At 53.3% G+C, this 461373-nt stretch carries 388 protein-coding genes, 3 tRNA genes and 1 pseudogene (2 of these 392 only partly in view); 149 read left to right on the forward strand and 243 right to left on the reverse strand.

Features of this window, described 5'->3' with window-relative positions:
* The 3 genes in view from BN8_RS05790 to BN8_RS05800 are tightly spaced (at most 11 nt apart) and all read left to right on the forward strand, a layout consistent with a single transcriptional unit that may run on beyond the window.
* Positions 1-612, forward strand: the 3' portion of a protein-coding gene (locus BN8_RS05790) for a DUF3667 domain-containing protein (protein WP_009280879.1). It extends 276 nt beyond the left edge of the window; the window shows 612 of its 888 coding nt (coding positions 277-888); its start codon lies off the left edge, out of view; the stop codon is at positions 610-612.
* Positions 612-1406, forward strand: coding sequence for a thymidylate synthase (locus tag BN8_RS05795; RefSeq protein ID WP_009280880.1), 795 nt, complete (start codon positions 612-614; stop codon positions 1404-1406). Before BN8_RS05790 ends, BN8_RS05795 begins: the two co-directional genes overlap by 1 nt.
* An 11-nt stretch (positions 1407-1417) precedes the next feature.
* Positions 1418-1984, forward strand: coding sequence for a pentapeptide repeat-containing protein (locus BN8_RS05800; RefSeq protein ID WP_009280881.1), 567 nt, complete (start codon positions 1418-1420; stop codon positions 1982-1984).
* Positions 1985-1994: 10 nt separating this feature from the next.
* Here the strand turns inward: BN8_RS05800 and BN8_RS31545 are convergent, their stop codons facing one another.
* The 3 genes from BN8_RS31545 to BN8_RS05815 form a co-directional block, all read right to left on the reverse strand.
* Positions 1995-2528: a DUF2306 domain-containing protein gene (locus tag BN8_RS31545; protein WP_144051596.1), complete on the reverse strand. Its 534-nt coding sequence runs from the start codon at positions 2526-2528 to the stop codon at positions 1995-1997.
* Positions 2529-2671: 143 nt separating this feature from the next.
* The gene (locus BN8_RS05810) at positions 2672-2974 is read right to left on the reverse strand and encodes a 2TM domain-containing protein (RefSeq protein ID WP_009280883.1); all 303 of its coding nucleotides are present in this window, start codon (positions 2972-2974) and stop codon (positions 2672-2674) included.
* A gap of 33 nt (positions 2975-3007) precedes the next feature.
* A complete protein-coding gene (locus tag BN8_RS05815; RefSeq protein WP_009280884.1) occupies positions 3008-3511 on the reverse strand; it encodes a DUF2306 domain-containing protein in 504 nt (167 codons plus the stop codon).
* A 106-nt stretch (positions 3512-3617) separates the two neighbouring features.
* Between BN8_RS05815 and BN8_RS05820 the strand changes: the two genes are divergently transcribed.
* The 4 genes from BN8_RS05820 (at position 3618) to BN8_RS05835 (ending at position 10000) form a co-directional block, all read left to right on the forward strand.
* Positions 3618-5312, forward strand: coding sequence for a helix-hairpin-helix domain-containing protein (locus tag BN8_RS05820; protein ID WP_009280885.1), 1695 nt, complete (start codon positions 3618-3620; stop codon positions 5310-5312).
* 69 nt (positions 5313-5381) lie between these two features.
* On the forward strand, positions 5382-7778 hold the full coding sequence (locus BN8_RS05825; protein ID WP_009280886.1) for a TonB-dependent receptor: 2397 nt from the start codon (positions 5382-5384) through the stop codon (positions 7776-7778).
* 30 nt (positions 7779-7808) lie between these two features.
* Positions 7809-8888: a DUF4249 domain-containing protein gene (locus BN8_RS05830; RefSeq protein WP_009280887.1), complete on the forward strand. Its 1080-nt coding sequence runs from the start codon at positions 7809-7811 to the stop codon at positions 8886-8888.
* A gap of 116 nt (positions 8889-9004) precedes the next feature.
* Positions 9005-10000, forward strand: coding sequence for a glycosyltransferase family 9 protein (locus tag BN8_RS05835; RefSeq protein WP_009280888.1), 996 nt, complete (start codon positions 9005-9007; stop codon positions 9998-10000).
* A 66-nt stretch (positions 10001-10066) separates the two neighbouring features.
* On the opposite strand, the gene BN8_RS05840 is transcribed toward BN8_RS05835, so the two are convergent.
* Positions 10067-11035: a TIGR03885 family FMN-dependent LLM class oxidoreductase gene (locus BN8_RS05840; RefSeq protein WP_009280889.1), complete on the reverse strand. Its 969-nt coding sequence runs from the start codon at positions 11033-11035 to the stop codon at positions 10067-10069.
* A gap of 35 nt (positions 11036-11070) precedes the next feature.
* Positions 11071-12714, reverse strand: a complete 1644-nt coding sequence (locus BN8_RS05845; protein ID WP_009280890.1) for an alpha-amylase family protein — start codon at positions 12712-12714, stop codon at positions 11071-11073.
* Between the two features lie 257 nt (positions 12715-12971).
* Here BN8_RS05845 and BN8_RS05850 point away from each other — a divergent pair, with 257 nt between their 5' ends.
* From BN8_RS05850 to BN8_RS05865, 4 genes are all read left to right on the forward strand, one after another.
* Entirely contained in the window at positions 12972-14147 is a 1176-nt protein-coding gene (locus tag BN8_RS05850; RefSeq protein WP_009280891.1) for an acyltransferase family protein, read from the forward strand.
* A gap of 139 nt (positions 14148-14286) precedes the next feature.
* Positions 14287-14916, forward strand: coding sequence for a mycothiol transferase (locus BN8_RS05855; protein WP_009280892.1), 630 nt, complete (start codon positions 14287-14289; stop codon positions 14914-14916).
* Between the two features lie 15 nt (positions 14917-14931).
* A complete protein-coding gene (locus BN8_RS05860; protein ID WP_040005483.1) occupies positions 14932-15489 on the forward strand; it encodes a DinB family protein in 558 nt (185 codons plus the stop codon).
* Positions 15490-15509: 20 nt separating this feature from the next.
* Entirely contained in the window at positions 15510-15944 is a 435-nt protein-coding gene (locus tag BN8_RS05865) for a nuclear transport factor 2 family protein (RefSeq protein WP_009280894.1), read from the forward strand.
* An 85-nt stretch (positions 15945-16029) separates the two neighbouring features.
* Here the strand turns inward: BN8_RS05865 and BN8_RS05870 are convergent, their stop codons facing one another.
* Positions 16030-16500 (reverse strand): DoxX family protein, encoded by a 471-nt coding sequence (locus tag BN8_RS05870; protein WP_009280895.1) that lies wholly within the window; start codon positions 16498-16500, stop codon positions 16030-16032.
* A 100-nt stretch (positions 16501-16600) separates the two neighbouring features.
* Positions 16601-17797, reverse strand: a complete 1197-nt coding sequence (locus BN8_RS05875) for a molybdopterin molybdotransferase MoeA (RefSeq protein WP_009280896.1) — start codon at positions 17795-17797, stop codon at positions 16601-16603.
* 97 nt (positions 17798-17894) lie between these two features.
* On the opposite strand from BN8_RS05875, the gene moaC reads away from it, so the two are divergent.
* The 8 genes from moaC to BN8_RS05915 all read left to right on the forward strand — a co-directional run bounded on the left by moaC (position 17895) and on the right by BN8_RS05915 (position 23560).
* Positions 17895-18368, forward strand: a complete 474-nt coding sequence (gene moaC / locus BN8_RS05880) for a cyclic pyranopterin monophosphate synthase MoaC (protein WP_040005558.1) — start codon at positions 17895-17897, stop codon at positions 18366-18368.
* A complete protein-coding gene (locus BN8_RS05885) occupies positions 18340-18948 on the forward strand; it encodes an NTP transferase domain-containing protein (protein ID WP_229367763.1) in 609 nt (202 codons plus the stop codon). Before moaC ends, BN8_RS05885 begins: the two co-directional genes overlap by 29 nt.
* A 43-nt stretch (positions 18949-18991) precedes the next feature.
* Positions 18992-19594, forward strand: a complete 603-nt coding sequence (locus tag BN8_RS05890; RefSeq protein ID WP_009280899.1) for a DUF6992 family protein — start codon at positions 18992-18994, stop codon at positions 19592-19594.
* 81 nt (positions 19595-19675) lie between these two features.
* Complete coding sequence (locus BN8_RS05895) at positions 19676-20146, forward strand: nucleoside deaminase (protein WP_009280900.1); 471 nt, start codon at positions 19676-19678, stop codon at positions 20144-20146.
* 126 nt (positions 20147-20272) lie between these two features.
* Positions 20273-21124 (forward strand): 3-deoxy-8-phosphooctulonate synthase, encoded by an 852-nt coding sequence (kdsA, locus tag BN8_RS05900; protein WP_009280901.1) that lies wholly within the window; start codon positions 20273-20275, stop codon positions 21122-21124.
* Positions 21125-21195: 71 nt separating this feature from the next.
* Positions 21196-21897, forward strand: a complete 702-nt coding sequence (locus tag BN8_RS05905) for a phosphatase (protein WP_009280902.1) — start codon at positions 21196-21198, stop codon at positions 21895-21897.
* Between the two features lie 164 nt (positions 21898-22061).
* A complete protein-coding gene (kdsB, locus tag BN8_RS05910) occupies positions 22062-22823 on the forward strand; it encodes a 3-deoxy-manno-octulosonate cytidylyltransferase (protein ID WP_009280903.1) in 762 nt (253 codons plus the stop codon).
* Positions 22824-22897: 74 nt separating this feature from the next.
* Entirely contained in the window at positions 22898-23560 is a 663-nt protein-coding gene (locus BN8_RS05915; RefSeq protein WP_009280904.1) for a thiamine diphosphokinase, read from the forward strand.
* A gap of 69 nt (positions 23561-23629) precedes the next feature.
* Here the strand turns inward: BN8_RS05915 and BN8_RS05920 are convergent, their stop codons facing one another.
* The 3 genes from BN8_RS05920 to BN8_RS05930 form a co-directional block, all read right to left on the reverse strand.
* A complete protein-coding gene (locus tag BN8_RS05920) occupies positions 23630-24163 on the reverse strand; it encodes a hypothetical protein (protein WP_040005484.1) in 534 nt (177 codons plus the stop codon).
* 231 nt (positions 24164-24394) lie between these two features.
* Positions 24395-26053 carry a catalase gene (locus BN8_RS05925; RefSeq protein WP_009280906.1) on the reverse strand — a complete coding sequence of 553 codons (1659 nt, stop codon included), beginning with the start codon at positions 26051-26053 and terminating at the stop codon, positions 24395-24397.
* Positions 26054-26178: 125 nt separating this feature from the next.
* The gene (locus BN8_RS05930; protein ID WP_144051597.1) at positions 26179-27558 is read right to left on the reverse strand and encodes an erythromycin esterase family protein; all 1380 of its coding nucleotides are present in this window, start codon (positions 27556-27558) and stop codon (positions 26179-26181) included.
* Between the two features lie 243 nt (positions 27559-27801).
* Between BN8_RS05930 and BN8_RS05935 the strand changes: the two genes are divergently transcribed.
* Both BN8_RS05935 and BN8_RS05940 read left to right on the forward strand, forming a co-directional pair.
* Positions 27802-28659 carry a 3-keto-disaccharide hydrolase gene (locus BN8_RS05935; protein WP_009280908.1) on the forward strand — a complete coding sequence of 286 codons (858 nt, stop codon included), beginning with the start codon at positions 27802-27804 and terminating at the stop codon, positions 28657-28659.
* Positions 28646-29860, forward strand: coding sequence for an acetyltransferase domain-containing protein (locus BN8_RS05940; protein WP_009280909.1), 1215 nt, complete (start codon positions 28646-28648; stop codon positions 29858-29860). The genes BN8_RS05935 and BN8_RS05940 overlap by 14 nt, the downstream gene beginning before the upstream one ends.
* 3 nt (positions 29861-29863) lie before the next feature.
* On the opposite strand, the gene BN8_RS05945 is transcribed toward BN8_RS05940, so the two are convergent.
* Both BN8_RS05945 and BN8_RS05950 read right to left on the reverse strand, forming a co-directional pair.
* Entirely contained in the window at positions 29864-30313 is a 450-nt protein-coding gene (locus BN8_RS05945) for a hypothetical protein (protein ID WP_009280910.1), read from the reverse strand.
* A gap of 427 nt (positions 30314-30740) precedes the next feature.
* Complete coding sequence (locus tag BN8_RS05950; protein WP_009280911.1) at positions 30741-31061, reverse strand: hypothetical protein; 321 nt, start codon at positions 31059-31061, stop codon at positions 30741-30743.
* Between the two features lie 496 nt (positions 31062-31557).
* Between BN8_RS05950 and BN8_RS05955 the strand changes: the two genes are divergently transcribed.
* Positions 31558-32403, forward strand: a complete 846-nt coding sequence (locus BN8_RS05955; RefSeq protein ID WP_009280913.1) for a hypothetical protein — start codon at positions 31558-31560, stop codon at positions 32401-32403.
* Positions 32404-32452: 49 nt separating this feature from the next.
* Here BN8_RS05955 and acs read toward each other — a convergent pair whose 3' ends face one another.
* The 4 genes from acs to pdxH form a co-directional block, all read right to left on the reverse strand.
* Positions 32453-34363: an acetate--CoA ligase gene (gene acs / locus BN8_RS05960; protein ID WP_009280914.1), complete on the reverse strand. Its 1911-nt coding sequence runs from the start codon at positions 34361-34363 to the stop codon at positions 32453-32455.
* 191 nt (positions 34364-34554) lie between these two features.
* Positions 34555-34776, reverse strand: coding sequence for a DUF6814 family protein (locus BN8_RS05965; protein WP_009280915.1), 222 nt, complete (start codon positions 34774-34776; stop codon positions 34555-34557).
* 93 nt (positions 34777-34869) lie between these two features.
* Entirely contained in the window at positions 34870-36441 is a 1572-nt protein-coding gene (locus BN8_RS05970; protein ID WP_009280916.1) for an MFS transporter, read from the reverse strand.
* A 163-nt stretch (positions 36442-36604) separates the two neighbouring features.
* The gene (gene pdxH, locus BN8_RS05975) at positions 36605-37246 is read right to left on the reverse strand and encodes a pyridoxamine 5'-phosphate oxidase (protein WP_040005563.1); all 642 of its coding nucleotides are present in this window, start codon (positions 37244-37246) and stop codon (positions 36605-36607) included.
* A 94-nt stretch (positions 37247-37340) separates the two neighbouring features.
* Between pdxH and BN8_RS05980 the strand changes: the two genes are divergently transcribed.
* From BN8_RS05980 to BN8_RS05995, 4 genes are all read left to right on the forward strand, one after another.
* On the forward strand, positions 37341-39692 hold the full coding sequence (locus BN8_RS05980) for a DUF349 domain-containing protein (RefSeq protein WP_009280918.1): 2352 nt from the start codon (positions 37341-37343) through the stop codon (positions 39690-39692).
* A gap of 112 nt (positions 39693-39804) precedes the next feature.
* Positions 39805-39877, forward strand: a tRNA-Thr gene (locus tag BN8_RS05985).
* A 298-nt stretch (positions 39878-40175) separates the two neighbouring features.
* Complete coding sequence (locus BN8_RS05990; RefSeq protein WP_009280919.1) at positions 40176-41270, forward strand: Gfo/Idh/MocA family protein; 1095 nt, start codon at positions 40176-40178, stop codon at positions 41268-41270.
* A gap of 342 nt (positions 41271-41612) precedes the next feature.
* Positions 41613-41852 carry a hypothetical protein gene (locus BN8_RS05995; RefSeq protein ID WP_009280920.1) on the forward strand — a complete coding sequence of 80 codons (240 nt, stop codon included), beginning with the start codon at positions 41613-41615 and terminating at the stop codon, positions 41850-41852.
* Between the two features lie 82 nt (positions 41853-41934).
* Here BN8_RS05995 and BN8_RS06000 read toward each other — a convergent pair whose 3' ends face one another.
* The 3 genes from BN8_RS06000 to BN8_RS06010 are packed head-to-tail and all read right to left on the reverse strand — an operon-like array spanning position 41935 to position 43809.
* The gene (locus tag BN8_RS06000) at positions 41935-42381 is read right to left on the reverse strand and encodes a DUF6623 family protein (protein WP_009280921.1); all 447 of its coding nucleotides are present in this window, start codon (positions 42379-42381) and stop codon (positions 41935-41937) included.
* A gap of 14 nt (positions 42382-42395) precedes the next feature.
* Positions 42396-42851, reverse strand: coding sequence for a HEAT repeat domain-containing protein (locus BN8_RS06005; RefSeq protein WP_009280922.1), 456 nt, complete (start codon positions 42849-42851; stop codon positions 42396-42398).
* Positions 42852-42855: 4 nt separating this feature from the next.
* Positions 42856-43809, reverse strand: coding sequence for a DUF6623 family protein (locus tag BN8_RS06010; RefSeq protein ID WP_009280923.1), 954 nt, complete (start codon positions 43807-43809; stop codon positions 42856-42858).
* A 240-nt stretch (positions 43810-44049) separates the two neighbouring features.
* Between BN8_RS06010 and BN8_RS06015 the strand changes: the two genes are divergently transcribed.
* The gene (locus tag BN8_RS06015; RefSeq protein WP_040005564.1) at positions 44050-46167 is read left to right on the forward strand and encodes a Tex family protein; all 2118 of its coding nucleotides are present in this window, start codon (positions 44050-44052) and stop codon (positions 46165-46167) included.
* Positions 46168-46248: 81 nt separating this feature from the next.
* The gene (locus tag BN8_RS06020; RefSeq protein WP_009280925.1) at positions 46249-46869 is read left to right on the forward strand and encodes a C40 family peptidase; all 621 of its coding nucleotides are present in this window, start codon (positions 46249-46251) and stop codon (positions 46867-46869) included.
* A gap of 13 nt (positions 46870-46882) precedes the next feature.
* On the opposite strand, the gene BN8_RS06025 is transcribed toward BN8_RS06020, so the two are convergent.
* Both BN8_RS06025 and BN8_RS06030 read right to left on the reverse strand, forming a co-directional pair.
* On the reverse strand, positions 46883-47443 hold the full coding sequence (locus BN8_RS06025) for an NUDIX hydrolase (RefSeq protein ID WP_009280926.1): 561 nt from the start codon (positions 47441-47443) through the stop codon (positions 46883-46885).
* A gap of 51 nt (positions 47444-47494) precedes the next feature.
* The gene (locus BN8_RS06030) at positions 47495-47749 is read right to left on the reverse strand and encodes a GIY-YIG nuclease family protein (RefSeq protein ID WP_009280927.1); all 255 of its coding nucleotides are present in this window, start codon (positions 47747-47749) and stop codon (positions 47495-47497) included.
* A 179-nt stretch (positions 47750-47928) separates the two neighbouring features.
* Between BN8_RS06030 and BN8_RS06035 the strand changes: the two genes are divergently transcribed.
* The 3 genes from BN8_RS06035 to BN8_RS06045 all read left to right on the forward strand — a co-directional run bounded on the left by BN8_RS06035 (position 47929) and on the right by BN8_RS06045 (position 49762).
* A tRNA-Ala gene (locus BN8_RS06035) sits at positions 47929-48002 on the forward strand.
* A gap of 95 nt (positions 48003-48097) precedes the next feature.
* Positions 48098-49285, forward strand: coding sequence for a tyrosine-type recombinase/integrase (locus tag BN8_RS06040; protein WP_229367771.1), 1188 nt, complete (start codon positions 48098-48100; stop codon positions 49283-49285).
* Positions 49286-49321: 36 nt separating this feature from the next.
* Positions 49322-49762, forward strand: a complete 441-nt coding sequence (locus tag BN8_RS06045; protein WP_040005488.1) for a hypothetical protein — start codon at positions 49322-49324, stop codon at positions 49760-49762.
* A 93-nt stretch (positions 49763-49855) separates the two neighbouring features.
* On the opposite strand, the gene BN8_RS06050 is transcribed toward BN8_RS06045, so the two are convergent.
* The 3 genes from BN8_RS06050 to BN8_RS06060 form a co-directional block, all read right to left on the reverse strand.
* Positions 49856-50092, reverse strand: coding sequence for a hypothetical protein (locus BN8_RS06050; RefSeq protein ID WP_009280929.1), 237 nt, complete (start codon positions 50090-50092; stop codon positions 49856-49858).
* 23 nt (positions 50093-50115) lie between these two features.
* Positions 50116-50457, reverse strand: a complete 342-nt coding sequence (locus BN8_RS06055) for a hypothetical protein (protein ID WP_009280930.1) — start codon at positions 50455-50457, stop codon at positions 50116-50118.
* Positions 50458-50626: 169 nt separating this feature from the next.
* Positions 50627-51364, reverse strand: coding sequence for a hypothetical protein (locus BN8_RS06060; protein WP_009280932.1), 738 nt, complete (start codon positions 51362-51364; stop codon positions 50627-50629).
* Between the two features lie 19 nt (positions 51365-51383).
* On the opposite strand from BN8_RS06060, the gene BN8_RS06065 reads away from it, so the two are divergent.
* Positions 51384-51575, forward strand: a complete 192-nt coding sequence (locus BN8_RS06065) for a hypothetical protein (protein ID WP_009280933.1) — start codon at positions 51384-51386, stop codon at positions 51573-51575.
* A 54-nt stretch (positions 51576-51629) separates the two neighbouring features.
* Here the strand turns inward: BN8_RS06065 and BN8_RS06070 are convergent, their stop codons facing one another.
* From BN8_RS06070 to BN8_RS06130, 13 genes are all read right to left on the reverse strand, one after another.
* On the reverse strand, positions 51630-52895 hold the full coding sequence (locus BN8_RS06070) for a hypothetical protein (RefSeq protein ID WP_009280934.1): 1266 nt from the start codon (positions 52893-52895) through the stop codon (positions 51630-51632).
* A complete protein-coding gene (locus BN8_RS06075; RefSeq protein ID WP_009280935.1) occupies positions 52885-53526 on the reverse strand; it encodes a hypothetical protein in 642 nt (213 codons plus the stop codon). Before BN8_RS06075 ends, BN8_RS06070 begins: the two co-directional genes overlap by 11 nt.
* A 9-nt stretch (positions 53527-53535) precedes the next feature.
* Positions 53536-54123 (reverse strand): lysozyme family protein, encoded by a 588-nt coding sequence (locus tag BN8_RS06080; RefSeq protein WP_009280936.1) that lies wholly within the window; start codon positions 54121-54123, stop codon positions 53536-53538.
* A 395-nt stretch (positions 54124-54518) separates the two neighbouring features.
* Complete coding sequence (locus BN8_RS06090) at positions 54519-55097, reverse strand: transglycosylase SLT domain-containing protein (protein ID WP_009280938.1); 579 nt, start codon at positions 55095-55097, stop codon at positions 54519-54521.
* A 1-nt stretch (position 55098) separates the two neighbouring features.
* Positions 55099-55767 carry a hypothetical protein gene (locus BN8_RS06095; RefSeq protein ID WP_009280939.1) on the reverse strand — a complete coding sequence of 223 codons (669 nt, stop codon included), beginning with the start codon at positions 55765-55767 and terminating at the stop codon, positions 55099-55101.
* Between the two features lie 35 nt (positions 55768-55802).
* A complete protein-coding gene (locus BN8_RS06100) occupies positions 55803-56129 on the reverse strand; it encodes a hypothetical protein (RefSeq protein ID WP_009280940.1) in 327 nt (108 codons plus the stop codon).
* A gap of 4 nt (positions 56130-56133) precedes the next feature.
* Positions 56134-56478 (reverse strand): hypothetical protein, encoded by a 345-nt coding sequence (locus BN8_RS06105; RefSeq protein ID WP_009280941.1) that lies wholly within the window; start codon positions 56476-56478, stop codon positions 56134-56136.
* Between the two features lie 39 nt (positions 56479-56517).
* Positions 56518-56811: a hypothetical protein gene (locus tag BN8_RS32810; protein ID WP_144051598.1), complete on the reverse strand. Its 294-nt coding sequence runs from the start codon at positions 56809-56811 to the stop codon at positions 56518-56520.
* A 361-nt stretch (positions 56812-57172) separates the two neighbouring features.
* Positions 57173-57349, reverse strand: coding sequence for a hypothetical protein (locus tag BN8_RS33160; protein WP_009280943.1), 177 nt, complete (start codon positions 57347-57349; stop codon positions 57173-57175).
* A 96-nt stretch (positions 57350-57445) separates the two neighbouring features.
* On the reverse strand, positions 57446-58033 hold the full coding sequence (locus BN8_RS33165; protein ID WP_009280944.1) for a hypothetical protein: 588 nt from the start codon (positions 58031-58033) through the stop codon (positions 57446-57448).
* 40 nt (positions 58034-58073) lie between these two features.
* Positions 58074-58547 (reverse strand): hypothetical protein, encoded by a 474-nt coding sequence (locus BN8_RS06120; RefSeq protein ID WP_009280945.1) that lies wholly within the window; start codon positions 58545-58547, stop codon positions 58074-58076.
* Between the two features lie 3 nt (positions 58548-58550).
* Positions 58551-58973 (reverse strand): LEA/WHy family protein, encoded by a 423-nt coding sequence (locus BN8_RS06125; RefSeq protein WP_229367778.1) that lies wholly within the window; start codon positions 58971-58973, stop codon positions 58551-58553.
* 37 nt (positions 58974-59010) lie between these two features.
* Positions 59011-59688 (reverse strand): hypothetical protein, encoded by a 678-nt coding sequence (locus tag BN8_RS06130; RefSeq protein ID WP_009280947.1) that lies wholly within the window; start codon positions 59686-59688, stop codon positions 59011-59013.
* Between the two features lie 111 nt (positions 59689-59799).
* Here BN8_RS06130 and BN8_RS06135 point away from each other — a divergent pair, with 111 nt between their 5' ends.
* Both BN8_RS06135 and BN8_RS06140 read left to right on the forward strand, forming a co-directional pair.
* Positions 59800-60018, forward strand: coding sequence for a hypothetical protein (locus BN8_RS06135; protein ID WP_009280948.1), 219 nt, complete (start codon positions 59800-59802; stop codon positions 60016-60018).
* 28 nt (positions 60019-60046) lie between these two features.
* Complete coding sequence (locus tag BN8_RS06140) at positions 60047-60424, forward strand: single-stranded DNA-binding protein (RefSeq protein ID WP_009280949.1); 378 nt, start codon at positions 60047-60049, stop codon at positions 60422-60424.
* 237 nt (positions 60425-60661) lie between these two features.
* Here the strand turns inward: BN8_RS06140 and BN8_RS06145 are convergent, their stop codons facing one another.
* The 3 genes from BN8_RS06145 to BN8_RS06155 form a co-directional block, all read right to left on the reverse strand.
* Complete coding sequence (locus BN8_RS06145; protein ID WP_040005489.1) at positions 60662-60982, reverse strand: hypothetical protein; 321 nt, start codon at positions 60980-60982, stop codon at positions 60662-60664.
* Complete coding sequence (locus tag BN8_RS06150) at positions 60970-61842, reverse strand: DUF8464 domain-containing protein (protein WP_009280950.1); 873 nt, start codon at positions 61840-61842, stop codon at positions 60970-60972. Before BN8_RS06150 ends, BN8_RS06145 begins: the two co-directional genes overlap by 13 nt.
* Positions 61843-62146: 304 nt before the next feature.
* Positions 62147-63352, reverse strand: coding sequence for a VapE domain-containing protein (locus BN8_RS06155; RefSeq protein ID WP_009280951.1), 1206 nt, complete (start codon positions 63350-63352; stop codon positions 62147-62149).
* A 598-nt stretch (positions 63353-63950) separates the two neighbouring features.
* Here BN8_RS06155 and BN8_RS06165 point away from each other — a divergent pair.
* Together BN8_RS06165 and BN8_RS06170 are read left to right on the forward strand one after the other, a co-directional pair.
* Positions 63951-64304, forward strand: a complete 354-nt coding sequence (locus BN8_RS06165; RefSeq protein ID WP_040005490.1) for a hypothetical protein — start codon at positions 63951-63953, stop codon at positions 64302-64304.
* Positions 64305-64595: 291 nt separating this feature from the next.
* Entirely contained in the window at positions 64596-66086 is a 1491-nt protein-coding gene (locus BN8_RS06170) for an alpha-amylase (protein ID WP_009280953.1), read from the forward strand.
* A gap of 15 nt (positions 66087-66101) precedes the next feature.
* On the opposite strand, the gene BN8_RS06175 is transcribed toward BN8_RS06170, so the two are convergent.
* On the reverse strand, positions 66102-67325 hold the full coding sequence (locus tag BN8_RS06175; RefSeq protein ID WP_040005491.1) for a BaiN/RdsA family NAD(P)/FAD-dependent oxidoreductase: 1224 nt from the start codon (positions 67323-67325) through the stop codon (positions 66102-66104).
* A gap of 106 nt (positions 67326-67431) precedes the next feature.
* Between BN8_RS06175 and BN8_RS06180 the strand changes: the two genes are divergently transcribed.
* Positions 67432-68466 (forward strand): DNA/RNA non-specific endonuclease, encoded by a 1035-nt coding sequence (locus BN8_RS06180; protein ID WP_009280955.1) that lies wholly within the window; start codon positions 67432-67434, stop codon positions 68464-68466.
* A gap of 29 nt (positions 68467-68495) precedes the next feature.
* On the opposite strand, the gene BN8_RS06185 is transcribed toward BN8_RS06180, so the two are convergent.
* Both BN8_RS06185 and BN8_RS06190 read right to left on the reverse strand, forming a co-directional pair.
* A complete protein-coding gene (locus tag BN8_RS06185) occupies positions 68496-68936 on the reverse strand; it encodes a hypothetical protein (protein WP_009280956.1) in 441 nt (146 codons plus the stop codon).
* Between the two features lie 6 nt (positions 68937-68942).
* Positions 68943-70205 carry a hypothetical protein gene (locus BN8_RS06190; protein WP_009280957.1) on the reverse strand — a complete coding sequence of 421 codons (1263 nt, stop codon included), beginning with the start codon at positions 70203-70205 and terminating at the stop codon, positions 68943-68945.
* A 169-nt stretch (positions 70206-70374) separates the two neighbouring features.
* Between BN8_RS06190 and BN8_RS06195 the strand changes: the two genes are divergently transcribed.
* Positions 70375-71613 carry an ABC transporter permease gene (locus BN8_RS06195; protein WP_009280958.1) on the forward strand — a complete coding sequence of 413 codons (1239 nt, stop codon included), beginning with the start codon at positions 70375-70377 and terminating at the stop codon, positions 71611-71613.
* A gap of 38 nt (positions 71614-71651) precedes the next feature.
* Here BN8_RS06195 and BN8_RS06200 read toward each other — a convergent pair whose 3' ends face one another.
* The gene (locus BN8_RS06200) at positions 71652-74681 is read right to left on the reverse strand and encodes a PAS domain-containing protein (RefSeq protein WP_051041003.1); all 3030 of its coding nucleotides are present in this window, start codon (positions 74679-74681) and stop codon (positions 71652-71654) included.
* Between the two features lie 285 nt (positions 74682-74966).
* Between BN8_RS06200 and BN8_RS06205 the strand changes: the two genes are divergently transcribed.
* From BN8_RS06205 to BN8_RS06220, 4 genes are all read left to right on the forward strand, one after another.
* A tRNA-Leu gene (locus BN8_RS06205) sits at positions 74967-75050 on the forward strand.
* Between the two features lie 261 nt (positions 75051-75311).
* Positions 75312-76607 carry a sensor histidine kinase gene (locus BN8_RS06210; protein WP_009280960.1) on the forward strand — a complete coding sequence of 432 codons (1296 nt, stop codon included), beginning with the start codon at positions 75312-75314 and terminating at the stop codon, positions 76605-76607.
* A 778-nt stretch (positions 76608-77385) separates the two neighbouring features.
* A complete protein-coding gene (locus BN8_RS06215) occupies positions 77386-77724 on the forward strand; it encodes a hypothetical protein (RefSeq protein ID WP_040005492.1) in 339 nt (112 codons plus the stop codon).
* 16 nt (positions 77725-77740) lie between these two features.
* The gene (locus BN8_RS06220; RefSeq protein WP_009280962.1) at positions 77741-78208 is read left to right on the forward strand and encodes a hypothetical protein; all 468 of its coding nucleotides are present in this window, start codon (positions 77741-77743) and stop codon (positions 78206-78208) included.
* Between the two features lie 77 nt (positions 78209-78285).
* On the opposite strand, the gene BN8_RS06225 is transcribed toward BN8_RS06220, so the two are convergent.
* The 4 genes from BN8_RS06225 to katG all read right to left on the reverse strand — a co-directional run bounded on the left by BN8_RS06225 (position 78286) and on the right by katG (position 83322).
* Complete coding sequence (locus tag BN8_RS06225) at positions 78286-79062, reverse strand: LytR/AlgR family response regulator transcription factor (RefSeq protein WP_009280963.1); 777 nt, start codon at positions 79060-79062, stop codon at positions 78286-78288.
* Between the two features lie 37 nt (positions 79063-79099).
* Positions 79100-80125 carry a sensor histidine kinase gene (locus BN8_RS06230; protein WP_009280964.1) on the reverse strand — a complete coding sequence of 342 codons (1026 nt, stop codon included), beginning with the start codon at positions 80123-80125 and terminating at the stop codon, positions 79100-79102.
* A 108-nt stretch (positions 80126-80233) separates the two neighbouring features.
* On the reverse strand, positions 80234-80815 hold the full coding sequence (locus BN8_RS06235; RefSeq protein ID WP_009280965.1) for a cupin domain-containing protein: 582 nt from the start codon (positions 80813-80815) through the stop codon (positions 80234-80236).
* Between the two features lie 221 nt (positions 80816-81036).
* Entirely contained in the window at positions 81037-83322 is a 2286-nt protein-coding gene (gene katG, locus BN8_RS06240) for a catalase/peroxidase HPI (protein WP_009280966.1), read from the reverse strand.
* A 543-nt stretch (positions 83323-83865) separates the two neighbouring features.
* On the opposite strand from katG, the gene BN8_RS06245 reads away from it, so the two are divergent.
* From BN8_RS06245 to BN8_RS06255, 3 genes are all read left to right on the forward strand, one after another.
* A complete protein-coding gene (locus BN8_RS06245; RefSeq protein ID WP_009280967.1) occupies positions 83866-85494 on the forward strand; it encodes an NADP-dependent glyceraldehyde-3-phosphate dehydrogenase in 1629 nt (542 codons plus the stop codon).
* A 79-nt stretch (positions 85495-85573) separates the two neighbouring features.
* The gene (locus tag BN8_RS06250) at positions 85574-86563 is read left to right on the forward strand and encodes an ABC transporter ATP-binding protein (RefSeq protein WP_040005493.1); all 990 of its coding nucleotides are present in this window, start codon (positions 85574-85576) and stop codon (positions 86561-86563) included.
* Positions 86564-86618: 55 nt separating this feature from the next.
* Positions 86619-86831: a hypothetical protein gene (locus BN8_RS06255; protein ID WP_040005494.1), complete on the forward strand. Its 213-nt coding sequence runs from the start codon at positions 86619-86621 to the stop codon at positions 86829-86831.
* A gap of 85 nt (positions 86832-86916) precedes the next feature.
* Here BN8_RS06255 and BN8_RS06260 read toward each other — a convergent pair whose 3' ends face one another.
* The 7 genes from BN8_RS06260 to BN8_RS06290 form a co-directional block, all read right to left on the reverse strand.
* On the reverse strand, positions 86917-87879 hold the full coding sequence (locus tag BN8_RS06260; protein ID WP_009280970.1) for an AAA family ATPase: 963 nt from the start codon (positions 87877-87879) through the stop codon (positions 86917-86919).
* A 98-nt stretch (positions 87880-87977) separates the two neighbouring features.
* Positions 87978-89354, reverse strand: a complete 1377-nt coding sequence (locus BN8_RS06265; protein WP_009280971.1) for a peptidylprolyl isomerase — start codon at positions 89352-89354, stop codon at positions 87978-87980.
* Positions 89355-89419: 65 nt separating this feature from the next.
* Positions 89420-91759, reverse strand: coding sequence for a peptidylprolyl isomerase (locus tag BN8_RS06270; protein WP_040005568.1), 2340 nt, complete (start codon positions 91757-91759; stop codon positions 89420-89422).
* Between the two features lie 128 nt (positions 91760-91887).
* The gene (locus tag BN8_RS06275) at positions 91888-92568 is read right to left on the reverse strand and encodes a hypothetical protein (RefSeq protein ID WP_009280973.1); all 681 of its coding nucleotides are present in this window, start codon (positions 92566-92568) and stop codon (positions 91888-91890) included.
* A complete protein-coding gene (locus BN8_RS06280) occupies positions 92561-92908 on the reverse strand; it encodes an avidin-fold protein (RefSeq protein WP_144051613.1) in 348 nt (115 codons plus the stop codon). The genes BN8_RS06275 and BN8_RS06280 overlap by 8 nt, the downstream gene beginning before the upstream one ends.
* A 5-nt stretch (positions 92909-92913) precedes the next feature.
* Positions 92914-93693 carry an APH(3') family aminoglycoside O-phosphotransferase gene (locus BN8_RS06285; protein ID WP_040005495.1) on the reverse strand — a complete coding sequence of 260 codons (780 nt, stop codon included), beginning with the start codon at positions 93691-93693 and terminating at the stop codon, positions 92914-92916.
* An 11-nt stretch (positions 93694-93704) separates the two neighbouring features.
* Positions 93705-94781, reverse strand: coding sequence for an agmatine deiminase family protein (locus tag BN8_RS06290; RefSeq protein WP_009280976.1), 1077 nt, complete (start codon positions 94779-94781; stop codon positions 93705-93707).
* 38 nt (positions 94782-94819) lie between these two features.
* On the opposite strand from BN8_RS06290, the gene BN8_RS31550 reads away from it, so the two are divergent.
* Positions 94820-98041, forward strand: a complete 3222-nt coding sequence (locus BN8_RS31550) for a leucine-rich repeat domain-containing protein (RefSeq protein WP_051041004.1) — start codon at positions 94820-94822, stop codon at positions 98039-98041.
* A 10-nt stretch (positions 98042-98051) separates the two neighbouring features.
* Here the strand turns inward: BN8_RS31550 and BN8_RS06300 are convergent, their stop codons facing one another.
* The gene (locus BN8_RS06300; protein ID WP_009280977.1) at positions 98052-98720 is read right to left on the reverse strand and encodes an HAD family hydrolase; all 669 of its coding nucleotides are present in this window, start codon (positions 98718-98720) and stop codon (positions 98052-98054) included.
* A gap of 119 nt (positions 98721-98839) precedes the next feature.
* Between BN8_RS06300 and BN8_RS06305 the strand changes: the two genes are divergently transcribed.
* Entirely contained in the window at positions 98840-99367 is a 528-nt protein-coding gene (locus tag BN8_RS06305; protein WP_009280978.1) for a GAF domain-containing protein, read from the forward strand.
* A 68-nt stretch (positions 99368-99435) separates the two neighbouring features.
* On the opposite strand, the gene BN8_RS06310 is transcribed toward BN8_RS06305, so the two are convergent.
* The 4 genes from BN8_RS06310 to mnmA all read right to left on the reverse strand — a co-directional run bounded on the left by BN8_RS06310 (position 99436) and on the right by mnmA (position 105258).
* Entirely contained in the window at positions 99436-102873 is a 3438-nt protein-coding gene (locus BN8_RS06310; RefSeq protein ID WP_009280979.1) for a DUF7133 domain-containing protein, read from the reverse strand.
* A 103-nt stretch (positions 102874-102976) separates the two neighbouring features.
* Positions 102977-103219, reverse strand: a complete 243-nt coding sequence (locus tag BN8_RS06315) for a hypothetical protein (protein ID WP_009280980.1) — start codon at positions 103217-103219, stop codon at positions 102977-102979.
* A 68-nt stretch (positions 103220-103287) separates the two neighbouring features.
* The gene (locus BN8_RS06320; RefSeq protein ID WP_040005571.1) at positions 103288-103974 is read right to left on the reverse strand and encodes a 3-keto-disaccharide hydrolase; all 687 of its coding nucleotides are present in this window, start codon (positions 103972-103974) and stop codon (positions 103288-103290) included.
* A gap of 111 nt (positions 103975-104085) precedes the next feature.
* Positions 104086-105258, reverse strand: a complete 1173-nt coding sequence (mnmA, locus tag BN8_RS06325; RefSeq protein ID WP_040005496.1) for a tRNA 2-thiouridine(34) synthase MnmA — start codon at positions 105256-105258, stop codon at positions 104086-104088.
* Positions 105259-105414: 156 nt separating this feature from the next.
* On the opposite strand from mnmA, the gene BN8_RS34010 reads away from it, so the two are divergent.
* Positions 105415-105612 carry a DUF8507 family protein gene (locus BN8_RS34010; RefSeq protein WP_040005497.1) on the forward strand — a complete coding sequence of 66 codons (198 nt, stop codon included), beginning with the start codon at positions 105415-105417 and terminating at the stop codon, positions 105610-105612.
* A 31-nt stretch (positions 105613-105643) separates the two neighbouring features.
* Complete coding sequence (locus BN8_RS06335; RefSeq protein WP_229367827.1) at positions 105644-106033, forward strand: putative toxin-antitoxin system toxin component, PIN family; 390 nt, start codon at positions 105644-105646, stop codon at positions 106031-106033.
* Positions 106034-106044: 11 nt separating this feature from the next.
* Here the strand turns inward: BN8_RS06335 and BN8_RS06340 are convergent, their stop codons facing one another.
* The 11 genes from BN8_RS06340 to BN8_RS06390 all read right to left on the reverse strand — a co-directional run bounded on the left by BN8_RS06340 (position 106045) and on the right by BN8_RS06390 (position 123970).
* Positions 106045-106971 (reverse strand): AEC family transporter, encoded by a 927-nt coding sequence (locus tag BN8_RS06340; protein ID WP_009280985.1) that lies wholly within the window; start codon positions 106969-106971, stop codon positions 106045-106047.
* On the reverse strand, positions 106943-108478 hold the full coding sequence (locus BN8_RS06345) for an FAD/NAD(P)-binding protein (protein WP_009280986.1): 1536 nt from the start codon (positions 108476-108478) through the stop codon (positions 106943-106945). Before BN8_RS06345 ends, BN8_RS06340 begins: the two co-directional genes overlap by 29 nt.
* 205 nt (positions 108479-108683) lie before the next feature.
* Complete coding sequence (locus BN8_RS06350; protein WP_009280987.1) at positions 108684-109691, reverse strand: SDR family oxidoreductase; 1008 nt, start codon at positions 109689-109691, stop codon at positions 108684-108686.
* Positions 109692-110004: 313 nt separating this feature from the next.
* On the reverse strand, positions 110005-110319 hold the full coding sequence (locus BN8_RS06355) for a hypothetical protein (RefSeq protein WP_009280988.1): 315 nt from the start codon (positions 110317-110319) through the stop codon (positions 110005-110007).
* 147 nt (positions 110320-110466) lie between these two features.
* A complete protein-coding gene (locus BN8_RS06360; protein WP_009280989.1) occupies positions 110467-113052 on the reverse strand; it encodes a cellulase family glycosylhydrolase in 2586 nt (861 codons plus the stop codon).
* A 186-nt stretch (positions 113053-113238) separates the two neighbouring features.
* Positions 113239-115929 carry an ABC transporter permease gene (locus tag BN8_RS06365; RefSeq protein ID WP_009280991.1) on the reverse strand — a complete coding sequence of 897 codons (2691 nt, stop codon included), beginning with the start codon at positions 115927-115929 and terminating at the stop codon, positions 113239-113241.
* Between the two features lie 3 nt (positions 115930-115932).
* Positions 115933-118563 (reverse strand): ABC transporter permease, encoded by a 2631-nt coding sequence (locus tag BN8_RS06370; protein ID WP_009280992.1) that lies wholly within the window; start codon positions 118561-118563, stop codon positions 115933-115935.
* A 21-nt stretch (positions 118564-118584) separates the two neighbouring features.
* On the reverse strand, positions 118585-121275 hold the full coding sequence (locus BN8_RS06375) for an ABC transporter permease (RefSeq protein ID WP_009280993.1): 2691 nt from the start codon (positions 121273-121275) through the stop codon (positions 118585-118587).
* 12 nt (positions 121276-121287) lie between these two features.
* Positions 121288-121623, reverse strand: a complete 336-nt coding sequence (locus BN8_RS06380; protein ID WP_009280994.1) for a PadR family transcriptional regulator — start codon at positions 121621-121623, stop codon at positions 121288-121290.
* A gap of 290 nt (positions 121624-121913) precedes the next feature.
* The gene (locus BN8_RS06385; protein ID WP_009280995.1) at positions 121914-122849 is read right to left on the reverse strand and encodes a Cif family virulence factor; all 936 of its coding nucleotides are present in this window, start codon (positions 122847-122849) and stop codon (positions 121914-121916) included.
* 32 nt (positions 122850-122881) lie between these two features.
* Positions 122882-123970, reverse strand: coding sequence for an alpha/beta hydrolase (locus BN8_RS06390; protein ID WP_009280996.1), 1089 nt, complete (start codon positions 123968-123970; stop codon positions 122882-122884).
* 285 nt (positions 123971-124255) lie between these two features.
* On the opposite strand from BN8_RS06390, the gene BN8_RS06395 reads away from it, so the two are divergent.
* Both BN8_RS06395 and BN8_RS06400 read left to right on the forward strand, forming a co-directional pair.
* Entirely contained in the window at positions 124256-125371 is a 1116-nt protein-coding gene (locus BN8_RS06395; protein WP_229367784.1) for a sensor histidine kinase, read from the forward strand.
* A 3-nt stretch (positions 125372-125374) separates the two neighbouring features.
* Positions 125375-126106, forward strand: coding sequence for a LytR/AlgR family response regulator transcription factor (locus BN8_RS06400; RefSeq protein ID WP_009280999.1), 732 nt, complete (start codon positions 125375-125377; stop codon positions 126104-126106).
* Between the two features lie 48 nt (positions 126107-126154).
* On the opposite strand, the gene BN8_RS06405 is transcribed toward BN8_RS06400, so the two are convergent.
* The 7 genes from BN8_RS06405 to BN8_RS06435 form a co-directional block, all read right to left on the reverse strand.
* Complete coding sequence (locus BN8_RS06405; protein ID WP_009281000.1) at positions 126155-128818, reverse strand: ABC transporter permease; 2664 nt, start codon at positions 128816-128818, stop codon at positions 126155-126157.
* 3 nt (positions 128819-128821) lie between these two features.
* Complete coding sequence (locus BN8_RS06410) at positions 128822-129148, reverse strand: PadR family transcriptional regulator (RefSeq protein ID WP_009281001.1); 327 nt, start codon at positions 129146-129148, stop codon at positions 128822-128824.
* 217 nt (positions 129149-129365) lie between these two features.
* Complete coding sequence (locus BN8_RS06415; protein ID WP_009281003.1) at positions 129366-132008, reverse strand: ABC transporter permease; 2643 nt, start codon at positions 132006-132008, stop codon at positions 129366-129368.
* A gap of 70 nt (positions 132009-132078) precedes the next feature.
* Positions 132079-134712 (reverse strand): ABC transporter permease, encoded by a 2634-nt coding sequence (locus tag BN8_RS06420; protein WP_009281004.1) that lies wholly within the window; start codon positions 134710-134712, stop codon positions 132079-132081.
* A 70-nt stretch (positions 134713-134782) separates the two neighbouring features.
* The gene (locus BN8_RS06425; RefSeq protein ID WP_009281005.1) at positions 134783-137509 is read right to left on the reverse strand and encodes an ABC transporter permease; all 2727 of its coding nucleotides are present in this window, start codon (positions 137507-137509) and stop codon (positions 134783-134785) included.
* A gap of 70 nt (positions 137510-137579) precedes the next feature.
* On the reverse strand, positions 137580-140297 hold the full coding sequence (locus BN8_RS06430; RefSeq protein ID WP_009281006.1) for an ABC transporter permease: 2718 nt from the start codon (positions 140295-140297) through the stop codon (positions 137580-137582).
* An 87-nt stretch (positions 140298-140384) separates the two neighbouring features.
* A complete protein-coding gene (locus BN8_RS06435) occupies positions 140385-140720 on the reverse strand; it encodes a PadR family transcriptional regulator (RefSeq protein WP_009281007.1) in 336 nt (111 codons plus the stop codon).
* A 234-nt stretch (positions 140721-140954) separates the two neighbouring features.
* Here BN8_RS06435 and BN8_RS06440 point away from each other — a divergent pair, with 234 nt between their 5' ends.
* From BN8_RS06440 to BN8_RS06450, 3 genes are all read left to right on the forward strand, one after another.
* Positions 140955-141764, forward strand: coding sequence for an AraC family transcriptional regulator (locus BN8_RS06440; protein WP_009281008.1), 810 nt, complete (start codon positions 140955-140957; stop codon positions 141762-141764).
* A 389-nt stretch (positions 141765-142153) separates the two neighbouring features.
* Positions 142154-144184, forward strand: coding sequence for a PAS domain-containing sensor histidine kinase (locus BN8_RS06445; protein ID WP_009281009.1), 2031 nt, complete (start codon positions 142154-142156; stop codon positions 144182-144184).
* Positions 144185-144510: 326 nt separating this feature from the next.
* Complete coding sequence (locus BN8_RS06450; protein ID WP_144051600.1) at positions 144511-145944, forward strand: alpha/beta fold hydrolase; 1434 nt, start codon at positions 144511-144513, stop codon at positions 145942-145944.
* A 234-nt stretch (positions 145945-146178) separates the two neighbouring features.
* Here the strand turns inward: BN8_RS06450 and BN8_RS06455 are convergent, their stop codons facing one another.
* The 5 genes from BN8_RS06455 to BN8_RS06475 form a co-directional block, all read right to left on the reverse strand.
* Positions 146179-148854, reverse strand: coding sequence for an ABC transporter permease (locus BN8_RS06455; protein ID WP_009281011.1), 2676 nt, complete (start codon positions 148852-148854; stop codon positions 146179-146181).
* Positions 148855-148931: 77 nt separating this feature from the next.
* Complete coding sequence (locus BN8_RS06460; protein WP_009281012.1) at positions 148932-151610, reverse strand: ABC transporter permease; 2679 nt, start codon at positions 151608-151610, stop codon at positions 148932-148934.
* 71 nt (positions 151611-151681) lie between these two features.
* On the reverse strand, positions 151682-154402 hold the full coding sequence (locus BN8_RS06465; protein ID WP_009281013.1) for an ABC transporter permease: 2721 nt from the start codon (positions 154400-154402) through the stop codon (positions 151682-151684).
* Between the two features lie 75 nt (positions 154403-154477).
* Positions 154478-154816 carry a PadR family transcriptional regulator gene (locus tag BN8_RS06470; RefSeq protein ID WP_040005580.1) on the reverse strand — a complete coding sequence of 113 codons (339 nt, stop codon included), beginning with the start codon at positions 154814-154816 and terminating at the stop codon, positions 154478-154480.
* 209 nt (positions 154817-155025) lie between these two features.
* On the reverse strand, positions 155026-157440 hold the full coding sequence (locus BN8_RS06475; RefSeq protein WP_009281015.1) for an ABC transporter permease: 2415 nt from the start codon (positions 157438-157440) through the stop codon (positions 155026-155028).
* 40 nt (positions 157441-157480) lie between these two features.
* Between BN8_RS06475 and BN8_RS06480 the strand changes: the two genes are divergently transcribed.
* Positions 157481-157960 (forward strand): Uma2 family endonuclease, encoded by a 480-nt coding sequence (locus BN8_RS06480; protein WP_009281016.1) that lies wholly within the window; start codon positions 157481-157483, stop codon positions 157958-157960.
* On the opposite strand, the gene BN8_RS06485 is transcribed toward BN8_RS06480, so the two are convergent.
* From BN8_RS06485 to BN8_RS06515, 7 genes are all read right to left on the reverse strand, one after another.
* On the reverse strand, positions 157961-160315 hold the full coding sequence (locus tag BN8_RS06485; protein ID WP_009281017.1) for an ABC transporter permease: 2355 nt from the start codon (positions 160313-160315) through the stop codon (positions 157961-157963).
* A 51-nt stretch (positions 160316-160366) separates the two neighbouring features.
* Positions 160367-162724, reverse strand: a complete 2358-nt coding sequence (locus tag BN8_RS06490; RefSeq protein WP_009281018.1) for an ABC transporter permease — start codon at positions 162722-162724, stop codon at positions 160367-160369.
* Between the two features lie 94 nt (positions 162725-162818).
* Positions 162819-163967: a chromate transporter gene (locus BN8_RS06495; protein WP_009281019.1), complete on the reverse strand. Its 1149-nt coding sequence runs from the start codon at positions 163965-163967 to the stop codon at positions 162819-162821.
* 19 nt (positions 163968-163986) lie between these two features.
* Positions 163987-164994, reverse strand: coding sequence for a DUF1259 domain-containing protein (locus tag BN8_RS06500; RefSeq protein ID WP_009281020.1), 1008 nt, complete (start codon positions 164992-164994; stop codon positions 163987-163989).
* Between the two features lie 58 nt (positions 164995-165052).
* Complete coding sequence (locus tag BN8_RS06505) at positions 165053-165910, reverse strand: chromate resistance protein ChrB domain-containing protein (protein ID WP_009281021.1); 858 nt, start codon at positions 165908-165910, stop codon at positions 165053-165055.
* 54 nt (positions 165911-165964) lie between these two features.
* Entirely contained in the window at positions 165965-167272 is a 1308-nt protein-coding gene (locus tag BN8_RS06510; RefSeq protein WP_009281022.1) for an alkaline phosphatase family protein, read from the reverse strand.
* Positions 167273-167362: 90 nt separating this feature from the next.
* A complete protein-coding gene (locus BN8_RS06515) occupies positions 167363-168613 on the reverse strand; it encodes an exo-beta-N-acetylmuramidase NamZ family protein (RefSeq protein WP_009281023.1) in 1251 nt (416 codons plus the stop codon).
* 138 nt (positions 168614-168751) lie between these two features.
* Between BN8_RS06515 and BN8_RS06520 the strand changes: the two genes are divergently transcribed.
* Positions 168752-170122, forward strand: a complete 1371-nt coding sequence (locus BN8_RS06520) for an MATE family efflux transporter (protein WP_009281024.1) — start codon at positions 168752-168754, stop codon at positions 170120-170122.
* Between the two features lie 9 nt (positions 170123-170131).
* Here the strand turns inward: BN8_RS06520 and BN8_RS06525 are convergent, their stop codons facing one another.
* On the reverse strand, positions 170132-170818 hold the full coding sequence (locus tag BN8_RS06525; protein WP_009281025.1) for a LytR/AlgR family response regulator transcription factor: 687 nt from the start codon (positions 170816-170818) through the stop codon (positions 170132-170134).
* A 7-nt stretch (positions 170819-170825) separates the two neighbouring features.
* A complete protein-coding gene (locus tag BN8_RS06530) occupies positions 170826-172283 on the reverse strand; it encodes a serine hydrolase domain-containing protein (RefSeq protein ID WP_009281026.1) in 1458 nt (485 codons plus the stop codon).
* Between the two features lie 75 nt (positions 172284-172358).
* Between BN8_RS06530 and BN8_RS06535 the strand changes: the two genes are divergently transcribed.
* Complete coding sequence (locus BN8_RS06535) at positions 172359-172928, forward strand: biopolymer transporter ExbD (RefSeq protein WP_040005499.1); 570 nt, start codon at positions 172359-172361, stop codon at positions 172926-172928.
* On the opposite strand, the gene BN8_RS06540 is transcribed toward BN8_RS06535, so the two are convergent.
* The 3 genes from BN8_RS06540 to BN8_RS06550 all read right to left on the reverse strand — a co-directional run bounded on the left by BN8_RS06540 (position 172892) and on the right by BN8_RS06550 (position 175731).
* The gene (locus BN8_RS06540; protein ID WP_009281028.1) at positions 172892-174475 is read right to left on the reverse strand and encodes a sensor histidine kinase; all 1584 of its coding nucleotides are present in this window, start codon (positions 174473-174475) and stop codon (positions 172892-172894) included. The two genes, BN8_RS06535 and BN8_RS06540, sit on opposite strands and share 37 nt — an antisense overlap.
* Positions 174476-174652: 177 nt before the next feature.
* Positions 174653-174979 carry a hypothetical protein gene (locus tag BN8_RS06545; protein ID WP_009281029.1) on the reverse strand — a complete coding sequence of 109 codons (327 nt, stop codon included), beginning with the start codon at positions 174977-174979 and terminating at the stop codon, positions 174653-174655.
* 74 nt (positions 174980-175053) lie between these two features.
* Complete coding sequence (locus tag BN8_RS06550; protein ID WP_009281030.1) at positions 175054-175731, reverse strand: hypothetical protein; 678 nt, start codon at positions 175729-175731, stop codon at positions 175054-175056.
* 142 nt (positions 175732-175873) lie between these two features.
* Between BN8_RS06550 and BN8_RS06555 the strand changes: the two genes are divergently transcribed.
* A complete protein-coding gene (locus BN8_RS06555) occupies positions 175874-177181 on the forward strand; it encodes a hypothetical protein (protein WP_009281031.1) in 1308 nt (435 codons plus the stop codon).
* Between the two features lie 42 nt (positions 177182-177223).
* Here BN8_RS06555 and BN8_RS06560 read toward each other — a convergent pair whose 3' ends face one another.
* From BN8_RS06560 to BN8_RS06605, 10 genes are all read right to left on the reverse strand, one after another.
* On the reverse strand, positions 177224-179836 hold the full coding sequence (locus tag BN8_RS06560; RefSeq protein WP_009281032.1) for an ABC transporter permease: 2613 nt from the start codon (positions 179834-179836) through the stop codon (positions 177224-177226).
* A gap of 3 nt (positions 179837-179839) precedes the next feature.
* Positions 179840-182455, reverse strand: coding sequence for an ABC transporter permease (locus BN8_RS06565; protein WP_009281033.1), 2616 nt, complete (start codon positions 182453-182455; stop codon positions 179840-179842).
* Between the two features lie 3 nt (positions 182456-182458).
* Positions 182459-185098 (reverse strand): ABC transporter permease, encoded by a 2640-nt coding sequence (locus BN8_RS06570; protein ID WP_009281034.1) that lies wholly within the window; start codon positions 185096-185098, stop codon positions 182459-182461.
* Between the two features lie 3 nt (positions 185099-185101).
* Positions 185102-187786: an ABC transporter permease gene (locus BN8_RS06575; protein WP_009281035.1), complete on the reverse strand. Its 2685-nt coding sequence runs from the start codon at positions 187784-187786 to the stop codon at positions 185102-185104.
* Complete coding sequence (locus BN8_RS06580) at positions 187783-188109, reverse strand: PadR family transcriptional regulator (protein ID WP_009281036.1); 327 nt, start codon at positions 188107-188109, stop codon at positions 187783-187785. The genes BN8_RS06575 and BN8_RS06580 overlap by 4 nt, the downstream gene beginning before the upstream one ends.
* A 229-nt stretch (positions 188110-188338) precedes the next feature.
* A complete protein-coding gene (locus tag BN8_RS06585) occupies positions 188339-189016 on the reverse strand; it encodes a ClpP family protease (protein WP_009281037.1) in 678 nt (225 codons plus the stop codon).
* A 125-nt stretch (positions 189017-189141) separates the two neighbouring features.
* Complete coding sequence (locus BN8_RS06590) at positions 189142-189360, reverse strand: hypothetical protein (RefSeq protein WP_009281038.1); 219 nt, start codon at positions 189358-189360, stop codon at positions 189142-189144.
* 5 nt (positions 189361-189365) lie between these two features.
* The gene (locus BN8_RS06595; RefSeq protein WP_229367794.1) at positions 189366-189893 is read right to left on the reverse strand and encodes an RNA polymerase sigma factor; all 528 of its coding nucleotides are present in this window, start codon (positions 189891-189893) and stop codon (positions 189366-189368) included.
* A 67-nt stretch (positions 189894-189960) separates the two neighbouring features.
* The gene (locus BN8_RS06600) at positions 189961-191424 is read right to left on the reverse strand and encodes a M56 family metallopeptidase (protein WP_009281040.1); all 1464 of its coding nucleotides are present in this window, start codon (positions 191422-191424) and stop codon (positions 189961-189963) included.
* Entirely contained in the window at positions 191421-191792 is a 372-nt protein-coding gene (locus BN8_RS06605; RefSeq protein ID WP_009281041.1) for a BlaI/MecI/CopY family transcriptional regulator, read from the reverse strand. The genes BN8_RS06600 and BN8_RS06605 overlap by 4 nt, the downstream gene beginning before the upstream one ends.
* A 299-nt stretch (positions 191793-192091) precedes the next feature.
* Here BN8_RS06605 and BN8_RS34015 point away from each other — a divergent pair.
* Both BN8_RS34015 and BN8_RS06610 read left to right on the forward strand, forming a co-directional pair.
* A pseudogene (locus BN8_RS34015) lies at positions 192092-192346 on the forward strand (MmcQ/YjbR family DNA-binding protein); the annotation flags it as partial.
* Positions 192347-192428: 82 nt separating this feature from the next.
* Complete coding sequence (locus BN8_RS06610) at positions 192429-192791, forward strand: hypothetical protein (protein ID WP_009281042.1); 363 nt, start codon at positions 192429-192431, stop codon at positions 192789-192791.
* Positions 192792-193083: 292 nt separating this feature from the next.
* Here BN8_RS06610 and BN8_RS06615 read toward each other — a convergent pair whose 3' ends face one another.
* The 5 genes from BN8_RS06615 to BN8_RS06635 form a co-directional block, all read right to left on the reverse strand.
* Positions 193084-195753, reverse strand: coding sequence for an ABC transporter permease (locus BN8_RS06615; RefSeq protein WP_009281043.1), 2670 nt, complete (start codon positions 195751-195753; stop codon positions 193084-193086).
* 77 nt (positions 195754-195830) lie between these two features.
* Entirely contained in the window at positions 195831-198512 is a 2682-nt protein-coding gene (locus BN8_RS06620) for a permease prefix domain 2-containing transporter (RefSeq protein ID WP_009281044.1), read from the reverse strand.
* A gap of 58 nt (positions 198513-198570) precedes the next feature.
* Complete coding sequence (locus BN8_RS06625) at positions 198571-201201, reverse strand: permease prefix domain 2-containing transporter (RefSeq protein ID WP_009281045.1); 2631 nt, start codon at positions 201199-201201, stop codon at positions 198571-198573.
* 70 nt (positions 201202-201271) lie between these two features.
* Entirely contained in the window at positions 201272-203830 is a 2559-nt protein-coding gene (locus BN8_RS06630) for an ABC transporter permease (protein ID WP_009281046.1), read from the reverse strand.
* Entirely contained in the window at positions 203827-204165 is a 339-nt protein-coding gene (locus BN8_RS06635) for a PadR family transcriptional regulator (protein WP_009281047.1), read from the reverse strand. The genes BN8_RS06630 and BN8_RS06635 overlap by 4 nt, the downstream gene beginning before the upstream one ends.
* A gap of 329 nt (positions 204166-204494) precedes the next feature.
* On the opposite strand from BN8_RS06635, the gene BN8_RS06640 reads away from it, so the two are divergent.
* Positions 204495-206069, forward strand: a complete 1575-nt coding sequence (locus BN8_RS06640) for a M28 family metallopeptidase (RefSeq protein ID WP_009281049.1) — start codon at positions 204495-204497, stop codon at positions 206067-206069.
* A 208-nt stretch (positions 206070-206277) separates the two neighbouring features.
* Complete coding sequence (locus tag BN8_RS06645; protein WP_009281050.1) at positions 206278-207741, forward strand: BNR-4 repeat-containing protein; 1464 nt, start codon at positions 206278-206280, stop codon at positions 207739-207741.
* 67 nt (positions 207742-207808) lie between these two features.
* Here BN8_RS06645 and BN8_RS33545 read toward each other — a convergent pair whose 3' ends face one another.
* The 5 genes from BN8_RS33545 to BN8_RS06665 all read right to left on the reverse strand — a co-directional run bounded on the left by BN8_RS33545 (position 207809) and on the right by BN8_RS06665 (position 214467).
* Positions 207809-209401, reverse strand: a complete 1593-nt coding sequence (locus tag BN8_RS33545; protein ID WP_229367797.1) for an FtsX-like permease family protein — start codon at positions 209399-209401, stop codon at positions 207809-207811.
* On the reverse strand, positions 209332-210537 hold the full coding sequence (locus BN8_RS33550) for a permease prefix domain 2-containing transporter (protein ID WP_229367799.1): 1206 nt from the start codon (positions 210535-210537) through the stop codon (positions 209332-209334). Before BN8_RS33550 ends, BN8_RS33545 begins: the two co-directional genes overlap by 70 nt.
* A gap of 70 nt (positions 210538-210607) precedes the next feature.
* Entirely contained in the window at positions 210608-213280 is a 2673-nt protein-coding gene (locus tag BN8_RS06655; protein WP_009281052.1) for an ABC transporter permease, read from the reverse strand.
* Positions 213277-213615 (reverse strand): PadR family transcriptional regulator, encoded by a 339-nt coding sequence (locus tag BN8_RS06660; RefSeq protein WP_009281053.1) that lies wholly within the window; start codon positions 213613-213615, stop codon positions 213277-213279. The genes BN8_RS06655 and BN8_RS06660 overlap by 4 nt, the downstream gene beginning before the upstream one ends.
* A 147-nt stretch (positions 213616-213762) precedes the next feature.
* Positions 213763-214467 carry a hypothetical protein gene (locus BN8_RS06665; protein ID WP_009281054.1) on the reverse strand — a complete coding sequence of 235 codons (705 nt, stop codon included), beginning with the start codon at positions 214465-214467 and terminating at the stop codon, positions 213763-213765.
* Between the two features lie 331 nt (positions 214468-214798).
* Here BN8_RS06665 and trpF point away from each other — a divergent pair, with 331 nt between their 5' ends.
* The 3 genes from trpF to BN8_RS06680 all read left to right on the forward strand — a co-directional run bounded on the left by trpF (position 214799) and on the right by BN8_RS06680 (position 217155).
* Positions 214799-215419: a phosphoribosylanthranilate isomerase gene (gene trpF, locus BN8_RS06670; protein WP_009281055.1), complete on the forward strand. Its 621-nt coding sequence runs from the start codon at positions 214799-214801 to the stop codon at positions 215417-215419.
* A 199-nt stretch (positions 215420-215618) separates the two neighbouring features.
* Positions 215619-216092, forward strand: a complete 474-nt coding sequence (locus BN8_RS06675) for a PspC domain-containing protein (protein ID WP_040005502.1) — start codon at positions 215619-215621, stop codon at positions 216090-216092.
* Between the two features lie 64 nt (positions 216093-216156).
* Positions 216157-217155, forward strand: coding sequence for a toast rack family protein (locus BN8_RS06680; RefSeq protein WP_009281057.1), 999 nt, complete (start codon positions 216157-216159; stop codon positions 217153-217155).
* A 98-nt stretch (positions 217156-217253) separates the two neighbouring features.
* Here BN8_RS06680 and BN8_RS06685 read toward each other — a convergent pair whose 3' ends face one another.
* The 8 genes from BN8_RS06685 to BN8_RS06720 all read right to left on the reverse strand — a co-directional run bounded on the left by BN8_RS06685 (position 217254) and on the right by BN8_RS06720 (position 224224).
* Positions 217254-217682, reverse strand: a complete 429-nt coding sequence (locus BN8_RS06685) for a hypothetical protein (RefSeq protein WP_009281058.1) — start codon at positions 217680-217682, stop codon at positions 217254-217256.
* Between the two features lie 22 nt (positions 217683-217704).
* Positions 217705-218178 carry a hypothetical protein gene (locus tag BN8_RS06690; protein WP_009281059.1) on the reverse strand — a complete coding sequence of 158 codons (474 nt, stop codon included), beginning with the start codon at positions 218176-218178 and terminating at the stop codon, positions 217705-217707.
* Positions 218179-218242: 64 nt separating this feature from the next.
* Entirely contained in the window at positions 218243-218815 is a 573-nt protein-coding gene (locus BN8_RS06695; RefSeq protein ID WP_009281060.1) for an RNA polymerase sigma factor, read from the reverse strand.
* A gap of 102 nt (positions 218816-218917) precedes the next feature.
* Positions 218918-219871: a transketolase family protein gene (locus BN8_RS06700; protein ID WP_009281061.1), complete on the reverse strand. Its 954-nt coding sequence runs from the start codon at positions 219869-219871 to the stop codon at positions 218918-218920.
* A 97-nt stretch (positions 219872-219968) separates the two neighbouring features.
* Positions 219969-220826, reverse strand: coding sequence for a transketolase (locus BN8_RS06705; protein ID WP_009281062.1), 858 nt, complete (start codon positions 220824-220826; stop codon positions 219969-219971).
* Between the two features lie 106 nt (positions 220827-220932).
* Positions 220933-221382: a thioredoxin-dependent thiol peroxidase gene (gene bcp / locus BN8_RS06710; protein ID WP_009281063.1), complete on the reverse strand. Its 450-nt coding sequence runs from the start codon at positions 221380-221382 to the stop codon at positions 220933-220935.
* Between the two features lie 115 nt (positions 221383-221497).
* Complete coding sequence (locus tag BN8_RS06715; RefSeq protein WP_009281064.1) at positions 221498-223591, reverse strand: M23 family metallopeptidase; 2094 nt, start codon at positions 223589-223591, stop codon at positions 221498-221500.
* A 21-nt stretch (positions 223592-223612) separates the two neighbouring features.
* Positions 223613-224224: a fumarylacetoacetate hydrolase family protein gene (locus BN8_RS06720; protein ID WP_009281065.1), complete on the reverse strand. Its 612-nt coding sequence runs from the start codon at positions 224222-224224 to the stop codon at positions 223613-223615.
* 214 nt (positions 224225-224438) lie between these two features.
* Here BN8_RS06720 and BN8_RS06725 point away from each other — a divergent pair, with 214 nt between their 5' ends.
* From BN8_RS06725 to BN8_RS06735, 3 genes are all read left to right on the forward strand, one after another.
* Entirely contained in the window at positions 224439-225272 is an 834-nt protein-coding gene (locus BN8_RS06725) for a M48 family metallopeptidase (protein WP_040005503.1), read from the forward strand.
* A 482-nt stretch (positions 225273-225754) separates the two neighbouring features.
* Positions 225755-226207, forward strand: a complete 453-nt coding sequence (locus BN8_RS06730; protein WP_009281067.1) for a hypothetical protein — start codon at positions 225755-225757, stop codon at positions 226205-226207.
* Between the two features lie 20 nt (positions 226208-226227).
* Positions 226228-226728, forward strand: coding sequence for a hypothetical protein (locus BN8_RS06735; protein WP_009281068.1), 501 nt, complete (start codon positions 226228-226230; stop codon positions 226726-226728).
* 163 nt (positions 226729-226891) lie between these two features.
* On the opposite strand, the gene BN8_RS06740 is transcribed toward BN8_RS06735, so the two are convergent.
* Positions 226892-227110 carry a hypothetical protein gene (locus BN8_RS06740; protein WP_009281069.1) on the reverse strand — a complete coding sequence of 73 codons (219 nt, stop codon included), beginning with the start codon at positions 227108-227110 and terminating at the stop codon, positions 226892-226894.
* A 149-nt stretch (positions 227111-227259) separates the two neighbouring features.
* Positions 227260-228483 carry an ADP-forming succinate--CoA ligase subunit beta gene (sucC, locus tag BN8_RS06745; protein ID WP_009281070.1) on the reverse strand — a complete coding sequence of 408 codons (1224 nt, stop codon included), beginning with the start codon at positions 228481-228483 and terminating at the stop codon, positions 227260-227262.
* Positions 228484-228636: 153 nt separating this feature from the next.
* Between sucC and BN8_RS06750 the strand changes: the two genes are divergently transcribed.
* Complete coding sequence (locus BN8_RS06750; RefSeq protein ID WP_009281071.1) at positions 228637-229293, forward strand: ABC transporter ATP-binding protein; 657 nt, start codon at positions 228637-228639, stop codon at positions 229291-229293.
* A gap of 10 nt (positions 229294-229303) precedes the next feature.
* Here the strand turns inward: BN8_RS06750 and BN8_RS06755 are convergent, their stop codons facing one another.
* From BN8_RS06755 to BN8_RS06815, 13 genes are all read right to left on the reverse strand, one after another.
* Positions 229304-230422 (reverse strand): ABC transporter permease, encoded by a 1119-nt coding sequence (locus BN8_RS06755; protein ID WP_040005504.1) that lies wholly within the window; start codon positions 230420-230422, stop codon positions 229304-229306.
* Positions 230423-230501: 79 nt separating this feature from the next.
* Complete coding sequence (locus BN8_RS06760) at positions 230502-231611, reverse strand: ABC transporter permease (protein WP_040005505.1); 1110 nt, start codon at positions 231609-231611, stop codon at positions 230502-230504.
* Between the two features lie 95 nt (positions 231612-231706).
* Positions 231707-232441: an ABC transporter ATP-binding protein gene (locus BN8_RS06765; protein ID WP_009281074.1), complete on the reverse strand. Its 735-nt coding sequence runs from the start codon at positions 232439-232441 to the stop codon at positions 231707-231709.
* Positions 232434-233342, reverse strand: a complete 909-nt coding sequence (locus BN8_RS06770) for an ABC transporter ATP-binding protein (RefSeq protein WP_040005506.1) — start codon at positions 233340-233342, stop codon at positions 232434-232436. The genes BN8_RS06765 and BN8_RS06770 overlap by 8 nt, the downstream gene beginning before the upstream one ends.
* Before the next feature lie 38 nt (positions 233343-233380).
* On the reverse strand, positions 233381-234316 hold the full coding sequence (locus BN8_RS06775; RefSeq protein ID WP_009281076.1) for an HlyD family secretion protein: 936 nt from the start codon (positions 234314-234316) through the stop codon (positions 233381-233383).
* A gap of 3 nt (positions 234317-234319) precedes the next feature.
* Entirely contained in the window at positions 234320-235582 is a 1263-nt protein-coding gene (locus tag BN8_RS06780; RefSeq protein WP_009281077.1) for a TolC family protein, read from the reverse strand.
* 51 nt (positions 235583-235633) lie between these two features.
* A complete protein-coding gene (locus BN8_RS06785; protein ID WP_009281078.1) occupies positions 235634-236245 on the reverse strand; it encodes a TetR/AcrR family transcriptional regulator in 612 nt (203 codons plus the stop codon).
* Between the two features lie 91 nt (positions 236246-236336).
* On the reverse strand, positions 236337-237107 hold the full coding sequence (locus BN8_RS06790) for a LytR/AlgR family response regulator transcription factor (protein WP_009281079.1): 771 nt from the start codon (positions 237105-237107) through the stop codon (positions 236337-236339).
* Positions 237104-238234 carry a sensor histidine kinase gene (locus BN8_RS06795; RefSeq protein WP_009281080.1) on the reverse strand — a complete coding sequence of 377 codons (1131 nt, stop codon included), beginning with the start codon at positions 238232-238234 and terminating at the stop codon, positions 237104-237106. The genes BN8_RS06790 and BN8_RS06795 overlap by 4 nt, the downstream gene beginning before the upstream one ends.
* Positions 238200-238886, reverse strand: a complete 687-nt coding sequence (locus BN8_RS06800) for an ABC transporter ATP-binding protein (RefSeq protein ID WP_009281081.1) — start codon at positions 238884-238886, stop codon at positions 238200-238202. The genes BN8_RS06795 and BN8_RS06800 overlap by 35 nt, the downstream gene beginning before the upstream one ends.
* 70 nt (positions 238887-238956) lie before the next feature.
* Entirely contained in the window at positions 238957-240207 is a 1251-nt protein-coding gene (locus tag BN8_RS06805; RefSeq protein WP_009281082.1) for an ABC transporter permease, read from the reverse strand.
* A 99-nt stretch (positions 240208-240306) separates the two neighbouring features.
* Complete coding sequence (locus BN8_RS06810) at positions 240307-241467, reverse strand: efflux RND transporter periplasmic adaptor subunit (RefSeq protein ID WP_009281083.1); 1161 nt, start codon at positions 241465-241467, stop codon at positions 240307-240309.
* Complete coding sequence (locus tag BN8_RS06815) at positions 241457-242773, reverse strand: TolC family protein (protein ID WP_009281084.1); 1317 nt, start codon at positions 242771-242773, stop codon at positions 241457-241459. Before BN8_RS06815 ends, BN8_RS06810 begins: the two co-directional genes overlap by 11 nt.
* A 797-nt stretch (positions 242774-243570) precedes the next feature.
* On the opposite strand from BN8_RS06815, the gene BN8_RS06820 reads away from it, so the two are divergent.
* Together BN8_RS06820 and BN8_RS06825 are read left to right on the forward strand one after the other, a co-directional pair.
* On the forward strand, positions 243571-246753 hold the full coding sequence (locus BN8_RS06820; RefSeq protein ID WP_009281085.1) for a SusC/RagA family TonB-linked outer membrane protein: 3183 nt from the start codon (positions 243571-243573) through the stop codon (positions 246751-246753).
* Between the two features lie 15 nt (positions 246754-246768).
* Positions 246769-248247 (forward strand): RagB/SusD family nutrient uptake outer membrane protein, encoded by a 1479-nt coding sequence (locus BN8_RS06825; protein WP_009281086.1) that lies wholly within the window; start codon positions 246769-246771, stop codon positions 248245-248247.
* Positions 248248-248474: 227 nt separating this feature from the next.
* Here BN8_RS06825 and groL read toward each other — a convergent pair whose 3' ends face one another.
* Together groL and BN8_RS06835 are read right to left on the reverse strand one after the other, a co-directional pair.
* Positions 248475-250109, reverse strand: a complete 1635-nt coding sequence (gene groL, locus BN8_RS06830; RefSeq protein ID WP_009281087.1) for a chaperonin GroEL — start codon at positions 250107-250109, stop codon at positions 248475-248477.
* 87 nt (positions 250110-250196) lie between these two features.
* Positions 250197-250493, reverse strand: a complete 297-nt coding sequence (locus BN8_RS06835; RefSeq protein ID WP_009281088.1) for a co-chaperone GroES — start codon at positions 250491-250493, stop codon at positions 250197-250199.
* Between the two features lie 251 nt (positions 250494-250744).
* On the opposite strand from BN8_RS06835, the gene BN8_RS06840 reads away from it, so the two are divergent.
* Complete coding sequence (locus BN8_RS06840) at positions 250745-251452, forward strand: hypothetical protein (protein WP_009281089.1); 708 nt, start codon at positions 250745-250747, stop codon at positions 251450-251452.
* 62 nt (positions 251453-251514) lie between these two features.
* On the opposite strand, the gene secG is transcribed toward BN8_RS06840, so the two are convergent.
* The 6 genes from secG to tamL form a co-directional block, all read right to left on the reverse strand.
* Positions 251515-251913 carry a preprotein translocase subunit SecG gene (gene secG, locus BN8_RS06845; protein WP_009281090.1) on the reverse strand — a complete coding sequence of 133 codons (399 nt, stop codon included), beginning with the start codon at positions 251911-251913 and terminating at the stop codon, positions 251515-251517.
* Between the two features lie 56 nt (positions 251914-251969).
* On the reverse strand, positions 251970-252845 hold the full coding sequence (locus tag BN8_RS06850) for a DUF8458 domain-containing protein (protein ID WP_009281091.1): 876 nt from the start codon (positions 252843-252845) through the stop codon (positions 251970-251972).
* Between the two features lie 126 nt (positions 252846-252971).
* Positions 252972-253574, reverse strand: coding sequence for an LPS assembly lipoprotein LptE (gene lptE / locus BN8_RS06855; protein WP_083882485.1), 603 nt, complete (start codon positions 253572-253574; stop codon positions 252972-252974).
* Entirely contained in the window at positions 253564-254925 is a 1362-nt protein-coding gene (locus tag BN8_RS06860; protein WP_009281093.1) for a sigma-54 interaction domain-containing protein, read from the reverse strand. The genes lptE and BN8_RS06860 overlap by 11 nt, the downstream gene beginning before the upstream one ends.
* A gap of 71 nt (positions 254926-254996) precedes the next feature.
* A complete protein-coding gene (miaB, locus tag BN8_RS06865) occupies positions 254997-256424 on the reverse strand; it encodes a tRNA (N6-isopentenyl adenosine(37)-C2)-methylthiotransferase MiaB (RefSeq protein ID WP_009281094.1) in 1428 nt (475 codons plus the stop codon).
* A 230-nt stretch (positions 256425-256654) separates the two neighbouring features.
* On the reverse strand, positions 256655-259297 hold the full coding sequence (tamL, locus tag BN8_RS06870; RefSeq protein ID WP_009281095.1) for a translocation and assembly module lipoprotein TamL: 2643 nt from the start codon (positions 259295-259297) through the stop codon (positions 256655-256657).
* On the opposite strand from tamL, the gene BN8_RS06875 reads away from it, so the two are divergent.
* Complete coding sequence (locus BN8_RS06875; protein ID WP_040005507.1) at positions 259296-260081, forward strand: TrmH family RNA methyltransferase; 786 nt, start codon at positions 259296-259298, stop codon at positions 260079-260081. The genes tamL and BN8_RS06875 overlap by 2 nt on opposite strands.
* Before the next feature lie 136 nt (positions 260082-260217).
* On the opposite strand, the gene BN8_RS06880 is transcribed toward BN8_RS06875, so the two are convergent.
* The 3 genes from BN8_RS06880 to BN8_RS06890 all read right to left on the reverse strand — a co-directional run bounded on the left by BN8_RS06880 (position 260218) and on the right by BN8_RS06890 (position 263038).
* The gene (locus tag BN8_RS06880; RefSeq protein ID WP_040005508.1) at positions 260218-260601 is read right to left on the reverse strand and encodes an endonuclease domain-containing protein; all 384 of its coding nucleotides are present in this window, start codon (positions 260599-260601) and stop codon (positions 260218-260220) included.
* Between the two features lie 135 nt (positions 260602-260736).
* Positions 260737-261525, reverse strand: coding sequence for a queuosine precursor transporter (locus BN8_RS06885; RefSeq protein WP_009281097.1), 789 nt, complete (start codon positions 261523-261525; stop codon positions 260737-260739).
* Positions 261526-261622: 97 nt separating this feature from the next.
* A complete protein-coding gene (locus BN8_RS06890; protein WP_009281098.1) occupies positions 261623-263038 on the reverse strand; it encodes a hypothetical protein in 1416 nt (471 codons plus the stop codon).
* Positions 263039-263294: 256 nt separating this feature from the next.
* Here BN8_RS06890 and rbfA point away from each other — a divergent pair, with 256 nt between their 5' ends.
* The 3 genes from rbfA (at position 263295) to BN8_RS06905 (ending at position 267525) form a co-directional block, all read left to right on the forward strand.
* A complete protein-coding gene (gene rbfA / locus BN8_RS06895; RefSeq protein ID WP_009281099.1) occupies positions 263295-263675 on the forward strand; it encodes a 30S ribosome-binding factor RbfA in 381 nt (126 codons plus the stop codon).
* Positions 263676-263748: 73 nt separating this feature from the next.
* A complete protein-coding gene (locus tag BN8_RS06900; protein WP_009281100.1) occupies positions 263749-264966 on the forward strand; it encodes an ABC transporter permease in 1218 nt (405 codons plus the stop codon).
* 6 nt (positions 264967-264972) lie between these two features.
* Positions 264973-267525: a M1 family aminopeptidase gene (locus BN8_RS06905; protein ID WP_009281101.1), complete on the forward strand. Its 2553-nt coding sequence runs from the start codon at positions 264973-264975 to the stop codon at positions 267523-267525.
* A 9-nt stretch (positions 267526-267534) separates the two neighbouring features.
* Here BN8_RS06905 and BN8_RS06910 read toward each other — a convergent pair whose 3' ends face one another.
* The 3 genes from BN8_RS06910 to BN8_RS06920 form a co-directional block, all read right to left on the reverse strand.
* On the reverse strand, positions 267535-268605 hold the full coding sequence (locus BN8_RS06910; protein WP_009281102.1) for a mevalonate kinase family protein: 1071 nt from the start codon (positions 268603-268605) through the stop codon (positions 267535-267537).
* Positions 268606-269838, reverse strand: coding sequence for a sugar MFS transporter (locus tag BN8_RS06915; RefSeq protein ID WP_009281103.1), 1233 nt, complete (start codon positions 269836-269838; stop codon positions 268606-268608).
* 98 nt (positions 269839-269936) lie between these two features.
* Positions 269937-271325, reverse strand: coding sequence for a Gfo/Idh/MocA family protein (locus BN8_RS06920; RefSeq protein WP_009281104.1), 1389 nt, complete (start codon positions 271323-271325; stop codon positions 269937-269939).
* Positions 271326-271692: 367 nt separating this feature from the next.
* Here BN8_RS06920 and BN8_RS06925 point away from each other — a divergent pair, with 367 nt between their 5' ends.
* From BN8_RS06925 to BN8_RS06955, 7 genes are all read left to right on the forward strand, one after another.
* On the forward strand, positions 271693-272172 hold the full coding sequence (locus BN8_RS06925) for a 6-pyruvoyl trahydropterin synthase family protein (protein WP_009281105.1): 480 nt from the start codon (positions 271693-271695) through the stop codon (positions 272170-272172).
* Positions 272117-272866 (forward strand): GTP cyclohydrolase I FolE, encoded by a 750-nt coding sequence (folE, locus tag BN8_RS06930; RefSeq protein ID WP_009281106.1) that lies wholly within the window; start codon positions 272117-272119, stop codon positions 272864-272866. Before BN8_RS06925 ends, folE begins: the two co-directional genes overlap by 56 nt.
* A gap of 96 nt (positions 272867-272962) precedes the next feature.
* Positions 272963-273670: an SDR family NAD(P)-dependent oxidoreductase gene (locus BN8_RS06935; RefSeq protein WP_009281107.1), complete on the forward strand. Its 708-nt coding sequence runs from the start codon at positions 272963-272965 to the stop codon at positions 273668-273670.
* Positions 273671-273691: 21 nt separating this feature from the next.
* Entirely contained in the window at positions 273692-274489 is a 798-nt protein-coding gene (gene truA, locus BN8_RS06940; RefSeq protein ID WP_040005592.1) for a tRNA pseudouridine(38-40) synthase TruA, read from the forward strand.
* 18 nt (positions 274490-274507) lie between these two features.
* Positions 274508-275116: a nucleotidyltransferase family protein gene (locus BN8_RS06945; protein ID WP_040005509.1), complete on the forward strand. Its 609-nt coding sequence runs from the start codon at positions 274508-274510 to the stop codon at positions 275114-275116.
* Between the two features lie 8 nt (positions 275117-275124).
* Positions 275125-275697 carry a DinB family protein gene (locus BN8_RS06950; RefSeq protein WP_009281110.1) on the forward strand — a complete coding sequence of 191 codons (573 nt, stop codon included), beginning with the start codon at positions 275125-275127 and terminating at the stop codon, positions 275695-275697.
* A 16-nt stretch (positions 275698-275713) separates the two neighbouring features.
* On the forward strand, positions 275714-278167 hold the full coding sequence (locus tag BN8_RS06955; protein WP_009281111.1) for a glycoside hydrolase family 65 protein: 2454 nt from the start codon (positions 275714-275716) through the stop codon (positions 278165-278167).
* A gap of 74 nt (positions 278168-278241) precedes the next feature.
* Here the strand turns inward: BN8_RS06955 and BN8_RS06960 are convergent, their stop codons facing one another.
* Positions 278242-280371: a T9SS type A sorting domain-containing protein gene (locus BN8_RS06960; protein ID WP_009281112.1), complete on the reverse strand. Its 2130-nt coding sequence runs from the start codon at positions 280369-280371 to the stop codon at positions 278242-278244.
* A gap of 270 nt (positions 280372-280641) precedes the next feature.
* Between BN8_RS06960 and treS the strand changes: the two genes are divergently transcribed.
* Together treS and BN8_RS06970 are read left to right on the forward strand one after the other, a co-directional pair.
* Positions 280642-283953 (forward strand): maltose alpha-D-glucosyltransferase, encoded by a 3312-nt coding sequence (gene treS, locus BN8_RS06965; RefSeq protein ID WP_009281113.1) that lies wholly within the window; start codon positions 280642-280644, stop codon positions 283951-283953.
* Positions 283954-284123: 170 nt separating this feature from the next.
* Positions 284124-285482 (forward strand): Gfo/Idh/MocA family protein, encoded by a 1359-nt coding sequence (locus BN8_RS06970; protein WP_009281114.1) that lies wholly within the window; start codon positions 284124-284126, stop codon positions 285480-285482.
* Positions 285483-285486: 4 nt separating this feature from the next.
* Here the strand turns inward: BN8_RS06970 and BN8_RS06975 are convergent, their stop codons facing one another.
* A complete protein-coding gene (locus tag BN8_RS06975; protein ID WP_009281115.1) occupies positions 285487-287790 on the reverse strand; it encodes a PAS domain-containing protein in 2304 nt (767 codons plus the stop codon).
* A gap of 271 nt (positions 287791-288061) precedes the next feature.
* On the opposite strand from BN8_RS06975, the gene BN8_RS06980 reads away from it, so the two are divergent.
* Positions 288062-289732, forward strand: a complete 1671-nt coding sequence (locus BN8_RS06980; RefSeq protein WP_051041006.1) for an MFS transporter — start codon at positions 288062-288064, stop codon at positions 289730-289732.
* 13 nt (positions 289733-289745) lie between these two features.
* Here the strand turns inward: BN8_RS06980 and BN8_RS06985 are convergent, their stop codons facing one another.
* The 6 genes from BN8_RS06985 to BN8_RS07010 form a co-directional block, all read right to left on the reverse strand.
* Positions 289746-290222 (reverse strand): hypothetical protein, encoded by a 477-nt coding sequence (locus BN8_RS06985; RefSeq protein WP_040005595.1) that lies wholly within the window; start codon positions 290220-290222, stop codon positions 289746-289748.
* Between the two features lie 635 nt (positions 290223-290857).
* A complete protein-coding gene (locus BN8_RS06990) occupies positions 290858-292303 on the reverse strand; it encodes a M48 family metalloprotease (protein ID WP_009281119.1) in 1446 nt (481 codons plus the stop codon).
* Positions 292264-292893 carry a hypothetical protein gene (locus tag BN8_RS06995; protein WP_009281120.1) on the reverse strand — a complete coding sequence of 210 codons (630 nt, stop codon included), beginning with the start codon at positions 292891-292893 and terminating at the stop codon, positions 292264-292266. Before BN8_RS06995 ends, BN8_RS06990 begins: the two co-directional genes overlap by 40 nt.
* Positions 292893-294122: a hypothetical protein gene (locus BN8_RS07000; RefSeq protein ID WP_009281121.1), complete on the reverse strand. Its 1230-nt coding sequence runs from the start codon at positions 294120-294122 to the stop codon at positions 292893-292895. The genes BN8_RS06995 and BN8_RS07000 overlap by 1 nt, the downstream gene beginning before the upstream one ends.
* A 31-nt stretch (positions 294123-294153) precedes the next feature.
* Positions 294154-294837 (reverse strand): tetratricopeptide repeat protein, encoded by a 684-nt coding sequence (locus tag BN8_RS07005; protein ID WP_009281122.1) that lies wholly within the window; start codon positions 294835-294837, stop codon positions 294154-294156.
* Positions 294783-295409 carry an RNA polymerase sigma factor gene (locus tag BN8_RS07010; protein ID WP_009281123.1) on the reverse strand — a complete coding sequence of 209 codons (627 nt, stop codon included), beginning with the start codon at positions 295407-295409 and terminating at the stop codon, positions 294783-294785. Before BN8_RS07010 ends, BN8_RS07005 begins: the two co-directional genes overlap by 55 nt.
* A gap of 150 nt (positions 295410-295559) precedes the next feature.
* On the opposite strand from BN8_RS07010, the gene BN8_RS07015 reads away from it, so the two are divergent.
* Positions 295560-295754 carry a hypothetical protein gene (locus BN8_RS07015; protein WP_009281124.1) on the forward strand — a complete coding sequence of 65 codons (195 nt, stop codon included), beginning with the start codon at positions 295560-295562 and terminating at the stop codon, positions 295752-295754.
* A gap of 66 nt (positions 295755-295820) precedes the next feature.
* Here the strand turns inward: BN8_RS07015 and BN8_RS07020 are convergent, their stop codons facing one another.
* The 16 genes from BN8_RS07020 to BN8_RS07095 form a co-directional block, all read right to left on the reverse strand.
* Positions 295821-298628: a CHAT domain-containing protein gene (locus BN8_RS07020; RefSeq protein ID WP_009281125.1), complete on the reverse strand. Its 2808-nt coding sequence runs from the start codon at positions 298626-298628 to the stop codon at positions 295821-295823.
* Between the two features lie 124 nt (positions 298629-298752).
* Positions 298753-299754 (reverse strand): hypothetical protein, encoded by a 1002-nt coding sequence (locus BN8_RS07025; RefSeq protein ID WP_229367805.1) that lies wholly within the window; start codon positions 299752-299754, stop codon positions 298753-298755.
* Between the two features lie 327 nt (positions 299755-300081).
* Entirely contained in the window at positions 300082-301794 is a 1713-nt protein-coding gene (locus tag BN8_RS07030) for a GMC oxidoreductase (RefSeq protein WP_009281127.1), read from the reverse strand.
* Between the two features lie 10 nt (positions 301795-301804).
* A complete protein-coding gene (locus BN8_RS07035; protein ID WP_009281128.1) occupies positions 301805-302329 on the reverse strand; it encodes a gluconate 2-dehydrogenase subunit 3 family protein in 525 nt (174 codons plus the stop codon).
* 62 nt (positions 302330-302391) lie between these two features.
* Positions 302392-303156 (reverse strand): NIPSNAP family protein, encoded by a 765-nt coding sequence (locus BN8_RS07040; protein WP_009281129.1) that lies wholly within the window; start codon positions 303154-303156, stop codon positions 302392-302394.
* A 122-nt stretch (positions 303157-303278) separates the two neighbouring features.
* Complete coding sequence (locus BN8_RS07045; RefSeq protein WP_009281130.1) at positions 303279-305057, reverse strand: glycoside hydrolase family 9 protein; 1779 nt, start codon at positions 305055-305057, stop codon at positions 303279-303281.
* A gap of 63 nt (positions 305058-305120) precedes the next feature.
* Positions 305121-305612, reverse strand: a complete 492-nt coding sequence (locus BN8_RS07050; protein ID WP_009281131.1) for an OsmC family protein — start codon at positions 305610-305612, stop codon at positions 305121-305123.
* 176 nt (positions 305613-305788) lie between these two features.
* Positions 305789-306301 (reverse strand): GNAT family N-acetyltransferase, encoded by a 513-nt coding sequence (locus BN8_RS07055; RefSeq protein WP_009281132.1) that lies wholly within the window; start codon positions 306299-306301, stop codon positions 305789-305791.
* A gap of 54 nt (positions 306302-306355) precedes the next feature.
* A complete protein-coding gene (locus BN8_RS07060; protein ID WP_009281133.1) occupies positions 306356-307681 on the reverse strand; it encodes an MFS transporter in 1326 nt (441 codons plus the stop codon).
* Between the two features lie 215 nt (positions 307682-307896).
* Entirely contained in the window at positions 307897-308757 is an 861-nt protein-coding gene (locus tag BN8_RS07065) for a DUF2306 domain-containing protein (protein WP_009281134.1), read from the reverse strand.
* 136 nt (positions 308758-308893) lie between these two features.
* On the reverse strand, positions 308894-309349 hold the full coding sequence (locus BN8_RS07070; protein WP_040005597.1) for a GNAT family N-acetyltransferase: 456 nt from the start codon (positions 309347-309349) through the stop codon (positions 308894-308896).
* Between the two features lie 51 nt (positions 309350-309400).
* Positions 309401-309982, reverse strand: a complete 582-nt coding sequence (locus tag BN8_RS07075) for a DMP19 family protein (RefSeq protein WP_009281136.1) — start codon at positions 309980-309982, stop codon at positions 309401-309403.
* A gap of 190 nt (positions 309983-310172) precedes the next feature.
* Entirely contained in the window at positions 310173-311678 is a 1506-nt protein-coding gene (accC, locus tag BN8_RS07080; RefSeq protein WP_009281137.1) for an acetyl-CoA carboxylase biotin carboxylase subunit, read from the reverse strand.
* A 251-nt stretch (positions 311679-311929) separates the two neighbouring features.
* Complete coding sequence (locus tag BN8_RS07085) at positions 311930-312427, reverse strand: hypothetical protein (protein WP_040005511.1); 498 nt, start codon at positions 312425-312427, stop codon at positions 311930-311932.
* A 214-nt stretch (positions 312428-312641) separates the two neighbouring features.
* Positions 312642-313334, reverse strand: a complete 693-nt coding sequence (locus BN8_RS07090) for a response regulator transcription factor (RefSeq protein ID WP_009281138.1) — start codon at positions 313332-313334, stop codon at positions 312642-312644.
* A 5-nt stretch (positions 313335-313339) separates the two neighbouring features.
* Positions 313340-314884, reverse strand: a complete 1545-nt coding sequence (locus BN8_RS07095; protein WP_009281139.1) for a sensor histidine kinase — start codon at positions 314882-314884, stop codon at positions 313340-313342.
* Positions 314885-315023: 139 nt separating this feature from the next.
* On the opposite strand from BN8_RS07095, the gene BN8_RS07100 reads away from it, so the two are divergent.
* From BN8_RS07100 to BN8_RS07115, 4 genes are all read left to right on the forward strand, one after another.
* Entirely contained in the window at positions 315024-315824 is an 801-nt protein-coding gene (locus tag BN8_RS07100; protein ID WP_009281140.1) for a GLPGLI family protein, read from the forward strand.
* A gap of 78 nt (positions 315825-315902) precedes the next feature.
* Positions 315903-318653, forward strand: coding sequence for a TonB-dependent receptor (locus BN8_RS07105; RefSeq protein ID WP_009281141.1), 2751 nt, complete (start codon positions 315903-315905; stop codon positions 318651-318653).
* A gap of 107 nt (positions 318654-318760) precedes the next feature.
* A complete protein-coding gene (locus BN8_RS07110) occupies positions 318761-320071 on the forward strand; it encodes an aminotransferase class I/II-fold pyridoxal phosphate-dependent enzyme (protein ID WP_009281142.1) in 1311 nt (436 codons plus the stop codon).
* Between the two features lie 144 nt (positions 320072-320215).
* Positions 320216-320401, forward strand: coding sequence for a BF3379 family histone-like protein (locus BN8_RS07115; RefSeq protein ID WP_009281143.1), 186 nt, complete (start codon positions 320216-320218; stop codon positions 320399-320401).
* 155 nt (positions 320402-320556) lie between these two features.
* On the opposite strand, the gene BN8_RS07120 is transcribed toward BN8_RS07115, so the two are convergent.
* Positions 320557-320970, reverse strand: coding sequence for a MaoC family dehydratase (locus BN8_RS07120; RefSeq protein WP_009281144.1), 414 nt, complete (start codon positions 320968-320970; stop codon positions 320557-320559).
* 141 nt (positions 320971-321111) lie between these two features.
* Here BN8_RS07120 and BN8_RS07125 point away from each other — a divergent pair, with 141 nt between their 5' ends.
* A complete protein-coding gene (locus BN8_RS07125; RefSeq protein ID WP_009281145.1) occupies positions 321112-322347 on the forward strand; it encodes an acyltransferase family protein in 1236 nt (411 codons plus the stop codon).
* A 9-nt stretch (positions 322348-322356) separates the two neighbouring features.
* Here BN8_RS07125 and BN8_RS07130 read toward each other — a convergent pair whose 3' ends face one another.
* From BN8_RS07130 to BN8_RS07160, 7 genes are all read right to left on the reverse strand, one after another.
* Positions 322357-323253 carry a 3-hydroxyacyl-CoA dehydrogenase gene (locus tag BN8_RS07130; RefSeq protein ID WP_009281146.1) on the reverse strand — a complete coding sequence of 299 codons (897 nt, stop codon included), beginning with the start codon at positions 323251-323253 and terminating at the stop codon, positions 322357-322359.
* Between the two features lie 88 nt (positions 323254-323341).
* A complete protein-coding gene (locus BN8_RS07135) occupies positions 323342-324454 on the reverse strand; it encodes a carboxylate-amine ligase (protein WP_040005599.1) in 1113 nt (370 codons plus the stop codon).
* A gap of 147 nt (positions 324455-324601) precedes the next feature.
* Entirely contained in the window at positions 324602-327733 is a 3132-nt protein-coding gene (locus BN8_RS07140; protein WP_009281148.1) for an efflux RND transporter permease subunit, read from the reverse strand.
* A 117-nt stretch (positions 327734-327850) separates the two neighbouring features.
* Positions 327851-328906: an efflux RND transporter periplasmic adaptor subunit gene (locus tag BN8_RS07145; protein WP_009281149.1), complete on the reverse strand. Its 1056-nt coding sequence runs from the start codon at positions 328904-328906 to the stop codon at positions 327851-327853.
* Between the two features lie 20 nt (positions 328907-328926).
* Positions 328927-330264, reverse strand: a complete 1338-nt coding sequence (locus tag BN8_RS07150) for a TolC family protein (protein WP_009281150.1) — start codon at positions 330262-330264, stop codon at positions 328927-328929.
* Between the two features lie 59 nt (positions 330265-330323).
* Positions 330324-330800 carry a MarR family winged helix-turn-helix transcriptional regulator gene (locus tag BN8_RS07155; RefSeq protein WP_009281151.1) on the reverse strand — a complete coding sequence of 159 codons (477 nt, stop codon included), beginning with the start codon at positions 330798-330800 and terminating at the stop codon, positions 330324-330326.
* 122 nt (positions 330801-330922) lie between these two features.
* Entirely contained in the window at positions 330923-331360 is a 438-nt protein-coding gene (locus BN8_RS07160) for a YybH family protein (protein ID WP_009281152.1), read from the reverse strand.
* A gap of 225 nt (positions 331361-331585) precedes the next feature.
* Here BN8_RS07160 and BN8_RS07165 point away from each other — a divergent pair, with 225 nt between their 5' ends.
* Positions 331586-332461: a diacylglycerol/lipid kinase family protein gene (locus BN8_RS07165; RefSeq protein ID WP_009281155.1), complete on the forward strand. Its 876-nt coding sequence runs from the start codon at positions 331586-331588 to the stop codon at positions 332459-332461.
* Between the two features lie 43 nt (positions 332462-332504).
* On the opposite strand, the gene BN8_RS07170 is transcribed toward BN8_RS07165, so the two are convergent.
* The 4 genes from BN8_RS07170 to BN8_RS32415 form a co-directional block, all read right to left on the reverse strand.
* Positions 332505-333050: a DUF7010 family protein gene (locus tag BN8_RS07170; RefSeq protein ID WP_009281156.1), complete on the reverse strand. Its 546-nt coding sequence runs from the start codon at positions 333048-333050 to the stop codon at positions 332505-332507.
* Positions 333051-333260: 210 nt separating this feature from the next.
* Positions 333261-333875, reverse strand: coding sequence for a DinB family protein (locus BN8_RS07175; RefSeq protein WP_040005512.1), 615 nt, complete (start codon positions 333873-333875; stop codon positions 333261-333263).
* Between the two features lie 188 nt (positions 333876-334063).
* Positions 334064-334801 (reverse strand): class I SAM-dependent methyltransferase, encoded by a 738-nt coding sequence (locus BN8_RS07180; protein WP_144051602.1) that lies wholly within the window; start codon positions 334799-334801, stop codon positions 334064-334066.
* Positions 334802-334998: 197 nt separating this feature from the next.
* Entirely contained in the window at positions 334999-335154 is a 156-nt protein-coding gene (locus BN8_RS32415) for a tyrosine-type recombinase/integrase (protein WP_144051620.1), read from the reverse strand.
* 136 nt (positions 335155-335290) lie between these two features.
* Here BN8_RS32415 and BN8_RS07185 point away from each other — a divergent pair, with 136 nt between their 5' ends.
* The 4 genes from BN8_RS07185 (at position 335291) to argC (ending at position 339507) form a co-directional block, all read left to right on the forward strand.
* Positions 335291-335878: a hypothetical protein gene (locus tag BN8_RS07185; protein ID WP_009281157.1), complete on the forward strand. Its 588-nt coding sequence runs from the start codon at positions 335291-335293 to the stop codon at positions 335876-335878.
* A gap of 128 nt (positions 335879-336006) precedes the next feature.
* The gene (argG, locus tag BN8_RS07190; protein ID WP_009281158.1) at positions 336007-337203 is read left to right on the forward strand and encodes an argininosuccinate synthase; all 1197 of its coding nucleotides are present in this window, start codon (positions 336007-336009) and stop codon (positions 337201-337203) included.
* On the forward strand, positions 337184-338443 hold the full coding sequence (locus BN8_RS07195; RefSeq protein ID WP_009281159.1) for a glycosyltransferase family 4 protein: 1260 nt from the start codon (positions 337184-337186) through the stop codon (positions 338441-338443). The genes argG and BN8_RS07195 overlap by 20 nt, the downstream gene beginning before the upstream one ends.
* An 83-nt stretch (positions 338444-338526) precedes the next feature.
* On the forward strand, positions 338527-339507 hold the full coding sequence (gene argC / locus BN8_RS07200) for an N-acetyl-gamma-glutamyl-phosphate reductase (RefSeq protein WP_009281160.1): 981 nt from the start codon (positions 338527-338529) through the stop codon (positions 339505-339507).
* Positions 339508-339727: 220 nt separating this feature from the next.
* On the opposite strand, the gene BN8_RS07205 is transcribed toward argC, so the two are convergent.
* The 9 genes from BN8_RS07205 to BN8_RS07245 form a co-directional block, all read right to left on the reverse strand.
* A complete protein-coding gene (locus BN8_RS07205; RefSeq protein WP_009281161.1) occupies positions 339728-339940 on the reverse strand; it encodes a DUF4926 domain-containing protein in 213 nt (70 codons plus the stop codon).
* Positions 339941-339951: 11 nt separating this feature from the next.
* A complete protein-coding gene (locus tag BN8_RS07210) occupies positions 339952-340287 on the reverse strand; it encodes a DUF6883 domain-containing protein (protein ID WP_009281162.1) in 336 nt (111 codons plus the stop codon).
* A 497-nt stretch (positions 340288-340784) separates the two neighbouring features.
* A complete protein-coding gene (locus BN8_RS07215) occupies positions 340785-341543 on the reverse strand; it encodes a response regulator (protein ID WP_009281163.1) in 759 nt (252 codons plus the stop codon).
* A 29-nt stretch (positions 341544-341572) separates the two neighbouring features.
* Entirely contained in the window at positions 341573-343489 is a 1917-nt protein-coding gene (locus BN8_RS07220) for a 7TM diverse intracellular signaling domain-containing protein (protein ID WP_192579024.1), read from the reverse strand.
* Positions 343407-344126, reverse strand: coding sequence for a transmembrane-type terpene cyclase (locus BN8_RS07225; protein ID WP_040005514.1), 720 nt, complete (start codon positions 344124-344126; stop codon positions 343407-343409). The genes BN8_RS07220 and BN8_RS07225 overlap by 83 nt, the downstream gene beginning before the upstream one ends.
* Positions 344123-345286, reverse strand: a complete 1164-nt coding sequence (locus BN8_RS07230) for an oxygenase MpaB family protein (RefSeq protein WP_051041008.1) — start codon at positions 345284-345286, stop codon at positions 344123-344125. The genes BN8_RS07225 and BN8_RS07230 overlap by 4 nt, the downstream gene beginning before the upstream one ends.
* Before the next feature lie 163 nt (positions 345287-345449).
* Complete coding sequence (locus BN8_RS07235) at positions 345450-345881, reverse strand: energy transducer TonB (RefSeq protein ID WP_009281167.1); 432 nt, start codon at positions 345879-345881, stop codon at positions 345450-345452.
* A 20-nt stretch (positions 345882-345901) separates the two neighbouring features.
* On the reverse strand, positions 345902-346840 hold the full coding sequence (locus tag BN8_RS07240; RefSeq protein ID WP_009281168.1) for an alpha/beta hydrolase family protein: 939 nt from the start codon (positions 346838-346840) through the stop codon (positions 345902-345904).
* Positions 346841-346981: 141 nt separating this feature from the next.
* Entirely contained in the window at positions 346982-348253 is a 1272-nt protein-coding gene (locus BN8_RS07245; protein ID WP_009281169.1) for a replication-associated recombination protein A, read from the reverse strand.
* Between the two features lie 191 nt (positions 348254-348444).
* On the opposite strand from BN8_RS07245, the gene BN8_RS07250 reads away from it, so the two are divergent.
* The 4 genes from BN8_RS07250 (at position 348445) to BN8_RS07265 (ending at position 351914) form a co-directional block, all read left to right on the forward strand.
* Positions 348445-349059 (forward strand): trimeric intracellular cation channel family protein, encoded by a 615-nt coding sequence (locus BN8_RS07250; protein ID WP_009281172.1) that lies wholly within the window; start codon positions 348445-348447, stop codon positions 349057-349059.
* A gap of 178 nt (positions 349060-349237) precedes the next feature.
* Positions 349238-349798, forward strand: coding sequence for a PAS domain-containing protein (locus BN8_RS07255; RefSeq protein WP_009281173.1), 561 nt, complete (start codon positions 349238-349240; stop codon positions 349796-349798).
* 143 nt (positions 349799-349941) lie between these two features.
* Positions 349942-350850 (forward strand): sensor histidine kinase, encoded by a 909-nt coding sequence (locus BN8_RS07260; protein ID WP_144051603.1) that lies wholly within the window; start codon positions 349942-349944, stop codon positions 350848-350850.
* Positions 350847-351914 (forward strand): response regulator, encoded by a 1068-nt coding sequence (locus tag BN8_RS07265; protein WP_009281175.1) that lies wholly within the window; start codon positions 350847-350849, stop codon positions 351912-351914. Before BN8_RS07260 ends, BN8_RS07265 begins: the two co-directional genes overlap by 4 nt.
* 47 nt (positions 351915-351961) lie before the next feature.
* Here the strand turns inward: BN8_RS07265 and BN8_RS07270 are convergent, their stop codons facing one another.
* Entirely contained in the window at positions 351962-352633 is a 672-nt protein-coding gene (locus BN8_RS07270; protein WP_009281176.1) for an MCP four helix bundle domain-containing protein, read from the reverse strand.
* 139 nt (positions 352634-352772) lie between these two features.
* On the reverse strand, positions 352773-353561 hold the full coding sequence (locus BN8_RS07275; RefSeq protein ID WP_009281177.1) for a universal stress protein: 789 nt from the start codon (positions 353559-353561) through the stop codon (positions 352773-352775).
* 418 nt (positions 353562-353979) lie between these two features.
* Between BN8_RS07275 and BN8_RS07280 the strand changes: the two genes are divergently transcribed.
* Both BN8_RS07280 and BN8_RS07285 read left to right on the forward strand, forming a co-directional pair.
* Positions 353980-354372 carry a hypothetical protein gene (locus BN8_RS07280; RefSeq protein ID WP_009281179.1) on the forward strand — a complete coding sequence of 131 codons (393 nt, stop codon included), beginning with the start codon at positions 353980-353982 and terminating at the stop codon, positions 354370-354372.
* Positions 354373-354449: 77 nt separating this feature from the next.
* Complete coding sequence (locus BN8_RS07285; protein WP_009281180.1) at positions 354450-354803, forward strand: hypothetical protein; 354 nt, start codon at positions 354450-354452, stop codon at positions 354801-354803.
* Between the two features lie 149 nt (positions 354804-354952).
* Here the strand turns inward: BN8_RS07285 and BN8_RS07290 are convergent, their stop codons facing one another.
* The 4 genes from BN8_RS07290 to BN8_RS07305 all read right to left on the reverse strand — a co-directional run bounded on the left by BN8_RS07290 (position 354953) and on the right by BN8_RS07305 (position 359272).
* Entirely contained in the window at positions 354953-355441 is a 489-nt protein-coding gene (locus BN8_RS07290; RefSeq protein ID WP_040005516.1) for a hypothetical protein, read from the reverse strand.
* Between the two features lie 156 nt (positions 355442-355597).
* Entirely contained in the window at positions 355598-356200 is a 603-nt protein-coding gene (locus BN8_RS07295) for an RNA polymerase sigma factor (protein WP_009281182.1), read from the reverse strand.
* Between the two features lie 102 nt (positions 356201-356302).
* Positions 356303-358027, reverse strand: a complete 1725-nt coding sequence (ade, locus tag BN8_RS07300) for an adenine deaminase (protein ID WP_009281183.1) — start codon at positions 358025-358027, stop codon at positions 356303-356305.
* Between the two features lie 3 nt (positions 358028-358030).
* The gene (locus tag BN8_RS07305; RefSeq protein ID WP_374755520.1) at positions 358031-359272 is read right to left on the reverse strand and encodes an acyltransferase family protein; all 1242 of its coding nucleotides are present in this window, start codon (positions 359270-359272) and stop codon (positions 358031-358033) included.
* Between the two features lie 142 nt (positions 359273-359414).
* On the opposite strand from BN8_RS07305, the gene BN8_RS07310 reads away from it, so the two are divergent.
* The 9 genes from BN8_RS07310 to BN8_RS07345 all read left to right on the forward strand — a co-directional run bounded on the left by BN8_RS07310 (position 359415) and on the right by BN8_RS07345 (position 372782).
* Positions 359415-361088, forward strand: coding sequence for a UxaA family hydrolase (locus BN8_RS07310; RefSeq protein ID WP_009281185.1), 1674 nt, complete (start codon positions 359415-359417; stop codon positions 361086-361088).
* 108 nt (positions 361089-361196) lie between these two features.
* The gene (locus BN8_RS07315; protein ID WP_009281186.1) at positions 361197-361970 is read left to right on the forward strand and encodes an SDR family NAD(P)-dependent oxidoreductase; all 774 of its coding nucleotides are present in this window, start codon (positions 361197-361199) and stop codon (positions 361968-361970) included.
* Positions 361971-362151: 181 nt separating this feature from the next.
* Positions 362152-365220 (forward strand): amidohydrolase family protein, encoded by a 3069-nt coding sequence (locus BN8_RS07320; protein WP_009281187.1) that lies wholly within the window; start codon positions 362152-362154, stop codon positions 365218-365220.
* Between the two features lie 43 nt (positions 365221-365263).
* Positions 365264-365419: a hypothetical protein gene (locus BN8_RS33175; protein WP_009281188.1), complete on the forward strand. Its 156-nt coding sequence runs from the start codon at positions 365264-365266 to the stop codon at positions 365417-365419.
* 1 nt (position 365420) lies between these two features.
* Positions 365421-366728 (forward strand): amidohydrolase family protein, encoded by a 1308-nt coding sequence (locus tag BN8_RS07325; RefSeq protein WP_009281189.1) that lies wholly within the window; start codon positions 365421-365423, stop codon positions 366726-366728.
* Between the two features lie 133 nt (positions 366729-366861).
* Positions 366862-367812 (forward strand): magnesium/cobalt transporter CorA, encoded by a 951-nt coding sequence (gene corA, locus BN8_RS07330; protein ID WP_009281190.1) that lies wholly within the window; start codon positions 366862-366864, stop codon positions 367810-367812.
* Between the two features lie 157 nt (positions 367813-367969).
* Entirely contained in the window at positions 367970-368950 is a 981-nt protein-coding gene (locus tag BN8_RS31555; RefSeq protein WP_009281191.1) for a helix-turn-helix domain-containing protein, read from the forward strand.
* Between the two features lie 185 nt (positions 368951-369135).
* Complete coding sequence (locus BN8_RS07340) at positions 369136-370440, forward strand: vanadium-dependent haloperoxidase (protein ID WP_040005517.1); 1305 nt, start codon at positions 369136-369138, stop codon at positions 370438-370440.
* A gap of 188 nt (positions 370441-370628) precedes the next feature.
* Positions 370629-372782 (forward strand): TonB-dependent receptor family protein, encoded by a 2154-nt coding sequence (locus BN8_RS07345; RefSeq protein ID WP_229367808.1) that lies wholly within the window; start codon positions 370629-370631, stop codon positions 372780-372782.
* Positions 372783-372853: 71 nt separating this feature from the next.
* Here the strand turns inward: BN8_RS07345 and BN8_RS07350 are convergent, their stop codons facing one another.
* The 3 genes from BN8_RS07350 to BN8_RS07365 form a co-directional block, all read right to left on the reverse strand.
* Positions 372854-373513 (reverse strand): ATP-binding cassette domain-containing protein, encoded by a 660-nt coding sequence (locus BN8_RS07350; protein ID WP_229367815.1) that lies wholly within the window; start codon positions 373511-373513, stop codon positions 372854-372856.
* Complete coding sequence (locus BN8_RS07355) at positions 373510-373884, reverse strand: hypothetical protein (RefSeq protein WP_009281195.1); 375 nt, start codon at positions 373882-373884, stop codon at positions 373510-373512. The genes BN8_RS07350 and BN8_RS07355 overlap by 4 nt, the downstream gene beginning before the upstream one ends.
* A 344-nt stretch (positions 373885-374228) precedes the next feature.
* On the reverse strand, positions 374229-375932 hold the full coding sequence (locus BN8_RS07365; RefSeq protein WP_009281197.1) for a M14 family metallopeptidase: 1704 nt from the start codon (positions 375930-375932) through the stop codon (positions 374229-374231).
* 189 nt (positions 375933-376121) lie between these two features.
* Here BN8_RS07365 and BN8_RS07370 point away from each other — a divergent pair, with 189 nt between their 5' ends.
* Together BN8_RS07370 and BN8_RS07375 are read left to right on the forward strand one after the other, a co-directional pair.
* Entirely contained in the window at positions 376122-376574 is a 453-nt protein-coding gene (locus BN8_RS07370) for a hypothetical protein (RefSeq protein WP_009281199.1), read from the forward strand.
* Positions 376575-376725: 151 nt separating this feature from the next.
* Positions 376726-377577 (forward strand): Ig-like domain-containing protein, encoded by an 852-nt coding sequence (locus BN8_RS07375; RefSeq protein WP_144051604.1) that lies wholly within the window; start codon positions 376726-376728, stop codon positions 377575-377577.
* Here the strand turns inward: BN8_RS07375 and BN8_RS07380 are convergent.
* Positions 377574-378050, reverse strand: a complete 477-nt coding sequence (locus BN8_RS07380) for a YdeI/OmpD-associated family protein (RefSeq protein ID WP_009281201.1) — start codon at positions 378048-378050, stop codon at positions 377574-377576. The two genes, BN8_RS07375 and BN8_RS07380, sit on opposite strands and share 4 nt — an antisense overlap.
* Positions 378051-378160: 110 nt before the next feature.
* Here BN8_RS07380 and BN8_RS07385 point away from each other — a divergent pair, with 110 nt between their 5' ends.
* Positions 378161-378382, forward strand: coding sequence for a VF530 family protein (locus BN8_RS07385; protein ID WP_009281202.1), 222 nt, complete (start codon positions 378161-378163; stop codon positions 378380-378382).
* Positions 378383-378456: 74 nt separating this feature from the next.
* A complete protein-coding gene (locus BN8_RS07390) occupies positions 378457-379692 on the forward strand; it encodes a DEAD/DEAH box helicase (protein ID WP_009281203.1) in 1236 nt (411 codons plus the stop codon).
* A gap of 13 nt (positions 379693-379705) precedes the next feature.
* On the opposite strand, the gene BN8_RS07395 is transcribed toward BN8_RS07390, so the two are convergent.
* Positions 379706-381421, reverse strand: a complete 1716-nt coding sequence (locus BN8_RS07395) for a GMC oxidoreductase (protein ID WP_009281204.1) — start codon at positions 381419-381421, stop codon at positions 379706-379708.
* Between the two features lie 181 nt (positions 381422-381602).
* Here BN8_RS07395 and BN8_RS31560 point away from each other — a divergent pair, with 181 nt between their 5' ends.
* A complete protein-coding gene (locus BN8_RS31560; RefSeq protein WP_009281205.1) occupies positions 381603-382472 on the forward strand; it encodes an SDR family NAD(P)-dependent oxidoreductase in 870 nt (289 codons plus the stop codon).
* A 195-nt stretch (positions 382473-382667) separates the two neighbouring features.
* A complete protein-coding gene (locus BN8_RS32730) occupies positions 382668-382877 on the forward strand; it encodes a hypothetical protein (RefSeq protein ID WP_229367819.1) in 210 nt (69 codons plus the stop codon).
* A 105-nt stretch (positions 382878-382982) separates the two neighbouring features.
* Here the strand turns inward: BN8_RS32730 and BN8_RS07405 are convergent, their stop codons facing one another.
* The 3 genes from BN8_RS07405 to BN8_RS07410 all read right to left on the reverse strand — a co-directional run bounded on the left by BN8_RS07405 (position 382983) and on the right by BN8_RS07410 (position 384953).
* Positions 382983-383327, reverse strand: a complete 345-nt coding sequence (locus BN8_RS07405) for a hypothetical protein (RefSeq protein WP_144051605.1) — start codon at positions 383325-383327, stop codon at positions 382983-382985.
* 213 nt (positions 383328-383540) lie between these two features.
* The gene (locus BN8_RS32815; protein ID WP_009281208.1) at positions 383541-383783 is read right to left on the reverse strand and encodes a hypothetical protein; all 243 of its coding nucleotides are present in this window, start codon (positions 383781-383783) and stop codon (positions 383541-383543) included.
* Between the two features lie 123 nt (positions 383784-383906).
* Positions 383907-384953, reverse strand: coding sequence for an SDR family NAD(P)-dependent oxidoreductase (locus tag BN8_RS07410; RefSeq protein WP_009281210.1), 1047 nt, complete (start codon positions 384951-384953; stop codon positions 383907-383909).
* Positions 384954-385076: 123 nt separating this feature from the next.
* Between BN8_RS07410 and BN8_RS07415 the strand changes: the two genes are divergently transcribed.
* On the forward strand, positions 385077-385625 hold the full coding sequence (locus BN8_RS07415) for a DUF4136 domain-containing protein (RefSeq protein WP_009281212.1): 549 nt from the start codon (positions 385077-385079) through the stop codon (positions 385623-385625).
* Between the two features lie 55 nt (positions 385626-385680).
* On the opposite strand, the gene BN8_RS07420 is transcribed toward BN8_RS07415, so the two are convergent.
* The 5 genes from BN8_RS07420 to pheS form a co-directional block, all read right to left on the reverse strand.
* A complete protein-coding gene (locus BN8_RS07420; RefSeq protein ID WP_009281213.1) occupies positions 385681-386727 on the reverse strand; it encodes an SDR family NAD(P)-dependent oxidoreductase in 1047 nt (348 codons plus the stop codon).
* A gap of 94 nt (positions 386728-386821) precedes the next feature.
* The gene (locus tag BN8_RS07425; RefSeq protein WP_009281214.1) at positions 386822-388180 is read right to left on the reverse strand and encodes an OmpA family protein; all 1359 of its coding nucleotides are present in this window, start codon (positions 388178-388180) and stop codon (positions 386822-386824) included.
* A 139-nt stretch (positions 388181-388319) separates the two neighbouring features.
* Positions 388320-388508, reverse strand: a complete 189-nt coding sequence (gene xseB / locus BN8_RS07430) for an exodeoxyribonuclease VII small subunit (protein ID WP_009281215.1) — start codon at positions 388506-388508, stop codon at positions 388320-388322.
* Between the two features lie 14 nt (positions 388509-388522).
* Positions 388523-389770, reverse strand: a complete 1248-nt coding sequence (locus BN8_RS07435; protein ID WP_009281216.1) for an exodeoxyribonuclease VII large subunit — start codon at positions 389768-389770, stop codon at positions 388523-388525.
* A gap of 102 nt (positions 389771-389872) precedes the next feature.
* Positions 389873-390937, reverse strand: coding sequence for a phenylalanine--tRNA ligase subunit alpha (gene pheS / locus BN8_RS07440; protein ID WP_009281217.1), 1065 nt, complete (start codon positions 390935-390937; stop codon positions 389873-389875).
* Positions 390938-391299: 362 nt separating this feature from the next.
* Here pheS and BN8_RS07445 point away from each other — a divergent pair, with 362 nt between their 5' ends.
* Together BN8_RS07445 and BN8_RS07450 are read left to right on the forward strand one after the other, a co-directional pair.
* Positions 391300-391731 carry a LytR/AlgR family response regulator transcription factor gene (locus BN8_RS07445; protein ID WP_009281218.1) on the forward strand — a complete coding sequence of 144 codons (432 nt, stop codon included), beginning with the start codon at positions 391300-391302 and terminating at the stop codon, positions 391729-391731.
* A gap of 255 nt (positions 391732-391986) precedes the next feature.
* Positions 391987-392406: a LytR/AlgR family response regulator transcription factor gene (locus tag BN8_RS07450; protein ID WP_009281219.1), complete on the forward strand. Its 420-nt coding sequence runs from the start codon at positions 391987-391989 to the stop codon at positions 392404-392406.
* A 205-nt stretch (positions 392407-392611) separates the two neighbouring features.
* Here BN8_RS07450 and BN8_RS07455 read toward each other — a convergent pair whose 3' ends face one another.
* Positions 392612-393304 (reverse strand): porin family protein, encoded by a 693-nt coding sequence (locus BN8_RS07455; protein WP_009281220.1) that lies wholly within the window; start codon positions 393302-393304, stop codon positions 392612-392614.
* Positions 393305-393556: 252 nt separating this feature from the next.
* On the opposite strand from BN8_RS07455, the gene radA reads away from it, so the two are divergent.
* The 3 genes from radA (at position 393557) to BN8_RS07470 (ending at position 396750) form a co-directional block, all read left to right on the forward strand.
* A complete protein-coding gene (gene radA, locus BN8_RS07460) occupies positions 393557-394942 on the forward strand; it encodes a DNA repair protein RadA (RefSeq protein WP_009281221.1) in 1386 nt (461 codons plus the stop codon).
* A 16-nt stretch (positions 394943-394958) separates the two neighbouring features.
* On the forward strand, positions 394959-395693 hold the full coding sequence (locus BN8_RS07465; protein WP_009281222.1) for an NRDE family protein: 735 nt from the start codon (positions 394959-394961) through the stop codon (positions 395691-395693).
* Positions 395694-395757: 64 nt separating this feature from the next.
* The gene (locus BN8_RS07470) at positions 395758-396750 is read left to right on the forward strand and encodes a 2-hydroxyacid dehydrogenase (protein ID WP_009281223.1); all 993 of its coding nucleotides are present in this window, start codon (positions 395758-395760) and stop codon (positions 396748-396750) included.
* Between the two features lie 89 nt (positions 396751-396839).
* On the opposite strand, the gene BN8_RS07475 is transcribed toward BN8_RS07470, so the two are convergent.
* The 5 genes from BN8_RS07475 to BN8_RS07495 all read right to left on the reverse strand — a co-directional run bounded on the left by BN8_RS07475 (position 396840) and on the right by BN8_RS07495 (position 399556).
* Complete coding sequence (locus BN8_RS07475; protein ID WP_144051606.1) at positions 396840-397202, reverse strand: hypothetical protein; 363 nt, start codon at positions 397200-397202, stop codon at positions 396840-396842.
* Positions 397144-397632 carry a hypothetical protein gene (locus tag BN8_RS31565; RefSeq protein WP_009281225.1) on the reverse strand — a complete coding sequence of 163 codons (489 nt, stop codon included), beginning with the start codon at positions 397630-397632 and terminating at the stop codon, positions 397144-397146. Before BN8_RS31565 ends, BN8_RS07475 begins: the two co-directional genes overlap by 59 nt.
* A 116-nt stretch (positions 397633-397748) precedes the next feature.
* A complete protein-coding gene (locus tag BN8_RS07485; RefSeq protein WP_009281226.1) occupies positions 397749-398567 on the reverse strand; it encodes a universal stress protein in 819 nt (272 codons plus the stop codon).
* A gap of 65 nt (positions 398568-398632) precedes the next feature.
* Complete coding sequence (locus tag BN8_RS07490; protein WP_009281227.1) at positions 398633-398965, reverse strand: hypothetical protein; 333 nt, start codon at positions 398963-398965, stop codon at positions 398633-398635.
* Positions 398966-399052: 87 nt separating this feature from the next.
* Positions 399053-399556 carry a DinB family protein gene (locus tag BN8_RS07495; protein WP_009281228.1) on the reverse strand — a complete coding sequence of 168 codons (504 nt, stop codon included), beginning with the start codon at positions 399554-399556 and terminating at the stop codon, positions 399053-399055.
* A gap of 143 nt (positions 399557-399699) precedes the next feature.
* On the opposite strand from BN8_RS07495, the gene BN8_RS07500 reads away from it, so the two are divergent.
* Complete coding sequence (locus BN8_RS07500; RefSeq protein ID WP_009281229.1) at positions 399700-400569, forward strand: alpha/beta fold hydrolase; 870 nt, start codon at positions 399700-399702, stop codon at positions 400567-400569.
* Between the two features lie 76 nt (positions 400570-400645).
* Here BN8_RS07500 and BN8_RS31570 read toward each other — a convergent pair whose 3' ends face one another.
* The 3 genes from BN8_RS31570 to BN8_RS07520 all read right to left on the reverse strand — a co-directional run bounded on the left by BN8_RS31570 (position 400646) and on the right by BN8_RS07520 (position 410960).
* Positions 400646-406132, reverse strand: coding sequence for a DUF8508 domain-containing protein (locus tag BN8_RS31570; protein ID WP_009281230.1), 5487 nt, complete (start codon positions 406130-406132; stop codon positions 400646-400648).
* Between the two features lie 167 nt (positions 406133-406299).
* Complete coding sequence (locus tag BN8_RS07515; RefSeq protein ID WP_009281231.1) at positions 406300-406698, reverse strand: LytR/AlgR family response regulator transcription factor; 399 nt, start codon at positions 406696-406698, stop codon at positions 406300-406302.
* Between the two features lie 245 nt (positions 406699-406943).
* Positions 406944-410960: a hybrid sensor histidine kinase/response regulator transcription factor gene (locus BN8_RS07520; RefSeq protein ID WP_009281232.1), complete on the reverse strand. Its 4017-nt coding sequence runs from the start codon at positions 410958-410960 to the stop codon at positions 406944-406946.
* A gap of 154 nt (positions 410961-411114) precedes the next feature.
* On the opposite strand from BN8_RS07520, the gene BN8_RS07525 reads away from it, so the two are divergent.
* The 5 genes from BN8_RS07525 to BN8_RS07545 all read left to right on the forward strand — a co-directional run bounded on the left by BN8_RS07525 (position 411115) and on the right by BN8_RS07545 (position 416055).
* Positions 411115-411588: an SRPBCC family protein gene (locus tag BN8_RS07525; RefSeq protein WP_009281233.1), complete on the forward strand. Its 474-nt coding sequence runs from the start codon at positions 411115-411117 to the stop codon at positions 411586-411588.
* 174 nt (positions 411589-411762) lie between these two features.
* Positions 411763-413007, forward strand: coding sequence for a dicarboxylate/amino acid:cation symporter (locus BN8_RS07530; protein ID WP_009281234.1), 1245 nt, complete (start codon positions 411763-411765; stop codon positions 413005-413007).
* A gap of 100 nt (positions 413008-413107) precedes the next feature.
* A complete protein-coding gene (locus BN8_RS07535) occupies positions 413108-413545 on the forward strand; it encodes a hypothetical protein (RefSeq protein WP_009281235.1) in 438 nt (145 codons plus the stop codon).
* 162 nt (positions 413546-413707) lie between these two features.
* Positions 413708-414619: an ABC transporter ATP-binding protein gene (locus BN8_RS07540; protein WP_009281236.1), complete on the forward strand. Its 912-nt coding sequence runs from the start codon at positions 413708-413710 to the stop codon at positions 414617-414619.
* A 104-nt stretch (positions 414620-414723) separates the two neighbouring features.
* On the forward strand, positions 414724-416055 hold the full coding sequence (locus BN8_RS07545) for an ABC transporter permease (RefSeq protein WP_009281237.1): 1332 nt from the start codon (positions 414724-414726) through the stop codon (positions 416053-416055).
* Positions 416056-416137: 82 nt separating this feature from the next.
* Here BN8_RS07545 and BN8_RS07550 read toward each other — a convergent pair whose 3' ends face one another.
* Entirely contained in the window at positions 416138-419077 is a 2940-nt protein-coding gene (locus tag BN8_RS07550; protein ID WP_009281238.1) for a hypothetical protein, read from the reverse strand.
* An 83-nt stretch (positions 419078-419160) separates the two neighbouring features.
* Between BN8_RS07550 and BN8_RS07555 the strand changes: the two genes are divergently transcribed.
* The 5 genes from BN8_RS07555 to BN8_RS07575 all read left to right on the forward strand — a co-directional run bounded on the left by BN8_RS07555 (position 419161) and on the right by BN8_RS07575 (position 422419).
* Complete coding sequence (locus BN8_RS07555) at positions 419161-420045, forward strand: helix-turn-helix domain-containing protein (protein ID WP_009281239.1); 885 nt, start codon at positions 419161-419163, stop codon at positions 420043-420045.
* A gap of 69 nt (positions 420046-420114) precedes the next feature.
* The gene (locus BN8_RS07560; RefSeq protein ID WP_009281240.1) at positions 420115-420750 is read left to right on the forward strand and encodes an NAD(P)-dependent oxidoreductase; all 636 of its coding nucleotides are present in this window, start codon (positions 420115-420117) and stop codon (positions 420748-420750) included.
* Between the two features lie 19 nt (positions 420751-420769).
* A complete protein-coding gene (locus BN8_RS07565) occupies positions 420770-421237 on the forward strand; it encodes an SgcJ/EcaC family oxidoreductase (RefSeq protein WP_009281241.1) in 468 nt (155 codons plus the stop codon).
* 68 nt (positions 421238-421305) lie between these two features.
* The gene (locus tag BN8_RS07570; protein ID WP_040005522.1) at positions 421306-421749 is read left to right on the forward strand and encodes a hypothetical protein; all 444 of its coding nucleotides are present in this window, start codon (positions 421306-421308) and stop codon (positions 421747-421749) included.
* A 79-nt stretch (positions 421750-421828) separates the two neighbouring features.
* Positions 421829-422419: an RNA polymerase sigma-70 factor gene (locus BN8_RS07575; protein WP_009281243.1), complete on the forward strand. Its 591-nt coding sequence runs from the start codon at positions 421829-421831 to the stop codon at positions 422417-422419.
* 9 nt (positions 422420-422428) lie between these two features.
* Here the strand turns inward: BN8_RS07575 and BN8_RS33180 are convergent, their stop codons facing one another.
* Positions 422429-422605 (reverse strand): hypothetical protein, encoded by a 177-nt coding sequence (locus BN8_RS33180; protein WP_009281244.1) that lies wholly within the window; start codon positions 422603-422605, stop codon positions 422429-422431.
* Positions 422606-422629: 24 nt separating this feature from the next.
* On the opposite strand from BN8_RS33180, the gene BN8_RS07580 reads away from it, so the two are divergent.
* From BN8_RS07580 to BN8_RS07595, 4 genes are all read left to right on the forward strand, one after another.
* A complete protein-coding gene (locus tag BN8_RS07580; protein ID WP_009281245.1) occupies positions 422630-423097 on the forward strand; it encodes a hypothetical protein in 468 nt (155 codons plus the stop codon).
* Between the two features lie 92 nt (positions 423098-423189).
* On the forward strand, positions 423190-424191 hold the full coding sequence (locus BN8_RS07585) for a Kelch repeat-containing protein (protein ID WP_009281246.1): 1002 nt from the start codon (positions 423190-423192) through the stop codon (positions 424189-424191).
* Positions 424184-424495, forward strand: a complete 312-nt coding sequence (locus BN8_RS07590; RefSeq protein WP_051041010.1) for a DUF4907 domain-containing protein — start codon at positions 424184-424186, stop codon at positions 424493-424495. Before BN8_RS07585 ends, BN8_RS07590 begins: the two co-directional genes overlap by 8 nt.
* Positions 424496-424592: 97 nt before the next feature.
* The gene (locus BN8_RS07595; protein WP_009281248.1) at positions 424593-425897 is read left to right on the forward strand and encodes a DUF4270 family protein; all 1305 of its coding nucleotides are present in this window, start codon (positions 424593-424595) and stop codon (positions 425895-425897) included.
* Between the two features lie 3 nt (positions 425898-425900).
* Here BN8_RS07595 and BN8_RS07600 read toward each other — a convergent pair whose 3' ends face one another.
* The 3 genes from BN8_RS07600 to BN8_RS31575 form a co-directional block, all read right to left on the reverse strand.
* Positions 425901-426407: a hypothetical protein gene (locus BN8_RS07600; protein ID WP_009281249.1), complete on the reverse strand. Its 507-nt coding sequence runs from the start codon at positions 426405-426407 to the stop codon at positions 425901-425903.
* Entirely contained in the window at positions 426400-426939 is a 540-nt protein-coding gene (locus tag BN8_RS07605) for a hypothetical protein (RefSeq protein ID WP_009281250.1), read from the reverse strand. Before BN8_RS07605 ends, BN8_RS07600 begins: the two co-directional genes overlap by 8 nt.
* 88 nt (positions 426940-427027) lie before the next feature.
* Positions 427028-427945, reverse strand: coding sequence for a helix-turn-helix domain-containing protein (locus BN8_RS31575; RefSeq protein ID WP_009281251.1), 918 nt, complete (start codon positions 427943-427945; stop codon positions 427028-427030).
* Between the two features lie 116 nt (positions 427946-428061).
* Between BN8_RS31575 and BN8_RS07615 the strand changes: the two genes are divergently transcribed.
* The 3 genes from BN8_RS07615 (at position 428062) to polA (ending at position 432976) form a co-directional block, all read left to right on the forward strand.
* Positions 428062-428562 (forward strand): vitamin K epoxide reductase family protein, encoded by a 501-nt coding sequence (locus BN8_RS07615; RefSeq protein WP_009281252.1) that lies wholly within the window; start codon positions 428062-428064, stop codon positions 428560-428562.
* 125 nt (positions 428563-428687) lie between these two features.
* On the forward strand, positions 428688-429677 hold the full coding sequence (locus tag BN8_RS07620; protein WP_009281253.1) for a fasciclin domain-containing protein: 990 nt from the start codon (positions 428688-428690) through the stop codon (positions 429675-429677).
* Positions 429678-429871: 194 nt separating this feature from the next.
* The gene (gene polA, locus BN8_RS07625; RefSeq protein WP_009281254.1) at positions 429872-432976 is read left to right on the forward strand and encodes a DNA polymerase I; all 3105 of its coding nucleotides are present in this window, start codon (positions 429872-429874) and stop codon (positions 432974-432976) included.
* A 268-nt stretch (positions 432977-433244) separates the two neighbouring features.
* On the opposite strand, the gene BN8_RS07630 is transcribed toward polA, so the two are convergent.
* The 8 genes from BN8_RS07630 to BN8_RS07665 all read right to left on the reverse strand — a co-directional run bounded on the left by BN8_RS07630 (position 433245) and on the right by BN8_RS07665 (position 442545).
* Positions 433245-435509 (reverse strand): prolyl oligopeptidase family serine peptidase, encoded by a 2265-nt coding sequence (locus BN8_RS07630; RefSeq protein ID WP_009281255.1) that lies wholly within the window; start codon positions 435507-435509, stop codon positions 433245-433247.
* A gap of 53 nt (positions 435510-435562) precedes the next feature.
* A complete protein-coding gene (locus BN8_RS07635) occupies positions 435563-436498 on the reverse strand; it encodes a hypothetical protein (RefSeq protein ID WP_009281256.1) in 936 nt (311 codons plus the stop codon).
* A gap of 96 nt (positions 436499-436594) precedes the next feature.
* Positions 436595-438517: a serine hydrolase gene (locus BN8_RS07640; protein WP_009281257.1), complete on the reverse strand. Its 1923-nt coding sequence runs from the start codon at positions 438515-438517 to the stop codon at positions 436595-436597.
* 251 nt (positions 438518-438768) lie between these two features.
* The gene (locus BN8_RS07645) at positions 438769-439200 is read right to left on the reverse strand and encodes a DUF3574 domain-containing protein (RefSeq protein WP_009281258.1); all 432 of its coding nucleotides are present in this window, start codon (positions 439198-439200) and stop codon (positions 438769-438771) included.
* Positions 439201-439238: 38 nt separating this feature from the next.
* Positions 439239-440567, reverse strand: coding sequence for a glycosyltransferase (locus tag BN8_RS07650; protein ID WP_009281259.1), 1329 nt, complete (start codon positions 440565-440567; stop codon positions 439239-439241).
* Positions 440568-440911: 344 nt separating this feature from the next.
* On the reverse strand, positions 440912-441412 hold the full coding sequence (locus BN8_RS07655; RefSeq protein ID WP_009281260.1) for a GNAT family N-acetyltransferase: 501 nt from the start codon (positions 441410-441412) through the stop codon (positions 440912-440914).
* Positions 441412-441882 carry a hypothetical protein gene (locus BN8_RS07660; RefSeq protein ID WP_009281261.1) on the reverse strand — a complete coding sequence of 157 codons (471 nt, stop codon included), beginning with the start codon at positions 441880-441882 and terminating at the stop codon, positions 441412-441414. Before BN8_RS07660 ends, BN8_RS07655 begins: the two co-directional genes overlap by 1 nt.
* A gap of 24 nt (positions 441883-441906) precedes the next feature.
* Complete coding sequence (locus BN8_RS07665) at positions 441907-442545, reverse strand: hypothetical protein (protein WP_192579026.1); 639 nt, start codon at positions 442543-442545, stop codon at positions 441907-441909.
* A gap of 236 nt (positions 442546-442781) precedes the next feature.
* On the opposite strand from BN8_RS07665, the gene BN8_RS07670 reads away from it, so the two are divergent.
* The 5 genes from BN8_RS07670 (at position 442782) to BN8_RS07690 (ending at position 447161) form a co-directional block, all read left to right on the forward strand.
* On the forward strand, positions 442782-443573 hold the full coding sequence (locus BN8_RS07670) for a hypothetical protein (protein WP_040005525.1): 792 nt from the start codon (positions 442782-442784) through the stop codon (positions 443571-443573).
* A 148-nt stretch (positions 443574-443721) separates the two neighbouring features.
* Complete coding sequence (locus BN8_RS07675) at positions 443722-444267, forward strand: MarR family winged helix-turn-helix transcriptional regulator (protein ID WP_009281264.1); 546 nt, start codon at positions 443722-443724, stop codon at positions 444265-444267.
* Between the two features lie 209 nt (positions 444268-444476).
* Positions 444477-445214, forward strand: a complete 738-nt coding sequence (locus BN8_RS33495; protein WP_202806385.1) for a helix-turn-helix transcriptional regulator — start codon at positions 444477-444479, stop codon at positions 445212-445214.
* Between the two features lie 95 nt (positions 445215-445309).
* Positions 445310-446170: a universal stress protein gene (locus BN8_RS07685; protein ID WP_009281266.1), complete on the forward strand. Its 861-nt coding sequence runs from the start codon at positions 445310-445312 to the stop codon at positions 446168-446170.
* Positions 446171-446276: 106 nt separating this feature from the next.
* Positions 446277-447161 carry an NAD(P)-dependent oxidoreductase gene (locus BN8_RS07690; RefSeq protein WP_040005526.1) on the forward strand — a complete coding sequence of 295 codons (885 nt, stop codon included), beginning with the start codon at positions 446277-446279 and terminating at the stop codon, positions 447159-447161.
* Between the two features lie 111 nt (positions 447162-447272).
* On the opposite strand, the gene BN8_RS07695 is transcribed toward BN8_RS07690, so the two are convergent.
* Together BN8_RS07695 and BN8_RS07700 are read right to left on the reverse strand one after the other, a co-directional pair.
* Positions 447273-448721, reverse strand: a complete 1449-nt coding sequence (locus tag BN8_RS07695) for a SusD/RagB family nutrient-binding outer membrane lipoprotein (protein WP_009281268.1) — start codon at positions 448719-448721, stop codon at positions 447273-447275.
* A gap of 47 nt (positions 448722-448768) precedes the next feature.
* Positions 448769-452008 (reverse strand): SusC/RagA family TonB-linked outer membrane protein, encoded by a 3240-nt coding sequence (locus tag BN8_RS07700; protein WP_009281269.1) that lies wholly within the window; start codon positions 452006-452008, stop codon positions 448769-448771.
* Positions 452009-452745: 737 nt separating this feature from the next.
* Here BN8_RS07700 and BN8_RS07705 point away from each other — a divergent pair.
* Positions 452746-455724 (forward strand): DPP IV N-terminal domain-containing protein, encoded by a 2979-nt coding sequence (locus BN8_RS07705; RefSeq protein WP_009281270.1) that lies wholly within the window; start codon positions 452746-452748, stop codon positions 455722-455724.
* A 76-nt stretch (positions 455725-455800) separates the two neighbouring features.
* Here the strand turns inward: BN8_RS07705 and map are convergent, their stop codons facing one another.
* Complete coding sequence (gene map, locus BN8_RS07710) at positions 455801-456565, reverse strand: type I methionyl aminopeptidase (protein ID WP_009281271.1); 765 nt, start codon at positions 456563-456565, stop codon at positions 455801-455803.
* An 18-nt stretch (positions 456566-456583) separates the two neighbouring features.
* Positions 456584-457546 (reverse strand): Kelch repeat-containing protein, encoded by a 963-nt coding sequence (locus BN8_RS07715; RefSeq protein ID WP_009281272.1) that lies wholly within the window; start codon positions 457544-457546, stop codon positions 456584-456586.
* 412 nt (positions 457547-457958) lie between these two features.
* Between BN8_RS07715 and BN8_RS07720 the strand changes: the two genes are divergently transcribed.
* On the forward strand, positions 457959-458618 hold the full coding sequence (locus BN8_RS07720) for a hypothetical protein (RefSeq protein WP_192579027.1): 660 nt from the start codon (positions 457959-457961) through the stop codon (positions 458616-458618).
* On the opposite strand, the gene porU2 is transcribed toward BN8_RS07720, so the two are convergent.
* Positions 458615-461373: the 3' portion of a putative type IX secretion system sortase PorU2 gene (gene porU2 / locus BN8_RS07725; protein WP_009281274.1), read on the reverse strand. The gene runs 508 nt beyond the window's last position; only the last 2759 of its 3267 coding nucleotides appear in the window; its start codon lies beyond the right edge, outside the window — the gene reads right to left on this strand; its stop codon occupies positions 458615-458617. The two genes, BN8_RS07720 and porU2, sit on opposite strands and share 4 nt — an antisense overlap.

Raw genomic sequence — 461373 nt, forward strand, 5'->3', positions numbered from 1 at the left:
AATCACTACCGCCCGCTGGCCCTGCTGCTGATGCTCAGTGCAGTTCTTCTGTTCGTGCAGCACGGTCTTGGGGTGAGCTACATGAAGGCCAGTCAGGCAATGCTTGACTCGAAGCAGGCGTCTGCTGATGCACAAGCATTTCAGAATCAACTGTTTGAGTGGATGGACCATAATCAGACGCTGGTTTATATTCTGATGATTCCGTTTTTAGCCTTTGGTAACTGGTTTATGTTCCGCCGACAGCGTTACAACTATCCCGAAATGATGGTCGTACAGACGTTTGTCACCAACTTCACTATGTTGATGTCGCTGGCGATTGTCGTCCTGTTCTGGGCGCTGGGCGGATCAGTTGAAGCGTATAAGATCATTATGGGTGTATCGGTAGTGGCGATGTTTGGCTATTACGCCCTGACTTACTATCAGTTATTTCAGGGCCGATTAGGGATATTCTCCGTAGTGTGGCGTTCGGTAGTTGCCTATGCACTTAGCTACCTGCTGTTTATCGCCCTGGGCATGTTAATAGGTATTGGGTACGGCGTTTATTTAGGTATCACTAAATCATCTACCTTTAAACCCGAAAAACCAGCTACGACCGTCCAACAATCGCATTAATGCAACAATACCACGATCTACTCCGTCATATTCTCGACAACGGCACCCGTAAAACCGACCGTACCGGAACCGGTACCATCAGTGTTTTTGGTTACCAGATGCGCTTTAATCTCCAGGATGGCTTTCCGCTGCTGACGACCAAGAAGGTTCACACAAAATCGATTATCCACGAACTGCTGTGGTTCATCAAAGGGGATACGAACATCCGGTACCTGAAAGATAACGGCGTGAGTATCTGGGATGAATGGGCCGACGAAAACGGCGACCTGGGACCGGTGTATGGTAAGCAGTGGCGAAGCTGGGCCGCGCCCGACGGGCAAGTCATTGATCAGTTGCAGGACGTATTGAACCAGTTGAAGCGGAATCCGGATTCGCGCCGGATGATTATTTCGGCCTGGAACCCGGCCGACGTTCCCAGTATGGCCCTGCCACCCTGCCACCTGCTGATGCAGTTCTATGTGGCCGATGGTAAACTCTCGTGCCAGCTCTACCAGCGCAGCGCCGACGTGTTTCTGGGCGTTCCGTTCAACATTGCATCATACGCTCTGCTGACGATGATGATTGCCCAGGAATGCGGCTACGAAGCTCATGAATTCATCTGGACGGGCGGAGATACGCATCTCTACCTGAATCATCTGGAGCAGGTCGAAACGCAGCTCGCGCGTGAACCTCGCCCCCTGCCGACCATGCGGCTGAACCCGGATGTGACGTCAATCTTCGACTTTACCTACGACGACTTTACGCTCGAAAACTACAATCCCTGGCCGGCTATTAAAGCCCCCGTCGCCGTTTAAGCCAACGTTGTATGGAGTTCTATGACCAGATCATCAGTCCGGCGGATGCGGCTGTCGCTACGTGGCAGGATCAGTCGTTCGAGCAGTGTACGTTTAAAAAACTGGATCTGACGCGAATGACCCTGATCGGTTCAAGCTTTGTGGATTGCCGCTTTGAGGACTGTAACCTGTCGGGAGTGGGGCTGAAAAACACCAAGCTTTACGACGTCAGTTTTAGTAACTGCAAGCTGCTTCAGGTTGATTTTGGCGTGTGCGATCCCTTTGGTTTTCACGTTGATTTTCGAGGGTGCCAGCTCGACCATGCGGTTTTCCTGAACCGCAAGCTGAAAAAAGCGACGTTCGTGGATTGTTCAATCAGAGAAGCTTTCTTCCTGAAATGCGACCTGACCGGGACAGCTTTCAATAATTGCAACCTTGAGCTAACCAGGTTCGAAGAGAACAACCTGACTCAGGCGGATTTCGCTACGTCGTACAACCTGGTGCTGAACCCGGACGAAAATAACCTGAAAAAGGCCCGCTTTTCGCTGCACAGCCTGCCGGGACTATTGGTCAGGTATGATCTCGTTGTAGTACCGTAGCCAGCCGCCTTTAATGCAACTGCTGGGGGCGGTAGTTTGCCAGAAAGGCACGGGCACTTGTCGGGCGGGGTCGGGCCAGGGGCGGAAAGGGCCAGTGGCGGTACAGCACAACGGCCCCTACGACGAATACCGAATTGGCACACCCAATCGTGACGTACCAGAACCATTCGGGCGGAAAAAACCGGTACGTGCTCTCAACCACAAAGGCTGCGTAAAGACCCGTAACGGACGCGCCCATACCGACGTAGTGCCAGCGCAGCCAGGTAGACAGCACCGATCTGAACGCCATCGGCACCAGGCCAATCAGGAGGGCAACAATACTCCCTACCGCCCCCCAGTGAATGATGCAGAACCGGCCAAACAGGTAGTAGATCTGAAAGGCTGTCAGCAGCAGCACTATCATGCTCAGCACATAAATCCGGCCGATGAGCCGGTGACTGCGTGTTCCCTTCGTTGAAAATATAACCCTTGTTCCTGAAACCATCGCCGTCAATGCAGCCGCCACATGCACGGCGCTGACAGGCGAGTGCATAATCATTTGCATACGTTGAGTAAAGCCGGGCATCTTCCTGCCTCATCCGTTCGTCACGGCCCGGCTTACAAACGTTACTGCCTGTGTCGGGAAAGTGTTGCGCGAAAAGGATTTAATGGACCAATTTATGAGTGACGTTTCCTGTCGTTGGTTGATCAGCGCCCTTGATTCTGCAAACGCTGGTACTCACGCTCAACGGCATCGGGGCCATCGCCAGAACGGTACACCCGGACGTAGTGGGCGAGAAGCCCAAACCCCCAGCCCAGGGTCATGAACAGCGGCCACGGGAAGATACCAATCCGGCGATCAACACCAAAGGTTAGTACCAGGTAGATAGTCCAGACGAGGATGTTTACGAACACGTACGAGCGGAAGTGTTGCTTGAAGCCGACCCGGGCCTGGGCTTGTTTCCAAAGGTGCGGGTCGCGGTTGGGAGGGGTTGGGTGTTCGGATTCCATAGGTGTTTGGTTTAAAAGTGAAACAGGTATGAATTACGCCGTCGTCGGCTGGCGATCCGTTAATGTCGGCCTGGTCGGTTGGATGAAGCGATCTTTGTTTTTACGAATGAGCCAGGCTCCAACCACCGTAGTGGCCAGGGTAGCGATCATCACCACAGGCCAGAACGCCCGCATCGGTACGGCCCGGACCAGCGTTTCGGCCCAGAAGGCCGCGTACAGCCCCACCACCGACCAGTTCATAAAATAATAGTGGTAGATCAGCCACCCATTGATCCGGTGGCGAAACAGCACTGGAACCATCCCGGCCACAATCGACCCACTACTGATCAGGGCTGCGATGTGGAAAGGACCGAAATGACCAAAGAGATCGTAGATCAGGAAGGCCGTTACGTTCAGAACACCCATAGCGCCCACATAGCCGTAGCCAATGCGTTTGTGGGTGGTTGTCCCTTTTTTACCCAGCAGGACAATGGCTCCCAGAAGCATGGCCAGCAGCGCCGAACAAATGTGTACGAGTCCCGTTGTTGAGTGAATCATGGAATGAATGGGTTAGGTTGATGGGATAAAGGTAGCGTTGGGGGGCGCGGGCGGGCGGGCAAATCTGACCAATTGCCTAACTTGCGGAGTAAATTACTCAATTCGTATGACGAATGCCGAAATTGTTGACCGGCTCGAACTGACCGGCCGGTTAATGGAACTCCACGATTACGACGCCTTTAAAATACGTGCTTTCAGCTCGGCTGCGTTCAATCTTGATAAGTCGACCGCCGACCTGGCAAACCTGCCCGTTGAGGAACTGGTGAAACTGCCGGGGGTGGGTAAGTCCGTCGCGCACAAAATCCGGGAGATCGTCGAAACCGGCCATCTGACCGACCTGGATAACCTGCTGGCCGAGACGCCCGAGGGGGTGATGGAAATGTTCCGGATCAAAGGCCTGGGTGCGAAGAAAATCCGGACGCTCTGGCACGAACTCGGCATCGATAACCTGCGCGATCTGCAATTGGCGGGCGAGAACGGTCAGATTGCCAAAATCAAGGGGTTCGGAGCCAGTACGCAGGAAAAAATCCTGAACTCGCTCATGTTTCTGCAGGAGCAGAAAGGCAAAGTGCGGATGGACCGGGCTGCCATGCTGGCCAATGTGCTGCACGACGAACTGGCGAACCACTTTAAACGGGTCGACATCACCGGGCAGGTACGTCGGAAAGCACAGGAGGTCGATACCATCCAGCTATTGATCGAAACCAGCGATCCGGTAGGGGCGCAGCGCTATCTGAACGGCCTGCCGATGCTGGTGCAGAACGAACAGGAGTCGTCGCCATTTGCGTGGCGGGGGCGGATGGAAGGCAGCGACGTAGGCATCGAACTGCTTATGTTTCCGGCCGATCAGATCGATCGTCAACTGTTCATCCAGACGGCTGCTGAGCCGCATCTCCAACAGGTCGGTTCGGCCAATGTATCGCTGCTCCAGGCCGCGCTGACCGTACCGAACGCATCGGAGGAAGGGATTTACGAACGGGCTGGACTGCCGTTTATCGTACCCGAAATGCGCGAGGATGAGTTCGCCTTTCGCTGGGCCAGCCACCATCAAAACGACGAGCTGGTCACCTGGGATGATCTGCGGGGTACGCTCCATAACCACAGCACCTGGTCGGACGGGAAGCAATCCATCGCCGACATGGCCGCCTACTGCCGTGAACTGGGCCTGACGTATTTCGGTATTGCCGATCACTCTAAAACGGCCACCTACGCCAATGGGCTTGATGTCGATCGGGTGCGGGCACAGCATGCCGAGATCGATCAGCTGAACGCCCAGTTCGGCGACGATTTTACAATTTTTAAAGGTATCGAATCGGATATTCTGGGCGATGGTTCGCTGGATTACGACGATGCTACGCTGGCAACCTTTGACTACGTAGTGGCGTCGGTCCACCAGACCCTGACCATGACAATCGAAAAAGCGACAACGCGACTTCTGCGGGCCATCGAGAACCCGTACACAACCATTCTGGGTCACCCGACCGGCCGGTTGCTGCTGGCGCGTGAGGGCTATCCAATTGACCACCGGGCGGTTATCGATGCCTGCGCTTATCATAACGTAGTGGTTGAAATCAATGCCAGTCCGTACCGGCTCGACATCGACTGGCGCTGGATCGACTACGCCATGGAACGAGGGGTAATGCTGAGCATCAATCCCGACGCGCATGACCTGGCAGGGCTGCTGGACATGCACTATGGGGTGGCTGTGGGCCGGAAAGGTGGCCTGACCAAAACCATGACATTTAATGCCCTGACTCTTACCGAGATGAAGGCGTATCTGCAAAAACGAAAAAAACGGTGACTTATCGGGTAGAAAGGGCTTAAATCCAGGATTTTTTGTATTATTACGACTATTCCTACTTCCCTTTAGATGCGCGTTCGTTTACTCCTGCTGATCCAGCTTGGCTGGCTACTCCCTTATACGCTGCTGGCGCAGAAAACACCGGTCTATTCCCTGACCGGTTACGTTCGTGAGGCTATTTCGGGCAAGCCCATTGCGGGCGTAACGGTTTTTGTGCAGAATAACCGGAAAGGTACCCGCACGGGCAACGACGGCTATTTTGTACTACCCCTGCCCGAAGGCAAGTATACCGTTCGGTTTTCGCACGTGGGCTACATTGCCAAAACCGAATCGGTAACGCTCAACAAACTGCTCCTGCTTAATGTTGAACTGGCCGAAGATTCGCAGTATTTGCAGGAAGTAGTGGTCCAGACTGAAGCGCCCGACCGCAACGTCCGCAAGGTCGAAATGGGCGTTACGCAATTGAGTATCAAGAATATCAAGCGGATTCCGGCGTTTATGGGCGAGGTTGACATTGTCCGGAGTCTGTTGTTGCTGCCTGGTGTCACAACGGTCGGGGAGGGGGCTACGGGCTTCAACGTGCGCGGAGGCAGTGTGGATCAGAATCTGGTCCTGCTGGATGAGATTCCGCTGTTTAACACCAGTCACCTGTTCGGCTTTTTCTCGGTATTCAACCCCGATGTTGTTCGGGACGCCACCCTGCACCGGGGCGGCATTGCGGCCGGGTACGGTGGGCGGGCGTCGTCGGTGCTGGACATTAAGGTTAAGGAGCCGGAAACCGAAAAATGGTCGCTCAACGGCGGCATCGGGCTCGTATCGAGCCGGTTGGGTGTGGAGGGCCCCGTCATTCCCCGCAAACTGTCGGTGCTGGCGGCAACGCGGGTGTCGGTCAACGATTTTCTGTTTCAACTCGGCCCACCCACTCTTCGGGGCACCAAAGCCAATTTCTACGACCTGACCACGAAGGTGAAGTTTCAGCCGAATGAACAGCATACCGTTACGTTTACCGGCTACGTCAGCCGGGACGTTTTCAAGCTGCCGTCCGATTCGCTGGCGAGTCTGGAGATCAATGCATCTTCTACCCGTTTCGATTATGAGACGATGGCCGGGTCGCTGCGCTGGAACTACTTCATCAGCAAGCGGTTCAACCTGGCCACAACGGCCATCTGGAGCCGCTACCAGACCGAAACCTCGGTACCCGATTCGTCCAACGCATTCCGCTTGCAGGCCGAAGTGATGCATCGTCAGCTTCGTTCGGATCTGAGCATCAACGTGAATGACAAACACCAGGTGCAGACCGGAGCCAGCCTGATCGACTACAGCATTCAGCCGAACCGATTGGTGCCGGGGCCGTTTTCAAATGTGCTGCCGGTTACGCTGCCCATCGAGCGGGCCTATGAGGTGGCTGCCTACGTTCAGGACGACTGGAACCTGACCCCTACGGTAGCTTTGCAGATCGGCCTGCGGTATTCGACACTGCTGAACCGCGGCCCGGCCGATGTGCGGATGTACTCGCCCGAGTTACCCCGTGAGCCGGGAACGGCCTCGTCGGAGCGGGAATATGGTGCCGGAAAAATTTACCATCATGCGGGGGGACTGGAACCCCGGCTGGCGGTACGCTGGAACCTGGCCCCGGGGCAGTCTATTAAAGCGGGCTACCACCGGTTGCGGCAGTACATCAACCTGATCACGAACACCACGGCCGCCCTGCCTACCTCGCGCTGGAAACTGGCCGACCAGAACGTCAGCCCCGTCATTGCCGATCAGTGGTCGCTGGGGTACTTCCGGAACGTGAACAACGACGCCATTGAGCTATCAGCCGAAATTTATTACAAAGCCCTCCGCAATGCGCTTGACTACAAGGATGGGGCTGATCTGACCCTGAACCCCCTGCCCGAAACGGATTTGTTGCAGGGAAGCGGGCAGGCTTACGGACTGGAAACACAACTGCGAAAAAACAAAGGCGCCTGGACGGGATGGGTCAGTTACACGTACGCCCGAACCTTCCTGACCATTGATAGTCCGTTTCTCGAAGAGCGAATCAATGGAGGACGGGCCTATCCTGCCAATTACGACAAGCCGCATACCCTCAACGCGACGGCCACGTACCGGCCGAGTCTGCGTTTCAGCCTGTCGTTGAACTTTACCTACAGCACCGGGCGTCCCATTACGCAACCCTACGGCCGGGCCGTCATCAATGGAGTGCGGGTACCGATTTTCGTAAACCGAAACCAGGAGCGGATACCGGATTATCACCGGCTCGATTTCTCGATGCTGTTCGAGCAGGACCCCGCCAAGCAGCGCCGGGTACAGCAAAGCTGGGTGTTTGCGATTTACAACGTCTACGCCCACAAGAACGCCTACTCGGTCTTTTACCGCTTCGACCCCCGGCAGGATAAGGATGCGTTCAAACTGGCCATTTTCGGGTCGGCGTTTCCGTCGCTCACCTGGAATTTTAAATTTTAGATCGTTAACTACCTGATTTTAGCCGCTGACATGACTTTGCATAGATTCATTTTCTCCCTGCTCCTTTCTTCCTGCCTGCTTGGCTGCGTGACGCCGTACCAGCCGGAGGTAAAGAGCATTCCGAGGGCGGTGGTGGTCGAAGGGCTCATTACCGATCAGCCGGGGCCTTATACGGTCAACCTGACCTACACGAGCGATTACACCAACGTAGCCCTCAACCTGCGGGTGAGTGGAGCGCAGGTGGCCATTGTGGATGATCAGGGACGACGGCAGGCCCTGCGCGAGCTGGGAAGCGGCAGCGGAGTTTACCAGACCCCGGCCGACTATCGGGGGCAGGCAGGGCGGACGTACCGACTGGAGTTTACGACGGGTGATGGCAAACGGTACCAGTCGAAGCCTGAACTGCTCAAAGCGGCCCCCAAAATCGACAGCATCTATGCAGAATATTCGGAGTCGCCGATTGCCGGGACACTGGCGTTCGACAAAGGGTTTAACATTTACATCGACACCCGCGACCCGGCTACGACGGGCGATTACTACCGCTGGCGCTGGACCCACTACGAACCGATCAGCATCTGTGCCATCCGGCAGGTGCCTAATTCCAATCCGGGGATCGAGTACAGCTATCCCTGCTGTTCAGAATGCTGGGACATCGTTCGGTGTTACGGCAACGCCTGCATCAACGTAGCCAGCGATGCACTCATCAACGGCCGGGCCATCAGCCGACAGCTTGTCCTGCGCGCGCCCTATGAATCGACCAGTCGGTACTACGTAGAAATCGAACAGCAGTCCATGACGCGTGAGGCTTATAACTTCTGGAGCCGTGTCGACAAGCTGACTAACAGCAACGGGAGTATCTTCGACGCAGCCCCGGCCGGTATCCAGGGAAATATAGTTTGTGTGAGCAATCCCGACGAGCCCGTTTACGGCTTCTTTGGCGCGTCGGGCTCGTCGCTGGTGCCGTATACGCTGAATCGGGGCGGCATTTCATCGCCCCCCAATATCCGACCAACACCACCTCCGTTTCCCCCGGGGCCGCCACCGCCCTGTGCGGTCTGTGAAGATAGCCAGTACCGAACACCTACGAAGCCCCGCTGGTGGGTATATTGAGCGGTTCGGAACCGAACAATCAGTCGATTTTTATCAAAATAAACCATTCAGTAACCCGGTTGGCAACTGTTTGATATACCGCCCGAAAAACAATAATTTCGCGTAAAGTTTCAGTTATGGCCACCCCGGTTAAGTTTCTGATTATACGCTTCTCGTCTATCGGTGATATTGTCCTGACAACGCCTGTTGTTCGTTGCCTGAAACAGCAGGTACCGGGCGCCGAGGTGCATTTCTGCACGAAAAAAGGATACCAGTCGCTACTGGAACACAATCCGTATATTGATAAGCGGTTCTATCTGGAAACGAGCCTGTACGATCTGCTGAAACAACTACGCGCCGAACGCTACGACTACGTAATTGATCTGCACAATAATCTGCGGACCAGCCTGCTCAAGGCGGGCCTCGGCGTTAAATCGTATAGCTTCGATAAGCTTAATATCCGCAAGTGGTTCTACGTCCGCTGGAAGGTGAACGTCATGCCGAACCAGCACATCGTGGATCGCTACATGGCTACGGTGCGGCCGTTTGGGGTGGAGAACGACGAACAGGGGCTGGATTACTTTATTCCGTACAAAGATCAGGTTGAAACGGACTGGTTGCCTGTTACACACCAGGAAGATTTTGTGGCTTACGCGATCGGCGGGCAGCACGCGACCAAGAAACTGCCCGTTCCCCGGATGATCGAGCTATGTCGGAAAATCAACTACCCGATTGTACTGCTGGGCGGTAAGGAAGACCGTGAGGCTGGGGAGGAAATTGTGCGGGCGGTGGGCAAGCGGCTCATCTACAACGCCTGCGGCCAATATAATCTCAACCAATCGGCATCGTTGTTAGCGCGGGCGCGGGTGGTGTTCAGTCATGATACCGGCCTGATGCATATTGCGGCTGCCCTGAAAAAGAAAATCTACTCCATCTGGGGTAACACAACCCCTCATTTCGGCATGTATCCCTACAAGACCAACTTCGTCGTGTTGGAAAAGACGGGGCTGGAATGCCGACCCTGTTCTAAAATTGGTTTTGAGCAGTGCCCTATGCGCCACTTCAATTGCATGAACCAGCTCTCGTTCGATTTTGAAGTAAAAGAACTCCGGCAGAAAAAGCGGATCGAATAACCGCCAAAAAGCGGCCCGACCAATGTTCGTCAGCCGGGCCGTTTATGTCTGGTGAATCCAAGTTGACTACGCGGTTTTTAGGAGTTCCGGCAGCACCGATTTCCCAAACGAATCAATGAAGCGCTGCTGGTCCCGGTTGACGTTGTGCAGCGTGAGTAGTTCGAAACCCAGGTCGAGGTAGTCGGTCAGCCACGCCAGGTGCCGGGCCGGATCGGACGATACGTTAATCATAGAAACGATTTCGTCTTCACTCACGAATTGGCTGGCGGCATCAAACTGGTCGGGCATCCGCAATTCAGTCAGTACGTTGTTGGGAAGGATGTTGACCCGCCACTGCTCATGGGCACCACGTAGGGCGGCTTCATCTGTTTCGGCGTAGGACAACTGTACTTTCAGATGCATCGGCTTGCCTTCGCCACCTCCACGCCGGAAGGCATCCACAACCTCCCGCAGCTTCTCAACGGGCTGCGAGATGGTCAGCAGTCCGTCCGCCCACGAGCCGACCCATTCCGCCGTTTTAGCGGTAACGGCCGCGCCAAAAATCAGGGGTTTCACCGCCGGGCGGGAATACAGTATGGCTTCTTCGACCGTAACCAGACCCTTGTGCGACACGCATTCGCCGTTCCACAGAGCCCGGATAATATCGACACACTCTTTTAGCCGCGCGTTACGATCGGCTTTGGATGGCCATTTTTCGCCCGTAATATGCTCGTTCAGCGACTGCCCGGTCCCGACAGCCAGCCAGAACCGGTCTGGAAACATGTCGGCCAGCGTTGCGGCCGCCTGAGCGATGATGGCGGGATGATAGCGTTGTCCTGGGGCATTGACGACGCCGAACGTGAGCGACGTAGCCTGCATGGCAGCACCCAGCCACGACCAGGCAAACCCACTTTCGCCCTGCTGGTTGGTCCAGGGGTGGAAATGGTCGGACGAGGAGCCGGCCGTAAATCCGGCTTGTTCGGCCAGTTGCACATTGGCCAGCAACGTACTGGGCTTGAACTGCTCGTGCGACGCGTGGTAACCAATCTTAATCATGCGCGTTTAGTATGAGGAAAAGTGAGTGGCTTGAATCAATGCAGCAGATGGCTCAGATCGCCCGCCCGGAACCAGCGATACCCGTAGGCATTCAGTGTAATGCGGTGCTTTCCTTTGTCGTCGGCTCCCTGCTCGTGGTTAGCGATCAGATCAACAAGTTTGTGTTCGTGGGGTACCTTGAGGTCCAGTAGCACTTCGCGCGGCTTTTCGTCGAAGTTGTGGAGGATTACCAGCGACTGCCCCTCGCGGTTATAGTGCATGGCCAGCACGGGGGGCACGTCAGTTTTCAGAATTTGCCAGTCACCCCACCCAATCTCCGGGCATTCTTTCCGCAGCCGCATCATGGCGGTCATCCAGTTGAGCAGGGAGGCAGGAGCACGACGCTGGGCTTCAACGTTGACGTGCTGGAATGCGTAGGGGCCTTCGTCAATGACGGGGTGTACCAGTTTGTCGGCGGCCGAGAAACCAGCCTGCGAACTGTCGGTCCACTGCATCGGGGTCCGCACGGCCTCCCGCTCCGGCAGGCTGAGGTCGTCACCCATGCCAATTTCGTCGCCGTAGCGGATCACGGGCGTTCCTGGCAGCGAAAACATCAGGCTATAAGCCAGTTCGGTTAGCTGGCGGCTACCCAGCATCGGCGAAAGCCGTCGACGAATACCACGGTGGTAAAGCTGCATGTTTTCGTCAGGTCCGAAGCGGTCAAATACGCGCTGCCGTTGCTCCTCGGTTAGGCGACCCAGGTCCAGTTCGTCGTGGTTGCGCAGAAACTGGGCCCACTGCGCCATCTGAAAGTTGATGCGCGTATCCTCCAGAGCCTTTGCCAGCGGCTCGATGTCGCCCGTAGCCAGTGCATAAAACAGGTGCTGGTTGACGAAGAAATTGAACATCAGGTGAATGCCATTGCCTTCCTCGCCAAAGTATTGTGTTGTTTCTTCCGGCAATACGTTGGCTTCGCCCAGCAGAATCGCGTCGCCTTTCCGCCATTGCAGAAACCGGCGCATTTCCCGCAGATACTCAAATTTTAACGTAGGTTCGGCCTCACCGGGAGCCGGAGTTTCGAGGATAAACGGTACGGCATCTACCCGGAACCCTGCTACGCCGAGTTGCAGCCAATAACCCATGATCCGGCGAATTTCGGCCCGAACCTCATCATTGTTCATGTTCAGGTCGGGCTGGAAATCATAGAATCGGTGGAAATAATACGCTTTTGCCTTTTTGTCGTACGTCCAGGTAGCTTTCTGCACACCGGGAAAGACCATGCCTTCGTCCCAATCCGAGGGCTTTTTCTTGGACCAGACGTACCAGTCGTGGTGCATGGCGTCTTCTGAGCTACGGGCATCCTGAAACCAGGGGTGCTGATCGGAGGTGTGATTAACGACCAGATCGATAATAACCTTGATGCCCCGCTTGTTGGCCTGGTGCATGAACTCAACGAAATCGCCACTGGAGCCGTGCTGGGGATCAACGCCGTAATAATCGCGGATGTCGTAGCCATTGTCCTTATTGGGTGTTGGCTGGAAGGGAGCCAGCCATACCGTATCGACGCCCAGGGCGTGGAGGTAGTCGAGCCGACGGCAGAGGCCCTCAAAATCGCCGATGCCGTCGCCGTTGCCGTCCATAAAGGTTTCCAGATCGAGGCTGTAGATGATGGCGTTCTTGTACCAGAGGTCTTCAATCATGTTAAACCGTTCCGTTTTGTAGTGAGTGCATTATCGTCTGAACTAATTCTGGCCGACAGGGTAGGAGATTATTACGGAACGGCCGGATTTTTTGAGTCGGTACCGATGTCGAATCGCTGTCGGTTAACCGGCTGCTGTTGAATTGCAACCATTGATAGCGTTCGCGGGAGCGCTCAGAATCAACCTTTTACTAAAGTGATTTGGCTGCGTCAGGAAGAAATGGATAACTTCCTCGATCAAATCCTATCCCTACCCTGATGAATCGTTCCTACCTAACCACGCTGACACCGATGCGGGGTATTGCGGCCGTGCTGGTCGTCATCTTTCACTTCAACCTGCTGGTCTTGCCGATCATTGATCCCGCCATTACGCAGTTGCATCGGCGCTGGTACCTGCTGGTCGACTTTTTCTTTATTCTAAGCGGCTTCATCATTACCTACGTGTACGGCGACTGGTTCGAGAACCGCGTGACGGTCACATCGTTTCGGCGCTACATGGCGGCCCGCTTCGCTCGGATTTATCCCCTTCATTTCGTAACGCTCCTGTGGGTAATTGCCCTGTATATTCTGGTCGTTCCGGTCTACCATGTCAAATTAAGCCCGGTCGAACAGGGTGTGTTCGACGTACCAGCTATTCCGCTGCACGTATTCATGCTGCATGGTTTTCTGTCGGTGTCGTCCGCAACCTGGAACACACCAACCTGGTCGATTGGCTGCGAGTGGCTGTTGTACCTGCTGTTCCCTGTGCTGATGCTTGGTTTCCGTCGATTGTCAGGAGCGGGTCGATATGCCATGTTGGGCGTTGTGCTGGCTTTATACGTGTACCTGACCCAGCCGGTCGAAAACCATCCTATGTACAAACCCTGGCTGCCAACGCTCACCAACACCATCGACGATCTGCGGTTTCCAGGTAGCTTTTTGCGGTGTTTTGCAGGCTTTTTGCTGGGTATGATTTCTCTGGAAGCGTACACGCGCCGGTGGGGGCAACACGTATTAGGCCGTAGCGCGGTGTTTACTACGTTGGTACTTGGGTTGGCTGTCTGCTTTCATCTGCAAATACTCGATACGCTGACCGTCTGGGCTTTCCCGCTACTGATTTTGGGGGCCTGCTATAATGCCGGACGCGTGTCAAAACTCCTGGAAAGCCGTCCGCTGCAACGACTGGGCGATTGGTCGTATTCCATTTACATGGTTCACATGCCCATTCTGTTTTCGTTTCTGGCGGTGCAGCTTATTACGGCCCCGGCTGACAAGAAACCCGCTGAACCGGTAACCTACGGGCCAGCCGGACCCATTGCCTGTGGCATTTATCTGGCGCTGGTAATCGCCGTAGCGGCCCTCATGCATCGGTTTGTCGAAGTGCCAGGCCGACGATTCTTCAACCGTTCCCTAAAAGCTAAACAATCCGTAGAACCCGAAGTCAGTTTTTCCTGAAATTGAGCGACTGTTAAAAAATGTGAACATTGCCAACGCTTCACAACCATTTTTAACGGAAATAGCTCACGTAATTTGCCCGAGATGTCGACTTGTACCAGCGCGGCTCCAGGTCTTTATTAGTCTAAACCCTTTTTCGATGAAACGCAACAACTATTCCCGACGAGATTTTGCCTTTACGCTGGGCATGGGTAGTCTGGCAGCCGGAACCTGTCTGCTGCCACAAACCGGACTGGCCGGATCGGCCGCCGATACAGCCAATATCAACCACATTGGGCCTAAAGAAGGATTTACTCCGCAAATTGGCACGTTGATGTCCATGCTGGATTGGGTGAGCGATACGGTGATCAAGTACCACTCAAAGCTAAGCGTAGACCAACTGGACTACCTGCACGATAAAGACTCAAATTCCATCGGTTCGCTGATGATGCACGTAGCCGCTACGGAAGTGATTTATCAGGACATTACGTTCCACAACCTTAACGGGTTCTCCGAAGCCAATAAGCCCAAATGGAACGTAGCGATGGAGTTGGGCGAGGACGCCAGAAAGCAAATTAAAGGTAATCCGCTGAGCTACTACAAAGACGCCATCGATGAAGCCAGGGCGATTACCAGGCGGGAAATGAAAAAACGGGACGACGCCTGGTTGCTGTCGGGCGAAACCAAGGAGTGGGACTGGAACAACTACTGCAAATGGTTTCACGTAACCGAACACTACGCAAATCACCGCGGCCAGATGACCTGGTATGCGAAACGTATACCGAAATAGCTAGCCACTGAACCAATGAGCGCAACCAATCAACTCCTTCAGCAGGTCGCCATGGCCCGTCGGCAGTACATAGCCAGCCTGGCCGATTTTGATGAACAACAGGCCCAATGGAAACCCTCGCCCGATAGCTGGAACGCAGTGGAAATCACCGAGCATTTGTTCTGGGCCGAGCAGGGCGGCATATTAGGGATGTGGAAGACCCTGCTGGGTATCCGGGCCGGAACGGTCAGTTACGAAGGCACCAGTTCGAACGACGGGCTGCCCATTGACGAAATCATCCGGCTCACGTGGCAGGAGAAAGAAATTGTACCGGCCGTGGCGGCTCCGCGAATGGGTGGACCGCTGGGGTTCTGGAGTGCAGCCCTGGCCGGACTTCAGTCCAGTCTGGACGCATTTGGCGAGTTGCTAACCGACGAGGAACTATCAATGAAGGCGCATCCGCATCCCATTTCGGGACCAATGACCTTTGGGCAACGACTCGAATTTCTGCGGTTTCATATTGATCGGCACCGGGGGCAGGTCGAAAACCTGAAAATGGCGCGGACTATGGTTGCCGGAACTGTCGACTCATAACCAGTTACTTTTGATTTAATATGGAAAGCTTTACGCCCCGGGAACAGATCGTTGAAGTAGTAAATCGGCTGTTCGTGTATACGGACTACCAGGAGTGGCAGAAAATTCAGGATGAGGTATTTGCCGACAACCTGTTCTTCGATATGTCGTCGCTGGGAGGTGAGTCAGGGCAGATGACGTCGAAAGCCGTGTGCGATACCTGGCAGCAGGGTTTCGTAGGGATTGACGCCATTAATCACCTGGCCGGTAACTACCTCGTGCAGATCAATGGCAATGAAGCCGACGTATTTGCCTACGCAACCGCAACGCATTACAAGAAAGCCGCCAATGCGGGCAAAACCCGGGAATTTGTCGGTAGCTACGATCTGCATCTGGTGCAGACCGAAAAAGGCTGGCGAATTGACCGATTCACCTACAACCTGAAATACGCGAGTGGTAACCTTGATCTTACATAAAGCGTTGCCACATACCAAAAAGAAAAAGACCGTGGCTTGCTTCATAACAAGCCACGGCTTTTTCTTTTTGGTATAGCGTACCTTTTCAGGCCGTTTGAACAGAGGTATAAACGCCCACGGGTTGTAGTGTCGACTGCTTAGCGGTTGACGCTGCTTTCAGGCGTTTGTGGTAGAAAACGTAGGAGCCTGCGCCGAGCAGGATGAAGATTAGCATAGGTGACCACATGGCGAAGGAGATGCCGCTGTTGTAGATTGAATACGTAGCGCCGACCAGATCAATGAACAGACCGGCGTAAGCCCACTCTTTAATCCGAGGAAACCCCGGTACTAATATGGCCAGCACCCCAAACAACTTGGCCCAGCCCAGAAACGGAATCAGGTAGGCCGGATAACCCATGTCCTTGAATCCCTGTACGGCTTCCGGCGAAACCAGAATGTCGGGAATGGCGGAGCCCAGCATAACGAATGAAAATAGACCCGTAAAGATCCAGTACGCGATGTTTGTCGTTTTCGTTGTTTTTGCAACGGAGTTTGCGGGTTGATTTGGCGTTGTCATGTCGTATTGTTGTTTGGTGAACTACATGACAAATATACCGCACATTCTGGGCCTCGACGGGGGGTGAAAACGGCAATAATAGGGGCATTTGCGACAGGGTTTACCGCGTCATCCAGACCCGAAACGCTTCACCCGACCGGAACTCCGAACGATCGGCTGGGAGCTCCATAAACGCGTCCGCATCGAGGAGATTAGCGAAGTCTGCCGAGCCGGAACCGGGCAGGGGATGCGCTATTGTGCGGCCATCCGGTTCGGACGAAAGCCGGACAGGCAGGAAGTACGTCAGCGCCGGATCGAACAGAATCGTGCGGGCCAGTTGCGCATAATGCGGGCGCTCGGCAGGTAGTCCCAGCGACGCCCGCAGAAACGGCATGACGTAGCGACAGGCGCACAGTACCGTCGAAACGGGATTGCCGGGCAGTGCAAACACGGCCTGTCCGGCCTCGGTCGCACCAAACCAGAGGGGTTTGCCGGGTCGCTGATCAACCTTATGAAAGTGTTTCTGAATCCCCAGCCGGGCCAGCACGTCGGGCACAAAGTCCGCTTTCCCGGCCGATACGCCCCCGCTAAGAATCAGCAGGTCGTGGTTAGTCAGCAGATCGGTCAGGATGTCTTCGAGGGCCAGTTCGTCGTCGGCGATGTGATGGAGCGTAGCCGTGATACCAAGCGACAGCAAAGCCGCTCGTAGCATGTACGTATTCGACCGCCGGATCTGGTAGGGGAGTGGAGTTTCAGTCAGTCCCACCAGTTCGTCGCCGGTCGAGATCAGGGCAACCCGGGGCAGGGTCGACACTACAACAGACGCTCGGCCGACAGATGCCGCTACGGCAATCTCAGATGGTCCCAGCAGCATTCCGGCCGAGATCAACTCGTCACCAGCCCGGCGGTCGGTAGCCCGGTGGTGTACGTTCTGGCCCGGTTGCAGGTCGTCGATGAGGATGGTGGCCTGGCCGTCGGCGATGGTTACGTCTTCGTAACGCACGACAGTGTCGGCCTGCGCGGGCAACATCGCGCCCGTCATGGCTTCCAGGCAGATGGTTTCGTCGGTTAACGTCTGCTGCGGCTGTCCGGCGAATTGCGCCCCGGCGATTCGGAACTGTCGGGCACCCCCGGCGTAGTGCTCGTACCGGATCGCAATGCCGTCCATCGATACCCGATCAAACGGTGGAAAGTCGCGGTCGGCCAGTACCGGTTCCTGCAATACGCGACCGGTCGCTGCGGCTAATGAAACCGATTCGGTTGGTAAACGGAGCAGATGTTGCTGGGTGATAGCGAACGCTTCGGCGACGGAGAGCATATCGGTATTGATTGTTGCGTGGGATTATAGAACTTTGAACGACTTTGCGGGCTGTATGTTCAATATTCGGCATCAGCTCTATGATTTAAAAACGGCAATGAACGATTTTTCACACCTCGACGCACAGGGCAATCCGGCGATGGTCGACGTTGGGGCCAAAGCGATTACGCACCGGACAGCCCGCGCCCGCAGCGTAGTAACGCTGAACGAGGAGATTATGCGGCACCTGACCGGCACGGATATTCAGACGAAAAAAGGGCCGGTATTCCAGACGGCGATTATTGCCGGTACGATGGCCGCCAAACGTACCGACGAGCTGATTCCACTGTGTCACTCACTGGGGCTGGAAAACTGCCGGATCGTCATCACAACCGAAGGCCATGACGCAATTGTTGAATGCCGGGTGTCGACCCAAGGGAAAACGGGTGTCGAAATGGAAGCGCTGGTGGGGGCGTCGGTTGCCGCGCTGACCATCTACGATATGTGCAAAGCCTTCTCGCATGACATCGTAATCCGCGAAACCAAACTGCTCGAAAAAACCGGTGGTAAACGCGATTTTCGACGCGACTAGCGCCAGCCCGGCTCCGTTGTACGGACTGGTACTGACCGGCGGCCGTAGTACGCGCATGGGTCAGGACAAGTCGCTGCTGGTTTACCACGGAAAACCGCAGCGCGAACACCTGACGGATTTGCTTCGACCGTACTGCGCCGAGGTGTGGTGGTCTGTAAACCCGGATCAGGTGGCTACCGTAACCGATCCTGCACAGCGATACGTTGTGGATGCCTTTGCCGTAAATAGCCCCCTGAATGGTATTCTGTCGGCGTTTCGGCAGAACCCGTCGGTAGCCTGGCTGGTTGTCGCCTGCGACATGCCGCGCTTGACGAGCCTCACGCTGGATGCATTAGTTGCCGGACGTAACCCGGCCAAAGTGGCTACTACGTTCTATGATTCGGACGGGCAGGCGCCGGAGCCGCTGCTGGCCATCTACGAACCGGCAATCGGCCCGGTATTGCAACAGCGGCTGGCTGAGGGAGTTATTTCGCCCCGCAAGATCCTGATGGAAAACGACAGTCAGGTGCTGACCGCGCCGGATGTTCGGGAGTTGTTGAACGTCAACGATCCCGACGCTCGTGCCCGGTGGCAGTCGTAAAACATCGGACCGTAATCTCGGTTAGTTTGAGAAAACGACCACCATGAATCCATTCCGACGTTTTATGCTGGCAGCCGGCTCGGTATTGCTGGGAACCAGTACGCAGGCACAGCAAGCAAGTCCAACACTGCGGGATTTTACGGAGCAGCGGATGCAGCACCAAAAAGTGATCGGCTATACGCTGGGTAGTTATGCCCTCGCGAATATTGCCGTCGGGGCTATTGGAGCCAGCCAGTCCTCCGGCGAAACGAAGTACTTCCACCGGATGAACGTGTACTGGAATCTGGTCAATCTCGGCATTGCGGGGGCGGGACTGCTGGGCGCCCGTCGGAAAGGAGCCGGTGACGAAACGCTGGGACAAGCCATCCGGCAGCACGAGAACATGAAGCAAATCCTGCTGCTAAACGCCGGTCTGGACGTAGCGTACATCGTTGGGGGCGCGTATCTGCTCGAACGGGCAAAGAATCGACCCGAAAACCGTGATCAACTGCGGGGTTTTGGTAAGTCGGTCATCGGGCAGGGTGGCTTTCTGCTGGCGTTTGACGTAGTGAACTATTTCATCTTTAAAAAACGCGGTGATCGGCAGGCGATGCAGTTGGTCGGGGCTGCTCCCATGGGCGTTGGTGTGGTGCTCCCCATTAAGTAGGAAGGACGAAAGCCTGCCTGTGACGTAAAGAAACCGCGTGTTATACTATATAATTTACGCGGATGAAAACCCGCGCTACCTATGACAGACGAAGATTTTTTGCGCGAAGCCATTCGACTGGCCCGCGAGGGTATGCATACCGGCCAGGGCGGTCCGTTCGGGTCGGTGGTGGTGAAAGATGGGCAGATCGTAGGGCGGGGCAGCAACCAGGTTACGTCTACCAACGACCCGACTGCCCATGCCGAAGTGGTTGCCATTCGCGACGCCTGCCGGAACCTGGGTACGTTTCAGCTCGAAGGCTGTACGCTCTATGCCTCCTGCGAGCCCTGTCCGATGTGTCTGGGGGCGATTTACTGGGCGCGGCCAGACCGGATTGTGTACGGCGCTTTCCATTCGGATGCCGCCAAAGCCGGTTTCGACGATCAGTTCATTTACGAAGAAATTGAAAAACCTCGTGAGCAGCGGCACATTCCCATGACGCAATTGCTCCGCGACGAAGCCGATGCCGTGTTTCAGGAGTGGCAAGCCAGCGAAGGCAAGACATTGTACTGAGTCGGTGAATGGGAAAAGCCGTACTTTTGTCGAACGAAGCGGTGACCAGTTTACGGGATTCGGTTTTCAAAGCTACAACAACCGAAGGCCGTACACTGAAAACCGTAAACCAAAAACTTGTTGCGCATGTCTCAGAAAATTGTTCGCGTAGGCGATATCGACTGCGGCTCGGACGATCTGTTCCTGATCTCCGGTCCCTGCGTCATTGAAGACGAAAAAATCATGATGACGGTCGCCGAGCAGCTTCGGGAAATTGCCGAGCGGCTTGGTATCAAAGTCATCTATAAATCATCGTTCCAGAAAGACAACCGCTCCAGCCTGGACTATTATAGCGGGCCGGGGCTGGAAAAGGGTATCGCGATTCTGGCGAAGGTGAAAGAGCAGTTCGGTTTTCCACTTCTGACCGATATTCACTACCCTGACCAGGCCGCGCCCGTGGCTGAGGTGGTCGACGTATTGCAGATTCCGGCGTACCTCTGCATGCAGTCGCAGTTGATCGTGGCCGCGGCTCAGACGGGCCGGGTTATCAACGTGAAGCACGGGCAGTTCCTGGCGCCCGAGAACATGAAGCACCCGGTCAAGAAGATCGAAGATTCGGGCAATGAGCAGATCATCCTGACCGAGCGCGGCTATACGTTCGGCTACAACGACCTCGTGGTTGACCCACGCAGCTTTTACCACATGGCCCGGACAGAATACCCGGTGGTATTCGACGTAACGCACGCCATCCGGAAGTACGGCATCCCATCGAAAGACGCGAAAGGCGGTGCCCGGGAGTACCTGCCGGTGCTGGCCCGGGCGGGCGTTGCCGCCGGTGTTGATGGCCTGTTCATCGAGGCCCATACGTGCCCGTCGGAGGCTCTCTGCGATGCCGCCAGCCAGCTCGATATCCGCTACCTGGAGGAGTTCATGAAGCCACTGCTGGAACTCCACGCCATTGAGGTAAAATACCGTAACACCCTGCCGGAACTGGCTTGATAGATATAAGATGTATGAGATAGGATGTATGATGTAGTCCATCATACATCCTATCTCATACATCCCAACGTATGATTAACGTCGAGCAAACCTTCACCGCCCTGGGTGGGCAATTCATTACGCCGGCCGCCGAACTGGCCCAAAAACTACGGGCTATAAAAGCTGTTGTCTTCGATTGGGATGGTGTATTCAACGACGGTATCAAAACCGGCTCGGGCAGCAGTCCATTCAGCGAGGTCGATTCAATGGGGACCAATCTGCTCCGGTTCGGATTCTGGCTGCATCACGGCCGGACACTACCCGCCGTGGCGATTGTAACCGGAGTTACCAACGAAATGGCTGATTTGCTGGCGGCTCGCGAGCACTTCCACGCCTGTTACTCGCAGGCCAAGCACAAGATTGAGGTGCTGGCTCATTTTCTGGATCAGCATGGGCTGCAACCACAGGAAGTGGCCTTCTTCTTCGACGATGCGCTCGACCTTTCGGTAGCCGAGGTGGCCGGGGTGCGGATCATGATTCGGCGGACTGCCAACCCGCTGTTTACCCAGTACGTTATCCAGAATAACTATGCGGACTACGTAACGGCTCACATGAGCGGTCAGTTTGCCGTGCGCGAAGGCTGTGAATTGATGCTGGGGTTGCTCGGGCAGTTTGAGCCGGTAATGGTCGAGCGGCTTCGGTATCGACCCGTTTATGATCAGTACTACGCTCAGCGGCAGGCCGTCGAGCCCATGTTCTGGACGGTCGGCCCAGATGGTCCCGAGCGTAAATAAATTAGCCCGCCGGTCAGACGTACCGTCAGACCAAACCGTATGGTGGTAGGATCGATAACGGTCTGACGGTACGTCTGACCGAACCGTATGGATGATAGGAATCGCTACTGGTCTGACGGTACGTCTGACCGTGCTGCTGAATTCGCCAATTTTGTAAATGCAGTATGATTATTGGAATTATTCCTTCCCGCTACGCATCAACGCGTTTTCCCGGTAAACCGCTGGCGGACATTGATGGGAAACCCATGATTCAGCGGGTGCTGGAACAGGCACGTCAGGTAAAGGCGTTTGCACACGTACTCGTAGCCACCGACGATGATCGAATCGCCAATGTCGTGCGGGAGGCCGGGGGCGTAGCCGTTATGACCCGTTCGGATCATCCCAGTGGCACCGATCGTTGCTGGGAAGCCTACAGCCGACTGGTAACCGACGGAACCGTATCGGCCAGTCCGTCCAACTACATTATTAACATTCAGGGAGACGAGCCTTATATCAACCCGGCTCAGATCGACGAACTGGCGGCCGTGCTGGATGGAACCGTCGAACTGGCTACACAGATGTCGCCGGTCGATTCAGCGGAGGTGCTGCATAGTCCGAACGAAGTGAAGATCACGGTTAGTGGCCGGGGTGAAGCCTTGTATTTCAGTCGCCAGCCAATTCCGTACCTGCGCGGTGTCGACGACATGTCGGTCTGGCACGAACGCCATGCCTACCACCGTCACATCGGGTTATACGCTTACCGGGCCGATATTCTGGAGCAGATCACGCAACTACCACCGTCGTCGCTCGAAAAAGCGGAGTCGCTGGAGCAGCTTCGGTGGCTGGAAGCCGGCTACCGGATCAAACTCGTTCCAACGCGCTACCAGAGCCAGAGCGTAGACGCCCCGGCGGATGTGGAGAAAGCGTTATTAAGCCGGAGACCATAAGCTAATCCGGTTGCTAACAGGTTTGTCGTTAGTATCCCAGTGACTACGAACCACGAACCACAAACTACAAAAGCATGTCCTCTCATCACATCGTCCGCGACAAGCAGGAACCAGCGCTGTTGATTGCCAACGGCGAAGCCTGCCAGCCCGAACTGATCGGTCAACTGCTGGAATGGAGTCCGCGGGTGGTCGTACTCGATTCAGCCATCTGGCGGGTGCTGGAACTGGGCATCAAAGTGGATGTGCTGCTGGGTGATTTTGACCGAAACCTTGACCTCGACGCGATTCGGGCGCAACAGTACCCGCTGGAAATCATTCACACCCCGGATCAGAATAAGACCGATCTGGACAAAGGCATTGAATACTTAATTGAAAGTGGGTATCCGGCCGTGAACATCATCTGGGCCACAGGTCGGCGGGCGGATCACAGCCTGACCAACATGACCAATATTGTCCGCTACAAAAACCGAATCCGTATCGTAATGCTGGACGATCACTCGAAAGTGTTTCCGCTCGTGGGCCGATTCGAGAAGTGGTACGAGAAGGCAACACCCATTTCCCTGATCCCGGTTGGTACGGTGGAAGGAGTGGTAACGGAAGGCTTGCTCTACAATCTTCACGACGAAACCCTGACGCTCGGCTACCGTACCAGCAGCAGCAACGAAGCCGCCGACGATGGATTCGTTCGCGTTTCGGCCCGGTCGGGCGATCTGCTGGTGATGGAGTGCTGGGATTGACGATGGTGTACTGGAAATAGCCGCAAATCAGGATTGATTACATCGACCTGCGGCTATTCCATTGCCAGGTTAATCAGGGATTCCGAATGCCTGCTGAACGGCTTTGTAATCATTGTAATCAATAGCCCCTTGTCGGCCAGTTGGTGTGCCTCCCGGAATAATTACGTAGCGCATCTCCTGAGAGCCAAGCGAATACGAAGCTAACAGTTCAACACGACCAACATAGAAGCGTTGGTGGACACTGTAGCTGGTGCCTCCAATGACCTGGGCATAGGGCAGGCTCAAAACCCGGCCACTTTCTTTCCAATATACGCGAATGTCGGCTCGGTCGAGAACCTGCTGGGTGATGGCAGGAGCCGTCAGATTGCCTGTGTAAGAAGTGCCGCTGCCTGAAAACGAAACCGATGTCCAGGGCGAATAGATCACGTTGGCTGTACCCGGGTCACCTTTAGGGCCCTGAGGACCCGCAGGGCCTTGCGGACCCGCTGGGCCTACCTCGCCTTGTGGACCCGGTTCGCCGTCCTCCGGTTGGCAACCCTGAAAACTAATCATACCAACGAATAGAGTGGCAATCAGCAGCCAACTTGTCTGTAAACGTTTCATTAAGGTAGAAGTTGAATTGGTTTGACATAACATTTAGACGTAATCGGCTAAACGGATGGAAACAACAACTCCCGTAAACAAGGGAAATCCCTTGCGTTTATGAGTAGAAATACGAGGACAGATACGTAAAAACAACCTGATGTTATAAATTATTGATATATAATAGGTTACAAATGAAAAACCCCGCGCCAGATTGACGCGGGGCAACTTTTAGGTTAAGCGTACTAATGATTAATATGGCTGAGCCGGATGAGCCATCTCCTCGGCTTTCTGAACCGCTTCCTGATTGGCTTCATTATTGACCTGACCGTGCTTCTGGCGGTCGCCGGCTTGCTGGAGTCCCTCACGCACCCGCCGACCATAGTCCTCGTCGCACTGGCTGAATAACTCAACCATTTTGTCCTGAATATGCTGTTCAGCGCCCGATAGCGCATCGACCAGGTTGTTGATCAGGTCGTCGCGCTCCCAGTCCTCAAACAACCGGTAGCGTTCGCCGGCCTGACTGAAATTGTTGGTCCGGTCAATTGGCTGACGTACCAGGTTACCGGCAATGTACGGCGTATGGTCCGGAGCCTTACGTTCAGGCTGTTTCAGGCCGTTCAGCGACGACGGTTCGTAATTGACGTGCGGATTCTGGCCCGGTGCCGTATCCACCCGGTACTGCATCTGGCCGTCGCGCTGGTTGGTCGCTACGTGCTTCTTGGGCGCGTTGATCGGCAGTTGCAGATAGTTTGTGCCTACCCGGTACCGCTGCGTATCCGAATACGAGAACGTCCGGCCCTGAAGCATCTTGTCGTCGGAGAAATCAAGTCCGTCGACCAGAACGCCCGTACCGAAGGCCACCTGCTCAACCTCATGGAAATAGTTTTCCGGGTTTTTGTTCAGAGTCATTTTACCCACCGGCATCCAGGGGAACTGATCGGTTGGCCAGAGTTTCGTATCATCGAGCGGATCGAAATCCAGTTCCGGGTGTTCGTCGTCGCTCATGATCTGCACCAGCAACTCCCACTGCGGATAGTTACCCGCTTCGATGGCGTCGTATAGGTCCTGCGTCGCGTGGTTGAAGTTTTTGGCTTGAATCTGCTCAGCTTCGGGCTGTGCCAGGTTCTTGATACCCTGCAGCGGCTCCCAGTGGTATTTCACCAGTACGCCCTCGCCCTTGTCGTTTACCCACTTGTATGTATTCACGCCCGAACCCTGCATCTGCCGGTAGTTGGCCGGAATGCCCCAGGGCGAGAACAGAAACGTGATCATGTGCATGGCTTCGGGCGTATTGCTGATAAAATCAAAAATACGGCCGCCGTCCTGCCGGTTGGTAAGCGGGTCGGGTTTGAAGGCATGCACCAGATCCGGGAACTTCATGGCGTCGCGGATGAAGAACACCTTCAGGTTGTTGCCAACCAGGTCCCAGTTGCCATCCTCGGTATAGAATTTTACGGCAAAACCGCGGGGATCACGTAGCGTTTCGGGCGAGTGTCCACCGTGAATAACCGTCGAGAAACGAACGAAAACCGGCGTTTGCTTGCCTTTTTCCTGGAACAGCTTCGCACGCGTGTATTTCGAAACCGGTTCGTCACCTACCGTACCGTAGGCTTCAAAAACACCGTGGGCACCGGCTCCGCGGGCGTGAACAACGCGCTCGGGTATGCGCTCCCGGTCAAAATGGCTGATTTTTTCGAGAAAGGGGTAGTTTTCCAGCGTGGTTGGCCCGCGACTGCCGACCGTGCGCACGTTCTGGTTGTTGTATAACGGGTGTCCCTGGCGGGTAGTCAGCGTCTGATCGGTTGGCTGATCCTGCGGTTGCAGACCGGTTGCGCCGAATTCAGGTCCGGGGGTAGGTTGATTCCCATTCTGGTTGCCAGATGGGTTTCCATTCGTGTTGTTTTCCATAATCTCGATGTTTGTTGTCGAGTAATTGGTTGAACCAGATTAACCCAATAGACAAAAAATGGTTTTGCTCACAGATGCCATTTCGCTCGGCTAATTGCCGAATCGGTTGAGTATCAGTTGTTAGCTCAATCATTGATTAGCGCATATTGACCAACCGGTGCTTCACTGTGTTCCTTACGGGCCTGGGGCTGCACATCAATCGGTTGAAGGGCCTGCGTTCGGTTCAGAAAAATAAGGCCGTCGTAGCGTTCAGTCAGGCGTGTTGGAACGTAGTTACCCTGCTCCTGGTTCGGATGGTACACTACACCAATGGCCCGCTGGCCGCGGGTCTGCGCCAAGGTGGAGTCGGTGCGGAGCTGATTCAGGAAAAGCAATTTGTTGCCTGGCGTGACGCGGTGCAACAGTTCATCCCAGCTACCCGTCGGCGATTGTGGGACGGGCATCCGGCGGAGTGGATTCCCCCAGCGGTCGGCCGCGATAACCTCACCCTGATACGTGCCAAACCCGACGATGTACACGCCCTCGCTACCGTGCGACTCGCGCACCAGTTGCCCCAGATTGACCATGCCGTAAGGGGCCATGTCTGTGTATCGGGCATCGCCGACATGCGTATTATGCGCCCAGACAATAGCCTTTGCGTTCGGGCCGTGGAGTTTCATCAGCCGGTCGAGCGTAGTGGCCATGTGCCGGTCGCGGATGTTCCACGATTCGGCATCGTCGCGTACCATCTCGTAGTAGTATTGCTCGGCGTTCACGGCCGTGATAGCGTTCTGTAGTACGTTAAACGTGGCCGTATCTTTCTGGTTGCTGTACCGCGCCTGCACCCGTTGCCGCAATTGATCCAGGGCGTCGGCGCAGCGGATGCCGCGTAACGTAGCCAGCGCATACGCCTGCTCGTCACCCCGGTAACCGTCGAAGCAGGCGAGGGCGTTGCGGGCCATCTGAGCCGTTTCGGGGTCGGTTGGTCGCAGGGTGGTGGCCAATACGTTGAGCGACTCCCAGAGACTATACACGTCGAGGCCGTAGAAACTGGCCTTTCGGTCGGGGTGCTGGTCGTTGTACGTTCGCATCCACTCGGCCAGCCGGGCGATTTCGGCGTTGGCCCACATCCACGTTGGCCAGCGGTTAAATGCCTGCAATACTTCGGTGGCCCGGCCGGGTGACCCTAGACCCTGTACGTAGCTGTTCAGGACGTAGGCATCGGGCCAGTCTCCTTCGACGGCCACGAACGTAAAGCCTTTTTCCGCGATCAGCCGCCGGGTGATTGCCGCCCGCCAGGCATAAAACTCGGCTGTGCCGTGTGAGGCTTCACCGAGCAGAACGTAGCGCGAGTCGCCGATATCATTCAGCAGCGAGTCCAGATCGCCTTCAAGTTCGAGCGGTACCGTTCCTTTTTGCAGGGTATTGATAAGCTGATCGTCACCGAGGCTTTCTATGGTTTCCTCGCGGCCTGGCGCCAGGCCGTCGGCCGCCCATGAAATGATATAAAAAGGATGCCTGTTCATAATCCTCTCAGTCATTTACTTATTGGGAAAAGTGGCTGGCCGTCGATTAGGTTGGCAGGGCTTGCTGGAAATAAGCGAACGGTCCTGGCCCAGCGACGGCTGGATGTGTCGGCTCCCTCGTAAGTAAATGCCAGGTTTCGTTACCTTTGGTCTTATGGCGCTTGCCTAAACCTTTCAACCATGATTTTGCTATTTCGAGTGCTTAGTACGTTTGTAGTAATAGTTGGCTTCGTCGGTGCTGCAATGGGCCAGAACAAAGCCACCACCCGCGATGCTGACCGGCGCGATTGGCTTCAATTGTTCAATGGCAAAGATCTGACCGGCTGGGACATCAAGATTACTGGTCAGCCCCTCAACGATAATTATAAAAACACCTTCCGGGTCGAAGACGGAATCCTGCGTATTGTCTACGACCAGTATCAGAGTTTTGACGGCAAATACGGCCACCTGTATTACAACAAGCCTTTTTCTCACTACATCATTCGGTTTACGTACCGCTTTGTGGGGAACCAAACTCCCGGTGGAGCCGCCTGGAACGTCCGGAACAGTGGCGTTATGATTCACTCACAATCGGCTAAGAGCCTATCGATGAAGCAGGATTTTCCGGTATCGCTGGAGATTCAGTTGCTGGGTGGGCTGAGCAAAGGCGAACGGCATACGGCCAACCTCTGCACCCCCGGTACGCAGGTGTACATGAACGGCAAACTGAACCCGGCGCACTGCATTGATTCGAGATCCAAAACCTACGACGGTGATCAGTGGGTAACGGCCGAGGCCATCGTATTAGGCGATTCGGTTATTCACCATCTGGTCGAGGGCGACACCGTACTGACGTACCAGCGGCCGGAGGTCAGCAGCTACTTCGTCAGTAATGACTACAACTGGCAGGCTGCCGGTGTCGACAACGCAAACGAGTGGATCAGCCGGGCCAACAAACCACTGGTTGATGGCTACATCGCCTTGCAGGCCGAGAGCCACCCGATTGATTTTCGCACCGTGGAGGTGCTGAATCTGAAAGGATGCATGGACCCTAAAGCGCTCAACTACAAATCGTATTACGTAAAAGCCGATAACACCCAATGCCGGTATGGAACAAAATGAGTCGGTGGTTATTCAGCCGAAAACCGTAACCAGCCGTATTACATCCATCGATGTTGCGCGGGGCCTTGTCATGGTGATCATGGCGCTGGACCACGTTCGCGATCTACTCCACACGGCCGCGCTGACGCAAAACCCTGCCGACCTGGCAACGACCACACCCGCCATTTTCATGACCCGGTGGATTACCCACCTATGCGCCCCGACGTTCGTGTTTTTGTCGGGTATGTCGGCCTATCTGTCGTTGCAGAAACAGCGTGCATCGGGTCCGCCGAGTTGGTCTGCCCGCAGCTTTCTGTTGAAGCGGGGCCTGGTGCTGATTCTGCTGGAACTGACCATCATCAATTTCGCTTTTTGGTTCGACCTACAGTTTCGGACCATTATGCTTCAGGTGATTTACGCCATCGGCGGTGGTTTCGTGCTGCTGGCGTTTCTGTCCCGGTGGCCCGCCCGCTGGCTGGGCATCCTAGGGTTGGTGATCATCTTCGGCCATGATCTGTTGCTGCTGGTACCCCCCTTCGACGATCAGACCGCCCGTTTCATCTGGTCGCTATTTTTCCGAACGGACCTGTTCAATTTCAGTCCACAGTTTGTGGTGTTGGTGGGCTATCCGCTCATTCCGTGGCTGGGTATCATGTTGGCGGGTTATGGTTGTGGGCAGTTGATGGAACGCCCGGCAGGTCGTCGACAGCAGGTATTGCTGCGGATTGGGCTGGGGGCAGTGGCGTTGTTTGTTGTGCTTCGGCTGCTCAACGTCTACGGCGACGTGGCTCCCTGGTCTGCCCAGAAAGACGGTCTGTTTACGTTGCTGTCGTTTATCAACGTCAGCAAATACCCGCCTTCGCTACAATACACTTTGCTGCTGGTCGGGCTGGGGCTGCTTGTGATGGCATTGGCGGAGGGGGCCGATAACGCGATGACGCGCGTGCTGACCGTCTATGGCAAGGTGCCGATGTTTTACTACATCCTGCATTGGTACCTCGTTCACCTGTCGATGATTGCGATGTCGCTGTTCCAGGGATATTCGCTCGCCGATATTCCCGCCGGGCCGTTGAATTTCGGTCGGCCTGATGGGGCCGGTGTCTCCCTACCGGTAGTCTATCTGGTCTGGATTACGTTAGTGGCTGCGCTGTATCCGCTCTGCCGCTGGTATGGGCGCTACAAAGCCGCTCACCCGGAGAAGGTGTTGTTGCGGTACATTTGATGCCTACTCTTTGAAGCACACATACGTTTCAACAACCTGGTCGCCGTTGAGGTCCTGATATTTTAGCGTAAATGTTTTTTGGTCGAGAAATTCCAGCAATTTGGTTATCACCGGAGCTGGCGACGTACCTGAGTTCAGGCTGCTCTGAAAAATCGTTACGCTACCATTTTCACAGCGGTGTGATCCGCCCAATGGCCCTCCAGGGCAGGAGGTACTCGTAATAACCTGACCACCTAAGCGCCCGGTCTGGAACAGAAATCGGTTGTCTTTTTCGCAGGGGAGAATCGCTTCCTGGTTGTTTCGAAGCTTACTGACGAGCCGCCACGTAAGGCAGTTGCTGACGCGGGCGTAGTAATCGTCGCAGGTGATCTGCTGAACCGGGCGATGGTCCTCGCAGGAGAGCAGCATCGTCCACAGCACAACGGTGCCGATAGTGGTGAAAAGTCGTTTCATGATGTGGTTTTGGTGTCGTTTGACGTTGCTATCTAATTCGGGCACCCGATAAAATCTAATCAGCCGTATAGTAAATGTAAGTCATTGGTTATCTGTGCATATGCAGAGCGCACTGAGGATGGCTGTCAATTTGATAAAGAATGGAAAACAGCAATAAATTAAGCGCTGGGCAATGGATGGTAACCGGCGGGCTGGGGGGAGTATTGGCCGGTTTGGTATGGCGTACTCGGCGGCAGCTTCTACAACAAATCCAGGAACAGTAGGTTGACCTGCTGGTTATCGTAGCTGCTTCTGCTAGCTATAGCAAAAACGCCGGACGTATGGCCCGGCGTTTTCAGGTTAGACTGTATGGACGGCGATCAAAAGCGAAAGCAGGTTTAAATTCAGTGTTCGCTGAGTGATCAGCCTTCAGCTTCAGGCGGTCATCTTAATTAGCGACTTTATCCGCCGTTTTAGTGGTTGCTTTCGCTGTTGCTTTCATGGCTTTAGCGTCACTTTTCAGCTCTTTTTTTACTGCTTTTTTTTCTTTCTTGCGAGCCTCAGCCAGCTTTGTTTTGTCGTCGGACACGTACGGAACTTCAAGACCTTTCTTGTCTCTGGCATCGGCCCGCTTTTCAGCCGCTTTAGCCAGTTTCTTTTCCGACTTCATTTCCTTTTTTGCTTCTTTAGCCTGTTGTACGGCCTGAGCGAGAACGGCGTTAGCAGACAAAAACAGAATACACGTAGCGGCAACAAGTACTTTTTTCATGGTCGTTGAGATGTTTTAGTATGAGCCTATCAGCTTGATAAGCATTCCTGATTGACACTAACGAGATGAAAGTTAAATTGTTCTAATAGCTTATTAATCAGATATTTATCTACTTAATTTATAGGGATAAAAAGTTAGTGCAAAGGTGTAATTCTATTTACTTGTCAATCAGGACATAATAGTAGTTGCAAGCTCTGCCGTTTTCAGCAAAAATGATTACATTCCTGTAAATCTTTTTTTTCAAACACCTGGATCGCTAGCATAGCACCGGCGTTTTCCAGATGCTCTGAAAATAGCCGGGTAGTCGCGCGTTCAGTCAGTGGATTTGCCTGCAAACTCAGGTCGATCAGGGGCACCATCTGATTCTGACAGGAAGCCTAGACGTTAACCTGAAAAAGAGACGTATTGTAGTTAAAAGAAATAGATTATTGTATTTTAAAGCCAGCATTTTGTTGGGCCTTAACATCTATCCTACCACTTTTTCAACTGTCCACGTATGAGCAAAAAACTGGGTGTTTTCATTATTCACGGCATGGGCGATCCGGACCCAAACTATGCCGATGGGCTTATCAGGCAACTAAGCAAACGATTAGGAACAGCAGACCAGGAAGTGGAATTTGAAGTGTGCTACTGGGCACCTATCCTGCAGGATCAGCAAAACGTGACCTGGCGGAGATTGCTGCAAAGCAACACCATGCAGGCGAAATCGTTCCGCAAGTGGATTGTGAGTGCCCTCGGTGATCCGGCCAGCTATTTATCAGGTTATTTTAAGGCCAATAAACCTGTGTATGGAGAGATTCATGAGTGCGTACGAATTAGTTTGGAACGACTCGCTACCCGGCTGCGAGATGCGGATACAAAGCCGCTGATGATTCTGGCCCATTCGCTGGGCAGCGTTATCATCAGCAATTACATCTGGGATCAGCATTACAACAAAAAAGAGAAAAACGTAGGGTACGGTAAAACCCCATTCGAACGGACCGAAACGCTAACTTCCTTCATTACGTTTGGGTCGAACATTCCTCTCTTTCTACCGCCTGCGCCACCTATTAAATGCATTCCGTTTCCGCACGAAAAGTTGCCCGAATACCTCAAACCCGAAGCCCGGTGGCAGAACGTTTTCGATCCGGACGATGTGTTGGGCTATCCGCTGCAACACATCTGGGACGATCCGCAGGGAACCACAATTGAGGACGTTACGATCAACGCGGGTATCTGGCCGGCTTCTGAAACGCCGTTTTCTCATACGGCCTATATCCGTGACGATGATTTCCTCGACATTGTTGAGGAACGTATGAAAGCAATACTGGCCGTCACAGCGCCGGTAGTCAGTAGTCAGTAAACAGCGAAAGCCGGAGATGCCACCTCCGGCTTTCGCTGTTTGATCCGTCTTATGCCTTCGCTTCCACCAGCGCTCCGGCCTTGATTTCGTCCACGACGCCCGGGTCGAGCAGGGTAGTGGTGTCGCCCAGGTTGGCCGTATCGCCCTCGGCAATCTTGCGTAGAATCCGGCGCATGATCTTACCCGAGCGGGTCTTGGGCAGGCCACTCACGAATTGAATTTTGTCTGGCTTGGCAATTGGCCCGATCACCCGGCTAACCGTCGCCAGTATGTCGCGCTTGGTCAGTTCGGCGTCGTGATCTTCGGGCATCTGCTCGGCAATCACGTAGGCGTAAATGCCCTGACCCTTAATGTCGTGCGGATAGCCCACTACGGCGCTCTCGACCACCCCAGTGTGCATATTGATGGCGTTTTCGACCTCGGCCGTGCCGATGCGGTGGCCCGATACGTTCAGTACGTCGTCGACGCGGCCGGTGATGCGGTAGTAGCCATCTTCGTCGCGCAGGCAACCATCGCCCGTAAAGTAAAGGCCTTTGTAGGTGCTGAAATACGTCTGGCGGCAGCGCTCATGGTCGCCGTAGGTTGTGCGGATAATGGACGGCCACGGGAATTTGATGCACAGGTTACCGCTTACGCCATTTCCCGCAATCTCCTTGCCGTTTTCGTCGACCAGCACCGGCTGGACGCCCGGCAGGGGCAGCGTGGCATAGGTCGGTTTTGTTTTCGTCACACCCGCGATCGGCGAAATCATGATGCCGCCCGTTTCGGTCTGCCACCACGTATCGACAATCGGGCAACGGTTCTTGCCGATGTGGTCGTCGTACCAGTGCCAGGCTTCTTCGTTGATCGGCTCACCCACCGAACCGAGTACCTTCAGGCTGCTCAGGTCGTGGTTTTCGACCTTTTCCAGTCCAAAACCCATCAGCGAACGGATGGCCGTTGGGGCGGTGTATAGAATGTCAATTTTGTACTTATCCACGATGTCCCAGAAACGTCCGCAATCCGGCCAGGTCGGCACACCTTCAAACAGCAGCGTGGTGGCACCACAGGCCAGCGGTCCATACACGATGTAGGAGTGACCGGTAATCCAGCCGATGTCGGCCGTACAGAAATGGATCTGGCCCGGTTCGTACTGAAACACGTTCTGGAAGGTGTAGGCCGTGTATACCATATACCCCCCGCAAGTGTGTACTACGCCCTTCGGTTTGCCGGTTGAGCCGGAGGTATACAGGATAAACAGCATATCCTCGGCGTCCATCTCCTCGGCCGGGCAGTCGGCAGTAACCAACTTCAGTTCCTGCTCCATCCAGACGTCGCGGCCCTTGATCATCGACACCGGCGTGCGCGTACGGGTCAGTACGATCACCTTCTGAACGCTCGGGCAGGCGATGAGGGCATCATCAACGGTTTCTTTCAGGGCAATTTCTTTGTTGCCCCGGTAGGCACCATCGGCCGTAACAACCACCTTGCACTGCGCATCGTTGATACGGTCCGCAATGCTCTGGGCCGAAAACCCACCGAAAACTACCGAGTGAACCGCCCCGATGCGGGCGCAGGCCAGCACCGCAATCGCCAGTTCGGGCACCATCGGCATGTAAATGCAAACGCGGTCACCTTTTGTGACGCCGTTGCGTTTCAGTACGTTGGCCATGCGGCAGACCTGATCGTGCAGCATCCGGTACGTCAGCGTGACGCCCGCTTCATGCGGGTCGTTGGGTTCCCAGATAATGGCCGGCTGATCGCCCCGCTCGGCTAAGTGGCGGTCGAGGCAGTTTTCCGTAATGTTGAGTTTCCCTCCAATGAACCACTGTACGCTGGGTTCGTCAAAATTCCATTGCAGGGTTTTCTTCCAGGGCTTGCGCCAGACAAATTCCTGAGCAATCTCGGCCCAAAACCCTTCCGGGTCTTCAATGCTGTGTTGATAAGCGGCCTGGTATTGATCAAAGGTTCGGATTTGCATACAATAAAACCTAAAGGGTTAAAGTCGTAAAATTAACGTTGATGCACGCAACAGCAATTGAACAATGCTATCAGAATAGACATGTAGGCTATCGTACTTGCTGCCGGCGACCATCGGGTCTGCTGCCACAGAATGACCGGTAAGTCGTCGCAAACGTAACAACCGGCGGGCGAATCGGCAACAGGCGTCGGTTAGCCTTCATCGGTATACTCACCATCGAGGGCGTACTTCCCGAAGAGGATCAGCCCACCAACTACAATCGGGACCAGTACCAGCAGCACTACGTACCCGAATACACGATCTTCCAGTTTGTCGCTGCTGATCTTGGTCAGACTGTCGGTGATGCGGTCGTAACCAACGTATAAGCCCAGCAGAATCCAGACGACGCCGAGGTATTTTTTTAATGCATTCATGGGGAAGGGTGAATGAGCGAAAGAGTGAATGAGTGAAAGAGCGAATAAGTGAACGGGTGAAAGGAAAAAAGACTGTTTCTCTCAACTTTTCGTTCACTCATTCGCTCCGCTTCGGCGGTCCGATTCGCTCTTTGTAATATACAATAAGCCAATGATGAAGCAGACACCAGCAACCAGAATCGGATACCAGAGCCCTTCGAGATACGGCTTGTCGACCGTACCGGCGGTGGCTTCGTTGGCTTTAGTAGCCGTAGCAACCAGGGCGGTGGCAATGAAAGGCGTCAGTCCGCCGAACACGCCGTTGCCGATGTGATACGGCAACGACATCGACGTGTACCGGATGCGTGTCGGAAACAGTTCAACCAGAAAAGCCGCGATCGGCCCGTACACCATTGTTACGTACAACACCTGAATCAGAATCAGGAGCATCATCAGCGTGGCGTTGCCGGTCGACAATGTAACGGTCTTCTTTACCTCGGGTTTCGATGAGTCCGTTGCAGACTGGGTTTGCCGGGTCGTTTCGTTGGCCGTAGTGCCGTCGGCGAACACTTTGTTGATGGTCGTTGTCGTCACGAAATCGGCACTTCCGGCGGGGCGTTCGCGGGTGGTGCTGATCTGCGTCTGTTCGCCCAGTTCCTGTTTCTGCGTCAGGTCGGCCAGCTCGTACATTTTCTGGTAGATCGGTCGGTAGGTCAGTACCCCGAGCGCCATTCCCGCCAGCATGATGTTCTTCCGGCCGATACGGTCCGACAACCCCCCGAAAATAACGAAAAAGGGCGTAGCAATCAGCAGCGCAATAGCCACGATGGTATTGGCCTGTACGAATTCAATATTGCAGGCATTCTGAATAAACGAGAGCGCGTAGAACTGCCCTGTGTACCAGATTACCCCTTGCCCGGCCGTAGCGCCGAAAAGAGCCAGCAAGACCATTTTCAGGTTCTGTTTTTTGCCGAAACTTTCGGCCAGCGGGTTTTTCGATACCTTGCCCTCACTTTTCAGTTTGGCGAACAGGGGCGATTCGGCCATGCGCAGACGAATCACGATGGAAACCGCCACCAGCAGAATAGACAGCAGAAACGGCACCCGCCAGCCCCAACTCGTAAACGCGTCCAGACCCAGGGTTTCTCGGGTAATCAGAATAACACCCAGCGACACAAACAGGCCGAGCGTCGCGGTAGTCTGAATGAAACTCGTGTAGTAGCCCCGCCGACCAACCGGCGCGTGTTCGGCTACGTAGGTAGCTGCCCCGCCATACTCACCACCCAGCGCCAGTCCCTGTACGAGCCGAAGGATCAGCACCAGCAGCGGTGCCCAGAAGCCAATGGTTTCGTAGCCGGGAATCAGGCCGATCAGGAAGGTGGAGCCGCCCATGAGCACGAGCGTTACGAGGAACGTGTATTTCCGGCCGACCAGATCGCCCAGCCGACCGAACACGAGCGCCCCGAACGGCCGAACCACAAACCCTGCCGCAAACGTGGCTAAGGTCGAGAGCAGAGCCGCCGTGGGGTTATCTTTCGGAAAAAACTGCGAGGAAAGAATGGCCGCCAGACTGCCGAAAATGTAGAAGTCATACCATTCAATAAGGGTCCCAACCGATGAGGCCGAAATAACACTCAACAACGTACGGGAATCCGTCGTCTGGCTGGGGGTGCGCGCTGCAAGCATGAGAAAGAAGGTTTAGGAAGTAAGGAGTCAATGAATCAGATATACTTACGCTTGCTTCATGAATTCACCAGCGTGGGACGACAGTACGTACCCTGCCTGGTTTTCGCTTGTTGATGACGTACCGGAGCCGCTGAATTCGCTCCCTGAACTGGCGGGAATCCAGTTATGGAGACAGCCGCTCAATGATCCAGGCATTCTCTTCCCGACGGTATTGAATGCGGTCGTGCAGGCGGCTTGGGCGTCCCTGCCAGAACTCTATCTGGTCGGGCATTACCCGGAATCCACCCCAGTGCGGAGGGCGCGGGATGAGTTGGCCGTCGAACTGGGCTTCCAATTCCCGCTGCCGCTGCGCCAGTACGTCGCGACCGGCGATGACTGTGCTCTGGTTCGACACCCATGCTCCAATCTGACTACCCCGGGGGCGGCTGGCAAAGTAAGCATCCGATTCCGCTGCGCTTACTTTCTCAACACGTCCCCGCACCCGAATCTGACGTTCAAGCTCGGCGTAAAAGAAAGTAAGCGAGGCAAATGGGTGCTTGATCAGGTCGTGGCCCTTCCGGCTATCGTAGTTTGTGTAGAAGACAAAACCGGCGTCGCTGACGTCCTTGAGGAGTACAATCCGTCCGTCCGGGTGCCCTTCAGGGTCTACTGTGCTGACATACATGGCATTTGGCTCAGGAACCCCGGCGTTCAGGGCCGACTCGAACCATTGCCGGAATTGAGCAACCGGATCCAGTAAAACATCTGCTGTATCTAAACCGTTTAACGTGTATTCCTTGCGTAAATCACTAATCTTAGAGGGCATCATCCGGACTTGTTTTAACGGCTTTCAATGGCTGAACTACAAGAAAATCCGCATTTTGTCGTAATTTTGCAAAAGTAATCGGTACGCTTTCAACATGGCAAACGAAGAACAGGAAATTAACCAGCAGCCGGAACCCTCTAATCAGGCAACCGAAACGCTGGCTATACATAACCCGGACGAAGCTGCAACGCAACCTCAGAACACCGCTGAAGCAGGAGAAACTACGCCTGCTCCGGAGTCGGAGGTAGCTCCGAATGCCCCGTCATCAGCGGAGGTAGCTGGAGAAACTGCGTCAGAAGCGGAAGGGGTACAGGCCACCGAACCAGCCGTCAGTGCACCAACTGGCGAAACGGCAACGGAGCCGCAGAATGACACTCAGGCTGAGCCACAACCGGTTGCTGAGACTCCCGTTGCAGAATCTCCCTCAGATGAAGCCGCTCCGAGAGCAACGGCTGAAACCGAGCCACAACCGGAAGCCGAAACCGCTGATGAGACAACCGCGGCAGAAGAAACCCCACTGGTCGTAACCGGCAGTGAGTCGGCGGAGCAGCCGACGGAAGATACTCCGACGGCTACTTCGGAAGAAGCAGAGCCGGTAGTGAGTGAGGAAATTACCGCTCAGTATGCCGACCTTTCTGAAGGAGATGATCAGGAAGACGAAACAGCCGCCCAGCCGACCGCCGACTACAGCCAATACTCCAAGCAGGATTTCGTCAATCTGCTGCAACAGCAGTTAGCTGGGGTCAGCGTTGAAAACGTAACGCCCGGCGATTTTAAGAAGGCCGATCAGGTGCTGAAAGAGGTAAAACCTCTGTTCGACCAGATGAAGCGGGCTGAGCGCGAAGCTGCCCTGCAATCCTTTGTTCAGGAAAACGGTTCCGACGAAGGCTTTGAATATAAGTTTGATGATTCCGTTCAGAAGTTCGATGATCTGTATAAGCAGATCAAGAGTCTGAAGAATACCTATTTCCAGAACCTGGATAAGGCGAAGGATTCAAATTTTGCCACCAAAACCGAGCTGCTGCGTCGCCTGCGCGAACTGGTCGAGAACGACGAAAATAACGCCGGCGATCCGAAGTCAAGCTGGAACGAGTTCAAGCAGATTCAGGATGAGTGGAAAGCGGCCGGGAACATGAACTCCCCGCACAACGCGACCCTGTGGGCTACGTATCACGCGTTGGTTGACCGGTACTACAGCAACCGCAACATCTACTTCGAACTGAAAGAACTCGACCGCAAGCGCAACGCGACGCTGAAGACGGAGGTGATCGAGAAGGTCGAAGCGCTGGCTAAGGCATCGGAAGAAACGCCCGTGACGCGGCAGACCATCGATGAGGCCAATGCGATGTTCGAGGAGTACAAGCACATCGGGCCGGCTCCGAAGGCCGATCAGGAGGTGTTGTGGCAGCGGATGAAAGCCGCCCTCGATACGTTGTATGAAAAACGACGTGGCCAGACCAACGAGCAGCGGAAAGAGTCGGCTCAGTTGTACGAAGAAAAATCGAAGATCTACGAAGACCTCGTGCCTTTCACCTCGTTTACGTCCAACAGCATCAACGACTGGAACGATAAGACGAAGGACGTAATGGCGCTGCAGGATCGCTGGAATGCGCTGAAAGGACCAATGCCCCGCGAGGAAGGTAAGGAACTGAGCAAGAAGTTCTGGGCGGCTCTGAAAACGTTTTTCCACAACAAAGGTGAGTTCTTCAAGCAACTGGAAAGCAAGCGCGAGGAAAACCTACGGCTGAAAACGGATCTCTGCGAACAGGTGGAAGCCATTCTGGCTTCGGGCGATGAATCGGCAGAGGCTACACAGCGGGTGATCGATTTGCAGCGGCAATGGAAAACCATTGGGCAGGTACCCGAAAAGCAGAAGAACTCGATCTTCGACCGGTTCAAAGCTGCGTGTGATGCGTTCTTCAACAAGAAGCGTTCGAAGAACCAGGAAACAGAGCGTGAGTTTGAGGGTAATCTGGCTCGTAAAATCGCCCTGATTGAGCGCATCGAAGCAGCCGCCACCGAAAACGCGGATCTCTCGCAACTGAACGAGTTCAAGAAGGAGTGGAACAGCATCGGATTCGTGCCGAAGAAAGACATGCAGTCAACCCAGAAGCGGTACATCAACGCCATCAACGCGTTGGTAGGTGCTACGGGTAAGCTGTCGGCCAAAGACAAGGAGCGCGTGATGCTGCAAAACGAAGCTGAAGTAACCCGGGGCGGTGGCCGGGATGGCGGTCGTGATGGGGGCGGTGGCAAGCGCGAAGGCGACATCCGTCGTCGGATCTCGGCGCTCGAGAACGATATTGCTACGTACAACAACAATATTGAGTTCTTCGCCCGCTCGAAAAATGCTGACAAGCTCCGGGCTGATATTGAGAAGAAAATCGCTGATGCTCAGAAACAACTGGATGATTTACGTCATCAGTTGCGGGTAGCGCAAGCTTAACGAATACAAATGGAGCGGGCATACGTCAAAAATATGTCCGCTCTTTTTTGGGTCATTAGTTGCGTTGTATAGCCTAAAACGCTACTTTTGCACCACGTTTTGAATGAAACAGGCCTCCATAGCTCAGCTGGTAGAGCAACTGACTTGTAATCAGTAGGTCGTTGGTTCGATCCCGACTGGGGGCTCTTCAAAATCAAGCACTTGGCAGAAATGTTAAGTGCTTTTTTGTTTTTGTTGCAATACATCTGATTAATTGGGCCAAAACCCTAATAGAGCCGCTTGAAGGCTTCACAATACAAGATTTGCTTGTGCATAGTTGTCAGAAGTAAGGTGGTCATTCATTTCTTTTATCTGACACACGCTAAACAATACTCTTTTTAGGGCGTGTGCCGTAATTTATCCAACAAAAGAGCCGCCGATTCAAGCAACACGTAGGATTTCCCAGTATATTTTCAGGTCTATTCAGGAAAACCCAAAATCGTTATGACTACGCGCAGAACCTTCCTGCAAACGGCCGCGCTTGGTGGCGCATCGGCCCTTTTTTCACCAAACGTGCTGCTGGGCGCTACGCGTCCCAAAAAGGACCGGCTTGGGGTAGCCCTCGTCGGCCTGGGTTACTACAGCACCGATCTTCTGGCTCCGGCGCTCCAGCAAACTAAAAATTGCTACCTCGCCGGTATCGTAACCGGTACGCCGGCAAAGGCCGAAACCTGGAAAAAGAAGTACAACATTCCAGATAAGAACATTTACAATTACCAGACCTTCGACCAGATCGCGAACAACCCCGATATTGACGTGGTGTACGTGGTGCTCCCGCCGTCGATGCACGAAGAGTATGTAGTGCGGGCGGCTAAGGCGGGCAAGCACGTCTGGTGCGAGAAACCGATGGCCATCACGGCCAAAGAGTGCCAGAACATGATCGATGCCTGCAAGAAAAACAAGGTGTCGCTGGCCATCGGCTACCGGCTGCATCACGAGCCGAACACGCAGGAGTATGTAAAACTGCTGCGTGACGGAAAAATTGGCAAGATTCAGATGGTAAGTTGTTCGGCCGGTTATCGCGACAACCGTACCAATCACTGGAAGCAGACAAAAGAGCTGGGTGGGGGCGTCATGTACGATATGGGCGTGTACGTATTGCAGGGGGCTCGGCTGGCTACGGGTGAGGAGCCGATTGCTGTGACGGCTCAGCAGTTTACGTCTCGGCCGGAGATTTATAAAAACGGACTGGACGAAACGACCATGGCTCAACTGGAGTTTCCGAGTGGGGCACGGGCGGCCGTGCAGACCAGCTTCGGCATGAACATGAACTATCTCTATGTTACCGGCGATAAGGGAATGCTGAAGATGGAGCCGTACTCAGCCTACAATGGCCAGACCGGCGAATACCCCGGTGGAAAAATCCAGCATCCGTATCAGGTGCCGTTCCAGCAAGCCAGTCAGATGGACGACGATGCGGCATCGATCATGGCCGGCAAGCCGATGCTGGTGCCGGGCGAAGAAGGTCTCCGCGACATCATAATTGTGGAAGCTATTTACAAAGCTGCCAAGAGCGGCCAGCGGGTGAAGATTGCCTGACAACAAGGTCTGACGGTACGTCTGACCGGTGAAAACACCACAGCGTAATGACGTTCCGCCGTTCCGTAAGCGGGTGAATTAAACGGTCCGCCGTCGCGGTCGCCCGCTTACGGAACATTTGACCAGTGGGGTATTTGGGGATAGGCCGGTCAGGTGTACCGGCAGGCTAGCTGGCTGAGTAGGGTCAGGTCTGACGTTCCGTCAGACCTTGGCGTTTGATCTTAAACCACTTACCGGGGCTATCCTACAACCCACACATACGTTGTGCGTCTTGTGTGCTACGGGAGCCTTGCGGCCGGGCCGCGTTTTTGCTTACTTTGGCTATTGAAACGCTGCCGTACTATGACACCCATCTATTTTACTACGCTCCCCGCTGACGAACAGTTGGATATTCTATATTTCAAGGGTGACATACTGGCTAATCGTTACGAAGACGAACACGTATATCTGCTTTATAGCCTCGACGATTTCTACGTTGAACTTCGCTACGACGCCTACAAGAGTAAGCTGCAACACCTCGACGCGTTCCGTGATACCGACCGGCTGGAGCCGTATCTGCCGTATCTGGTGGAGATGGAGTAAGTCGGCCTTGCCTATTGCGTACGTAAGAACTAACTAAAAAAGCCCCGGTTGGGGCTTTCTTGTTTTCTGAATGTATTACTAATCAAGGCATCAAATCGCAGCCGGCCGCGCTGATTTCCAGCGTATTTTCGGCTTCGGTGGCACCCGTGAATGATACACCCAGCGTCACGCCGAGTCCCCACAGAACTTCCGGCCGACCGGGTACGGCGAACCGGTGCATCCCCCAGGGCGATGGGGCGAGGTTCAGCCCGTCGTGAGCGGCAATCCGGCGCTCTCCGTCGAATACGTGGACGTTGGTGATTTTGGCGCGGGGCGAATTACTCCGGAAGCGGATCAGGGCTGAGTCGATGGCCAGGCGGTTGTCGTTGACAATCACCGGCGTCGGGATGGCGAAATGAAACCAGTTGGTCGTGTTGGGTCGTCCAATGACGCGGATGAAAAAACCAGCCCGCCATTGATTCTGTATGTTTCCGGGCACTTCAATCTGCATGGTGTGACCGTGCGCCCACATTGCTTGTGCTAAGGCCATTTGGAAAAGAAGGTTTAGTTGATTTTCTGTAAGGTCGTTTTCGATAAATTCCGGATCATTTCCGAGGGGTTTTCCCGGCTCATACGATCCAGCTTCTGCTTCAGTGCAGCCGGTGCCGCCTGTTCCACAGCCTTGATGGCCAGCTTCTTGACGCTTACGTCGTCGGCATCGATCAGGCGGTCGGCGATGGGGTACCGAACCTCATCGGGTAGGTTGACCAGCGCCGAAGCGGAGGCTATCCGAACGAGGGCGCGGGGGCTGTTCGACGCCGTTACAACGATGTCATGAGCCTGCGGATTGGGCAGCAGGCTGGCCAGGTAAACGGCCTTCGACGCCAGCATCGGGTCGGGGTCGTTGGCCAACTGCAACAGAACGGATACGTCCGACCCGTCGATCAGTTGAGCTAGTTGCGCGTAGTCCGGTTCATCGCTGCTTAGTCGCAGCCGGAGTTCGGTTGGGGAAAGTGCCATGCGATTAAGCGTTTACGGTTAGCGCGTTCGATTTCATGGTGCTGATTTCTGAGTTGATCAGATCAGGGGGCGGATTCGTGATGTTGGCCGTACCGTTGCCAGTCATGAGTCGGTTGTTGTCGTTCACGTGCGACAGACCCAATACGTGGCCGATCTCATGGCCCAGGGTCCAGCGGGTGGCGCCACTGGCCACCACCGCGCCGGGCCGACCGCTCGGGTGGGCTGCACAGCCGTTGTAGGGCGGGTTGGTAGCCTGGACGAAATACACGACCACATCATTGCGGCCAACATTGTTGCGGTTGTTGAACAACTGATTCTGTTCCGTTGTCGTTTCGCCCCGCGTACAGCCGCCTACGTCCACTACGTTCAGATCGGGGAGGTTCAGCGTTTCGTTGCTCATGTGTACTACCCGGATACCAGCGGGTTCGTATACCTGCCGCATCGAGTTAATCATCGTGTCGATGGAAACGGTCGGTTGGGTGAGCACTTTCGTGTGCAGACGAACCGTTTCGAACAGGTTAAAGTCGCAGCCAGCCGCGCTGAATTCGAGCGTGTTCTGCGCGTCGGTCGTGCCCGAAAAGCGCACACCCACCGAAATGCCGATACCCCAGAGTACGTCGGGTTTGCCCGTGACCTGAAAGCGCTCCAGCCCGAAGGCGGTGGGCGAGAGGTTCAGGCCGTCGTGTGTGGCAATGCGCCCTTCGCCGTCGTAAACATGCACGTTGGTTACGGCGGCCTGCGGAGACCCGGCCCGGAACCGAAGCATCACTGAATCGACCATCTGTCGTTTGTCATTGACAATGACGGCCGTGGGGATGCCAAAATGAAACCAGTTTGTCGAGTTGGGTTGCCCCACTACCCGAATGAAGAAACCGGCTCGCCACACACTCCGGACTCGATCCGGAAACTCCACCTGCATCGCATGCCCGTGGGTCCACATTGCTTGTGTGATTGCCATACAATAAGAGTTTATGAGAGGAATGGATTGCCGATGAATAGCCGTAAGGCGCTCATTGACAGAATCAAAGATAGGTGGATCAGGTTGTTATTTTTAGCGGGATAAAACGTGATCAACCAAGTAGTTATACGTATTTTGTAGAAAAATTAGCCGAGTGGATAGCCAACACTTTTTTGTCGATTTTTATGGGCAAATGGGTTGTATGGCGTTTTTTTGCACGTAGAACGCATTACCAACTACATGAGTCAAACCCCCGAACAACGGGTCGCGGCCCAGCTCAATCTTAACGCCCGATCTGTTGCCAATACCATCGACCTGCTCAACGGTGGGGCCACTGTTCCGTTCATTGCCCGCTACCGAAAAGAAGCCACCGCATCGCTTGATGAGGTGCAGATTCAGGCGATTAAGGATACCTACCAGAAACTGCTGGATCTCGATAAACGCCGGGACGCAATCCTTAAATCAATCGACGAACAGGGGAAACTAACCCCCGAGCTACGTCGGAAACTGGAATCCGTCGACTCGATGACGGAACTGGAAGACCTGTATCTGCCCTTTAAACCGAAGCGCAAAACCCGGGCGACCGTTGCCATTGAACGGGGGCTGGAACCGCTGGCCGATCTGATTTTCAGCCAGCGGGAGAACGACGTCGAGCGGATCGCCAAACGGTACGTCAATGACCAGGTTCCGACCGTGGCGGATGCCTTGCAGGGAGCCCGCGACATCATGGCCGAACGCATCAGCGAGGATGCTGACGCCCGGCAGCGCATCCGGAACCTGTTCGAGCGCGAAGCCATCATTACGTCGAAAGTCAAGAAGGGGAAGGACGCTGAGGGGGCCAAGTACCGCGACTACTTCGACTTTGCCGAACCCCTCCGTCGCGTGCCATCGCACCGGCTGCTGGCCATTCGGCGGGGCGAAGCGGAAGGAATTCTAGCCGTTTCCATCTCGCCCGACGAGGACGCGGCTGTCGAACGGCTGGAACGGCAGTTTCTGCGTGGCCTCCCCGGGAGTAAAGAGCAGGTTGCTCTGGCCATTCGCGATGGCTACAAACGACTGCTGAAGCCTTCGCTCGAAACCGAATTTGACAAACAGTCGAAAGACAAGGCCGACCAGGAAGCCATCCGGATTTTTGCCGACAACCTGCGGCAGTTGCTGCTCAGTCCGCCCTTGGGGCAGCAACGGGTGCTGGCCATTGACCCCGGCTACCGGACCGGCTGCAAAGTCGTCTGCCTGGATGCGCAGGGCAATCTGCTGACCGATGCGGTCATCTACATTGCGCAATCTGACGCCCAGAAGCAACAGGCTACCCAGACGGTTCGGCGGTTGGTGGAGCAATACAAAATCGACGCCATTGCCATCGGAAACGGTACGGCCGGCCGCGAAACCGAGGAGTTTGTCCGGGAGCTGAATCTGGGCAAATCGCTTTTCATGGTGAGTGAACAGGGGGCGTCGGTGTATTCCGCGTCGGAGGTGGCCCGGGAGGAGTTTCCTGATAAGGACGTAACGGTACGTGGAGCGGTCAGCATCGGTCGGCGGTTGATGGACCCGCTGGCCGAACTGGTGAAGATCGACCCCAAATCGATTGGGGTGGGGCAGTATCAACACGATGTTGATCAGACTGACCTCAAAAACAGCCTCGATACCGTCGTTGAAAGCTGCGTGAATCAGGTCGGCGTATCGCTTAATACGGCCAGTGCGTATCTGCTGCGCTACGTGTCGGGCCTGGGGCCGCAACTGGCCGGCAACATCGTGGCGTATCGGGCGCAGAACGGTGCGTTCACCTCCCGCGACCAACTCAAAAAAGTACCGCGATTAGGTCCGAAAGCCTTCGAACAGGCGGCCGGTTTTCTACGTATTGAAGGAGCCCGAAATCCGCTGGACAACAGCGCCGTTCACCCCGAGCGGTATGCGCTGGTGGAGCGTATGGCCACCGACGTCGGCAGTACCGTAGCCGACCTGATCCGGAAGCCTGAACTACGTAAACAGATTCGTCCCGAACGCTACGTTACCGACTCGGTGGGGCTGCCAACCCTCCGCGACATTCTGGCCGAACTCGAAAAGCCCGGCCGCGACCCCCGCGAACAACTGGCCGTGTTTGAATACGACGAGCGGGTACGCAAACCTGAAGACCTGCATGAGGGCATGATACTGAACGGCGTCGTGACGAACATCACGGCCTTCGGGGCTTTTGTCGACATTGGGGTGAAGCAGGATGGCTTAGTCCACGTATCACAATTGGCCAATCGCTTCGTATCGGACCCGAATCAGGTGGTGAAACTGCACCAGAAAGTAAGAGTAAAGGTGCTGGAGGTCGATTTAGTGCGCAAACGCATTGCGCTAACAATGAAAATTTAATAGGTTGCGTTAAGGTGGTAGAGACGATTCCTATAGACAAAGGGCGTCTCTACCCCCGGACATAACCGTAGCCACTATTCTATGCCCATTACAACGACCCTGCGGGCTGCCTGGCGGCCCCTGTTGACCAGTTCGTTGCTCTTCATCTCGCTTACTTCCTGCGAAGTTTTCCGCTCCTCCGGCCCCTCTCATTCCGTCAGCCGTCGCCCGTCCACCAGCCGCTCCGTCGCTACCCGTTCGTCGGTTAAGCGCGCTCCCGCCGTACCGGCCAAGCCAACCGGTAAGGTGGTTGACACACGTACCTACGAAAACCGCTACGTGCCCGAAGTGGTCAAAATTGCGCGAACCTACACCGGAACGCCCTACCGCTCCGGCGGTAATACTACGTCCGGCATCGACTGCTCGGGACTGGTCTATGCCGTTTTCAACACGGTGGGTCTGCGAATGCCCCGCATCTCATGGCAGCAGTCGGAGGTGGGGTACGAGGTGGATGTCAAGGAAATTCAGCCGGGCGATCTGATCTTCTTCGTGCCCGACAGCGGCAAGGCGGGGTACGTATCGCATACGGGTATCGTGACGGAGGTGAACGGTCCCGAAAACATCCGGTTCATTCACGCGTCATCATCGCGCGGGGTGCGGGAGGATAATCTGTATTCCAATTACTTCAAAGGTCGGTTTGTGAAGGCCCTGCGGCCGTTCTGACGCACCGTGTCGGCTACTCGGTAGTCTTTAACGCGTCGGTCAGCAGTTCCAGCATCCGCAGGTACGTTGGCCGGGGCGGGGTGTAGCGGAATGAGGAGGTAGCCGCCAGCAAGTCCTGCCGAACGTAGTCGAGCGGCACAAACCGCATGTCGGCCACTTCGTCGGACTGGGGCGTAAAATCGGTAAGGTCAAAGGTCACCTGCCAGACGTACACTTGAGCGTGTTCGCGGTCGCGGAGGGGAATGCGCTCGTCAATCATCTCTACGGATACAATACCCAGGGGTTGCAACTCGCCAGGCTGCGGCCGGATGCCGACTTCTTCCTCGGTTTCGCGCAGGGCGCCTTCGTCGTAGGTTTCGCCGGGTTCGATGTGGCCACCGATGCAGATGTCCCAGTAGTTGGGCAGAATCTCCTTGTCGGGGTGACGGAGGGTCAGCAGTAATTCGTTTCGCTGATTCAGGACAAAAATCTGGGCCGTACGGTGCCAGTCGCCGTCGCGTTCGATGTCTCGTTTGCGTTTCCGGCGACCCAGCGGCCGATTCTGTTCATCCACAATGTCTAATTCCTGCGCCATGGGGCATCAACAAAAAAGCCGCCCGATGGGGTGGCTTTTCGGCTACAGCAATTAAACAGTTTGAGCGGCTTCGCTGATCATTTCTTCCCATTCAGCCCGGCCTCTCCGCTTCAGTTTCATTTCCAGACTCAGGGCCTCGTTGCGGGTGGCAAACTGCCGGGTAAACTTCAGTTCCCAGGGCTTGCCGTCGGCCGTAGCCGCCACCGTTTTGGCATTATGCTGCCACAAGCTGATTTTGAGGTCTTTGGTCTGACCGATGAAATATTGATCGGTTGAGGGGCTGTAAATGATATAAACCGTATGCATAGGTGTCGGAGGGACTATAGTCAAAACTACAGAATCAATATCATAAAACAAAGTCTATTGACGCAATTGGTAGTAAGCGGTAAAGTAGGTACGTGAGACTGAGGAAGATGTAAAATTTTTAAAATTGAAGTTGAGTTGCTGTGATTTTTTGCTCATATTTGCACCCACAAAACGCAAACGGGGGTATAGCTCAGTTGGCTAGAGCGCTACAATGGCATTGTAGAGGCCGTCGGTTCGAATCCGACTATCTCCACAGCAAACAACGTAAAAGGCTGTTTATCATTCGATAAACAGCCTTTTTCCATGTATAGCCACCTGAACTTAACAAATCGCTTAACAATAACGCTTATGCAATTGCCTGAAAACGGCACATTAGGAGTTCCACCATTCCGACACTGTAAACTGTACTCTTACGAATTAGACCCGGCTAAAACCTGGTTAATCGAGTTCTACCAATGGAACGTAAAGACCCAAAAGAAAGAACGCCGGTTCTTTTCTCGGTTCAATCAGATCAGGGAGCCAGCCGCCCGGCTGAAAGAAGCCCAGCGATGGATAAAGTTTATTAACCAACAACTCGAAAACGGCGCGGTTTACAATCCAGACCTAAACCACAAACCAACCCCGGCCGCAAAGCCTGAACGATTGCCTACCTTGCTCGAAGACATACAAACGTATTTATCTGTTAAGCAGTCTGAATTAGTGGATACGTCGTATAAGGTGTATAAGAATTTCGGGCGCAAGTTTCAGGACTTTATTAAGAAAAATAAGCTAGAAACGATTGTAACAAAGGAGCTTACGCCCGAATTGTGCGAACAATATAGAACCTACATATTAGCGCTGCACTCGGACCCAACTACCCGAAATAAGGAGATCAACCAATTAAAAACGTTCTGCAACTGGTTCACCAAAAAAGGACGTAAACGGTTCGACGTTAGCCCGGCTGTAGATGTCGAGTTAGTACAGGCTAAAGAATCAGAGCTACACGAACCGTATACCGACGAACAAGCGGAACGGATATTTAACCACCTTATCAGTACTCAGGACTACCGGCTTTTGCTGTTTATCTACTTTATACATTACTGTTTTGCCCGGCCTGGTAAAGAAGTCCGTTTACTGAGAGTTAGGGACTTGAAGCATAAGACAGTACAGATTAGCGGCAAACGGGCTAAGAAAGGTAAAACGAAAACGCCGACGATGCCCAAACCGTTAGACGAACTGATAGAGCATTTAGGGATTAGAAACTACGACTTAGATTTCTACGTGTTTGGCAGTGAAGGAGCGCCCGGCCCCAACCCGGTAGGAAAGAACCATTTCTATCAACGGCACTGCAAAGTATTGAAGGAGTTAAGTATTACGGGGGCAAAGTACACCCTGTACGGCTGGAAACATACCGGCAATATCAAAGCAATACGGCTTGGCTTTCACACTCGGAGACTACAGGAACAAAACGGCTTTTCCGATCATAAGACAATGGAAATCTATACCCGCAGATTAGCCGCTTTTGTCGATGACGACATATACGAAAAGTTCATATAATTGCACCTTCATATAAAACCCCCGTTCACAAGCATAATGAAGAAACGTTTAAAATCCCTTTCCCTTGCAACCCTAACCCTGTTAGCGGTAGCCAGTTGTAAAAATTCTGACGTTGACCCGCGTGAGCAATATACCGGCTCATACAACATTACTACTACACAATATTCAAAAGGAACTAATGGGGCAAGTGCTACAGAGGTTTATAAATTCAACTTGTACGTATCAAAAGGCAAATCGAGTGATGAGTTAGTATTCAAAGATGACGATGACACATATACAGTAACCATGAAGAATAACACCTTTGAGATTCCTGCACACACAACTTCCATTTTTTATAATGGCTCAACCTATGCGGTTAAGACCGTTGGGAATGGTTCTTTTGCCGGAAATTCAATAAACCTGAATACGGTTACAGGTTTGTCAATACAAGGTATAACAGTGACTATAACGAAGGCCGGAAATGGCCCTAAGTTTTAGGAATAAATTACATTACAGTACACACCTAATTAACAGAAAAAGCCGGTTCAAGCGAACCGGCTTTTTACTTACCCACCGTAACACAGTAGTAACCTACTGTTTATTATTCAAAGCGGTAAAGTCTACTGTAATACTTGATACGGCCGTTGCTGCACCGCCAGCCGCTACCAGATAGCCGCCTATCGTTGCCACTATTGGCGCTACCGGAGCCGCTACAATTGCCCCACCTACGGCCGCTAACACGATACCGACAGTACGGAGCGTTCTAAAAAATTTGGGCGTTGGAGCCTGTAGCCGTTGGGCTAAGGTTATGTTGTCTTGTGTAATCATTTGATTAGTGGTTAAAAAAAAGATTATACAAACGTCAGAATAGCTCCTGCTTCAATACCGTTTACCAGCCAATAATTTGAATTGTTTTGTACCGTACTGAAACTAAACTGTACTATCCTACAGTCGTTGTTTTCTGTCGATTGCTGAACCTGTTGTTCTAACAAAGTATCAAACTCCGATTCATCTGGTACAATGACAGTCACAAACTTTATGATGTTTACTTTGTCTGCTTTTCTCTGTAGCTGGTTGTCTACATAGGTCTTATCGGCTTTCTGCGTAAGAGCGTTTTTTATAGACTTAACGTCGGCCTTAACCGATTCAATAAACTGCTTAATCTTGTCTTCCAATTGTTTAAAGTACTCCATCCGGTTTGCTGGTTATTGAGTGTAAATAGAATTAAAATCTAAGGGTGCGTTTTTGGGTAGCTTGGCTTCTATGTCTTTAAGTTGCTGAGCTTGATAAAACTGCCTGTAAATGACGTAGGCCAGCACACAATAGAGTAATACTGTCTTCATAAAAGGGTTAGATTGTGAGTTAAGGGATTGAGATTACTAAATCACCGTCAGCGTTCTTTATGCCCGTTGGCCGCTTTTCGGCTACGAATACAATTACACTGAGTACAGCCGCAATAAGTAAGATCGTTACAGACCGACGAAACCCGCCAAATAAATACGTCAGGAATACAACCAGAACAGCAAAGTAGATATACACCTTTTCCGACGTTAACAGAGCCTTTAGACTATCTGGCGCAACGAAACCACCGTATAGATAAAACCGGACATCCGTACCGCTTCTGTCATTGGCCGTTAGTAATCCATCGGGCAAAACCACCGTATAGCCTTCAATCGAAAGCGGTAAATAGCTGTTGTGCCTATCGGCTACACTGGTCTTTTGAAACCACTGCAACGGTTGTCTATCATAGGGGTTTTCGTAAATGCTTACTGGGTGTGAATGGAACCGGATAGGCAACGCCCCGGCCGCTAGTGCGTTTGCCATTTCGACGCCGGAATTAAGCGGCTTATAGGCCGTCTTTCGAGCGTCCCCGGTTAACTGGTTGGGTAGTTGCTTCCATCGGTTTACGATCAAGCCCCCGGCCGTAGGAACGGCGTAAAGAACCCCGCCCGTTTCTTCGTGCAAAGGGTAGGCTTTTTGCAGGTCGCGCAATACGGCCGCTTTGATAACTACTTTAACCGGGTTCGACAAAACCAGCGTTTTAGTCCCTTCCCTAACTATTTCTTTAAGAAAATTGGATTTAACTAACTGAGCAATCATAAATTAGTTCTCCGAACAAATGAAGGACATGGAAGATAAAAAGCAACTGACAGAGCTTGTAAAGCAATCAAACGGGTTGATTAACATATGTTTTCAACTCTATCAACAAAGGAAAGAGGAACAACAGCTTTTGAAAGAATTAGTCGAACGATGTAAGAAATTAGAAGCTGAGTTAAGCGAATTAGTGCTAAACGGCCAGTTTAAAGATTGAGCCGGGTCAATTTGCCCGGCTTAATGCGGTTCTAAAATCCAATTAAACAACGTTCTAAAGTTTTCCGCTTGACCGCCCTAACGCCAGTAATGCCAGTATCAGAAAGGCAGTCATTAAATACTTTTTCTTCCAGATGTAGACGCCAACCAGCACAACGGCCGCAACTAGCAGTAGTAGCCAATCAACCGGCTTTACGCTCGTTATCGGAGCGTTGTACAGAACGGCCGGGAAAACGTCCGGCGTTGACTGTGTGCCGTAAGGGGTTGTACTGGTCAGGAAAGTATTAGATAGCGCCGTGTTCCAGTCGCTTGCAAACTGAGCTAAGGCAGGACCAAACAAATGGTCATGTTGAGCAAATAAGCCGTTCCACTCAGTAGCGTTAAAATCCGGCCCTTTGTAGGTCTGCTTATAGGTCTGGATTAGTTCGGCTAACCCTTGCGCCGTTGTGGGGTCTGCCAGTGTGCCGGGAACCTGGCTTACTTGTTCCTGAACAACGACTAAGGCTAAATCCGGCTTATTGTACGTATTGCGTACATAATCGAAAACGTAGCGAAAACGCTCTTTAAACGTTTCTTTGTCCGTTCCCCTATCGTTGTAGCCATGTTCTACTAAAATCGCTCTAACGCCCGTTTTTGGCACGTAAGAAGCCATAACTACTTCCAACGGCTCGAAGGGTTGCCGGGTTGCCGGATTTGTTTGGCCGGGGGGTAGCTGCGTTCGGGTTTGGCCGGTTAGTAGCTGCCAGTTTTGCAGAATATTGGAACCACCGTAGGCGCAACCATAAAACAGCACTGGTACGCCCAACCGCTTTACCAACTTGTCCCCTAATTGGCCCCAACTATCCGGCGTACCGTGATACGGCCCAACCTTACCCGTAAGCGGTCCAAACTGGTAGTTCTTCGTTGACAGATCATCGAGCAACGTTAGTACCCGCCCATCGGTCGCCGGTAGTTGGTTGGCTACATCGTGACCGCCTTGTATGAAGCTATGCCCGAACAATACAAACACTTCACCAGCTCCAACTTTCACGGTTTGGGTCAGGTTGCCAGCCGATACCGTAAGCGAATAAAAGCCGCCTGGCAGATCGACCGAACCGCCAAAATTCCCGGCCTTATCAACCGGAATTGTTCGGGTTATTGGTAAAGCGGCTTCGAGCGTTTGAACGTCCGATTGGGCAAACTTGATAGGGGTAAATACGGCCTTTACGTTCAACGTACCGGCCGGAACCGTACCGGCAACGGGAACACTGGCAATGTTCTGGTTATTGCGTTGATAGACGCAATTAGCGAAAGGTTCGAGTAGGGTAAGGTTAGTTTGCATGAGGAACAACCGCCGTTAAAAAATGAAGGATTGCGGCCAGTAGTGCCGCCAATACTGAGAGCCTGGCAGTAGGGCTAAGGCTTTGAAAATCGGTCTTTAAATCGTTGACACAGTAGCCCGAAACGAAAGCGTACAAGGAGATACAGACTAACCAGACAGAACCTAAAGCGGCCGTAATGCAATAGAAAATTTGCGCGGTTGATTTGAGCGCGAAGGAGATAAACCCCATTTCTAATTTACCACTGGTAAAGTCTGCAAACAAGTAGGCTACGAACGCGAACATAGCCTTTAACAGTAGGCCGTTAATCGAGCGTAGGGTTTTGAGCTTTTTTGCCTGTACTCGTTCGGCTTCTGTTGGCAGTCCGTCAGGCAGTAGCCCTAATTCTTTCCGTAGCTGTAGGGCTTGCTCGTCTGCATCTTCAGCGTACTGGTAAAGTCTTTTTTTATCGTCTTCAGATGCCGCCTTAGCCGCTTGATTACGGTAGGCAGTAGCCTGGTCTTCGTACTGTGCAATAGCGTCGATTTGTTCCGCCCGTTGCCGTTCGGCCGCTTCTACTTTATCCGCTTCAATTTTGAGTAATTGAGCCTTTAGGCTTTGTTCGTCGGCCTGTAGTTCATCAAAGGTTTTCATAGAGAAGGGTTAGGAGTTAGCCGGAACGAACCGGCCAATTTGCGCCTTTACGTCGCGGATAGTTATTAAGCCATCGCGGTTTGTATCGAGTACCTTGTTTAGCCGGTAACGGCGTCTATCGAGTTCGGTACGGCCGTTGGCCCGGTATAGTACCTGGTCGTCAGGACGCCCCAAAAAGGCCGGAGCAAATACCACTATGTACACGTCGTACACGTCTTTCATACGGCCCCGGTAGGGCATGAAATAGCGTTCAACGTAAGCCAGTTGTTCAACCGGATTTAGTTGGCTGAGTTCCGCCGTTGTAGTGCCTAAACTTTGCGCCGTTCGGGGTATAAACTGGATAAGACCAACGGCCCCGGAATAGCGGTTTTTTGTGTTGGATCGAAACGTTCCCCCGGTCTCGAATCGCATGACGATCATTAACCAGTCCGGTTTTACGGCCAGCCTTGCCGATACGGTTCTGACTTCTTCGACAAAAGCGGCCCGGTATTGAGCCGGAACTTTATCGGAGTAGACTAACGTCTGTGGTTTCCAGTGCGTACCAGCCTGGCAGATGCTATTCACTGCCAGCAGCAGCGTGAGTAAAAAACGTTTCATCAAGATCAAAGGAAGGTTAGAAAAAAGGCCGGGACGTTTGCCCGGCCCGTTGCGGCTACCTATGTGGTATTTGAGCCGCCTACTGTTGGCCCTAATTGGCCGGTTTGATACTCGGAGCCAATAACCCGCTACAGCTTAGAAAAGCGGTTGTGTTGCTCAAACAAATGATTTGATACTTACCCTTTGCTAGCGTTCGCCGTTGGCCGGGTAGAAGCCGGTACATCGTGTTCATTACGGCGTTGCGTAAAGCCTGGTCCGTAATTTTATCCACGTCGTCTAATTCTTCTGACGGAATTGCATATACGTTGCCGATGCCGCTAACGTTAGCGATTTCACTAACATAGGGTAATTCCAGCGTTTGAGATTCTGTAATCAGTCGGGTAGAACGGGGCATTTTAAGAGAGTATTTTGGTTAAAAGAATTACACCGGCTACGGCTGCCAGAATTGGAACAGCCGGTTCCATCGGTGCGACATTTTCAAACCCGGCCGGAACGTACCGCTTAATGACTTCTTTGATTTCGCCTACGGTAATTACACCGTCATTGTTAGTATCGAGCGGCTTGTTGGCTGTATAGGCTTTTGAAGGTGAAACGTACACTTTCTGAGCGTCAGGACGCCCGATGTAAGCCGGGGCAAATACAGCCATGTACACCTGGTACAAATCCGTCATTTTGCCTTTGTAGCGAGCCAAATACTTTTCTACCCAATCAAGTTGGGTAACGGCGTCCATCGTTCGGAGTTGGGCCAACGTTACGCCCAAACCGCTAATACCGTTCTGCGTAAACTGAATCAGTCCGTAGGCTTCTGCGTTCGGGTTTTTGACCGATGCCGAAAACGTTCCAGCCGATTCAAACCGCATGACGATCATTAACCAATTCGGGTCAATCTGTAGCCGGTTGGAGACTGCAACAACCTTTTGAATGAAAGCCGAACGGTAAGCGGCCGGTACTAAGTTTTCGTAAGCAAGTGCCATATTAAGAGATCGTTACAGAGCCTTTGTGAACGTACACCTTCACATCATACAGGAAGTCGAACCAGTGCGGAGTTTTGACAATTACGAACCGTTCCTTTTTGCCCGTTACGGTCAAATCTGCTTCACCGTCATACGTGCCGATTACTTCACCGGCTTTTGCTTGCCGTAGGATGTTTTGCGGCTTATCGAAGACGCGAAGATTTACGGTTTGCTTTGCCTTTACCTGTTTTGTGTAGTTGCTCGAAGTTCCCCCGGTTGGCGTAGTCGGTACGGTTGGATTAGAACCCCGTTTGTAGATAATGTCGTAGAACTTCTGTAGATCGGTCCTACTCAATTCGCTTTGCAGATCAAGCGTTAGTTCGGAGCCGTAAAGCACTCGGTAAGAGTCGGCAACGGCTGAATAGTCTTTAATCTGCTGGGCTGTCTGAAAGATCAAATCAACGTCCGTACCGTCTACTGACATCAGCATACCAACGCCCGAACGGTTCATTGCATCCCGTAGGGCTTGCGCCTGTTGGGTATTCGTATCGGTTCCGGCCGTGTCGAGATAGGTTTGTTTTTTAGACTTCGAGAAACCACTAACAACCAGATATACGGCCAATAAGGTTAAAGCCACAATAAGCAGGTTATTATAAGCACCGTCGTTTGCTTTCTGTAATCTATCTTCCACGGTCAGAGCGAATTAAAGGTTTAGGAATAGTCGTTTTATGAGCGTCTATGCTTGCGCCGTAGGCGTCTGCTACGCTTGATTGTGTTGGTCTTGCCACTACCGGCCTGGCTGCACCATTTGGCGTATTGGCGTTGTGGGAACCACGTCGGTTTACTGGAGCCGTTGCCGTATTTGTCAACAGATGCCAGTACCGGCCGTTCGTCGTTGGCCGTTGTGGGTTGTTCAGTCGTTGAGCCACTGCCTGAACCGTTGGTCTGTGCGATTTGGGCGTTTTCAGCCCGTACCGGAACCGATGCCGTTCCGCCCAACATACTAGCCATTGCCAGCGCAAAAGCAGAGCCTAAAAGCGTCCGTTTCTTCATCGGCTTATTTCACAAAGGTTTTCACGATGGACCAGAACGGAACCTTTTCGACCAGTGCCGGAAAAGCGTCTTCAATGTCCGTTAGCTTGATCGTACCGGCGTCTGACTTCTTTTTCAGTTCCAGACATTTGCCGATGTTTTCCGGCGTAAGAACCTGCTTAGAAAATTCGGGGTCTGCTTCGATGCCTTCCGTAATTTTCTCAATCACCGTTACGGCCGTAACCGTGTCCCCGGTTGCATCTTCAAGGGCGTTAAACATTCGGATAAACAGCCCTTCTACGTAGTCTTTGGTAATTTCCTGCACTTCGTTCGTGTTCGAGTGCAGGGTAATAGCTTGGTTGGTTTTCATGTGTTAGGGTAGAGGTTTGGGGTTGCAAGGGGAAAGGGGTTATCCGAACAGCTTACCGCCCGAAAAAACCTTTTTCATTTCACTTGCTGCCTGGACGGTATCAGACACTTTTTTAGTCGTGTCTAAGAAGTTCGGTATTCCGTCTTTGTCGTCGTCAGCTAAGTACTTTTCAATCTTTTCAACCCGCTTTACAAGGTCTTTCACCATTTCAGCCATTGGGCCAAACTGTTGGCTCATTTGCTCGAATAGCAACGTTCTGCGGGTTTCTTCCTGAATGGTTTTTAGTACGTGGTCAGGAACCCCGTAAGCGTTGGTAGAAAGTGCCGTTTGCATAGCTGTAGCAGGTTGAGCCGGGGCATTTGCCGACGTGTTGAATGAGATTTGAACGGCTCCCGAATGGTTGTTCTCTTTGTCTGACGACTTGAGCCGGTAGTTACCGTCTGGTAACAGACCGACAGAGTTTTGCAAGTGTGCTATACTGTCGTCTAAGTTGTCCGACTTGGTGTACTGTCCGACTTTCGTAGTGCCTGAAAACAGCCACCAATACGGCGTATGATTTAGCCGTAGGTGTTCAATTGCATTACTCAGATTAGCCATGTTCGGGGTAGTGGGTTAAAGGATGAGAAACAGCCCGGCCGCAACCCTGCAACGCATCCTACAGGCAGGGGAGAGATTACTACGGCCGGGGGGCTGTTTATTTCTTCGACTTAAGTTTTCGCACGTCAGAAATCAGCTTTTTCTTACGCGCTTTCTGCTTGATAAGCTCTGCATTGTATTTGTCAACGTCTTTGCAATCAGCAAAGTGACGCGCCCAAACTTCCTCAGAAGCAGTAGACTTAGGAGATTTCTTGTACTTTTTCGGCTTTGCCATTTTTCGAGATGGTTAAGGATTTGAGAAAGTAAACCGGGTCTTACTGCCTGTTCAGGTTGCCCGGTTCTATCGTCGTCGGGTTGGGGTTATCGAGTTCTACCGGAACCGGCGTTTCTTACCACCGATGCCCAGCGCGGACATAATCGGTTTGTAGAACAGCGCCAGCACGATCAACAGGACCAGCCACCAGTAATTTGTCAGGAACGTTTTCACTTGCTCCATTACAGTGGGTGCGCTGTAGTTGTTGTCGGTCGTGGTTGGCGTACCCGTACCGCTACCTGAACCACTGCCTGAACCGGAACCGCTACCAGAGCCTGAACCTGAACCACTGCCAGAGCCGGAACCACTGCCAGCGCCAGACGTTGCCGCTACATCGGCCCAACCTGCCTGTACGTTCATGTACACATCATTTGTAACCGTAGGCTTTTTGTGAGCCGGAACCCCACCAATAGCCTGGTTAGATGAATACGGCCCCAACGTACATTGGTCAGAGGTGTAAGGGAATACGAATTGCGCCGGGTCGCCGTTGGTTGTGTTAGTCCGCATATTGTCAGCATACGCCGGGACTTTAACGACGAGTGTTCCGTTTTCACCAGTCATTACAATGTACTTGCCTGGTACGGTCGTATCGTCTACGAAAATGGGCGATACTCCCGCCAAATAACCTACTTGTCTGATTGCCATTGAATTAAGGGTTTGGTTAAAAAAGAGAATTGATTAAGGGTTAGCGTTTAGTACTTTGGGGTTGCCTGAAAAACAGGAAGTAAAAGAAGGTCAGAACGGCCCCGAACGTCAGAATCAATACTTTCGGGTCTGTGAAATCAAGGTTAAATACCCGGCTCGAAGTATCCGGCGCTTGGTTGGTTGCGCCTACCTTTTGCCCCGTATCGGTATCAATGAAGGTGTAGCCACCCTGCACTAAATTCTGATTTCGAATGATGCCGTTTTTAGTCAGTACTGTTAGTGCCTTATCGCCGTATTTCAGAATAAAATCCAGCGTGTTAGCCAGCTTCGTATTACCGCTTGTTTGGGCTTCTGTTTTAGCGGTCGTCACATCGGCCGTTAGTTTTGGGTCTGACGGAGTTGTATAAGACCAGCCAACGTTTTCGTAGAAGTCCCTGAACGCCTGGTAGTCGTTGTCAGGATTGTAATAGACGCTCCATTGGTCGCCTATGCTGTAGGGTACGTCGTCATTCATAGTTTACAGGATTTGTTTATAATCAAACTCGAACGACTGTTTTACAGGCACTTGGAACCCTTCGGCATAAACTAAGCCGTCCAGCGTCAACCCAATCTTACCCGACTTGAACAGGTTCACAATTGAACCGGCTGCGCTGAGTAGATCAAAGTAGGAGATCGTAACCCGAACGGGTAGGGTCGTTTGGCCTTTGGGTGTTATCGTCGTGGGTTGCAGAACCAGCGCCTTACCCAAAAACTTACCGGCAGATAGCACGTCGAAATCAGCCGATTTAACGTTTACCGAACCGCTAGAAACGTTCTGCGTATTAAGCGGCAGATCAAACGAAATTTGTCCACCTTTCAGGCTTATGTTTTTGGGTAGCCCGACGTTAAATTCTAATTGTTTGGCCGTATTAACCTTGTTCAGAATGTAGAGAACAAGCATTAGCACGATTGCCAGAATTATAAAACCCTGCTTCATTTTACCGGCGTTTTTGGTTGCGTCTGCGATACCAGACAAGTAGTAGAAAGAGTAAACCCATGCCAGCCAGATAGTACCACGTCTGTACGGCCGTTGGTGCGTTGCTCGTTGAGTCCGTTGTGGTCGTGTTTGGCGTCGGTGTAACCTGTAGTTCGTCTACCAGACTCTTACGGATTTCAGCTAATTGTCCGGCGTCTTTTACGTAGTCCTGTAGTAAGGTTTGTAGCTTGTATTGCTCGATTTGTTGCGCGGCTGCTTCCTTACCGGAAAAGTAGGTAGCAAGCGGACCGACATACGGAATAAGCGACAGTACCGACGTTACAGCTTTAGAAATCGTATCGTAGTTTGATGAACCCGACGATTTGAGCGCCTTAAGCAGTTGGTCCGTTCGTGCCTTAATAAAAGCTACCCGGCTGTCAATCGCTTTTAAGCGTTCGTTTATCCAGTCAATTCGAGCCTGTTTTGTAGTGCCTTGAAACGGCACTTTCACGGCGTTTGTAGTCGTTACAGCGTCTTCATTCGTCTTACGTATCTGTTCTCTTACATTTTCAGGTAGGTAATGATCTTCCTTACCAGCAACACAGAAACCAAACACTTCCAGCTTGCAAGTTGTGAAGACAACTACATCGGGGTCGAATACGTCGATTGTTCCCGTATATGTCTGGTTAGTGTCTGCCATGTTCGCCGTTTTTTTGTTTCAGCGATACAATATTAGTATGGATTTGAATTAGGATTTTAGTTTGTGTATCTTAGTGTCACAATAGTAGAATAAACCCTTATATATCCCTGTATGAGCCAGTTAGCAGACGTAATTACACAAGGGGCATTTAATAAAAAGCAGCTTTTAGAGATGTACGGTAATGTCGATATGAAGACGTTTGAAGACTGGATACAGGATATAAAAACGCCGATTCGATGGAGAAAGGGAAAGCAGGTATTTCCACCTAAAGTAGTTCAACAGATTATTGAACACATTGGGCAACCAATCAGAATAAAAGTGCTTAACTAACTGCAACTATTTTAACCACCTATATAGAATGCAACAATTACAGATTATCGGTCGCTTAGGTCAGGACGCCGTAACCCGCGAATCAAACGGCCGTAAATTCGTTTCTTTCAGTGTTGCTGTTGACGACGATTATAAAGACCAGAACGGCCAAAAAGTTGAGCGTACAAACTGGTATGACTGCACTACAGAGCAATTAGCTGTAGCTCAATATTTGACGAAAGGAACGTTAGTTTTTGCACAAGGTAAACCACGTATTGACCAGTACACGAAAGACGGAAAGGTTTACGCTACTTGCCGTTTAAACGCCAGCAAAATACAATTACTGAGCAAACCACAAGATCAACCAACAACGCAACAACCAGCCCCGGCGTTAGTTACAGCCGAAGAAAAAGACTTACCGTTTTGATTAAACTTTACCTCAACAAAAAAAACCGGTCAGATTGGCCGGGGTTTTTTGTTTTATGCTATTGGCTTCCATCGTTCGGAGCGAACATTAAGTGATGCTATTACTCTATTTAATTTAAACGTCCTATTGTTGTTTTCAAAGTGATAGGTGATAAACCAATCACTCACGCCAATAATTGATAATACTTTACCATTCTCATTTTTGAATTTATCTCCTGAGTAAAATTCAGTTCTCATATTAAGCGTAAGTTTCAATGTTGCTGTGAAATCTTGTATCCTGAGAAATAACCTGTATTTCTACACTATACTTTGCAGATGCAAAGCCTTCGGCTGCAAGAATGAATAATACCCTAAATCCTGCATCATTCGCGTTTATGGCGTCAACAAATCCCCATTTGGTTGAACGGCCGTAGTTGTCTGTTACTTTGTACTTGTATCGTTTCATGTTTACAATTGAATAAATACCCTCACAAAAGCCTACCCCATTTTTACCGAAAGCCTTGCAAAAGCCTTCAGAAAGCCTAAAAAAAGCCTTATAGCAGGTATCTATAGGGAGCATAGGAAAGCGTTAAAATCATTGTGAGAACCATACAGCCCGGCACGATCAACCACGGCGCAACCCTCAGAGCGTAGGCGCTTCACAGCCGCCCGGCCTGTATCGTCGTTATCAAGGAAGGTATAGACCTTATTAGCGGCTTTGAGGGTTTCTAAAGCCCGGTTAAGATGGGAAGTAGAATTTAGTATGATAGCGTTGTTACGCATCTTATAAACCCCGAAATAGACTAAGGCAGATAGGAAGTCGAAAAAGCCCTCAAAGACATTGTAATCCGTTGCACCTGGTACTGAGATAGTAGTAATGTCCCCGGCTCCTATCCACGTCTTAAACCCTTCTGAGCGAACCGCCCAACTGCCTTTGTCAGTCTGGAACCCTATACCAAAAAACGCCCGGTTCTGTGCGTTCTGGTAGTGTATTTCCCGAACATAGGTGTAAGCGTAGTCGAACGGAATCCGGCGTTTTTCAACGTACTGCACCAATGCCCTATGCTGTAGTGGTTTCACAGCAACCACTTCGAGCCGTTGGGCATCTGGTTTCAATACGTAGCTTTTGGACCCACTGAGAGAGAACGGAACCGATTCAAAGCGTTCTAATCGCTGTAGCGTCCGGATAGCCGTAGGGAAGTCTACTTTATCGAGCAATCGAACCAGCCGGATTATATCGCCCTTTTCGCCACTGGAAAAGTCATTGAACACGTTGGCCGTTGGTTCGACAAAGAACGAAGGAGAACGTTCGTTTGTAATTGGCGAATGATATAAGTACTGTCTGCCTGTGCTATTTACCGGCGTAATCCCTTTCGTAAACAGATAATCAGTGATAGGAACAGATGTTTTAATCTGTTCAATTACTTCATTTTCGATCATGTCTTTGTGATTTGTGCTTTTTCTTTTAGCGGCCAAATACAATTTCTACGGCCGCTAAAAGAAAAGAGAGTGAAGAAAAAACTTGAAAACTATGGTACTACAACTTACTACCTTACTACATTGCTTACTATCAGCATTTTACACCACTATCGTACTTACTACATTTACTACCTTACTTACTATTTACCCTACTACATTGTAGTAAGTACTATATCTTGTAGTAAGTAGAATAGTAAGGTTACTACAGAAAAAACCGGCTTATACTGCTTGGAAACGCCATGTAGTAAGTGTAGTAAGTAGTAAACTAGAAAGGTGTATTTTTTTGATCGGCAACCCCGGCAGGTAGCGGAACCATAGAAGGAATAAGGGGTTTCAGCCAATAGCCATATACCGGAAAAGTCATACCCTGCTTACGGTGTTGTGCCTTTTCGATCTTCATCTTTTGCAGTGCCTTGCCAATGGCTTCTTTACTTATGCGTACCTGGTTGCCATACAGGTTTTGCAGTAAACGCATAATGTCGGTAGGCTGGTAGAACGTGTCTTCATCCTTGTAACCTTTCTCGAAGTGAGAAATCAGCAATTCGTATTCTACAGAGTCTTTGGCGTATTGCTCGTTATTCTTTTCTGAATACTCTACTTCTTCTTTTGTCAGTTTGTACGGAAAGCCTGTTTTTAACAAATAAAAGGCTTGCGCCCACACTTTATTAATGTCAACGGACATATAGCCATCCGGCCCGCCGTTATCGTGTTTGATGCCGTAGATTTGAAAAACCAACCAACGAACGTTGCCAGTACTATCAACCAAGAACTCACGTTCGTTTGTAGACGCAACAAAAGAGGCCCGTCTATCCATAATCGAGTCTTTACGATCATAGGGTAGACGGACCTTTATTTTGCTTTCTGAGAACATCGCTTTTACCCGGTTAATGTCAGTCTTTGACATTCCTTGTAATTCGTCGATGTTCAGTATAAAGTTTTCGGCTAATGCTCGTTTGCTGTCCTTACCTTCAAAGTCTGGGTTATCTTTTAAGTAGGCAGATAAAGCCGGGGGGCAAAGGTTACGAAGAAAAGAGCTTTTACCGTCGTTCTGCTTACCAAAGAAGGTTAAGCAGTGTTTATTAAAGTCTAACATTCCTAACCCTTGTGCCGCCATTCTTACAAGTGCTTTTTTAAATTGCGTTTTAAAGAAAGCATCGTCAGAGGTCCAAACGTAAGAACTTAATTCTTCGATATAATCAGTTTCTTTATTCCATTCTGGTAGCGAATCAAAGTATTGTTTAATCGGGTCAAATTGTGTTACGTAATCTGATTTCATAAGTGCGGTTAATTGTTTGTCAAATCCTGTAAAACCTTCTGTGAACAATTCAACTTGTAGATTGAACTCGTTTAGTGTTTTCCAATTGTCGGAGCCTTTTGGAGCGTATTCATAATCTAAACCGACGTTGTTAAACTTGAAAATGTAGCGATTGTCTAACCATTCTTTTAGCTCGTTAAACTTTATGGTTGGCATGAAATCGAAGGGTTATAGGTTGGATTGTTCTACACAGAGCGACGTATATCTATTGCCGGTAATTGACAAGCATAAAAGAAGCCGGTTAAATGCTTCCTGTAGTGTTGCCGCTTTTATCGTTCCGGCGTAACAGAGTTGCCCCCGGTTTTTAGCCTGGCAGTTATACGTAAAGGTTTTCATAGTGAAGGTTGCATTTGAAGGGTTGAGAGCATTACGGCCGTTGTCTCGTGTCGCTTTGGATTGTAATCCAGATTTACAATTGCTGCCTGAACAATCACATACGGAACATCTTCAACTATTGAGTAATACTGCCATGTATCAACCCACCGACGCCAGTAGTTTACATTGTTAATAATCCCTGCTTCCAGTAGAGTAGCCTTAAAATTGAGTTGTTTGGGTTTAGTGGCTGATTCGTAAGCCGTTCCGATTTGGTTTTTAGTCTTTTTTGACATTCAAACAGTGGGTGAAAGGTTAACCAATGAATAATTATTGTTTGGATTTGACGTTATATCGTTTGATTTTTACGATGTAACGTTTTGCAATGTTAAGACACATTGATGGTTAAATCAAACTTAAAATCTAATTAAAACTTTTGATTATGATTCACCAAGGCAAGAAACTAAGAGAGATTGCAAATGCTAAAGGCTATGATATACAGAGGCTTGCAGATAAACTAGATGTTCATCGGGTAACGGTTGAGACAGACTTTAAGAAAGAAAAATTGACTAGACGGATATTAGTAAAGTATGTGCCTGTACTTGGAATAGACTTAGAGGAGTTTTTTACTACAGAAAGTAAAGCCGAACGGAGAACAGTAAACTTAAATGACAGTGTAGTATCTCAGGCAGAGGTTATTGAGATACAGAAACAGCTTATAGAAGAACAGCGTAAGAGACTCGCACTAATGGAATATATGGTAAGTTTTTTTCCAAAAGCGGTGCAAATGAGATAACAGAATTTTTAACAAAGTTTCCATTTAACAACTCTAACAGGACTAGATAAATAGCCTTTTATGTTGTTTGGCCTGAGTTTCAGGCCGCACCGCTTAACAGATAACAGATTCCGACTATCTCCACCCCAAAGTCAAAGCTGTCATTCGATAATGACAGCTTTTTTGTTTTGAACAATTCCGGAACCTGAACAGTGGATGGAGTTGGTTCGTGCGGGAGGTGCAAGAGGGATACTGAGAATCAATTCCTTTTTCTATATTGTGCCTTCCTGAACTGATACCCTTCCTGTTTTTATGATACGCTTTCATTTGCCCGTTTCCTACCTCCTGATTAGCGGCTTAATAGGCCTGGCAGCCTGTCAGCCGGTTGATGTGTTCCGCCAGCCAGCGCCACAGGCAGCCGCCCGGGTGGGCGTATCGAACACGAACCCGGACGGGGTTATGATGCAGGGCTTTTACTGGAACGTGCCGACCCGAACATCCGCTGGAAGCTGGTGGCAGAACCTGCAGGCAAAATCCACTGAACTGGCCCAGTCGGGTATTACAGCCATCTGGTTACCGCCCGTTCATAAAGGTGGCAATGGGGCGTCGTCGGTTGGTTATGATGTGTACGACCGCTACGACCTCGGCGAATTTAACCAGAAAGGCTCGGTTGCTACCCGCTATGGTACGCTCAGTCAGCTTCAGGCTGCCATATCGGCTTTTAAGAGCAAGGGGGTAAAGGTCTACGCCGATATCATCATGAACCATCAGTTGTTTGCTGATTACCAGGAGAACATCAACGGTAAACTACTCTGGACGGGGTTCAGCTTTCCGGGACGCGGCAATACCTACAGCTCATTCAAATGGACGTCGGCTAACTTCAACGGCGTTCAGCAGGATAATCAGTGGTACAAACTCAACGGCCCTGACTGGGATTTCCAGCCGTATTACAATGGCGACGCCTATGATCCGTTGCTGGGCTGCGAAATCAAATACACCGACCGTCCGCAGGTTGAGGAATTGGTTAGCTGGGGCAACTGGCTGACTACCAAATTAAACTTGGATGGCTACCGACTCGATGCCGTAAAGCATATATACACACCGTTTGTAAACGAATGGCTCGATCGTGTAAAAGGATCGTCACGTTTTGCGGTAGGGGAAGCCTGGCTTAATAACATCGCTAACCTGCAGGACTATGCAGCCCGCACCGGTAACCGGATGAGCCTTTTCGATGTACCCCTGCATTATACATTTAAACAAATGAGTGATGGCAACGGAGCCTGGGATATGCGCGGGCTACAGTTTGCAGGCTTCATTGAGTCGAACGGTGATCAGGCAGTATCCTTTGTCGATAACCACGACACCGACGATAAAACCGGGGCGCTGTACTCGCCGGTGGTGAATTTCAAGATGCTGGCCTATACGTACATACTGCTTCGGCATCGCGGTTATCCCTGCATTTATTACCGCGATTTTTACGAATACGGGCTGGGGAGTAAACTCAAGAAACTGATTCAGATTCGGCGCGAAAACGCCTACGGTGCTGCCTACGAGTACACCACCGTAAATGATGCCGATGTGTATGTGTTCTCCCGCGCCGGCGACAGTACGCACAAGGGCCTTTTATTGATGCTCAACGATGGGCGAACAGGGGCTACCCGAACTGTTCGGACACCGTTCGTAAACGCTACGCTGGTCGATAAAACTGGTAACACATCCGGTACAATTAAGACGGATGCTAACGGCAACGGCGTGTTCAAGGTCAATGCCCGTAACTACGCTGTGTGGGTGCCCAAGGTGTAAAAGCTGACGTATCGCCTACCGCCCAATGCTCTTTCCCGCAACGTAGCCGGTGGTCCAGGCGTTCTGGAAGTTGAAGCCGCCCGTGATCCCGTCGACGTCCAGTACCTCTCCGGCGAAGAACAGACCCTTGTGCTGTCGGCTTTCGAGCGTGTCGGGGTTCAGGCTGCCAAGGGCAATGCCTCCGCAGGTAACGAACTCATCCTTAAATGTACTTTTGCCCACTACGTTGAAGGTGCTGTTGGTAAGCTGCTCGGTCAGGCGGTTTTGCAGTTTGGCCGGTAGATCAGCCCAGCGCTGGGTTTCCGCAATGCCGGTTTCCGCTACCAGGGCCTGCCAGAGCCGGTTCGGTAAGCCGAAGGGATTTTGCGACGACACCTGCTTTTTGCCGTTCTGCTGCCGAAACGCCTGCAACTCATCGCGGACCTGTGTTTCGTTGAGGGTAGGTATCCAGTGAACCCGTAGTGTAAAACGGTAATCGACAGCGGCCAGATCGCGGGCAGCCCACGCCGACAGTTTCAAGACGGCCGGGCCGCTGAATCCCCAATGGGTAATGAGTAGTGGCCCCTGTTGCTGCTGTTTAGTACCGGCAACCTGCACCCGGGCCTGCGGCACCGATACGCCCGCCAGCGAGAGCAGCGGACTATCGGGTACGTTGAGCGTAAACAAGGACGGAACCGGCGATTGCAGCGGCTCCGATTGCTCGGGCAGCCAGCCGTAGGACGGCAGTTGCGGGTAACCACCTGTGGCGACCAGCACCCGGTCGGTCAGCAGGGTTTCGTCGCCGGTCAGGCGTAGTTCCCACTGGCTGCCGTTGTGATGCAGAGACGTAACGCCACAACTGGTGCGCACCTGGATGCCCAGCCGACGGGCCGTATGGAGCAGACAGTCAATGATGGTTTCGGACGAATTGGTGGTCGGGAACATACGGCCATCGGCTTCGGTCTTCAGCGGAACGCCCTTCGTCTCAAACCAGCGGACCGTAGCGGCTGCGTCGAACTGATTCAGCAACGGACGTAGCCAGCGTTCGCCCCGCGGGTAGTGTTTTACCAGATTCCGGTTGTCGAAGCAGGCATGAGTCACATTGCAGCGGCCACCCCCCGAAATGCGGACTTTATTCAGAACGGTACGGTTTTTCTCCAGTATGGTAACAGTAGCTTCAGGAAACGTTTCGGCGGCTGTGATGGCCCCGAAAAAACCGGCTGCCCCTCCGCCAATGACGGTAATATTCAACGACGACATACAGTCAGAACAGTGGTTCATCGTTCGAAGTTCGTAGTTTGGTGCTGCATAAACAGCCACACAGCGTAAGAAATAAACTAAGGAACCGTTCCGTACCTTTGCCGTCATGTCCATGAAGTATAATTCATATCGCCGGGGTTTCCGGCTACGGGGTAATACGCTCGTATTGCTGTTCATCTTTTTTTTGGTTGGGTTGTTTCTGCGTTACGGGGGTCGTACGCAGCCGGTAGTCGCGTTCTGGAATGATGTCAGAACCATTCTCGGTATTGGACCGTCTGAACGGGAGCCACGAAAACGCAATCCGTATCAGGCCCCCGAGCCGCAGGCAGACGTAGCAACGGACGAATCGACGGATCGGGAAGGGGAGGAAGGTGTCGCCAGTGATTCGAAGGGTACTCCGGAGATGGCGTCGTCGCAGAATAAGCTGTTTGACTTTGAAAAACAGGTTGATTTTATCCTGCCAGCCTACCAGTCAAATGACGAAGTTGTGAGGCACGATGGATACACGCTGCGGTACCAGGAACGCTATGAGCAGGCCGACTGGGTGGCGTATCCGTTGCTTGGCTATGAAACAAAAGGTACTGCTGATCGGGATCGTGAGCAGTTCCAGCCAGATCCGATGGTCAAAACGGGTTCGGCCTTACCGAGCGATTACACTCGATCGGGCTATGACCGGGGGCACCTCGCTCCGGCCGGTGATTTCAAGTTTTCGCAACGACTCACCAGCGATTCGTTCTATATGAGCAACATGAGTCCACAGGCACCGGACTTCAACCGGGGTATCTGGAAAGAACTGGAAGAACTGGTGCGCAGATGGGCCGTGCGGGATCGGGGCTTATACGTAGTGACGGGGCCGGTACTAAAACCCGGCTTGCCCACCATCGGTCGTCAGAATGAGGTTGCCGTTCCGAAGAAGTATTACAAAGTGCTGCTGTACTGCAACAATCCCGAGATTCGGATGATCGGTTTTCTGCTGGACAATAAAGGCTCTGACAGCTCGCTCAAGCAGTTTGTCGTGCCGGTCGACCAGATCGAACAGCTAACGGGAATCGATTTCTTCCCTAAACTACCTGATAATCTGGAGCGAGAGCTGGAAAGTAAAGGGCGTTCGGAAGCGGTAGCAGAGTGGTTCAGCTATTGAGAGTGACAACGTGAGCGTTGTCCTCTGCATCAGGAAGTTGTAAGCTGCTGGATGAACTGCTGTAGCTCATCGGGGCGCTGGGTACCGATGAGTAGTTTCCGGCCATCGGCTTTGTCGATCATTAACCCTTTGTTGCCGGCGATGTTATAAGCCCAGCCGTCGAAGATCCAGCGGATGCCGTAGCCGATGAAACCGTAGCTCCGAACGTCGGCGGTTTTTATGGCCGACCAGGGTACCATGCGCCAGGGTATCACTGAAAAAAAACGGTAATGCACGCCTTGCTCATCTACTCGGGTGTCTAACCGCATTGACGCAATCAGCCCAACTGCACCAACTACCAGAATGAACGGCAGCCAGAGTCCAACCGAAGGATCTTTCAGCAAGGCCATGACCATCGCCACCAGGGAAAATAGTAACAGCGCCCAGATCCACCACTGACGGAAACGCTGGGTTTCAGTAAACGCCTGCATAACCGATTAGGTCTTCTGCTTCTTCTTTTTGGCTGCGGGGAACAGAATGTTGTTCAGTATCAACCGATACCCCGCCGAGTTCGGGTGCAGGTTCAGGTCGGTCGGTTCCTCACCGATCTCGTGCCGATAGTCTTCGGGATCATGGCCGCCATAGAACGTAAAGAACCCTTTGCCATAAGGGCTATGGATGTAGCGGGCTTCGCCGGCCGAGCGATTTTCGGCCATAATCACAACCTCCGGCTTGATCAGGTTCTTTTTAAACGCGGTCGTTTGCCCCATAAATCCTTTGATGACGTTCAGGTGATTCTGCGTCAGCATAGTCGGAATGGGGTCATACTTGGCCGAAAACTGGAATAGCGAGAAGTAATCATTGTGTTCGCTGAGGCCGCGCTCTTCCGGCTGGTTGTCGATGTTCGAGAACTCGATGACGTACGGATTCGTAAACACCTGGAAGTTGCGGAACGCAAACGTCTGGCTAAAATCCAGTTTGCTGTTGGCATTCGGATCGAACCCGTCGCCGTCGTAGAACGCATCGACGATGTCGGTGTTCTGGCTCGCCAGGGCGATGTCAAACGTATCGGTAGCATTGCACATGGCGAACAGATACCCGCCCCCCAGCACAAAATCCCGGATTTTCTGCGACACGGCCCGCTTCAGGTGCGGTACTTTCGAGAAGCCGAATTTGCGGGCAATGGTTTCCGATTCCTGCTTCTGCTGAATGTACCAGGGCTGGTCTTTGAAATGGAAAAACTTGCCGTACTGGCCCGTAAAGTCCTCATGGTGCAGGTGCAGCCAGTCGTACTCCGGGAGCTTGGCGTTCATCACCTCTTCGTCAAACACAACATCATACGGAATCTCAGCGTAGGTCATTACCATCGTTACGGCGTCGTCCCAGGGCTGTTTGGTCTTAGGTGAGTACACGGCGATTTTTGGCGCTTTCTGGAGCTTAACCGCATCCATGTTGGCGTCGGCCGCAGCAATTTCGCTCAGAATCTGGGCCGCCTGCGCATCGGAGATAACCTCGTAGCTGACGCCCCGGATCACCAGTTCATTCACGAATGACTGAGTTTGAGGCATCATAAACGAGCCGCCCCGGTAGTTCAGCAGCCAGTCAATTTCGGTATCGTGGGTTTTCAACACCCAATAAGCGATACCATACGCTTTAAGATGATTCTTCTGGGCATCGTCCATGGGAATCAGAATCTTGGACGCCCAGGCCTGTGCGGTTAGCGTCAAAATGAGGATAAGCGGTGTCAGTAGCCGTTTCATTGGTTTTCAGTTTACCCAGGCGTAGCGTAGCTTTGTACTAGTAACGAATATAAGCAAATTTTGTGCAAAAAAAGCGCCGGGTATGGGGCGAAGGGCAAAGGGGTGAAAAAAACGTTATTCCCCTTTCCGGACCCGCTGCCCCACGCCCGTTACCCCACGTTGCCTTACTATGGACTTCATCGAAAACATTCGCGAAGGGCTACGTTCCATTGCCGGCAACCGGCTGCGGACGATCCTAACGTCGCTCATCATCGCCATCGGCATTACGTCGCTGGTGGGAATTCTGACCGCCATCGACGGTATTCAGAGTTCGGTCGACAGCAGCTTTGCCGGGTTGGGAGCCAATACGTTTACCATCGCGGCCCGTCAGGAGGTTAGTCGGATCAGCGGTCGGGTGCGGCAACAGGATCAGCCCGTTGATTACCACCAGGCTATTGCTTTCAAGCGACGGTTTCCGTACGGAGCCACAATCGCCATCTCGACGGTCGTGACCAGTTCGGCTCAGCCGAAATACGGCTCCCGGAAGATGAACCCCAACGCGCTGGTGGTGGGTGGCGACGAAGCGTACTTGAACGTGAAGGGGTACACCTTGCAAAATGGCCGTAATCTGACCAGCAACGACCTGAATTATTCCCTCAACGTAGCCATCATCGGCAGCGAGGTCGCCAATACGTTATTTGAGAAAAAAATCAACCCCATCAATCAGTCCATCCGTGTTTCGGGGGCGCAGTACAAGGTAATCGGGGTGCTGGAACGTAAGGGCGGTTTGTCCGACGGCAACGAAGACCGGATTATTCTGATTCCGCTGGATAACGCCCGGGCGCTGGCCGGAACCCGCAAGCTGACGTTCGACATTACGGCCTCTGCCCCTGACCTGTCGAGCCAGGACATTGCCGTTGGCGAGGCAAGGGGGGTGATGCGGCAGATCCGGCGCGACCCGCTGGGGCAACCAGATTCGTTCGAAATTCAGCGGGCGGACGATCTGCTCAAAGAAACGCAGGAAATTACCGGCTACCTGCGGGTGGGCGGGTTTGGAATTGGCTTCATCACCCTGCTGGGAGCCTCCATTGCCCTGCTGAACATCATGTTGGTGTCTGTAACGGAACGTACCCGCGAAATTGGCATCCGGAAGTCGCTGGGCGCTACGCCGAAGCGGATTCGCGAGCAATTTCTGATCGAGGCCATCGTGATCTGCCTGCTGGGTGGTCTGGGCGGGGTTATCCTTGGGCTTAGTATCGGTAATCTTATTTCCATGCTGATTAGCGGGGGTGAAGGCGGCTTCGTGGTACCCTGGGCCTGGATGGGACTGGGGATCGTGGTATGCGTGGCCGTCGGGCTGTTTGCCGGAATATACCCCGCCGTTCGCGCGTCCAAACTCGACCCCATCGAAGCGTTGCGGTATGAATAAAAGGGGATGAGAGGGAGGAAAGGGAGGATGGGATGTTCCTACTCCTTTCCTTCCTTCCTCCTTTCCTCCCCTTTCTCCTCCTCTGGTAAATAGACCGTAAATGTGGTTCCGACACCGGGCTGGCTTCGAACGGCGATGGTACCGCCGTGGTTTTCGGCTACTCGCCGGGCAATGGACAGGCCGAGGCCCGTTCCCGGATACTGATTGCGGCCGTGCAGCCGCTCGAAAAGTTGGAAAACACGGTCGCTGTATTGTTCGTCGAAGCCGATGCCGTTGTCTGCCACACTGATCGCTGTCCACTGTTTAGGCTGCCGGTCGGGAATGCTGGCCGGAACGGCTTTCCAGGAAACCTGTTCCGCTAGTACCGAAATGACGGGTTGTTCGGCTCCCGGTGTACCGAGTGGTTTGGCAAACTTCAGCGCGTTGCTCAGCAGGTTCTGAAAGAGTTGCCGCAGTTGGGTGGCGTTACCCAGAAGGGTTGGTAGAGCGCCGATGGTGAGCCGGGCGTTCTTTTCCTGAATCAGTGTATCGAGATCGTTCCGTATGGTCTGAAGCAAGTCTGTCAGGCTAACCTCCGCAACTATTTCCTGCTGCGTTGATAACCGTGAATAGGTAAGCAGGTCGCGAATCAGGGTCTGCATTCGTCCGGCCGCCGACTGCATCCGCAGCACGATGTCCTGCCCATTGGAATCGAGGGCTGACCCGTATTGCTGGCGGAGGATGTCGCCAAAGGACTGAATTTTTCGCAGCGGCTCCTGCAGGTCGTGCGAAGCTACGTAGGCAAACTGTTCGAGGTTATGGTTCGAACGCTGTAGTTCCGTAATGAGCTGTTCGGATCGGTTCAGGGCTTCCCTCAGCAGGGTTTGATCCTGAGCGGCTACGATGAGCCCGTCGCCATGGCGGATGAGGGACAGGTTGAACCACCCGTCAATGCCCTTGTCGGAAAAGTACTGCTCAAAGCGTTGCGGTTCGCCGGTTTCAACAACCTCGACGTACCGGTCGAAAAGGCCCGAAGTCAGTAAGTTGGGTAAAACGTCGAGCATGGTCCGATTGGGTGTTTCGCTGATCGGGTGACCTACTAGCCGGGCATTGGCTTCGTTCTGAAGGATGTACCGAAAGTCGATAATCGTACCGGTTTCATTGCGAATCGCTTCAAACAGTGAAATGGGCGTCTGGCAGCCATCAAGCACGGTCTGAAGAATAGACGCCTGCTGCTCAACTTTCAGGATGGCTTTCTTGCTGGTCGTGATGTCGTTGAACATCACGACGATGCCTTCGCCCAGCTTGCTGATGGCTACGTCAAACCAGGAGTCAATATGGGGGTAATAATGCTCAACCCTGGAAAACTGGCCGGTCTGATACACCTCCGCGTAACGGTCCCATAACCCAATTTCTTTGGTTTGAGGATAAATCTCGGTCATGGTTTTGCCCATCACCTCTTCATACGTTCGTTTGGAAAGGCGCAGCGAGGCTTCGTTGGTCATCGCCACTCTCAGGTCCAGCAACTGGCCGCTTTCGTCCAGTACAGGGTCGTATAAGGTTATGGCGCTCAGCGACGAATTCATAATGCCTTCCAGCAACTCATGCTGCTGCTGTAGTTTGACCAGCGCCTGCTGACTTTCCGTAATGTCTGTGAAGACGGAGATGAGCGTATCGGCGTCGATTCGTGCTACGGCCAACTGAAGCCAGCCGTTGATACGGGGATAGGGAAACGATACGTGAAACGGTTCCCCACTTTCCATGACATGGCGATAGGCCGCCAGCAGACCCGACGAAACAAACTGAGGGTTTAACTGGCTGATGGGTTTGGACAAGGCGTCGGCCTGTGTGTGGCCGCCCATCGCCAAAGCCGCCGGATTGATCAGAACGGCCTGAAAATCGACAATCTGGCCGGCATCATTTCGGATAGTACGTTCCACCGTAATGCTGTTCGGCGACTGATCCATTACGCTGTCCAGAAACGTTTTCTGGCGCTCGATCGTAAGACTGGCCAGCTTTAGTTCACTGATGTCTTTAAACGACAGCACAAAACCCTGGGCCAGTGGGGTTGCCGAAATAAGAAACCAACCATCATAACCATCGGCCAGATAGTGAAACTCGAACGTTTGTGGTTCACCGGACTCGACGACCTCAATGTACCGCTGAAACAATCCGATTTTTTTGACGTCCTGAAAAAACCGGGTCATGGGCTGCCCAACAATCTGATCACCCGGCAAACCAATGAGCTGATTGACAAACGCGTTGGTCAGGCGGTAAATGAAGTCAACAATCTGGCCAGCCTCATCCCGGACGGTTTCGCAGTAGGTAATGTAGCTATCAGACGAATCCATCATCCCCTGTAGCATGTCCTGCTGTTCAAGTAGCCGCTGCTTGGATTGTTTTTCAACGTCAATATCCTGAAACAGCGTATAGAAACCGTCGCCGAATGCCTGAGTGTGCACCAGATACCACCGCTGTTTCACCGGCCAGAAAATCTCCCGGTTGACGACTTCATTTTCGTCGACCACCCGACGCAGGATTTCGGCATCAATCCGGTTCTCCGGCCGACGCTGAAACAGCAGTTGTTGTTCCAGTTGCTCGGGCGAGACGCCCAGGATATCGAGAGCGAGCTGGTTGTAATATACCGTCCGGTAATCGAGGATATGGCCGTCGGTTCCGCGGACGGTTTCGTAGACGACAATGCCGTTCAGGGTGTTATTCAGCGCAAACGACAGTAATTCGTTTTGCCGCCATAAGGCTGTTTCCGTCAGTACGGTCAGGGTAATGCCCCGGTCGTAAGGGACCATCGTCAGGTCATAGCAGGTGCGTCCATTCGCATGGTTGGTAAGCCAGGCTGTATGCTGTTTCGACTGACCGGTTTTCAGCGCATCGGCGGCTAGATCCTGTAGGGAAGCTTCGGCAAAGAAAGAAACTGCCGGATCAGCGGAGTCACTCGAAACGGTAGTGAGCAGGGTGTTGGCGGTCCGATTGGTAAGCAGGGGATGCCACTGCCGGATGGCGCCGGATTCTTCTTTTTGAGCTTCGTAGACAATTATTCCGCAGGAAGCACCGTCCAAGGCAGTCTGCATAAGGGAATGATCTGTCTCAGAGGCCGATGCAGCGGAGGTTGGCATCATAACGTTACTGGCCTGATTAACACTCACCTGGTAAAGTGTACTTACTACAAAGTAACGACATAGTTGAGATTCAGCAATAGCCGTTTTCCGATAATCTACTGTACGAAACAGGCTGACTTGCTGAGTACCAACTGGTAATGCCAGTTACGTATGATTGAGTTTTTATTTTGTTTGTAAAATAGGCGACAGTCTTCTACTTTTGCACCCACGTTCGCCAAAGCGGACCGTTTCCAGAAGGCCGGGATGGCGGAATCGGTAGACGCGTTGGTCTCAAACACCAATGTCTGCAAGGACATGCCGGTTCGAGTCCGGCTCCCGGTACATACAAAGCGCTTAACTAATTGACGTCAATTGGTTAAGCGCTTTTTCTTTGGGTTGGTGTATGGTTTTGTGTGTGCCATGTTTTGGTTATTATCTATTTATGATGGTAAACCGGGCTGCCTACTACTGCTGGAACCAGGCCTCATGCTAAGGTGGTCGGTCCGAAAGCTAACTTTTACGGGGCCACCTACCCGCTGATTATCCGCTGAGCGGTTGTTTGTGTAAGCCCTGGCTGATTAGTGTTTCAACAACCCCGGACTGATGGCCAAATCAACCCCTGATCACGATTTTCAGCTTCATCAGCTTAGAGATTATCTCTACGCTCGCCGGGAAAGTATCTTAAATCAGTGGCGGACCCGATGCGCGGTGGAGGAAGAACTGCATACACGTACCAGTTTTTCGCGCGAGGAGTTCAACGACCAACTGCCGGTACTGCTTAATATCTTTTCTCAGCGGATCGTCGATGAGCCTGAAGAGGCCGACGCCATAGATCGGTCGGGTCAGCATGGCTTACACCGCTGGCAGCGTGGCTACTCATTGGCCGAGCTGTTTAATGAACTGAATAACTTCTATGATGTCGTTGAAAACGAGCTGCATCAGTTTCTGGAGCTGTATCCGCAAACCCTGCCTCAGGTCATAACCCAGGCGCATCGTCAACTGCTGCGCTTGTCAAAAGACATGACGATGGGCAGCATGATGTATTATGATCAGCTGCGGCAAACGACGGCCGCTGAGCAGGCACAGGCGCTTCAACTGGCTTTGGATAACATTCAGCAGTTGACCAGACAGCGTAGCGAACACCTGCGTCAGGCTTCCCATGATCTGCGGGGTAGCTTTGGCATCCTTTCGGGAGCTGCCCATCTGTTACAGTTGCCCAGCAAAGAGGAAGAACGGGCACAGTATCTGGAGATGTTAAGCCGCAATCTGCTCTTAACCCAGCACATGCTCAATCAGCTTATGGACTACGCCCGGCTGGAAGCGGGGCAGGAAAGCGTTGATAGCAAATCGTTTGACGCGGCTGACTTGTTGCGGGACCTGGTGAAAGGAGCGCAGGGCTTTGCTAAAAGTCGCAATTTGATTCTCAGGGCCGATGGGCCCGACAAGCTACCCGTGGTGGGGGATGCCCTGAAGGTGCAACGTATTGTGCAGAATCTGCTTGTCAATGCCCTCAAGTACACGCCCAGCGGCTGGGTAAGCGTTTCGTGGACGCTGGAAAACGATACCCGTTGGGTGGTGAGCGTACAGGATACGGGACCGGGGTTGAGTGAGGGGCCAACGGCCTTGCTGGCCGATCAGTTGCAACCCTTAGTTGAGCCGACCGGCTCTCACCAGCCGGATTCCCCCAAAGATTATCCCGGTGAAAGCGTACCGCCCACCAGTCATAAGAAAGGGGAGAGTAGTCAGCGGGACGGCGAAGGCCTTGGGCTGTTCGTAGTCAAACGTCTGTGTGAACTATTGAAAGCCAGTATGGACATCGAGACCAGCCAGGCAGGAACGCTGATTCGGATTCGGCTGCTGGTCAACCAACAGATCTCCGAACAAGAAAATAACCGCTGATCGTCGCCAGGTAGTACTGCTTTTAGGTAGCTGAAAACCAACGTTAGGCGTTCAAATATCCCGGCTTTCTACCAGGGCATACCGGTAGTTCTCATGCTTTTGAATGATACACTGACAATTGCGCAGCATACCGTAGCCAAGTCATTTTACCTAAACCGTTTCCGGGGGTTGGGATGGGAAAGCAAGCTGCCGGAAGACTGAACGAGTCGCACCTGCGCAACACATTCCTTGAGAAAAAGTGGGCTTTGATTAAACGTAGCACGGTGTTGATTGTCCAAAGCACGTAAATCAGTTGTGTACAAAATTGCTTTACGATTAAATCGCGAAAAGCCGGGGCCCTGATGCACCCGGCTTTTGTTATAGACACAAGTATGTAGGTTGTCCGACAGCACCGGGAACTTAGAAACATCAGGTGTCTGGAAACATCCTGCTCAGGAGGTTACCTTTTTAGGTCATTTACTACATTATTTATATAAGAATACTATAGTGTGAAGGGTAATCGGTACAATTGAACAAATAGTTCTCACAACGAGACAAAGTAAAATCCTTTTGCGAAACATTCTAACGGTATCGCTATTGTGCCCAATTTTTAATGAATTAAAATTAATCAGATTGATTTAGTAAGCGCCTGTGGCGTTTATGGTGACTGATGTCTGAACAATTCAAACAGGATGCTAAAATGGGGTTAGTCAATTTTAAATTGGAATCATACCGTTTTAATTAATTTTGTTTAACTTATTGGCCGAAATAGGTGCGAAAAATTAAACAAATTAGAGTTATGAATACCCGGAAGGCCTCTTTTAACATCTCTGAATCGAAAGAAGAAAGCATTCTTACCGACTGGCTCACACAGGTGGTATTGTTTCATCGGTTGTTCCAGCAACTGAGTCAGTTTAGCTCGATCAAGACCAATGCTGGTCAGTGTTCGACTCAGACAATCCAGCATATGCATGAGACCGCTAAGAGAGAATTTAAAGATATGCTTGAAGATGTCCAGGAAGTCGATGCTTCGCTTGATAAGCATTGGCTCAAGCTCAAGATCCATACGTCTCGTCTTGAGCAATTAAATCAGTGCTTGCAGGTCCGGCTGCAACTAGTCAACCAATCCAGCAATTAAGCTCGCGTTACACGCAATGAATCAAGCATCAAAAAACTTGTCCGACCTGCTGGAAACGTACCTGCTGACCGTAGCCAGCCAGACTATCGACTCCGCAACACCGAAGCAACAGGCGGACTTTATTCACCTGATTCTTCAAGTGGGGAATGATAGCTCTTTTTTACGGCCCATGGAGGACGCTGATTGCCAAATGAGTTATGATGAAGAGAGCAGGAAGCTTAGACAGGACCGTCGCTGGCTGCTTGAGAAGGTGCAGGGTATACTTGATCGGAACCAGGCTTACATGGAGTACCTGCAGCAAGCTATCTGTCAGTGTGAGCACTATAATCAGCAGCGATTAGCTATCTGGTTAACTGAAAGCGCCAGAGTACGTATGGAGACACTAAATCATCGTCTTTCAAAAAGTTACCAGCAGCTCTTAACAAAGCGTCAGGCGTATCACCGGGCGCTCGAACTGGGTATGAAGCAATTGCTGGTTGAGTAGGCATTCTTATGCCGCCCGCAGGTTGCCCACGACTCCAGAAAGTGCAGTAAGCGAGTCGATACACGGTACGTATCGATTTATTTACCCATCCACTTTTTGAACTCATTAGCCCGTTCCCGACTGACCAGCACCTCGTCTGTGGGAGTGGGCCTGAGTAGCAATTTAAGTTTATGATTAAAGTAGGGGTGAATCTGCTGCACCGAATTGATATGGACGATAAACTGTCGATTCGCGCGAAAGAACGCCGTCGGGTCCAGCATGGTTTCTAACTCATCGAGTGTATAATCCAGCGTAAATTTCTGCTCCTGCACCGTATGCAGTAGTGTAACGCGTTCTTCCGAGTGAAAGAACGCGATTTCGCCCACCTCAATGGGTAACCACTGCGAGAGATGGCGAACCAGGAAACGACGACGGTAGTCAGTAGGTTGCCCCTGCTGACGCAGTTGTTGCACCAGCGCATCGATAGCAACTAGTGGAACCGGAGATGAGTTGGCCGGGCGGTTGAGTTGATGAAACTTATCCAGGCTGGCGATAAGCTCCTGTTGTTTAATGGGTTTCAGCAGGTAATCGATGCTGTTGACCTTAAAAGCCCGGATCGCGTATTCGTCGTAGGAGGTCGTAAAAATAACAGGGGCCGGAACGGTGGTTTGTTCAAAAATCTCAAAGCTCTGGCCATCGGCCAGTTCGATATCCATAAAAATCAAATCAAGAACCGGCCCACTTTTCAGATACGTTACTGATTCGTCAATACTAGCCGTTGTGTGGATCACGTTCACGTGCGGAGCTACCTCCGCCAGCAGTTGGGTCAACCGAAAAGCGGCCAGTTCTTCGTCTTCAATGAGTAGTACATTCATAGGGTTGACACAGGATATGAGTGGCGTAGCGTATCGGTTAAGCAGCTATTAATGGCAAAGCGACGACGAACTGATCGGCTTCCTGGCGCACGGTGGGATGCGGCTGGCCTAACATCTGGTATTTGGCCAGAATGTTCGTCAGACCCACTCCGTTTGACAGCACCTTGATCTTTTTAGGCTGAATGTTATTACACACGTAGAGATTCGCCAGCTCATCAGTTTTAATCTTGATCATCAGCGGGCGGCTGCTCAACACAACGTTATGTTTGACGGCGTTCTCCACCAGTAACTGCAGCGTCAACGGCGGTAACTGGTAGCGACTGTACCGCCCATCTACCTGAATCGTTAAGTCGAAGCCTGCGCCGTAGCGGGTACGTAACAAGTGCGCATACGAGTGAATGAACTGCAGTTCCGTGGTCAAATCGGTCAGGTCCTGCTCGTTAGACCGCAGCACGTAGCGGTAAACAGAACTCAGCTCTTCGGTAAACGTTTCAGCCTTTTTAGGGTCTACGCTGATGAGAGCAATTAATGAATTGAGGCTGTTAAACAAAAAATGAGGATTCACCTGTTGCTTCAGCACGTCCATCTGCTGCTGCATGTGCAGTTGTTTTAACTGGTACTCGCGCCGGGTGCTCTCCCGCAACTGGTTGTAGGTGAAGATCGACTCATGACAGCCCGCCGACGTAACGTTTGTTACAAAACCAATCATCAGCACCCAGGGAATCGTTTCAGGTTTGTAAGGGTATCCGAACTGGTCGTATGTCCAGTAAATGAGCAGGATTGTCGTCATCATCACCGCAACATAGCCCAGCATGGAATAGAGTAGTCGCTGGCCAAAATCATCAGGCTCCCCGTAGCAGTGACGCATGTATTTCATCCAAAGCGTAAGGGTCACAAACACGAATACAGCCCAGGCATTGGCAATTAAGGTTGTGGGTACGAACAAGGACCAGTCCTTCCAGTAAACTACTCCAAAAATGACGTAGTTAGCGATGTAAATAGCCGGATAGTTGAGCAGATAAATTAAGATGTCGTAGCGGTCGAACCGAGCCCACGGTTTCATGAAGGAGATACGTTAAAGCAATCAAAGATACAGGTTTATCCGGTGTGGATGGTAGTAACTACTCACTTACGGCCAGCAGGTTACTAAAAGGTAGCCTGCTGGCTCTGGTTAAAGAATTGTCAGATAGCGCCGTTGCAGATCAGCCGCAATTCCTTTTTTGATTGCTTGCCGTCCCAGCCAGTTGAGCAGCGGTTGCATGACGGACATCCAGCCGGTCAGATACGTACCACTGATCATGACGCTGTAACCGAGCGCATACGGATTTTTCGGCATCCCCTGAGCGTTACTTTGGCCGTCCCGGGCCAGTCCATAACTTATTTGAAGGGTTTGTTCAAAACCAGGGCAACCAGGAGCAATCCGGCACTGAAAACGGCATGGCGCCTGTGACTGGTTGAAGAAACGGTGCTTGCTACGTACCGGGGCTAAGGCTGACTCACCGGGTTTTAGCCGGATGATTCGTGAGCCAACCTGAATGCTAAGTTCACCCTCCAGGCAGGTGAATTCTTCGGAAAAGTCTTCGTGGTAGTGTAGTGGATTACCGCCACCGGCTGATAACGTGACTTCTACTAACGTATGGCGACCGCCCGATTCCCGGCTGGTTTCCAAAAAGACCACCTCGTCTTTCAGAATAGGATTGGTAATGGTTCGTGAGGAAATGGTTGTTGCGGCTGGTGTTTTTGTGGATTGCATGAGCTTGCGTTTTTAAGTTGATACGGCAAAGGTGCGTTGCACGGGGGCGGATTGCCGAGGGTTAATCAACCCAAACGGTACATATGTCTACTGAAGCAAGCACATCCGTATACCGGATCGGGCAGGAGTCCTTTTATCACCATGTCAGATTGGGGCAAAAAGAGCACAAAAAAGCCCGGTTTCCGAAGATACCAGGCTTTGGGTAACAATTGAGACGCGGATTACTTCAGGTCGAAGCGGTCAAGATTCATCACTTTGTTCCAGGCGGATACAAAATCCTTGACAAACTTCTGCTGCGAATCCGAACAGCCATAAACTTCGGCGATGGCGCGCAACTCGGAGTTCGATCCGATAATCAGATCGACACGCGTACCCGTCCACTTGAGTTCGCCGGTGGCGCGGTCGCGGCCTTCAAACAGGTCCTGCGCATCGGATGTTGACCGCCAGGTAGTAGCCAAATCAAGCAGGTTAACGAAGAAATCGTTCGTCAGCACCTCTGGGCGCTTGGTGAAAACCCCGTGAGACGAACCGTTGTAATTGGCGTTCAGCACACGCATACCACCCAGCAGAACGGTCAATTCGGGAACCGTCAGCGTCAGCAGTTGAGCTTTGTCGATCAGCAACGCTTCGGCCTTTGCGGTGTACCGACCTTTTACGTAGTTACGGAAGCCATCGGCGATCGGCTCAAGCACAGCAAACGATTCAACGTCGGTTTGTTCGGCTGAGGCATCAGTACGACCCGGTGTAAACGGTACAGTCACCTCAATACCCGCTTTTTTGGCTGCCTGCTCAATAGCTGCACAACCGCCCAGTACGATCAGGTCAGCCAGGGATACCTGCTTGCCGCCCGTCTGAATCGCGTTGAACTCGGACTTGATCGATTCGAGCGTATCCAGTACGTTGGCGAGCTGAGTCGGGTTGTTTACTTCCCAGTATTTCTGCGGAGCCAACCGGATGCGTCCGCCGTTTGCGCCACCGCGCTTGTCGGAACCACGGAAGGTCGACGCCGAAGCCCAGGCCGTTGATACAAGCTGTGAAATAGTCAGGCCAGAAGCCAGGATGTTGGCTTTGAGGGCAGCAATATCGGCGTCGTCGATCGACGCGTACGTAGCGGCTGGGATGGGGTCTTGCCAGATTAGCTCTTCGGCCGGTACTTCAGGACCCAGGTAGCGGGCGCGAGGACCCATATCCCGGTGGGTCAGCTTGAACCAGGCGCGGGCAAAAGCATCCGCAAACTGGTCGGGGCTCTCCAGGAAGCGCCGTGAAATTTTCTCATAAGCTGGGTCCACACGCAGGGCAAGATCGGTCGTGAGCATCGTTGGTGCGTGACGTAGCGCGGGGTCGTGGGCATCGGGCACCGTACCAGCACCTGCACCGTCCTTGGGCTTCCATTGGAACGCACCAGCCGGGCTCTTGGTCAATTCCCACTCGAAGCCGAAGAGGTTCTCAAAGAAGTTATTGCTCCATTGGGTAGGGGTGGTGGTCCAGGCACCTTCCAGACCACTGGTGATGGTATGCACGCCATGACCACTACCGTACGTATTCTTCCAGCCCAGACTTTGCTCTTCAATGCTGGCACCGGCCGGTTCTTTCCCCACGTACTCGCCTGGGTTAGCCGCACCGTGGGTTTTACCGAAGGAGTGACCGCCAGCAATGAGGGCTACGGTTTCTTCGTCATTCATAGCCATCCGGCCGAAGGTCTCCCGGATATCACGGGCAGCCGCGAGCGGATCCGGATTGCCGTTGGGGCCTTCGGGGTTTACGTAAATGAGCCCCATCTGAACGGCTGCGAGTGGGTTTTCCAGATCGCGGTCGCCTGAGTAACGATTGTCGCCGAGCCATTCCGTTTCTGCACCCCAGTAAACGTCTTCCTGTGGCTCCCAGAGGTCTTCGCGACCACCGGCAAAACCGAACGTTTTAAAACCCATTGACTCCAGGGCACAGTTTCCGGCCAGAATCATCAGGTCAGCCCACGAAAGTTTCCGGCCATATTTCTGTTTGACCGGCCACAGCAGCAGACGTGCTTTGTCCAGGTTAGCGTTGTCGGGCCAGCTGTTAAGAGGGGCGAAACGCTGCATACCAGCGCCCGCACCACCACGTCCATCAGCAATGCGGTACGTACCGGCGCTGTGCCACGCCATCCGGATAAAGAACGGGCCGTAATGACCGTAGTCGGCAGGCCACCACTCCTGCGACGTGGTCATCAGCTTGAAGATGTCTTCTTTAACGACTTTCAGATCAAGGGTCTTAAACTCCGTTGCGTAATCAAACGACTCATCCATCGGGTCAGACATCGATGAATGCTGACGTAGAATGGTCAGGTTTAACTGGCTGGGCCACCAGTTACGATTGCGGGTGCCTCCACCGGCCACATGATTCATTCTGTCGCTCAAGAAGGGGCATTGAGCCGCGCTGGAATTGTTCACATCAAGGGCCTCGTGGTGATGTCCGTTGTGGCCATTGGCACCATTGACCTGGTAGCTTTTTGAGGTTTCTGAGGGGCTCATATACGTTTTGATTTAGATTCTGCCGTCAAGTCAGTTAGTTGTAGAACCCAGCTTACTGACTTGACGGCAAAACGTTGTGTTTGTGAATGATTTCAGTGCAAATCTGTCGTTTATAAGTAAATAGATCAAATTAATATTTTCTATAATGTCATTCAAAATATCTATAAGATAGGCTGAGCGCTGAATAGGTCTTGGGAGGCTATGGAATACTATTGTCGATCATTCATTCAAGAGAAACAGGAGAATAAGCCAGAAGGGTGGATGTGTATAGTCATTTTCTGTATTGCTCTCCAATCCTATTCGTTATTGTACGATATGTCAGACCAGGAAATAAAATGACCCGAAGCAAGGCCTCGGGTCATTAGGTATCCACCGTAACTTGTAACTCAAGCGTAATCGATTTCATGTACGACTACTACGTCTTAGCGGATTTGACGTTTATGAAATAGGTCGTTTCCGGATAGTGGAGTTGGATTTCGGTAATCTAATGATGAAGTTTGCCGCGTTCTTCAAACTGAACAACACCTGCAACCTGATTGTCATATGACTGTCTCGAATTCCTCCCAATTAGCCAATCTCTTTCCGGCCGAAGACCAGATCCCGGTCGAGTATCAAATCCAGCCGTTGCACCAGCGCGAATACCTGATCAATGGCGAAATGCGGTCCTGGGACGGGCCGACCACAGACGTTTTATCGCCGGTATGCCTGACAGGACCAAATGGTCTTGAGCGAAAACTCGTTGGGAGTTACCCCGTCACCACCGATCGCGAAGCCCTCGAAGCCCTCGACGCTGCTGTTGCTGCCTACGACAATGGCCGTGGGGAGTGGCCAACAATGTCCGTTGGGGACCGGATTGCCTGTATGGAACGGTTCATCGGTAAGATGCTGGAGCAGAAAACGACCGTTGTGAATCTGTTGATGTGGGAAATCGGCAAAACACTCGGCGATTCGATCAAGGAGTTTGACCGGACCGTTACGTACATCTACGATACCATTGATGCCCTGAAGGATATTGACCGCGCCGGATCCCGATTCAAAATTGAAGAAGGTATCATTGGGCAGATCCGCCGATCACCTCTGGGCGTAGTGTTGTGTATGGGGCCGTTCAACTATCCCTTAAATGAAACGTACACGACACTCATTCCGGCTATTCTGATGGGGAATACGGTGTTGTTCAAGCCGCCCAAGCACGGTACGTTACTGCACTATCCATTGCTGGAAGCGTTTCGGACGTGTTTTCCAAAAGGCGTGGTCAATACGATCTATGGACGGGGAGCTAACGTCGTGCCAACACTGATGCAGTCGGGCCGGATCAACGTGCTGACCCTGATCGGTTCGAGCCGTGTAGCCGACAGCCTGAAAAAAATGCACCCTAAAAGCAACCGGCTCCGGGCGGTATTGAGCCTTGATGCCAAAAACGCGGGCATTGTTCTGCCCGATGCAGATGTAGAACTGGCGGTCAAAGAATGTATGCTGGGTACGTTGTCGTTCAACGGGCAGCGGTGCACGGCTATCAAAATTATCTGGGTGCATCGGTCAGTGGCCGATCAGTTTCTGCGCCGGTTGAGTGAAGAGGTAAACAAGCTGAAGCCGGGCATGCCCTGGGAACCGGGCGTGCAGATTACACCGCTGCCCGAACCGCAGAAACCTCAGTATCTGACCGACTGCATTCGCGAAGCCGAAGCGCAGGGAGCTACGGTTATGAACGAAGGTGGGGGAGTGGTTGAAGCCTCCTTTGTCTTTCCCGCTGTGGTGTATCCGGTTCAAAAGGGAATGAAACTGTACCGTGAAGAACAGTTTGGGCCAGTAATACCCGTTGTACCATTTGACGATATTGAAGAGCCGATCGACTACATCATCACCGCCGACCACGGCCAGCAGGTGAGTATTTTTGGAACCGATACAGGACAGATCGCCAGCCTGATCGATCCGCTGGTAAATCAGGTAAGCCGCGTAAATATCAACGCACAATGCCAGCGGGGGCCGGATACGTTTCCGTTCACCGGTCGCAAAGATTCCGCTGAGGGAACGCTGTCGGTTGAAGATGCGCTACGATCGTTTTCCATCCGGACAGTGGTAGCGACTAAAAACACCGATGGTAATAAAGCCATTCTGAATGACATAGTCGGTCAACACAAATCGCAGTTTTTGTCGACCAATTTCATTTTCTGATTCTGTACAGCAAACGACCGGGCAGTTGTCCCGGTCGTTTGTTTTTTGGTTATTGCCGCGAAATTGACCTAATCCCAACGTGCTCGAAGCCGATAAACTTTCCCGATCATTCGATGAAGTAGCCGCTGTCCGGAATGTATCCTTCCGACTGGAGCCGGGGCAGATCATGGGGCTCGTTGGGGCCAGCGGGTCGGGGAAAAGTACGTTACTTAGCTTACTGGCGGGGCTAACAGATGCTGATGCCGGTGAGGTGCGGCTTAGCGATAAACGGGTACCTGGCCCCGCCGAGGTACTTGTGCCCGGTCATCCAGCTATTCGGTTGGTTCACCAGGAATATCAGCTTATGCCAAACGTATCCGTTCGGCAAAATATCGCTTATGCTGTCCGGTATTATGAATCTACGTACCGCGAATTTCGGGTCAACGAATTACTGAAACTTTGCCACCTGACCGACGTACAGGACCGGTTACCGCGCCAAATTTCCGGTGGAGAGAAGCAGCGGACGGCCATTGCCCGGGCGGTGGCCGACAAGCCATCGGTACTGCTCCTGGATGAACCCTTTAGCCACCTCGATTTACCAAATCGGCAGATTGTTCGGGACATGGTGTTTACCCTGGTCCGGCAGGAGCAGACAGCCTGCCTGTTTGTTACCCACGATGCTACCGATGCGCTGTCGATCGCGAACTCACTGGGTATTTTGCGGCATGGCCGGCTTATTCAGCTTGACACACCCCTGACCGTGTACCGGCGGCCCGCCACAGCCTATGCCGCCCGAATGACGGGATCCGTCAATGTACTTCGTGCTAAACACCTGCCAGCCCTCGGACTGCCCTCAACCAAACCGGCTGATTCACTTTGCGTGATCCGTCCTGAAACGATTCGGCTCGCTGAGACCGGTATTGCGGCTACAATCCGGGCCGTTTTTTTCAAGGGATACCACTACGAAATTGAAGCGGAAGTTTCGCGCTACGTCTGCCTGCGAGCGTTGACCACCCATGATGGACTGCACCCCGGACAGGTCATCCACCTTGAACTCGACCCTGCGGCCATCTGGTGGGTTAATGACTAAACTACTAACCTTCCGGCCGGTTTGCAGTTTATTGAGTAAGCAAGCAACTGACGTTATGGAAAAGGAACAAAGTGCCGGACAGGAGTATCATGGCAAGGAAGAATCAACGGGAAACAATGGCTTTCTGGTCAGCGAAAAAACTGAGAATGTGAGCGTTGATGCCGATAAGGTGGATGCGGAAGATCATTCGGTTGGGTCCATTAATGGATCGGAGGTCGATGATTACCTCGGGAAAACGAAAAAGGAAGGGGCGGATAAGGAAGAATAGAGCGAGTAAAGGAGGAGGGGGATGAAAGGGAGAAGGAATTGTTGTTCCCTCTTTTCCTTTCATCCCCCTCATCCTTTACTCCCTCTTATAACATTCGCTTGACTAGCTGATCTACCGTAATGCCTTCGGCTTCGGCCTTAAAATTACGGACCACCCGGTGACGCAGAATCGGCAACGCAACAGCCCGTACGTCTTCAATGTCAGGTGAGTATTTGCCGTTTAACAGCGAGTTGCATTTTGCCGCCAGAATCAGTGCCTGCGATGCCCGCGGACCGGCTCCCCATTCCAGGTACTGATTGGCATCATTCGCTGCCAGTTCGGTGTTGGGCCGGGTTTTGTGAACGAGTTTAACGGCGTACTCCACTACGTTATCAACAACCGGTACGCGCCGGACCAATTGCTGAAATTCCCGGATCTCTTCGCCGGTAATAACCCGCTGCACCTGATGACGGTGGTCAGATGTTGTGCTTTTGACAATATCCAGTTCCGACTGATACGACGGGTAATCGAGGTAGATATTGAACATGAAGCGGTCTAGCTGGGCTTCCGGCAAGGGATACGTTCCTTCCTGTTCAATGGGGTTCTGTGTAGCCAGTACGAAAAATGGCCGACCGAGCGAATACTTCTGACCCGCAATCGTTACGGCATATTCCTGCATCGCTTCCAGCAACGCCGACTGGGTTTTGGGGGGCGTCCGGTTAATCTCATCGGCCAGGATTATATTGGCAAATACCGGTCCTTTGATGAATTTAAAGTTGCGCTCTTGGTCGAGGGTTTCGGAGCCCAGAATGTCCGACGGCATCAGGTCAGGCGTAAACTGAATTCGGTTGAAATCCAGATCGAGGGCACCCGCAATAGTCTGGATCAGCAACGTTTTCGCCAACCCCGGAACACCGACCAGCAGACAGTGCCCCTGACAGAAAATAGCCGTCAATAGCAAACGCACGGTGTCGTCCTGGCCAATGACTACTTTAGAAATTTCGTTTTTGAGTTTATTATACGATTCTGTTAAGGCTTCGGCAGCCGCGACATCCGATGAGTAGGCCACAAATAAAACGGTTAAAAGGTTTACGGTTTACTGAAAATAGTTGTTCTGGACTCAGTTTCGCAAATTAAGCGGAAAACGGAAGAATCAATACCAGAAAACTATTCACCGCCCCCACTTGTACCGGCTGCACTAGCCTGTGAGGTGCCGAAAATTCGGCAACCCTGGTACTCAGGATCAACGGTAATGTACACATCGCCTACTGATTTACGAAACCAGTCGTCGATGGCGCGGTTCTTTTTATTAGCCAGGACGATATTCTGGAGCTTTTCAAAATCAAGCTTGAAATCGGCCGTGTGAGGCTGTACTTTGCTCTTGAAGTACAAAAGCCGTACCGCACTTTTACCGTCCTCAGTCCGGTAGGGCAGCGGAGCCGAGATGCTGCCGACCGTCATCGTATCAAGCAATGTAAACAGGGCGTACTCCATTGAGCCGTCCATTGCCAGCCGGCTGCTGCCCGACTGCGGATCGCGGAGCAGTCCGCCGGCATCGGCCGAGGTCTTGTCTTCCGAAAAGTCGCGGGCGGCCTTCTCAAACTTGATGGAATCGGCCTTGATCAGCGTACGCAGGCTGTCGAGGAAGTGAGTAGGTTCGTTCGTATCCAGGCGGTTATAATCGGGACGGAGCAGAATGTGCCGGGCGTGGTATTCGGCCCCCCGGGTATCGAGCAACTGAATCAGGTGCAGACCGAAATCGGACTCGACTACGTCTGACATTTCATTTGGCTTGAGTTTCAGGGCTGCTCCTTCAAACGGTGCCACCATCATGCCGCGCTTGGCATAGCCGAGGTCGCCACCATTCTGGGCAGAGCCTACATCTTCCGAAAATTCTTTGGCCAGCGCTGCAAAATCTTCGCCAGCCTGAACCCGTTTCTTTATGTCGAGCAACCGCTGCCGCAGGGCGTCTTTCTGCTCCTTGGTCGGTTTGGCGTAACGCACAATCTGGCCTACTTCCACTTCCGCGGGCATGTAAGGCAAACTGTCTCTAGGGATTGAATCGAAAAACTTACGAACCTCGCGGGGGGTCACCTTCACGTCGTCCGTAATTTTCTGCTGCATTTTCTGCACCACCTTCTGGTCTTTCACCTGCTGGCGCAGTTCGCTCTTGAGCATCTCAAGGCTCTTGCCGTAGGCTTCCACAATGTTTTTCTCGGAGCCGAACTGCTGAATCATGTACGACATCCGGGCGTCGAGTTCACTGTCCACCAGTTTATCGTCCACCACAACCGAGTCAATATCCGCTTTGGCCAGCATCATCTTGTTGATGACAAGGCTTTCGAGCAACTGGCATTTCTGCGGGGGCGTCTGGTTCTGACCAACGTACGATTGGTACGCTTCTTCGAGGTCAGACTTAAGAACGTAGTAGTTATCAACCTTGGCCACAATTTTGTTGAGGCTGATACCACCCTGACCCAGTACGGGTCCGGCGAGTAACCAGCTAAACGTAGCAATAAGGCCTTGTATGAGCAATCGTTTCATGTTCTAAAGATAGTCACTGAACGTCAAACGTTCTGATTTTTAAGATTTTTTAAGGCCTACAAGCCTTATTTTGCCAATTTACGAATCTCTTCCTCGTTGATCTTTGTCGGATATTTCTGCCGCAACTGGGCCAGCCACTGCTGTTCGAGCACGGACTGGTAATCGTTGATAACAGCTCCCCGGGCTTCATCGAACGTTTTGGCGCGGGCCGGCTCAATGCGCGTGATCGTTACAGCAACCGACTTGCCGTTACGCTTGATGGTCGTGGTGCCTACCTTCCAGTCCATACCATCGAGGTAGGGATTGCCACCGTCGGCAAACGTACCTTCGGTGATCGAGACGGCTTCTTCCGTGGCCTGAGGCTGTCGGCTATTAATAACCTTGGCAATGTCGGCCTTTGAAGACGTCAGGTATTGGAAAGTCACCCGGCGCTGAGCAGCCGCGTCTTTAATGCCCGGGCGCATACCCTGGTAATCTTTCTCCGTAATGCGAGTCAGCGAGATACCGTTCTGCTGAAGATAATTCACAACAGCCCGGATACGTCCGGTCGATACCGAATCGCGCTCGGTGGCATCGTGAGAGCCGCTCACTTCAACGATGTAGTTCGGGTTGCGAACCATCGCTACCAGAACGTCGAACAGACTTTCGCGCTGCTGGCTGGTCAACCCGGTTCGGTTCTTGTCGAAGGTCAGGTCCGCAGCCGACCGCCGAAGCTGATACGGGGGGCGACCCGTCAGCATTTCCTGCGTCTGTTTCAACAAATCGTCGTTCTGCGCTACGATCACGGTGGCAACAGCCCGCTCGGGGAAGCGGTATTTGGCTTTATGCTGTTCGTAGTACTGTCGCTGACCCGTCGAGTCGGCCATCGAGCGTTCCCATACGTTCTGTTCCATCACCTGTGACAGCAGTACGCCATCGCGGATTTCGTTCAGCAACGCGCGAAACTCCGGATACTTTTTCTCCAGATTAGCTTCCTCGGCAGCCATCAACTGATCGCCGATGAACCGATCAAATAACCGACGCATCGCTACGGTCGGTACGCCCACAGCGGGCGCATCGGTGGCAATGCGGTTATCCCGGCGGGCGGGTTGCTGGCGCTGGCGAACGTAGGCGAAGAAGTCGTTAACCGTGTAAGTTTTGTTGGTAACGGTAAGCAATGGTTTGGCCTCAAGTGTTGGATCAAGTGGTTCGGTATAACGCCATTGACCCCGAAGCAGGCTGCTGTCTGCTTTGGTCAGGACCGCGTCGACCACCGGCTTGTTTTCCTGGACGGCATACTCTTTGGTCAGTTTCTGAACAGAAGCCTGCCGCAGCACTTCCGCACGGGTATCCGTCGTGACGCGCTGACGGAGGGCTGGGGCGAGTTCCGTGTACGGTTCGATACTCCGCCGTTCGATGAGCTTGATGATGTGCCAGCCGTAGTTCGTCCGCACTGGTTTTGAGTAGCTGCCGGGCGTTGTGAGCGCAAAAGCGGCTTCCTCAAACGCTGGTACCTGCCGACCCGTTTCGAAGAAGGGCAGGAGTCCGCCGTTCGACTTTGACGTTACATCGTCGGACACTTCGCGGCAAATGGTTTCGAACGATTCACCCTGCTGCAAGCGGTTGTAAGCCGTATCGATACGTGCCTGAGCAGCCCGCTGTCCGGCTTCGTCGGCGCTGGGGCTCAGCCGTACCAGGATGTGCGCCACCCGCACCTTGCCCCGGCTGGGTCGGCGGTCATTAACTTTGATGAGGTGGTAGCCAAAGCGCGTCCGAACGGGGGCTGACACACCACCCACCGGTGTTGCATAGGCCGCCGTTTCGAAGGGGTACACCACCGAAAAGGCTGTAAAAAAGCCCAGACCTCCGCCGGCTGGGGCGGTGCTTGGATCTTTGGAGTACTCCCGAGCCAGTTTGGCGAAATCCTCACCGGCTACTGCCCGGGTACGTAATGACTGAACCGCCTGATAGGCCGCCAGGGTATCGGCCGGGGCCGCGTCTTCGACCACGGGAATCAGGATGTGGGAGGCATTAATTTCTTCCTGCATCCGCTCGTAGGCTTCGGTCGCCAGTTGTTCAACCAGAACTTTATCGGTCAGGTACGATTGCGAAAGCTGCTTGCGGTAGGTTTGCATTTCTTCCCGAAAAGCCTCGGTCGTGTCGCGTCCTTCGGCTTCGGCCGCCAGCACCTTCAGTTTCAGGTTGGTGTATAAATCAAGGTAACTCTTGACGTCGGTGCGCTGGGCTGAATCGGCCGAGAGCTGATTCTTGGTGAACGACTGGAAGAAATCGTCCGTAGTGAAGGATTTATTGCCCAGGGTAAGAATAACCGGCTGCGGAGGAGCTTGTTGTTGAACAACCGGTGCGGACGTTTTGCAGGCCGTTAAAAACGCAGCCAGCAGGAGACCGCCAGTGAGTTGACGCATACGATACGGAAAGTGGTTGGTATTACGATCAGGTACATTAAGAACAAGGATACCCATAAAAACATTCGTTTGCAGTGGCCGAAGTATACCCAAGGCACCGCGGTTAAAGAACGATTCTGTCGGGAGGCTTATTGGGTTTTGGGACGGATTTTCATGGTTTTCAGCCTGATGTCGTAGACTAGTTCATAGGCGTAGCGGTCGCGCAGGTGGCGGCCGCTGAACGTAGCCGGTACCTGAAACGTGCGCTCTTTTTTGGCCCTAAGCTCCTGTTCGGATAGCTCAATGCTGCTTTGCCCGAGCAGTTCGTCGGCATCGACCCGGTCGAGCAGGCGGATGCCAACACCGGCCGCAACCAGCCCCGCCGTTACGTATTTTAGCGGTGTCAGCACCTCGGTCGCTGTCAGCAGCACCGAGGCCGGGAGGCTCACTACGTTGTGAATCCGTCGGATCTGATCGAGCGCCTGCTGAGCCCTGGCATAATCGTCTACTTCGATCAGCACGAGCGACGCCACGATCTTTCCGTTTTTCGGTACGGCGAGACTGATGGGCTGTGCCGTTGCTAAGTTGGCCTGCTGTCCGGTTGCCATTGGTTCGACGCCCCACCCGCCGTTGACGACCGCGACCGGTTTGTTGCGGGCATCGTAGCTGGTGATCGAATACGCCATCATGACTTCATCCCGACGACTGATCGTTTCTTCCAGGTTGATGGCTTTCAGGCTTTGCGGGACCAGCTCGGCCGTGAGCGGTTTTTGCGAATTGCAGCCACTGAGCAACAGCAGGAGCGTGATGTAGCGAGTGTATCTACGCATTGGTTTCGGTAAACTCCTCAACAATCGATTCGCCCGACGACAGATCTCCGCTGGTCCACTGCCAGCGTTCGTGCAGCCGGAGCCGTCCGTCGGCCAGGAACTCGGGCGTTGACCGGCAGCGGCCCGTCATCAGATCGCCGGTCTGGTTGACGTGCTGGTAGCGCATGTCCAGGCTACCATCCGGCTGAACCGTAGCCAGCAGAAACCCTTTGACGATAGACCCGCCCGCGTAGTCGGCCCAGACAAGGTTGCCGTCCTGGCGATAATGAAATACCGTTTCAGCCCCCACCTCTCCGTTCTCGGTGTTGACAACCGACCGGAACCGTTTGTTATCGTACATCTTATTCATTTTAACTCATCCAGTAGCCGGAAGTAGCGCAGTTTATCCGTATCAACAGCCCTCAGCCCGTAGGCCGACAGAAAGCAGGCATCGTAGCGGTTCGTGCCAAGCTCATCGGCCAGATCACGCAGACAAAGGGCGAGGTCCTGATACCGGTCGCCCACCCCCAGTCCTCCAACATCGATGAATCCGCTGAGCCGCCAATCAGTCAGTATGAGATTTGGCAGGCAGAAATCACCATGCGTTACAACCAGATCATCGTCAGCCGGTTGTTCGGCATACAACTGCTCCAGAATATGTTCCGGCGTCCGCGCCTGATTCTCGTCGTCAAAATCGTCGGCATCAACCAGACCACGCTGGACGAGGCTGGTCACTTCCCGCAGTTTGGTGTCCGTCCGTTGGTCGAATGGGCAACTGGCCGGTTCCAGGCTGTGCAGCGCCAGCATGCTCACGGCCAGCGTTTCGGCTAACCGCTTTGGATTGGTCTTCCACTCGTCGGCCGAGGCCGGAGAACCGACCAGCTCCCGGATCAGCAGGTAATCAATGCCGGTCAACCGTTCGTAGTAAACGACCTCCGGGGCGGGCAGATAGGCCCGTAGCCACACCAGAGCGTCTGCTTCGGTTTTCAGACCGCCCCAGGGATCAACCGGATTGATCTTCAGGTAAAAGCTTTCAGGACCTTCAAGCCGAAACGTTTGTGCCGACGACATACCCAGCGTATCAGCCTGCCAGCTTGTCTTCTGGAGCAGTCGCTGCAGCTCAGTTGGCAATGTGTACCTGACCATATTGCGGTCGTTTAAACGGCTGGTTCCTGCTGGCTCAGGCAATGGAAACTGCCCAGACCCCATACAATCTCCGTCGAGTCGATACCTACCACCTTGCGGGTTGGGAAGCACTGGCCGATGATGTCGAGCGCCTGCTGGTCCTTGTCGCAGCGGAACGTTGGTACGATTACCGAGCCGTTGGTGATCAGGAAATTAGCGTAGGAAGCCGGAAGGCGAATGCCGTCGCTCACGACGGGGTCTGGCATGGGCAACTCCACGATGTTGAGCTGTTTGCCGTTGAGCAGCCGCATCGTTTTCAGTTCGTGGTGGATCTCCTGCAGAAACGGGTAATTGTCGTCGTTCGGATTCGGTTCGTAAGCCGCAATGACCGTATCCTCGTTTACGAACCGGACGGTGTCGTCGATGTGGCCGTCGGTATCGTCGCCAACGATGCCTTCTTCGACCCAGAGTACCTGCTGCACACCGTAGTAGTCGCAGAGGTACCGCTCAATGTCGGCCTGCGACAGGTGGGCGTTCCGGTTCTGGTTGAGCAGGCAGGCCCGGCTGGTCAGTACGGTTCCGGCACCGTTGAATTCAACGGAGCCTCCTTCCATGATAATGCCCGGCGTTACGTAGTCGAGGTCGCAGTAATGCGCTATTTCGACTGGAATCAGGTCGTCGCGGTCGTAAGGCGGGTACTTATTGCCCCAGGCATTATAGCCCCAGTTCACGATCATCCGCTGCTTGCGCTCGGGATTGATCAGAAAAGCGGGGCCGTGGTCACGGCACCATGAATCGTTGGTCGGGTGGGGCAGCAGCGTTATCTTTGAGAGATCGGCGTCGGCCACCAGTAATCGCAGCTTAGCCGCCTGAATAACAATGTCATTGTGGGCGTTGATGCACACCTGTTCGCTCTCGGCAATGGCCTTGATAAAGTCGATATAGGCCGGAAACATCAGTTCCTGCCGCTCTTTCGACCACGACGCTTCGGTGTGTGGCCAACTGAGCCAGGTTGCTACGTGTGGGTGCCACTCGGCAGGGAAGAAAAAGCCCTCCTGGGCTGGTAAAATTTCCTGATTGGCCGTTTCAGACAATGGCGGTATATTCATGCAGACATTTAAACTACTCCTACAAAAGTACGAAAATTATGTGGCTCACTACCCGAAATCGCTGGTTGTTGGTGCTCGGACTGGTGTTGGGAGCCTTCACGAATGTACAGGCTCAATACGGACAAAAACCGATGTCGGAACTGGATCTGCTGCGTATCTGGTATCCAGCTTATAAACCGACTTTGGCTGATTTTCAGACGTATCGCGTCCCGCAGCCCAATGCTTACCTTGATCTTGACGACCTTCTCAAAAAAGCCGACAGCACGGCTAAAATTGAAGCCCTGGTCATCTCGGGCGACGTGCTGCGTAAAGGTGGTCTACTTCGGTTGGCACGGCTTCCGCACGTACGGGTGTTGACCGTGAACGGTTTGACGGCCCCCTATGCGGATTCGTTGTTTGCGGCCATTGCCCGGTGGCCGGTTCTGGAGCGGCTGACAATTGACGTATCGCAGGCCGATGGTAACCGATCACAATCAGCACAATCTTTTACGCTGCCTTCTACCATTCAGCGTTTTCCAAAACTGAACGATTTACGCATCCGGGGCAACGGCCTGAACTGGGAGCCGTCTATTCAGGTGCTAGCCGGAATGAAAACGCTCCATCGGCTGGAAGTCGATCACTGGCAGCCGGTCAGCCGCAAGCTGCCCAGTCTGGCACCCCTGCAGCAGTTGCGGGCGTTGAAGGTGACGGGGCAGGGGTGGATAGTCGATGCCGAGACCATCAGGGGATTGAAGGGACTTACCGATCTCGCTCTACAGGATGCGCAGATAGATACCGCTACGTTCCAGCAGGCCATCGATCAACTCGGTGCATTAGAGAGCCTGTCGATAAACAGTCTTTCAGGCCATACGCTGACCTTTACCCACCTCAAAGGACTTAAGTCATTGGAGTTAAGTGGTTCAATGATGGTGGATGCAACCACACTGATTGGTTTGACGGCTATCGAACGGTTGACAATCAGGTCCAGTCAATCCGTTGATTTATCGGGTCTCTGTGGATTGGCCCGGCTGCGGACGTTGTGGGTCAGCTCCAGCGGTAAATCCGTTCAGCTACCTGACTGTATCGGCCGGCTTAGCCAGCTAACCGAACTACAGGTGGAGAACGGGCTAATGAACCGGCTGCCCGCTACGATAGGCTCCTTGCGTCAACTGAGAAAACTAGTGCTGCTCCGGTGCGGGCTCGATTCGTTGCCCGCTACCATCGGGCAGCTAACGAAGTTGCAGGAATTGAATGTTTCGAGCAACAAACTTTGTCAATTACCTAATTTGGGACAATTGCGTGAGTTGAATCGATTGGACGTTACTCAGAATCAACTCACGACACTACCGGATGACATTGGGCAGCTTACTCAGCTAACTACGTTAAATGCGGGCCAGAACAGATTGCGAGAATTGCCGGCTTCCATAGGCCGGCTGACCAAATTAAGCTTCCTTCTACTTTTCAACAATCAGTTGGAGCGCTTACCTGACGAGCTTGGTAAGCTGAAAAAGTTACGTATTCTGATGATTGGTGATAACCAACTGACTTCGTTGCCCAATTCACTGGTTAGGTTAGATTCACTGGAGAGTCTTGGGATTGGGAAGAATCGATTACGGGCATTTCCGACGAGTTTCACCCGGTTGCGAAATCTGACTAATTTGTACATCGGTGCCAATGATTTCACCGCATTGCCTGCTGATCTGGGTGAGTTGCGTCAATTGCAATTCCTGACGATCAGTGACGTACCAATTACGGAACTGCCCTCGGCCATTTGTGAATTGGTCAATTTACGTTCCCTACAAATCTCTAACACAAAACTTCGGCTTTTACCCGACAACATCGGTGCGCTGTCAAAACTGACCAACATCATGTTGTTCAACAACGAACTGATTGCCCTGCCGAATAGTATTGGTCAGTGGAAAGAAGTAATGATGCTGAACCTGTCTCAGAACCGCCTGGAAGGCTTACCGAACGGCATCGGCGGCATGACGAAACTGGCTATCCTGACTATTACCGGTAAGGAAAAGTCCATCGAAGGGGCAACCGGCGGAATTCAGCAATTACCCGACAGCATCGTAAACTGCACGAACTTACGGTATATATGGCTTCAGCACCAGCCTCAACTGGATGTTGATGACCTGTTCCGGAAACTGAACCGTATGAAAAACCTGAGCGAGCTGACGGCTATCAACTGCAATATAAGTCGCCTGCCGGAAGCCGGGTGGAAAGACGTAACAATTGAAGGGCTGAACGTATCAAGCAACCTGCTCACTGAATTGCCCACTGGTCTGCTGGAAGCTCCCCGGCTGCGGAGAGTTATGCTGCGGGACAATCGGCTTCCAGACCTGCTTAACCGTGATTTTTTCAGTCTGGATGCGTTGCGGGTGGCTCTGATGGAAGCCGGTACGTTACCGATGTCGGCCATAGCCAAACCCAATCGGCAGGTCAGCAATGCCTATCAGCAGATGGCCAGTCAGAAGGCTACTCGCCGGGATTGGGAAGGGGCTATGAGTGATCTGCAAAAAGCCATTGACTATATGCCTGATACGACGGTGTCGTTGCCCTACGCGCAGCGGGCCGAAATGCATTTCTTCCGCAAGGAGTACGCAGAAGCGCTGGCCGATTTTGATCAGGCGATAAAGTACGCTCCGAATCTGAACTGGCAAAAGCAGGCTGATTCGTCGTTTGCCAACCAGATGCTGGCTCAGTTCTGGCAGCGGAAATCTGCCGTACTTGGAGCAACGGGTAAGTATGACGAAGCGCTGTCAGGCGTCAACCAGGCCGCTAGGCTGCTGCCCGCTTCGGCGAGTGGGCAACTGACGGCCATTATCCAGATTGATCGGGGACGGTACCTCACCCTGAAAAATAAGCTGGCCGATGCCGATTCGAGCTACCGAAAGGCGATTCAGGCCTACGAAAAATTGCCTTACGCGGAGCCACCGGTACGGTTGACCGTTGTTGAACTGAATCTGCTGACGGGGCAGTACGACCGGGCACAACGTGCCATTGCGGCCATTCCTGCCGACCGCCTACAGGGCGGTTTTGCTACGTTGAAGGAGTATCTTCAATCCTGCCTCCTGGTGCTTAAAGGTGATCAGGCCGGGCCGAAAGTGACCGAGCAGCTAACGTCCTATCTGGCCAAGCACACGGCCCCCATCTACGGCTGGAGCTTCGATCTGTTCGACAACTGGCTGAACCGTACTAAACTGCCAACGGAAAAGGTAACTGCCCTGCGGCAACTGACGGAGGCTACCAAAGAACGACTGGCCAAACCCCAATAAGAAAGCGCTGTTAGTCAATTAACTGCCGAAGTTGATTCACGGTCAGGGCCGTAAAGTCGTCGATAATCAGCGCGGCACCGGTGTCTGCCAATTCCTCGTGCATGTGAGTGGTGGCCAGTGCTACTACGTGCATGCCCGCCCGAAGACCGGCTTCGATGCCAGCAAAGGCATCTTCGAACACAATGCACCGGGCTGGTTCAACGCCTACACGCTCGGCGGCTTTGAGGTAGATCTCGGGATCGGGTTTGCCGCGCCTGACCATGCTGGCATCAACAACGGCGTCGAAGTAGGGTCGCAGATTTAGCCCGTCGAGCGTGAAACTGACGTTGCTGGCCGGTGCCGACGTACCGACCGCCGTCCGAACGCCCTGGGCCTTCAGGGCGTCCAGAAAAGACATCAGGCCCGGAGCGGGCTGGAGGTGGGGTTGATACAGCTCCCGGTAAATTGACTCTTTTTCTTCGGTCAGGGCGGCTAACTCATCCGCCGGGATGGGACGTTGAAGCACGTACGCCATGGCGTCGGCTGAAACGCGGCCGTTGATATGTTCGATGTATAAATCCCGGGTAAGGGGAAAATTGCGGAGTTGCGCAAACTGAATCCACGCATTGATGTGAAACTCGGTGTTGTCAATTAGGACGCCGTCCATGTCGAACAGGACGGCCCAGGGGGCGGTGGTCATGCCGTGAAGCGAATGGGTTACGGCCACAAAGAAAGGTATTGTTGGCCAACCGTTTCATCAGCGGTCGAATTAATTCGACCGCTGATGAAACGGAACGACCGATGATGAGTTAATCCTGCATGACTACTGATAAATCGCTTCCAGAGGTAATTGATGAATTATTGGCTCAGGCTCAACCACCGGCGACTCTACTCAACCAGGTTGTTGAGCTAGTCGGTAAGACCCTTGATGCCGACCGTTGTTTTCTATATGTTCGGCAACCAACTAAAAAGCGCGGCCGTATCGCTTTCTGCTGGCGCAAAGATGAAACGGTACCGAACGTCATCCAACCCGACTGGCAGGAAGCCGATTCAATTGAGTTGCCACAAGAAGACCCGTTGTTCCGGGCCGCAATAACATTGCAACCTTCCGTGTATGTCGATGATGTGGAAACGGCCGGCCCAGACGTACTGAACCGCGAGTTTGAGCACAAAACGTTTGGCCACCGGGCGCTGATTCACGCGCACATTACGCGGGATGGTGAATTATGGGGAATCTTACAGCCGTGTGTGTTCGGCAAGCCAAGACGCTGGACAGACGAGGAAAAACGTCAGATCGAAGCCATCCTGTCCCGCTTACAACCCGTGATTGTGCATTACGTCCGATAAAACAAAACCGCATCAGGTAGTTGTTTAGCCTGACGCGGTTTTGCTTAATTTGGAACGTAACAACTGGACTACTTTTCGGCCTTCTCTTCTTTCAGCGTTGACAGGAAGCTCACGACGTCGCGGATTTCGCGTTTCGTCAGCAGATACTTCATGTCGGGCATGCTGGACGGCGCATTTTCCCGTTTGGCAATCTGGTCTTTCGCGATGGTTATGTCCGGCTGATCTCCGACCTTCATGACGATCTCCTTAGCGGTTTCGTTCTGGACAATACCGCTGACTGTTTTCCCATCTTTCAGTTGCAACGTGGCCGTTCCAAAGCCAGGTGCCAGTCGGGCGCTTGGGTTAATCACGGCTTCCAGTAACTGCTCCCGCGACAGTCGGCTGGCAACGCCATTCAGACGCGGCCCCGCGTTTCCGCCAAGATCGTCGTAGGCGTGGCAGCGAATGCACTGCGCCGTTTGGTGGCGGAAGAAAATCCGGCGACCCTGGTTGGCGTCGCCCCCGAAAAGACTACCCTTATAAGAGGCCAGCAGATCGTCGGGCGATAGCTTGGCACTGATGGCTTTGTAGCGGGCGGTCAACTGGGGCGAACGGGTATTGTTGACGGCCTCCTCCAGTTCCAGGCCGACTTCCGTAGGCAACGTACCGTTCTCCATTTTCGTCAATAACTGCTCGAATACCTTCTGTGTGTTGGCCACCGGCAGTTTGCCGAGCGTAACCAGCGCGGCCTGTTTCTCTTCCGTGGTGCGGGTGTTGATTACATCGGAAAGCAAGGCCACCATCCGGTCTTTGGCCATAGCCGTTTTGTCGACCAGGTCGAGGGCGGCTACCCGGACGGTTTTTTCGCCGTCCGACAGTGCCTGTTCAATGGCCTTGCCAATGTTCGGATTCTTCATAGCAGCCAGCGCACGCAGGGCTTCCACCCGTATGGTCGGGTCGCTATCGTTTTTCAACCGGTCAAACAACCCGTTGGCCGCTTCGTTGATCCTGAGCTTACTGATGGCTTTCACCGCGCTCATGCGAATCGCCAGATCCGAGTTTGTCAACAGTTTCGTGTACATACCGCCCGCTTTGGCTTTTACTACGTTCGGGTCGCGCTGTACCTCGCCCCGGTAGCGACCATCAACGCGGTCCAGTACTGATGGCTTGGCCCAGGTACTGAGGGCGTCCATTGCTTCGGCCCGCATGGCAGCCGGATTGCCTTCTTTTTCGGCGTACGTAATCAGGTTTTGCATGGCCGCTGGCGTACCAACCCGAAGGTTCGCGTTGATAGACCGCCGGATCAGCGCTTCGTTTGTAAAGCGGGTCGTTGCCAGCAGATTGCCCAAAGCTGGAAGAGCTTCTTTGACAGACAGGTCATCGTTGATGCCGCGGGCTGCTTCCGTGACAACAAATTCATCCGAATCGGCCAGGAACGCTGCGATGCCCGGATTGCTCATCCGACGAAGCGCCACAACGGCCGCAATCCGTAGCGCACGCGATGGGCTTTTCGCCAGCGCTACCACCGGTTCCGCTTTTCCGATGCGGGACAGCGCCAGACTCCCGGCGTGACGGAGGTACACGTCCTCGTCGTTGTTGGCCTCCAGCATAGCGATAATCGGCTGAACCGCCGGTTCGTAGGCAATCCGGCCCAGAGCCTCAGCCGCGAAGAACCGGGCCCGGGCGTTGTCGTCTTTCAGCAGCGGCATCAGGGCCGGACCCGCTTCCTTGTAGCGAATGTCGCCCAGCCATTTAGCCGCCTGCGCCCGAATTTCCGGATCGGAATCCTTGAGCAGCGGCAATAGCAACGGAGCATACTGCTTATCCTTACGGGCCAACTGACTGATACCCCAGATACCGTGTACCCGCGCCAGTTGATTGTCCGTTTGCTTGATCGCTGCCGAAAAGATCGTAGCGCCTTTAGCCCCCCGCTTGGCTAGTTCGAACTGCGCTTTCTGCCGAACCCGCATGTCCGGATTTCTCAGGTAATCGCCCAACTGGTTTTCCGAGGTCTTTGTGAAATCGTCGGCCAGCAGCTTTTTGGTCAGCAACCGTTCGGCTGAACCCGCCCCGTCTTTGTCGTCGAGTTTCCAGATACGGCCGTATTCCTTGGTGTCCCAGCCGTTGATCCAGTCGGCTACGTACATGGCGCCGTCCGGTCCGAAATCGATGCCGGTAGCCAGTACGTTACCCAGAATTTTTTTGTGTTCACCCAGTTCGAACGAAGCGCCCTTGGGCTTCAGCTTGAACGAATGGATACCCGAACGGGCCGGGCTACCAACAAATTCGCCGATGAAGAACGTGTTTTTATACTTCGGGCTGAGCGCCGTACCGGGGTTGTAGAGCATACCCGTCGGACCGCTCACGAAGTTGGCCAGCGTTGGGGTAAAGTACGCAGCCTGCCCATCGAAACGGGGTTTGTACATCCCTTCGTCCATCCAGACCTTATAGGTATTGTTGTTTGGGTCGCGGTATTTACCGTACTGCCAGTTACTACGCCAGCCCGTATCCGACCCATTGACGATGTACACCAGTCGTTCTTTTTCGCCGGGGTGGTCGCCGTCATTGTCTTCGCTGATCAGGTTGCCGTATTCGTCGAACACAAACTCGTGGGTGTTCCGGACGCCGTAGGCAAAGACTTCGAAATCGCTGCCGTCGGGGTTGGACCGAACCACGACGCCACTGTTCGGGTGCTCCCATTTTTTGCCGTCGGGGCCTTTGCCGTTAAAGCCGATGTCGCCAATCTGCCAGTAGATTTTACCGTCCGGACCCATTTCGATGCCCGACATACCGTGGCCGCTGAAGCCAACGTGGATGCCGTATCCGTGGGAAAGCGATGTTTTTTCGTCGGCGATGCCATCCCCGTTTTTATCACGCATGCGCCAGAGGTCCGGCGCGACGGCCACGTACAGATCATTACCTTCGGCCAGAACGCCACCGGCTACGTCGGTCACTTCATCGTGAAAATCCTCGACAACCAGTTGCGATAGATCTGCCACGCCATCGTTGTTACTGTCTTCGAGCCGGTATATGTGCTCTTTCTCGACGGCCAGGTCACGCCAGTCGTGCGAGCCGTCGCCGTTGAGGTCCTTCAGCCATTCGTTCTTCTTGCTATTGGCCGGCGACAGTACGTTGCGCAGAAACGCGCGTCGGTCTTCCACCGTCTGGAGCCGGTTCGAGGGGATTTCCCAGTCCTGATGGCCACGAATGTCGAACTCGGAGTTTTTCTGCCTGTTGGTGCGGGTGTAGAACAGCCGCCCTTTGTCGTCGATATCAATGGCGATGGGGTCGGCCACGAGCGAGTCGACGCCCCATATCTTCAGGGTTAATCCTTCGGCCAGTTCGGGTGTAACCAGGGCTTCGATGGATTTGGCGAGTTCGGCGGCTTTTTCGGGAGCCATCCGTTTGATACGTTTGCCGATGGGGTCATCCTGATAGCTGCCCAGTATGACAAACGGAGCTACAGCCAGGGAGGAGTACCAGACAATTTTTTTGAGTGAGGGTAACGTCGTAATTGGTTTTTTCATGCGCAACGAAAATCGAGAGCGTGGGTTTACACAGGTGTTATCAGCTAACCAGCCGTGGTGCTTCCGAATACACTCTGGGTCGTACCCGGAAGCACCAGGCCTGTCAATTCAATGGAGGCTGCGCGTCAACGTCGCCGGCCAGCACCGCGGCTTCGTGGAGCAGTTCAGTCGCTACCAGTTCGTCCGTCAGTTCTTCAATACGTTCGTCGATGGCATCCAGCCCATCGTCTAAAGCAGGCGCGGGCGTTTGCATACCCAGTAGGAAACGGCCTACGTACAGTAAACTAAGCGAAAAACGTAACTCGGGCAGGGCGCGACTGTGTCGGGTAATCGGTTCTGTATGCATGGTATACGTAAAACAAAAGCCGCGGCTGGTTGGGTTCGCGTGTAGACCGGCCACCTACGACGCCCGGGCTACAATTCTTTGATCCGGATATTGCGGAAATAGATCGGCGCCCCAGCGTGTTTGCCCTGCAGGCCAATATGGCCTTTCAGGGGCAGTTCGGCGGGTGGTTTACTGAGCCATTCGGGTACCGCCGAGCCATCGGGATTCGTTTTGGCCGAGGTAAACGTTGACAGGTCGATGGTATTGATTAATTCATTATTCAGGACAACGTAAATTACCTTGTCCTGACACGTAATGGTATAGCGGTTCCACTCACCGGGTTTTTTTACGAGGCTTTTGGTAGCGGGCTGGTGACCGAAAAAAGCCCCGCACCGCCAACTGGCCGGCGATTCGGCCCATTGCTTCGCGTAGTCGTCGGCAATCTGAATCTCGACCGAATTTGGAATCCAGTTCGCCGTATCACTCGCGTGGACAATCACGCCACTATTGGTACCATCGGCGGTTTTGAAGAGCAGGTCCAGCACAAAATTTTCGTAAGGCTGCGCCGTCCAGATGGCTTTGTCGTCCGTAGCGGTCAGGACGCCTTCTTCGAAACTCCAGACGCCTTTCGGGTAGCGGGCATTTGACAGGTCGTCGCTGAATAATGGTCGCCAGCCGGCTCCAACGGGATTTGGGTGCCCTTTGGGTGGGGTCTGAGCCAGCGCCTGCGTGGCAAGCAGTACAGCCAATCCAAGGAGACGAAGTGGGTGTTGCATGGAGGTAGGAAACGGTTTGTATAAAAAGCAAACGGCCGGGGCAATTTCCTCATTGCCACCGGCCGTAAACATTCGCCTGATGCCTGGCTATCTGTACGCTGATGTTGCTGGTCAAGCCGTGGCTAACTGAGCCTCGCCATCGGTACTGATCGCCGATTGAACATCGCTCCGGCGGAAGCTTTTCATGATCCAGCCGCCACCCACTACGTCGTCGCCTTCATAAAACACGGCCGCCTGGCCCGGTGCGATAGCCGACACGCCATCATGGAACAGGACCTGTATTTTATCCCCCGCCTGGTGAATTGTAGCCGGTGTGCCCGGGTCTTTGTACCGCACTTTCGTCACGGTTTCCAGTGGGCCGGCGATGCGGTCGTATTTCTGCAAATTCAATCGGCTGACGATCATGCCGTCGCGAAACAGGTCTTTATCGACACCGAGCACCACCTCGTTTGTGTCTTTCCGAATCTCGGTCACGAACACCGGATAGCCCAGCGCAATGCCGAGGCCTTTCCGCTGGCCGATGGTATAGAACGGGTAGCCTTCGTGTTTGCCGACAACTTTACCGCTGCCTTCCAGAATGAAATTACCGCCGGCGACTTCCTGCTCCAGACCCGGTACGCGCCGTTTCAGGAAACCCCGGTAGTCGTTGTCCGGTACGAAGCAGATTTCATACGATTCGGATTTGGTGACCAGCTCGATAAAACCGCGTTCTTTCGCCATCTCCCGAATTTCTGACTTGCGCAGATGACCCAGCGGTAACTTCGTCCGGCTCAGGCTCTCCTGCGAGACGCCCCATAGCACGTACGACTGATCTTTAAGGTTGTCGACGCCTTTCGAAATCACATACCGGCCGTGCGACGGACCGCCGTTCTCGTTCCGGATGTTCGCGTAGTGGCCCGTCGCAATGAACTCACAGTCCAGGCGGTCGGCCCGGCGGAGCAGCGCGTCCCATTTGATGTGGGTGTTGCAGAGCACACACGGATTGGGCGTCCGGCCCTCCAGGTACTCGCCCGTGAAGTGGTCGATGACATAATCACCGAACTCATTGCGGATGTCGAGGATGTAATGCGGGAAACCCAGGCTGACGGCGATGTTACGGGCGTCGTTGATGCTGTCGAGACTGCAGCAGCCGGTTTCTTTTTTAGTGCCACCTGACGACGCGTAGTCCCAGGTTTTCATGGTCATGCCGATGACCTCGTAGCCTTCTTCGTGCAGCATAACGGCCGCGAGCGAAGAATCGATGCCGCCACTCATGGCGACCAGAATTCGTCCGTGTTTGCTCATGGATGATCTGCCAGGGTTCAAAGCCCTGCGATTTGATGTTTTGCTAGGAGAACTCATTTTTGATTAAGGATAGTTCATGGTAAAGCGGGTAAATCAAGTGCCAGTGACCAAAACAGGGCGAAAAATTGTTTACATTTGGTAAAAGCTCTACTAGCTATGCAGGGATCAAAATTAAGTTCGCTTCAACTCGAACTGCTAAAAGTGTACTCCTTTCAACCCAGCGACGAGGATTTAATAGCTGTCCGTAAGTTGCTGGCAACTTACTTTTCCGACAAAATGACGAAAAAGATCGGCCAGGCTATAGATGAGAAAGGCATTAAGGAAGAGGATCTCGAGCGTTGGTTGAATGAATAAACTGCGCTTGGTATTGGACACTAATGTGTTCATGGTTTCACTGGCTCCTCAGTATAAATATCATTGGATATATCAGTGCTTGATTCAGGAAAAGTTTGAGCTGGCTCTATCAAATGAGATCTTGACCGAATATCATGAACAGATTGTGTCTCGGTATGGTATTGACCGCACAGACGCTCAACTGGATTACCTGCTTTTATTACCAAACGTTACATTGACTAATCCTTCGTTTCTTTGGCAACTGGTTGAACATGATAAAGACGATAACAAGTTTGTTGACTGTTATTTTGCCAGTCAGTCAGATTATATCGTCAGTAATGACCGGCATCTGCTTGGAGTAGCCACCGACGAGTTTCCGCCCATATCTGTTTTGTCGTACGATGAGTTTGAACGCCGGTATAAGCAAGAATTGCTCGCCTAACGGCCCAACGGCTATTGTTGGCTGAACAGCAGCAAACACGCCACCGGCACCAGCACCAGCGAGACTAACGACGAGAGGGATACCAGTAAAGAGGCATTCTCCGTTTCAGTTTCCAGAAACGTAGCAAATACAACCAGGTTCGCGGCAATTGGAAAGGAAGCAATCAGCAGCAGCAGCTTCTGTTCATCGCCTTCAAGTTGCGAGATCATCAGCGACTCCGCCAGGACTAATCCGCCCATCAACACAGCCGCGACAACGTAACGGATGCCCAGTAGTTTGCCAAACTTCGCGTAGTCAACCTTTTTGAAATCTACTTCCGTCAGCGTAATACCGATGATGAGCATACCCAGCGCCGAGAGCGTCCAACTAGCTCCTTTGGTAAAAGGCTCGATGCTTTCGGGTAGTTCAAAGCCCTGAAGGTTGGCGATGATGGCAGCAATACAGGCGTAGATAGCCGGAATCTTCAACACGTTCTTCACCGAATCGCTGATGGGCAGGTCCTTGCTGCGCGACACCAGATAGAAGCCGATGGTGTCGCCATACAGTACGTTACCCATGTACGCGCTGATGATCAGCGGCATCTTTTCTTCTCCAAACAAGGCCATTACAACCGGAATCCCGAACCAGCCGATGTTGAAGTACGAATAGGAACAACTCAGCAGGTTCTGGTTCATGTCCCTGTCTACGTAGCGACCGGCCAGCAGAGCGGGTAAATTCATCAGCAGTGCCAGTATGAAAATGATTGCGGCCACAATGGCCAATTGGCTCAACTCCGCTTTCAGGATGTTGTCGAAAATGACCAGTGGAATCAGAACGTAGAGCAGGATTTTAGAGATCGGTTTGCTTTCCAGACCGAATCGACGACTGGCGAAGTAGCCCGCTATAATGAAACCGTAGAGTGGCAGTACGTTAGTCAGCAGGCTGGGCAATACGTTCATAAGACAGTCGTCGTAGGATGGCGTTGGTTAGTTGATCAGTCCGGGCTACCAGGAACCACAGCGCATTGGTGTCGAGCAGTTCGCCAATCAATAGATGGCCGATACCATAGAGAGGGGCGTCCGGATGATCGGGTACGATGAGTTGCAGCGTATCGACATCAGCCCGTATACCGCCCGGTTCATATGGAGTAATCAGATGCTTGCTAAGCAATTGCTGGAGGATTGGAACGTCCATTTTCTCAATATTGCTGGCCGGGCCGGTTGCATTGATCACGTAGTCGACCTGTTCGGTTTTTCCGTCGTCGGTTGTGACGTAAAACACGTTCTCCTCGGCGTGCCAGTCCACTTCTTTGGAATGAGCTGTAACGGTCAACTGCCCGGATTCCATGAAGCCGCGCAGCCGTTCGGCATTCCGCAAGGGTATGGCGTGGCGGTTAATATCGTTGTAGGGTTTCAGCCATTTCAGAAACAGCAGCTTCTGGTCGGGGGGCAGCAGTTTCCAGATGTCGAACGAGTCGTAGCGGGTTGAATACAGGATGTTTTCAAATACGTTTTCGCCCTTAAGAGCCAGATCAATATCTTCGTTCAACAAATCCAGTTGTGGTTTATCAATCCGCTTAAACCGCTTCCAGTCCTGCCTGCCCATGACGCGTTCCGCTTCCTGCTGAAACAGACGGAACAGATCCTTTGTCCGCAGCGGGCGCTTCTTCTCTCGGATCAGCTTTCGGATGTTGGCCATCGTCAGCATCTGCCGGTCAAACGGAACTTCTTTGGGCGACTGGACGCGGGGTAGCAGGCCGTCCGGCGAAAACATCTTCAATGGTCCCGTATGGCCGTTGTTCGTCAGGGTAATTACCGCGTCCAGGGCCGTCAGGCTGGCCCCCAGGATGCAGACGGTAGCCGCTTTGTCGGTAATGGTGTCGGTCAGCCGTTCTTCAGGCCAGGGCGAATCCAGGTAGTTGGGCGAGCGTTCGAGGTGGTTGAAATTATTGGACTTGGGCGTACCGGTAGCCAGTACCGCTACGTCGGCCTGAATCTGCCGACCCGATGCCAGCGTCAGAGTTACCGTATCATCCGTTACATCAGCGTCAACGGCCTCTTCGTTACAAAGCTCAACGTCAATGGAATGCCGTTTTGCCACCTCAACGTACTCGTCAAACATGGTCTGGAGGTAGTGGCCGTATAAATTTCGGGGCGGATACGCTTCCGGCTTAATTTCCGTACCGGGATACTCCTTCTCAACGAAATCACGATTTGCCCGCATCCAGTCGACGAAATGAAGGGGTTCCTCGGCAAAGATGCCCATCAACCCGGCCGACGTATTGAGCAGATGGCCTTTCTGCCCTGTTCCGTATGCCAGTCCGGGGCCAAACTCGTCGCGGGGTTCGATGATGACAAGGGAGATAGGAGCAGGGGAAGGCTCGACAACTAATTTCAGGACGAGGTGAATAAAGGTCGCTACTCCGCTGGCGCCCCCGCCAACGATAGCAATTGTTTTAGCTTGCATGAATAACGTTGAGGTATGTGGTAGATACGGATTTTGTGATGTATCTCTATACGCTAACTGAGGGTTTTAATCTTTTGTTTTTCAGCAGTGAATACCGGGCCAGACTAAGGGCAGACGAGTTAGGCGTTGTCGAAGCTCACACCAAAAAGCCGCATCAGCGAAGACCGAACGCGGCTTTTAGGCAGAGTTATCGGAATGAAAGTGATTAAGGCTGACCACTACCTCCGGCAGCTCCGTATACCTGGCCGGTGGCATAGCTGCCGTCGCTGGCGGCCAACTGCACGTAGATCGACGCCAGCTCAACGGGTTGGCCCGGGCGGCCCAGCGGAGTATCACCGCCAAAGTTTTTAAGCTTCTCCGGCGTAGCGCCACCGCTCGGTTGCAGGGGTGTCCAGATCGGTCCCGGTGCGACGCCATTCACCCGAATGCCTTTCGGTCCGAGTTGCTTGGCCAGCGACTTGACGAAGTTCATATTGGCCGCTTTAGTCTGCGCGTAGTCGAATAAATTCGCTGAAGGGTCGTATGCCTGCTCGGAGGTTGTGCTGATGATCGTCGAGCCGGGCGGCATGTGCGGCAGGGCGGCTTTGGTAATCCAGAACGGCGCGTATATATTGGTTTTTATCGTCGCGTCGAAATCCTCGGATGTCAGGTCCAGCAGCGATTCACGCTGTTGTTGCCGGGCTGCGTTGTTAACCAGTATGTCCAGACCGCCCAGGCCCTTGACAGCCTGATCGACCAGCCGCTTGCAGAAGGCTTCGTCGCGAATATCGCCGGGAATGGCAATGGCCTTGCGGCCTTCTTTCTTAATCAGGTCAATCACCTCTCTGGCGTCGGGTTCTTCTTCCGGCAGGTAGTTGATGGCTACGTCGGCCCCTTCGCGGGCATAGGCAATAGCCGCGGCCCGTCCCATTCCCGAGTCGCCACCGGTAATCAGGGCTTTGCGGCCCTGTAAACGCCCCGATCCTTTGTAGCTGGTTTCGCCATGATCCGGACGCGGATTCATTTTGCTGACCAGACCCGGCCAGGGCTGCATGGGCGTATTAAACGGCGGTTTGGGGTATTTTGTCGTTGGGTCGGTAAGCGGTGTAGGGGCGGCCGCGTTTGTGCGTTGTCCTTCCGAGGCAGCAAATACCGGTGTTGCCATCACAGTAGCCGCCAAACCACTGCCAATGCCGCCGATGACCTGGCGTCTGTTTAACTGGTGCTCATTCATAGTTGTATTCGGTCGTTGAGTAATTGATAAATACTACAGAAAAACTGTAGTTGAAGGGCTAACTAACCGTTATACGTTAAGGTTAGATTTTCATCTCATTTAATTCGCCAGCATGCATTCATTGTCAGTCACTTCTTTGTATCGTATGGTGCCAGCAGTTGTGCATCTGGTTCTGCGTTGGTATTGGCAGCCTGCGGTTTGCCGAACTCTTGCCGGAATAGGTTTCAGGCATTTGTAGTACGCCACTAAAAAAGAAAACACCCGGCTCTTGACAGAAAAGCCGGGTGTTGTGGTTGACGTACGAGACTTCCGGTCACTGACCGGCCGTGGCTGCGTTCTTTTTACGGGTTGCCGCTGCTTTTTTGGCGGATGCAGAACGCTCTTCCGGTGTGCGCGACGCCGAGGCTGCACCGCCTTTCTTACCACCTTTATGAGCCGGCTCTTTGTTTTCAGCATGTCCACGGCCTGAACCGCTTTTGTTACCTCCTCCCGATGTTTTGTTCACCGTTGCCCAGGCCCGGCGCTCGGCTTCTTCTTCGGACACTCCACGGTCTTCGTAGCTTTCTTCGATGTGTTCTGCCTGCCGTTTTTGCTTATCGGTATAGGCCGATTTGTCCCCTCTTGGCATAGTTCTAGTTGGTTAAACGTTGAGATAGTTGAGGGTAAACAAATTCGATGTGGGTTGTGTTTAGTGCTGTTAATCATTGGCGGTCCGCCGGGAATATGATCGGGGATTGGCAAGAATTTAATCGATGACAGCCCTGCCTTAGCGCTCTTACTTCGTCAAGCCTACGTAATCGAGCCAAAGGCCGAGGGGCTGGCTGGCCTGTTCGGGATTGATGTCCTGCCCGACCCGAATCTCAACTTTTTCGATGTTGGTAACATTAAACGGAGTCGACTTGGCGGGTTGAAACGTAAGGGGCTGAAAGTCTGGGTAGGGTCGTGGCAGCAGGAGCATCGCATCCGGAGTCAGGCGGCTGAGCGGCACGTCGACCTGGGTCATCTGGCTCGGGAGGCTAACGACGGTGCCGTACCCGTTTCCGTCCCGGTCGATCAGACTAATGTTGACCCGCACCGACTCTGCTTTATCCGACCGACCCCGGACAACCAGCCTGGTGCAGGCAGCTAGTTCGGCTACCCGACCGCTGATTTTATCCCCAAAATAGAACTGAAATCCCAGCGGCCGGTTGGGATAGGGTTTGGCAAGACTGGCTTTGAGGAGCAACTGACCAGGGTTTTCGTCAGGAACGAACTCGACCGTATTATTCCGGAAATCGGGGTTGTATACCAGCAAACGGTTGCGGTCGGTGTGGCTGACGAACAGATCCAGACGACTGGTTTCGGGCGTGACGATCGTTTGGTACTTATCGGTCGGCAGGTAGTCCCAGGCGTTCGGGTTGCCCTTATGGCTATTGGGATACGTTCGGTAGTGCTGGCCTTGCTGTACAACGATGCGGTAGGTCAGTACCCCTGCCTTCACAACCTCTGCTGGTACGTCCGCTTCGTAGTGATAGGGAGCGACGGGCTTGAGGGGCAGTATGCGTGATCGACCCGGACCCGTAGCCGACCGAATCTCAACGCTGGCTTTATCTGCTGACTCTAAGCCAACGACAGTAGCCGACAGAACAAACGGCTTCTGCGCTGACACGGCCTCGTAGGGCGTGTGGACGAGAACTAGTTCGGGGTCGGTCGGAGCCGGGGGCGCGTAAAACTCGCTCAGGCCGATAACGGCGTTTGGTGAGGATACCGGCAGTTTAGCCGTGCCTTTTTTCAGCAGGTACGTACCGGGACGAACGGAAAACTGACCGCTGGTGGCCGACGACGAAAACGAATTCCCTTCGTTCTGCCCGATCACGGCAAACGATGCCCCCAGGTCGGGGAGGTCGATGCGCATTGGCCAGGTGGCGTAGCGGATGGTGGTCACTTCTTTCCGGAGCGACGGCCGCTCGAATGGGTCCCGCACCTGAATGGCGTCGGGCATGACTTCAAGCCGCCAGACACCATTGTCGATTTTGTCCAGGAAATACGCGCCCTTTCCCTGATACGTAACAATTGGTGAGCTACCCACACCGGCAATGTGCAGCAGTCGGGTCGGGTTGACAGGCTTGCTCTGGGTTGGATTCGAGTGGTAAAACGCCGTCTCGCTGTTCATTTCGCTCAATGCCCGGGCGTAACTCACCCGAAACGGCCCGAACGTCGTGTCCTGTGGGTACGTGCCGTAGGTTTTGAAGCGGGGCGTTTCGTGGAAGACCCGCCCGGCTATCAGCATGCTGATGGCTTTCGACGGCGTGTAAGCCAGATTCAGGTAGTGCGTCTGGTAGTCGGTGTTAGCGTAGGCGAAGGCCATTGGGTCGTAGGCAAACTGCGTAGCCCACTGAAAACCGGCGCCCCGAAAACTACGTGCCATGGCCGGATACATGAACGGCGCATACACGTCGCCCGCATCGAACTCATACACCATCCGGGCTTTGTTTTTGAACGCGGAGATGGTATCAAACGGAATCCGGTACGTGTCCACGTGCGGGAGCGTATTGCCCTCCAGCGTGCGTCCGGCCACCAGACCCGTTGGGTACCACTGAAAACTGTGGCCATTTACATCCGATTTCGCCACGGCATCGGCATACCACGGATTCTGTGCAATGTTGTAGAAAATGGGTTTGTCCCAGCCGGTGCTCCGAAGAGCGGCATTGACCCGATTGATGTACTCAGTCACTTTGGGTTTAGGACCGTTGTGGCTTGGCTCGTTGTTAAGTTCAACCGCAATGACGGATTCGTCGGCACCGTAGGTCGTTTTCGTGTACGGGTTTACGTGCTGGAACAACTGCCGGATGTATTCTTCCTGCGCCCGGATGGCGTTTTCGTTGACATTGGCCTGCCCTTTGCCATATACCCGCGAAAAGCCAGGCGTTCGTTCGTCGGGTTCAGGATAGCCGTTGCCCCAGTAGGCGATGGGGGTAATTACAATCCTGATGTTACGTTTTTTGAGCTGGGCCAGCAGGTAGTCGAATAGGCGTAGGTGTTCGTTGTTGAGCAGGTTGCCCAGCGAATCACTGATTTCGGTATCCCACATGTGTACCCGAAAGGCATCAACCCCCATGCGGGCGAAGTGATACACATCCTGGTCAATAGCTTTCTCGTGGTCAAGGCCAAGGGATTTGACGGCCCGATACCCGTGCGCAAACGGCAGGCAGTAGTTCACGCCGTAGAAAGCCGCTTCCTGGTTATTTTTTGTGTCGCGGATGACCCCGGTTTCATCCACGTACACAAGGTTTTTGGGATTTCGTTTGGTCTGGGCTGCGGTATCAGTGACTGCCAGCGCAAACAGCATCCATAGCGTAAATTGTTGAGCAAAAAATCGCATTGGTAAGCAACGTGTCTGTAATGGATTAATAAGGCACCGGGGTATAGGGTCGGTTCCAATGCAGACACCTTGCTGTATTTTATTTTTCAAAACGTCGTGAACCGGTCTGCCCGGCTACCAACGGCCTGGGGGAACCAAGACGATACGTATTGGGCATCGTTTGGCAGCAAACCCGCAGATGATGGCTTACTCCGTCCGTAAACTCTTGACCGGGTTCATCAGCGCGGCTCTGATGCTCTGGAAACTGACGGTCAGCAGGGCAACCATAATGGCGAATGCACCGGCTACGGCAAATACCCACCAGTCGATGTTGATTTTGTACTCAAAATTCTTGAGCCACTCACTGACGCCGTACCACGCAATGGGCGCGGCCAGGAGCATAGCCACCAGAACGGGCTTGAGAAAATCTTTGGACAGCAAGGCAACGATACTGGCAACGGATGCACCCAGCACTTTCCGGACGCCAATCTCCTTGGTACGGGATTCGGCCGCGAAGGTGGCCAGACCAAACAGCCCCAGGCACGCAATCAGAATCGCGACTAACGTAGCGGTTTCGATGAGTTGCGCCGTTCGGGTTTCGTTCTGGTAGGCCTGCGCCAGGGTTTCGTCCAGAAATTCATACGAGAACACCTTGTTCGGAAAGGTCGCTTTCCAAACCGTTTCAATGGTCGATAGTGTCGCGTTGAGCGTCTCTGCCGATAAGTTTTCGGTCGCTAACTTGATCCCGGCCTGATGAAAGTGCTTTGGAACGACTTGCATCAACGTTGGATCAATGCCCTGGTGCAGCGAGTTGACGTGAAACGTTTTTACTACGCCAATGATGGGGGCCGATTCCTGACTGTCTCCAAAATAGACCATCTGACCAATGGCCTTCTCAGGTCGGTCGATGCCCAGGCGCTTGAGAAATACCTCGTTGGCAATGAACTTAGGCAGTGTGTCGCCCTCGCGGAAGGCGTCGCCCGCAATGAGCTGAATGCCATACGTCTCTAAAAAATGCGCGTCGACCATCTTCATCTGGGTTCTGATTTCGATGGGGTCAGTCCCGTTGCGGTATTGTATGCCCTGCATCCAGTTGCTTTCGGCTGATGGACTGTTGAAGGAGAAGCTGACGTCTTTGATTTGAGGAGATGCTACCAATTGACTGCGGAGCGTTTGCAGTTTGCCAGGGTCGTTGTTAGGCAGTCCGACGGTAATGATGGCGTTCTGGTTAAAACCCAGGTTAGCGTTTTTGAACAGCGACAATTGCCGATTAATGAACAGCGTACTGCTGATGAGGATCATCGAGACCGTAAACTGTACGACCACCAGGCCCTGACGGAACGTAATGCTGCCGCCTGCTTGTGGGAGTTTGTTGCTTTTCAGCGCCCAGATGGGCGGCATACCCGACAGCCGGAAAGCAGGATACGTACCGGCCAGCAAGGTAGTGAGCACGACCAGCAGCACCACAAAGGCACCAGCCTGCCACGAAAATAAATCGGAGGTCTTAAGCGGCAAACCCATCAGGTTGGCTGCCGACGGGAGCATCACCCAGGCTAATAGCAGTGCCAGCAGCGTGGCTATGCTTATCAGCAGGCCCGCTTCGGTCATGAACTGGTAAATCAGCGCCAGCCGGTTGCTGCCAACGGCTTTGCGAATACCAATTTCTTTGGCTCGTCTGAGGGCTTTGGCCGTGGTCAGGTTCATGAAGTTGATACAGGCAATCAGCAGCACAAACGCGCCAATGAGCGACAGGATGTTTAACAGGTTGACATTGGCCTGCCGCCCCGAGAAGTTGTAGCCATAATGGAGCTGCGCTAGCGAATTGAGCACAAAGTGTTGGTTCTTAATGGTTTCGGGGTCTTTCTGATATTTCACCTGAATGCCATGAAAACGCTTCGTCAACTGCTCGGGCCGGATGCCCTGTCTCAGCAACGTATACACCTGGTAATTGTCGCCGAAACCACCCCAGCCGTGCGTATCGTAATCCGGACTGATACGCTTCAGGGTAGGCAGCGAAACCAGTACGTCGAACGGGAAATTGGTATTGGCCGGATGGTCTTTGAGTACACCCGCAACGGACAGGTTGATATCATCGCCCAGCAGAACGGTCTTTCCGACGGCATCCGTCGTACCGAAAAATTTCTGCGCGTAGGATTCGGTTAGTACCACCTGATTCGGTCGCAGCAGTGCCGTACGGGCATCGCCACTACTCCACTCGTAATCGAGCAGCGCAAACAACCCGTTCTCGGTAAACGCAATGGGTTCTTTGAATGATTTACTCTCCTGAGGAACAGCCAGCGATTGCCCGGAAGCCCGGTATATAGGTACCACCCGTTCAATTTCGGGCACCTCATTCCGCAGGACGGCCGTCATCTCGGTATACGTACCGGCATGGGCTTCGCTGTTGCGTACATTGACCGTTTCGACCCGGTACATCCGGTCGCCGTTTTTATGGTATTGATCGTAGCTGGTTTCGTGATGAACCACCACGAAAATAAGCAGGGCGCTGGCCAGGCCTAAGGCCAGGCCGAAGCCGTTGATAAGCGAAAAGCTTTTGGCATGAACCAGGTTACGCCAGGCGATTTTTACATAGTTGCGAATCATAGCAGGACTGAGTAAAAAAGGGGGAGGATACTCATTAGGTTGAGCAGCTTTACGTTTAATAATCAATGGGCGCAGGTACGTGATTGTCTGCCACCAGTAGAAGCGACGGGCCTGGTCAGGCCCGACTTCCTCAACCTGCTTGCGGTACACCTCGTGCAGGTCGCCCAGCAGGTCTTCGCGCAGATGCGGAGCCACCAGCCAGTTCAACAGACGGTCGGCCAGACGGGGTGGTCCGGGTGGTCGGGGAGTAGGGGGGGCATCGCGGGGCAGGGATGCAGGCCGACGCTTAAACATGACTTATTCTGAACGTAAGGATTTAACCGGATTTGTCAGGGCTGCTTTGATACTCTGCGAAAAAATAGTGCTGATGGCCAGTAAAGAAAGAAGGGTAAAGCCAGGTAAAATGATGTTTAAACCAAGGCTAATCCGATTGGCGAAGTTGTTTAAAATCTGACCACTGATATAAATCCCCAGGGGAATAGATAGCCCAAAACTGATGAGTAATAAAATCAGAAATCCTTTGGATAAGGTAATGATAATGTCTCCCTCGGTAGCTCCTAATACTTTTCGTAAACTTATCTCTTTCTGTCGTTTCTCGACCGAATAAATGGCCATCCCCAACAGTCCCATCATACCAATCAGCACACTCAGGAGGGTAAAGAAGGTGATGACTTTATTCACATCTTTACTGATAGCAAAATTGTTCTGAATAGTAGTTTCATAAAACTCACCCCGAAATTCATACCCAGGGGCTATATCTTTCCAGGCCGATTGTAAACTGGCAATGGTTTTCTCGGTGCTATGTGGCAAGATTTTAACGTTCAGCAGGTTCCATTCGGCGGGATTATTTCGCAATAGCAGCGGTTCTAAAGCATCGTCGGCGGGCTTGAACAGAAAATCTTTTACTACGCCTTTTATCGTGGCGGTTGTAGAATCGTTCAGATAAATTAGTTTTCCAATCGACTCCGAAGCATTGCCTAAGTGGTATTTTTTTGTGAAAAGCTCATTAACAATTACTTCTTTATTCGTTTCATTCACTGACGGGATAGACGAAAAGTTTTTGCCCGCTACCAACGTCAAATCTAAGTTAGGTATGAAATCGTTATCAACGGAATAGCTACTAACTGACTCATAATTATCTGCTTTTTTAATTTTAATGGCTATGGGAGAATCCGAGTAGGTACCTATCGGTTTATTTACGGAAGAAATACGCTCTACACCTGCGATAGTGGCAAATTTTGATTTTGCCATGCTGGCAGAAACGCCCTGTAGCTGAATGTTATATACCTGCTCTGCTGAGAAGCCATAATCCATAGCAATGGCAAAGTCTATTTGCTTGTGTACGGTGGTGATTATCATCATAAACAGCATCGTAAAAGCAAATTGAAGGACCAGAAGTGTTCTGACCAAACCGATTCGTTTGAATAGGTTAAGGTTTTCAATTTTGTGAATAGCAGCAAGCGGATTGAGTTTTGAGATCGTAATGGCTGGCAAGAATCCCGCGATGGCACCCATTGATAAAGCAAAAACTAAAAAGTAGATAAATGAGCTTGGGGTTATGCTTACGTTCAGATCGAAAAATTGGAAACTTTGCAGTTCACTTAGTTCATTTTTAAAGTACATCACAAACCCTACTGCGAACAGCAAAGCGATTAATGAAAGCACAATTCCTTCGCTGACTATCTGACTTAAAACCTGCGTTCGGTTTGCTCCCATCACTTTTCTTACCCCAATTTCCTTGGCTCTGCTGAATGACTTCGCCAAGGTTAGGTTGGTGTAATTAAACAGGGCAGACGATATGACAATAAATCCCATTAAGGCCAGAAACCACAGCAGATGACTGGGCAGTCCTTTTCCCATGGCATTGGCAATACTATACCCGGGTGTGATATCCGGAAGCGCTTGCAAATCAAACCGGTAACTCGCGTCGCGAGTGGATATAGGTAGATTTTTATATCTGGGCAGTATCTCGTTATTAATAGCCGATACGGCTTGTTCAATATTGGTATTGGGTTTTACTTTAATATAGGTGTAAGTAGAATAATAATTAGCCCAGCTCTCGGTGGTATTTTCCAGTAGCGTAGCAGATAGTAATGCATCAAATTCAAAATGAGTTTTACCAGGATTAGGCTTGAGAATACCCGTAATTTTATAGTGTCCCCGATTACCGATCTGAACAGTTTTATTTACCGGATTCTCGTCTCCAAATAGTTTTTTGCTTAAATCGGCCGTCAGAACGATAGAGTTGGGTTCTTGCAAGGCATTGGCAGGACTACCACGCTGGAGATTAAAGTTGAAAATTTCCAGAAAGTTCTTAGTTGTGGCTTTTCCTCTAAAATCAAACCGTTGGTTGTCTTTAATGATGACATCATCAACAACTTTTAAGGTAGCTACGTTGTCTACCCAGGCAAATTTTGACTCTATCACATTACCAATCGGATTAGGACTTGTGGCGTAAGGCTCGATGTCGCCATTTTTTCGGTTGGCTACGGTATTTACGCGGTATAGTAAATCGGCATCCTTATGAAATTTGTCATAATTATAGCCGTCCTGGTATAAGAGCAGAATCAGTAATCCTACCGACATGCTTAGGGCCAGTCCGAATACATTGAGTATGGAGAATGTTTTATGTTTCAGCATATTTCTCCAGGCAATTTTGACGTAATTACGTAGCATGTCAGTAAGTGCGGGGGTTGGGTAGTCAGACGATTTTTGTCGATAAAAAAACGGCGTCAAATAATGCAGCACGGCCCAGGCGTACTCGCGTCGGGCGCGGGCCAGGCCCACCTGCTGCACACGCTTCTGGAAGACCTCCTGCAAGTCGCCCTGTAGGTCTTCCAGCAGATGCGGAGCCACGAACCATTCCAGCAGCCGATCAGCCCAGGGGGGTGGAGTTGACGGGTCGGGAGGTGGTGTTTCGTAAGCCATACGGTAGGTGGGTGGACGTGATTATTCCGAGCGTAACGATTTCACCGGGTTCATCAAAGCCGCTTTAATGGCCTGAAAGCTGACGGTCAGCAGCGCAATCCCTACGGCTAATAGAGTAGCCAGGGCGAATACCCACCAATCTATGGAAATCCGGTACGGAAAATCGTTCAGCCAGCTATTCATGGTCCACCAGGCTACAGGTATAGCAATAACAGAAGCCACGAAAACCAGCATAATAAAATTCCTGGAAAGCAGCCCTGTGATTGCCAGTGTGCTCGCTCCTAATACTTTCCGGATGCCGATTTCTTTAACCCGTTGTTCTACGCTGAACGCGGCCAGTCCGAACAATCCCAGGCAGCCCACAACAATGGCAAGCACCGCAAATAGCCAGAGCAGCTCGCTCAGTTTTTCTTCGGTGCTGTACATGTTTCCGTAGGTCTCGTCCATGAACTTATAATCCAGGGAAAAATTGGGAGAGAACCGGTTCCATACGGTATTGATATACGCTATCGTCTCGGGCATATCGGCCTCTCTGACCTTTACAGCCACTTTGAACAGCTCCTGCGGCACCATGTGTATCACGGCCGCCGTAACTTTCTCATGAAGGCTTTTATAGTGAAAATCCTTAACTACCCCAATTATCTTTCCTTTTTTAACCGGATCAGTCGTATCGGCGGGCGTCCATTCATTCCAGTTTATCCGCTTACCCAGCGCTTGCTGCGGAGAACTGAAGCCGAACTCCTTCACGGCCGTTTCGTTGATAATGAAGGCTTCCCGCACATCGGTCGACATGTCTTTCGAAAAGTCCCGGCCTGCAATGAGCTGTAGACCGACTGTTTTCAGGTAGTCATGGTCGCCCACGAACATGCTTACCGAATATTCTTTTCCTGCATTCTGGCCTGGAAGCGTAACGCCATCGCCCGCAAACTGGTCGCCCGGAAGGCCGTACCCCGACGTAACCGCCAGCACATTGGGGGAGCGTTTCAGTTCGTTTTTAAAGGCTTCCAGCCCTTTTCCGGCTACATCACCCTGCGCCTGAAAATAGATCAGTTGTTCTTTGCTGAACCCCAGATCCTTGTTGTTCATATACTGGGTTTGCTGAAATACGATAATGGTCGAAATAATAAGCAGGGAAGAAAGCGCGAACTGCACCACAACCAGCGCCTGCCGGAGCCAGGGGGTACCGTTGCGGGATAGCTGTATGTTTTTCAACACCTTCACCGGCTGAAAACCTGATACGACGATGGCCGGGTAGCTACCCGCCAACGTGCCTACCAACAGGGTTGCCCCGAGCAGTAACAAGCCCAACTGCGGATCGGTGAACGGGTTAAACGCTATGGCTTTGTCGGTGAAACGATTCAAGGCCGGAACGACGATAAACAGGGCAACTACCGCGATGAGCATAGCAATCAGCGATACCAGTATCGTTTCGCCCAGAAATTGGAAAAGGAGGTGTCGGCGTTCGGCGCCAACTACCTTTCGTACGCCGATTTCCCGGGCCCGCCGGAACGAGACGGCTGTAGCCAGGTTGATAAAATTGAAACAGGCAATGACCAGCACAAACAACGCAACGATCATCAGCGCATTGACATAGCTTTCATTACCGCGGATGGCATTGTCGAACGTAAAGTCAGCCGAGCCAAGATGAACATCGTGGAGTCGCTGGAAGAACGGGAGCATGACGGTCTCGCCGGGTTTGATGATATTGGCTTTTATATGCGCCTGGAACTTGTTCTGTAGGCGTTCAATATCGGTTCCCGGTTTTAGTTTTACGTACGTATAGAACTGATTCCAGGTCCACCGTTCCATTCGTTCCTGCGGGATACCCACGCTGGAGAACGACATCAGGTAACGAAAATTCAAGTGAAAATGGTCTGGTAAGGGGGCCAGTACGCCTTTTACAGTATATTCCAGCGTATTGATTTTGATTGTTTTACCAACAGGGTTCTCCTTGCCGAAATACTGTTTTGCCAGTTCGCTGGTAAGAATAATGGAATTTGGCACATCAAGAATACCGGCAACTGTCCCCGCTTCCAGGGGTAAAGCGAATACCTGTAGAAACGACGATTCTGCAAACCAGCCTTTGTCTTCGTAGTTTTTTTGGTTGCCTAACTCCATCAGGAACCGGTCGGGAGCCATCAGGATCCGGGTAGTCGTATCGACTTCAGGGTATTGCTGTTGCAGGTAGGTACCATAAGCCGGTGCCACAACCGCTGCCTTCGTGGTTGTATTGTCTTTGGTCCGTTCGGTGTAAAGGCGGTAGATATTCTCGCTATCGGGAATGGTTTTATCGAATTTCCATTCATCCCAGACAAACAGGCCGATCGCCAGGCAGCCGACCATACCGATCGCCAGCCCGGTAATGTTGATGGACGAGTATACCTTGTTCTTAACGAGATTACGCCAGGCGATTTTAAAATAATTACGTAGCATATCAGTAAAAGCGGGTTTAGGGTAGTCGTCGAATCGTTGAACCGTATGTTTGCGTTTAGAGAAAAACGGCGTCAAATAATGCAGTACGGCCCAGGCGTACTCGCGTCGGGCGCGGCCCAAGCCCACCTGCTGCACACGCTTCTGGAAGACCTCCTGCAAGTCGCCCTGTAGGTCTTCCAGCAGATGCGGGGCTACGACCCATTCCAGCAGCCGATCAGCCCAGGGGGGTGGAGTTGACGGGTCGGGAGGTCCGACGTTTCGGGGAGTTTCGTGAGCCATAGTCTCCGCTGATTAACCAATGAGTTGCAGCTTGCCTTGCGGAATAGCCTGCCACAGTCGCTGGCGCATCTCCTGGATCTCCAGCAAAGCCCGGCTGCCTAAGGCCGTTACGGTGAAAAAGCGCTTACGTCGCCCACCCCGTTCGGCCGTAGCACCGCCCATCTGCGAGGATAGGTACCCTTTTTCTTCCAGTCGGTAGAGCGTAGCGTGTACGGCGCTGATGGTGATGCTGCGGCCGGTCTGCTCCTGTAGCTGCTCCCAGATGATGACTCCGTAGGCATCGTCAGTACAGGCGGCTACTACCAGCAGCACCACTTCTTCAAACTCACCCAGAAAGGTTCGCTTCATGTTGTCCCGTGTCCAGAATGATTAGTTGTAATAATGCAAATCAAATCCGGTGCCAGAATGTGTTATGGCTGTTTTGAGCGTAATCAGACGCATGGGTTATCCAAAAATGCGCGCAACCTGTCCGTTTTTGGACAGGTTGTGCGTAATACCGGACAACGTACTACTCGTTTAACTGGTCTGGTGGTAATGCGGCTTAGCGTATGGACTTACAGGCTGATCTGAACACTCAACCGTTGACAGAACCAGACAGCGAGTGGTCAATGATGGAATGGAATCCTGTGCGTTATGCGTCAGTCGTACATGGCCATATGCCGGAAAATCTTCAGCGCCCCGCCTGGCTCCCGACGCCAGATGCGGATGTCTTTGCCGGTACCTACCCCCGACCAATCCCCGTTTTTAACGACGGCGATGTGACTGGCGTACTCGATAACAAACCGACCTGAATCATCGATCTGGTCGTTACGAATCGCGAGTTTCTCAAAAACAGGGAGTTGCTTTACGTGTTCTTTCAGGAAGGCGTCGATTTCTAAACGTCCGCTGTAGGGGCGATTGTGACTATACAGGAAGCGGGCATCGTCGGTGTAGAACTGCGCCCATAGTCTTTCGTCGTGCTGGCTGATGATTGCCTCCTGAAAGAGATTCAGGGCGGCCAGTTCGAAATGTAGGGGCGTAGATACCGGCACGTGGGCGTCAAGCGCAACATTGATTACCGGCACTTCTGCAAACAGTAGTTCGTCGCGCCATGGAACGGGGTGGTTGTAATTCCACGCTTCCGTGAGGAGCAATAGCTGGCCCGTCGCTGACTGGCTCCAGATTGTCAGGTATTTGCCTTGTAGCTCGTGCTGTTGCCCGGAGCTTTTGTGGACTAGATTCATGGTGAATAGGCTCACTTCAACCACTCGTGTACCTAAGTCAAAAACCTCTACATCCTGCCGACTATAGGCCAGCACCCGGAACCGGGCCAGGAAAGACTGGTAGTACAACCGAGCATTGAATTTACTCTTTACGGTTTTCTGGTATTCGGGCATTAGCCGGACGCTGTCGGCGTAATAATCCTGAATGAACGTACACGTACCGGCCAGCAGGCTGTTGGTGTACGCCGTACGAAACTGATTCAACCGGGCGAGGGTCTGGCCGTCTGCCTTCGTTACGGGCTGAGCAACGCCGTATAGGGTGAGCCCGGTAAAGGTCGCTATCAGCAGCCACTGAAATGGGTTTCGGAACATGGATAGTTAAGTTGGAGGTAGCCGGAGTACGGTCAGTGGCTGGCTTCAAAAACCAGGTGCCGGTTCAGGAACGGCAAAAGGCGGGTGTAAAACCGGCCGTCGGCCGTCCAGGTGCGGTTCCAGGGGTCGCCCCGGTACTCTTCCGCTTCGTGTTCTACGCCCAGGTCTTCGAGTTTGCGGCTGAACGCCCGGTTCGACAGTACATGCGCCTGGTTGGGGTCAAAGCGGCCCCAGTCGAAGGCCAGGCCGCGCAGGGTTCGCAGGTTGGCCGCCGACTCTTCCAGTGTTTCTTCCAGGTGAAAGCCCCGCTTGGTTTTGCGGGCGTTTTCCGGGTGCAGTTTCAGTTCGCCGTTTTGTGGCTCAGTGAAAAAATCGCAGTAGAACGGTGGGCGGTTCAGGTTCGGTAAAAAAGCCTGGCTGATGGTGACGAACAGCCGGGTGGGACCATTGTTGCTCAGGTCCGCGTACGATTTAGCCTGGTGAATGCTTTTCCAGTCAATGGAAAGCGACGCCCAGGGTAAATCACCATTGCCGGTGGCTACCGGATGCAGGGCATACACCGAACCAAACACATCGGGATACTCCATCGCCAGCTTCAACGCACCCCGGCCACCCATAAAGTCGCCCGTTACGGCCCGACTGTCGCGGTGGCGAAGGGTACGGTAGCGACGGTCAATGAACGGCACCAACTCCTGTGTGGTGAAGTCCAGCCAGCGCCCTGATACGAGTGAATTTTCGTAGACGCTGCCGGTGGTTGGGGTACTGTAATCCGCAGCTACAAAAATGAATGCCTGGGCGATACCGTTGGCAAAGCCCCGGTCGAGCAGGGCTGCCAGTTTCCCGTCTTCAAACAGCCTCTCATTATCCCAAAAAATGTTGTGGCAGTAATACACAACCGGATAGGCTTTTCCGGAGGTGGCATAGTCGGGGGGCAGATAAACCTTGATGCGTCGGTTGGTGACGAGGCCGATGTGGTTCTCGCGGAGGATGGCGGATGACAAGGTCTCGGTCACTACAGTTCCCCGTTTTGGCGGGGCAAGGTCAGGGGCGCCTGGTTGAGCGGATAAGCGCGTCGGCGTCAGACCGATCAGCGTAAGTAGTAGGCAGGCATGAAGGTGCATGGGGGGCTGGGGACAACAGTTTGCGTATCTGGCAAATCAATAATCCGCCCGTTTCATTGTAAAAACCGTATGACCACCTGCCGCAATTACTTGATGAAACGCCAGAAACCAGCCCAAAGACAACCTGTCGCAGTCCGGCGGGGCAAAATGCCCCATCGTATTGCAGGACGCGTCATTCGTCAGGTTATGTAGGCCGTTGGTCAATCAGACCGACGTAAGGGTGTAAATTTTGACTACCTTGGAAACAGGTCTGTAGTTCGCCAATCGTATCAGCCAGTCATGCGCATGTCGTTTCGTAGTCAGGCCAGTCGGAACTGGTTTTTTCGGTACAAGCTGTATCACCTGCCATTCTGGTTTGTCTATCACTACCTCTGGTGGGTACTCACCTTTGGCGACCCCTTCAAGGTTATTCAGACCTTAGCCATCCTGCCCTATACGCTCAAATACAGCGTTTACGTCGTTTTTCAGGCTCTGGCGGTTTATGCCAACCTGTACGTTCTGATTCCGCGCTATCTCGAAAAAAGCCGGTTCGGGTTCTACCTGGCGTACTGGCTGCTGACGGTGGTGTGCGCTACGCTCTGCATCGTGGGCGGCTATTACTTCAGCGCCTACGTCAGCCACCGGAGCATTCAGGATTTATACGGTGAATCGGCCCGGTTTTACGTTTTTCTGGGTAATGCGTTACCGTCCACCGTAGCCAGTATGACGCTGGCGATGAGCATTAAGCTAACCAAAAACTGGGTGCAGACCCGGCAGCGGCAGCAATTGCTCGAAAAGGAAAAGCTGGAAACCGAACTAAAGTTTTTAAAGAATCAGTTCAACCCGCATTTTCTGTTCAACACAATCAACTCCATCTTTTTCCTGATCCATAAAAACCCGGATATGGCTTCGGCATCGCTGGCGAAGTTTTCTGAACTGCTACGGTATCAGCTTTACGAATGCAACGATGGGCCGATTCCGCTGAAACGCGAAATTACGTACCTCAAAAACGTGATGGAACTGGAGGAACTCCGCCTGAACGACAACGTAAGGGTGACGTTCGACGTTGAGCTGGCGCTGGCAGAACAGTTGGGTATTGCGCCTTTCATTCTAATGCCCTTTGTTGAAAACGCCTTCAAACATGTCTCCAAACAACGTGATCGTCTGAACTGGATTACCATCAAACTGGCCGTAACCGGCGGACAACTCGACTTTCGGGTAGCCAATAGCACAGACTCAGACGCGGCTCGGGAAGTGGTTCAGTATGGCGGCATTGGTCTGAAAAACGTGCAGCGCCGACTCGATTTGATTTATCCCGATCAGTACAAATTGACTATTCAGCATGACCCCGGCCAGTTTACCGTAACGCTACGGGTTATGCTGGCCGAACTAACGCCATCACCTACATTGCAAGTGGTCTGAACCATGAACCTGAACTGTGTCATCATCGACGATGAGCCGCTGGCCCGCGAGGGGCTGGCCAGCTACGTGCGCGAGATCGATTTTTTGCACCTGACTGCGACCTGCGAGAACCCACTCGAACTGCTTACCCTGCTGGATCGGCAGCCGGTCGCCCTGATTTTTCTGGATATTCAGATGCCCAAGATGAACGGAATCGATTTTTTGAAAGTGGTATCCAACCCACCGTTGGTCATCCTTACCACGGCCTACCCGACTTTCGCACTGGAAGGATTTCAACTGAATGTGCTGGATTACCTGCTTAAACCCATCACGTTCGACCGCTTTGTGAAGTCGGCGAATAAAGCCCGTGATTACCACCGGCTCCTGACCCAATCAGCAACAGCCCCTCTACCGAATACCGAAGCCCAGCCCGATTATTTTTTTATCAAATGCGGTAACAAGTATGAGAAGCTGGTTTACGAGGATATTCTGTTTGTGGAGGGGCTACAAAACTACGTCACCATCGTCACCCGAAAAGCCAGGTACGTAACGCTGCTGAACCTGAAAAGTCTGGAACAAAACCTGACCAGCCCTGCTTTTATTCGGGTGCATAAATCGTACCTGGTTGCCACGCAAAAAATTGATGCCATTGAAGGAAACGAGCTGTTTATTCAATCCTATCGCATCCCGATTAGTCGTAACTACCGCGATCAGGTCCTGAACGAAGTGCTGACGAACCGACTCTGGAAGAAGTGACGGGGAGAGAGTAGGGGAAATAAATACGCTATACGTTTAAAGAGGTGTTTATTCGGCCCTCAAACTCTTCACCGGATTCATCAAAGCCGCTTTGATACTCTGGTAGCTCACCGTCAGGAAAGCAACAAGGACGGCCAGCAAACCCGCCAGCCCGAAAAGCCACCACGACAGTTCCTCATGGTAAGCAAACGTACCCAGCCACTGGCTCAAGGCCCACCACGCCAGCGGTACAGCCAGCACAAGCGCGATCAGGACCAGGAGCAGAAAATCTTTGGAGAGTAATCCAACAATGTTGGTAACGCTGGCACCCAGTACTTTCCGCACCCCAATTTCTTTGGTACGTTGTTCGGCCGTGAAAGCCGCTAAGCCAAACAGTCCCAGGCACGAAATTAGAATTGCCAATATGCCAAAGTAGTTGACCAATGTGTTGACCTGCTGCTCACTCCGGTACAGTTTTTCGTATTCTTCATCCAGAAAGTGGTAATTAAACGGATAGTCTGGAGTAAACTTCTTTGAAATGTTAGTCAGATCAGCCAGGGCCTGCTGCGTTTGTCCCGGACGGGTTTTAACCAGTAAGTATTCGACGTTCAACCCGTTGAAACAAAGAATCAGGGGCTTGATTGGCTCATGAAGCGAATGCAGATGAAAGTCTTTCATCACCCCAACAATCCGGCCTTTGCCCATCCAGAACGTCACCTCCTTGCCGACAGGGTCTTTCATGGCTGGAGCCGATTGGGCCATCATTCTGGCGGTTGCCTCGTTAATGATGTAATTGGACGAATCGGCGGGGCTATCGGCCCGGAAGTCGCGCCCGTCGGCCAGTTTAATGTTCATGGTACGGGTAAAATCACTGCCCACAAACATGGCCCAAACCGACGAAGACTGATTCGGGTCCATTCCTGGCCAGCTCAGATCGCCCGATGAACCTTGTACATTCACCGGCAAAGAGCCCGCCGTGGTCACCGATGCGATGGAAGGCTGCCGTAGTATTTCCTGCCGTAGCGCGTTGAACTTCGTTGGTTCGTTGATCCCTTCAATGGGCCAATACAGCACGTTCTCCCGGTCGAGGCCCAGATGCTTCGTGCGTAGATAATTCATCTGCCGACCAACGGCCAGCATGCCTACAATCAGAAAAATGGACATTGAAAACTGAAACACGACCAGCATGCGCCGAAAGAGGGCCGGACCTGCGCCAAATTGCAGCCGGCCTTTCAGGATCTTGATCGGTTGCAGCGATGACAGAAACAGGGCCGGATAACTACCCGAGAAAAAGCCTGTAATCAGCACTAAGCCGCCGAGTAAAAGCCAAAAGTCAGACTGGTTGAAATCGAGGGTTAACTGCTTGTTGAATAAGGTATTGAATGTAGGCAGTACGGATAAAACCAAAACCAGGGCAAGCGCAGCAGCCAGCAAACTGGTGAGTAGGGATTCGCTCAGAAATTGGCCAATCAGCGACGTACGTAAGGCGCCAACTACTTTCCGGACTCCGACCTCCCGCGCTCGTGTTGCCGAGCGGGCGGTGGCCAGGTTCATAAAATTGATGCAGGCAATCAAGAGAATGAACAGGGCTACGATTGCGAAAACCCGGACGTACTCAATGCGGCCACCGGCTGGTTTACCATTCTCGTACTCGCCGTACAGATGCAGGTCCGTGATGGCTTGCAGCGTTGGCCGACCGGTATCGAAATTTTTGCCGGCCCGACGAGGGTAAATGTCCTTCATAGCGGCTTCAGCCTGGGCCAGCGTTACGTGCGGTTTTAGTCGGACAAACGTCTGGAAGGAGTTATTACCCCATGTTTTCATCCAGTTCTCTTCCTGAACTTTCCAGTTAACAAGCCAGTCGAACTGCAACGAGGAATTGGACGGCAGGTTTTCAATCACGGCGCCAACTACGTAAAATTTGTCATTATTGAGTTGCAGCGTTTTCCCCAAAGCCAGTCCATTGGGAAAGAACGTTTCGGCAACTTTTCGAGTAATGACAATCTGGTTGGTTTGCTTCAGAGCCGCTTTGGGATTGCCGTATACGGCAGGCAGATCAAACACACCGAAAAAATCATCGGTAGCGTAATGACCTTTCTCTTTGGCCGCTTTATCGCCTACCTTGATCAGATATTCCGGGCCGTAGTTGATTTTGGTAACAGCCGCCACCTCGGGTACATCCTGCGCGATGGCCTCCTGCAAAGGACCGGGTGTAACCCAGTTTGTTACGGGGACTTCGCCGGTGTTAGGATCAACAAAATTAACCCGCACGAAGGCTATCTTTTCGGCATCGGGCAGGAAGCGGTTGTAACTGAATGCATCCTTCACCCACAGCCCAATCAGCAGGCTGCAGGCCATGCCCAACGCCAGTCCAAAAACGTTGATGAACGAATAGACCTTATTTTTCGCCAGGTTTCGAGAGGCTACTTTAATGTAGTTGCGGATCATAATGGGACTTAGAAAGTAAGGTTGAGAATAATCGCTTTGGGTACGCTGCTGATGCCTGATTCGTCGCTTCAGAAAGTAAGGCCGACAGAACCTGAGCACCTCCAGCGCGTACAATCGTCGGGCTTTGGCTTCACCTAGTTCGGCGGCCTGCTCCGCAAACTGTTCGTGTAAATCGCCCAGTAGTTCTTCCAGCAGATCGGCTGGCAGCACTCGCTTCAGGAGTCGGTCAGCCCAGCGGGGTGGCCGGCGATCGGGTGGAGTGGGATTTGTGGAATGAAGTGCCATAACTTACGACCAGGAAGGGTTAGGAATAGCGTTCCACAGCTCATTACGGACCTCGCGCATGTCGCTCAGTGTTTGCTTACCCGCGGCCGTTATGGTGAACAGGCGTTTACGTCGGCCACCCCGGGCGGCCGTGGCTCCGCCCAGCTCGGAGCGCACGAAGCCCTTTTCCTCTAAACGATACAGCGCTATATGCACCCCACTCAGGCTAATCGTGCGGCTGGTCCGTTGTTTGAGTTCGGCCGCAATCGTGACGCCATAAGCCTGACCTTCCAGAATAGCCACGGTTAGTAAGACCAATTCTTCAAATTCACCTAAGTAGGGTCTGCCCATAGCGACATTGGTATTTGCTTATAATTTGCTAAACAAATGCCCTGCCAGAATCAAAATCAGCTGATTATGAGTGGTTTGTTGCTGGTAGATATTGTTTTGTGTCCAAAAACGGACAGAAATCGTTCGGAGGTGGACAGCTTTCAGAAGCGGTTGCGAAGCCAGGAAAAATAAAAAGCACCACCTTACTGGTGATGCTTTCCAACTGATACCGTATTGCTTATTCCGTCCGCAAACTCTTGACCGGATTCATCAGGGCGGCTTTGATGCTTTGAAAGCTGACCGTCAATAGCGTGATGAGCAGGGCGCCAGCACCCGAAGCCGCAAAAATCCACCACGATAGCTCCGTCCGGTACTCATACTTCTGTAGCCAGTCAGACATGGCGTAGTAAGCCAGGGGCGTAGCCAGTAGAAAAGCGATAAGAACCAGGAAAACAAAATCTTTCGATAACAGAGCCCATAGGTTCAACACCGATGCGCCCAGCACTTTGCGGATGCCGATTTCTTTGGTGCGCTGCTCAGCCATAAAGGAAGCGAGTCCGAACAAGCCTAAGCAGGAGATTACTATAGCCAGGAAGGCAAAAACGGATGCCAGTTTACCAATGCGTTCTTCAGCGGCAAACTTGGCCCCATACTCCTGGTCGGCAAACTTGTAATCAAAGGGAGCCGTTGGGATGAGCCGTTTGAATACCGCTTCAATTTTGGGCAATGCTTCGGCCGCACTTACCTGTGGATTGAGCTTGATGTTTATCCAATTGTAGTTGTCCTCCAGAAAGAAAACGGTCGGTATGGCTGACTCATAGGGCGATAGAGCCACCATATCATTCACTACACCTAAAATGGTGTACGTCTTGGCTTTTCGCCAGCGCGGATTCCAGGTAACGACTGCTCCCACCGGATTAGTCAGCCCCAACAGTTTGGCGAATGATTCGTTAATGACGAAGCCAGCCGAATCGGACGAGAACGCTCGATTAAAGTCTCTTCCCGCTACAAATTGCCAGCCGACCGTTTGGCCGTACTCCGTTGAAACGGGCAACGTACCACAACCGTTTGGACAGGTTATCTCAGTGCCTTTTCGCCAAAAACCGCCATTCCACATGGTTATACCGGTTGTTGAACTCCTTGATTCGGCCACTTCGAAAACCACGCCGGTGTTTTTCAGTTCGCTTCTGAGTAGCGCATGTTTGCCTTTGAAATCAGCCGTTTTCTGCTCTATCAGCAAAAGCCCTGCTTTGTCGTACCCAATGGGTCGGTTTTTAGCGTACTGAATCTGTCGGTATACGACGAACGTACCGGTAATCAACGTTACCGAGACGGTAAACTGGAGCACAATCAGGAGCTTACGCGGGGTAACTGCCAACCGCCTGCTGTTCAGGGTTCCTTTGAGGACTTTAACCGGCTGGAATGACGACAGGTAGAACGCGGGATAGCTGCCTGCTACAAAGCCGGTCAACAGGATGAAGCCCAACCCGGCCATCCAGAAGTAGGGATTTGTCCAGCGAAAGGTTAACTGCTTGGCTGCGATGTTATTAAACCAGGGCAATGACAGATGTATCAACAAGATTGCAACTAGGAAAGCCACGCTCACGACCAGAAACGATTCGCTGAGGAATTGGCCCACTAACTGCCCCCGTAGCGAACCCACTGCCTTCCTGATACCTACTTCTTTCGCTCGTTTCATGGAACGGGCCGTACTTAGGTTCATAAAGTTGATGCAGGCTAACAGCAATACAAATGCGCCAATTAGGCCAATCAACCACACCATCTGTACCGGCCCCTTATCGTCTTCATAGTAGTTGCCGTACAGGTGCCATCGACTCATTGGAAGCAAGGCTATTTGCGGTTGCCGGGCTACCTGTTCCTGCCTGTCTTCTATATGCCTGATCTTGTTCAATTCAATATCCTTAATAATCGCAGATACCTGGGCAAAGTCCACGTTCGGCTGCATTTGGACATAAATAGATAGAAACCAGTTATTCCATTGCTGTTCTTTTACCCAGGGATTGACCGAAGTCCAAAGCTCGAAGGGGGCGAGAAATTTTATCCCGTTGAACTCCGTATTATGGGGAAAGTCTTCGTACACGCCGGTCACTCTGGCGTCCATGTCCGTGTTGATTTTGACGTGTTTACCCATTGGATCAGCATTTCCGAACAGAGCCTGAGCCGTCGATGCCGACAGTAGAATGGAATGAGGATCTTGCAGCCCTGCCCATGTCCCTTTCAGCATCGTTAACGTAAGCATTTCGGGTGCCCCTGCCTCAATAAACCGGCCTGTCTCCGTTAGCTTTGTCTGGTCAGCCGTCAGGATATGCTCATCGGGGTCATTGGCAATCAGAATGTGCTTAAAAAAGCGTTGGTAGCTGGTTTTCAGCTCTGTTGCCAGCGGATAGGGTAGTGATGTATTTGAATAACGTCTCCCATCTTCCCGAATACCGCGCTCCCTAACCTGCGCAATTCGGCCGTAATTCTGGTGATATTTGTTGAAAGACAACTCGTCGTGAATCCACAGGCCAATCAGCATAGCGACAGCCATGCCCACCGCTAGGCCACCGATGTTAATAGCTGAGAAAGCTTTGCTTTTGGTGAGGTTTCGCCAGGCGATTTTAAGATAGTTGCGCAGCATATCAGTATGGCTTGGATTTGGATATTGGTTGGGTTTGCATCTAATAAATCCGGGGCGCACGTAGGCCAGCACCTCGCGCCAGTACGTTCGCCGGGCCGCCCGCTCACCCAGCCGCTGCACCCGCAGGGCGTAGCGTTCGTGAATGTCGCCCAGCACCTCCTCCCGCAGGTGGGGTGCGATGAGCCGGTTGAGTAGGCGGTTGGGCCATTTAGGGGGCGGAGGTGGTTGGTTCGGGTTCATGGTTTGTGGGGCCGGGGGCGAAGGGCTGAGCCTGGTCACCCCAAGCCCCCGGCCCCACACCCTTAGCCAATTACTCGGACCGTAAGCTTTTGACCGGGTCCAATGTAGCCGCTTTGATGCTTTGATAACTGACCGTTAGCAACGTAATGCCCATTGCCCCTGCGCCCGTTACTGCGAAAATCCACCAGGATATATCGGTTCGGTACTCATATTTCTCGAGCCAGTTGCTCAGGAAATACCAGGCAAGGGGCGTGGCGATACTGAAGGCAATGGTGACCAGAACCACAAAATCTTTCGAGAGTAGGCCCCACAAACTGAAGACTGTAGCGCCCAACACTTTCCGGACGCCAATCTCTTTAGTGCGCTGTTCGGCTACAAACGAGGCCAGCCCAAATATGCCCAGGCAACTGATAAAGACGGCGAGTATAGCGAAGACCGAAGCGAGTTTACCAATCCGTTCTTCAGCGGCAAATTTCAGAGCGTATTGCTGATCGGTGAATTTGTAATCGAACGGACTTCCGGGGTTGAATTTTTGAAATACGGTTTCGATTTTAGCCAGCGATTCGGGCGCGCTCTCCTTTGGATTGAGTTTAATGTTAATAACATTCGCCCAGCCATAGTTCAGCATGAAAACCGTCTGGTAAACCGGTTTGAACGGCGAGCCCATCACCATGTCTTTGACAACGCCCAGCACCCGCATGGGTTTGCCATTCCATTTCACGATCATGCCCACGGGTGATCCGGTTTTCAGGTTCATGTACTTCGCTGCCGTTTCGTTCATGACCAGGGCTGCCGAATCAGTGGAGAAAGCCCGGGAAAAATCGCGGCCTTCCTTAAACTGCCAGCCAACCGTTTTTCCAAAGTCGTGAGTAACGGCAATTGTCCCGAATTGGGCATTAAAATTGGGATCTTTTCCTTCCCAGTCGAATCCGATATTTTGTGAATTCAGGTCCGTTGCGGGCGTCGATGAGGTAGACATGTCCACCACCGCACCGGTTCGTAACAGCTCTTCCCGGAGGGCATTATAATGGTTATGCAACTCAGGCGTGTTCATGGCTACCGTAATCAGTCCATTGCGGTCATAGCCAATCGGACGATTTTTGGCGTACTGAATCTGGCGGAAAACCAGAATCGTTCCAATGATGAGCGTAACCGAAACCGTAAACTGGACAACCACCAATACCTTCCGGGGCACACTGGCGAATCGACCTGCCCTGAACGTACCTTTCAGAACTTTAACCGGCTGAAATGAGGACAGGTAAAACGCGGGGTAACTACCGGCTATAAGGCCTGTAAACAGGCTAAATCCGACTACCGAAACCCAAAACACAGGACTATCCCATAAGATACCTACTTGTTTGTCGGCCACTTCATTGAAGAGGGGGAGCGCAAGGATTACCAGGAGCAGCGACAAGGTTAACGCACACGCAACAACCAGTAGCGATTCACTGAAAAACTGACTAATGAGTTGAGAGCGCACCGACCCCACCGCTTTTCGAATACCCACTTCTTTGGCTCGCTTTTCGCTTCGGGCCGTACTCAGATTCATGAAGTTGATGCAGGCCAGCAGCAACACAAACAGGCCAATAAGACCGAAGAGCCAGACATACTGAATGCGTCCTTCCAGGTTTCCCTGTTTATCCCAGCCGGTGAATAAATGCCAGCGACTCATGGGTTGTAAAAATACCTCCGCTTTGTAAGGAGCCGTTTCCGGAACATGCTTGACCCGTAGCCCTTTGATTTTGGCATTAACAGCATCGAAAGTAGCGTTAGGGGCGATCTGAGCCAGTATTTGCCAGGAGTTATTGTTCCATTCCATATTGTCCTGCGCTCGCTTTACCCATGCCTCCGACGACACATATAAAGCCCAGGGAGCTATAAAGGTCATGTCTCTGAACTCGGTGTTATAAGGCAGGTCTTCGTATACACCCGTTACCATTACGTTCAGTTTGTTGTCGATCATTACGATTTTCCCCAGCGGGTTGTCGTTCCCGAAAAGTGCCTGAGCGACAGACTCCGACAGCATAATAGACGCCGGATCTTTTAAGCCCGCCCGTGTGCCCCGCAGCATCTTCAGGGTAAACATATCCGGGGCTTCCGGACTGAGATAACTTCCCTGTTTGGTGAATTTTTTGTCGCCGTAAGCCAGAATATGCTCCCCATTCCAGGACGCCATGACAACGTAGGTGAAGTCGTCGGCGAAATTGGTACGTAATTCATTGCCTAACGGAAGGGGCATATGGCTCCCTGCACCAAACGCCCCTTCAAATGTGGCGCTTTGCATGACCCTGGCAATGCGGTTATAATTCTGGTGGTATTTGTTGAAGGAGAGTTCGTCGTAAATCCACAACCCAATCAACATGGCCACAGCCATACCTACGGCCAGTCCACCAATGTTAATAGCCGAATAGGCCTTGTTCTTGGCAAGATTACGGAGGGCGATTTTGAGATAGTTTCGTAGCATAGTCGTATTAGTTGGTTGAGGGTGTTTTGGTTGTTCCCGACGAATGAAGCGGGGCCGCACATAGGCCAGCACCTCGCGCCAGTACGTTCGCCGGGCCGCCCGCTCACCCAGCCGTTGCACACGCAGGGCGTAGCGCTCGTGGATGTCGCCCAGCACCTCCTCCCGCAGGTGGGGTGCGATGAGCCGGTTGAGTAGGCGGTCAGGCCATTTGGGGGGCGGAGGTGGTTGGTTCGGGTTCATGGTTTGTGGGGCCGGGGGCGAAGGGCTGAGCCTGGTCACCCCAAGCTCCCGGCCCCACGCCCTTAGCCAATTACTCGGACCGTAAGCTTTTTACCGGATTTACAAGGGCCGCTTTGACAGCCTGAAAACTCACTGTCAGCAGTGCCAGGCCTATGGCTGCCGATCCCGCTGCCACAAACAGCCAGCCGCTCAGCGTTGTACGGTAGGCAAAGCCCTGGAGCCAGCCATCCATGAAATACCAGGCCAGTGGACTGGCGATTAACAAGGCGATCAGGATCAATCCCACGATCTCCTGACAAAGCATAACCACAATGCCCGATACCGTAGCCCCTAATACCTTCCGAATGCCGATCTCCCTAGCCCTTCGTTCCGTCGAGAAAACGGCCAGCCCCAGCAGGCCTAAACAAGAGATTAAAACGGTGATCACCATCGCCATATTGGTCAACCGCTCGGTGCGAAGATCGTCCGCATACAGACTAGCAATGCTATCCTCAAGAAACGAATAGGCAAACGGCTTTTCGGGAAAGACCCGCTTCCATTCATCCTCTATTTTGCCCAGGAGCGTCTGCAATTCCCCAGCGGCCATGCCTTTGGCGGCTATTTTGACCGCAATGACCGTCTCTCGGGTGGGGTTGTGTCGGATGACGATTGGCCAACTCGCCTGATGAAACGAGTTCTCATAAAAATCAGCCACCACGCCAGCGATCGGGTAGACCTCGACGGGGCTGGCGACCAACTCTCGACCAATAGCCTGGTTCACATCGGTAAACCCTAAAGCATGCGCACAAGTCTCACTGATCAGCACCTCTCGGGCACTGTCGCCTGGAAGCAGATTTCGGCCCGCCACCAGCTTCATCTCATAAAAAGGGACGTAATCCTGGTTGCCGAAATGAAAAGATAGATCGATTGGTTTCTCCGTGCTGTTTTTCAGACCACCACCGCCGAATCCACTATGCTTCTGGTCCATCGGTGACTTCCACTGCCTGATCACCTGCTCGACACCGGCCAGTTGTCGGATCTTTTCGGTCAATACCGCTAGCTTACCCGTCTCATCTATAGGGGGTAGCCTCGGCTTAGTCTTGTCCGACCCGATCGCTGCGTGATGCATACTATTGTCAGGCGGACCACCGAGCGTGATAATGGCATCTGTTTTGAAACCCAGATCCGCCTGCAGCACGTACCGTAACTGCGAACCAATGACCAGGGATGCTATGATAAACACCAACGATATGGTAAACTGGAAGATGATGAGACCTCGGCGCAGCGTTCCTTTTCCGCTGCCTGTTGCCGCCGTGATTCCTTTCAGGGTCAGTATAGGCTGATAACTCCCCAGCACCTTAGCGGGATAAAACCCCGCCAGCAGGGTTGTCACCGCCGTCGCCAGCAGTAAAAATAATCCGGTAGCACGATCCACCCGAAAATGAACGCCCCCCGGGATCAAGTCGGCGAACCCATTCATCACCGGTCTTATCATCAGTACGGCAAGACCTACGGCGGCTAGAGTCAATACCAGGGATTCGGTAAAAAATTGCCCGGCGATGCCCGACTGGTTACCGCCCAACACCTTTCGAACCCCGATCTCTCGGGCTCGTTGCATGGCTTGCGCGGTCGACAAATTGACAAAATTGATAACGGCAAGAATAAGGATAAATCCTGCCGCTGCCATGAGTGTGTACAAAACCGGTAAACTGGCCTTTCTGCCTGATCCACCATATTCGGGATGGAAATGGCTACCCAACAGCGGTTTCAACTGAGCGGAGAAGTCGGGTTTTGGGCCGTAATGCCGTTTGGCAAAGGCGATAAATTGAGCATCAATCTGGGCAGGTTTTACCTCCTTTGCCAGTTTGATGATGACCTGGCTGGACCGATTTAACTTATCCCAGCTCTCCAGCGTGAACTCTCTTTTCAAAAAACTGGCTGGGATCGTCGCATAGGAGATCCATTGGCTGAAATTAAAATCACTGTTACCCTGCCAATCGGCGACAACCCCGGTTACGGTGACCATCAGCGAATCCTGGTAATAGAGGGTTCGGCCGATGACCCGGTGTGGGTCGAGATCGCCAAAGTATTTTCTGGCTCGTTCGGCGGTAAGCACAACGGCGTTGGGCTGGGACAGGGAAGTGGCGGCATTTCCGCTTAACCATTGGTAGCGAAAAATGTCGAAGTATTGGGGTTCGACGATAGCGATGCTCCCCTCGTAATTAAAGCGCTTTGATTTTCCATTCTGATCGCCGGGTATCGTCACACTGGCACCATAGGTCTGAAAACCGGCCACAGTCTCGAAGCCTGTCATTTCACGGCGCATGGCGGCCGGCATAGGACCGGGTACGCAATTCCAACGCCCACCAAAAACGACCGCATCTACACAATAAATGCGATCAGCGTCGGCATGAAACGTATCAAAACTGAATTCGTAGCGGGTAATCAGATAAATGCCCAGACAGGTACCAATGCCCAATGCTAAGCCTACTACGTTGATGAACGAATAAACCTTGTTGCGGGCTAGTTTGCGAACGGCAATTTTGACATAATTACGTAGCATGTCGGTATTTGTTGGTTTTGGGTAAGCCCGGTACGCCGGAACGTTCGGTTTTCGTTTGATGAACTGAGGCCGCATGTAAGCCAGCACCTCGCGCCAGTACGTTCGCCGGGCTGCCCGCTCACCCAGCCGCTGCACACGCAGGGCGTAGCGCTCGTGGATGTCGCCCAGCACTTCCTCCCGCAGGTGGGGTGCGATGAGCCGGTTGAGTAGGCGGTCAGGCCATTTGGGGGGCGGAGGTGGTTGGTTCGGGTTCATGGTTTGTGGGGCCGGGGGCGAAGGGCTGAGCCTGGTCACCCCAAGCCCCCGGCCCCACGCCCTTAGCCAATTACTCGGACCGTAAACTCTTGACCGGATTTACAAGGGCGGCTTTTATCGCCTGGTAGCTGACGGTCGCTAAGGCAATGAGTATAGACAAGATCCCTGCTACGGTAAACATCCACCATTCCACATCAATGTGGTAAGCAAACTCTTGTAGCCATTGATGAGTAGCCCACCAGGCCAGCGGAAAGGCGATGCCATTGGCAATCAAGACTAACTTCAAAAAATCTTTGGAAAGTAGAGCGGTAAGGTTCAGGACGCTTGCTCCTAGCACTTTCCGAACACCTATTTCTTTAATGCGTTGTTCGGCGGCATAGGTAGCCAACCCGAAGAGGCCCAGGCAGGCAATGAAAATCGTAGCCAGTGCTACCCAGATCAGCAAGGTTTCCCGGCGCTGGTCTTCGGCGTAGAAACGGGCCAGTTGCTCATCCAGAAAGTGATATTCCAACTGGTGCGTAGGATCAATACTGGTCAAAACGTCGTTCATTTTGGCCAAGGTCGCCGGAATATCCCTGCCTTCGATTCGGGCTGTATAATAATCGATCGGAAAGACCGGATTCTGCTGGTAAGCCAACACCAGCGGGGCAATCTTTTCGCGTAAGGATTGAAAGTGAAAATCCTTTACAATACCGACGACCCTTGCGTTAAAAGGCTGGTTAGCCTCGTTGAGTGGGCTATAGCTTCCCCCCATTCCTCGGGCGGGTATCTCAACTTGCTGCGCCGAAGCCTCCCGGATACCGAGTAGTTTAGCGGCTGTTTCGTTTACGATGACGGATGTCGAATCGCTCATTCCGCTAAAATTTCGACCGTTCAGCAACTGTACTTCAAAGGTCCTGGCGAAGTTCTCGTCGGCTCCAATCAGGTAAGCGATTTTGTGTTCGTCGGTATTTCCCTCGGGCCTGATTTTGACCGTAGAAATTGTCTTCCACTCGCCTGGTACTCGCGAGGTCGCCGATACGTTTTTGACGGTTGGAATCCGGCTAAATTCGGTTTTGATCGTTTCGGCACCACTCCGAATTTTGCCACTGTTGATGTCGATTACCACCAATAGCTCTTTGTTGAAGCCCAGATCCTTGTTGTTGGCAAATCGAACTTGCTGGAAAAGCACGATGGTGGCGATCATCATGACGACCGAAATTGTAAACTGGAACACGACCAATCCTTTCCGCAGTGACAGATCGCCTTTGTTTTGCAGTTTAAGATTCTTCAGCAGCAAGAGGGGACTAAAACGAGACAGTAAGAAGGCGGGATAACTGCCCGATAACAAGGCCGTGATAATCAGGGCGACAAAGGTGTATAGCCAAATTCGATAATCACTAAAAATGCCTAACGAGAGTTCTTTATCGGTGAATTCATTAAAGGCAGGAAGCAGTAGATTGACCAATACCACGGCCAGCAGAAAAGAAATAGCCGTTACCACCAGCGATTCGGTCAGGAACTGATGGATGAGATGGCTCTGAAACGCGCCACTGGCTTTACGAACACCAATTTCCTTCGACCGGTTGGAAGCCCGGGCTGTGGCGAGGTTCATGTAATTAATGCAGGCAATGAGCAAGACAAACAAGGCCACAACCGCAAAGATTTTGATGTAAAGCAAAACCCCCTGGCTCATCGCTTCTACGTTACCGTTTCTGGCGCCATCCTCAATGTTTTCGGAGTATAAGTGCATGTCAGCCAGGGGTTGAAGTGAATACCTCACTGAATGCCCGGCCTCCCGTTTCAGATTGATATTGAGCAGGTTGTTAATCTTCTGAGCCGCGACTTCCGGATTGGCCTGTTGCTTCAATAGGAAAAACGTCAGGAAATTTTGGTCATCCCAATTAGCTATCCATTGAGCAAAGTCGTCGCTGTTGACGATGGTCGCTTCCGAGATGATCGAATTGAAGGTAAAACTTGAATTGCGGGGATGACTTTTCAGGACGGCCGTAATCTTCAGCGGTTTATCGGGCATGAATTCAACGATGACGGTTTTGCCAACAACCTGCGTGGTGTTGAAAAGCCGTTGCGCTAACTCCTCGACGATGACAATCGTATTTGGTTCGTTTAACCCCGACTTGCTGTCGCCGTCAAGGGCTTCAAAATCGAACATCTCCAACAGCCCTGAGCTACCGAAAGCGATTGTTTCCTGAAATGTATTCTTATTGTCCGGGTTTGAGAGATTTGCCCTTCCAACCCGGTTAATCCGGGCCGAGTTTTCGATTTCGGCAATCTGTTTTTTGGATTCTTCGGCCACTTTGTAGCTCGATGCCGCCATCGTCAGATCTTCGGTAGGCGTTTTTTTATGCTGGATAGCCCGGTAAATCCGGTTTGTTCGGCTGTGTTGCTGATCAAACGTTAGTTCATCGAAGAGGTACAATCCGATCAGTAAAAAACAAGTGACACCGAAGGTCAGACCGGCCACGTTGAGGCCCGTGTACAGCTTGTGTCGGCTCAGGGTTCGAAAAGCAATTTTGAAGTGGTTGCGTAGCATGTCGGTATTTGTTGGTTTTGGGTAAGCCCGGTACGCCGAAACGTTCGGCTGGCGTTTGATGAATCGAGGTCGTACATAGGCCAGCACCTCGCGCCAGTAGGTTCGCCGGGTTGCCCGCTCACCCAATCGTTGCACCCGCAGGGCGTAGCGCTCGTGGATGTCGCCCAGCACCTCCTCCCGCAGGTGCGGAGCCACCAGCCAGTTGAGCAGCTTGTCGGGCCAATTAGGCGGTTGCGGGGTCGGTAATGGGTTCATAGCGTAGGGCTTGAGGCCGGGGGCGCAGGGCGTGGTGACCTGGGCTTACCCTAAGCCCCTTGCCCCACGCCCTGCGCCCCAAGCTGGTTAACTCCACTTGAGTATGGTTTGCGGAATGATCCGGTCCCAGAGCCGGTTGCGTACCGAACGAACTTCGCTCAGCACGCGACCACCCAGCGCCGTAACGGTGAACAGCCGTTTGCGTCGACCACCCCGTTCGGGCGTGGCTTCGCCCAGTTCCGAGCGGAGGTAGCCCTTTTGTTCGAGTCGTTGGAGAGCCGCGTGAACCGCCCCGGTGCTGACGGTCTGGCCCGTTTCCCGTTCGAGTTCTTCGGCGATAACCACCGAATACGCCCTGGGCGAGAGTACGGCCACGGCCAGCAAAACGACCTCTTCAAACTCGCCTAAATCACTCCGTCGCATGGGTAGAAAGTAGCGGTTACTATGGGTTGTAGTATTTTATCTATTTCCGTATGTCAAATGCCTTGCCAAAAAGTAAAGTTGCCTTTACTGTGTTGGAAATGGGGGTTTATGGTGTATCATTACGTACTGGCTGTCCAGAAACGGACAGAATTTGTACGAGCGCGGACAAGCCGGATCGATACGCTTTGCAGGAGTATACTGAGCTTACTTTTGCATTAATTCATACGTAAGCTGATGACCGAGATCTTCGACAACATTCGAAAGCTGTACCGGTTCTACGTACCCACTAACGAACTGGCGGAGTACATTGAATTTTTCTCGGAGTCATCTGCTGAGGAAACGTACCGGCATGTGGCCGACAATAGATTTACGGTCAGAATGTTTCCGAGCTGGACACCCACCTGCTACATTAATCTGGGCGAACCGTATCAAATGGTAGTTGGAACCAGTCGGTATCTGGTCCGGAAGGAGATTGACGTATTGCTGCTCCGAAATTCAGTTGTCGAACGCTTCAACCTGCCAACCGACCACATCTTCACGATCAAGTTTTACCCCGGAGGGCTGGAAGCGGTGCTTGGTGTTAATCAGGTTCACCTGGTCGATCAGGTTGTCCGGTTGGAGACGATACTGCCCGCTGAGCTAATCCAGCGCATTAAACGGCTAACTGCGTTTGAAGAACGAATCGAACTGCTTGAGTCATTCTTTTTAAGCCAATACCTGAGCCGGAAACGAGCGGATCATTACCAAACCATCGTGTCCAATACAATTGGTACGTTTGAAGCGAGCGGATTAGTCCTTAACCCTGGCCAACTGGCCGACCGGACATTCGTGACATCTAAAACCATCAACCGCTACTTTCACCGGGTCGTTGGTACGTCACCCAAGCAGTACTTGTCTGCCGTAAGAGTCAGGGCGGCCCTAACTGGCTACGTCGCCAATCGCAACCAATTCTCGCCCGACGACTTCGGCTACTACGACATGAGCCATTTTTATAAAGATGTCGTCAGGTTCACGGGGCAGAAATTGAGTCGGTTAAGGAAGTAGCGCTGGATTTATGACGTAGCGGTTAATAACCCGAAGAAAGGCCTGCTTAAGCCAGTAGCCTTAGAAGCTGTTTGAGTTAGCGAAAAACCATTTGATGGTTCGTCGAATATAGACACAAATGAAATTTCGGGCCGAAACATGTGAATAACCAGCTTATCCCCAGCCGGTTGCCTTCTACTGGTCCGCTCCTTTGAAGTCACCATATACTCCTGAGGGAACGTTTAGACTAAAAAAAGCAAGTTAATCGAGTCAATGACTAGGCTTGATATGTTTATTTGATATGTTTTTGAACAGTCACGTAAAATAGTAAGTTACTAAAACTATTTTAGTGCATAAGACGCAAGTCAATGTCTGGTCCTGATTTGTTCGATACTTAGTATCTTCCTTCGATGAACGGTGATGAAAAAACATCTGATTCAACAAAGAATTTATATGAACAACTTAATATCCAGTTCGCCTTACAGGTATCTGGGCTAGGCGTTTGGGAGCTCGATCCGAAAACGTACCAAGTCCGTTGGGATGACCGCTGCCGGGAGTTATTTGGACTGGTAAAGGATAACGTCCTGCCTTACCAACAGGTCATCCAACATATCCATCCGGAAGATGCAGAGCGCGTCAATCAGGCCCTGCAGCAAGTATTGACTGGCGAGTCTGACGGAATCTATGATCAAACCTACCGTACCATCGGGGCTGACGATGGCCAGTTGCGGTGGGTACGTTTCTACGGCAGAGCTTATTTTGCTCAAACTGGTGATCTGTATCGATTTGCCGGGGTGGCTCAGGATGTCACCCAGCAGGTACTGGACCAGCAACAGGAAGCGGCCACCCGCCAGCAGGCCCAGCGGCAGCAGCGGATCTACGAAGCCATTACGGCCAGTACCCCCGATCTGATATATGTCTTTGATCGTTCGTATCGGTTTACCTATGCCAATCGAGCCCTGCTGGAGATGTGGGGCAAAAGCTGGGAAGACTCGATTGGAAAAAGCTTGCTGGAAATTGGCTACGAGCCCTGGCACGCCCAGATGCACGAACGGGAAATCGACCAGGTGGTGGCTACCAAACAATCTATTCGGGGCGAGGTGTCCTTTATCCATGCCACCTTGGGCAAACGAATTTATGACTACGTATTTGCGCCTGTGCTCAATGAGCAGGGCGAGGTAGAGGCCATAGCCGGCACCACTCGCGATATTACGGACATCAGGCAAGCGCAGGATCGTTTGCAGGAACGGGAAGCCTTCCTGCAGTCTATCATTGACTTAGCCGAGGTAGGCATCTACACGATCGATTTAAGTACGAATCAACTAATCAAGTCGCCACGGGTTGCTGGCTGGTATGGATTACCGGAAGTGACCGATGTTGCAACATCGGTCAGTGTTATTGAGGTCAGCGATCAGGAGCGCGTTTTTCAGACGTATACGGAAGCGCTTGCATCGAATGCCAGTGGGTATTTCAACTTGGAGTATGGGGTTGTCAATGCCCTGAATGGTCAGCGACGTGTGCTACGTACATCTGGCCAAATTGTTTATAATCGGGAAGGTCAACCCGTGCGTGTGAATGGCTCGGTCCATGATATCACCAGCCAACGCTCAATACAACTTACTTTAGAACAGCAGGTTCAACAACGCACGGAAGAATTAGCCGCTGCTAATGAGGAATTGGCGGTTACTAATGAAGAACTGGAAGAAGCGAACGCATTGCTAGTTCGCTCGAACGACAACCTCCAGCAATTTGCCTACGTAGCTTCTCACGACCTGCAGGAGCCACTACGGAAGATTCAACAATTCGGCGATTTACTGAAAGGGCGTCAGAACTCCTTGTCCAGGGATGAGTTGGGGTATATAGAACGGATGCAATCCGCGGCCAGTCGCATGGCTATTCTGATTCGGGACATATTGGACTTCTCCCGCATTGCCACCCAGCGAGGCAGTGATAAGCTGGTGTCGCTAAACGAGGTTGTTGAGCAGGTTCTCACCACCTTAGAGCTGGTCATTGCCGAAACCAACGCCGAAATTAACGTGGACCTCCTACCGTCTGTATTGGGGGATGCTTCTCAACTCACCCAGCTCTTTCAGAACCTGCTGGGCAATGCCCTTAAGTTCCACCGCCCATCGGTTGCTCCGCTCATTCATATTCGTTCTTATACCGTGGAAGGGGGGGCGTTGCCAGCTTCGGTAAAGCCCACGCGAGTGAGCAAGGTCTACTACCAAATTGATGTAGTGGATAACGGAGTTGGTTTTGATGAGAAGTATCTGGACCGCATTTTTCAGGTTTTCCAACGGCTGCATGGCAAAACCCAGTTTGCCGGAACAGGAATTGGCTTAGCGATCTGTGAGCGCGTGGTGGCCAATCATGGCGGAGCCATCACGGCCAGCAGTCAACCGGGACAAGGGGCCACCTTTACCGTTTACCTTCCGGCGTAGCTGAAAGATAACCTTATATCACGGTCACGAACTGGCGAATAAAAAACCTCAATAACGCTCGCCCTGAAAGACGAAAAAACTTCCATGTATGGGCTGATCCAACGCGAGCCATTATTGTAAACAGAGCCCCAAGTTTATCGGCAAAAAGAACCGAAACGCTGTAACCTCATCCCCAATCACGAATTTCCTCCGTTTATCTGCGCCCGCAGGAGCCTGGTTTCACTCCGCTATGGCCTGAATACGTGTTGTTTGACCTGAAAATGTCCGTTTTTTACTAAAAACACTAAAGACTATCGCGTTGCTTTGCCCAAAAACAGCACATGCTTATGAATCATGTTCGGAAGGTCGCCTTAGCTGCCGTTCTCCATTGGGCATCGATTTTATTGGCGCAGGCCCAAATCGGCGTTGTTCGTAAACTCGAGACCTGCCCCTGTCCCGTTAAGATTGACAGCAGCTTTCGGACCCGCTGCGCGTACCTGATCGTGCCGGAGAACCGCAAAAAGAACAATGGAAAAACCATTAAGCTGCCGTTCATTCTGGTTGAAAGTAAAAATCCTCACAAAAAGAAGGACCCGCTGCTGTATACGGCTGGCGGTCCCGGTGGGAGTTCGCTGGGGTGGGCCAGAGGGGCCAGTCAATCCCCACTTATCAATGACCGGGATTGTATTGCGTTCGAGCAGCGTGGGACTCATTTCGCAGTGCCTAACCTATGGAGCAACGAGTTGTCTGATGCCATCAGCGAGTCGTACCGGAAAAATCTGGACAAGGATAGTATGGTGGTGGTGGGCGTAAAGCGTTATAAAAAAGCACTGGAAGCGAAAGGAATTGACCTCGCCGGATACAACACCGACGAAACCGTTTCCGACATACACGATCTGCTGGCCACGCTACGTATCGATTCGGTAAATCTGACCGGCGGCTCCTACAGTGGCGGACTCATGACGGCTGTACTTCAGCGCGATCCGTCACGCATCCGGTCACTCATTCTGGATTCACCTCTGCCTACGTTTGTGCCAATTGATGAAGACGAGCCGGCCAACTTCGCCGAATCGCTAAACGTATTGTTTCGGAACGTAGAACGTGATTCGACGGATACAGCGCGATACGGCCATCTGAAGGCAAAATTCGAGCAGTATTTCACCGCGATTGACGGCAAAAAATTTTCAATGCCCTACATAGCAACAGGTTCGACCGACACGCTACGTATCGAGTACACACGTAGCGACTTGCTGGATATTCTGGTTAATACGCAGATGAAGCACGTGCCCTATGCGATCACCGACATGATCACCGGCAACCACGATCGGTACATTCAGCCCTATCTGGTGCGTAAACTCGAACGGGAAAACGGTCCATCGGGGATGCGTATTTCCGTGTATTGCGCCGATCAGCAGGCCTATCACAGCGAAAAAGTACTTCAGCAACTCTACGATATCTATCCGTACCTGAGAGGGTATCACATCAACGATGTGTATCGAGCCATGTGTGATTGCTGGAACGTACCGCCCATAAAACCAGAAACCAAACAGCCGTTTTATTCAACGAAACCGGCCTTGCTGGCTGATGGTGAACTGGATAATGCCGTGCGTCCGCTGTATATCGACATGATGCACCATTATATGCCCAACAGCCAGCGACTATTGTTCAGAAATAAAGCGCACGGCGTTGGCGGTGCCGACTGGAATCGATTTATGCAACAGTTTCTTAACAATCCCTATCAGAAACTCATCTCGGATAAGCCGGAAATTGTGGTGTGTTGAGTAGCCGGGCAAGGGGCAAAGGGCTCATCCCGTAGTTACTGACTACTAAAAACGACTTTGAGTGCTACCGGTTGCTGGAACGATGTTGCGCTTTATTGAAAGACGGCCACTCCGAAATCTCCATGCTCTAAGTCGAAGGCGTCAAAAAGATGAACAAAACCTTCGGAGAACCTTTGCTGGTTTTAAAAACGTACTCGGCCAAAATCAATACGCTTTTTGATAGCTTGGCTCCCACTATTCAGTACGTAAACTCTTCACCGGGTCCATCAGGGCCGCTTTGATACTCTGGAAGCTGACGGTCACGAAGGCCACTAAAATGGCCAGTGCCGCAGCCAGCGCAAAGACCCACCACGCCATGTCAATCTTGTACGCAAAATCCTGCAGCCACTGACGCATAGCGTACCAGGCCAAAGGGGTAGCAATACCAATGGCGATCACTACTAACCGTAAGAAATCTTTCGTCAGCAGGACAACCACGCTGGCTACGGATGCGCCCAGGACTTTCCGAACGCCAATTTCTTTCGTCCGCTGGTGGGTGGTAAAAGCGGCTAATCCGAACAACCCCAGGCAGGCAATCAGCACGGCTAAACCGGCGAAGACACCAAACAGTTGGCCAATCCGTTGTTCAGACTGGTACATGGTATTGAATCGTTCGTTCAGGAAGGAATAGGCAAAGGGGGTGTCTGTCTGGGCCTTCCACTGCCGTTCAATAGTGGCTAGCAGGCTGGGTAGATCGTCCGTCTGGATGCGTAGGGCAAGTTGCTCATTGTTGCCACCATAGAACATAAGTAGCGGGGCAATACGCTGGTGCATGGATTCGAAATGGAAGTCCTCCACCACGCCAATGACCGTATACGTCCGTTTGCTCCCTTCGGTCCCGTCGCCCAGCGTAGAAAGCTGCTGACCGATGGGCTGTTTGAAGCCATACGCCCGGGCGGCTGCTTCGTTAAGCAGTACCGCTGAACTGTCAGAGGGAAACGACTTCGAAAAGTTGCGGCCCTGCTTGAGACGAATACCTAACGTAGGCAGGTAATCTTCGTTGATGAAATAACTCTTATTTCGGTGCGTACTGATCCGCGCTCCATTCCGGACCTGAATACCATCTACACTATAACTGGAGGCTCCGGCCGGCAAAAAACCGGCCAGCGATACGTTGTCAATGGATGATAATCTGGCCAGCTCGGCCTTAAACGCATTTAGTTTTGAGCCCAGTACGTGCGTATCGTGTAAGACCAGCACCTGCTCTTTGTCGAAACCAACCTTCTTGTTTTGTATGAAACGTAGTTGCTGATTCGCGACGATTGTAGCAATGGTCATACCAATCGATACGACAAACTGAACTGTCACCAACGTATTGCGCAACCAGCCACTCCGCGAGCCAGCCTGTATCCGGCCTCTAAGCACCGTAATGGGCTTGAATGCGGACAGTACAAAGGCGGGATAGCTGCCGGCCAATAGACCGATCACCACGCAGGCCAGTACGGCCCCGGAAAGCATTCGCCCGTTGACAATAGCACCGGAGGTAAACTCTTTGCCGGCCAACGCATTGAAGCTGGGCAAAAGCAGGAAGACGAGCCCCAGCGCTAGTACTAAAGCGAGCAAGGTCAGCAGGACAGATTCGGTCAGGAACTGACTAACTAATTGTTTCTGAACAGAGCCGAGTACTTTGCGGATGCCCACTTCTTTGGAGCGCCCGGCCGATCCGGCAGTAGACAGGTTCATGAAATTGATGCAGGCCAGCAGCAGGATGAACAGCGCAATCGCCGAGAAAATGTACACATATTTGATGTCGCTGTTTGCCTCTAATTCGTCATCTAGATCAGAATGAAGATGAATGGCGGTTATGGGTTGGAAGCCAAAACGGAACCCATTGCCTTTTTGCAGAAACTCAGGCAGTGTAATGCCGAAAAACTCCTGAATCTCCGACGCCATATACTTGCTGACGAACCCCCGGCTGATGGCTTCTACGCGCTGGATGGAATAGCCTTCCCGAAGGCGCAGATAGGTGTAGGCACCGCTGGCCAGCCATTTTGTCCCTGTCTTCACAGAGGGTAAGGAGCCAAACATATTGTAGTGGAAATGCGTATTGGCCGGAACGTCTTCGCAGACGCCGATTACCCGGAAAAGGCCTAACTCGCCCATCGACAGCGTTTTCCCGATGGGGTCTGCCTGACCAAAATATTTCCGGGCGATTGTTTCTGTAATAACCAGTGTGTTGGGCTCAGTGAGTACGCTTGTCCGGTTGCCTTTCAGCATCGGAATGGAAAACATGGAGAAGAAGTTTGAGTCAACGAAGGCTACATTCTCTTCTTTTATGACTTCCTGACCGTGTTTGACCAGAAAAGCACCTTCCTTACGCAGCCGGGTAACGGCCTCCACACCCGGGCAGTCGCGCAGGAGGGCTTGCCCGGCCGGGCCGTTGGCATAGGCCAGCTTGATCTCTTTTTCATCCAATCGCCCATGTAAAGTCATTCGATACAGTCGGTCGGCGTTGGCGTGGTAACTGTCGTAGCTCAGTTCATGCACCACGAAGAGGACAATCAGCAGGCACGTAGCCAGCCCCACGGCCAGGCCGACAATGTTGATGGCGGTAAACGCCTTGTGCCGCCACAGGTTCCGAAAAGCGATGGTCAGATAGTTACGAATCATGGCAGGACTTAGAAAAGAAGGGGATGTATATTGTTCTTTTGCGTTTGATGTAGCCAGGGGCCGTAATAGCTTCACTACGTTGGCTACGTAGCGCCAGTTGGCTCGTCGTGGCCCTACTGTTTGCACCCAGGAATCATACAGTTCCAGCAAATCGCCCTGCACTTCTTCCAGGGTGTCTGGGTGGCCCCACCACGATAGTAGTGTGGTAGCCCAGCGTGGCGGGATCGCAGACCGACGATTCGGTTTCTGAGCGTTTGGCATAGGGCAGGGGGAGGGGCCTGGAGCAAAGAGCCTGGAGTGCTTTTACCCCATGCCCTCTGCCCCAGGCCCTTTGCTTATTACTCAGCAGTACGTATCGATTTGATGGGGTCCGACGTAGCCGCTTTGATGCTCTGGAAGCTGACCGTCAGCAGCGCGATCACGATTGACAGGATAGCGGCACTGACGAACGTCCAGGCGCTGATGTCGATCCGGTACGGATAGTTTTTGAGCCATTCATCAATGGCGTAATAAGCAGCCGGGAATGCCAGGATAAACGAAAGGCTGACCAGTTTCAGGAAATCCGACGACAGCAGTTGCACCAGACTCGGCACGGATGCCCCCAGCACTTTCCGGATACCGATTTCCTTCGTGCGCCGTTCGGCCGAGAGCGTTGCCAGTCCGAACAGGCCGATGCACGAAATAAAGATGGTCAGGATGGCACCGAACAGCATGATCTGCTTCCATTTGGCTTCGGCTTCGTACTTACTACGGTTGTCCTCATCCAGAAATTTGTACGAGTAAGGCGTAATCGGAAATAGCCGTTTGAAGGTTTTGGCTATATGATGCAGGCTGGCGGTTTCAGAACCCGGTTTAATTTTGACGAAGAATCGGCCATAGCTGTTGCCGGGCTTCATGGTGAATAACTGCGGCCCAATCGCTTCGTTCAACGCTGCGTAATGGTAATCTTTCACGACACCCACCACCCGGTATTTTTCGTTGTTGTACCAGAAATCGACCACCTGCCCAAGTGGATTTTTCCAGCCCGCTTTCTTTACGAACGATTCGTTGACCAGTACAGACTGGGTGGAATCGGTCGGTAAGTCAGCCGAGAAGTTACGCCCTCTGCTGATCGGGATTCGGAACAAGGGCAGGTAGGTCGGATCGACAGTCTCATACGTAAAATGCATCTGGGTCTCTCCGTTAATTTTAGCGATCGTACCCCAGTTGCCGCCATTTTTGGGCGCAATGCTTACAATGTTCGGCTGTTTTAGTAGTTCCTCCCGCAGCAGTTTAACTTCATCGCGGGTGAGTCCTGATTTACCAATATCGATTACGTGCCTGTCGTCGTAACCCAGGTTCTTATTCGTGAGATAATCAAATTGCGAGTAGATCGTCAGGGTACCGATAATGAGGAACGATGCAATCGCAAACTGTAAAACGACCAGCGACTTCTGGAGGTAGTTCTTCCCCGACAAGTTGAACCGGCTGTACAGCGTTTGAACGGGACTATAACTGGATAGCACCAGGGCCGGATAAAAGCCCGCCAGCAGGCCCGTAGCCAGGAAAAGCGTAATGTAGCCGGCCACCAACCGTACGTCGAATAAATACGAAAGGGCCAGGGCTTTGTTGGAGAGCTGGTTGAAGGTGGGCAGTACGAGCTGAACCAGAATCAGGGCAAAGACAAACGCAGCGAAACACAGCAAAAACGATTCACCCAGGAACTGGAACGTCAGTTGCGAGCGGCCGCCACCGACTACTTTCCGGATACCAATCTCCTTGGCCCGCTTCAGTGACCGCGCTACGGTCAGGTTCACGAAGTTGATGCAGGCGATAAGCAAAATGAACAGGGCAATACCCGACAGAATGTAGGAGTACATCGGATTACTGCGGTCCACCAACCCATTATCAGGGGGCAGGTCCTTGTTCAGGTGCATGTCCGTGTAGGGCTGGAGCCTATAATCCATTCGGTTCTTCATGCCGTACTGGGCAGCCATCGTTTTGATCGCGTCGCGGGCATCGGCCACATAGATCCGATTCATCTGCTTTTCTACGTTAGCCACATTGGCATTTGGATTGAGCAGGACGAACGTATTGAGAAAGAAGTTGAACCAGTTGTTTTTATCGGTTATTGCCTCCTGCGGTACAATAAGCGGCATGAGCAGATCGAACTTGATTGACGAGTTCTGCGGGCAGTTGGCCGAAACACCGGTTACGGTGTAGGGCTTGAACTGGCTATTGTCCTCGTACGAATCTTTCAGGAGAAGAACCTTGCCCAGAACATCCGTAGTGCCAAATTCCCGTTCCGCAGCCTCTTCAGACAATACGACCGAATTAGGATCTTGCAGCGCCGTTCTGGGATTGCCGCTCAGCAAGGGAAAGCTGAACACCGAGAAAAAGCTGGAGTCCGTCTGAAAACCCTCCTGGCTTTTTACCGCATTGCCGTGTTTCAGGTCGACCCGGTGCCCCTTAAAGCGAACGAACGACTGTATTTCGGGCACACCATCGGTAAATTTAGGTCCCTGAAAATAGCCGGTGTTCGTCGATAGTCGTTCCTGAACGCCCGCCGGGGTAAACTCCTTACTGGTGATCCGGTAGATATTCGGGTTGTTGGCATGGAAGCGGTCGTAGCTGACTTCGTCTTTGGTGTACAGCATGATCAGCATGGCCGCGGCCAAACCTATGCTGAGCCCAATAACGTTGATGAGCGAATACACTTTGTTGTGGGCCAGCGTACGCCAGGCGATGGTGAAATAATTTCGTAGCATATCGGGACTCAATAAGAAAGGGGGAGGATACTCAGGTGCTTGTTTCGATTTGGCCAGGGGCCGTAAAAGCTTTAACACATTCAGTACGTAGCGCCAGTTGGCCCGCCGTTCACCTACGGTCTCCACCCAGTAGGCGTATAGCTCCAGCAGGTCGCCCTGCACTTCCTCACGCGTATCGGGGTGGCCCCACAACGAGAGGAGTCGGGTGGCCCAGCGTGGTCCCGCACCAGCGGACTGGTCGTTACGGGGTGGTTGAGTAGCGTTTGGCATAAGGCTTGGGGCGAAGGGTGTGGGGCGAAGGGCCAGGAAGTTACCCCATGCCCCACGCCCCCGGCCCTTTGCTATTCAGTACGTAGCGACTTTACCGGATTCATCAACGCGGCTTTGATGCTTTGAAAACTGACGGTCAGTAAGGCAATGACGATGGCCATTAGACCCGCCAGAGCAAACATCCACCAGGAAAGATCAATCTTGTAGGCAAAGTCTTGCAGCCACTGGCTCATGGCCCACCACGCAACCGGCGAAGCCAGCAGAATGGCAACCAGAACGGGCTTCAGGAAGTCAGCAGACAGTAACCTCACGATGTTTGGCACGGATGCCCCCAGCACTTTCCGGACACCGATTTCTTTGGTTCGTTGTTCAGCTACGAACGTAGCCAGACCGAACAGGCCCAGACAGGCGACGAAAATGGTCAGTCCGGCAAACAGGCCAAGAATCCGCCCAATCTTTTGTTCCGAGCGGTACGTTGCCGTAAAATTCTCGTCCAGAAACGTGTAATCCAGGGGCGCTTCGACGCCAAACCTGGCCCATTGCTTTTCTACTGAACCCAGCAAACCGGCAATGTCTTTGGTCTTGACCCGCGCAATGACGTAGCCGGAGTTACTACCCAATGTCATGACCAGCGGAGCAATACGTTCGTGCAAAGACCGGAAATGAAAATCCTTGACGATGCCGATTACTTGATACGACGCTTTCCGGCCCTCATTGTCCGGTCGCGTGATGGTATGACCCAGCGCGTTCTTACCCCAGCCAAACGCTTTGGCGGCTGTTTCGTTGAGGATAATGCCGGTCGAATCGGTGCCGAAATCTTTCGAAAAATTACGTCCGGCGACCATCTTCATACCCAGCGTGGCAATGTAATCTTCGTCAACTTCGTACCGGAGTGTCTTCACGAACTGGGACGTATTGTCGTCGGCGTAGACCATGAAGTTGTTGTTATTGGAAGGACCTGCCGGTAAATAGCCAGAAACCGTTGCATTCGCTACCCGGGCATCCTGCAGGAGTTGATTCCGCAGCACTGTCTCGTTTGTGCCCAGCCGCCAGGTCTCCTGCAACACCAGCACCTGGTCTTTGTCATAACCTAACTTGGTCGTCTGAATGTACTGCAACTGCCGGTACACGACGGTCGTGCCGACGATGAGCATAAACGAGATCGAAAACTGCACTACGACCAGGGCACTACGTAAGCTTATGCCGCCTGAGCTTAGCTTCGCCCGGAGGGCCGAGCCACTGCCTTTCAGCACCGTAACGGGCTTGAAGGAAGAGAGAAAGAAAGCCGGATAGCTACCCGCCAGCACACCCACCACCAGCCCAAACAGGAGCAATGCCGGCAGCAGCCACGGAGCGGCCATAAGGTTAAAGGTCAGTTGTTTGCCGGACAGGTCGTTGAAAAGCGGTAGGGCCAGATAAACAATGCCAACGGCCAGAACCAGTGCCAGAAAGGTCAGGAGTACAGATTCGGTCAGGAATTGGTTAACCAACGCACCTTTCAGGGAGCCCAGTGCTTTCCGAATGCCAACTTCCTTACTACGCTTGGAAGCACCGGCCGTCGACAGGTTCATGAAGTTGATACAGGCAATGACCAACATAAACACCGCAATGGCCCCGAAGATGTAGACGTAGCGGATATCGCCCGCCGGTGACAAATCAAAGGCGAAGTCGGCATGCAGGTGAATGTCTGTGAGCGGTTGCAGAAACAGCCCGACGTCATTGCCTTTTTTGCGGAACTCCGCCAGGCTCATGCCAAAGGCCTGCTGTAGCTGTGGCCCCATGTACTTCTCGACTACGTGGGGCAGTTTGGCTTCCAACTGTTTATAATCGTAGCCTTTGGGAAGCACCAGGTACGTAAAGTAGCTGGAAGTCATCCAGGATGGCGATTTGGCGTCGGGTTCACTCGCCATCGACACGAAAAAATTGAAATGAAAGTGTGAATTGGCCGGTACCTCGTCCACAACACCCGTTACTGTACAGGTAGCGTTAGCTGTTTTGATGGTCAATACCTTACCAATAGGGTCTTCATTGCCAAAATACTTTGTTGCCATGGCTTCAGTGATGACCAGGGTGTTGGGTTGTGTCAACGCCGTTTTGGGATCACCTTTCAGGAAGGGGAGGGTAAAGACCTGGAAGAAGTTAGCGTCAACAAAGGCAACGCCGGTTTCTTTGAAGGTTTGATTACCGTACGCGATGATGGGTACGCCACCATCACGCACTCGAGTAGCTTCCAGTACTTCCGGGTATTCTTGTTTCAATGTTTGAGCCGTAGGCGGCATGACGACGGCTTCCTTGATTTTGCCCCCGTTCATGGAGCCCTGAAAATAGACCCGCACAATACGGTCGGCCTTTTCGTTGTAGCGGTCGTAGCTCAGCTCGTCGAGCACGAACAGGCTGATGAGAATGCACGTTGCCAGCCCGATCGACAGCCCGACAATGTTGATAGCCGAAAAAGCCCGGTTGCGGTTGAGGTTTCGCCAGGCAATGGTAACGTAATTGCGGATCATAGCAGGACTCATTGAAAAAGGTTGAGGGTACTCATCGAATCGTCGAACCGTTGATTGTTTTGGTTTGGCAAGCGGTCGTAGTAGTTTCAGGACACTCAGGCTGTAGCGCCAGTCGGCTCGTCGCTTCCCCACCGTCTGCACCCAGTACGTATACAGTTCCAGCAGGTCGCCCTGCACTTCCTCGCGCGTGTCGGGGTGGCCCCACCACGCCAGAAGCTTGGTGGCCCAGCGCGGTCCCGCACCGGCGGACCGGTCGCTACGGGGTGGTTTCGTGGCGTTTGGCATAAGGCTTGGCGCTAAGGGCTTGGGGCGAAGGGCCAGGGAGTTACCCCATGCCCCACGCCCTTAGCCCTACGCTGGTTATCCGGTTATCAGTTGCAATGTCTGCGGAGGCAATGAACGCCACAGTTCTTCCCGCACTTGTTTCACATCTCGTAGCGCCTTTCGACCAGCGGCCGTAACCGTAAAGAACCGTTTGCGCCGACCACCGCGCTCGGCGGTGGCACCTCCCATCTGAGAGGATAAAAAGCCCTTCTCTTCCAGGCGCTGTAGCGTGGTATGAACCGTACTGAAGCCAACGGAACGCCCGGTTTTGCGCTCGATTTCCTGCGTGACGGTGACGCCGTAAGCTTCTTCATCAAGGATGGCTACGGTTAGCATGACCACTTCTTCAAACTCTCCCAGTAAGGCTCGCTTCATGACATTGGCATTTTCTCCGATAATGCCGAACAAATGCGGTGCCAAGTAGATAAAAAGGCTTCTACGCATTGTGGGGGCTATTCTAGTCGATTATGCACGTGCTCAACTTGTCCGCTTTTGGACATCGGACGTACCGAAACGGACAAGCCAACCTGCGCAGGTTGGCTTGTCTTACAAAGGGGAACAATATGGATGGTATAGAATTAGTGCTATTCGGAACGTATCGATTTGACCGGATTCACCAGCGCGGCTTTAAGCACCTGCAAACTGACCACTACGCTCGTGAGTAGTGCCAGCAGGAAACCAACCTGCACGAACGGTTGCCAACTAATCTGGGTATGATAGGCGTAGTCGGCCAGCCAGTCGGAGATAAACCAGTAGGCGAGGGGCCAGGCTACCAAATTGGCGATACCCATTACCCAGACGTATTCCTTCAGAAACAGGGTTACGATGTTGGGCACCGATGCCCCCAGTACTTTGCGAATCCCCACTTCTTTCGTCCGACGAGCTACACTCAGGGAAACCAGACCGATGACGCCCAGCAACACGATCAGTAAAGCCAGACCAGTGGCTACGTAAGCGGCTTTCTCCAGTTGAAGCTCGGTGCGGTACAGCTTTTCGAGGGTTTGATCGATAAAGGCGTAATCGAACGGCGCATCAGGAAAGAGTTCACGCCATTTGCGTTCAATGCCTTCGATGGTCTGTTGTGTATTGCCTGGAGCGAGCCGAAATGAGAAGAAGCGGTAGATCGGCAACGCCTGAATCTGACCAATAGCGATGGGCTGGATCGCCTTGTGCATGGTGCCAACGTGGAAGTTCTGCACCACGCCCCGGACCCGGTACGTACGCGGAAAATTCTGGAAGCGAACGGACTGCCCAATGGCCGCGTCTGTAGTCCTGTATCCTAATGCTTTGACGGCGGCTTCGTTGAGAACAACGCTGGTCGAATCGTAGCCACCCCGTTCATAATGAAAGTACCGGCCACTTTTCAGGGGTATTCCGTATGTTTCGGCGTAGTTTTCGTCGGTGGTCATAATATCAACACTAACGGCCTGGGTTGAATCGCGACCCTGGGGATACAGGTTACCGCTGTTGCCTACGTTGCCGTTCGGAATCTCATAGGAGAGACTCGCCGAACGAATACCAGGCAGCCGGGCAAACTGGTTGCGGGCGGCTTCCATCCGGGCGACGCCTTCTTTCGACCAGTTGCGGGGGAGTGATGATACGGTCAGGACCGCTTCTTTCTTAAAGCCAAGATCGGTATCGAAAAAATAAGCGATTTGCCGGGATACGATAACGGCTCCGACGAATACAAATACGGCAATGGCAAACTGCACCGTAACGAGACTGCGCCGAAACAAAATGCCTTCGCGGGCGGATCTCTCTTTGCCTTTCAACGAATCAACGGACGAATAGGCCGACAGGTAGAGCGCCGGATAACCGCCCGCCAGTCCGCCGACGATCAACACCAGCCCCACCAATAACCAGCTGTACTGCCAGGGTAGATTGATTAGCGTCGGAATACTCTTACCGACGACCTCATTAAACAGAGGCCGGAACACAACGTATAACCCTATTGACAGCACCGTAGCAATGGCCGTCAGCACGAAGGCTTCGGTCAGGAACTGGGCGGTAAGCTGCCGGCGAAGTCCCCCCAGCGCTTTTCGGACACCAATCTCCCGTAGTCGCGACGACGAATTTCCCATCGACATATTGATGAAGTTGACGACCGCCATCAGCAGGATAAATAAGGCAACGGACGCCAGCGTAATGATCATTTTTCTGACCAATCCGTTGTTACTTTGCAGGTAGAAGTCGGTTAGGGGCGTGACGTAAGCCGTCAGGTTTTTCTGCGTTTCGGCGGGGGTGTTCGTTCGGATCAACTGAGCCAGCGGCTTTTCCAGATCCTTTGGGGTTACGCCCGGTTGCAGTTCTACGTAGGAAACGATGTATTGATTAAGCCAGGTCTGCATGCTGGCTTCGCCACCAAAATACCGCACACTGCTTACGGGCATGAAGATTTCGTTCGACTCCGCCAGCAGATGCGATACCGAATTGTCGGGCAGTGGTTGCAATACGCCCGTGACCAAAAACTCCTGCTTCCCCGCGCCAGTCGTTTCGACCGTCAGCGACTGATTCAGTACATCGGTTCTGCCAAAGTAGTTTAAGGCTTTCGCGGCTGTAATCACTATGGAGTTGGGGCCGGCCAAGGCCGTGCGTGGATTCCCCTGCAACAGCTTGAAGCCATACATGGGCAGTAGGGTGGAGTCGCCAATCTGGATGGATTCCCGGAAATGATTGTTGCCTTTGGATACCGTAGCGCTGATGCCGTAAAAACGGTAAAAGTCGGCTACCAGATTGGGATAAGCGGCTTTGAGCGCCGGACCAAGCGGGGCCAGGGTCGTGATATCCATACCCATGTTCTCCTGCTTCCAGCGACTCTGGACGAGGCACTGCCGGTCGGCGTTCCGTAGTTGGCGGTTCACCTGAAACTCACCCCAGACGTAGCTGCCAATCAATAGGGTGAACGTAATGCCGACGGCCAGCCCGACGATGTTGAGGAAGGCGTACAGCTTGCGTCGAAGCAGGTTTCGCCAGGCGATCTTGAGGTAGGATTGAAGCATATTGGCCTGTTTTAAGGTTATATTTAGAAAAACTCGTGCTATGGAAGCAGTCGTTGAGCAGTTGTCGGATTACGAACGCGAGCGCGGAAAACCCATCCCCACCTTAAATCATTCAGTTATTCAAGGCAACCTTATGTTTGCCTTGCAATTGCACTACCGTCAACAGTATAGCCTTCTGCCGGAAATCAATCTGTCAATGCCTGAACGGCCCGATGCGGTACCTGACATCGCGATCTATCCGAAGCTGCAAATTGACTTCCTGCACGATGTTACAGCGATGACAGAAATGCCACTAACGGCGATTGAGATTGTCTCACCTTCTCAGTCCGATGCCGAAATTCTGGCCAAGTTCGAACGCTATTTCAACGCGGGTATCAAGTCATGTTGGTTAGTTATGCCTAGTTTTAAAGCCATTGCTGTCTACACATCTATTGATCAATATGAGTTTTTTAAGTCAGACACGACACTCTCTGACCCCGTGACAGGCATTTCGATACCGTTGGGCGAAGTGTTCGCATAATTACTCACTTCGTAAACTCTTCACTGGATTCGTCAGGGCCGCCCGAATGCTTTGGAAGCTAACCGTGAGCAAGGCAATGCCGATAGTCACGATACCCGCCAGCACAAACATCCACCAGGCGATGTCGATCTTGTAGGCGAAGTCATGCAACCACTGATTCATGACATACCACGCCAGCGGTGACGCCAGCACAAAAGCAATCAGCACCAGTTTCAACGTATCTTTCGACAGCAGGGCGACGATACTTGTCACGCTGGCCCCCAGCACTTTGCGGATACCAATCTCTTTCGTCCGCTGTTCGGCGGTGTAGGTCGACAGGCCAAATAGCCCCAGGCACGACACGAGTACGGTCAGTACGGCAAACCCGTTGAAAAGCGTCATCATGAGCCGGTCCTTGCGGTATTGGGCATCAACCGATTCATCCAGAAACGAGTAGTCAAACGGCACGTTCGGGTAATGGGATTTCCAGGCGGTCTGCACGATCGGTAAGTGTTCCGGTCGCAGTTTCAGCGTCAAATTGGCAGGTGGTAAGGTATTGTAGACTAACACCAATGGCTCGACCGGGTTGTGCAGCGAACGGTAGTTGAAGTTTTTGACCACGCCAACCACCTTTCCCTTGTGCATAAATCCTTCTATATCCTGGCCAACGGCCTGCTGCCAGCCGGCCATTTTAACAAAGGCTTCGTTCACCAGGAAGGCACCCGTTCGGTCAGCTTCGGATGTACTCATTAGGTTGCGTCCGCTGATGAGTTTCATATTCAGCAAGGGCACAAACCGTTCATCAATAAAGAAATAGTTGCTGGTTACTTCCCGTTTTTTGCCGTTCGCGCGGAAGAACGTGGTGCCAACGGGCAGTATGGCGTCGGGTTGTAGACCGGAACCGAGGGTTACGTCGGTGATTTCGCTACGTTGCCGCAGGGTGTTCGCCAGGGCCGGTGCCGATGCTCTCGCCAGTGAGTCGTCGGGTAGCGGAATGGTTAGAACCTGGTCAGTAGAGAAGCCCAACGACAGACGCTGGAGGTAGGTCATCTGACTACGGATAACCACTACGCCGACAATCATGGCGACGGTGAGTGTGAACTGAAATACGGTTATGCTTCGGCGCAGCCATAACCCTTTGCCGAAATGCCCAAACCGTCCGCGTAGTACGTTCGCGGAATCATAGCCGGACAGCACGAAAGCCGGATATAAACCACCCAGGATAGTCGTAGCCACTACAGCCACAGCCGCCATCAGCAGCCCATCTGTCCAGGCTATTGAAAGCCGTATTTGTAATAGGGTGTTAAAATACGGAATAGCGATCAGCAGCAACCCAACCGCCAGGCTAACGGTTAGCAGACTGAGCAGGAACGACTCTGACAAAAACTGTCCGATCAACTGACCTCGCATGGCTCCGTTGGCTTTTCGGATGCCAACCTCTTTGGCGCGGTTCGTCGCCCGGGCAGTGAGCAGATTAATGTAATTCAGGATGGCGATAGCGAACACAAAAGCAGCCAGGAATGCAAACAGATAGCCGTACTGACGGTTGCCCTTGGGCGTATCGGCCATCTTGCCCTGACTAAAATGCACATCGGCCAGCGGCTCCGTTTGAAACCGAACCGCATACCCTTCGGCCCCCATCTGCTTAAATTCCGGCTGAATGTAGGTCTGGCTGAGCAAGGCCAGCTTCTGCTCAAACGCGGGTATGTTCGGCTGGTTCCGGAACAACACAAAGGTGTAGGCGGGGAAGTCTTCACCCAACCAAGACGTAGAGGTCGAAAAATCCTTGTGCAACAGCGCACTGATGCGTAAGTCGGCGTTGGAGGGCAAATCAGCAATGACGCCCGTAATCTGGTATGTCTTCTTGTTGCATTGGAAGAGTTCGCCCAGGGCATTGGTCCGTCCGACGTACTTCTGCGCGAACGACTCAGTAACCACAGCACTGTTCGGTTTGGCTAACGCTTCGAGCGGATCGCCAGCCAGAAAATCGTAGGAAAACACGTTGAAAGCATCCGGGTCGGCATAAAAGACGTCGGGCTGGTTGAACAGCTTGTCAACATACTGAACCGTGGCGGAAAGCGGCTCGAAGCGTACGGCCGCTTCCACTTCGGGGTAATTTCGGGTCAGTACATCAGCCAGCAGAATCGGAGAGGAAGCCACGGACATCGGTGCTTCGGGAGTTTTCAGACTGGTTGTAATCCGGGCAATCCGATCCGCATTGCTGTGATAACCGTCGAACGTAAACTCGTGCTTCACGTACAGAAACATGAGCAAACAAGCAGCTAATCCGATGGCCAGCCCCCCAATGGTTAAAGTGGTGTATAATCGGTTTCGGCGCAGGTTCCGCCAGGCGATAGTGAGGTAGTTGCGAAGCATAAGTGTATGGGTATTGGGCTTGGGGGAGGGTTTGTTGCCCCAAGCCCTGAGCTATTCCGTTCGTAAGCTCTTTACTGGATTCATCAACGCGGCTTTGATACTTTGAAAACTCACAGTCAAAAGGGCTATACCAATCGCCAATCCACCGGCCAGGGCAAACAGCCACCACGATAAATCAATCTTGTAGGCAAACTGCTGTAGCCACTGCTGCATGGCGTACCAGGCCAGGGGCATAGCGATGAGGATGGCGATGCCCACCAGTTTGAGAAAGTCCTGCGAGAGCAATGCAACGATGCCGGTTACGCTGGCCCCGAGTACTTTGCGGATGCCAATCTCCTTCCTACGTTGCTCGGTCGCGTAGGTGGCCAGCCCGAACAGACCCAGGCAGGCGACAAGAACAAGAAGGGCCGAAAACCAGCTCAACAAGGTTTTGATCTTATCTTCCTGATGATACTGCTGTTGAAACGACGAATCCAAGAAGTTGGCTTCGAAGGGATGGTTGGGCACCAGACGGGCCCAGGCCGACCGGACAACCGGAACGTCTGAGGGCTTGAGCCGTACCAACACATTGGGCGGTGTATCCGGCCGGTAATACAGCAGCAACGGCTCAATACGGTTGTGCAGCGAGGCAAAGTGATAATCGTTTACGACACCAATCACCTGTTGGTCGAGCGAATCGCCCGCCGAGGTCTTGACCGTTTGGCCGACGGCCTGATCCAGGCGCCACCCCATCCACTTGACAAAGCTTTCGTTGACGATGACCGCCCGATTTTTATCGCTCGTAACGGCAGGATTGAAGTTTCGGCCGGCTCGCAGCTTAATCCGCAGCAGATTCAGATAGGCTTCGTCAATGCGGGCGAAAAACACCATTTGTTCGGTTTTTTGCCCGTTGTTTTCCCGAATAATGCCTGCTTTGCCATCCAGTGTTATCGGATTCAGCCCCAACGATACGGCCCCAACCCGACTGTTCTGGCTTAACGATGCTTTCAGTACGGTCATCTTCCGGCGGATTGTTTCGTCGGCCGGGACGTTCACGACCAGCACCTGATCTTTGACAAAACCGGGGTCTTTGCTTTGGAGGTACTTGGTTTGTTGACGTACCGTCAGCGTCCCGATAAGCAGAACGACCGAGAGCGTAAACTGACACACGACCAGCGAGCGCCGAACCCATTGGCGGCCTGCTCCATACATTTGCCCTTTTAATACACGTACCGGTTGAGCCGACGACAGCATAAGGGCCGGGTATAAGCCCGTCAGTAGGCCAACCAGACCAACAACGCCTAAACCAATGGCGATGAACGAAACAGGGGGCATGATGAGCGGAATAGCCGTGAGCTGCTCAAACACGGGTCGTATGCTCAGCAGCAACAACGGCGATAGTACCGTACTGATGGAAAGCATCAGGAGTGTTTCGCCCATAAACTGACTCACTAACTGCGGTTTGCCGGCTCCCATCACTTTCCGGATACCTGCTTCCTGCTGACGTTTGATGGCCTGTGCTACGTACAGATTCATGTAGTTGATGCAGGCCACCAGCAGGATAAAGACGGCTACGACGGAAAAAATGGACAGGTACAGGCGATTGCCTTTGGGTGTATCATCATACAGGCCTCCAACGAAATGCAGTTCGGTCAGCGGCTGTACCTGATGCTCCAGCTTAATATCGTAGCCCAGTGCCTTAACGCGGAGGAGTACCTGCGTCCGATCAAATTGATACAGCTTCTGACGAAACTTGTCGGCTTTCGTCTGATCGGCCAGTAATATGTACGTAAAGCAGGACGTATCAAATACGGCTTCGTCGGAAGGCGGGGCGTCCTGCCAGGTGAGCAGGGCGCTGAATGTCAGGTCTGTATTGGTCGGCAGATTTTGCAGTACGCCGGTTACGGTATAAAGCTGGTTGTTTATTTGGAGCGATTGCCCGGTCGGGTCGGCAACGCCAAAATAGGTTTCGGCCAGACGCTTCGTCAGCACGATGCTGTTTGGTCGGTTCAGGGCGGTTCTGGTACCGAAAAGCAGGGGATACGAGAATACATCAAACACGCTGCTGTCAACCTGATACAGGTCGCTCTCGTTGATTAATGCGTTGCCTTTCCGGACCGTAGCGACTGGTACCGACTTGAACCGAACCGTCTGGATGACTTCCGGATACGTCTGTCGCAGGCGCGGGCCGACGTCCTCGCTCGACAGCGCCAGGCCATCGTCCGAACCCGACATTTTGAACCGGGTAATCACGCGAAAGATGGAGTCGGCGCGGTCGTGGAACTGGTCGAAGGTCAGTTCGTGCCAGACGTACAGCGATATCAGCCAGCAGGCGGCCAGGCTAATCGACAACCCGCCGATGTTCAGGGCTGAATACAACCGATTACGGCGCAGGTTCCGCCAAGCGATGATGAGGTAGTTCTGAAACATAATGTCCGTACCCTGATTTGGTGGTCAAGGTACGGACATTGCTAGTAGACAGTCTGTTAAAAAACGTTAAGCCTTGCGTATGGTAAGTATAGCATCACCCCACGTACCGAAGCAACAGGCCAATGATGGCCGCTCCACCGATTACAGTAAGCTCGGGTAGTTTTTTGAACCGGTACAGCAGTCCCACCGTCGTGAGCGCCAGAATGATCGCTGGCCAATCCGTTAGTTGCCGACGAGCCAGCACGACAACTGCCCCGGCGATGGCCCCCACAGCCGCCATGGTAATACCGTCTACAAACGCTTTCACACCCGGATGTTTGCCCCAGCGCTTGAAATAAGGAGCGGGTAAAACAGTCAGTACGTAACAAGGCAGAAACGTGGCTAGAGCCGCTACGCAGGCTCCCGGAAAACCGGCGACCAGGTAGCCGATAAACGCCACCGTAATGACCACAGGACCAGGGGTGATCATGGCCACCGCGACTGCATCCAAGAACTGCTGTTCGGTGAGCCAGCCATACTCTTTGACCACGCCCCCGTACAGAAACGGCACGATGGCCAGCCCACTTCCAAAGACAAACGCACCCGCTTTGGTGAAAAATAAGGCCAGTTGCCACAAGGTCGAGTCGGCAGGAAGCGCCAGCATCTGGCCAAGGAACGGAGCCAGGCTATTGCCCGCGTTGAATCGAATCAGTTGTGGTGGACTTTTAACCAGCCAGTAAACGCCCCCCGACAACAGCACCAGCCACAGTAGCTCGGTTTCCATAATCGCGGTTGCTAAGGCGGAAATTCCAAATAACGTCCAGCCCAGCCAATCGTCGGACTGGACGGTTTTGCGGGTGAGTTTGTACGTCCCCACGGCGATGATGCCGATGACGGCAGCTCCAATGCCGTAAAACAGCGCCTGCATCCAGGGTAACCCCTCAAACTGCACGTACGCCCAACCCAGCGCAAGTACCATCAGAAACGAGGGCAGTACAAAAGCTATGCCCGTCAGCGTAGCGCCCCAGACGCCGTAATGCACGTAGCCCAGGTAGATTGCCAGTTGAGCCGCCAGCGGGCCGGGCGCTAATTGAGCCAGGGCCAGTCCTTCGCGGTAGTCATTCTCGGCAATCCAGCCCCGCTCCGCCACCAGGTCGCGGTGCATGGCACTGACCAGCGCCGGAGGGCCACCAAAACCCAACGTACCTAATCGCAGGAAATACCGAACTAACTCTGTCAGGGAGTAGGAAGCTTGTGTCGCCATTGGTATCGAATGCTCTGATTTAATGTTGCATGGCACCAGTTTTGCCTTTCCCCAATACGTCGAGTGCGGCCCGAAACCCCTTCGCGAGGTCGGTAGCCGGACCCCGACCGTAGTAGTGCAGAAAGACCGTGCGCGGTTGTTCGCCGAGCATGTGGTGGTGTAGCGCCACAACCTCCAGGTTATTTTTCCGCAAGGCCTTTACTACGTCGTTGACCTCCCCTTCCAGCATGGCAATGTCGCCCGCAATGTGAGCGGCTTCCTGCTTACCAGCAAACGAAGCCCAGGAGTTGAGCCCAATAGCGGCCGTCATTTCGGCTCCCATGGCTGTAATCTGTACGTCGTCGCGCCCGACCGTGTACTTGTAGGTAGGACCATTCACTACGCCCTTGTACTTAACCAGCTCGTCCAACGCGGGCAGGTTAAAGAGCTCTTTGCCAGTCGGGGCCGCATTCTGAGAAGCAGGGGTGGCGGTGTTACCCGATTGTGCCGCCGACGTACCGACCGTAGCGGCAGCTTGACCCGGAAACAGTTTCGTATTCCGAATTGCCTGTGCGTATTTTTGGGCCAGTTCGGCTGTATTGCCCATGCCGTGCAGGTGCATGTAGAAGATGCGGGGCTGCTCATAAAAGAAGTGATTGTGAATCGCGCCGACTTCCAGTCCTGCCGCGTGGGTCGCATCGATAAGCGGGTTAACCTCCGCTTCCAGCAGGACCGTATCGCTCATCATCACGGTTTGCTTGCCATCGAGCGTTTTTTTGAAAGCTACCCAACCCCCGAAACCAAATGGAATCGGTACTGACTCCCCTTTTACGGTTACGCTCAGGTCATTTCGGGGCAGGGGTATGGAATAGGTGGCCTGGGCCTCGTTATACGTTCCTTTTTTGCCTAATGCGGTCGCAATAGCCTCCTGCTCCTCTGTTGACAGCGCAGGGGTTTTAAACGGTTGACCTGTTTTGTTGAGGGGGGCACCACAGATCGGAATGGTTGTGGCTACGGCGGCAGTTTGTAGAAAATTTCGACGTTTCATGGCTTGTCAGCGCTTTCCGCAAAGGAAACCGGTTGACCCTGGTCGAAATAGAACGTATTTAACCTTTTGTATCAGTTTTACCTTTTTGCCGCTGCTTCCGATAGTCCGAAGGATTCTGCCCCATTTGTTTCTTAAAAATCCGGGTGAAGTGGCTCTGGTCCGAGAAGCCCGTCAGGTAGGCAATCTCCGTAAGGGTGTAGGTGGTCGTCTCCAGCAGATTAAGTGCCTTCTCAATCCGCAGCTTGCGAATGTAGTCGCCGAATGACAAATCATCAAAATACCGCGCGAACGTTCGGGAGACATAAGCGGGATTGACATCCAGACTTTCGGCTAGTTCAGTCAGGCTCAGCGTCAGATTGGTATCAATCTGGTCCTGAATGGCATCTTTCAGTTCATGCACCCATGCCGGAATTTTGCGTTTACCCGTGGGTTTCATGTACGTATGCAACACCTCCAGCAGCAGCCGTTCCGTGGGGCTTTGCGTGTGTTTCTCCGATTGCAGGTGTTTAGCCCAACTGTAAAGCGCATCGTAAATCACCAGGCCCTGCGCCAGAAGCTGCTGATCGTCCTGGATGTTGTAGGCCAGCCCCGCCGAAATGGCCCACAAACCCGCCGACTGAGCCGCCAGTGCATGGTCGTCGGTATCGGCCCCGCGCACGATGGGCGCGATGACGTGCAGAGCAGGGTCCGTCAGGGCGTGTTTTTGCAGAAAATAATCAAACGTACAGCGGTCTTCGTAGTGGGTGTATTCCACCCCGGGTATATCGAAGGGGATAGCCCCGGTTTCTTCAGCCTGGGTCAACACGTCGGTTTCCGGCACAAACCCGATGGTTGCCAAGGGATCAATAAAGCGTAAAATAAGCCAGGGGCAAGCCAGCCGGTCAATTTTGGGGCGTTCGCGAGTAATCCATTGCATGGTTCAGTACGCCGAAGGGCGTCAGCAAGTTACTCTACAAAGGTATTCACTAACCTATTTTAACACCACCCACTTATTGACCGAGTTAGCGGGCCCTTCAATCCAGATTTTATAGAACGACGAAGGTTTGCCCTTGACCGGTACGCTGAACTGCTGCTGCTTGAGCGGGACTTTGCCGACAAGTTGATACGTATCTTTGCCGCCGGTTTCAAACTGATTGGCCGTGGCCAGCCAGACGTTGACAGTGCCGGTCGGTTCCAGCGCTTTCCACTGAATCTTTAACGTGTCGTCTTCCAGCGTAGCCTGCGGATTGGCCAGCGATACCGGACCTGTCAGGGGTACGCCGTCCACTTCCTGCGCTACGTCTTTTGGGAACTGGATGCGCATAAACCGGGCGATGGTCGGCATCAGGTCAACGATGCCGGGCTCAAGTTGCTGCCCATAAGCGTTCAGGCCCGGTTGGTTGGATACTACCCAGGTAGTACGTTCGCGATCCGACTGCCCACCGTGATTGAGCCCGGTTTTGACGTCGCGGCCGTGGTCGGTGGTGATGATTAGCAGCCAGTCTTCCGGAAATTGTTGCTGACGTTGCTGTAACGCACGACTTAGTTGCCCGATCTGTGCGTCCATCTTCCTGACGGCCTCGTCCATCTGTGGACTATCACCGTATTTATGACCAATGTCGTCGGTGAATTCCAGGTATACCCACGACAGATCGGGAGCCTGTTTGGTCAGGCAGGCAACGGCTTCGTCAATGACCCGGTTGTCGATCCGGTTCATAAACGTGCGTTCCTTGTCGTGGGGAAAATTGACCGTATCCAGCTCGTAGCCGTCGGCGTGGTAGTCCACTTTCAGGTTGCCGGTTTGGGGTAGACCATCACCGACAAGTTTGGTTCGGTTGTCGAGCCAACTGCTGAACACCGCCGTTTTTTTGTTGGGGTACTGGTTCTTAAGCAGTCGAAAAAGGGTGGGGTAGTGGTAGTTGGGCGCTTTAATGTCGTTACCCCAGACATTGTGTTTGTTGACCCAGGTACCCGTCAGCAGGCTATTATAGCCCACCGCCGAGATCGTGGGTGTCTGCGAATACGTCCCCTTCTGTCCGCCAACGTGAGCGCGTTTGTAGAAACCAATGTTGGCCAGACTATCCAGGTGGGGCGTCGGCACCTTCTCAATCACATCGGCCGGAATGCCGTCGACAATGACGAAGACCGCTTTGGGCGTGCGGTTTTGAGCCAATAGAGGTGATTGAAAAAAAAACGCCAGTACGATAATAGCGGATAGATGTTTCACGACACTTGCGTTTGCGAGTAAGAGTAGTTGGCCGTAAACGTAACGCTTCGTTTCTGGAGCTATATTAAGCATTCGTTACGTTGGCGGATACGTAGTAGAGCTTTTGTCCTGCCGCTCCGGCGTACCGGTCAGCAGGATAAAAGCTTATTAGACAGGCTATTTTTACGGATAAAGCAGATACTTCTTCCGCATTTTCTTGTACTCGGACAAACCCGGCTCCCAGCTCTGGCGAATCTCTTTTTCGCTCGCTCCGGCGATGATCTGCTTTTTCAGGTTTTCGGTACCAGCCAGCTTATCAATGTTGCCGATCTCTTTGCTCTGGCTCATGTCGAAGAAGCGGTCTTTGTCGGGGTACGCTTTGTATAGTTCCATCAGCCATTGCAGGTTGAGTTGCCGGGTTTTGCGAAAGAGGCTGGTGTCGTATTTTCGTAAATCCAGACCGTAGCAATCGGTATCCTGATGCAACGGCGCTTCCTTCATGCCTTTGATACTGATCGGGCGAAACGAGAACGAATACTGCCCTTTCAGCGCCGGTGCACCCAGGACGGTAAAAGGAATGTACGTACCGCGTCCCTGGCTGACGATGGTGCCTTCGAACAGGCAGACACTTGGGTAGAGCAGAATGGATTGCTGCGTATTCAGGTTCGGGGAAGGCGCTACCGGCAGGACGTACGGCGTGTCGTGCGTATAATTGGCTACCTTGATGATCTTTAGTTTGCAGGCGTTTTTGGGTAAGCTCCAGCCCTCGCCGTTGATCATCTGCGCAAACTCACCGATCGTCATGCCGTGCGTAATGGGAATCTTGTGCTTGCCGATCCCCGAGTGCAGGTGATCTTCCAGAACGGGGCCATCTACGATAAAGCCGTTTGGATTGGGCCGGTCCAGAATCAACAGTTCTTTGTTGTTCTCGGCGCAGGCTTCCATGATGTCGTTCAACGTATTGATGTACGTGTAGAAGCGGGCACCGACGTCCTGAATGTCGAAGATCAGCAGGTCAATCTTGTCCAACTGCTCCTTCGAGGGTTTGCGGTTTCTGCCGTACAGGGAAATAATGGGAATGCCGGTTTTGGCGTCCACTTCATCGGCGACCTTCGCGCCGTTGCTGGCGTTGCCGCGAAAGCCGTGCTCGGGTCCAAACACCATGACGATGTTCACGCCCAGGCTTTGCAGGCTGTCGACGCTGGATTTGCTGCCGATGATGGAGGTCGGGTTCACGACCATCCCGATACGTTTCCCTTTGAGGTAGGGCAGATAGGCCGACACCTGATCTGCGCCCGTCATGAGCTTCGGAGCGGTTGCGGTTGTGCCGGCGTTTTCGGTGACTACCGGGGCGGGTTGCAGCGGAAACGGACGACTGAGTAATCCGAACAAGCCAAAGAGGAAAAGGACTGAGACGGAAGCGAAAATTTTCATGAACGTAATAAACAGCGGTGATTAGTCGGCAAGTTGCTGAGAAAAGCGGTTGAGTACAAGTAATAAACGCACGATCCCCCGTGCAGAATTGCGAAACCAACGGCTATCTTTGCGCCCCCGTCTCCACTTCCTCCTACCATGACCGCATCAACTTCGCTGGGTGAAACACCCATCCGACCTTTATTTTTCCAATACTACGTACCGGCGCTGATCAGCATTGCATCCACGACCCTGCACCAGCTCATCAACGGCATCATCCTGGGGCAGCAGGTCGGCAAAGAAGGGCTGGGCGCGGTTGGCCTGTACGGCCCGGTCGTGATTGTCTTCGTATCGCTGACGCTGCCGATCATGATTGGCGGAGGCATCCTGATCGGCAAACGCATTGGGGCCGGTGACTATGATAAGGTGCAGCAGGTATTTCGGTTTGCCACAACGCTGGTACTGCTCACGGGCGGTGTGGTGGCCCTGATGGCACCGTTGCTTGCCCGGCCGCTGGCCCAGTTTCTGGCGGGTGCTCAAAACGCGGCCCTGGCAGACAAGGTAGCCGATTATGCTTTCTGGCAGTTGATTAGCTTACCGGTTTTCTTTCTGGGTATGATCTGGGGTAACTTCGTCCGTACGGACAACGCGCCCCGAGTTTCCCGAAACGCGTCCTTAACCGCTGTCGCCATTAACCTCGTCCTGGACCTACTGCTGATTGTTGGCTTGCGGATGGGCGTGGAGGGGGCTTCCATCGCGACGGCCGTAGCCTTTGCTTCGGGCGCGCTCTATCTATTGGTTTACATCTGGAAGGGGAAGAGCCATTTCAGCGTCCGCCCGTTTCAATTTACGCTTCGGTTGGCCGAGTGGAAGGAACTGCTGACACTGGGCATTCCATCGTTCGCGTCCGAACTCGCTTTCTCGGCGGGACTGCTCTTCATCAGTCGGTCCCTTACGACCTACGGACCGGGCGCGGTGGCGGCTTTCGGGCTGGTAAACTATGTCAGTTTTATCTTCATCCGACCGCTCACGGCCGCTATGATTGCGTCCCTGCCGATCATGTCGTTCAACATTGGTGCCGGTCGGCCGGATCGGGTGCTGGCTACGTTTCGCTTTGCGTTTGGGTTCACCTTCGGGCTGGGCGTACTCGTTACAGCTATAGGGCTGTTCATACCTCAACTGCTGATTACGCTCTTCGCCGGTGACGAAACAGGCGAGTTCAGACAGACCGCCAGTGAGGCCATTCGGTTGTATTTTCTGCTGTTTCTGGCGGCCGGACCCAACTACGTCGTGGGCGCTTACTTGCAAAGCATCGGGCGGGCCAACCTGTCCAGCCTGATCAGTGTGTTGAAAGGTGCCGGGCTCGTTACGTTATTTCTGTACGTATTGCCGGGCTATTTCGGGCTGGGGCTGAGCGGCATCTGGCTGTCCCGGTCGCTGGCGGAGCTGAGTGCGTTGCTCTTGGTCGGTCTGTACATGCTGTACCGCCAATCCGAATTTTTCAGCGAGCAGGTGATTCGGCGGAGTTGAGTTAACGCCTTACAACCGCGACCGAATTCCGGTTATGGCTTCTTCGTAAGAGGCACCGATAGGAATAACGTAGGGCCCGATCGTAATCTCCTGGCGGGACAGCCTGGTGATTTTATCGACCGCGATGATAAACGAGCGGTGTACCCGCACAAAACGATCGGGAGGTAGTAATTGTAAAAACTCAGTCAACGTCTGGCGCGTAAGCAGCTTCCGGCTGGGCAAGACCAGCGACAGGTAATTACCGTCGGCTTCCACATACAGCAGGTCGTCGAGCATTACTTTCTCATCTTCGTAGCCCGTCTTCACAAAAATAAAACTGGGTACGTTGCCCACCCGCAGCGTGTGGATGTCCAGCGCTTTGGTACAGGCTTTCAGAAACCGGGCGGGCGAAAACGGCTTCAGCAGGTAATCTACGGCGTCGAGTTCAAAACCCTGCACGGCGTAGTCGGAGTAGGCCGTCGTGAAGATCACCAGTTGCGGCCGGGGCAGGCAGTTGACCACTTCCACGCCCGAGATGTCGGGCATGTTGATGTCCAGAAACAGCAGATCGACGCGGTTGGTCTGCAACCAGGCAATGGCCTCGTACGCATCCGTAAACCGGGCTTTCAGGTCCAGAAACGGCACTTTGGCTGCGTGCAGGCTGATGACATCCAGCGCCTGGGGCTCGTCGTCGATGGCAATAGCGGTTAAGGGCATGCGAAGATCAATTTACTTTCGTCCAGCGTTCACGACCAAACGCCAGCAAGCCCGTAATGGTACCGTCAGTTGCGGTTTCAAACCGGACGGAGCCGCCGTCGTCTTCGGCAAAATACGCAAGATTCGATTCGGGTAGAAGTCTGAACTCGTATTGGTTCCAGAGCTGTTTGACCAGCAGCCCGTTGTTGGCCGTCGCTATTTCCAGAATTAGGTTGGGCCGCTCTCTGAACGTGTAACGACCCGCCAGCTTACCGAGTTGCTTAGACGATACCTGCGCCAGCTTTTTCGTAACGGGCTTAAAGTCAGTCCATCCGTAAGCCGCCGACACGCTACGCATCAATTCCTGGATGATTTCCATGCCCCGGTCGGCGTTGGTCATGATCACTACGCCCTGCCCTTTGTCGGCTGAGGCCCAGAACTGACATTTGTAGCCCGCATTACTGCCACCGTGCGAGAAGGCCAGCGTACCATCTTTCTCCGTTACGGCGGGTCCCAGCCCGTGTCCACCGATCTGTGGCGTCAGCATAGCCTTGGTCATGGCCGCCGACAGGATGTGTGTCGACTCACCTTTAAAAGAGTGTTGGACGTCAATAATGTACCGGGCCAGGTCGGAGGGGGTAGTCCACAGACCGGCGGGTGCCATCTCGGGGTACGTGTGCCAGTTGCCGGGAATGGTGCGGCCATTGCCGTAGTGAGCCACGCTGGCGTTGGCCGTCAGCGATGCGGGTAAAGGCTGTTCGTAGGTGCTACGGGTCATGCCGAACGGACCGAGTACCGTTTTCTGCATGAAGGCCGGAAACGTTTCGCCCGTTACGTCTTCAATGGCCTGCTGCATCACGACGTAACCACCTCCTGAATATTTCACGCGAACGCCGGGCGTTGTGTCCGAGACGACGGCGGGGGAGTTAGCGGGTTTTGCGCCGTTCAGAATCTGCACCAGTGTCGGTACATCCTTGTCTTTAGCGTAGCCGCCGAAGCCGTGTACCGTGAGGCCGGCCGTGTGCGACAGCAGCCCACGAAGCGTTACGGGCTGTTTTTCGGTGAACCAGGAGGGTTGGATTTTCCAGCTTTTCAGGTACTGGTTTATGTCGGCGTCTAGGCTCAACTCCCCTTGTTCAACCAGCTTCAGGGCACCCAGAGCCGCTACGGGTTTGCTGATCGAAGCCGCCTGAAACAGTGTCTGCGTATCGGCCGGGTTCAGGCTGTCGCGACTCAGGTAACCGTACGCTTTGGCCCATTCGAGCTGGCCATTATTAATGACGGCGATGCTCACGGCCGGGATAGCCAATTGACGCATCCGGTCGGTAAGGGTGTACCGAACGGGTGTTTGGTCGGCAATCTGAACGGCGGGCATCAGGCCGGTTTCAACTTGTTTAACCCGCTGCTCTACGTCGAAAGGGCGCTGTTGGCCAAACACAATCGGAATAAGCCAAAGGAGAAGGAGGGGTGTGAGGAGGTATTTCATAATGAGTGACAGATGAATAGCTTGTTATGGATTTTAAATGGTAGGGACATCATTACGCAAACCGATTATTGTAGCATGAGAGCCATTCGACAAACGCACCGGATTCCGCGCGTAGACCTGACCCCCTTTGTGAGTATTGCCATGATTCTGATTACATTTTTCATCTGGATGAAGCAGGTACAGCGCTCCTCCGTTGTGTCGCTCTACATGGCCAATAATGCCAAATTCGAATCTTATCAGCCATTGTCAGCGTGCTTATATCTGCTTGAGCAGGATAAAATTGGCTACCTCACATACGTGGCTGATGATATGGCCAGCTACGTAGAGACAACCTATTCCGCAAACGGTTTACGGGCCAGACTGCTTACAATGGCTTCGGCAAAAGATCCGGTTGTACTGATCAAACCAACAGCACAGTCTACGATCAAAAATCTGGTTGACGTAGTAGATGAGTTAGCTATAAATAAACGAATCAAATTTGAACTGGTGAATCGGTTGGCTAAAGAGGAACAGCAGATGATTCTGGCGTATAAAAACTACATAAAAAGTAGTTCAAGACAACCTATTCCTCTGAACGTCAGACTGTATCGAAGGGGTCAGTACGTTGTTCATTGCCAATATACCAGCGTGAGGGCAACAAAATAATCCTGTTCCGACTGCTGGATGACGAGCTGGTGACGACCGGGGTAAATCAGTTCCAGCCGCTTGCTGACGTTGGCCAGCCCCACACCGGAATTGCCGGCTTCTGGGTCGTGACGATCCGGTCGGTCTTCGGGCGGTTTAAGGTGCCGTGAGTTGTGTACTTTGAAGTACAGTTGCGTATCGTCCAGTGTCAGGGTGATGAAAATCCAGGAGGGTTGCCGCAGACTGATGCCGTGCTTAAAGGCGTTCTCGACAAAGGGTGTCAGTAGCATTGGGGCCAGATAAATCGGCCGTTCTGGCTCCTGAATGGTAACCCGGATGTCGATGTCGTGCCTTTCGTCGATACGTATCCGTTGAATGTCGATGTAGTTGCGCAGGTATTCAATTTCCTTGTCGAGCGGAATGCGGTCACGGTTGTTTTCCTGGAGCATGAACCGCATCATGTCGCCCAGTTTCTGGATACCGTCGGCGGTTTTTTCGCTGTTCTCCTTCAGGGCGGTAGCATACAGGCTGTTGAGCGCGTTGAACAGAAAATGCGGGTTAATCTGTGCCCGCAGGCTCGATAGCTCCGCCGACTGCACCGATACTTTTGTCTCCAGTACGGTTTTTTCCCGGTTCCGTGCCTGTCGCCCAAACGCTATCACCACCGAACCGATCACAACAGCAAGGGACCATTGAATGATCGAGCTACTGGGACGGAAATAAAAGCTCGTGGCCGCCCCCCACAGTACGGTGGTGGTCAGGAGTACCACCAGCAGAAACAATCCAATTCGGTTAAGCAGAATAGGCTCCTCGGAACGGGCGGTTTTTAGAGCCGGTAAGATGTAGCCATACACGTACTGCTGAAGCAGTAAAATCTGTACCCCAATGCTCAATCTGATCAGCGCCATACGCAATTCACCACGCCACAGGGTTGGAGGTAGGTAACCATTCAGGGAGAAGGTGAACGCTAACACCGTTACCCCGCCCAGCAGCAGAAAGCTCACGAGTCGAAAATGGGTTTCTGACTCTGGACCGATGCGCCGGGTTAGGAATTGATAATACTGAAAGGCCAGTTCGTAGGCACTTAGCAGGACGGCAAAACCGATGGCGTCGGCCAATACAGTGCGTTTGCGATACAGCCACTCGACCCGCAGCCCAATGATGTTGTCAGCACCGTCGTACTGGTACCGCACGTGGTGTTTGAGGTAATGGTACACGAACGTACCCATGAGCAGCAGCAGCATTGTTAATCCGATGAGCAGCCAGCCCCGCTGGTCATCAATGCGTTGCTGCAACGTCGGGTACGCCAGGTTGTGGAAGACGTACCAGGCTGCCAGGACCAAAATTGCTCCGGTGATGAGTGGTACGTTGTTGTTCAGGGTATGATCGTAGCGGCCGTCTAAAATTCGCCAGAACGTACCGGCCGGAATGCCGTTGCCGGAAGCTCCCAACCCGATCAGGCCATCCAGCCGACTCACCTCTTCGACCAATCGTCTGACCACATAAATGACGACGAGGCTGACGATAAAAATCAATTCATAGCGACGAAAGGGTGATAAATCCCGCATAGCTTGCTCGTTTTTTGACCAAAGCTAAGCGGGTGAAACCGGCCCGTGGTTGAAATGGGATGAAGACGCCAAAAAATGGGTTGAATGTTGGAGAAGCAAACTCGTGTCGGTCGAGAATGGGACGCAAAAAGGAGGTAACGTTGACTACCTCCCTGTTAGGATGAACTCTTGTGGGAGTTATTCCCGGAAATTGAACGGACGGAAATACACCACATCGTACGTAAGCGTATCCACCCCGTGAAAGGCAATACCCAGAAAACTTTGCAGAAAAACATCCTTGCCGCGTAGGTCTACGTCAATCGTGCCCTGCTTAAAATTGAGTCCTTTCAGCCACACAATCCCTTTCGCCGATACGCCCGGATGCGCTTTGTCGTTCAACGCCTGTATGTTATTGGCTGGTGTCGTAATGAGTCGATTTTCCCGGAGCAGGAGAGGTAGGTTGTAGGTGGTTTGGGCCGCGGCCGTCAGGTAGCTGCTGAAGAACAGGAGTGTAAAAATCAGCACTGGGTTACGTTGCTGGCTATTCGAAAGAAAAGGTTGTCACAAGGTTTTATGAGGAGCTATTCGGGAGCGATTGGTTAAGGGACCGGGGTGATCGTAAGGTTAGCGAAATCACCGCCGGAACCGTTGCCCACCCAAAGGCCCACCCGACCGTTCTGCGTCTGAACAAGTCGCTCGACTTCCAGAGCTGGGGTCGTGTTCTGGTTGACGAAGACCCGCACGCTGGATGCCTTGATCTCTACCCGCGCGTGAAACCAGTCGTTGGGGTCGGGAGGGGAGGTCAGGGCGGCTTCGAACTTGTCCGGAAAGTCGGCGCGGAGCTTCTGCCAGGTGTAGGTAGGGTGGGCCACATACTGTACGGCGTGCACCCGCCGGACGGGATCGGTGCTGCGAAAGTTGAAGGGCCGGAAATAAATCGCTTCGTAGGTTTTGTCGTCCTGCCCATGAAAGGCGATGCCTACGAAGCTCCGCTGTAGTACGTCCTTACCCCGGACATCAAATTCCAGAGTCCCATTGGTTAGTTGAACGTCGGGTATCCAGACCAGTCCTTCGCCGGGTTTTTCGTCTATCCGGATGCCGTTGCGCCGGCCTTCCGTTAGTACTGTTGCCGCGCGGTTGACGGCGGCTTTGGGATTGCCGGCAAGACTTGTCAGATCGGGCGATATGGGCGTGACCGATTGGGCCGAGCTATGGCCGTTCATCAGCAGGCTACACAGCAGATACAGTAGGATTGGCGCGTTATGAATTTGTTTCATTACTTATGAGGTCAATTGCCGTGAATCAATGAACAGGGGAAACCGCCGTAAACGTAGTCGATAGTGTTTAGGGAGCCCAATCAATCGTGTTCAAGTGTTGTACAAGTTGTGTCAAATTGGTAAGTAGCTAATCAACAGCGGTATGGTGGTGAAAATAGATCAGGATAATTTGGCCCGCTGCCGGCAGCAGATCGAGCAGGTTAGCGGCCTGGGTAGCGCCGAAGGATGGACGACCGCCGACTTTGAGCGATTGAGTGAGGCCATTCTGGAGAAGACCGGCGCTTGCCTGAGCGTAACGACACTCAAGCGGGTCTGGGGTAAAGTGCGCTACGATTCCTCGCCCACGACAACGACGCTAAACGTACTGGTGCAGTATCTGGGTTACCCAAACTGGCACGACTTTCAGCACCAGACCGATCGGCCATCTACCGTAGTAAATACGCTTTCGACTCCAATTAGCGATCAGCCTCCCGTCCGTATCGGCTGGCGTCGGCTTCCGGGCCGGGTTGTTCTGTATGTGGTTGGCATTGGCCTGGTTGGCTTGCTAGCGCTGATGCTGGCATCTCATGAACGCGGCCCCCTTTCGCCCCAGGACTTTTCGTTTCGCAGCCGACCTGTCACGCAGGGGATTCCGAACTCGGTGGTGTTCGATTACGACGCGACCGCTTCGCCCACTGATTCGGTGTTCATTCAGCAGTCCTGGGACCCGACCCGGCGTAAACGTGTGTCAAGAACTGGTCATCAGCATACGTCTATCTACTACTATCCGGGCTACTTCCGGGCTAAACTGGTGGTTGGAAAACAGGTTGTTCGGGAGCACGACCTGCTCATCCGCTCGGATGGCTGGCACGTTGCCGTATTGCAGGAGCCGGTGCCTGTCTATTTCAGCCCTAACGAGGTGATCCAGCAAGGAAAACTTAGCCTGCCCCCATCACTTATTGAAGCCAGTCACATCGCCATGCAACCCCAGCCGCCCGTCGTGCGCTATCGCTACATCCAAGAGTTGCCGGGGCTGCGGTCCGACAATTTTATTATGGAAACCCGACTTCGTCATGACTACCGGGCGGGAGCCGCAGCCTGTCAGCAGACACGCCTGATGATCCACGGCAAGAACGAAATGTTTTTCATACCCTTGTCGGCTAAAGGGTGTATCTCCGATCTGTCGCTGGGGTTAGCGGGACATCATGTAGATGGACGTAATACGGACTTATCGGCCTTCGGTGTTGACTTTTCGAATTGGGTAGATCTGCGTTGCGAGGTCGTCAATAAACAAGCGCGCATCTGGGTGAACGGGCGGCTGGCCTATCAGGCAACCATTCCGTCGGCTCCGGTCGATCTGGTTGGTATTACGTATGAATTTGCCGGAACGGGTTCGGTTGATTATTGCCGTTTCAGCCGACCGGATGGCTCGGTGGTGTTTGCTGATGGGTTTGACCGAGCCATCCAGTAAGACAACTGACTTCCAGCCGTAACCTTTCAAGAGCAACCTTATTTATTCACTACGCAAACTCTTGACCGGGTTGATCAGGGCGGCTCTGACGGCCTGGTAACTGACCGTTAGTAATGTAATCAGCAAAGCGCCCGCGCCGGCCAAAGCAAAAATCCACCACGACAGGTCGGTGCGGTACTCGTAGTTCTGCAGCCAGCCCGACAAGACGTAGTAGGCGAGGGGAGCGCCCAGGCAGAACGCAATGAGAACCAGCGCCACAAACTCTTTCGAGAGTAGACGCCAAACGTTGAAAACCGACGCGCCGAGTACTTTCCGAATGCCAATTTCCTTAGTGCGTTGCTCAGCGATGAACGAAGCTAAGCCAAACAGGCCCAGGCAGCTAATCAGAATCGCCAGGACGGCAAAACCACCGGCCAGCCGGCCGATACGTTCTTCGGTACCAAACTTTTGGGCGTACTGGTCGTCCACAAATTTATAGTCGAAAGGCGAATCAGGACTGTAGCTTTTGAAGACCTGCTCTATTGTAGCCAGTGCTTCGTGGGCCGATAGTTGCGGAGCCAAACGGATAGTAAGGGTATTGACATTGCCATAGTCGAGGGCAAAAAAAGACGGACTAACCGGCCTGAACGGATTTTCTTTCACCATGTCTTTGACCACGCCAATGACCCTGTAATCGCGATTAGGCGAACCGCGTCGAACAACTTCGCCAATCGGGTTTTTGAAGCCCATCAGCCTGACTGCCGCTTCGTTCAGGACAATCGAAGCGGTGTCGGTTGAATAAGCCCTGGAAAAATCCCGACCTTCTTTTAGCTGCCAGCCCACCGTTTTGCCATAATCGTGTGTTACGTAATTCGACATGACCAGTGGCTTACTGCCTGTCTTTTTGCCCTTCCACGAAATAGCGGTTGTGCCACCAGACTGTTCGGTTATTGAATTCGACGATTCCGCCATATCAACTATAGCGCCCGTATTGAGCAAATCCTTCCGGAGGGCCGTATAATGCCTATACAACTCAGGTGCATTCATCCCGATTTCGATTAACCCACTGCGGTTATACCCCACCGGGCGGTCTTTGGCGTGCTCAATCTGTCGGAATACAATGATGGTACCAATGATGAGTGTGACCGAAACCGTAAATTGAAAACCAACCAGTACCCGGCGAGGAATGGTAGCTGAACGATTGGCTCGTAGAATACCCTTGAGCACTTTGACGGGCTGGAACGAGGATAAGTACAGCGCCGGATAACTACCCGCAATCAAACCCGTTAGCAGACTGAACCCCAATCCGGCAAACCAAAACCAGGGGTTTGCCCAGAGAATGGTTACCTGCTTCTCGGCCACCTGATTAAAGAAGGGAAGTGTGAGTTGTACGAACAGAATGGCAAGGACAAAAGACAGTAATGCTATCAGCAGCGATTCGCTGAAAAACTGCGAAATTAACTGGCTACGCAGCGAGCCAAGCGCCTTCCGAATCCCGACTTCCTTGGCCCGTTTCTCGCTTCGGGCCGTACTCAGGTTCATGAAATTGATGCAGGCCAGCAGCAACACAATGACGCCGATGCTCCCGAATAACCACACAAACGTGATGAGCCCACCCGTATTGACGCCGTCTTTAAAATCGCCGAACAAATGCCATTTCGCCATCGGGTGCAGGAAAAACTCGGGTTTGTAGCCCGGTGGGTTATCCCGCTTCATGCGAATGTCTTTGATCTTCGCCGATACCTGATCGAAATCGGCCTCGGGCCTGAGCTGGACGAAAATCTGGTACGAATTGGAGTCCCATTCATTCTGGTCGAGTTTCGCATTTTCATCGTTGGCTGCGAAGAATTTCCAGGGAACCAGGAATGTCACGTCGGTAAACGTGCTATTGGCCGGAAAATCTTTGTAAACGCCCGCTACCTTCACCGTCTGTTTATTGTCCAGTTTGATCAGCTTATTAAGTGGATTCCCGGTGCCGAACATCGCATTGGCGAGCGATTGCGACAGCAGAATCGTATTCACGTCGTTGCTTCCGAACCGAGTGCCCGCTACGACGTTCAGCGATAGCATGTCGATAAAATCAGGCTCAACATAATTGCCGGTTTTCAACAGCTTTCGTTCCCCGGCCGCTACAATAACGTTGCGCGTTTTGGATAGACCAACCGCTTCGAAATCAGGGTAGTTGCTTCGTAATTCCTGCGCCAGCGGAATCGGCATCACATCATAAGATGCCTTCTCCACGTCGAACTTTACAAACTGCCAGAGCATTGCCAGTCGATCGTGGTTTTTGAACTGCTTGTTGAACGACAGCTCGTCGTATACCCACAGGCCAATCAACATCGCTACGGCCATGCCTGAAGCCAGCCCAAAAATGTTGATGAAGGAATAGACCCGGTTCTTAGCCAGGTTTCGGAAGGCGACGGTCAGATAGTTGCGGATCATGGTAGTATTTGTTGGTCTGGGATAATCAGTGTGTTGGCGTTTGATAACAAAAGGCCGCATCAGACTTAGTACATCCCGCCAGTAGCGCCAGCGAGCCCGGCGCAACCCCACTTCCTGCGCCCGTTGCTGAAACAGTTCGTCCAGGTCGCCTTCCAGCTCATCGAGCCGGTGGGGGGCGCAGAACCAGCGCAGCAGGCGCTGGGCGAAGCGCGGAGGGGTTGGGGCCGAGCGCATAGGCTACTCGCTACGTAGCGATTTAACCGGATTGACCAAGGCCGCTTTGATGGCCTGGAAGCTGACCGTCAGCAATACAATCAGGATGGCGGACAAGAGCGTTACTGTGAAAACATCAATGCCAATGGTGATGCGGTACGTATAGTCTTCTAACCATCGGTGCATGGCATACCAGCCAATCGGTGCGCCAATGAGGAAGGCCGCAAGGGTTAAATAAATGAACTCCTTGGTTAAGAGCTGTACGATGCTGGCTACGGATGCGCCCAATGTTTTTCGGATGCCTATTTCTTTGGTCCGTTGTTGAGCGGTGTAGGCGGCCAATCCGAATAAGCCCAGGCAAGCAATGAAGATGCTCAACCCGGAGAACAGACTGGTCAGGACTCCAACCCGTTGCTCGTCGGCAAACTTGGCTTTGTACGACTCATCCGCAAACGTGTATTCGAATGGGTAGCCGGGATTATACTTCTTAAAAACCGCTTCGATCACCTCCAGATTTTTGGCGGTAGCGTTAGCCGGATTTAACCGCATACTCGTCCAGCCCAGCGAGACTGACTGGCCGGGGCCTGAAACGATGACCGGATTAATTGGGTCGTAGGGTGAGGCAAAAACGAAGTCCTTAAGAACGCCTACTACCTGCCAATCCTGTTTGAGAAATCGAATGCTCGTTCCCACCGGATTTTTCAGATGCATCGTTTTGACGGCCGTTTCATTTAACATGACCGCATTGGAGTCCGTTGGGAACTGACGAACGTCAAGTGCCCGGCCTGCGGTTAGTTTCGTACCCATGGTTGTCAGAAAATCGGTGTCGGTGCCGAATCGGTCGAACTCAATATCTTTATCGGCTTTGGTACTACCGGGCCATGATACACCCCACTGTCGGGAGTTGATATCGGTCAGTGGACCGAGTGATCGACCAACCGAAACAGCCGCCCCGCTTCGAAGTAAGTCCTGTTGCAATGCTTCGTAATGGGAGGGTAAGTCGCCGTGCAGGTAGGCGAAGAGGAGATTGTTCTGATCGTAGCCACTTTCCCGGTTCTGGGCGTGATGAATCTGCTGTCTGATGACCAGCGTGGCAATGATCAGGACAATGGTAAAGGTGAACTGAGCAACTACCAGTCCTTTCCGGGGTGAGAACACAGCCGCGACTGGCTGGTACGTCCCTTTCATAACCCGTATCGGCTGGAAACTGGCGAGATAAAAAGCGGGGTAGCTTCCTGCCAGTAAACCAGTGAATAGAACAAATCCAGGAGCCGCGAGCCAGAAGCTAACCGAACCGAATGCTAAGGATAACTGCTTGCCCGTAATGGTATTGAACAACGGAATACAAAGGACAATGAGCAGTAAGGCCAGTAGACCGGCAAAGAAGGCCAGCAGCACTGACTCACTGATGAACTGAAAAACCAGCGATCGTTTCTGTGCACCGGCTACTTTCCGGATACCGACTTCTTTCGCCCGTTTTTCACTACGTGCTGTGCTTAGATTGATAAAATTGACAGCGGCAATCAGGAGAATAAAAGCCGCAATGATTCCGAACAACCGAACCGTAACGATCTTGCCATCGACCAGTTGCCCGTTGTCCTGTTTTGAATACAAGTGCCATTTGCTGGCCGGATGGAGAAAAATATGTCGGTGTGATACATCGTCCAGAACGCCTTTAAGGTGTTGAGCCGTAACCCGCTTGATTTTGTTTTCAGCCATCGCCGGGTCTACCTTATCCTTCAGCAGAACGAAGGTGTATTCATTGTTTGAAGACCAATCGTCAGATCCCCAGCCTAACGAAATGAAATAATTGTAGGGAAGCAGATAGGATATACTGCTGAATCGGGAGTTATCGGGTAGGTCGTCCAGAACACCGGTTACTGAAAAACTGTCTTTATGGTCAACCTGAATGATTTTACCCAGTGCCTGGGTTGTACCAAACAGGCTTTCGGCCAGGGACTTGGTGATAACGATACCATTCGGTTCGGAAAGAGAGGCTTGAGCATTGCCGGTTAAGAATGGGAAATCAAATAAGTTCAGAAACGTAGGGTCGGCAAATGCACCATCGATGTTTACGTTTTTGTCGTTAGCCGTCAGGACAAACGTTATGGGCCTATACCGGGACGCATCGTCAATATCGGGGTAGTCTTGTTTTAACGCCGGAGCCAGCGGGCGTGGGGTGGTTTCCCAGGCCTGCGTAGTGCCATTGAACGTATCCCGGTTATAGACCTGAAAAAGCCGATCGGTTTTGCTATAAAACTGGTCGTAGGTTAGTTCGCTTTGTATCCACAGTGCAATGAGCGCGGAAGCGGCCATCCCAACAGACAGACCCGCAATGTTGATAAACGCGTAACTTTTTGCACGTGCCAGGTTTCGGAAGGCGACAGTCAGGTAATTGCGAATCATGGTCGTATGTGTTGGGCTGGGGTAATCAGTGTGTTGTCGTCTAATCACAAAAGGCCGCATCAGGCTCAGCACATCCCGCCAGTAGCGCCACCGCGCCCGATGAACGCCCACCGATTTGATACGGTCCTGAAACAGTTCGTCCAGATCGCCCTCCAGCTCATCGAGCCGGTGTGGAGCGCAGAACCAGCGCAGCAGGCGCTGGGCGAAGCGCGGAGGGGTTGGGGCCGAGCGCATAGGCTATTCGCTACGTAGCGATTTGACCGGATTCACTAAAGCCGCTTTGATGGCCTGGAAGCTGACCGTCAGCAACGTAATGACTAGGGCACCAACACCCGCTATCGCAAAAATCCACCATGATAGGTCGGTGCGGTACTCGTAGTTCTGAAGCCAGTTGTGAAGTGAGTAGTAGGCGATGACCGTAGCGATGCCAAAGGCGATGCTAACCAACACCACAAAATCTTTTGAAAGTAAAGCCCATAAATCAGCTACCGACGCGCCCAGCACTTTGCGCACGCCGATCTCCTTGGTCCGCTGCTCGGCCACGAACGACGCTAACCCGAACAGGCCAAGGCAGGAGATGAAGATGGCTAGACCGGCAAATAGACTGGCAAGGGTGCCGATGCGCTCTTCGCTTCGGAACTTCTGGTCGTACTCTTCGTCGACAAATGTGTAGTTAAAGGGTGCCTCGGGCAGGTGTTCCTTCAATACCTCACCAATAGTAGCCAGAGAGGCTTGGGGACTGCGCTCGGGATTAAGCCGCATGGTCAGGAATTTGCCGGGTGTCTGACCGATAAAAAAGATTGAGGGCTGGGCTGGCTCGTAGGGCGAATCCATTACCATATCCTTAATCACGCCGATCACGTGAAAACGAACGTTGAAGTCATTGCCGGTCCAGGTGATGGTTTTACCCACTACATCCCGCATTCCCATAAACGCCACCGCTGATTCGTTCAGGACCACACCCAGGGAGTCGGAGGCCAGTTTTCGGGAGAAGTCGCGCCCCTGTGAGAACTGCCAGCCGACCGCTTTGCCAAACTCATGCGATATCCCGATCGTCCCAAAGTTGACCTGTAAGGTTGGGTCTTTACCTTCCCAATTAAAACCACCATTAGTCGACCGAACCTCCGTCAGGGGGCTAGCTGACTCGCCGACTTCCAGCACGGCTCCCGACCTAATCAACTCGTTCCGAACTGTCTCCCGTTGCTGTTCGTAGTGAGGGACGTTGAGGAGCAGCGAAATTAGCCCATTCCGGCTGTAGCCAATTGGGCGGTTCTTTGCGTGCTGAATTTGTCGATAAACAACCAGCGTACCAATGATCAGCGTAATCGACACCGTAAACTGCACGACAACCAGTACCCGGCGGGGCGTGACGATGCTGCTCCCCCGGAATTGGCTCGCCGTTATAGTACCTTTCAATACGGCTATGGGTTTGAACGACGACAGATAAAGCGCCGGGTAGCTTCCTGCAATCAGACCTGTTAGCAGGGTGAAGCCCAGCCCCAGCACCCAGAAAAGTGGAGAGACAAGAGGAACGGTCATGTGTTTGTCGGCCACCTGATTAAACAAGGGCACCGCTATATAGACCAGCCCAAGGGCAACGACATACGCAAGGGCAACAACCAGTAATGATTCGCCAAAGAATTGAACAATCAGCTCCTGTGGCCGGGAGCCAATGGCTTTGCGGATGCCCACCTCTTTCGCTCGTTTGACGGAGCGGGCCGTGCTGAGATTCATGAAGTTGATACAGGCCAGCAGCAATACGAAAATGCCGATGATCCCAAACAGCCAGACAAACTGAATACGACCGCCCTCATTCACGCCGTTTTTCCAGTCGGAGTACAAATGCCAGCGAGCCATCGGATAAAGCAGGACCTCGGATTTCAGCGCCGGATTCACCTGGGTGTTATTGGCCAATAAATTCTTGATTTTGGCTGACACATCCGCCATCGTGGCCTGGGGGGCAAGCTCAACGAATACCTCAAACGACGTATTTGTCCAGTCGTCTTTTGCCTCGTTTACCCAAGGCGTTGAAGCCGCGTAGAGAGCCCAGGGCGCAATGAACTGCACATCGTCAAAGCTGTTCCCGGCGGGAATGTCTTCATAAACGCCCGTTACGTTGACCGTCATGGTGTTATCGAGGGTCAGGGTTTTGTGCAGTGGGTTCGCATCACCGAACAATGCCTGCGCCACCGACGCGGATAATAAGATCGATCCCGGCTCTTTCAGTCCATCGCGACTTCCTTTGAGCATGGTCAGCGATAACATCTCGGGGACTCCGGGCGTCATAAATTTGCCGCTTTTTGAAAACACCTGGTTGTTCAGCTTGATCGTGTGCCAACTGGTCCACCAGGCTAGTTCAACGTGTCTGAACGACTCACCGTAGGAATCTTTTAAGCGTTGAGCCAACGGAATCGGCAAGCCCGCCCGGGTATCGGTTTCGCCATTAATCGTTCGATTGCGCATAAGCTGAGCAATTCGGTCGTAATTCTGGAAGGATTTATTAACCGACAGCTCGTCGTAAATCCAAAGGCCAATCAGTATGGCCACCGCCATGCCTACAGCCAGTCCACCAATATTGATGAAGGAATAAGCTTTCTGCTTGACCAGATTGCGAAAGGCGATTTTAAGGTAATTCCGCAGCATGTCCATATGACTTGGGTTTGGATACTCTTGAGGTTGTCGTCTCATAAACTGAGGCCGCATCAGGCTCAGTACATCGCGTAGGTAGCGCCACCGCGCCCGATGAACGCCCACCGATTTGATACGGTCCTGAAACAGTTCGTCCAGATCGCCCTCCAGCTCATCGAGCCGGTGTGGAGCGCAGAACCAGCGCAGCAGGCGCTGGGCGAAGCGCGGAGGGGTTGGGGCCGAGCGCATAGGCTATTCGCTACGTAACGATTTGACCGGATTCACTAGAGCCGCTTTGATGGCCTGGAAGCTGACCGTCAGCAACGTAATGACTAAGGCACTACCACCCGCCAGGGCAAATACCCACCACGACAATTGTGTGCGGTAGGTGTACTGCTGAAGCCAGCCGTTCAGGAAATACCAGGCAATAGGAGAGGCCACCAGAAAGGCAATGAGCACCAGCAACACAAAGTCTTTTGACAACAGGCCCCACAGGTTCAGAACAGTAGCCCCCAGCACTTTCCGGACGCCTATTTCCTTAGTACGTTGTTCGGCCGTAAATGAAGCCAGACCAAACAGGCCCAGGCAGGAGATCAGAATGGCCAGTATGGTAAAGACCAGTGCCAGTTTGCCAATCCGCTGCTCAGCCGCGAACTTGGCCGCAAAGTCCTGGTCGACAAATGAGAACTTGAAGAGGGCCGACGGAACTATCTTCTTAATGACAGCTTCTATCTGGGGCAACGCCTGCTGTGGACTGACCTGCGGGTTGAGCCGAATGTTGAGCCGGGCTGCATCTGAATAGGTTGGGTCCAGGAAATACATACCGCGTTTCACTGGCTCAAACGGCGACTGCATAACCATATCCCTGATGACGCCGATGATCTGAAGCTTTCGTTTGCCGTCATCCATCGTAATAAACTCACCAATCGGTAGTCCGGCCGCTCCGGCGGACCGGCTGCGGTTTTTCAGGTTCAGGTATTTTGCCGCCGTTTCGTTCAGAATAACAGCCGAGGAATCGGAACGGAAGGAGCGGGAAAAGTCACGACCGGCCAGGAATTGCCAGCCTGCCAGGGCACCAAAATCGTGCGAAACATGCGTGATCGAGAAATCCGATTCGGTTTTCGGGTCTTTGTCTTTCCAGTTAAAGCCACTCATGTTATTCCAAACGTTGGTCAGTGGGCTCGACGAAAAAGCGGTACGGACTACCATCCCCGTACGCATCAGTTCGCGTTGAATGGTTTCTTCCCGTCCCTTGTAGTTAGGGTCGTTGGTGGGGATGGACAGTAACCCTTCCCGGTTGTAGCCGACGGGTCGGTTTTGGGCGTGAATGATCTGTTTGTACACCATCGACACTCCGATTATCAGGACCACCGACACCGTAAACTGCACCACCACCAGAATTTTACGGGGGAGCGCAGCCATGTTGCCAAGCCGAAACGAGCCTTTTAAAACCTTGATCGGCTGAAACGACGACAGGTAGAAGGCCGGGTACAGACCCGACAGTAATCCCGTAAGCCCCAGAAAGGCCGCGCTGATAGACCAGAAATAGAGGTTCGACCAGGGGAAGGCGATGGCTTTGTCGGCCAGCTCATTAAACCACGACAGCGAAACCGAAACCAACAACAAAGCTCCAATAAAGGCCAGAAAGACGACCAGGAACGATTCGCTCAAAAACTGATTAATCAATTGGGATCTGAGGGAACCAATTGCTTTACGAATACCCACCTCTTTGGCGCGCTTTTCGGAACGGGCTGTGCTGAGGTTCATGAAGTTGATACAGGCCAGCAGTAGCACAAAACCGCCAACTATGCCAAAAAGCCACACAAACGTCAGCCGGCCGGGCGCGGGTAGGCCATCTTTAAACTCTGAGTACAGATGCCATTGCTGCATAGGGTACAGATAAAGCACCATTTTGTACTTTTTCGCGTCCTCAACCATGTCTTTCGGAACGTTCTTGACGTAGAAATCCGTCAGGGCTGCATTGGCGGTTTCCAGTGAGGTGCGATCAGCCAGTTGGACCAGCACCGAAAACGAGCTGTTATCCCAACTGTTCTCCACATTCTTGACCCACGTGTTAGAGGAGACCCAGAGTGCCCAGGGCGCGAAAAACTCAATATGGCTGAAACTGGTATTCTCGGGTAAATCTTCGTACACCCCAGTTACCGTTACGTCCATGCGGTTGTCGATTTTCAGTGTTCGGGCGATGGGGTCTTCATCGCCAAAAATAGCTTTAGCTGTCGACTGCGATAGAATAACGGAGTGCGGGTCGTTCAGGGCGGTTTGGCTTCCTTTTAGCATCCGGAGCGAGAGCATATCGATGACATCACCCTCGATGAATTTACCCCGGCGTGTTAGTTTTTTCTCGCCCATCGAGACAGCGTAGTCGCCGTCCCAGAATCCGAGCAGAATGTGCTTGAAATTTTGACCGTAGCGGACTTTCAAGGCGGTAGCCAACGGAATCGGGTTGGCCTCGCTACCCCGGATAATACCGGTAGATGGTACTGTGCCGTAATGCCTGACTTCCGCAATGTGTTCGTAATGAGTAAAATGCGTATTGTACGATAGCTCGTCATACACCCACAGGCCAATGAGCATTGCCACCGCCATGCCTATGGCTAACCCACCAATGTTAATGACGGAGTAAGCCCGATTCTTGAGGAGATTGCGGAAGGCAATTTTTACGTAGTTGCGGATCATCGTAATTGTTGTTGATTTGGGGTGATACTTCTCTTCGCGCTTGATAAACTGAGGCTGCATCAGACTCAGTACATCGCGTAGGTAGCGCCACCGCGCCCGATGAACGCCCACCGATTTGATACGGTCCTGAAACAGTTCGTCCAGATCGCCCTCCAGCTCATCGAGCCGGTGGGGGGCGCAGAACCAGCGCAGCAGGCGCTGGGCGAAGCGAGGTGGTCTGCAAAGAGGTGCTTTGCTCATGACCAGGCGGTTCGGGGAATAGCGTCCCACATCTGATTACGCAGTTGCCGAACCTCCTCCAATACCCGTCGTCCGTAGGCCGTTACCGAATACAGCCGCTTCCGGCGACCACCCCGTTCGGGCGAGATACCACCCATCTCCGATTTGACCAGCCCTTTTTCCTGGAGCCGATGCAGGGCTGAGTGTACCGCGCCCAGATTGACCGAGCGCCCCATTTGCTGCTCAATCTCGTTGACGACGGCAGCCCCGTAGGCGTCGCCGTCCCGGATCGCTACGGCCAGTAGCACCACCTCTTCGAACTCGCCTAAGTAAGTCCCCTTCATGATACTGTATTAGTTGTGTAAATGTATAACAAATGCCTTGCCAGGATAAGGAAAAAGGCCACTCCAGTGCTGGAATGGCCTTTTTGGCTGAGAGTTGACACGAGATAGTTGTCCAGAAACGGACAGTTTTTGTACGCTGGTGGACAGGATTGCTCGGCCTTGGCATGGTAAGCGAGCCGTCAGAACCTGGATTCAGGCTGACGGCTCGTTGGGAACATTAAGGGTGATTTTACCGTTGCAGCACATCATCAATGAAGCCGTATTCCCTGGCTTCTTCAGCTTTCATCCAGTAATCGCGGTCGGCGTTACGTTCGAGTTCTTCCGCCGACCGGCCCGTGTGACGGGCCATGATTTCGTACAGCTCATTTCTAAGCTTAACAATTTCGCGGGCGGTGATTTCAATGTCAATCGACTGGCCCTGGGCCCCGCCGTGCGGCTGGTGAATCATAACGCGGGCGTGGGGGAGGGCCGACCGTTTACCAGCCGCTCCGGCGCAGAGCAGTACGGCCCCGAACGACAAGGCGATACCGGTGCAGATCGTTGCTACGTCGGGGCGGACGTACTGCATGGTATCGTAAATGCCTAAACCGGCGTAGACCGACCCTCCCGGACTGTTGATATACATCAGGATGTCTTTCTTCGCATCGGCCGACTCCAGGAACAGCAACTGGGCGATGATGATGTTGGCAATGTTGTCGTCAACGGCCGCACCCATGAACACAATCCGATCGGCCATGAGCCGCGAAAAGACGTCTACTTCGCGGAAATTCATCGGGCGTTCTTCAATGACGGCTCGTGTCATGTTTTCGACCTGGTGCAGATACCGGTCGACCGTCAGGCCGTTCAGATACTGATGATGCACGGCGAACCGGCGGAACTCGTTGCGGCTAAGTTCTGGGTAATACATAAGACAGGAAAACTAGTAGGGATGAGAATTGATTTGTATGAACACTGGTTGGCAAGGGCAATACAAAGCCGGATGGCTTGTATGGAGCCATTGCGCAACGTCAGCCAGGCAGGATTATAAAGGGGTTATCCGAACAATCGGACGTGGATGGTCTCTAACTCGGTGCGGAGCTTTCGACGACCAAATAAGCGTAAGATTTTATAGGCCAGTTTCTGCCCAGCCAGCTTCCGTTGCAGTTCCTGATCCCATAACAAGCGAACCGCTACGTCGAGCTGTTGCTCTTCGGGTAAGGCACCAGCCAGGTACTCCTCCAGCCGTTGGATTTCTTCCAGTTCGGGACGCATGGTCTTTATGATTTTAACTGCTCGATGGACAAGTGACTCACGGCTTTACGTAGCCGTTCCAGGCATTTGAATTTCTGCACCGTGGCCGACCGAACGCTCCGGTACCCGTGCTGGGTGGCAATTTGCTCCAGCCGCTGGCCGAAGTAATAGAAACTGACCAGAATGGATTGGCAGGTTTCGCCCAGTTGTTCAACAAAGGTCATCAGGGCCACCGTTGGCTGATCAGGGTCAACATCAGGTTCTTCGACAAGTTCCTCGGTTTCGGGTAGGGACGCCTGGAGGGATCGCTTCGCCAGCTCCTGCCGCCAGAGGTTTTTGCCAATGCCCATGAGGTACGTACTCACCGACGACGTTAACGTGAGCTGGTCGAAAACGGCTTTTTCATAAAACGTAATCAAGGCTTCCTGAAAAACATCTTTGGCGTCGTCGTCCGTACCGCCGTGCTCCCGGACGTAATGCCGCACCAGCGGGTAGGCTTTTGCATAGATACGCTCCAGAGTACGTTCCCGATCGGTCAGCAGGGCTGTTTTCATCGATACGCGTTGAGTTGAGACCATACGCTTACGCTTTTTACAGGTTAATCAGGAATTGCCGCAACTATCACCCTAAGAAACGAAAAATTTTAATGGAAGGCACAGGGGCAAAGGGAGCTTTTAACCCCTTCGCCCTGTGCCCAAAGCGCACGCTATTTCGCTTTAAGCGAATTTCTTTCGACAAGAACCAGAAATGGATTCTGTAGCTTTCTTTTAAATAAGCTTCGTAATACGAATTCGTCATCAGATCCATCTGGTACAGATAACCCTCCGGCTGACGGGCATTTTTGTGCACGTAACTGCCCGAATACGACGCAATATCGCTGGCTTTGAGCGACGTGTTGGCAAAATTGCGGGCACGTTTGCCGTCGACCCACACACCAAATTTCTTCGGATTTTTCCAGGAATTAAACTCGGCCTCGGAAGGGGTTTTTCGATCCTGAGGAGGGATGAGTACCACCCGTTTCTTCTCGTCGGGCGACAGTTCTGAATACGTCTTCCTCACGATAGGCTTACCACGACGAACGGGAATGGCCACGAATTTATCACCGTAGCGTTGCTCAAAGTCCGAAACGTTAGTAGTACGTGGTGCCTGGCGAGGGGCTGTTACCATAGGGGGCTGGGTTGGCTGAGTGGTCTGAGCTACCGTTGGCGCGCTTAAAAAGGCCACTAGTACGAGCAAGAGGGCAAAGGTTGCCCCACCAGCCAGCCATACCCGGAAAAGAGACGTGTGTTTGGTCATCATCATGAATCGTTGTTTTGTGGTTTGGAACGTCAGGGCACTGGTTAGGGCAACCGAAGCGGGTTGATGCATCCGGCTCAGAATAAGCGTTTGGTAATGACTAATCCGCTGATACGTCTGGTTAACGGCTTCGTCGGCCAGGAATTCGTGATTGAGTTGAATGGCCTTCCTGAACTGCCAGAGCAACGGATTGAACCACCCGATGCACAGCAGCAGTTCAATCAGCAATACGTCGAGGGTGTGCCACTGCCGGGCGTGAGCGAGTTCATGGGTGAGCAATTCGCCATCCATATCGTCCCGGTCGAAAGCCGCTTCGTCGATGAAAATGTACCAGAGAAACGTGTAAGGTACGTTAGGCCCAGTCGCTCGAATCAGTGTGGCTCCCGGTGTTAAACGCTTGGGCTGACGGTGGGCCTGGTGCAACAGAGAGGCACAGTTTCGCACAAATCGCAGCGTCAGAAGGGCAGTCACCATGAAATAGAGAAGCAACCACCAGTAAGCCCAGAGCGTATCAGCCGGCGAAGTGACTACGTCCGGTTCCGGTAGGGAAACGACCGCCGGACGATCTAACAATACCGAGGGCAAATCCGGGCTGATGGCCGCCATCTGATGGTCGGGCCAGAGATTGAAAAGGGTGCCTGGAATAAATGGGATGCCTGCCGACGCCAGCAGGCTCGCTAACAGATAAAAGCGCTTAAACCGGTGTATTGACTCATTTTCGAGCCAGATTTTATAGAGCCCGTACGTGAGCAGCAGGCAAAGGCAGGAGTTGAGGAGATAGGCGGTCATGACTTTTTCTTTTGGATCTGTTGGTCAATGATCTTCTTCAGGGCTTCTAATTCGCCGGCCGATAGATCCGTTTCGGTGGTGAAGAAAGAGGCAAATTGCGCGGCCGAATTGTTAAAGAAAGTCTTGATCAACCCGTTTACGTGACGAGCGAAGTAATCGTTGCGACTGACGAGCGGGTAATACTCCCGTGAACTGCCGTATTCGCGGTACCCGACAAACCCTTTATCGATCATCCGTTTCAGCAACGTAGCAACAGTCGTGGCGGCCGGTTTGGGATCGTCGTAAGCGTCCAGTAAGTCCTTCATAAACGCTTTCTCCTGCGTCCAGAGGTAGTGCATTAAGAGTTCTTCGGAAGCGGATAATTTCATTTTCTACAATGTTAGAAATATTTCTACAAATGTAGAATAAAAGCTGATGAATTCAAGTTTTATTGGTTTTATTTTTCATGACAGAGCCCGGTAGTGCCTCACTTTGAATTCTGGCTTGCTCTGCTATTATAAAAAAAGTCGTCTACGACGGTTATACGCTGACACGTCAGCCCTTATCAACATAAATCAAATTATACAATAACTAGGAAACTATGATTAATGAGCAAACCCTACGTAAATTAGCTCTCTCACTACCGCATGCTCTGGAAAAAGCCCAGTAGCAACGACCTGCTTTTCGGGTCAATGATAAAATCTTCGCTACAATCTGGCCTCTTGAACAACGGATTGTAGTTCGGTTGAGCTTAGTTGAACAAGCTCGGTTAATCAGTCAAGACGCGATTACGTATTCAGCGGTAGCAGGCAAATGGGGGCAGCAAGGCTATACGATAGTCCAATTCGATAATCCAGAGCCAGCCGAATGCTATGAGCTTTTAAAGCAGTCTTGGTGTTCGATGGCTCCGAAGCGATTCATTAACCTATTTAACAGTGAGTAGGGTAAGCTGAGTGATCAGCTTACCCTAAGGCACTTATACAACTAGATTTTATTTGAAGTACAAACTCTAACTCCTTTATAAAATGAAAAATGTTAAGCATCTCATTTCTAAATATTCAGAGGGGTATTTGATAGTCATAACGTTTCTTTGTGGCTATTTACCTCCTCTGACTATTGCCCCTATCTTCTTAGGATTGATTGCCATCCTGGCGTTTCAACTCATTTCCAAAAACAGAATAACAGGAATTATCATTGCCAGTTTGTTTCTTCTTATCAACGTTTTGATGCTGCTGGCCGTTGTCTCTGAATTCAATGAGTTTTTAACGGCCACTCCTAATGCTATACAACTGTTATTAATTGGATTCCTAATTTTTGGATTCAACTTAATAGTGTCTGCGCTTATGATGTCAAAATACTTACCTGAAGGCGAAAGAGTATCAGTTTAATGATTAATAAAACGCTTAAAACATAATATTCTGTAGATAGAACAATTTGCTTGGTCTGAGTTATTTTTTGGGACAGTCGAATGATATAACGTTCGTTACTGAACTCGTCTGGAAAAAAGACAACTTATAAACTGACTGCTTAGTGGTATTCTGACTAGGTTGATCGCACTCGCTAAACGATCATGCAGGAAATGGCAAAGCGATTGACTGTCAAACCGAGATTCTACCCAAAGCCCCGACAACTATAGAAGCTGTCGGGGCTTACCCTTCGCTGCTACATTCCCTGAACCGATTACTCGCTACGTAGGGACTTCACCGGGTTCATCAGGGCGGCTTTGATGCTTTGGTAACTGACGGTTAGCAAAGCAATGATCAGGGCTAACAGGCCAGCGACGGCAAATACCCACCAATCGAGGTCAATCTTGTAGGCAAAGTCCTGCAGCCACAGATTCATTGCCCACCAGGCCAGAGGAGAGGCCACGATGATAGCGATCAACACCAGCTTGAGGAAGTCTTTTGACAACAGCGCCACAACACTGACCACCGTAGCGCCCAGTACTTTGCGAACGCCAATCTCTTTGGTTCGTTGTTCAGTAGTGAAAGTTGTCAGAGCAAACAGCCCCAGGCAGGCAATGAAAATGGCGATGCCGGCGAATAAGCTGACCAGGGTAGAAACGCGTTGTTCGGTCTGGTACTGACGGTTGAAATCTTCGTCCAAAAAGTAATAATCGAAGTCATAACCCGGAAACCGACGTTGCCAGAACTGTTCAATCTGGGCAACTGAAGCGTGTACGTCGCCCGCACCCAAACGAATAGCCAGATAGCGATAGGTATAGGCCGGGGTAATGAACGTAAGGATTGGCGTAATCTTCTGTTGCAGACCGTGCTGATGGAAGTCTTTGATAACGCCCACCACCTGGCCGTTCTCCAGCCCGGGGGTACCTATGCTCTTGCCAACGGCTTCGGCTGGCTTCCAGCCAATGGCCTTACAGGCGGCTTCGTTCAGCAAAACGGCATGACCGGCGTCCGTGGTAAACTGGGTTGAGTAGTCGCGGCCGTTGCGAATGGCCAGACCCAACGTTTTTACGTAGTCGTGATCAACCGGAATGACTTCGAGCGAAAAGGCCTGCTCCCGCGGTCGCCCCTGTGGGTAAACCATCTGGCCGTTCCATCCATCGCGGCCGGGCAGCGCCGATACACCCGTTACGGCCTGCACATTTGGTAAAGATGCTACCTGTTGCTTGATTGACTCGTAATTATTGATAAAATCGAGCCGGGGCAGCTTTCGTAACTCCACTGTCAACACGCGTTCTTTGGTAAAGCCCAGCTCCTGGCTTTGCATGAAGCGCAGTTGACGAACCACTACGATGGTGCCGACGATCAGACTTAGGGAAATGGAGAATTGAAATACTACTAATCCCTGGCGCAGCCATGCCCCTTTGGCTCTGGCGTGTTGTCCTTTCAGGGTCTCAACCGGTCGAAACCTGGCGAGCACGAGGGCCGGGTACCAGCCCGCGAGCAGGCCCGTCAGCAGTAGAAAAACAAAACTCAGCCCGATCGTAACAGGATGAAACAAGGTGGTCAGCGGGATGGCTTTGCCGGTCAGGTTGTTCAGCAAAGGGAGAGCTGCTGCCATGATCAGGATGGCCAGAAAACCGGCTAAGTAAGCCAGCATCAAGGATTCGCCCAGGAACTGCCCAATCAGCGACGAGTAAGCCGCGCCGATGGCCTTTCGAATGCCTACTTCTTTGGCTCGTTGCCCTTGATAGGATGTGGTCAGATTGACGAAGTTGATACCCGCCAGCAAGAGCAGAAACAAGCCGATGAGACCTACTACGTAAAGCTGCTTAGCGCTGCCGTACGACCGGTTGTTAGCCCCGCCCATATCAGGCATTCCAAACGAATGCAGGTAAATCCAGGGAAGAGGTTCCAGCGAATGTGTTACGTAGATGCCGTTGTTGCGGTACTCCTGGCCGTTGTGTTTCATCGGCAAGGCGGCAATTTTCTTTTCTGCTGCCACCGGGTCGGCCCGCTCCGGAAGCAGCACGTAGCAGTACTCATCCCAGGTAAACCATTGTCCGTCTTTTTTGCCTTCCAGGGCGTAGAACGTTGGCAGGGACAACAGCAGGTTGAAGTCGATATGCGATGGTTGTGGGTCTGCCGTAACGCCCGTTATCTTAAACGGTAACGTATCCTGCAACATCAATGTCCTTCCCAGCACAGCCGTAGTTCCGAAGTATTTCCGGGCGGTACTTTCCGTCAGAACGACCGCGTAAGGATCTCGTAACGCCGTTTTAGGGTCGCCTTCAATCAGCGGAAATGAGAAGGTAGTCAGGAAATCGTTGCTGACAAATAACTCCTTGTCGAAGAAATACCGGTTGTTATGCCTGATGGATAAGTTAGCCCGCCGTACCGGAATGACGGCCTCCACATCGGGCACTTCCTGCCGAATAGCTTCCGCCACGGGACGGCCCACCGTATTGGAAGCCATCGTTGCTGCTCCCTTCTCGACGGTGTTGGTCACTACGCGGTAAATGCGATCGCCTTTTTCGTGGAAACGATCGACCCGCCACTCATCAACGATGTACAGGGCAATTAGCCCGCAGGCTGCTAAGCCAACCGACAAGCCCGACAGGTTGGTAAAGGTGTATACCTTGTTTTTGACCAGCGAACGAATCGCGACTTTTACGTAATTCTGTATCATGGTAAAAGTTGATGGATTTGGATACTCACTCTTCTCACGCCTGATCACATACGGCCTGACAAAGCCCAGCACATCGCGCCAGTACCGCCACCGCGCCCGACGTTCGCCAACCCGCTCCACCTGGTAAGCAAACTCCTCGTGCAGGTCACCTTGCAGGGTTTCCAGCAAGTGTGGAGCCACGAACCATTCTAACAAGCGGTCGGCTAAGCGCGGAGGGGTTGGGCGGTCCGGCGATCCGGCGTTGGGCTTGGGGGGCATAGCGTTGGGGTTGGGGCTTAGGGCGCAGAGCCGGGCTTGGTGTTACCCTTCGGCCCACGCCCCCGGCTCCATGCGATTTACTCACTACGTAGGGACTTTACGGGGTTCGTCAGGGCGGCTTTCGCACTTTGCAGGCTGACCGTTAACAAAGCCACCAGCAGGGCCAGCAGACCCCCCAGCGCGAATATCCACCAATCAATAGTAACCTTATACGCGAAGGCTTGCAGCCAGCGGTTCATCGCATACCAGGCAATGGGTGAGGCAATGACGATGGCGATCAGCACCAGTTTCAAAAAGTCTTTGGAAAGCAGCGCTACTACGCTGGCCACCGACGCACCGAGCACTTTACGAATGCCAATTTCTTTTTGACGTTGCTCGGTCGACAGGGCCGCCATGCCTAATAATCCCATGCAGGAAATTAAAATGCTTAGCCCCGAAAACAGCAGCATAAACTGCAATGACTTCTGGTCCTTGCGGTAAAGCTTATCGAATTCTTCATCCATGAAGGAGTAAAAAAGGGGCAGTTTAGGAAACATCGTTTTGAATGAAGTCAAGGTCAGGTTCAGAGCCGTAATGGCTTGTCCTGGCTGACTCTCAATCAGAAAAGAAGTCCTGTTGGGCGAGTTCGCCCGGATCACGACCGGGCCGATCCGCTCATGTACCTTCTGGTAATAGAAATCCTTTACGACGCCAATGACAATCCCATTATTAAAGCGTTTGCCGATTACGGGCTCACTCAGTCCAAATTGTCTGACGGCCGTTTCGTTAAGCACAATGTTGTCTTTGTCCGAAGTAATCGTTTTATCAAACCAGCGCCCTCGTATTAATTTGAACTTCGTAATCTCATTAAGGTCCATATCGGCCCCATAGTCAACGTAAGCTGGTTGAAAGGCGGGATCACGACCATCCCAATCGATACCGCCTGATGTGGTGTATCCATGATTGACGACGGACTCTTCATTCATCCGAACTACGTGTCTGATGGGGGCTTGGGCTACCAAATGCTGTTTCAACGCGATCAGACGTGACTCTAACAGGGAATCGTACGCTAGTCTATCCGCAAAGCTGGAAATGGTAGGGTGTTCGTCGGGCACTTGAATGGTCAGCAGTTGACTCCGGTTATAAGCGTTGTGTTGCTGCTGCATGAACACAACCTGCCGGTACACGACAATTACCCCGATCACCATGACTACAGTGATGCTGAATTGCACCGTAATCAATCCTTTACGAATGGACGTGTTTTTAACCTGAAACAGTCCGGCTCCCCGAAACAGATTGAGGGGATTAATGGAAGAGAGCAGCAAAGCGGGATAGACGCTAATGAGCAGTAACGTAACTACCCATGTTCCAAGCAGCAGTTTCCAAATGTGCCATTCGGTCAGATCAAGGGTAAATTGCTTGTCGGTGAAGGTGTTGAACGCCGGAAGGCAAACGTTGGCCAGCAAGACGGACAGTACAATGGCAATCAGGCTGATCAACACCGATTCGGTCATGATCTGGCTGAACAACTGGCCACGATTAGCGCCAACGATCTTTCGAATGCCGATTTCTTTGGAACGTATCCCGGTTCTGGCAATGGATAAATTTACGTAGTTGACGCAGGCGCTCACCAACAACGCCAGCGCCAGCAGTGTGAAGATATTAACGTTCCGGGCTTCTGTGTGCTCGAAAGCTGTTATGTCGAAGTTTGTCTGAAAATGGAGCGCCTGTAGAGGAAGCAGGGCCGGGGTTAAGTCATCTTCATCTCGGTTGGCTTTGTAAAGAGCGGCAACGGCCTGTGCTGTCCGGGTTGGATCAGCCGAAGGGCGCAGCCTGACGAACGTTTTATGAGTGGCATACAGCCAGGTGTTGGCTTCCTGCAACCGACGGGCTGTATTGAGCCTGGCCGAGAGGGGAATGAGTACGTTGAACTGCAGGCTGGAATTAACCGGATTGTCTTTGACCACCGCTCGAACTACGTAGTCGGTTGAATCGATACGTACATGGTTTCCCGCAACGTCTACTTTACCAAAGAGCTGTTTTGCTTTTGACTGCGTTAGTAGGAGGCTGTACGGGTGGGCCAGAAAAGATTGCCAACTGCCTTGCAGAACGTCGTAATGAAACATCTTAAACCAGTTCTGGTCCACATAGGCGGTGTATTCTTCGACAAAGTAATTGTCGTTTACCTTCAGCGTTACATCATTCTTGAAGGACCTTTGCATGTGCGTTACCAACTCAACCTGGGGTAGCTTTTGAACCATGGAGGCCGCCAGTGGGTAAGGACTATTTTCGCCAATGACGTTCTGCGCAATACCTGACTGGTGCTGGTTCGTTACCAGAAAAATACGGTCGGCGGCTGGGTGATAGCTATCAAACCGCAACTCGTTCTGCACCCACATCATGATCAGCAAGGCCGCCGTTATGGCTACGGATAAGCTACCAATACTGAGCGTACTGTGTAGCTTTTGATTGACGCTATTGCGCCAGGCGATTTTGAAATAATTGCGAATCATGGTCGGGTTTAGAAAAAAGGGACTGGGGTATTCATTCGGTTTACGGGTAATGACATACGGCCTGACAAAGCCCAGCACATCGCGCCAGTAGCGCCACCGCGCCCGGCGTTCACCCACGCGCTCGACCTGGTAAGCAAACTCCTCGTGCAGGTCGCCCTGCAGGGTTTCCAGCAAGTGGGGAGCCACAAACCATTCCAGCAGTCGGTCGGCGAGGTGCGGTGGGCGTGGGGCAGAGGGCTTGGGGTTAGTGCTCATGGCGTTGGGCATAGGGCGAGGAGCTGGGCTTGGTGTTACCCTTCACCCCACGCCCCCGGCCCCATGCGATTTACTCACTACGTAGGGACTTGACTGGATTCATCAGAGCCGCTTTGATGCTTTGGAAGCTGACCGTTAAAAGCGTGATGAGTAATGCACCAGCGCCCGTTGCGGCAAAAATCCACCACGAAATAGTTGAGCGATACGGGTACTGCTGAAGCCAGTCATTCATAAAGTAATAGGCCAATGGGGAAGCGATCAGCAATGATATGAGTACGAGTATGATAAAGTCTTTGGAGAGGAGTTGCCATAGTGTAAAGACCGATGCGCCTAATACTTTCCGGACGCCGATCTCCTTGGTACGTTGCTCGGCCGTGAAGGACGCCAGACCGAACAATCCCAGACAGGAGATGAAGATTGCCAGGATAGCGAAAACGGTCGATAACTGGCCGATACGCTCCTCAGTACGAAATTTCTGGTCGTATTCGTCGCTGGCAAATTTGTAGTCGAACGGACTACCCGGGTTGTATTTGCGAAAAACGGGCTCGATCCGATTCAACGCTTCGCCAGCACTCAGTTGTGGGTTCAGTTTAACGAGGATCAAGTTGGCCCAGTCGTAGTCCAGCAGGAAAACGGTTGGCTTAACCGGCTCAAAGGGCGAACTCATAACCACGTCTTTTACTACGCCGATGATAGAATAAATCTTGCCGTTCCACTGAACATACTCGCTAATCGGGTTTTTAAAACCCATAAATTTTACGGCCTTTTCATTGACGATTATGCCGAGGGAATCGGTCGCAAAATCGCGTGAAAAGTCACGGCCCTGCTTGAACTGCCAACCCACTGTCCGGCCGTAATCATGCGTAACGGCAACCGTTCCAAAATCACCGATCTGATTGTGCGCTTTGCCTTTCCAGTTAAAACTTGCGTCCGTCGCCCACAAATCGGTGGTTGGGCTCGATGTTTCAGCCATGTTTACGGCAGCATCAGTACGCATCAGTTCGTTACGGATTGCGTCATAATGACCGTAAAAATCCGGGGTATTCATTAACACAGTGAGCAGCCCACTTCGGTCGTACCCAACCGGGCGATCTTTGGCGTGTTGAATCTGACGAAAAACGATAATCGTACCAATGATGATTGTGATCGATACCGTGAATTGTACAACAACCAACGCTTTACGGGGAGTAGCCGCCGATCGCCCAACGCGAATGGTTCCTTTCAATACTTTAATTGGCTGGAAAGAAGATAGATAGAAAGCTGGATAACTACCGGCAATAAAACCCGTTAGTAAACTCAGGCCTAAGCAGATACTCCAAAGCACCGGATTAGTCCACGGAATAGCTGTTTTTTTGTCGGCGATCTCGTTAAACCACGGCAGTGAGAGTTGAACAAGCAACAACGACAGCGACAACGCAAGTAGGACCACCAGAAACGACTCGCTAAAAAACTGATTGACAAGCTGACTTCGTAATGAACCAACTGCCTTACGAATACCAACTTCTTTAGCGCGTTTCTCTGAACGAGCAGTACTTAAATTCATGAAGTTGATACAGGCCAGCAGTAGCACGAATACACCGATGGTTCCAAAAAGCCAGACGAATTGAATGCGCCCCCGAAGCAACACACCATTCTCCCAATCCGAATACAGGTGCCAGCGGGACATGGGGTGGAGTATCTCGGTGGGATTGAATCTGGCTTCGTCTTTGGCATGTCGGGCTTTTATCTTACTAATTTTTGCCGAAACGCGCTCAAAATCTGTGTTCGGAGCAATCTCGACAAACAGTTGAAATGAGTTGTTGCCCCAGTTATTCTCTGAACGTTTCACCCAGGGCTGATCGACCAGATATTGTTGCCACGAAAGCAGAAACGTGACCAGCCTGAATTCAGTGTTGTAAGGGAAGTCTTCATAAACGCCTGTCACTTTAACGAACTGCTTATTATTTACTTTGATGATTTTGTTGATCGGATCAGCAGTGCCAAAAAGCGCATTAGCTACCGATTCCGATAGTAGAATAGAAGCCGGGTCGTCCAGCCCATTCTGACTCCCTTTCACCATTTTCAAGGGAAGCATTTGGGTGAACTCGGACTCAACGTAGTTTCCCGTTTTGGTGAACTTATTACCTCCATTAGCGAGAATGTACTCCTGTGTCCAGGACGAGAGTGCCAGATGGGTAAAATCACTGCTATGTTCGTTTTGTAGGGCGGCCCGGAGGGGAATAGCAATAGCATTCGATGTAAAGGTTGTTCCGTTTGCAGTTTGCTGTTCGATTACTCTGGCAATCCGGCTGTAGTTCGCGTAGTAGTTGTCAAACGATAGTTCATCGTAAATCCACAAACCAATCAGCATAGCCACGGCCATACCAGTCGCTAATCCACCAATATTGATTGCAGAATAACCTTTGTGCCTGACCAGATTCCGAAAAGCGACTTTGAGATAATTGCGGAGCATAGTACTGTTGTTTGGCGTTGAATACTCGTTCGGTTGACGCTTGATGACATACGGCCTGACAAAGCCCAGCACATCGCGCCAGTAGCGCCACCGCGCCCGGCGCTCACCTACGCGCTCGACCTGGTACGCAAACTCCTCGTGCAGGTCACCCTGCAGGGTTTCCAGCAAGTGCGGAGCCACGAACCATGCCAGCAGGTGGTCGGCGAGGTGCGGTGGGCGTGGGGCAGAGGGCTTGGGGTTAGTGCTCATGGCGTTGGGCTTAGGGCGCAGAGCCGGGCCTGGTGTTACCCTTCGCCCCACGCCCCCGGCCCCATGCGATTTATTCACTACGTAATGATTTGACGGGATTCATCAACGCGGCTTTGATGGCTTGTGAACTGACCGTCATCAGGGCAATCCCCACTGCCAGTAAACCTGCTACGGCAAACATCCACCATTCGATGTTGATGCGGTAGGTGAAGTTTTGTAGCCATTGGCTCATGGCGTACCAGGCAAGCGGGGTCGCGATAACGATGGCGATTAGCACCAGCTTCAGGAAGTCTTTCGACAAGAGCGCAATAACGTTGGGTACGGATGCGCCGAGCACTTTCCGGATGCCGATTTCCTTGGTACGTTGCTCCGCAGTAAAGGCCGCCAAACCAAACAAACCCAGGCATGAGATGAGGATGGCCAGCAGACCAAAGTAATTTGTGAGCGTATTGACCAGTGTTTCGCTCCGATAGAGTTTTTCGTATGCCTCATCTAAAAAATGGTAGGTAAACGGATAGCTTGGATTAAGCCGGTGAGCCGTCTGCTCGACTACCTGTAGGGCTTCCGCTGTTTTTCCGGGTGCCGTTTTTATCAGGAAGTCATTGGTCCATTTCGGGTAATAGGTAAGCACCAGGGGCCGAATGGGTTCATGCAGTGAGCTGATATGAAAATCGTTCATGATCCCGATAATACGGCCCTTCCCGCGCGAGAACATGATTTCCATGCCAAGTGGATTTTTTAGGTTCATCATTTTAACCGCCGACTCATTTACGATGTAGCTGTTGGTATCGGAAGGGCTGAAATCATGCCCAGCGATGAATTTAATTCCCAGTGTTTTGGCAAAATCAAGGCCTACTTTCATCGTATTGACGGAAGCATTCAGGTTGGGGTCTTTGCCCGCCCAATTCAGGACGTTTGTGCTCCCGATATGAATGGGAAGCTCACCTGTCGAGGTCACCGAACTGATGGTATTCGAGCGCTGCAACTCCTGTCTGAACGTTTCCATCTTTGGGAGCAGCTCTCCTTCTACGGGTATGTAAATGAGGTTCTGACGGTCAAGACCAAGCTGCTTTGTCCGGACGTAGTCCATCTGCCGGCCAATGATCAGCATGCCGACGATTAAAAACAGCGACAGCGAAAACTGAAACACGACCAATGATTTGCGGAATGCAGCGCCGGATGCGACATTAGTGAAAGCGCCCTTCAGGACCCTGACCGGCTGCATGGCGGATAAAAACAAGGCTGGATAGCTCCCCGCCACCAAACTCGTACCGACAACGAGCGTAATCACATACAACCACAGAGTTGGGGATGAGAAATCAAGGGCTAAGGGCTTACCAACAAGTTCATTGATCGTCGGTAAAAGACATAGAGTCAAGCCAATGGCTGCTGAGGCAGACAGCAAACTCAAGAGCGTTGATTCACCAATGAACTGCCCTACCAGCGACAGACGCCCGGCACCTACCACTTTTCGGACACCTATTTCTTTTGCCCGCAGTGATGAACGGGCGGTGGCTAAATTCATGAAGTTGACGCAGGCAATCAGCAGGATAAGCAGAGCGATCAGACTAAAGGATTTTACGTAGCTGATACGTCCGCCAACGGCTTTGCCATTTTCATAATTGCCATACAAATACGTATCGGCAATGGGTTGAAGGACAGGGACCTCCTTTGTGTCGGGCAGATAACGCTTTACTAGCGTACGCATGCTGGCTTCGGCCTGGGCATGAGTCGTATTCGGCTTCAACTTTATGTAGTTGAGAAACGAGCGGCTTTGCCAACCTTTCATCCAGTCTTCTTCGGCTACTTTGAAATTTACCAGCCAGTTAAACTGAATGGAGGAGTTGTGAGGGATATTTTCAATGACGGCGCCGACCCTATAATACTTATCATTATTGAGTTGGAGCGTCTTTCCTACAGCCTCCGTTGTGCCGAAAAGTGTCTCGGCAATACTTCGCGTAATGACGATGGCGTTGGGCGACTGAATCGCGACGCGCGGATTACCCTGCAACACCGGATATTGGAAAATATCGAAGAAGTCTTCCGTTACATAATTGCCCTCTTTTTTGCTGAACCGCTGGCCTGCTTTGAGCAGAAAATCGTTACTCCATACCGTAAACTTGGTTGCCTTGTCTACCTGTGGTACGTCTTTCTTCAGCGCTTCGGCCAGTGAGCCGGGCATGATTTCTCCGGTATTGATACCATCTGTAAGCCGAACAAAATAGATGCGTTCGGCGTCCTTATACCCTTTGTTAAAGCTTAATTCATCATTTACCCATAAGCCAATCAGCAGGCTACAGGTCATGCCGAGCGACAGACCAAAGATGTTAATCAGGCTTAACAGGCGATTATGCTGTAAGCTTCGCCAAGCGATTTTGACGTAATTCTGTAACATAACAGGGCTTACTAGTGAGGGGGTTATATATTCTGAAGGTTTACGTTTGATCACATACGGCCTGACAAAGCCCAGCACATCGCGCCAATACCGCCACCTGGCCCGTTGCTCACCCACGCGTTCGACCTGGTAGACGAACTCCTCGTGCAGGTCGCCCTGCAGGGTTTCCAGCCGGTGTGGAGCTACGAACCATGCCAGCAGTCGGTCGGCGAGTTTCGGGGGCCTAGGGGTCATAAGTTAATGGCGAGTTTGGGGGTAGGGGGCACCTCGTTCCACAACTGCGCCCGCATTGCCTTGATGTCCTGCAACGTCCGGTAGCCGTAGGCCGTTACGGTAAACAGCAGCTTTCGCCGGCCACCGCGCTCGGGCGTGGGATCGCCCATCCGCGATGCCACCATGCCTTTCTCCTGCAACCTATGCAGGGCTGCGTGTACCTGGTTGAGCCGTACTGATCGGTCAGTTTCTTCGTTCAGCTTATGGGTGATTCCCACGCCGTACGCTTCGCCATCCATACCCGCCACCAGCAGCAGCACGATCTCTTCAAACTCGCCTAAGTAGGTTCGTTTCATAGCCTGGAATTAAATCTATTTTTGCTGAGCAAATAGATTGCCAACAAAGAAGAACCGCTTCGTACGTTTCAGAACGGGCGTTTTATTGAAATAGGCCGATGCAAAATGTCCGTTACCGGACACGTAAACGTACGCTTCAGGACAGAACGATTCGCTTGATCAGAGTCCCACGTAGAATTAATAACCAATCGAAGGCTTCAGGAAAATTTTCTATTGTAGTACAAAGCCGGGGAAAAATTATGTATGGCCAATAACCTGCTCCTAGATATTTATTTCTGAGTAAATGGTGACTAACTTGGAAGATTATTACGTTCCCTTTATTCATAAGCATGAAAAACCAATTACTCGTCGCTGGTCTGCTGCTGGGCAGTTCGGTGCTGGCCTATGGGCAGGATGAAAAACTCGACCTGACAACCCTCGACAAAATTCGACAGGAGGGTATGCAGCGATCGCAGGTGATGGAAACGGCGTTTTACCTCACCGATGTCAACGGGCCACGTATTCAGGGGCCGGGCTACGTGAAGGCCGCCAACTACGCCAAAGGAAAACTGGCGGGCTGGGGACTGCAAAATGCTAAGCTGGAAGCCTGGGGCAACTGGGGCAAAGGCTGGGCCGTCGAGCGTTGTTATTTTGCCATGACTGCGCCGTACTATAAGTCGATGATTGCTGTGCCCCGTGCCTGGAGTGGCAGCACCAACAAGCTCCAGACCGCCGATATTCTGTTCATCAGCGAAACTGACACCACCGCGCTGGAAAACTACAAAGGCAAGCTGAAAAATAAAGTCATTCTGATCGACCAGTCGTACAAAGTGACGCCGTCGTTTAAAGCCGATGCCGACCGCTTTACTGACGAAGAACTGCAAAAAATGGCCGGCGAAACAGCCGGATTGCGCGGGCAGCGGATGCAGGGCGACTCGGCTATGCGTCGGCGTATGATGGCCATGCGGGTTGGCAACCTTTTCAACCAAAAGATGCGCAGGATGGCGAAAGCAGAAGGAGCCGTGGGCATTTTGAACAGTACGCAGAACAGTAAAGACGGTACGCTCTTCGTCAGCGGTGACTACGCCAACGCGGCTTTGGGGGCAACACCCGACGATCTGGCGGACCTGTCGATTGCGGTGGAGGATTATCTCATGCTTTGCCGGTTGATGAAAGCGAACGTACCGGTGAAACTGGAACTGGACGTAAAAACTAAGTTCTTCGCCGACGACATCAAAGGCTACAATGTCTTGGCCGATATTCCCGGTACTGACCCGAAGCTGAAGGATGAAGTAATTATGCTGGGGGCTCACCTCGACTCGTGGCATGCCGCCACCGGTGCTACTGACAATGCAGCCGGGAGCGCCGTAATGATGGAGGCCGTACGTATTCTGAAAGCGATTGGTGTCAAGCCGCGCCGTACCATCCGCCTGGCACTGTGGAGTGGCGAAGAGCAGGGGCTACACGGCTCGAAGAACTACGTAGCCAATCACCTGGTTAACACGACGACGAACCAGTTGACCAAGGAAGGGCAGAACGTAGCGGCCTATTTCAACGTCGATAACGGAACGGGTAAGATACGGGGTGTTTACCTGCAGGGCAACGAAGCCGCCGGACCCATTTTTTCGCAGTGGTTGAAGCCATTTAACGATCTGGGTGCTACAACCGTCACGATTCAGAACACAGGCGGCACCGATCACCTGTCGTTCGACCGGTTTGGCATACCGGGTTTCCAGTTCATTCAGGACCGCATCGAATACAACACCCGGACGCACCATACCAACATGGACACCTACGATCACCTGCAGCCCGACGATCTGAAACAGGCCGCAGTTATCGTGGCCAGTTTCGTGTACAACGCGGCTATGCGGGATCAGCGAATTCCGGCTAAACAGCCCGTCACGGCTCAGCAAGCCACCCGGTAAACGATTATGAGGTAACGAATCAGCCGCTTTTAGGGCGGTCGTGGCCAACAGGCCCGACCGCCTTTTCTTTTGGCTGTGTGAACAACAGAACCAAACAGGGGCACCTGCATTGGGCTCGTTGATAAACCTATCCGGCGAGGTGATGGCGTTTTCAGTGAGTAACGACGCATCAAAGCCCGCTTTTGTCGAGTAGCAGAACCTGTTTATCATGACTTTTCGACTCCTTTGGGCGCTTGTAGCTATCTCTTTTTCGACCTCCGCGCAAATCCAGACAGTAAACCAGCAAGCACCGGGCTATCGTGGCATCTGGTACTACATTGGAAAAACAGGAGACGACTATGTCCATAAATACAGCGGTGGCCTGGGCACCTACCCAGCTAACCACTATCCTTTCTCGGTATACGCGTCGGCCGTTAAGAAGACATTCTTTTGCTTCGGTGGAGTAACCGATTCGACATCCCGGCAGTTGTGCCATATGGTTGGCTTTTACGATCACCAGACGGGTCGGGTATCGCGGCCGACGCTGCTGCTCAATAAAGAAACCGACGATGCCCACGATAACCCCATTATTCAACTTGATGATAAAGGGTATGTCTGGATTTTCTCAACGTCGCATGGCACCGAGCGGCCTTCATTCATTCATCGTAGTCGCCAGCCATATGATATCAGTGCGTTTGAGCGGATACCGGCAACACGATTAGACGAAAACGGTCAGCGAGTGCCGTTCGACAACTTCTCCTACGTTCAAAGCTACCACGTACCCGGTCAGGGTTTTCTGAACCTGATGACGCATTACGACCGGGGTGTGCTACCAAACGGAGCCAACAAACCCCGCCGAACGATCAGCTTTATCACCAGTGCCGACGGCGTAAACTGGTCAGCCTGGCAGGACATTGGCGTAATTGAAGAAGGGCATTATCAAACCAGCGGTCAGGCTGGCCGTAGAATTGGTAGTTCATTTAACTATCACCCGAACAGGAAGACGGGAAGCGGACTCGACTACCGGACCAATTTGTATTATATCGAAACGGATGATTTCGGTAAAACCTGGCATACAGCCGATGGCAGGCCGGTGGCTTTACCATTAAAGAATGTGCAGAACAGCGCCCTGGTGAAAGAATACCGGAGTGCAGGACAGAACGTATACATCAGCGATTTGAACTACGATGCCGCTGGCCGCCCGATTATCCTGTACATCACCAGCAAAGGGCCTGAACCCGGCCCAGCGAACGGACCCTATGCATGGCACGTTGCTCACTGGACTGGTAGCGACTGGCTGATTCATGACGTAGCGCAGTCTGACCACAATTACGACATGGGATCGCTGTACGTAGAAAAAGACAGGTGGCGAATCATTGGTCCGGTCGAAACGGGGCCACAGGCGTTTGGAACGGGCGGGAATCTGGTACTGCTCGAAAGCCGGAATGCGGGCAAAACCTGGCAGCGAATTCGCGAACTTACGCCGGGTAGTATCCGAAATCACACGTACCCGCGTCGGCCGGTGAATAGCCAGCCGGGGTTCGTCGCGCTCTGGGCCGACGGCAACGCCCGACTGGCTTCAGCGTCCTATCTGTATTTTTGCGATGACAAAGGGCGGGTGTTTCAACTACCGGCTGAGATGAAAGCCGACATGGAAAAGCCAATTCCCGTTTTTTCGCAACCGGCCAGGTGAATGGGAACACGATAACGTAGAGACGCAAAATATTGCTGGTAGAGACGCAATATTTTGCGTCTCTACGTTATTCACTACGTAAGGACTTTACCGGATTCATCAACGCAGCTTTCACACTCTGGAAGCTGACCGTTAGTAGGGCTATACCCATTGCCAGGACGCCCGCAAGGATGAATACCCACCAGGCTACGTCCACCCGATAGGCGAATTCTTCCAGCCATTTGCCGGTGATCCACCAGGCGATCGGTGAGGCAATAAGGAAGGCGATGAACACCAGTTTGACAAAATCCGCCGATAGAAGGGTAATGATGCTGACGACTGATGCCCCGAGCACCTTCCGAACACCAATTTCTTTCGTCCGCTGCTGAGCCGTAAATGTCGCCAGACCGAACAAACCCATGCATGAAATCAGAATCGCGATGGCCGTGGCCGTATTGACAAGCCGGGCAATTTTTTGATCGCTTTCGTAGAGCCGGGCAATTGAATCGTCGAGGAAGGTGTAAGAAAACTCTTTATCGGGGTAGACCGTCTGCCAGGCGTCCTCAATTGCCGCCAGTGAGGTCCGCACATCGCTTACCTGCTTTCCTTTGGTCGCCAGCTTAACCGCGATGTCCTTCGACATACCAGGCATATATGCAATGAACGTAGGCCGGATCGGGGCATGCAGCGAGTTTTCGTGGAAGTCGGCCACTACGCCTGCGATGGGATAATCCCGGCCGTTGAAGCTGAGCAGTTTGCCGATAGCTTCGGCGGGTTGTTTGAAACCCAGGGCTTTGACGTAGGTTTGGTTGATCACCAGTTCCCGTAGTGTGTCGGTCGGCATCATGTTCCGACCGGCAACGACGCGCAATTGGTACAGCGGAATGTAGTTTTCGTCGCCGATCTTCGCTGATACTTCCGTTTCGATGGCTTTAGCCCCCCGGTACGTCATTTTGGTGAGCATATACCCTTCGCTCATGGGCGCAGACCATTGTTTGGCTACATGGGTTACGCCGGTAAGCTGCCTTAACTGTTGCGCCAGTACGTCGCTTTTATCAACCTGTGGGGTGTTGATCAGAACAACCGCGTCGGTCGAGAACCCCAGGTCTTTATTTCGGATGTAACTGAGCTGACGACCTACCATGATGGTGCCGATGATGAACAGGAGTGACACTGTAAACTGGAAGACAATCAGCCCTTTCCGTAGGTAGCCTTTCTGATTGCCCAGCAGCCCGGTCTGACCTTTCAACGCCTGCGCCGGTCGATACGCCGACAGCACCCACGATGGGTACAGGCCGGAAAGTAAGGCAGTGGTCAACGTGATTGCCAGCAGAAACAGCAGGATGTTTGGCGTAAACACCGAGAAGCTGAGGCCCCTGGGAATGAACGATTCAAAGGCCGAAAGCATCGGCCGGGTCAGCAGCAGAGCAAGCCCTACAGCCAAAATGGTCAGGATCAGCGTTTCGCTCATGAACTGCGCAATCAGACTTTGGCGACTACCGCCCAGAACTTTACGCATCCCCACTTCGCGCGTCCGCTGTACCGACTGGGCCGTTGCCAGATTGATGAAGTTGATAGCAGCAATCAGCAGGATAAACACCGCTACGACCATCATGCCGTAGAGCGATGGAAGGTGGGCTTTCCGCGAATAGTTGTCCTGGTACTGGTGATTAAAATGCACGTCCGACAGCGGTTGCAGACTCGGAACGATCCTAAAATCGCCGGTGCCTTGATTGGGGTTAAACTGTTCCTGTGTGCCTTGCCAAACGTAGCCAGACGGGCGTCTACTTCGGCGGGCGAAGTGCCCTTTGCCAACTTCACGAACGTTTGCGACGAGGACCAGATGTCGTTCCATTCGTCGAGGTTGATTTCGCCTTTCAGAAAACTGGTGCGGATCGTCGCGGCCGAAATAAAGTCCGTGAACGTAAAATCCGTATTGTGGTTCCAGTCTTTAACGATTCCGCTGACCGTAGTGCGGATTGAATCGCGGTAGATGACTTCCCGACCCAGCATGTTGTCGATGGGTACGTTGCCGAAATAGGTACGGGCTTTCTGTTCCGACAGCACCACTTTGAACGGCTCGTTGAGCGACGTTTTGGGATTGCCGGCCAGCCATTCGTACCGGAAGATGTCGAAATACTGCGGGTCAGCGATAACAATTTCCGCCCGATCGGCACCGAAACGGCCTGCCTCAAACCGTCGGGTTTGTTTAGGTCCTTCGGGAATAAGGACATGGGAGTGCAGGTTATGAAAGGCGGCCACCGTTTCCAGGCCAGAAACCTCGCTGCGAATGGCGTTTGGAGCCGCCCTCGGAATAAAACCTACGGGGTGGGCTTCGGCTGATTTGCCCGTGCTGACCTCGCCCACCACCCGGAAAATACGGTCGTTGTCGGGGTGGAACGTATCAAAGCTTAACTCGTAGCTGATAATGACGTAGATGACCAGACAGGCCGTTACGCCCAGCGTCAGCCCTAACGTATTGATAAGGGTACTAACCTTATGCTTAGTCAGGTTCCGGAAAGCGGTTTTGATGTAATTGCGGATCATAGCGGGACTAAGTGAAAAAGTAGATGTAAACTCACCGCGACGGTGGATCGTTGATTTACGCTTAACAGCAAAGGGTTTTAGAAACCCCAGCACCTCCCAGACGTACTGCCGCCGGGCACTGCGTTCGCCGAACAGGACTGCTCGCCGGTAGAAGCGCTCGTGTAAGTCACCCTGCACTTCCTCCAGCAGGTGCGGAGCGCAGAACCATTCCAGCAGGCGGTCGGCGAGTTGGGGCGGTCTGACGGGGCGGGGGCGAGGGGGTTTGGGCATAGGGTCGGGGGCTTAGGGCAAGGAGTTGGGGCGGTTTTACACTTTGCCCATGCCCCCGGCCCTATGCCATTTATTCGCTACGTAAGGACTTGACCGGATTCATCAAAGCCGCTTTGATACTCTGGAAGCTGATGGTCAGCAAGGCGATCAAAATAGCCAGCACACCGGCTGCCACGAATACCCACCACTCGACGCCAATTCTGTATTGAAAATGCTGCATCCACTGGTCCATGACGTACCAGGCCAGGGGGGACGCAATCAGGATGGCAATGAAGACCAGCTTCAGGAAGTCGGTTGAGAGTAGCGTAACCACGTTGGCAATCGACGCGCCTAAGACTTTACGCACCCCAATCTCTTTTGTTCGTTGTTCGGCGGTAAAGGCTGCCAGCCCAAACAGACCTAAACACGAGATGAAGATAGCCAGGAAGGCAAAGTAATTGGCCAGGCTGCCCACCACTGTCTCGCTTTTGTACAGGTTGTTGTATTCTTCATCGGCAAAACGGTAAGCAAACGGAAACTTCGGGTTCATCTGCTTCCATAACGCTTCAATGCTCGCGAGGGCCTGCTGCGTCTGGCCGGGCTGCGTCCGGATCATAAAGTTCTGCGAGCCCGGGTCCGTGCTCAACCGGAGGATCAACGGCGTAATTTGGGTGTGCAGCGACTGGAAATGAAAATCTTCGATTACGCCAATGATTTTACCGGGCTTGCCCCACATGGTCAGCGGTTGGCCGACTGGCGATCCGGCCGGTCCGCCGGTGCGGTTCCGGTTTTCGTAGCCAATGCGCTTAGCGGCTGTCTGGTTGATGAGGTAGTTGGTCGTGTCGGTGCTGAACGCGGGCGAGAAATCACGACCGGTCAGCTTCAGCTTCAACGTCCTGGCAACGTCGTAGCCTACTGAAGTTTGCGCAAACTCAATGAGGACGTTTGGGTCTTTGCCCGGCCAGCTAACGCCCCCCGTGCTGCTACCAATGTTGTGTGGGGCTTCCTGTATGGACGATACCGAGGCTACACCGGGCATCCGCAAGAGTTCGTCGCGGAAGGTTTTGTAGGCGGACTGGGTCGTCAGCTCGCCTTCAACCGGCACGTACAGCAGATTTTCACGGTCGTAGCCGAGGTTTTTCGTCTGTATGAAATTCACTTGCCGATAGACCACAATGGTGCCGACGATGAGCAAGGTCGACAGCACAAACTGGAAGACTACCAAACCCTGCCGGAAGAGCCGGGCACCGGAACCAAACTTCAACGATCCCTTCAGGACCCGAACCGGATTCAGCGACGACAGGAACAGGGCCGGATAGCTACCTGCCAGCAAGCCCGTCACGACCGTTATGCCACCCAGCATCAACCAGAACCGGGCGTCGGTAATCTGTAGGCGGATGTGTTTGCCGGTTAGCGAATTAAATGAAGGCAGGATGAGGTAGATGAAGCCCAGGGCAATCAGCAGCGCCAGTGACGTGAGCAGCAACGCTTCCCCAATAAACTGCCCGACCAGTAAGCTCCGCATAGCACCGACCACTTTCCGAACACCCACTTCCCGTGCCCGCTTAACCGACCGGGCCGTAGCCAGATTCATAAAGTTGATGCAGGCAATCAGTAGCAGAAAAGCTGCTACGATGCCGAACAAACGCACGTATTCAATACGGCCGCCGTCCTGCTGCCCGTTCTTAAAGTTTGAGTATAAGTAAGCGTCGGGAACAGCTTGTAAAAAGAGTTCGGCGTTGAAACTGCGCCCCAGTTCTTTGTTGTACTTTCTCAAAAACGGTTTCAGTTTCGCGTTGAGGGTGGCAACGTCAGCGTCCGGGCGAACCTGAATCCGGGTATGCGGACCATTGTTACCCCAATCCTTCATCCAGGGATTTCGCGTAATGCAGTCCTGCCAGTTGAGCAGGAAGTCGTACTTGTCGGATGTGTTGGTGGGCAGGTTCTCAAATACGGCCGTGACCTGATAGTCCGTTTTGTTGTCGATACGGATGCTCTTGCCGAGTGCTGCCGTTGGGTCACCAAAATAGAATTCGGCTACTTTTCTGGAAATGGCCAGGCTGTTCGGGGTGTTGAGGGCCGTCGTGGGCGTACCGGCCAGCAGCGGTATGCTAAACATCTTAAACCAGTCGGCCCCGGCCCAGTGGCCACTTTCTTTATTGATCTTGTCGCCCACGGTGAATGTCATCCGTGCGTCCCAGCCCGTGTAGCCCGCAGCATGAATAATTTCAGGAAACTGCTGCTTCAGCTCATCGGGTAGCACCCCCGGCGTGAAGCGGCCCGTTTCCACCTTACCGTCGTACATTTGCCGCTGCATGACGTGGTACAACTGAGGTCCGTTGGCATGGTAGTTATCGACGCTTAGCTCGTCCTGAATCCAAAGCAAAATCAATAAACTGCTGACCATGCCCAACGCCAGGCCCAGAATATTAATGGCCGAGAATGTTTTATTGTTGGCTAAATTCCGCCAGGCGATCTTGAGATAATTGCGAATCATAGCTGGGTGTAAAAATAAGGGTGAGGGATACTCACGTTGTTGTCGTTTCAGTGCGAATGGTTTGAAAAACCCCAGTGCCTCCCATGCGTACTGCCGCCTGGCACTACGTTCGCCGAACAGGGCCACTCGCCGGGAGAAGCGCTCGTGCAAGTCGCCCTGTACTTCCTCCAGCAGGTGCGGAGCGCAGAACCATTCCAGTAGCCGGTCAGCCCAGCGGGGTGGAGCAACTCCCCGTTCTCCTTCCTCCCTACTCTTTCTTTCGTTCATATACTAATGGCCGGTAGGGTGTTCGGCAAAATTGAGTTCCATAGCTGCTCCCGTACCGCCCGGATGTCGTGGAGGGTCCGGCTGCCCAATACGGTGACCGTGAACAGGCGTTTTCGCCGACCCCCACGCTCAGCGGTAGCGTCGCCCATTCGTGACGAAAGCATACCTTTTTCTTCCAGTCGATGCAGGGCTGCGTGAACGGCACTGATACTGACCGAGCGACCGGTCTGCTGCTCCAGTTCGTCGGTGATCGCAACACCGTAGGCTCCGTTGCCCAGCACCGCAACGGTTAGTAACACAACTTCTTCAAACTCCCCCAAGTAGGTTCGTCTCATAGCCGAGAGGTTATTTCAACTTTAGTAGAACAAATGCCTTGCCAAAAGCCAGAAACGCCGTTTCTGGCTTATAGTCGGGCTTTTAGCTAACATTCGTCTGTCCGAAAACGTACACGCACTGTCCGATCGTGAACGAACTCGAACATTTTACCGGATTTCATCAAGCCGGTAAGGCACCGCCCCCCGGCCGATCGTTAGCCGGTACGTTCGCGTCTGTTGTTTCGTAGCGATCCTGAACCGGAAGGTGCCTTCTGGCAACTGGCTCACGTCGATGGCTCGTTTGTAGGCCGACAGTGAACTGATGTCCCGGTAGATTGAGTTGTAGGAATTGTCTTCGATGGATATAAGAACTCGCTCCTGCCTGGGATTCAGGAAAATGACGCGAAGTTTCCCCTCGCTGTTGACCAAGGGCTGGGTAACGAATCGGTTTGCTTCCTCCGGGCTGGTCGTCGGTTCGTCGCGCAGGAGGCTGGGACGCAGGAAAGCATTGATCGGAACGCGTTCGTTACTGGCCAGTAGTTCGTGTGTTCTGACGTGTGCTGAAAGAAGCTGATTGTTCACCAGGCGATCCAGCATGGAATCGAATAGGCGAACAGTTCGTTTGTTGAGCTTCACGTACCGGCCGCTGATGGTTTCCTGGTAAATCAGTTGGCGGTCGCGGTCATAGAACCGGATGATTGTACTGCGGCTGGCGTAGTCGGTGTGCAGGCGCCAGTAGCCGTTCGATGAGTCGGCCGGATACGTGTAATGAGCATTGGTTGCCTGGCCGATAGCCGCTGTTTGCATCATGAGCAAAACAGATGCGAGTAGCCAGCGTCTGGCTGCGTTGGAGATGGAATACGTGCGATTCATTAGCTTTATTGTTTTTGGTTTATTGCCTGGGTAATAGCCTGCCGCGCCCAAGGCACTGATGCCGCCGGGCCTGAACGTAATAAACGCGATGGAAGAGAGGTTAGAAAGGTAGACTATGTACGTCCCCGGACGTGTACTCTGTCCTGAAGGGAGGTAATTCGATAGGTGTTACTAACTGCCCAAAAGATGCCGGGTTGAGAACGAAGGTTGCATGTGGGTTGTCCTAAAATCTGTTAAAATTGATAAATAGGTCCGCAGCCCGCTCCGGCAAAACGGTTACCTTCGCAGCAGAATGGAATAAAACTTGCCATTCTCTCTTTGAATTACACGCATGGCCCTTCAGACAATCGTTAAAATTTCCAACGTTACTAACCTGAGCGATGCCCGCTACTGTGCCGGTATGGGCGTTGATATGCTCGGCTTCTCAATGGACGAAGATGCGCCGGAGTACGTTGATCCTAAAAAATTTGAAGAAATCCGTTCGTGGGTAGCTGGTATAAAGATCGTTGGTGAAACCACAACTACGGATACCGAACACATTGAGCGGCTGCTCGATACGTACCAGCCCGACGTATTGCAGGTCGATGAAGCCGCACTCCTGCCTTTCCTGGGCTCGTTCGGTAAGCCACTGATCCTCCGCGTCGATTTGTCGCAGGTAACCCTCGATCAGTTGAAAACCTTATTCCAGACCAGCAGCGCCGGAGCAGATTTCGTGCTGCTTGAAAGTCGTGCTCCGCTGCACATCGATGACGATCTGAAGCAAACGCTCCAGCCGTTAGCCAACCGCTACCCGATCCTGCTCGGAACAGGCATTTCCGCCCAGAATGTCCACCACCTCCTGGCCGAGCTACCTGTTCAGGGAATTGCCCTTAGCGGGGGGGAAGAAGAACGTCCCGGCAATAAGGAGTTCGGCGAACTAATGGACATTCTCGAAGCAATCGAAGAGGAGTAGGGCCAAGGGCGTAGGACATGGGGTAACCTGTTATTACCCTGAGCCCCATGCCCTATGCTCCAAGTCATCACCACTACCTTGTATTACCTACTATCATTGAAAACATACATCCATCAAACCCGGGGTCCATTCTTCTAATTCCGGTTGGGGCAGAACCGTCATCCTGCGACATTTACAACGGTTTTAGACCCTATTAGCCATGAACAATCAATTGGGCGGCACTCCGCTAGAACGCATCCCTGGTGAAGCCATGATCGGGGGCGTCGCGGCCGGGTTGGCCCGCTATTTTGGATGGAACCGGACGGTTGTCCGCCTGATTTTTATTGCCGGTATTTTTCTGCCGCACTTTCCCGCGTTACTTATCTACATTATTTTGTGGATCGCTATGCCGAAGCAACCAATCGGCGCTTCTCTTAACCAGGTAACTGTATATTCAAACCCAGTCTTTTCTATGCAACCGTACAATCCCAACAACCCCACTTCGTCCAACGGCAGCATCGTCGGTGGCATCGTCCTGATCGTTCTCGGTGTTCTGTTCCTGCTCGACCGCTGGTTCGATATTGATTTTGGCGATCTGTGGCCATTTATCCTGATTGCGGTGGGCCTGTGGTTGATCTTCCGCGATCGGATTAAAACACCTTACGATTCCAATAACACCAACAACCCTTTGTAAACAATGTATGATATAGCACTTTCAAAGCTATATCATACATCACACCGCTTAACCTACTTAAGCCATGCAGCGAAGACGAAATAGTGGATTATTCTGGGGCGTCGCGTTAATTACGTTCGGCCTGCTGATCGTTGCGCGTCGTGCCGACTGGATTGATTTCGACTGGCATTCTCTCGCCAACTTCTGGCCGGTGTTGCTCATCCTGGCGGGTATCAATCTGATTCTCGAACGACAGGGTAGTGCCGCGTCGATCGTTACGACGGTTTTACTGGCCGTAGCCGTTCCGTTCACTTTGTTCGGGCTCTTCAGCCGGGACCGGGACGATCATCGCTCCGGATTCCACTGGAATCACGACGATGATGACGACAACGATTCGGGGCGGGATGACGACGACGATAATTCGTCGGTTTCAGAGAGAGGAAAAGTACGTAGTAATACGTTTACGGAGGTGATGGAGCCTGATACCCGCGAAGCCGTATTGAAGCTGGCGGGTGGCGCCGGGCGCTTCACCATCAGTGAACCCACATCGGAACTGATCAAGGCCGATACCCGGCAGACGATTGGTAATTATTCGATGACCGTAGAGCGCGACCCTACAACCCGCATCCCAACCATTGAGCTTAAACCAACCGAAGAAAATCAGAAGATTCGATTGAAGGACGGTGATTTTGAGAACCGCGTGGACGTACATCTGAACGACAAACCTCTCTGGACAATCGATGTTGGTCTGGGGGCTGGCGATGCCGATCTGGATTTGAGTCAATATGCTATCAAAGAGCTAAAAGTAGGTGTCGGGGCCTCGGATCTGGATCTTAAACTAGGGGCAAAAGCCGATCTGATGGATGTGAAGCTTGATGCCGGCGTAGCGTCCGTGACGGTAGAGGTACCCAAAGAAGTGGGTTGCCGCATCAAAAAAGACGGCGCATTGAACGTTAATCAGCTTGACGGCTTCACCGAAACCAGCAACGGAGAATACGTAAGTCCTGGCTACGATACGACTACCAAGAAAATCAACATCCGGTTCGATGGGGGCGTATCGAGCTTTACCGTGAAGCGTTACTAAAATTCCCCGATGTCTGAACACAAAAAATCCCGGCTGCAAGCGCGGCCGGGGTTTTTATTTCCATAGGTTTATGTAAAACGGTTGGTCGATTGTGGGCGTCATTGTCGGGGACTTCCCAATCGGTTCAATAACATCTTGTTAAACTCCCGCTCGCTGCTGTATAATTCGCGCAGTTGCTGGGGGGATATCACTTTCAGAAAACGGCTCATGTACTCATCGTCCAGGTCCGCAATCTTCTGCTTGGTTGCATTAATTTCTTTCAGATCGGCGAGCGCATTTGACTCCGTCAGACCTGGGCGGGTCGGATCACCGCTCAATTGCCGCAGCCGGCGGTTAAGCTCCTGCTTTCTGCCATTATATTCATTGTAGACGGCCCAGAACTGGGGCGCCTGCTCCGTGGTCAGGTTTAATCGGTTGGTGATGTAAGCGATCCGGGCCGATTCGATCCGCTGCCGCCCATCTTGCGCATAAGCAACGCCCGTTGTCAGCATCAACATCAGCAACCAACTGTGCAATACGTGTTTCATTAGTATAGAATAAACTGTTTAACTATGAGTTAACCGGTTCGCTGCCCGACGTTTCGGAATAGCCTTTTTCGTCAAAATAGCGCTGAATATCATCGGGTTTTACGTCGAGGTACTGGATAATTGTCGAATCCGTACTGAACGACGACTGAATATCCTGCTGTTCGGCTAACTCATAGGGGTTGACACCCTGTTCTTCCAGATAGCTGGCAATGGCGGCATCGCTTACACCCTCCAGCGTATCGGCTCCAAGCGATTCCTGCCGTTGCGGCAGCGTTTGCCACACTAGTACGGCAATCAGACTCGCACCGGCCAGCGTAGCTGCCGTTCGCTGCCATGACCAACTGATGCTAAAGCCGGGTTTCTTTCGGGTTACCCGCGCCTGCACCCGCGAAGGCAGCGAATCAAAGTAACCCTCCGGCACGGAAAACGGCTGCTGTCGCAGCGGATGTTCCCGCGCTAATTCCTCAATCCGTATAGGTTTTTTATCGTTCATCATCGTTGTAGCCAGTGACCCGTTCCGGGCTACGTTTTGTTATTGGACAGCCACCAACGGACGTGGTTTAATCGGTAGAATCAGAATTATTTATATAATCTTCAATTTTTTTGACGGCCAGGTGATAGGATGCCTTCAGCGCCCCAACCGACGTACCCGTAATTTCGGCAATTTCTTCGTACTTCATGTCATCGAAGTACTTCATGTTAAATACTAACCGTTGCTTATCGGGTAGTTTCAGCAACGCTTTCTGAAGTTTCAGCTGGACTTCCTCTCCGCTGGGTTCCGTTCCTGACGTAACGTAGTCGGTATTGGATTCCAGTTTCTCCATCAGTTCGCCCTCCACATCGCCGATGGGCAGAAAGAAGCGCCGACGTTTCTTGTTCAGAAAGTTAAGACACTCATTGGTAGCGATGCGGTATATCCACGTATATAACTGACTGTCACCCCGAAACTGTTCCAGGCTGTTCCAAACTTTGATAAATGTCTCCTGCACCAGATCATCGGCGTCGTCGTGGTCAATAACCATCTTTCGGATATGCCAATAAATTTTCTGCTGATACTTGCGCACCAGCAGATTAAAGGCATAGTTCCGGCTCGACGGATCGCGGTATTTTGCTAGGAGTTCTTCGTCAGTCATTCGTGAGTAGTTTGTAGTTAGTGGTTAGTGGTTTGTAGTTAGCTGACGCGTGTTGTTTTCTTGCGTCAGCCAACTACAAACCACTAACTACTAACTACAAACTTATTTTCTTGCCATTACTTTCTTCACCTGCTCAACAATCTTGTCGGCGGTGAGACCATATTTCTTCATGAGCTGATCGGGCGTGCCGCTTTCGCCGAACGTATCGTGAACACCGACGTATTCGAGCGGGGCGGGGTAGTTTCGGGCCAGCACCTGCGCTACGCTGTCGCCCAGACCGCCGTTGATCATGTGTTCTTCGGCCGATACGGCGCAACCCGTTTTCTTTACCGACGCCAGAATGGCTTCTTCATCCAACGGCTTAATCGTGTGAATGTTAATAATATCGGCTTCAATGCCCTGTTCCGACAGCATTTCACCGGCCTTGATAGCTTCCCACACCAGGTGACCCGTGCAGAAGATCGAAACAGCGTCGCCTTCGTTGACGTGCCACGCCTTACCAATCTCGAATTTCTGATCGGCGGGGGTGAAAATAGGAATTACCGGCCGGCCAAAACGCAGGTACACTGGCCCTACGTGATCGGCAATGGCGATGGTCGCGGCTTTGGTCTGGTTATAGTCGCAGGGGTTGATAACCGTCATGTTGGGCAGCATCTTCATCATGCCCAGGTCCTCCAGAATCTGGTGAGTGGCACCGTCTTCGCCGAGTGTCAGGCCCGCGTGGGAGGCACAGATTTTAACGTTCTTGTTCGAATACGCGATGGACTGCCGAATCTGATCGTATACACGTCCGGTCGCGAAGTTGGCAAACGTTGTGGCAAACGGAATTTTGCCGCCAATGGTCAAACCGGCCGATACGCCCATCATGTTAGCCTCGGCAATACCGCACTGGATGAACCGATCCGGAAACTCCTTGATGAACGCTTCCAGTTTAAGCGACCCGGCCAGATCAGCCGTCAGCGCGATAACATTGGGATGTGTCTTGCCCAATTCGGCAATGCCCGCGCCGAAGCCCGAGCGCGTGTCTTTCTTGTCGGTGTATTCGTATTTTTTCATTGGCTGCTCTTAATTCGCTGTAGCGAGGGTTTGATTTTCATGATTGTAGAAACGCAAGATTTTGCGTTTCATCTACATCGTACGTTTCCCTATTAAATCAATAATCCGTGGTTCCCACCGACAGGGGCAGACCGTTCAGCGCCTGCTGAAGCTGGTCAGCATTCGGGGCTGTGCCGTGCCACTTGTAGTTGCCGACCATGTAATCGACGCCGAAGCCCATTTCGGTGTGCATAAGAATCAGCGTCGGTACGTCAGGGTTCTCCTGTGCTTTGCGGAGCGTCCGGATAACTTCGGCCATATCGTTGCCGTTCATTTCCTCAACGAACCAGCCGAAGGCCCGGTATTTGGCACCCAGATCGCGGTTGTCGTTGACGTTATTGGTGGTACCGTCGATCTGCGCATGGTTAAGGTCGATAATGGCCGTCAGGTTGCCGAGTTTCTTGTTCGGCGCAAACTGGGCTGCTTCCCAGATCTGACCTTCCTGCTGTTCGCCGTCGCCCATCAACACATAGACGTGCTTATCGTCGCCGTTGAGTTTTTTGGCATAGGCGGCTCCGGAAGCTACCGATAAGCCCTGGCCCAGGGAACCCGAAGCTATACGCACACCTGGAATATGTTCAGCGGTGGCGGGGTGCCCCTGTAGCCGGCTGTCGAGCTTACGGAACGTGCCCAATTCCTCGAGGGGGAAGTAACCGGCACGAGCCAGCACCGAATACCAGACGGGTGAGATGTGACCATTCGACAGGAAGAAAAGGTCCTCGTCGCGACCGTCCATGTCAAAAATGGGATTGCCATTTTCGTCAGTCTTCCGGCGCATGATGTCAAAATAAAGCGCAACGAAGAAGTCTGTGCAGCCCAGCGAGCCGCCGGGGTGGCCGGAGTTTACGGCTGCAACCATGCGCAGAATATCGCGACGGACGGCGGTGGCAATGCCTTCGAGTTTTTCTAGTTCCATAATTTGGAGGTTAAATAGTAGACGTTAGATATTGGACTATCCGCTAAAGCTAATTTGACTGGCTCGCCGACGTGAGTCCAATATCCATCGTCTGACGGCCAGGGGTTTATTTTAAAATTTGCTCTGTATGTTGTTTGGTATCAACCTTCCCGATAATGTCGGTAATGACTCCGTTCTCATCGAGGACAAATGTCGTTCGGGTTGTTCCCATAAACGTCCGGCCGTACATGGACTTCTCTTGCCAGACACCATACGATTCCACGATCTGTTTATCCGTATCGGCGACTAAAGTAAATGGTAACTGGTATTTACCAATAAATTTTTGGTGCGATTTCTCATCGTCGACACTTACGCCCAGTACTTCGTAGCCCGCAGCCTGCAGGTCGGTGTAATTGTCTCGCAGGTTACAGGCCTGGGCCGTGCAGCCCGGCGTATCATCTTTCGGGTAAAAATACAGCACCACTTTCCGCCCGCGGTAGTCCGACAGCTTAACTGGCTTGCCGTTCTGATCGGTGGCGGTAAAATCGGGGGCCTGATCGCCGATGTGTAGTTTCATACTGGTTTATAGTTTTCGGTTTTCAGTTTTCGGCGGCCGACGATTCGGTTTCAATGACTCCATGGAGAACATGATACCTCTGGACGTACACCGTAAACCGAACATAGGAAACCGGTTATCTCTTCCGCCCGCGTCGTTTGGGTGTCGCTTTCTTTCGCACGGCTGGCCGCGGGGTTTCAATAGTTATGCTGTCGGAACCGATGTTGCCGGCGTTGTCCTTTACCTGAACGAGTACTTCCGAGCCTTCTTCAAAAGGTTCGTCGGGGTTCAGCTTATCCGACCACAGCAGAGCCCGCTTGTAGTCGTACTGCATCAGCACCCATTCGCCATTGACAAGGGCCCTGAACTGGTTGATGCCCGACAGATCGTCGCGAATTTTGGCCGTAATGCCCTTTGGTGTTGCCGACAGAATCTGAACCGTAGGTGGCTTGGTGTCCGTGAATAACTGAAACTGCCCAAGATCGCGCGTTTTAAACTCAATCTTGCCCTTCCGCCAGGTGCCCCCCAGAAATTTACGTCGGCCACCGCTGGTCATGTACGCTTTCGTACGCATGGTGTCGATCGCGATTGGATACGTCGGGGTATACTGTACCATCAGGTAATCGTTCAGCGGTATTGTGTGCTGATTGATTTCCAGGCCACCACCAGGTAACTGACGCATGGCTAAGTGCAGGGTATCAAACAACGTAGCTGGGTTAAAGTCCAACCGGGTCCCTCCCTCAGAAAAACCATCTTTCCGACCCGGTAAAATACGTTTTTTCAAGTTCGTTCGCACAATACCGTTGGCGATCTGCACTGAATCGGGCAGGGTTTTGCGCAGGTCAATCAGATACACAGCCTGATTGCCACGTACGTAGCTGACCGGTATTTCCGTCGTGCTCCGTCCTGTAAATAACCGGGCGGGTGGTGGATTAGTTATCGATACATTGCGAACGGTCAGCTTCAGGACGTTCTCATCGGTAGTGATAGTGGCCGTTGGCGTACTGGTAGCCGCAGCTTCTGACTCGTCCGGTTCATCGGGGGTATAGGTAGCTGGGCGAGCCTGGAAGGAATCCCGGGCCGGGCCGTTCGCCTGAGAAGTATCGGGCAAAACCGTGAACCGTAGTTGTGCCGACTGGTCAAATACGTCATAAAGCGTGACGGTTATTTCGTGCGGCTGGCCGTCCAGCAACGGTAGCCGTCCCCGATACCGGGCGTTGTTGGCCAGTTTATACAGGCTCAGCGCATTGCCGTCGGCGATATAGCCCCGATGATATCGCTGGCCGGTCAACTGCTCGACCTCATAGTTCATGTGCACGTTGATGAACCGCGTCTGCTCGTGCGGAAACGTGTTCATGTTGTAGGCAAACACCTCCCGGTCATCGATCTTGACTTCCAGGCAATTGATACCGTTTCGATACGGCGAGCCACTGGTTTTGTCGTAGGCCAGCACCTCCAGCCCAAGCAGGCCGGACGCCGTTATGGGTTTGTTCAGTACGTAGGAGCCATCAGCCTGACGTACCGGAACCAGGGTCAGGCGCTGGTATTCGCCGTTGATCCGCGACGTGGGCGTCATGGTCTTCAGGGCGATCCGCTCAAAATAAGGCGGTACGTTGTCCTGTAGTTCATTGAAGCCGTACAGCAGCGGATTGATCAGGTTGTCGTTGGCGTCGCGCACTTCAAAATGAAGGTGCGGGCCACCCGATCCGCCCGTATTACCCGACAACGCGATGATATCGCCCTTACGTACCGGAAACTGGTTGGGTTGAAAGCGTAGGTCAATCTCGAACGTCTTTTTCTCGTACTGCTGTTGACGCAGGTACGTACCCAGCGTATCATTCAGAGTTTTAAGGTGCCCATAAACAGTAGTCAGGCCGTTGGGGTGCTTGATAAAGATTACATTACCATAACCGCCGGTAAACACCGCAATCCGCGAAACATACCCATCGGCGGCTGCGTACACGTTCAGTCCTTCGCGGCCCTGCGTACGAATGTCCAAACCCGCGTGGAAGTGATTACCACGCAGATCGCCCAGCCCCCCCGACAGCGAATTCTCGCCCCCCGGCATGATGGGGAACATAAAGTAACCGGGCGCAACCGCACCCAGCGTCAGGTTGCCGGCCGCTCGTTCTGTTGCCGTGCCTGTCTCATTGGGGCGGTTGGCTTGCCCAAATGCCGACCCCGTACTGAGCAGGCCGATAAGTCCGGCTATAAATAGGTATGTTCTCAACTCGTTTTAAAACTTACTCGGTTATTTAACGTCAAATTCGAGCATATTGCGGTCTTCGAGGTAGGCTGTCAGGCGGTCGCCAAGCTGAACCGGTCCGACGCCTTTGGGCGTACCTGTAAATAGGATATCGCCCTGTTGCAGGAGGAAATACCGCGATACGAACGAGATGAGGTAATCTATTTTAAACAGCATCAGGCTCGTGTTGCCTTGCTGGCGGGTTTCGCCGTTGACATCCAGCCGGAAGTTGAGGTTCTGTAGATCGGCGAATTCAGACTTGGGTACAAATGACGAGATGGGGGCTGAGCCATTGAATCCCTTGGCCAGGTCCCAGGGCAGTCCTTTGGCTTTCAGTTTTGATTGCAGATCGCGGGCTGTGAAATCGATACCGATGCCGATTTCGTCGTAGTACTTATGGGCGAACTTTTCGTCGATATGCTTACCCGTTCGGCTGATTTTAACCAGAATTTCTACTTCGTGGTGAACGTCGGTCGAGAAGTCAGGAAAATAAAACGGTTCATTGTTACGTAATATAGCCGTTTCGGGCTTGGTAAAGATGACCGGATCGTCGGGTTGTTCGTTGTTCAGTTCTTTAATGTGTTCGGCGTAATTGCGCCCGACGGCAATAATTTTCATAGGGTAAATTTCAGGTCAATGCCTCCTGGTAACTTGAGGCAACTTAGGTTTCAGGCTGAGGTTTTCAGCACCACCTTGATTGAAAGGCAGACCTGCAAATCTAACGAGTAATGATAACCTGACCACGACCGTTCTGAAATATTTGGAACAAATCGGGCTTCTTGCGGGTCATATAAAGTCAGAATAGACTAGTTGACACAAAACCATTCAAAATATGAAAAGAGGAATGATAGCCATGCTGCTGATCGGGCTGGCTATTGGGTGCCAGAAAGTACCCATTACTGGACGTAATCAACTTAAACTTATTTCAAGCGATGAGTTACTGGCGCTGAGTGCTCAGAACTATCGTGAAGTACTGGATACAAGTCAGGTAATTCGCGGCAATAACCAGGCGGAACTCGTACGTCGGGTCGGAAATCGTCTGAAAGATGCGATGGAGAGCTACCTGAAGGCGAATAACTACGGGAGCCGGATCAATGGGTTTCAGTGGGAGTTCAACCTGATCGAAAGTCCGCAGGTCAATGCCTGGTGTATGCCCGGAGGAAAAGTGGCTGTTTATACGGGAATCTTGCCGTACACTCAGAACGAAGCCGGTATGGCAACCGTTATGGGGCATGAGATTTCGCACGCCCTGGCCGAACACAGTGCCGAACGGCTGAGTGAGTCGCTCATAGCCAGCAACGTTATTCAGGCCGGGCAGGTGTATACAGGTGCCGTAGCTCAGAACAGCCGGAGCCAGGTGAACTCGCTGTTGTTACAGGCCGTTGGGGCTACGTTACCGGTTGCCTACCAGGTTGGCCGGGCCTTACCACATAGCCGCAAGCAGGAATTGGAAGCCGATCGCCTGGGACTGATTTTTATGGCGATGGCGGGATACAATCCGCAGGAAGCCGTTAATTTCTGGAGCCGGATGGCACAGGCTGGCGGTGGTCGGAAGCCCCCTGAGTTTTTGTCGACTCACCCGTCTGATCAGCGTCGGATCAACGACCTGAAAAAACTCATACCAGAAGCCATGAAATATTACAACGGCGGCCGGAGAAGCAGCTAGTAATCAAGGTCTTTTAACTTAAAGAGGCATTCGTGTGACATGGGCGAATGCCTCTTGTGGTTTATAAACCATTTGCTGCGTATAGATCACTACGTACTAATTTTTGGCCGGAAAATTGATGCAAAACCCAATGGGAATCGCATTGATTTTAAACGGTAAGCAGTTTCCGCTCATTTATTAAACGGAATTGCAGATTGGTCTATAATGAGTTATTGATTATTTTTACATAAAAAAGTAACAAATCGAATCCTTTTGGGGGGGATTTCGCCCGCCGTGTGCTGAATTTATCAAGTCAAATTCTGTTCATCCTACCTTGTCTACACATTAACTTTATCAATACGGTAAATAGGTGGTGAGGAACAGAACAAACGGATGTTGTTTCTTTCCAGTCAGTTGATTGAGCGGGCAAGGGCAACTGAAAAGTTAGACCAGTTAAGTGTATAGTCGAAATTTACCAGCGTTTCAGAGTAATCAGTCGCAGTATGAATGAATGGGAACGACCCGGCGGACGAGGTGTATCACAGGTAGTTGCTAAACCTGCTGAACATCTTGCGCTCTATGATCGCTACAGCTCTATGGCCTACGGAATTATCTTACAGATACTTCCTCAGACTGAGCAGGCGCAGGAAGTATTGATCGAGATGTTTTCGTCGCCGGATTTGCAGTGTTACGTGAACTCACCGGGCAATACTGCCGTCGCGATCGTTCGTTTGGCACGGACGAAAGCACTGGAAGCCAAAGCCCGTTTGCAGGGTCCGCTTCCGCAGCCGATAGAGGCTGGAGCTGCTGCAAAAGGAAGTTTACCGGAGGTTGTGTTCGAACTGGCGTTCCGTCAAAGTTGTTCCATTGAAACAATCACGGAAAAACTTCAGTTACCAAAAGCCGATGTGCTGAAGGCAATTCACGATTATTTTGTATCTTTTCGTCAGGCGTAACCGTAAAACCGTAACCACTTTTGAAAACAGAGGAATACATATCGAGTGGCCTACTGGAAGCCTACCTGCTTGGGTTGGTTTCCGACGAGGATAAGCGGGAGGTCGAGCGCACAGTAGCTGCTTATCCGGAAATTGGCCTGTATCTCGACAAGCTGGAAGTTAAACTGGAAAGTCAGTTCTTACAGGGGGCTGTTCCACCGCCACCCGCTTTGCGCGAGTTAGTCGAGTTGAAGGCTACTCAACAGGAAATCAAGCACTACGAGGAGACTGATCAACAACAGCATCGGCCTTCATCAAATCCGACCGCTGACCGGTCAGGTTACGTTGATGTGGAGGTCAGCAATACACACATTCAGGTGCATAAATACTGGCGGGCAGCTTTCATCGCCGTATTCATCCTGTCGAAAGTTTTCCTTGTGTTTGGGCTTTACTATTACTTCAAGGCGCAGTCGCAGGAGCAGGAAATTGAACGATTGACCAAACAGGTTCAGCAAACCGTTCTCCAAACCAATACGCCATAGCTGGCTTCAATGCCAACGAAAAAAGGAACGTAACGTTACGTTCCTTTTTTCGTTGGCATTGAGCTGGTTGAATCGGTCCATCAGGCCAGTATTGAAAGCACATCCGCCCCAGACCTGCTTCAGGTTGGTTCAGAACTGGTAAAATGGAGGGTAGCCCATTCGCTCATGATTGGGAGAGCAACGCCCGGGCGCTGGTCCGCTGCACGTCCGGATAGCGATCAATGTCGACCGGTTCGTTCCGGACGCTAAACATACTTTGCAGGTATTGACTTTGCTGCCAGCCTGGATACATTTCCTGTTCGCTCTCGGGGTGGGGCCGCGCGCTACCGTTATACGCAGTTATGCCCGTTTGGTTGGTTGTGATTTCCGGAGTGTAAAGCAACTACGGATGTTGTCTGGTAAAGCACGGGGAGAAAGGTCGGGAAACAGAAAAGCAAAAAAGCCGCGTCAGCAAGTTCTGTACGCGGCTTTTTTGGTAAAATTTATTTTGCGTTGATCGGCTGTGCCGATAGCAAGCATTGATGGCGTTGGTTACAGGCCCATTTCCTGAACGACATTCCGCACTTTTTCGGCGGCTTCTTTCAGCTCAACGGCTGACTGTACTTTCAGGCCGGATTCGTCGATAATCTTGGCACCTTCGGCTGCGTTGGTGCCCTGTAGGCGCACAATGATCGGAACCGGAATATCGCCGATCGCTTTGTAGGCTTCCACGACGCCCGTAGCTACACGGTCGCAACGCACGATACCGCCGAAAATATTGATCAGGATAGCCTTTACATTCGGGTCTTTCAGGATGATTCGGAAACCAGCTTCTACCGTTTTGGCATTGGCACCACCACCGACGTCGAGGAAGTTGGCCGGCTCACCACCCGACAGCTTGATGATATCCATCGTCGCCATCGCCAGACCAGCACCGTTTACCATGCAGCCCACGTTTCCGTCCAGCTTAACGTAGTTGAGGTCATTGGCCGATGCTTCAACTTCAAGGGGATCTTCCTCCGTGATGTCGCGCAGATTGGCCAGATCCGGGTGACGATACAGGGCGTTGTCGTCGAGGTTCACTTTTGCGTCGACCGCCAGGATTTTGTTATCCGACGTCTTCAAAACCGGATTGATCTCGAACATCGATGCGTCGGTATCAACGTACGCCTTGTAAAGCGCCGTCACGAATTTTACCATCTCCTTGAACGCTTCACCTTCCAGGCCCAGGCCAAACGCAATTTTACGTGCCTGGAATGGCTGAAGTCCAACGGCCGGATCGATCCATTCCTTCACGATCTTCTCGGGTGTGCTGGCGGCTACTTCTTCAATGTCCATACCGCCCTCGGTGCTGGCCATAATTACGTTGCAGGCCTTACTCCGGTCGAGGAGGATACTGATGTACATCTCTTTCGGCTCCGAAGCACCGGGGTAAAATACATCCTGAGCGACGAGCACCTTGTTGACTTTCTTGCCTTCGGGGCCGGTCTGATGGGTTACCAGTACGTTGCCAATGAGGTTTTTGGCAATGTCGCGTACTTCGTCAACCGATTTGGCGACGGTCACGCCCCGCTGCTCCGTACCGCGAATTTTGCCCTTACCACGGCCACCGGCGTGAATCTGTGACTTCACCACGACAAACTTGGAGCCGGACTGCGCCATAATCTGCTTGGCGGCTTCAACGGCTTTCTCGGGCGATTCGGCCACAATGCCTTCCTGAATACGGACGCCGTAGCGTTTGAGGATATCTTTCCCCTGGTACTCGTGTATATTCATGACAACTGCAACAAGGATTGTTGGAAATCGTATTTTTGCGGGGCAAGTTAGCCAAAAAAAGCGTTTTCGGTTTACGGTTTACGGTTTTCTGTTGCGAGCGAGCGACCTAACAGAAAACCGTAAACCATAAACCGAAAACGGTAAACCCAGACAATGTCCCTTCTCCAAACTACTGATATTCGCCGGTCATACGGCAGCTTACCTGTTTTGAAAGGAATTAATCTGGCCATTGAGCCGGGCGAGGTGGTATCTATTGTAGGAGCCTCAGGGGCCGGAAAAACCACGCTGCTGCATATCCTGGGTACATTGGACCGGCCTGATTCGGGGCATTTGACCATTGACGGGGAGAACGTATTCAAGCAGAACGACCGGCAATTGGCCCGTTTCCGCAACGAGCGGATTGGGTTCGTCTTTCAGTTTAATAACCTGCTGCCCGAGTTTTCGGCGCTCGAAAACGTCTGTCTGCCGGGTTTCATTGCCGGCAAGGATGAAAAAGAGGTTCGAAAGCGGGCGCAAACACTGCTTGATACGCTCGGCCTGCACGACCGGCTCAATCACTTGCCCTCTCAGATGTCGGGTGGGGAACAGCAGCGAACGGCCGTAGCACGAGCCCTGATTAACCAGCCGGCCATTGTTTTCGCCGATGAGCCGAGCGGAAACCTCGACTCGCGCAACGCCGAAGACCTGCACCAGTTATTTTTTCGGCTTCGCAACGACCTGGGACAGACGTTCATTATCGTAACGCATAACGAAACATTGGCGGGTATGGCCGATCGTACCCTAACCATTCGTGATGGGTTGATAGAGTAGCTTTCCAGTCTCATACCGTTTTCCGATACCGCCATGAGGCCAGACTGATCAACGCTACGGCCATCAGCAACAGGGCTACGAACTGCGATTGCATGTCGCGGAACGTACTGCCTTTCAGCATCACGTTCCGGCCGACTTCGATGATGTAGCGGAGGGGATTCAGTGTATTGAGGTATTGCGCCCAGGTAGGCATGTTTTCGGTGGAAGAGAACAAGCCGCTGAGCAGAATAAACAACACCAGGCAGAAAAACACGGCGAACATGGCCTGTTGCTGAGTCTCTGAAATGGCCGAGATCAGCAGACCAAGCCCTACGCAAAGCAACAAAAAGAGGAATGCAAAGCCGTACATGAGCGGAACGCTGCCCACAACCGGGATCTGAAAGAGGAAGATACCAACCAGCAACCCCATTGTAAACTGCACAAGTCCAATAATAACGAACGGCGTTAGCTTGCCCAGGATGAATTCGTGCTTCCGGATGGGTGTTACGTTCAACTGTTCCTGCGTACCGATTTCCTTTTCGCGAACGATGTTCAGGGCGGCAATCATCCCCCCAACCAGAATCAGCAGCTCAAACAGAATTCCCGGTACCATGAACGTTTTGTACTCCAGCCGTGGATTGTACCAGTACTGATTTTCGATCTCCAGTCGACCGCCGGTTGCCGGTTGTTGAACGGCGACGGTTTCTGTACGGATTTCGTCGTTGAAGTTTCGGATGATTGTCTGGGCGTATCCCGATGCAATACCCGCTTTGGAGCCGTCGATGGCGTTGACGAGTAACTGGATTGAAGCTCGATTCTCCTTGCCCAGATCACGTTCAAAATGGGGTGGTATCAGCAGAATCAGGTCGGCCCGGCTCGCCAGCAACTCACGGTAAGCAGGTTTGTAGGCCGGTACGTAGCCCTTCAGCCGGAAGTTGTCGATGTGCCGGAATTTACCCACCAGTCGCTGGGCATACGTAGTATGGTCCTGATCAACGACCACGATGTTCAGGTTTTTGACCTCAAAGTTGGCCGCGTAAGCCAACAGAATCAATTGCAGAACGGGAGCCGCCAGCATCATCCGCAACAACACCGCATTGCGGAAGATCTGCTTGAATTCCTTTTCGATAATAAAACGGATACGGGTCATGGTTTTAAAGGGGGAGGAAAGGGAGGAGAGGAGGAAAGGAGAAAAGGGATTGCCTCTTCCCTTCATCCATTCCTCCCTTTCATTCCAATCTTGGTTTGAGGTTGTGCAGACTGATGCCCATCAGCAGGGCAGACATGCTTACTAAGACCAGGGTTTCTTTCCACAAATACCCGAGGCCGACGCCTTTTATCATGATGCCTTTCACGATGTCGATGAAGTAACGGGCGGGGATAATCTGGGAAATGAATTGAAGTGCGCGGGGCATACTTTCGATCGGGAAGATGAAACCGGACAGAAAGATCGTAGGCATTAGCATCAGCAGCAGTGATGCGAACATGGCCACTAGCTGGGTTTCGGCGATGGTCGAAATCAGCAGACCAAGCGAAAGCGACAGAAAAATGAACAGCAGGGTTTCAGCCAGTAACAGCAGTAGACTTCCGTTCAGTGGAATACCGAGCAGAAATATGCCGAGCGCGATGATGATGCAGCCGTTCAGAAACGACAGCAGCAGATACGGGAGCACCTTGCCAAACAGAATCTGAAGCTGGCTCAGGGGCGATACCAGCAATACTTCCATCGTACCGGTTTCTTTTTCACGCGCAATGGTCACCGACGTCATCAGGGCCGATACCAGGAGCAACACCATCGCCATCACGCCCGGCACGAACACAAAGGCTCCTTTCAGGTCGGGGTTGAACACCATCCGTGGCTCCACCGAAATCTGTAGAGGGCTGGCCGCGTTGGGTGGATTTTGTTCATTGTTATAGCTCTGAATAATGCTGGTGGCGTAGTTGGTCAGGCTGATGGCCGTGTTCTGCTCCGACGCATCGGCCAGCAACTGGACCTGTGCCAATCCATCATGTGCGTAGTCGTTGGTAAAATTCGGGGGGAAAACAACGACTAGTTTCACGTGCCCCTGCCGGAACGTAGCTTCGATGTCGCGGTACGAGGTCAGGCTCTGCCGCAGCCGGAAATACCCCGACGACAGCAGTCGATCGATAATTCGCTGACTATGCTGGCCGTGGTCAAAATCCAGTACGGCTATCTGGGCGTTCTTAATCTCGTTGGTCAGCGCAAACCCAAACAGAATGACCATCACCAGCGGCATCCCGAATAAAATAAGTACAGTTCGGCGGTCGCGCTGGATATGGTAAAATTCCTTTCTGACAAATGCGAAAAAGCGGTTCATGTTTTTTAGGGAGGAAAGGAGGAGGGAGGAGAGGAGAAAGGGAAGAAAAGTGAAGGGGGAAATACTCGCATTTCCTTTTCTACTTTCCTTCCTTCTCATTTTGTCGACGTACCCCGGGCCAGAATCTGAAAAACTCCGTCCATAGAATCCGTGCCGAACGATCGTTTGAGACCGCTGGGCGTATCAAGTGCTTTGATTCGACCATCCACCATGATCGATACCCGGTTGCAGTACTCAGCTTCATCCATGTAGTGCGTAGTCACGAAAATGGTCGTGCCCCGGTCGGCGGCTTCGTAGATCATGTCCCAGAACTGCCGCCGGGTTATCGGGTCAACGCCCCCCGTGGGCTCATCCAGAAACACAATCCGGGGGTTGTGTACCAGAGCGACCGAGAACGCCAGCCGTTGTTTCCAGCCCAGGGGCAAAGAGGCTACCAGTTTGTCGGCCACACTGCCCAGGTTCAGTTGCTCGATGATCTGGTCGGATTTGGCTTTCAGATCGGCACGGTTGAGCCCGTAAATACCCCCATAAAACCGGATGTTTTCTCGTACAGTCAAGTCTTCATAAAGCGAAAACTTCTGGCTCATGTAGCCGATTACCTGCTTGATCTGCTCGGTCTGTCGGTACACATCGAAGCCAGCAATCCGGGCATCGCCGGAGGTCGGTTTCAGCAGTCCACAGAGCATCCGGATGGCGGTGGTTTTTCCGGCTCCGTTGGCCCCCAGAAACCCAAAGATTTCACCCTGCGCCACGTCGAACGTAATCTCGTTGGTCGCTACGAAATCGCCGAACTTCTTGGTCAGCTTGTTGGTGATCACTGCCTTATCCATGCTGCATCAGGGCCATAAAACTATCTTCGATACCCGCCTGAATCGGCTTGATGGTTACGTGTTCATGGCGTCGTTCGCGGAGGTACCGATCAATGTCGGCGGGCGTGGTTCCTTCCTCGGTAGTCAGGTGAAGGTATTCGCCAAATGCATAACAGGTCTGCGTGAACGGAGCCTTGCGCAGGTCCTGGATCAACCGGAAGGTTTCGGCCGCTTTCACCGCGTAGAGCGGTTTTCGGAACAGATGTTCTACGCCCGAGGGCGTATCTATCGCCAGAATCTGGCCGGTTTGCATCAACGCAATCCGATCGCAGCGATTGGCTTCGTCCATGTATGGCGTCGACACCAGCATGGTCAACTGCCGCTCTTTCAGGCGCTGAAGCATCTCCCAGAACTCCTTGCGCGATACGGCATCGACGCCCGTCGTGGGCTCGTCCAGAAACAGTACCTCCGGCTTGTGAATCAGGGCGCAGCACAGGGCCAGTTTTTGCTTCATACCTCCGGAAAGCGCACCCGCCCGCCGGTCTTTGAAAGGCTCCAACTGAACATATATCTCTCGGATCAGGTCGTAGTTAGCCTGGATGGAGGTACCAAAGACCGTCGCGAAAAAGGAGAGATTTTCTTCAACAGTCAGGTCAGGATAAAGCGAGAATCGCCCTGGCATATATCCCACCAGCGACCGTAAAGCCCGAAAGTCCTTTACTACATCGCGACCAACCACCGTAGCCCGGCCCTCATCGGGGCGAAGTAACGTAACCAGAATTTTGAACAAGGTTGTCTTTCCGGCTCCGTCGGGACCAATCAATCCAAACAGTTCGCCCGGTTTTACCGACAGCGATACCGTCTGCACCGCTTTGGTACTCCCGTAGGCTTTCGATACGTTATCGATGACTATAGCGTCCATAGTGGATGGGTTTACAGGCATTGGTCGAGACCCGAAACCTAGTTGAACTTAACCTCGCCTGGCATGCCGATTTTCAGAGCCCCGTCATTTTTGACGTTCACCTTCATGGCATACACCAGATTGACCCGTTCATCTTTGGTCTGGATGATTTTCGGCGTGAACTCCGCCTTGCTCGAAATCCATGCGACGGTTCCTTCGTAAGGTTTCAACTGGTCGTTGGGTGCATCGACAAATACCTTGACTTTCTGGCCGGGTTTTACGTTGACCAACTGATCGCCACTGACATAGGCCCGAAGCGTAATGTCGGTCAGAGCCGCGATTTTGTACAGAGGTTTTCCGTAGCTGACGACTTCGCCGGGCTCCGCGTACTTGACCGTAACGGTGCCGCCCACCGGATTGACAACGGTAGCCCTGGCTATCTGATCGTTCAGTTGTTTCACCTGCTCGGCGAGGGGGGCGGTTTCGGCCGTAGTGCCGCTCCGCTGTGTTTGCAGGGCCGATGCCTGCGCAACCCGCTGCTGCCGGATCAGGGCAATCTGCCGCTGCGTTACGTCGATCTGAGCGTTGATGTCGTCAAGTTGCTTCGTGGGGGCGGCTCCCGCAGCGATCAGATTTTTGGTTCGTTCTTTCTCGCGTTGCAGGGTGTTCAGTTGCTCCTGCTGCACGGCAATCTGATCAGCAAAAGCCGAGAGCTGGGCCGACACGTCGGGCGTCCGGCTCCGAACGGCCCGCTGGCTGGCCAGGAGTTGCGCCTTGCGGAGCTGAAGCTGCGTTGTGTCGATTTTGCCGACCGCCTGTCCGGTGCTCAGCGTTTGCCCTTCTTCAACCGAAAAGCGCAGGAGTGTACCCGTCGCTTCGGCGGAGACGGTGGTTTCAACGGCTTCGAAATTTCCGTAGGCATCGGCGGCATCGTCGTCGGACTGGCAGGCCGTTATTATGAGACTTAGTAGCAAAGGAATGAGGACTCGTTTCATAGCTTAATTGCCGATTAAGGTTCGGTATTGGATACGGGCCTGTAGCAGTTGCAGCTCGTGGAGCTTCTGATTTAGCAGGGCCTGGTTTTCGTTGTTCAATTCGGTCGTGTAGTCGCGGGCGGCAATCACACCATTGTCAAGTTGCACGGCCGCAGCCTGTCTGACTCTGGTACGTAGGTCAACAATAGCCGCATCCTGCTCGAGCTGGCTCTGTAGCCGGTCAATTTCGGTTTGCTGCTGTCGTAATTGAAGCGCCAGATTTTTCTCAAACGTCGCCTGCTGTACATCGACCGTTTGCTGGTTGAGCCGAAGCGTTTGCCGCTCGTTCTGGATGGTGTATGCGGCCGATAGGTTCCAGTTCAACCGGAGACCACCGATGAAAAATCCTTTGAACGTATTGTCCAGGAAGTTCAGAGCAGGCCGTCCAAATCCCCCCTGAGCAAACAGGCTGAATCGGGGTCTCAGGCGGTTGTCGGCCAATCGTAGCTGAGCGTCATACAACGATCGCTGCGACTGATACAAGGCCAGTTCCGGGCGGTTCAGGGGCAGACTCCCGACGGGGTGAGCGGGCGGCTCGACCACCAGTTGAGTGCTGTCGGTAATGGGCAGATTTGTCAGGATCTGTAGCCCATCGCGCAGACCACGGCGCGTGGCATTCAGGTCGGCCAGTCGCTGTTCGGCGCGGAGTACCTCGGCCTGCAAGCCATCGACGTTCATCTGGGCCGCCGTACCAAAACGGACACTTGCCCGGAGTTTCTCGATTCGGTTTCGGAGGTCGGTCAGTAACGTCTGCGTAAGCTGCCGGTTCTCGTCGGTGAGCAGCGCGTTGAGAAAATAGGCATTAACCTGATCGTTTAGTCGGTTCAGCTCCACGTCGATCTGTTGCTGGGCAGCGGCCGTGCTGGCACGTTGCACATCGGTCTGGAGTCGGGTCAGGTTGCCGTCGTACACTGGATAAGTGGCGTCCAGCGTCAGTTTATACTGATCCTTGCTCAGCACCGGAATCGCTACGTTAGGCAGTTCAATGGGCAGACGCGTTACGTCCGATTGCCACGAAGCCTGCCCATTGACAGCTACTTGTGGCCACTGACGATTGGTGTTCAGCGTAGCGATGGCCAACGCCTTTGTTTGCTCCAGAATGGCCGTCTGGCGCAGCAACGGATAGTTTGTCCGGGCAGCTTCATAACACTGCCGGAGCGTTATCGTAGGCTGCCCAGCGAGCGGTAGGCCAAGAAGCCAGATGAATCCAGTTAGGTAAGTTTTCATCGTATACAAACGGTTGTTCTAAACAATTGTTTAGTTAAGGGGTAAAAAAATTTAAGTCTGTCTCAGGTAAGCCATAATCATTTCCGGAACGATCTGTTTGCGAGTTTCCATGAACTGCCTGAAGCCGGCATCATCAAGCGCTCCAACATACGATACGATTGGCTTTGCTATAACCGGAAAAATGACACTGCTCATGATCGTAATAATGACCTGTAATGGTTCAACTGTCCGGATAGCCCCTTTTTCTGCTTCTTCCAGTAGTTGTTTTCTAAAGAACGACCCCTCAACGATGCCTTTTACATTCAGTTCTTTAAAGATGGGTACTCCGTCCTGCCGTTGTTCAGCTAATACGAACATGGGCAACAATGGGTTATCCAGAATAAAGTCAGTATACCGATCGATGATCTTCCAGATCTTTACTTCCAGCGGAGTTTGCTCGTTCAACATCATCACCATGCGCCCCAAAAACTCCCGAAACGTATCGAGGTATATACTTTTGAATAACAGCTCTTTACTTCGGAAATAGTAGTTAACCATAGCCAGGTTGACGCCGGCTTCATCGGCAATCTGCCGGATTTTAGCCCCTTCGTATCCCTGCTCCAGAAAGACTTTCCGGGCGGCATTTTTTATTTTCTGTTCCGTATCCTGTGCGTCCTCTGCCATGGTAATGCTAACTCATGCAAAGTACGAACTTTTATTTGAACTAAACAAGTGTTTAATTTAGGGTGTGTAATTTTTTTAGAATAGAACCGTATTAACCTTGCTCAAACCACTTTCGGAAAGCCGGGGCTTTGTCTTTGCTGATGGTGATTTCCAGCGAACTGGGTTGACGAAGCGTGAGCAGCAGTTTTCCACTGTAGTGAGGCTGGTAGCCGGTGATGGCCTCCAGATGGACAAGATACTGGCGATTGGCCCGAAAAAAAGCGGCCGGGTCTACCAGTTCTTCCAGTTCATCAAGCGTAACGTAATCCGTTATAAGCTTCTGGCCAGTTAACGTGTGCAGATAGATGACCTCGTCGCGACAGAAATAGGCTACCTGCTCCTGCGGTACCGACACGATCTGGCGAAGGTAGTGGCCTGTAAACCGACGTTTGTATGATTTGTGGGTAGAATGACCGGTCATATCGGCCAGGAACGCCCGGAATTGCTGCTGGAAATTATCGCCGTCGGGTTGCCACCGGTGAAACTTGGCGAGGGCCGACTGCATGTCGTCGGGGTCGATGGGTTTGAGCAGGTAATCCAGGCTATTGAGTTTAAACGCCCGAATTGCGTACTCGTCGTAGGCCGTCGTAAAAATAATAGGGCAGGAGACCTCCAGCCGCCCAAACACGTCGAAGCTAACCCCGTCCGACAACTGAATATCGGAGATGATGAGGTCGGGCCGCGGGTTATTCTGCAGGTAGTCCGCAACCTGCTCGACGCTGGGAAGGGGCCCGTCAATGGTTGCCTGAGGTTCGAGCTGGCGGACCAGTTTTTCCAGTTGACGGGCTACTACCGGCTCGTCTTCGATCAGCAGAATGGTCATACAGTTGGCGTTGGCTTGGCAGCGTTGACGTCGGATAGGCGGGTCGCATCCATCGTCAACAGCGGAATCTGAACGGAAAACAACTGCTGCTTTTCCGTAATAATAACAGGAACCGGACTCAGATACTGATAGAGCATCTTGAGGTTGTTCAGGCCCTGGCCGTTCGACGTAGCGACCTGACGTTTTCGCTGTACCGGATTCGCTACGGTCAGGCATCCGTTGCCCGCAGTGATACTGATCGTGAGCGGATTCGCTGCGTTGATGGTGTTGTGCTTGATGGCGTTTTCAATCAGGACCTGGAGCGTGACGGGAACAATAGCCTGCTCCAGTGCGTCGTCGGCAATCTGAAATGTAACTTCCAGCGCACCGTCGTAGCGGGTTTTGAGCAGCGATACGTAGTTTTTGATGAACGACAATTCCGTTTCGAGCGGTACCTGTTCTTTTTCTTTATGCTGAAGCACGTACCGAAATACCTTTGACAGTTGTTGCAGAAACTTGCGGGCCAGCGTTGGGTCTTCGTCAATCAGACCATCCAGCGAGGAGAGGCTGTTGAACAGGAAATGTGGGTTGAGCTGGTTTTTTAAGTTTTCGTATTGCGCATTGAGCCGCTGTTTTTGCAGCACGGCTTTCTCTTTTTCCCACTTTTCTTTCTCCAGTAGGTTCTTTTTCCATTTCTCAAAGAAGTAGAAGCCAAAGTAGGCCGTGTTGACGGATACGACGATAAAAACGTTAAGGCCAAACGAAACTACCTTGATGGCATTGGCGAACTGGCTTGGGAAATACTCGCTATAGTAGCGCTCAAAGTAGCTGGTCAGGCTCGTCTGAAGGGCAATGAGTACGATCAGGCAGGTGCCGGTCTGTACGAAGAATCGCCTTAATACACCGGTCTCAAACGGTAATAGGCGGTTCAGATATTCGTTGAACGCGTTGACGCTTTCCCACATGAAAATAACAAAGGCGAAGCTGATAACTGAAATGAACAACCGTTCATCACCATTAAATTGCGGGAAAAAACGTAGTATTAGTACGTAGCGAAACGTACTAATAATCAGCGCGGCAGCGTACACGTACCGACGCGGGGGGCGCAGGAACCTACGAATTCTTGTGTTCAGAGATAATGCTGCCATCGCTCATTTCAATAATACGGTCGGTGCCGGCCGCAAAGTCAGGGTCGTGCGTAACGGCAATGATAGTCTGTCCTTTATCCGCCAGTTCATGGAAAATCTCGAATACGTTTTCGGTATTGGCCTTATCCAGGTTGCCGGTTGGTTCGTCGCCCATGATGATCGTCGGTTCGTTGATCAGCGCCCGGGCGATAGCGACTCGTTGCTGCTGCCCACCCGAGAGCTTGCTGGCGGGTTTGCGGGCGTGTTCGGTCATGCCGATCAGCCGAAGCTTTTCCATCGCCCGCTCTTCTACCTCTTTTTCCGAGTACTTCCCCAATTTCAGTCCCGGCAGCATTACGTTCTGCAGGGTCGTAAACTCCGGCAGCAGGAAGTGAAACTGAAAGACAAAGCCAAGATGTTCATTGCGGAAGTGCGACAGAAAATCCTGATTCCGGCCTTTCAGCGTTACACCCGCCATTTCGATGTCGCCTTCGTAGTCGGTATCCATCGTTGAAAGCAGGTACAGTAACGTCGATTTACCACAGCCCGATTTACCCACGATGGACAGAAATTCGCCTTTCCGTACCTCGAAGGTAATGTCTTTCAGGACCTGAAATTTTTCCGGGTCGTAAAAGTATTTAGTAACATGTTGGGCTTTGAGAACAGTGCTCATTGAGTTAATGATTGACTAGTGATGGATTGACTTGCTGAATGATTCGTTCTACAGGTCAGTCATCTGGAAATTAGCCCCTTAAAATGGATACCGGATCTACCTGCGCGGCTTTCCGCGAGGGGAAATAGCCCGCCAGCACGGTCGTAACGATTCCAAACACAAGACCCATTACGTAGTACGTACTGGAAAAAATGACCGGGAAGGTTCTGATACTCAGAAAATCCCCCGCTTCAAACGGCGTAATTGACAACAGGTAGCTTAGGCCAAAGCCAATCCCCAGCCCAAGCAGCCCCCCCGATAATCCAATGAAAGCGGCCTGTAACAGAAAGATGGCGACAATATCTTTACCGTCGAAGCCTGTGGCTTTCAGAATGGCGATGTCCTTGATTTTGTTGACGACCGTCATGTTCATGATGTTGTAGATGCCAAATCCGGCCACGACGAGCAACGTAATGGACACGACGTAGGTAAGCATATTCCGGATTTGCTCCCCCGCCAAAATAGCCTGATTGGCCGTGGCCCAATCTTCGGTGTAGTAGCCATATTCGGCCCGCAACTTCTTTCCGAACGGAATCGCCCGTAGCGGATCGAACATCTTGAGGTGAATGTCTGTGATGTAGCTGGGGTCTTTCTGTAAAATCTCCTGCACTGTCGACAGGTTGGCGTAGCTCTTAGTATTGTCGACAGTGCCGACGCCAAACCCAAACGTACCAACCACCCGCAGGATGCGCGTGCCGCCCCCCGGTGTCGTGATAGTCACCTTATCGCCGGTGCGGACGTTGAGTTTACGGGCCAGCGTTGAGCCCATAATCAGCCCGTCGGGATTGGTACGTAGCGCGTTGATACTGCCCGACTTGAGCCGCGACGCCAGGTTATAAAGCCGGTTTTCGCGCTCGATATCCACACCGGAGATCGTGCCCGACAGTTGGATGGGTCCGTTGTTGTAGAATACCTGCGTGGCTACCTGGGGGGAAACGCCCAGCACACCGGGTTCTTTTTCTATCCGCTGTGCAATGGCTAGGCCGTTTTTAAGCCGCGCCAGTTCGTCTTTGGGTTTCTGGTGGTACACGACATTGAAGTCACCGGGATTTAACTGTTCAATCAGGCTTGGGCGCTGGGTGTTCACCTCGTTATAAATCCGGACGTGCGGGCTGGCATCCAGCGCCGAATCCTCCAGAAACTGATTGACGCCCTGCATGAACGAGATCATGGTGATGAACATAGCTATGCCGAACGTAACGCCGAGCATGGCCACGAGTGTCTGGCGTTTCTTGGCCAGCAGGTGTGTCTGCGCAATCTGCGCGGCTATTCTGATGTTCATAGTTTATGTGTTAACCGCAAAGACGCAAAGGGAAACGCGGAGGTCGCAAAGAGTTAGTTGGCGTTCTTAGCGAAATACGTTGCGTCTTTGCGGTAAAAACTATTCTGCACTAAGCACTACGGATTTCTCCGTAAGCCCACCTTTCACTTCTACCAGGTCAAAGTTTTCGGCTCCCTTCACGATGCGGATTTTCTGTTTTTTACCGTTCTGATCTATCCATACGCTATCGTTGCCGAATACGTACGACTTTGGAATAGTGAGCACCCGCTGTTTCTGGCTGACGATGATGTTGGCTTCTACCGTCAGACCGTAGTAGGCATCAGGTTTGGCACCCGTGAACTCAGCATCGACTCGAAAGGACTGGTCCGTACGGTTGAGCTTGGGGTATACTTTCGTGACGCGGGCGTTGAAGACCTTATCGGCGTACACATCGGTTTTAATCACGACCGATTGCCCGACGCGAATTTTGCCGAAGTCGCTTTCATCGACCGCCAGTTGTGCGTAAAGCTGACGACCGCTGCCCACCAGAGCCAGTTGGTCGCCCGGCCTGACGACCTCGCCGGGTTCTTTATACACTTCGTACACTTTCCCCTCCACGAGGCTACGAACACGGGTGCTTCGGTCAGCTTCAATCGTTGACACCAGTTGGCTGCGGTTATTGGCTACATCCAGCCGAAGCTGGTCGCGCGTACGGGCCAGGGTGTTAAGCTGCGCCCGAAGGTTGTTCCGCGACAACGTATAGTTCAGTTCGGCCCGCTCCAGCTCGGCCCGCGACGTAGCATTCTGCCGGTACAGGTCCTGAAACCGGGCGTAGTTGAGGGAGTCGTTCGCCAGCCGAACGCGGGCGTTGCGAACCTGCGCTTCCAGTTCGGCCAGTACCGGCGAGTTTGCCTGCAGGTTCGCCTGCGACTGCCGAAGGGCCGTAGCAGCCGCTGCGCGTCGGGCGTCTTCCGTGTTACTTTCCAGGACAAACAGCAGTTGATTTCGCTGGATGGAGTCGCCTTCGTTAATAAGCCGCTGCTCCAGAATGCCGTTGGCGTCAGCCGTAACGGTGTACTCATTGCGGGGGTACACATTCCCCGACGCATAAACCGCTTCCGTCAGGTCCCGGTAGGTTGGGGATACACCCTCATCGTTGCGGTTGCAGGTAACCACCACCGATGCGGTCAGAACCAGCAGGCTGAGAGCCATCCACTTGTTCGGATACATTCGTATGGCGACGGGCAATCCAGGCTGCCCGCTGGTGTACTTATTTTCCATTGCGAATCTGTAAAATCGTTTGGTTAATAAAGACGTTCGAGAGGTTGTTGAGGTAGCGGTTCTGAGCCGTGAGCGATTCGTTGAATACGTTCAGGTATTGGTCATACGCAAACAGCCCCGACCGGTACTTCACCAGCGCAATCTGAACGTTCTGGGCATTAAGCTCGTAGTTCTGCCGGTTGAGGTCCAGCGACTGAACAGCCTGATTGTATGTATTGCGGATATCCTCATTGTCGGTCTGCTGCCGGTTACGTTCGTAATCCAGTTCGGCCTGATCAAGCTTGAGCTGTAATTTGGCTCGTGCTATGTTGCTGTTGCGCAATCCACCGGCATACAGTGGAAAATTGAATTGTAAACCGGCCACTCCGATGGTGAACCAACGCTGGTCAACATTAAGAAAATTGAACTGATCTCGCTGCGCCTGCTGCGAATAACGAATGTAGCCCGACACCGTAGGCCAGCGGGTCAGTCGTTCGCGATTCACCTGTAACTTAGCCAGCTCTACCTGCGCCTGCCGGAGAGTTACCTGCGGTCGTTCGGCCGGAGCCAGGGTGTCGGTTCCGGCCAGGCCGTTAATGGGCCGGTTCGCCAGATTTTCCGTTAACACCAGACTGTCGGTCGGGGCCAGGCCCAGCAGTAGTTTGAGCTGATTCAGATTTCGCACGAACGAAAGCCGATTCTGATACAAGACGTCGGCGGTAGTGAGTTGTACTGACCGAATGCGGTTGTATTCCAGCGGCTCAATCTGTCCTTTATCCAGCCGGGCCTTGGCAATCTGGGTTAAGGTATCGGCGGCCGACAGGTTTTGCTGAGTAATATCAATAGCGGCCCGGGTAAGCAGCGTTGCGTGATAGACCCGGGCCGTCTGCGTCGAGATTTCATCGTGCAAAACCAGGTTTTGACTATCCAGAATTTGCAGATTCTGATTCGTGATGGCAATATCGGCGCGGGCAGGTCGGTTTACGACCGGAACGGTAGCTTCACCCGTAGCCGTCAGAAACCACGGCAAGCCGAAACGCAGCGTCTGAAACTCGCCGGGACGGCCCCCCAGGAACTCGGCCGGGACAAGCTGTACCGGTAAGGCGTAGTTGTAGTCGAGGTTACCGTATAGCCGGACCTGGGGTAGAAGATTCGCCCGGGCCGCCGTCTTTTGTTGCTCCTGGACGACCAGATTCTGACGGGCGTTGACCAGTTCCGGATTGTTACGGCGGGCCAGCGATAAAGCTTCCTGGACATTGGCCACGTAGGTCTGAGCACTCAGATTGGATGATACACCGCACAGAAAAAAGAGAACCAGCCGCTTCATACGTCATTGAGAAAGGGATGGTCAAAGAAAAGTGAGCCGGTTAGTACCCAAAAACATTTTTAGACCAAGCTCCCAAAATCAACTACGAAACCGCCCGCCGACCAACGAATCAACGGCGACAAGGCAATACTGGTTTAGGAAGGTTTCTGGTTATATACCAAAAGGAGGGATTATCAAGAGAGTAGGAGCAATAAAAAACCGCCGGGAAGAGTGGGTTCCATCTGGAACAGCAGAAGACTATAAACCTGTCTAATTATGGATTTGCAGGCCCAAAAACAAAAAAGCCAAGCGAGACACTCTCTTGGCTTTCTGATTTACTCAACGTTATGAAAAACTTTTCTTTTCGACGCAATTATAGAACAAAAGTAGCAAATAAAGGTTCTATTTTCCAAAAAAAATTTTAATATGTCCTTTAAGTATCTATGTGTCAGTCGATTATTGTAGTGATTAACAAACTCCACAATCTAAAAAATGAGTACTTATACGCAGCAATAGTTAGGGAAATTCCTAAGTTATTCTTCTAAATCTGCAATCGTAAATGAGAATGATAAAATTAGACTTGCTTATTTGAGAGCTACGGAAGCGCAAAGATTAAACTTACTATTTAGATGAGAACTCCGACAACAATTGCTACTAAAATTATAGAGCTTGTATTTTTATGATCTATGTTAAAATCTTTAATTTTTGGTATTTTATTCTGCAAAATACGGTTTCTAAGAATTTTATAAGGATAAAACGCCGACTGATAAGAATTTATTAAATAACTTTCGGGCTGTTTCTACTTCATAATCTAAACTATGAGAAAGTTTTTACAAGTCCTCTGTCTTTTGCTCGTGAGTCTATGCGGTCAGGTGGCCCTGGCGCAGGACCGGATCGTGACAGGAACGGTGACGGCTGATGATGGGTCGGCTATTCCTGGTGCTACTGTCGTGCTGAAGGGTACGAAACGCGGAACAAACACAAATGCCGACGGCCAGTTTCGGATTGAAGCGCCGGCCGACGGACGCCTGGTAATCAGTTTTGTGGGGTACGCGACCCAGGAAGTGGCAGTAGGTAACCAGACCAATTTTTCAATCCAGTTGATGTCGGATGCCTCTAATCTGGAAGAGGTGATCGTAACGACGTTCGGTACGGCCAAACGAGCTTCCTTTACCGGTTCAGCGGGTGTTATCTCAGATGAACAGCTCAAGAAGCGACCAATTACAAACTTTGCTCAGGCCCTGGCGGGTTCAGCACCCGGTATCCAGACGACGGCGGGTAGTGGTCAGCCTGGTACAGCTCCAACCATTCGGATACGGGGTTTTGGTTCTATTTCGTCGGGTAACGATCCGCTTTATGTGGTCGACGGCGTGCCCTACACGGCCAGCATCGCTAACCTGAACACGCAGGACATTGAAAGTATAACCGTACTTAAAGATGCAGCTTCCACGGCATTGTACGGGTCTCGGGCTGCCAACGGGGTAGTGGTTGTAACGACCAAGAAAGGGCAGAAAGACCGGAGCAGCATTTCGGTTAACATGACCAAAGGGGTAAATACCCGCGCTCTGCCTGAATATGATCGCGTTGGCCCTGACCAATATTACCCACTGATGTGGGAGCAATACCGCAACAGTGTTGCTTACCGCGCTACCAACCCGGTATCGCTCTCAGCGGCAAACCTCGATGCCACAAACCGTCTTGGCAGCCTGGTCGGTTATAACGTATATGACGTACCGTTCAACCAGTTGGTTAATACCGACGGGCAGATGAACCCTAACGCCAGACTGATCTATTCGCCCGACGATTTAAACTGGGAGAAACCGCTGATGCGGCAGGGCAATCGCGATGAAGTAAACCTAAGCTTTTCGGGTGGTCAGGAAAAATCTGATTACTTCCTGTCGGCCGGTTACCTGAGCGATAAAGGCTTTCTGATACGGTCTGACTATAAACGCTATACAGCCCGGTTGAATGTCAACTCCCAGGTGAAACCGTGGTTCAGAACAGGGGCTAACCTATCAACCACGATTATCCGGTCAAACCAGGCTGACGTACCGGCCGATGGCGGCACTACGTTCGTGAACCCGTTTTTCTTCTCCAGAACAATGGGGCCGATTTTTCCGGTATATGCTTATGATCCAGCTAACCCCGGTCAGTTCTTAACCCTGCCGAACGGTCAACGGCGGTGGGATTATGGTAACCTGACCAGCCTGGGTCTGCCCTCGCGGCCTCAGTACGGTGGGCGGCACGCCATTGCTGAAACGCTCCTGAACCAGAACTATTTCCGGCGGAATACGTTCGGAGCCCGTGGTTTTGCTGAAATCACGTTCCTGAAAGATTTTAAATTCTCGACCAACATCGGTGCTGACCTGACGAATACGAATGTAGTCACTTTTGGTAACCCCGAGATTGGCGACGGCGCACCGGCTGGTCGGGCAACGCACGAATTTGAAAATATTTCCAGCTACAACCTGAACCAACTGCTGAACTACAATAAATCGTTTGGTCCGCATACGATCGATGTTTTACTGGGTCACGAAAATTTCCAGGTTAACGACAACTACCTGACTGGTTCACGGTCGCAGCAGATTCTGGACGGAAACGTCGAATTGATCAACTTCACTACTACGACGAACCTTAACTCGGTGTACAATGTCCGCCGGGTTGAAGGCTTCTTCTCTCGTTTCAACTATGACTACAATCAGAAATACTTCCTTTCTGGTTCGGTTCGTCGCGACGGATCAAGTAAATTCTACAGCGATGTACGATGGGGTAACTTCTACTCCATCAGTGGCGCGTGGCGTCTGGATCAGGAAGCATTTATTCAGGCAATCCCAACCATTAATCTGCTGAAACTGCGGAGTTCATACGGACAAACCGGTAACGACGGTGGTGGTAATACGGCCGATGGGGCTGCCATCAGCTATTATGCCTGGCAACCACTCTATGCGTTGAGCTGGAACAACGCAACAGAGGCAGGTATCCTGCAAAGTAGTTTAGGGAACTCTGCGCTGGTATGGGAGAAAAACAGCCAGTTTGACGTAGCGCTGGAATTTGGTTTGTTCAGAAATCGGGTGTCTGGTACGGTCGAATACTTCAATCGTCAGTCGTCGAATCTGATTTTTGCCGTACCGTTGCCACTTTCGTCTGGGGTTCAGACGGTTACCCGGAACATCGGAACGATGTTTAACCGGGGTATTGAAGTGGAACTGGGGGTTGAGCCGGTTCGTACAAAGGACTTTACCTGGCGTATTGATCTGAACGCGACGAAAATTCAGAACCGGATCACGAAGATGCCGGAAGAAAATCCGGAAATTATCGACGGAACCAAAAAACTTGCTGTCGGTACCTCTATTTATGATTTCTGGCTGCGCGACTACCAAGGGGTTAGGTCGGAAACGGGCGAAGTGCTTTACCGTGCGAATACCTATGTTGCTGCCAATTCATTCATTACCGAAGCCGGTGATACGCTTACAACTAACGTGAATAACGCTCGCTTCAGCTACCATGGAAGTTCGATTCCAAAGCTGACGGGTGGTATCACGAATACGTTCACGTTTAAAGGCATTACGTTATCCGGATTGCTGGTCTATCAGATTGGAGGTAAAGTGTACGACGGTGCCTACGCTGCTCTGATGAGCGCAGGTGGGTATGGTAGCGCTAAGAGCACAGACATTCTGAGACGCTGGCAGAAACCCGGTGATGTTACTGACGTACCCAGAATGGATGCCGGTAGAACGGCTGATTTCGATGCCGCTTCGAGCCGCTGGCTGATCGATGGTAGCTACCTGAACATACGGACCGTAACGCTGTCGTATGGCTTACCAAGCACCTTGGCCCGCAAACTGTTCCTTAACAATGCTCAGGTTTACGTCAGTGGTGAGAACTTCCTGATTCTGTCGCGTCGGAAGGGTATGAACGCCCAGCAAAACTTCGGCGGTACAACCGGCAACGTATTCAGCTCGGCCAAGAGCCTGGTTCTGGGTCTATCACTAACGCTCTAAACTTCAGACAAACCAATGAAAATTAGATTATTAACTATATTGATTGCGCTGGGGGTATTATCAACTTCATGCAGCGAAGAGTACCTGGAGACGTCTCCTACCGGTAGTGTTGATGCCGCTGCGGCCTACGCCACCACCAAAAATGCCGCGGCAGCCATCAATGGTATCTACCGGGCGATGGTCGTACGTTATCTTGGTTCGCAGGGCCATTTTGGTCATCCGGCCATGATGATCATCATGGATGTCATGGGGGAGGACCTGGTATTTAGTAACTCCTCTAATAACTGGCATTTTGGCGAACAGCGTTGGACGAGCCACCGCTCCGAAGTGGGTACCATGTCCGAATTTGGGTATTTACTTTATTACCGGCTCATTGGTAATGCCAACATTGCTGTCGCTAACGTCGATAATGCGGCTGGTACTGATGCTGAACGGAAACAATTGAAAGGTGAGGCACTGGCGCTGCGGGCGTTCTCGTATTTCAACCTGGTACAGCTCTACGGAAAACGTTACGATGGAGCGGCCAAGCCAAACAGTCAGCTTGCAGTTCCGCTCGTCTTAACGCCTACAACTGAAGGTTTGCCTCGGGCCACGGTTGAAGATGTGTACACCCAGATCAACAAAGATCTGACAGAAGCGGCTGGGTTGCTGACTACGTCGCGTTCGTTCAAGTCACACATCAACATCGATGTGGTAAAAGGTTTTCAGGCACGTGTAGCGCTGACCCAGCAGAACTGGGCCGATGCGGCTAAGTACGCGGCTGAGGCCCGTAAGAGCTATACGTTGATGTCTGTGGCTCAGTACCAGGAAGGCTTTGCTGATATTGCAAACCCGGAATGGATGTGGGGCTTTGATCACCTCGAAGATCAGTCAGAATTTTTTGGTGCGTATCACTCGTACATCTCCTGCAATTTCAACTCTACCAACATCCGGGCAACGCCCAAGTTGATCAATAATCTGTTGTATGACCAGATTCCATCAACGGACGTACGGTCGAAAATGTGGGTAAAAGCGCCAACTACGGCTAACTCGGTGGTGCCGCCGGGCGGTATTCGCGCACCGTACATGAACCAGAAGTTCCGGTTGCCGGGTACACCGTCGACCAGTACCATGGGCGATATTCCGTATATGCGGTCGGCAGAAATGTACTTGATCGAAGCCGAAGCGCTGGCTCGTCAGGGTAAGGATGCCGATGCGGCTAAGGTTCTGTTTGATCTAGTCAGCAAGCGTGATCCGTCGTACAAGCAATCGACCAGCACCGGCACCAAGCTCATCGATGAGATCCTGTTCAACCGTCGTATTGAACTGTGGGGTGAAGGGTTCCGGTTCCTTGACCTGAAGCGGATGAATCTACCGCTGAACCGCAACGGTGCCAACCACAACCCGGCTGTAGCCGTCCTGTTCGACGTACCAGCCGGCGACAAGCAGTGGGAGTTCCTGATCCCACGCCGTGAAATTAACGCCAACAAAGCCATCGAGCAGAATCCGTTGTAAGAGGCTAAGGCATTATAAAAATAAGGGGCCTGACCAATCTTGGTCAGGCCCCTTATTTTTATTCCAGTCTCATTTTGGTACAGCAAATTACCCCAAACCTACTCAGAGTTATCAGACTCCTGTTGTATAAAATCTACCGCAATTGGCAAAGACAGAAGAGACCGTTAAATACAAAACAGCCCCAACCGTTCGGCTGGGGCTGTTTTGTAAAGTAGTAAGGCGCAGGATTACATCATGCCGCCCATGCCGCCACCCGGCATACCGCCAGGAGCTGCTTTTTCATCTTCGGGCTCATCGGCAACCACGCACTCAGTTGTGAGCAGCAGGCCGGCGATTGAAGCCGCGTTTTCCAATGCCAGACGAGTTACTTTCTTCGGGTCGATGATACCAGCCGCGAACAGGTCTTCGTAGGTGTCGTTCTTAGCGTTGTAGCCGAAACCACCCTGACCGTCTTTTACTTTGTTCACAACGACTGATCCTTCGCCACCGGCGTTAGCAACGATCGTGCGGAGCGGAGATTCGAGCGCTACGCGGATGATGTTGATACCCGTCGTCTCGTCTTCGTTAATGCCTTTCAGACCGTCCAGTGCTGCTACCGCACGAATCAGGGCTACACCACCACCCGTTACGATACCTTCTTCAACGGCAGCGCGGGTTGCGTGCAGGGCGTCATCAACGCGGTCTTTCTTCTCCTTCATCTCAACCTCCGTAGCGGCACCGATGTACAGGATAGCTACACCACCTGACAGTTTCGCCAGACGCTCCTGAAGCTTCTCACGATCGTAGTCAGAGGTCGTGTTTTCGATCTGAGCTTTGATCTGGTTCACGCGGCCCTGGATGTCCTCTTTCGCGCCAACACCGTTAACGATCGTGGTGTTGTCTTTGTCGATGATGATCTTCTCAGCCTGACCGAGGTAATCGATCGTAGCGTTCTCCAGTTTGAAGCCACGCTCTTCGCTGATCACCTGACCACCCGTCAGGATCGCGATGTCTTCCAGCATAGCCTTCCGACGGTCGCCGAAGCCAGGAGCCTTCACGGCAGCTACTTTCAGGGCACCACGGATTTTGTTAACAACCAGTGTAGCCAGCGCTTCGCCGTCAACGTCTTCAGCGATGATCAGCAGCGGGCGACCCGTTTGAGCAACCTGCTCCAGAACCGGCAGCAGCTCCTTCATCGACGATACTTTCTTCTCAGAGATCAGGATGAACGGACGATCCAGTTCAGCTTCCATTTTCTCCGTGTTGGTCACGAAGTACGGTGACAGGTAGCCACGGTCGAACTGCATACCTTCTACGGTTTTCACTTCCGTTTCGGTACCGCGAGCTTCTTCAACCGTAATCACACCTTCTTTACCAACCTTCTTCATTGCCTCGGCAATCATGTTACCGATTTCTTCGTCGTGGTTGGCCGAGATAGTAGCAACCTGGGCGATTTTGCCGAAGTCGTCACCAACGGTCTGAGATTGTTCAGTCAGGTTCGCGACAACAGCACCAACGGCTTTGTCGATACCGCGCTTCAGGTCCATCGGGTTCGCACCAGCCGCTACGTTCTTAGCGCCGATCGAGTAGATGGCCTGTGCCAGTACAGTAGCCGTAGTCGTACCGTCACCAGCTGAATCGGCTGTTTTTGACGCTACTTCTTTCACCAACTGAGCGCCCATGTTTTCCATGGCGTCTTTCAGTTCGATCTCTTTCGCTACGGTCACACCATCTTTGGTGATAGCGGGAGAACCAAATTTCTTGTCGAGGATTACGTTACGACCTTTAGGTCCGAGGGTAACTTTTACGGCATCTGCCAGCGTATCGACACCTTTCTTAATGCGCTCACGGGCTTCGGTATCAAAGAAAATTCGTTTTGCCATGGTTGTTGAATCAATTAGTTAAGGAACTAAATCGGATCGCTTCGCGAAGCGAACGTTTACCGTTTCAAGTACTGAAACGAAGGTGAATTAGAGAATGGCGAAAATGTCAGATTCGCGCATAATCAGGTACTCTTTGCCATCGACAGTGATTTCCGTACCGGCGTATTTGCCGTACAGCACTGTGTCACCAACTTGTACCGTCAGGGGCTCATCTTTCTTGCCAGGTCCTACAGCGACAACTGTACCGCGCTGGGGTTTTTCTTTAGCCGTGTCAGGGATGATGATCCCGAACGAGGTCTTTTCTTCGGCCGGGGCGGCTTCTACCAGAACCCGGTCTGCCAGCGGTCTCACGTTCACTTTAACGCTTTCCGTTTCTGCTACCATGATAATGAGATGATTAAGGTTAATAAATTGTTTGTGTGCAACATTAAGTGACGCTTTCCGCCTGCCAACTTCTGTGCCAAACCTCCAATCTGCCAAATTTTCAGTGTTTAGCCTGACATCTGGTCAATCGCTGCAACTGCTTGGCGTTTCTAAGGCACTCTTCCAATTCCGGCAAATAGAATTTGGTCAAACCAGAATCTTTTATTAGTTTACTGAAAGAGTACGCTTAATCGAATACGCATTTTTGGCTTATGAAACAGTTACAGCCTGACTGGTTTGCACAAGGCTGGATCGATGCCGAGTATCAGAAATATGTCGTCTTGGCATACCTGCAGGCGGTCCAGCGGAATTTTACTGACAAAAAACTATGTCCGGATTTGCCAGAATTACGCAGTCATTATGACAACGGACTTCGTTTTTCGAGGGGCAAAGGTACGTTAAATGCCGCGTTCCCCAAACGAATCAGCCGAATAACAGGTCGCCCACCCCGAATTGAGTATGAATCCGAGGTAACGGACGATGAGTACATGGCTGAAATGGACGCGATTATGGATTTTGCGCTGCCTCGTTTTCAGGCTACCCTGAACGAAGGCGAACAAATCTGGGCTGATATCGCGACATCATTGACCTTAACGCCCGTTGGGTTGCTGCCGTTACGTCCGGAAGAAGGGTACCTGTTCCTGCACGCAACGAATCAATCCGAAACCCAGGTGTATTATTTCTGCCTGACACTCTATTCTAATCAGGAGCCGGGCGGGCGCATGGTGCAGTTGCGGTTCCTCGAAGTAGTTCGGAAGAGCCTGGTCAATACGTTCGAAAACGTAAAACTAGACCTGATCCGGCGACATCGGTCTCTGCCTAATCCTGCCGCATTTATGTTGGAAAGCCGGCGGCATTATCCCGTGCAGGAGACCCTGCTCCCGATTGCCCGCCAGTTGCTGGCCCGGGCCGTAGCGTAGCCGGTGCCGACTGAACTAAAAAAGCCGACCTTGGGCCGGCTTTTTCGTGTTAATGCCTTTACTTATCGCTGGGGAGTCAGTGCTGAAGTTGAAGCGCCGGGAGTGGCTGCTCCTGGAGCGGCCTGGCTGGGCGCAGCGCCCGGAGCAGGCTGCGTGTTCGGTGCCGCAGCACCCGGAAGTGTCTGCGTCTGTGCGCGGTCAACGTTGACACTGTTGATACCGGCATTTCCTCCTTTATCAATCATGATGTACGACGCGAGCGTCAGTACCATTACACCGATACCAAGCCCCCACGTAATCTGTTCCAGCAGGTCGGTTGTTTTCTTGACGCCCATTAACTGGTTGGAGCCCAGCCCGCCGAATTCACCGGCCAGTCCGCCACCTTTTGAGTTTTGAATCAACACAATCAAAATCAACAGGACAGTCAGAATACAAATCAAAATAACAATTGCCGTTACCATGTACGAAGTTTACAGTTTTCTATTAGTTAGTTTCCAGTTCGATTGAAAAGCGCAAACTACTCGTTTGATGTAACTTGGCTTCCGGTAAGTTCACTGATTTTTGCCGCAAAGTACGCTTTTTTCTGGGGATTTTTCAAGATAAGCTGCTGGTAGATTTCAATGGCTTTGTCAATCTTACCCTGTTTCTGGAGGATAATGGCAAACGCTTCGGTTACCAGCACGCCCTTCGCGACCGTTTGACTACGTTTGGTCAGGTCTTCCTGCGGTTCGTTCGTATCAGTCACTTTGTTACGAATGCGCGGAATCTGCGGCTCGTTCTGAATAAAACTATCAATCAGATCCTGCTGCCGCTGCCGTTCCGGGTCAGCCGAAGACGTAGCGGGTTCAACAGTCGGATCGGCAGTTTGTTGGGCCAGATCGTGCTGTAGATTGGTTTCAACCAGGGTCGGATCGTCAGGGGTAGGTGTAGTAACGGCCGACTCCGGCGACGACTGGTTACCACTGGTCACGTCGAGCGAAGCGGGTTCGGGCAGACGAATGAGCGGCATCTTGGGAAAACCGTTGCTCAGCCCGGCTTTCGACTTGAACAGGGCGTAACTTTCCTGCTGGTAATCCTCCGGAATCGGTACGTGTCGGGCCGACAGTTCGTTCAGCTTCGTCAGTAAATTATCCGACCACTGAAATTCGTTGTCGATCAATTTACGTAATGCGTTTCGGCTAAGCGCATACGCAGCCGCCTGTCGAACGTAGGTGATGGTATGAGCCGTCTGGCCTTTCTGATGCACGGAAGCTGCCTTGGCCGCCAGTGTGTGAAGCGCCTGACAGTAAGGAAACGCTTGCAGACTTTCCTTCATCTGCGCAAAATCGGTAGACGTCAGGTCATCCGGATGGGTGACCCAGTACGAAAAGGTTTCCTTATCAAGTACTTGCATGGAACTGAGAGGACTGTGTCGGTTCGTAAAGCCGAATGTACGAAATTAACAATGTCCGACAATAGAAAAAAGCGGTTTGTCGTGGCTATAAACCACAAATAGGTACAAGTGGCGAGAGTTGGCCGATTACCAGTCGGCGGCCGTTTTGTTGAATATGTCGAGGACAATCTGGTCCAGGATTCGCGGAATCAGCCGGCTTTCGTTCTGGCTCAGGGTCTGGTTTTGCGGAAAATCCTGGTAGAATGAGAACGACTGTTCGAAGTTTTTGCTTTCGTCTTTGTTGTTATAAAAACGAACCAGCACCGTAATCTGCAACCGGTTCACACCGGCCTGGTCCTGCGCCGTGGGCGCTACGGCCAGCAGATCATAGCCCGTAATGCTGCCCTCCAGCACGAGGTCTCCATTGTTAGGCACTACTTTCAGGTTCGTGTACCGCTGATAGTACTCCCGTAGCCGCTCGTTGAACGTAAGCGGCAGGTTGGCTGGTCCCCCGGCTGTGGCCAACGTGAAGTTGTTGATCGTGATGCTTTTAACATCCGGCGACAGGGTCGACCCGGTAAACGAATAAATTCGGCAACTGGTGGTCGACAAACAAAGGAAGGCGACTAACAGGAACGCTTTCAGGGTAAAGTTTCCTACTATCCTGTTGTAGTGGGATAACCAGTTTGCTGCCCGGCCATGATCGGAAAACAGAAAACCGTAAACAGAAAACTTGTTTCTATTCCTCATCAATCTGATACTGTTTGATTTTCCGGTACAGGGTTCGCTCGGAAATGCCGAGTGCCTGCGCGGCATATTTGCGTTTGTTGTTATTCCGCCGGAGGGCCTTTACGATCATTTCTTTTTCCTGCCGTTCGAGCGAGAGCGAATCGTCATCTTCGGTTTCGTGCGTTACGTCTTCGATGGCTACGTCGTTTATATCGCCGTCGACATCATCAAAAATCTGCACGGGCGGATGATACGATTCGGTAGGGGAAGGGGGTGGGCCGTCAGCCCGTTCGGCTCGGGTCAGCGAGGGCAGGTAACGTGGCTCACCGTCGGCTGTTCCAGTCAGTGGACGGCCATCACCGTCGGGAATGGAGTCGAACAACTCCTTGTGGTTATTCAATACCTGCCGACCGTACTGCTCATTACCCAGCATATCGCGCACGAGTCGCTTCAGGTCATTCATATCCCGGCGCATGTCGAACAGCACTTTATACAGTAGTTCGCGCTCCGAAAAATTATCGCCGGTGGCATTACCTGCCTGGGGCGATAGCATCGGCATACGAGTCGTGGTCTGTTGCGGTTGGGGCAGGTATCGTGTCAGTGTTTCGGAACCAATCGGCTGATCCTGATTGGATTCAAGGATTGAAATCTGTTCGGCGATGTTTTTCAACTGCCGGATATTGCCCGGAAACGGGTAACTGAGCAGTATCTGCTTGGCTGCATCAGTCAGTTGAATGGGGTTTATACGGTACCGTTCGGCGAAGTCGGTGGTGAACTTACGGAACAGCAGTTCGATGTCGGTACCCCGTTCGCGCAGGGGCGGCACAAAAATGGGGACCGTATTGAGTCGGTAATATAAGTCTTCACGAAACTTACCGTTCTCAACCGCAGCCAGCAAATTAACGTTCGTGGCGGCCACAACGCGCACGTCGGTTTTCTGAACCTTTGAGGAACCAACGCGAATAAACTCGCCGTTTTCGAGCACCCGAAGCAGCCGGGCCTGCGTACCCATCGGCATCTCACCAATCTCGTCGAGAAAGATGGTGCCGCCGTTGGTGGTTTCAAAATAACCCTTACGCTGGTCAACGGCCCCGGTAAATGAGCCTTTTTCGTGGCCGAACAGTTCGGAATCGATGGTTCCCTCCGGAATAGCTCCGCAGTTAATAGCTATAAACTGACCGTGTTTCCGGGCGCTCAGGCTGTGGATGATCTTGGAAAACGATTCTTTACCGCTCCCGCTTTCGCCCGTAATGAGTACGGTCAGGTCGGTAGCCGACACCTGCATAGCTACATTAATGGCGTAGTTCAGGGCTGGTGCGTTACCAATTATACCGAAGCGTTGTTTTACGCTCTGAATTTCTTGCAGATTCATTATAGTTTGAGGTTTGTAGTTCGTAGTTTGTAGCTAGACTTGAGTAGCAACTACAAACCAAAAACTACGAACTAACCCACCACTTCGCCCAGCAGCGTGGCGGCTGTGCAGTCCGTCACCAGTACGTTGACGTACTGACCTTTCTGCAAATCACCTTTGGGAAAGACCACCATTTTGTTCTGGTCGTTGCGGCCGCACAGGAAGTCGTCGGAGCGTTTGGAGGTTCCTTCAATCAATACCCGCTGCACTTTACCGACATGCCGACGGTTACGTTCGGCTGAGTGCTGCTGCTGCAAGGCGATGATCTCGTTCAGGCGACGTTTTTTAACGTCCTCCGGAATATCGTCGGTGTATTTCTTAGCCGCCAACGTACCGGGCCGCTCCGAATAGGCGAACATGTAGGCATAATCGTACCGGACGTATTCCATCAACGACAGCGTTTCCTGGTGTTCTTCTTCGGTTTCGGTGCAGAAGCCCGAAATCATATCGGTTGAAATACCGCAGTCTTCGCCCAGGATCCGGCGGATGCTGTTGATTTTTTCGATGTACCACGGCCGGTCGTAGGTTCGGTTCATCAGCTTCAAAACCCGGCTGTTGCCGCTTTGAGCGGGCAGGTGGATGTAGTTGCAGATGTTGTCGTACCGGGCCATCGTGTACAGCACCTCGTCAGTAATATCTTTGGGGTGCGAGGTCGAGAAACGAACGCGCAGATCGGGACTGATCAGGGCCACCCGCTCCAGCAACTGCGCGAAATTGACCGATTCGGTGCTGTCTTCGCTGGCCCATTTATAGCTGTCAACGTTCTGGCCCAGCAACGTAACTTCTTTAAAACCATCGGCAAGCAGCGCTTCGGCTTCACGAACGATGCTGTGCGGATCGCGGCTTCGTTCGCGGCCACGCGTGAACGGCACCACGCAGAAGCTGCACATGTTGTCGCAGCCACGCATGATCGAAACAAAGGCGGTTACGCCATTGGAGTTGAGCCGGATCGGCGCGATGTCGGCATAGGTTTCTTCCCGCGACAGGAAAACGTTCACGGCTTTCTGCCCGGATTCGGCTTCCTCGACCAGTTTCGGAATGTCGCGGTAGGCATCGGGGCCGGCCACAATGTCGACAACCTTTTCCTCTTCCAGCAGCTTGGTTTTAAGCCGCTCAGCCATGCAGCCGAGCATACCGACCAGCAGATCGGGCTTCCGGCGCTTGAGCGCGTTGAGGTGCTGGAGCCGGTTGCGAACTTTCTGCTCGGCATTCTCACGGATGGCGCAGGTATTCAGAAAAATCAGGTCCGCTTCTTCGGCCGATGAGGTTGTCGCAAAACCAGCATTGCGCATCACGGCGGCCACAATTTCGCTGTCGGCAAAATTCATCTGGCAACCATAGCTTTCGATATACAGGCGTTTCTTTCCCGTTGCCAGTTCGTCTTCCGACGTCCGGGGCAGATCGATGGCTTCTTTATCCTCTGGTTGGAGTATAGTCAGTGTCTCAGCGACTCGTTCCATGCTTCTCGTTACAGTTTCACGTTTCAGGTTCAAAATGCCGGGTTAGTGCAGTGACTGTGAATCAGCCGTTAAACCAACTGGCTCCCCTGGTTGGAACGTGAAACAAATCAATAATTAGTATCGTGCCCCAAAATTACGAAAAATTAACGAAAATCTGCCAATTTGGCAGAGTTAGGCTGGGTATGAATGAACTTGAATAGGGAGAAACAATCAGATTTTCAGCATATTGTTTAGAACGGATAACCGATACCGAAGTTCAGCACTAAAGGGTTAGGGCCTTTGGTTAGCTGACGTAGTGAGAATTTGGTCAGCATGAAGCGTTCATCAACGAGCCGTCCCCTCTTTTCGTCAAAGTATTGCCGGGCGGGATCCCATACTTTAATGCCGCCATCGAACCGGATCACAAAAAAAGAGAAATCGATGCGGAGGCCAACGCCGGTTCCAACCGCAATCTGTGGGACGAAGGTATTGAACCGAAATTGTTCGCCGAACCGCCGGTTGTTGTTTCGGATTGTCCAGACGTTTCCGGCATCAATGAAGAAAGCGCCGTTGATGTCGGCGAGCAGGCGAAACAGATGACCGCGTAATTCCGCCGACCCTTCGATGAGCATATCGCCGGGCTTTTCAAAAGTGTAAGCGAATTGCTCATCACGGCCATCCCGATTGTCGAAAACAGGTACGCGCTGTGCACCGTCGCGGGCCTGGGGTAATTCGGCGCCCGGACCTAAACGGCGAAGAGGCCAGGCCCGAATGCTGTTGCTACCGCCTGCAAAAAATAACTTCTCGTAAGGGGCCGTTCGGTTAGAACCGTAGCCATATACCAAACCGGTATTGAACCGGAATGCAAGGGTAGTACGCGGCCGAAGCGGGATGTAATGCCGGAAATCGACGTTGAAACGTAGATATTTAAAATACTGTAAACCGGTCGAATCAGTCAGGTTGAAAAATTGACGTAACTGCGACTCCCGGAAAAAATTCAGGGTAGTACCGCCTGACTCAACCACAGCCCTCAGAAAGTTTGCCCGCCGGTTTTGACCGGGTGTGTTTGTGTTGTACGTGTAGGCAAAGCTGATGCTGGAACTGATTGACCGACGGAAACTTTGTTTGATCGTGCTGCCCAGACTGGCCAGCGAATCCAACTGCTTTTCAAAGGCAGGACCAAACTGCGTATTGAAGTTGGCGTTAATCAGGTTGACGTCGGCGATCAGGAAGCTGAATTGTTTAGCTGGGGTCGTCTGCCAGTTATAAGCCATTGTCGACCGGAGAGTTGACCGCCTGTAATCGGGCCGAATCGAATTGGTGAAGCCCAGACTGACCTGCGTGCGCGGATTGTACGGATTAAACTGAAACCGCATCCGCCCAGGAAAGAGGATCTGGGGAAATATGAGTGAACTGGTTACGCCTATCTCCTGCGCAAAATAAACCCTTGAGCGATTGGTTGTAGAGTCAATGGCGAAGCCGGTCTGTGCTTCAAAACCATAACGTACGGATGTTTCAAGCGTTTCAAGGCCACCAAAGAGGTTACGGGCTCTGAATGTCAGGTTGGCGAATGGCCCAGGATAGCCCTGCCCTTGATAAAGAACAAATATGCCTCCTTCAAACGTATATTCGTATTTATCGACGGGAGCGGCTGTAATGAGTGTCCGCAACTGCCGGCGGGTAGAATCCGTAATGTTGAGGTTAATAAACTTGAACTGATTGAGCAGAAAGAGCTGCCGTTGGGTATCGCGGTACTTGGTCTGGCTATAGGGCTGGCCGGGCCGCATAAAAATCTTTGAATCCAGCAGGCGCGACGAGATGTTGCGCCCACCCAGCAGGTACATAATGCCGTTACGTTGAACGGTGTCCAGCCGCACGTTGCTGCCGGGAACACTGGTTTCGTCGCGGGTGATCTGAACCTGGACATCACCAACGTAGTAAACCGGATGGACCGACTGCCCGGGCGGGTTGGCAATCTGCATATACAGGTCCAGGTTTCGCCGGAGTGAATCGTCAGGATTCCGACGGGTGGAATCTACCTCCCAGTTGATGTAAGCCCGGCTGAAAGCGTAATAACCCTGATCGCGCAGCAGACTTTCGAGTCGCGCTTTCTCGGCCGATACATTATCAAGGTCGAAGCGGTCGCTGACGCGCAGTGCCGAATTTTTGAGTGATTGCCGGACGAGCGAATCGACGCGCGGGTCTGGGATTTCGTAGGTAACGCTGCGCAGGAAATACCCCGGCTTCTCGTTTACCAGGTAGTTGACCCGAATCTGCCGTCCACGTAGTGTATCGAGTCGGTACGTGGTTTCGGCGTTGAAAAATCCTTTTCCGACCAGGTACTTTTGCATCTTGCCGGCGTTAGCCTGGGCGTCGCGTTCGTAAAAGTAGCTTGGTGGCTCGCCGAGGTTGCGCATGACCCAGTTACCTTCTTCGGCTTTTCGGCGCAGCCGTTTCAGCCGACGTTCGTACTGTCGGTTCAGCTTCCGCAGGGCGGCCGGCTGGCCGGCCAGTTGCTGACTTTGCTGCTCAAATTCATTAGTTTTGTCCTGGAGGGCTTTCACGGCGGCTGCCTGATCGAACCGGCTCGACCCAAGTTGATAGAACCACAGGGCAGGCGTAATGGGCAAACCGAGCACCCGGCGGTTGGGCTTCTGCGGGATCAGGCTCTCCAGTTCTTCGCGCGGTACGGAACGGTTGCCCCGGACGGTCTGCGACGTAAGCAGGTACTCGTTGCGGCCCCCTTTTGACGTTAAACAACCTGTCATACCAAGGGTTAAAAGCAGGCAGGTTACCCAAATAGCGTATCTATATGTATGATATATGAGGTATGATGTATGGCTACCCGTCAGCCGATCATACATCATATATCGCATAGCATACTTTTTTTTCATGCTGTCTAAAAATCAGATCAAGTACATTCAGTCGCTCCACCAGAAAAAGTACCGTCAGCAACATGGCGCGTTTCTGGTCGAAGGGGCCAAGAGTGTACAGGAAGTTTTGCAGTCCACGTTTCAGATCAATCTGCTGGTTGCTACGGAAGCATTTTACAAAGAAAACGCCCACCTGACAGACCGCCAACGAATACCGGTCGAAATTGCGTCACCGGCCGAACTCGAACGTATCGGTACCCTCGAAAGCAATAACGCAGCACTGGCCGTTGTCAGTGCGATGGAAAACCGACCGTTGCTGGCCGACCCCGGCGAAATGGCCCTAATCCTCGACGATATCCGCGACCCTGGCAACCTCGGTACGATCCTGCGCATCGCCGACTGGTACGGCGTCCGGAAAATCCTGTGTTCCGATACCACCGCCGACGTGTACAACTCAAAGGTAATCTCAGCCAGTAAAGGCTCGTTTACGCGCGTCAACTGGTGGTACGGCGATGTGGGACGTTTCCTGGCTGAGACAACCAGCAAATCGGAATGTTTAATCTACGGGGCTTTTTTAGATGGAGAAAATGTGCATCGACTGTCATTTGGCGGAAAGCGTTCCCTTCCCGGCTACCTTGTTATGGGCAACGAATCGAATGGCATCAGCGCGGCCGTGGGGCAGTACGTCAGCCAGAAAATAACGATTCCGCGCTTTGGGGGCGCGGAATCGCTCAACGTGGGTATCGCTACAGCCGTAATTCTCGACAACTGGCGGAGAAGTATGACTTTACCCCCAACCCCCTGAAGGACGGTCGGCCGTTGCCGGGCTTTGTCCAGTCCGCTCGCCATCATTGTCACGGTTTTTTAGTTACCCCCAACCCCCTGAAGGGGGCTTAGCTCCGCCAAATCAAGATCCGGCAAACAGCAGCGCTGAGCCTCCTTCAGGGGGTTGGGGGTACGGTTTGTAAAAGGGCGCTGATTCTTGCCAAAACACCTTTTATGTCATTAAATATGTCATCATTCGTAAACCGTAAAACCGTGACGCCAAACTCATTTAGTACATGTGTTCTGTTGTCATCATACTCCTTTTGTTCAGTTGATTCATGCACGGCGCCATCCAGTTCAATAATTAGTTTGGCGGCATGACAGTAAAAATCAGCAATAAAGGTATAAAATGGATGCTGAGCTTTAAATCGAAAACCCTCAAGTTGATTTGACCGCAGAAATTGCCATAAATGATGTTCGGCGGGAGTCAAATTTGCACGCAGCATCTTAGCTCGTCTGAAAATTTCAGGCGAAGCTCCGTAGAACATGTCGGTGGGCATTGGGTGGATTTTGCATGGAAAATTACCTGTCCTTAAACCTAGTGAAAGGGCTTAGCTTTGCTCATCCAGCTTCCTGGAATTAGCAGCGCTAAGCCCGGCAGCGGCCGTCCGTCTTCAGGGGTTTGGGGTACTCAATTACATGAACGAACTCATGGCGGCTTCATTCGCCAGGTCCTTGGCGTGGTCCTGGCCGAGGTAACGGTCGATGAAATAGTGCGCTACGTAGAGCACCGGCGTCAGGATAACGGCTGTGAAGGCCTTATAAATGTAGTTGATAATGCCGACGGCCAGTACCTGCGTGAATGACCAGTTGCCGAATACGTAGAAGGCGATAAACAACACGACAAACGAGTCAATCAACTGCGAAATCAGCGTGGAGCCGGTTGCCCGCAGCCATATCTTTCGGCTACCGGTGATCTTCCGCAGGTACTGGAACACAGACGCATCCAGAATCTGACCGATCAGAAAGGCCGTGAGCGACCCAATAATAATGCCGAGCCCCTGCCGGAAAATCATGGCGAAGGCATTGTTAATATTGATGGGTAAACCCGCCGAATCTTTCGCGTTTACGTCCAGCCAGAACTGCGCCGGAGGAAGCGTCGTTACGGCGTAGATAATCAGAAAACTGTAGCCGACGAAACCGGCTGTCAGAAACGAAATGCGCCGAACCCCCGCCTTGCCGAAGTATTCGTTGATGATGTCGGATGTGATGAACACGAACGGCCAGATGACGGCACCGGCCGTGAGGTTAAAATCCAGTATGAAATCGCCGAACAGATGAATCTGAGCCGGTTTTGCGCCTAGTAAGGTCTCGACAGAAAAGATCTTGACGCCGATGATCTCGGCCACCAGCGCGTTGGTCAGAAAGATGGCGCTCAGGAAAATGTACAGATTGGTCCGCTTGTTGGTAAACGTATAAGCCATTGGTTATTTGATGGAATGAACGTGGGAGACGAACGCACAGGCGTCTGAACGGAAATTTACAGCATATCCCCATTTTATCAGCTTCCTGCCCTGAATTTTACACGCCTTTCCGTCGATACACGCCCGCAATAGGGGTTGGTTCGTATTGGGCCGCCAGGGCCGGTGCCCGCTGAAACAGCTTTTCCACTACGTTTTCGTGATCGACAATGTAGTCCGGGGGATCTTTCCGAAAATGGTCAAATACGTTGATGACAGCCTCGTAGTTGTCCAGATTTTTAAGGTCATATTTGGCCAGATCCCAGCTCAGGTACGGGGTGGCCAGTCGGTTTTGCCGGTAAGCGCTCAGGTCTTCGCCGATGATCAGTACCTGCCGGTTCCGGATGTCGGCGGGCAGGGGCGAGGGCTGCACCCGTAAGCTGCTGAGCCGCCCGAGTTCTATGCCCGGAATCAACTGTAAGGCACCCTGATAGAAAACCAGCATCATGAGCCCGAATGCCCCCGTGAAACTGAGTTCGGCAAGCCAGAATTTACGGGCGTTCTCGAAGTAATACACCGTGAAATACGCCATCGGGATCACAAAGCTCAGAAACATCATGGGCGCCAGAAACGGCATGAGCACGATCGTCAGCACGGCCGTCAGGAAGTAGAGCATCATGATCTGCTGCACCCGCTGCTGAAAGTTAACGAAGCTGCGGACCGTATTGAACAGGCTCAGAAAACCCAGTACGCCCAGCCCCAGCGGAATCAGCAGGGATGTGAACAACGCCTGAAAATCGGTCAGCGAATACTGCCGCACCCGAAATACCGACGCCAGCAAGTTTCGGTTAAAATCGTCTAGGCTGTCGTTCAGGTAGTAAAAAAGCACCGTAACGGCAATGGGGAACAGGAATCCAAACAGCGACAGCGAATGCTGCCGGAACGTAGCGCCGGTGTACAACAACAGCGATAGGGCCGCCCACAGAATAAACAGCGCCGAGGGAAGGTAGAACAACGCTGCCAGCCCGATGTAGAAACCAACCTCAAAAACCTCGTCGGTGGCGCCCCGGCGATCCATCTGCTTGATAAGCGTTCCGAATGCCAGCAGCAAAAAACTGGTCGACAGCAGTACCGGCGACAGCGTGAGGCAATCGAACGACAGGTGCAGGAACAGCATGTAGATCAATCCCGGCCAGAAATACCGGTCGGGATACACATCGCGGTTGTTGGTAACGTAATTGAAGTAGGCGATCTGAAAAATGGAAACGGCGGTAGCGGCTGCATGGTAGGCGAGTTGCGATCGGCCGAACAGGGTGTCCAGCCCCCAATAAACCAGTGCCGACAACGGACTGACGCTATCCCAGATGTCGCGGTACAGCAGGTCGCCCTGGCTCATCTGCTCACCAATCAGCAGCCAGTTGAGTTCGGGAATCAGCAAGGGTAGCGGATGCAGCACAAACGGTAGCCGGATCAGCATCAGCAGGGCCAGCAGGCTGAGGTATTGATAAGGAACGTAAGTTCGAAAAAAACGTAGCAAGTTGTTCTGAAGGTCAGTCAGTTGTTCGGCCGATGGCGCAAATCGGCAGCAAATCGCTACCAGGACAAACGTATCGACTAATCTGCGAATTTAAGCTCCTTTTCGGCAGAACGAAAAAACCTGCGGATATTTGCAGAATGGGAATTCGGTCGTCAATTGTTTTTGGCGATACTTACGGAGAGCAAACGGACGGACCGAACAGCAGCAAACTATTCGACGCAACAACTGTTCACCTAAGTACCCAGGTTATAGTAGTATGGAATCGAAACGACAACAAAAAGTAGCACGCCAACTCCAGAAGGATTTGAGCGAGATATTTCAGCGCGACGTACCGCATCTATTCAACGGGGCCTTCATTACGGTCACCAATGTGCGTGTTTCGCCTGATCTGAGCGTGGCTCGGGTGTACCTGAGTTTCCTGGCCACCAAAAACAAAGAGATGCTGCTGGACAGCATCCGGGAAAAAAGCCGGACCATCCGGCAGCTTCTGGGTGAGCGGGTGCGTCACCAGCTCCGGATTGTGCCCGATTTGAGTTTTTACATCGACGATACGGCCGAATACGCCGAAAAAATGGATAAACTCTTCGCCGGACTGGACATTCCACCCGCCCCGGAGGAGGAGGAAGATGATGAATAAAGAGCGAATGAGTGAATGAGCAAATGGTAGCGGAGCTTGTTTCACTCATTCGCTCTTTCACTCTTTAAGCACAATGAATCTCCCCGCCTGGATTGCCCGCCGGTATTTTTTCTCGAAGAAGAAGCGCAGTTTCATCAGTTGGTTGTCCATTTTGTCGATGCTCGGTGTGGGGGTCGGCACGATGGCGCTGGTGGTGGTGCTGTCGGTTTTCAACGGCATGGAAGAGCTAAACCGAACGATCTTCAAAACGTTCGAAGCCGACATGACCATTTCACCCCGCGAGGGTAAGCGCTTCACGGCGTCGCCGACCCTGCTGAATCGGCTCCGGCAAACCCCGGGGGTGGGATTGCTCACGCAGGTGGTGCAGGACAACGCCCTGGCCCGCTACGACGACGGCCAGACCGTAGTGCAGCTCAAGGGCGTGGACGAAAATTACCTGCAACGCCGGCAACTGGATACGGCGCTCGTTGAAGGCAAACTGCTATTACAGGACGAAGGCATCAACTACGCCATCGTGGCGGAGGGCGTTCGGAATGATCTGAGCATCTCGCCCGTCGATATCCTGACCCCCCTCGAATTATGGTATCCCCAAAAGAATCAGACTACGTTCAATATCCTCAACGCCGACGCGTTTAACCGCCAGGCACTGAACGTTTCCGGGGTATTCTTCATCGAACAGCGTTACGACAACTTCGTACTGGCTCCGTTGACGGTGGTGCGTGAACTGCTCGGTTACGCCCCCAATCAGGTGACGGGACTAGAGATTCAACTGCTGCCTGGTACGGACGAAGAGACGGCCAAACAGGCGTTACAGACAGTTGTGGGTGAACAATTACGCGTACAAAGCCGCGATGACCTCAACGTCGACCTCTACCGGGCCATTCGGGTCGAGAAACTGTTCACGGGCGTTACGCTGGCGCTGATCATTCTGGTGGCTTCCATCAATATCTTCTTCTCGCTGTCGATGCTGGTGATCGAAAAGCGGGACGACATCCAAATTCTCTACGCAATGGGCGCTACGTCAGGACTGGTCCGCCGAATCTTTTTAATTGAAGGGGCGATTATTGCCCTCACCGGGGCGTTGGTTGGGCTAGTCCTCGGGATTGTGATCTGCTTGTTGCAGGAACAGTACGGCTTTATCCAGATGGGCACAGTCAGTTCAGTCATTGATGCGTATCCGGTGCGTCTGCAACTCGGTGACCTGCTGATAACGGGGGCTATTGTCGTGCTGGCCACCATCCTGACTTCCTGGTTTCCGGCGCAACGAGCCGCCCGTACCAGTTTAATCTAACGCCTTATGAGCCGGTTGTGGACCTGTTTGTTGACGAGTCTGGGGCTGCTGAATAGCTTCGTAAGCCGGGCGCAGTTGACCACACTGGCCGATACCGGGCGCTCTACGTTTTATCAGACCCGTACCGGTACGTACCACCCCAGTCGGACACGAACAACCGACCTGCTGCATACCGATCTGAACCTTCGTTTCGACTGGGCGCGGCAGTACGTTGAGGGAACCGCTACGCTGCGCTGTACGCCTTATTTCTACCCACAAACTACCGTTGAACTGGATGCCAAAGGGTTCCTGATCCGGAACGTGCTGCTGATCGATACCCTTGACCGGAAGCCAGTCCGGGATTCGTTGCGGTACGAGTATGCCGATGGACAGGTGCTGCGGATTCGCTTACCGAGGGCTTACACACGACGCGATACGTTCGACATCCGCATCGACTACGTAGCCCGGCCCAACGAGTTACCCGCCGGTGGCAGCCAGGCCATTACGTCGGATAAAGGCCTGTACTTTATCAATCCCACCGGCAGTGAGCCCGATAAACCCCGGCAAATCTGGACGCAGGGCGAAACGGAAGCCAACTCAGCCTGGTTTCCGACCATCGACGCGCCAAACGAAAAGATGACCCAGGCCATCAGCCTGACCGTCGAGAATCAGTTTCGTACGCTCTCGAACGGGCGGCTGGTTTCGTCGCAGAGCAACCCCGATGGGACACGTACCGACCTATGGGTACAAGCGCAGCCCCATGCGCCGTATCTGGCGATGGTTGCCGTCGGAAACTTTGCGTACGTGAGTGACCAGCTCCCGCGTACGCCCGACCGAGGCCCCCTGACCGTCGGCTACTACGTTGAACCGGCCTACGAACCGTTCGCCCGCCAGATTTTCGGGCGCACACCGGCCATGATTACCTTCTTCGAAAAGCTGTTCGGTACGCCGTTCGTCTGGGATAAATACAGCCAGATCGCCGTACGGGATTTCGTCAGCGGAGCGATGGAAAACACGACGGCGACGGTGCACCAGGAGGGAGTGCAGATGGATGCCCGCGAGCTGGTTGACGGCAATTCGGATGCTGTCATTGCGCATGAACTGGCCCATCACTGGTTCGGCGATCTCGTTACCTGCGAATCCTGGGCGAATCTGCCGCTGAACGAAGCCTTTGCCACCTACGCCGAGTACCTGTGGTTTGAACACGCCCGCGGCCGGGATGAGGCCGAACTGCACGGCCAGATGGACCTGGCGCAATATCTGTCGGAAGCCGAAACCAAGCAGGAGCCACTGATCCGCTACCGGTACGCCGATCGGGAGGATATGTTCGACGCCCATTCGTACGCGAAAGGTGGGCGGGTGCTGCATTTTCTGCGGAAGATTATCGGCGACGATGCGTTCTTCCGGGCGCTGACCAGCTACCTGAAACGGCATCGTTTCAGCACGGCCGAGGTAGACGACCTGCGTCAGGCGTTCGAAGAAGCTACGGGCCAGGACTTGCACTGGTTTTTTGAGCAGTGGTTTTTGTCGCCGGGCCACGCGGTGCTGGCAGTTGAACCGACGTACGACGCCGGGACCGTCAATCTACGCGTTACGCAGAAACAGGATACTACGTTTACGCCTATCTACCGGCTGCCCGTCCGGGTCGACATCTGGGTGAAAGGCCGGAAAACCAGCTACGATGTCGTGGTCGATCAGGCACAGCAAACGCTGACGTTCCCCGCCGACCAACGCCCCGATCTGGTGCTGTTTGATGCGGACCACCGCCTTGTCGGTACCATTGATCAGCCTAAAAGTCAGCGCGAACTGATTTTTCAGTATTACCACGCTGAACTGTATCAGGATCGGAGCAATGCGATTCTGGCCCAGGATAATACGACACTGGCGACTGATGGCGATGCTCGTGTCATGGTCATTGCCGCGCTGAATGACCCGTTCTGGCAAATCCGACAGATTGCCGTCAGACGATTAGCCAGTTATGTCGGGCCACAAAAAGCCGAGGTGCAGCGGCTGATTCGGGAGCGCCTTCGGAACGATTCGTCGTCGGCAGTGCGGGCTGAGGCAATCCAAACACTGGCGTCGTACAACGATAAAGTGAACCTACCTCTGTTCAAAGCAGCCCTGACCGATTCGTCGTACATGGTGGTTGCCGTGGCGCTGGAGCGGTATCTGGCGGCTAAACCAGCCGATGCCAAAACCGTAGTAGCCAAGCTCGAACACATTCGGCAGGGAGAAGTGCTGTCGGCGGTTGCGGATTATTACGCTGAAGCGGCCGATCCGGGGCGGTTCGATTGGTTCGTGGCAACCTGGCGGAGTCTGAAGCCTGGTGAGCAGTACAATTTCCTGCAGGTGTTTGCCAAATACTTGCTGCGGTCGTCGGGCGACATACAGCGCCGGGCAGTTCCGTTGCTGGAGAAAGCCGCCCGGCAGGATGCATCCTCGTCGGTCCGGTTCGGCGCGTATCAGGCGCTGGGGCTGCTGCTGGACGTACCGGGCGTGGAAGCCATTCGGCAGCGCATTCGGGCGAACGAGCGCGATCCGCAACTGAAAGAGCTGTTCGAAAAGCTGGGAGCCTACTAACCCGGCAGCCTATTCGACTACGGCTCCCTGAGCAACGTGAATTACGTACGCTTTCCCACCTTCCCGTTCGATGGCTTCGGCAACGGCCTCAGGCTGGTCGGGCGCATAGACAAACATACAGCCACCGCCCCCCGAGCCGTTGATCTTTCCACCCATCGCCCCCGCGTTAAGGGCTGCGTCGAGCATCCGGTCAATCTTGGGCGTTGAAATCCGCTGGGCATCGCGCAGGGTTGCCTGATGGGTGGTCAGAAGTTTGCCCAGATGAGTATGGTCGAGTTCGGGGGCCTGCAAAACCGTCAGGGCTTCGCGCAATACATCGCGGTTAGTCAGCGTACCCTTTAGCAGGATATACTCGTCTTTGGTCAAAATGTCTTTGTACTCGGCCGCGTCGGTCAGCGAAGCCGTATGCAGTGAAAACGCGGGATTGACGCCATTGATACGTTTCAGCATGTCGAGCATACCAAACTTGACCCGCCCCAGAATCCCCAGTGTGTCTTTCGGCTCCTGCGAATCGCCCAGCACAAACGTACCGAGGTGCGGCCGTAGCACGGTCAGGTTGATCTGCGGTTGCGATTCCAGGTAAATGACGTTGCCAACGGCGGTGGAGTAATGGTCCATCATACCGCCGGGCTCACCAAACTCCAGCACCTCGGCCACGTAAGCCAGTTCGGCCAGCCGCTCGGGCGACAGCGGTTGTGGGTTGTCGGCCAGTCGGGACAGGGCGTTCAGCCACGTAACGACCAGGGCCGACGAACTCGACGTACCGGAATTGATAGGTATATCACCCTTAACGGTTACGTCGAAGCCACTGGAGAACGTATACCCTTCGCGGAGCAGGATGTTGAGAGCCGCCCGGTAATAGTCGCGGTCCTGCTGGTAGGGCAGGGGCTGACCCGTAAAACCAAACTGTTCGTCAGCCCCGATATCGGGCAGGTGTAGCCGGATAACTGGTTCCTGAATACGTTCGGTAGTGAGGGTAATCCGGCGCGAAATAGCGGCCGCTATGACCGGCAGGCCGAGGTAGTCCAGGTGTTCGCCAAAGAGACAGATACGGCCCGGAGTTGACGCAGTGACCGCCATTTACCAGCTCGTTTTCTTATAACCCACCGTAGCGTAGTACAGAATAAAGCCGAACAGGGGCAGTAGCAGGGCATAGGCCAACTTTGGACTGATCGTATCAGATAGATAGCCATGCAGCAGCGGCAGTACCGCCCCGCCCGCAATGGCCATGATGAGCAGCGCCGAGCCAATCTTGGTGAAACGACCCAGCCGGTTTAGCGCCAAGGGCCAGACGGCCGGCCAGATGGGAGCAATGGCAAACCCGAGCAGGGCAATGCTCAGGATGGACGCGAAGCCGTTGGTTACCAGGGCTACCGTAGTCAAAACCAGCGCCAGGCCGGAGCCAAACTGCAACGCTTTTTGCTGAGAAATGACTTTAGGGATGAGAACGATGCCCAACAGGTAGCCCGCCAGCAGCCCGTACAGCGTGTACGTGGTAAAATACTTGGCTTCGTCGTTGCTGAACCCAATGGCCCGGCCGTAGTTGATGATCGTATCGCCGGCGATAACCTCCGCCCCGACGTAGCAGAACAGGGCCGCTACGCCTAGCACAAGATTCGGGAATTGCCAGACGCTGGTGTGGGCCGTTACACCCGGATCGGCGGTGGTGTCATCCTGCTCCTCCGATACTTCGGGGAGCGTTGAAAAGCGAATCAGAAGGGCCAGCACGATCAGTACCCCCGTCAGGATCAGGTAAGGCGTAACTACTTTTTCCAGACTGGCTGCACCCGCTACGGCGTTGGCACTTCCGAGCAGCAACCCTCCGAAAATAAACTGACTGCTGATGCCCGCCAGCTTATTGGCGATACCCATGAAACTGATGCGCTGGGCCGCACTCTCGCGGGGACCGAGAATGGTAACGTAGGGGTTGGAGGCCGTTTGCAGGACCGTCAGGCCGATACCGATCAGGAACAGGCCAACCAGAAACAGGCCATAGGAAACGGTGTTGGCCGCCGGAACGAAGATCAGTGTGCCGACAGCCATTACCAGTAGCCCCAGCGACATTCCGTTTTTGAAGCCCGTCCGTTTCAGCACCGCCGACGATGGAATAGCCATGAGCGTGTAGGAGATGAAAAACGCAAAGGCGACCAGATTCGACCCGACCGTACTGAGGTTAAATGCCTGCTTGAAGAAAGCAATCAGAACGCTGTTCACCCAGGTGACAAAACCGAACACGAAGAATAACGCGCCGATGATGAGCAGCGGACCAAGGTAGTTTGAGCGGGTTTGAGGAGATGTCGCAGTTGGAGTCATTGATAAGAAACGATTAACGGACGCAAGCGATGGTAAGTGTATATTTTAAAAATTTTTACAAATAACAATGATAAAACGGTTTTCAAGCCAGCGGCCTATCAAAAATTGTCCGTCAGACCAAAAATTCGTGGGTTTGTTTTCCACTTCCCCCGCGTAAAGTCCGGGATTTCGACCGGTTTACTCCCCTGGGCGATACTTTGTTCCGACAGCGGGCTGATGGCGCTCCAGACGGCTGCATCATAGACGTCGATAGGTGGGGGCGTTTTGCTTTTTACCGACTCGATGAATGCCCGAAGCACGAAAAAGTCAATACCCCCGTGGCCGGCGTTATCGGCTGCCTGGGCGTGCCGTTTCCAGAGCGGGTGGTCGTACTTTTCCTGGTACGCAGCAAACGGCTCCCACGTATGTGCTTTCGGACTCACCTTTTCGAAATAGATCATGTCGTTATCGTCCATCCAGATGCCTTCAGTCCCCTGCGCCCTGAATCCAAGCGAATAGGGCCGGGGCGAGTTGGTGTCGTGCATGATAACGATGTTCTCCCCGTTGGCGCACTGGATCATCGTCGTGACGACATCACCCAGTTTAAAATTGACCTTGGCGTTGGGATGGTTGGCCCCGCCCTTGTCCACTACGTACTTATGCAGGCCGCGGCTTTTGGTAGCCATGCTGGTCAGGTGAAGGAACCGGTTGCCCCGGTTGATGTCGAGCCAGTGGGCCACCGGACCGAGACCGTGCGTTGGATAGAGGTCACCGTTGCGATCGACGGAGTGCTGCGTGCGCCAGCGGGCTTCGGCATAACCTTTAGCCCCAAATTCGACCCCGCCCCCGGCGTAGTGCTGTCCGTCGTTGAACTTGATGTCGCGGAGGTCGTGCTGATAACCGCAGTGCGCGTAGGTCATTTCGCCGAACATACCCTGCCGGATCATGTTCAGCACAGCCAGTACGTCGCGCCGGTAGCAGACGTTTTCCAGAATCATGCAGGGTACTTTGGTCTGCTCGTACGTATTGACCAGATCCCAGGATTCTTTCAGCGTAACGGTGGCCGACACCTCAAGTCCGGCGTATTTGCCCGCTTTCATTGTTGCTACGGCCATGGGCGTGTGCCATTCCCAGGGCGTAGCGATCACAACCCCGTCCAGATCGTCGCGCTTGAGCATCTGAAGGAACGCTTCGTCACCTTTTGTATACGCTTCCGGAAGTTTGCGACCCGCCTTCTGAATAAGCGCGTTGGTGCGGGCGATGGCATCCGGATCAACGTCGCAGATAGCCGGGATCACCACATCATCGCGGTAAAGGGCTTGTTGTACGTGACTGCGGCCCCGCGAGCCAACCCCAATGAAACCTAAGCGTACGGGGCCATCGGCCGAACGATGGGTAGTAGCTGCAAATGCCGGGGATGAATTCAGCAGAACGTCGGGCAGGAAGGGGGTGGCGGCTCCGGTCAGGGCGGCTGTGCGAAGAAAGGTACGTCGGGTCGTTGACTTCATAGCGAAATGCTGGAGGACGGGTTGGAAACGTCAAAGAAACAAATTTTTCTAAAAAACCTACTGATCAAACAGCAGGTCTTACCGTTCAAATGGAACACAGCCGTTAGGGAACGAACCCAAGAAAACCGGTGTTTTATAGTAGAAAGGAAGAAACGACGTGTTTAACATTTGTTTGTAAAAGTTGAACAAAACTCGAAAAGCACGGGTTATTCCTTTGTCAATCGCACTCCAAGAAGCGTCTGGCCGACTGGGTAACCGGAACCTGATCTGACTGGCTTAACGGCTTTCCACACGCTTCGCGGTCTGCCTGTGTTGTACACAACCTTTGTAACGACAGGTTGACTGATTTTTACTAGTTAACGAAACTATGGACACTTTGCAGGCGGAGTCACCGCGTGTGAACACAGCCGGTATGGTTGTGCCGCGGGTGGCGGTGTTCCGGAAGGAACATTTCAATGCAGCCCATCGACTGCATAACCCAAACTGGTCGGACGAAAAGAACGAGCGTGTGTATGGTAAATGCAACAATCCTCACTATCACGGGCATAATTATGAACTGATTGTGCAGGTGGTCGGGCCGGTCGACCCCGAAACGGGCTACGTTATCGATATGAAGTATCTCGGTGATCTGATCAAAGAACACGTAACCGAACGCTTCGATCACAAAAATCTCAATCTCGACACCGAGGAATTCGCCGACCTCAATCCTTCGGCCGAAAACATTGCTATCGTTATTTACAACATTCTACGTAACGTGCTAAGCGACAGCTTAGATCTTAAAATCAGACTGTATGAAACTGAACGGAACTTCGTCGAATACCCCGTCAATCCTGACCGAGTCGCTTAACGGTAAGCACCACAATGGCTCATCCGTCGATGCTGTACTGGCAGAGGAGATGGGTGATGCACACGCGGCCGCTTCGCTCGAAACGCCGTTGCGCGACGATGCATTCGATCTGGATGATGACCTGAAAATTGACCTCATTGAAGAGCATTTTCGGGAGATTATGCAGATTATGGGCCTGGACCTGACCGACGATAGCCTCAAAGGAACCCCCCGGCGGGTTGCCAAGATGTATATCAAAGAGGCATTCAGTGGACTGAATCCGGCCAATAAGCCGAGCACCACCTTATTTGATAATAAGTACCAGTATAATCAGATGCTGGTGGAAAAGGACATTACGGTACATACGTACTGCGAACACCACTTCGTACCGATTATCGGCAAAGCTCATGTTGCGTATATCTCAAGCGGTAAGGTGATCGGGCTGTCGAAGCTGAACCGGATCGTGCAGTACTTCTCAAAGCGGCCCCAGGTGCAGGAACGACTGACGATGCAGATCGCCGATGAATTGAAGAAAGCGCTGAATACGGAAGATGTAGCCGTGATTATCGACGCCAAGCATTTGTGCGTGTCGACTCGGGGTGTGAATGATACAGCCAGTTCAACCATTACGTCGGCTTACAGCGGAAAGTTCGAGGACGAAGCGACCCGGCAGGAACTGCTGCGCTACATCAGCGTTTCGACGGCAACAATCTAACCGGTTTGTGGTTCGTAGTTTGTGGTTTGTCGTGTTCACAAGGCTAACCGGCCGATTGCACGACTAACCACAAACAACAAACTACAAACCGTTTTCATGCAAGGCAAACAAATTCTCATCGTTGGCGCCAGTTCGGGTATTGGTCACGCCCTGGCCCAACATCTGCAAACGCAGGGCGCTACGCTCTTCACCGCCGGCCGAAACCAGCCCGAAGGCATCCAGTCGACCCACATGACCTGGGATGTTACGCAACAATCGGCCGCCGACGCGCTTAACCAACTCCCCGATACGCTCCACGGTTTGGTATACGCACCGGGAACGATCAATCTCAAACCATTTCAACGGCTCTCCATCGACGACTACCGCAGGGACCTGGAGATTAATGTCCTGGGTGCCGTAGCCGCCATTCACGCGGCCTATCCCGCCGTTAAGAAGTCAAAAGCGGGAAGTATTGTGCTGTTCAGCACCGTAGCGGCCAAACTGGGCATGGGTTTGCATTCATCCATTTCGGTAGCCAAATCGGCGGTGGAAGGGCTCACGAAATCCTTAGCGGCAGAATTCGCTCCCTACAACATCCGCGTCAATGCCATAGCGCCGTCGCTGACGGATACGCCCCTGGCCGAATCGGCTGGCTTGCTCGGCGATGACAACAAACGTGATGCGGCCAAAAAACGCCACCCGCTGAGCCGCTACGGTACGCCGGAGGATATTGCCGGTATGGCTGCCTACCTGCTGTCGGATCAGGCGGCCTGGGTCACCGGTCAGATCATCGGCGTCGATGGAGGCATGGGAAACTTGAAGTAGGAAGGGTACCTTTGCGGCATGATGCGTTACTTCATTGAACTCTCGTACCGGGGAACCAGCTACCACGGTTGGCAACGGCAGCCAAATGGTATGAGCGTTCAGGAAATGATTGAAAATGCGCTCGCTACCATACTGCGGCAACCTGTTTCCATTGTAGGTAGTGGCCGAACCGATACCGGTGTGCACGCCGGGCAGCAGTTCGCCCATTTCGACCAGGAGGAACCTGTGCGGTTGAGCCCACAACTTGTCCACTCGCTGAACAGCCTGCTCCCCGCCGACATTGCCATTCGGGACATCTTTCCTGTCCGCGCCGACGATCATGCCCGGTACACCGCTTTGTCGCGGTATTATCAGTACCAGATCATTCGGCAAAAAGATCCGTTTCTGGCCGGCCTGGCTTACGTATTCAGGCCCGCGTTAGACGTGGAGCGCATGAACGAAGCGGCTGACCTGCTGCGCAATCATACTGATTTTGAGAGTTTCAGTAAAGTTAAAACGGACGTCAGGACGTTCAATTGCCGTATCGAGTTTGCGTACTGGGAACGTAACCGAAGTGGTACAGCGGCCGATCTCACGTTTCATATCAAGGCCGATCGCTTCCTGAGGGGGATGGTCCGGGCCATCGTCGGTACGTTGCTGATGGTTGGGCAGGGCCGGATGTCGGTGGCCGAATTTGACCGGATCATCCTGGCCCGCGACCGGAAACAGGCCGGTCGGGCGGCTCCGGCCGAAGGGCTTTCGCTGGTCGAAGTGGCGTATCCGGCCGAGGTGTTTTCGAATCGTCAGAACCCGGCTAGCCATGTTCGTGTTACGGTATAGACTAACAGAAGAAATCGCTTGATACTCGGAACCATCATATTAGCCGCCGGTTCATCAACCCGCATGGGGGGGGAGCCTAAGCAATTACTTACATACGAAGGGAAAACGCTCATACGCCGGATTACCGACTCGGCCCTGTCGCTGCAGGCCGGTCCGGTAGCCGTAGTACTGGGCGCTCACCGCGCTCAGATTGCCCCGGAACTGGCCGATCTGCCCGTTACGCTGATCGACAACGGACGATGGGCTACCGGGTTGGCTTCATCGCTGAAAATTGGCCTGGCTGCGCTGTACCTGACGCAGAAGGAACTGGACGCCGTACTGGTTCTGGTCACCGATCAGCCACTGGTGTCGGCTGGTCTGTTGCAACACCTGATCGCAACGTATCAGGAAGAAAACAAAGGTATTGTTGCCTGTCAGTACGGGGGGCACCTGGGGCTTCCTGCCCTTTTTAGCCGGAATTATATTGACGAACTCTTACAGCTCGACGGAGATAAAAGCCCCAGATGGGTTATCCTGCGGCATCGGACCGATTGTGTGGAGGTGCCGTTCGAAGCCGGGGCCGTTGATTTGGATTCGTGGCGTGATGTCGAGTTATTTGCACAGGCTCAGGCCAGTGAAAATCTGTAACCGACTTCATGCAGAAACTCGAAACCTCACGTCAGCTTCAGCAGCGGCTTACTGCCGTACTGGATACGGTAGCGCGTGAATTTACACCGTTGTCGGTGGAGCAGCTCACCCGGAAGCCAGCCCCGGACCGGTGGAGTATTATCGAATGTCTTCAGCATTTGAATCTGGCTGAGCGGTTCTACATCCGGAATATCCAGCACAAGGTGGATGCGCTGGGCCTGATTCAGATTGAGCCAACCGACCAGACCCTCCAGAGCGATGTGGTCGGTCGGTTGCTGCGCTACGTGGTCGATCCGCAGACGAAGCTGAAATTGCCCGCGCCGGGTATCATCCGGCCGCGTCGGGTGCAGGACCTGAATCCGACGGATGTACTGGCTCAGTTTGTAGAACTACAGGCCCTCCTCCACGATTTATTGCACAAAGCCGTTTACCTGGACTGGAATCAGACAAAACTGGCGACCCTGTTTGGTAACTGGCTGAAAATCCGGCTGGGCGACGCACTGCTGATGCTGGTGGCCCATACCGAACGGCACCTCGCACAGGCTATGCGGGTGAAGACAGAAATGGCTACTTTTGCGTAATATACTACCCCCTGTAATGAAAAATTATTTAGAACACGATCCGTGGTGTATTGTCGAAAATGGCTTTCACCGCGACTACAATGAAATTACGGAGTCCGTCATGTCGCTCGGCAACGGCCGAATGGGCCAGCGGGGCAACTTCGAAGAAAAATTTTCGGGAAAAACCCTCCAGGGAAACTACATAGCGGGCGTGTATTACCCCGATAAAACCCGGGTTGGCTGGTGGAAAAACGGCTATCCCGAGTATTTCGCCAAAGTGCTGAATGCGGCCAACTGGATTGGCATCGATATAGATATTGAGTACGAAGCCCTCGATCTGAATACCTGCGAACTTCGGGACTTCCGGCGGGTGCTCAATATGAAGGAGGGCTACCTGGAGCGGTCGTTTGTGGCGGTGCTGAAAAGCGGCAAAATGCTGCAGGTCAACACCAAACGCTTCTGTTCCATTGTCGACGACGAAGCCGGGGCGATCCGTTACGCTATCAAGCCGCTCAATTTTGATGCGAAGATCACGGTTACGCCTTACGTCGACGGCGACATCCGCAACCGCGACGCCAACTACGACGAGAAGTTCTGGGACGAAGTTCGGAAAGAAACCGGCTACGGGGAAGCGTTTATCGAACTGCGCACCCGCAAAACCGGCTTTCACGTCGTAACGGGCATGTGCGTGGAGATTGAGCAGGACGGTAGCCGGATCGATTACCAGTCGCAGCCGATCAAGTACGAAAAATACGTTGCCAACCGCATCACGCTGGACTGCCAGCAGGGCCAGGAAACCGTTATTTACAAGTACGCGGTCAATCTGTCATCGTTGAATTATGACAGCGACCGGATCATGCTCGATGCGCACGAATACATCCGGCGCATCACCCGCAAAGGCTTTGACAAGATGCTGTTTGAGCAGAAACAGGCGTGGGCCGATAAATGGAAAATGAACGACATTGCTATCGATGGCGATGTGGCAGCCCAGCAGGGTATCCGGTTTAATATTTTCCAGTTGAACCAGACCTACACGGGCGAAGACGCACGGCTCAACATCGGCCCTAAAGGCTTCACGGGCGAGAAATACGGCGGCTCTACGTACTGGGATACCGAAGCGTACTGCCTGCCGTTCTACCTGGCTACGGCCGACCAGAAAGTGGCCCGCAACCTGCTGTTGTACCGTTACCGGCAACTGGGCAAAGCGATCGAGAATGCGCAGAAACTGGGCTTTAAGGCCGGGGCTGCCCTGTACCCGATGGTAACGATGAACGGTGAGGAATGCCACAATGAGTGGGAAATCACCTTCGAGGAAATTCACCGCAACGGTGCCATTGCCTACGCTATTTACGACTACGTGCGCTACACCGGCGACGAACAGTATCTGGTAGATTATGGACTGGAGGTGCTCATCGCCATCAGCCGGTTCTGGAGCCAGCGCGTGAACTGGTCGGAGGCAAAGCAACAGTACGTCATGCTGGGCGTGACGGGGCCGAACGAATACGAAAACAACGTCAACAACAACTGGTACACGAACTACATCGCGGCCTGGACGCTTCGCTACACTCTCGAAAGCATCCAGAAGGTGAAACAACTGGACGCGGCAAAATTCAGCGCGCTGGCCGACCGGATTCATTTCCGCGATAAGGAGATGGAGACAGCCGGGCACATCATTGATAACATCTACCTCCCATACGATGAAGAGCGGCAGGTGTACTTGCAGCAGGAGGGTTTCCTGGACAAGGAACTGATGCCGGTTAGTGATATTCCGAAGGGGCAGCGCCCGCTGAACCAGAACTGGTCGTGGGACCGGATTCTGCGCTCCTGCTTCATCAAACAGGCCGACGTGCTACAGGGGCTGTATTTCTTTGAGGATGAATTTGATGTCGATACCCTCCGGCGCAACTTCAATTTCTACGAGCCGATGACCGTCCATGAGTCGTCGCTATCGCCCTGCGTTCACTCCGTACAGGCGTCGAAACTGGGCATGAAGGAAAAAGCCTATGAGATGTACCTCCGCACGGCCCGGCTCGACCTCGACGACTACAACAACGATACGGAAGACGGTTGCCACATCACCTCGATGGCCGGTACGTGGCTGGCTGTAGTGAAAGGATTTGGTGGTATGCGGATCGAGAAGGAAATACCCTCTGAATTACGGAAAGCAACGGAGGAATATTCCCGGCAAAATCCGGATAAAAAGTGGGCAGCTTTCCCTCCATTGAGTGTATATCCACCATCTGATTATCAGCTCCGGCTGAATCCGTACTGCCCCAACAACTGGACATCCCTGTCGTTCAAGATCCGGTTCCGTGGGGCATTGATTCAGGTCGTGACGACGCAGGAGAACGTAACGGTGCAGAATTTCTCGACGGAACCAATCACTCTGCGGGTGCTGGGGCAGTTGCTGACCGTAGCCGCCGAAAGCCAGGAGACCGTAGCGGTTCAGGTTGAGGCTTTGACGGTTGGCTCAGAAACACCCGAGGACTGAGAAAGAGTATAACGTAACAGAGAAGGCCCAACGAAACCAGTTTCGTTGGGCCTTCTCGTTGTAGAAGCCGCGGATTATTGCCGAATCACCTTCACCGTTCGGGTTTGCCGGGGCGTTGTGGCCTGGAGCATGAACAGACCCGTTGGCTGTTGCCGAAGGTCGAACGTCCGCTGTTCGGACAGACCGGCCCGATCAATCAGTTGAGTGCCCAGCAAACGCCCGCGTCCGTCCACTAGCCGGAGTTGTACCGGCTGCCCGGTTGCTCCCGTTATCTCGACCGTTACCGCATCAGTGACGGGATTTCCCAATGTCCGCAGGGTTAAGGCCGTGGGTAGCTCCGTCGCACCCAGCCGCGCCCGGCTGCAGGCGGCTTTGAGGTTCCAGATGTAAGTCACCTCCCGGCCACTCTGGCGGGCCTGGAGGGTGAACGGCTGTACGTCGTTGGCCGTACGGCTTTCCGCATCGACGAATTGGTTCGGATTCGTTGTCCAGTCCGTAATGCCGATGGCACGGTATTCGATCGGGCTGCCGTCGCCCCCGCTGGTGTTGAACCGGATCGCTCCGGTAGCGCAGTTGTAGGTTGGTTCCAGCAGGGTAAGCGGCCCATCGACTGGGGGAGGGGGCGGTGGGGGCGTACCCGTACAGAACGCTGCAAAATCAAACACGTAAGTAGCCGTCTGTCCACTTTGCGTGGCCTGGATCGTAATGGGCTTGGGGTCATTGCGCAGTTCCTGTTCGACCACGCCTGAATTACTCGTTGGCGACGAGCGCATGATACCCGGTGCGCTGAACGTAATGGCTGTACCATCGCCCCCAGTCGTATTGAACGTAATAGCACCCGTCTGGCAATTATACGTCGGCTGCGTCAACTGGAAGCCGGAGGGCGGTGGTGGTGGCGTTACTCGTTCCGAGCGGAGTTTGACCAGTTGCCCGGCCGAACTAAGGAAGACTAATCCGCCGTCGCCGATCCTATCGATCCCACGTAGCGAACCATCGGGCGAACTATCGTACACGCGCGGCCCCGTGACGCTGAAAAGAGAAGCGTTGTTTTGGGGGAGGTCAATCGAGCCAATCACCGTAACCTGAGGATCAATGCCATTTTGTCGGGCACTGTTTCCAACCGCGTAGGCATTGGCTCCATTACGACTGTATTGGGTAATAAACGATTCCGTCGGAACGGTACCGATGATACGGGCCCGGTTGAGGCTACCGTCGGCATTAAGTTCAACCAATGCCGTAGTCGGAGGGGGAACGGCCACCGAGTGCGGAGGCAACCCAAACCCAACCAGCACAAAGCCCGAACCATCGGGGGTGATGGTAGCATCGGTAATGGGAAGCATCTGCGCCACGGAGTTGGCAAACGGACCGTTGTAGTCGCCCGCCGGCGGCAGGCTGTTGAGCAGTTTCTGCCAGCTAACGTTGCCGGCTCCGTCGAGTTTGGCGACCCAGCCCGTATTGCCGATGAGCGTAGTATTGGCTCCGTCGATAATCTGTCCGGTAGTGTTATGATACCCCACGAGCAGGTAGCCACCGTCGGACGCGACGATCACGGCTTCGCCTTTGGTTACCTTATTGTCGGATGATGCGGGGTAGGCTACTTCCTTGCTCCAGGAAAAATTGCCATTTATATCGTATTTCCGAACAGCAACATAGGCATTCAGCGCATACGGGCGCACCGTAAGCAGGATCAGAAAGCCGCCGTCGGGCGTACCAACGACGTCTTCGATGAAGGTATCGCCGGGATACCCAAACAGATCGCTGTCTTCCCACCGCCGGATCGAACCATTAGCGAAGACTTTCGTAGCAACCAGGGCTCCCCGGAGCGACGTACCGCCTACCACCGCTATACCGCCATCGTAGGTCCCCGCCGTATGCGTGATGAACAACACTTCGTAGGGGTAACCTGGTATCCTGCCCCCAATGTAAAATCCACCCTCCAGCGGGCCCATGCGCCAGAGCTGGTTGCCCTCCGGCGAATACTTCACGAGAACACTGCCTGTCCGTGAGGGAGACGTAGGGGTAGAAGAGTCGGTAACTTGCTCCGTAGTCACAACGTTACCATCAGCAGTTGCCGCCAGGGTTGACCCGGGTCGGGTCCACTGCACATCGGGTACTGGCTGGGCGAGGGCGCCGGTACATAGCAACCCCGATAACGCAAGACTCAGTACAATTTGCTGGTTGGCCAGTAAACGTGGTTTTGTCATACAATTTATGGATTAGGAGTGGAAAAAAAGATTACTGCTTCTAGTTTAGTTGGTCCAGCGTTGTACGGGCGGCAGGGGTCGGTCAGGGGTTGGTGATACAGCTGACGAGCCTCAGGATGCGTATATGTATAATTGAGATAACTGTCATGTTTTCAATGTTTTACAATTGTGATTTCATTTAAATTTCTTAATCGTACGGGCCATATAATATTCATCGCGCAACAGAAAATTGAATAGACGAGTTATAAGAGGAATACTCATTCACACGTTATGGCAAAACAAACGGCGGGATTAGACGACAAAATTCACTGGTACAAGGATGCCATTATTTACGAACTCCATATCAAAGCCTTTCGCGACGGCAACGGCGATGGTATCGGCGATTTTCAGGGATTGCTCGAGAAACTGGATTATCTGCAGGAGCTTGGGGTAACGGCCATTTGGGTGCTGCCGTTTTATCCGTCTCCTCTGAAAGACGACGGCTATGATATTGCGGACTATTACAGCATTAACCCGGCTTACGGCACCCTGAAGCAGTTCCGACAGTTTCTGCGCGAAGCACACAACCGGGGTCTGAAGGTGATTACCGAGCTGGTCATCAACCACACCTCCGATCAGCACCCGTGGTTTCAGCGGGCCCGGAAAGCCCCTAAAGGCTCGCCCGAACGCGATTACTACGTCTGGTCCGACGATCCCAATCAGTACAAGGATGTCCGGATTATTTTCCAGGATTTCGAAGCGTCGAACTGGACCTGGGACCCCGTAGCGCAGCAGTACTACTGGCACCGCTTTTTCCATCATCAGCCTGATCTGAACTACGACAATCCGCTGGTGCAGGAGGAGGTGTTCAATATTATCAACTACTGGTGCCGGATGGGAGTCGATGGCTTCCGGCTGGATGCCGTGCCGTATCTGTACGAACGCGAAGGTACCAATGGCGAAAACCTGCCCGAAACCCACGCGTTTCTGAAAAAACTCCGTAAGCACGTTGACGATAACTTCCCCGGAACCGTATTTCTGGCCGAAGCCAACATGTGGCCGGAAGACTCGGCCTCGTACTTTGGCGACGGCGATGAGTGCCACATGAATTACCACTTCCCGGTGATGCCCCGGATGTTCATGGCCTTGCAGCGGGAAGATCGGTATCCGATTACCGATATTTTCGAGCAGACGCCCGCTATTCCGGAAAACTGCCAGTGGGCCATGTTCCTGCGTAACCATGATGAGCTGACTCTTGAGATGGTGACCGACGAGGAACGGGACTACATGTACAGCACTTACGCCCAGAACCCGAAAGCCCGGATTAACCTCGGTATCCGGCACCGGCTGGCTCCGCTGATGAACAACGATCGGCGGAAAATCGAGTTGCTGAACAGTCTGCTGTTTTCGTTGCCGGGTACGCCGGTGCTGTACTACGGCGACGAAATCGGGATGGGTGATAACTTTTACCTCGGCGATCGCGACGGAGTCCGGACGCCCATGCAGTGGTCGCCCGATCGCAACGCCGGGTTCTCGGTAACGAATCCGCAACGGCTTTATCTGCCCGTTATCCTCGATCCGGAGTATCACTACGAAGCCGTGAACGTAGAAACCCAGCGCCGGAACACCTCCTCGCTGTTCTGGTTCACAAAGCGGATGATCAACATGCGGAAGCGCCACCGGGCCTTTGGTCGGGGTGATCTGAACTTTCTGAATGTCGAAAATCCCAAAGTTCTGGCGTTCACCCGTACGTACCAGGACGAAACTCTGCTCATCATCGTCAACCTGTCGAAGTACACCCAGCCGACCGAGATCGATATGAGTGAATTCAAAGGGTACGTACCGGTAGAGGTGTTCAGTAAAAACCGCTTTCCGGTCGTTTCGGAAAGTGGCGCGTATGCCTTTACGCTCAGTCCCTACGCCTACCACTGGTTTGTGCTGGATAAAGTACGGCTCGATGCTGACGAACAGGCTGCGTTGCCGCAACTCGAACTGACCGCCTGGGACAAACTGCTGGAAGCGGATACCCGTACGGAACTGGAAAATTCCATCCTGCCGGATTACCTGCAGAAGGCAAGCTGGTTCATGGGCAAAGGACGATCCATCAACAACGTATCCATTGCCGAGGTGGCCACCTTGCCGCTGGCCGATAGTAGTACCTACCTGCTCTTGCTGGAGGTATCCTACGAACAGGGATTGCCGGAGTTGTATACCTTACCGCTTTCGTTTGAGCAGGGGCCCGTGGCGACTACAGCCAACGAAAGCTGCCCGCAGGCCATCATTGCTCAGGTACAGATCGGCGACCAGGAAGGACTTTTGTGCGACGGACTGTATTTCACGGACCTGCAGCGGATGCTGGTTAATCAACTGGCCACGGAAGAATCGCTCGACGTTACGGGCGGTGAACTCAGCTTTAAGAGTAGCGAGGCCCTGAAAACTTTCGTGCAGGAGCGCGACGATGTTAAGCCCCGAATGGCGTCGGGAGGGCCGGATTATACGCCTATTGGGTACGAAAACTGCTACTACCTGAAGTTTTACCGCAAGGTGAATCGCACGGTGAACCCCGATGTTGAGATTAGCCAGTACCTGTCGGGGCAGGCAGACTTTCCGCACACCCCCGCTTTTGTCGGATCAATCGACTGGCAGACCGAAGCGGGAACAATTACGCTGGGAATGATCGAGGAGATGATTGAAAACCACGGCGACGGGCATACATACATGCTCGAGCGGATGAACAACTACATCGAGCGAATTCTGTCGGTGGAACCCGAAAGTCGCCCCTCATTCCCGCGCAAGGGAACGCTGATCAATCCCGTTGGGTACGATGAACTGCCCGACGACCTGCGAACCCTGCTGGGTGGGTCAACGGCCGAACAAGTACAGCAAATTGGGGTACGAACGGGTGAAATGCACCTGATCCTGGCAGCTAATACGGATAAGGATTTTAAGCCGGAGGATTTCTCTCTCCACTATCAGCGGTCGCTCTACGCCGGTATGCAGGCTACCGTGCGCGAAAGTTTCCAGAGCCAAAGCCGGAATCTGAAAAAGCTGCCAGAGCCGCTCCGTCAGCAGGTGGAAGAACTGATGGGCCGCAAAGAAGACATACTGAACATTCTGAAGCGGATTTACACGCAGAAATTTGAGGCTACCAAAATCCGGATTCACGGGCAGTATCAGTTGAATAAACTGCTGCTGACGGGTAAGGACGTGAAAATTCAGGATTACGGCGGTAATCCTCTACAGCCATTCAGCGAACGCAGGCTGAAACGGACACCGTTGCGGGATGTGGCCGGCATGATCCGGTCAATCTGTTACGCAGCCTACGAAGGCGTACTGAAAACGAATCAGGTGCAGCAGAAAGAGGTCACACCGTTGCTGCCCTACGCGAGTCTGTGGGCGCATTACGTAGCGGGTTTCTTCACCAAAGCGTATTTCGAAACGGTCAAGGACAGCCAGTTTATTCCGGGCAGTAAGGATGAGCAGAAAGTACTGCTCGATACGTTCATGCTCGAACAGGCCCTCGCTGACCTGAAATACGAACTTGATAATCGGCCGGAATGGGCCGTTGTGCCACTGCGGATCATCCGACAGATTATGCAGTAATCGGGTTCATTTCATAACCGGGCACCGGGTGATCTCGTTGAGGTTGCCCGGTGCCTGTTTTTGTCGGGTAGGCGATAATGTCATTCGAGAACAGGGTAGATTTCTTCGGGGAAATCCGCAACTTAGGCATCTGTTTACCGACGTATTCCTAAACGCTAACCAGTTCCCGTATGGCTACCTCGCGCCGACAATTTCTCCATAACTCAACCCGACTGGCTGCTGGAGCCGGTCTGACGGCCCTGCTTCCTGATGACGCTGCGGGTGCTCCCATGTTCCGAACGTATTCGGCCGCCGATACGGTCTCCGTTGTTCTGATTGGTTGCAACAGCATGGGCTGGGCCGATCTGTCGTCTATGCTGAAGCACCCCGGCGTTCGCTGCATCGGGCTCTGCGATGTAGACAGCAACGTCCTGAACCGACGGGCGGCCGACCTCGAAAAACTCAATGCCCGGCTGCCGGTCGGTACCGCAGCCCCGACTAAGGCGACGCTGTACAGCGACTTTCGCAAGGTGCTGGAGAATAAGGATGTCGACGCCGTTATTATCGGCACACCCGACCACTGGCATTGCCTGCCGACCGTTATGGCCTGCCAGGCGGGTAAGGATGTGTACGTAGAAAAACCACTGGCCAACAGCATCGAAGAGTGTAATCTGATGGTAGCAGCGGCTAAAAAACACGGCCGGATCGTGCAGGTAGGGCAGTGGCAGCGCAGTGGTACGCACTGGAAAAACGCGCTCGACTACGTGCGTTCCGGCAAAATAGGTCGGGTGCGGTCGGTGAAGACCTGGGCGTTCATGACGTATGGCAAAACATTTCCGGTTAAGCCCGACGAGCCGGTACCGGCCGGTGTCGACTATGAGATGTGGCTCGGTCCGGCACCCAAACGTCCCTTCAATTCTAACCGCTTCCACGGTAGTTTCCGGTATTTCTGGGACTATGCCGGTGGGTTGATGACCGACTGGGGGGCGCACATGATCGATGTGGCTTTGTGGGGAATGCAGGTGACCGCGCCCCGATCGGTGGTGGCAACGGGCGGAAAATTCGGCTTCCCGGACCACGCCAGCGAAACGCCCGATACCATGCAGGCTGTGTATGATTTTGGCGACTTTTCGGTGCTTTGGGAGCAGTCGCTCGGCACGGGGCGCGGTCCCTACGACCGGGATCATGGCGTGGCCTTTATTGGCAACCTCGGTACGGTGGTGATCGATCGCGGCAAATGGGAAGTGCTGCCCGAAGTAGAGGGCGGCAAGTACCTGACCGAAGCCATGCCTGCCCAGCGGGGCGATGGCCAGGACCTCGACAGGCACACGCTGAACTTTCTGGAATGCATCCGAAGTCGGCAGGCACCCAACTGCCCGGTTGAGGCCGGTCGCAACGTGGCACTCAACGCTCAGTTAGGCAACATTGCGTATCGGACGGGGCGGAAAGTGGTCTGGGACGATGAGAAAGGCACGATTGCCAACGATCCCAAAGCTGACGAGCTGGCGCGGGCACACTATCGTAGCCCCTGGCGGCTCCCTACCGTCTGATCGGTTAATTCGGTAAGGGTAGGTACACGGTAAACGTAGCCCCCTGACCGGGTTCACTGCGGGCTGTAATGTAGCCGCCGTGGTTGTCAACAACGCGTTTGCAGATGGCCAGGCCGATGCCGGTGCCCGTGTATTGACTTCTGCCGTGCAGGCGTTCGAATAACCGGAAAATCCGTTCCTGGTACTTCATATCGAAGCCGATGCCGTTGTCGGCAATATCGAGTGCAACAAATGACCGCGACTGTCCAAAGAGGGGTACGGGTAAGTCGCCGGGGTCAACCTGGCGGGCGTGAATGGCGATTCGGGCTACCTCGCGGGGGATGGTAAACTTCAGCGCGTTGCTCAGCAGGTTCTGAAAGAGCTGCCTGAGCTGCGTTGCGTCGCCGGTCAGCGTTGGGAGTGGATCAACGTGTATCTGAGCCTGGTGTTCAGTAATGGCAGTTTCGAGATCGCCCAGTACTTCGCGGGTCAGTTTGTTCAGATCGACTTGCTGGTAGGGCTGTTGATGCGTGGCCGTTCGGGAGTACATCAGCAGTGCCTTGATAAGGTCCTGCATCCGGGCGGCTGCACCCTGCATCCGCTGAATCAGGGTGCGGCCGTCGTCGCCAACCAGCGGACCGAACTGCTCGCCCAGGAGATCGCCGAATGCCTGAATCTTGCGCAGCGGCTCCTGCAAATCATGGCTGGCTACGTAGGCGAACTGCTGTAAACTTTCGTTGGAGCGTTTCAGATCCGCTACCGATAGCTCGAGTTGCTGCTGGAGGTGTTTGCTCGACGAAATATCGACGAACGAAATCAGAATCCTGCCTTCGCCCAGCGGGGTCACGGCAATATCGTACCAGTTTTGCAGGCCATCAAAGTAGTAAGCCGTTTCAAACCGTTGAATTTCGCCGGTGCGGGCCGTATGAAGATAATACGTCATAACACCCGACCTGGGCAGCGAGGGGAAGGCTTCCAGGAGCGTGCGCCCAATCAACTGGTCGACCGGGCGACCATTCAGCCGGGAGGCCGCCTGATTTGCCAGCGACATGCGCAGATCGTAAATATCGCCATTGTCGTCCCGGACAGGGTCGCAGGCCAGCAGACCGTTCAGCGAGCCATCGACAATCTGTTTGAGGTCCTGGGCCTGCTGCTGCTGGTCGAGCTGGGCCTTTTTGATGGCCGTGATGTCGAGAAACGTAATAATTACGCCGTGATGGTGTTGTACCACGGAGATATCGAACCAGATCGTTCCGTCGGTATTGGACCATTCAAACCGCGCTGGCTCACCTGTTTCGGCTACTGCCCGGTAGCGGTCGAACAGGCCATTCGTCATCTGATGCGGAAACACCTCGGATTGGAGCCGGCCGAGCAGATCCTCCGGTCGTCGGCCGGTAATCTGGCGCATCGTCTGGTTGACCAGGGCAAAGCGGAAATCAATCAGTCGATTGGCTTCGTCCCGAATGGCATCCAGCTTGGTGATGCCCGTCAGCGAGTTGTCCATGACCGTTTGTAGAAGCGACGAGGTTTGTTCGCGGGCCATCTGCGCCTTCTTGACAGGCGAAATGTCCACGAAGTTGACCACGATACCGTCGCTCTGCGGGGCTACCTGAATATCGAACCATCCCCGCACGCCATCGGCGTAATAGGGCAGCTCGAACCGGAGTGGCTGACCGGTTTCAATGGCTTGTTTGTAAAAATCGAACAGGCCGCCAGTTTTGTAGTATGGAAAGTACGTACTGACGCGCTGCCCCCGGAGCGATTCGACCGAGCGACTGGTTAGCTGGGCCAGTGATGCATTAACATCCGCAAAGTAAAAGTCGATGATGGTGCCGGTTTCGTCCCGTACCGGAGTCATCAGGGCGATACTGGTCAGCGAGCCGTTCAGGACGCTTTGCAGGCGGCTGGCTTGCTGCTGCTGGGCCAACTGCGCCTGTTTCTGAAGCGAAATGTCGATGAAGGTAACGACAATGCCGTCTTCGAATTTTACCGCGTTAACATCGTACCAGGCCTGAAGTCCATCAGCCTCGTAGTAGCGCTCCAGGCGCTGATTCACACCGGTTTCTACCGTGATTACATAGGCATCGAAAAAACCGACTTCCCGATTGGCGGTAAAAAGCGTAAGCATACGCTGCCCCACCAATTCATCGGCGGGTTTATTCAGCAGATGACAGGCCGCCCGATTGGCGCTCGTGCAGGTAAAATCAATGATCTGTCCGTCGTCGCTTCGAACAGCCGTAAAGGCCATTATCCCATTAAGCGAGGCATCCAGGATGGCCTGCAGGCGAGTTGTAGAAACCAGTTCCTGATGGTCAGACACAATACTCATCGTGAGTAGTGAATACGTAATTGATGCCCTGATGGATAGAAGTCAAGCCGGTACAAAACAGCAGTGCGTTTCAGGCGGCTCATAAACGAGTAATAAATAGTAAAATAACACCGAGGTTGCTGAACCGTGGGTGGTTTTTTATAAAGCTTATCCACCGGTCTGGTCGTGGTGGTAACCGTCCGTTGGATTAAACGTTTGGTAGGTTCTGCTAGTTATGCCTTGCAGTATAGCTGCTGCTCAACCATCTTGTGGCCGAATTGGTACAGTGCTCATGAACGTTGCTGAAAGTAAAACGCCGGCTGGTCGCCCACCTTCTATCTGGGAGGCCTTTCGGGTTACTATGTTCCGGGCGGTCTGGACGGCTGCTTTTGTCTCAAACATTGGCACCTGGATGCAGAACACCGCTGGGGTCTGGCTCCTGACGACCCTGTCGGGTTCGTCGGTGCTGGTCGCGCTGATGCAAACGGCTACCAGCCTGCCGGTTTTTCTGCTGAGTGTACCCGCCGGAGTTATCGCTGATCTGCTGGACCGGCGTCGGCTGCTGCTCACCACCCAGGTTTTTATGGCTACGGCGGCCTTAACCCTGGCCATCACAACGCTGCTGGGCGTAGCAACGAGCTGGTCGGTGCTGGGGCTGACGTTCCTGCTTGGCGTTGGGGCTGCGTTTAATGCCCCGGCCTGGCAGACCGTCGCGTCGGAGATCGTACCCCGACCGTTGCTGCCCGCTGCGCTGACGCTCAATGGCGTCAGCATCAATGCGGCCCGGGCGGTTGGTCCCGCAATCGGGGGACTGATCATCGCTTACTATTCGCCGGGCTACGTTTTTCTGCTCAACAGCCTGTCATTTGCCGGTACGTGCTGGGTGCTGTACCGCTGGAAACGCCCACCGCTGAAGACCGACCTGCCTGCCGAAAACTTCGTAAGCGCGCTGCGGGCAGGTATCCGCTACGTTCAGTTTTCGCCCTCTATCTACGCCATCATGATCCGGGCGTCGGCGTTTACGTTCGGGGCCAGTGCGTTGTGGGCGCTGCTTTCGCTGGTAATCGCTCAGAAATTCCGGCTTAATTCCGGTACGTACGGCATCATGCTGTCGTGTCTGGGGGGCGGTGCGGTAACGGGGGCGCTGCTGATGGATTACATCCGGCAACTGCTGACTACCAATCGGCGCATCATCCTGGGCATCACAGGCTTTGCGTTGTCTACGTTGGCCCTTGGGTTGCTGCCGTCGGTGACCTTCCTGTATCCCATAATGTTTCTGGCCGGTATCTGCTGGCTGCTGTCCCTGACCAGTTTCAACGTAGCGGTTCAACTAAATCTGCCAAAATGGGTGCAGGCGCGGGTACTGAGCATCTACCTGCTGGTGTTTCAGGGAGGGATGGCGTTCGGTAGTTTATTGTGGGGCAGCGTGGCCAGTCGCTTTGGGCTGGAAACGGCGCTGATTGGAGCCGCCGGCTGGTTGCTGGCCAGTACGCTGCTGGCCTTTCCGTTTCCGCTTCGGCAGGCGGATAAACTGAACCTGGCTCCGGCCGGAACCTGGACCGACCCCGAGAACCATGCCCAGGTCGATGCCGACGACGGCCCGGTGGTCGTTATGATCGAGTATATCGTCGATCCGGCCCGATTGCCCTACTTTCTCAAAGCCGTTGAAAACCTCAAGCAGGTCCGCCTGCGCGATGGTGCTCTGCGCGCGGGCGTTTTTACGGACATTGCGCGACCGGAGCGGCAGGTTGAATTTTTTACGGTTACGTCCTGGGGCGAACACCTGCGCCAGCACCAGCGGTTCACGCAGGAAGATGTCGCGGTCGAACTGGCCGTCCAGCAGTTTCACACGAGTCCTAATCCGCCGGTCGTTACGCATTTCGTAGCCCGCACCGACAAGTTTACGGATATGCCCGTACCCCTGCCGACTACCGGAACAGCCGCTACGCTGGAAGGGCAGTAGCCCGAAGCTTTTTTCAGGAAGCTTTGCTTTCCGGGTAGATTTTTTTGTGGTGAGCGAGTTGTTTCGCGTATTGCTCCGGTGTCAGGATGGTTTTGTATTTCTGTACCAGTTCAGATTCAACTTCAACGGCCAGTACCCGGAGCTTCTGCGCGTTCATACCCGACCGTTTCAGCTTTTTAACCCCTTCGTTAAACTTCACGGTGGCGTCGGTGATGAGCTGACGGGCCTTGGGAAGTTGCTGATCGGTCAGCTTAAGGCGCTGCTTATCGGCCTTCACCACCGAATTTACCACCATGCCGATGGTTGCGCCATTGTTCAGCAGCACAAATTTTTCCTTCTCGACAGGTTTGGCCGACGTAGTCGTTGCGGTCTGGGGAGCCGATGATTTTGCTGCCTGGGCCGGTTTTGCCTGCGGAACCGGTTTGGTTTGCGAAAAGCTAACAGTCGATACAGTAACTACTATGCTGAGAGTAAGGAAAAGCGATTTCATGAAGGCAGCAAATTTAGACGGGCTAATATAAACCATTTCGATTGTTGCCCGAAGCCACCTGCTCGAATTGCGCTGGAGGTCGTATGAAATGCGTTTCAGTATTACAGATCATAGTCTGGCCGGAGACCGATCAGCCGGTAACGCATCAGCCCACCAGCGTTGTGCTTAGTGGGCTGATAGCGAAAGACGTTGCAAGGAAAAAGAAAATGTGGATAGAAGTATGGCGTACTGATTACTTCATTCGTATATGCTGGCTGAGTTGGCTCAGGTAACAGGTTCTGTAAAAAAAGAGTTGGCTGGTGGCTGGCAGGGCTGTGGTGTCAGGTTCGTAACCTGACACCACAGCCCTGCCAGCCACCAGCCCATAAGCCTGAAATCAATACAAAACACAGCCTGCTTCCAATCGGGTAGCGATTACCTCGTCAGAAAACAGGCTGTGAAACAAGCGCCGGATGTTTGTGTGGACGGAATCGGAAAGCTTACTGCTCAGTACGCTTCAAGTCTTTTCCGGTCCGGCTCCTGGATACGACTTCATAGCAACCAGATATATATTCCGTTTGGAATGCAGAAAGTGACACCCAGCTCGTAAAATTTTCGCAAAATAAATTTCCTGGATGGCTGATACGTCATTGGATTTACCCGCGAAACAGGGTGTACGACAGCGTCAGGTCCAGGTTGTGCGACAGCATACGCGGTGTCGGATTGGTCCGGAGCCGGATAAACTGCGGCTCGTAGCTGAGGGCCAGCTTATAACCCCGGGGCAGGAACGTTTTCTTCAGCCATTCGACCCCCAGCGAAACCCGCGGACTGACCGAAAAACCCAGCGTTGGATTGTTAGCCGGGTCGATCACGACGGCGTGGTTGGTATACGTGAGGCCAAGCGGAATACGAACGTTCGGACCGAGACTGGCGAACAGACCGAACCGGTTGGCCGAAAACCCGGCACCCTGCCGACGGGCCGACGGACTCCAGCTAACCCGCGGATACACGGTGACGTACCGTAGCGTGAAGTCTTCAATAAGCCGCTGGTTGTTGCCGTTGCCGAGCAACGTACCGTAGCGTTGCTGCGACCAGGCCACTTCCCCTTCAAACCGCCAGGGCTGCTGCCATTTAAACCGGCTGACCGACAAGCCGAGGTACAGGTTGGCGGCTTCGGTGGGGGAATACAGCAGGGCGTCGACGGGGTCGCCGTTCAGCCGGAACTGCGGCCGACCCACCACGGTCAAACCGGCGACCAGTCCAACGTCCCAGAACGTACGTTCGGAATGCAGGGCTACGTAGGCCGCACCGGCCGCGTCGGCAAAGTAACCCGCCCGGGCGATGGTCTGCGGCCGGGCCTTAATTTCGTTCCAGAATTGCCTCATGGCCCAGATGCGCTTGTCGAACGTCAGGTGCGTAGCGGATTCAACCGAAGCCTTTGGTGCGCGTTTACGACGGGGAGAGGTAGGCGTGAAGTTTCGCCCGGGCACGTCGACGTATAAGGTGTCATAACTATTCTCCAGCGCCTGAAATTGAAACCGGGGATCATTACGGAACAAATACCATAGTCCAAAAAAATCGGCCTCTAGTTCCTGCGCCTGCGGACCGGCCAGCGCCAGTTGGAACAAGGCCCCCTTTTTGCCCTTCGTTTCCTGATTGTAGGCCCGGTCGAGATCAATGAACGACTGACGACCATCGAGATGTCCCAGTACGTGATGACCAATTTCGTGGGCCAGTACGTGTTGGTCAACCCAGGTCATGGGAGCGTCTTTCTTCGTAATTCGGTTCAGATAATCATTGTTGTACGTAATGTAGCGCTCCATCCGCTCACAGATCAGAGCCGTTGGAATGGTACATTTGGTTTCCTTAATCCGAATGGTTTCAGTGAATTTGAGATGAGCGTACCGCTTCATGTCATTCAGCATCTGCTCAACCCGTTTGATGGCTTCGGCTTCGCTCGGCAGGAAGCCACGGCGGTTTGTCGGTAAATCTTCGCACCGGCACTGGGTGGCGAGTTGCGCATCGGCATTGGGCGTCAGCAGGAACAGAAAGCCCCAGGTAATCAGGGCGTAAACAATAGAGGTTGTGGCGTGTCGAGACATTCGCTTAGAAGACGGCGTGGTTGGTTAGGCGGTTGCACGTACAATTTTCGCTGCTCTGCGTTAAAAAGCAACTGTACCGACTGCCATTGCGTCGTATCGCGTGAATTTTTTAAATAAACCGTCAGCGTATCGCGGCAGAAGGTATAGGTTTGAGGTTCCTGCTGGCGACTGTTCTCAAACCAGCGCAGCCAGACCGATCCGCCGTAGTCGTCGTAGCCTTTCGTAGTTTCGTCGAGCAGGAGTCGTACATCACGCTTTTCGGTCCTGACCAGTTCCGGGGTAGCCGGGGGCCACAGCAGCCAGGTGACGACGCCGAGCAGCCCGGCCACGCAGGCGGCCATGGCGTAGGTGTTCCAGCGCCGCGAACCGCCCGACAGGGGTCGTACGGTTGCGTCGGCTTCGGCCGCCTGTACCGCTTCCCACAGAAGCCGGTTTTTGTCCTGCCGGGTCACTTGGGTCAGCATACGGTCCAGCTCAACGTCTTCCTGAAACGTTGGGTCGTCGCGCAGCAGGGCCAGATACTCCTGGTATTCAGCATCGGTCAGCGTGCCCTGGCGGTGTTTTCGGATCAGTTGCTGGCGGTCGGTCATCAGGCAGTGGCTAACTGGTGTTGCGAAGCGCCCCCTCCGCGAGCACAAATTTTTAGTTTATCCAGGCTCCGTTTGTAGATGCCTTCCAACGATTTGACCGACTTTTTCAGACGACTCGCCAGCGTTTGGAAGGGCACCGTGTCGCTGTAGTCATCGTCGTGGTGGGCGTAGATAATATCGCGTTCTTCCTGTGAAAGCGCTGCCATGCATTTACGGAGTTTGGCGTACCGATAATCATCTTCATCAGCGGTATCGTCCATAGCAGGCAGGTCGCCCGGGTCCGCACTACCCACCGCATCGTCTTCGTCGGCAGGTGGTTCAGTATCGCTGATGGGCTGTTTGTAAAAACCAGTGAGCAGCTTCCAGATGGCCCGGCTTTGCTTCACGAAACCAATCAGGTATGTAGTTAACCCGGCATCCAGATAAAACGAGTCAGGATTGGCCCGAAACCCGTTCACTTTCTGCATGAAGTCAAATTGGACCTGGCTCACAATCTCATTTATGCCATTCAGCAATTCCGGTTCCGGGGGCCGTTCTTCGTCAATCACTCGCCGACGTATCCAGCCGCGTACGTTACCCAGGGCTTCGTCGATGAAGGCCGCTTCGTTGGGTCCCCGGAACAAAAATACCCAGAAAGCCGACTGCTCAAAAAAATAGTCTTTAATGACCGGAAAGCAGAGCTCGACCCGTTCTTCCCGCAACCAGAATACAGGTTCTTCTGATTTCTGTCGTTTAAACCAGGCTACAAAAGCCCGGAGGGTGCGCCGGGCCACAATTGGGAGGTCGTCGGGTTGCAGCAGCCGGATGATACGGTGATGGTGGGTGCCCTTCTGGCTGTTTTGCCAGTACGTAAGTCGCTTCTGGATGGCCAGTTGCAGGGATTTGTCGGCCGCGGCAGCCGCTTCCGGCGACAATTTGCTGAGTTGCTGCTTCCAGCGGCAGACCGTGATCAGCTCGTCCAGTACTTTCTCGTAGTGAGAAATGAAATACCGATCGTTTTCGGGCAGCGTTTGAATCAGTCCGCACAGTTCGAAGATAACAATCGCTCGGAGCGGGCCATTGGCCGGGTTGCTCGGCGGCAGTCTACTGTCGAGCAGCGGGTCGAAAATGGCCTTGACCTGTCGGGCGAAGGCAAGCGCTGATGCAGCGTCGGTGAGGGTACGGCCCTGCCTGACCAGCGCCTGAATGTCGGGCTTTCGGCGGGATGACCAGAAATCAAACAGGGCCATGTCTATCTCGGGTGTGGAACGAACGGCCGGGTTAGTCCAGCCACTGGGCCAGTTTTATGCGCCACCAGACTTTCCAGCGGTCAATGGCGTTGACGCTGTACTCGCAGTCGACGCAACTCGTAAATTGATTGTACAGGCGCTCGGCTTTGTCGGGCTGACCGCTTTTCAGGTAGGCCACGGCCAGATGCCACTGCGCGGCTTCCCGAAAATACGGCCGGATGTCGGTGGCAGTCAATACCTGCTCAAAATTTTTGACCGCCAGCGCGTATTGCCCTTCCGTGAGGTGAGCCTGCCCATCAAAAAACTGCCCGAATACCCGTTTCTGAACGGTTGCCGTGGTGTCGTCGGCGAGACTACGCGTGACGCTCAGGTCATTTTCCGAGTCGGGGACCGTAATAGGGCTGAACGACATATAGAGTACGAGCATGGCGGCCAGCGCGACGACACTCCCCAGCGAACGGGTAATCACCCGAAGCTGCTGGGTGCGTCGTCGGTCGCGAACCTGGAGCTGTCTGATTGTATCGATGGCCTGTTGTTCCAGAAAGGCTTCCTTCATCAGGTCGTGGGTGCGTTTTAAAAGGTTGACGTCGGTATCAAACGCCGGATCGGCCTGTCGTTCAGCCTCGACTACGGCGCGTTCGTCGGCGGTCATCTGGCCGTTTAGATAGCGCTCAACCCAGTCGTGTTCGGCTTCTTTGTCGGTTGGTCGTTCCATACACTTGTTAATTTTTTCAGTTCCTGGATACAGCGATATTTTCTGGTTTTGGCGTTATCGGCCGTGCCTAAACCCAACTCAACGGCAATCTGCTCCATCGTCAGGTGGTCGCGGTAGAAGGCCGTGAGCAGTTCGCGGCACCGATCGCCCAACTGGTTGAACACCGCCCAGGAGGATTCCACTTCTTCGGCGTTCAGGTACAGTTGTTCCGGCGTGGGCGTGTCGGGCAGCATGGACTGTTCGCGGTCGTAGCGTTCAAAGCGGGCCGTCCGGTTTTTCCGAAGCTCCAGTTCTCGCAGCCACTTCGTCTGGGCGATGCCGTAGATGTATGTCGTCACCTTCGTATCGCTGCGAAGCTGGTATTTACCATCCCATACATTCTGCAGGAAAATTAGAATGACGTCCTGAAACAGGTCGTTGGCATCGTCTTCGTCGCCGTGCTGCCGGGTCACCAGCCGGGTAATGGGTTTCTGGCACTGATGATAAAGAAACTGCACGATGGCGCGGGTAAGCCGTTCATCCCTGGCCAGTAGGCCATCCACAAGTTCCTGATCGGTAAAGGTTTTGGGCATAGCGGTGGGGCTGCTTTGTCTCTTTATGCGTTACCGATAGCTGAATGTAACAGGCGTAAAAAAAATTTTTAGAGAAAGCGAGGAAAATCAAAATGCCAGCGCGTAAAGCTGCGAATTCGGACAGGCCGGGTTCGTAAAACCTTAAGCTTTATGCGTACTGCATTAAAAAACATCCTGGTAGTTGCCGCTGTGGCGATTACGTTTTCACTGGTCGGTTGCCAGCCTGAGCCAATTGAGCCCAAGTCAACCGGTAAGAAAATTCAACTTCCGTCTGAGTCGGTTCAGTCCGATGACGAAGACCAGCCACCAAAATCAGGTAACAACGGTGGAAATGGCGGTAACTAACGCGTAAGTAATTGATCAAAGCCTCCGAAAGGGGGCTTTTTTATTGTCCGGTAGTCAGATAAATCCTTATCGACGGCTCATCAACCGGCCAAGTCTGTTACGTTGCCAAAACGCCACCCCAATCATTCCAACTAAAGCCACCAGCCAGCCTGCATGACCTGAATGCGATACCGGCATCACGGGCGCATGATTACCCAGCAGGACGTAGTTCGCCCAATAATACGGATGGTCATATTTGGCCCGCAATGGAGACTCAAAAAAATCCAGCCGGGCCCGCTGCAGCGCTTCATCCGTGGATAAACCCTGCGTCAAATACTCGTGCAGGCGGATCGTCAGGAAGGACGTTGTCTCGTCGTTGGCCTTCCAGAGTGTCGAAATAACGGATGGACAACCGGCGAAGGCGAACGCACGCGCCAGCGACAGAACGCCTTCACCGGCTATTACCTTACCCGAGCCCGTTTCGCAGGCACCCAGCACGACCAGGCCTGTTGACGATAAAGAAAGGTTATAAATATCATCGGTGTATAATTTATCCGTTTCGCCGGGAAAGAACGCGATGTGTGAATTGGCTGGATCGGTATCGTCGGTTTTGGCGTGGGTAGCGAAGTAAATCACAGGGCGGTCTAGATTGGTGCGCTGAAAAGTTCGCAGAGTAGCAGCCGGACCGAGCAGGAGTTGTCCGCCAATAGCGCGGGCTTCGGCTTCACTGGACCCCAACGGCTTCAGATTATCCTGGCGATTAACGGCTTCCTCTACGGCTGAGGCCCGGGCGAAGGGGGCCACCATCAGCACCGGTCGGCTGGTCGATGCCTGCCTGGTCGGCTGAAAAAAAGCCTGGGCCGATACGGTGTACGCAATAGCGTACTGTTTGGTCAGGTAGTCATTCGCCTGCCTGCCGGTTTCGAGTACCTCGAACGGCAGAAAATTGAAACTCCAGTCGCGGGCTATGATCAGTCTCGTTTTTCCGTTCAGATACGGCCGCATCGGCTCAATGCAGGTGGCGTATAACTCGGCCGCACTATCCATGCCCTTGTAGCGGGCGAAAATAGGGTCCTGATACAGTTCCTGCTGAAGGGTGGCTAACTGCCTACTGAAGCGGGTGGAGTCAATCGGTTGCCGGATAACGTCTATACGGCTGCGTGTCGCCACGAGCATGAACAGGTTGTTTCTGGTCCGGACATAGGCAACGTAGGCCGTCCGGTTGTCCAGGTGTTGCTGCAGGGTCTGCGCGCTCAGCGTGGTTTGCTGATACTGAAGCTGGTAATAGGCGGGATAATCCTGCCGAAAGGTTTCCAGTAACTGATGCCACGCCAACTGCCGGGCTGTGAGCTCGACACTGGCGGCTGAATCGCCGGCGGGGCGTCGGCGCAGTTTGTTGATCTGCTGTTTTAGCTTCTGTTCGCGTTCAAGCAACGCAGCGGGAATGGTGCGGGGTTTGATGGCATTGAGTCGCAGCGCTTCGCGCAGACTACCTGCCTGGGCCTGTTCAAACAGCCCAACCAGGATGTCGCGCAGGGACTGACTGGGCTGACGTTGGTAGGCTTCGAACGTCAGGTCGATGGCATCCGGTACGAGCGTGGGCTGGCGGGCCGCAAACAGCAGTTGGGCGTGTTCGGTATCGATACCGTGACGAACACGTTCCTGTAGTTGAACACCGTAGCGGTAGGTATCAATGGCCGCAGTCAGATACGCCGGCTGGCGGTTGGTGCGGTACACTTGCTTCAGCAGGGCCGCTTTACGAGAAACGGCCAGTAATAGCATTACCTCATCGGAAACAGCATCGGCAACAGGGTTTTGCCATTGACGTAGCGGGATGGTCGTATCGCGGCAAACGGTTTGGATAGCAGTCTGGTAAGCCTGTAGCGCCCTGGCCGGTTCGTGTCGGGCTTCGTACCAGCGCCCTTGTTCAATTATGACTTTTGCCAGCAGCGGTCCCCGGTTCCCCAGGTGCTTCTGGTGCAATTGAATGGCTTTTGACGAGTAACGAGCTGCTTCGGTCAGTTGGTTTGCCGACCGATGGCAGCTACTGATCATGTACCACAGGTTAATTTGATAGGATAAATAATCGGTTGGTAATTTTCGGGGTAGCCGGCTTAGAACCTGATCGGCCAGAGCAAAATAACGCAGTGCTTCCGGGTAGCGGTGTAGTTTTAATAAAGTCCAGCCAAGTCCCGATAGGTTTCCGCATTTCCGTATGTCATCTACTTTGTAATTAGCATGAGCGGCAAGTCTATGCTGCAAGGCTTTCTCAAAATCTCCCATTTGTTCAAAGCAACCGGCCAAGTTACCTTCAATATAGGTCAGATCACTCTGCATATCATACGTCAAGGCCATCTGCCGGGCTTTGGTCAGGTACGTTAAGCAACGGGCATAGTTTTCGGTCCTTAATAGCCAATGGCCCTGGTTGTTCAGGTGAAAGAGTACGTACAGCGGAATCTGCTGCTCAATGCGTGGATTATGGGCGAGCAAGGCATCGGCCCGGCGAAAATAACTGCGGGCGGAGTCGGGGTAGAATAGCTCAATGTAGTACGTTCCCAGGCTGGAGTAGAGCTTGAACAGGGCGGAGTCGGGCGGAGTAGCCACCGCACGGAGGTGTTGCAGGCCGGTCAGGCAGCGGTCGGCGGCTTTCCGGTTGTGGCCCTTCATGTAGTCCATGCTGCTGAGGTCTACGCAGAGGTTGGCGGCCCGCACGGGATCGGTTCCACGGACAAGTTGATACGCTTTCTCGTAGTAGGTGGTGGCCAGCTCGTAATGGCCTTTGCCGTATTCTGTTTCGGCCCGCTGGCGATACGTATCGGCCAGTTGGGACTGACCCCGGCCAGGTCGTGGCAGCAGCGCCAGCACGAACAGCACAAACAGGAAAGGCGACTTCATAGCGGTGGATGGAAAGCTGAATTTGGCTGAGGGATTGGTGGTGCGGTGGTGTCAGGTGCAGCACCACCAATCCCTCAGTTAATACAACACAAACTTACTCTTTAGACTTAACCGGCTCAGTAGGTCACTGATAATCAATCACCACGTCGTAAGCGCCGGAGTTATCCGTCAAAATATTGTCATTGACGTGAAATGTTACCTCTATATACTGACGACCGTTGGTTTGAAACGTACGTTTAGCGCTCCAGTATTGCCAATCAGGCTCGTTGTCAACTTTATACATTAGGGCCGCGTGGAACATGCTCGGAATGATGCTATATTCGGCCAAAGAGAATTCGAATAAACCTTCTCCAAGTTTTCCTTCGGGGCCACTATTGCCGACCCATTCTCCTACAACCATTGTCCCTGAAGCCTTTATAGCAATTGTCCCCTGTTTGTCTAACTTAATCGTCTTCGTGATCAAATTATTTACCTTGAGCGAGCAGGGCAGGAAGCTGACACTGGTCAGGTCTTTGCAGGAGGTCGTGTATAGCTTGTTGATCGCCAGTGAGTCAGTTTTGGATGACGTAACGGCCTGCCCCACAAACAGGGGCGACATCAGTGAACCCGTTTCACTGGATGAGGTCATGCCCAGAAACACGCCCGCCTGATACGCTACGGCCTTGGTCAGGGCGTTGGGGGTCCAGTCGTAGGCGTTGCTCAGCAGGATGGCATAGGCACCGTTGCTTTCCTGCCGCAAGGCCGACACTGTCAGCGCCGACCCGCGCACCAGCCCGATTGGCACCGATACGGCCTGCGCTTGCACAACCGACGGGTCCGCAAAACGTACGGTCAGTTCCGGGCGGTCGACGAGTTCCAGAAAGCCAACGTTGGCCGACAGGCGTTGCCAAACCCCGAGACCAGCCCGGATGGCTTCGCGTTGCGTATCGTTGTCGAGTCGGTTGTAGGTGTTGGCGATGGCGAACCGAAACGCGCAACCGGTCGACGGTCGGCGGGCTACGGCGTTTTCGGCACCGACGTACACCAGTCGCGAGGCCTCCGGCGGGGCTTCCTGACACTGCACGAACAAGGTGGCCAGGACTAGTACAATAAGCGCAAATCGGGGTAGTGCGGATAGACGAGACACGGCTGTGGAACGAAGCAAAATGGTGGTGGAATGAGTCAGCAATATACTGACCCTGATTTATTTACCCGCCAATTTTTCGTTTTCGGTTGATGTGGCTAAATTAATACTGCTACCCCCAACCCCCTGAAGGGGGCTTAGCGCTGCTAATATCAGGTGTCCGAATCAGGCGGAGCTAAGCCCCCTTCAGGGGGTTGGGGGTAAAGTGACATTACAACGTTACGTAATCAGTATGATATGATTTTCAAGTCGCCAAAAAGCAGTAACAAAAGAAGCCCCCGCTACCGAATTGACTGGTCGCGGGGGCCAATAAATACAAAAACTGAATACTTAGATTGCCTTCGCTTTCATCTGCTTCACAGCGTAGTCCACCGCCCGGGCCGACAGGGCCATGTATGTCAGTGAGGGGTTCTGCGTTGAGGTGGAGGTCATGCAGGCGCCGTCCGTCACGAATACGTTCTTGACGTTGTGCATCTGATTCCACTTGTTAAGCAGCGACGTTTTCGGGTCTTTACCCATCCGGACACCCCCCATCTCATGAATGTCGAGACCCGGATTCCGCTTGTCGTCGCGGGTGCGGATGTTGGTGAAGCCAGCCGCCGTAAACATTTCTGTCATCTGCTCCAGATAGTCCTTCACCATCTTCTCGTCGTTATCGTCGTAGCCCACCGCAATTTTCAACTGCGGGATGCCAAACGGATCTTTCAGCGACGAATCCAACGCGACGTAGTTGGTTTCTTTCGGGATGGTTTCACCCATCATGTGCGAGCCAACGTACCAGCCGCCCAGGGTGGGATTCATCAGATTTTCTTTCAGGCTAGCCCCCAGGCCATCGCTGTTTGTACGTGACATCCGACCGGCTGAGAAACCGGCCGCGTAGCCCCGTAGGAAATCTGTCTCCTGCTTGTGCAGGTTGCGGAAGCGCGGAATGTACGGACTGTTTGGGCGCTTGCCTTCGGTGGTCGAATCGAGGTAACCGTCGTACTGCGCCGAAATACCCGCTCGGTAATTGTGGAACGCTACGTACTTACCCAGCAGGCCGTTGTCGTTACCCAGGCCATTGGGGAAGCGGCTCGACGTTGAGTTCAGCAGAATCAGGTTCGTGTTCAGCGCAGCCGCGTTGACGAAGATGATACGGGCGTAGAATTCCTGCATTTGCTTCGTGTTGGCGTCCACCACCCGAACGCCGGTTGCCTTACCCAGCTTCTCGTCGTAGATGATCGAATGCACGACCGAATCGGGGCGCAGGGTCATCTTACCGGTGCGGGCCGCCCAGGGAATCGTTGACGCATTGCTGCTGAAGTAGCCACCGTAGGGACAGCCGCGTTCGCAGATGGTCCGGTGCTGGCACTGCGCCCGGCCCTGCTCCAGGTGAATGGGCTGCGGCTTCGTGATGTGCGCGGCCCGGCCCATAATTACAGGTCGGTCCTTGTATTTACTGGCCATCTGCTGCTGGAAGTGTTTCTCCACGCAGTTCCACTCGTGCGGGGGCAGAAATTCGCCATCCGGCAGTTGCGGCAGACCGTCCTTGTTGCCTGAGATACCGGCAAACTTCTCAACGTAGCTGTACCAGGGCGCGATGTCCTTATAGCGAATCGGCCAGTCAACCACGAAGCCGTCGCGGGCCGGACCGTCGAAGTCAAAATCGCTCCAGCGCTGGGTTTGCCGCGCCCACATCAGCGACTTACCGCCAACCTGGTAGCCCCGAATCCAGTCGAAGGGTTTTTCCTGCACGTAGGGGTGCTCGGCATCCTTGACGAAAAAGTGTTCTGTGCCTTCGTAAAAGGCGTAGCACTTGCTGATGATGGGGTTGGCGTCGCGTACTTCTTTCCGCAACTGGCCCCGGTGCTCAAACTCCCAGGGGTTGAGCATGGTCGTTGGGTAGTCCGTTACGTGCCGGACATCCCGGCCGCGTTCCAGAACCAGTGTACGTAGTCCTTTGCCGGTCAGTTCTTTAGCCGCCCAGCCTCCGCTGATGCCGGAGCCAATGACGATGGCGTCGTAGGTATTTTCTTTTTTCGCGTCAATTGCAAAATTGGCCATGTCTTCTGGGTTATTTAGCTGGAGTTTGGGAAACCGCTTTCGTAGCCGGAACCGGTACGCAGCCGTGGTAGTAGCCGGGAGCCATGACGTAGTGCGTCAGGTTCGTCATTACGTATTCAGAGGTCATGTAACCGCGGATGGTCAGGCCCTTTACGAAGTTGAAAAACTCCTTCTGCGCCGAATCCGTTGATTGCGACATTGCCTGAAGCAGTTCCGTACGCTGCGTCGCATCGGCGGCTGCGAAGTCTTTGCCGAACTGCTGCTGCGCCATAGAGGCAACGGTTTCCAATCCTTTCTTGAGCTTTTCCTGCGACGGCTGGTCGTAGCAGTCGGCGACGATTTTCTGGATCAGGGTATGCACACCCAGGGCCTTAGCGCCCGGCGTGTCGGTTGCCGGAATAATCGTCTCGACAACCTCGGCGAGGAGGGCATCCTCGGCAACCGTCAGCGAGGGCGTAAACGTCCGGACCGAGGCTTCGGTCCAGTTGGTAGCCCACGTCGGCAGGCTGATTAACCCGCCAATGGCACCGGCCATCGTTTTCAGGGCACTACGTCTTTCCACAGTAATAGAACAACAGGTTGATGACTAAGACTCCGTTAAATCTGTGAATAGGGGGTTGGTTCCAGAAATACCCGAATGATGTTGGACACCGTATTGGCGTATTCGGGCAGTTGCGATACGCGTTTCCAGTCCGGATTATCAACAAACTGCTTCCAGTTGGCATCGCGCTCCTCCATGTTCTTGAACGTCAGCATGTAGGTCAGGCAGGGCATGTGTTCCCCCGCCATCACTTCGCCGAAGAATACCGGATTCAGCCCGGTTTTATTGAAGATAGGCAGCTCATCCACGTTGAACATCTTCACTTTCCGCCGAACGGCATCTTCCGCGAACCCTTCATACGTCCGCAACTCAAAGATACGACTTTCCCGGTTAGGAATCACCATTTTGGGCAGGGCGTCGAAGGCGTTCATGAGGGTGGTCGAGTAGCGGGCGAAGGGCGCTTTGTCGGGTGTCAGGCTGACGTATGCCTGACTGGCCGTAGCAAACGCTTTGTCGTCGGCCAGCTTCGTTGTCAGGTTGGCGTAATCGTCCCACGAAGGATGCGGAATCAGGACGTACAGCCTGGCGGGTTCAGTCTTGCCCATTTCTTTAAAGACACCCACGTTCTTGATGTTCTGCCGGTTCAGGGCGGGTATCAGCGCATCTTTCAGGTAATTTTCAGTAGCCGGGCTGGAGCCACCGCGTAGCTGATAGGTGCGCAGTTCATACACTTCTTTTTTCGGCGCTTTGGGTTCGGCCTGGGCGGTCGTCAGGGCGGAAGCGGCCAGTACGGAGGCCGACACAAATTGTCTACGTTTCATCGTGTTAGAGGGGTTAATTAAGCAAACGGGGCACAATGAGCACAGAGCGTACACGAAGCGGTTAGTTGGTTCACTTCGTGTACGTTCTGTGTTCGCGGTGCCGCCAGGGTTAAATTCAGCACTTACTTAGAGCCAAACTCTGGTTGAAGAGCTTCAATCGCGGCCGCGAGGTAGACAAACGGCGCATTCCAGTTGATGGCAATTTCGTTGGACGCGTACGAGCAGTCGTTGTCCAGAAAGGTTTCGTCCGGCGACGTAGCCGTGTAGCCGGGACACTTGTCCTGTTTGGGTGCGCTACCGTTGGGGCCACCCGAAAGCAGGCCCGGCACCGGCTCGTCAACGCCATCGGCTACCGATGGGCGGTGGTGGGGATGCATCACAGGTTTGTCGCCGAAACCAGTCAGGAACGAGTAGCCGGTGGCGTTGCGGCCCAGCAGGAAATCCAGGTTGGCCAGGGCATAGGCCAGGTATTTCTTGTCATTCGTCAGACGATACGCCTGAATCAGCGCGATGCCCTGATTGGCGGCCACCGAACTGCTGCCCCAGATGTAGTCGCGGGCCGATTTGCCCATCACCGTTCCGTACGGGTTCTGATCAGTGCCCTGAATCAGTTCATCGGCAAACGTAGTCAGGCGTTTCTTCAGGGCGGGTACGTCTTTTTTACCCGTAGCCGTCAGGTTGTCGGCAAAGCGGGCGAGGGTATAGTAGCCAAGTGTGCGCACCTGATTCCAGGAAGGCAGGGGCGTTTTGTCGTCGGGGTACAGGTTAACGGCAGTGTAGTAGGCATCGTCCTTGGTGGTGACGTACAGTTCCGCAGCCGCCCAGATCCATTCGTCACTTACGTTGCGGTCGCCATAGGCACCCGTCGATACGTCGGGGTCAAACTGGCGGTTCATGGCTTCCTGCTCATACAACACAGCCGGGTTCTGTTTTGCCCAGTTCCAGGCTTTCACGGCGGCCGTCAGGCACGAATCGGCCAGTCCCGGTACGGCCCGGTTGTTGCGCCGAAAAACCCGGCTCGCCTGGGCCATCACGGCAGCGAAGTCCAACGTTGCGGCCGTACTTTTCTGCACAACGTAGCGATCTTTAGTCGCTTTGTCGGGCATGATCATCCCGTCGAATTTAGCGTTGGTCAGCTTGTGGTACACCCCACCGTCGGTTGGGTCCTGCATGGTCAGCATCCAGCGCAGGTTCCACAGGGCTTCGTCGAGCAGGTCGGGCAACTGATTGCCGGATTCCGGAATGTCAACTTTCAGTGACGTGGTGTACGCGGGGAAATCTTCGTACACCGACAGCAGCGTACCCATCGTAATGCCTGAGTTGACGATGTAGCGGTTGTAGTCGCCGGCATCGTACCAGCCCTTCGATGAGGCAATGACCGTGTTTTCCGGGCGACCCGGTGATACGGCCGATGCGTGAACCAGCGCCCGCGAATCGGGATGGCCTGCGGGGCGGCTCCACTTGCCGGCGTAGCGGACGGGCAGGTCAACGGATACCCGCTGGTAGTAAAACCCTTTGATCGATCCGGCGGCAACCGCCTGGTGAACATTCGGCCTGATCTCGAACGGATACGAATGGCCCATACCCGGAACGACCACGACGTACGTACCAGGTTTGATGAATTTCGAAAAATTAGCCTGACGATTCACCTTGCCCGACAGCGGATTGGTCTGCGGGTTGGAGAGCGTACCGGTAAATACCACGGTTTTAAGGTCTGGTGTCGCCACCTGGAACGTAGCGCCCGACTCACCGACGACCACGGCGATTTTGGGGGCACTGGGATAAAAACCGACCTGGTTGAGTCGAATGGACTCGGAAACGGATTGGGCCCGGGCTGTCAGGACGCAAAGCAGGACACCGAACGGACTCAGGACCCGGGTGCAAAAATAGAGTATGTTCATTGTTCAGGGTAGTCTCCAGCAAAACGGAGCAAGAACACAATTCTACTGATTTTATCCAAGTGTTTAGTTAATGGACGGCTCTACCGCTTCTGTCCGGCAGTTCGGCTGATGATGCACCGGAAAATTGCAGGAGTTGGCTATAAAACAAAGTTTGTTGGCTTGAGCATGCAGTTCGTTCGCCCGGTCAATCATGGACTCCTCCGCGACCGTCACGGTTGGGCGAAGGGTTACCTCGGAAAAATGCCCACCACCGTCCGGGGTTTCAACCATAGTACCGGTCGCCTGATCGACGTAGTCCGTCACGATGATACCGTTCTGAGCGCAGAGGTGCAGGAACCAGAGCATGTGGCAGGTCGACAGCGAAGAGACCAGTAATTCTTCGGGATTATGCCGGGTAGGGTCGCCCCGAAAGGCCGGATCGGACGAGCCAAGGATGTCGACTTTGTTCGGAACCTGGATGGTGTGACTGCGGTCGTAGGCGGTGTAGGTTTTGGTGCCCTGACCTTTGTTGCCGGTCCATTGAACCGTCAGGGCGTAGTGGTGCTGTCCTTTCATGATGTATGAGGGGTTGCCAAAAGTATTGTTACAGGTAGTTTAGCCTTTTTGTCATCTGGCGGCCCAGTCGTGCTTCAGAATGACAAAAATCAGGATGCCAAAAACAAGAAGACAAAGATAGCCTGATGTGGTCCTTCTATTCAAAAGCTCCTCAGGTGAGTTGATGACCTCTATGATTAAGGAACCGGGCCTTCAAACAGCAGCAGTTCCTCGCTGTCGTTTATTAGCCTGAACCGTTTCTGAAAACGTAATCCTAATTTCTCAATGAGTCTGATTGAGGGCTGGTTCGTCGGGGTGACAATGGCGGCTACGGCTTTCAGGCCAGGCTTGGCGAGTTCATGGGCCAGAACGGCCGATGCTGACTCAAAGCCGTACCCTTTTCCTGCGTGATCGGGCAGGAACGCAAACCCGATATCAGGCTTATCCAGGGTTTCCCGCTGAAGCAAACCACAGAGGCCGATGGGCGTATCGGTATCCTGTAAGGCAACCCGATACAGACCAAAACCATGACGCTCGTAGCTGCTCATTGGACCATGTAGCATGTAGTTACGCGCATCATCGAGCGTTCGTACCCCGCGATCCCCGATGTATGTTAGCCAGGATGGCGTGTTGAGCAACTCAAGAATAAACGGGGCATCCTGAATGGTTAAATGACGAAGACGTAGGCGCTCGGTTACCAGAAGATCCATGCGATGTAAGCCAATACGGCTCCGCCGGCTACTGCCCCGGCGGAGCGAAAAACGTTAATAGGCCGAAGATAACGTACGGTAAGCTTTCGACCGCATAGCCACTAACGTAATGATAAGTCCGATCAGGCCAGTCAGCGTAAACAGCAGGGCCAGACCACGGGCGGTGCCGGTGCCGAACCAGGAGCCGATCCAGTCTACGCCGGCGCCGGTGGTCATGAACGGAATGAAGATGAACTGCGCGATCGGGCCAATCATGAACGCGGTAAGGGGCGAGGCCGCCTGCTCGACGCTCTGGGCGAAACCAAACACCCGGCCCTGGCGCTCAGGAGGAATTACCTTCTGGATGATGGTCTGCTCGGCCGCTTCAACCACGGGAATGAGGCATAAGTAACCAAACATACCCGCTGCAAGCAGGACAATGGACGCCTGAATCGTAAAGAAAACGCAGACGGTCCACATGGCGATGTTGGCCAGAAAGAGCGTCCGTAGCGGGTTTTTACCCAGACCAACCCGGGCAACCACCAACCCGCCGATGATGAATCCGAGACTCAGGACCCCCCACAAAATACCCCAGGTCTGAACCGACGCCAGTGAAAGGCCGTAAGCATCCATGAGCGACATGAACACCCCACCCAGGAAGTTGTTGAAGGTATTGAAAAAGATCAGGCCAAACATGCCGGGAATGAGCTGTATTGCCCGAATCGTACCGCGAACGTCGATACTGTCGTGCTGAGATTCCGTAGTTGGCGCTTCCTGCTTCGGAAACGACAGCCCCCACAGGTGGACAATGACGATGCCGGTTAAAATGATCGCTAGGATTAGGGTCCACGCCATGCCGATAAAGCCAATACCCAGCCCGCTGAAAATGGAGGCTATCAGAAACGAAACGCCGTTTGCGGTACCGACCAGTCCATTCGCCCGGTCGCGTTGTGCCTCAGGTAGTAAAATTGTCACGACGGTGGCCAGCGCAATGGACCGCATGTTGCCGGCGATTGCCCCCAGGAGCGACAGGATAATAAATGCCCAAAGGGCTAAGCTGGCGGGGTCTTTCAGAACGGCCGATGGCGTAAGGACGTAGATGGTTGCAGCTATGAGATACAGCAGCAGCGATCCCAGACTCGATAGGAGCATGGCCTGTTTCTTGGGGTACCGATCGACCAGTGAGCCGAGAAAAAAGCCGGACAGGGCAACGGTCCCCGTATAGACGCCGGCCATAACGGAAGTCGCGACGACGGATTTGGTTTCGAGGTAAACCCAGAACGTAACGGCGAACCAGACAAAGTTATTCGTCAGGGAGGCCGTCAGGGAGTTGATCAGAATGGTGTAGAATAACCGGGGCAATCGGTCGACGGCTGGCGCTGACGGGTTGATTGTTTCCATTGGGGATCATTAGTTGTGTTTACTGCGTTGTTCGTCTCAAAAATACGGCTTATTGACGGGGAACACAGGGGGGATACCGACATTTAAGGGGCTGATCCCGACAACCGATTTCTTCGCTCATGATGGCCCGATGGACCAGATACGCCAAACCCAAGCCCGCCGATGAAGCAGGTGGCCAACTTTGCAGAAGGTAGGTGATGAACGACTGAAATTGGCTAGTTGCCGGCGATCCAGTTTACAATAGCCGGTCCCCAGTAGTACAGCGTAAAGTAATACGTACCCAGGAGCAAAAAGCCGGTTGCGCACAGCAAAACAACGGACGCCGATAGTTTGAGAGCCGGCGAAGCAGTATAGGAACGTGCTCTGGCAAAGGCTTCGGCTACCAGCAGATTAGGGATGTAAAAGAAAAAAGCCATAACCATATCGAACGGGCCGCTGAACGAGCGGGTATGCCCAAGGCCATCGGTAAGGAGCACCCAGAAGCCGTAGTCCATCCGGTATAACCAGGAGCCGATAGCCAGTGCGTACAAACGTAGCGCCCACCGCCTGTGCTTATCCAGGTTTTTGGCTACGGCGTGCCGATACGTTTCTATGGCCGAAATCAACATCAAAATGCCGTAGAGGGAGAAGCCGATGTTCATCACCGAGCCGCCAATGGTGCCTTTAATGGCAATGAACACTAAGCCGCCAACGGCAGCCAGTACCGACGATACAACGTATATACGGCCAATCCAGCGGTGCAGGGCGGGGTAACGAACCCTGACGGAGTTAAGTAGCTGGATGCTGCCAAGAACCAGAATCAGGCCACCCATCGCGAAGTGAAGACCTATGCCGGTCGTGGCCGTAGTTGACCCTGGCTCGTATAGCCTTGGTAGTACGTTGTTCCAGCGATCCATGTTGCCTGCATACAGGGCGGAAGCGTAGAACGCCAGAATATACAAGCCGAAGAGCGCTGCGCTGATCCAGACGGTAGTGACCAGTAAAATACCAGACCAGTGTAGTGTTTTTGCACTCAGTTTAGTCAGTGGCCGGTGGCTTACTGGTTGCGAAACAGCCTCACTCACAACTTTTGTCATGTATACTACGCTTTGCGGATATGTTAGGTGAAAGCTAGCGACTTTTTCAACGAGTGCTCGTACTACCCCTGGTGTTTTTCGTAGACGGTATACCCCGTTTAAAATTCTGCTTTCAGGACATACCCTGGAGATGCACTTAGTAGAGGGCTTTCTCCAGGCAAACGCTTTCTTCGCTGTTAACGTAAGGACCGTATTTGGCAATGGGTTGATAGCCTGCTTTCTGGTACAGCGCAATGGATTCGGGTTGCCGGATGGCGGTTTCCAGGCGGGCGAACTGGTAGTCTGCCTCTTTGGCCCAGGTTTCCAGTTCCGTCAATAGCTGCCGGGCTATGCCTTGCCGACGCCAGGTCGGTCTGACGTACATGCGTTTGATTTCTACGCGATCAGTATCGTCGGTTTCGCGGTAGCAGCCGCAGCCCACCGGCGTTTCTCCGTCAAGAACGAGGACTACATTCGCCCCGGCCAGCGCTTTGTTAAACTGGTCGAACCAGTCCTGTTTGGCACCGTATCGATCGCGTAAATCAGCATCCAGTTCGGCGATTAATTCAAGAAAACGCGGGTCATCGTAGGTCGTACGGATAAGGGAACGCATGGCGGGGTAGGGATAGTCGGCTAGCTGTGGTCGAGCCTGTTTGGTCACGTTCTATTTACTCACAAACTCATCTTTATGACTTTTTATGTACTTGACCCTATATTCGGAAAGGCTTTTTTCTTCGTTCGTTGCGTTGAAATCTTCGTCAATCTCGCGCATCGGATCGTTATTGTTTGCTTTGCCCAGCAGTTGCAACGCGGCCGGGTTGATTATCTCCTGCTCAGCCACCATTTCTGCGTAAATTTCGCTGGCCTGCTGCAGAATATCGTCAAACGGTGTAGCTCCAAGCGTCCGGATGCCGTCTACGGCCAGGGCCGCAAACTGATCGGGTGTGTTGCGGAAAAACTGAAAGAAACCACCGTTGCCGACTTCATTTTCTAAAACCCAGGTTATATAAACAGCCTGCTGACCCTTTGACAGCGTTTTGAGTACGTCGATCTCCCTGGCCAGATCTTTGTTGACCTGTCCCGAAATCGCATCCATCACCAGTCGCTCTATTTCGGTATCGGGGGCCTTGTCGAGCATCGCCCGGGTAATGCCTGCGGGTGTTGTATTGTTAGTGCTACTCGCTGACTGACCCAGGCAAACCTGCGAACAGAACAAGATCAGGTGAAGAAGTAAGGCGTTTTTCATGGACGCGATTTATTGAGCGATTCTACTCGTGTCTTGATGGTATTTGCATGGTCGGGTTGACAACCCGACCCCACACATAGATCCCGATTGACGTGCGGTCAGGTTCGAAATCTGACTACACGCTACACACGTGGATCGAGCTTTCAAACCCGACAGCCCAACAAGGCTACTAATTTACCAAAAATCGACGTCAGTTCAGCCGGTTCGTTTTCCACTTACTGCGGGGCTGTGCCACCTGAACGCCTGTCCCGTTCGTCCTGGGCTTCTGCTGTTGCAGCAGCCAGGCCGCCAACACAGCCGCTAATTCCGATTCGGTGGGGTCGGTTTCAGCAATTAACACATCGGGATTTGGCGTAAAGTACCGGGCCACGAAGCCCGTGTCGAACTGCCCCGACCGGAAAGCCTCGTGTTCCATCACGAACCGGCAGAAGGGCAGCGTTGTCTGAACGCCCGTAATCTGGTACTCGTCAATGGCCCGGATCATTTTCTGGATGGCTTCCTCGCGGCTGTCGCCATACGTAATGAGCTTGGCGATCATCGGGTCGTAGTAAATCGGGATGGTCATGCCCTGCTCGAATCCGTCGTCGACGCGAACGCCGTTGCCCTGCGGCCGGACGTACGTTTCCAGCGTACCAACGTCGGGGAGAAAGTTGTTGGCCGGGTCTTCGGCATACACACGTATCTCCACGGCATGGCCTTTGATGGTCAGGTCTTCCTGCTTGATGTCCAAGGGTTTGCCCTCGGCGATGTAGATCATCTGCTTCACCAGGTCAACACCCGTAATCTGCTCCGTGACGGGGTGCTCTACCTGGAGCCGGGTGTTCATTTCGAGGAAGTAGAAATTGAGCTGATCATCGACGATGAACTCCACCGTTCCGGCTCCGTAGTAGCCACAGGCCCGAGCTACGTCCACGGCGGCCCGGCCCATCGCATCGCGGATTTCGGGTGTCAGAATGGCGGAGGGCGCTTCTTCGACGACCTTCTGGTGACGGCGCTGAATGGAACACTCGCGCTCAAACAGGTGAATGATGTTGCCGTGCTGGTCGCCCAGGACCTGAATCTCGACGTGGCGGGGCGACGTAACGTACTTTTCAATAAACACCGATCCATCGCCAAATGCCGACAGCGCTTCGCTCACGGCACGGTCCATCTGCTCATCAAATTCGGCGTCGTTCTCGACAATCCGCATGCCTTTGCCGCCCCCGCCCGCACTGGCTTTGATCAGCACCGGATAGCCGATTTTAGCCGAGATGATTTTGGCTTCGGCCCGGTCGGTGATGGCGCTGGGCGTACCGGGCACCATCGGGATGTTGTAGTTGGCAACGGCGGCTTTGGCGGCCAGTTTGCTGCCCATGATCTCGATGCTCTCGGGCGAGGGACCAATGAAGATCAGGCCAGCCTCGCGGACTTGCCGGGCAAAGTTGGCGTTTTCGGACAGAAAACCGTAGCCGGGGTGAATGGCGTCGACGCCGAGCCGTTTGCACACGTCAATGATGACGTCGCTTTTCAGGTACGACTCCGAGGAGGGGGCTGGTCCCACGCAAACCGCTTCGTCGGCATAACGAACGTGGAGGGCATTGCGGTCGGCTTCGGAGTAAATAGCAACGGTTTTGATGCCCATTTCGCGGGCGGTACGCATGACACGCAGGGCAATTTCGCCCCGGTTGGCGACGAGGAGTTTGTTGATCTGAGGCATTATTGGATGCAGGATGCTGGACGTTGGACGCTGGATAGTGAACCTGGATGTAAGACTAACTACCACGTAACAGTCCAACAGCCAATGGCCACTATCCAGCGTCTACTGCGTAAACTTAGCAGTTTTGGCTGGCTCACACAATCTGTTTATAGCCTATGTCCTTCGGTACCAATTGGGCAGGGGAAATCACTTGTGGCAATCCATGAACAGGGAGAACGACCAGAGAAACGTGGCCGTAAGAATTAATCGGCTCAGAAACCGTGACCAATACTCAGGCCGAACCAGGGTCCAAATCGGTCGATGGCAGCACTACTTAATTCAATAATGGGGGTAAAACCAGCTCGTAACATCAAGCCTCCATTAGGCTTTTGATACCGATAACTTAGACGAGGAACAGCATACATACCATTTCTTCTTATGAGCTCTGACGCAGTGTTGCTTCTCACGAAACCGCCCAAACCAATGCCAAAATCGCCATGATGATTGCCTCCGCCAACTATAGTGAACAGCTCGCCAACCAGCACCGTAGTCCTGGGGCTTCCGAAATAGGAGGTACCCACCCGAACGCCATAAGCCTGTTTTGGCCTTGTCAATAGTAATCGCTCGTAGTTTACGGAGTAGATGCCACCTGATCCTAATGCTTCGATATAAACGGTATTACGGGCACTGAAAGGGCTTTTGGTGGTGTGCGTTTGCGCAAGCCCGGCTAGCGGTAGGCAGAAACAAAGAATGGCTAGAAAGTTTTTCATAGAAGTTAACCTGGGAATAAGCTGTTGTCTGCGACAAAGTAAGTTCTAGGTAACCAAAAGAAGAACTAATTAACAGTAATTAACGGGATTGCGCTTTACCGTGTTTTGCAAGCGGGTGCTTGCCAACTGCCCAGTGTAATCTATAACAGCAAATGACCCTACTAGTCCGTGAACGAGTTTGTAGCGATAGCTAGTTGCAGTTGCCGGAGCTAAATCACACAATCAACTTATACCCAATACCCCGGATGTTGACGATCTGGACCTGCGGGTCATCTTTGAGGTAGCGCCGGAGCCGCGTAATGAATACGTCGAGGCTTCGGCCGTTGAAGAAACTGTCGTCGCCCCAGAGTTCCTGCAATACCACAGTCCGTTCGAGGACCTGGTTTCGTTGCTCATAAAGCCGCCGGAGCAGTTCGGCTTCGCGGTGGGAAAGGAGCTCCTCGCGGCCGTCGAGGGTCAGTTTCTGTTTGGGCGGATCGAACTGGTAGCGGCCAATCGTCAGCAGGGGCGATGGCGTCGGAGCTGGCTCGGTTGGGCGGGGTAACTGCCGGCGTTTCAGGAGGGCGTTGATGCGCACAATCAGTTCGTCCAGACTGAATGGTTTCTTGAGATAGTCATTGCCGCCCAGTTCGAACCCTTTCACGACGTCGGCGGTTTGCGAACGGGCCGTCAGGAACATAATCGGAATCTCGTCGTCGGTCTGCCGGATGGTTTCAGCCAGCGAAAAGCCGTCCATCGTGGGCATCATCACATCAGCCACCACAATGTCGGGTTTCTGCTCATGAAACAACGCCAGTCCCTCGGCCCCGTCGGTCGCGTATTGGACCGTAAAACCGCGCACTTCGAGGCTGTCCCGAACGATCATACCCAGGGCCAATTCGTCTTCAATCAATAATACGGTTGCCATGCAATTTATGCGGGAGAGGGAGTCCGAAACAGGGGAAATGAAAATTTCCGGACGCGGGCTTGGCCGTCGCCACCCGTTTCGGGAATGAGTAAAACAAATTCGCTGCCAACGCCGGGTTCACTGATAACGTCGATCAGGCCACCGTGCTTTTCAATCACCTGCCGAACGTACGAAAGCCCCAGGCCAAAACCTTTGACCGGGTGCAGATTCCCGGTCGGAACGCGAAAGAACCGGTCGAAAATGGCCTGATGGTACGATTTAGGGATGCCAATGCCATTGTCTTGGACCGACAGCCGCCAGACACGTTCCTGCTTGCCGCTGGTAATCCGAATCGTGACAGATTCTTTCGAGTACTTGATGGCGTTGTCAATCAGGTTGTTGATGGCATTGGTGGTATGAAATCGGTCGATCCGGACGGGCTCCTCGCCGGGTTGGATATCGACCTCAAAATGAACCGGTTTGTCGGCTTTTACCTGGTGGTTGCCGATGATCTGATTCACCAGCTCCGATGGCCTGATCCATTCGGGATTCAGCACCAGTTCTTTCTTCTCCTCAACCGCCAGGTTCAGGACTTTCTCGACCAGATCGGACAGCCGTTGCAGGTTGTCGCGCGAAACGGTCAGGTACGTCTGGGTTTTCTGCGGGTCATTCAGCGCACCAAAATGCTGCAACGCTTCGACGGCCGCCGTGACCGTAGCCAGGGGCGTTTTCAGTTCGTGCGTCATGTTATTGATGAAGTCATTCTTCACGTCCGACAGCTTTTTCTGCCGCAGAATCGTTGACAGCATGAACAGGAAACAACCCGTAGTGAGTGCCAGCAGCAGCACCGAACTACCCAGTAACCAGCCCATCCGGCGCAGCAGGTAAAAGGTCGGCGTGGTGAACGATGCCTGCACGAACAGATTTTTCACGGGATTAATCGGTATAGGCGTGGTGCACAAATCAGTCTTTTCAGAAACGGCCGTCAGGTCTTTGAAAATAAATACGTTATCCCGGGCGCGTTTAGGCCGGATGGTCAGCGTATCGAGCCTGAAGTCGGCGTCAATACCCCGCTGAGTCAGTTCAGAGCGGTACGTTGCCGCAAAGGTACGGAGATCAACCCCGGCGTCTTTGGCCCAATCGAGCAGCAATAAGTTAGAAATTCGTTTTGCCAGCGAGTCAGCCGGTACGTTTGGGGCGTTCCTGGTTGACGGTTGCTTCCTGTACGACACGACGACCCGCCGGGAACTGTCCCGTAGCACCTGAAATCGGGCGGGAAGCGTATCCAGTTCCTGACTGATGAAGACGCGTTCGGATTCGCCCGCTTCTTCAAATCGACGGATAAACAGCTTACTATGAATGCCTTTTGTGGGCGGGGCATGGCCCAGTAACACCCGGGCATCGGTTAACCGCTGCTGCTGAACGGCCTGCCACATGGCATCCTGCACCGTCCGCCGGAATTGCTGTCGGTTGAGCTGGTAGGTTGTAAAAAGCCAGTACCCCTGAAAGGCGTTGATGCCCAGGATACAGATCGTCATCAGCCAGAAGATAGAGCGGATTCTCCGTTTCATTCGTTCGGGGTTTCGTATACAAATCTACATGGCTCCAATTGGCTTTCAATCGATCTTAACACTGTTTAACACTATATAGCAGTACGTTACATTCCATCGCCGGAAGTTTGTATGGTCATTTCAAACCAGACAAATTTCCATGAAAACGCACGCACTTGCCTTGCTTATTCTGTTGGCCCTCACGGGCGCTTTCTCCCGTCCGCTATTGGCGCAGGCCCCAACGTCGGGGCAGATTACCTACGAAGGGGTCCGCAAGATTGATCCGTCGGGTATGCGGATCATGATCAACGGCGAAGAGGTCAAGCCCGGCGATGCCAACTTTCCCGCCGATATTCCCGACACCCGCACGTTCAGCCAGAAGCTCATCTTCGCGGGTAACTTCGCCAAAGAGGATCGCGGGGAGCAAAACGCCGTTATCCGGACGATTGTCGACGGGCCTGGCGGGGGCGGTGCCCCCCGGAGAACCAACATGGGCCGTCCGTTTGACGAACAAACGTTTGTGGACCTCACTGGCCAGAAAACCATTACGTTGCTGACCGTCGGCAAGGAGAAAGAGGCAAAAACGTACCGCGCCGAAGCGCCCATCAAGCGGGTTGGCAACTGGCAACTGACCGACCAGACCAGGAAGATTGCGGGCTATACCTGCCGCAAAGCGACCGTCCCTTACCGCAACGATACGTACACCGTATGGTACACGACCGAACTGCCGTTTACGTACTCACCCATCCGCGAGCTGACACCCGAAACGGGGGTGGTGCTGCTGGTTGAAAGCAACCGGGAGCAGTTCCGGGCTACGAAAGTTTCCGCCACGGCCGTCGATCAAAAAGAGGTTCAGCCCAACGCACAGGCCGAGGCTGTTGCCCCCGAAAAGCTAGCTGATCTGCGGGACAAAGCCATGGCTGATTTCCGTCAGCAGTTGATGATGGGCGAGCGAAATTGATTTACTAGGACATCCTGCCTGACCCACGACTTAGATCGTGGGTCACCCCTCTCATGAACAGTTTTCAACACCATACGAATGCGTACACTTTCCTTCCTTTTTTTCTTGGTCCTCTGCGGAGCCACTTGCCTTTACGCTCAGAAATTGGGCAGCAAGACTCAGATACAGGGCGTTGCCGTGGACTCTGTAACAGGTAAACCCTTACGGACGGCGTCGGTATCGCTGCTGACCGCCCGCGATTCTGCCTACGTAACGGCCACCATCACCGACGGCGACGGCCGGTTTCAGATCCGCAACGTAGCGCCGGGGCAGTACCGCGTTCTGGTAACGTTTGTGGGGTATCGGAACGGCTCGCGTACCGTAACCGTTACGCCCGACAGCCCAACTGTAGACGCCGGTACGTTCCTGATGACCGAGCAGGCCAAAACGCTCGGTGAGGTCGTGGTGACCCAGGAACGACCGCCCATCACGGTGAAGCAGGATACGCTGGAGTTCAATGCCAGCTCCTTCAAAACGCAGCCGAACGCGCAGGTTGAGGAGTTGTTGAAAAAACTACCGGGGGTGGAGGTGAGCCGCGACGGAACCATCCGGGCGCAGGGGCAGACGGTCAATCGGGTGCTGGTGGACGGCAAGCCCTTTTTCGGAAACGACCCTAAAATGGCGACCCGGAACCTCCCCGCCGACATCGTTGATCGGGTGCAGTTGTACGACCAGTCGTCGGACCAGTCGCAGTTTTCGGGCATTGACGACGGCAACCGCGAACGAACCATCAACCTGACCATCAAACGAGACAAACGCAAAGGGTATTTTGGACAAAACTCAGCTGGAGCCGGAACCGACGGTCGTTATCAGGGGCGGTTGAATGTCAACCGCTTCAATAATGGCCGTCAGATCTCCTTGACGGGGCAGGCAAATAACCTCAACCAGCAGGGTTTTACGCTCCAGGACGGACCCGGGGGCGGTGGGCAGGAACCGGTCTTTGTGGGCCGACCCGGCGGGGGCGGAAACCCGTTCGGAAACCAGTCGCCTACCAACATCATCGAGACCAAGGCGGCCGGCATCAATTACAGGGATAAGTGGGGCAAAAATGCGGAAGTAGCGACCAGCTATTTCTTCAATCAGGCCATCACAACCACCGACCAGCAAAGTCGGCGGGAAAGCATACTGCCGGGCCAGTCGCTCCTGACCGATCAAAGCAATTTTTCGCGTAATCGCGTCAACAACCACCGGCTGAACCTGCGTCTCGACTGGAAGCTGGACTCCGAGACGAGCCTGCGCTTCACGCCCAACGTATCGTGGCAGAACAGTGGCTTCGACAGCCGTAGCGTGAGTCGCTCAACACTGCCGGATGGACAACTGCTCAATGAGGGCGATACGCGCTACGGCTCCGCTGGCAACGGACTGAACGTATACAGCAACCTGCTGCTCATGCGCAAGTTCCGGCGGGAAGGACGGACCCTTTCGCTGAACCTGAATACGATCGTGAACAACCAGTTGACCAACGCCCTCAACCAGTCGATCAACACGTTCTACGATTCAACCGGCGGCAATCCGCGTCCCCTCCGGCTCGATCAGCGCAACCGACAGGACAACTACGCCCCTCAGAATGCGCTAACGTTGTCATACACGGAGCCATTGTCCCTGACCCGCAAGCTGGAACTGCGCTACGCCTACGGTACAAACCGCAATCAGGCCGAACGCGACGTAGCGGATTTCAACGAAACGACCGGCCAGTATGATCGCCGGAATCTGAACCTGTCGAATCAGTTTACCAGCAGCTTCAATACGCACCGGCTGGGGGGGACGATCCAAACGCGTCGGCTGCGCTACACCTATGCCCTTGGTTTTGATCTGCAGCAAGCCGAACTCCGGGCCGAAAACCGCTCGGTCGACACCAGCCTGAATCGTCAGTATTTTCACATTCTGCCCAATGCGCTGTTCAATTACACGTTTTCGGGTAACCGCAGCCTGCGGCTTCAGTATCGCACTCGCCTGAATGCGCCCTCCGTAACGCAATTACAGCCGATTGTGGACAATACTAACCCGTTGAACATCCGGCTGGGTAATCCGGCGCTGCAACCGGAGTTCTACAATACCATTACGTTGACTTACAATGGTTCCAGCGGCCTCGGTACCAAAAGCCTGTTCCTGTTTGCGGCTGTGAACCAGAGCGACAACCGCATCGCAACGGCCACTACCGTAAACGCAGCCGGCGCGCAAACGACGCAGCCGGTTAACATCGGCGGCTACTGGGCGGCCAACGGATTTCTGTCGGTTGGCCGAACCATTCAATCCGTTAAACTGAACATTAACCTGAATACCAACGGAAGCTTTTCGCGGGCGCTCAGTCTGATCAATAACCAAACCAACGAGTCGCAGAACATAACGATAGGGCAGGGGGTACGGCTGGAGTCGAACTTCAACGGCAAAGTTGACTACGGCCTCAGTGGGAACGTCAGCTACCAGACTGCTACGTACTCGTTGCTGCCCCGCCAGAACACGGCGTTCTGGTCGCAGTACGTGACGGCCGATCTGAACTGGCAATTACCCTTCAAGTTCATACTCAGAAGCGATCTGACGTACACCGCTACGTCGGGGCGGTCGGCAGGATTCAACCAACGTTACACACTCTGGAATGCTTCGCTGGCCCGACAATTTTTCAAAGGGAAACAGGGAGAAATGCGACTCCAGGTTTTTGATCTGCTGAATCAAAATCGCAGTCTGGTTCGTAATACAGCCGATACGTACGTGGAGGATGTTCAGAGCCGCGTGCTAAGACAGTATTTTCTAGTTAGTTTCGTCTACAATCTGCGGAAGTTTGGCGTTTAACCATTTTCCAAATTTTAGGGTGTATTTTGGTGCTAAAGAACATTTAGGCTATTTTTGCACTTATCGCTTTAAAAACAAGGGTTTAACGCCAAAACATACCGCGGAAAGTGGATTTATTTGAGAAGTTGCGCACCAACCTCGGCTCAATCGGGTCGTATTCAAAGCAGTTACAGGGCCACCATTATTTTGCATTTCCGAAGCTGGAAGGCGAACTCGGCCCGCACATGATGTTTCGGGGTAAGAAGATGCTGAACTGGAGTTTGAATAATTACCTCGGTTTAGCCAATCACCCTGACGTACGGAAAGCCGACGCCGAAGCCACTGAGCGCTGGGGACTGGCTTACCCGATGGGTGCCCGGATGATGTCGGGCAACAGTGACCTGCACGAAAAGCTGGAGCGCCAGTTGGCCGATTTCGTTGGTAAGGAAGATGCTTTCCTGCTCAACTACGGCTATCAGGGGGTTATGTCGGCCATTGAAGCCATCTGCGATCACCGCGACGTTATTGTGTACGACGCCGAATGCCATGCCTGTCTGATCGATGGTATCCGTCTGCACAAAGCAAAGCTGGGTGAGTACTACAAGTTCAACCATAACGACATGGCCAGCCTGGAGAAAAACCTTCAGCGGGCTACGAAGATGGCTACTGAGAAGGGAGGCAGTATCCTCGTGGTTACGGAAGGCGTATTCGGCATGTCAGGTAAAGTCGGGAGTCTTGATCAGATTGTCAAACTCAAAGAAAAATACAATTTCCGGCTGCTGGTCGACGACGCACACGGATTCGGTACGATGGGTGCCACCGGCGCGGGCGTTGGCGAAATGCTGGGCTGCCAGGACGGCATTGACATCTACTTTTCAACCTTCGCCAAGTCGATGGCGGCTATTGGTGCATTCATCGCGGCCGACCACGATGTGATCATGTATCTCAAGTACAACATGCGGTCGCAGACGTACGCCAAGGCGCTGCCCATGCCGTATGTGGTGGGTGCTATGAAGCGGCTCGAACTGATCAAGAAGCATCCTGAGCTGCGCGAGAAATTGTGGGAGAATGTAAACGCGCTGCAGAGTGGTTTGCGGGCCCGGGGTTTCAACATCGGCGATACCACATCGCCCGTAACGCCGGTGCTGTTGCAGAACAACGGTGGTATTCCGGAAGCGACGGCAATGGTGCGTGATCTGCGCGAGAATTTCGGAGTGTTCTGCTCAATTGTCGTGTACCCGGTAGTGCCCAAAGACGTGATCATGCTGCGTATCATTCCGACGGCTGCACATACGCTGGAAGACGTTCAGTACACCCTCGAAACGTTCACGGAAGTGTCGGATCGGCTGCAGCGTGGCTACTATCAGGAACTGGCAGCTTCTGGGGCGGCTGTAGCCCCCGAAACGATCGAAATATCGGCCGAATCAGCCGCTGAATAGCGTTTTTTGCAAAAACTTGCATTTTTCGCCTATTTTTTTGGGCTGCCTATTGCGTTGCGTGTGATAATCATTAAATTTCAGCCGAAAACCGCGTTTTTAGCGGAATTTGGGCATTTTTTCACACTTAAACCCATACGTATCGCTATGGCACGCTTTGATGAAGTAAAGAATCTGGTAATGTCGCTGGAGGCCGATTTCGAAAAGTTCTACGAGAAGAACAACCAGGCCGCAGGTACTCGTGTTCGCAAAGGCATGCAGGATCTGAAAACGCTGGCGCAAACCATCCGCTCGGAAGTTCAGGACAAAAAGAACACCGCCGAGAAAGCGTAATTTATTGGCCACTATGGCCCGGCCTCCCCGGCCAACAAACCTAGCCCCGCCCAAGCGTTCTCTTCGGCGGGGTTTTCTGTGGGTTGTGGTTTTGCGGTTTGTAGTTCTACAGTTTGTGGTTTGTCGTTCGTGAGCCAGACTACAAACTACGAACTCTAAATCTTCTCCTGGTGCATCAGCGTGGCGACGCCCCGCATCACTGTCTTTTTCGTCTGTAGATCGCGGACTTCGCCCCGGATTTCGGCGGTGTGTTTTGCCGGGTTGACAGCCTGCACTGTAAACGTCACTTCATAGTCCGTATCGACAAACATCGGCCGGAGGAATTCTAGGGTTTGTCCTAAATACACGGAGCCAAAACCGGGAAATTCGGTGCCCAGAACTTTGGTAAAAACGCTGGCCCCCAGCATGCCGTGAATAATGGGGCGTTTGAACGGTGTCTGGGCCGCAAAATCCGGGTCGAGGTGAAGCGGGTTGTTATCGCCGGTGATGCGGGCAAACTCAATCACATCGTTCTGCGTGAAACGGAACGTGTACTGGTGAACGGCGTTGAGGCCAAATTCGGGTGTCATACGGAAAGATTTGTCAGTCTGTCGGATTTGAATGGCTGCAAAGCTACCTAGTCCATTCGCTATTTTCACGCTAAAATCTGCTCAAATGAGCGTAGTTTTGTTCCGCGGGCCGGCTAATCCCGGATTACGGCCCATCGTATTATGCTGAAAAATCTGTTTTCGCTCGGTGTGTCGCATGTCCCGCGGGTATTCGGGCTGGATGTCATGCGGGCGGCTGCCATCCTGATTGTGGTGGATGCCCACGCCACCGTAGCGCTGAAGGAATATTACCGGGGCGGTTTCTGGCATTTCCTGCTGCCCGACGGCGTGGAGCTTTTTTTCGTCCTGAGCGGCTTTCTGATTGGCGGTATCCTGATCCGGTCGTATGAGAAAAAAGGGCGTTTCGATCGCGACCTGCTGCTCAATTTCTGGACGCGCCGGTGGTTCCGAACCTTGCCAAACTACTACCTCGTCCTGATCGGGCTGGTGGCGTTCAATCTGCTGCGGGCCTGGCGGAGCGGCCTGCACCATACGCTGCCGCCAAAAGAAACGCTGGCCAAATACTTCGTCTTTCTGCAGAATTTTGCCAGCTACATTCCCGATTTTTTTCCGGAAACCTGGAGCTTAGCCATTGAAGAATGGTCGTATATCACCCTGCCGCTCGTGTTGTGGCTGTTGCACACGCTGATGCCTGCGCACTGGCCCCGGCGTCGGATTGTGCTGTCAACCGTGCTGCTGATCATCCTGAGTACGAACGCCTACCGACTGGTGAATGCCATCCGGATTCCGATTTCAGAAGGGGAACTGGGCTACCGGGGTATTGTGCTGAGCCGACTGGACGCCATTTCGTATGGGGTGCTGGCGGCTTACCTCAAACAGTATTTTCCCGGCTGGTGGAATAGTCCCCACGTACGTCAGCGGACGCTGCTCGTTGGCCTGCTGCTGACGATGCTGACGGCGTTTACGGCCTCCATCTTTATCCTGAAGTATTACGTCGAGGCTGGTATTTACACCCAGTACGTCTTCTACAAACGGACGTTCTACTTCCCGGTGGCCGGCCTGAGCATGGCCCTGTTGCTGCCCTACATGGACGGCTGGCGCACGGCCGATGCATCACGCCCGGCCTTGTGGGCGCGGGCCGTGACGCACATCAGCCTCATTTCGTATTCAATGTACCTGCTCAACCTGACGCCTGTAATGATCAATATCGTGGAGCGTATCCCGACTACCTCCGAGACCGTTGGCTGGGTGAAAGTAGGGTTATTCTGGGGGCTGGTACTGGTGCTGTCGACGCTGTTGTACAAGTTCTTCGAGCGCCCCGTGACCGACCTCCGCGACCGTTTATCGGTGAAAGAGCCCAAGATCACCGAACCCGCCGGCATGAGCAAGCAACTTTAATGGGTTGCCTTACTTCAGGAAGTCAGGCTGCTGAAAGGCCGGGTTGGGATACGTGTAGAAACCTGCCCGGGTCGCAACGCCCAGCTTGCCTTTGTCAATGAAGTTTTCTTTCAGCATCTGAGCGGCTTGCTGCATGTCGGTGTCGCCGGTTGCCTCCGCGTTTTTCAGCGTAATGTTGTACGCCGTCGTTAAGCCTACGACATCATAAATCGCGAAGGGACCGTTGGGCGCTCCGGTAGCGATCATCCAGGTTTTATCGATCGTTTCGGGGTCAGCCACTCCTTTAACGTATAGACGGAGGGCGGCTTCCAGCAGGGGCACCAGCAGCGAGTTGAGGATGTACCCCGGCTGTTCTTTGTGGATGGGGAGCGCCACCATGCCGATGGCTTTGGCAAAGTCAACCACCGTATCGAAAACGGCCGGATCAGTGCCCGGATGGCCCATGATTTCGGCGGTGTTCTGCCGCCAGATGTTGTTGGCGAAGTGCAGGGCCAGGAAGCGGTCGGGGCGGCCGGTCTGCTCCGCAAACTGGCTGGGCAGCAGCGTAGACGAGTTGGTCGCAAAAATCGTTCTGGCCGGTGCCACCTTTCCCAACTGAAGGTAGAAATCGCTTTTGATCTGAACGTTTTCCGGAATAGCTTCAATGGCCAGATCGGCGTCCTGAACGGCCTGGGCCATGTCCGTCGAATAGCGTAACCGCTGAAAGGTCGCGTCGATCGCGTCCTGAGTAGCGCCGAGGTCTCTCTTAAAATGCTCCCCTAACTCCTTAAAACGGTTTCTGGCTTTGTCGAGCAGTTCGTCGTTCAGGTCATAAACGGTTACGCTGAACTCGTGAAAAGCGGTTTGGAAAGCAATCTGGCTGCCGAGCACACCAGAGCCAAATACGGTGACCTGCTTGATGTCCATTATGGTTTACTGTTGATGTTGTTCAGGTTTTAAAGCCGTAGATGGACGGGTTGCTCATTAAATTGTGCCGGTAGATTAGGCAGTGGTCCTAAATGCCTCGCGCCATTTCATCAGTGGTGAAGTCGACAACATCCTCCAGTGAACCCTTTTTGCGGAAAATCTCCCGCTGGCGGCTGGCTCCGGTTCCTCCAGTCAGTACGTCCCGCACCCGCGTGTTGATCTCTTTCCAATCGCCGAACTCTTCCAGGGCCGGTCGTACGTACTCCAGTAGCGCTTTTATAAGCGTTCTGGCGGCCACCGGCCGACCTTTCTGTGTATCGATCAGCTTAGCGTCGAGACCGTACCGGGCCGCCTGCCATTTAGCTGCCTGTAGCACCTCCGGCCGAGCGTGCGTGATTTCCGTATACCGCTCGGCTTCCTGCGCGCAGGTCCTGGCCAGAGCCCGGAGCAGACCTGCTATCATTACAGCTTCGTCGATAGTCAGGCAAACGTCTGTAACGCGATACTCCAGGGTTTCGTAGTGCGACGATGGCCGCATATCCCAATAAATTTTACTGGCTTCGGAGATGCTGCCGGTGGCGATCAGGTCTTCGACCAGTTTGTCGTATTCAGACCGTGAGGCAAAAACGTGCGGAATGCCGGACGTAGGCCAACGCCCCCAGATTTCGGTACGGTAGCTGCTGTATCCCGTATCGTGGCCGATCCAGAACGGGGAGTTGCTGGCCAGGGCCAGGATTGAGGCCAGCCAGGGCCGCGACCGGTTCATCACCTGGATGGCAATTTCGCGGTCGGGAATTCCTACGTGGACGTGGCAGCCGAAAATCAGTTGCTCCCAGACCAACTGCTTATAATCCGCGGCCAGATCCTGGTAGCGTTCTTTTGGGGTTAGTTTTTGGCCCTCCCAATTCGAGAAGGGATGCGTACCGGCCGCGGCAATGCGACAGTCTACTTTTTTAGCCGCCGTAATGATACCGCTGCGTAACCGCTGAAGTTCACCGCGGACATCGGCCAGCGAATGACAGACGGACGTACCAATTTCGATCTGGGACAGATACAGTTCCTGCGTAACCTGATCGCCAACGGTAGCCTGGGCTTTGGACAGTACGGATCGGCCACGCGAACGTAACTCGCGCGTCTCCGGGTGAATAATCTGGTATTCTTCTTCGACGCCGATGGTGAAATCGTCTTTGGATAGGGACACGGGTTGTAGCTGGGTTGGTGTAACCAGGCTGTTTTTAAATGTCACAGCCTTCTAGTGCACAACCATTTGCCGGATAAAGTGTCACTGAAAAACAGTAAAGCCGGTCTGATTCGTCAAACCGGCTTTACCTAAAGTTGATACTATGCTCTAGTTAATCGCTTTGGCCACCTCCAGTTCCTGGGGCTTTTTCGGCGTTGTGGGTTTCTTCGTAAACCGCGCAATGAGCCGGTCAACGACAAGGTACATAGCCGGTACCACCAGCAGCGTCAGCAGCATGGACGAGGTCAGACCGCCGATGATGACCCAGGCCATACCGTTCTTGGTTTCGGCACCGGCACCGCTGGCCAGCGCGATCGGCAACATACCCAGAATCATCGCCAGGGTCGTCATCAGAATTGGGCGCAGACGTTCCTTACCGGCTTCGATCAGCGCGTGAACGACATCGTGGCCTTCCGCTTTCAACTGATTGGCAAAGTCAACGATCAGAATGGCGTTCTTGGCCACCAGACCGAGCAGCATGATCATACCCACGATGGAGAACACCGTCAGGCTTTCCATCGTCAGCGCCAGGGCTAGCAACGCCCCAATCAGCGCAACCGGAATCGAGAACAGAACGACGAACGGATACACCACGCTTTCGTAGAGCGCCACCATGATGAAATACACCAGCAGAATGGCGATGCCCAAAGCCAGGCCTAAGCTACCGAAGGCGTCGGACTGTTGCTGCAACTGGCCCAGGTACTGAATTGAAACGCCTTCGGGCAGTTTTTGCTGAGCCATCTTAGCCTGAATGTCGCTACCGACCGTACCGACCGGACGGCCCACTACCTGGGCGTTGATCGTTACCGACGACAGCCGGTCGATCCGTTCCAGTACGCTCTCGCCGATCTGCTCCTGCACCGTCGCAAACTGCGACAGCTCGAACGTACGGCCCTGGTTATTGACGAACGTCAGGCGGCTGATGTCTTCCGGATTCGTGCGATCAAAGCGGTCCAGGCTGATCAGAATATCGTATTCATTACCGCCCTGCTTGAACTTCGACTGGTCGTTGCCGCGGAAAGCGTTTTGCAGCGCCATACCTACGTCCGTCGCGTTGATACCCAGTTGGGCCATCTTCTCCCGGTCGAGGTTAACCGTTACTTCGGGCTTCGGATCTTTCACCGAATACTTCACGTCCTGCGTGCCCGGTACCGATTTCGTTACGTTCATGACGGTGGCGGCTGCTTCCCGAATGTCCTTCAGGTTAGTGCCTTTCACCGCGATCTGGATCGGAGCCTGCTGGGCACCGACAATCCCCACGGGGCTAACCGTTACTTTCACCCCCGGAATCTGGCCTACTTCCTTCTTCAAGACCTGCCCAAACTCTTCGGTCGAGATGGTCCGCTGTTTTTTGTCCACCAGCTTCACGTTCAGGTCGGCAATGTTGCTGTTTGAGGCCGTCGCCAGGCCGTTGCTGCTGTACCCGACGTTCGTAAAGACGTTGGTTACCTCAGGGTGCTTCATGATGATCTGCTCAGCCCGTTGTGCCAGCGAGTTGGTCTGGTAAATCGAAGCCGTTGGGGCCAGCTCGATGTTTACGTTCATCTCGCCCTGATCACTCTGCGGCATGAACGCGCCACCGATGAAACCAGCCGGAACGAGCGCAATGGAACCCACCAGCAGGGCAATAACGGCCAGGAAAATATACCGCTTGTGGCCGAGCACCCATACCAGAATACGGCCGTAGGCTTCGGTCAGCCGGCTGATCATGTTTTCAAAACCTATGTTCAGGCGACCCCACAGCGACTTCGGATTCAGCACTTCGATTTTGCCGAACCGGGAAGCCAGCAACGGCGTCAGTGTGAACGATACAAGCAAGCTCATCAGCGTTGAGAAAACCACCACCAGCGCAAATTCGCGGAGGATGTTTCCGATCAAACCACCGGTCATGGCCAGCGGCACGAATACCACAACGTCCACCAGCGTAATGGCGAGGGCCGTAAAGCCGATCTCGCTCCGGCCGTCGAGAGCCGCCGTGCGCTTGTCTTTCCCCATTTCGAGGTGTCGGTTGATGTTCTCCAGCACCACAATCGAGTCATCGACCAGGATACCAACGACGAGCGAAAGGGCCATCAGGGTCATCAGATTCAGCGAGAAACCCATCAGGTACATCAGGGCGAACGTCGGGATCATGGACGACGGCAGGGCAACCAGCACGAACATGGCCGACCGGAAGCTGTGCAGGAACAACAGCATGACCACCGATACAATCAGAATGGCCAGCCCCATATCGAACACCACCGCGTCGGCCGAAGCCAGCGTGTATACCGACTGGTCGGCGGCAATGTTGAACTTCAGGTTGATGTTGCTGTACTGCTTCTCAAGCTGCTTGATGCGCTGCTGCGTCTGTTGGCTTACCGATACAGCGTTGGCATCCGACTGCTTCTGGATCTGCAAACCGATGGACGGTTGGGCGTTGATGTGGTTAATGGCCGTCGGTTTAGTCGTTGCGTCGACCACTTCCGCTACGTTCTTGAGCAACACTTCGCTGCCGTTGGCCCGCCGGGCCACGATCAGATTACGCATCCGGTTCGTCGTCTCGACGGAGGCATCGAACCGGATAGAGTATTGAGACTCCCGGGTTTCTAACTGACCCGCCGGGAAACTGGTATTGGCGGCTGCAATGGCCTGCGATACCTGCCCGATGGACAAACCGTAGCCCCGGAGTTTTTCCTGGTTAACGTTAACCTGAATTTCGCGCTCGTTACCACCGATGACGTTTACCTGGCCAACCCCCGATACGTTCGAGAGCTGGGGTTTGATGTTATCATCAATCAGGTCGTACAGTTGCGTTGGCGGCAGATTGGCCGTGACGCCCATCCGCAGCACCGGCAGTTCGTCGGTCGAGAACTTGTTGATAATCGGGCGGTCGGCTTCGTCGGGCAACAGGTTAATAATCTGCTCTACTTTCCGTTGGGCATCCTGTTGCGCCAGGGTTGTATTCACCCCGTTTTTCAGTTGAATGACCACGATGGACGCACCCTCCTGCGAGGTAGACGTCATGCGGTCCAGGCCTTCCAGTGACGACAAGGCGTCTTCAATACGCTTTGTTACGTTGGTTTCAACCTCATCGGCCGAAGCGCCCCGGTAGGTTGTCGCCACGCTGACCACGTTGGCTTCAAACTTCGGCAACAAATTGTATGACAACTGCTGGTAGCTCAATGCACCGAACAGAATCAGTACAGTGAAGACCGTGAGAACCAGCAGCGGCCGTTTGACGGCTATTTCGGATACAGACATGGTTTATAAAGAATGAAAGAGCGAATGAGTGAAAGGGCGGAGTTCAGGCGAGTGTAGAGAGGATTACTGATTGCTCAGGTAATCGTTCACTCGTTCGCTCTTTCACACTATCGCTGTTTATTTTGTGATTTGCACAGGCTTGCCGTCGCTCAGGTTCAACTGACCAGTGGTGACCACCTGATCGCCGGCGGTCAGCCCCTCAAGGACTTCAATGGTGTCGCCAAATTCGCGGCCAACTTTAATCTTCCGCTGCTTCGCTACGTTTCCGTCGATCACGTACACGTAGGGATTCTTGATGCTTTCAACCAAAGCGACCCGCGGAATCTGTAGCGCTTTCTGGTTTGATTTCTGCGAGAAGTCAACGTTGACGAACGTACCGGCTTTCAGGCCGTTGGCGTTGCCCACGGTGATTTCGACCGGGTAGTTGTGCTCGTCGGTACCCTGGGGGGCGATGTACGAAATCTGGCCGGTGAATACCTTGCCCGGAAACACATCGGCCGACAGGCGAACCGACTGGCCTTTGCGCAGTTGATACACGTCGCTTTCGTTTACCAGTACGTTCACTTTCAGGCGATTCACATCCAGCACCGTACCCAGCACCGTACCGGGAGATACGTATTCGCCCGGTTCAATGTCCTTCTTGACAATCTGCCCGCTGATCGGTGCTTTTACGTTGGCATCCTGAATCTGTTTCTTAATCTGCTCGGCCTGATTGACGGCATTTTCATAGTTGTATTTGGTCTCATTGACCTGAATTTCCGTCGTGGCATTGCCGGCCAGCAGCGTGTTATACCGGTTAACGTCCTTCTTCAGTTTTTCGATGTTCAACTGTGTCGCTTCCAGAGCCAGTTCTTTCAGTTTGTTGTCCAACTGAACCAGAACCGCTCCCTGGCGTACCTGCGAGCCCAGATTAAAGCTCACGTTCGTAACCCGACCGGCCGTTGTGGCCGTAATGTTGGCCTCTTTGAAGGGGATCAGATTACCGGTCTTGACCAGCTGCTGACTAACGGTTCCTTCTTCGACGCGGGTGGTGGTTACGGGAATGGCAACGTTCGTGTTGACCGGCTGCTTATTTTTCTCATCAATGGTCTTCTTGTTGGATGCCAGCCGAAAGCCGATGAGCACAGTAACCGCCAACATGGCTGCGACAACGAGAATTGTTGACTTTTTCATGGTGTTCTTCGGTTGTATTCTCAGAGTTGATTGTAAAAGCTTAATAAGGTGCCCTGCGATTGTTCTAAATCCAGCCGGGCCTGATACAGGTTAATCAGCGAATTGATGTAATTCGTCCGGGCCTGCTGGTATGAGTTGTCGGCGTTGATCAGGTCGGTCAGCGACTTGGTACCCTGCCGGTATTGCAGCGTAGTGACGTTGTAGACCTCCTGCGCCAGTTTCACGTTGCGGTCGTCGTTCTGTACGTTGGCCTGCGCCCGCTGAATCTGCGACTGCGCGTTGTTGAACTGAAGCCGGTAAGCGGCTGTGTTCAGGCGCTGCTGTTCTTCCTGCGACAGTAGGGTTAGCTTCTGCTGCTTGATCTGCGCATCCCGCTGTAAGCCGTCGAAAATGGGTACGTTCAGGCGGAGGCCGATGCTACCGAAACCGGCGAAATTACTGAAGGTGCGGTCCAGCGTCTGGGCACCTAAACTAACCGTACCGTAGTTCGCGGTGAAGCTCAACGTAGGCAGATACCCCGCCCGAATCCGTTGAAGCTGTAGCCGCTGCAACGCTAAATTTGTCTCGGCCTGCTGAAACGAAACCAGATTCTGGGCATCGAAAGCCGACTGTTCAACCACTGGTAGCTGGGTGAGCAACGTAGTGTCCGTCAGCACCAGATTCTGGTCGGCCGGGAAGCCCATCTGGTACTTCAATCGGTTCAGCGCCAGATTCAGATCGTTTTCGGCCAGGCTCAACTGCGAACGCGTACTGTTCAGGTTAACCTCCGTCCGGGTGTAATCGACGGGCTGAATCACGCCGTTGTCGCGTTGCAGTTTCAGGATGTTCAACACCTGCTGCGTCCGTTCGAGGTTGTCGCGCAGGAGGGCAATCTGTTGCTGGGCCACAAAGACCTGGTAGTAATTGCTGGCGATGTTGTAAATGATGTCCTCGCGGGTTTGGCGGGTATTCAGGCTGGCCAGTTGCTGATTCGGTTTGTTGGCCTTGATGCCAATCAGCAAAGAGCGGTCATACAGCGTCTGAGATGCCTGCGCCGTCAGGTTGGTCTGGTACTTCTGACCGATCACGAACACCCGTGGCTCCGGGCCAAACACCCCGGCCGGTACGATACTCTGCTGCAGCTTGACGTTGTTGAGCGACGTACCCGTTGCGCTTATCTGCGGCAGATACTGCCCGATTGCCTGACGCGCCTGTTCGTTGGCTGTTTCAACCTGATACTGAGCCAGCCGGACCGTCCCGAAATTCTGTAAGCCGTAGTCAATACAGTCTTTTAGCCGAAAGCTGGCCGGGGTCTGCGCCCAGCCGGATAAGGGCCAAAGAAGTACGGCAAATAAGCCAAGTGCAATTTTACGTTTCATAAATACAACACGTTGACGTATCAACTGTAGATATATCAACGATTTGGTTAAAAAATATATTATCCTTCGAGTAACGTCGTGATTTTTCGCAGTGTTTTCAGAAACGAGGCCAGTTCATCGGCCGAAAGCTGGTCGGTCAGTTGTTTGTCCATCACCTCAGCGGTTTCAATTACTTTTTCAACAACCAGTTTTCCGGCGGGTGTCAGTTGGATCAGGTTCTTCCGGCGGTCGATGTCGTCGGCCACGATCCGGAGATAACCGTCGCGTTCCAACGTGCGAATGGAGCGCTGAATGCCCGATTTATCCTTCTGAAGCAAATTAGCTATCTCCTGTTGAGACAGGAGATAGTCGTCAGAAAAGTAGATGACAAAGAGTATTGGAAACTGTTCGATCTGCAATGTGAAGCCCAGACGAGTCAATTCGCGATTAGACTTCCGGGCCATCAAATGTCCGGCGTGGCTAATCATGAAAATGAACAAACGGCCCAATCGCTCGGAGAACTTTTCCTGTATGTCTGGTCTTTTCTCACTTACCATGGTGCAAATGTATATCCTGTTGATATATCAACCAAATTTGGCAAGGAAAAGTTTGACCTGGCTTGTATAATAAATATGCAATTTACGGGCGCATTTTTACGTATGGGTGATTCCCGATCTGTCTAGCTACTGTGGTCGCTGACAATGACCCAGCGGTTCTTGATTTTTCGCCAGAGCAGCGTAAAATGGCCACCTGCATCCCCGATTTTGGGGCGGGTGAGGTGCCAGCGCCCGATGACATAGGCTACGTTGGGCGCGGGAAAATCCATCTGGAGGATGTCAAACTTCAACGTACCCATCGACGCCCGGTCGGGGTAGCGTTTTTTGTAGTTGGCGAGGGTGGCGTTGTAGCCGTAGGTGATACCTACCTTGCCCACGAACGTCAGGGAGTCCGATTGCCAGTAGCCGTTCATGAAGCGGTCTACCTTACCGGCGTTCCAGTCTTCGGTCTGGCGTTTCAGAATATCGAGGATGTTCCGACGATCGGCAGCAGTCTGTGCAAAGGCCGGAACCAGCATCAGTAATCCTCCCATCAAAAAGACGTAGCGAATGATTTTCATTTTTTATGGCGAACTTTGTTTACAAGAATAAGTCATTTATTGATCAAACTGTTATCGATTCGTCATCTGCTTTTGTCGCAATCCGGCCATGATCGTGGCGACTACATACCTAATGAAGCGTATCCGGGATTTTTACAACGAGTATAAGCCGTACATCTTTTCCGATGGCTGGTACTACGTATTCATTGTCATTTTCATTATTCTGCTTTTTATCTTCTTCTCGTAGTGGCTTCACCTGCTGTTCTGGCAATTATCAATCCGCTGTCGGGCACGGCGTCCCCGGCGGTCAAAACCCGGCTTCATGATTATTTTCTGCGTCAGGCCGAAGCGCTTGACTACGCGCCCGAAGCCGTCATGACCGAGTACCCCGGTCACGCGACCGAGCTGGCGAAGGCGGCCATTCAGCGGGGTGTCACCCGGGTGTTGGCCATCGGTGGCGACGGTACGGTCAACGAAACGGCGCGGGCATTGCGGCAATCCGGTACGGCGCTGGGCATTGTACCGATCGGGTCAGGGAATGGACTGGCCCGGCACCTGAAAATTCCCCTGAATCCAACCCAGGCCATCGACAAAGCCCTGAAAGGCCGACCAGTAGTCATCGACAGCGGCCTTATCAACGAGCACCCATTTTTCTGTACGGCCGGGCTCGGCTTTGAAGCCTACGTAGCGCACCTGTTTGCCCAACAGCCCGTACGGGGGTTGCCAACCTACATCCGGACCGCCTACCAGGCGTTCTGGCGCTATAAGCCGGGACGGTACGTACTGGACGGAGAGGAGAAAGCGCTCTTTTCGCTAACGTTCGCCAATGCGGGGCAGTTTGGAAACGGCGTCTGGGTGGCACCCACCGCCAACATTGCCGACGGCCGACTCGAACAGTGCGAAGTAAGCCCATTTCCCAAACACCTCGCGGGGCTGCTGACGTGGCGCTTGTTTAACCGGAGCATCAACCGATCGGCCTACTGGTCGGGGCGACCCGTAACCACCGCGACGGTGCAGGCCGACGAACCGCTGCTGATCCACGCCGACGGCGAACCGCTGACGGTCCCCACCGGTCGGGTTGAGGTACGAGTACTGCCAGGCAGTTCGCTGGTGTTGTTGTGAAGGGATGGGGATAATGGGTGTAAGGTGTAGGACCGTTTTAAGGTCAGCGCTTTCTGTTTATCAAAATTGTGATTGTCACTACGTAGATTCCAGCAATTGCAAACGGGATGGCAACAAACCGGTGTTGAGGCAATACGTACCAAAGCGCCAGCACAATAATGGTTCTTGCAACGGCGTGAAAAATGCCAATCCAATGGTCAATGATCCAGCTCAGGGGTAGCCACATTAATCCCGTCAGGATTCCTACGGTGAGAGGCAATGACGAGTAATCTACCAAAAAGAATGGAATGGCGATGGAATAAACCAGGAAGGCTTGACCTACGGTGTAGAAGAAAAGGGTATCAAAGGTGTTCCTGGGTTTGCGCTTATCAAGAAAGTTCTCACCAGTGAATTTTGATATAAACATGCCCAGATACACAATACTTCCTGTGGCAATAAAGAGTACCCAGACCTTACCTATAGGCGATAAGAACAAACCCGCAACGCCAACTATAAGCCAGGCCAATAATCCAGCGATTGGTGTAGCCAACAATTTTTGCTCTTTAAACGCCTGCTTTTGCTCCTCAAGAGACCTGACAAGTTGTGTCATAACAAACTTTCAACGAACAGGGCTTGCCGCAGGGCTGGTATTTTATAACTGTCTGCCCGGCAACTGAAGCCAATTAAAAAACTGAAGTTTAAGTTAACAACTAAAAGCTAAATAGAATTCGGTCAAGCCCGATATTCGCTGATAGTAGTACAACTGTCGATTGTTACTACGTCTGCCAGCCTTGCGGCAAACCTTTTGTTGGCTGCAGATTTATTTTGGAAACTTTGGATTATCTTTAATTTTCCTTATTTGTTTTAAATGTCTATCTGAGTGTCCAAAATGAACAACCATTAATGCATGTATACTTCTTCTTTTTTCATCTCCCCATCTGTATGTGTAATGAGCCTTTAAGTCATACGTGGTATTTTTGATAAAATCAATGATATGATTTCTACCGAATAGGAAGAAAGTAAGATTGTCGCTCCCTTTCATAAAACCTAACGGCTCAGCATTCCATTCGGCTTTGTGAGGACTTGGGTCATTCATCCAATTTATATAAGAAGTGTCTGGCAAAGAGATACTATCAAGCTGTGGTTCAGGTGTACTGCTTAGCATGATGTCAGCTTCTTGGGCGAAAATCCTTTCATACAGTCCTAAATGTTCAAGTACTTGTCCAATCGTCCATTTTGTAGAGTCTTCTTTAAAAGCCCATTGTTCTGAAGTTAAGCTTTTTGTCTGATTTATAATTTCGAGTTTCGTTCTTTCAAGGTTATCAATTAAGAATTTACGGTCTGCTTCTGTCCAAATACTTTTTGTCTGGCTATAGCAAGTTGATGTTGCTAATAGTATTAATGATGAAAATAGTAGTTGGTAAAGTTTGGTCATACTGAAATGATTTAAGCAGTAAGTGTCTCTAAAAATTTGCAGCCAACGTGGAAAGCATTTGCGAAGGCATGGCATTTACTTGCTTCACCTTCATTTACTTTCTGTTATTGAATAAAGATATAGCGTTTAAGTTATTGTTCGAAAGCCATGCTTTTGTAAATGCCATGTTAGCGGATCGGCTTTTATTGTTATGCTATGGTATTTCTTTTCACAGCCCTGATACACATAAACGCTGGAAATTCGTTCAGTTCTTTATAATGTCTTGGATCTAACCGTTCAAATTCTATTGTTGGTTTAGGTTCAACTAATTTGTCGATGTAAAAACCATTGTCTGTTAGTGGTGTTATACACTTGTTTAATGGTCTTCTAAAGCTATTGACTTCTATGGGTCGTCCAAAACCTTTCCAGGTGCACCTCACATTTTCGACTTCGAAGTATTTTTTTGATTTAAAGAAATTAAACTCATAAAATGGATGTTCAATAGATATTACTACTATTCCCTTATCTCTTAATACTCTATAAAATTCTTTAATTGTAACAGTCCAATCTTCAATATAGTGCAATGCTAATGCACAAAGCACTATGTCACAGGAATTATCCTCTATCATTTCAAAAGGAGTAGACAAGTCGTGAACAAAAAACTCTATTTGGTTATTGTTTCTCCTATTTGCTAACTCTACCATTTTAGGACTAATATCAAAACCTTTTACAAGTGCCCCTTTACTTACTAAGATTTCAGCATATTTTCCTGGCCCACAAGCTGCATCAAGGATTATTTTGCCGTCAACGTCTGATAGCAACTCAAGTGTGTTTGGTCTGTCATAGTAAGCGTTGTGAGGCTTATGATCAATAAGCTCATTATACTTCTCTGCCATTACTTCATAAGCAGAAATTATGTTTTCTTTTATCGTTTTGTCTATTGTCACGATGTCCGGATTAAGCTGACCGCTAACTCATAAATATACGCACTTTTTGTGCATCTGGGTAAATTTACTAAAAAGCTGATACCGAGTAAGTAGTGTCTAGCATGAACTCATTTTAAGTGTTTGATATACAATTGGTTATGTATATTTAAGTGAATGCATTGTGGTATTACCCGAACAATACAGTATGCGCGTAACAATCAAAGCCTGTCGAGTGGGCTTTTGATGTTTCTGAGGCTCTTATCACTTACGTGCGTGTAGCGCAGGGTTGTTTTCAGGTCACTATGTCTAAGCAACTCCTGAATAAAGCGTATATCAGTACCGGCTTCGAGCAGATGGGTGGCGAAGTTATACAGTAGTCAATGTATGATAATCGGTTTGTTTCGTTTACTCTTTCGTAGACGATGAACAATGTTGCATCCCCTCAGCAACTGCGCCGGGCTGGGTGGGTGATGTCGGGGAGTTCGCTGGTTTTACTATACTTGCGGTATTATGAGCCGCAATCCGCCCAAACGCAACGTTGTTGTTACGCTCGATACGTATCTGAGCATCCTGGCCGTCATTTCGAGCTTCTGCGCCATCGGCATTACGTTCTACCAGGCTTATTTGCAGCGAACGCAGCAATACGCATCTGTGATGCCTGTCCTGGATAGCTACAAAGACAATGGCGGGGATAGTAAGTCGTGGCATTTAACATACATACTAGTCAATAATGGTATAGGGCCGGCGTTTATCCAGAAAGCTGAGATTACGTATAAAGGAAAGGTTTACCCGGATATACGCAGCGTCATTTACGCCGTTGTAAAGGATGGTCTGGCGCAGGGTAAAGCAAAACCGGCGGAGGTTATCAATTTTGCGATTAATCAAAGCACCTTGTATCCCACGCGTATCCTGCCCGTTGGCGAGGAGGTTAAACTTTGCAACCTTGACCATAAGTATGTAGCCCGATGGGTAGATGAAGCCTCGCACCGTAAAGAGATTCGATTTAAGGTTTGGTATAAATCCATCTATGGAGAACAATGGCTGTTTAATTCGGCTCCTGATCGAATCGAACTCACCAACATAAAAGTTGACGATTGAGCTTGTCAGGGCGTGGGTTTGAGTAACCAAACCAAATTCAATCACGCATAATACCGGTGAATGCCCGATATTTGCCTCGCCAAAACTATACCGACGGCGGGCTGCGATGGTCCGGCGTCCCACGTCTGATGTCTCAAAAAGTAGTTCTTGCCTTTAGCGGAGGTCTGGATACCTCCTTCTGCGTCAAATACCTGTCCGAAGATCGGGGCATGGAAGTTCACTCGGTACTGGTCGATACGGGTGGTTTTTCAGACGATGAACTGAAAGCCATTGAAGACCGAGCCTACTCCCTCGGGGTGAAATCCCACGCCACCATCGCCAAAACCGACGACTACTACCAGCAGTGTCTGAAGTACCTGGTGTTCGGTAATGTCCTTAAAAACAATACGTATCCGCTTTGCGTCAGTGCCGAACGGATCTTCCAGGCGCTGGCCGCAGCCGAATACGCCCGGAAAATCGGTGCCAACGCCATTGCGCACGGCAGCACCGGAGCCGGCAACGACCAGGTACGTTTCGATATGGCGTTCCGGATCATCATTCCCGAAGCCGAAATCATTACGCCCATTCGCGACCTGCGGCTGTCTCGCGAGGCCGAGATCGAATACCTCAAAGGCAAGGGCGTCGATCAGGAGTGGCACAAAGCGGCTTACTCGATCAACAAAGGCCTGTGGGGTACGTCGGTGGGCGGCAAGGAAACGCTGACCTCTGACCAGTTCCTGCCCGAATCGGCCTGGCCGACGCAGGTGACGAAAACCGAGCCGGAAACGATCACGCTCACGTTCGAACAGGGTGAGTTGAAAGGCTTGAATGATGAGTCGTTTAATAACCCGGTTGATGCTATCCGGAAACTGACCGAAATCGCCGGACCGTTTGGCGTTGGCCGCGACATTCATGTGGGCGATACGATCATCGGGATCAAAGGACGCGTCGGCTTCGAAGCCCCGGCCCCGCTTGTCATCCTGAAAGCGCATCACACCCTCGAAAAACACGTACTGACGAAGTGGCAACTGTACTGGAAAGAGCAGATGGCCAACTGGTACGGCACCATGCTCCACGAAGGGCAGTTCATCGATCCGGTGATGCGCAACATCGAAACGTTCCTGACCGATACCCAGACGCACGTATCGGGCAAGGTACACGTACTGCTCGCACCGTACCGCTTCCAGGTACTCGGCATTGAATCGCCGTATGATCTGATGTCGTCGGCCTTCGGTAGCTACGGCGAGATGAACAACGCCTGGACCGGCGACGATGTACGGGGCTTCTCGAAGGTGATGTCGAACCAGGTGATGATCTACGAAAAAATTGCTGAACATAACCGTTGATGCCAGCCTGCTTGGCCTGGGGTTGTACCACCGGCAGGCACGAACGGGTGTCGGGCGGGTGAACGAGCAGTTGGTGCATGGGTTGTGGCAGGCACCGGACGTTCGGCTGTCGCTGGCCGCACCCACCCACCTGGCCGAAACGATGCGGTACGCCCGCCAGACCTTCGGAGCCGGTGGACCGACGTTCATCAATCGGGTAGGGGAGCAACGCTGGGCCGGGCTGGAGAATACGCTGCTGTCGCCGTTTGCACCGGAAAGCCTGCCCTCGAAGGTCATTCGGGAAGGGTTTTACCGCACAAAAAAGGCGCTCGGTAGGGATCAGGCCCGTTTCGGAATGGGGCAGGTACCGCGCGGTGGTGTTTATCATTCACCCTTCTATGCCATTCCGGCACCGATCGGGCAGGATAGCGGTATTCGGAAGGTGCAGACGATTCATGACCTGATTCCGGTGTTTCATCCCGAGTGGTTTCCCGACGGCGACGACAGCGTAAAGCGGATGATTGGAACCCTACCCGCCGATGCCTGCGTTGTGACCGTATCGGAAGCGACAAAGCAGGATTTTTGCAACTACACCCACTTTGATCCGGACCGGGTCGTACCTATCCGGCTGGCGGCTTCGAAAGACCTGTTTCACCCGGTCAGCGACGAAGGCCGGCAGCGGGCCGTTCGGCAGCGGTTGGGCGTGGGGGAGGAGCCGTACCTGCTGAGTCTGGCGACGCTCGAACCCCGCAAGAACATCGATCACCTGATTCGGTGCTTCGTTCAATTGGTCGAGAGCGGGGCGTTGTCTGCGGAGGTAAAGCTGGTGCTGGTTGGTACAAAAGGCTGGAAGTTCGACAAGATTCTGGCGGAACTGGCCCGGAATGAGTCGGTGCAGTCGCGGCTGGTGTTCACGGGTTTTGTGCCTGACGAAGACCTCGCTCCGTTGTATGCTGGGGCGCTGGCGTTTGTGTATCCGTCGTTGTACGAGGGCTTCGGTCTGCCACCGCTGGAAGCTATGCAGTGCGGACTGCCGGTCATTACGTCCAACGTGTCGTCGTTGCCCGAAGTGGTGGGCGACGCGGCCATTCAGGTGGCACCGACAGATGCTGATGCGCTCTGCCAGGCCATGCTGGACGTAACCCAATCGGGCGCGTTACGTACCGAACTGGCTGCCAAAGCTGTTCAGCGGGCCGGGTTGTTTTCGTGGGAGAAGTTCGTGCAGGAGCACATTACTTTATATCAAACATTAACTAATTAACCGCAAAGGGCGCAATGGAAGCGCCAAGTTCGCAGTTTTGTTTTGCGCCCTTTGCGTATTCTTAGCGCCTTTGCGGTAAAAAAATGAGAATCAATGCAGGTATCATCGGCGGAGCGGGCTACACAGGTGGCGAACTGCTGCGTATTTTACTCAATCACCCCTTTGCGGACGTAGCGTTCGTGCACAGCAAAAGCCAGGCCGGCAAACCCGTGTACGCCACGCATACCGACCTGCTGGGCGACACCGACCTGACCTTCTCGGGGGAGGAGCCCGCTACGTTGCTGGCGCAGGAGGGGCTCGACGCCATTTTCCTTTGCTCCGGTCACGGTGAATCGGCCAAATTTCTGAGCGAAAACGAAGTGCCGGAAAGCGTCGCCATCATTGACCTCAGCACCGATTTTCGCGACGAGTCCGGGGACTTTGTGTACGGCCTGCCTGAGTTGCAGCGCGACCGAATCAGGGAGTCGGACCGGATTGCGAACCCCGGCTGTTTCGCTACGTCTATCCAGTTAGCGCTCCTGCCCCTGGCCGCTGCCGCCCGACTGACTGATGCCGTGCATGTGAGCGCCGTAACGGGGAGTACAGGTGCGGGTCAGGCCCTGGTACCGACGACGGGCTTTACGTGGCGCAACAACAACATCTCCATCTACAAAGCTTTTACGCACCAGCACCTGACCGAAATCCGGCAGAGCCTCACTACGTTGCAGCCAGACTTTACGGACGCCATCAACTTTGTGCCGTACCGGGGAGATTTTACGCGCGGCATCATGGCCAATGTCTACACACCTTTTAGCGGAACCCGCGAGGAAGCAAAGGAACTGTACCGGGCGTATTACGAAGGCCATCCGTTCACGCACGTGAGCGAGACACCGGTCGATGTGAAGCAGATTGTGAACACCAACAAGTGCTTTTTACATCTGGAGGTTCACGACGGGCAACTGCTCATCACCAGTGTGATCGACAACCTGACCAAAGGCGCTTCAGGGCAGGCGGTGCAGAACATGAACCTCGTCTTTGGCCTACCCGAAGATGCCGGCCTGCGGCTGAAACCCGTGGCGTTTTGAGCGAGGAGCTTTAACCAGATTGTTTTGATCGCAGTCAAACGAGCTGTTTCAATAAGCTAATTATACTGCTGCTGTGGGGTCGGTTGCTTAACCGGTCTGTTGATGAGGTGACCGTAGTGATTCCAAATAACTGTGATCTATAATTTATTGAGGTTTCACAATCGCTACGGTGCTCTGTCATTACTGATCAGGTTGAGAACTGATCTCACTCATAAAGAAATTAGATGGTAACAGGTTCCTGATAAACCTTTAGTAACCTATCTGCCGAAATAACAGGAAGCGCGTACATAATGCCGTTCAAATCGGCGAACTCGACGAGATACTCGTTATTTTCGAAAACGTCAACAATGGTTCCCAAGTTGCCTTTTCTCAGTTTTGCCTCGGGGATGTCTATTAATAAAACAACTACATCCAGCAGATTAAACTCGTTCATAACTAACGATATTATTCATTTACATAACAACTGACCAAACGAGGAAACGATTCCCCAAAGTGAATGATCCAGGCCGAACGAATCGATGCTTGCCGGGCTTTATACGTCAATATAAAATCAACCACGTACAACTCACCCTGTGCATTGGCTCCACTAAACGTAGCGTCTTCTATCAGAACGGCCGTCGATATGGCTTCTTTCAAAATTAAGTAATTGTCAGCAGTGATTCCTAAGGCGGCCTTGAAAACACGGGCTTTATGCTTGTCGGTTATATGCGTTTCGGACAGACAGTAGCCAACTAGTTTTTTGTCGTCTATAAAAGCTTTCTCGGCGAAAGGAAAGAGCATATAGCGAGTGCAATAAAGGGTGGCTTATAAAAAATAGTTTAAATAGGCGGATGTGAATCCATTGTAAGCTGGCAGCATGAGTAGCCAAGATGTGATAATAGCACTTCACAAGACTGTTGATTAAAGCCACAAGCAAGCTGATTTGCTTTAAGGCGGCATAAGGAAGTGAGCAGTCTCAGACGTTAGCTTACATAATTCAACGGTTTACCTACCAATTCCGGGGTTTCACCGTCAACGCTCCCCCGGGCCTTGTTGTAGCAGCTACTTTTACATCGTCAGTCAGACGAACAGTTCGCAACAAAACAACAGCCCGCTATGAAAACCTTCCTCTGCTTTATCCGCCTGGGCTTCCTGCTGGAGCTTGAAAACTAGACGCTGGGCTCATTTGCCTGTTCATCAGGCAACCGGCCCGCGAGTTTTGGTGACAGTACTGGAGAAGCCCAACCGTAGCGGGTGGAACACGTCTGATCGGGTCAGGTGGCATTGAGCTACCTGACCTATTTGAATCGGAAGCTGTTCATGAACTCGTCCTTGTAGTTTTTGCCGAGCGGAACGATGTGCGTCCCAATGGTCATCTCGTGGTCGTTAAACACGTCGACCCGGCTGATGTTGACGGCGTAGGAGCGATGGACACGTACCAGCCGTTTGTGGTTCAGCTTGTCAAGAACGGCCGTCAGCGGCAGGCGCAGGGCGTACTTCCTGGTGGTGGTAACAAACGTCGTGTAAATATCCTCGGCTTCCAGAATCAGGATGTCGCTGAAATGAATCTTCACGTACTGGTAGCCCTGCTTAATAAACACATCGTCGTCGATTTGCAGAATGGTGTCGCGTTCCGGTGCGGCAGTCGGGACTTTGCCGGCGGGTAAGGAGCGCGTACTGAACGTATGCAGCGACATATCGATCGAAATACGCAGGTTGAGCAGATTATACGGCTTGGTCATGTATGCCGCCGGATACGTTTGTTTGGCCCGTTCGAGGGTGTCCGAATCCGACAGGGCGGTCAGGTAGATAACCGGAATCGGCCGGGCGTTAGTGATGCGCCGAACCGTCTCAATGCCGTCAAACTCGCCTTTGATGTTGATGTCGCACAGCAGCAGATCTACCTGGTTACGTTCGAACAGGTCTACTGCTTTGGTGCCATTGTTGGCGATACCGACTACGTTATAGCCCTCGGCTTCCAGGCTGTCGCTGAGGGCCATCGCCAGAATAGCCTCGTCTTCAACGATCAGGATGTTCACTTTTGTGTTCGACTCCATGACGGGATGTACTCTATATGCGCTTGAAATCAGGCCATTGCCAGTTCGCTTTCGGGAATGTGTAACTGAAACCGGGTGCCATTATCACTCTCAATTGTAAACTCGCCACCCGTCTGCTGGCTCAGGCCCTTGATCAGGCGCTTGCCGAACGAGCCGCCCGACCGCTGCCAGTTCGATACGTCGATGCCGGGTCCGTTGTCCTGTACTTCGAGCAGGAGTCCGTCCTGTTTCCGGAGGTTAATGATCAGGACCGGCTTGTCAACCTCGCGGTAAGCGTATTTGAACGCATTGGTCAGCAATTCGTTCAGAATCAGGCCGAGTGGAATAGCCAGATCGATGTTTAGTTCATCGAAATCGCTCTGAAACCGGAACTCAAACGAGCGCTCGCTGAAGCCGTACGCGTGGATCAGACTGGCGGTTAGTTCGCGAATATACTGACGAATATCGATGGCTGAAATCTGATCGGTTTTATATAACTGCTGGTGAATGAGCGACATGACCTCAATGCGTTGCTGCCCCTCCTGAAACGCCCGAATGGCCTGTTCGTCGGTCAACTGGTTCGATTGCAGACTCAGTAGACCCGAAATGATGCTGAGGTTGTTCTTGACGCGATGGTGCAGCTCCTTCATGACCATCTTCAACTGGTCAGACTGCTCCTGAATCCGTATTTTATCTTCGGCCAGTTCGCGGGTTCGTTCGGCTACTTTTTGCTCCAGCCGGATGTTCTGGGCGACCATAAGCTGCTCGGCTTCGTCCTTGTACGTCTTGATCTTGTAGGCAATCGCGATCGAGAACAGGATAGCGTGGGCATCGCTGCTCATCAGGAGCATAGTGTGGTTCAGCCACGAATACGTCAGGATGCCGTAGATGTACAGCGACAGGTACAGGATAGCAAAAATCGGAACGCAGTAGGCAATCAGGAACAGCAGGGCGGGTTTGTCGCCTGTCCGGTAGATCCGGGTGCCGGTGTACAGCATAAAGGCCGCAGCCAGCGGGGTGGTGTTCTGATACAGCACCGCTATGCGGCCAAAGCCTAAAATGGCGGCTGCCAGCAGAATCAGGAAAAAGCCGAACAACAACCGAAACCCGTACCGGATGATGGGGTCAGTCTGGATTCTGATCTTCAGAAAATAATAGGCAAAGGCAAACGACAGCAGCGCCGTTACGATCGGGATGGCGTAGAACAGCCGGTCGTTGAGCCAGAACGGTATGTCGGGGAAAAGTTCGTAGAAATGGCCCGAAAAAATGGCCAGTTGCAGCGAGAATACAAACAAATACCCACCCAGCAGCAGGTAGTCGCGCTCGCGGGTTACGACGTAGATCAGCAACTGATACAGCACAACAGCCAGCAATATGCCAAACAGCAGCCCTTCAATCACATCAGTCGGATGCGACTCCCGAATGAGGGCGTACTGCGGATAGATACTGGCCGGCAGCGATTTCCGGTCGAACCGGTTCATTCGCAGCAGGTACGTCCGTTGCTGACCCGGCCGAAGCGGCAGACGCATAATGTCGCGGCTGGCGGGCATGTATTTTTCGGCCGTCATTGGTTGAAGGCCACCTTTGCCAATGGGAAACACCCGGCCGTTGCTCCATTCGTAGAGGAGCACGGTGGCATAGCCCATAGTCGGCACGACCAGGTACAGCGATTCGTCGGTCTGGTTGCGCACCGTAAACCGGAACCAGTACACATTGTTGGTGTCGACGTCGATGCGGACCTGGTGGTAATCAAACGGCCGGAATGCCGACCAGTGTTTGCCAATCTGGTCGGCATGCACGCTGGAGGTGAGCATGTCGCTGTGGCCCGCTACGGGATACGACCGCCCGGGATCATTGATAACCAACGGCTCAGCCGCCCAGCCGTCAGTCAGCCTGAACAGCAGCAGACTGAAGAGGAAGCACCGGATGGCGAAGGCTGGCCGCCTGCCTGTATTGGATAAGGACATACACTGCATTCAGGATAAAAACGGCAAGGGTTAACAACTGAAGAAAATGCTTGTCGGGGTATTTCAGCCAGACAAACACGCTCATCAGGGTATTGCTGATGAACTGACACCAGGCCGACAAGCCCGAAAACACGCTGCCCTCCGGTCGGCTGAGAATGTGCTGAATGTACAGCGCCGACATCACGACCGTGATCAGGTAGGCCGACGTAGCGCCCATGCTGGTGTCGTAGCCTTCCTGATAGAAGTAGTAAAACACCGGAATCCAGAACAGAAATACGGATAGCTTAATCCAGACAAAATACGGCCGAACGCCGGGGTTAACCAGTTGTTTGCTGCCGTAGCGCAGCAGCAGGGCAAAAATGAAAACATCCATGAAGAACCAGCCGCGCAGGCCCCAGACAAACAACCGGCCCATGTCGGTGAGCAGGACAAAGCCCCACACCAGTTCCCAGGCGAAGTTCGACGCTCCGGCCAGATAGGGCATTTCAACGTAGCGGTAGCGGAGGCCATTCCGGATGATGACGCCGTAGGCAATGTTCCAGAACACGGTGCCGACCAGCACAAGGCCGATCTGAAGGGGTGTGTAGTCGCAAAAGTTGATCCACTGATCGGGTGAGTAGGTACAGGGTGGTTTCATCGGGTTTCGTTCCGTTGGCGAAGGGCTTCGGCCCCTTCGGTGAGGTAGGTTGGGACGTAGAACTGAGCGTGCTTGAAGCCGTTGAACACCGTAGTGGTGTTCTGTAGAAAATCGACAGACATTTTGCCGAGCAGCCACCGCAACACAGGCATGAGCGTTTCGGCCCGCTGTAGTCCCGAACTCAGCAGCTTGATGCGGTTGGCTACCCGGCGCTGGTGCACCAAAGGTACCTGAGCGATGCCAAGCACATCACCAACGTGGTTGCCACAATAGTAGCGGATCAGTACGGGCACCGCCGGTTTGAGGAGCACGCCCACTTTCCGGCCCATATCTTCCGCGAGTGCCGCGGCCAGTTGAACGCCCCAGGGCGAAGGGGCCAGTTGCTGGTCGAAGATCGTGTACCCTAATTGCAGGGCTTCGTCGTAATTGGGGGCCATGAGCCGTTCGTCGAGACCGAGCCAGTGACCCACTACGTTCCAGCAGTGGATGTACGCGTCTTTCTGTTCCCGACTGAGCTTGTAGCCACTCATCTCAAGCCCTTCGAGCACGAGCGCGCTGAACGACAGCAACGTACCGGCCATATCCTCCTGATTGATCGGAGCCCCGTGGTGCTGGTGGTCCCACTGGCGCTGGGTAATCAGCAGGTGCCGGATCGACGCGTGAATCAGCCGGACTTTCTGGGTGGTTAGGATACCCCGGCCACCTGGCGACAGTCCGCCCGGCTCCATGGCGTAAATGACAAACTGAGCCGTTTCCATCAGCCGCCGGACCAGATTCGGCACCCCGTCGCGGGCTGTGAGCAACCCCGTTTCGTAGAGCACCTTCGAGCCGTTGGCGCAGGAATAAGCCATGGGCAACGACCGGAAGTTCAGCAGCATCGCAATCGTAACGGCGTTGGTGGCAAACACCCGCTGGGCCGTGCGGATGGCGTCCGGATTGGCCCAGGCGGGTGGAGGTGCTGTTGCTTCGAGGTACTGGTCCAGTCGTTCGCCAAGGGGACCAGGAAGCAGCCTCCCCCGGATGTCGTAGTTGCGGGTCAGGGTTTGCAGCAGACGGTTAGCCGCCTGGATGTCATGGTCACGTACCAGATCAGCGATCAGGGCATCGGCCACGGCATCCTGCTGCATTCGAAAAGGGGAAAGATCGATGGCAGGAAGCATTGGGTTACAAGGAACGGTTGAGGTAGTCAGTGCGGCTATAAATCTACCAAAAATCGAATTGGAATCGATAAAAAACAGCCGGGGACGATGGTCGCCCCCGACTGGCCCGGCTGTAGCAGCGGGCGTTCATCGTAGTAGTTGGACAAGCGGTTTAGTTTGTTGATTAATCAAGTTTGAACGTAACCGGGAAGTCGATCCAGTGCGTGACAGGTGCGCCCTGCAACTGAGCCGGCATCCAGCGGGGCATCTTCGCGACCGCATCCAGTACTGCCTTGTCGAGCAGTTTCCCGGCCGATTGAATGATACGTACTTTTTCAAACGTGCCGTCGGGTTTTACCCGGAACTGCACGCGGACCGTTCCTTCCAGGCCGAGGCTGCGGGCGGCTTCGGGGTAGTCGACCGTAACGGCCAGGAACGCGTAGAGGGCATTGTGACCCCCCGGAAAACTCGGGGCAACCGTAACAGCCGTGCTGTTTTTAGTCTCATCTGTCGATGATACGGGTTTTTCAAAGCTGACCTGCGCCAGGTTTTGAGCAGAAGCAAACGTTACCAGGGTGCTGAAAGCAGCGATCAGGAGGAAGTTAAACAGTTTCATGATGAACAGAAGGTTTGTTGTTAATTAATTGGTTGACAGGCGTAAAAAGCAAAATGTGGGGAAGCGGAACGGCTGGTTGGCTGGGGTGGAACCGGTGTCGGTAGGTACGTTTCGAACCAGTCGCTAACCATATCCCAAAGGCAACCGGCAAATCGTTTATGGAAAAAATTCAGGTGTCCGACCGACTGGTTCTGCGTAGCGGGTGGGTCGAGCAGTCGTCGGACAATCCGGGCGTTGGACAGTTCGCCGAAGAAGCGGTCCAGTGCCTGGGTCGTACAGATCGGGTCGTCGTACGTGGTCATGGCCATAACCGGGCAGCGAATTCGTTCCGGTGTTGGCTGAATGCCCAGCGTTTTCAGGTAAGCATAGATGTCCGAGTGTTTCCGGCGGTTGTGGATGTCGCGGACCAGGGTGGCGGGCAGGTTTTCCAGCCCCAGGTGCCACCGCCGACCGGGCATATACCCCACCAGCTTCGTTAACGTCGGCATGATGACATGCCAGTTCAGGTAAGTCTGCGTACGGGTCCACCAGTCGGGGCCCCAGTCTTTGTAGTAACCCATCTGCGCACCGATCGTGAACAGGGCGTAGAACCGGTCGTTCTTTTGCGACAGCGCAGCGCAGATGCCGCCCAGCGAGTGACCCAGCAGGCCAATTGGTTTGGTTGGGAACGCCCCTTCGATCCAGCCGACCACATCGTCGAAGTCGTTGGCCAGCGTCCGGAGGCCCGCTTCGAATCGGCGCGTCAGCCGCTCAGGCGCCGACTGTCCAACACCCCGGTAATCGTAGGTCAGTACGGCAAACCCCTGCTTTTCGAGGAACGTAGCGAGATTGAAGTAGAAGTACTGGCCTACCACGCAGGCACCGCTCACCAGGACAACCGCTTTGGGCATGGCAGGCTGGAACAGGTGAGCTGTCAGTGGGTATCCGTCCCGGGTCTGTATGGTAAATTGCACCTTCATGACTTTCAATCGTTTATGTCTTGCTCCGACTTGACGATTCAAAGTTGCAAAGGGGATCAATACCCGTTTTGAGGAGGTAGGTTAAGGACCGGATTCAGTAGGTTAACGGGCGAACTGTGTAGGTGAAAAATTTAACGGTCGTCAGTACCCATACCATTCCCCCCACCATTTCTGCAAACTGCGCCGGATTTCGGCTTCGCGGGCGTTGTGGCCGGGCTCGTAGAGTTTGTGGCCCTTCAGGTCGTCGGGGAGGTAGTTCTGTTGCGAAAAGTTGCCGTCGTAGTCGTGGGCGTACTGGTACTCCTTGCCGTAGCCGATCTGCTTCATCAGCTTCGTGGGGGCGTTGCGCAGATGCAGCGGCACGGGCAGGTGAGCCGTCTGTTCGGCCAGCGCAATGGCCTCGTTGATGGCCACGTAGCTGGCGTTGCTTTTCGGTGATGTAGCCAGATACACCGCCACCTGGCTCAGAATGATCCGGCTCTCGGGCATGCCAATCGCTTTGACTGCCTGAATGGCTTCGGAGGCCATAATCATAGCTGTTGGGTTGGCATTCCCGATGTCTTCCGAGGCCAGAATCAGCATTCGGCGGGCAATGAACACCGGGTCTTCGCCCGCAACGATCATCCGCGCCATCCAGTACAGGGCCGCGTTGGGGTCCGAACCCCGTAGCGATTTGATGAACGCCGAAATAATGTCGTAATGCTGCTCGCCGGATTTGTCGTAGCGGGCAATGTTCTGTTGGGCCACGCTGGTCACGAGGTCGTCGGTGATGACCAGCGGCTCAGCCAGTACGTGGGCCGATGCCACCAGTTCCAGCAGGTTGAGGAGTTTACGTCCGTCGCCCCCGGATAGCCGGAGCAGCGCATCATACGACTCGACGGTGATCTGCTTCGACTGTAAAAATTTGTCCTGCGCAATGGCCCGGTCAACCAGTTGGATGAGTTCATCGCGGCTCAGGGCTTCGAGGATATACACCTGACAGCGGGAAAGCAGGGCACCGTTAACCTCAAACGACGGGTTTTCGGTGGTAGCGCCGATCAGGGTAATCTGCCCCTTTTCGACGGCTCCCAACAGGGCGTCCTGCTGGCTCTTGTTGAACCGGTGAATCTCGTCGATGAACACGACGGGTGGAAACAGCCCGGCTGGGCGGCTCAGGACCTCCCGCACTTCCTTCACACCGGCGTTAATGGCGCTCAGGCTCACGAACGGCCGCTTCACAGCTTCGGCCAGTAGTAGGGCCAGCGTCGTTTTACCAACCCCCGGCGGTCCCCACAGAATCATGGATGGCAAGCGCCCCGCTTCGATAGCCCGACGTAGCGGCCCCGAGGGTCCCAGCAGTTTTCGTTGGCCAATGATGTCGTCGAGTGTGCGGGGGCGAACCCGTTCGGGTAGGGGCGTTGCGTGTACTTCCATACAGCGAAGTTACCCGCTCGGCGGTACGGAATCAACAGAAATATGACTGGTAGCCGCCGAACAGGGTTGATGCGTAAAAGCCGTCTGTACCGATTCAACTGAAAAAGATGGGGTAAGGTATTCGTTAACTTGCCGGTGGTCGCTTTCTTTACCGCTCACATCCGGTTAGGGATGTATTGGGCTCTAAAAGAATGACTATAATTTATCTAACCGATTTGGTCGGTACTGGGGTGTTTGCCATATCGGGTACGTTAGCGGCTCTCAATAAAAAGAAAGATCACGACCTGATCACGCTTTTCTTTTTTGGGTTTATAACGGCTACCGGGGGAGGAACGCTTCGCGACGTCGTCATCGATGCTCACCCGGTTGTCTGGATCAGCGACGCCAACTACCTGATCGTCATTGTCCTCAGCGTTATTGTCGCCATCCTCTGTCGACGGTGGTGGCTGGGTATTCTACAAAGTCCTTTACTGGTTTTCGATACCCTCGGCATTGGCATTTACACCATTTTTGGCCTGAAAAAAGCGCTGATGATGGGCGTCAATACGTGGGCGGCTATCTTACTGGGCGTCGTTTCGGCTCTTTTCGGGGGTGTTATCCGCGATACGTTAGCCAATGACGTTCCCCTCCTTTTTGAGCGGCAACTGTACGTAACCCCCTGCGTGACGGGCGCTCTTGTGTATGTTCTTGCGCTTACTCTACACCTTGATCCGACTATTAATTTTCTGTTGTCTGCCGGAATAATAACTGGCTTTCGCCTGCTGGCGGTTAAGAAAAACTGGTCGCTGCCGCCTATCCGCGTTTAACCCAATGCTGATTACGAAGGGATGCGGCCGAACCACTACATCGATGAGTCAATACTAGCGATATTACAGTGAATGTCTAATTTTGGCTACTGGTAATGTGCCGGATAGAGCAACGGGTATCCACTACGTAACTTACTCGTTAAAAGCATAAAGTACCACCTGTAACTTGCACCGCGTTATGACGTCTTTCCTACGAACGCCCGAATGGAAAGCTGACAATGAGCTGTTCGCTGTGTCCTGGCTACTGTCGGAGCCGCTGCAAAAGCGAATTACCCGGGCAACTACCGGCGTTGGTTTATTTGAAACGGTGCGCTCTCAGGCGGCTGAATCTACCGATGCAGGCCAGGAGTACGGTTCAATTGTTGATTTTCAATACGTGATGATTAATCCCGTGTTGCAAGCGATTGCGCGGGTTACCAGGGAGGACTGCATGAGCCTGCCCTTATCGGCGTTGATTCCCGAAGGCGTTAAAACGACGTTGATCCGTCGAATGGCCGAGGTCGCAGAAACCGGCCTTCCTCAGCATTACAACGATGTGTTCAATCTGGACGGCGTTGTTTCGCAGCACGACCAGGTTTGCCTTAAAGCCGGCGACGGTGTGCTGATGCTGGTCATGGACGTTACGTACGCGCCCTTACTGGACGAGGAATTTCAACGGCGAAGCGAATTGATAGAGGCCATTCTGACGAAAGCGCCTGTTGATGTAGTACGCACACGGCTGATGGCCGTTATTGTGTGAACGACGGCTTTGGTGCAAATTATCATAATTTGTTCCGATTTACATCATAACCCGAGGGGGCGACATCAGCGAACTTTGCCAGGCAAAAGCTTAGGCCGTCGGTTTGACAATGAACGAAACGGATGTATTTATTGACTAATACCATGAACGAGATGACGTCGGAATCCGCTGGGCACGCGCCCGATCCAGTCAGCCGCCTGAACGAGGAGAATCATCTCCTGCGCCAGCAGCTTGCTGATCAGGCTGTTGAACTCGATCAGTTGCGGCAGGCCTTGCAGAACTGCGAAGAAGTGAAATTACAAAGCCAGCAGAACGCTGATGAACGCGCAGAGTTACTGGCCCAGGAGCGTAAGCTAAGCGAACTGAAAACCAATTTCGTGACGCTGGCCTCCCACGAGTTTCGCACACCCATCGGCACCATCCTGATGTCGGCTTCGCTCATCGGACGGTACAATGGCGAGCAGGATGGTCCTAAACGGGAGCGGCACGTGGATCGCATCAAGTCTGCCGTTGCCGATCTGACGGCCCTGCTGAATGAATTTCTGGCCTTAAGTCACATCGAGCAGCGGACGGTGCCGAACAAGCCCGTTTCGTTGGTTTTGCCGACGTTTTGCCAGGAACTCATTGAGGAGATGGAGCCGGTGCTCAAACCCGGGCAGTCCATTCAGTATGAACACACAGCGGGCGATTCGTCCATTGTGATCGATGGGACGATGGTAAAAAACATCCTGATCAATTTATTGGGAAACGCCAGTAAGTACTCAGCCGAAGGAAAAGAGATCGGCCTGACCACCACCGTTCGTAATGGACAGGTGAAGATAGATGTGATTGATGAGGGCATTGGTGTGCCCGATCAGGATAAGGACAAACTGTTTAACAACTTTTTCCGGGCCCGCAACGCCATTCATTTTCAGGGCACGGGGCTGGGCCTCTACGTCGTCAAACGCTACGTCGATCTGCTCGGGGGCACCATCAGCTTTACCAGCCAGCTCGACGTGGGCACTGTCTTTACCGTTAACCTGCCGTTAGCCACCCTGCCCACCGCTGCATGAAAACCATCCTGGTCATCGAGGATACGCCCCAGATGCGGGAAAACATCGTCGAAATCCTAGAACTCGCGCCCTACAGGGTCGTGGAGGCCAGCAATGGCAAAGAAGGCGTTGAACTGGCCCGCAGCGTTCGTCCGGACCTGATTCTATGCGACATCATGATGCCTGACCTGGACGGCTACGGCGTCCTGCACATCCTGAGTAAAGACCCTCAAATGGCTCATACACCGTTTATTTTTCTGACGGCAAAAGCCGAAGCCGCCGATTTTCGCTACGGGATGAATCTGGGGGCGGATGATTACCTGACCAAACCCTTCGACGACATTGCGCTGCTGAACGCGGTTGAGCTACGGCTCAAAAAAAGCGAGCAGGCACGCCCTCCGGCCAACACCTTACCCAATCACCTGGCGCAGCTTATGCAGGCCATTACCAAGGCCGACCCGGCCGGTACGAAGCTGAGCGAATATTACCCCAGGAGCCGATTCAAAAAGAAACAGTTTCTTTATACCGAAGGCGGATTACCTACGTCGCTGTTCTATATTCTGAGCGGTAAGGTGAAACTGTTTAAGACCGACGCGAAAGGAAATGAGTACATTACGTCCATTCATGGCCCCGGCGAATTTGTGGGGTACTTAGGGCTACTGGATGGCGTTGCTCACGTCGAATCTGCTTTGGTTCTTGAAGACGCCGAGATTTGCCCTATTCCGAAAACCGACTTTCTGACCTTGCTTCACGACAACCAGGAAGTAGCAAATCAATTCGTGTATCTGCTGGCGGGCGAAATGTCGGCTCATCGGCAGCGCCTGTTGGACCTGGCTTACCAATCCGTTCGTAAACGGGTCGCTGAGGCCCTGCTTACTTATCAGCGAAAATTTATCGAAGGCAATCCAGACGCCGGCGGTGCGGCCATCAGCTTGTCGCGGGAGAACTGGTCTCAGTTAGTAGGGGCTTCGATGGAGTCTGTCATCCGGACGCTGAGCGATTTTCGCAATGAAGGCCTTATTGACATCAACAACAGCGATATTACGATTCTGAATGCCGAGAAACTGGCCCGGTTGAAGCATTAGCGTAGGCGGTAGGCCATCCATTATGCCAGCAACCGGGCGCTGTTTCGTTACAAACGATGCCAGAAAAGACTCAGGCCGACCGTCAGCACCAGGCCGATCTGTATGGCGGTTAATACATAAATGTAATTGGATTGGCCGCGCGACTCGCTTACCAGTTCCTCGCCCACCGTCAACTGCAAGGTTGATAGCTCAGCCAGGGTTTGGGCTACCTGACCAAAGGCCGTGTATCCCGTTCCGACAAAGAAAATCTGCTGCGCCCTGGGCAGATCGGTCAGATTCTTCGTCAGGTCGCCCTCCAACTCATTGTAAACAGCCAGCCGTTGTTTGAGCCGATTGAATTGATCCGCTTCTTTGGGCGTCAGTTTCGTCTGGCCAAATTCGGTTAGCAACGAGTCGATCTGACGATTGATACGATCGAGCCCCGCGACAACAAGGTCTACATCTGACGTAGTTTTGCCCAGCACATAAGGTTCGAGCAACAACCGTTTCTGGTAGACCTGTGAGGTTAGCTTAGCGATAATCGCCGTCGGAACCAGGCGATCTTTGTAGATAGAGGTCGATGCCTCCTGAATTTGATGAACACTACGTCGGCTCAAAAATATACTGGTCAGGATCAGGCCCAGCAGGCTAACGATCAATAAAGTAAGACGTAGCGGGGAACGGGTAGTATGCGGTCGTTCCATGAAATCAGCAGGATATGGATTATGTGTTCTGTTCATAAGTAAGCGGTTTTAGCACTCATTCGCAAGCACAGTACTGACAAGGTACGTCGGCGGTAGCGGCTGTGTAATACGTCATTTTGATGCATACAACCGGAGCAGCCGACTGACTGTTATTTCTACAGTATGGCGGGTGTGGTCAGGCTTTGGTAAACACCAGCACAGGAACACTACCAATGAAGGTGTATCCGGCGCATTGACTTGGGAAAAGCAGTCGCCTTACAAAACCTGATCGCTGCGTGGTAAACATAATCAGCAGGGAGGGTTGCACCCGTTGGATGATTTGCTCCAGATTCGCTGCCAGATTTTGTTCGACAATGGCGGCTTCAATATACACGCTGATTTTTAGGGCGCTAATCTGGCGAACCGTTGTCTGAAGATCATCCAAATCGAATTCGGGTTTGGCAGGCCCCATCACGTGCACTAAGTCAACCGTAGCGCCCAGCGGTTGGGCAACGTCGACGACCTGTTTTAGCTCAGCCTCCAGGTTCGTCAAGTCGGATGCGTAGAGAAGGTGCTGTATGGGAGCTACCTGATAGCTCGCGGGTACCGCAATCACCGGTACGGTAGACTGGTTGATGAGCGTTGCCGTCGTCGTACCGATCAGCTTCTCGATGGTTCCAGCGCCCCGTGCCCCAATGCAGATGTAATCAAACCGGTGCTTCCTGGCGTAATGCATAATGGTCTCAGTTACCGAGAACGCATTAATGACGACGCAGGAGTAGTCGGCAATCGTCACCGCAAGCTGCTGGCGAACCTCCTCAACAAACTGCTCCAGTTGCCGCTGAATCTCGCCCACCGGTCGCGTTACGTTATGCACGTTCAGAAAGGTTATTGCAACTGGCCATTGCAAAGCCAGTTGTAAGGCAAACCGAACAGCCGCGCTTGAATTATTGGAAATATCTGTTGCTACCAAAATACGTTTCATCGTCGCACAAATTTTAGGAATTACGTAAGAGACGGCTTGCTGATACACTGCTGAGCCCGTGAGCCGGACGGGATCGTAAGCCGTTGATGCTGACTAAGGTAGAAAAGGGTTTACGTAGATTCAATGCAATCGGTCATGCTTTCAACTGATTGTTTTGAGCCGACCGACTTTTCCCTGTCAACCAATACATCCCCTGACTTTTTACGGGCACTGGTCTGGCAATTATCAGTAGTCGATATGACAAATTACCGAGGTTAGGGAGGGGCTTCTCCCGAACTTTGTCGTATCAAAATCGCCCGACACACGCCGAAAATTGATCAGAGAATCAAGTAGGTAAGGCGTTTGGCAAGCTACGTAACGAGTTCCCTTGTGATGTGGCTCTGGGGGTGAGGATGATTTACCAAACAAATCTGAGACAATGAAAACGACCCTTTTTATAATAGCTCTTATTAGTCTGACTGTTTCAACGGCTTTGGCCCAAGACGATCGTAAACTACGTAGCGACGGTACGTACTCCGTTCACAACTATAAACATCCGAACAAAGCGGCCACGGCCCGAAAGTGGTCATCTCAGGTCAGCGTTCCGGTTAGTACTCCCGCTACAGTTGCTGGCCCTGTGGCCAACTACAAACAGTCAGTTCCCGGTCAGGTGCCGGCGGGTGGCGTAACCGTACCGCACACCCCGCTTGAGGACGTAGCGCTGCGGAACTACAAGATCCAGCGAGTGAATCACGGTCGCCCCGCTACCCAAAAAGATACCGGGGTAATGGCCGACAAGCCGCAAACCCAATCCATTACGGAAGGCAACTAAGGACTAGACAAGCGCCCGATGCCGCAATTGGCATCGGGCATTTTTGTACAGAAACAGGCGTTTAAAACAAACGGATCATGTATTCACCTGACATATCGATGGGCATGGGAAGCATTGTCTACGCCCTGTCTAAACTGGACGGTTGCCTTCAACCGGAAGAGATAAAGACAGTTAACCAACTGCTCGCGGGTGAGCCTTACAGTGATTTAGCTCGCTACGCCTTCTTTCTGCGGGAGAACACGGGCGAAACGGTTGAAGAAGCCTACGCTTTTGGCATGCGGAGACTGCGCTTTAATGGTAAGGAATTGAATCAGGCACTCAAGAAACAATTTGTCAATGTATTGATCCGGGTTGCTCAGTCCACAGACGGCATTTCGGCAAAGGAGCAGGCATTCATTCAGCAATTCCGGCGCGAAATCCGACGGCTCTAAGGGCTTTAACGAGGGCCATTCACCTAAAAGCGCTGATACCACGTAATGGTTAAACACTAGACTTATCCCCGTTGCCAGTGCAGGCAGGGACTCAGCCACAGTTTGTGAAGCTGCGTTCACTTCAACAAATTGTAAGGGTATAACGTCAATCAGTAGTTATCCATACCCAGTGGGTTTGAATGAGTTAAGCTGGAACTGTAGCCTCTGATGATGAAGGTCTTTTTTGGGCCGGTTGGCAATTCGTCTAAAAACTTTTGGACAGTATTATCTTCAAAGGTTAGTACATATCGATGTTTTAATGCCAGATCATCAATGATCAAGTGCTCATTTAGTAAGTAAATAGCAGCATTGTCTATGCCTCGAGTGAGGATGTGCTGTTGTCGCTCCCGGTCTAAAATGTATTCATAAAAATAGCGCTCACCCTGAAACACCTTAGCTCGAATGCTGCCATGTGGTTCAAGTTTGATGGCTACCCGACCGCGCATTTGCCTGGGCGGTTCAACTAAGCTGTCCGGAAGACTTTCTGGTGGCGTAGAAGCGGAAAGTTCCTCCGAATCGGACTGGCATTGGCTGAACAATGCCATTGCAAGTAGCCCCATGGACAGGAAGCTAGTCCGAATGATAAACCTGGAGTTCATAACGGTTTCAGTTATATGTAACAATACGTAATAGTAATAAATTAAAACGTAAATTATAGTTTAGTAACGAAAAATTTAGTTAGGAGCTGAGTCTTAAAAAGAAAACCCGACCATGTTAACGGTCGGGTTTTGCGTAAATGGTTAAGAGCTTAGGAATTACAATGACACGTTTTCGGGTGTAACGTAACGCTTAAGGTTACTCATAGCCCCAAAAATCAGGTTGTAAACCGATTGAATGTTTATTTGCATCAGCGCCGATATTTCTTCGTTGCTCATATTCTGAAAATACCGCAGGTGAACGGCTTCGCGCTGCCGACGTGGTAGCTTTTCGAGCGCCTGATGCAGGCAATCGTTCATGAACGAATCTTCTTCGTGGGAAATCAGCATGTGTTCGTGCGAGGGGTCGCTGCCAAGGAGCGTATCGCCCATCCGACGACCATTCGCCACTACGTCGTCCTGGCTAACCAGCTTTTGCTCAGCGGTTAAATGACGAACCAGCTTACGCTTGATGGAAGCCATCAGGTAAAACCGCACGGAGGTTGTCGGGCCGATAGTCTGACGGTGCCGCCATAGTTCTACAAACAGATCGTGGATGCAATCCTTGATCAGGGCTTTGTCCGTCGCAAAATGCGCGCAATAATGATAAAGAACTTGAACGTAGTGCTGGTAAAGTTGAGCGAAGGCGTTTTCGTCGCCACTGCGAAACTGATTCCAGAGGGTTTCATCATCCGGACCGTGTTGAGAACGATTGCGGGGCATATTTGTAGAGGTAAGAGGTTCAGGACAGGTTGGCGTCTGTAAACTTATTGATAAAAAATAGAATTTAAAAATGGATATTGAAATTTTTTTAAAAAATGCGAATTAAGCCAAATAAAGAGGGGTGAAAGTGAATGTTTTGCCATCAAATAAACCTTTATCACTAAGTTTTAGCGTAGGAATTACCAGAAGGGCCATAAACGACAACGTCATAAAGGGAGCTGCCAACGGGCTGCCCAGTTCCTGTTTGGCAAATCGGTCGAGGGTTTCATACTGGGCGGCTACGTCGAAACCGTCGGTGTCAGTCATCAGGCCGGCTACGGGCAGAGAGAGCAACTGGGTTTCGGGTGTGGTAGTCAGGTGGAGGAAAGCGCGTCGGCTCATGCGCTCCTGATCGTGTTCATGCGGAGCCGATCCGGCTACGGCCGCCAGACCGCCCTGGGCGTCAATAATCAGGTTAACGGCCTGGGCGATGCTCTCGTCGTCGCAGCCCACGGCGGTGATGTTGTGCGAATCATGCCCCACGGACGAGGCCAGCGCGCCGTGTTTCAGGCCGAAGTTTTTGATAAAGGCAACCGCTGGTGGGGCATCTGCATACCGATTTACCACGACCAGCTTCAGGATGTCATGCTCAACGTCGGGTACCAGTTGCCCGTTTTTGACGTTCGGAGCCAGGTGCAGTTCGTTCGTAATCAGTTGTCCATCGAGTGCTTCAATCGCCCGGATGAGTCCGGGCTGACCCGAGCCGGGCTGCTCCGGATTGAGTTCGGCCGATACCGCAAAATCGGCCGCCTGTTTGGGCGAGCAGTTGAATTGATTGACGTGCTCACTGCTCAGGCTCTCGATCAGTGACCGTCCGTTAACGGCAACCGCCTGACCATTAATTACAGTCTGTTCGACGTCAAACGTCGTGAGGTTCGTCACAACGATGTAGTCGGCAGGGTCGCCTTCCCGCAACAGCCCGACGGGCAGACGGTAATGCAGCACCGGGTTCAGACAGGCTGCCTGCAGTACGTGCCAGAGGGTGTGGCCGTGTTCAAGCGCCCGCACAACCAGTTGATTGATGTGCCCGGCCACCAGCGTATCAGGGTGCTTATCGTCGGAGCAGAACATGACCTGCTTCGGAAATTCGGCCAGCAAGGGTATCAACGCGTCGAAGTTGCGGGCTGCGCTGCCCTCGCGAATGAGGATGTTCATACCCCGCTGCGCCTTGTCAAGGCCTTCTTCGTAGGTAAAGCATTCGTGGTCGGTGTAAATGCCGGCGTCGATGTAGCGCTGGGCATCATCGCCCCGCAGGCCCGGCGCATGACCATCGACGGGTTTATTGAACGCCCGGGCCAGGGCCAGCTTGGCCATAACTTCGGGATCGTCGTTCAGCACCCCCGGGAAATTCATCATTTCGGCGAGGTAGCCGATTTCCTTCAGGCCAAGCAGGTAGCGTACGTCGCGGACGCTGATGGTGGCCCCGGCCGTTTCGAACGGTGTGGCCGGCACGCAGGAAGGAGCCCCAAATGAAAACTTGAACGGCACGCGTTTCCCTTCCCGAATCATATACTCGACACCCGCTACGCCCAGTACATTGCCGATCTCGTGGGGATCGGACACCGTTGCGACGGTGCCGTGGACAACGGCCAGCCGCGCAAACTGCGGGGGTGTCAGCAGCGAACTTTCAATGTGAACGTGGGCATCGACGAAGCCCGGCAGTACGTAGGGATGACCCGGGCTTTCGGGACCGAGTCGTTCAATCTGGGCAATGCGGCCGTTCTCGACCGTAAGGGTACCGTAAAAGATTGTCTGGTCGAACAGGTTCAGGATATTAGCAGTCAGCATACGTTAGATCCGAATGAAGAGTCTTCGGCGATACATCCACAACAGAATCAGGTAAAATACGCCCAGGGTCGCGGCTCCGGTCAGGAGTGGTTCGTAAGCGGGGCCAAGTAACTGAAACGGACCGTGGCCAAGATGAATATGGAAGGAGTTGATAATGAACTGATCGATGAGATGCACCAGGCAGTAGATGGCAATGGAGTTCATGCCGATAACGGTCAGGAAAAACGCCCAGCGCCGTTTGCGTGCTACGTCGATGATACCATAAAAGAGAGCCAGGAGCCAGAAACACCAGCCCCCACTGAACAGCACCCAGGCCGGAGTCCAGATCCGCTTCACGATCGGGCAGATACCCGTTACGTCCAGCAGCAGGCCCAGCGCCAGCCCAGCGGCTCCGGCGATCAGGAACTGCCGTAGCAAGGACCTAGCCGGCATACCCGCCCGCAGCCACTGACCGGCCTGCAAGCCCAGCAGCATGGTGCCGAGGGTCGGAATGAAACTTAACGTAGCGTACCCGCCACCATTGAACAGAAACGGCTTTTCGCGCGGGAACAGGTTCAGAAACCACTGGTCGAACGCCCAGGCTACATTACTGTTCTTATTGAAATGGGCGGCAATACCGGTATAGTGCTCAGGCCAGTCGGGGGGGACGCCCACGGCCGAATAGTTGAAGTCCGGACCGGGGGCCGGATACAGGACGAACAACAGCCAGTAGCCGACCAGGATACCCGCCAGGGCTATCCATTGTGTGCGGGGGCGGGTAGTGCCGAGCAAAAACAGGAACGGGTAGCCCAGACCGATCTGCGTCAGGGTGTCTTCGAAGGTAAAATAGGTTTGTTCCCGGTGCGTGGAACGCAGAAAAATACCGAGCAGAATTAAAATCAGCGATCGGCGCAGGGCATGGCCGAATTGCATCCGGACCGATTGCCCGCGGTTAAGCCGCGCAGCGAGGGAATAGGGGAGTGCCACACCGACCAGAAATGAAAACGAAGGCTGGATGAGATCGTGAAGCGAACAGCCTGCCCATTCGACGTGGCTTTGGTGGTAAGCCAGTAAACCCCAGAGCACACTATTGGGAAAGGCTTCGTGGAGCCGGTGAAACTGCAGGATTTCGGCCGCCATCAACAGCATAACAAACCCACGGTAGGCATCCATCGACATCAGGCGGTCGCCGGCCAGGCCGCCCGAGTCCCGGGGGGCAGTGACGGTAGCGGGGCGATCCGACAGACCGGTGTTAGAGACAGACATAAGGTTGAAAGGCTGAAGGATGGAATTGAAGCTCAAAGTTGAGATTGGTACAGAAATTAGCAAGGAATCGAGGTAAAGTTTTTTCAAACAGGGGTATATTTCGAGTGTAGAATCCTCTTTACGGTAAAAAACATTGATTAGTATGCCCGCCCGTGTGCTCAAAGTACACCCCGCCGATAACGTTATTGTCGCCCTCCGCGACCTGCCGGCCGGGGAGCAGATTACCTTCGACAGCCAGACGTATACATTACCGCATCCGGTAGGTGCCAAACATAAATTCGTGACGGAAGAGCGGCAGCCCGGCGACCCGATTACTATGTACGGTGTGCTGGTCGGGAAGGCCACGCAGCCCATCCATACCGGCGAACCGATTACCACATTTAACCTCAAACACGATGCCGATCGCTATGGCCTGGACCGGAAACAGGGGTATAGCTGGCAACCGCCCGACGTTTCGCGCTGGCAAGGGCGCACGTTCATGGGCTATCACCGCGCCGACGGTCGCGTCGGCACGCGCAACTACTGGCTTGTCATTCCGCTGGTGTTCTGCGAAAACCGGAACATTTTAATTCTCAAGGATGCGTTTGAACGGGAGCTGGGCTATGCGCAGCCGGAGATTTACCGGGAGCAGGTGCGTGAACTGCTGCATCTGTACCAGGCCGGTGAACTCGACAAGGTAAAAAAGATGCAGCCGTTCGTGGAGCCGTCGCAGTTGCACACGCTCAACTACAACCAGCCGGTAGTAGAACGGCCCTTCGCCAACGTGGACGGGATCAAGTTCATTACGCACGAAATGGGCTGTGGCGGTACGCGTCAGGATTCGGCGGCTTTGTGTTCGCTGCTGGCCGGCTTTATCAATAACCCAAACGTAGCGGGGGCTACGGTGCTGAGCCTGGGCTGTCAGCATTTGCAGGGTAACATGCTCGAAAAGGAAATACGTCGGCAGAACCCGAAGGTCGACAAACCGTTGCTGATCTACGAACAGCAGGCCGGTACCGAGTTTGCGATGTTGTCGCAGGCGGTCAAGGAAACCTTCCTGGGGCTGGTTCAGGTCAACAAACAGGAGCGCCAACCGGCACCACTCAGCCAGCTTACAGTTGGCTTGAAATGTGGCGGGTCCGATGGATTCTCGGGTATTTCGGCTAATCCGGCCATCGGTCATCTGTCCGATCTAATCGTCGGATTGGGCGGCAAAACCGTACTGGCCGAATTCCCGGAGCTGAACGGCGTGGAGCAGGAGTTGATCAACCGCACCCGCGACGAAGCCAAAGCACAGAAATTCATCGACCTGATGCAGACCTATTCGGCCCAGGCTGAGGCTGTCGGGTCGGGATTTGATATGAATCCGTCGCCGGGTAACATCAAGGATGGGCTGATCACCGACGCCATCAAATCGGCCGGTGCGGCCAAGAAAGGTGGTACGGCCCCGGTTGCTGACGTACTTGATTATACGGAACCGGTGCAGACTCCCGGCCTGAATCTGCTCTGTACGCCCGGCAACGACGTAGAAGCGACGACCGGCATGGCCGGCTCGGGCGCCAACGTGATTCTGTTCACGACCGGCCTCGGTACGCCCACGGGCAACCCGGTCTGCCCCGTTGTGAAGATCTCGACCAATACCGCCCTGAAAAACCGGATGCCCGACGTAATTGACTTTGACAGCGGACCTATCATCGACGGGCAGCAAAGTATCGACGAAAACGCCGAGGCCCTGCTGGAGTACGTTATCCAACTGGCATCCGGAGACGTGACCACCAAAGCCGAACAACTTGGCCAGGACGATTTTATCCCCTGGAAGCGGGGGGTGTCTTTATAAAAAAGGAGGAAAGGAGGAAGGGGAGGAAAGGAGAAAGGAAAAGCGGCTCGTAGTCCTTCCTTCCTCTTTCCTCCCTCCTCCTTTCCTCCCTTTTCTCCTTTTTTCTCTATGTTCTCACTACACAACAAAACGGCGCTGATTACGGGCGGAGCCAGCGGTATTGGGCTGGCTATCACACAAACCTTTGCGCAGGCAGGGGCAACAGTTCATATTCTTGAGTTGAACGCCGATCAGGCCCGGCAGGTAGCCGATCAGATTGTTGCCGAGGGCGGAAAGGCGCAGGCCCATGCGGTCGATGTGTCGGATCAGGCCCAGGTGCTCGAAACCGTGAACCGGATCGTTGCCCAGGGGCCGATTCATATTCTGGTCAACAACGCCGGAATTGCGCACATCGGTACGGTCGAAACCACCAGCGAAGCGGATTTTGAACGAATCTTCCGGGTCAACGTCAAGGGCGTTTACAACTGCCTGTACGCCGTCATTCCACAGTTTAAAGCCAACGGGGGCGGGGTGGTGCTTAACATGGCGTCGGTGGCGGCAACCGTAGGGCTGCCCGATCGCTTTGCCTATTCCATGAGCAAGGGAGCCGTGCTGACCATGACCTTGCAGGTGGCCAAAGATTACCTGAAAGACAATATCCGCTGCAACTGCATCTCACCGGCGCGGGTTCATACGCCCTTTGTCGACGGGTTTATTGCCAGGAATTACCCCGGTCAGGAGGCCGAAATGTTCGACAAGCTGTCGAAAACGCAACCGATCGGCCGTATGGCCAAGCCAGCGGAGATTGGAGCACTAGCACTCTACCTCTGTTCCGACGAAGCCGGCTTTATCACCGGCTGCGATTATCCCATCGATGGTGGGTTCACCCGGCTAAACAATTGACATACACGTATGCCCTGACTGGTTATTCCACAATCCAGGGCATACGTTTCCTTTTTCTCCAGGTAAGGCGAAGCACTGTTGGTCCATTTTTGCAAAATCTTATTTTGCAATTTCCGTAAATCGTGGCCGTTTCTTCTTATTTTTGACGGTTTCGCCCCAATTCATCTTCTTACCTATATCTATGAAGAAACGTTTCCTTACGTTGCTTCTGGCAACCGGTCTGTCTTATACGGGCTGGGCACAGACAACGTTCCCGCGTAATGGTGTGTTTGACGAACGACTGGGTCTCTACGCGTTTACCAACGCTACCATCGTCGTTGATCCCCAAACTACCCTCCGTAATGCGACGCTGCTTATCCGCGATGGCCGGGTTGAGGCCGTCGGCGCGAACGTGAACCTGCCCACCGGTACGGTCGTAACCGATCTGAAAGGCAAGTCGATTTATCCGGCTCTGATTGAGCTGGATTCTGACTACGGCATGCCGGAGGTACGGCGCGAACCCCGTAATTTCAGCGCCCCTCCGCAATATGAATCCAACAAGAAAGGCGCGTACTACTGGAACCAGGCCATTCAGCCCGAAAACGACGCCAGTCTGCTGTTCAAAGCCAACGGGGCCAAAGCCGACGAACTGCGCAAGATTGGCTTCGGCGTCGTGCTTACCCACCCCCACGACGGCATTGCCCGGGGATCGGGAGCCTTGGTTACCCTGGCCGACGACCGCGAAAACACGCTCGTGCTGAAACCGAACGTAACGGCCCACTACTCGTTCAGTAAGGGTAGCTCGGGGCAAACGTACCCGAACTCCATGATGGGCTCTGTGGCACTGCTCCGGCAGGCACTCTACGATGCCGACTGGTACAAGCGCGGTGGTAGCCGGGAACAGGCCAACCTGTCGCTGGAAGCTTTCGGGCGGCTGGTGGGGTTGCCGACGTTCTTTGAAGCCGGTGACAAGCTCGGCGTGCTGCGGGCCGATAAAATCGGCGATGAATTTGGCGTGCAGTACATCATCCGGGGCGGTGGCGACGAATACCAGCGCATCGATGAAATCAAGGCAACCGGGGCCGCGCTGGTCATACCGGTTAACTTCCCGCAGGCATTCGACGTAGAAGACCCCTGGGATGCCGACAACGTATCGCTGGCCGAACTGAAACACTGGGAAATGGCCCCGATGAATGCCGCCCGCCTGGCCGGTGCGAACATTCCCTTCGCGCTGACCACCGCCGGTCTGCGGGATAAGAAAGACTTCTGGGCGAATGTCCGCAAGGCGATAGAAAGCGGTCTGTCTGAAGAGAAAGCCCTCGAAGCCCTGACGCTGGCCCCCGCCCGACTGGTTAAAGCCGACGATATGGTGGGAACCCTGCAAAAAGGGCGGGTCGCTAACTTCATCATTACCTCGGGCAATCTGTTCAGCCCCGACGTAGTCATCTACGAAAACTGGATTCGTGGGAAACAGTACGTAATCGGCAACAAAGATGCGGCCGATCTGCGCGGCACCTGGCAGTTGACCATCGGCGATCGGTCTAATCTGAAACTGAACATAACGGGCAAATCGGTCGATAAGCTGGACTACCAGATCATGGCCGATACGACCAAGATAACCCCGAAGGTATCGGTCAGCAACGACCTGATCACGATGCAGGTACCGCTAAATCGCCGAGCTGGAACTACCCGCCTGACCGGATACCGTACCTCTCCGACCACTATCAAAGGCGATGGTGAAGCTCCCGATGGTAAACTCATTAGCTGGTCGGCTACCCGCACGGGTGATGTGCCTGCGTCGACAACGGCTACATCAACTACTGCTACGTCGCCGGTAGCTACGACCGCCAGCGCAACCGTACTGTATCCGTTCGTCGGTATGGGTAATCCGCAGAAACCCAAAGCTCAGACGATGCTGATCAAAAACGCTACGGTCTGGACGAACGAGAAAGACGGCGTGATGCAGGGGGCCGACGTGCTGGTACGTGACGGTAAGATCGCCCAGGTCGGTAAGAACCTGACCGCGCCCACCGGGGCGAACGTGATCGATGGAACGGGTAAGCACCTCACCAACGGCATCATCGACGAGCACTCGCACATCGCGCTGTTTTCGATCAACGAAGGCGGTCAGTCCAGCTCGGCAGAGGTACGTATGGCCGACGTAATCGATTCGGAAGATGTTAACATCTACCGGCAACTGGCCGGGGGCGTTACGTCATCGCAACTGCTGCACGGTTCGGCCAATGCCATCGGGGGGCAGTCGGCGCTCGTAAAACTCAAATGGGGCGAATCGCCGGAGGGGCTGCTGATCAAAGGAGCCGACGGCTTCATCAAGTTTGCGCTCGGGGAAAACGTCAAGCAGGCGAACTACCCCAACCCGAACGTACTGACCCGCTTCCCGCAGTCGCGGATGGGGGTGGAGCAGGTATACATGGATCACTTCACCCGCGCCCGTGAGTACGATAAAGCCTGGGCGGCTTATAATAAGCTGGCGGCCAAAGATAAAGCAAAGGCAACACCACCGCATCGCGACATCGAACTGGATGCCCTGGCCGAAATCCTGAACGCCAAACGCTTCATTACGTGCCACTCCTACGTACAGTCGGAGATCAACATGCTGCTGCACGTAGCCGATTCGCTGGGCTTTAAGGTCAATACGTTCACGCACATTCTGGAAGGCTACAAAGTGGCCGATAAGATGGCGAAACACGGGGCGGGCGGATCATCCTTCGCCGACTGGTGGGCCTACAAAATGGAGGTAAAAGACGCCATTCCGTACAATGCAGCTCTGATGCACCGCCAGGGCATTACGGTATCCATCAACTCCGACGATGCCGAGATGGCCCGCCGACTGAATCAGGAAGCGGCCAAGGCAGTTGAATACGGTGGTATCGGAGAAGAAGATGCCTGGAAAATGGTGACCTTGAATCCGGCCAAACTGCTTCACCTCGACAACCGACTCGGCAGCATCCGGGCTGGTAAAGACGCCGATCTGGTGCTGTGGAATGCCAATCCGCTCGCCATCTACGCCCGGCCGGAAAAGACCATCATCGACGGTACTATCTACTTCGACCTTCAGGAAGAAGACCGCAAGCACGAGGAGCTACAGAAAGAACGGGCCCGACTGATTCAGAAAATGCTGACGGCGAAGGCCGGTGGGGCTCAGACCCAGCGCCCGAATTTCCGGCGGCAGCGGATGTGGCACTGCGAAGACATCGAAGGCGTAATGGCTGAGGGCGAAGAACAGGAACACACTGAAACGCAGAAATAAAAGAGCAGATACGCAGAGAACACAGCGTTTTTCTCTGAACGTCGTGCTTGGCGTTGTTATCGGCGTGCTGTCGGGTTCGCAAACCCGACAGCACGACAGCACCACACCCGACTTCGCAACGAAACCCGACAGTACGGAAACAAATGGCTCCGTGGCCTCTGCGCACGCTCTGCTGCCTCTGCGTTTAAAACCATACTAACATGAAACAGACATTTTTAACCATACTCGCTTTCGCGGCCCTCACTCTGGCGAAAGCGCAAAACCCGGCTCCGGCCAAGCCCCAGGAGCGGGCCATCGCCCTGACCGGCGCGACAATTCACGTCGGCAATGGGCAGGTGATTCAGAACGGAACCATCGTTTTTGACAAAGGGATCATCACGGCGGTGGGCAATGGCGATACGCCAACCGCCGGGGCCGAAGTTATCAGCGTTACCGGGAAACACATTTACCCCGGTCTGATTTCGCCTGCGTCGCTGGTTGGTTTGCAGGAAGTGTCGGCGGTGCGGTCAACGGTCGATTCGCGGGAGATCGGCGTACTGAACCCGAACGTGCGGGCGCTGATCGCCTACAACACCGATTCGGAGGTCATTCCAACCATTCGGAACAACGGCATTCTGCTGACCCAGGCCATGCCGCTGGGCGGTACGGTGTCGGGCTGCTCGTCGATTATGCAGACCGACGGCTGGAACTGGGAAGATGCCGTCCTGAAAAAAGACGACGGTATGTGGCTGAACTGGCCGGGCTATTTCGCACGTAGCTTCAGCATGGAGGACTTCTCGGTATCGCTCCGGAAAAACGAGAACCGGAGCAAGGCCATCGACGCCCTGCAGGCTACGTTTGCCGACGCGAAAGCCTACGCAGCCATTAAAAACCCCGAGCCGATGAACCTGAAGCTGGAGGCTATGCGGGGGCTGTTCACGGGAGCCGCCAACCTCTACATTCGCGCCGATTTTGGAAAGGACATCATCGAAGCGGTCAAATTTGCCAAGTCATTTGGTATTCCGAAGGTGGTGATTGTCGGTGGTGAAGAAGCTCACCGGGCTGTTGACTTCCTGAAAGAAAACAACGTACCAGTGATTCTGAGCGCGCTGCACCGGCTGCCCAATCGCCAGGACGAAGACGTGGACCTGCCGTACCGGATGCCGGGCATTTTGCAGAAAGCGGGCGTACTCGTCGCCCTGAGCTACTCCGACGAGTGGTGGCGCAGCCGGAACCTGGCATTCCTGGCCGGTACGGCCGTAGGCTTCGGCTTGGGAGATCGAGAAGAAGCGCTGAAGATGATTACGTCTAACACAGCCAGAATCCTGGGCATCGATAAGCAGGTCGGTACGCTCGAAAAAGGTAAACACGCAACCTTGTTCGTATCAAAGGGCGATGCCCTCGATATGCGGACCAACGTCGTTGAGCACGCATTCATTCAGGGCCGTCACGTGAATCTGGATGATAAACACAAGCGGTTATACAACATCTACCGCGAGAAATACAACCAGCCGATGCAGGGCAAATAAGAAGTGCTGACTGGAGCTTGTGTTTCTGAAGCGGGCCGACTTTTGATCGGCCCGTTTTTTTTTGAACTTTGCGGCCGGGAAATCTACTTCAACCGTAGATCTATCACCCATCGTAAAATCGGGCTGCTCAACCATGATTCGTATCTTTCAGCAAGACGAAACCGCCGTTCGAAAAATCCGGGATATTGATTCGTTTTCTAACACCGAGCGTACATTGTGGGTGGATCTGCAAAACCCGACATCGGGTGAGATCAAGAGCGTCGAAGAAAAGTTTGACGTCGATTTTCTGAGTCAGCAGGAGCAGGCCGAAATTGAAAGCAGTTCGCGGTACATCGAGGAGGACGATTTTCTGATTGCCAACTCCAACTTCATGATCCCGCACAAGGATGAGGGCTACACCAACGTGCCGGTGAGCTTCATTCTGAAAGACGATACGCTGTTTACGTACCGGAATGCTGACCTGAAATCGTTTGCCGATACGGTGCGAAAGATCAAATCGAAGCGGGCGACGTTCAAAGATGGTGGGCAGATTATGATCGCCATTTTCGAGTCACGGATCGATGCGGATGCCGACCTGGTCGAAGCGGTGTCGCGGGAGGTGAAAGCCATTAATCGCCAGCTCGATCTGGATTCCAACCTGGACCGCGATATGCTGCTGCAAATCAACGAATACCAGGAGCTGACCATGACCATCCGCGAAAACGTAGTGGACAAGCAGCGTGTGATTTCGTCCATGATCCGGTCCGACGGCTGGTTCACCGACGACGAGCAGCAACGGCTGCGTGCTCTCATCAAAGACATCAATTCGCTGATTGAACATACCAATTTCATTTTTGAGCGGCTGGAGTTTCTACAAAATACCTACCTCGGTCTGATTGACCTGGAGCAGAACCGGGTTGTCAAAATCTTCACCGTTGTGTCGCTGATCTTTCTGCCGCCAACGCTCCTGGCGAGTATGTGGGGGATGAACTTCGATTCGATGCCCGAACTGCACTGGTCGCTGGGCTACCCTTCGGCCATTGCCGCTATGATCCTGTCGTCGGTCGGGACGTGGTATATCTTCAAACGCAAGAACTGGCTGTGACACATCTTGTTAGTGAATTGATAAGCGGCTGATTATTAGACCGTATAATAAGCCGTTTTGGTATAATAGCCCATAACCGTTCTACCTTTGAGTGGCAGACTATGTCGTCGGAAGTTGATCGTTCAACTCAGTACTTTGCCTAATTCATACCAAACTCATGGTAACTACGGAAGAGATCGAACACACCCTCGGAGAAGTGTTTCGCCTGGCTAAGCCGACATCCATTTACATTGAACAGCCGGGCCTGGCTCAAGCATCGATTGATGTAGAAGAACTGAACGGCGCCACGTTATTCAATACCCGTATTACTACCGAAAATAGCCGTCTGGCCGTTTTAGCCCGGCGACCTGAGTCGGTTATGATTATGTATTTTCAGCTTGGCGGAGGATGTTCGTTCAATCTGAACTATCAATACAAGGTGCCGGAGCGCCATCATTGCCTTTGCTATTTGCCGGTTCTTCAGTCAGATTTTATGGTTGGAGAACAAAATATGCTCCAGGGGTTGTCAATCCAATTTAATTCGGACGTAGTAGCCGCGCACCTGTTGGATGAAGGGGCGTTGGACGACGATTGGTTACGGTTGCTGGAAGATGGCGAACAACCGTTTTCAACCGTAACCGAAAGTCGGCCGATTAGTGTAAACATACAGGCATCAGTGCATCAGTTATTGAATTGCCCGTACAAGGGTAAATTGGGCCAAACCTACAAAGACGCCCTGATTCGGCTGATGCTTGTTGAGCAGTTAGCAGGGTTTCGTCGGGATCGGCAAGCGATTGCTGTGCTTACGGATACGAAGCTGACTCGTCGTGACATTGATACGTTGCACGCGGTGAAAGCCTACCTGGATCAGCACTATCTCGATGAACTCTCGCTGGAGAAGATTGTCCGGCTCTTTGGGCTCAACACCTTCAAGCTCAAGTACGGCTTCAAAAAGCTGTTTGATACGTCGGTGATGCGCTACATTGATGACCAGAAGATGAGCTACGCCCGGCAGTTGCTGCTGGAGGAGAAGCAGGACGTCTGGACCGTAGCCGATCAGTTGGGCTACAGTCACTATACCAACTTCAGTACGGCTTTCAAGCGCCGGTTTGGCTATTCGCCCGCTCAACTCAAAGGGCAGCCGCTGCTCGTGCATTAACAAAATTAAGGGTTTAGATAGGAGCGAAGTGCCCTGCCGGACGTCCGGCAGGGCACTTCGCTTTTCCGGTAATTCAAGGTATGCAGGAAATACTTTTCGCATACCTGGTAATCCGTTTCGCATATCCGGTACCCGGCCGGGCCGCTGCAATTTTGTCACGCAAACCAAAAACATATTTGATCACCATGAAAAAGGTAAACATGCTCACGCTCGTCTTCAGTGGTATATTGCTGTTGGCCTGCAAACTCTCCAACGACGTAAACCCCGGTACTAACGGAAAAAAACCGCTGTTGGCGGGGTACTCGAACCAGGTTGTTCTGGACTGGAACCAGATGGCTTACGAGGCAATGGGTGGCCCTGCGTACCAGCACAGTTTGCTGGCGTCTCGGATTAACGCAATGGTTCACCTGGCCATGCACGACGCCCTGAACAGCATCGCGCCGGCCTACCAGACGTACGCGTTTTACCGGCAGGATGCCGAGGCTGAACCTATAGCGGCAGCCGCGTCGGCCGCTCATGCGGTGCTGGCTGCTTCGTTCCCCGATAAGAAAGCCAGGCTCGATTCGGCCCTGACCCAATCGCTGGCGAAACTGCCAACCGGCGATCGTTACAACCGGGGGATTGCATTGGGGAAAGAAGCGGCAGCCGCCATTCTGGCCCAGCGCCAGAACGACGGGGCACTACAGGACCCAATCGCACTGATTGAGCCCACAGTTCAGCCAGGGGAGTACCAGGTTGTAACCCCATTCGCCTTTATTTTTGCCCCGTTCTGGAAGCAAATGCAGCCGTTTGGTCTGAAATCCCCCGACCAGTTCCGTGTGGCTCCGCAACCAGCGCTGATCAGCCAGGAATACGCCAGGGATTTCGAGGAGGTGAAAACCGTTGGCGTGAAGGACAGCAAAACGCGCACGGCCGATCAGACTGCGTATGGCAAGTTCTGGTACGAGTTCTCAGAAGCCGGCTGGAACCGGGTTGCCCGCGCGGCCCTGGCCGGTCGCAAGCTGGATTTGCTGGCTACCGCCCGGCTGTTTGCCCTGGTTAACATAGCCATGGCTGATGCGTACACGGCGGGCTGGGAGTCGAAGTTCCACTACAATTTCTGGCGCCCACTGACGGCCATTCAAAAAGCCGACACCGACGGTAATGAAACGACGACCGCCGATGCAAATTGGGAGCCGTTGATGCCGACGCCACCGGTGCAGGACTATCCGTCGACGCACAGTGCCCTTGGTAACGCTGCGGCAACGGTGTTAGTGAACATCCTGGGCGATAAAACCGGCTTTTCGATGAGTTCGCCCACGGCTGATCCGGTTACCCCGACGCGTAGTTTCAAGAGCTTCAGCCAGGCGGCTCAGGAAAACGCTGACTCTCGTGTGCGGGTAGGAATCCACTTCCGGTTCTCCTGCAAGGCGGGTCTGGATATGGGTGGTAAAATCGGGCAGTGGACGATAGACAATTACCTCAAGCCTAAAGCAACCGCCCTCAGGTAAGCCCTTTGCGTACGTATCGACTCATCCGGTACTCATTGCAGTGGCCGGATGAGTTAATGCTTGGTACGTATCGACTTCAGTATGGTATCACATCAGTTTCAGCAGCACCTTCCTCTTTACCAGCTATGCTACTTACAGTACGATTACCGTTAGTCTATGCCTTACTTATACTACTGAGCGCAACGCCAGTGAGACTCTTTGCTCAATCCGACACCGTACGTAGTCCGTTAACTACGTCCGCCCATGTGTTAAATGAGGTGACGGTACGAAGCCGGCGTATGCCTTCGGTTGAATCATTACCCGATGTCTACGGTACCTACCTGATGGCAGGGAAGCGGAGTGAGGTGATTCGGCTATCGGGTCTTGATGCCAATGTGGCTGAGAAAACGGGGCGGCAGGTTTTCGCGCGAGTTCCCGGCGTGTTTGTCTACGATATGGATGGCGTCGGCAACCAGATCAACATTGCCACGCGGGGGCTGGACCCGCACCGCTCCTGGGAATTGAACAGTCGGCAGAACGGCGTTATCACCAACTCCGACCTGTACGGCTATCCGGCCAGCCATTTCTCCCCGCCGTTAGAAAGTATTGATCGGGTCGAACTGGTGCGGGGTACGGCGTCGCTTCAATATGGTTCGCAGTTTGGCGGCATGATCAACTACGTCACGAAAGGAGCCGATACGACCCGAACGATTGGTTACGAGAGCATTAACTCAGTTGGGTCATACGGCCTGCGGAGTATGTACAACGCCCTTGGTGGTCGAATTGGGAAATGGGCGTATTACGTCTACGATTACCGACGACATTCCGATGGGTACCGCCAGAACAGTTGTTCCGACGCCCAGGCCCAGTTTGCCAGTCTGCAATACCAGGCCACGGATCGGCTACGACTTCGGGCTGAACTCGGCCGGTCGACGTACCGCTACCAGATACCGGGTCCGTTGACCGATTCGATGTTTGCAGAAAATCCACGCCAGTCGACACGTAGTCGAAACTACTTCAGTCCCGATATCTGGGTGCCATCGGTGCGGCTGGACTGGCAACTGACGGACCGGACACAAATTGTCTGGACAACATCGGCCGTGCTGGGTACACGCAGCAGCGTTCAGTTCGATGCGTTCGCTACGGTAGCCGATGCCATTGATCCGCAAACGGGTCAATATAAACCAAGGCAGGTAGACATCGACCGCTTCAACAGCTACACGTCTGAACTTAGGCTGCTGCACCGGTACGCCTTTGTGAACCGGGAAGCTACACTGGCAATTGGAGTTCAGGGCATCAACAACGACCTACACCGGCGTCAGTTGGGCCAGGGTACCACCGGCACAGACTACGATTTGAGTCTGGTAGAAGGGACTATCTGGGGCCGGGATCTGCACTTCCGGACGCGCAACGTAGCAGTATTCGCTGAAAACCAGTTTCGGTTAACGTCCCGGCTTACCGTTTCGGCCGGTCTGCGGGCCGAAAACGGAGAAAGCCGGATGAGCGGCCTGATTCGGTACTACGCCCCAATCGACGTGCCGAATACCATCACACACCGGTTCGTGCTGGCGGGCGTTAATGCGCAATACCGGTTAAACGACGCCGTTCGGGTATACGGCGGCTGGTCGCAGGCGTATCGGCCCGTTATCTTCAAAGATATTATTCCGGCTTCGGTCTATGAACGGGTGGCTCCAAATCTGAAGGATGCCACCGGCTTCAACGCGGAGCTTGGCATTGAAGGACACTGGCAGGCGCTTCGGATGCACGTAACGCTGTTCGACCTGCTGTACCGAAACCGGATGGGTAATCTCATCACGACCGACCCGGCCGGTCAGAGTCTGGTACTGCGTACGAACATCGGTGACAGCCGTAATCAGGGCGTTGAGGCACTGGTCGAGGTTGATGTGGTGCATACGCGTCGGTGGGGCGTTCAGGTGTTTTCGACAACGGCTTATATCGACGCCCGCTACGTTAACGCGTCGGTATCGAATGGCCGGGAAAACATGGTCGTCGACGGAAATCGGGTTGAGTCGGTGCCCGTCTGGACAAGTCGCAACGGCCTGGTGGTTCGCTACGGCCGCGCCCGCCTGACCACCTTGTACAGCTACGTTGGCCAGACCTTTTCAGACGCGCTGAATACGCCTATCCCCACGGCTAACGGTGCCAAAGGTCCGGTGCCCGCCTACGGACTGTGGGATGTAAACGTGAGCTGGCGAACCAGTAAGCACGTTCTCATCCGGGGCAGCCTGAACAACCTGCTGAACCGGCAGTATTTCACGAAACGACCGACGTTTTATCCGGGGCCGGGCGTCTGGCCGTCGGACGGACGTAGTGGCGTTGTTGCGGTTGGGTTTACGTTGTGACAACCTGAACATTAACCCCGTACGTAGCGGCAAACGGTTTACCGCTACGTACGGGGTTATAGCTAATCAAGCTACCGAATATAACCGTAGTGTTGTAGCTGCTGTTCCGGCTCAGTCAACTGGATCGTGCGTCCGCCCGATGTGAGAACATACACCGTGTCGCTTATGTCCAGTACGTCGCGGTAATAATGATCGGTCAGTAAAATGCCCTTCTGGTGTTTTACGGTGCTGATCAAAACTTTGAGCGTCTCGACATGCAGGGGCATTACGTTCGAAAACGGCTCATCAAGCAGCACGAAGTCGGTCGGACTGGTCAAAACCAGTACAGTTTCGATCAGCCGCTGCTGACCGCCGGATAGCTGGTCGAACCGGTGCGGAAGCATGTCGGTCAGCTCGGGGAAGAGCTCAGTAGCCGTTGTTACCGATGAGCCGTATAGCCCAAACACCTCGCTGATCAGCAACGTACCGGGAATGAACGATTTCTGCGGAAGAAAGGCGATTGTGTTGGGGCGCTGGTACAGTTTGTCAACGTAATGGCCGTTGATGCGGACCGAGTGGTTCTGAGCTGATCGGGTACCGTAAATGATTTCAAGCAAGGAAGATTTACCGTAGCCATTCCGGCCCAGCAACCCGATTACCTGACCAACATCCACCCGGACATAGATGTTTTGCAGAATCCGGTGCTGACCATATTCCAGCCAGATACTGTCCGCTTCCAGCCGCGCTGTCATAGTAATACGCTCATCAGACAAATCCATAATCCGAAACAAACCAGGTCGATCAGGTAGCTCAGCAAAGCCAGTTGACGTTCAGACCAGCCGAAATGATGATAAAAGAAAAAGCCCTTTCGGTTGGTGGTGCGGAACAGGTACCAGATCAGCAACTGGCTCAGCGTTCGGGTCCAGAGCAGAAACACCAGCGCTTCACTGAAATTCCCGGACCGTAAGGTGGGCATTCCGGCCAATAGCCATAGAGCCAGCGACGTAGCGACGCTATACACCCCAATCTGTTTATAGAGAATCCAGACGACCCGCAGCCGAACCATAGCGCCTATTTTTTGGAAATATAGGCGGTGCGTCCAGACCGAAATCGGACTTAACATACTTTAACAGGCTACGTAAAACTAATCATAATACGGGGCGTGGTTGAGGAACTACGATCCAGAAAATAATGAGCCGTGGTCACAGCTCCCCAGCCTGGATACGCGATACGCCGGCAGGTATGTGATGCCCGTCGCTTTTTTGTTGGGTGAGGGAGGGCCGAACCATCCGAAGGAAATTACCAACAAGGACGATACCGTTGTACAAGCCGGTACGTATCAATTGCTGAATGAAATCGCGGTCGTTGGCTTTTTAGCGTGCGAAAACAGGGGCCTGACTGGTGTCAGTAACAACTGAACAACGGTACGCGTATGTTGCCATGTGACATCTCTGAATCAATAAGGAATTACCTCTCCAGCCGATACACCGGATAGCGGTTGTGGGTTTTCTCGTAATACGTCGAATGGCGGTAGACGAACTCCAGTTGAGCATTAGCATCGTTGGCAAAAGCCGTGTCGGTTGCCCTGCGCTCTTCCAGTTTCTTGCGGAGGGCCGGGTCGTTTTTCAACAGTTCGGCGGCTGTATCCTCAAAGATGTACGCCGAAAAATGCTCTTTCTGCCCCAGAATACTATCAAAGAAATTCCAGGCGAAAAACGAATCGATACCTTGAGGCTCCAGCGTTTCAACAACGTAGCGGTTGGCTGGCTGGTCGGTCGAAACCACATAGTCTCCTTTGTAAAACTGAATGGGCAGCGATTCTTTGCGAACCACTACATTCGAGTGGACGTAGTGGCCCTCGAACGGCCGTTGCGTCGTTTTGGCGTCTTCAATGTAATACGCTTGGACGGTCATCAGCGAATCGGCCGATAAAGGCCTCAACTGTGCGCCGTTCCGTTTCAGCCGGTCGATGATGGCCGTCCAGCCCTGCGGAATCACGTAGGCTTTCGGCTTACGTACCGTTACGTCGGGCACGTAGCTGTTCTGATACGGAATTTGCTTGGTAAAGGGCGCGGATCGGTCGTAATACAGTCGTTTCAGGCTCGATACATCGCTGGGCTTGTACTTCGCTTCGTAGCCGTTGAAGGTAATCAACTTGCTTTTCGTGCGATCCAGCTTGTAAGTGAGCGGAAACTCGGTCTGTTTACTGACAGCCTCATCGGCGTTTTGTTTGTTCCGAATGAGCAGGGTGGCGTCGCGGCTGACGATGCGCAGGGCTTCCTCCATAAACGCGAGCGTACCCCTGACCCGGCTTGGGTAGTCTTTCCACATGTGCAGTTCAACCACGAAACCGATGCAGTTGAACAGGGCCGCATAGCCCGACGAGTAGCGGGGCGAATCGTTGAAGGCCGGGAACCCGCTTTCGGGTGTATCCGAGAAGTTGTTAACGTAGGGTACTGGTTCAAAGCCCTTCGCCGTCAGGGCCTTGTCCAGTTCGGGCTGGAGTGTTTGTGCCATATAACCCGACACGGCCGGATGCAGCTTATCCTTCAGCGTCGCGAAATACGTCATGATGTGCTGGTAGTCCGCTCCGTTGCTGGTGTGGTTGTCGATCAGTACGTGCGGCTTATACGTCTGGAACATCGTCTGCCACGTCCGGGCATCTTCCGTATCGGTCTTGATGAAATCGCGGTTGAGGTCATAATTTCGGGCATTCCCCCGAAATCCGTATTCCAGCGGTCCGTTCTGATTTACCCGCGACACGCCCCGGTTCAGGCATCCACCGATGTTGTACACCGGCACGATCGCCAGCAGTACGTTGCTGGGGAGGGTCTTCCGGTTCAGCATATCCCGTACCCACAGCATGGTGGCATCGATGCCTTCGGGCTCACCGGGATGAATACCGTTGTTGATCAGCAGCGTCACCTTATCGGCTGTCGGCGTGAACTGTCTGTCCGGATCGAGCAGGAAGAGGTGCAGCGGCTTACCGGCATCGGTTGGCCCCACCTCAATCAACGTTGCTTCTTCATACTGGCGGTCAAGCTGTTGGTAGAAGGCGATGATTTCGGCGTACGTAGCGGTCTCTTTGCCCTGAGACAGTTCATAACGAATTTTCTGAGCGGAGGCTGACACGGTAAGCAGGCAGAGAAAGAGCGCGATGGATCGGATCATGGGTTGGTGTTCTCAACGTGCAAAGAAACGCAGAGCGGACGAGTTCATCGACCAATTTATCAACATTTAGACGGCTACTGTCACTACGCAGTTGCCCGGCGTGGCTACAGGGTAACCGGCGAACCGCTCAAACATCTTCATAACCCCATTGTTTATATAAATAACAGACATTCACTCAACAACCTTATTATGACAACGACTACGAACGCCGTTCGGGCGCTGGGCAGCGGCTTGACCGGAGCCATCGTGCTGACCGTGCTGCACGAAACCGTACGCCAGTTTGTGCCTCAGGCCCCCCGAGCCGATAAGCTGGGTGAGCGAGTGCTGATCAAAGGCATTCGGGCCGCCGGCCATTCGGCACCGGCCGAAGACGACCTGTACGTACCGGCCATGATCGGCGACATTGCATCTAATGCCCTCTACTACAGCCTGGTCGGGCTGAACGATGGTAAATCACCCCTGCTGATCGGTACAGCGCTGGGTACAGCGGCCGGACTCGGAGCGGTTATGCTGCCGGGACCGATGGGCCTGGGCGAAAAACCAACCCGGCGCTCAACTGCAACCTCGGCAATGACAGTGGCGTGGTACCTGGTGAGTGGCATAGTGGCCGGGACAACCTACAAGCTGATGAAGATGTTCTGAACAGCGCTGAAGAGGCTATACGCCTAGGTTCAGCAATTACTGTATCCTTTCGCTCAAAGAGTTTACAACCCGATTCCGGCAGAACATACCTTTGTCTCAAACGTTACGAAGCTGCGAATGATGATTCGTAGTCTGAAAACGATTCTTTCGTTTGAACACCCGTATGGTTGAGTTTGCCGGTAGTCGGTTTGGCTGGTGGCTTGTTGCCCTGAGCCTTGTTTTCTTATTCTCGCAGTGTACCGAGTCGTCGCTGTCTTCTTCGGTAGTGACGGACCCCTCGCTTCTTCAGATCAATCTGCTCATTATGCGGCAGAATGGGAACGACGTCAGCCGGTCGGCAACCGTTGAAGCCTACGTCCGTGACCGCGATGGCAAGCCTGTGGCTAATAACAGCATCCAGCTAAAAGTTAATGGCACGGCGCTACGCCTGAACCAGGGCGCTACGAACTATTACGGCGCATTTCCGTACTACGAACTGAAAGATTCATCGATTCGCATTGCAGGCAATCAGGACTACATCGTTACGGTGGTGATGAGTAATGGCCAAACCTTCGAACTGGGCCGCATTCGGACGCAGCCTGACCTGACAGCCGATCATTTCACCATTCCACTGACACACCACCGGAGCCGGCCGCTGACAATCCAGTGGAACAATGTCGAACCCCATAGTTATCTCGTAAACTTGTGGCACCAGTGCCAGGGCGAGGGCTCTACCAGCGAGCTGAAAATTTTTAAGATCAGGGAGAAAAAAGACCCGAGCGGGAACGTCGTGCAGGAAGAGCGGAGCGTTGCGGAGACTGACTACCTGAACCAGCGGCTTGGTTCCGGAAAAGGTAACTTCGTGCTGCCCAAATCGTATCTGGAGGGGAATGATACCGATGTCAATGCGCTGGGGGTAAGCGTGAGTTCGACCGAAACCGTGAAAGCCGACGAGCCCTTTCTGCCCGGCAGTACCATCACCAGCCAGCGGGAGGGGCTGTACCGGATCGACGTGACAAATTAACCGCGTTTCAGTTTTAGCCGATCAATCATCCTGATAGCCCGGTCGATGCGCGTTTGTACGCCCTTGGCCGACGATACGTAGTACATAATCCCGCGTTGCTGCCCCGGTGTCAACTCGTGAAACCGGCGGTTGCCCTCGTCGTCAATCGCAAGTAATTCCTCAAGCTCTTCCGGCATCGCCTGCCCATAGGGACTGTCGTCCCGACGGATTGTGGCTTTCACTGCCTGACCAAGCACCAAACCGGCTTTTTTGCGGATCGGCGGTCCGACACTGATAAAAAACAGGCCATTACCTTTAGGCATCAGGGCGCAATGATACTCGATCGCGTCGTTGATCGAGCAGATCACCCGACTGTAGCCTTTGGTTGTAAACTGACGGGCTACGTCGTCGGGCACATCGATGTAATGAATGCCGCCTTTGATGGTAAACCGCTCAATACGCGTGTCGAAACTGAAGGACTGGTTGGTCTCCATGACCAGGAAGAACGTTTATCGGTTGGTGAAAAATATTTTGCAATTTATCGCCGACAAATAGGGTTGTCCAATAAATAAAGCACATTTGCCTTAAAAGAAGCCGGTTTTGCATGAGCGCTGAACAACCCAATAACCCTTTGCACGGCAAAACGCTGGAAATGATTCTGAACGAACTGGTTGACCGCTACGGGTGGGATGGCCTGAGCTACCACATCCGGATCAACTGCTTTATGAACAACCCCAGCATCAAGTCCAGTCTGACGTTTCTGCGCAAAACGCCCTGGGCCCGTCAGAAAGTGGAAGATTTATATTTGCGCATGAAACAAAGATGAGTTTACTGGTTCAGGTTCTACGCTTCTTAGCGCGGCCGGATTGGACCTGAACCGTTGAACCGAATACCGATATCATGAAATTTGACGAATACAATATCGCCCCCGAGATCAAGCGTAATCTGGAAACGCTGGGCTTTAAACGGCCGACCGACATCCAGTACAAAGCCATTCCGTCTATCCTGAAGGGGGAGGACGTACTGGCCATCGCCCAGACCGGTACGGGGAAAACGGCTGCATTTGCCATTCCGGTCATCAGTATGCTCCACAGCCGGAAAAGCTCCAGCCGGGCCGAGGGCGTGAAGTGTCTGGTGATGGTACCGACCCGCGAACTGGCCATTCAGATCACCGATGTGTTCCGGTCGCTGGGGGAGCACACCCGCACTAAGTCGTTCTCTGTGTTCGGGGGCGTGGAGCAGGACCCGCAGATCATGCGGCTCGAAAAAGGAATCGACATCCTGGTGGCGACACCTGGTCGGCTGTTCGATCTGGTCAGTCAGGGCCATCTGAAACTCGACCGCGTTGAAATCCTGATTCTGGATGAGGCCGACCATATGCTGGATCTGGGGTTTTTAAAAGACATCCAGGATCTGGTGAAGCGCCTGCCCCGCAAGCGGCAAACGTTGTTTTTCTCGGCCACGATCGACGAAACGATCAAAAAGCTGGCGTATTCGCTGGTGCATAACCCTATCCGCATTCAGATTTCGCCGGAGAACCGTGTAGCCCGTAACATTGAGCACTCCGTCGCTTTCGTTGAGATGGACGACAAACGGTTCTTTCTCGAACGGATCGTGAAAGAACACCCCGACAACAAAATCCTGGTGTTCGTGCGGACGAAGGTCCGGGCCGAGCGGGTGGCCAGCGCTCTGCATCGCATGGGGCTTTCGAGTCAGACCATTCACGGCGATAAAGAGCAGGCCAGCCGGGTACAGGTGCTGAACCAGTTTCGGAAAGGTGACGTGAAGGTGCTGATTGCTACGGATGTCAGCGCCCGGGGAATTGATATTCCAAATGTGGACTACGTAGTTAACTATGATCTGCCCGAGCAGCCCGAAAACTACGTCCACCGCGTAGGTCGGACCGGTCGGGGTACGCAGAAAGGAACGGCGGTGTCATTTTGCAGTAGCGAAGAAAAACCACTGCTGGCCGAGATTGAAACGTATCTGAACCAGCCCGTTGCCCGCATCGATATATCCAAAGAAGACTACATGGCCACCCGCGACCTGAGCGACGACGCCCGCGTTGACCTTAAAGCCCTGATGCAGGAGGTCGAGGAGTTTGAGCACAACAAGAAAAAGAAGAAGGGAAAATAGCGGAGACCGGCTGCTATAAATTTCCCTTCTTCAGTTCGCGCACCGCATAGTCAGCCGCCCGGGCTGATAAGGCCATATACGTCAGCGACGGGTTCTGACAGGGCGATGAGGTCATGCAGGCTCCATCAGTGCAGAATACGTTTTTGACAATGTGGTGCTGGTTGAATTTGTTGAACACCGATGTTTTGGGGTCATTACCCATTCGGGCTGTTCCCATTTCATGAATGCTCAATCCCGGATGTGCCTGGCTGTCGAATCCTTCAATGGTCGAAAAGCCGGCTTTTTCCAGCATCAGCACCGCTTGTTCCTGGGCGTCTTTGCGCATCAGGGTCTCGTTCTCCCGGTAATGCACGTCCATTTTCAGCACTGGCTGCCCCCATTTATCCTTGACCTCGTCGGTCAGAGACACCCGGTTGTCGTAGTAGGGGAGGCACTCGCCGAATGCGTCGAGTGTAATCGTCCAGTTACCGAACTGCGTCGCTTTCTGCTTAAAGTCGGCTCCGAATCCTTCCAATCCGTAGGCGTGATCCCAGTTCTGGCGACCGGTATACACCTCGAAACCGTAGCCGCGTTTAAACGGCTGCTGGTCCTGACCAAGATTGCGAAAGCGAGGAATGTATAAGCCGGCCGGGTGCCGACCGTAGTAGACTTTGTCGAGGTCGCGTTCGTAAATGGCGTTGGCACCAACGTGAAAATGGTGGTCCATCAGGTTGTGTCCCAACTGACCACTATCGTCCATGCCGTTCGGAAAGCGGTTCGATCTGGAGTTAAGCAGGATAAACGTAGAGCCGAGCGCCGATGCGTTCAGGAAGATAATTTTTGCCCGGAATTCGTGCCACTGGTTCGTCTGCTCGTCAATTACCCGAACGCCCGTTGCTTTGCCAAGTTTTTCATCGTAGATGATGGAGTTGACGATGGAGTGGGGGCGAACCGTCAGGTTTTTGGTCCGGCGGGCCGCGGGCAACGTAGCGGACTGCGTGCTGAAATACGCACCGTAAGGGCAGCCGCGCATACACATGTTTCGGAACTGGCACTTAGCCCGCCCCAGTTCTGTCTGCTCTTTGGTGGGCGCGGTGATGTGGGCCGCCCGCGCCGAAATCACCTTTCGATCCGCAAACTGCTCATTAACAGACTTACGGAAGTGCTGCTCCAGGCAGTTGTCCGGTAAAGGCGGCTGAAACTGCCCGTCGGGAAGATGTGGTAGTCCGTCGCGGTTACCGGCGATTCCGGCAAACTTTTCGACGTAATCGTACCAGGGGGCAATGTCTTTGTACCGAATCGGCCAGTCGGTTGCAATACCCTCTCTGGCGTTGGCTTCAAAATCCAGATCCGAAAATCGGAACGAATACCGCCCCCACATGAGCGACCGGCCACCAACATGGTAACCCCGAATCCAATCGAAAGGCTTTTCTTCTACGTATGGATTCTCAAGATCGTTAACGAAGTGATGGTGCGTAGCCTCTGTTATGGCAAATCCGGTGCGGTTCTGGACCGGATATTTTTTCAGAAGATCGATGGGCATTCGGGCGTTCCGGTGTGGAAACTCCCAGGGCGCTTTGGTGGCCGTATGGTAATCCGTTACGTGTTCGATCATACGACCTCGTTCAAGCAGCAATACCTTAAGGCCCTTCTCGCTCAGCTCTTTGGCCGACCATCCTCCGCTGATTCCCGATCCTACGACGATGGCATCGTAGTGGTCTGCCAGTGGTTCCTGTTGCCTTGTATGCATATTGTTCGGGTACGTTTCGTCACTAAATGAGGGTCTAATTTACCAGTTTTGTCTGGGTTTTTTCATGTTTTTCGCCTGTTTGCGGGTTGTACTGCGCTCAACGGGTAAAACAAGCTAACGGAGCGGTGACTAACTTCTGATGCCGGTCTGGGTTAATTAACTACATAAACAATACTTTTTTATGAACCGCTTTTGTGCATTGATAACGGGAGGGAGTGATGGAATTGGGCGGGAGTTTGCGCTGGCCTGTGCACGCGAAGGCTACGACATAGCCATTGTCGCACTACCGGACCAGCAATTGGCAGCCACAGTCCGGATTATTGAAGATGCGGCTCCGGTCCGCTGCTACTCGCTGGGGCTGGACCTAACCAAAGCCGGGGCTGTAGAGGAGATTGTGACCTGGGTAAAGCAGGCAAGCCTGGCTGTGCGCATCTTAATCAACAACGCTGGTATCGGTTATACGGGGCGGTTTGAGGCCATGTCGCCCGATCAATTACGGGACGTAATCGCCGTTAACACCTCGCTCAGTAGTGTGTTGTGTCATGCACTGCAACCCGAACTGTTTCAAAACGCACCGTCCTACGTGCTTAATTTGAGCAGTCTGGCCGGAACTATGCCCGTTCCCTACTATGCGGTCTATACGGGTACCAAGCACTTTATTTACAGCTTTTCGTTGGCCTTACGGCAGGAATGGAAAGGCCGCGTGGCCGTTAGCGTCATGTGCCCGGGGCCTGTTCTGACGAATCATCCGCGTCATGAGCGACGCGCCAAGCCGTTTGGATTCTGGCCGCGGCTCATCACCCTAACCGCGAGCGAAGTGGCGCAGATTGGTATTGAGGGAATGCTACAGAACGAGGGATTGATCATTCCTAAACGCGTAAACCGCTGGGTGATTCGACTCATGCGATCGCTGCCGGTTCGGCTTCGGCTTCGGATACTCAACACCTTGTTCAGTAAACTCAAGGATGATCACCGGCACGAGCCCATTCGCAAATCTCTGGTTCAGGATATACCTGTTCAGTCGACGGCCATGCGTCCCGAAGATAACTAAGCTAAAGGTCCAACGCGGGTGATGTGGACCGAATCCTCACAGAAAACGCCATCGGGCGGCCATAAATTAGTAATCTTATTGAACAGGACCTTATCAACTCAGTTTTCCAGCTAATCGGGTGCAGTACCGTTTCGAAAAGTAAACCTATATGTCAGTAAGTTATTGATAGTAACCTGCCGCCTGACCGTCGTGATCATGATAAAAGCATTTGGCAAATTATTGAGCGTTGCTGTTGGCGTAGGTCTCCTGACAACAGCCTGTTCGTCGAACGAATCGACCGAGACGACCAAATCAAGCACACCTATGGATTCGTTGGCAACTGACGTAATCGACTCCCTATCGTCCATAGGCAGTGATTCTGCTTCGCTGCCGCAACCAGTCACGCCGGGCAGTGTAACTCAGTGAGATGAACGTGATGCGGTGCTGTATGAAGCCATAACCTGACGCCTGTATCGACCATCAGTTGAGGTAGGCGGTCGGGGCGGTCGCAATTGCGTTTACTCGACTTGATTAATTCAACTGGTATTGATGATGCGTGTTCAAGGTGTTGTATAACCACCCTATGCCTTCACTTTCAGCTTCGACTTTCCGTTTTGTCGCTTCGGCCCGTAGCATCAGCATAGGGGTTCGGGACAGGCAGGCGAACGACCTCAATTCTTTCATAATCAGCAAATTGTCGGCGCCCATATCCATTAGGATCAAGATCGGCAACAAACCGCTGGTTAGCTCGTTCAGCAATTCGCCATCGAACAGGCAGAACCGGATTTCAGCATTGGGATAGAGTCGCCTTAATGGCTCACCGACCTCAGCTTTCAGTGCCTGTACATAATCGGAAATTACAAGTATAGTATCCATTTCAATAGGGCTAGGGATCACTGTTTTCAGTTTCATTCGTAATCAACCTGAAAGCCGTTACGGAGTAACAAACCGAAAATTGATTGTAAGGGAATGGTCCAATGCGGAATGTCGAAGCCACCGCAAGTCAACGAATGTCAACCAAGACCATGAACAGTGTCTTTGCCCTGCTGAAAAAAAGCTAATGAATACGTTGATATAAACGCAGACGAATCAAGAGTCCGTCGCCATTGTTTCGTCCGCGCCGGTCTGGTCACGGTCGGTACCAGTCAGGTTGGAAGACGTCTGAGCATTGGCTTCCTCCGGGCTCTGATCTACGTTGGTCCCGGCCGGTTCAGCGTCCGAATGCAACAGGCCACCCTCCAGCGCTGTTAAGGCCATATTTCCGACATCTGATTCAGGTTCAGTATCGGGTTTATTCTCCGGTTCTGTTGGGGTTGAGGAGGTTGAGTTCATGATAATGCGTTAAGTGTCGACCGATTGGCGGAGAATGACGGATTGATTCGTCGGAGAATGTAGATAGTCGAGTAGCGGAGGTAATCCGGAAAGCCCAGTGGCAGGCTTTCCGGATGAGGCAAATCAGGCAAACGTATTGCCAAATACTTGTTTGGCTACGTTTTCGAGGTTCGACCACGTATCGCTGGCGGTGCTTTTTGCATCGCTTACCAGATCGCCGGTGCCGTTAAGCGCATCATTCAGTTTCGCTTTCAGCCGGCCGGTGTCGAGCAGATTACTGTTGCCGTACCGTGCGAACAGAACAACCCCCGCGATGGCAACCGCGGCAATACCAATGCCTAAGGCCAGGTTGTTGGCCCGGCGGTCGGCTTCGGGGTCTTTTGGCTCGTTCTTATGCCGCATAATCCCGGTCAGCATTTCGGCTGGGGCCAGGTACGACGATAGCTCGTACGCTTTGTTTTTAATACCTCCCGGTACCACTTTCAGTTCGCCCTTCATCAAAGCCTTGTAGCCGTCTTTAGCGACCATGACCGGATCCTGAACCTCGTCAGTAACGCGGGTATTCTGCGCACCGGCCTTGTTGAAAAAGTCGGTGTCGGTTGCATTAGGCAGCAGAGCCGTAACGGTTACGTTGGTACCCTTCAGCTCATTGGCCAGCGACAGCGTAAAATTATAGACGTAGGCTTTTGTGGCGGCATACACAGCCTGCAGCGGCATGGCCGTCAGCGAAACCAGCGACGCCAGATTCAGGATTTTCCCTTCGTTCCGTTCCACCATGTCCTTAACGAACAGCTTGGTCAGGTGGGTTAGGGTAATGGCGTTGAGGTGAATGAGTGATTTTTCGGCTTCCCAATCGGTTTCGGTCGCGAATTTGCCGTAGGTACTGATGCCCGCGTCGTTGACCAGCACATTGACCGTAATCCCCTTGCCTGTCACTTCGTCGTACACTTCCCGCGCGACATCTTCTTTTGAAAGGTCTTTGCCGATTACGGTAATCTGCTGCGTACCGTAGTTGCTTTTGAATACGTCGGCCAGTCGATCCAGAGTGTCTTCGCTCCGGGCAACCAGCACCAGATTATAGCCATCTTCGGCAAAAAGTTTGGCCAGCTCCTGGCCAATACCGCTCGAAGCCCCCGTGATCAGGGCCGTTTTTCCCTTGTGTGCATTCATAACTGTTGAGTAATTGATGAATCAGTTAAATAACTACGTCATACAGGAGATGTTTAACCGCCTGGACGTTCGGGAACATTCCGGAGCAATCCTGAAGATAAATTTGTTAAGTAAAAAAACGGTATGAAAAGCATGAGAGCCCTTGTTGTTATTGGATGCTGGCTATTGATTGCCAGTTGTTCACCTTATCGAATTGTTCGCAATCAGGCCGATGCCAGCGCGTCGTGGTCGTCGTATCAGACGTTTGCTTTTGTCGATACAAACCGAATCGAAGCTACCCCGCGCGATACGTACCAGGCGGCTATGGAGCAGATCAAGCAAGCCGTTACCGCTGAGTTGAAACGCCGGGGCTACCAGCAGACGAGTGATAACCCCGACCTGTTGGTAAATCTGGGGGCGGTGGTGAAGGAAAAAACCCAGACCCGCCAGACGACGATTTATGAAGCGCCTATTTACGTCGGGCAGCGCCGGTACTCATGGCGGAGTCAGGAAGTGCCCGTTGGTACGTACCAGGAGGGCACTGTGAACCTGCACGTTGTGGATGCACAGAAAAACGCGCTCATCTGGGACGCGGCCGTATCGAGTGTGCTGAATCGAAAGAGCGTAACTCCGCAGCAGATCGGTGAGGCTGTCAGTAAGGTGTTCCAAAAGTTTCCGGGTAAGCAGGTCTAAAAAAAACGGCCGGTGCTCTGAAAGCATCGGCCGTTCTGTAATCTGGAACTAATACTTATGCCAGCGCCTGTTCAACGTCTGCCTTGGCGTTGTGGTAGGCTCCGTTCACCGAGTCGCCTACAGAAGCCGCTACGTTTTTGATCGACCCTAACGCTTTTTTAGCCTTATACCGGTAGCGTAGACGATCGTATGGGCTGGCGTTGCGATACATGGATGCAATGACGATTCCCGCTACGACTACACTGGCAATACCGATGCCCAGTGCCAGCGCCGATGTTTTTTCGTCTTCCTGCTTCTGGGGGGAATCTTTGTCCTCCATCAGTTTCCGAACGTTGGATGTTACGACCTGGTCGGGCAATACGTAGCCACCGGCCACCTGTACTTTGTTCATCAGCCCGTGTACAACCTTGTCCTTACCGGCCATCAGGGCTTCGTAGCCTGTTTTGGCTACGTCGGCCGGATTGGTTGAGCGGGCCTGCTCCTGGGCTTTGGTATTCATGGCTCCCGCTTTGTTGAAGAAGTCGGTATCGGTAGCGCCCGGCATCAGCACCGTCACCGTCACGTTCGTATCTTTCAGCTCATTGCGCAGAGCTTCTGAAAACGAGTAGATGAATGACTTGGTGGCCCCATACACAGCCATGAGCGGATTAGGAAGCACCGAGGCAATAGAGCCCAGCATCAGAATTTTGCCCTCATTACGTTCTACCATCTCTTTGGTAAACAGCTTGGTAAGCTGCACGACCGAGGCAATGTTTAACTGGATGATACCTAGTTCTTTCTGCAAATCCGTTTCGGTAGCAAACTTGCCGTGTTCACCGATGCCCGCGTTGTTGACCAGCACGTTTACGGTCAATCCCTGACGCTTCACCTCATCGTAGACCTGCTGTGGTGATTCGGACTTAGACAGGTCGCTTTCCACAACGGTGATGTTGCTGGTACCGTATTGCTGCCGAAACTGCTCGGCAACTTCCTGGAGTTTGTCTTCCTGGCGGGCTACCAGAATCAAATTGTATCCGTCCTTGGCAAAAAGAGTGGCCAATTCTTTACCAATACCGCTGGTAGCGCCGGTAATCAGGGCCGTTTTTCCAACTTCTGTCGTCATACCTAGTGAGTAATTGGGTTATCTCATACTCAACCGGTGAGCGACCGAGTTGTTTTGGCCACTTAGTTAATAGTTGTCTGGTTGATCAATTGGTTTATTTAACGACAACCCTCATATCGATTTTGCGCAGCGCTGGTTTCGTCAGCGAAGCACTATCGCTACGAACCCGGCCCGTCCCCCGCCCGATGGCGTCGATCCGGATGTAATTGACCCCCGACGATACCAACTGCTGCTTGATTTGATTGACCCGTTTGAACGATAAGGCTTTGTTTGTGACATCACCCCGGGCATCGTTGGCATAGCCGATGAGCTGTATCTGCATGTTTGGGTACGTCTTCAGCAGCGTAGCGAGTTCTGTCACGGCCGTTTCAGAACCGGGGGTCATCGTCAGAGAACCCGGCTGGAACGATACGCCCGACAGCGGGAATACGCGCCCTTTGGGGAGGGCTGCATTACCAAGATAGGGTGTCAATTGCTGGCTCAAGGTCCCGGAGCTGGGGCCGGCCGGAGTGGTCGGCGCTACGGCCGATGCTGCCCTCGGCGGGGTGGTTGTGCGGGCGGCTGAGTCAACCGGTACGGCCAGCGACCGGGCCACCGTATCGGCCTGCACCGTATCACTTGTCACCACGGTCTCGTCGGACAGTTCGTTACCGTTTGAGTAATTCTGGGTATTCTGATAAATATAATACCCACCGGCAATAATTACGGCTGCAATCAGGCCACCCACAGCCCATTTGACGAGTGAACCGTTATCTTCCGATTCACCGACAGGTTCGTAGGTGATGGCCGGGCGAGTGGCTGTCGATGTGGTGCGGGTGGCCGAAACCGGTGCCGCCACCGACGACGCTGGACGGGTTACTGGTTCTATAACCGTTCGTCGGGCGGGTGCGGCAATGCCAGCCACTACCTGCTGAATGCCTACTTTATCCACCAGACGGGGCATCAGATCCTCCGGAACGATGTTCACGAAGGCTTCGCGCTGCTCAAACAAGGATGCGGCCAGCGAATCGGCGTCCAGCTTGCGTTCGCGTACCTGCCTGCCCAATACGTGCAGAACGACTGTCGTGGTCAGACCGAGCAGCGAAATGGCCGATGAGTTTCGGATTCCGGCATAGGTCGAAATCATGCTGCCGATGGAGCTTTTCATGGCCGGCAACAAGTGACTGATCACGTCGTTCCCCTGGGTAATCAGCGAATTGGTACGGGATGGGTCATTGAGCACCTGAACCAGATTATCGGTCAGTGAACCGTCGTAATGCCCTTTTTGTATATGATTATATAATTGATTAACACCAATTTCGGTTGTAGTCCGTTTCATCAGGCCACCGATGATGGTGTACACCAGGGCGTCTACCGCTTTACGAGTCTTTTCGGCCGGTTCGTCGACATATAAGGCTAGTCGCGACAGAACGTCCGAATTCAATACGTCGTTAAATGTGGGAAATAAATTCATAGATGCTATTCTCAGTCAGGCTAACAGGGTCTCTATACGTACAACACGTTCCTAGTCAACGGCTCAGATACCCCTGAGCGATAAAGTTAGGTAAGGTTTATTACAAGTCCCATAGCAGGATACCGTAAAATTATCGTTTTCATCGTTTAGGCAGTCGTTCGACGGCCTCCCGGTATTCAGCTTCGACGTCGCGCAGCCGGCTCTGGCAGAACGTGATCAACTCGGTGGCCAGCCGGATACGGGCGGGCAGTTCATCGAGTGGAACGTCTTCATTTTCAATGTCATCGATCAAGGCCGATAGCTGATCGTAGGCTTCCTGATAAGTCATGTAGGTCAAATTGGTCACTGCATCAGTTGGCTGGGTGTCTGCTGATCATCAACCGGCTGGCTGATAATCACGTCAAGCCGTCCATCGCTCAACTGTAGCTGGGCTTTATCGCCGGGCTGCAGATCGCCCGCTTTCGTGATGATCCGGCCGTTGCGCAGCAGCAGGGCGTACCCGCGTTTCAATACATTGGACGGATCGAGATGCCGAATGGTCACGGCCTTTTCAGTGAGTTCGTTGTGCCGATCGCGGAAATACGTATGCAGCACAAACTTCAACCGCTCCGTATCGCTGTCCAGGCGTTCCTGGGCGTTCTGAAGGGCTTCCCGAACAGCACCCGTCAGCCGGTTGCCCAGGTGAAGGCAGCCTTCTTCGAAACGCCGGTTGTGCTCAATCAGAAACGCAGCCGCTTTGGTGGGCGTTTTCACACTCTGATGACACAACAGGTCGGTAATGCTGACGTTCCGCTCATGCCCAATACCGGCCAGGATGGGGATACCAAAGCCGGCTACGGTCTGCCCTAACTGATACGTATCGAAGGAGCCGAAATCCAGCTGCGAGCCTCCCCCGCGTACCATAACGACGGCGTCGTAGGCAATGCCGCTGTCCTGAATACGTCGTAATTGATCACAAATGGCTTTTTCGGCCCCCTGTCCCTGCACTTGCGTCAGGTATTCATCCACCTGAAAGTTATAGCCAAACGGATTGGTTTGTAGTTCGTGCCGGAAATCGCGCCAGCCGTCCGAGTTTGGCGCCGTAATCAGAGCCAGCCGTTGCAGGACGGTCGGCCGGGGCAGCAACTGATTTGCGGTAATGTACTGCCCGGCTTCCTGCCAGATCAGATCCGGGTGGTCGCGCAACAGGGCATCCAGCACCGCCTGACGCTCCCGCTCCAGATTCCCCAGCGTGTAGGACGGGTCGATTTTCAGAATTTCCAGCCGCAGGCCATACACTGGATTGAAACCGACCGATACCAGCAGCAACAGCTTGATGTTGCGGGCAAAGGCCACTCCCGTAGCGGATTCAAACTCACGAATCGTGTGGTAGTTTCGGCGCCAGATGCAGGCTTCCAGCTTTGCCAGCGTTTCCTGCTGACCAGCCGAACTCGTTTCCCGTTCGACCAGCGTAAGAAAACAGTAGTTCCGGTCGGGGTAGTTTTTGATGTCGCTCGTTTCGGCCAGCACCCATACGGCTTTTCCGCCGAAGTGCTGATCCACTACGGCTTCGAGTGTAAACGCTAAATCGGACAGACGGATGGGGGACATAGGAGAAAAGGGAGGAGAGGAGGAAGGGTTGGAGAGGAGAAAGGAATACCCGGTATTTTGTTTCCCTTCTCCTTTCCTCTTCTCCTCCCTTTCCTCCTTTTTTTACAATCCTTCGAACTGGCGGAGGAAACGAACGTCGTTTTCGGTGTACAGACGGAGGTCGTTGACGACGTACTTAAGTTGCGTAATGCGTTCAACGCCCATCCCGAAGGCAAAGCCCGTGTATTCTTCCGGATCGATGCCGCAGTTAGCCAGCACCTGCGGATCAACCATGCCGGAACCGGCGATCTCGACCCAACCTGAGTGCTTGCAGATGTTACAGCCCGAGCCCCCGCAGATCTGGCAGGAGATGTCAATCTCGGCGCTGGGTTCTGTGAACGGGAAATACGACGGCCGGAACCGGATGCGCGTATCCTTGTTGAACATCTCTTTCACGAAGTGATAGAGCGTATCCTTCAGGTCTTTGAAACCCACATTCCGGTCGATGTACAGACCTTCGACCTGGTGGAACAGGCAGTGCGCCCGGGCCGAAATGGTTTCGTTACGGTATACCCGACCCGGCATGATCGAGCGGATGGGCCGGAAAGTTTCTCCCTTGCTGTGCCGTTCCATCAGCCGGATCTGTACGTTCGACGTATGCGTTCGTAGCAGCACATCGTCGGCCGACTCCTGCTCCGTGCCCGATTTCTTCTCGATGAAGAAGGTATCCTGCATATCGCGGGCGGGGTGGTTGTCGGGGAAGTTAAGCGCCCCGAAGTTGTACCAGTCCGTTTCAATTTCAGGGCCGTCGGCTACGTTGAATCCAATCCGTTCAAAAATCTGGATAATCCGCTGCCGGACGAGGGTCAGCGGGTGTTGCGTACCGGTCAGGTTCGGAACGATCGGCAGGGTCAGATCAACGGGTGGAGTGCTGTCGGCCGCCGACAGCTGTTCGTCAATGGTTTTGGTAAAAGCCTCAAAGCGCTCAAGGGCAAAGTTTTTCAGACCGTTCAGTTCCTGGCCAACCGCCCGCCGGTCTTCCTGGGGCACATGCTTAAGCCCTTCAAATAATTCGGTTATAACGCCTTTGCGTCCGACGAACCGGAGCCTGAACTGCTCTAGCTGGTCTTTTGACGCTACGTTGAATTGTTCTATTTCCTGATAAATTTCTTTGACTTTGTCCAGCATACCGCGCCCGGTTTAATCGCAATTGCTGCAAAGATAACATATCTGGGCGGATCGTTGCCTTTAGGGAACGCCTGAAACCAGGTGCGGTCATTCCTACCCACAACCGCGTAAAAAAATCACCACATTATTTTCACACCCCAGGTTGACCGGTATTAATTAAGCGGCTAAAGAGAGGTGAAAGAAAGGAACTTACGGTCATGTGACGTATAATATTGTACTTTTTGAATAGTAAGGTCTGATTGTTGCAGAGTAAGATGGTGTAGTGCATGACTGAATTAGCGGCATAAGTAGTCATGTGTAAAGCTTAAGTAATTGATTGTCAAACTTAAACTGTCGTCCAACAGACCTCACTCAATTCAGCTATGAAAACATTCGCAAACGATTCAATTTTCGACCCTATGTCCATGCCGTTCCACAAAAGTGTGGAAAAAACTACCGATTCCTCTTGTCTCCAGAAACTGCTGATCCCTTTCTATGACCGTAAACGTACCATTTCGGTGGATGAAATCGTACGGCTGGAAGGTTCAGGTAATTACACCAATTTCTTTCTTAAAGACGGTACTAAAATGCTGGTTTCTCGTACGTTGAAAGAGTACGAAACCTTACTTGATGGACAGGCGTTTGTTCGGGTTCATAAATCGTGCATCGTTAATCTTGGCTTTGTTCGTAAGTTCTACGTTAAAAAAGAAGGTGAGCTTGAACTGACTGATGGGCAGCAGGTAAAAATTTCCCGCCGGCGCGCCCAGATGTTCATGGACCGGATTCGGGAGTTCCAGCCGGTTGCCGTGAGTTAATTGAGAATTGAGGGTTTATTCCCGTAAAATGACTCAGTAGGTAGCCGCTATATCTCACTGCGTAGTTTTACGTAATCAGTTGGGTACTAACACCCGAAGATTTACCAATCAGTACACACTAAAAGCCTGATCAGCAAGTAGTTGGCCCCGAAGCGCGCCACTTGCTGATCAGGCTTCTTTTTTGAGCAAACGGCAGGGTGGGTAGTTTTGTCACATCAATCGAACAACAAAATACCGAACCAAAACTTTTTCAGCATGGAAGCCAACCTTTCTTCTACTATCCAGCCGCTTGCTATAGTGCCTCATTTTCCGGCCTCTTACCAGCGTGGTTCGCATCGCATTGCCTTGCCGTATTTGAATCGTACTATATTCATTGGTGTCGATGACGTGCTGTGTTTACAGGGAGAAGGTAATTACACCTTCCTGTTCACCCGCGACCGGAAGCGGTATCTGGTGTCGAAAACATTGAAGGAGTTTGAAAAAACGCTCGATCCGGGAATGTTCCTGCGAATCCACAAGTCGTACATCGTAAACCTGGCGTATGTACAACGGGGCGTTTTTACGAAAGATCGTCAGGTACGTCTGGCCGATGGCCGGGAGGTTGCCATCTCACGGCGCCGGATGAAGGAGATTTCGCAGCAGTTGAGCCGCTACTGGCAGACACTGTTTAACTAATACAAAGCCGGTCGCTGTCTGGCCGACTTCAGAACGATTATTTTAGTGGGTTAATTGAACGGACAACCGTTGCTGCAACTCCCGGCGGGATGGACAGCAACGGTTTGTTTTTAATTAAAGGAGAAGAGGAGGAAGGGAGGAGAGGAGGAAGGGGTTAAAACTTACGCGAAGTATTCCCTTTCATCCTCTCCTCCCTTCCTCCTTTTTAAAACAACCTATATGCCAGGGTGATCTGCCACGATTTGAACTTCTGGCCAAACTTGGCACCGCTGTCTTCAATCTGGGCGATGTCGGAAAGGTTGCCTTCATAGCGGACGTCGAGACCAAATGAGCCGATGTCCAGACCGCCCCCAACCTGATACCCGTAGTAGGCATTGGCCCAGGCGTCGTTCAGCGTACCATTAGTGTACTGGCGAACGGCTTCACCCAGTCGCTGGTTGTCATCAATCCGGAAGGAAATGATAGGACCGGCAACCACCCGCAACGGGCCACCCTTAATACCCAGCAGAACGGGCACATCAAAGCTGGTTGTTTTGACCGTTACGCGCTCGGAATAAGTCTGTCCGTTGTTATCCGTGCGTATGATATCGAATGAACCGGCCTTCGTCGAATACAGCAGTTCAGGCTGAAGGAACAGGTTGCGGCCAAAGCGCGTATAAATCCCGAACGACGTACCAGTTTTGCTGTCCAGGCTTTCGCGCAGGTTATCCCGGAAAGTCTGGCCATCGACACTCACGTTGGGCGACCCATTGGCGTTGGTACCCGTATTGACAAAACTACCGAAGCTGAGTTTGGATAAATTTACTCCGCCTTTGATTCCAATCTGAAATGAACTCTCCTGCGCGAACGAAACGGCAGGAAGAGCGGCCAGGGCGACGAAAAATAGGACTTTTTTCATTGGTTGGTTGTATATAGTTTACTGAGAACTCGGTTTGTGCAGAGGTTGTTGTAATAACCCGATGTTGTTAACGCCACGTCGGTCATGTCGGTATACCCCGTCAACTTATTTTGATGGAACGGCGTTGTTGTCATCAGTACAAGATGCCGCGCCCTGGCGTTGGTTGCGATTGGATGAGGATCCAGTACGAAGGTTTAACGGCTTGGTAAATTCCGTTACATTTCGTATCTTATACCGTATTGTTTACTCTGAATGGCCAAGCTAAAAACCACCTATTTTTGTCAGAATTGCGGCCACCAGTCGGCCAAATGGCTGGGACGCTGCCCCTCCTGCGGGGAGTGGAATACGTTCGTTGAAGAACTGGTTCAGAAGGATGAACCGGAAAAAGGCGGCTGGCGAAGTCCGTCGTCTGGCCCGGGCGGGCTTAAAACAGCACCCAAGCCCAAAGCCCTTCACGCGATCAATTACGAAGAACAGCCCCGCCTTCATACGACCGATGCCGAACTGAATCGGGTACTCGGTGGCGGTATTGTAGCCGGTTCGCTGGTACTGATCGGCGGTGAACCTGGCATCGGAAAATCGACTCTGTTATTGCAGATTGCGCTGAGTCTCGCCGGGATGCGGGTGCTCTATATATCGGGCGAGGAAAGCGAACAGCAGATCAAGATGCGGGCCGAACGGCTGGATGCGCCGACCTCCGATTGTCACATCATGACCGAAACCTCGACGCAGAGCATTTTTCGCGTAGTCGAGCATTTTGAGCCGGAAGTGCTGATTATCGATTCCATCCAGACCATGCAGTCGTCGCTGGTGGAGTCGGGGGCGGGGAGCGTGTCGCAGGTTCGGGAATGTACGGCCGAATTCATGAAATACGCCAAGGAAAGCGGTACGCCGGTGTTCATGATCGGGCATATCACCAAAGAAGGCTCGCTGGCCGGCCCGAAAGTGCTGGAACACATGGTCGATACGGTACTGACGTTTGAAGGCGACCGCCATACAACCTACCGAATCCTGCGGACTACCAAGAACCGCTTCGGTAGTACGTCCGAACTGGGTATTTACGAAATGCTGGGTTCGGGGCTGCGGCAGGTGACGAACCCGTCGGAAATCCTGATTTCGCAGCGGGATGAAGCCCTGAGTGGCGTGTCCATTGGCTCGATGCTGGAAGGTAATCGGCCGCTGATGATCGAACTTCAGTCGTTGGTTAGTGTGGCTACGTACGGAACCCCCCAGCGGAGCAGTACGGGCTTCGATGCCAAGCGGCTTCAGATGCTGCTGGCCGTTCTGGAAAAGCGGGGCGGTTTTCGGCTCGGGCAGCAGGACGTATTCCTGAACGTAGCCGGTGGCCTGAAAGTCGAAGATCCCGCTATCGATCTGGCCGTTTGTGCGGCTATCGTGTCTAGCTACGAAGATATCGCCATTCCGCCATCGGTGGCGTTCGCGGGCGAAGTCGGGCTGGGGGGCGAAGTGCGGGCTGTCAGCCGCATCGATTCGCGTATTGCCGAAGCCGAAAAATTAGGATTTAAACAGATTTACGTATCGCGCTACAACCTGAAGGGGCTCGAAGCGGGTAACTTTAAGATTCATATCAAACCCGTCTCGAAGCTGGACGAAGTCTTTCAGGGCGTATTGTTGTAATCAATGTAAGCTACGTATGTGCGTTGTTTCCCTGCTGCCGTTGCCCAATGGGTTTGTATTAACTACCAACCGGGATGAACACATCAGCCGCCCCCGGGCCGTTCCCGCTCAGCCGTATATAGTCGGTGAGCGAACCGTAACGTATCCCAAAGATCCGCTTGGGGGCGGAACCTGGGTGGCGGCTTCGGCCGACGTTACTGTTTGTCTGCTCAACGGGGCATTTGAAAAGCACGTTCATCAGCCACCGTATCGACAGAGCCGGGGACTGGTCGTGCTGGATTTTTTTGATTTTGGCAATCCGCTTCAGTTTGCGAATGGCTATAACTTTGACCAGATAGAGCCCTTTACGCTGGTTGTTGTGCAGCGCCGACCGGATAACTTGCTTGTACATGAACTGCGCTGGAACGGCCAGCAAATCTACCTGCGCGACATGCCGGGCGATTTGCCGCATATCTGGTCGTCGGTGACGCTGTATGATGCCAACACGGCCGCCCGGCGTAAAACCTGGTTTGCCGATTTTCTCCGGCAACAACCGCACGTCACCCCGGAGGATGTATTCTATTTCCATCAGACGGCCGGTATCGGCGATCCGGAGCAGGACTACGTAGTAAGGCTGCCCAACGGCGTCCAAACGGTCAGCATTACGCAGGTTGTGCAAACAGGATCGATGCCGACCATGCGCTATCTACCGCTCGTGGCAGACGAGATTCCGCTCAGGACCAGGTCGAATACGAATCAGGCAACGGGCTGATGCTGATCATGTTTGTCCCGATAAAAGCTGTGCAACTTTGTCCTGATCAAAACGGACAACACGTATGCGTATCGCCTTTTTTAACACAAAACCCTACGAACGGCATTGGTTTGAGCAGTACCAGGGGCATCACCAGATCAGTTTTTTTGAGGAGCCACTCACGTCCTTTCACGCGGAACTGGCCAGTGGGCATCAGGCGGTTTGCGCTTTTGTCAACGATAACCTGTCGAAGCTGACGTTGAAGGCGCTCAAAGAGGCCGGGGTCAGCCTTGTGGCCATGCGGTGCGCCGGATTGGATAATGTGGATCTGGAAGCTGCTGACCACTTGGGAATGACGGTTATCAACGTACCGGATTACTCACCTTTTGCCGTAGCTGAGCATGGAGTGGCCCTGCTGCTGGGGCTCATGCGCCATCTGACCGAAGCAAACAAACGCGTTGAGGCTGGTAACTTTAGCATCAACGGGCTGGTCGGGACGGAACTGCACGGAAAAACGGTTGGTGTGGTCGGTACGGGGCATATTGGGCGTGCTTTCTGCCAGATTATGACTGGATTCGGCTGCCGGGTCATCGCCTACGACATTAAACCGACTGCTCAGCTAATGCGGATGGGTGTACAGTACGTTTCGCTGGACGATCTGCTGATGCAGGCCGACGTACTGGCGTTGCATTGCCCGCTGACGGCGGCAACAAAAGGAATGATCGATGCCGAAGCGATTGCCAGAATGAAGCCGACGGCGATGCTGATCAATACAAGCCGGGGCAAAGTCGTGGATACAAACGCTGTACTGGCTGCGCTCAATCAGGATCAGTTAGCCGGGTACGGAGCCGATGTGTACGAACAGGAGGCCAACTGGTTTGGCCGGGATTGGGCACAGGAAGGGGTTGGCGATGAACTGCTGAACCGGCTACGCAGCCACCCCCGTGTTCTGTTAACGGCCCATCAGGGGTTTCTGACCGAAGAGGCCCTGTGCCAGATTGCCCGTAGTCTGCTGAATAAACTGAGTTTCTATGAAGGCAGGCAACTGGAGGGAATCACCCACGCATCGATGTGCTGAAGAATTGACAACATAGTACAGACCAAAAAGCCGACGTTCACGTCGGCTTTTTGGTAGTCAGTGTACAAGCAGTAATAGGTCAAGGCGTTTCAGCGGTAAGCGACGGATGGAGTGAGGTGCGCGGCTTCCGCCCCTTTCTGGTTTTGTTGGCACAGTGTCCACTGACGCGTAGTATCGGTGTCGTGCCAGCCGTAGCCCGTCCAGCGGCTTACCCGCAGGGGTAAACCAAAACACGCGCTGAAATTTTCTTCCAGCTCAGCAACTTCCAGGGTGCCATCGATCAGAAAACAGCAGTACGTGGTTGAGTGCCCCAGCTCATCGAGGGTTTGCTGATCGTTTACCTTTACATCGGTTTCCGGGCTCAACTCAAGCCGCAGATACGGAAACAAGTCATTAAAACGCTGCTGCAAATGCGACAGGCTCATGGATGGGTACACTTCCAGGGTCTTCATAGCCAACATACGGTTTTGTTTCTTCGGAAGCGTCGGTTTTGTCGGAAAGAACACGCATCAAGGTCTGGGTTTGATTCACTATGGCTAACAAAGCAGGCGGCAGAACGGTGTGCTGATCGGCAATCAGGAGGTAATCGTATTTTCGAATGATAAGGTGAAGCTGGAGCGCCAGATCGGGGTCAGCGAGCAACGTTTCTGTCTGTAAATTTCCCGGTTGGTCATTCAGCAGTTCAGCCGTCCATTGCCGGAGCCGTGATTCTGCCTGCTGTTTTGCCGTGCGAACTGCTTCTTTGGTGATCAATTGATTCGAGTCAAGCGTGTACGGATGCACGACCGTAAGCCGTAAGGGCTCTTCAGTTGCTAACCAGTATTCCTGCAGGGCCCGCGTCGGTTCGTCGGTGCAGGTAGTGATGTACAGAGCCGTTTTCATGGGATTGCCGGAATGAAAAGGATATGCCGACAGCCCCGGTTTTTCGGGGCTGTCGGGGTTACGGGATGGGTAGGGGTAATGTTCTGGCAAATAGAAGGTACTTACAGGTAAACCGATTAAGTCACGGCCAGTAGCGGAATGTCGGTCAGGCGCGCTACCCGCTGTGTTTCACCTTCGTTGAACAGCCGCGAAAACCAGCCATGTACCTGCGGGAGCATCATAATCAGATCAGCCTTACTGGTATGTGCAAAGCCGAGCAGTGCCTCGAACACTTCATCACCGGCCTGTATACTCAGCGTATGGGGTACGTCGCGCAGCAGGTGCCGGATGTTGCCGGCCCGTTCTCTGATCGCGGGGGCTTCGGGCTGATCATTGATGCACAGTACATTAACGACACCTCCCAGACGACCTACCAACCGAATGGCCGCATCGAAGGCAACGACATCGGGTGGCGTGTTCAGATCAACACCAAGGACGATATTCTTCACGGGGGCATAGGTTACACCCGGAGGAATCAGCAACAGGGGTACAGTGGTCACCGGAATCATGTCGGTAGCAATGCTGCCGAACAACTGAGCACTCTGAGGAGCTGTTCCGACGGTCGACATGATGAGCAGGTCGGCCTTCATGTTCCGGATGGTTTGTTGAATAGACGGTAAGGTATAGCCTTCTTTCAGCACAGACTGAATGGTCACCGGGCCGCCCGCGTAGGCGTGCAGGTCGGCACCCAGCCGCTTCATGGCTTTTTCGCTTTGCTCCCGCATCAACTGTATGCTCAGCGGAAAGTCGCCGGCCTTAAGCGGATTCTCGGGTGGATAATGATAGGCGTGCAGCAGCACAAGAGTGGCCTGCGAGTCGCGTGCCAGCCGAACGGCGTAGCGGGCGGCATTGTTGGCGTTGGCAGAAAAGTCGGTGGCCAGTACAATCCTTTTCATACGGCTAATGGGTTGGAGCCAGAAAAACCGGCGGCTGACTCGGGCCAACCACCGGCCAGTCGGGGTTATAAAAGATCGAGGAGTATCAGGGTGATGTGAATAAGCAGGCTGAATCCGAAGGCCGGAAAGATGTACTTAACCGGTTGAGCGGCCAGAACGGGAATCAGCACCATCAGAAAACTCAGGTTGCCGACCAGAAACTGCCAGTCGCCCCCGCCGTAGTAGGCCATAACCAGCAAGAGGGCCGGAGAGAGGACGCAACCCTGAATGGTCAGCAGTGTGGCGGCCCAGCCGATGCGGTTGAATTCGGCTTTTTCTGCGAACTTGTTGTATTGGGTAAGCCAGCCGGTTTGGGTAGTGCCAGTGTACGTTGCGGTCGAATGCGTGATCGTTGCCATGTTCTCGTTGTGTTATTTGGATACACAAAACAAGGCATGATGGCCCGCATCAGGCATGAGCTACGTTAGACCTTGGCCTGATTGTGGTCAGTCGATCGACAATACGTAAAGCCCCATCGGTTCATCGGCCGAACGTAATGATCCGCCAATTTTCAGGATGGTGAAGAAGTGATGCGCTTCGTGCAGCAGAAAAAATTCTGCCCAGCCCTCGACTGTCATGGCTCCGTATACCGGATGAATACCCGTTCGGGTCAGTTGTTCTTCGCGCAGAATACTCAGGAAGGCGTTCAGAACGGCTCGTTCCCCCCGCAGTCGTTCCACCAGTGAGAGCAACGAAAGCTGGGTCCATTCGCCAAACCCCGCATCTTCATCGGCTACGTACCGCTCGAAGGTGGGAGTGTCTTCCTGCTGAATCTGCTTGATACGTTCCGAGAAGACCTCCTGATACCGACCAAGATGAGCCAGATTTTCGAAAATTGACCATTTGTCGGGTTGCGGACGGTGGCGAATTTGATCTTCGGTCAGGCCAAACAGCAGGTGATCAAGGGCATCGGGCTGATCGGTCAGCCGGGAAAGTATCGTTGGTTTCATGGGGTAAATATAGAGTCGAAACGGAGGGAGGCCGAACCGCCTGCTCACTAAACGGAAGTTGGCTGTTCACTCACTTTCTGATAACTATTAAATCTGTAGGGAGTTAGGTGTCGTAATTACTATACACAAAACCAATCAATGTTATGAGCTATATTAAAGCAGGTACGGATCGTGCCGGACATCCCGTCAATCTCTACTATCAGGATTGGGGTCAGGGCGACCCGGTGGTGCTGATCCACGGCTGGCCGCTGAGCCACGAAATGTGGGACTACCAGATGAACGAGCTGCCTAAGCACAACCTGCGCTGCATTGCCTACGACCGGCGTGGTTTCGGCAAGTCGTCAAAACCCTGGGCTGGCTACGACTACGATACCCTGGCCGACGATCTGAAAGCCGTTCTGGATGAACTCGATCTCCAGAATGTTACGTTGGTTGGCTTTTCGATGGGTGGGGGCGAAGTGGCCCGGTACATGAGTCGGCATGGTGGCGCCCGGGTTGCGAAAGTAGCCTTCATCAGTGCCGTTACGCCGTATCTGCTCAAGACGAATGATAATCCGGATGGTGTGGACAAGGAGGTTTTTGATGAGATCATCACAAACCTGAACAAAGACCGCGCTGATTTCCTGCAAACGTTTGGCAAGCAGTTCTACGGCGTCAATCTGATCAGCCACCCCGTCAGCCAGGCGCATCTGGAAGGAGATTTTATGCGGGCGTATCTGGCTTCACCAAAGGCAACTATCGACTGCGCTCACGCCTTTGCCGAAACGGATTTTCGCGACGATCTCGCAACGATCAACATACCGGCGCTGATTATCCACGGCGATTCGGACAAAACCGTACCGATTGAAGCATCGGGCGAGCGGACGGCTCAGGCCCTGCCGACGGCGCATTACATCGTCTACGACGGTGCACCCCACGGCTTGTTCTTCACGGAGAAAGACCGATTGACGCGCGATCTGCTGGAGTTTATTCAGCAGCCGATAAGCGTTCGGACATCAAGCCCGACCTACTAATTGCCTGACTAGTTGATAAGCAAAACGCCCCGGCCATTCGACCGGGGCGTTTTGGTTTAGGAGCGACCAGCAAAATCTACTGACGCACAACTTTCACAATTTTCGTTTGCGTCGGGGTGCTCACCTGAAGCAGGTACATACCCGATGAACGACCCAGATGCAACTGATGATGCTCAACCGAGGCTGCCGCTTTCACGGTCGTTTCGCTCTGGGTTTGCCCTTGCAGATTCGTCACCCGCAGGGTTAACGACTGACCCGTTGCGCCCCGAACCTCGAACTCGACGGATTCGTTCGACGTCGGGTTGCCCAGTACGTTCACCGCCAGCGGAGCCGATTCAGGAGCTGCCATCCGGGCGTTCTGACTGTTGCAGGCTGTCAGCCAGTTGTAGGTGAAGCTGGCTTCGGTTGGCGTACCCTGTTGGGTGGCCTTCAGCACAATCGTCGGGTTGTCCGTGTACAGATCCAGTGAGTACGGACCCGGCTGCGTGGTGGGCAGGAACTCGTTGACTACCGAGAAGCTCACCGGCTGACCAGTCAGACCGCTGTACTGCGGAGTGAACGTAACCCGGCGCTGGGTGGCCGACAACGGTGTACAGCTTATCGTCGTTACCCCTGTGATGGCAAACTGACCACCGCCATTGCCCGGATTAACAACCGTCAGCATGAACTGGCTGCTTACTGACAAGCTGCCCGGATCGGTAGCGGTTACCGTTACCGTGTACGGACTACCCGCTGTTGTCGACGGGGTGCCGCTGAGGATACCATTGCTTAACACGAAATTGTCGGGCAGACCACTCAGCGTAAACGTCAGGTTGCCGGGTGTTTCAGCATCGGTAAAGAACGGTGCTACGTTCAGGCTGAAGGGCTGACCTACTGTAGCCGTCTGACTCGGAATACCCGACGTTGTCGGGGCCGTGTTGGTGCTGCCGCCCTGGTTATTGCAGGCCGTCAGCCAGTTATAGGTGAAGCTGGCTTCGGTTGGCGTACCCTGCTGGGTGGCCTTCAGCACAATCGTCGGGTTGTCGGTGTATAATTCCAGTGAGTACGGACCCGGCTGGGTGGTGGGCAGGAACTCGTTGACTACCGAGAAGCTTACCGGCTGACCATTCAGACCGCTGTACTGCGGAGTAAAGACCACCTGGCGACGATTAGCCGTAATGGTAAAGCAGTTAACCGTCGTTACCCCTGTGATAGCGAATGAACCACCACTGATGGGGTTAACTACGTTCAGGGTAAAGCTGGTTTCGACAAACAGATTGCCCGGGTCAGTAGCCCGAACCGACACGGTTGATACACCCGTAGTCGACGGCGTACCCGAAATGGTGCTGCCTGTCAGAGTCAGGCCATCCGGTAGTCCCGTAGCGGCAAAGGTCAGGCTGCCAGGCGTTTCGGCATCGGTAAAGAACGGTGCTACGTTCAGGCTGAACGGCTGACCTACCGTGATCGTCTGACTCGGAATTCCCGTTGTGGTCGGGGCCGTGTTGGTGCTGCCGCCCTGGTTGTTACAAGCCGCCAGCCAGTTGTAGGTAAAGCTGGCTTCGGTTGGCGTACCCTGCTGGGTGGCCTTCAGCACAATCGTCGGGTTGTCCGTGTACAGGTTCAGCGAGTACGGACCCGGCTGGGTGGTGGGCAAAAACTCATTGACCACCGAGAAGCTTACCGGCTGACCGTTCAGACCGCTGTACTGCGGAGAGAAGACAATCTGACGCTGATTTGGCGTAATCGTAAAGCAGTTAACGGTCGTTACACCCGTAATGGCGAACGGACCACTGGAAACAGGAGCCGGGGTGATCGTCAGGGTGAACTGCGTGCTTACTGACAGACTGCCCGGATCCGTAGCGGCTACCGTCACCGAGAAGGGACTGCCCACCGTCGTTGATGGCGTACCCGAGATAACCCCGTTGCTCAGGCTCAGCTCAGCCGGCAGACCACTGGCCGTAAATGTCAGGGCGTTGGGCGTTTCAGCATCGGTGAAGGCCGAAGCTACGTTCAGACTGAAGGGCTGACCCACCGTAGCGGTTTGGTCAGCAATGCCCGTCGTGGTCGGGGCCGTGTTGGCCGGTGGCGCTTCGGTTACCGTCACACTCACTGTACCGGTGATAGTCTGGCTGGTGGGCGTAGTCGCATCGGTCACCGTGACGGTGAAGGTCTGCACCCCGGCCGTCAGACCAGATACGCTGGCTGTGTTGCTCGTCGGGCTCTGGGTGATCGTACCCGGACCGGCAAACGCAAAGCTGTAGGGCGTGGTACCATTCGCGACAGTCGCTGATAACGTAGTTGTACCCGTCGTCAGGATCTGGTCAGGGCTGGCGCTCAGCGTCAGCGCTAACGGCGTAGCCGGCGATACGATATTGAACCGGGCCACCAGCGGATCGTGGTCGCTCAACTGATCCGTAAACTCGGAATTGATGTGTACAACGTCAAACCCATCCAGTTTACTAAACAGACCATTGCTTACCAGGATGTGGTCGATAGCCTGTGCATTCCCCTCGAAGTTGTACGTAAAGCGCTCGTTGACGGGCAACGTTTCAACCAGATTGTTCAGCACCTTCGTCTGTCCCTGCACGTCCCCTTCCAGAATTTGCATGGCGGGGAAGAACTGGAACTCGTTGAAGTCACCAACAACGGCAACGTTGGCGTTTGAGTTTACCGCCAGAAGATTATCAACAAACTGGTTGACGATGGCGGCCTGCGATTCGCGGGCCGACTGACCACCCTGGGTTGGCGGCTGAATCCGCTCGTACAAGGCATCGCTGCCACCCCGCGAGGTAAAGTGGTTACCAATGACGAACACCGTCTGCCCATTGAAAACGAATTCCCCGGCCAATGGCTTCCGGCTGCTGGTAAAAGCACTATTCGTTGGATCAATCAGACCAGGGCTGAACGAAAGCTGCGGTTGACCATTGACGTTGGTTACCGTTGTGCTGGCTGTAGACGTACCACCCGGCCGATCCACAAACGAAACACGATTCGGATTGAACAGGAAGCCAACCCGGATGTTGCCGCCTGGCTCACCACCATTGGTGTCATCCACGGGGTTAATCTGGCGAAACTGGTAGGTAGGACCGCCAGCCGATGCGATCGCATTGATCAGCGTCTGAAATGTTGTACTGGCATCAACGACTGCATCGTTCGTAGCTCCGTTGTTGTCCTGAATCTCTTCCAGACTAATGATGTCCGGTGATTGCAGGTTACTGACGATGGCCGAAGCCAGCGCATTGAAACGAGCCGCACCGTCATTAGGGTCCAGGTTTTCTACGTTAAACGTAGCAACTGTCAACTGATTGGCGCTACCGGTTAAGTTCGTGGCTTCTTTGGTAAGCGCGCTGGACGTAGCAATGCTCAGTGCCGACGTCGTCAGGATTTCGTATTCCCCGAATGCATAGTCAACCACACCGACAATGGTGTTCAGCCGAGTGCCCGAGTTGGCGTTGTCCAACGTATTGGTTGCGGCCAGTACGTCATCAATCTGAATGGACTCCGGGTTAAAATCGCTGTTGTCGCCGAACGCATTGTTGACGTCAGTAGCGTCGTTACCGCTCACCGTGATGCTGCCGCGGCTATTAACGCCGGTAGCACCAGCACCGTTGTCGGCCAGCACCCAGATCTCATTGTTTGTGTTCAGGAGGCCGGTCGTTACGGGGTTGTTGATCTGCACCCGCATACCTTCCAGGCTCTCGTAGAAATCGATGCCATCTTCAGCTGGATCAAACACTGACTGCTCCACATCGCCATTCTGGGGGAAATCGTTGGTGATAACCTTATTCGGAATGGTGCGGATGCCCGGGCCTGAGCTGGCGCTAATCACCGTTGGGGCCGGCAGCGGATTGCCGCTCGATAGTACCGTTACCGTTGGAGAAATGATCTGCGTCGTGCTGAGGTTTTCGGCGTCATTGCCGGGGCGGAATTCGTTCACGGTTCCGCTGACGGTAACTGATTCGCCCACTTGCCGACCAGGTGCCGACGAGGTGAAGACAAAGATACCTTCCGACGTATTGTCGTTGCCGTCCAAATTAGGGTCTTCCATGTAGAAGCCGTTGTTCCGAAGCACTGTTACGATACCCGGCACGCCAATCACTTGCTGGCCGTTTAGTGTCGATACGTGGCCGGCACCCTGAATGTCATGAATACGGATGACGTCATTGTCGGTGATCGTGGCCGTAGCCGACGAAGGAGCACCCAGATCGTAGGGTACGCCATCCACCAGCGTAAGAATCACGGTTTCGCTGGCATCCGATACGTTATCATCCACCGGCGTAATGGTGATGGCCACCGCCGACTGAGCCGCCGGGATCGTTACGGTACCGGTTAGCGTCGGGGTATAGTCCGTTCCATTGGTGGCCGTTCCGCCAACGGTGTACGTTACGTCCAGCGGATTTGTCACATCGCCGGTTCGGCTGACAGTAAACGTAATCTGATCCTGACCGGCTTCGGCACCTGTTGCGTCCGTGGCTGCAATTGAAACAACTGGCGAAGGAGGAGCGTCGTTATCAGTAATCGTTATGTTCTGAAAAGTGGTCGTCCCAAGTGTAATGCCCGACGACGGATTGCTGATCGTCAACGTGGCCGTTTCGGTACCTTCTACGGCGGCATCGTCCACAACGGTGAAGGTCACAGAGCCTGACAAAGCACCATCCGGAATGGTGATGGTCATATTGCTGAGCGTATAATCATCCGCCGTAATGCCAGTACCTGTTACGGCCAGCGAGACTGTCTGATCGCCTGAGACGGCTGAGGATACTGTAGCGGTTACGGTTACCGCAGTCGGATCGGCTTCTGAGGCTGCGTTCGTGCTGACCGAGAGGTTGACGGCAGGAAGGGCAGGGCCAGCCAGTGTAGCTGTGACCGTCAGGTCATCAATCGACAGGCCATGATCTGCTCCCGTGTGATCCGGATCGTACCAGCGAAGCATGACTTCCGAACCATTCGGAATGGATACCTGAATCGTTACGTCTTTGACCGTGCGATTCGCATCAAGATTACCATTGATAGCACCGGCAGAACCGCCCGTAATCGGACTGGTAAAATCCAGACCACTTACGGCTGTATAACCGGTTGGAAGGGCACTGCCTGGGGTAGTTGTGGTAATTGGGCTATCTGAAACCAGGTAAGAGAAGGCGACTGTTTGCGCGGCCGCAGCGCTGTTTCGCCATTGCTCACCCGTATATTGTACACGTAGCGAAGTAATCGTGGTTCCGGTTTCATTTTTTAGCCGATACCCGTACGTAAAATTACCAACAGCTGCATTTCCCGAACCAACCGACCCAAAGGCGCGGTCGGTTTCTGTGCCGGTACCATAGCTATATAAATTACCGGCATTGCTGCTTCCATCATTGGCAATGACGGTGTTTCCAGTTCCGGTTCGTTCCCCATAAATACCCAGCAACGTTGCGTTCTGGTTGAAGGTGGCCGAACCTGAGTTGTTAAGTGAATTGAAATTTTGAGTAGCCGTTAAACTGCCCGGCTGAAAGGAAACCTGCGCCCATGCCGCGCCTACGGGTGCCAGCAAAAGCATCATCAACCAGAGCCACAATCGAATGGTCTGTTGTAGTTGTTTGTTCATAAAGTTTTAGCTTGATTTAACAGGGCAAAGCTACGGTGAATGACCCGGAATTATGTTAATAAATTGTTATGGCACCACCGATTTACGTTCTATCGAGCGAGTGGGCCTTTAAACGCAGGAAGCCCCGACCAACTGGCCGGGGCTTCCTGTATCAGGGGCAAAATCGATTAATTCAGATGCGATAGGTTACCGATCAACTGACGGCGAACGGTGCTCCAGCGACGACGCGACACGGGCAGTACGTCGCCCGTCGTGAGGTGAACCAGGCCACCCGTTTCGGTCCGTTCCAGCCGCTCTACGTACCGGCGGTTAACAACGCAGTTGCGGTGCAACCGGATGAACCATTCTGACGGCAGTTTGGGTGTGTAATATTTTAACGTGCGGGGCATTAACATACGACGGCCATCCATCCAGTTGAGCCAGCTATAGTTGGCTACGGCCTGCATGTATACAAGATCTCCTACGGGAAACGATTGACGACCGGTCTCACGAATGTACAGTTTCAGGGGAGGCCAGTCAATGGGCATGGTGCGGGCAGAGGCCACTGCAGAGGAGAAGTACGTCATGAGTTTTTGGTTTTGGCGTTTTAAAAAAAGTTGGACAAATCAATTACATAACAATGTTACGAGTAGGGGCTAAAAAAGACTTGTTCGTTCGTAACACAGGCTATCAAATTTGTAACATGGGATACTAACGACGGAAAACATGGTGTAAACGGCAGATTTGAGGGTGTAAACGACAGCAAAGCGCCCAGCTTGCTTCTGTAGATTTACAGCCTGCAAACTGGGCGCTTTAGCACTTTTTAAATTCTTCAGGCCGATTTGAGTCGGCTCTGTTCGGCGAATTCAGTTGGAGTAAGCCCGTACTGTTCTTTAAACACGCGGGAGAAGTAAGCAGGTGCTTCAAAGCCGACTTGGTAGGCTACTTCTGAAACGGGAACATTGGTCAGCAACAGTTCTGCCGCCCGGTTTAACCGAACCGCCCGGATCAGTTCATTGGCCGACATACCCGTCAGGGCTTTCAGTTTGCGATGCAGGTGCATCCGGCTCATGCTGACCGACTCGGCCAGGGGCTCAACCCCAAACGTAGAGTCGTCGAGATGGGCTTCGAGCGTCGAATAGATCTTGTTGAGGAAATCATCGTCAACCGACGGTTGGGGAGCCTGGGGTGGAATGTTTCCTTCACGAAGCAACTGCGTTCGGTAGTGCATTCGCAGCCGACGCTGCTGCTCAAGTCGGTTCCGGATTCGCCAGCGAAGCTCCTCGACCGAAAACGGTTTAGCCAGGTAATCGTCGGCCCCGGCCGTAAAGCCTTCGACCCGGCTGTCGGTCGAAGCGCGGGCCGTCAGCAGGATAATGGGGATGTGGCTGGTTAACGGATTTTCCTTCAGGCTCCGGCATACATCATACCCGCTCAGTTCCGGCATCAGCACATCGCTGATGATCAGATCGGGGCTATCGGTCAGGGCCAGTTCAATGCCGGCTTGTCCGTTGCTGGCGCGGGTAATGTGCCAGTCCGTACTGAGCAGGCTGGTGACGTAAGCAGCAATATCGTCGTTGTCTTCCACCAGTAAAATGTGGGCCGGGTCGGGGTTTGACGGAACAGCCGTGGGAGCAACAAGGGGTTGAACCGACAGCCGGACGGGCAGTGGCTGTACGAGTGGTTCGTCAACAACGCTGGTTGACCGGGCCAGCCGGCAGGGAAGCTCTACGGTAAAGGTAGTTCCCTGACCCGGACGGCTTTCCACACTGATGGTTCCCTGCATAGCATCGACCAGCTCTTTTGCAAGAGCGAGGCCGATGCCCGTTCCCGCAGCCGATCGGTTGGCCGTCTGATCCGCCTGATAGAACCGATCAAAAATATGAGGCAGTTTATGCCGGGCAATGCCTACGCCCGTATCGGTTACGGTAAGCCGAATCAAACTATCAGGCGTTTCGTCTTCGGCCGTGCTGGCTCGTTCGGACAGTAGCCGACTGGTAATGCTGACGTCCACGGAGCCGTGCTGACCCGTAAACTTCAAACTGTTGGCAACCAGATTGTTGACTATCTTTTCCAGTTTCTCCGTATCAAACCAGTAAAACCGGTGCATGGTCTGATGCTGCACCCGCAACTGAATCTGCCGGCGATCTGCTTCGTCGGCAAACGAACTGACACATTGCTCCACAAAACCGACTAAATCGCCCTGCGACAATTTGACCGGCAGGCTGCCCGCTTCCAGTTTGGCCAGATCGAGCAATTGATTGATAAGCCGAAGCAGTTGACTGGCGTTCCGGTAAGCCGTCGACAGTCGGCTGTGTTGCTGAGGGGCCGTAATTTCCCGCAACAGTTCTTCCAGTGGTGCCAGAATGAGGGTCAGGGGCGTTCGGAACTCATGGGTGATGTTAGAGAAAAAGCGGGATTTAATCTCATCAAGTGCTTTGAGCTGCAGCGATTCCTGTTCGCGTAATTCCATACGGTGCCGCATCTGCACCCGTTTGACCCGAACGCGAACGAACCAGGCCACAGCTCCCAAAAGCATTAGTGCATAACACACGTAGGCCCACCAGGTGGCCCAGATCGGCGGTTCAATCACGATCCGTATCTGATGGAGGTGCGGACTCCAGATACCCGACGTATTGGAAGTGTTGACCACCAGATTATAGGTGCCCGGCGATAAATTGGTATACGTAGCTGTTGCCTGCGTACCGCTGTACACCCAGTCTTCGTCAAGACCGACCAGCTTGTAGCGATACTGATTTTTAGCGCTGTGGTTGAACTGAAGGGCGGCAAAATCAAACGATAGGAAATTCTGGCGGTAGTCCAGAATCAGCTCCTTGACTTCATTGATGCTTTCGCGGATGGGTGATTCCGGGTCGTTGGCGTTGACGGCCTGGTTGTTGATGCGCAGGGCTGTCAGCGCAACAACGGGCTTGAACCCGTCTTCGCGGACTCGGTGGGGGTTAAAAACCGTGTATCCGTTCACCCCACCGAAAACGACCCGACCGTCGGGAAGCATGACGTCATGAAAACGGTTGAACTCATCGCCGGGGAGTCCATCGTCTGAGGTGTAGCTGCGGACTTCGTACGTATTGATATTGAACCAGCATAGCCCCCGGTTGGTACTCAGCCACAGGTGACCCTGGCCATCTGGCTGGATTGCGTAAATGACATTATTCGGCAGGCCGTTGCGATCAGTAAAGCGCTGAATTTTACCCGTCAGTTTATCCAGCCGACACAAACCGTTGCCGTAGGTGCCGATCCAGAGTGTGTTGTGCTGCGATGGCGGCTGGGCCAGGCACAACAGATCATTGACAGGTAACGAATTCGTTTCGTTAGGAATGCTCGACCAGTGGATCAGGCGATTTGTTGACAGGTCGGCCCGTAGCAGACCGTGCTGCTGAGTAGCCAGGTAGATACGTCCCCCGTCGACTGCCATAGCAACGATCTGATAGGGATGATTGGCCGGTAGCGGCAAGGGAAAGGCCGTAAACCGGTTATGCTCGGTGTTGTACCGGACTACCACCCGCTGGTCGGGGCCAAGCAGCCCCCACATTTCGCCCTGCTGTCCCTTGGCCAGCGCCGTCAGTCGAAACGATCCATCGTTTATCCAGTGCGCCGGAATACCAGTTGGCTGTACAAGAGTGAACTGCCGAGTGACAGGATCGTATCGGTACGGGGGCGTTTTGGCACCGGCTACCCAAAGATTTTTTTTGTTGTCGAACAGATACCGTAGCGAAAACGACCATTCGTTACGAATAACCGCCGGAATAGAGGCCGCGGGCACACCGAACTGCTGGGTCATCCAGTCGACATGAAAATTCATGACATACGGACGGCCATTGAACGGTTGCTTATTCAGGTCGTATTTCACGACGCCATCCCCGGATGTGCCAATCCAGAGGACATTGGAATGATCGACCAGCACCGACAGCGGACTATATTGCCGGAACTTCGGATCAGCTGGCACGATGGTCAGACCGTTCTGGTCACTGAAGGGATGCTGGTTTACGAAGTCCCGCCCCCGGTAATCAGTTGTAAAAACGGGTATCTGGCCGGCCTGGCCGTCCGGCAGTGTTACGCGCCGACGGACTTTCCCCTGGTTGGGATCGAAGATGGCAAACTGATTGGGGAAAGCCAGCATCAGTTCGCCATTGGCGCGCTGGTGCACGTTCCAGACCCTTGGCTGGGGTAGGCCATGCTCGGTGCCATACGCAGTTGACTGCCCGCTGCTCAGATTAAACCGGTGCAGGCCGTCGGTCGTTGCAAGCCATAAATGACCCTGCCGGTCGGGTAGTATGGTCTGGAGCACATGCTGCACCGAATCATTGACTGCGGTCCAATGATGATGCTGAACGGAGCCATCAGGGCTTAGCCGAAAAAAACCGTTCATCTGCGTAGCGACCCATACATTACCCTGCTGGTCAGGCGCAATGCTGACGAGGATATCGCGGCCGATCGCCTGCCGGAAAGCCGTCGAATTGGATACTCGTACGGTTTGTTCCGTGACCGGATTGAAGCAGTCGACGTGGTTATTCTCGGTAAGTACCCAAATTCGTCCACGACTATCTTCTTTGATCTCAAGAATACTGCTGAAGGAAAGCGACCGGATATCTTCCGGGTCGTGTCGGTATATTTTAAACCGCAGTCCATCGTGCCGGCAGAGACCGTCGCGGGTGGCTAACCAGATGAATCCCCGCTGATCCTGTAGCATAGATTTGACGAAGCCCTGGGGAAGCCCATTACGCACGGTTAAATACTCAGGCTGATGAGAGAAGGCCCAGACCTGGGTTACCAATCCCACCAGAACGAGTAGTTGTAGATAAAAGAAGTGCCGTATACGTCGATACATAAACAGAATGTTAATTCTTTTGTATGATCGGTAATTTTACTGGACGCATCCCTCCAAATTGGTAGATGTTCCTGTATTTATCAACTTGACAGCCAGCGTTCTTAGTAAACGGTAAAGTTTTAACCTGAATGCCGCGTCGTTCGTTACTACTACCATGCATCTGATCATATCGACCCCCGTAAAGCAGTCGCTGCCCGTCGTCTGGTCGGGTTTTGACCGTACCTTGTTCGACAAGCTCAGCCCACCTTTCCCACCCGTCCATGTAGTCAGGTTTGACGGATGTCTCAAAGGGGACGTAGTCCATCTGCAACTCGATTTTTTTCTGTTCAAACAGGACTGGATCAGTCTTATTGTCGATCAGCAACAGACTGAGCAGGAAATTTTCTTTGTCGACGAAGGCACCCGTCTGCCGTTTTTTCTGCGTTACTGGCACCATCGTCACCGGCTTGTTCGAATGAAGTCGGCAGATGTAATTGAGCAGACGCTTATCATCGACGACATTACGTTCAGAACCCCCTTTCGGCTGATGGACTACCTGATTTATCCGGTACTATGGCTGCAGTTTGCCTATCGAAAGCCCATCTATCGGAAGATGTTCAACAGGGGGGAACGTACAACAGGGAGCTAAGATACCGCTTAATCAATAGCTTTGCTATAGAAATGTAACCCGCAGTTTCAAAAAAGAATATGAATGAGACTTTTTGGCATATGAGTGTACAAGCCCGGTTTATTTCAGGGCAGGGGCGTTTCGGAACTGACAGGATTCCGTTACTTTTGTCTTTAGGGCCTTTTACCTGACTGCATGAAACTACCAAATTTAACCACGCGCATATTTCTGGGCATGGTGCTCGGAATTCTGATTGGCTACCTTTTTCCGGTTACTGACTCAGGGTTTTCGGGTACTGATCTGAGCATTCTGTCAAAAATCTTTCTGCGGCTGATTAAGATGATCATCGGTCCGCTTGTGTTTGCGACGCTGGTGGTCGGCATAGCCAAACTGGGTGATTTTGGTACCGTCGGGCGAATTGGCCTCAAAACGCTGGCGTATTTTTATTTCGCTACCATTCTATCGCTGATCACTGGCCTGCTGGTGGTCAATATCATGAAACCGGGCGAGGTGATGAGCCTGCCCCTGCCTCCTAAAGGTACCGATACGGGCATTGAGGCCCAGAAACTGACCTTCGAGAATTTTATTACCCATATTTTCCCGACCAGTTTTGCCGAAGCGCTCGCCAACAACGAGATCCTGCAAATAGTGGTGTTTAGTATTTTCTTCGGGGTGGCCGTGGGGGCAATCGGTGAGCAGGGGAAGGTGATGGTGAAAGCCCTCGACGCCCTGTCGCACGTGATGTTCAAGGTGACCGGCTACGTCATGTCATTTGCGCCGTTTGGGGTGCTGGGGGCCATTGCGGCCGTAGTGGCGCAGCAGGGACTCGGCATCCTGGCCGGGTACGCTTACCTGATTCTCTGCTTCTTCGGCGGGTTACTGTTCTTCCTGTTCGTGGTGCTCTGGGTGATTTGCCTGGTGGTGGGTATACCCTACGTAGCGCTGTTGAAGGAAGTCCGGACGGCGATTATTCTGTCGTTCAGTACGGCCAGTTCGGAAGCGTCGTTTCCGCAGACGATCGAAGCGCTACGTCGGTTCGGTTGCTCGGAGCGGATCATCTCGTTCGTGTTGCCACTAGGATACTCGTTTAACCTCGACGGGTCCATGTTGTACATGACCTTCGCGACGGCCTTCATCGCGCAGGCCTACGGGGTGCCGCTGAGCCTGGAGCAGCAGATCACGATGATGCTGACGCTGATGATTACGTCGAAGGGGATCGCGGGCGTACCGCGGGCATCGCTGGTGATCATTGCCGGGACGATGTCGCTGTTCAACCTGCCGATTGAAGGGCTGGCCCTGCTGCTGGGTATCGATCAGGTGCTGGACATGGGCCGCAGCGCAACGAGCGTGGCCGGAAATGCCGTGGCGACCTGTATCATCTCCAAGTGGGAAGGCGAGTTCCGGACGCAGCCGAGCGAGCCGGAGCAGGTGGCGGTGTAGCGCGTTTTACCGTTCACAAACTCACCGTTGACAGCCTGCTCATTATCTGGTAAGTTAGGGCGCTTGACCGTATGTCGTATCGTACTAAACCCTGATTAACATGGCACAGCCCGCCGTTCTGGAGTCTGAACTGGCTCCTTATTTTACCACTAAAGCTCCATTCCAGTTTCCGATTAATTTTCGGGAGGGGTTTGTCAAGTACTGGCCCATTGTGTCGCTGGTACTGCTGCTTATTTCACTGCCGGCAATCCTGGCTTTTCTGGGAATTGGAGCCGCGTTTATGCCTGTTTCGTTTTTGGGTGGCCTTGGCACCGGTTTCTTCTACACCGTCATCATGGTTTTTTCGTTGATCGGCGTTGTACTGCGCGCCCTTGCCCTGCCAGGGTTGTTCAATCGTACGCGTTCCGGCTGGGTGCTGAGCTACTACGCAGAATTAATCAGTATCCTGGGCAGCCTGCTGTCGATCAGCATCATCGGGGTGCTGTTTGGTCTGCTGTTTCTGCTGCTGCTGTTCCAGGTACGTGACTATTACCGTTGAGATACCTTGAACTTCATAAAAAAAGCCACGGCCGTGCGGCCGTGGCTTTTTTATGACCATCCATACCGACAATCAGCATCTTGTCCGTAACTTGTTGTCTGAATCCACTCGAATGGTTTGGTTTGATGCCGTTATCAAGCCTTCCAGTCTAAACCTAAACGAATGAACATTCTCGAAACCCGCCACATTGTCAAACAGTATGCCGAGCACCGCGCCCTGGACGACGTAAGTCTCGTCGTCCCCAAAGGAAGTATCTTCGGTCTGCTCGGCCCGAACGGTGCCGGCAAAACGTCGCTCATTCGCATCATCAACCAGATCACGGCCCCCGATGAAGGCGAAGTTATTCTGCTGGGCGAGCGTCTGAATCCCGACCACATCCGGCACATCGGCTACCTGCCCGAAGAGCGTGGTCTCTACAAAAAAATGAAGGTGGGCGAGCAACTGCTCTACCTGGCGCAGCTCAAGGGGCTGAGCGAAAAAGAGGCTATGGAGAAGCTCAAGATCTGGTTTGTCAAGTTCGACATCAAGACGTGGTGGAACAAGCATATCGAGGACCTCTCCAAAGGGATGCAGCAGAAGGTGCAGTTTGTGGCTACGGTCATGCACGAGCCGGACCTGATTATCCTGGATGAGCCGTTCTCGGGCTTCGATCCGATCAACGCCAACCTGATCAAGGACGAGATTCTGGAGCTACGCGACAAGGGAAGTACCATTATCTTCTCGACGCACCGTATGGAATCCGTAGAAGAACTATGTGACCACATTGCGCTTATCAACCGGTCGCACAAGGTGCTCGACGGACCGAAACGGGCGATCAAAGAGCAGTTCAAAACGCATACCTATCACGTGGAGTACCAGGGCACACTCAGCGATCTGCCGTCGGCGTTCACCGTGCTCAGCACCCGCCCCATTGACGATGGCTTCCTGCGGGCCGACATTCAGATTCCGCCTGATGCGGCTGTCAACGACCTGATCCGTCACCTGATTGATCGCGTGGCTGTCCGCTCGTTCGGCGAGAACATCCCCAGCATGAATGACATTTTTATCAAAGCCGTCGGCGCAACCAATGAGTGAATGCACGATTGATTGAAAGAGCGACAAAGAGGTGCCTGGTCACCCATTCGCTCTGTCACTCATTCGCTCATTCACTCTTTCACTCTTTCACTCATTAAAACCCCATGAACACAATTTTCCTCATTATTAAGCGCGAGTATCTCGTGCGCGTTCGCAAACGGTCGTTTGTGATCATGACGATTCTTGGCCCGCTGTTAATTTTTGCGTTTTACGCCGTGATCGGCTGGGCGGCCATCAGTTCCATCAACCAGAAGAAAGTAGCGGTCATCGATGAGAGCGGGCGCTTTGCCAACCAGTTCAAAGACACAAAAGAGACGACGTATTCCTACCTGAAGCAACCACTGGCTCAGGCCAAGAAACAGTTTGCCAAAAGTGGCTACGATGCGCTGGTTTTCATTCCGACGGACGTAATTGAGCAGCCCAAAACGGTGCAGATTTTTGCCGAGAAAAGCGTGAGTATTGAATTGCAGAACAATATTGAACGCGCCATTTCAAAGGAGATTGAAACCATCAAACTCAACCAGGCCGGCATCACGCGCAAAATTATTGAAGATGCCAAGGTGAATGTCGATGCGCAGACCTTCAGCCTGCGTGAAACCGGCGAACAAAACAGCAGTGCCATTGCTACATCGATCATCGGGTACGTCTGTGCGTTCCTGATTTACATTTCGGTGTTTATTTACGGCACGCAGGTAATGCGGGGGGTGATGGAAGAAAAAACCAACCGGATTGTCGAAGTAATCATCTCATCGGTGAAGCCATTTCAGCTCATGATGGGCAAGATCATCGGTGTGGCGCTGGTCGGTCTGACGCAGTTCATGCTCTGGATCTTACTGACGGTAGGGCTGTTTACGATTGGTGGACAAGTGTTCGGCGACAAGGTAGAGCGCGGGCGGGCGGCTATGCAGACGTCGGCAGCCGCTGGTCAGGGCGCGGCTGTTGCTCCTGATCCTGAGGTCAGGCAGGCGCAACAGGGCGTCATGAACAACGTAGTGCGGGCCATCGAAACCCTGAACATTCCGCTGATTGTGGCCTGCTTCCTGTTCTATTTCCTCGGGGGGTATCTGCTCTATAGCGCCCTGTTTGGTGCCATCGGGGCGGCCGTCGACAACGAGACCGAAACGCAGCAGTTTATGTTTCCGATCACGATTCCCATCATCGGTGCTATCGCCGTGGCTCAGTTTGTGATTCGTGAACCCGATGGTGCACTGGCTTTCTGGACGTCCATGATTCCGTTCACCTCGCCAGTGATAATGATGGTGCGGGTGCCGTTTGGCGTTCCGGGTTGGGAGCTGGCCTTATCGATGTTCCTGCTGGCAATTGGCTTCGCCGGAACCACCTGGCTGGCTGCCCGAATCTACCGCGTCGGCATCCTGATGTACGGCAAAAAAGTAACGTACAAGGAACTGTCGAAGTGGGTGTTTTATAAGGCGTAGTGCCTTGGGCAAGGGGCGTGGGGCGAAGGGCACAGGGTAGAACTGACAACTACCCTGTGCCCTTCGCTCCACGCCCCTTGCATTATATCCCAATATCCACGATCAGCAACTGGGGTAGGACCTGGCCAGTGGTGACGTTGTAAATCGTCCGGACGCCCAGTTCAAACGGTACGCGCAGCCGGAGGGCGTTGAATACAAACGTCAGGTCCAGACCAGTGGTCTGGTACGATCGCTGAACGGTCTCATAGCCACGCAGTCGCCCGTACACATCCCGAACCTCCAGGCGGCTTTGTCCATCGGCCGCATCGAAAAATCCGGCCGCTTTGATACGTTGAATGTACAGCCAGCGCCCCAGCGACCAGTGCACATCCGCCAGCGGTAGCCGGTATTCGGCGCTTCCAACCGTAATCTTGTCGTCGCTGACGTAATCCTGTCCGCGTGGGTAGAAAATACCAGGGCTGAAGCGGTACGTGCCGCGGGCCTGCTGTTGGTAACCTCCCCGCAACCGTACCGAATGATGCTTGCCCAGGCCAGGAAAAAACAGATTGCCCTGCACGCTCCATTGCTCGGCAGTGAGTCGTCCTTCAAACGGGGTGTTACGTAGCGAAACCGAAAGGGTTTGCCCCCAGCGGGGTGCTACGTCGCGTTTGCTCTGACGTAACAGCCGCGAATACGAAAATCCATAAGTCATAGCATTGAGCGACCCAGCCGAACCAACTTCGGATATATACCGGAACGGCAAGTTATAATCACTTACCTGCAGGTAGTTGTAATACGCCGAGAGGTTCATACTCTGAATGTATTTCGAGTTGGTGAGCTGAAGGGGAAGTCGGAAACCGGCCGTTAGCTGATTGTACTGCCAGCGGTCAGAACGCAGGCTGTCGGCGGGAATGACCCGGTCAACGTAAAGCGACGTGCTCCGGTTTCCATGCTGAAAACTTACGTCAATGATGGGGTAGAGACCCTGATAGCTGAAATTAGCAAAGAACGCTCCCACGCGCTCGGCCTGGTTGTAGTTGTACCCGACCGAGAACTGGGTCGTACTCAGCAAATCCTGCGAACTGAGACTCACCGACAGCGCCTGCCCATTGGAACTGAGCAAAGGACCCCAACTGTAAATATTGATGGCATTGGCCAGCCGGCTAAAGCGATTTACAGGATACGGTCTGGCGGTCGCGCTTGAGTCGTTCAACACCTGCCGGGCTTCGGTCACACCGGGTTCCTGCTGCACCAGCGGCCCAAAATAGCGAACCGTCCGGTTGTCGACACTGCGGGCCGGTTGCCAGGCCGCCGGGTCGAGCGGCATATCCATGATGCGGTAGCCAATGGCCGAGAAATCCTCAAACGCCAGCCGGTTGCCACCGGGCGAAACGACCGCATGATAAGCCGCCAGGGGGCGCGACGTAACCTGAAACACAGCCTTCGTCTGCGTATCGACGGCGTAGATGTTGTCGATGCCGGAACGTGGGGAGTTGTAGAGGACGTAGTTGCCCCAGGGCTGCGGATGGCTCAGGTTCTCGTTGGCGCGGGGGAGAAGCTCAGTACGTGCGTTGGTTTCCGTGTCGATAAGCTGAATGGTTTTCTGCCCGTCTTTCAGCGCAACAGCGACTACGGTCCGGTCGTCGCGCCAGCGGGGTTGGATAAACAATTCGTTGCCGGGATTCGGGATCGCTTTCAGAATGGCGCCGGTGGCCGCGTCCAGCACCAGCAGCCGGATCTGATACTCATCCGTATTGTCGACTACAATCAGCTTTTTGGCATCCGGCGACAGGGCGGCTGCCGTGTAGCGCGTGCGGTGGGTCAGGCGCGTAAGCTGGCCGGTAGTCAGATCGAGCAGCCGGATGTTGGAATACACCCGCTGGCCCCAGCGCGGATCATAGCCAAACTCAATCCAGCAGGCTTTGGTGGCAGTAGCCGACAGGATACCGGGATCATTGGGGAACCCTTGCACAAATACTTTTTTCTCCCGCCCGTTTTTGTCCAGAATAACCAGCCGGGGCGTATCGCCAAGGCCGCTTTTTACGCACAATACGGTCGAATCCGTCAGGTATTGCGGATGCTGGTAGTTGGTGAACACCGGCCCTGATTCCGCAGACTGTCGCCCGACCTGCTCGGGTTTTTGAATCGGAAAGCCGTCAGCAGCCGTGATTTTCAAACCTTCCTGCTGTTTCTGCCAGGTTTCGGTCAGGTCGTCCATCGTTTTCTGGTAGAGTTGCTCTACGCGAAGCCCCGTTTCCTGGCGAATGCTGCCCGAGAACGTAAACGGCCAGGGGAAGTGCCGGTAGTTGCGGTTCAGAATCCGGCTCCAGGCGTCCGGACCGTACGTTCGTTTCAGATACGTCGTCAGGAAATAACCCAGTTCGTAATGGTTAGGTACGTTATCGATAAACGAGCCGCAGACGGCTTTCGGATAGTCGAACCGCCGACCGGCCAGCAGATTGGCCCGCAGATTGAGGTTGAAATACGGAATCCGGCCGCGACCACCGGGCGTCAGCAGGGTTTCGGTGCTGACGGCGTCGCCTTCGGCAAACCAGTCGGGAACGGTCAGCAGCGGGAAGTTGAGCCCCACGTTCCCGAACAGGGTGTACAGCAACCGGCCGTATCCCTGGAGAGCTTTGTCGTTCTGAACCACGTGCCGGTATTCGTGAACAGCCAGCAGGTCGAGCCAGTCGAGGGTACCGGCCAGACCGGGATTCTGCGGCTGTACGGCATAAAACTCCGACCGGCGGGGCAGCAAACTCACAAAGCCGTTGCTGACCGTCGTCTGGTTCTGGAGCAGTACCGAAATCCGGCGGGGGCGACGATTCAGTGAAGCGCTGACCGGTTCGTAGAGCCCCTCCAGTCGCTGGGCTGTCCGTTGAGCCACGCTGTCGAACCCATCGGGATAGAGCACGCGGAAATGGGGGGTAGTTACCCGATACCAGCGCAACTGGGTAGGGTTCTGATCAAGCACAGGCAGGGTTTGAGCCGTGGCAGCCAGACAAACGAACAAAGTCAGTACAGTTAGTAATCGGGTTTTCATAGGCAGGTAGCTACCGCGAAAGGTACGGTGAAAGCGAATATATTAGTTATCTTACATAGTCGAACTGCTTTTGTTTTGCACCGATGGATACACCCCCGCGCCTGATTGATCCCACGGGTTTTCGAAAGGCTTATATTCGACAGCCTTTCGATGAAGTAAGTCGGCCGGATTATTTCCAGATCGTTCGGGTTGAGCAGGTGGCTCCCCGGCTGGTTGTGCCCACGCTGCTCCACCGAACCACCTACAACTATCTGGTTTTTCTGACGCAGGGCGAAGGCCGTCAAGTACATAATCTGGATGAAGTAACGATTGATGCGCAGCGACTGCTGCTGGTCCGGGCCGGGACGATTACGGCTATCCAGGCTATTCAGCCGCCCGTGGCTGGTTTTTTCATCGGGTTCGATCCGATGGTGCTGGATCGACTCCTCAGCCCGGTTCAGTTGCAGCAGTGGCTGGCTCTTCCGGCCGTTCTGCCCCTGACCGCCGGGGATGTTGCCTGGTGTTCTGGTCTGTGCCATCTGCTGGCCGACGAACAGGCGCAGGGGGTACTCACTGATGCGGCTTTGCACCTGCTGGCGGGACTGATCATTAAACTACTTCCCAAGGCCACGTTGGCGAGTACGTCGATGAGTCGGGAAGAGCAGCTCGCTACCCAGTTCAAACAACTGGTTTACACGCACTGCATCCTGCGCAAAGACCTGGCTTTTTACGCTGATGCGCTGGCTATTTCAGAAAACTACCTGTTTCGTTGCGTGAAAACCGCGACGGGTAAAGCACCTAAATCTATTCTGCTCGAAACGCTGGTGCTGTATGCCCGGGTACAGCTCCAGAACACGACTACCGACATCGCGACTATTGCCTACAGCCTGAATTTGCAGGACCCCTCGTACTTTGGACGGCTGTTCCGGAAAGTTACTGGGCAGACACCCTCTGACTATCGGCGTGCTATGCAGGATTCGTCCGGATAGTCTCCGGCTTAGTCCTAGCCTGTACGCTTCTGTCTGCTGCACTTTTGTACCCATAACAAGACAGGAGTCATGCGGGCATTTCTTTTTGGGGCAACTGGGCCAACCGGGCAGTTGCTGCTGCAAAAACTGGTTGAGAAAAAGTACGACGTAACGGTCCTGGTTCGTCGGCCGGAAGCCGTTCCGCCAACGGGAGCGCCCGTTACGATTGTGCCCGGGGATGTGATGCGACCAGAAACCTTTTCCAGCCACCTGGCTGGTACGGATGTGGTCATATCGGCTTTAGGAACGGGTAAGAGCCTGGCAAAGACCACTCTTTTTTCGGATGGAGGCCGCATCATGCTGGAAGCTATGCGGCAGACCGGGGTTCAAAAATTGATCGCCATTACGTCGGGTGGGGTGCAGGATGATGATCCCACCATTCTGAAAAGCTGGTTTTACCGCTTCATTGGTCGTTGGCTGCTGCGTAATCTGTACGACGATATGCGCCGATTTGAGCAGCAACTTGATGCCACCACAGACATCAACTGGATCTGTGTCCGACCGACTACGCTGACCAATGGACCGGCTACGGGGCGCTATCGGGTTAGCGTAACGTACTCACCCGAAGGAGGGTCGCAAATTAGCCGCGCTGATGTAGCTGACTTTATCATTCAGCAGATTTCGTCCGATCAATACGTACGGCAAAAGCCCGTACTGGCCTATTAACCAAATCCAATCAACAATCATGACTATCAACTCAACCTTACCGGAAGACCAGACGCAGGCCATTACGGCGCTGCTGGAGCGGTTTGTCGACACATGGAATACTAAAGACCCGACCCTGTTCGGTACCATCTTCACCGACGATGCGGAGTTTATCGATGTAGTAGGGCAGGTAGCTACAAACCGCAGCGAGATCATTGAACAGCACCGGTATCCGTTCGCCGTAGTAAACAAAGAGGCCGTGCTGTCGCTCACCAATCTCTACATTCGGTCGCTGATCGAGGGGCTGGTTATCGTGACGGGGCAGTGGCAGGTCGAGAACAGCTCAACGCCGGCCGGGCAACTGATCCCGATGCGAAACGGTGTTATTCAGATCATTTGCCGACACGTAGGGCCGGATTGGTCTGTTCGACTGGTGCATAATACCGACCTGACGCAGGTGTACCGGGACGTGAAACCAGGCCCCGGCTTCAGCGGACCGCAAACCTGATCAGACAATCAACCACATACTGTTTTATGAACGTGTCAACACACACTCGGTTAACGGCCTGGATAACTATGCTTAGGCTCGCACTGGGGTTTTATATCTATGGGGCTACCGTTCTCGAAGTGTTTGTATATTACCCGAGCTGGCCCTACATCACTGGTGGATGGCGGGCGTTCAAACAATCTGTTGACGAGCTTATCATCCCGCTCTATGTTGTCCCAACTTTTCTGGTTTACATTCCGGCTGTACTGATGTTCTGGTTTAGGTCGGTGGCTATTCCGCGTTGGATGATCTGGGCGTCGTTGATACTACTGCTGATTCCAACGATATCAACACTGCTGATTCAACTTCCTATTCAGTTTAGTCTGGAGGCTGACTTTGACCCAGTTACTTACGAACGACTTCGGTATACTGACTTATGGTACCGGCAACCGGCTGCGTTTGCCGGAGTACTGCTAAACGGCTGGATGCTGTTGCGAATTCTGCCCGATTCCACTGTGCCATACGCTGGTTAACAGACGCATTGCCTCAGTTTCACAAAACCTTAACAGCTTTTCTGGCGCTGGTTTGCCGTACGTAGCGAATTTTGCGACCATGTTAGGGCAGGAGTTGAGCGATGAGACACTGGTCGGCCGGCTTCGGCACGCCGATGAGCAGGCCTTTCGGACCCTGTACGACCGGCATTGGTTCGAGTTGTATGTCGTAGCCTGCCGCAAGCTCCGAGATAGCGAACTGGCACAGGATCTGGTGCAGGAACTGTTTTTGAAACTCTGGCAGAAGCGCGAAGTCCTTCGGGTCGATAATCTGAAAGCATACTTCACTACGTCGCTCCGGAATCTGATTATTGACCATGTCCGGCAACAACTCCAGAGCGATCAGTACGCCGAATACATTCTCCACGCACGGCCTGCCGAATCAAACCAAACGACATCAGCTGTTCAGTATCAGGAGCTTTCCGAGTCGCTTAATCAGGCACTGGCCCAGCTTCCCGACAAAACACGCGAGGTGTTTCTGCTGAATCGTTTCGAGCGGATGAGCAATCGGGAAATTGCCGCCCAACTGGGCCTGTCCGAAAAAACGATTGAATATCACCTGTCCCGCTCCACCTCGTTTCTCCGCACTCAGCTTCAGAACCTTGCCACGCTGTTGGCAGGTCTGGGCTTCTTCTGGACAGGAAAGCCGTAAAAGTAGTCATCAGTGGCTTGTGTTGGATGGGTGGAGCCGGGTTCGGAACCTGACACCACCCATCCACACCTGCGCCAAGTTCAACGATGCGGTTGTACCCTCGTCGCTGAACTTGGCCTGTTCTTCGCCGGAAAGGGCTCGAACGTAGCAGAGGGCGGCTGAATGCACAAAATCCAGCGTTAGCATTGGCGAAACGTAATTGAAATCGCCATGATTCTACTCCATTACCTCACCTCCGCCCAGCGCCTGCTGTTGATGACTACGCTCAGTATACTTACGCTGGCTGGTTGTTCCAGCACGGACGATCCGCAACCTGTTGCCAAGAGCCAGCTACTCAGCCGGAACTGGCAGGTCCAGAGCGCTCAGTACAGCTACAGCAACCTCACCTACACGTACTACCAGAAGGGCGGAACGACCAATGACGCCGATCTGTCGGCGTATCGGTTCAATTTTGAGAACAATGGTTCGTATACCTTCCTCAACGATTCGACGAGCTACGAGGGCAACTGGGAACTGGTCGAACAGGATTCCAAACTCCGCCTGGACGGCCAAAGCGATTTTTCGATCCTAACGCTGTCGGATACCAACTTCGACTTTTCGTTCACCTCCGAAGAAACGGATGCCGATAATAAGGCCATCACGGTCCAGTACACGTATCGGCTCATTCCAGCCAACTAATCCCGTTTTCACGCTTAACATTTATTAACAGGGGGCTAATCCAACCTTGCAGACCCGATTGGACTCACCTTCGAAAACACGTAAACGTTCTCATGATACATTGCTTTTCGACTCGTTCGTTATGGCCCCGACTGGCGGCCGGAATGCTCACCCTTGCCAGTGGCTGGCTCATTGGCTGTAGTGGCTCCGATGAGGTGGCGGTGATGGGCGACTGGCGTCGTCGGTCTGATTTCGAAGGGGTTGCCCGGCAGGCAGCCGCCGGGTTTATCATCAACAACATTGCCTACGTTGGCACCGGTACGAACGCCGATAACGAACGCCTGACCGATTTCTGGGGGTATGATGCGGCCCGCAATACCTGGACGCAGATAGCCGACTATGCCGGAACCCCTCGCTTTGCAGCCGTCGGGTTTGCGGTTGGCAGCAAAGGCTACGTCGGTACCGGTCTCGACAACAACAGCGACCGACTCAAAGACTTTTACGAATACGACCCTGCTACCAATGCGTGGCGAAAGATAGCCGATTATGCAGGGTCAGCCCGCCGGAATGCGGTGGCATTCACGATCGGCAACAAAGGCTACGTCGGAACGGGGTTCGACGGTAATTACCTCAAGGATTTTTACGCCTATGACCCTGCCACTGACCAGTGGCAGCGCGTGGCCAGTTATTCAGGTCCCAAACGACTCGGGGCGGTGGCCTTCGTACTCGACGGACTAGGCTACGTGGTTGGAGGCAACAACAATGGCATAAACCAGAAGGATGTCTGGGCTTATGATCCGGCACAGGATACGTGGGTTGAAAAAGATGAATTTGACGACGAAGAGACGGTAGCCCGCAGCTACGGTGTAGCCTTCGCCATTGGCTCAAAAGGGTACGTACTGCTCGGTGATGGCAACAACACCGTGTGGGAATACGATCCGGCGAGCGATTCGTGGAGCGACGACCGGGGGGCATTCGAAGGCAGTACGCGTTCGTATGCCGTTGGGTTTGCCATCAACGGGAAAGGCTACGTAACAACCGGGAGCGTCGGAACAGGGCGGCTGGATGATCTGTGGGAATTTGATCCTGATAAGGAACGCGACAGCGATGATTAAACCGACGAATCGAATCTGGGGCACCTGGTTGGTACTCGGTCTCTGGGCAGTGCTGCTCAGTGCCTACTGGCTGTTTGGCCGGCATCCGCGCTATGCGTTGCGGGTGTTCCAGACAGAAGCCGGTTGGGTGTACGAGATTCGGCAGGGCGCGAAACCCCTGATCTACCAGCCGGTCGTGCCTGGTCTGTCCGGCCAGCAGCGGTTTACCGATGAAGCGCATGCCCGGCGTGTGGGCGAACGCGTACTCAGCAAACTGCAACAGGGGGAGTTTCCCCCAACGCTACGGCCCGAGGAGGTTCGCTAGTGCTTTTCATCTGCTGGGCGTCAGGTAACGATCGTGGCCGCTCAATGCCACTGCGAAGAAATCGCAGCCTGACGCCCATTTCAACGACTTCTTATTCATGACGCGAATTCATACCTATCTGTCGGTTTCCTTAATCGCTATTATTTTTACTGGCTGTCAGTCGGGTGATCTGACCGTAGGGCAGCAGATTGTAACACCCCGCGAACTCGACGTTCAGCTTGTCGATTCGGTTACGGTGCTTGCGTCGACCGTGCTGGCTGATACGTTCACCACCTCGGCCGACAGTAGTGTGCTGATAGGACGGTGGGCTGACCCACAGGCTGGGCAAACGACGGCGAAGGGTTTTGTTTCCTTAGGGTATGCCACGCATAGCTTACCGGATCAGCAAACGGTTCGCTTTGATTCATTGGTGCTGGTACTGCCGTTGGGTACAGCCTACGGTGATACGTCGCAACTCCTGACGCTTAACGTTCACCAACTTCGGGCCAAACTCGACGACCAGACGTATTCAAACCTGGATGCGGCTGCTTATGAACCGACGCCCCTGCTGACCAAAACGTTTCGCCCATGGCCGAGGTACGGCAGTCGCCAGGTACGAATCCGATTGCCCAACGCCCTAAGCCAGGATTTTTTCGACAAACTGCGCAACCGCGTGATCATCGACGAAGAGACGATGGATGCTTACTGGAAAGGGCTGGCGCTGCTAAGCGATCCGTCGACCAACCTGTTGCTGAAGCTGGGCATATCGTCAGCCGAAGCAGGATTGGTGTTGTACTACCACGATACGGATTTGAATCAGACCCGAAGTACAATCCGTTTCGACCTGACTGGCACTCATTTTAGTCAGGTGGCCGGGGACCGGACCGGTACCCCCCTCAGCAATCTGCGAACGCGGCTGGATGCCGTCAGCAGCCGCCTGACTCAGAACACGGCCTTCATAGCGGCTGGAGCCATGCTTCGTGCCCGGCTTGAGATTCCGGGCCTGACCCAACTCGTGCAGACGCAACAGTACCGGGGCATTAATCGGGCGGATTTGATTCTTGAACCCATTCGGCGCGACCGGCGCGATAACGCAGCGCCCCCGTCGCGGCTTGTGTTGTTCCAGACCAATAGCCTCAACGAAACGCTGAGCATCGTGCCGGATGCGGAAGGGAGCAGCAGTACGGTTGTGGGGTATTATGGCTACGACCCGAACGATCTTGAACAGCAGGCGCAGTACACCTTCAATATAACGTACTACGTGAACGAAATACTAAAAGCCCGTCTACCTAACCGTCCGCTTTTGCTACAGGCCATCACGGAAACCAACAGCCTTCCACTTGAACGGCTGACGTTCGGTGACGCATTTAAGGCAGGCTATCGGCTCCGGTTGCGGCTGTACATGACCCTGGAGAAGCCGTAGCTGTTACGTACCGTCCGAACCAGTACGTAACACCCTATAACCGGCTTTTACGGCCGTATAGAGTGCAGCTCCAACGCACACAAGCCGAACAATGCCCCAGGACATACCCCGCCAGACTAACTGGTTGACCTGCGCCCGGTTGGCCAGCAGGTCGGCCCCGGAGAAAAATACGTTCAGGTTAATTTGCGTAACGATGTACACTGTCATGAATACCGCAACTAATGTGAAAAGCAAGGTAGCCAGCAGCCAGTTACGTAATGACTTATCGTGGTCGCGACTAATCCAGTAAGCCCCAACCGCGGCCACAAACGTCAGGGGGCTTAACGGAATAAAATACCAGACAGGATTGGTAACCTTCGTAAAGGCATTCCAGTGTGTCAGGGCGGTCGCGGGGTCGGACAGGGTATTCGGCGTAAACACGACGGTTTCGTACAGGTTGCCGAAGAACCAATGGGCCAGCCCGAAGATGGTAAACCCCAGAAACCAGTGGAGCCGGCGGACGTTAGACATAATCAGTCCGTATAATACGTGAACTGTAGAAAGTCAGGTACGTGCGAAACAGGTAAACCACCGTAACTACTTCAAAGGCGATCCGCAACAGATTCAGAACAATCCATTGGTTTGCCAGATCGAGTACGTCGGCGTTATCGGGGTTCGGGCCGCCGAAATACAGCCGCAGATTAATCTGAGTGACTACGTATACTGTAAGCAAAACGGCTCCCAGCGATCCGAGAGTAGCCCACGTCAGCCACTTTTGAGCGTTAGGAGGTAACGATTTCTTACCGCGCCACCATGCCACGATCAGCGTTAAGAAGCCAATGGGCGTATTCGGGATGTGGTAAAAAATCGGGTTAGTCACGCTATGGTAATCAAGCCAGCACTGCCGGGCCGCAGCCGGCGATGCGGTCAGGTTTGGCGCATCCACGATGGCTTCGTACACGTTGCCAAACAGCCACATCGCATGACTGACAAGGGCAATCAGCAAAAGACTATTCAGGATGCGCCCGGTGGTCGAGCTGCGTTGTTGGATTGTCGCTTCCATATGCTTGTTGTATCGTGATTGATGGAAGCAAAATTACGCTGGCAGGGTAAGGGAGGGGTAGGAGGATTGCGGTCCCTTACCGGACAAATCAGGCCGAATGCCGGTAGGCGGTCGGCGTCTGGCCGGTTTGCTGACGGAAGAAGCGACCAAAGTATGCCGGATCGTCGAAATGCAGTTTCGCGGCAATTTCGGCTACAGATAGCTGGCTGTTTTTTAGCAACAGTTTCGCTTCCAGGATCAGCAACGTTGCTACATGAAAGCTGGCGGGTCGGGCCGTGGTGCGTTTCACAACGCGGTTGAGGTGATTGGGCGTTACGGCCAGTGCATCGGCATACTGGCTGACACCATGCCAGCTTACGTACTGCTGTTGCACCAAACGCTTGAAGGCGGCCGTCAGCCGGATATCAGCAGGGGAAGAGGTTGACGACTCAGGCTGTCGCTGATGCAACTGGGTCGCCCGGACAATTAATGCCTGGAGGAGTCCCCGGGCGCTGTCAGGTGAGTTGGCCCGGAGGATTTGTTCAGTTAACCCAAGTAAGGTCGTAAACCACGCTGACTGCTCGTTGGTCAGGTTGAGGAATGGTTCGTTACCCGCTTCAAAAAATGGGCAGGTATCCAGCAGGTCGGGAGTGGCCAGATTCGTGACAAAAAACTCGCGGTCGAAATGAAAATAAAATCCGGTCACATCCTCACTAATAAAATCCGTTGCGTTGATGGTGTCCGGAGCCAGCACCAACAGGCTGTTGGGTGTAAGCTGAACATCATACAGACCACACTGCCGATGCAAGGTGCCAGCGGTAAGCAAAAGCCCGTCGTAGAATGTAATACGGTTGGGGGCAATTGGAAACCGGAAGAACTGCCGGACCTGCTCAATCCGGTATACGGCCGCAAACCCCGACGCCATCGTGGACAGTGACCAGTCGGCAGGAATCGGCTGATCACGAACGAGGTAGTCGTTGGCAAAGGCGTCGGGTCGGTAGGTGGGAATCGGATCGGCTGGTTTCATGACATACACTCGGAATTGTTAACAAGGCCTTTCGTTTGTTGTTCGTAGTTTGTGGTTGAAGACAGACAGTAGCAACTACAAACCACAAACTACGAACGTCAAACTAACTAAACGTTATGAATCCAACCCAACTATCGCACGAACTGCGCGAAGAGCAGTCGGCCGACCTCACCAACCGGCGCTGGATTGTCGGCCTTTCCCTACTGGGTGTAGCCGCGGGCCAGATTGTCTCACTGTACCAGACGGGTATCATCAAACACCTGCCTGATCCACCGGTTTCAATCTTCGATTCCGACAAGGTCGATGCCTCTGACTATGCTTATAAACGGCTGCAAACGCCCGACGCGCTGATGATGGTCGTAACCTACGGCCTGACGGCCTGGCTGGCTGGAGCCGGAGGTAAAAATCGAGTTGAAGACCAGCCCTGGCTCCCAATCGCGACGGGCGTAAAGACACTGGTGGACGTCGGTACGGCCGCTCAACTGGCCCGGGAGGAATGGCAGGAAAACAAAGCTTTCTGCGCTTACTGCCAGGCCGCTACGGTAGCGTCGGTGGCATCGGTGGCGCTGGCGGTTCCGGAAATGATCAGGGCGTTCCGGACTATTTTTCGGCGGTAGGTGAGGGGGCGTTTGCTTAGTACGTGAACAAACTGGTTATACAGTAGTTTGAGTCAAATACATACTTCCGGAGGGAGTATGTAGTATGGTAAAACCCAGGTAAACGTACACTATCGATTAAACCAATGCACATCAAATTATCTACCACTTTTCCGTGGCAATCGGGTCTGATCGTTGCCGCCCTGTTTACGTTGTTTGTCTTCGGCATGACAGCTTGCTCAGATGATGACGACAATACGCCGGTTACGGCAAACATCGCCGAACTTGTTGGAACCAACGCCCAGTTCACCCTGCTGAATGCGGCCCTGGCCCGGGCGGGGCTGGATGCCACGTTACGACAGCCGGGTCCCTATACCGTGTTTGCCCCAACAGACGATGCATTCCGGGCGGCCGGTTACGCCAACGCTGCCGCTGTTAATGCTGCGGATCAGAACGCCTTGCGGAACATCCTGCTATATCACGTGATAGGTGGATCAGTACCGGCATCGGCTATCAATACGGGGCAGAATGCCCAGCCAACGTCGCTGAGCGCTAACGGTACGATATACATCAGCAAAGCGGCTTCAACCTCAGGAACCGCAACGGGCGTATCCGTCAATGGAGCCCGGGTGCTGCAGGCCGACGTAGCCGCGTCGAATGGTATCATCCACGTTATTGACAGGGTGCTGCTGCCGCCGACCGGTTCAATCCTGGCGGTCGTTCAGGCCGATACGAGCCTGAGTCTGCTGACGGCTGCTGCCCTCCGGGGGGGCGCGGAAGTAACAACCGCTTTAAACAATCCGGCCATTCCGATAACGGTTTTTGCGCCAACGAACGCAGCGTTCCGGGCCACGTCTTTCTCTACGGTAGCCGCCATCACCGCGGCCCCGGAGGATGTTCTGAGGGGTATCCTGACCTATCACGTAATTCCGGCTGTTCGGGCGTATTCACCCACGCTAACCAACGGGGCCACGATCACTACGTTCCAGACCGGAACGGTTACAGTGGGCGTCAGTTCAACAGCCGTTACAGTTACCGGGCGGGGCAATGGCGGTAACCCGTCGCGGGTGACCACCCCCGACATTAACGCAACCAACGGCGTTATCCATAAGATTGACCGCGTATTGTTGCCGTAACGGCACAAATACAGGTTTATACGTTAAGCTGCTCCAGCCGGGCAGCTTAACGCGTTTTTGGGCGGCTGTGACATCGAAAAGCCGGAATCAAAACACTGCCGGTGCTGTTATGTTTTTGTACTATAGAAGGCAATTTCCGTACTTTGGGCGGGCTGTTTCAACCGTCTGATCAGCCCCTCGCAGTCGTCAACCGAATGACCAGGCCACAGAAAAAACTCTTTTTACTCGACGCGCTGGCGCTTATCTACCGCGCCCATTTCGCATTCAACAAAAACCCGCGCATCACCTCCCGCGGGCTGAATACCAGTTCCATCTTCGGCTTCATGAACTCGCTCATGGAGGTACTGAACAAGGAGAAGCCCACCCACATTGGGGTGGCGTTCGATACGGCCAAAGCAACCTTCCGGCATGAGCAGTTTCCGATGTATAAGGCTACGCGGCAGTCGCAGCCGGAAGACATCAGCATTGCCAAACCCTACATCCGGCAGATTATTGAGGCTATGCAAATTCCTATTCTTCAACTGGATGGGTTCGAAGCCGACGACGTAATCGGGACGCTGGCTAAAAAGGCGGCCCTGGCCGGATTTGAGGTGTACATGATGACTCCTGATAAGGACTACGGTCAACTGGTCGAAGAGCACATTCACATTTATAAGCCCGCGTTTATGGGCAAACCGGCCGAAAAGCTCGGCGTTGCCGAAGTCCTCGACCGCTGGCAGATTGAGCGGATTGAGCAGGTAACGGACATGCTCGGTCTGGTTGGTGATTCGGTCGACAACATCCCGGGCATTCCGGGCATTGGGGAGAAAACGGCGCAGAAACTCATCGCCGACTACGGTTCCGTTGAAAACCTGATTGCCAACGCTGAGCAATTAAAGGGTAAGCTGAAAGAAAACGTCATCAATTACGGCCAGCAGGGAATGTTATCGAAACACCTGGCCACGATCCACCTCGACGTTCCCATTGCGTTTGATGAGGAAGCCCTTCTGCATACCGAATACGACAAACCTCGCCTGGCGGCTCTGCTTGATGAACTGGAGTTCCGGCAGATGAAAACCCGGCTGCTGGGTTCTGATTTTGAGGGGGGGGCACGATCGGAAGGAGCAGCGGCTACAGCACCTGACCGTAGTAAGAGCAGTACGTCTGGACAAATGGGCTTGTTCGATAGCCCGGCCTTCATGCCGATGCCTGCTGAGAGCCGTACGGACGTAACACCGTCGGGGGCCGATGATCTGCCGTTTGATTTTGGTTCGAATGATACGCCTGCAACACCAGCGGCCAAGCCCGCGCCGAAACGCTCCAAGGCAACGCCGGTAAAGGCGCCGACGGCTTCGGCTACATCGGCCACGCCGGATGCGGTGAAGGATACCATCACCACCGACGATGCCGTTGGCAACGAGGTGACCGAAACGGCACAAGCCAATCGGCCAGCCTATCTGGATGTCTATCCCGACGTAGAAATTGACGACGTACAACCGGAGCGACGGAAGACTATCCTGTCCGTTAAGCACGATTACCGGCTCGTCGATACGCCCGAACTGCGCGAGAGCCTGGTTCACTTCATGAGCAAACAGGAGGCCATCTGCTTTGATTCTGAAACGACGGCCCTCGATCCGGTCGAGGCCGATCTGGTTGGGCTGGCGTTCAGCTACCGAACAGGCGAAGCGTTCTACGTCCCCGTTCCCGACGACCCCGCCGAAGCGCAGGCGATTGTAGACGTATTCAAGCCGGTGCTGGAGAACCCGAATATCGGTAAGATTGGGCAGAACCTGAAGTACGACCTGCTGATGCTGAAAAAGTACGGCGTGGAAGTGCAGGGCAAGCTGTTCGATACGATGATCGCTCACTACCTGATCGAACCTGAGCAGCGGCACAACATGGACATTATGGCCATGACGTACCTGAACTATCACCCCGTTGAGATCGAATCGTTGATTGGCAAGAAAGGCAAAGGCCAGTTGAACATGCGCGACGTGGATGTGCAGAAGGTGGTCGAATACGCCGGCGAAGATGCTGATGTTACTCTGCAACTGAAGGAAACGTTTGCCCCCCGGCTGGAGCAGGATAAGCTCGACAAGCTGTTCGATCAGGTAGAAATGCCACTCGTACAGGTGTTGGCCGATCTGGAACTGGAAGGCATTCGCATTGATACCAACGCCCTGGCCGAACTCTCGGCAACGCTGGAAACGGACATGCGGCAGGTACAGCAGGAAATTTTCGAGATTGCGGGCGGGGCCTTCAATATCGGCTCACCGAAGCAACTGGGTGAGATTCTGTTCGATAAGCTCAAGCTGGATAAAAACGCCAAAAAGACCCGTACGGGGCAGTACGCGACCGGCGAAGAAATCCTGTCGAAGCTGGAAGAAGAACACGAGATTGCCCGCAAGATTCTTGATTACCGCGAACTGGTCAAGCTGAAAAATACATACGTGGATGCCTTGCCGCTGCTTATCAGCAAGCGCGACGGCCGGATTCATACCTCGTTTAACCAGGCCGTAGCGTCGACGGGGCGATTAAGTTCGGCAAATCCAAACTTGCAGAACATTCCAATCCGGACACCGCGCGGCCAGGAAATCCGCAAGGCATTTGTGCCCCGCTCCGAGGAATTCCTGATTATGTCGGCCGACTATTCGCAGATTGAACTGCGGATTATGGCGGCTTTCAGCGGGGACCAGACCATGCTCGACGCGTTCAACAACGGCATTGATATTCATACGCAGACGGCCAGCAAGGTTTTCCACGTACCGATCAGCGAGGTAACGAGCGATATGCGCCGGAAAGCCAAGACCATCAACTTCGGTATTATTTACGGCATTTCGTCGTTCGGGCTGGCCCAGCGGCTCAAGATTCCGCGCAAGGAAGCGTCGCAGATTATCGAGGAGTACTTTGTGGAATTTTCGGCCGTGAAAGCCTATATGGACCAGAGCATCGATAAAGCGCGGGGCTGCGGCTACGCCGAAACGATTCTGGGGCGTCGGCGCTACCTCCGCGACATCAATTCGCGGAACATTACCGACCGGATGTTTGCCGAGCGCAACGCCATCAACGCGCCGATTCAGGGCAGCGCGGCCGACATGCTCAAGATCGCGATGATTCGGATTCACGAGTTTCTGCGCAAAGAACGGCTGAAGTCGAAGATGATCCTGACCGTGCACGACGAACTGGTGTTCGACGCCCACCGCGATGAACTGGACATCCTGCGCGAGAACGTGAACCACATTATGAAAACAGCGATTCCGATGGCGGTGCAGATGGAAACCGGCATTGGTGTCGGCGAAAACTGGCTGGTAGCGCACTAACCGTGGTGGGTGATTAAAGCAAAAGATTTGTTGTTTCTGATAGACAATAGCCCGGTTAACCGGGCTATTGTCGTTTTTAAGAAGGAGTCTCATTCTATTATCCCTGCTTCAACTCATGAGACGGACTTACAGCAATCTCAGTCATAGGCTGCTCGGGCAAGACTTAACGTTACACCTACCAATTCAGAATTACCCAGGACAACCGAATTAGTATGGATAGCCCTGATCCGTGGTCTGTGAGGACACAGACCACGGTGGTAAAGATGGCTTAGTCCTGACAGCCCGGCCACGGTGGTTGAAATTCCACGTGCCCCAGTTGCCAGAACAGATAAGCAATGGCGTCCGCGTAGGTCTCGATTCGCTGCTGTTTTGTCACGCCGGGGCCATGCCCGTTCTGGTAATCGACACGTAGCATTACTGGACGCCCGCTTGTCGATGCCGCCTGCAATCGGGCGGTCATTTTGGCCATTATCCACGGGTCCGCGCGCGGGTCGTTTATTCCCGTATGAAGTAATACGGCCGGATAGTCGGTGCTGTCTTTCACGTGGTGATAAGCGCTCATTTGGTGCAGGATTTTGAAACCCTCTTCGGTTTTCACACTGCCGAATTCGGGAATGTTCGGTACGCCGTTGGCCGTGGTTTCGTAGCGGAGCATATCGGTCAGACCCACGGCGATGCCGACGGCCCGGAACAGATCAGGCCGTTCGGTCATGGCCCGGCCGATGAGGATACCACCCGCACTGATGCCCAGCCCACCCAGGTGCCTCGGTGAGGTATATTGCTGCTCGATCAGGTACCCGGCGCAGGCAATGAAATCGATCCAGGTGTTGGGTTTGGTCGCTTTGTAGCCGCCCTGATGCCACTCTTCCCCGTATTCGCCACCACCGCGCACGTGAGCGACGGCGTAGATCCCACCCCGCTCTACCCAGGCCGTTATCATGGGACTATTCCCCGACAGTGACGGTATGCCGTAGGCACCATAGCCATTGAGCCAGGTGGGATTCGTACCGTCGAGCTTGACTCCTTTTTTGTGAATGATTGATAAAGGAATGGCAGTACCATCGGCGCTTTTAACCGTTACCTCCCGGACTTGGGCATTGGTGAGTTCGTCGTATGGCCCCTTCGGTTGCAAACCCAGGTCATTGCTTCGGCGGGTGGTCGGGTTCCAGGCATAATGTCGGGCCGCTTTTGTCCAGGAGGTGATCGAAAACACTAAACCAGGCACTCGTGGATCAGCTTGTACACTGGTCAGCGTCCCGTCAAAAGGCAGCATCACAGTTGACACTTTTTCGCTTTTCCTGAATGGCATACGCCGTATCTGGCCTAATCCACCATTCAGTTGCTGGACGTACAACGCATCTTCGGCGATGTGTAACGCATCTCCCCCAGCCATATAGCTACCCCCAATCACGGCTTCACCCGGTGGCACTATAACCGTGGCTGTTGCCAGATCCGGACCTTTCAAGTTCGTGCGAATAACTTTGTAACGGGGTGTGTTCCTGTGCGTGACAAGGTACAGGTCGTTGCCATAAATCTGCGCGTCGGTTACCTGATCGGTTGCGTCACAGATTTTGCGCCACGGTGACGGGCCGAGTTCACCGGCAGCTACACCGATGTTTGCCAGCGAAGCAACGTAGATCGTCTGTCCACCGCCAACGCCGGTTTCGACCGTCGCCAGCACGTAAACGGAATTGGGGAACGTATGCAGGCGGGGCAGCAATGTTGGGCTGACCTCAATGGCCGGATCAACGCTATGACCGAAAACCACCCGATCCTGGTCGGCCGATGTACCGACCACGTGCCGATAGACTCGCGATTTCTGCTGCAACTCCGCTTTTGGCGCATCCGCCGGGAGTTGTTGCAGACGGGTATAAAAGAAGGATCGGTTATCGGGTAGCCACGCGATTCCCCCGTACCGCGCTCGATCAATGGTTTCGCCGGTTTCTCGACCCGTCGCGACATCGTAGATGCGAATGTACGTGTCGTTCTCGGAGCCGCCGGGTGTCAGACCGACGGCGATCCATTTACCGTCCCACGACGGGCTAAAGTAGCTGATGGATACCGGCTGGGCGTTGTTTGGGGTAAGTTTTCGCGGATCAACGAGTCGAACTTCCGTGCCCTTCAGGCCCCGTCGAACGTACAACGACGCGATGTTTTCGTTGGCGTTCGTTTTCAGATAAACATATTGTTCGCCGGGTAGCCGACGGACGCTGCTGACGCGGGCAGGTGCCGCGTTACTCAGTTCCATGAGTCGCTTTGATATTTCCCGCCGACCAGGAATCTGGTCAAGCACCGAGCGAGTGTGGTCGGCCTGGGCTTTCATCCAACCGAGGAGTTCCGGATTTTTCATGTCCTCCATCCAGCGGTACGGATCCGTAATCTTCGTCCCGAAGTAGTCATCTACGACCGGGCGGACGGGAGCAACGGGTGGTTTGGCGGGGTAGACCCCGGCTACTTGCGGGTAGCCAGTATGAGTTAGCAGGGCAACGATTGCCGCACAGGTAACCGTTGCCCGAATGATTAATGCTGACATGAATGAGTCGTTAAAGGCTGACACACCAGAGATGATGCTGATGATGAGCTTTTTCAAAAATTCCAGGCTTGTATATCCGGTGTGTCATTGCATACGCCCAAATGCACACGTCGGCAGGGATCATATCCGGCAGCTGTTGACGAGTAAACCTTACTGCTGTAGATATTCCAGACCTCGACTCCTCTTGGCGCAATATCGAACGACCACCGACTTTCCCATCGGCATCCACCACCGATTCCAAAAATCGGACATGGCAGAAATCGTTCACCGCTAAAGCGAATGCCGGTAGCAAAGTCGGGTGCCATCGCGGCTACTTTCGTGTACGAATCATTCACGGTTCTGATTCGGGCATACTGTTCATTGGTCATGGCCTTACGGAACCGGTTTTCGTTGATGTAATTGTCAATGAACCATTGGGCACCGTAGTTATCGTTATAGTAATCAACCGAACAACCCCCTGCGGCCGACCGCGCACTGGCGTCAGCCGGTCGATCAGGTGGTGGTAATTCTCCCAGATCTATCGGGGTTGACTGATCTGCTGATTTTGCTTTTGTCAGACGGATCTGAGCTTCGGCCAATCGTTTGATCGTTGCTTCCTGAGGGGCTGGCGCAATGGCCTTGTAGATCTCAACCAGCGATTGGTTTTGCTCACTCAGGCGGTCGAGCTTAGCGCTGATTTGCAGCGAGGCTGCTACCCGGGCATTTTGCTGACCGGGTTTAGGGGCTGCAATCGCTGATTGCCGAATGGCCACTTCGCCGGGCGAAAACTCGTAGAAGCCCACAAAGCTTCCATCTCCATAATCGATTACGGTCAGTGTATCGCCAACGACCCCTGCCACGGCCCTACTGCGAATGTTCTGATCAGAAATTTTACGAACGGTAGCTTCCGGCACAAAATTATCAATGTTGTCTTTGGAGCAGGAAATCGCCATCCCGGCAAATAATAGGGCAAAAATGTAGCCCGCAACAGGTTTTTTGTTGTACTTCATTCGTGATAAAAAGTAAGAAGATAAAAAAAGAGGAAGGTTAGCCGCAACCCGCAACGCCCCGGAGGACGCTGCGGGCTGTAGCCTTGTTTACTGGCATTAGCGCGGTCCCCACGCTCCGTTAAAAGCGTCGATCACGAAATTGCCGGGATCGGGCGATACGGGCGAGTTGTGAATCAATGTGACCACCACACCAATCGAGAAAGCATAGTACGACGTGTTCAGGGAAGCGACGCCGTTGTCGGTTGGGAACCAGAGGTAGCCACCATGCGAAAACAGAGTGCCGTTGGTAACATTTCCCCGGAACCAGCCCAACTGATGGTCTTCCATGAGCTTACGCTGCTGCGCATTGAGGACGGTATCCGTGTACAGCAGTCGACTCACAAACTGGTTCAGTTCGTCCATCGACAGGTGTAATCCCTCACCGCCAACCACCAGCGATGCATCGCCAAAGTCCCAGCCACTAACCTTGCCGGCCGGAAACGGATAAAACAGCGTTGGGTTGGTTGCGTCGGGTTTCCCCGTCACGGTTTTGAGGCCCGCCGGCTTGAATACGTTGGCATTCATGTAATTCATATAAGATTGGGCCAGCGCAGTGCCCCGGTCGGTCACGCCCTGCTCCTTAAACCCGTTCAGGTAAGGAATAATTACGCGAAACAAGGCGAAGTTGTGGTTTTGATACTGATAGGCCTTGTCCGTGCCGATTCCTTCAGCCACTAACCGTTTCACCGATTCGTAATCCATACCCAGCTTGTTCGGGTTGCGGATACCGCTTGTGTGGGTCAGCAACTGTTTGAACGTGATGCTGTTTACGTTCGGGCCACGGTGCCAGTCGGATGGCAGATACGCCCCGATAGGAGTGTCGATGCTCAGCCCTTTTGCCGTGAGCAGTTTAACCACACCAACCGCCGTAAGGGTCTTGCTGACGCTGGCGAGGTTGGTCCGCCGGTACACCGAGAAATCCTGCTGGGGCGGGTTGGTAGCGGTGCGGGCGAGCCCGGCGTCGTAGCGGAATTCAACACCACCCCGGTACGAAATCACAACGCCGTAGCCCACGCATTTGCCGTCCAGCTTCTGCCGGATGCCGCTCAGCAGTTTAGGCAACGAAAGCGCCTGATCACCAATGGCAATCCGCTTGTTGTATAACTCGCCCAGCCGAACCTGAAAATCATCCAGCGTCCAGCCCCAGACAATCCCCCGGCCGTCGTTGGCGGGCATCCAGATGCCGTCGTACCGGCGCTGCCCCCCACCGATGTCGTAACTGTGCTGGTGCGCCAGCCGGTAGCCTTGCCCATATAATTCGCCGAGCTTTTTCTGAAAGTCGGCCAGCGTCCAGCCCCAGACGATGGGCCGGCCGTCGTTGCCGGGCATCCAGATGGCATCGTAGCGACGTTGCCCCGGGCTAATTTCGTAGCTGTACTGATGAACCATGCGGAAGCCTTGTTGCCATAACTCACCGTTACGTTTTTGCAGATCGGCCAACGTCCAGCCCCAGACAACGGGTCGACCATCATTGCCGGGCGTCCAGATGGCGTCGTATCGCCATTGTCCCCCGCCAATATCGTAGGCCTGCTGCTGCGTCAGCCGGAAGCCCTGTTTCCAAAGCTCGTCGTTTTTCTTTTTCAGATCGTCGAGCGTCCAGCCCCAGACAATCGGCCGACCATCGTTGCCGGGCATCCAGATGGCATCGTACCGCCGTTGGCCACCCCCGATGTCGTAGCTGTACTGGTGCGAGAGCCGGAAGCCCTGTTGCCATAATTCGCCGTTTTTCTTCTGTAAGTCAGATAACGTCCACCCATATACGACGGGCCGACCATCGTTGCCGGGTTTCCAGATCCCATCGTACCGGCGCTGCCCCCCACCGATGTCGTAACTTTGTACGTGAAATAGCTTGTCGCCGTTAATGAGCACTTCGGACGCAACCGACAGGCTCGCGTCTTCGTTTACCTTGGTCAAGGCAAGGCCACCAAGGCCCATGTCTTCCAGTAGCCCCTGATCAGGCTTCACTTCTTCAGTAATCATGATGAAAATTGGTTTTGGTTAAAAAAGAGAAAGAGTGTCTCACACACGTGAGGGTAAATAATGGGTCATAAACGCGGGGTTGTTGTGACGAGTTAGAAAGCCGGGCGTTGCGCTCTTCGTGCGGATACGTATAAATGCGGTGGGCCTCTCTGAGCTAAATCGTTACGTCAAAGGTAGCGCGATTGGTCACCGCTGTAAATAGTGCTTTACTACTAAATAGCTGGGCGTTAGTTACGTACGAAGTGCATTGGTCAGAACTCAACCTCAACCGGGTCTGTAATCCGAAGTACGGACTCCTGCCGGAACCGTTGTTTGTATTCGGCGATGATCTCCTTAAGTTTCCGTTGTGCATCGGCTTGGTCGGGGTGGGCCAGTTCCAGCAGGTACGAAGGCTCCCGAACGATAGTCCCGGTTGTATCCCGCCACTGCCCTTCGACTCGCCAGACGGTTAACCCATCCGGGAAGCGGGGCGTAACCACGTCCGTCAGGAACAATCGCCACGATTGCTCGGACACCTGACCACCATCCGGAATGGACCGACCGAAATACAGCCGGTCAAGCACCCACGATGGCGGTTCTGTACGTACCCGACTGGCTGGCAGCAAGCTTCCTTTAGTACAGGAGCTTACGAACAGCAGTGTAACGAGTAGCCGACTGATGATTTGTAGACGCAGGCGAATCATGAGGCAGCTTGGTTTAGAAGGTGCGCTTGGGTGTAAGATTAGACTGTAAGTTGCCGATTGGTCTGGAACGTAGCCACGGCATCCCGAATGTAACGTTCCGTCAGCAGGTTAGGATCGTACTGCGCAAACTCATTCTGCAACCTGGCGACATTCTCCTTGTAGACGGGATTCGAAAAGATTTCGGCGGCCCCCCTGGCAATCTGCTGCGGAGTCGGGCGCTCCGTTTTCAGATTGACGCCCAGCTTGAAGTACCCGATGCGGGCGACGATCTCGTTCTTGCCCTCGTGCTTACCCGCCCCCAGAATCGGTACGCCATAACTGAGCCCGAGCAAAACGCTGCCGTAGCCACCGCTGGAGACGAACAGGTCCGTGTTTGGCAGAGTCGCGTCGTAATCCATAAAATCGGCGATGATGATGTTCGACTGCGAATAGCGGGTTTTCAGGTAAGCGGTGTGCATACCACCCGTGGCTACCAGTAGCAGATACGGTTTATCTTTGAAAGCCTCCAGTGTCGGAATGATCAGCTTGTCAGGCTCTTTGTTGTCCACCGTTCCCTGCGAGATCAGGATCGTTTTTTCGTACTGACCGGCCAGTTTAGCGTACGCAAATGGCTTGTTCGACGTCTTCTTCCGGGGCAGTAGCGGACCGACGAACCGCACGTTCGGGTGCATGTCGCTTCGTGGGTATTCGAAACCGGGTACTCCGCTTTGCAGGAAGAGGGTTGTGCGCCGGATCAGGGTGTCGAAAATGATTTCGTTTATCGGGGCAACGCCGTGGGCACCGATAATCTGGTTGTAATACTTCGTGCTGTCGTTGAAAATTACCTTCGTGATCAGCGTTCGCAACAGACTATCGCGAAGGCGGCCTGCCAGTCCAGGTCTAGGGGTAAGCCCCAGGCTACTTGGGGGTAAGTCGCGCGATGTCTCCATCAACGGACTAATGCCAAAGACGATGGCCGGCTTTTTTAGCTTCTCCTGAATCAGATGAGCGGCCACGAAGCCTGCGTCGGCCAGCAGTACATCAAAATCGAACTCTTCCTGAATCTGCCTGATGTCTTCAAAGCAGGTGTTAACGAGGCCAAGAAAGATATGCCGGATATCAAACTTAATGCGTGCGACGGCACCCCTGAGTTTCAGGCGCTCAGGATACACTTCGTTGAGGTTGTCCTGCGTTACTTCCACTTTTTGCTGTATCGTATACATTGGTATGCCCATGTCCGCTAACTGGTCGCTGTAGTTGCGACCGGTGTACCAGCGCACATCGTGGCCTTGTTCCTTGAGATACATAGCCACGTCGGTCAGCGGGTTAAAGTGTCCATCAGCGGGAATGGTCGCAATCAGGATTTTGTGTTTGGGGGTAGTGTTCATCAGTATCAGGATTAAACTATGGTATGCGTCGGAGCATACCAAGCAATAAAAAGAGGTATAAACAAACCGGTATGATGCTTAGCCAGTCGGGAATAAAACCGCTGGCGACCGATGAAAGACATGATTTCGGCAACGGTTCTGCTTGCTTATACGCTGCCACTAGCGTCAGCAGAGCAAGCGCATGCAGTATCAGCCAGCACTTTGATTTCTTCATGATCGGACTACCAGGTATTGGATAGAAAATGTGACAATGCGCAAAAGCCTGGTTGGGATAGCCGCTGATTACATTAAGCACAAGTACGGTGGGCTTCCCTAACCTATATTCATTTGCAACTTTACTGTCATTAATTCGCGTTATTCATTGGTAAGCGGTAATACGCCAAGGCTCCTTCCGTCTTCCAGAATGTCATGCCCAGCCGTTTCATCACGCCAAACGACGCTGTGTTGGGTACGTCTGCGGCCGCTATAATCTCGGTCATGCCCGCCTGCCGAAAGCCATAGTTAACCACGGCGCGGCTGGCTTCGGTCGCGTAGCCCTGCCCCCAATAATTGGGCAGTAAACCATAGCCTAACTGCAGTTGATCGAACATGATGTAGCCGCAAAAGCCGATGATTGTGCGCTCCTGTTTTTGGTAGATCGCCCACAGTCCACAACTCCCCTCTTCAAACTGACGCTGACTGGCTGCGGTCACGTCGTCAACCCAGTCTATCCCGACAATTTTGTTGTCCATCAGGTAGCGCCGAACCGACGAATCGGTGAAAATAGGGTGTAATTCCTCCCGCATGGTTGGCTCCATGGGCTTGAGAATGAGCCGCTCAGTTTGTATCAACGTGTCCGTTATCATTATTTACTTTTTTGCATCATCATAAACGCCAGCACAGCCTGCGCCGATTCGAGGAAGACACGGAGCCAGTTGGTCTCCATCACCCGCTGGATCAGAGGCAGGTCCTTGCCTTCGTTCAGTTGCAGGTTCATTGGAATCTGGACGAAAGCCGTCGATATCCAATCTATCAGGAGGCAGATCAGCGAGGCCCAGATCAGACCCTTCGGAACACTACTCGGGCGAAAGCGAAGCAGCAGGATGTTCATCACCGTCAGCACAAAAAAGGGAATGACGCTGATTGGTATAATCATATCGCCCAGCAACGCGTGGTAGGCTACGAACTCTCGCTCCCCAACGATGGCCCGCGACGGGTAGATCAGGAAGTAGTCCATCATGGCCGTACCGTAGCTGTAGAAAGTCGTGGCGTAGAAAACGTTGGCCAGCGTTGTGGACGCCGACCGCTGCTCTGTAGTCCTGGTTAGTGTCTCCATAGTTTTCGGAAAGAATCGTATGATCTAAGATTGACTGCTCACTATCATGGCCTCCCGGCTGGTCCGCTGCCCGCTTTTGTAGATAGCCAGGCCGAGCAAAAACCACGTCAGCCCCCAGACAGCGACCAGCATGTAATCTGGTTTTCCGTAGATAGCCGCCAGCGGCAGCATCAGGCCGACCGGAAACCAGCCCACCGCGAACGGCGTGTATTGCCGCCAATCGGTCCAGACGCGAGTTTTCCTGACAGCTAGGCCAACGATCGTCATGCTAATTGCAATCAGCACCAAACCCAGCGGTAGTAGGAACAGCACTGGATTCCTGCCCGCTCCTGAAACGCCGGACTTCATCAGCATGGCCGCCAGAAACGGAAGCGTATACACAACAATAGCCGCCTGCGCAAAACGAACGGGCCATTTTCGGCTGATAGCCCCGACCTCATACAATGCCGGTAGACCTATCAGGTAACACAGCTGCGGAATCATCAGGGTTATTGCTGATCCAACTTCTACCACAACTGGTCTGCGGTCGGGTGGTCCGGTGGATAAGCCGAGACTGATGAATAGTAGCTCGGCAAAAAACCACAGCAAGGCACCAGCCATAAGAAGAATTCCTTTTCTAGTCGTTTGACTCCCCACGTATGGGTCTGATATGGTACGTTCCATCTGTTTACTGTTCATTGATTCGTGACACATAAGCCCGTTTCGCTCTACCTCGATTTCGACTTGATTACGGCCACAAAGGTACCGGGTGACCCGGTATCGGGTAAATAGTCCTTTCGTACTAAATACTGAAAGACAATGGTTTGCCACAAAATATGGTACAAAACTACCATTGGCTGGCCGGGCGGATAAGCGGAGATTTGCACCGAAATTCTTCGATAACCAAAAATAATTCAACAATGAAAGTGAACACAGTAGTTAACTGGACAATTGGCTTAGTCTGCACGGTGTTAGTATCCGCCTGTAACGATGACGAAGATGAACCGGTAGCGCCAATCCCGACGCCGACCATTAACTTCACGCAGGTCAGCGGTAGTGGCGACATTACGGCCAAACTGACCGAGTTTCGGACCTTGCTGGGCGACCCGCTCAACACGACGCTCAACCAGACCGCGGGCCGTCGGGAGATCAACTGGGATGGCGTACCGGCCAACCTGACAAACGTGGATACGTACCCCGGCGACTTCTTCAACAGCACCGACCCGGCCGTGGGAGCCGGACGCAAACGCGGGGCCGTTTTTACTACCCCCGGTACCGGATTCCGCATCAGCGACAACGACTTTACGGATATAGTTGCGGATTACGGCAATCAGTTCAATGCCTTCAGCCCGGCCCGGACGTTCGTAGCCGTGGGTAGTAATCAGACCGATGTAACGTTTCGCCTGCCGGGAACCAACACGCCCGCGACGGTGAAAGGCTTCGGTGCTATCTTCTCCGACGTCGACAATGCCAACTCCACAACCCTCGAATTTTTTGAGGGCGACAAAAGCCTCGGTACGTTCAAAGCGCCCGTCCGCAACGACGTGAACGGCTTCTCGTTCGTAGGCGTCAAGTTTCCGGACAATCGGGTGTCCAAGGTTGTTATCAAGTCGGGGAATGTTCCCCTGTCGAGTCGGTTTGCGGACGGTAGTCAGTACGATCTGGTCATTATGGATGATTTTCTGTACGACGAACCGACTGCATCCAACTAACTCGTGCTGAAGCCTGATGCGGTTGGTATGCTGTCAGATTTGACAGATTGGCGACACGAACGCGCTCGGCTGCGATGAAAAAACGAACTGTAAGGGTATTCCAAACACTTACTACCGGTAAGTACCACCATTTTAAGTTTGCCCGTCTATGCGTATCATTGGGAAAGATTTGACTCAGAGGCATTCCCGACGAACACTGGACGGGCAGACGCAGATGGAAGATAACAAAAAGGAATACCACCGTATTGAAGATGAGATTCAGCAGGCTACGTTCCGGAATGAACTTTCTAAAGCAGGAATTAATCTAATCTACACGGGTACCTGGCTCAAAACGGCCCACAGCGACTTCTTCAAATCGTTCGGTATTACCTGGCCCCAGCATAATCTGCTGCGGATCCTGCGTGGTCAGAAAGGCAATCCTGTCAACGTCAACGCTATAAAAGAGCGAATGATGGATAAGTCCTCGAATGTGTCGCGAATTACCGAAAAACTGCAAAAGAAGAAACTGATCGAATGCCGTCCCTCGCTGGCCGACAAACGTGCCGTTGACGTTGTCATTACGCAGAAGGGCTTGGATCTACTCCTTGCCGTTGAGGCCCGAGTGCACGAAATTAACAACCTGCTCGCCCACCTAGAACCTGGCGAACTGCTCTTGTTGAACATGCTTCTGGATAAGGTACGAAATCCGAAGTAAGGATGTAATCAGTGCTCAATACGCTAAATTTTTTTTGTATTATGTGTGTACGTACTCATATAATGACTGAAAGTTGAAATTGCCGTTTGCTAAAAGGGTGCATGAAAGCTCGAGTTTGTAACATTTACATGCGTTTTTTTTGAGTAAACTTGTGTTAATAAATATGTACGTACACTTACTTTATTTATTGGTTCTAAACCCGCCACTACGTGGCAACTAAACCAATTGTTGTGATGATGAATGAGGAGCAAATCTGCATAAGTGACCCTGCGGAAGTCGTAAGTGTCAGTTTGGTTGAAAAACTCTTTCCGGGTTGGGTAGTGGCGCACTGTCTGCATCACCACAATTATCGTTTTCTGAGCCACAACGGGGCCGCTTTTTTTGGGCTACCGGCTGACGAACTCCACTCGAAGCTGTTTCTGGATTTATTCGCGCTCATCCACCCCGATGATGTCGATGCGTACCGGCGGGTGATCCAAAAAGTGGATGAACTGCTGCTTGGAACGGAGCCGACTGAAATCAATCAGTACCGCTTTGTAATGCACTACCGGCTGCGCCGGGGCGGTACGTACCTGAGCCTGCACGAGGAGCGGCTGTTCTTCGCTAACGGCATCGGGCAGTTCGAAAGTTTTGCCCTGTTTAAAGACGTGTCGGCCGAACGGTTGGTGAATCGAGTTCAGTTGGATTGGTACCGGGTTGATGAACTGGGCTACCGGAAATTGAACAGTTACGTACCGACGTCGGCGGATCAGGGGTTGACCGGCCGGGAGATTGAAATTATTCGACTCATCAAAGAAGGATTGAGCAGCAAGGAGATTGCCGAACGGCTCTGCATCAGTATCAATACCGTGCGAAATCACCGGAGCAATCTGTTCCGCAAAACGCAGGCCCGCAATGTGGTTGATCTGGTTAAAAGTACTGCTTTCCCCGAAATGGCGCTCTGTTGATGCAGAACACTATACTTGTACACTCACTTTGCAGCAGGACTACGGGAAGGTAGTCCTGTTTTTTTGTTACTCTTACGTAAACATTCACTTCCTGTATGCAAAACATCCTGTTCCCAACCGATTTCACCAACGCTACTGAACCCACGCTAAGTTGGGTACGTCTGTTCACCCGTCAGTACAACGCTAAACTAACCGTATTGCACGTTTACCAGCCAGTTGTGCCCGATACAACCCTGCCGACCATCGGTGATCCGGGCATAGGCGCGGCCGCGTCGGACGAACTGCTCCAGATCAGTCAGGATAATCTGTCCAGTCTGGTGCAGCAACTTCAGGCCGATGGGCTCAACGTAGACGCTGAATGGCGGGTAGGCGCGGTTGAGGACGAAATTATTCAGGTGGCCCGCGACGTGAATGCTGATCTGATCATTACGGGGCGCAGCGACGTAACGACGTTTTTCGACCGGCTGGTAGGCAGTGCGGCAACCGATGTGGCCCTTCAGGCACCGTGCCCAGTGCTGGTAGTACCCACAATGGCCCATGAAAACGAGGTGCTACGGCCGGCTAAGGTGAAAACGGTGGTGTATACGACACAGCTCGAATTTGAGGAAACCCGTATCCTGAAACAGGTCGTTGAATTGGTGAAAGCCTTCAACACTACGGTTCGGGTGCTAAAGATTAAAGCCGACAACCAGCCGGATGTTTACGACGATACGTACAACCTGGCTCAGTTTCAGCGCATATTCGGTTCGGAGCAACTTCAGATTGAAACCGCTGAGGCCCGTGGCGTTACGGACGGCCTGCTCGATTACCTGGCACACCACGAGGTTGATATGCTGATCATGACCACCCGGGAGCGGGGCTTTCTGGATGGACTGCTCCAGCCCAGTATTACCGAACGAATGCTGAATCGGACGTCGGTGCCGGTGCTGGTATACCACGACGAAGCCAAGCGATAAGAAACACGTACGCCAGGTCATTTAAAATAGTTTGATGGGTAAAGTGTCAAGTTGGCTCAGCAGGCCATTTAGAAACACATCGAACCTCAAACTTTACACGAAAATCATGCACATTGGATTCATTGGGTTGGGCCAGATGGGCATAGCCATGGCTCAGAATCTGCTCAAAAGTGAACATTCGCTGGCGATTTATAACCGAACCCGCGACAAAGCTGAGCCTTTAATCAAGGCAGGCGCTACCTGGGCCAGTTCACCGGCTGAAGCCGCATATGAGGCTGATGCGGTGTTTACGATGGTGAGCGACGATGCGGCTCTGCAGGAAGTGACGATGGGTGAACTGGGTCTCCTGAACGGACTGTCGGAGGGAGCCGTCCATCTGTCATGCAGTACGATTTCACCCGATACAGCCCGGCAGCTTGCTCAGGAACATCAGCACCGAAACAGCCGGTACGTAGCCTGTCCGGTTTTTGGGAAGCCTGAGGTAGCCCAGGCGGCTAAACTCTGGGTTTGTGTATCCGGAGAAACAGCCGCAAAGGACGACGTCCGGCCATTACTTGACCTGATCGGGCAGGGTATCTATGATTTCGGCGAAGATCCGGGAGCGGCCAACGTGGTGAAACTGAGCGGTAATTTTCTGCTGGGATGTGCCATCGAAGCTATGGCCGAGGCTTTTACGCTCGGGGAAAAGAACAACATCAGCCGGACCAGCCTCTACGAGTTTTTCAGCACTACGCTGTTTGCATCGCCGGTATACAGGAACTACGGTAAACTCATTGCTGATGAGGTGTACCAGCCCGTAGGAGCCCCACCGGCCCTGATCCGGAAAGACATGCGGCTGCTCCTCGACGAAGCGGAGAAGGCGCTGGTACCGATGCCCTTCGCAAACATCGTGTTTCAGCAGCTTACGGCAACCGTAGCCAAAGGTAAAAACAACATCGACTGGGCAGGCTTTGCCGGGCAAGTGTCGGAGAATGCGGGCTTGAAGAAATAGTCATTTGGTTGTCTTTCAGAGGTCATTGATTGTTGTTTGTTGCCATTATTACCGTGAACTAATCATGACAACTGGATGACAATCAATGACCCCTGACGAACGCCGAAACAGTTACTGATAAATCGCCATGGCATCGAAGGTACTGGGTACCGGTTTTGGACTGTTGGGGTTGGAGTTTAATTCATTTTGTGAATAAATAAACCGGTTGGGTAGCTGCGTACCACTGTTGGGTTGAATTTTAACGCCAACGGCTTCTCGGCGCGTCCGGCGCTCTTCGTTCCAGCCGAGATGCTGCCCATAGAAGGAAACGTACCGCTCCTGTAGAATCTCGCGCAGCAGAGCGTTGTCAGCCGATATCCCATCCGGATTTTCCAGGCCCCCGGCAGCAAAATCGGCCGCTACGTAGGGTTCGTATTTAAACGTGCCGGCCACCTGATAGCTGGCGCTCAGATAGCCACCTGCATTCAGGAAACTACGGTATTTGTTCAGGTTTTCCAGCGCCACGGCAAACCCCTTTCCGGAACGTAGGGCCATTTCGGCCAGCGTCAGGATGTTCTCCTGGTACGTCACCATCGGAAAGCGGGCGTCGCGGGCGAAAAACCCGCTGGCAGTAGCGGTGCTGGCCGTATTGGGTTCAATTTTACCGGGCGTATTAACGCCGGCCTCGCGGTAGTAAAACCGAAAGCGGGCGGTTTCGTTAGTTTTAACGTTGCCCCGGTACGTCGCGGTGCTGGCCGGATTGAGCAGCCCCACGTTATAAGCCCCAACGGCGTAGATGTCGCCGGTACGCTGGGCCGTGAGAAACGAGTAGAAGTGGTTCTCGTTGATATTCGTCGTTGTGCCGTGCGGACCATAGAGTGAATTGGCGTAGGCGCTGATGCCGTTCTGAGCGGCCGTGTACGCAGCATCGTATTGCTTGAGGTCCGTGAGAAGCCGGGCTTTCAGCGTATAGGCTACCTGCTTCCACCGCGTAGCTTCCCCGCCGAAATGAATATCTTCGGCCCCCACCGTACCGATGCCCGAATCGAAATCGGCGATGGCTTCGTCCAGCAAAGCAAGTAGCTTAGCATACACATCTTTCTGGCTCTCAAATTTGGGATTGGCAAACTCTTCGATCCGGCCTGCTTCCGAAAAGGGAATATCGCCCCACAGTTCCGTGGCCGTCGCCAGTGAGTTGGCCTGCACGACCTTAATGATGCCGAGCATTTTTCGGTTGCCCAGTTCGGTTGCTTTGGCGATCCCAATCAGCGCGTTGGCGTGAGTACCGCGGAAGACGGTGTTCCAGTCGGTGTCGTATACGCCGGCCGATACGTTGTAGAGAAAATAGTCGCGCCACTGCCGGTCGGCCCCCGTCAGGTAGCCGCTCCAGATCGTGCCCAGCCGACTGGCCATCCCTTCCTGAACCGCCATATTGGCGAGCTGAGTGCCGGTGAGCAGCAGATTGGCCGGCGCATCCGTGGGGTTGTTGGGGTCGGTATTCAGGTTATCGACGATGGATTCGCAGGAACCGAACGTCAGGCTGAGCAGGGCGATATAAAGTGACTTATAGATACGTCTCATGGCTAATGTAAGTGGTTGGTTGTCATCGGGCAATCAGTGCCGACGGACTAATAGTTGATCTTGATGCTGAACACGAGCGATCTGGTATTGGGGCTGTTGAAGTAGTCCTGCCCCCGCGAATTGCTGGCGCCGTTGAGCGCCGTTTCCGGATCAATCCCCACGATTTTCGTCCAGAGAACCGGATTACGCCCCGTTACGGTGAAGTCGATGGACTGCAGCTTCGTTTTCTTCCGGAAGCCGGGCGACCGCAGGCTGTAGCCGAGCGATAGTTCCCGAATCCGGGTCCAGCTTCCATCCCGAATAAACTGCTCCACGAGCGTACTGAAGCCTCCCCCGATGGAGGTATAGTAAGACTCATCCAGTAGCACCGGTCCGGCCCCGAAATCGCCGATGTTGCCGCGCACCGTGCTGCCCGCCGGAACAACCCGGCCCGCATAGTTTTTCAGATCCTGCGCCAGCGTAACGTCGTTGCCCACGTCGCGGTGCGTACCGAAGTGGTAGAGAACACCCTGGGTTCCGGTGTAAAAGTCGCCCCCCTGCGAGGTTTCAAACAGCACATTCAGCGAAACCCCCTTGTAGGTAAGGTTCGTACCGAAACCACCGCGCCAGTCGGGATTCGGGTCGCCAATGACACCAAAGGAAGGCGCAATGCGGGGGAAACCGTTTTCGTTCAGACTTAACGTACCGTCCGCATTCCGGAGGTAGACGCCACCGTACAGCGCCGACATGGCGTAACCGGTTTTGGCTACGGTGCTGGCCGTGCTGCTGAAGCCCCCCAGGGTAATGATGTCAGTACCAGCCAGGTTCGTCACCCGGTTCACGTTCCGGCTCCAGTTGGCAAATACGTTCATGGTAAAGTCGCGCTGCCGGAACAGGTTGTAGTTCAGTTCCAGCTCCATTCCCTTGTTCGTCATGGAGCCGGCGTTGGTGTATTTCTGGGTGTATCCCGTTGAGCCGGCCACGGCTACGTCGAGCAGCAGATCCACAATCTCGTTCTGGTAATACGTAAAACCAGCCGTCAGGCGGTTATTCAGGAAGCGTAAATCCGTGCCCAGCTCCCATTCCGACTTTCGTTCCGGACGCAGGTTCGGATCGCCCTGCCGGTTGCTCCGGACGAAGGCCCCGTTGCCGTAACCCGACCCACTGGCCGGACCGCCCCAGCTCCCGAACGATGCGTTGATGAACGTAGTCGTGTTGCGGTACGCGTCGGGCTGAACCCCTACCACCCCGTACGATGCCCGCAGCTTGCCGAAGGTCAGAATGCGGCTGTTGCTGAGCAGGGGCAACTGCGTGAACTGCCAGGCTACGTCGGCCGATGGGTAATAGAACGTCGACTTCGACGCACTCCCGAACGTAGAACCGGCTTCGCCCGCTACGGAAAGATTCACAAACAACTGCTCGTAAAAACCCAGGTTGAGCGTCGAATACAGCCGGGCCGTTCGCCGGTGCGTTGTCGTCGTGTACGCCTGGTCATTGGCCTGCAGGGAGTTCGAGAAGTTCGGCGGAGCATCGGGAATGATAAACGTGTTCATCGTGCCGCCCAGATTTAGATATTTCCGGTCGTTGACGTTGAAGCCGACGACCAGATTGCCGGTGATATGGGGCGTGATGTTCTTGTTGAAGCGGCCGATGAGGTCCGCGTTGAGTTCCGTTTCTTTCAGGATATTTTCTTCGAAACTGCCCAGCCCGTTGTTGATCGCCGACGACACGGGATAGTTTGTGATGCGCAGGTCGGTGTAACTGTCAATACCGCCCCGGGCCGTCAGGTCGAACCAGTCGACGGGCTTGATCAGAAGTTCCGAACTCAGAATAAACCGATCCACTTCGGTCGAGTTCGTCAGCTCGTTAATCGCCCAGAGGGGGTCGTTATAAACCGGATTGGCGGAGTTGCCGAGGTAACGCCGGAACGTCCGCTGCCGGTTCGGGATCGGGCTGGCCGTGGGGGACGCGTAATAGTCGCCTTTGTAGCCGCGACTGTCAAAATCAGGGGGCGTACGGAGCATGCCGATGTACAACCCGTTGATGCTGTTGCTTCGCTGCACCCGGTTGGACGTTGTGCGGGCGTAGGTAGCGTTGGTGGTAGCCTTCACAATGTCGCTGAACCAGCGCTCCGTATTGAACCGGACGGTGCTCCGGTTGTAGTCGCTCTGGCCGTTCAGGATGCCCTGCTGGCGCAGGTCGCTCAGGCTCAGGTAAAACGTGCCCTTGTCGCCCCCACCGCTCAGACTGAGGTTGTTGTCGATATACGTACCCGTCCGGAATACGGCATCCCGGCGCTCATCGTGGTACGTTTCCCGGGAGTTCTTTTGCAGGATTGGGTAATACGTATTGCCGTTGTACGCTTTGAAAAACTCCCCGTCGGTTTTGACCACGTCGGCCGCTCCCGACCGGTCGGCGATGCGGTCGCCCCAGGTGAACGACCCGTTCGGATCGTACCGGCCGCCCGAACCCTGACCGTACGTTTCGTGCAGGGGATGCAGCCGATTCGGACGATCAAACGAAACCGTCGAGCCGAGGGAGATATTCAGCCGGCCTTCGGCACCCTTCTTCGTCGTAATCACAATCACGCCGTTGGCCGCCCGCGAACCCCACAAGGCGGCTGCCGAAGCGCCTTTCAGGACCTGCATGGACGCGATGTCATCGGGATTAAGATCATTCAGGCGAGATTGCTGGGTGACGCCGGCGGCCTGGTCTCCTAGGGTGGAGTTACTGATCGGAATGCCATCGACGATAACCAACGGCTGCGTGGAGCCCGTAATGGTGTTCTGACCGCGAATCTGGATGTAGGAACCCGCACCGGGGTCGCCGGCCGAGCGGGTAATCTGTACCCCGGCGGCCTTTCCGGCCATGCCGTTGATCAGGCCCGTTTCGCCCGAACGTACGATGTCACGGGCTTCAATTTTAGAGGCCGTAGAGCCTAATCTGTCGGCGCTCTCTTTAAAGCCCAGGGCCGTAACGACCACTTCGGATAGCGCCATCTCGCCTGGTTTCAGAGCGACCGAAATAGTGCTCTGCGTACCGACGGGGACTTCTTCGGTTTTCATCCCGATAAACGAGAACACCAGCGTTCCGTTGAGCCGTTCGGCCGGTACGTTCAGCGAATAAGCCCCTTCGGCATTCGTTACGGTGCCGATTGTGGTTCCTTTAATCGAAACGTTTACGCCGGGTAGGGCGGCACCGTCTTCGGTAGAGGTAATACGGCCTTTGATAACGCGCCCTTGGGCCAGCACCTGGCCGAACGCAACAAAGACCAACAACAGCGGTATCAGTAAACGTGTACTTCTCATCAGATAGGTTATCGACGTAATAGTCCAGATTAATACCAACAGAATCGCATTCGGAAAAGCCAAGCCAATCCCTCCCGGCCTTTTGGGTCGGTTTTACGCACGGTGAAAATGAAAGTTGATGGTAGACGACGAGCATGCCACTGGCTAAACCAAGTCAGTGTATGCGATTGCAAAAGCGCTCCTAATTATTTACCGTGACCATTGACAACCGCTCATTCCCTTCTATAGATGAACGAAAGCAATGGTACCGTAACTAACAACTGAAGGGTTCAGTGAAATACAGCTATCGCGCTGGCGTTACGCCACTCGGATAGTACCAGAATCTGGTTAAACGCTCACTCAATAGTGCGGCCAGTAGCAAGCGTTCGGGTAGTCAAAAACTTGATTAGTCGTAGGTACCTATCTCAAAATTATACGCCTTATTCAGTTTGGCAAGGCGTATTCGAAATAAATTTTGCTTACTGTATAATTATCTATATAAAATTCAATAAAAAAACAGATATGCAAAATATTATTACGTAATATGCAGATTACTTGAAATAAATTTTTTGTTGAATCAGAAGTTATGCTAGAAAAGATACGGTAGTATGTCTATATTTGAATCGCCCTTCTACTAGTCGCCAGGTGTCGCACACCGGGCAGCCAATCCATCCTGTATTCATTATAAAACCAGTTTGTCAGCCGCGCTGCCTGCGTACTGGCTCTGCTGTATGTCTATCTGATCTGAACGATACGCTATGATACGTCTTCTTTGTTTTCTGCTGATGGGGGTAGGGGTGTTTCGGGCGGAATTATCATTGGCCGCGGCCGACTCCCTGGCCGTTACGCTGACGGAAGGAACCAATATGGCCGCGGCCGTATCGCCCGACAAGCGGACCCTGGCCATCGACTTGCAGGGTACGATCTGGCTGGTGCCCGTTGCGGGCGGAGTGGCCCGCCCGATTACCGACGCCCTGGGCGATTGCCGCCAACCGGCCTGGTCGCCGGACGGCAACTGGCTGGTTTTCCATGCCTTCTGGGACGGTACGTACCACATCTGGATGGTGAACCGCCAGGGGACCCAGCGCAAACAGTTAACGACCGGTGTGTATGACGACCGGGAGCCGCACTGGTCGCCCGACGGCAAACGCATCGTGTTTTCGTCCGATCGGAGCGGTAACTACGACATCTGGCAACTGGCCGTCGATAGCGGTCAACTGACGCAGCTAACCAAAAATTCGGCAAATGAGTACAATCCGGCGTTTTCGCCCGATGGCACCCAACTGGTCTATGTCTCCGAGCGGACGGAAGCCCCGGGCCTGTACCGACTGGATGCGCGTGGTACCGAAACCCAGCTGATGAACACCCCGACGCGACTGGCCGCACCGGCCTGGTCGCCCGACGGAACCCGTGTTTTTGTCAATGCGCAGACGAAAGGGCAAAGCGGCCTGATGGCCGTTGCAGCCGACGGTGGAAACGGGACGATGCTGACCCCGGCCGACGAAGACGTATTTCCGTTTCGGGTAAGCTGGCTGTCGGCGGACGAATACGTGTACACAGCAGATGGGAAACTGCTGAAGCGGAAAGTCGGGCAGACGGGCGTTACCGCCATTCCGTTCCAGGCGACGGTGGCGATTGCCCGCCGGAATTACCAGCGCAAACAATACGATTTCACTACTACAAGTCCGCGACCCGTTCGGGGCATCAAAGGGCCGGCAGTCTCGCCCGATGGGCGGCAGATTGCCTTTGCCGCCCTGGGCGACATCTGGCTGCTGACCAAAGGCAACCCGCAGCCCCGCGCGCTGACCAACGATCCCTACCTGGACGCGGAGCCGGTCTGGTCGCCCGACGGCTCGAAACTGGCGTTTGTTTCCGACCGGCAGGGTAATATGGATCTTTGGATACAGGATGTGCAGACGAAGCAGCTTACCCGCGTGGTCGATCTGCCCGATGATGTAAACCTGCCCAGTTGGTCGCCCGATGGGAGTCGGGTTGCGTTCTACCAGGGCGACGCCCGCAATGTATGGGGGCGCGGTACGCTGCACACGGTGGATGTGAAGACGGGCAAAGTCGAAAAATGCCACGAGTCGGTGTTTGTGCCGAGCCAGCCCAGTTGGTCGCCCGATGGCCGGTACATAGCCCTGTCGGCGCTGGATGTGTATTCGTCGCGTTACCGCGAAGGCGTGAGCGAAATTCTGTTGGTATCGCTGGAAGGTAAACCCGACCGGTACGTGTCGCCGGTGCCGGAACGGACCCTGGGCACGCGGGGCAAGAATGGTCCGATCTGGTCGCCCGATGGGCGGATGATGGCGTACATTCTCGACGGTGTCCTGTGGACGGTGCCGGTCGATGCGGAGGGTAACCCCACTGGAGCGCCGAAACAGCTGACCCGGGAACTTGCCGATGTTCCCACCTGGACGGGCGACAGTAAGCACCTGGTTTTTATGGCGACCGATACGCTTAAGCAGGTGTCCGTAGCGGACGGGCGCATCGAAACGATTCCGCTCCGGTTTACCTGGCAGCCCCGCCAACCGGCCGGCCAACTGGTTGTACACGCCGGGCGGCTGTTTGACGGTCGGTCGAAAGCGTATCGCACCAACGTCGACGTACTGATTGAAGGCAACCGGATCAGGGCCATTGAGCCGCATAAACCCGGACGAAGCGGTCGGCTGATTGACGCGTCGGATAAAACCGTTATCCCAGGTCTATTCGAAATGCATACGCACCAGAACGCCATGTGCGGGGAGCCGCAGGGCCGACTGTGGCTGTCGTACGGCATTACGTCCGTGCGGGAGCCAGGGGCTGATCCGTACGATGCGCTGGAGCGCAAAGAAGCCTGGGCCAGCGGCCGACGGTGGGGGCCCCGGCAATTTTTCACGGGTGGCCTGACCGACGGAACGCGGATTTATTACGGGCTGGCCACCAGCATCGGATCGGCGGCTCATCTTGATCTGGAGCTGAACCGGGCCGTTCGGCTGGATTTCGACCTGATCAAAACCTACGTCCGCATGCCTGACGACCGGCAGCAGTACATCACTCAGTTTGCTCATGCGCACGGCCTGCCCGTTTCCTCCCACGAAATCTTTCCGGCCATGCGCTACGAAGTCGATGCCGTTGAGCACATTGGCGGCACGAGCCGACGGGGGTATTCGCCTAAAATTACGGCTATGAACCGGACGTATCAGGACGTGATCGAGCTGCTGGCCAAGTCGCAGATGAATATCACCCCGACGGCCTCGTTGCAGGGCGGATTCTTTGTCCTGGCGAACCGGGATACGAGTTTCTTTTCCAACCGGCAGTTTCGGGCATTCTACCCCGAAACGTACGCAGGAACGCTGCAGGCCGGGGCCGCTCAGTTCGCTAAAATCAATCCGGGCTACCTGACGAATTTTGGCAATCTGCAGCAGGACGTTAAAGCGCTGATCAAGGCCGGAGCACACGTAACCACCGGCACCGACAGTCCGTTTGTGCCGTACGGGATGAGCCTGCACACGGAATTGCAGTCGTTCGTTGATGGTGGCCTGACGCCGTACGAAGCCCTGCGGTCGGCTACGCTCTGGGCGGCCGAAGCCGTGGGTGTCAGTCAGGATTTAGGTTCGCTGGAACCCGGTAAGCTGGCCGACCTGGTGATTGTGGCGGGCGATCCGCTGACCACCATCCGCGACGCCTGGAACGTGGAGATGGTGATCAAGAACGGCGAAACTCATACGATTGATGACCTGCTGAAAAAGCCCTAGAAGATGTGCTCACTTCCTGTCGTCAGGATGACAAAAACAGGATGATAAAGGCTTTATCATCTAATAATATCAGCTTTCAGTTCCAGATCTGATTGGCTTCCGTCAGAATGATTGGCTTTCCGTCGGTAACCACAATCGTGTGTTCGTGCTGCGCTACGTAGCTGCCGTCGTTGGTGACGTAGGTCCAGCCGTCGCCTTTCTCGTACGCCATAGTGGCTCGGGTCGAAATAAAGGTTTCGATGGCCACCACCGAGTTTTTACGGAAGCGGGCGGTATTGGTCCGGTCGTAGTAGCAGGGGATTTCGGTAGGTTCTTCGTGCAGACTCCGTCCCACGCCGTGTCCAACCAGGTTTTTGATCACTTTGTAGCCTGATCGGCGGGCTTCGGTTTCGATGAATCGCCCAAGGTCGGCAATGCGAACGCCCCCGCGAATCTGGTCGAGGGCTTTCCGCAGAATCTTCCTTGATGCGTCCACGAGCGAACCATGCTGATTCAGGTCCTGACCCAGCACAAACGACCCCCCATTGTCGGCCCAAAAGCCCGCTAGTTCAGCCGATACGTCGATGTTAACCAGATCACCCTCCTTGAGCAAGGTCTTGTCCGACGGTATGCCATGCGCAATTTCGTGGTTCAGGCTGATGCAGGTCCAGCCGGGAAAACCATAGGTTAGTCGCGGAGCCGACCGTGCACCATACTGCCGGAGAATCTGACCACCGAACTCATCCAGTTCGCGGGTCGTCATGCCGGGCTGCGCATATTCCCGCATCTGGCGGAGGGTTTCACCGACAGCCTGGCTGACCTGTTGCATGCCGATCAATTCGGCTCGGGTTGTAATGGACATTATCGTTCGTTCATAAAATTACTTCATCACCTCCATTGAGTTGAGTTCCGGGCCGCCCCCCTGGTTTTCGGAGCCGGCAGCAATGTACACCCGGTTGTCGTACACAACGGCCTGCGTACCGTGCCGACCCATTTGCAGCGACGGTAGTTTCTCCCACTTCAGGGTTTTAGTGTTCAAGGCTTCCACCTGGTTGTGGGCTTTCTTTTGCGGACTTTCGCCACCAATCACCAGAATCTTGTTGCCATACGGGATCGACGTACTGCCCGCCCGACGAGTTGGAATGCTGTCGCTTTCGGGAAGAGTCATCCACGTCTTTTTCTTGAAATCGTATACATCGACCGCGCTGACGGTGAGGTTGAGCACCTGCCCAATTTTGGCCGACGATAACCGCCCGCCCGCAATATAAGCTTTATCGCCCTGTACGGCCGCCTGGAAATGGTCGCGTGGGTGGGGCGCATCGGGTAGCCTGGTCCATTTGTTGGTAGCCGGATCATATTCGTCTACCCAGCTCACGTGGCCGTCGTAATGACCGTCGATGATGCCGCAGAACAGGTAAATTTTATTGGTATAGACGGCAACGCCCGCCGAGCCCCGACGCCGGTCGGCGGGAATGTCGGCACCTTTACGCCATTCGTCCTTTTTCGGATTATAGATATAGATGGCTGGAATAGGTGTTTCGTGTGGATAGCCGCCCGTAAAGGCACCCGCTACATACACCTCGCCGTTGTGGGTCACGGCCTGAAAATGGTGCATCTCCAGAGGCTCCATGGCCCGTTTTTCCCAGGTGTTTTTTTTCACGTCATAGGCCTCAACGGCTTTCTGTCCGCGGCCCCCGACCAGAAAAAACTGATCACCCACGCGGGCAAACGCATTCTCGTGGCGCTTGACGGGCAGATTTTCAGGCTGAACGGTTTCCCATTGCTGAGCGAGGGTTGGTTGGCAAAGCGCAAGGGCAATGGCAAATGTAGTAATGGTTTTCATGGCGCGAGGAATTGGAGAAACGAGCCTTAGCTCAATAAAAAACTATGGATCAGAATCAGATGTCCACAAAAGTAGAAAACCTGTTGATTTTAATGACTGTACCAACGAGCCTCCGGATTATTTGTATCAAACTATGGAGTAGTATACTGATAGATGTAGTTTAGGTCGACTCTGACGGTTGCGATTATGGACAGATTACCTACATAACATACCAAACGTAGAGTTAATGCAGGAGTTGTGGCCGAACGGTAAAGCTAACTAACTTTGAGAGTCTTCTGGCTGCAGGTGGGGGAGTTTGCTACGAAATGGAAGTGTCTGGGTCGCTTTGGCAGTAATGTATATTTCTATGATTAAACAACGTATAGGTGATATGCTTAAACGATACTTTTGGGTTGTACTGTCTCATTTGATTATGCTCATCGTTAGCATTAGCTGCCAAAGAAACAACGAAGAGCCTGCACCCAACGATACCGATTATTTCCCTTTACAGGTCGGTGCTTATTGGGTGTATCAGGTAACACATAATCAGTATTCAGAGAATACTGCCATTGCTAATCGGATGTATCAATTACAGGAAAAAATTACCGGTTCATTCAATCAAAATGGTCAGGTTGTTTTCCTGCTTGAAGAGTCAATTCGTCAGAATGAAAAGGCTAGTTGGAAATTAACCGGTATCCGAACAGTCTACAGCAATTTAACCGAAGTGGTTGCTCAGGAAAACAATGTACCCACAGTCAGGCTTGTTTTTCCCATTTCCGTTGCAACCTCCTGGAATAACAATTTGTATAATTCGAAACCGGACACATTACTTCAATATCGTGATATGGGGCGTTCGTTTAGTGCAGGAAAGCGGTTATTTGATAATACGATATCCGTAGTCGGGCCGAATGATTCTACCCTTATCGATCAAAGCAAATACCTACGTGTCTACGCGCGTCATGTTGGTCTGATTTATCGCGAGGATGCGATGTTAACGTTTTGCCAATCCCAGCCCGAATGTATTGGGAAAGGGGTTATCGAGTCAGGTAATGCGTTAAAATGGGAGTTAATCAGCAGTAGCTACCTTCCCTAATATTGCCGGACGATTCGCCCCGTGAATGTCTGCACTCTTCCGTCTTTCCAGGTCAATTGTAATTGATACGGATACACTCCTGGTGCGTTAATTTCCCACAACAATGAACTCTCACCAATAACGATTGGAAACGGGCCCTCAAAAAGAGGTACTCCTAATACATTGAAAATGGTCAGTTTAGATGCTGTGGGTAGATCCTTCGTATTTAAGTCTAGTTGGAATTTTGTATAGGTGACAGCAGGATTAGGGTACGTTTGAAGCTTGATTGACTCCTCGCTGCCAAGTACATGGAGAGTTAACTGATAAGGAGATTGCGTTCGATTACCAACTGCGTCTTTTCCAAAAATGGTTAACTGATACGTTTCTCCCTCCTGAAGTGTGAGTAGAGTAGTTACCTGCAACTGATTTGGTGCCACAGCAATAACCGTAAATGATTGTGGATTTACCTGCTGCGGTACACAAGTAGAACAACTAGTCAGATAAATATCAACGGCCTTGGGGTCCTGCCTGGAAAGCTGATTTTCATCAGTCAAGTAAATGTCGATTCGGGGATTCGCATTGACGATCGATTCGTTTTTCTTAACCGTCCCATTAATAAGCACATTTAACGTAGGACTGACTACGTCAGGCAGCGAATTAATTGGGTAACTATTGCTGGTACCGGCTTGTGCCCAATCAATAGTAAGCGTTGCTGTGTTATTTGTTTCACTTAGCTCTTTAACCTGATCACCACTATCGATTGCTACGTCTATTCGTTGGACGGTAGCATCTTTAGGTACTATGTACACCAGCGTATCGCGATACCGAAAGCTATTGAACCGAATCGTGTGACTACTGGACGTAATTGGTTTTATTTGTTTAATTGTCAGTTCTGCCGACTGATCAGGTACAAATTTTCCCAGGTTAGCTATGGGCACAACAATGCGCAATGAATCCGCATTGTTCAGGGGACTTCCTGAGACCGATGATTGAATGTAAATGCCTTTGGGGGCTATTGTAAAGTCGGGGTCAGGTAATGGATATAACACCAGGGCCGGATCCCCCTGAAGCACCATCTGAAGGAGGACGGCTACCTCATGATCATTTACTCCTTCTCGTTCGAGATTACCGTTAAGCTGTTGTTGTATCTGGCCAAAGGGCATGCCTAGGGTTGAGGCATTATTAAATAGTTCACCATATAGTTTAATCAGATAACGGGTGGTCGACTCTTCATAGCTGTAATATGAATGGGCCAGTACAACCACTGATCCTTTGTCTGGTGCCAGTAGCCAGTCAGTTGATAAAGTAGTAAATCGGGAAAATATTTCGCCAACCCCACATCCATTAAAGATCATGAGCGGATAGCGCTGGTTACGAAATCCATTCTGCGGGGGAGACGCAAAACCGAAATCAACATCGGTTACAGACGGTCCTGCATGGCCAAAGAACGTGAGCAGGCTAACGCCATCGTTAATGATCGGGGCCAGATTGATGGATTCTACCTGATCATAAGGAGCTGTTTTGCCGAACGAACTAACTTGACCACCTAAGAGACCTTTCGTATACAGATCGCTCAGCGAAGTCATGGCTAATCGGAGACTTTCTGCTTCTTCTTTTGATTTGCCTCCGCTGATATGAACGATGTGCTTGCGCCACAGGTCATTTGGAGTGGATAGTTCGAACTGCTTCACTTTTGCCAGATAAGCAAGCACCTGCTCGTTGGTCGTAACGTTTAGCCGGCCGGTCGGGACGGCTGGCGTATTGGCTGGGTAACCTTTTAACCCGGCGGTCAGCAGAATATCGGAGCCAGGATAGCCAATCGTAGGGACAAGGTCGTCGGTAGCTGTTTTAACGTAGTAGGGATAGCTGCTTGCCCGACCAATCAGTAATAAGTTTCTAACGGTCGTGTTGGTGAGCATGTAATTTGCAAACCGACGAAGTGCTAAGGGACTACGTTCTCCATAATTAAACTCATCAAACAGGGAGTCGGCTTCAACAACCAGGGGAGAATGGTTGCCTCCCTGTGCAGATGCCCGGTAAGTGGCATAAGCCATTGCTGACTGTTTGAGAGAAGAGTGTGTAATAATCAGGTAGTTGGTAGTCTTAGCGTACCCATTTCGAAATCGGACCGACTGTATGGCCAGCGGTTTAAGGACCTGATCTGTTAAGAGTATATCCCGATTACGACCGGTTTCAGAGACGACAAGCTGTGTTTGGCCATCCTGAATCTGCGTTTTCAGAAAACGACAATTTGCCCTGTCCGTGATGTCATAGGCCAGGGCACCTAAGGGTGCGTTGGGAATGGCAAGCAAAGCGGATGGCTGCGACGATGCAGGCAAATGAAATAGCTTGCTGCGCTGACCAGCCATGTCGAACGATTGGGGGTAGGTTAATCGGACGTAGGTGATTGAAAACTGATTGGGCCCACCGCCTTTCTCCGGTTTGAAGCGTAAGGTTACCTGCTCGTTCTTGAGCGTCGACGGGTCGATACGGGTTTGAAACGTTTGGCTGATAAAGCCGAAAAAATTCAGAAACGGTAGTGGGGTGTACGTGCTGGCGTCAGCCTGAAGCTGTATGCGGTGAGATAAAAAATCTCGACCGTTGATCATACCATTTATGTCAACAGGCCAGTCGGTTTTAACTCGATTCTGAAATTTAAGCTGAACCACCCCAGTCGAATCCGCAGTTAACAGCTTGCCAGACCAGCCTTCGCCGGGCTCAAAATAACTCTGCTGTAAGGGGGGCTCGATTCCTTTCAGATTGTTGAAGGTGTATT

Origin of the sequence: Fibrisoma limi BUZ 3, from assembly GCF_000296815.2 — a bacterium.
Taxonomy (GTDB): Bacteria; Bacteroidota; Bacteroidia; order Cytophagales; family Spirosomataceae; genus Fibrisoma; species Fibrisoma limi.

What these genes read in the sequence shown, in the direction of transcription:
- BN8_RS05795 (WP_009280880.1), top strand. Translation starts at nt 612, where the DNA reads ATGCAACAATACCACGATCTACTCCGTCATATTCTCGACAACGGCACC.
- BN8_RS05800 (WP_009280881.1), top strand. Translation starts at nt 1,418, where the DNA reads ATGGAGTTCTATGACCAGATCATCAGTCCGGCGGATGCGGCTGTCGCT.
- BN8_RS31545 (WP_144051596.1), bottom strand. Translation starts at nt 2,528, where the DNA reads ATGCAAATGATTATGCACTCGCCTGTCAGCGCCGTGCATGTGGCGGCT.
- BN8_RS05810 (WP_009280883.1), bottom strand. Translation starts at nt 2,974, where the DNA reads ATGGAATCCGAACACCCAACCCCTCCCAACCGCGACCCGCACCTTTGG.
- BN8_RS05815 (WP_009280884.1), bottom strand. Translation starts at nt 3,511, where the DNA reads ATGATTCACTCAACAACGGGACTCGTACACATTTGTTCGGCGCTGCTG.
- BN8_RS05820 (WP_009280885.1), top strand. Translation starts at nt 3,618, where the DNA reads ATGACGAATGCCGAAATTGTTGACCGGCTCGAACTGACCGGCCGGTTA.
- BN8_RS05825 (WP_009280886.1), top strand. Translation starts at nt 5,382, where the DNA reads ATGCGCGTTCGTTTACTCCTGCTGATCCAGCTTGGCTGGCTACTCCCT.
- BN8_RS05830 (WP_009280887.1), top strand. Translation starts at nt 7,809, where the DNA reads ATGACTTTGCATAGATTCATTTTCTCCCTGCTCCTTTCTTCCTGCCTG.
- BN8_RS05835 (WP_009280888.1), top strand. Translation starts at nt 9,005, where the DNA reads ATGGCCACCCCGGTTAAGTTTCTGATTATACGCTTCTCGTCTATCGGT.
- BN8_RS05840 (WP_009280889.1), bottom strand. Translation starts at nt 11,035, where the DNA reads ATGATTAAGATTGGTTACCACGCGTCGCACGAGCAGTTCAAGCCCAGT.
- BN8_RS05845 (WP_009280890.1), bottom strand. Translation starts at nt 12,714, where the DNA reads ATGATTGAAGACCTCTGGTACAAGAACGCCATCATCTACAGCCTCGAT.
- BN8_RS05850 (WP_009280891.1), top strand. Translation starts at nt 12,972, where the DNA reads ATGAATCGTTCCTACCTAACCACGCTGACACCGATGCGGGGTATTGCG.
- BN8_RS05855 (WP_009280892.1), top strand. Translation starts at nt 14,287, where the DNA reads ATGAAACGCAACAACTATTCCCGACGAGATTTTGCCTTTACGCTGGGC.
- BN8_RS05860 (WP_040005483.1), top strand. Translation starts at nt 14,932, where the DNA reads ATGAGCGCAACCAATCAACTCCTTCAGCAGGTCGCCATGGCCCGTCGG.
- BN8_RS05865 (WP_009280894.1), top strand. Translation starts at nt 15,510, where the DNA reads ATGGAAAGCTTTACGCCCCGGGAACAGATCGTTGAAGTAGTAAATCGG.
- BN8_RS05870 (WP_009280895.1), bottom strand. Translation starts at nt 16,500, where the DNA reads ATGACAACGCCAAATCAACCCGCAAACTCCGTTGCAAAAACAACGAAA.
- BN8_RS05875 (WP_009280896.1), bottom strand. Translation starts at nt 17,797, where the DNA reads ATGCTCTCCGTCGCCGAAGCGTTCGCTATCACCCAGCAACATCTGCTC.
- moaC (WP_040005558.1), top strand. Translation starts at nt 17,895, where the DNA reads ATGAACGATTTTTCACACCTCGACGCACAGGGCAATCCGGCGATGGTC.
- BN8_RS05890 (WP_009280899.1), top strand. Translation starts at nt 18,992, where the DNA reads ATGAATCCATTCCGACGTTTTATGCTGGCAGCCGGCTCGGTATTGCTG.
- BN8_RS05895 (WP_009280900.1), top strand. Translation starts at nt 19,676, where the DNA reads ATGACAGACGAAGATTTTTTGCGCGAAGCCATTCGACTGGCCCGCGAG.
- kdsA (WP_009280901.1), top strand. Translation starts at nt 20,273, where the DNA reads ATGTCTCAGAAAATTGTTCGCGTAGGCGATATCGACTGCGGCTCGGAC.
- BN8_RS05905 (WP_009280902.1), top strand. Translation starts at nt 21,196, where the DNA reads ATGATTAACGTCGAGCAAACCTTCACCGCCCTGGGTGGGCAATTCATT.
- kdsB (WP_009280903.1), top strand. Translation starts at nt 22,062, where the DNA reads ATGATTATTGGAATTATTCCTTCCCGCTACGCATCAACGCGTTTTCCC.
- BN8_RS05915 (WP_009280904.1), top strand. Translation starts at nt 22,898, where the DNA reads ATGTCCTCTCATCACATCGTCCGCGACAAGCAGGAACCAGCGCTGTTG.
- BN8_RS05920 (WP_040005484.1), bottom strand. Translation starts at nt 24,163, where the DNA reads ATGAAACGTTTACAGACAAGTTGGCTGCTGATTGCCACTCTATTCGTT.
- BN8_RS05925 (WP_009280906.1), bottom strand. Translation starts at nt 26,053, where the DNA reads ATGGAAAACAACACGAATGGAAACCCATCTGGCAACCAGAATGGGAAT.
- BN8_RS05930 (WP_144051597.1), bottom strand. Translation starts at nt 27,558, where the DNA reads ATGAACAGGCATCCTTTTTATATCATTTCATGGGCGGCCGACGGCCTG.
- BN8_RS05935 (WP_009280908.1), top strand. Translation starts at nt 27,802, where the DNA reads ATGGGCCAGAACAAAGCCACCACCCGCGATGCTGACCGGCGCGATTGG.
- BN8_RS05940 (WP_009280909.1), top strand. Translation starts at nt 28,646, where the DNA reads ATGGAACAAAATGAGTCGGTGGTTATTCAGCCGAAAACCGTAACCAGC.
- BN8_RS05945 (WP_009280910.1), bottom strand. Translation starts at nt 30,313, where the DNA reads ATGAAACGACTTTTCACCACTATCGGCACCGTTGTGCTGTGGACGATG.
- BN8_RS05950 (WP_009280911.1), bottom strand. Translation starts at nt 31,061, where the DNA reads ATGAAAAAAGTACTTGTTGCCGCTACGTGTATTCTGTTTTTGTCTGCT.
- BN8_RS05955 (WP_009280913.1), top strand. Translation starts at nt 31,558, where the DNA reads ATGAGCAAAAAACTGGGTGTTTTCATTATTCACGGCATGGGCGATCCG.
- acs (WP_009280914.1), bottom strand. Translation starts at nt 34,363, where the DNA reads ATGCAAATCCGAACCTTTGATCAATACCAGGCCGCTTATCAACACAGC.
- BN8_RS05965 (WP_009280915.1), bottom strand. Translation starts at nt 34,776, where the DNA reads ATGAATGCATTAAAAAAATACCTCGGCGTCGTCTGGATTCTGCTGGGC.
- BN8_RS05970 (WP_009280916.1), bottom strand. Translation starts at nt 36,441, where the DNA reads ATGCTTGCAGCGCGCACCCCCAGCCAGACGACGGATTCCCGTACGTTG.
- pdxH (WP_040005563.1), bottom strand. Translation starts at nt 37,246, where the DNA reads ATGCCCTCTAAGATTAGTGATTTACGCAAGGAATACACGTTAAACGGT.
- BN8_RS05980 (WP_009280918.1), top strand. Translation starts at nt 37,341, where the DNA reads ATGGCAAACGAAGAACAGGAAATTAACCAGCAGCCGGAACCCTCTAAT.
- BN8_RS05990 (WP_009280919.1), top strand. Translation starts at nt 40,176, where the DNA reads ATGACTACGCGCAGAACCTTCCTGCAAACGGCCGCGCTTGGTGGCGCA.
- BN8_RS05995 (WP_009280920.1), top strand. Translation starts at nt 41,613, where the DNA reads ATGACACCCATCTATTTTACTACGCTCCCCGCTGACGAACAGTTGGAT.
- BN8_RS06000 (WP_009280921.1), bottom strand. Translation starts at nt 42,381, where the DNA reads ATGGCCTTAGCACAAGCAATGTGGGCGCACGGTCACACCATGCAGATT.
- BN8_RS06005 (WP_009280922.1), bottom strand. Translation starts at nt 42,851, where the DNA reads ATGGCACTTTCCCCAACCGAACTCCGGCTGCGACTAAGCAGCGATGAA.
- BN8_RS06010 (WP_009280923.1), bottom strand. Translation starts at nt 43,809, where the DNA reads ATGGCAATCACACAAGCAATGTGGACCCACGGGCATGCGATGCAGGTG.
- BN8_RS06015 (WP_040005564.1), top strand. Translation starts at nt 44,050, where the DNA reads ATGAGTCAAACCCCCGAACAACGGGTCGCGGCCCAGCTCAATCTTAAC.
- BN8_RS06020 (WP_009280925.1), top strand. Translation starts at nt 46,249, where the DNA reads ATGCCCATTACAACGACCCTGCGGGCTGCCTGGCGGCCCCTGTTGACC.
- BN8_RS06025 (WP_009280926.1), bottom strand. Translation starts at nt 47,443, where the DNA reads ATGGCGCAGGAATTAGACATTGTGGATGAACAGAATCGGCCGCTGGGT.
- BN8_RS06030 (WP_009280927.1), bottom strand. Translation starts at nt 47,749, where the DNA reads ATGCATACGGTTTATATCATTTACAGCCCCTCAACCGATCAATATTTC.
- BN8_RS06040 (WP_229367771.1), top strand. Translation starts at nt 48,098, where the DNA reads ATGCAATTGCCTGAAAACGGCACATTAGGAGTTCCACCATTCCGACAC.
- BN8_RS06045 (WP_040005488.1), top strand. Translation starts at nt 49,322, where the DNA reads ATGAAGAAACGTTTAAAATCCCTTTCCCTTGCAACCCTAACCCTGTTA.
- BN8_RS06050 (WP_009280929.1), bottom strand. Translation starts at nt 50,092, where the DNA reads ATGATTACACAAGACAACATAACCTTAGCCCAACGGCTACAGGCTCCA.
- BN8_RS06055 (WP_009280930.1), bottom strand. Translation starts at nt 50,457, where the DNA reads ATGGAGTACTTTAAACAATTGGAAGACAAGATTAAGCAGTTTATTGAA.
- BN8_RS06060 (WP_009280932.1), bottom strand. Translation starts at nt 51,364, where the DNA reads ATGATTGCTCAGTTAGTTAAATCCAATTTTCTTAAAGAAATAGTTAGG.
- BN8_RS06065 (WP_009280933.1), top strand. Translation starts at nt 51,384, where the DNA reads ATGAAGGACATGGAAGATAAAAAGCAACTGACAGAGCTTGTAAAGCAA.
- BN8_RS06070 (WP_009280934.1), bottom strand. Translation starts at nt 52,895, where the DNA reads ATGCAAACTAACCTTACCCTACTCGAACCTTTCGCTAATTGCGTCTAT.
- BN8_RS06075 (WP_009280935.1), bottom strand. Translation starts at nt 53,526, where the DNA reads ATGAAAACCTTTGATGAACTACAGGCCGACGAACAAAGCCTAAAGGCT.
- BN8_RS06080 (WP_009280936.1), bottom strand. Translation starts at nt 54,123, where the DNA reads ATGAAACGTTTTTTACTCACGCTGCTGCTGGCAGTGAATAGCATCTGC.
- BN8_RS06090 (WP_009280938.1), bottom strand. Translation starts at nt 55,097, where the DNA reads ATGGCACTTGCTTACGAAAACTTAGTACCGGCCGCTTACCGTTCGGCT.
- BN8_RS06100 (WP_009280940.1), bottom strand. Translation starts at nt 56,129, where the DNA reads ATGAAGAAACGGACGCTTTTAGGCTCTGCTTTTGCGCTGGCAATGGCT.
- BN8_RS06105 (WP_009280941.1), bottom strand. Translation starts at nt 56,478, where the DNA reads ATGAAAACCAACCAAGCTATTACCCTGCACTCGAACACGAACGAAGTG.
- BN8_RS32810 (WP_144051598.1), bottom strand. Translation starts at nt 56,811, where the DNA reads ATGCAAACGGCACTTTCTACCAACGCTTACGGGGTTCCTGACCACGTA.
- BN8_RS33160 (WP_009280943.1), bottom strand. Translation starts at nt 57,349, where the DNA reads ATGGCAAAGCCGAAAAAGTACAAGAAATCTCCTAAGTCTACTGCTTCT.
- BN8_RS33165 (WP_009280944.1), bottom strand. Translation starts at nt 58,033, where the DNA reads ATGGCAATCAGACAAGTAGGTTATTTGGCGGGAGTATCGCCCATTTTC.
- BN8_RS06120 (WP_009280945.1), bottom strand. Translation starts at nt 58,547, where the DNA reads ATGAATGACGACGTACCCTACAGCATAGGCGACCAATGGAGCGTCTAT.
- BN8_RS06125 (WP_229367778.1), bottom strand. Translation starts at nt 58,973, where the DNA reads ATGCTTGTTCTCTACATTCTGAACAAGGTTAATACGGCCAAACAATTA.
- BN8_RS06130 (WP_009280947.1), bottom strand. Translation starts at nt 59,688, where the DNA reads ATGGCAGACACTAACCAGACATATACGGGAACAATCGACGTATTCGAC.
- BN8_RS06135 (WP_009280948.1), top strand. Translation starts at nt 59,800, where the DNA reads ATGAGCCAGTTAGCAGACGTAATTACACAAGGGGCATTTAATAAAAAG.
- BN8_RS06140 (WP_009280949.1), top strand. Translation starts at nt 60,047, where the DNA reads ATGCAACAATTACAGATTATCGGTCGCTTAGGTCAGGACGCCGTAACC.
- BN8_RS06145 (WP_040005489.1), bottom strand. Translation starts at nt 60,982, where the DNA reads ATGCTCCCTATAGATACCTGCTATAAGGCTTTTTTTAGGCTTTCTGAA.
- BN8_RS06150 (WP_009280950.1), bottom strand. Translation starts at nt 61,842, where the DNA reads ATGATCGAAAATGAAGTAATTGAACAGATTAAAACATCTGTTCCTATC.
- BN8_RS06155 (WP_009280951.1), bottom strand. Translation starts at nt 63,352, where the DNA reads ATGCCAACCATAAAGTTTAACGAGCTAAAAGAATGGTTAGACAATCGC.
- BN8_RS06165 (WP_040005490.1), top strand. Translation starts at nt 63,951, where the DNA reads ATGATTCACCAAGGCAAGAAACTAAGAGAGATTGCAAATGCTAAAGGC.
- BN8_RS06170 (WP_009280953.1), top strand. Translation starts at nt 64,596, where the DNA reads ATGATACGCTTTCATTTGCCCGTTTCCTACCTCCTGATTAGCGGCTTA.
- BN8_RS06175 (WP_040005491.1), bottom strand. Translation starts at nt 67,325, where the DNA reads ATGTCGTCGTTGAATATTACCGTCATTGGCGGAGGGGCAGCCGGTTTT.
- BN8_RS06180 (WP_009280955.1), top strand. Translation starts at nt 67,432, where the DNA reads ATGTCCATGAAGTATAATTCATATCGCCGGGGTTTCCGGCTACGGGGT.
- BN8_RS06185 (WP_009280956.1), bottom strand. Translation starts at nt 68,936, where the DNA reads ATGCAGGCGTTTACTGAAACCCAGCGTTTCCGTCAGTGGTGGATCTGG.
- BN8_RS06190 (WP_009280957.1), bottom strand. Translation starts at nt 70,205, where the DNA reads ATGAAACGGCTACTGACACCGCTTATCCTCATTTTGACGCTAACCGCA.
- BN8_RS06195 (WP_009280958.1), top strand. Translation starts at nt 70,375, where the DNA reads ATGGACTTCATCGAAAACATTCGCGAAGGGCTACGTTCCATTGCCGGC.
- BN8_RS06200 (WP_051041003.1), bottom strand. Translation starts at nt 74,681, where the DNA reads ATGCAGACTGCCTTGGACGGTGCTTCCTGCGGAATAATTGTCTACGAA.
- BN8_RS06210 (WP_009280960.1), top strand. Translation starts at nt 75,312, where the DNA reads ATGGCCAAATCAACCCCTGATCACGATTTTCAGCTTCATCAGCTTAGA.
- BN8_RS06215 (WP_040005492.1), top strand. Translation starts at nt 77,386, where the DNA reads ATGAATACCCGGAAGGCCTCTTTTAACATCTCTGAATCGAAAGAAGAA.
- BN8_RS06220 (WP_009280962.1), top strand. Translation starts at nt 77,741, where the DNA reads ATGAATCAAGCATCAAAAAACTTGTCCGACCTGCTGGAAACGTACCTG.
- BN8_RS06225 (WP_009280963.1), bottom strand. Translation starts at nt 79,062, where the DNA reads ATGAATGTACTACTCATTGAAGACGAAGAACTGGCCGCTTTTCGGTTG.
- BN8_RS06230 (WP_009280964.1), bottom strand. Translation starts at nt 80,125, where the DNA reads ATGAAACCGTGGGCTCGGTTCGACCGCTACGACATCTTAATTTATCTG.
- BN8_RS06235 (WP_009280965.1), bottom strand. Translation starts at nt 80,815, where the DNA reads ATGCAATCCACAAAAACACCAGCCGCAACAACCATTTCCTCACGAACC.
- katG (WP_009280966.1), bottom strand. Translation starts at nt 83,322, where the DNA reads ATGAGCCCCTCAGAAACCTCAAAAAGCTACCAGGTCAATGGTGCCAAT.
- BN8_RS06245 (WP_009280967.1), top strand. Translation starts at nt 83,866, where the DNA reads ATGACTGTCTCGAATTCCTCCCAATTAGCCAATCTCTTTCCGGCCGAA.
- BN8_RS06255 (WP_040005494.1), top strand. Translation starts at nt 86,619, where the DNA reads ATGGAAAAGGAACAAAGTGCCGGACAGGAGTATCATGGCAAGGAAGAA.
- BN8_RS06265 (WP_009280971.1), bottom strand. Translation starts at nt 89,354, where the DNA reads ATGAAACGATTGCTCATACAAGGCCTTATTGCTACGTTTAGCTGGTTA.
- BN8_RS06270 (WP_040005568.1), bottom strand. Translation starts at nt 91,759, where the DNA reads ATGCGTCAACTCACTGGCGGTCTCCTGCTGGCTGCGTTTTTAACGGCC.
- BN8_RS06275 (WP_009280973.1), bottom strand. Translation starts at nt 92,568, where the DNA reads ATGCGTAGATACACTCGCTACATCACGCTCCTGCTGTTGCTCAGTGGC.
- BN8_RS06280 (WP_144051613.1), bottom strand. Translation starts at nt 92,908, where the DNA reads ATGTACGATAACAAACGGTTCCGGTCGGTTGTCAACACCGAGAACGGA.
- BN8_RS06285 (WP_040005495.1), bottom strand. Translation starts at nt 93,693, where the DNA reads ATGGTCAGGTACACATTGCCAACTGAGCTGCAGCGACTGCTCCAGAAG.
- BN8_RS06290 (WP_009280976.1), bottom strand. Translation starts at nt 94,781, where the DNA reads ATGAATATACCGCCATTGTCTGAAACGGCCAATCAGGAAATTTTACCA.
- BN8_RS31550 (WP_051041004.1), top strand. Translation starts at nt 94,820, where the DNA reads ATGTGGCTCACTACCCGAAATCGCTGGTTGTTGGTGCTCGGACTGGTG.
- BN8_RS06300 (WP_009280977.1), bottom strand. Translation starts at nt 98,720, where the DNA reads ATGACCACCGCCCCCTGGGCCGTCCTGTTCGACATGGACGGCGTCCTA.
- BN8_RS06305 (WP_009280978.1), top strand. Translation starts at nt 98,840, where the DNA reads ATGACTACTGATAAATCGCTTCCAGAGGTAATTGATGAATTATTGGCT.
- BN8_RS06310 (WP_009280979.1), bottom strand. Translation starts at nt 102,873, where the DNA reads ATGAAAAAACCAATTACGACGTTACCCTCACTCAAAAAAATTGTCTGG.
- BN8_RS06315 (WP_009280980.1), bottom strand. Translation starts at nt 103,219, where the DNA reads ATGCATACAGAACCGATTACCCGACACAGTCGCGCCCTGCCCGAGTTA.
- BN8_RS06320 (WP_040005571.1), bottom strand. Translation starts at nt 103,974, where the DNA reads ATGCAACACCCACTTCGTCTCCTTGGATTGGCTGTACTGCTTGCCACG.
- mnmA (WP_040005496.1), bottom strand. Translation starts at nt 105,258, where the DNA reads ATGAGCAAACACGGACGAATTCTGGTCGCCATGAGTGGCGGCATCGAT.
- BN8_RS34010 (WP_040005497.1), top strand. Translation starts at nt 105,415, where the DNA reads ATGCAGGGATCAAAATTAAGTTCGCTTCAACTCGAACTGCTAAAAGTG.
- BN8_RS06335 (WP_229367827.1), top strand. Translation starts at nt 105,644, where the DNA reads ATGGTTTCACTGGCTCCTCAGTATAAATATCATTGGATATATCAGTGC.
- BN8_RS06340 (WP_009280985.1), bottom strand. Translation starts at nt 106,971, where the DNA reads ATGAACGTATTGCCCAGCCTGCTGACTAACGTACTGCCACTCTACGGT.
- BN8_RS06345 (WP_009280986.1), bottom strand. Translation starts at nt 108,478, where the DNA reads ATGCAAGCTAAAACAATTGCTATCGTTGGCGGGGGCGCCAGCGGAGTA.
- BN8_RS06350 (WP_009280987.1), bottom strand. Translation starts at nt 109,691, where the DNA reads ATGAATGAGCACCAGTTAAACAGACGCCAGGTCATCGGCGGCATTGGC.
- BN8_RS06355 (WP_009280988.1), bottom strand. Translation starts at nt 110,319, where the DNA reads ATGCCAAGAGGGGACAAATCGGCCTATACCGATAAGCAAAAACGGCAG.
- BN8_RS06360 (WP_009280989.1), bottom strand. Translation starts at nt 113,052, where the DNA reads ATGCGATTTTTTGCTCAACAATTTACGCTATGGATGCTGTTTGCGCTG.
- BN8_RS06365 (WP_009280991.1), bottom strand. Translation starts at nt 115,929, where the DNA reads ATGTTTAAGCGTCGGCCTGCATCCCTGCCCCGCGATGCCCCCCCTACT.
- BN8_RS06370 (WP_009280992.1), bottom strand. Translation starts at nt 118,563, where the DNA reads ATGGCTTACGAAACACCACCTCCCGACCCGTCAACTCCACCCCCCTGG.
- BN8_RS06375 (WP_009280993.1), bottom strand. Translation starts at nt 121,275, where the DNA reads ATGGCTCACGAAACTCCCCGAAACGTCGGACCTCCCGACCCGTCAACT.
- BN8_RS06380 (WP_009280994.1), bottom strand. Translation starts at nt 121,623, where the DNA reads ATGAAGCGAACCTTTCTGGGTGAGTTTGAAGAAGTGGTGCTGCTGGTA.
- BN8_RS06385 (WP_009280995.1), bottom strand. Translation starts at nt 122,849, where the DNA reads ATGTTCCGAAACCCATTTCAGTGGCTGCTGATAGCGACCTTTACCGGG.
- BN8_RS06390 (WP_009280996.1), bottom strand. Translation starts at nt 123,970, where the DNA reads ATGCACCTTCATGCCTGCCTACTACTTACGCTGATCGGTCTGACGCCG.
- BN8_RS06395 (WP_229367784.1), top strand. Translation starts at nt 124,256, where the DNA reads ATGTCGTTTCGTAGTCAGGCCAGTCGGAACTGGTTTTTTCGGTACAAG.
- BN8_RS06400 (WP_009280999.1), top strand. Translation starts at nt 125,375, where the DNA reads ATGAACCTGAACTGTGTCATCATCGACGATGAGCCGCTGGCCCGCGAG.
- BN8_RS06405 (WP_009281000.1), bottom strand. Translation starts at nt 128,818, where the DNA reads ATGGCACTTCATTCCACAAATCCCACTCCACCCGATCGCCGGCCACCC.
- BN8_RS06410 (WP_009281001.1), bottom strand. Translation starts at nt 129,148, where the DNA reads ATGGGCAGACCCTACTTAGGTGAATTTGAAGAATTGGTCTTACTAACC.
- BN8_RS06415 (WP_009281003.1), bottom strand. Translation starts at nt 132,008, where the DNA reads ATGAACCCGAACCAACCACCTCCGCCCCCTAAATGGCCCAACCGCCTA.
- BN8_RS06420 (WP_009281004.1), bottom strand. Translation starts at nt 134,712, where the DNA reads ATGAACCCGAACCAACCACCTCCGCCCCCCAAATGGCCTGACCGCCTA.
- BN8_RS06425 (WP_009281005.1), bottom strand. Translation starts at nt 137,509, where the DNA reads ATGAACCCGAACCAACCACCTCCGCCCCCCAAATGGCCTGACCGCCTA.
- BN8_RS06430 (WP_009281006.1), bottom strand. Translation starts at nt 140,297, where the DNA reads ATGAACCCATTACCGACCCCGCAACCGCCTAATTGGCCCGACAAGCTG.
- BN8_RS06435 (WP_009281007.1), bottom strand. Translation starts at nt 140,720, where the DNA reads ATGCGACGGAGTGATTTAGGCGAGTTTGAAGAGGTCGTTTTGCTGGCC.
- BN8_RS06440 (WP_009281008.1), top strand. Translation starts at nt 140,955, where the DNA reads ATGACCGAGATCTTCGACAACATTCGAAAGCTGTACCGGTTCTACGTA.
- BN8_RS06445 (WP_009281009.1), top strand. Translation starts at nt 142,154, where the DNA reads ATGAACGGTGATGAAAAAACATCTGATTCAACAAAGAATTTATATGAA.
- BN8_RS06450 (WP_144051600.1), top strand. Translation starts at nt 144,511, where the DNA reads ATGAATCATGTTCGGAAGGTCGCCTTAGCTGCCGTTCTCCATTGGGCA.
- BN8_RS06455 (WP_009281011.1), bottom strand. Translation starts at nt 148,854, where the DNA reads ATGCCAAACGCTCAGAAACCGAATCGTCGGTCTGCGATCCCGCCACGC.
- BN8_RS06460 (WP_009281012.1), bottom strand. Translation starts at nt 151,610, where the DNA reads ATGCCAAACGCTACTCAACCACCCCGTAACGACCAGTCCGCTGGTGCG.
- BN8_RS06465 (WP_009281013.1), bottom strand. Translation starts at nt 154,402, where the DNA reads ATGCCAAACGCCACGAAACCACCCCGTAGCGACCGGTCCGCCGGTGCG.
- BN8_RS06470 (WP_040005580.1), bottom strand. Translation starts at nt 154,816, where the DNA reads ATGAAGCGAGCCTTACTGGGAGAGTTTGAAGAAGTGGTCATGCTAACC.
- BN8_RS06475 (WP_009281015.1), bottom strand. Translation starts at nt 157,440, where the DNA reads ATGCTTCAATCCTACCTCAAGATCGCCTGGCGAAACCTGCTTCGACGC.
- BN8_RS06480 (WP_009281016.1), top strand. Translation starts at nt 157,481, where the DNA reads ATGGAAGCAGTCGTTGAGCAGTTGTCGGATTACGAACGCGAGCGCGGA.
- BN8_RS06485 (WP_009281017.1), bottom strand. Translation starts at nt 160,315, where the DNA reads ATGCTTCGCAACTACCTCACTATCGCCTGGCGGAACCTGCGCCGAAAC.
- BN8_RS06490 (WP_009281018.1), bottom strand. Translation starts at nt 162,724, where the DNA reads ATGTTTCAGAACTACCTCATCATCGCTTGGCGGAACCTGCGCCGTAAT.
- BN8_RS06495 (WP_009281019.1), bottom strand. Translation starts at nt 163,967, where the DNA reads ATGGCGACACAAGCTTCCTACTCCCTGACAGAGTTAGTTCGGTATTTC.
- BN8_RS06500 (WP_009281020.1), bottom strand. Translation starts at nt 164,994, where the DNA reads ATGAAACGTCGAAATTTTCTACAAACTGCCGCCGTAGCCACAACCATT.
- BN8_RS06505 (WP_009281021.1), bottom strand. Translation starts at nt 165,910, where the DNA reads ATGCAATGGATTACTCGCGAACGCCCCAAAATTGACCGGCTGGCTTGC.
- BN8_RS06510 (WP_009281022.1), bottom strand. Translation starts at nt 167,272, where the DNA reads ATGCTTAATATAGCTCCAGAAACGAAGCGTTACGTTTACGGCCAACTA.
- BN8_RS06515 (WP_009281023.1), bottom strand. Translation starts at nt 168,613, where the DNA reads ATGAAAATTTTCGCTTCCGTCTCAGTCCTTTTCCTCTTTGGCTTGTTC.
- BN8_RS06520 (WP_009281024.1), top strand. Translation starts at nt 168,752, where the DNA reads ATGACCGCATCAACTTCGCTGGGTGAAACACCCATCCGACCTTTATTT.
- BN8_RS06525 (WP_009281025.1), bottom strand. Translation starts at nt 170,818, where the DNA reads ATGCCCTTAACCGCTATTGCCATCGACGACGAGCCCCAGGCGCTGGAT.
- BN8_RS06530 (WP_009281026.1), bottom strand. Translation starts at nt 172,283, where the DNA reads ATGAAATACCTCCTCACACCCCTCCTTCTCCTTTGGCTTATTCCGATT.
- BN8_RS06535 (WP_040005499.1), top strand. Translation starts at nt 172,359, where the DNA reads ATGAGAGCCATTCGACAAACGCACCGGATTCCGCGCGTAGACCTGACC.
- BN8_RS06540 (WP_009281028.1), bottom strand. Translation starts at nt 174,475, where the DNA reads ATGCGGGATTTATCACCCTTTCGTCGCTATGAATTGATTTTTATCGTC.
- BN8_RS06550 (WP_009281030.1), bottom strand. Translation starts at nt 175,731, where the DNA reads ATGAAACAAATTCATAACGCGCCAATCCTACTGTATCTGCTGTGTAGC.
- BN8_RS06555 (WP_009281031.1), top strand. Translation starts at nt 175,874, where the DNA reads ATGGTGGTGAAAATAGATCAGGATAATTTGGCCCGCTGCCGGCAGCAG.
- BN8_RS06560 (WP_009281032.1), bottom strand. Translation starts at nt 179,836, where the DNA reads ATGCGCTCGGCCCCAACCCCTCCGCGCTTCGCCCAGCGCCTGCTGCGC.
- BN8_RS06565 (WP_009281033.1), bottom strand. Translation starts at nt 182,455, where the DNA reads ATGCGCTCGGCCCCAACCCCTCCGCGCTTCGCCCAGCGCCTGCTGCGC.
- BN8_RS06570 (WP_009281034.1), bottom strand. Translation starts at nt 185,098, where the DNA reads ATGCGCTCGGCCCCAACCCCTCCGCGCTTCGCCCAGCGCCTGCTGCGC.
- BN8_RS06575 (WP_009281035.1), bottom strand. Translation starts at nt 187,786, where the DNA reads ATGAGCAAAGCACCTCTTTGCAGACCACCTCGCTTCGCCCAGCGCCTG.
- BN8_RS06580 (WP_009281036.1), bottom strand. Translation starts at nt 188,109, where the DNA reads ATGAAGGGGACTTACTTAGGCGAGTTCGAAGAGGTGGTGCTACTGGCC.
- BN8_RS06585 (WP_009281037.1), bottom strand. Translation starts at nt 189,016, where the DNA reads ATGTATTACCCAGAACTTAGCCGCAACGAGTTCCGCCGGTTCGCCGTG.
- BN8_RS06590 (WP_009281038.1), bottom strand. Translation starts at nt 189,360, where the DNA reads ATGCGTCCCGAACTGGAAGAAATCCAACGGCTGGAGGAGTACCTGGCT.
- BN8_RS06595 (WP_229367794.1), bottom strand. Translation starts at nt 189,893, where the DNA reads ATGAAAACAGCCCTGCTGACCGATCGGGAACGTACTCTGGAGCGTATC.
- BN8_RS06600 (WP_009281040.1), bottom strand. Translation starts at nt 191,424, where the DNA reads ATGACCGCCTATCTCCTCAACTCCTGCCTTTGCCTGCTGCTCACGTAC.
- BN8_RS06605 (WP_009281041.1), bottom strand. Translation starts at nt 191,792, where the DNA reads ATGAAATTATCCGCTTCCGAAGAACTCTTAATGCACTACCTCTGGACG.
- BN8_RS06610 (WP_009281042.1), top strand. Translation starts at nt 192,429, where the DNA reads ATGAAAAATGTTAAGCATCTCATTTCTAAATATTCAGAGGGGTATTTG.
- BN8_RS06615 (WP_009281043.1), bottom strand. Translation starts at nt 195,753, where the DNA reads ATGCCCCCCAAGCCCAACGCCGGATCGCCGGACCGCCCAACCCCTCCG.
- BN8_RS06620 (WP_009281044.1), bottom strand. Translation starts at nt 198,512, where the DNA reads ATGCCCAACGCCATGAGCACTAACCCCAAGCCCTCTGCCCCACGCCCA.
- BN8_RS06625 (WP_009281045.1), bottom strand. Translation starts at nt 201,201, where the DNA reads ATGAGCACTAACCCCAAGCCCTCTGCCCCACGCCCACCGCACCTCGCC.
- BN8_RS06630 (WP_009281046.1), bottom strand. Translation starts at nt 203,830, where the DNA reads ATGACCCCTAGGCCCCCGAAACTCGCCGACCGACTGCTGGCATGGTTC.
- BN8_RS06635 (WP_009281047.1), bottom strand. Translation starts at nt 204,165, where the DNA reads ATGAAACGAACCTACTTAGGCGAGTTTGAAGAGATCGTGCTGCTGCTG.
- BN8_RS06640 (WP_009281049.1), top strand. Translation starts at nt 204,495, where the DNA reads ATGAAAAACCAATTACTCGTCGCTGGTCTGCTGCTGGGCAGTTCGGTG.
- BN8_RS06645 (WP_009281050.1), top strand. Translation starts at nt 206,278, where the DNA reads ATGACTTTTCGACTCCTTTGGGCGCTTGTAGCTATCTCTTTTTCGACC.
- BN8_RS33550 (WP_229367799.1), bottom strand. Translation starts at nt 210,537, where the DNA reads ATGCCCAAACCCCCTCGCCCCCGCCCCGTCAGACCGCCCCAACTCGCC.
- BN8_RS06655 (WP_009281052.1), bottom strand. Translation starts at nt 213,280, where the DNA reads ATGAACGAAAGAAAGAGTAGGGAGGAAGGAGAACGGGGAGTTGCTCCA.
- BN8_RS06660 (WP_009281053.1), bottom strand. Translation starts at nt 213,615, where the DNA reads ATGAGACGAACCTACTTGGGGGAGTTTGAAGAAGTTGTGTTACTAACC.
- BN8_RS06665 (WP_009281054.1), bottom strand. Translation starts at nt 214,467, where the DNA reads ATGAATCGCACGTATTCCATCTCCAACGCAGCCAGACGCTGGCTACTC.
- trpF (WP_009281055.1), top strand. Translation starts at nt 214,799, where the DNA reads ATGGCCCTTCAGACAATCGTTAAAATTTCCAACGTTACTAACCTGAGC.
- BN8_RS06675 (WP_040005502.1), top strand. Translation starts at nt 215,619, where the DNA reads ATGAACAATCAATTGGGCGGCACTCCGCTAGAACGCATCCCTGGTGAA.
- BN8_RS06680 (WP_009281057.1), top strand. Translation starts at nt 216,157, where the DNA reads ATGCAGCGAAGACGAAATAGTGGATTATTCTGGGGCGTCGCGTTAATT.
- BN8_RS06685 (WP_009281058.1), bottom strand. Translation starts at nt 217,682, where the DNA reads ATGAAACACGTATTGCACAGTTGGTTGCTGATGTTGATGCTGACAACG.
- BN8_RS06690 (WP_009281059.1), bottom strand. Translation starts at nt 218,178, where the DNA reads ATGATGAACGATAAAAAACCTATACGGATTGAGGAATTAGCGCGGGAA.
- BN8_RS06695 (WP_009281060.1), bottom strand. Translation starts at nt 218,815, where the DNA reads ATGACTGACGAAGAACTCCTAGCAAAATACCGCGATCCGTCGAGCCGG.
- BN8_RS06700 (WP_009281061.1), bottom strand. Translation starts at nt 219,871, where the DNA reads ATGAAAAAATACGAATACACCGACAAGAAAGACACGCGCTCGGGCTTC.
- BN8_RS06705 (WP_009281062.1), bottom strand. Translation starts at nt 220,826, where the DNA reads ATGGAACTAGAAAAACTCGAAGGCATTGCCACCGCCGTCCGTCGCGAT.
- bcp (WP_009281063.1), bottom strand. Translation starts at nt 221,382, where the DNA reads ATGAAACTACACATCGGCGATCAGGCCCCCGATTTTACCGCCACCGAT.
- BN8_RS06720 (WP_009281065.1), bottom strand. Translation starts at nt 224,224, where the DNA reads ATGAAAATTATTGCCGTCGGGCGCAATTACGCCGAACACATTAAAGAA.
- BN8_RS06725 (WP_040005503.1), top strand. Translation starts at nt 224,439, where the DNA reads ATGAAAAGAGGAATGATAGCCATGCTGCTGATCGGGCTGGCTATTGGG.
- BN8_RS06730 (WP_009281067.1), top strand. Translation starts at nt 225,755, where the DNA reads ATGAATGAATGGGAACGACCCGGCGGACGAGGTGTATCACAGGTAGTT.
- sucC (WP_009281070.1), bottom strand. Translation starts at nt 228,483, where the DNA reads ATGAATATACACGAGTACCAGGGGAAAGATATCCTCAAACGCTACGGC.
- BN8_RS06750 (WP_009281071.1), top strand. Translation starts at nt 228,637, where the DNA reads ATGTCCCTTCTCCAAACTACTGATATTCGCCGGTCATACGGCAGCTTA.
- BN8_RS06755 (WP_040005504.1), bottom strand. Translation starts at nt 230,422, where the DNA reads ATGACCCGTATCCGTTTTATTATCGAAAAGGAATTCAAGCAGATCTTC.
- BN8_RS06760 (WP_040005505.1), bottom strand. Translation starts at nt 231,611, where the DNA reads ATGAACCGCTTTTTCGCATTTGTCAGAAAGGAATTTTACCATATCCAG.
- BN8_RS06765 (WP_009281074.1), bottom strand. Translation starts at nt 232,441, where the DNA reads ATGGATAAGGCAGTGATCACCAACAAGCTGACCAAGAAGTTCGGCGAT.
- BN8_RS06770 (WP_040005506.1), bottom strand. Translation starts at nt 233,342, where the DNA reads ATGGACGCTATAGTCATCGATAACGTATCGAAAGCCTACGGGAGTACC.
- BN8_RS06775 (WP_009281076.1), bottom strand. Translation starts at nt 234,316, where the DNA reads ATGAAACGAGTCCTCATTCCTTTGCTACTAAGTCTCATAATAACGGCC.
- BN8_RS06780 (WP_009281077.1), bottom strand. Translation starts at nt 235,582, where the DNA reads ATGAAAACTTACCTAACTGGATTCATCTGGCTTCTTGGCCTACCGCTC.
- BN8_RS06785 (WP_009281078.1), bottom strand. Translation starts at nt 236,245, where the DNA reads ATGGCAGAGGACGCACAGGATACGGAACAGAAAATAAAAAATGCCGCC.
- BN8_RS06790 (WP_009281079.1), bottom strand. Translation starts at nt 237,107, where the DNA reads ATGACCATTCTGCTGATCGAAGACGAGCCGGTAGTAGCCCGTCAACTG.
- BN8_RS06795 (WP_009281080.1), bottom strand. Translation starts at nt 238,234, where the DNA reads ATGGCAGCATTATCTCTGAACACAAGAATTCGTAGGTTCCTGCGCCCC.
- BN8_RS06800 (WP_009281081.1), bottom strand. Translation starts at nt 238,886, where the DNA reads ATGAGCACTGTTCTCAAAGCCCAACATGTTACTAAATACTTTTACGAC.
- BN8_RS06805 (WP_009281082.1), bottom strand. Translation starts at nt 240,207, where the DNA reads ATGAACATCAGAATAGCCGCGCAGATTGCGCAGACACACCTGCTGGCC.
- BN8_RS06810 (WP_009281083.1), bottom strand. Translation starts at nt 241,467, where the DNA reads ATGGAAAATAAGTACACCAGCGGGCAGCCTGGATTGCCCGTCGCCATA.
- BN8_RS06815 (WP_009281084.1), bottom strand. Translation starts at nt 242,773, where the DNA reads ATGAAGCGGCTGGTTCTCTTTTTTCTGTGCGGTGTATCATCCAATCTG.
- BN8_RS06820 (WP_009281085.1), top strand. Translation starts at nt 243,571, where the DNA reads ATGAGAAAGTTTTTACAAGTCCTCTGTCTTTTGCTCGTGAGTCTATGC.
- BN8_RS06825 (WP_009281086.1), top strand. Translation starts at nt 246,769, where the DNA reads ATGAAAATTAGATTATTAACTATATTGATTGCGCTGGGGGTATTATCA.
- groL (WP_009281087.1), bottom strand. Translation starts at nt 250,109, where the DNA reads ATGGCAAAACGAATTTTCTTTGATACCGAAGCCCGTGAGCGCATTAAG.
- BN8_RS06835 (WP_009281088.1), bottom strand. Translation starts at nt 250,493, where the DNA reads ATGGTAGCAGAAACGGAAAGCGTTAAAGTGAACGTGAGACCGCTGGCA.
- BN8_RS06840 (WP_009281089.1), top strand. Translation starts at nt 250,745, where the DNA reads ATGAAACAGTTACAGCCTGACTGGTTTGCACAAGGCTGGATCGATGCC.
- secG (WP_009281090.1), bottom strand. Translation starts at nt 251,913, where the DNA reads ATGGTAACGGCAATTGTTATTTTGATTTGTATTCTGACTGTCCTGTTG.
- BN8_RS06850 (WP_009281091.1), bottom strand. Translation starts at nt 252,845, where the DNA reads ATGCAAGTACTTGATAAGGAAACCTTTTCGTACTGGGTCACCCATCCG.
- lptE (WP_083882485.1), bottom strand. Translation starts at nt 253,574, where the DNA reads ATGAGGAATAGAAACAAGTTTTCTGTTTACGGTTTTCTGTTTTCCGAT.
- BN8_RS06860 (WP_009281093.1), bottom strand. Translation starts at nt 254,925, where the DNA reads ATGAATCTGCAAGAAATTCAGAGCGTAAAACAACGCTTCGGTATAATT.
- miaB (WP_009281094.1), bottom strand. Translation starts at nt 256,424, where the DNA reads ATGGAACGAGTCGCTGAGACACTGACTATACTCCAACCAGAGGATAAA.
- BN8_RS06875 (WP_040005507.1), top strand. Translation starts at nt 259,296, where the DNA reads ATGCTGTCTAAAAATCAGATCAAGTACATTCAGTCGCTCCACCAGAAA.
- tamL (WP_009281095.1), bottom strand. Translation starts at nt 259,297, where the DNA reads ATGAAAAAAAAGTATGCTATGCGATATATGATGTATGATCGGCTGACG.
- BN8_RS06880 (WP_040005508.1), bottom strand. Translation starts at nt 260,601, where the DNA reads ATGCCCACCGACATGTTCTACGGAGCTTCGCCTGAAATTTTCAGACGA.
- BN8_RS06885 (WP_009281097.1), bottom strand. Translation starts at nt 261,525, where the DNA reads ATGGCTTATACGTTTACCAACAAGCGGACCAATCTGTACATTTTCCTG.
- rbfA (WP_009281099.1), top strand. Translation starts at nt 263,295, where the DNA reads ATGGAATCGAAACGACAACAAAAAGTAGCACGCCAACTCCAGAAGGAT.
- BN8_RS06900 (WP_009281100.1), top strand. Translation starts at nt 263,749, where the DNA reads ATGAATCTCCCCGCCTGGATTGCCCGCCGGTATTTTTTCTCGAAGAAG.
- BN8_RS06905 (WP_009281101.1), top strand. Translation starts at nt 264,973, where the DNA reads ATGAGCCGGTTGTGGACCTGTTTGTTGACGAGTCTGGGGCTGCTGAAT.
- BN8_RS06910 (WP_009281102.1), bottom strand. Translation starts at nt 268,605, where the DNA reads ATGGCGGTCACTGCGTCAACTCCGGGCCGTATCTGTCTCTTTGGCGAA.
- BN8_RS06915 (WP_009281103.1), bottom strand. Translation starts at nt 269,838, where the DNA reads ATGACTCCAACTGCGACATCTCCTCAAACCCGCTCAAACTACCTTGGT.
- BN8_RS06920 (WP_009281104.1), bottom strand. Translation starts at nt 271,325, where the DNA reads ATGAAGTCAACGACCCGACGTACCTTTCTTCGCACAGCCGCCCTGACC.
- BN8_RS06925 (WP_009281105.1), top strand. Translation starts at nt 271,693, where the DNA reads ATGGACACTTTGCAGGCGGAGTCACCGCGTGTGAACACAGCCGGTATG.
- folE (WP_009281106.1), top strand. Translation starts at nt 272,117, where the DNA reads ATGAAACTGAACGGAACTTCGTCGAATACCCCGTCAATCCTGACCGAG.
- BN8_RS06935 (WP_009281107.1), top strand. Translation starts at nt 272,963, where the DNA reads ATGCAAGGCAAACAAATTCTCATCGTTGGCGCCAGTTCGGGTATTGGT.
- truA (WP_040005592.1), top strand. Translation starts at nt 273,692, where the DNA reads ATGCGTTACTTCATTGAACTCTCGTACCGGGGAACCAGCTACCACGGT.
- BN8_RS06950 (WP_009281110.1), top strand. Translation starts at nt 275,125, where the DNA reads ATGCAGAAACTCGAAACCTCACGTCAGCTTCAGCAGCGGCTTACTGCC.
- BN8_RS06955 (WP_009281111.1), top strand. Translation starts at nt 275,714, where the DNA reads ATGAAAAATTATTTAGAACACGATCCGTGGTGTATTGTCGAAAATGGC.
- BN8_RS06960 (WP_009281112.1), bottom strand. Translation starts at nt 280,371, where the DNA reads ATGACAAAACCACGTTTACTGGCCAACCAGCAAATTGTACTGAGTCTT.
- treS (WP_009281113.1), top strand. Translation starts at nt 280,642, where the DNA reads ATGGCAAAACAAACGGCGGGATTAGACGACAAAATTCACTGGTACAAG.
- BN8_RS06970 (WP_009281114.1), top strand. Translation starts at nt 284,124, where the DNA reads ATGGCTACCTCGCGCCGACAATTTCTCCATAACTCAACCCGACTGGCT.
- BN8_RS06975 (WP_009281115.1), bottom strand. Translation starts at nt 287,790, where the DNA reads ATGAGTATTGTGTCTGACCATCAGGAACTGGTTTCTACAACTCGCCTG.
- BN8_RS06980 (WP_051041006.1), top strand. Translation starts at nt 288,062, where the DNA reads ATGAACGTTGCTGAAAGTAAAACGCCGGCTGGTCGCCCACCTTCTATC.
- BN8_RS06985 (WP_040005595.1), bottom strand. Translation starts at nt 290,222, where the DNA reads ATGAAATCGCTTTTCCTTACTCTCAGCATAGTAGTTACTGTATCGACT.
- BN8_RS06990 (WP_009281119.1), bottom strand. Translation starts at nt 292,303, where the DNA reads ATGTCTCGACACGCCACAACCTCTATTGTTTACGCCCTGATTACCTGG.
- BN8_RS06995 (WP_009281120.1), bottom strand. Translation starts at nt 292,893, where the DNA reads ATGACCGACCGCCAGCAACTGATCCGAAAACACCGCCAGGGCACGCTG.
- BN8_RS07000 (WP_009281121.1), bottom strand. Translation starts at nt 294,122, where the DNA reads ATGGCCCTGTTTGATTTCTGGTCATCCCGCCGAAAGCCCGACATTCAG.
- BN8_RS07005 (WP_009281122.1), bottom strand. Translation starts at nt 294,837, where the DNA reads ATGGAACGACCAACCGACAAAGAAGCCGAACACGACTGGGTTGAGCGC.
- BN8_RS07010 (WP_009281123.1), bottom strand. Translation starts at nt 295,409, where the DNA reads ATGCCCAAAACCTTTACCGATCAGGAACTTGTGGATGGCCTACTGGCC.
- BN8_RS07015 (WP_009281124.1), top strand. Translation starts at nt 295,560, where the DNA reads ATGCGTACTGCATTAAAAAACATCCTGGTAGTTGCCGCTGTGGCGATT.
- BN8_RS07020 (WP_009281125.1), bottom strand. Translation starts at nt 298,628, where the DNA reads ATGAAGTCGCCTTTCCTGTTTGTGCTGTTCGTGCTGGCGCTGCTGCCA.
- BN8_RS07030 (WP_009281127.1), bottom strand. Translation starts at nt 301,794, where the DNA reads ATGGCCAATTTTGCAATTGACGCGAAAAAAGAAAATACCTACGACGCC.
- BN8_RS07035 (WP_009281128.1), bottom strand. Translation starts at nt 302,329, where the DNA reads ATGGCCGGTGCCATTGGCGGGTTAATCAGCCTGCCGACGTGGGCTACC.
- BN8_RS07040 (WP_009281129.1), bottom strand. Translation starts at nt 303,156, where the DNA reads ATGAAACGTAGACAATTTGTGTCGGCCTCCGTACTGGCCGCTTCCGCC.
- BN8_RS07045 (WP_009281130.1), bottom strand. Translation starts at nt 305,057, where the DNA reads ATGAACATACTCTATTTTTGCACCCGGGTCCTGAGTCCGTTCGGTGTC.
- BN8_RS07050 (WP_009281131.1), bottom strand. Translation starts at nt 305,612, where the DNA reads ATGAAAGGACAGCACCACTACGCCCTGACGGTTCAATGGACCGGCAAC.
- BN8_RS07055 (WP_009281132.1), bottom strand. Translation starts at nt 306,301, where the DNA reads ATGGATCTTCTGGTAACCGAGCGCCTACGTCTTCGTCATTTAACCATT.
- BN8_RS07060 (WP_009281133.1), bottom strand. Translation starts at nt 307,681, where the DNA reads ATGGAAACAATCAACCCGTCAGCGCCAGCCGTCGACCGATTGCCCCGG.
- BN8_RS07065 (WP_009281134.1), bottom strand. Translation starts at nt 308,757, where the DNA reads ATGACAAAAGTTGTGAGTGAGGCTGTTTCGCAACCAGTAAGCCACCGG.
- BN8_RS07070 (WP_040005597.1), bottom strand. Translation starts at nt 309,349, where the DNA reads ATGCGTTCCCTTATCCGTACGACCTACGATGACCCGCGTTTTCTTGAA.
- BN8_RS07075 (WP_009281136.1), bottom strand. Translation starts at nt 309,982, where the DNA reads ATGAAAAACGCCTTACTTCTTCACCTGATCTTGTTCTGTTCGCAGGTT.
- accC (WP_009281137.1), bottom strand. Translation starts at nt 311,678, where the DNA reads ATGCCTCAGATCAACAAACTCCTCGTCGCCAACCGGGGCGAAATTGCC.
- BN8_RS07085 (WP_040005511.1), bottom strand. Translation starts at nt 312,427, where the DNA reads ATGAAAAACTTTCTAGCCATTCTTTGTTTCTGCCTACCGCTAGCCGGG.
- BN8_RS07090 (WP_009281138.1), bottom strand. Translation starts at nt 313,334, where the DNA reads ATGGCAACCGTATTATTGATTGAAGACGAATTGGCCCTGGGTATGATC.
- BN8_RS07095 (WP_009281139.1), bottom strand. Translation starts at nt 314,884, where the DNA reads ATGAAACGGAGAATCCGCTCTATCTTCTGGCTGATGACGATCTGTATC.
- BN8_RS07100 (WP_009281140.1), top strand. Translation starts at nt 315,024, where the DNA reads ATGAAAACGCACGCACTTGCCTTGCTTATTCTGTTGGCCCTCACGGGC.
- BN8_RS07105 (WP_009281141.1), top strand. Translation starts at nt 315,903, where the DNA reads ATGCGTACACTTTCCTTCCTTTTTTTCTTGGTCCTCTGCGGAGCCACT.
- BN8_RS07115 (WP_009281143.1), top strand. Translation starts at nt 320,216, where the DNA reads ATGGCACGCTTTGATGAAGTAAAGAATCTGGTAATGTCGCTGGAGGCC.
- BN8_RS07120 (WP_009281144.1), bottom strand. Translation starts at nt 320,970, where the DNA reads ATGACACCCGAATTTGGCCTCAACGCCGTTCACCAGTACACGTTCCGT.
- BN8_RS07125 (WP_009281145.1), top strand. Translation starts at nt 321,112, where the DNA reads ATGCTGAAAAATCTGTTTTCGCTCGGTGTGTCGCATGTCCCGCGGGTA.
- BN8_RS07130 (WP_009281146.1), bottom strand. Translation starts at nt 323,253, where the DNA reads ATGGACATCAAGCAGGTCACCGTATTTGGCTCTGGTGTGCTCGGCAGC.
- BN8_RS07140 (WP_009281148.1), bottom strand. Translation starts at nt 327,733, where the DNA reads ATGTCTGTATCCGAAATAGCCGTCAAACGGCCGCTGCTGGTTCTCACG.
- BN8_RS07145 (WP_009281149.1), bottom strand. Translation starts at nt 328,906, where the DNA reads ATGAAAAAGTCAACAATTCTCGTTGTCGCAGCCATGTTGGCGGTTACT.
- BN8_RS07150 (WP_009281150.1), bottom strand. Translation starts at nt 330,264, where the DNA reads ATGAAACGTAAAATTGCACTTGGCTTATTTGCCGTACTTCTTTGGCCC.
- BN8_RS07155 (WP_009281151.1), bottom strand. Translation starts at nt 330,800, where the DNA reads ATGGTAAGTGAGAAAAGACCAGACATACAGGAAAAGTTCTCCGAGCGA.
- BN8_RS07160 (WP_009281152.1), bottom strand. Translation starts at nt 331,360, where the DNA reads ATGAAAATCATTCGCTACGTCTTTTTGATGGGAGGATTACTGATGCTG.
- BN8_RS07170 (WP_009281156.1), bottom strand. Translation starts at nt 333,050, where the DNA reads ATGACACAACTTGTCAGGTCTCTTGAGGAGCAAAAGCAGGCGTTTAAA.
- BN8_RS07175 (WP_040005512.1), bottom strand. Translation starts at nt 333,875, where the DNA reads ATGACCAAACTTTACCAACTACTATTTTCATCATTAATACTATTAGCA.
- BN8_RS07185 (WP_009281157.1), top strand. Translation starts at nt 335,291, where the DNA reads ATGAGCCGCAATCCGCCCAAACGCAACGTTGTTGTTACGCTCGATACG.
- argG (WP_009281158.1), top strand. Translation starts at nt 336,007, where the DNA reads ATGTCTCAAAAAGTAGTTCTTGCCTTTAGCGGAGGTCTGGATACCTCC.
- argC (WP_009281160.1), top strand. Translation starts at nt 338,527, where the DNA reads ATGAGAATCAATGCAGGTATCATCGGCGGAGCGGGCTACACAGGTGGC.
- BN8_RS07205 (WP_009281161.1), bottom strand. Translation starts at nt 339,940, where the DNA reads ATGAACGAGTTTAATCTGCTGGATGTAGTTGTTTTATTAATAGACATC.
- BN8_RS07210 (WP_009281162.1), bottom strand. Translation starts at nt 340,287, where the DNA reads ATGCTCTTTCCTTTCGCCGAGAAAGCTTTTATAGACGACAAAAAACTA.
- BN8_RS07215 (WP_009281163.1), bottom strand. Translation starts at nt 341,543, where the DNA reads ATGGAGTCGAACACAAAAGTGAACATCCTGATCGTTGAAGACGAGGCT.
- BN8_RS07220 (WP_192579024.1), bottom strand. Translation starts at nt 343,489, where the DNA reads ATGTCCTTATCCAATACAGGCAGGCGGCCAGCCTTCGCCATCCGGTGC.
- BN8_RS07225 (WP_040005514.1), bottom strand. Translation starts at nt 344,126, where the DNA reads ATGAAACCACCCTGTACCTACTCACCCGATCAGTGGATCAACTTTTGC.
- BN8_RS07230 (WP_051041008.1), bottom strand. Translation starts at nt 345,286, where the DNA reads ATGCTTCCTGCCATCGATCTTTCCCCTTTTCGAATGCAGCAGGATGCC.
- BN8_RS07235 (WP_009281167.1), bottom strand. Translation starts at nt 345,881, where the DNA reads ATGAAACTGTTTAACTTCCTCCTGATCGCTGCTTTCAGCACCCTGGTA.
- BN8_RS07240 (WP_009281168.1), bottom strand. Translation starts at nt 346,840, where the DNA reads ATGAAGGTGCAATTTACCATACAGACCCGGGACGGATACCCACTGACA.
- BN8_RS07245 (WP_009281169.1), bottom strand. Translation starts at nt 348,253, where the DNA reads ATGGAAGTACACGCAACGCCCCTACCCGAACGGGTTCGCCCCCGCACA.
- BN8_RS07250 (WP_009281172.1), top strand. Translation starts at nt 348,445, where the DNA reads ATGACTATAATTTATCTAACCGATTTGGTCGGTACTGGGGTGTTTGCC.
- BN8_RS07255 (WP_009281173.1), top strand. Translation starts at nt 349,238, where the DNA reads ATGACGTCTTTCCTACGAACGCCCGAATGGAAAGCTGACAATGAGCTG.
- BN8_RS07260 (WP_144051603.1), top strand. Translation starts at nt 349,942, where the DNA reads ATGAACGAGATGACGTCGGAATCCGCTGGGCACGCGCCCGATCCAGTC.
- BN8_RS07265 (WP_009281175.1), top strand. Translation starts at nt 350,847, where the DNA reads ATGAAAACCATCCTGGTCATCGAGGATACGCCCCAGATGCGGGAAAAC.
- BN8_RS07270 (WP_009281176.1), bottom strand. Translation starts at nt 352,633, where the DNA reads ATGAACAGAACACATAATCCATATCCTGCTGATTTCATGGAACGACCG.
- BN8_RS07275 (WP_009281177.1), bottom strand. Translation starts at nt 353,561, where the DNA reads ATGAAACGTATTTTGGTAGCAACAGATATTTCCAATAATTCAAGCGCG.
- BN8_RS07280 (WP_009281179.1), top strand. Translation starts at nt 353,980, where the DNA reads ATGAAAACGACCCTTTTTATAATAGCTCTTATTAGTCTGACTGTTTCA.
- BN8_RS07285 (WP_009281180.1), top strand. Translation starts at nt 354,450, where the DNA reads ATGTATTCACCTGACATATCGATGGGCATGGGAAGCATTGTCTACGCC.
- BN8_RS07290 (WP_040005516.1), bottom strand. Translation starts at nt 355,441, where the DNA reads ATGAACTCCAGGTTTATCATTCGGACTAGCTTCCTGTCCATGGGGCTA.
- BN8_RS07295 (WP_009281182.1), bottom strand. Translation starts at nt 356,200, where the DNA reads ATGCCCCGCAATCGTTCTCAACACGGTCCGGATGATGAAACCCTCTGG.
- ade (WP_009281183.1), bottom strand. Translation starts at nt 358,027, where the DNA reads ATGCTGACTGCTAATATCCTGAACCTGTTCGACCAGACAATCTTTTAC.
- BN8_RS07305 (WP_374755520.1), bottom strand. Translation starts at nt 359,272, where the DNA reads ATGTCTGTCTCTAACACCGGTCTGTCGGATCGCCCCGCTACCGTCACT.
- BN8_RS07310 (WP_009281185.1), top strand. Translation starts at nt 359,415, where the DNA reads ATGCCCGCCCGTGTGCTCAAAGTACACCCCGCCGATAACGTTATTGTC.
- BN8_RS07315 (WP_009281186.1), top strand. Translation starts at nt 361,197, where the DNA reads ATGTTCTCACTACACAACAAAACGGCGCTGATTACGGGCGGAGCCAGC.
- BN8_RS07320 (WP_009281187.1), top strand. Translation starts at nt 362,152, where the DNA reads ATGAAGAAACGTTTCCTTACGTTGCTTCTGGCAACCGGTCTGTCTTAT.
- BN8_RS07325 (WP_009281189.1), top strand. Translation starts at nt 365,421, where the DNA reads ATGAAACAGACATTTTTAACCATACTCGCTTTCGCGGCCCTCACTCTG.
- corA (WP_009281190.1), top strand. Translation starts at nt 366,862, where the DNA reads ATGATTCGTATCTTTCAGCAAGACGAAACCGCCGTTCGAAAAATCCGG.
- BN8_RS31555 (WP_009281191.1), top strand. Translation starts at nt 367,970, where the DNA reads ATGGTAACTACGGAAGAGATCGAACACACCCTCGGAGAAGTGTTTCGC.
- BN8_RS07340 (WP_040005517.1), top strand. Translation starts at nt 369,136, where the DNA reads ATGAAAAAGGTAAACATGCTCACGCTCGTCTTCAGTGGTATATTGCTG.
- BN8_RS07350 (WP_229367815.1), bottom strand. Translation starts at nt 373,513, where the DNA reads ATGACAGCGCGGCTGGAAGCGGACAGTATCTGGCTGGAATATGGTCAG.
- BN8_RS07355 (WP_009281195.1), bottom strand. Translation starts at nt 373,884, where the DNA reads ATGTTAAGTCCGATTTCGGTCTGGACGCACCGCCTATATTTCCAAAAA.
- BN8_RS07365 (WP_009281197.1), bottom strand. Translation starts at nt 375,932, where the DNA reads ATGATCCGATCCATCGCGCTCTTTCTCTGCCTGCTTACCGTGTCAGCC.
- BN8_RS07370 (WP_009281199.1), top strand. Translation starts at nt 376,122, where the DNA reads ATGACAACGACTACGAACGCCGTTCGGGCGCTGGGCAGCGGCTTGACC.
- BN8_RS07380 (WP_009281201.1), bottom strand. Translation starts at nt 378,050, where the DNA reads ATGGAGACCAACCAGTCCTTCAGTTTCGACACGCGTATTGAGCGGTTT.
- BN8_RS07385 (WP_009281202.1), top strand. Translation starts at nt 378,161, where the DNA reads ATGAGCGCTGAACAACCCAATAACCCTTTGCACGGCAAAACGCTGGAA.
- BN8_RS07390 (WP_009281203.1), top strand. Translation starts at nt 378,457, where the DNA reads ATGAAATTTGACGAATACAATATCGCCCCCGAGATCAAGCGTAATCTG.
- BN8_RS07395 (WP_009281204.1), bottom strand. Translation starts at nt 381,421, where the DNA reads ATGCATACAAGGCAACAGGAACCACTGGCAGACCACTACGATGCCATC.
- BN8_RS31560 (WP_009281205.1), top strand. Translation starts at nt 381,603, where the DNA reads ATGAACCGCTTTTGTGCATTGATAACGGGAGGGAGTGATGGAATTGGG.
- BN8_RS32730 (WP_229367819.1), top strand. Translation starts at nt 382,668, where the DNA reads ATGATAAAAGCATTTGGCAAATTATTGAGCGTTGCTGTTGGCGTAGGT.
- BN8_RS07405 (WP_144051605.1), bottom strand. Translation starts at nt 383,327, where the DNA reads ATGGATACTATACTTGTAATTTCCGATTATGTACAGGCACTGAAAGCT.
- BN8_RS32815 (WP_009281208.1), bottom strand. Translation starts at nt 383,783, where the DNA reads ATGAACTCAACCTCCTCAACCCCAACAGAACCGGAGAATAAACCCGAT.
- BN8_RS07410 (WP_009281210.1), bottom strand. Translation starts at nt 384,953, where the DNA reads ATGAATGCACACAAGGGAAAAACGGCCCTGATCACGGGGGCTTCGAGC.
- BN8_RS07415 (WP_009281212.1), top strand. Translation starts at nt 385,077, where the DNA reads ATGAAAAGCATGAGAGCCCTTGTTGTTATTGGATGCTGGCTATTGATT.
- BN8_RS07420 (WP_009281213.1), bottom strand. Translation starts at nt 386,727, where the DNA reads ATGACGACAGAAGTTGGAAAAACGGCCCTGATTACCGGCGCTACCAGC.
- BN8_RS07425 (WP_009281214.1), bottom strand. Translation starts at nt 388,180, where the DNA reads ATGAATTTATTTCCCACATTTAACGACGTATTGAATTCGGACGTTCTG.
- xseB (WP_009281215.1), bottom strand. Translation starts at nt 388,508, where the DNA reads ATGACTTATCAGGAAGCCTACGATCAGCTATCGGCCTTGATCGATGAC.
- BN8_RS07435 (WP_009281216.1), bottom strand. Translation starts at nt 389,770, where the DNA reads ATGTCCCCCATCCGTCTGTCCGATTTAGCGTTTACACTCGAAGCCGTA.
- pheS (WP_009281217.1), bottom strand. Translation starts at nt 390,937, where the DNA reads ATGCTGGACAAAGTCAAAGAAATTTATCAGGAAATAGAACAATTCAAC.
- BN8_RS07445 (WP_009281218.1), top strand. Translation starts at nt 391,300, where the DNA reads ATGAAAACATTCGCAAACGATTCAATTTTCGACCCTATGTCCATGCCG.
- BN8_RS07450 (WP_009281219.1), top strand. Translation starts at nt 391,987, where the DNA reads ATGGAAGCCAACCTTTCTTCTACTATCCAGCCGCTTGCTATAGTGCCT.
- BN8_RS07455 (WP_009281220.1), bottom strand. Translation starts at nt 393,304, where the DNA reads ATGAAAAAAGTCCTATTTTTCGTCGCCCTGGCCGCTCTTCCTGCCGTT.
- radA (WP_009281221.1), top strand. Translation starts at nt 393,557, where the DNA reads ATGGCCAAGCTAAAAACCACCTATTTTTGTCAGAATTGCGGCCACCAG.
- BN8_RS07465 (WP_009281222.1), top strand. Translation starts at nt 394,959, where the DNA reads ATGTGCGTTGTTTCCCTGCTGCCGTTGCCCAATGGGTTTGTATTAACT.
- BN8_RS07470 (WP_009281223.1), top strand. Translation starts at nt 395,758, where the DNA reads ATGCGTATCGCCTTTTTTAACACAAAACCCTACGAACGGCATTGGTTT.
- BN8_RS07475 (WP_144051606.1), bottom strand. Translation starts at nt 397,202, where the DNA reads ATGAAGACCCTGGAAGTGTACCCATCCATGAGCCTGTCGCATTTGCAG.
- BN8_RS31565 (WP_009281225.1), bottom strand. Translation starts at nt 397,632, where the DNA reads ATGAAAACGGCTCTGTACATCACTACCTGCACCGACGAACCGACGCGG.
- BN8_RS07485 (WP_009281226.1), bottom strand. Translation starts at nt 398,567, where the DNA reads ATGAAAAGGATTGTACTGGCCACCGACTTTTCTGCCAACGCCAACAAT.
- BN8_RS07490 (WP_009281227.1), bottom strand. Translation starts at nt 398,965, where the DNA reads ATGGCAACGATCACGCATTCGACCGCAACGTACACTGGCACTACCCAA.
- BN8_RS07495 (WP_009281228.1), bottom strand. Translation starts at nt 399,556, where the DNA reads ATGAAACCAACGATACTTTCCCGGCTGACCGATCAGCCCGATGCCCTT.
- BN8_RS07500 (WP_009281229.1), top strand. Translation starts at nt 399,700, where the DNA reads ATGAGCTATATTAAAGCAGGTACGGATCGTGCCGGACATCCCGTCAAT.
- BN8_RS31570 (WP_009281230.1), bottom strand. Translation starts at nt 406,132, where the DNA reads ATGAACAAACAACTACAACAGACCATTCGATTGTGGCTCTGGTTGATG.
- BN8_RS07515 (WP_009281231.1), bottom strand. Translation starts at nt 406,698, where the DNA reads ATGACGTACTTCTCCTCTGCAGTGGCCTCTGCCCGCACCATGCCCATT.
- BN8_RS07520 (WP_009281232.1), bottom strand. Translation starts at nt 410,960, where the DNA reads ATGTATCGACGTATACGGCACTTCTTTTATCTACAACTACTCGTTCTG.
- BN8_RS07525 (WP_009281233.1), top strand. Translation starts at nt 411,115, where the DNA reads ATGCATCTGATCATATCGACCCCCGTAAAGCAGTCGCTGCCCGTCGTC.
- BN8_RS07530 (WP_009281234.1), top strand. Translation starts at nt 411,763, where the DNA reads ATGAAACTACCAAATTTAACCACGCGCATATTTCTGGGCATGGTGCTC.
- BN8_RS07535 (WP_009281235.1), top strand. Translation starts at nt 413,108, where the DNA reads ATGGCACAGCCCGCCGTTCTGGAGTCTGAACTGGCTCCTTATTTTACC.
- BN8_RS07540 (WP_009281236.1), top strand. Translation starts at nt 413,708, where the DNA reads ATGAACATTCTCGAAACCCGCCACATTGTCAAACAGTATGCCGAGCAC.
- BN8_RS07545 (WP_009281237.1), top strand. Translation starts at nt 414,724, where the DNA reads ATGAACACAATTTTCCTCATTATTAAGCGCGAGTATCTCGTGCGCGTT.
- BN8_RS07550 (WP_009281238.1), bottom strand. Translation starts at nt 419,077, where the DNA reads ATGAAAACCCGATTACTAACTGTACTGACTTTGTTCGTTTGTCTGGCT.
- BN8_RS07555 (WP_009281239.1), top strand. Translation starts at nt 419,161, where the DNA reads ATGGATACACCCCCGCGCCTGATTGATCCCACGGGTTTTCGAAAGGCT.
- BN8_RS07560 (WP_009281240.1), top strand. Translation starts at nt 420,115, where the DNA reads ATGCGGGCATTTCTTTTTGGGGCAACTGGGCCAACCGGGCAGTTGCTG.
- BN8_RS07565 (WP_009281241.1), top strand. Translation starts at nt 420,770, where the DNA reads ATGACTATCAACTCAACCTTACCGGAAGACCAGACGCAGGCCATTACG.
- BN8_RS07570 (WP_040005522.1), top strand. Translation starts at nt 421,306, where the DNA reads ATGCTTAGGCTCGCACTGGGGTTTTATATCTATGGGGCTACCGTTCTC.
- BN8_RS07575 (WP_009281243.1), top strand. Translation starts at nt 421,829, where the DNA reads ATGTTAGGGCAGGAGTTGAGCGATGAGACACTGGTCGGCCGGCTTCGG.
- BN8_RS33180 (WP_009281244.1), bottom strand. Translation starts at nt 422,605, where the DNA reads ATGCTAACGCTGGATTTTGTGCATTCAGCCGCCCTCTGCTACGTTCGA.
- BN8_RS07580 (WP_009281245.1), top strand. Translation starts at nt 422,630, where the DNA reads ATGATTCTACTCCATTACCTCACCTCCGCCCAGCGCCTGCTGTTGATG.
- BN8_RS07585 (WP_009281246.1), top strand. Translation starts at nt 423,190, where the DNA reads ATGATACATTGCTTTTCGACTCGTTCGTTATGGCCCCGACTGGCGGCC.
- BN8_RS07590 (WP_051041010.1), top strand. Translation starts at nt 424,184, where the DNA reads ATGATTAAACCGACGAATCGAATCTGGGGCACCTGGTTGGTACTCGGT.
- BN8_RS07595 (WP_009281248.1), top strand. Translation starts at nt 424,593, where the DNA reads ATGACGCGAATTCATACCTATCTGTCGGTTTCCTTAATCGCTATTATT.
- BN8_RS07600 (WP_009281249.1), bottom strand. Translation starts at nt 426,407, where the DNA reads ATGTCTAACGTCCGCCGGCTCCACTGGTTTCTGGGGTTTACCATCTTC.
- BN8_RS07605 (WP_009281250.1), bottom strand. Translation starts at nt 426,939, where the DNA reads ATGGAAGCGACAATCCAACAACGCAGCTCGACCACCGGGCGCATCCTG.
- BN8_RS31575 (WP_009281251.1), bottom strand. Translation starts at nt 427,945, where the DNA reads ATGAAACCAGCCGATCCGATTCCCACCTACCGACCCGACGCCTTTGCC.
- BN8_RS07615 (WP_009281252.1), top strand. Translation starts at nt 428,062, where the DNA reads ATGAATCCAACCCAACTATCGCACGAACTGCGCGAAGAGCAGTCGGCC.
- BN8_RS07620 (WP_009281253.1), top strand. Translation starts at nt 428,688, where the DNA reads ATGCACATCAAATTATCTACCACTTTTCCGTGGCAATCGGGTCTGATC.
- polA (WP_009281254.1), top strand. Translation starts at nt 429,872, where the DNA reads ATGACCAGGCCACAGAAAAAACTCTTTTTACTCGACGCGCTGGCGCTT.
- BN8_RS07630 (WP_009281255.1), bottom strand. Translation starts at nt 435,509, where the DNA reads ATGTCAGCATTAATCATTCGGGCAACGGTTACCTGTGCGGCAATCGTT.
- BN8_RS07635 (WP_009281256.1), bottom strand. Translation starts at nt 436,498, where the DNA reads ATGAAGTACAACAAAAAACCTGTTGCGGGCTACATTTTTGCCCTATTA.
- BN8_RS07640 (WP_009281257.1), bottom strand. Translation starts at nt 438,517, where the DNA reads ATGATTACTGAAGAAGTGAAGCCTGATCAGGGGCTACTGGAAGACATG.
- BN8_RS07645 (WP_009281258.1), bottom strand. Translation starts at nt 439,200, where the DNA reads ATGATTCGCCTGCGTCTACAAATCATCAGTCGGCTACTCGTTACACTG.
- BN8_RS07650 (WP_009281259.1), bottom strand. Translation starts at nt 440,567, where the DNA reads ATGAACACTACCCCCAAACACAAAATCCTGATTGCGACCATTCCCGCT.
- BN8_RS07655 (WP_009281260.1), bottom strand. Translation starts at nt 441,412, where the DNA reads ATGATAACGGACACGTTGATACAAACTGAGCGGCTCATTCTCAAGCCC.
- BN8_RS07660 (WP_009281261.1), bottom strand. Translation starts at nt 441,882, where the DNA reads ATGGAGACACTAACCAGGACTACAGAGCAGCGGTCGGCGTCCACAACG.
- BN8_RS07665 (WP_192579026.1), bottom strand. Translation starts at nt 442,545, where the DNA reads ATGGAACGTACCATATCAGACCCATACGTGGGGAGTCAAACGACTAGA.
- BN8_RS07670 (WP_040005525.1), top strand. Translation starts at nt 442,782, where the DNA reads ATGAAAGTGAACACAGTAGTTAACTGGACAATTGGCTTAGTCTGCACG.
- BN8_RS07675 (WP_009281264.1), top strand. Translation starts at nt 443,722, where the DNA reads ATGCGTATCATTGGGAAAGATTTGACTCAGAGGCATTCCCGACGAACA.
- BN8_RS07685 (WP_009281266.1), top strand. Translation starts at nt 445,310, where the DNA reads ATGCAAAACATCCTGTTCCCAACCGATTTCACCAACGCTACTGAACCC.
- BN8_RS07690 (WP_040005526.1), top strand. Translation starts at nt 446,277, where the DNA reads ATGCACATTGGATTCATTGGGTTGGGCCAGATGGGCATAGCCATGGCT.
- BN8_RS07695 (WP_009281268.1), bottom strand. Translation starts at nt 448,721, where the DNA reads ATGAGACGTATCTATAAGTCACTTTATATCGCCCTGCTCAGCCTGACG.
- BN8_RS07700 (WP_009281269.1), bottom strand. Translation starts at nt 452,008, where the DNA reads ATGAGAAGTACACGTTTACTGATACCGCTGTTGTTGGTCTTTGTTGCG.
- BN8_RS07705 (WP_009281270.1), top strand. Translation starts at nt 452,746, where the DNA reads ATGATACGTCTTCTTTGTTTTCTGCTGATGGGGGTAGGGGTGTTTCGG.
- map (WP_009281271.1), bottom strand. Translation starts at nt 456,565, where the DNA reads ATGTCCATTACAACCCGAGCCGAATTGATCGGCATGCAACAGGTCAGC.
- BN8_RS07715 (WP_009281272.1), bottom strand. Translation starts at nt 457,546, where the DNA reads ATGAAAACCATTACTACATTTGCCATTGCCCTTGCGCTTTGCCAACCA.
- BN8_RS07720 (WP_192579027.1), top strand. Translation starts at nt 457,959, where the DNA reads ATGCTCATCGTTAGCATTAGCTGCCAAAGAAACAACGAAGAGCCTGCA.